Consider the following 330,020-nt stretch of genomic DNA (forward strand, 5'->3'; position numbering starts at 1 on the left):
AAAAGGGCGGCAGAGCCAGCGCACCGAGGGCTCCTGCAAAAATGGCCAGAAGGGCACGACGAACGCCCCAGAGCAGGATAACCTTGCTGGCGAGACGCTCCATGGCGGCCTTCTCCCAATCCCATCAACGAATCGATGCGACCGGATTTATCCGGCCTTCCTGCTTCTGTTTAGCAGGAAGGCGTCAGAGGTCAAAACCTTCAGGAAACCAGACTATCACGCATCGGAAGATGCCGCGCCACGGGCCTCTTCCGGAGTGGAAGCCCCAGATGCTTTACCGACGACGGATGGCGCAGCTGTAATCTGTCTGCGCCGTAGAATGCGCACGCGCTTGATGCGATGCGGATCGGCATCCAGAATCTGAAACTCGAAACCGGGCACGGCGCGAACGATTTCACCCCGCACCGGAATGCGTCCCAGTGACTGGAAGATCAAGCCGCCGAGCGTGTCCACATCCTCCAACTGATCATGGACATCAAAATCGCGGCCTATGGCTTCTGCGATTTCTTCCAGCTCTACGCGCGCATCGGCAACCCAGAGATCATCGTTCAAGCGGGAGAACATGATCTCATCATTATCGTGCTCATCCTCCACATCACCGATTACGGTTTCGACGATATCCTCGTGGCTGACGAGACCGTCTGTTCCACCATATTCATCGATGACGAGTGCCAGCTGTGTTCGTGCGGCCTGCATTGTGCGCATCAGTTCCGAGGCCAACATGGAGGGTGGCACAAAAAGGATGGTGCGAACAAGCCCGGCTTCATCGACGGTCTTGCTCAAGTCCACGCGACCGAGATCAAATGTTGTCTTGAAGGTGGACTGCTCCTCAGAGGCTTCGTTCTCAGTCTGCATCCGCGCTTGTTTGGCGAGATAGGACAAAAGATCGCGGATATGGACGAAACCGCGTGGATCATCCAGCGTATCGTTGAAGACAGGCATTCTGGAGCGACCTGTCGTCTCAAAATGGATTAATAGCTCACCCAGCGAAATCGTTATATCAACGGCTTCGATATCGGCGCGGGGGACCATCAGGTCCTCGACCCTTACCTCACGAAACCGCAGAATATTATGAAGCATGGCCCGCTCATCGGCGGAAAAAGCTGCGCTGACCGCTGTATCGGTCATCAATGCGTCAGCCAGGTCCTCTCGCAGGCGTTCACCCTGCGAAGGACGCAACAGGCGGATGGCCCGCGTCCAAAAGGAGTTGGTGTTCCGGGTTGTTGTTTCCCGTTTGTACGGACTGCCACCCTCGTCTGAGGACGACTGCTCCGAATCAGTGCCGCTCCGGGCGGCTGTGGTCGAAATCTCGTTCATGGCTCCAAATTCACACTATCGGGTCTTGGCCCGCATAGGGATCAGATAGGCCGAGAGTGGCCAAAATGCGAGTCTCAAGCGTTTCCATTTCTTCGGCTTCGCCTTTTTCAAGGTGGTCGTAGCCGAACAAATGCAGAAATCCATGCACCATCAGGTGGGTCAGGTGCTCATCGAATGTCTTTTCCAGATCGAGCGCTTCTCGCTCGACAGTCTCACGCGCAATCACAATATCACCCAGCATCGGCCCAGTCAGATCACCAGGTTCGATGGGATAGGCAGGGAAAGAAAGCACATTCGTCGGCTTATCCTTACCACGCCACTCCGCGTTGATTCCGCGGATATCTTCATCATTGGTGAAAACCAGCGAGAGTTCAACCGGGTGAGAGGGGAAAGGTTGCCCCTCCTCACGTGCAAGATAGCCAGCAGACGCGTTCAGCACACGCTCCGCCATCGGCAGGAGGCTCTCTTCGTCGCCCCAGCGTTCGTCTTCAACGCTGATCTGTATGTCGAGTTGCGGCATGGCAGCAGGAATCGACTAGCGATCCTCTTCCTCGCTTTCCTCGTGAACGGCATATTGCGCGTCATAGGCCTGAACGATACGCCCGACCAGAGGATGGCGCACGACATCGGTATCCTTGAAGCGAATGACCGAAATACCCTCGACACCTTTGAGGATCTGCAAAGCTTCAACCAGACCGGATTTCACGCCACGCGGCAAATCCACCTGGCTTGGGTCGCCCGTGATGATCATGCGCGAATTCTCACCAAGGCGCGTGAGGAACATCTTCATCTGCATGGATGTCGTGTTCTGCGCCTCATCGAGAATAACGGCAGCATTGGCCAGCGTGCGGCCGCGCATGAAGGCCAGCGGGGCGATTTCAATCACGCCAGCGGTGATAGCACGCTCCACCTTATCGCCCGGCATCATGTCGTACAGGGCATCGTAAAGTGGACGCAGATAAGGATCGACCTTCTCTTTCATGTCGCCCGGAAGGAAGCCCAGCCGCTCGCCTGCTTCTACAGCCGGACGCGAGAGAATAATCTTGTCGACAGCGCCGCGCTCCAGAAGTTGCGCTGCATGGGCAACGGCGAGATAGGTCTTACCCGTACCGGCCGGGCCCACACCGAAGACCAATTCGGCGCGCTCGAGCGCGCGCATATAGGCATCCTGTGTCGGGGTGCGTGCGGAAATCGTCTTCTTGCGCGTTGAAATCTGCGCCATGGAAAGCTTGGCTTTCTTTTCCAGGGTCGGAAGCGTCAACTGGTCATCGGCTGCGACCGCCATGCGAATTGCACCTTCCACATCAGAAATTTCAACAGTACCGCCCTTTTGCAGGCGCTCATAAAGAAAATCGAGAGCACGACGCGCCTGATTCGTTGCCAAAACATCGCCGGTGATACTGACGGAATTGCCGCGGGCGCGGGCATCAATATGCAACCGCTCTTCCAAAAGCTTCAGGTTCTGGTCGAACTGCCCGAAAAGCTCGCTGGCCAGCCGGTTGTTTTCAAAGGTCAAGACGAAGTGGTTGGCGTCAGTCGCAGCAGTGCGTGTGTTGCGCGAGGATGATGGTACCAGTTCACGTCCGTTCAAGTAGGCATGCTCCAGTGGATGATGAGATGAGTTTAACGCTCAATTCGCTCTGCAAACAAGCTGTTTGGTCCAGCACCCACGACTCGTACAGAAATAATGTCACCAATTTGCGATGATTGCTGTTCAACATTCACTGATTGAAGCCAGGGCGAGCGCCCAATCAGTTGACCCGGCATACGGCCGGGCTTCTCCAAGAGCACCTCAATCACTTTGCCCACGCATGATTCGGAAAATGCCTGCTGCTGCTTCAAGAGAAGCGCTTGCAGGCGCTCCAGACGTTCCGCCTTTACTTCTTCCGCCACCTGAGAACCCAGCTCGGCACCCGGAGTTCCAGGGCGGGTGGAGTATTTGAAGGAGAAGGACTGTGCATAGCGCACCTCTTCGACAAGCCTGAGCGTATCTTCAAAATCCTCGTCCGTTTCGCCGGGAAAGCCGACGATAAAATCACCCGACAGAGCGATATCGGGGCGCGCGGTGCGGATGCGCTCGATCAGGCGCAGATAATCCTCAGCCGTATGGCGGCGGTTCATCGCCTTCAGGATTCGGTCGGAGCCTGCCTGAACCGGCAAATGCAGATATGGCATCAGCGCCCGTAGGTCACGATGAGCCTCGATCAGACGGTCATCCATGTCACGCGGGTGGCTGGTGGTATAGCGAAGGCGGGCAAGACCGGGAATTTCCGCCAAACGGTACAGCAATTCACCCAAGCCCCAGGTATCGCCCTTCGGACCCGTGCCGTGCCATGCATTCACGTTCTGCCCCAGAAGCGTGATTTCCCGCACACCGGCATCCACAAGCTTCTGCGCCTCATCGAGGATTTGTGACAGCGGCCGGGAAACTTCGGAGCCTCGCGTGTACGGCACGACGCAAAAGGTGCAGAACTTGTCGCAGCCTTCCTGAACGGTCAGGAAAGATGTCACGCCACGCGAGCGGATGACCTTCTTTTCCGGAACCGGCAAATGCTCGAACTTGTCTTCAACGGCGTAATCCGTCTCAACCACCCGCTCACCCTGCCGCGCACGCTTCAGGGCCTGCGGCAGACGGTGATAGGTCTGCGGACCGATGACCACGTCGACAGCGGAAGACCGGCGCAAGATCTCTTCGCCTTCGGCTTGAGCCACGCAGCCGGTGACGCCGATCATCATCTCACGGCCTTCTGCAGCGCGCTCCTTCTTCATGTCACGCAAGCGACCGAGCGCGGAATAGACCTTGTCCGCCGCCTTTTCGCGGATATGGCAGGTGTTTAGAAGAACCAGATCCGCCTCTTCCACGCTTTCGGTTGTCACATAGCCTTCGCTGGCCAGTGCATCGCCCATGCGCACGGAATCATAGACGTTCATCTGACAACCATAGGTCTTGATGAACACTTTGCGTGCGTTGGGGCGCGCATCGAGGCGCGTTTCGGAACAGTCTCCGTTCGCTGGCAACGGAGTGGGGAGAAGGGCTGTATGGTCGCTCATGCGCGCTTCTTTACTGCAAGATGGCCCGGAATTGAAGCGGTTTCAGCCCGCGCGTGGATAGAGACGCTGGTTGAGCATAGTGCGCAGCCGCGACACGATGGCGCTGCTGGCGATCTTTCGGTTGGTATCCTGGCGAAACTCCACCACCTCGCCAAAATCCACATCCACTTCCAGGGCTTCAGCCTTCAGCACGCCCATGAGGTGCGGCACCAGCTCAACATCTCCCGGCCATGCAGCTACGGGGCGATGATAGCGACCCATGGGCATGCCGTGAATGCCGGTATAGGCGAGCGATACCGGCTGCACATGCACCACGCCCTCCGGCGATGACGAAACGGCAGCGCTGGCCGCACCGAAGAGGGAGGATTTGATATCCAGCAGCCGGTTGCCGTTGGAGGTCGTACCCTCCGGAAACAGGACAACGATTTCGCCCCCGCTCAGGCGCGCTGCAATCTCGTTCACCTGATCGCCTGTACGGCGCTTTTGCTCTCTCGCCACAAAGATCGTCTTCTGAAGCTTGGCCAGAATGCCGAAGACAGGCCAATCCGCCACTTCCGCCTTGGCCACATAAACCACATCTGCCACGGCACCGAGCACCATGATATCTTTCCAGGAGACGTGATTGGCAGCAATCATCAAGGGGCGACGCGTTTCAAGCCTTCCATGGGTGCGGATGCGGATGCCGAGCAGGCGGCACGCAATCCGATGCCACCAGCGCGGCAGCCTGCGGCGGATTTTCCAGTCATATTTCAGCCCAAGCAGCTGCACTGGCAGAAGAACCATCGTGACCAGAGCCAGCAGGAACAGGATAAGGCCAATCCGCGCCCAAGCGATCACGTGTCGTCCTTGTCCAGCGGAATGCCGTAGAGTTCCAGCCGATGACCGACGAGACGAAAGCCGTGCTCACGCGCAATACGCTCTTGCAAGGCTTCGATTTCGGCGGAATGAAATTCGATGACCTCGCCCGTCTTCACGTCGATCATGTGATCGTGGTGCTCTTCCGGTACGGTTTCATAGCGTGAACGGCCATCGCGAAAATCATGCTTTTCAATGATGCCCGCATCCTCGAACAGCTTCACCGTACGATAAACCGTCGAAATTGAAATCCGCGAATCGATCTTGGAGGAGCGGCGATAGAGCTCCTCGACATCCGGATGATCGTCTGATTCCTGAAGAGTGCGCGCAATGACCCGTCTCTGCTCGGTCATCCTCATGCCTTTTTGGGCGCAAAGCTCTTCCAGTGATTTGGTCAGATCGGTCATTGGTCTCTCGGCCCTGGAAGTCTTGCCACGCCCGCCCCTATGCAGGCAGGCATTCTCAATCCCAACTTGAAACACATCTAGCTTAAAAAGCGGTGTGTTCCGGCGACAGTCTTTCGCACAGGGACTAGCGAAGATCGCGCTTCATGACAAGCGCCGCGGATCGCGTGCCATCCGCAGCCGCATAATAGGCTGGGCGGCGGGCCACCTGCTCAAAGGCAAGACGGCGATAAAGACCAATGGCGGCAGAATTCGTTTCTTCGACCTCCAGGAACATGCTTTCCGCACCACGATCGAATGCTTCCCGCAGGGCCGCCTGCATCAGCCTCCAGCCAAGGCCGGTACGCCCGAATTTCTCCGATACGGCGATGGTCAGAATCTCGGCCTCGCCTGCCGCCTCGCGTGCCAGCACGAAACCACCCAGGGGTCGGCTGAAAAAAGCATTCGTCTGGAGCGCACAGAAACCGAAGACACCGGGCTGGGTGAGAAGGCTTACCACTTCCTGCTCGCTCCATGGCCGCGCAAAACGCTGGCCATGCATGTCGGCTACGGTCGCGCAATCCTCATCGCGCATCGGAACGACATCGAAAAACGGCTTCCAGGTCAGATAGTCTTCGAACATTGAGAATCGTCAGGCGCGTGCGAGTGCAAATCCATCTTGGGGTTTAGCATCCGGTCCACGAAGGTAAAGCGGTTTTGCGATATCCACACCCGGTTGTGCCTGAGCACCCAATCTCGCGACCACGGCGATATCGAACCGATCCGGCTCATCGCTCTTCTCAAGACCGGAAAGCAAAGCGTTAGCAGAGCCGATGACGGCAGCCCGATGCTCCGCAACCAGAGCCTTCAGCTCGCTCAGCGACAGGCTTTGCGGTTGTCCAAGGGGCAAGCCCTGCCGATCAAAAGCTTGCGCATAAATTTCCTGTCGCTTGGCATCCATGGCGGCAACAACGGGGCGCGATGCATCTCCATCCAGATGCTTCATGGCGAGGGCCTGTAACGTGGAAACGCCGACAACATCGACATCCAGAGCCAGACCCAACCCTCGGGCAGCCGCCACACCCACCCGAATACCGGTAAAGGAACCCGGGCCGATGGTCACAGCGACACGATCAATAGAAGGTAAAATGAGTTCTGCACTGCGTAAAGCCTCTTCGATCATGGCCATCAAGCGCTCCGCATGACCTTTGCCAATGCGATCCGTGACCAGTGAGAGCGCGCGCTGTTTAGAGGCATCGTAGATTGCGGCGGAGCAATCCACCCCCGCCGTATCGATTGCGAGTATTTTCATGGAAGCTTAGAGGGCTTCGACAGCCTGAACTTCCGGCACGAAGTGACGGAGCAGGTTCTGAACGCCATGCTTCAATGTGGCTGTGGAGGATGGGCAGCCTGAGCAAGCGCCCTTCATGTTGAGATAGACCGTGCCATCCCGGAAACCCTTGAAGGTGATATCGCCACCATCCTGGGCCACAGCCGGGCGAACGCGGGTTTCCAGCAGTTCCTTGATCGTGGCGACAATTGTCTCATCGCCATCTTCGAAGAACTCACCTTCTTCATCCGTGCTTTCGGCAAAGCTGGCAGAACCGCCCATGACCGGCTGACCGGACATGAAGTGTTCCATGATCGAGCCCAAAATAGCAGGCTTCAAATGCTGCCATTCCTGCGCTTCCTTCGTCACGGTGACGAAATCGTAGCCGAAATAGACGCCCGTGACGCCCGGAATGGTGAACAGGCGCGCTGCCAAAGGAGAGGCTTGCGCATCCTCGGCATTACGAAATTCCGCCGTTCCCTTTTCCAGCACCACCTTGCCTGGCAGAAACTTGAGGGTAGCCGGGTTCGGCGTGGCTTCGGTCTGGATGAACATGTCGCATCTCCTTGGCAGCTCTTTACAGCGCCAGTTTAGAATTCTTCAAAAGAAGATAGTCGCATTCAGCTTTCCGTTCAAGTGCGCCTTTGTGAATGAACGGTCAAGGCCCATCAGCAGAGCGCATCGATTTCATCATCCGAAAGCGTCTCCGGCAGCACGGTGACTGGAATTGGGAAAGCCGTGGTTCGGCCCGCAAGAGAGGCAACCAGTGGCCCCGGCCCTTCCTTGGCGGATCCTGCGGCCAGAACCAGAATAGCGATGTCACGATCCTCCTCAATCACGGCATTGATTTCATCGGCGGCGTTACCCTCACGGATCACAATCTCGGGATCAATGCCAATGGTTTCCCGCACCTTTTGGGCGGTCTTGGCCATGACGGCTTCGGCTTCCTCCTGCGCCTCGGCCCGCATGATCTGTTCCACGCCCAGCCATTGCTGGAAATCGCCTTCCGGGATCACGTAGAGAAGCACCAATGCGCCATTCGTATTTTGCGCACGACGACCGGCATAATGCACGGCGCGTTCGCATTCTGGCGTGCCGTCTATTACGGCCATGAACTTGCGCCGGTGGCCCTCCAGCCGCGACAACCGCTTTGAAACCATATGTCCCCTCCGCATACCTCGACCAACTGGATCGAGATCGCGAATTTATACCATATCAGGCAAATGAAAACCCGCCGGTGCTACAACCGGCGGGCGTCATAATGATATCAGGTTTCAGCGCAAAAAGCCGATAATGTCGTAGACGTCGTTCATGACAAGTTCGGCGCGGGCACGGGCGCGCTCGCCGCCGTCCCTCAGGATCGCGTCAATATGGCTGGTATCGCCCATCAGGCGGCGCATTTCTTCCGTGATCGGGGACAGAACCTGCACGGCAAGATCGGCCAGCGCCGGTTTGAACACCGAGAACTGCTGGCCGCCGAATTCCTTCAGCACGTCAGCCTTTGTCTTGTCCGAAAGAGCCGCGTAAATCCCGATCAGGTTATCCGCTTCCGGGCGGCCTGCCAGACCTTCGATTTCTGATGGAAGGCCATCCGGGTCCGTCTTTGCCTTGCGGATCTTCTTCAGGATCTCGTCGGCATCGTCCATCAGGTTGATGCGCGACAGATCGGACGGATCAGACTTCGACATCTTCTTGGTGCCGTCTCGCAACGACATGACGCGAGGTGCCGGACCATCGATCAGCGGCTCGACCAGCGGGAAGTAACCATGGATAGGCTCCTCGCCCACAACCATGTCCACGCCTTGGCCCGTCGCGCGGATTTTCTGCTGGAAATCGATGTTGAACTTCTGGGCAATATCACGCGCCAGTTCCAGATGCTGCTTCTGGTCATCACCCACCGGAACGTGAGTTGCGCGATAAACCAGAATATCGGCTGCCATCAGGCTCGGATAAGCCAAGAGACCGAGCGATGCGTTTTCGCGATCCTTACCCGCCTTGTCCTTGAACTGCGTCATGCGGTTCATCCAGCCGATACGGGCGACGCAGTTAAAGATCCAGGCCAGTTCCGCATGCTGCGGCACGGCGGACTGGTTGAAGACGATATGGTTCACCGGATCGATGCCGGATGCGATGAAGGCAGCGGCGATGGAGCGAATCTGACCCTTCAGATCTTCATGCACCAATTGAGCGGTGATCGCGTGCAGGTCCACGACGCAATAGATGCAATCATTGTTTTCCTGAAGCGCCACGAATTTGCGGATCGCGCCGAGATAATTGCCGAGATGCAGGTTGCCGGTGGGCTGAACGCCAGAGAAAACAAGCGGCTTGAAGCTGTTCATATCGTCCTCGATAGGCTGGTGGAGGGCCACAGGCTTTCGGAAACGAGGCTTCGAAAAGGGTGATTGTGTCTTTCCGCGTCTCGCCCCGGACGGCCAGGGGTTTCAAGCCGCGCTCTAAGCACGGCAGCACTATGCGATCAAGAGGCCATCACGATGTGTGCTGGATCAGATCCCATAAATTTCCGTAGAGATCGGCAAACACAGCGACGGTTCCATAGGACTCGTGACGCGGTTGCTCCAAAAAGCGCACGCCCATGACCTGGAAAGCTGAATGATCACGCGCAAAATCATCTGTTTTCAGGAAGAAACTGACCCGTCCGCCCGTCTGGTTTCCGATCCTCTCGCTCTGGGCTTCATTGTCCGCCTTCGCCAGCAGGAGACCGGCACCCGCCTCCCCCTTGGGACGCACGACGAGCCAGCGCTTTCCAAGCTCGTCCAGAGGCGTGTCAAAGGTGCATTCGAAGCCCAAAATGTCACAGTAGAAGCTCTTGGCTCGATCGTAGTCATCGACGAGCAAAGTAACGAGAAAGACAGACGCGTGAGACATTCCTACCTCTCGAACATGGAAACGCCCGGCGAACCGGGCGCTTCGGGTTAATGCGTGAAAGCAGCAGCGATCAGCGCTTTCGTATAATCCTGGGCGGGGCTGTCGAAGATATCCTCTGTCGGTCCCTGCTCCACGATCCTGCCATTCTTCATGACAATCACATGATCGGAGATGGCCCGCACCACCGAAAGATCATGACTGATGAAGACGTAGGATAGATCGTGCTTCTGTTGCAGGTCACGCAGAAGCTCGATCACCTGACGCTGGACAGAACGATCAAGCGCCGAGGTCGGCTCGTCCAGAATGACGACCTTTGGTTTCAGGATCATCGAACGGGCAATCGCGATGCGCTGCCGCTGGCCGCCTGAGAACTCATGCGGGTAGCGGTTGCGGGCTGCGGGATCGAGTCCCACTTCCTTCAGCGCTTCGATGGCCCGTTTGTCGCGATCCGCCTTGGTCAGGTTCGGCTCGTGAACAAAGAGGCCTTCGGTGATGATTTCGCCCACCGTCTGACGCGGAGAAAGCGAACCGTAGGGGTCTTGAAACACAAGCTGCATCTGGCGGCGGAATGGCCGCATGCCTTTGCGATCCAGCTGCGTAATATCCGTGCTGTTGAAGCTGTAGCGTCCATCCGATTGCAGCAGACGCAGCAAGGCCCTGCCGAGCGTGGATTTGCCGGAACCGGATTCGCCCACGATGCCGATGGTCTGGCCCTGGCGAAGCGTGAGATTGACGCCATCCACCGCACGGAAATTGCGGCTGCTCCTGAAGAAGAGGCCAGAACCGATTTCGAAATCGACCGTGACATTGCGCCCTTCGAGAATGATGGGTGCTTTATCTGCTGGCGGCTCCTTGGAACCGGAAGGTTCGGCCGCGAGCAGCATCTTCGTGTAATCCTGTTGCGGACGCTCAAAGATATCGTCGCGGCTTCCCTGCTCCACGATCTCGCCCCGACGCATGACGACCACACGGTCCGCCACATGCTTCACCACGCCCAGATCGTGGGTGATGAGTACGATGGCCATGCCGAAGCGCTTTTGAAGATCAGCGAGAAGCTCCAGGATTTGCGCCTGAATAGTCACGTCAAGCGCGGTTGTCGGCTCATCCGCGATCAGAAGGTCCGGTTCGTTGGCAAGCGCCATGGCAATCATGACACGCTGACGCTGGCCGCCGGACATTTCGTGCGGATAGCTATCAATACGCCGTTCCGGCTCTGGAATGCCCACCAGTTTCAGCAGTTCCAGCACGCGGCTTCTTGCCGCCCTCTTATCCATGCCGCGGTGGTGGATCAGCGGCTCGGCAATCTGCTTGCCGACCGTGTAGAGCGGATCGAGCGATGTCATCGGTTCCTGAAAGATCATGGTGATCTTGGAGCCGCGCACCTTGTTCAGTTCGCCCAGGTTTGCACCCACCAATTCCTTATCGCGGTAGCGGGCAGAACCGGAGACGCGCCCGTTCGCGGCGAGCAAGCCCATAATCGCCATCATGGTCTGGCTTTTGCCGGAACCGGATTCACCAACAATTGCCAGCGTCTCACCCTTCTTCACCGAAAAGCTCGTGCCTTTAACGGCCTGAACATCGCCGTCCGGCGTGGTGAAATCGACCTTGAGGTTGGAGACCGTCAGAACGGTTTCGTGTGTTTCCATCTTTTCCATCTCAACGGTCCTTCGGATCGAGCGCATCGCGCAGGCCATCGCCCACGAAGTTCAGCGAAAACAGCGTGAGAACGAAGAAGATGGATGGGAAGATGAGAAGCCAGGGCGCGCCCTGCATGTTCTTGGCACCTTCCGAAATCAAGGTACCCCAACTTGCCAGCGGTGCCTGAACACCAAGGCCGAGGAAGGACAGGAAGCTTTCAGTCAGGATAACCTGCGGAACAACGACCGTGACAAACACGATGACGGGACCAATCGTATTGGGAATGATGTGACGTCGGATGATCTGCCAATCTGTCAGGCCCAGCGCCTGTGCCGCTCCCACGAATTCCCGCCGTTTGAGCGAAAGTGTCTGACCGCGCACGATACGGGCCATTTCCAGCCATTGCACAGCGCCGATCACGATGAAGATCAGCATGACCGAGCGACCGAAGAAGACCACCAGCACGACCACCAGGAATACGAAGGGCAGCGAATAGAGAATTTCCACCAGTCGCATCATGATGTTGTCGACCCGTCCGCCCAGATAGCCGGAGGTCGCACCATAGATGACGCCGATGCCAAGCGACACGAGCGAGGCCGCAACGCCAACCGCGATCGATATCTGCCCGCCCAGCATGACGCGGACCAGAAGATCGCGGCCGTTGCTATCGGTGCCGAAGAGGAAATATTGCTGATCGACATGGCCGGTCAGCACCATGGAGAGCTGATCGGGTGCCGTTTCCTTGACTTCCGTTCCCTTGAACTCGTTCACCCGATCGAAATAGCGCACCGTGCGTGGATCGATTGGGCTGGAAGCGGAAACCTTGGCGGTGAAGGTGCCATCTTTCACCTCGAAACTATCGAGGTTGAGGCGAGCGCGTTTAACCGCGGATGTGGCTACATCCTCAAGGGTCTTTGGGTCGGGACGCGGCGTGAGGCTCGGCGCGATCGTCACATAGGACGGAAACACCTGATCATAGGTGTGCGTCATAAAAAATGGACCGACAAAAGAAAACAGGCCGATGAGAAGCAGCATGAAGCAGCCGCCCATGGCAGCCTTGTTGCGGCGAAAGCGCAGCCAGGCAAGCTGCCCAAGGCTTCGGCCCTGCACTTCCGGGGTGGAGTTTACGGTATCAGTCATGGCGAACCCTCGGGTCGAGCAGGCCGTAGGCAATATCGACCAACAGGTTGAAGACGATCACGAAGATCGCAACGAGGATGACGGTGCCCATGACCAGCGGATAATCGCGGTTGAGCGCACCGAGCACGAAGTAGCGGCCAACGCCGGGAATGGTGAAAATGCTTTCCACCACCGCAGAACCGGTCAACAGTGCCGCAGCACAAGGCGCAAGGTAGGAGACGACCGGCAGCATGGCCCCGCGCAAAGCGTGCGTGACAACGACCACACGAGACGGCAGGCCATAGGCCTTGGCGGTGCGGATATGATCCGTGTGCAGCGCTTCGATCATGGCACCGCGTGTGAGGCGGGCAAACACCGCCAACTGCGGCAAGGCCAGCGCGATGATAGGCAGAATGAGGAACTGGATGGAACCATCCCCCCAGCCCCCGGCTGGCAGCCATGACAGCATGATGGCAAAGATCAGCGTCAGCACCGGGCCAACGACGAAGTTCGGCACAGTCACACCAACCGTGGCAAAGGCCATAAGCCCGAAATCCAGTACCGAGTTTTGCCGAAGTGCCGCAATGGTTCCGAGCAGCACACCGCCGATCAAAGCGATCAGGATTGCCATGGAGCCAAGCTGCATTGAGTAAGGCAGCGCCTTGCCGATCAGCTCAGCGACCGTATTATCCTTGTAGATAAAGCTCGGCCCGAAATCGCCAGTGACAGCATTTCCAAGGTAGTGAATGTATTGCTTCCAGATAGGCTGATCGAGCTGATAGGTGGCCATCAGGTTCGCCATGGTCTGGGGTGGAAGCGGACGCTCGAGATTGAACGGACCGCCAGGCGCAAAGCGCATCAGAAAAAACGATATCGTCACGACGACGAATACCGTGGGCACGGCACTCGCCAATCGGCGCAGGATGAAACTGATCATGGTTCAAACGATGACGCGCACCGTTCGGATGAGAACGGCGCGCGTCATGCTCCTTTTTCGATTACTTGTCCGAGACGCTCAAAAACTTGGAAAGATGCTCGTTGACGGCATTATCCTGCCAGCCTGCAACGCGGGATGCGACAAGCCAAAGATTGGCATTGCCCATGACCGGCGCAATCGGCTGATCCTTGTTCAGGATTTCCTCGGCCTTCTTCAGGATTTCCATGCGCTTTGCAGCATCGCGCTCATCATAAGACTGCTTCATCAGCGCATCGAATTCCGCGCTCTTGTACTTGCCGTAGTTGAACGAGGTGTTGGTGCTGACCAGTAGAGCCAGGAAGTTTTCCGGGTCGGCATAATCCGCAGACCAGGATGCACGCGCTACGTTGAACTTGCCGCCTTCCTGCAGGAACGCATAGTGCGAAGCGACATCGAGGTTGACCAGCGATACCTTCGCACCAAACGTGTTCTTCCACATATCAGCCAATGCGGTTGCCACACGTTCATGGTTGGTATTGGTGTTATAGCGGACTTCGATGTTGAGCGGCTTGCCGCCCTCACCGTAGCCAGCTTCCTTCATCAAGGCGATGGCCTTGTCTTCACGGTCGATCTGCGACAGCGATGCCCAATCAGGCTTTACGCCTTCGCCGTAACCTTCCATGCCGGGCGGCACAAGGTGGTAAGCAGGGATCTGAGCCCCGGAATAGATTTCATTGGTGATGAAATCACGGTCGATGGCCATGGAGAGAGCCTGGCGAACGCGCACGTCGCTATAAGGTGCTTCGCGATTGTCGAAGGCGAAATAATAGGTCGCCAGCGATGGCGTCACGTGTACCTGGTCTTTGTAGGCTTCACGCAGGCGTTTGATCTGTTCTGCGGAGAAGTTGTAGACCAGATCCATCTCCTTGGCCTCGAAACGGCGCACGGATGCGGCATCGTCATCGATTGGGTAGAAGACGACCTTGTCCAGCTTCACATTCTTGGCGTCCCAGTAGTTCTCGTTCTTTACGACAACCAGCGTGTCATTCGGAACGTGTGACTGAAGCTTGAATGCCCCATTCGATACCATGTTGCCCGGCTTCACGAACTGATTGCCGAACTTCTCGTAATTGGCCTTGTTGATGGGCAGGGCCGTGTAATGCGCCAGAAGCTGAAGGAAGAAAGGCGTCGGGCGCTCAAGCGTGATCTCAAACGTCTTGGCATCCACTGCCTTTACGCCAAGCTGGTCTACCGGCGCTTCGCCCTTGTTCACCTTTTCAGCGTTCTTGATTGGGTAGAGGATGTTGGCGTATTTGGCAGCCGTCTTCGGATCTTCCACGCGGCGCATGGCGAAGGCGAAATCTTCCGCCGTTACCGGCGTGCCATCAGACCACTTGGCGTCTTCGCGCAGCTTGAAGGTATAGACGGTGCCATCATCGGAAATCTTCCAGCTTTCGGCAGCGCCGGGCACGATCTCACCCTTGGCGTCGTAGATGGTGAGGCCTTCGAAAAGGTCCTTCACGACGAAGCCTTCGATATCGATGGAAATGTTTGCGTAATCCAGCGTCTGCGGTTCTCCGCCGTTGCCGCGATGCAGGACAGCTTCCGCGAACGCATTGCTGGCACCGAATAAAAGAGCGCCTGCGAGAACAGTCGTCGCGAATCTGTGCTTCATAAATGACATGGCTTTTTTGCCTTTCCCCGAACGGTCATTTTCATTTTTTGCATCGATTAAAAAATGCGAACATTGATCGGAAGACAAGTAGGCCGCGCTTATTAATGCTGAAGCAGCCCATTCAAAACGCTGAAACCTGGTATGAATTTGCCAAAACCGTGGCAGGTTTCTCAAGTTTTCCCCAGGCTCTCCACAGGGAGGCTATCGGAAAAAACCTGCAACCATCAATGGTTAACGGATCTTAACGAAAAAGGCACAAAAGCCTCATAATTGAGCAAATTCGTCCTTACTGGCGTCACTTTTAGAAACGAAATGCTCCATCAGTTCCATTCAGCCCCTTTTGAGGGCAAATAAACTGACGGAGACAATATGCGCTTGCTGTTATGCGTCGCGCTCGCCGGCATCCTCGCAGTGACCCATGCTGTGGCAGGAGAAACTCAAAGTGTGAAAAAACGTCGCGCCAACCTGTTCAAACATGATTACAGCGCAGCTTATACGGTTCAGCGTGTCAGCGTTCGCACCGGTTGCTTCCCGGAAAAGCTGGAAGCCATCCTCGCCCATATCGCCCTAGAGACCGGGCGCAAACCAATTGTTACATCTGGGCATCGCCCCAGATCCGGCACATCGCAGCATAGCCATTGTCTTGCCGCCGATATTCGTGTGCCCGGTGTTTCCGACAAGAAAATCGTCGCGGCAGCGTCCAGCGCCCCCGGCATCGGAGGCATCGGCCGCTACTGCAACGGTATCATCCACGTGGATGTTGGACCAAAGCGCCGCTGGGTCTATTGCTGATCATCGACTGGCTTGGCAGGCGCGGCACGACCGCGCTTTAGATTGCGACTGAGCATACCAAGATCAGCTCCGCCGATGAGGAAGGCGGTCGCAAAATACACCAGCATCGCGATGCCGATCAGCCCGAACAGCGCCACCAGCTTGTGCAGGAAGGCGCTTCCCGGCTGAAGGTATCCCACCACATGGGACTGGGCATAGAGAAGCGCCGCAGCCATGACGCCAGCGGACACCATCAGGAGCAGTACCCGGCGCGCAAAGGACCATTCCCAACGCAGATTGCCTCTCCGCCAAAGTGTCAAGAAGAGAAGTAGCGTGTTGATCCAACCAGCAGCAACTTCCGCCGTGGCAATGCCGCGTTCTGCTATGATCGGAAAAAGGGAGATGGCAAGCGCGGAGTTGACCACCACCGAAAGCATGGTGAAGCGCATCGGCGTCTTCGTATCTTCCCGCGCATAAAATCCTGGCTGAAGCGCCTTGATCAGCACGAATCCCGGCAGGCCCAATCCATAAATCGCGAGGATGGAGGCCACAACTGCCGTATTTTCCGCATGGAACGCACCCCGCTCATAAAGAACGCGGATAATGGGTTCGGACAAAATCCAGATGCCAACGGCGGCGGGGAGCGTCAAGAACAGCACAAATTCCAGCGAGCGGTTCTGGATATTGCCCGCCTCTTTCATATTGCCGGATTTTAGCGCCCGTGAAAGCTCCGGCAGCAGCACGACGCCCACGGCAACGCCGACTACACCAAGCGGCAATTGGTATATGCGATCCGCATATTGCAGGGCGGCAATTGCACCTTCCTTGCCGGAGGCGATGGCCTGCCCGATGATCTGGTTGATCTGGGTAATGCCACCCGTCACCGCAGCAGGAACGGCTAGAATCAGAAGCCGCTTCACATTCGGAGTCATTTTCGGGCGGCGAAAGCCGATGCGGATGCCCGCATGGCGCACACCGAAATAGACGATGGCCAATTGCACGATGCCAGAGGCCAATACGCTCCAGGAGAGATACCATCCTGTCGTCAGAGGGTCGGCACCGCTCCACAACGTGTAGAACAGAGTGCTGATCATGATCACGTTGAGGAAAACGGGCGCAATGGCAGCGGCAAAAAAATGGTGTAGCGAATTCAGCATGCCGCTCATCATGGCTGTCAGCGACATGCACATGAGATACGGGAACATGACGATGGCCATGCGAACGGTAATGGCCGTTTTTTCCGGATCGTCCGCAAAGCCCGGTGCGATGACCCACCGCACCAGAAGCGGCATGCAAAGCTCCATCACGATGGTGATGGCGAGCAGTGCGGTAAAAAGAACACCGAACACTTCCTCCGAGAAGCGCTTGGCACCATCGACGCCGTTTGCCTCGATTTCCTTGGAAAACAGCGGTACGAAAGCGGCGTTGAAGGCCCCTTCCGCAAAGAGGCGGCGAAAGAGGTTCGGGAAACGAAAGGCGGCGTAGAAGATATCCGCCATCGGTCCCGTACCGAGTGCTGCGGCCATCAGGGTTTCACGGGCAAAACCGAAAAGGCGGCTGCCCAACGTCGCGCCGCCGACAGTTGCAAACTTCTTGACCAGGCTCATGCGTCTGCCTTCGTCTTGCGCGGAGGATTGGCGGCACGAACAGCAACCGGATCGGGCGCGATAATGCCTGACGGCATGCCGCGCCGCAGTTCGTCTTCCTGATCGCTCAACACCGTCTTGAGACGCTGCACAATGGTGCCCTGCCGGTTCTCGTTGGTGATCTTCTGCCCCACCAGATCGGTGACATAGAAGGTATCGATGACCTTTTCACCAAAGGTAGTGATGCGCGCTGAATGAATATCCAGCGAAAGATCGGCGAGAACCACCGTCATGTCAGCAAGAAGACCGGTGCGATCCAGCCCCTCCACCTCGATCACCGTAAACTTGTTCGATAGCGTGTTTGAAATTGTCGCCGATGGGTGAACGATGAAGGTCTTGTTCTTCTTCTTGGATTTGGCGCGGGTGGCTATGACTTCCGGCAGGCGCTTCTTGCCCGCCAAAACATCCTCGATCATGCGGCAGACCGTTCCGGCGCGGCGCAACTCATCCTCGTCGCTCTGGAATTCGCGATTGATGAGGATGGTATCAAGCGCCCGGCCATCGGTGGTGGTGTAGATCTGCGCATCGGCAATGTTGGCGCCGGTTGCGGCGCAGGCACCCGCGATGATGGACAGAAGGCGCGGATGGTCAGGTGCCAGCACCGTGATTTCCGTGATGGCACGAAAGCTATCGGTGCGAACCATGGTTGCCAGCGCATGGCCTGCCTTATCCGCATCGCGGATGAATGTCGCATGGCGAACCTGATCCTCCAGCGCGACGGAAAGAAGATAAGGCTGGTAGTGGAGCTTGGAGTAGGTCTTGCGGTCCTTCTGGCTCCATTCGGACAAAGCATCGGCCAGCGCTTCTGCCGCAGCCTTGGCCCGCTCCTTGCGGGAGACCTCAGAAAAACCGCCGGAAAGCAGCAATTCCGTCTCGTAATAGAGTGTGCGCAGCAATTGGCCTTTCCAGCCATTCCAGACGCCGGGACCGACAGCCCGGATATCGCAAATGGTCAGGATCAGCAGCATTTTGAGCCGGTCGAGCGACTGAACCGTTTCGGCAAAATCCGTGATGGTCTTGCGGTCATGTAGGTCGCGTGTCTGGGCGACCATGGACATGGCCAGATGCTGATCGATCAGCCATGCCACCAGTTCCGTTTGCTTTGGCTTCAAACCAAAGCGCGGGCAGAGCTTGCGAGCGACACGGGCACCGGCGATGGAATGATCTTCCTGCCGGCCCTTGGCGATATCGTGTAACAGCACAGCGACATACAGCGCTTCCCGCTCCTCGATATGCGGCATCAGCTGATTGGCCAGCGGGTGATCGTCTGCAGATTTTCCCTTGTCGATCTGCGACAATGCCTCGACGGCGCGGATCAGATGCTCATCGACGGTATAGTGATGATACATGCTGAACTGCATCATCGCGACGATCTTGCCGAATTCGGGGATGAAGCGGCCGAGAACGCCCGATTCGTTCATGCGGCGAAGCGTGAGCGCCGGATCGAAACGCGACGTGAGGATCGAGAGGAACAAGCGGTTCGCTTCCGCATCCTCGCGCAGATTGTCGTCGATCAGGCGGAAATTCCGCGTAATCGCTTTCAGCGCATCAGGGTGATATTCGAGGCCATTCAGATCCGCGACATGGAAGAGGCGGATGATACTGACTGGATCGCGCTTGAACACATCCGGGTCTGCCAGTGCGATGCGTCCGCGATCTTCCACGAATTCGGAGCTGCCAGCGATTTTGCGAACCCGGCGGCGAAAGCGCCCGATGACGCCCGTGATGCCAGGAGCGGGCTTCGCCTGCTCTTCCTCTAATGCGGAGCAGAGAATCCGCGTAAGATCGCCGACATCCTTCGTCACCAGGAAGTAGTGCTTCATGAAGCGTTCCACGGCGGGAAGCGTGCGGCGGGTGCTATAGCCGAGATTTGACGCAATTTCGCGCTGGATATCGAAGGACAAGCGCTCTTCTGCCTTGCCGGTCACAAAGTGCATCTGGCAGCGCACCGCCCAGAGAAAATCCTCTGCCTTCTGGAACAGCCGCCATTCCTGACGGGAGAGAACGCCAAGTTTGACGAGCTGAGCGGCATCGCGAACGCGGTAATGATATTTGGCAATCCAGAATAGAGTCTGGATATCGCGCAAACCGCCTTTGCCTTCCTTCACATTCGGCTCCACCAGATAGCGCGTATCGCCCGCTTTCTGGTGCCGCTGGTCACGCTCGCCGAGCTTTGCTGCGATGAAATCCTCTGCGCCATGGCTGATGATCTCGCTGTCGAAGCGCGACTGCAATTGATTGGCAAGAGGTTCGCGGCCGCAGATGAACCGCATTTCCAGAACGGCGGTGCGGATGGTCATATCCTGATTGGACAGGCTGATGCACTCATCCACCGTGCGGGTGGCATGGCCCACCTTGAAACCGAGATCCCAGAGCACATAGAGCAGGAACTCGATGGCTTTGCGCATATCCTCGGTATTTTTGGAGGGCAGAAGGAAAAGCAGATCGATATCCGACCCCGGGGCCAACGTGCCACGTCCGTAGCCGCCGACGGCTGTTATGGCTACCTGCGAAGCCGCTGCCGGGTATAGACGTTGTGTCACCGTTTCAAAGATGATGGTAATCAACTGGTCCTGAATATAGGAAATGCGCTCTGCGCAATTCAGGCCGCTGCCATCCTGCGCCAGAAGCTCGCGAGCCTTTTCGCGCCCCTCCACGCTTGCCTTGCGCAAGACGGGCAGAAGGGCGGCTCGCATTTCGAGCACCTTTCCCGCGCCGTTTTCAAGGATGGTTTCGCATTCCTGGCGCAGATGCGCCAAATCCAGAAGTTCGGAAAAATCGATTTCTTCTCTTGCCATGTCTTCCCGCCGGGTGCCGCGTCCCTCGGTCTATAGCCTTATCGGCATGTGCTTGCATAATGTTTTAGACGCGCTGCGCTTCTATTTGGCACAGTGGGTGCGCGCCTGTTTCCAGAGCGTTTCCGTCGCTCGATTGATTTCACACCGGACGGAAATTTCCAATCCTTGGTTTATCAATTCTTGAGGCGGATTTTGGTTCGCCACTCTGACGGGCTTTTGCCGGTCACACGCCTGAACTCGCGATTGAAATTGGATTTGGTGCCAAATCCGCATTCGAACATCAAGCTCGTAAGCGGCTGATCGGTCTCTCGCAGGAGGCGGCAAGCTTCCTGAATGCGCCGGTTGTTGACGTATTGCGAAACATTGAGCCCCTTCGCCCGATTGATGGCTGCCGACACTTCCCTTGGTGTTGCCCCGGTTCGCCGCGCAAGCTTTGCAAGGCTCAAGTCTTCCTGGCGGTAGAGAGCATTTTCATCCAGAGCAGCCTCGATGCGGGAGAGCAGCGCGGCATCCTCTGCGCTTGTGGCAGGAGGGGACGGCTCGGCAAAGCCCGGTTTTTCGCGACCAAAAAAATCCGGGACGAAGTAATAGAGTGTGACCACGAAAAGCGCTGTGAAATTCATCGCCGTAACTGCGACGGGCACCATGGCATTGCCATAAAAGAAGGTCGCACCAGCCAAGAACGCATCTGAAAGCCCGAAGAACAGCAGCAGGATGGCCGAAAGACGCGCCGCCCGCACCGCTGGCAGCATGCGCTGCAAAGAGGTTTCCGCCAAGGTGTTTGATCCCTTCGAAGTCAGGCCAAACAACAACATGCCGTAACAGATGAACTCCAACATCAGGAGGAGATCAACAAGATGCTGAAATATGCTGACAGCCAGGAGAACAAGCAGCGGCGCAATAACATGCAAGAACGGGCGAGCCACTGGCGTTACTGCCAAAGAGCGGAAAGCAAGGTAAGCAAGCGGCGGCATCAAGGATGCTGTAACCGGCTGAACGAGATGCAGCCATTCGATACCATAGCCAAAGCGAAGCCCGATAATTGCCCCCTGCACAGCATAGGCAATCAGGAACACGACGAAATAGCGCTTGGAACCCGGCGTTTCCACGCCCTTCAAATTGCGATGCAGCGTAAGCGCAAACACCAAGCCGACGATGAATGGCAGTGGAATGGAAAGCAAGGCGCGGTACCCCGGCTGCGGGAACGGTCAGTTAAGCTGCTTCTTTAGCGCATAAAGTGCGTCAAGCGCCTCACGCGGTGTCATGTCATCGGGATTGATTGCTTTCAGGGCTTCCTCGACCTTGGACGGCCCGCGTTTCTCCTGCTCTTTTCTGACCGCCACCTGAAACAGCGGAAGATCATCAATGAGCTGACTAGCGGGGTTCTTGCGGTCAGCATCCTCAAGCTTGTTCAAGACATCACGTGCGCGCGCCACCACGGCATCCGGCAGACCGGCGAGCTTGGCCACCTGGATGCCATAGGAGCGATCGGCTGCGCCCGGCCCCACTTCATGCAGGAAAATGACATCGCCATCCCATTCCTTCACGCGCATGGTGGCGTTGGAGAGCCGGTTCAGCTTTTCCGAAAGCACCGTCAACTCGTGGAAGTGGGTGGCGAAAAGTCCGCGGCAACGATTGGCTTCATGCAGATGCTCAACGGCTGCCCAGGCAATCGAAAGACCATCAAAAGTGGCGGTTCCGCGTCCGATTTCATCGAGAATGACCAGCGAGCGATCCGTGGCCTGATTGAGGATGGCAGCAGTTTCGACCATTTCCACCATGAAGGTGGAGCGTCCACGCGCCAGATCATCCGACGCACCGACGCGCGAAAAGAGGCGATCCACCACCCCGATCTGCGCCAGTGTGGCAGGCACGAAAGAGCCGATCTGGGCCAAAATGGCAATCAGGGCGTTCTGGCGCAGAAAGGTGGATTTACCGCCCATATTGGGACCCGTCAGCAACCAAAGCGCACCGAAGCCGCCATCCGTGTTCGGCGACAGATCGCAATCATTGGCAATGAAGGAGCTTGTGGACTGGCGGCGAAGCGCCTGTTCCACGACCGGATGACGCCCGCCCTGAATGTTGAACTGGCGCGAGGCATCCACTTCCGGGCGGCAGTAGTTCCACTCTTCCGCCAGAAGTGCCAGACCTGCCGCGACATCGATGACAGAAAGCGCCCTCGCCCCGGCCTTGAGCACCTCTGCATGGGAAAGCACCATAGTCGTCAAACGATCAAAGGCCTCCAGCTCGATTGTCAGCGCCCGGTCTGCGGCATTGGCAATGCGGCTTTCAAGGTCAGCCAGTTCCGTTGTGGTGAAGCGCATGGCATTGGCCATGGTCTGGCGATGGATAAAGCGAGCCTTTGCCTCCGGTGTATCAGTCATCGGGCCGCTATTGCCCGCCGTCACCTCGATGAAATATCCCAGCACATTGTTGTGCTTGATCTTGAGTGACTTGATGCCCGTTTCTTCCGCATAGTGCAGTTGCAGACCGGCAATGACCCGCCGCGATTGATCACGAAGGGCGCGCACTTCATCCAGCTCCGCATGGCATCCATCCCTCAGGAAGCCGCCATCGCGCTTTAGAAGCGGCAGATCCTCACCCAAGACCCTGTCCATCTCATCTTCGACGAAGCGTGGCAGCGCGTTCAAACCTTTAAGAGCATCCGACAGCTCTTCCGGTAAAAGGGCCTTGCTCAAGAACTCACCAACTTGACGTGCAGCGGCAAGACCTTGGCGGATACTGCCCAGATCTCGTGGACCACCGCGATCCAGCGCCAGTCGCGAGAGCGCACGTGGCATATCCGGCACATGCTTGAGGGCGGAACGGAGTTCGCTGCACAGTGAGGGCTCATCAATCAGGAACGCTACGCTATCGAGGCGCCGGTTGATTTCCTCCGGGTCGGTCAACGGTGACATCAGGCGTTCTGAAAGAAGGCGCGCACCGCCGCCTGTCACCGTGCGGTCAATGGCTTTCAGCAGCGAGCCGTCACGGTCGCCGTTCATGGTACGGGTGAGCTCCAGATTGGCCCGCGTGGCTGGATCGATAAAGAGCGTGGAAGCCCCGCTTTCCCTCTCTGGCGGGTTGAGTGGCGGGCGTTCTGCAATCTGGGTTTTCTCGACATAGGCAACGGCTGCTGCCGCAGCCGCCAGTTCCGCCCGCGTGAAGGTGCCGAAGCCATCCAGCGTTCCGACGCCAAAATAGCGGGAAATTCGCTCTTCCGCCGTCGCGCTATCGAACAACACGCCCGGTTGAGGCACAGCAATTCGACCGAGAATATCGAAGGTGGGCTTCAATTCCTCATCGTAGAAAACGGTATCGGCCACGATCAGTTCACGGGGTTCGATTCGAAGAATATCGGCGAGCAGGCGAAGCTGTGTCGTTTCCGCCAGCCGAAAGACCCCGGTGGAAATGTCTATCCAGGCGAGCGCCAGTTGTTGCTCACCGCCGCCCTTGATGCGGGCAAGCGCCATCAGATAATTGGATTCCGAAGGAGAAAGAAGCTTCTCTTCCGTCAGCGTTCCCGGCGTGACAAGCCGCACCACATCCCGCTTGACCACCGACTTTGAGCCGCGCTTCTTGGCTTCAGCCGGATCTTCTATCTGCTCGCACACCGCGACCCGAAAACCAAGCGAGATGAGTTTTTGCAGATAATCGTCTGCGGCGTGGATCGGCACACCGCACATGGGAATATCCTGGCCAAGATGCTGGCCGCGTTTTGTCAACGTAATTCCAAGCGCTCGGGATGCTTCCACGGCATCCTCAAAGAAGAGTTCGTAGAAATCGCCCATTCTGTAAAACAGCAGCGAATCCGGATTATTCGCCTTGATCTCGATGAACTGCTCCATCATCGGCGTTGCCGAAGCACGGCTTTCAGCCGAGGTGAGTTCGGCTGTGTTCAAAACGTCTGGTGATGGGTTCAGCAAAATCTTCCGGCCATTTTTTGTTGCGCAGGCTAGTGGGTGACTTTATCGATTATGACCCTGGGAACACAATATCGCGCAGTCGAAACACAAGCGATGCCCACAAGATGCTGGAGGGGACATGTCTGCCAAGGAAAGCCAACCGCCGAAGGGTCGCAAAAATGCGCGTCCATCTGTGACAGAAAAGGAAGCGCTCGATTTTCACGCCGAGGGTCGTCCGGGCAAACTTGAAATCGTACCCACCAAGCCGATGGCCACGCAGCGTGACCTTTCGCTCGCCTATTCGCCGGGCGTTGCCGTACCAGTCAAAGCCATCGCCGCTGATCCTGCCACCGCCTATGATTATACGACACGCGGCAATATGGTCGCCGTCATCTCGAACGGCACTGCCATTCTCGGCCTTGGCAATCTCGGCGCGCTGGCTTCAAAGCCGGTGATGGAAGGCAAATCCGTTCTCTTCAAACGCTTCGCAGATGTGGATTCGATCGACCTGGAAGTCGATACAGAAAATGTCGACGAGTTCATCAACTGCGTGCGCTATCTCGGCCCATCTTTTGGCGGCATCAATCTTGAGGATATCAAGGCTCCGGAATGCTTTATCATTGAAAGCCGCCTGCGCGAGCTGATGGATATCCCGGTTTTCCATGACGACCAGCACGGCACGGCGATCATTGCAGCGGCAGGCCTCATCAACGCGCTGGAGCTCACCGGCCGTGACCTCAAGACGGCGAAGCTTGTCTGCAACGGAGCGGGTGCGGCGGCCATCGCCTGCATCGAGCTTATCAAGGCCATGGGCTTTGCCCCGGAAAACATCATCCTTTGCGATACCAAGGGCGTGATCTACCAGGGCCGCACCGAAGGCATGAACCAGTGGAAAAGCGCCCATGCGGTGAAGACCGGCAGCCGCACACTGGAAGAGGCCATGAAGGGTGCGGATGTCGTTTTCGGCCTCTCGCAAAAAGGAGCCTTCACGGAAGAGATGATCCGCTCCATGGCGGATCGCCCGATCATCTTTGCCATGGCAAATCCCGACCCGGAAATCACACCGGAAGAAGTGGCCCAGATTCGTGACGATGCGATCATGGCAACGGGCCGTTCGGACTATCCTAACCAGGTCAACAATGTTCTCGGCTTTCCTTACATCTTCCGTGGGGCGCTTGATGTGCGGGCGCGCCAGATCAACGACGATATGAAGATTGCAGCCGCGCAAGCGCTGGCCAATCTGGCGCGGGAAGATGTGCCCGATGACGTGGCTGCCGCCTATCAGGGCGTGCGCCCGCGCTTCGGGCCGCAATACATTATTCCTGTTCCTTTCGATCCGCGCCTCATCTCGGCCATTCCAGTGGCCGTTGCCAGAGCGGCCATCGAAAGCGGCGTTGCGCGCAAGGTAATCGAAGATCTGGACGCCTATGGCCGCGAGCTTTCCGCACGGCGCGATCCGATCGCTGCTACCACACAGAACATCTACGCCCAGGTACGGCGCAGCCCGAAGCGCGTGGTATTTGCCGAGGCGGAAGAAGAACAGGTCATGCGCGCTGCCGTATCCTTCATCAACCAGGGGCTTGGCACAGCCATTCTCCTGGGACGTGATGATGTCATCCGGTCAACCGCCGAAAAAGCCGGCATCGAACTCGACCGTATCGGCATCGAAATCGTCAATGCGCGCCTGTCCAACCGTGTCGAAGCCTATATCGATTACCTCTATGCGCGGCTTCAGCGGGAAGGCTATCTGCTGCGCGACGTCCAACGCCTGGTCCATAATGACCGAAACCATTTCGCTGCCTGCATGGTGGCACTTGGCGATGCGGATGCAATGGTGACGGGTACTACGCGAAACTACGCGACAGCGCTTGCCGATGTGCGACGCTGCATCGATCCAAAGCCCGGCCACAAGGTGATTGGCGTTTCCATCGTCGTTTCTCGCGGTCGCACTGTTTTCGTTGCCGATACAGCTGTGCATGATATGCCAAGCGCACAAGATCTGGCCGACATAGCCTGTGAAGCAGCGCGTCTGGCACGCCGCATGGGGTATGAGCCACGTGTGGCGATGCTGGCCTATTCCACGTTTGGCCAGCCGCGTGGCGAACGCTCTGAGCGTGTGCGTGAAGCGGTTGCCATTCTCGATCAGCGGCGGGTCAATTTTGAATATGACGGCGAAATGGCTGCAGATGTTGCGCTCAACGCGGCCCGCATGGAGCAGTACCCGTTCAATCGGCTTTCCGGCACGGCCAATGTGCTGGTGATGCCCGCCATTCATTCCGCCTCAATCTCAACCCGAATGCTGGAAGAGTTAGGCGGTTCGACGCTGATCGGACCTCTTCTCGTGGGTCTCGACAAGTCGGTCCAGATCACCTCCATGGGCGCGAAGGATTCCGATATCGTGAACATGGCAGCCATCGCCGCCTATAACGCCGGAAGCTGAAAATGGATCAGCCCGGCGCTGTTCGGCGCCGGGCTGCAAAAACCAACTCCTTCATCGCTCAGCCGCCGAAGCGACCCGCATCCGCGCCGTAATAGTTGATGTATCGGCCGGAGATGGATTCGATGGGCAGCACGATCAGCACATCCGTTGTGTTGAAAGCCTGATCGACCACGGCACCGTTGCCCACCATGGCCCCCAGACGCAGATATCCTTTGATCAGCGGCGGCAGTGCCATCAATGCCTGACGGGAGTTAATCTCCTCCATCGGCATCTGGTTCATATCCTGGAAAAGCTCTGCACGGGCAGACACCGCCCATTCATCCTTTGTACCCACGGTGTGGTGCAGGAAGGAAAGGGCAAGCGCATGGTTCTTCGGATCGGTGCCGGAGAAGGACGCGCAGCCGAACATGGCATTCATCTTATGGCGCAATGCATAGGCCCAGTTGCCCTGCCACAGCAGTTCCACTGTGCGCTTTGTACGATAGTGCGGCAGCACGCAGGAGCGGCCCAATTCCATGAAGCGCTTTTCAGGATGGCGTGCCAGAAGCGGAGCGACGTCATATTCGCTTGCCGAGTAGAAGCCGCCATTTGCCATGGCAACCTCTTGTCGCAGCAGGCGATAAGTGCCGACAATCTGGTCTTCCGGCTCACCCGTCAGCGCTGTGTCGACCACCAGAAGATGATCACAGATCTCGTCGTAGAAATCGAAGTCGCGTCCCAAGGCCATGGCTTCCGGTGGCAAGGTCGCGCCCATTTCCTCAACAAAAACCTTGTAGCGAATGGCCTGGGCCGCTTCAATTTCGCGGCTGTTTCGCGCAAGGCGCGTTTCCATGCTGCCGATTCGGCCAAACACATCTGCGGGCAAGCCAGCCTGCGGCTCCTGCTCACGCTGGATATCCTCTTGGATTTCTCGCTTGAGAAGATCGACATTCATTGATTTACCGTCCCCGTTGGTGGACTTCATAAAACACCATTATGCGACAGGAAAGTGACGTGCCTGGGTGCAAATTTATCATTCATAAAGAACTTGCAACAGCACGATTAGACTTACACCGTCTGGCGTTGCTGGTCCAATAGCTGCTTTAGCTCGTGCAGCAAACGGTGAGGATCGGCAGGCTTCTGCAAAATGCAATCCGCGCCATCAGCAAGAATTCCATTTTTCACAGCCTCATCTGTTTCGCCTGAAAGGACCAGAATAGGGGTACGCGACCCATCACGGTCGAGCCGCTTCAGGACATCGGAAAGCTCACCACCAGGCATATGAAGGTCTGAGATGATAAGATCCGGCCGCCGCTCAGCCAGTGCCATGGCTTCAAGCGCGACCAGATCGCTCACATGCTGAACCGTGCAGCCTGCCTTTCGCAAGACGGCTCCGACCATCATGGCAGAGACGGGATCATCTTCCGCGAGCAGCACCTGAAGCCCGATAGCAAAGGATGGCTCCGATGCTGTGATACCTTCTGGAGTTGCCGAAGCCCTATGGCTTTGCCCTCCGCCTAAGCGCCCCCGCAGAACATCTACGAGCGACTGCTCTCTCAGGGGCCGGATAAGCCAGGCATCATAGGCATCCCAACGCTGATGGCCGCGCTCTTCGGGACTGACCAGGAGGATGCGTCGGATGCGGCTCGCAACCGGCCCCATGCCATCCACACCACCGATGCGATGATCGACAATCATATCCGTGAAAGCGAGATTTTGCCGTGCTGAATTGGAGATGACCCATTCCGCTTCCGAGACCGTGCGAACGTGGCGGCACCGACCACCCAAAGTTTCGATGCTGGCAACAGTTGCCTCTGCGGCGGGGCCATCCGGTGCCAGGAACAAGACGCGGGAGGAACGCAGAAGCAGCATACGGTCGCTGCCTTCCTTGCCAGCATCGGCGGATATTGCGGGCAGGCTAATGGTGAAGGTCGTGCCAATTCCACGGCGGCTATCGACAGAAAGCGCTCCGCCAAATTCACGCAGGATGCGTGAGGAAATTGAAAGACCGAGACCCGTTCCACCGCTTCGCTCCGCAGCATCCCCGGCTTGCTCAAATTCCTTGAATATACGCTCCCGGTCCCCTTCGGTCATACCGGGACCAGTATCGGCAACGGTGATAACCAAACGTGATCCCTCAAGCTGGACGCGAATAAGAACGCCGCCAATCTGCGTGAACTTCACGGCATTGCCGATGACATTGAACAGCACTTGCCTGAGGCGTGCCGGATCAAAGTCCATCAGGGCTGGAACGTCATAGGCGACTGTCGCCCCGATTTCGATACCCTTTTGATGGGCCCGCGGGGCCATCATCTCCACCACACTTTCCAGCAACTGACGGATGTTCTCAGCACGGCTATTCAGGCGAAACCGGCCAGCCTCGATTGTAGAATAATCCAGAAGATCGTCCACCAACTGCGCCATGGCGGAACCGGCCTGGGAAATCCCGCCGATATAATTGCGCTGCTCTGGCGTCAGTTGCGTATGCTGCAACAGCTGGCTCATGCCCAGAATGCCGTTTAGCGGCGTGCGCAACTCATGAACGACAGTTGCCAACTGACGACTTTTGGCATGGCTCGATTCCTCAGCCTGAAGCCTGGCCTCATCCTTGGCATGAGCCACACGCCGCTCTTCCGTCACATCGCGGGCAGTACTGAAAATAAGCTCCTGCTCCAAGCCCGTCTGCTTGACCAGAATATCGCGCCAACGGAATATGCGAAGCTCGCGCTCGATCGACAGTTCAATATCGATGTCCTGTGTGACCAGACGAGCAGAGAGCGGCAAGCCCAACCGCTCCAGGGTGGACCCAAACGGCTCCTCGCAGCCCGGAATTTCTCTGAAGAGCCTGTTTGCGCCTACGATCAATCCCCGGCTATCGCGGACCACCGCCAACTGGGAGAGAAGTTCCTGACCTTCTAGAAATGCCTGTGCATCCAGCGTCACAAGATCATGAACGTGATGAGTGCCTGAAGGCATAACAGGGCCGAGTTCAGACGCCATTCGCTTGAGGCGGTGAGTGCCGAGATAGGCTTTTACGCGCGAAAGAAGACCATGCCGCTGCGGCTCCTCGTTCGGCGCAGCACGAACGGAGTCGCCCCCATGCACCTCTGTCGCGCTGAGGGTGGATCGCAGTTTCTCATGAAGGTCGGCGAGGATACGCATCTGAGATGGCTTATCACACGATTACTTCCGATTGATTACGATTGCTGTCAATTTTTGGTAATGTGCTTCCGAGAACCCAGCAACTCGTCGACAATCACACAGGCTGCACCAACCGTAATGAAACTATCGGCCAGATTAAAGACGGCAAATGACCAGGTTTCCGTGTAGAACAGAATGTAATCGATGACATGCCCGTACAGAAAGCGGTCGAAAATATTGCCAAGCGCACCAGAAATAATCAGCGCGAAACCCGTGTGAGCAAAGAACCGGTTTTTCGGAGTACGCCGCCAGAGCCAGATGACGAAGGCCACGATGACAAGACGCATGGAAACGATGAACCAACCATCGAGATGGTCCAGCATCGAGAAGGCAACCCCGAGATTATAGGTGCGGTACAACGCCAGAAACGGCACAACATGCACAGCTTCCTGCAAGGGAAGATACATCTCCACGGCAATCTTGATCAGCTGATCGGCAAGCACCGCCAGAAGGACGAAGACCAGAATCGGCACGGGCCGAGAAAGCAGTGTGGGGGCAGCAATGGACTTTGGCTCCAACACGGTCATTTTGCCTCCAGGGAAAGTTGTGTGCGGCGTGCTTCGAACAACATGACGGCGGTGGCGACCGCCAGATTGAGTGAATCCGCCCGTCCCGCCTGCGGAATGCGTGCGAGCCGATCCGCTGCTGACGCCAAATGCTCTGGCAGGCCGGATTGCTCATTGCCCATCAGCAAAATGGTTGGCTTGCGATCATAATCGATGGTGCGGTAATCCACGGCACCGGCCAGATGGGTGGCAACGATCTGCCCGCCGGAGCGCTTTGTCCAGGCCAGGAATTCTTCGGCGCTAGCGCGATAAACCGGCATGGCAAACACAGAGCCCATGGTGGCGCGCACAGTTTCCAGTGAGAAAGGATCGGTACAATCGCCTACCAGAACCACCCCCGACGCACCGGCTGCATCGGCCGTACGGATGATCGTTCCGAGATTTCCAGGGTCGCGAACACGGTCTAGGGCGACCAAGGTTTGGCCTCTTTCCAGCGCCAACTGGTCAAGCCGCTTCCATTGCTGCTCAAACACACCGACAACCATTTGCGGATTATCGCGACGGGTAATGCTGGAGAGGACCTTTTCGCTGACTTCCAGCACAAGCCCGCCACGGGCCACGGTTTTGGCCGCCACCTGCTCAACGAGCGTTTTGCCCTTGGCGGCTTTGGCGTAAACCAGAGTGCGGATTTCCCAGCCCAGCTCCACCGCATCAATGATGAGTTTCAAACCTTCCGCCAGAAACGTGCCGGTATCCTCACGGTCCTTTTTGTTCGTCAGTGACTTGATATCCTTGACGATAGGGTTCGAAAGGCTGGTGACTTCCTTGACCTGTCCGACGCGACGCGCACCGGGCTTACGAAATTCGTCGTTCATGTGCGCACCCAGCGGCTGAAGAGAGATGTGGAGAGAGCACGTCCCGGCGTTTTGCCATCGAGACCAGCTTCGCGGATCACGAGTTCACCGGATTCGACCGCACCACCGGCACCGCGCATGGTTTCGCGCATCAACTCATGGATGGAATAGAAGCTTGCCCGGATCGAATAGGCGGTCAGCACGAGACCGATCGATTTCGGGGCAAGAATTTCACGACACACATCCAGCATCAGCGGCAATTGCTCGAAAAGATGAAAAACCTCGCCATTGGGACCACGGCCAAACTTCGGCGGATCGGCAAGAATGATATCGTAACGATTGCCACGACGCTCCTCACGCAGGATGAACTTCATGGCATCTTCGCAAATCCAGCGAATCGGCGCACGGTCCAGCCGGGCAAGCGACTGGTTTTCGCGCGCCCAGCCGATGGCTTTCTTTGAAGCATCGACATGGGTGACTTCAGCACCAGCTGCGGCAGCGACCAATGATGCAACACCTGTATAGCCGAACAGGTTCAAAACCTTTATCGGACGCTCAGCCTTTTCAGCCTGCTCCTTCACCCATGACCAGTGAACAATCTGCTCTGGAAAAACGCCCACATGCCGAAAGGCGGTGAAGCGGCCGAGAAAGTCGACGCCTAACAGAGAGAGAGGCCAGGTTTCGCCGAGTGCTTCACTCGGAAAGCGCCAGCGCCCCATGCCATCTTCATCCGTATCTCCAGTGAAGATCGCATTCGCATTGTCCCAGACATGCGAAGGCAGACTTGGCTGCCAGAGCGCCTGCGCTTCCGGCCTAACAATTCGATATGGACCGTATTGCTCGAGCTTCAGCCCGGCCCCGCTATCGATAAGGTGGAAATCCCCCGCCCCTTTCGATTCGAGAATGACAGGCACACGCTCAACCGGAAGGTCTCCCTGCCTTAGAATAAGCGGGCGAACTTCTGCCGGTGCGGCAGATGCCTGCGACTTCGGCGTCTCGCGCTCTGCGGTTCGCTGCGATTTCTGCCCTTGCGGCTTTGCATGGGCTGCAGGTCTTGGGCCATGATCCCGCTTAAAGCCGGGGCCGGATGCCTTTTTCTGCGATGACGGCTCCTGCCGCGTCGGTTTCTTCTTCAAAGCGCTCTATCCGCTATCTTCTTTATAGGGCAGCAAATAGCATTGGGTTCGCGCTTGGCAAAGGGCTTTCCCTTTCGCTGATTACGAAGCTAATATGTTCATCCGGGAGAACAATCGGGGAGGATAACATGGAAATTAGCGGTGAAGAACGCATTGCAGCCCCACGCGAGACAGTGTGGCGCGCGTTGAACGATCCGGAAATCTTGCGCCAGTGCATTCCTGGCTGTCAGAGCCTGGAGCAGAAATCGCCGACGGAGCTTGCTGCCAGTGTCAAACTGAAGATCGGCCCCGTCTCTGCCAGCTTCAATGGCGAAGTCACGCTTTCCGATATCAATGCGCCGGAAAGTTACCGGATTTCCGGCGAAGGAAAGGGCGGCATCGCAGGCTTTGCCAAGGGCTTTGCTGATGTCGTGCTCATTGAGGACGGAGAGAATACCATCCTGCGATATAGCGCCGATGCACAGGTAGGCGGTAAACTGGCACAATTGGGGTCGCGCCTGATTGGCTCCACCTCCCAAAAACTGGCTCAGCAATTCTTTGCAGATTTCAACGCCGCGTTGACCGGAAATTCAGCCGAAGTGGGCTGATCAACCGGAGACAACCACGGCCTTTTCCGTCGAGCGAGGAGCAGGATTGTCATTCTGCTTTTCGCGCGCGATGGCCGCCCGTGCTTCAATGCGTGCCTGCCGGCGATACTTTGCCTGAGCAAACCAGGTAGCCAAAGCACCAATCAGCATCCCGACGAGAAGCGCCAGAAACAGCATCAGAAACAGGGGACCTGTGACGGAAAGAACCGAGTCGGAGGGTTGGAACGGGTTCAGCGCAAGCCGCACCGGCTCCCGGTTGGCCACACACAGAACGATCAGCACAATCCCCAGCGGGATGAAGATAACAAGGCTGGCGATCTTGCGGATTCGGCTCATGGCTTGCTCCCTTGGCGCGTAAAGGCGAGAGTGCGCAACGCGCACCGCTCTCCTTCAGAATAGGTTCTTCCCGGCTGCTTTCAAGAAGACGCGATCCTCGAAGGATCACGAACAATCTCAATCCTCGTCTTCTTCATCAGCGAGATCGGGGTTCAGCCGCTCGCGAAGCTCTTTGCCCGTCTTGAAGAAGGGAACCCACTTTTCTTCCACGAACACCGTATCGCCGGTGCGCGGATTGCGACCCGAACGCGCAGGACGGTTCTTGACGGAGAAGGCACCGAAGCCGCGAAGCTCAACGCGGTTGCCAGCCGCCAACGCATCGGTGATCTCATCCAGAACGGCATTGACGATATTCTCGACATCACGGTGATAGAGATGCGGGTTACGCGCCGCAACGATCTGCACCAGCTCGGACTTGATCACGGATTTCCCCCTGATAAAATTGGGTTTTTAATCATTGCCAACCTGCCAAACGGAAACAAGACCGTCAAGAAACAACTTCCGATGCAGCAGGTCTTGTATTGCGCCGGGCGTCTGTTCCGGCGTCAAACCGACCAAGCGCACCAGTTGCAGGGCCATGGAGGAGAGGCCGAAATAGCCTGACTCATCCTTTTTCTTCCATTCCACGATGGGAAGATCGGCAGAAATGCCGCGAGAGGTCAGATATTCGCGGATTTCGGGCGTTCCGCCCAGCTTGTCCACCAGCTTCACCTTCAATGCCTGACGGCCGGTGAAGATCGCACCATTTGCCAGCTGAAGAACCTCTTCGCGCGGCATCTTGCGCCGATCTGCCACCAGATCAACAAACCAGGCATAGCTATCCATGATCATGCTGCGGATCATGGTTTTTGCTTCTTCCGGCGGGGCGTGGAAGGGCGAGGGTTCCGCCTTCATAGGCGCGGATTTGATCTCTTCCAGGGACACGCCGAGCTTGTTCATCAGCTCTTGCACCTGAGGATACTGGAAAATGACGCCAATGGAGCCGGTAATCGAGCTTTCCCCGGCGATGATCGTATCGCCAGCGGAAGCGATCATGTAACCTGCAGACGCCGCAAGGGTACGGATATCCGAAACAACAGGCTTTTCAGCCGCAACGGCACGAAGCGCCTTGAAAATGCGCTCCCCGCCATAGGTTGTGCCGCCAGGTGACGAAATGGATACGACAAGCGCCTTCGCCTGCGGGCTCTTGCGAATCGTCTCCAGGCGCTCGATCAGCTCATCGTCATCAAGGATCATGCCGGAGATTTCGACGCGTGCCACATGCGGCACAGCAGAGCCAGAGCCTTTTTTCGTTGCGCTGTAGAGCGAGAAGCCAATCGCCAGAACAAGAAATGCAGCGGCCACGCGCCAGAAGGTAAGCTTACGCCGCAGTTGCCGCCGGTCCGCGATTGCCGACTGATCCATGGTCTTGATATCTCCTGATAGGCCTAGCGCGATGACTGACTTATTTACGATCTTTGCGCAAGATCGATATCGTTTACACGAATTTGTGTCATTCGTTATTGTTTCTTGATCCAGAAAAGCCATATTAGGGCTCGATTAGTCCGCCTCCCTCCGCGCCGCGCACAGCATTTTTGGCCGCCGAGGAACGGTTTTGAAGGTTCTCATGCTGCAAAAGCTTGCTCGCACTCCCGAGGCCCCGCAACCTGCAGGCGGCCAGAACAACGCCTATCAATCGGCACTCGCACACTCACGGCGGGTAAAACGACTTCGCGTTCTTCTTCCGGTGGCGGCGGTGATCGTTTCACTGATCTTCATCGCCGTTACATTCATTCGTTCCTACCTGCCGGAAAATCTGACCGTGCAGAGCGCCCGCATCGAAGATGGCAAGATCGTCATGGAAAGTCCGGCGATTGCAGGCCGCAATGAAAAGGGCATCAGCTATTCAATGACGGCAGTGCGCGCCCTTCAGGATGTGGCCGATCCGAACATGATCACGCTTGAGAACGTGAAGGCTGCCATGCCGATGAGCGGTGACGTGATCGCACGCGTGACTGCGAAGGGCGGTATATTTGACCGTGCCAAGGACCAATTGAACATGACGGCACCGTTTCAGGTGAACCTGAGCAACGGTACGACCGGCTATTTTCAGTCTGCTCGCCTGGATGTACCCAAGAGCCTGATGGAATCGGTGGACCCGGTAAAGATTACAACGCCGGACGCGTCCATTATTGCGCAGTCGATGAAGATATTGGATAACGGCAAAACCATCAGCTTTGCGGGAAAGGTTCAGGTTAACCTGGACCGCTCCGCTTCCAAGAAACAAGACAACCAGAGCCCGGCCCAATGATCAATCGCCGCCTATACTCGATCCGCCTTCTCTCCTGGTTTGCCGGTATGGCTGTCGCAGGTCTTGCGACTGTGGCCAGCGCCCAGTCCACAACCAAGCAGATGGACGGCATGAAGCTGTCCAACGACAAGCCAATCCAGATCCAGAGCGACCAGCTCGAAATCAAGGATCAGGAAAAGAAAGCCTTCTTCACGGGCAATGTGGAAGTTGTGCAGGGCACGACAACCATGAAGTCAGCCAAGATGACCGTGCTCTACAAGGGCGATCCGGCAGGCGGTGGCAGTTCGAACGCCAATAGCGGCGGAAGCAGCGTCACGTCCGGGCAGCAGGACATCGACAAGATCTTTGTGTCCGGCAAGGTGTTCCTGAATTCCGGAACGCAGACAGCGACCGGCGATGACGGCGTCTACGATATGGCCTCGCAGATGTTCACCTTGACCGGAAGCAAGGTCGTACTGACCGATGGTCCCAATGTTCTAACCGGCTGCAAGCTGATTGTGCATGTGGATACGGGCGAGGCAAAGCTCGATAACTGCGGCAAACGGATTGAGATCATGCTCGACCCGAAATCAAAGCCGAAGCAGTAAGCGAACCGGATTTACATGGCTCTTTTTTCCTCGCGTGCACAGACGCAGGCTCCTGAGGGTTTCGACCCTCAGGACAAAGCCCGCTACGAAGGCACCCTCATCGCCCATAGCCTTTCCAAGACCTACGACACCCGTCGCGTTGTCAATGGTGTGTCGCTGATCGTCCGTCGTGGCGAGGCGGTCGGCCTCTTGGGTCCGAACGGGGCAGGCAAAACCACCTGCTTCTACATGATTACAGGGCTTGTTGGCGTCGATGAGGGCATGATTGCCATCAACGGCAATGATGTGACCCGTATGCCGATGTACCGGCGGGCGCGCTTGGGTGTTGGGTACCTGCCGCAGGAAGCATCCATTTTTCGCGGCCTGACGGTTGAGGAAAACATTCGCGCCGTTCTGGAAGTTCACCAGAAGGACAAGCAGAAGCGTGAGCGCAAGCTTGATGAGCTGCTGGAAGAATTCCACATAAGCCGCCTGCGCAAATCGCCTGCCGTGGCTCTCTCCGGCGGTGAGCGTCGCCGCTTGGAAATTGCTAGAGCACTGGCGACCGACCCTGCTTTCATGCTGCTGGACGAGCCGTTTGCCGGCGTCGATCCAATTTCGGTTTCCGATATTCAGAATCTCGTGCGTCACCTTACAGCGCGTGGCATTGGCGTTCTCATTACGGACCACAATGTGCGTGAAACATTGGGCCTCATCGACCGCGCCTATATCATTCATGCGGGTGAAGTGCTGACGCATGGTCGGGCTGAAGATATCGTCAACAATGCCGATGTGCGGCGTCTTTACCTTGGCGACAAGTTTCATCTGTAAACCAAAGCCAAGCAGATTCTTGGTCTGGCTGCACGTCCGCGCTTGACCAAATCTTCCAAAAAAGCAATTTTTGGGCCAAGTGGCCCTTCTGGTCCTCCTCAAAGATCAAGAGGCGGCCGAAACCGGCTTTTTAGGGAGTTTCGCGTCCATCATGGCTCTTTCTGCCAGCCTTTTGCTGCGCCAGTCCCAATCGCTCGTCATGACGCCGCAACTGATGCAGTCCATCCAACTGCTTCAGATGACGCACCTTGAACTCACCCAGTTTATTGCCCAAGAGGTCGAGAAGAACCCGCTGCTTGAATTTTCGCCAAATGATAGTGAAGCAGGCACCGGTGATGAACCTTCAGGCGAAACTGAACTGCTTCGTCCGGATTCCGCAAGCGATGCGGAATGGTTCGATACGGGGGACCAGAGTTCGGATCATCTGGCGGAACGGCTGGATGCGAACTTCGAAAATGTGTTTCCTGACGATAATGGTGACCGCAAGCCGGATGCCCCTGAACTTATGGGGCAATGGAAGTCCATGCCCGGCGGCGAGAGCGCCGATGGTTACGATCTGGAAGACTTCGTTGCTTCAGACGCCAGCCTGCGGGATCATCTCGGGCAACAGATCCCGCTACTGATCTCAAGCGACGAACACCGTCTGATTGCGCAACATCTCGTCGATCATCTGGATGAAAACGGATATTTGCAGGCGGATCTGGAAGACATGGCAGATCGCCTGGGAGCCCGACTTGGTCAAGTGGAAGAGGTGCTTGCAGCCCTTCAGACGCTAGACCCGCCCGGCATCTTTGCGCGATCGCTTGCCGAGTGCCTAGCCATTCAATTGCAACAAAAAGACCGCTTCGACCCGGCCATGCGAATGCTGGTCGCCCATCTCGACCTTCTGGCCAAGCGTGATTTCGCCAGCCTCAAGCGCCTATGCGAAGTGGATGAGGAAGACCTCCTCGACATGCTATCGGAAATCCGGCAGCTCAACCCGAGGCCCGGTAGCGCCTTTGAACCAACCGGGTATGAAGCGATTCTACCCGATGTTGTGGTGCAACGCGGCACTGACGGGAACTGGCTGATAGAGCTGAACCCAGATACGCTCCCCCGTGTGCTGATAAACCAGACCTATTTTCAAAGCGTTTCCAAGAATACGCCTCGACAGGGCGAAGATGCCAACTTCCTCAGTGAATGCTTACAAAACGCCAATTGGCTCACACGCAGCCTCGACCAGCGCGCCAAGACAATCATGAAAGTAGCCACTGAGATCGTGCGGCAGCAGGATGCCTTTCTACAACATGGGGTGGATCATCTTCGCCCGCTGAATCTGAAGACTATCGCCGAAGCAATCAAAATGCACGAATCCACTGTGAGCCGTGTGACGTCCAATAAATACATGCTGACACCGCGTGGCCTGTTCGAACTGAAATATTTCTTCACCGTTTCGATCAACTCAGCCGAGGGCGGCGATAGCCACTCTGCAGAATCGGTTCGCCACCGCATTCGCCAGATGATTTCGCAGGAAGCAACGGACGCCGTTCTGTCTGATGACGATATAGTCGAGAGCCTGAAAGCGGCCGGGATTGATCTTGCCCGCCGCACTGTGGCGAAATATCGCGAGGCTATGAACATCCCAAGCTCGGTGCAACGTCGTCGCGAAAAGCGCGCCATGGCTAAAGTCAGTTCTGGCTAGGAAGGGCGAAGGACCGCCATTTTCACGGACATAGGCTAGTGCTATGCCTGAGTGATTCCCAGAATCTGCGTTGACTTATTAAGGATTGGTGGATAGAAGCGCGCCGCACCAACGAGAAAGGGACGGCTTTGGCCGGGCGGTAACCGCTGATAAAGGCCAATCGGCATTCAAATCGGCAATCGAGCAACACAGACGCTTGGATGCTGGAGCTGCTTGACGTAGACTGCTTCGTGCAAGTCACGACAAGAAGGAAGGAATTCCATGAGTGTGCGTGTATCCGGAAAGCATATGGAAATCGGCGATTCGTTCAGACAGCGGATCGAGAACCATATCGGGGAGGCGGTTACAAAATACTTCGATGGAGGTTATTCGGGCACGGTGATCGTTGAGAAATCCGGCCCGCGCTTTGCAACGGATTGCAAGGTGCATCTCGATACGGGCATTGTTCTGCATGCCGCAGGCGAGGCGAATGATCCGCAGGTCAGTTTTGATGCTGCTGCTGAACGAATTGAAAAGCGGCTGCGTCGCTATAAGCGAAAACTGCGTGATCACCATGCTGGCGCAACCCAGAATGGTTATGCAGAGATTGCCTACACCGTCATGGATGCCGTGCCGGATGAAGCTGAAGAGGTTCCGGAAGATTTTGCGCCGACAATCGTGGCGGAAAGCTCCAAACCTCTGAAGACGATGACTGTGGCCAGCGCCGTGATGGCGCTCGACATGACGGACGAACCGGTTCTGTTTTTCAGAAATCCGGGGAAAGAACTGAATATCGTGTACCGCCGCAATGACGGCAATATTGGCTGGATCGACGCCGCCAGTATAAAGGGATAAGCCTGAAGGGAGTGCCTAAGCGGCACTCCCGTTCCCCCATGTCGGGGGGCAGAAGGATGAAAAGAATGGCGTTGGCAGATCTGCTGCAGCAAGATGCGATAATTCCCGCGCTCAAGGTCAATTCCAAGAAACAGCTTCTCCAGGAACTCGCCGCCAAAGCTTCCAAGCTGACGGGGATTCCGGAGCGCGAGATCTTCGATGTCATCCTGCAGCGTGAGCGGCTCGGTTCAACCGGTGTCGGTCACGGCATTGCTATTCCGCATGGCAAGCTTGGCAGCATTGGGGCAATCCAGGGATTATTTGTGCGTTTGGAAACGCCTGTGGATTTTGAGGCATTGGACGACGAGCCCGTGGACCTCATTTTCCTGCTTCTGGCACCGGAAGGTGCAGGCGCTGACCATTTGAAGGCTCTTTCAAGAATTGCGCGCGTGCTGCGGGATTCTGATCTCGTTGCAAAGCTACGCGCAACCGATTCGGCTTCCGCGATCTACGCTTTCCTGAACCAGGAACAGGCGAACGCGGCCTGACCCCCTCCCATCGAGAGTGAAACTGCTTCTCAAGACATCCGCTGCTGGAAGACTTAAAGCACGTTGCAGCTTATCAGCCTCATGCAACCTACTTTAACTTCTTGTTTTTACGCATGTCGTTATCGCAAAACCGCTACAGAGTTTTGCGCGACATGCTCCAGCACCCGGCCTCAATTATTCAGACAAATGAAAAAAGGTCCGCTCCTCGTTTGAAGAGCGGACCTTTTTCATGTGTGGAAGCGAGGAGGTAAAATCCCGACCTGCCTTATCGTCAAGCCTTGTCTGCTTGCGCTTCCGTGTTGGCAGCAGCGTCGCCCTTTGGGCCACCCTTGGCAACGCCAACCATAGCGGGGCGAAGCACGCGCTCACCGATAACATAACCTGCCTGAACCACCTGCACGACGGTATTGTTCGGCACTGCCGGGTTTGGCACTTCGAACATGGCCTGATGGAAGTTGGGGTCGAACTTCTGGCCTTCTGCATCGATCTTGCGCACGCCATGACGTTCCAGCGCGGAGAGCATGGCCCGCTCGGTCATATCGACGCCTTCGATCAAGGCTTTCAGCCCAGCATCATCCGACTCCTTGGAGTCTGCTGGAATGGAGTCCAGCGCGCGCCGCAAATTGTCGGACACCGCCAACATGTCTCGGGCAAACGCGGTGACAGCGTAAGATTTGGCATCCTTCACATCGCGCTCGGTGCGGCGGCGAAGATTATCCATTTCCGCAGCAAGTCGCAGGAAACGGTCACGAAGCTCGTTGTTCTCGTTCCTGAGAACGTCCATTGGGTCCGGCTCGTTCACATCGGCAGCTTCGGACGCGTCTTCATTGAGTGCGGAAGCCACGGCCTCAGCCGTATTCTGGTTTTCTGCCGCGTCAGGTCCGGGTTTCTTCGTCTCGTCGGTCATGACGTACTCCGTTCAGAGGTTGCATGGATTTTGAGCCCGATATCGAGGTTCGGCGCAGAAAAATCAAGGCTCGCTAGCGGCAGACTGCCGTTTTACTGGGCGCGAGGGTTGCGCGTGAGCCGTGTCAAAAGCTGTGCCGTGTAGTCCACCATCGGCACGACGCGGGAATAATTCAGCCTTGTTGGCCCGATAACGCCGACCGCACCCACAATGCGATCCTCCTCATCCCGGTAAGGCGCAACAATGAGGGAAGAGCCGGAAAGGGAGAAAAGCTTGTTTTCTGAACCGATGAAGATACGGACACCAGGTCCACTTTCAGCGAGGTCCAGAATTTCGAGAAGGCTATCCTTCTTTTCCAGATCATCGAAGAGCAATCGCAACCGATCGAGATCCTCCGCTCCACCCAATCCTTCGAGCAGATTGGCGCGACCGCGCACAATGAGGCGTGACGGCTTCCCCTCTTCGGAATCACCTGCCCAAACGGCAAGACCACGCTCCACTAGATCGCGAGACAGCGCGTCGAGTTCCGTCTGCACCTGTTCCTTCAGGGTCTTCAACTGTCCGCGCAGTTCCGGCAGGGTTTGTCCCGCCATATGCGCATTCAAAAAGTTCGAAGCCTCTGTCAGTTGCGAGGATGTCACGCCTGCTGGCAGATCGATGATGCGGTTTTCGATCTGGTTATGGTCACCTACGAGGATCGCCAGCGCCTTGGTTGGCTCCAACCGGATGAATTCGACATGCTTCAGCACCGGATCGTTCTTGGCGGCAATGACGATACCGGCCCCCCGTGACACGCCGGAGAGCATGCGGGATGCTTCCGTCATCAGACTTTCCATCGGCTGGTCGCGATCCACGGAGCGGATCTGGCGCTCGATATTTGCGCGCTCATCCACAGAAAGGTCGCCCACTTGCATGAAGGCATCAACGAAGAAGCGCAGACCTGTCTGCGTTGGTAAACGCCCGGCACTGATATGAGGAGCATAGATAAGCCCCAACTCCTCCAGATCGCTCATGACATTGCGAACTGACGCAGGAGAGAGCGACATGGGAAGAAGGCGCGACAGGTTTCGCGAACCAAGCGGCTCTCCTGTTTCCAGGTAGCTTTCAACAATACGCCGGAATATCTCGCGTGAACGGTCATCAAGTATAGACGTGCCGTCCCTCCCCCGCGTTGACTGTTGATCCATCTGTCGCATTTCATCCGGTTATCGATTGCGCTTTATCCCGAATATAATGCGTTCCTGCCTGTTCGCAAAAGGAATCCGCCATCGAGCGATGCCAATGCTCGGCAAAACTCGGCTTTTCCTTTGCAATGCGGGCCAAGGGGTTTTATGACGCGTGCAAGAACGTCAGGAGAAGAGCATGCGACCCTCAGGCAGAAAAACCGACCAAATGCGCAAGGTCAGCTTCGAGCGCAATTTTTCGAAGCACGCGGAGGGTTCCTGCCTCGTCAAGTTTGGCGACACCCATGTGCTCTGCACGGCAAGCCTCGAGGAAAAGACGCCACCGTGGCTTCGCAATTCCGGCAAAGGCTGGGTAACAGCCGAATATGGCATGCTTCCACGCGCGACAGGCGACCGCATGAAGCGTGAAGCAGCCGCTGGCAAGCAGGGCGGGCGTACCCAGGAAATTCAGCGCCTGATCGGCCGTTCGCTGCGTGCAGTGGTAGATCTTGAGGCTCTGGGCGAGCGTCAGATCACGGTGGACTGTGATGTCATCCAGGCCGACGGCGGCACCCGCACGGCAGCAATCACCGGCGGCTGGATTGCATTGCATGACTGCCTGAAGTGGATGGAATCACGCAACATGATCAAGCTTGATCGTGTTTTGAAGGATCATGTCGCCGCCATTTCCTGCGGCATCTTTGCAGGCCAACCTGTGATCGACCTGGATTATCTGGAAGATTCAGCGGCTGAAACCGATGCCAACTTCGTCATGACTGGTGCTGGCGGCATTGTGGAAGTTCAAGGCACTGCCGAAGGCAAGCCGTTCAGCCGCGATGAATTGCTTAACCTTCTTGACCTGGCAGCGAACGGAACACAGGAACTGGTCGCACTGCAGAAGCAGGCGATCGGCTAACAGGAACAGACACATGCGCAAACTTGAGACCCGCACCATCGTCGTTGCCAGCCACAATGCTGGCAAGATCCGGGAAATCGCGGATCTCATTGGCCCGTTCGGCTTTTCGGCACAGTCAGCTTCCGAGTTGAATTTCGAGGAGCCGGATGAAACCGGCACCACGTTTGAGGAAAACGCCGCCATCAAGGCGCTGGCTTCCGCCAAGGCTTCAGGGCTGCCCGCGCTGTCTGACGATTCCGGTCTGGTGATCGATGCATTGGACGGCGCCCCGGGCGTTTATACTGCCAACTGGGCTGAAACGCTGGATGGCTCGCGCGATTTCGCCATGGCCATGCGCAAGGTGGAGACCGCGCTTCAAGACAAGGGTGCCACAACGCCGCAGAAGCGAACAGCACGCTTTGTCAGCGTGCTATGCCTGGCTTGGCCGGATGGCCACACGGAAATGTTCCGCGGCGAAGTCGAAGGCTTTATTGCGTCGGAACCACGTGGCACGGCTGGCTTCGGCTACGACCCCATCTTTCAGCCGAAAGGCCATGACGCGACCTTCGGCGAAATGAGCGCAGAAGAAAAGCATGGCTGGAAGCCCGGCGACGCGGAGGCACTTTCGCACCGCGCCCGCGCATTCAAACTCTTTGTCGAAACCTGTCTGGACGCCTGACGCTTTTGTTGATCGACGCCCCTCTCCTTCCCGATACTGGTGAACCCGGTTTCGGGCTTTATGTGCATTGGCCATTTTGCGCGGCCAAATGCCCCTATTGCGACTTCAACAGCCATGTCCGCCATCAGCCAGTCGATCAGGCGCGCTTCACTTCCGCCTTCCTGGCCGAGATGGAAACCATGCGGAACCTCACCGGCCCGCGCACCGTCACCAGCATCTTTATGGGAGGCGGCACTCCTTCCCTCATGGAACCGCGCACGGTGGAAGCGATCCTGGATGGCATTGCCCGCTTCTGGCATGTTCCAGCCGGTATTGAGGTGACCATGGAGGCTAACCCTTCCAGCGTGGAGGCGGATCGCTTCCGCGGCTATCGTGCGGCTGGCGTCAACCGGGTCTCACTTGGCGTTCAGGCCCTGAACGATAAGGACCTTCGTTTTCTGGGACGCCTGCATGATGTGGCGGATGCCTTGAAGGCTATCCGGCTTGCACGCGAAATCTTTCCGCGCATGAGCTTCGATCTGATCTATGCTCGGCCCAACCAGACAGTCGAAGATTGGGAAAGGGAGTTGAACGAGGCAGTGTCCTATGCTGTCGATCATCTCTCGCTTTACCAGTTGACCATCGAAGAGGGCACGCCCTTTTTCGGCCTGCACAAGGCAGGTAAGCTTATTGTGCCGGATGGAGATCAATCCGCACTTCTTTACGAAGCAACGCAAGACATTACCGCCGGATTTGGGATGCCCGCCTACGAGGTTTCCAACCATGCGAGATTAGGTGCTGAGAGCCGCCATAACCTGACCTATTGGCGCTACGGCGATTACGCGGGGATCGGCCCGGGTGCGCATGGCCGCATTACCCGCGATGGTCACAAGGTCGCAACATCCACTCAGCGCAACCCGGAGCAGTGGCTAAATTTGGTGGAAGCGCAGGGCCACGGCATGGTTGATCAGGACGTTCTGGACCGCAGCGAGCAGGCCGATGAATTATTGCTGATGGGTTTGCGCCTTCGCGAAGGTGTGGATCTGTCACGCTATCATGCGCTTTCCGACCGATACCCCAACCCGGATCGTGAACAGGTTTTGCTCGAACACGGCTTTATTGAACCGCTTGGCAATTCCAGGCTACGCTGTACACCAAAGGGAATGCTGATATTGGATGCGGTGGTCGCAGACCTGTCAGTGTAGACAAAAGGGACGGCCATGCTTGTCGATGACGCTTTCGAACGCGAAGAGATGGCCGCACTCTATGACAGCTTCAATACGCATGGCGAAGATCGGATCTTTTACCTCAGGCTTGTAAAAGAGCCGTGCCGTATTCTAGACATCGGCTGTGGCACGGGACTTCTCACGCTGCCTCTATCTCAGTTAGGGCATGATGTGACCGGCGTGGACCCCGCCCCCGGTATGCTCTCCATAGCGCGCGCGAAAGACATTGCCCACGAGGTTCATTGGATTCAGGCTGGCGCCTCTGACTTCACGTTGGATAAGCATTTCGATCTGGCGATCATGACCGCACATGTCTTTCAGGTTTTTCTGAATGACGCGGATACCTTGGCCGTCCTCAGCAATATCCGCCGCCATATGTCCCCCAATGGCCGGCTGGTTTTCGAAAGTCGCAACCCCGCCTTCGAGCATTGGAGAAATTGGACGCAAGATCAGACGCGGGAGGTTCGCGACGTTGAAGGCGTCGGGCCGGTAGAGGTTTATTATCAGTGGCACGAGATCGACGGCGATCTTCTATCGTTCGAAACCGTCTTTACGCTTCTCAAATCAGGCGAGAAACTAACAAGCAAAAGCACGCTACGATTTCCAACTCTACCGCGAATTCAGGGACTGTTGGAAAAAGCTGGCTTCAAGATAGAGCGCACTTCAGGCTGGTGGGACCGCTCTGCTTTTCAGGAGCAGGCAAGTCCTGAAATTATCGTTGAGGCACGAACCGTCTAAGCAATCTGCCGTCGATGGCGACAAGGCCAAGCAGAATGAGCGCCATACCCAAGAAATGACGCCCGGCCAGTTGCTCCCCTAGCACAAGGGCACTGAGCAAGATTGCGCTTGGCGGGATCAGGATCGTCACCAACATGATGTTGGTGGCGCCTGCGCTCGACAGGATGCGGAAAAACAGGATGTAACCCACAGCCGTTGACAAGAACGCCAGCCCAAAGAGTGCCGCCCAGGTAGGAGCCTGAGGTACGGCGAGGGTCCATGGTTGATCGACGATCAGCGCGACCGGGAGAAGCAGAAACGAAGACACAGTGACCTGACCGGTGGCCGGGGCGAGTGGAGACAATCCCATACGCTTGAAACGTCGTCCGAAGATTCCCGCGAAGGAATAGCATAGGGCGGCAGCAAGAACCGCAATCTCTCCCCAGGCATCACTGCCGAAATGCCCGAGGACCGTGGGGCCGATCATGACGGCCACGCCAACAATGCCGATGAGAACACCCACCAGCCTGTTGACGGTCAGCTTTTCATCCGGTGTCAGCACATGCGCGACAAGAACGCCGAAAAGTGGCGTCGTGGCGTTCAAAATCGCAGCAAGACCGCTCGCAATATGAGTCTGCCCCCAGATGATGAGGCAGAATGGAATAACGTTATTCAAAAATCCCATGCCTAGAAAAGCCAGCCAGACCGAACGATTAAACGGGATTTCAACGCGCATCAGGCGCACAAACAGCCAGAGCGCCAGCGCCGCTAATAATACGCGTGCGGTAACGATGGTCAGCGGCGGCCAGACCTTCACAAGAATGCCGATGAACAGATAGGACCCGCCCCACAGCAGCGAAAGACTGACGAGCATCAACCATTCCAGAGCATTCATCTGTCTGTGCATTCAACACCCGAAATATCAGCCGGCGCCACAGGGGCGTAAATTCGTTCAATGAATAGGAATATCAGTGGCAATGTGCCACCCGAAAACTGCTTTGGCGGCTTAAGCCCGCTTCATAGCGAAAACATGCAGCCATTCCGTGGGATTCAAATCGTAACCACTACCCATGGCATTCTCAATTTCAACGGTCTGCCATCCTTGACCGTAAACACCCGTCAACCACTCTGGATCTGGATAGTTGAAATAGCGCCCAAATCCATCGGTGCCTTCCGCATGACCGGCCTTATAGCTGGCATAGAACACGCCCGAAGGCTTCAAGGCACGGTAGATACGATTGAGGATGGATGGAAGTTCTGAGCGCGGCACATGCAAAAGGCACGCATTCGCCCAAATACCATCAAATTCGGCGTCGAACTCGATCTCTTCGAAACGCATGACGTTAACCGGCACGCCGAGACGAGATTGAGCCGCTGCGGCCATTTCAGCAATGCCGTCTGTGGGCTTTACCCGCACACCACGAGACATGAGAAACGCGCTATCTCGCCCGCTCCCACATCCAAGTTCCAGCACATATGCGTCCGGCGATAAACGATTAGCGAAACTACCAAGATAGGCGCTTTCTATCTGCCCGGCTGTGTTATCTGCATAGGATAATGCGGATTGGGCATAGAAATGCTGGGTAACATCACGTTCAGTGGTCATGCTACCCAGATTCCGCTTTAAGCGTTGTTCTCGTTGATGAGGCGTTTCAGCAGCTCAATCTCGTGGCTGAGCTTCGTGTCACCTGAGATCAGCTCCTCGATCTTGCGCACAGCGTGCAGGACCGTGGTGTGGTCACGACCGCCGAAACGACGACCGATTTCCGGGAAGGATCGCGGCGTCAGTGTTTTGGACAGATACATTGCGATCTGGCGCGGCTTGACGATGACCCGCGTCCTACGGTTGGAGACAAGCTCCTGACGCGAGACATTGTAGTGACGGGCGACAATGCGCTGAATGTCTTCAATGCGGACACGCTTGGCTTCGCCAGCACCAACGAGGTGAGCCAAAAGTTCATCAACGCGCTCAATAGACAATTCCGGCTCAAAGGAGCGACGGAAGATGAGCTGGTTGAAGGCACCTTCCAGTTCACGACCGGAATTAGCGACATTGCGGGCAACGTGGCTCAGGATCTCATCCGGAATATCGAGAGCGGCATCATCCTGACGTGCCATTTCCAGGCGGCGCTTCAACATTTCGAAGCGCATTTCATAATCCGGCGTCTCCATTTCGATGGCGACACCGCCCTGAAGGCGAGAACGGACACGTGGATCAAGCGATTCCAGTTCCCAAGGTGCGCGGTCGGCAGCCACGACAACCTGCTTGGCACTGTCGAGCAGCATGTTGAGCAGATGGCAGAACTCGTTCTGGATCATCTTGCCCTGCAGGAACTGCATGTCATCGATAATCAGCAAATCAATATTACGGAGCGATTCCTTCAGCGTGAGCGCGTCGTTATCGCGGATTGCAGTCGCAAAGCGCCACATAAAGTATTCCGCCGTGAGATAGACAACGCGCGGCATCCGCGAGGAACCAACAGCGGCATTGGCGATAGCCTGCAACAGATGCGTCTTGCCAAGGCCAACACCGGAATGGATGAACAGCGGGTTGAAGCGAACGGCGCTGGCACCAGCTTCCGCAATCGTGCGGGCAGCGGCGAGTGCCACGCGGTTGGAAGGGCCCTCAACGAAGGTATCGAACGTGTAGCGGCTATCGAGTGGTGAACCGAAGAGGGGCGCAGGTGCATTGGAGCGGTGAGCGGACTGCGGAGCCTGGGAAACCGGCTGCGGCTGAACGGGGAAGGAGGCGATCTGGCCAATCTCCCGAGGGCCGCTGCGGCGAGGCGCTGGTGCAGCCTGTGTCTCGATCTGCGGGGCAGCGCGCACTTCCGTTGTGGGCCGGGCAGCCCGGCTTGCGGTGCGCACCAGGATTTCGACCTTCAGGATTTCGGAATCTTCCGCCTGGAAAATGGTGGTGATCAGTTCGAGATAACGGTTGTTGATCCAGGACTTAAGGAAAGTCGTGGGAACGCTCAGACGTACGACGCTCTTCGAATTGGAATGAAGCTTCAGACGGCCAAACCAGCTTGCATAAACTTCTGGACCAACCTGTGCCTTCAAACGCGCACTGAACCGCTCGAAAAGAGCATCATGCTTCATGTCAGACTTTTCTCCTGCCGCCTCGGAGCAAACCGATCCCAACGCCTCAGACGACTGGTTGCCACTCTCCAACGTCCGGGTCGATACGGTGTTCATCTGCATTCTGTGCCGCCTTCTCATGTTTTCCCGCCGATCGATGCGAAACCGCACGCCGGGATGATCATTTTCTTTTGTGGCCGCTGCGTGGTTCTCCTCGCCAGAACCGATCGCCGCCGCCTTTGTTTCATTCACACCTGCAAGTCCCCGCAGGCTGTTGCCGAAAGACTTCGACAACGAAAGACGCTCCCCTTGCGTCTCCCCCGTACCTTCATCCCTCGCGATGAAGACACAGGATCACTGTGCCATGCCCGATGCGGCGCTCCGCACCCGACACAAAAGCGATGCTCCGGTCGCTTTGAAGAAACCGGTCGATACGCTTTAACTCCGTGAAAAACCGAGCCGCCAATCTGGCCCGGACAAGAGACGAAAACCGTTAGTCTCCGGTTAACCGGAAGAACTAATCGTATTTTCTGGAGGGTTCCCCGCGCCTCTTGTTGAGGATCATTAAGGCAGGATCGCAAAGGGGAATCAACGATGAATTTTACGCAAAATTAAAGCACGAGCGTTGACTCAGGAACCCTAATTTGACTCGGAGCGGGCCCGGCGGCCAAGAATCTCAAACGAATCAATGGGATTCGAAAATGGCATCTTTGAGAGTGCTATGTGAAGGCGAAAAAATAAAAATTCGCTTGACTCGTCTGAAGGGTTAAAGACCCCCGACCAATGGAGGACAAGGCCAACCGTCCTCCAGTAAATCATTGAAAAATATAAATTTTTTATGTCACCCCCTTGTCATGGATATCACCCGGAGGGAGTACTGCAAATTTTAACAGATGAGAATCACGAAAAGCCCGGTCAATGACCGGGCTTTAAAAATGACAACCGTTTGTGACGGGAATTAGGCGGAAAGAGCCTTCACACGCGCGGCCAAACGCGACACCTTGCGGGAAGCCGTGTTGCGGTGAACAACACCCTTGGTCGCAGCGCGCTGAATTTCCGGCTGTGCAGCGCGCAGAGCTTCTGCGGCCTGTGCAGCGTCGCCAGAAGCGATCGCTTCTTCGACCTTGCGGATATAGGTACGAACGCGCGAACGGCGTGCCTTATTGATGTCGGTGCGGCGTGCGATCTTGCGGGTCGCCTTTTTCGCCGAAGTGGTATTGGCCATTTCTGCCTCTCTTCGAATTCGAACAAAAACTCCGCCATTACCGCGCCGGGTCCACGTGACCTGTCATCCAGCAATTAGGGAGCAATGGAGGAAGCCATCAAAGGCTTTCCCAACTGTGGGCGGCTACATAACCGGATTGCGGCCCTCAGTCAACGCGCAATTTCAACTGTCTCTATGCCCAACGGCGGGAAAAGTCGAATGCGCTGAATCACTTCTGGCATGTTGCACAGAAGAAGGTTGAGCGCCCAGACTGCACGATGCGTTCAACCACTCCCCCGCAACCCGGTCTGGAGCACGGCTTGCCCTCCTGATCATAGACGGAAAAGCTGTGCTGGAAATAGCCAAGCGAGCCATCGGTCTGAATATGATCACGCAGAGAAGAGCCGCCCGCGGCAATGGCATCGGCGATGACTTCACGAATGGCAACCGTCAGCTTTTGCAATGACGCTTTGGGTTTGCCTGCCTCCGTCACCAGAGTTCCGCCTTTGCGCGTTGGTGAAAGTTCCGAGCGCCAGAGGGCCTCGCAGACATAGATGTTGCCGAGACCTGCAATCACTGTCTGGTCGAGCAGCAGGCTTTTCAAAGGCTGCGCCCTGCCTTTGAAACGTGCGGCCAAGCCTTTGGCATCCAGCAGATTGCCCGTCGGCTCAGGTCCGAGGCCTGCGAAGGCCGGATAGAGATCAAGTTCAGTGCGGGGCCACAGATGCATGAAGCCAAACCGGCGGGGGTCGTTATAGATCACACGCTGTGGCCCATCCTTGCCGTCCAGGTGAAAGACAACGTGATCGTGCTTTTCATTCTTGGAGCGTGGATGATGAAACTCACCCGGCAATTCCACCTGCTCTCCCTGTTCAATGCGGAACGAACCCGACATGCCCAGATGCGATATGATTGTCATGCCGTCATCGAGATCGATCAGCAGATATTTGGCGCGTCTTCCCAGGCCCAGGATACGGCGTCCGCCCACACGCTCGGCAAAACTTTCGGGAAACGGAAAACGCAGATCTGCACGTCGCGTCTCCAGACTCGTGACAAAAGCATGTTCCATGACGGGCGCCAGACCGCGCCGCACGGTTTCGACCTCTGGCAATTCGGGCATGAATACCTAACTTCCTGTTTTAACGGCGCGGGCAGTGCTCTATAGACCAGCGCCATAGTGCCGCAAGTGGCACTTTGAGAGATAGTATCGCCGCGCCAACTTCGCTATGGTCCGGCCAGAGTTCGAAAAACGGAGAAGAATGAGCCATGGCTGAAAACCGCGTGACGGCAAATGGCGGAATGGAAACCTCCTATGGCTTTCGCAATGTGGCGGAAGGCGAGAAGCAGGGCCTCGTCAACGATGTCTTTCACAAGGTGGCCAAGCGCTACGACATCATGAATGACGTGATGTCGGCGGGTATGCACCGGGTCTGGAAGGACGCAATGATTGCGGCTTTGAACCCCCGGAAAGATACCTCTTACAAAGTCCTGGACGTGGCGGGCGGCACCGGCGATATCGCGTTCCGTATCGTCGAAGCCTCCAACCGACTGGCCCATGCGACAGTTCTCGACATCAATGGTTCCATGCTGGGCGTTGGCTCTGAGCGGGCGGTGAAGCGCAAACTTTCCGACAACCTCACCTTTGTTGAAGCCAATGCCGAGGAACTGCCTTTTGAGGCGAACAGCTTTGATGCCTATACGATTGCGTTTGGCATTCGCAATGTGCCGCGCATCGACGTGGCGCTTAAGGAAGCTTACCGCGTTTTGAAGCGTGGTGGACGTCTTCTCGTTCTCGAGTTTTCCGAAGTGGAAATGCCCCTGCTCGACCGCTTTTACGACGAATGGTCTTTCCGGGCCATTCCGCAGTTCGGCAAGATGATTACAGGAGATGCCGAGCCCTATCAGTATCTGGTGGAATCGATCCGCAAATTTCCCAATCAGGAAGATTTCGCCAAGATGATCCGCGAAGCGGGTTTCTCCCGCGTGAGCTACACCAATTATACCGGTGGCATTGCCGCTCTGCACTCGGGCTGGAAGCTTTAAGCGCATGAGCACGATTGGCGCCTATTTTCGCCTGGCCCGCGTGGGCTGGGTTCTGGTTCGCGAGGGGGTCGTCGCAGCCTTGCCAACGCAAGGGCTTCCCCCTGTCGTCGGGCTTGCCAAATCCATCGCGCAGATTTTTACGCGGCCAACCTCCATTCAGGAAAGCCGTAGCGTTCGCCTGACAAAAGCGGTAGATCGCCTCGGCCCCTCCTATGTGAAGATCGGGCAATTTCTGGCAACACGGCCAGACGTGGTGGGCGTGGACTGGGCGCTGGACCTCTCCATGCTCCAGGACCGCATGGCTTTCTTCCCCACCGAGACGGCGAAGAATGCCATCGAGGCCTCTCTCGGTCGGCCCGTCACGGAGCTTTACACCGGCTTTGAGGAGCCTCTTGCAGCAGCTTCGATTGCTCAGGTGCATCCGGCAGCTGTGCGTTATGCAGAGGGCGAGCGGAAGGTGGCCGTCAAGGTCGTGCGTCCCGGTGTGCGCCAACGGTTCGCGCATGACATTGAAAGCATGTACCTGATTTCGCGGATGCAGGAACGTCTTCTGCCCTCCACACGCCGCTTGAAGCCGGTGGAAGTGACACGAACACTGGAGCAGACGACCAAGCTGGAAATGGACCTGCGGCTGGAGGCAGCTGCCCTCTCCGAGATCGGAGAAAACACCAAGAACGATCCGGGCTTCCGCGTTCCGCAAGTCGATTGGGAACGGACTGGCCGCGATGTCATCACCATGGAATGGATTGATGGCATCAAGATGTCGAATATCGATGGGCTGCGTGAAGCAGGCTATGACCTCGAAAAGCTGGCAGAAACGCTGATCCAGTCTTTTCTTCGCCACACGCTGCGCGACGGTTTTTTCCATGCGGACATGCATCCGGGCAACCTGTTCGTAGACCCACAAGGCATCATCGTTGCGGTGGACATGGGGATCGTCGGAAGACTGGGTAAAAAGGAACGCCGCTTCCTGGCCGAAATCCTCTATGGCTTCATCACACGTGACTACATGCGCGTGGCAGAGGTGCATTTTGAGGCCGGATACGTGCCTTCCCACCATGATGTTGCAAGCTTTGCCCAGGCCATTCGCGCCATCGGCGAGCCGATCCATGGTCAGCCTGCCGAGACAATTTCAATGGCGCGGCTTCTCGCCCTGCTTTTTGAGGTGACCGACCTCTTTGAAATGCAGACGAGACCAGAGCTGATCCTTCTGCAGAAAACCATGGTTGTGGTGGAAGGCGTCTCACGTATGCTGGACCCGCGCTTCAACATGTGGCGCGCGGCAGAACCGGTTGTCGGCGGCTGGATTCGCGATAACCTGGGTCCAAAGCGTATAGCAAGCGATCTGCGCGATGGCCTGAAAGCAGCTGTCAAGCTGGCGGAAGCGGCTCCTGAAATAGCGGCCAAAACCGAGAAGTTCCATCAGCAGCTTTTGCACATGACAGAGCATGGTGTGCGCTTCGATGATCAGACGGCGGAGGCTATTGGCAAGGCAGAGGCCAAACACAGCCGTTGGGGCAGAGCCGCCCTTTGGGTGATTGCAGCGACAATGATCTACATCGCAATTCAGGTGACCTGAACAAACGCGCTGCGTGTGAAGCGGCCTTCATTTCGCCCGTTTCTTCATCGTTTGTTAAGAAAACATTCCTTGGAGAATTGATCCTATGGCGCTTGGCGCATCTCACCGGCTGCATGACGGGGTTGCCGCCGTCGAAACCATGACCCGGTTTGCGCTGGCTGTGCTGGCCCTGGCATCCGGTGTTTACACCTATCTCGGTGTCCGCAGCATTTTGGATGGGTCAGCAACTGCGGTCTTCTTCGCGGCTGTTATCTATTCCGGCTCTGTTTCCGTCGCTATCTATGCCTTCTGGTCCTATATGGCGCGGTTCTTCCCGCACGTAACGGGTCCAGGTGCACGTGGCGCCATGCTTGGCGTGATGGCACTGGGTTGTGCCATGATCATTGCCATGTCGAGCTGGCTGAATGCCGCGGCACTGGCAGGGTCCGCAGCACTTGAGCAGCATCTGGCAGAGACAGTGCAAGGCTATACGGGTGATCTCGATCGGGCGCACCAGAATGCGCTGGCGGCACAGAGCTTGCTGCCGGATATTCAACGCGCCTCCGAACGCTTCTCGCAACTGGCTGAATCCGAGCGCCAATCCGGCGCGCTGACTGGTACTACGGGTTCAGGCAGTGTGGTTCAGCTCTTGAGCCAGATGTCCGCGCAGATGAAGGAACTGGAAAACGGCATCGTGGCCTCGCGTGAGCAGGTGGCGAACCTGTTCGAGCAAGGGCAAAAGCGGCTGGAAACCATGCGCACGCTCGTCTCGGCGCCGGGTGCCATTGCGCCGCGCGCCGATCAATTCTCATCAGAAGTCGTCGCGCTCACCGGCGTGATTACATCGCTCAATCAAACCTCCATCGCGCCCTCGATCCGGCGCGCGGCAGACGATCTTTCGCTTGGTTTCATTGCACCTGTGGCGGATGGGCGCGAGGTTGATCTTGCCAATCGCCAGGGTCAGGTCATGGAGACGATCCGCGCCTCGGTCGGCGCGCAATCCAAGGTTCTGTCACAAGCGGCAGACGAGATTTTGAACCGCCCACCGGTCGCGGAAAGACGGTTCGTGCCGCTGTCTTCAGCTGAAGCGGTTCTTCGTTATGCAAGCGATTTCATTCCGGCCTGGGCTGGCGCAATTTCCATCGATCTTCTGCCAGCCGTTCTCGTCTTCGTGCTGGCTACGGTTCATGGCGCCATCCGTCGGCAGGAAAGCCGAATGCCCTTTGCCGAGCGCATTACCGCTGCCGAACTGCTGGAGGCGCTTGAGGTGCAGCGTGCCTTGAGCGCACGCGGGATCGATCTGGAAGAGGCGGTTCGTAAGGCAGAGGCCAAAGAAGCTGAACAACAAACTGATGCACCAACGGCGGAGACTGAGGACGCGAGCAAAGTCACTAGCCTGGACCTCAACAAGCAGACGCGCATAGGGCCTGCGTCATGAAGCCCAATGAGGCAGGTCAGAGATTGTGGCAAGCCTTTGCGCAAGCCGACGACGGCCTCATCATGCGCACCGCCTTTTATGGCCTGCTGGCGGCTGCCGCACTATTTCTGTTCGTCGATATTCGGGAGTTCTCGCAAACCTCCGAAACGAGTGTTGTGCCCACCTACGATCCGCAAAAGGTCAGTCAGCCGGTTCTTCCGCCTGCCCTCACAGATGGCAAGCCGCATGCCCCGCCTGTTGAACCAGCGAGCGACCCACAGGTTCTGCGCCAGGCCATTCGCTTTGATCTTCAGCCAGGTGGCATACTTCTGGCGGAAGGTGCCATCGATCCAGGTGCAGCCGAACGCTTTCGTCAAGAAATCGAGGCACGCGGCGAATATGTGAAGCAGGTCTCGCTAAATTCGCCTGGAGGTTCCGTGGATGATGCGCTGGCCATGTCCGCGCTCATCCGCGAACGAAAGCTCGGCACTCGAGTTGCAAAGGGTGCGCTCTGTGCCTCCTCCTGCCCCATCGTGATGGCGGGCGGCACAGTGCGCGAGGCGGAGAAGGATGCCGTGATTGGCGTTCATCAGGTGTTTAATGGCGGCACGGAACGGCCAAGCCCTGAACAGGCAATGTCCAGCGCCCAAAGCACCACAGCGCGTGTGGCACGCCATCTGGATGCCATGGGGATAGGATCTGGCCTTTGGTTTCACGCGCTGGAAACGCCGCCGGACCGGCTCTATTACCTCTCTGAGCAGGAGCTGAAAGAGTTCAAGCTTGTGACTGCGCAAGCGCCAGTGGCCAAGAAGCGGTCTCCTTGATCTTTCCTAAAGTCGCAAAACGGCTTAGACCAGACGTGACACCATGCTTATTTGTTTTCGTTTGTCTTTTTGGGAAAACCGGTTTCTAGTTTTCCCTGACAAACTCGATAGGATATCGCGACGATGGAGCTTGCGGGCAAACGCATTCTGCTGATCATTTCCGGTGGTATTGCCGCGTACAAGAGCCTCGATCTCATTCGCCGCTTACGGGAACGAGGTGCATCCGTGCGCCCTATTCTCAGTCAGGCTGCCCAGGAATTCATAACGCCGCTGGCCGTTGGCGCGCTTTCTGCCAGCCATGTCTACACCGATCTCTTTTCTCGCGAGGACGAGCAGGATGTCGGCCATATCCGGTTGGCGCGCGAGTGCGATCTCGTGCTTGTTGCGCCTGCCACGGCAGACCTGATGGCGAAGATGGCGCATGGCCTAGCCAACGATCTTTCCAGCGCGGTGCTCCTTGCAACGGATCGGCCAGTTCTGATTGCGCCAGCCATGAACCCCAAGATGTGGGAGGCAGCCGCAACCGGCCGCAACGCGGAAACGCTGCGCCAGGATGGCATTCACTTCATCGGCCCCATGCGCGGGGAAATGGCAGAAAGCGGTGAAGCTGGAACCGGCCGCATGGCCGAACCGCTGGAGATTGTCGCTGCCGCAATTCAATTGCTTGTGCCTCAGAAGCGTCCCTTGGCGGGCAAGCGGATCGTCGTGACCTCCGGGCCAACGCACGAGCCAATCGATCCAGTCCGATACATCGCTAATCGCTCATCCGGCAAGCAGGGTCATGCCATTGCCAGCGCCTTGGCAAAGCTTGGTGGCGAGGTGACACTGGTTTCCGGTCCCGTCACAATCGCCGACCCTAAAGGCGTATCGACCATTCATGTAGAGACCGCCGAAGAAATGAAAGCTGCGGTGCTGTCGCAACTGCCCTGCGATGCCGCCGTCATGGTGGCAGCGGTTGCAGATTGGCGGGTTCTCGGCGCCGCCGACCAGAAGATCAAGAAGCAACCGGGGGAGGCACCCGCTCCGCTTCAACTGGCCGAGAACCCGGATATTTTGAAGACCGTGGGCCACCATGCCGAGCGCCCCCGCTTCGTCGTGGGCTTTGCAGCCGAAACGCAAAATGTAGAGTCCAATGGCCGCCGCAAGCTGGAAGCGAAGGGTGCCGATATCATCGTCGCCAACGATGTATCCCCCGCAACCGGCATCATGGGCGGCGACAGAAATCGCGTGAAGCTGATTACCGGCGATGGCATTGCGGAATGGACGGAGATGACCAAGGAAGAGGTTGCCGAACGGCTGGCGAGCCTGATTGCAGAACGCCTTTCAGACAAAGCCTGAGGCTAGCCCGGCGCTTGCGCCGAGAGCCAGCACGGCCAGAGGATGAGCCCGTGTCCAGATGGACAAAGCGGCAGTCATGCCTACGATGCCGGCCAGCCAAAGGCTTGATGCCGATTCCGTCGTGATGACCACGGCACTTGATGCCACGAGGCCAACGGTTATGGGTAGCAGACCAGCCTGCACAGCGCTGCGCCATGGTCTATCGCGGAAACGATCCCAGGCTGAAACGGCAAAGCATGTGATGACGGAGGATGGCAGGAATTTTGCCACCGATGCCACCGCCAGTCCTGGGAAGCCGGCAATGTGCCAGCCGAGCAGCGGCACGATCATCATGTTGGGGCCGGGCGCAGCCTGCGCAAGAGCAAATAGCGCACTGAATTCCTCTGGTGATACCCAATGCTGCACCTCCACGACGCGCCGCTGGATCTCAGGCAGAACGGCGTAGCCGCCCCCGAAAGCCATGAGGGAAAGCTCGGTAAAAATCAGTGCAAGCGCAATCAGTGTTCCCGTCATCTTTGCGCCCGCCAAGCGAGAAGAATGGAGAGAGGCGCCAGCGTCAACATCACCGCCAGCATTGGCAGGCGAAAGAACGCAACGGCCAGGAAGAGCAAGCCTGCAATCAGGAGCGCTTGCGGCTTACCCAGGATTGGCTTGAGCAGCTTGACCGCCATTGCAATTAGCAAGCCGGCAGCTGCTGCAGCCAAACCGGCAAACAGATGCTGCACATGCGGATCATACCTGTACTGGTCGTAAATGACGCCGAGAAGGATGACGAAGGCAGTGGGAACAGCCGTGAGCCCCAAAATGGACGCAAGAGCGCCTCGCCATCCATGGAACTTCATACCCACCGCAACAGAGAGATTAATCACGTTGCCACCCGGCAAGAACTGGCAGAGGCCCAAGAGATCGGTGAATTCTTGCGGTGAGAGCCACCGCTTGTCTTCCACCAACAGGCGTCGCGATAGGGGCAAAACACCTCCGAAGCCGATGATACCGATTCCGAGAAAGCCGAAGAATATCTGCGATTTCGTCGGCAGCTCATTGCTTGCAGTAGATGAAGAGATGGGGGTCATCGAAGGATCTCCTGTTGGCTCCAAATTAAGCTTCCACAACCTGTGTGTCCAATATATGCTAACAGCATCTTCCATATACAGGACATATCGATGCTTGAGCTTCGTCATCTACGCTATGCGATTGCTGTTGCTGAAGAAGGCCATATGACACGCGCAGCAGAGAGGCTCGGGATTCAACAGCCACCACTGAGCCAACAGATCAAGTCGCTGGAAACAATGATTGGCACGCCACTCTTTCGTCGTCTGCCTCGCGGCGTGGAATTGACTGACGCGGGTACCGCATTCATCGAAAAGGCACGATCAGTGCTCAGCAGCGCCGAAGAAGCTGTAGAGGCGGCGAGACGTGCCGCACGCGGAGAAACCGGCCAACTGCAGATCGGTTTCACCAGTTCTGCAGCCTTTCATTCTCTCGTTTCCTCCGTTTTCCGTAGCCTTCGGATACGCCACTCCGAGCTCTCCTTGACGCTGGATGAAGGGGCAACGAGCGAGCTGGTAGAGGCAATAAATGCTGGCAGACTGGATGCAGCATTTATCCGCACCAATTCGTTGCGGTGGGGCGAAAGCCTGATTACGGAACTGCTGGATGAAGAGGATATGGTACTTGCCATGCCGGACGATCACGTATTGGCACGGCAGCCGGACGAACAGCGGATTGCCCTTGCTTCACTCTCTGCAGAAACCTTTGTTTTATATCGACGCCCGAGCAGCCAGGTGCTCTACGACACGATTATCGCCTCCTGTCGACGAGCAGGTTTCAGCCCGCATTTATCGCAGGAAACGCCAAAGCTCGTCGCGACATTAAGCCTCGTGGCGGCTGGCCTGGGGCTCACCATCATTCCTCAGTCCATGGCCAGATTGGAAACATCAGGCGTCACCTATCGCCGCTTCATGCCGGATTCAGGGCTATCTGCCTCGCTTTACCTCGCCTACCGGCGGGAGCCCTTACAAGGAGCCTTACAGCGCTTTGTGGAGGAAACCCGGCTTATGGCCGGCTCAGGCCGCAGCGGCTAAAGCTGAGGGCTGGAAGATTGATGTCACCAGCCCTTTGTCTGAGACCATCACGGCACTACCATCCGGTATCTCGGCCCAGGCATCCACATCATCGTTCAGCGGCTCTGAGACGAGGCAATACCCACCCTGTCCACCCATGGGTGCGGCATAGAGCGTTGGCGGCTTGTGGTCCGTCGCATACCGAATGGCGAACAGCGAATGCCCATCGGAAAAGGCTGCGGTAAAGCGCACAAGGGTGGTGTCGCTGGCCTCGCCGGAGAGGCGCTCTACTTCTGCAATAGCACGCCCCACCGCGCCAAACGGGTCATCGGCCATTCCCATTTGCAGGGCCAGCAGGAACAGCAGTTCGGAGTCGGTCGTGCCGGTGCGCGCATTGAAAAGCTCATCCGAAAGCTGCGCTTCCATCTTGCGGCGAATTTTCTCAAATCCGGCAATCTGGCCATTATGCATGAAGGACCACGGACCATAGACAAATGGGTGACAGTTATCCCGCCTTGTGCCGCCGTTGGTGGCAGCACGCACATGCGCGAGAAACAGTGGAGAGCGAATTTGCCGCGCCAGGCTACGCAAATTGCAATCGGACCAGGCGGGAAGAATATCCCGGTAACGCCCCGGCTCTGAATGATCGCCGTACCAGGCAATGCCGAAACCATCGCCATTCGTGGCGGTCTTGGCGCGGCTTGCGCAATGGCTCTGTTCAATAAGCGAATGGGCGGGAGAGGAAACCAGTTCCTCCAGATAAAGGGGATTACCGCGATAGGCGGCCCAGCGGCACATGATCGATCTTCCCAGTCCAAAAACGCAATAGCACGAAGGCTCGAATAAAAGTCTGTGCCGAATCAGTTAACGACACATTAGCAAATCCGATAGCAAAGGGCAGATTGCGACGGATGATGTCGAATTCATGGTTCGGCAGCACAGATTTGCTTCTCTTCATCTTGCCTTATCAAGGTGCCGGTCTACATCCAAATCCATGTTAACGACCGACACACCACGTGATGCCGAAGCGGCAGAACTTGCGACTGTGAGTGGCCCGCTCAACGTTTTGCAGGCAGAACCGAAGGGCTGGGCCCTTTTCCTTGACATAGATGGAACACTGCTCGATCTGGCCGAGACACCGGATGGCGTCAGTTCTCCACCGGGTTTAGTGGAAAATCTCGAACGCCTCTCTCACAAGCTGGATGGAGCTTTGGCCCTGGTTACAGGGCGAAATCTTCCTTTTGCCGATGGACTGTTTTCACCCCTATCGCTTCCCATCGCCGGTTTGCATGGTGCCGAGCGCCGCAGAACCGATGGAACCCTCGACCTTGTGCAGGAGGATGACGCCTTCCAGACGCTTAAGCGCTCGCTTGAGCGGGTGACGGTGGACTGGGACGGCGTCATTATCGAAGACAAAGGCGCGGCTGTGGCGGCTCATTTCAGGCAAGCGCCGCAATGGGAGCATTCGCTAGAAGCAGTTATGGCTTCTGCCTTGGACGAGGCCGGTCCGAATTATGCGCTTCAACGCGGGAAGATGGTGATCGAAATTCGCCCTTCGCGTGCGAGCAAGGGGGCGGCTGTTCGTGCCTTTATGGAAGAGCATCCCTTCAAGGGTCGCAAGCCAATCACGATTGGTGACGATCTCACCGACGAGGCCATGTTCAAAGTTGCAAATGAGTTAGGCGGCTTGTCCGTCCGCATTGGTGACGCAGACCACACGGATGCTCAAGCAGTCATTCCCACATCCGCGCACCTGCGGCAAATCCTCACGCAACTTGCCAGCGCTTCCTGAGTTTCACCGGTTCCTGACAACGTTCAAAAAGGAGTATTCATCTTGAGCCGTCTCGTCGTCATTTCCAACCGCGTACCGATGCCGGAAAAGAACGGCACTGCGCCCGCTGGCGGACTTGCCGTGGCGCTACAGGCTGCGCTGGAAGAGCGTGGCGGCATATGGATGGGTTGGTCCGGAAAATCGAGCGGTTCTCGGGAACCGGAGCCGCTTTCCTTAACGGAGCGCGGCAATATTACCTATGCACTGACGGATCTCACCAAGACCGATGTGGAGGAATATTACCACGGCTTCGCCAACCGCGTGCTCTGGCCCATCTGCCATTACAGGCTCGATCTGGCGGAATATGGCCGCAAGGAGATGGCAGGCTACTTCAGGGTGAACCGCTTCTTCGCCCACCGCGTCGCGCCGTTGATCCAGAAGGATGATGTTCTCTGGATTCACGACTACCACCTCATTCCACTGGCAGCAGAACTGCGCCAGATGGGCTTTACCAACAAGATCGGCTTTTTCCTGCATATTCCGTGGCCGCCAGCGGATGTTCTCTTTGCCATGCCAGTGCATGAAGAGATCATGCGCAGCCTCACACATTATGATTTGGTCGGGTTTCAGACGGATCACGACCTGGAGAATTTTCGCGGTTGTCTGGTGCGGGAAGGCTACGGAAATGCGATCGGCGACGGCCTGTTCAGTTCGCACGGACGCACCTTCAAGGGTGGCTTCTATTCCATCGGCATCGAGACAGCCGCTTTTGCCGAATTTGCCAAGAAAGCAGCCTCTTCCGCTCTGGTACGCAAGGCGCGTCAAAGCATGGAAAATCGAGATCTCATCATCGGCGTGGACCGTCTGGACTATTCCAAGGGCATCACCCAACGTATCGATGCCTATGAGAGCTTCGTGTCACGCAATCCCGCTCATCAGGGCAACGTGACCTATTTGCAGATCACACCAAAATCCCGTTCCGAAGTACCGGAATACGAGGCCATGCAGCGAACCGTGGCGGAGCAGGCTGGCCGGGTGAACGGTGCTCTGGGTACTGTTGATTGGGTGCCAATCCGCTACATCAACCGCTCCATCGGTCGCCCGGTACTGGCTGGTCTTTACCGGCTTGCCAAGGTTGGGCTTGTCACGCCCCTGCGTGACGGTATGAATCTCGTTGCAAAAGAGTTTGTCGCAGCACAAGATCCTGAAGATCCCGGTGTGCTTGTGCTTTCCCGTTTTGCGGGGGCTGCGCGTGAGCTGAAGGGAGCTCTGCTGGTCAATCCTTATGACATTGAGGGTACGGGAAATGCGATAGCCCGCGCGCTTACCATGGGACTTGAAGAGCGAATTCAAAGGTGGCGCGGCATGATGGACCACCTACTGGTGAACGATGTGCAGCATTGGTGTGACGCCTTTCTAAACGACCTTACGACCGATCAGAAAAAAAGCGCGGCATGAGGCTGAAATTGCCAGAAACGCGCCAACTGGGGAACAACCATGAAACTTGCAACACCAATTCGGCTCCTCCTTTGCAGCGCTTCTTTTGCCATGGTACTGGCGTCCGGTGCAGCCGCTGCTGACGATGCAGCCTGCAAGACAATTCGTCTCTCAGACCCGGGCTGGACGGACATAACGGCGACCAATGCCACCGCCTCTGTCGTGCTGGATGCCTTGGGCTACCAGCCGGATGTGAAAACCCTTTCAGTTCCCATCGGCTACCAGTCCATGAAGAATGGCGAGATCGATGTGTTTCTGGGCAACTGGATGCCAGCGCAGAAATCGTTCATCGATGATCTGAATGCTGCCAAGGCAGCCGAAGTGCTGACCAAAAATCTCGAAGGCGCGAAATTTACCCTCGCGGTTCCGTCCTATGTGGCAGACAAGGGCGTGAAGGATTTTGCCGATCTGCAAAAGCAGGCCGACAGTTTCGGCAAAAAGATCTATGGCATTGAGCCCGGCGCTCCGGCCAACGCCAATATCCAGAAAATGATTGAAGCGAATGATTTCGATCTCAAGGGCTGGGAATTGGTGGAGTCTGGTGAGCAGGCCATGCTGGCGCAGGTGAAACGCGCCGAGAGCCAGAAGGAAAACATCGTCTTCCTGGCCTGGGCACCACACCCCATGAACACGCAATACAAGATCACCTATCTTTCCGGTGGCGATGCCTATTTCGGCGCAAACTACGGTGGCGCGGAGGTCTACACGTTGGCACGCGCTGGCTGGCCAGCCAAATGCCCAAATGCAGCAACGCTGTTTAAGAACATGCGCTTTGAGATCGGCATGGAAAACGAGCTCATGGGCTCGATCCTGGACGGGCAGGACCCCAAAGCCTCCGCAAAGGCTTGGCTGAAGGCCAATCCGAAGACGATCGAACCCTGGCTTTCTGGTGTGACCACGCTTGACGGCAAGCCAGCACTACCAGCGGTTCAATCGGCACTCGGGCTCTAAGCAACCATGCAGGCGCCGAATATTCTGATCCTGATGGTGGACCAGCTAAACGGAACTCTGTTCCCGGATGGTCCAGCCGATTTTCTGCATGCTCCAAATCTGAAAAAGCTGGCAGAGCGCTCCGTGCGCTTTGCCAATACCTATACCGCAAGTCCGCTTTGCGCACCGGCGCGGGCAAGCTTCATGTCCGGGCAGCTCCCAAGCCGCACGAGGGTCTATGATAACGCGGCGGAATTTGCCTCCGACATCCCGACCTTTGCCCATCACTTACGCGCCGCGGGCTATAGCACAGCTTTGTCCGGCAAGATGCATTTTGTGGGGCCCGACCAACTCCATGGCTTCGAAGAACGCCTGACGACAGACATCTACCCGGCCGATTTCGGCTGGACGCCAGACTATACCAAGCCCGGCGAGCGCATTGACTGGTGGTATCACAATCTCGGCTCCGTCACTGGGGCGGGCATTGCCGAAATCACCAATCAGATGGAATATGATGACGAAGTGGCCTACAACGCCACCCGCAAACTCTACGATCTTTCACGTCGGCAGGATGAGCGACCCTGGTGCCTGACTGTCAGCTTCACCCATCCGCATGACCCCTATGTAGCGCGGAAAAAATTCTGGGATCTCTACGAGAATTGCGAGTATCTTGATCCTCCGGGAGACATTCCGGCATTCGAAGACCTCGATCCGCATTCCCAAAGGCTTCTCGAAGCCTGCGATTTTCGCGCCTTTGATATTACGCGGGAACAGGTACGGCGCGCGCGGCGCGGCTATTTCGCCAATATTTCCTATGTCGATGATAAGATCGGCGAAATTCTGGACGTGCTGGAGCGCGGACGGATGGTCGATAATACCATCATCCTCTTTGTCTCAGACCATGGCGATATGCTGGGCGAGAAGGGCCTCTGGTTCAAGATGTGCTTCTTTGAGGGATCGGCTCGCGTACCCTTGATGATCGCGGCACCTGACTGGGCGCCCGCTCTCGTAAACCAGCCGGCTTCAACACTCGATGTAACACCGACCATTGGCGCACTCGCTGGGCTCGATCTTACGCGGCTTTCACGCTGGACTGACGGCGAGGATTTGACGCCGCTTGCGAAAGGCACAGACTCTCGCGGGCCGGTTCCCATGGAATATGCCGCTGAAGGCTCGATTGCGCCGCTGGTTGGGCTGCGTGACGGGCGCTTCAAGTTGACGCTCTGCGAGGCCGACCCGCCTCTTCTTTTCGATCTGGAAAGTGACCCGCACGAGACTCAGAACCTTGCCGGTTCCGCGGACCATGCGGAGCAATTGCTGCGGATGACGGCGATGATGCAGGAGCGTTGGGATTTACGCCGGTTCGATGAGGCTGTGCGTGAAAGCCAAGCGCGACGCTGGGTGGTTTATCCTGCACTTCGCAACGGGGCTTATTTTCCTTGGGATTATCAGCCACTGCAAAAAGCTTCGGAGCGCTACATGCGCAATCACATGGATCTGAACGTGCTGGAGGAAAACCAGCGTTATCCGCGCGGGGAGTGATCCCCGCGCCGACATTCCCCTCACGCTGCCTTGGCGACGTGATATTCCTTGATGGCGACCATTTTGATAGCTGGATAACGTTCAGCCTCGTATCGTAGTGAGAACGCATCCTGCGCGAGAAAAACGGGATCGCCATCCAGGTCGCGAGCGATATCGCCGCGCTTGACGGTGATGAACTTTTCCAGATCCGCCTTGTCATCCGCAGATACCCAACGGCAGACGGAGAAGCGCGACATCTCAAACGAGACCGGCAAGCTGTATTCCGCCGAGAGACGTTCTTTCAACACGTCGAGCTGCAGCGCACCGACAACGCCCACGATAGCGGGCGAGCCATCTTCCGGTGAGAAAAGCTGTACGACGCCTTCTTCCGCCATCTGCTGAAGCGCTTCCTTCAACTTCTTCGCCTTCATGGCATCTTCCAGACGCACGCGGCGAAGAATTTCCGGCGAGAAGTTCGGCACGCCCTGGAACACCAGCGCTTCGCCTTCCGTCAACGTGTCGCCAATGCGCAGCGTGCCATGGTTCGGAATGCCTACAACATCGCCCGCATAGGCCGTATCTGCCAACTGGCGCTGGGACGCGAAGAAGAATTGCGGAGCCGTGAGGCCCATCTGCTTGCCGGTGCGCGCCAAACGCGCCTTCATGCCGCGCTCCAGCTTGCCGGAGCAGATGCGGGCAAAGGCGATGCGGTCGCGATGGTTCGGGTCCATATTGGCCTGGATCTTGAAGACGAAGGCAGTCATCTTGTCTTCAGCCGCATGAACCTTGCGGATATCCGCCACTTGGTCACGCGGCGGCGGCGCATAATCGCCAAGCGCATTGATCAGGTCGCGAACACCAAAATTGCGCAGTGCCGAGCCGAAGAAAACCGGCGTCATGTGTCCTTCGAGGAAAGCCTGCTTGTCGAACGGACGGCACGCTTCGACCGCCAGTTCCAACTCATCGACAAACGCCTGACGCTCATTTTCCGGCAGGTGATCGGCCACGCTCTGAGGGCCGTTCACTTTGGTTGGTTCAACCTGGGTATCGCTGCCCCGGAAGGTGCTGTTGGCCAGATTGTAGGAGCCACAGAAGCTTTTGGAGCGACCCACCGGCCAGGTAATCGGCGCGGTATCCAGCGCCAGCTTTTCCTCAACCTCGTCCAGAACCTCGAACGTATCGCGGCTTTCGCGGTCCATCTTGTTGACGAAGGTGATGATCGGAATGTCGCGCATGCGGCATACCTCGAACAGCTTCAGCGTGCGTGGCTCGATACCTTTGGCGGCGTCGATTACCATGACGGCAGCATCCACGGCAGTCAGCGTGCGGTAGGTATCGTCCGCGAAGTCTTCGTGGCCGGGCGTATCGAGAATGTTGAAGACATTACCTTCATATTCGAACGTCATCACGGACGTAACGACGGAGATGCCGCGCTCACGTTCGATCTTCATCCAGTCCGATCGGGTTTGGATACGGTCTTTCTTCGCCTTCACTTCACCGGCAAGCTGGATGGCCCCGCCGAACAGCAGCAGTTTTTCGGTGAGAGTCGTCTTACCGGCGTCCGGGTGCGCGATAATCGCGAAGGTGCGGCGGCGAGATACCGCCTCGGCAATGCTTTCAGCCATGTCGAGTAAATCCTTTGAGTTGCCGCGTATCTAGCGATTTCGAGGCAATTATGCAATTGACCGGGCGAAGAACACGGAGAAACCTGATGCGCGATATCCTCGGTCCTGTCCTGAAACTTATTCGGCTACCGCATGGCGAGGGGCTGGATTTGCCTGCCTATGAAACGCCGGGGGCGGCAGGCATGGATGTGCGCGCAGCCGTGAGTGAGCCTTTGACGCTCTCACCCGGCAAGCGAATGCTGGTGCCGACCGGCTTCATTTTTGAGATTCCGCAGGGCTTTGAAATTCAAGTCCGCCCACGCTCCGGCCTTGCATTCAAGAACGGCGTGACCTGCCTCAACACACCGGGCACCATCGACAGCGATTATCGCGGTGAAGTGAAAGTGCTTCTCATCAACCTTGGTGAAGATGATTTCCACATCGAACGCGGGATGCGCATCGCTCAGCTTATCTTCGCCCCAGTCGTTCAGGCCCGCATCGACGAGGCGGAAAATTTTAGCGAGACAACACGGGGCGCGGGTGGATTTGGCTCAACGGGTGTATAAGCTGCCGTAATTATTCCGACACGTCAGAGCTGACAAAGACGCAGAGTTCGCCATGACCTTTACCACCTTATTTGCCTATGCTGCCGCTCTTTTTATTGCCGCCGCCATTCCCGGCCCCGGCATGACGGCCATTGTAGCACGTGCACTTGGGTCCGGCTTCCGGCCCACCTTCTACATGGGGCTGGGCCTCATTCTGGGCGACCTTTTCTATCTCACAGCTGTTGTTCTGGGACTTGCCATCGTGGCGCAGAATTTCACCACGCCCTTCCTCATCATCAAATACCTAGGTGTGCTTTATCTTTGCTACATCGCGTGGAAGCTCTGGACCGCTGGCCTGTTGAAGCAGAATATTCAGGCACGAACGGGCGCAAACGGCTGGATGGCTTTTCTCTCCGGCCTGCTCGTCACGCTCGGCAATCCAAAAACCATGCTGTTCTATGTCGCGCTTGTGCCAACGCTCATCCCGCTCGATGCGATAGATGCGCAGGATTATGTCACTTTGGTTGGCATCACCTTCATCGTGCTGTTGTGCGTTTTGCTGCCATACATCCTGCTTGCCTCCAAGGCGCGGACGATGCTTGCAAAACCCAAGGCACTTCAAACGTTGAACCGCAGTGCTGCGGCGGTGCTGGCTGGAACCGCTGCCTATATCGCAGTACGCTGAACTTAACTCGTTGATAACGGACGGAGAGAGTAATGTCAGATACCAAGCCCGGTCGCGGAAAGATTTATTCTTCTATCACCGAAACAATTGGCAACACGCCACTGGTGCGTCTCGACAAGCTCGCCAAAGAGAAAGGCGTGAAGGCAAATCTTCTGGCCAAGCTTGAATTCTTCAATCCCATCGCATCGGTGAAGGACCGCATTGGCGTGGCGATGATCGAAGCACTGGAAACTGCAGGTAAGATCGTACCCGGCAAGACGGTGCTGGTTGAGCCGACCTCGGGCAATACGGGCATCGCGCTTGCCTTTGCCGCTGCCGCCAAAGGCTATCGCCTGATCCTGACCATGCCGGAAACCATGTCCATCGAGCGCCGCAAGATGCTGGCTCTGCTTGGTGCGGAATTGGTCCTGACGGAAGGCTCAAAGGGAATGAAGGGTGCCATTGCCAAGGCCGAAGAACTGGCGGCAAGCCTGCCGGACGCAATTGTACCGCAACAATTCGAAAATCCTGCGAATCCTGAAATCCACCGTCAGACGACGGCCGAAGAAATCTGGAACGATACCGAAGGTCAGATCGATCTCTTCGTCTCGGGCGTCGGAACGGGAGGCACAATCACCGGAACAGGCCAGGTTCTCAAGAGCCGCAAGCCCGACCTTAAGGTCATTGCCGTTGAACCGGCTGAATCTCCTGTTCTCTCCGGCGGCGAACCCGGACCTCATAAAATTCAGGGCATCGGCGCAGGTTTCGCGCCAAAAATTCTGGACACCACCATCTATGACGAGGTTGTCACTGTTGCCAGCCAGGACGCCGTGGAGATGGCACGCCTCGTCGCGCGGCTGGAAGGCGTGCCGGTTGGCATTTCATCAGGTGCGGCACTGACAGCTGCGATCAGGGTTGGCTCACGGCCAGAGAATGCAGGCAAAAACCTCGTTGTTATCATTCCATCCTTCGCAGAACGTTATCTTTCGACAGTGCTTTTTGACGGTTTGGGTGGCTGATTCTAAACTGTGTGGGGCCGGTTCCTCCGGCCCTCGTCACGTCATCATTAAAGCCGGAAATCGCATCAGCTCATTAGGCAGTCTTGGACCAAGCCAGAACATGTAGCAGTCTTTATCAGCAGCCTGTGTCAGTCGTTCCAACAGCGCTTTGCTGGTCGGCACGAAGCCAAATTCTATTGCAGGCCGCACTCCAACCAAGGCTTTGACGACAGCGTCCTCCGCCTCTTCTCCACCGAGACAATCCGCAAGGAACAGGTCATTCTCTGTCAGTTCAATAAAAGCGATACTGTCAAATTCTTGCAGATAAACAGCAGTGAGATTGGAGTTGAGCCAGTGCCAGAGGATAGTACCCATGGAACGCTTTGCGAGCAAAAGGCCCCCAGCTGCGTTAGATTTTGCTATTAAAATCTCGACCATCTTCCGATCATTCAGTGATTGAGGATCAAGAATTTTGCCTGGCAGAGCCTGGCTTCTGCTTCCATGCGGTTGATCAATCCACAAACGTTGACAGGGCACTCGCCTGAAGCCGAACTTCGGATAGAAATCGATTACAGAAGGATTGGCAAACAGGAGCACGGCTAGATTTGATCTGTCGGCCACGTTCAAGACGTTTTCGATCAGGTACCGCGCCAGACCTCGGCCACGAGCCTCCTTGGCGGTCGCAACCGCGCCGAACTGGAGGGCATCGAACGCACGACCGTCAGAACCGGTCAGGACCATTCTTGTTTCACCAAGACTGGCAACCAGACGTCCGTTTTCCTCCCATCCATGAACGACGTAGTCTCCTGACCATCCACAGAGTGCGCCCCAATCGCGAAAGCCGGAGAGACCGAACACCTCTTCCATGAGCTGGAAGAAGGGAGCGTGCCATTCATGGTCCTCACAGGTTATGCGTACAAGCGCCACTGGTAACCTCAACGCAACAACTTGGCATACGTAACTTGGCATCCGCGGGACGGCTGCCCACTCGTCACGCAGCAGCAGTTAATCGCTCGCCTGCAATACGGTAAGATATCGCCTCAGCCAGATGAATGCGGCCAACCTTATCTTCATCACTCAGGTCTGCAAGAGTGCGGGCGACCTTCAAGACACGATGGTAGCCACGGGCGGAGAATTTAAGCTTTTCGGCAGCATCGCGCAGCAACTGCAGGCCTGAGGCATCAGGCTCGGCAAAGCGCTCGATGAGCGAGGTCGAGCAGCGGGCATTGGTGCTGATATAGGGCAAGCCTGCCGCCTGAAAGCGAACGCGTTGCCTGTCTCTCGCACGGCCTACTCGTGCCGCTACTTCCGCACTGCTTTCGGCTGGCCTTGGACGTATAAGGTCTGCCGCTGAAACAGCCGGGACGTCGATGCGGATATCGATGCGATCCAGGAGCGGCCCGGAGATGCGGGCCTGATAATCCGTCATGCAGCGGGGCCCCTTGGCACAAGTGTGACCCGGCTCACCCGCCATGCCGCAGCGGCATGGGTTCATTGCCGCCACAAGCTGGATACTCGCCGGATAGGAGACACGGTGATTGGCGCGGGCAATTACGCATTCGCCCGTTTCCAATGGTTGGCGCAGGGCATCCAGCACTTGCGGCGAAAATTCCGGAAACTCATCGAGAAAGAGAATGCCGTGATGCGCCAACGAAGCCTCTCCCGGCTTTGCCCGCATACCACCTCCAACAAGCGCTGCCATGGTGGCGGAATGATGCGGCGTGCGGAACGGTCTACGATCCGACAACTTGCCGCCCGACAGTTGGCCCGCAATGGAATGGATCATCGAGACTTCCAGCAGTTCTGGCGCCGACAGAGGCGGTAAAATCGAGGGGAGACGAGCCGCCAGCATGGACTTCCCCGAACCGGGAGGCCCAACCATGAGCAGGTTATGACCGCCTGCCGCTGCCACCTCCAAGGCTCGCTTGGCACTTTCCTGGCCCTTGATATCGCCAAGGTCGGGAAGATCAGTCGGGTTCGCACGAATGGCGGGCGCTGGCCGTGATAACAGCTGTGTGCCGCGAAAATGATTGGCAAGCGCGATCAGACTACGTGGAGCGAGAATCTCAATTTCCGATCCAGCCCACGCCGCCTCGGCCCCGCTATCTGCCGGGCAGATCAAGCCCTTATCCAGCGCATTGGCGCCAATCGCCGCAGGTAGCGCACCTGCGACAGGAGCCAGCGTACCATCGAGATTAAGCTCACCAATCACCACAAAGCGGGAAAGGGCATCACCGGGAATGGCGCCAATCGCGGCCATGAGCCCAAGCGCGATAGGAAGATCGAAATGCGACCCTTCCTTGGGAAGATCCGCGGGCGCAAGATTGACGGTAATCCGCTTTGGCGGCAATGCCAGACCTGAGGCATGAAGCGCTGCCTGCACGCGCTCGCGACTTTCGGCCACAGCCTTATCCGGCAGACCCACGATTTGCATGGCCAACTTGCCAGGGCCCACCATGACTTGCACGTCAACAGGGACGCCTTCGATACCCTGAAATGCAACCGTACTGACCCGCGCGACCATGGCACTCCCGCTCAAACCCGCGGAAATCATGTGCCGCGCAACACGGTGGCAATCAAGCACAACCTTGCGCTGAAAACAAGAACAATTGCAGAACAAAATTCCTGTTAAAGTTGAAGCTAAATTTGCAACCGATCAAAGAGTGGCAGATCGTTTTGCTTCAATGGCATCCCACAGCAGTGCTGCTGCATCGGCACCGCCGAATTTCTTCACCTCGCGAATGCCCGTTGGAGAGGTCACGTTGATCTCGGTCATGTAGTCGCCAATCACATCGATCCCGACGAAAAGGAAGCCGCGTTCGCGAAGGGCTGGGCCGATACGGTCACAAATTTCCTGTTCGCGCTTCGTCAGTTCTGTCGCCTCGGCGCGGCCACCCACATGCATGTTGGAGCGGGCGTCATGTTCAGCGGGAACCCGATTGATGGCGCCCACCGGCTTTCCATCCACCAGCAGAATACGCTTGTCCCCCTTACGGACAGCAGGAAGATAGGCCTGCGCGATGAAAGGCTCACGATACATCTGGGCGAACATTTCCAGGAGCGAGGAGAAGTTTCGATCGTCGCGTGCGGAATGGAAGACGCCCGCGCCGCCATTGCCGTAGAGCGGCTTCAAAATAATATCTCCCAGTTCGTCACGGAAGCGAGCAATCTCACCCACATCGCGCGTAATCAGCGTCGGTGGCATCAGATCTGCAAATTCAGTGACAAAGATTTTCTCCGGCGAATTGCGTACCCAGGCCGGGTCGTTCACCACCAGCGTCTTTGGATGCAGGCGCTCCAAGAGATGCGTGGAGGTGATATAGGCCATATCGAACGGCGGGTCCTGCCGCAGATGAATGATATCCATGGTCGAAAGGTCCACTCGCTCACGTTCGCCCAGGGTGAAGTGGTTGCCCTTCTCATCGCGAAGCTGCATGCGCTCCACAGCGGCAAAAATCTTGCCGTCGCGCATGGTCAGCCGCTCAGGCGTATAATGGAACAGTTCATAGCCGCGTGCCTGCGCTTCCAGCGCCATAGCAAATGTGGAATCGCCGGTGATGTTGATGCCAGACACATGGTCCATCTGGAACGCGACTTTTTGAATCTTGGCCATGACTGCCCCTTGAGAAATTGCCCGCCAGATGTAGGACGACCGGCGGGCAATGGCAACGGCTGGTTATACGTTCGCGCATGGGCAAATCTCACGCAGTCGCGTGATGTCGAACATCGTCTGCCATTCGTGGCTGGTTTTGCGTTTCCGCAATACGCTTGCCGGTGGCAGAATCAAAGAAATGCAGTTTGCGAAGATCGACCCCCAGGTGCAGAACGTCTGGAAGAACCATTTCGCCCGGCATAGCGGCTGTGAGCATCTGGTCGCCGACAAAGCCATGCACCAGACGCTGCGACCCAAGCTCTTCGATATAATCTACCCGGAAGGGTATCCCCTCGTCGGTCATATGCGTGACGCGCAAATCTTCCGCACGGATACCGATGGTGACGGGACCGGAGACAGGGGCATAGCCTTTGAGATCCAGAACCGCCGGGCCAACCGCCAACCGGTCTCCATGCAACTCGCCCTGCACAAGGTTCATGGCCGGGGAGCCGATGAAGCTCGCCACAAATGTAGAGGCAGGCGTGTGATAGACATCCAGCGGCGAGCCGATCTGTTCGATCTGCCCACCGTTCAGCACCACCAGCCGGTCCGCCAGCGTCATGGCTTCCAGCTGATCATGGGTCACATAGATCGAGGTGGTGCCAAGACGCCGCTGGAGGCGCTTGATTTCGCCGCGCATGGAAACACGCAGTTTTGCGTCAAGGTTCGAAAGAGGCTCATCGAAGAGGAAGGCCGCAGGCTTGCGTACAATGGCGCGGCCCATGGCCACGCGCTGCCGTTGACCGCCGGAAAGTGCACGGGGCTTGCGCTCCAGATACTGGTTAATCTCCAGCATCCGGGCCGCTTCCGCCACGCGGGCATCGATTTCCGCTTTCGGCGTGCCGCGGTTTTTCAGGCCATAGGCCAGGTTCTGGTAAACCGTCATATGCGGATAGAGCGCATAGTTCTGGAATACCATGGCGATATCACGCTCCGCTGGCTCCATGCGGTTGACGATACGCCCGCCAATCGACACCTCGCCTTCGGAGATGGTTTCAAGCCCCGCCACCATGCGCAGCAGAGTGGACTTTCCACAGCCGGATGGACCGACGAGCACGATGAATTCGCCGTCAGCAATGTCGATGGAGACCGAATTTACGGCCTTTACCCCACCCGCATAAATCTTCGAGACGTCGGCGATAGAGATGGTCGCCATGTTACTTCTCCGTTTCGGTAAGGCCGCGGATGAACAGCCGTTGCATGAAAATGACGATGAGAATGGGGGGCAGCATGGCAAGCACAGCACCAGCCATCACGAGGTTCCACTGGATTACCCCGTCCTGGACGGTGACCATGCGCTTCATGCCCATCATGAGGGTGTAATAGCTGGTATCCGTGGTCACCAGGATCGGCCAGAGATACTGAACCCAGCCATAGATGAAGAGGATGACGGAGAGCGCGCCAATATTGGTGCGCGACAGCGGCAGCAGGATATCGCGGAAGAACTTCATTGGCCCTGCACCATCCACGCGCGCCGCTTCCAGCATTTCATCAGGTACGGTCATGAAGAACTGGCGAAAGAGGAAGGTGGCAGTGGCCGACGCGATCAACGGCACGGTCAGGCCTGCCCAGGAATTCAGAAGTCCGAGATCCGCCACGATCTTGTAAGTGGGCATGATGCGCACTTCCACCGGCAGCATCAGGGTAACAAAGATCACCCAGAAAGCCAGTTGCCGGAACGGAAAGCGGAAATAGACGATGGCGAAGGCGGACAGGATTGAAATAACGATTTTGCCAACCGTGATCACAATTGCCATTATCAGCGAATTCAGCGCCATGTGGCTATAGTTCGGCAAACCATTGGCGGCCGAGGCACTCGTTAGAAGCGCGCTGTAATTCTCAATCAGGTGAGACCCCGGCAGAAGCGGCATTCGACTTGTCATCAAAGTCGCAACATCGTGCGTGGAAGCAATGATAGCCACGTAGACGGGCAGCGCCACGACCAGAAAGCCGAGGATCAGGAATGCGTGCGTGAGGATGTTCAGAAAAGGGCGGTTCTCAACCATGATCAATCCTCAATACTGGACGCGGCGTTCGACAAAGCGGAACTGCACGAAGGTCAGCGCCATCACGATCAACATCAGAATGACGGATTGCGCCGAGGAGGAGCCGAGGTTCAGGCCGACATAGCCATCCTGATAGACCTTGTAGACCAGGGTGGTGGTGGACTGCGCCGGGCCACCGACTGTCGTTGCATCCACAATCGGAAACGTATCGAACATGGCGTAGTTCACGTTGATGATGAACAGGAAGAAGGTGGTGGGCGAGAGCAGCGGCAGAGAGATGGTGAAGAAGCGCTTGACCGGGCCGGACCCATCAATTGCGGCCGCTTCCATCAACGCCTGCGGCACGGATTGCAAGCCAGCGAGAAAGAACAGGAAGTTATAGGAAATCTGCTTCCAGGCAGCAGCAATGATGATCAGGATCATCGCATGGGTGCCGTTCAGGTCATGATCCCAATGGATGCCGAACCGCTCAAGGAAGAAGGGCAGGAGGCCAGTGGACGTATTGAACAGGAACCACCATAGAATACCGGCGACGACCGGGGCAACCGCATAGGGCCAGACGAGCAGCGTGGTATAGACCTTGGAGGTTCGTGTGAGCCGATCAACCGCCGCAGCGAATGCCAGCCCCAACAGCATCGAAAGCATCGTCACGCAGACTGCAAAGACAGCGGTTCGGCCAATTGCATCCAGATAATTGGGGTCTTGCAGAAGCTCGGCATAATGGGCAAGGCCGACGAATGACGTCGCCAGACCGAACGGGTCTTCGCGCTCGAAGGACGATTTTACTGCCTGTGCTGCTGGCCAGATGAAGAAGATGAGCGTGATGAAAAGCTGCGGCGCGACCAGAAGGTATGGCAACAGGCGACTGTCAAAGGTTGTGCGTTTAGTATTCATGGCCGTGCTTTCGGCTGGATAGGTCGCTCCCTCAAATCCATGAGGGACAAAGGCAGAAAGGAGCCCGGCAAATGCCGGGCCCCACCGATCAAAGAAGGCAATTAGTTGGAATTGGCCTTTTCGAAATCGCGCAGCAGCTTGTTGCCACGCTCGACGGCGCTATCCAGAGCCTGCTTGGCGTCTTTCTTGCCAGCCAGAAGGGCTTGGAATTCTTCATCGATTACCGTACGCTCCTGCGTATAGTTGCCGAAGCGAATGCCCTTGGAATTGGCCGTTGGGGTGCCACGCATGATCTGCTTGATCGATACGTCAGCACCTGGCGTCTTGTCATAGTAGCCCTGGCTCTTGCCTAGCTCGTAAGCCGCGTTGGTGATTGGCAGGTAACCCGTGTACTGGTGCCAGTCTGCCTGAACTTCCGGCTTGGACAGGTAAGTGAAGAACTTTGCTACGCCCTTGTAGGTCGCCTTATCCTTGCCGTTCAGAACCCAAAGCGTGGCACCGCCAATGATGGAGTTCTTCGGCTCCTTCGTGACATCGTCATAATAAGGCAGCGGAGCAAAGCCCGGCGTGAAGTCCTTGGCGTTATTGATGACAGCTGCACGACCACCTGAAGAGTTCATGGTGATAGCGCATTCCTGTGAGAAGAACATGGTTGCAGCATTATCGCCGCCAACCGGACCGCCATACTTGAAGAGACCTTCATCCTGCCATTTCTTCAGGTTTGCCCAATGCTTTTGCTGAACCGGGCCATTGAAGGTGAACTCGCTCTTTACACCACCAAAGCCGTTTTCCAGCGTGCCATAGGCCTGATCGTGCAGGGCGGAGAGGTTTTCCGTCTGAACCCAGGAAATCCAGGCAGAGGTGAAGCCGCATTTGGCAGCACCGGAGGTAACGATCTTTTTGGAGAATTCCTCGACTTCCTTCCAGGTCTTCGGCGCGACTTCCGGATCAAGGCCGGCCTTCTTGAAGACGTCCTTGTTGTAATACATGATCGGCGTAGAGGAGTTGAAGGGGAAGGACAGGATGTTGCCCTGCGTATCGGAGTAGTAACCCACAACCGGCGCCAGGAAGGACTTCGTATCGAAGGGCTCACCCTCATCCTTCATCAGCTTGTAGACTGGATAGACAGCGCCCTTGGCGGCCATCATAGTGCCGGTGCCGACTTCGAAAACCTGGACGATGGCAGGCTGCTGGTTGGCGCGGAAGGCGGCAATCGCGGCAGTCAGGGTTTCCGGGTAACTACCCTTGTAAACTGGCACAACCTTGTATTCGCTCTGGCTCTCGTTGAACTTGGCGGCAATCTCATCGATTTTCTTGCCAAGCTCGCCGCCCATGGCGTGCCACCAGGTGATTTCGGTTGCAGCGAGTGAGGTGGTGGCCGAAAGGGCAAGCGCCGCTGCGGCGAGGCTGAGCTTCTTGAACATGGGGATCGTCCCTCTTTCCCGTTGTTAGGATGAGGGCTGATTAACGATCTACTGTGACATGTAGGTTACGCATATATGACAGGACTGTAACAAGCCCTCCTAAAATGCACAGCCATGCAAAATTCAGAATGCATCAGTAAAATGCTTGGGAAACCGCCAAGGCAAAACAGCAATAATGTCATATCGTTGTGAGAGGATAGCGGCATCGCTTCTGCGCGAAAGCCAAAGGTCGCTGGCGGCGCGAATGCGTTTCTGGCTGTGAAAGCTTACAGCATCCAGTGCGCCCTGCAATTCTCTGCGCGCCTTCACCTCGACAAAAATAATCAGATTACCCTTACGAGCAATGAGATCGATCTCGCCGCTGCGGGTTTTGTAGCGCAGGTTCATAATGCGATAGCCCTTTGCCACCAGGAAAAGCGCTGCCCAATATTCGGACCATCGCCCTCGCCGTTCCGCCTGTTTGCGGTCGCGGAGCTTAGCCTTCATCGGTGTCCTTCAGCTCGATCAGCCGCTGATAGAGATCCTTGCGCGAAAGGCCCGTTAGCCTCGCCGCTTCTGCTGCTGCCTTGGTGGCAGGCATGGAGAGTGCAAGCTCCCGCAACATGATATCGACATCGACTGCGGCTGGCACATCGTCATAGGCAGGCGGCCCGACCACAAAGACGATCTCGCCCTTCACGGTCGCATTCTCATAAGACGTTGCAAGTTCGCCCAGCGTGCCACGCCGGAATTCCTCAAATGTCTTGGTCAATTCGCGACACACGCAGGCCGCACGGGTTGGGCCTAGAACATCGGCAGCAATGGCCACCGTATCGGCGATGCGATGGGGAGATTCGAAAAAGATGAGGGTTGCCGGGATCTTGGCGAGTTCCGCCAACCTGTCCCGCTTGCCCTTTTCTTTCACCGGCAAAAAGCCTGCAAACAGGAAGGCATCGGATGGCAGGCCAGAACCAACGAGGGCCGCCAGAGGCGCAGAGGCACCGGGGATCGGCACCACCTTGAAGCCGGCCTCGATAGCCAATTGGCCCAGACGATAGCCTGGATCGGACACTAACGGCGTACCGGCATCGGAAACCAGGGCCACGGATTTTCCCGCTTCCAGAGCGGCCAGAAGCTTCGGCCCTGCCTCATTGGCATTGTGTTCATGGTAGGCGTAAGGCCGTGCGGAAATGCCAAAACGGTCCAGGAGAACGCGGGTCACCCGCGTATCCTCGCACGCCAGCACATCTACCCCCGCCAAGGTTTCCAGCGCACGCAGCGTGATATCGCCAAGATTGCCAATTGGTGTCGCCACGAGATAAAGCGCCGGTTCCACAGGCCGCGCCGGAATGGCGACATTGCCCACTCGATAGGTTTTTTCCTCAGCTCGACGCTCTTCCGTCACGATCATCCTTGCTTTCTATTCTTACAGCAACATTCTGGTTGCAGGTTGCACTTCCCGCTTACGGGGGAAGGCGGAGAGAATTTGCAGCTACTCCTCATTGTCCCGTGTCGGCAAGGTCGAAAATCTCACCGCCAACCCGGATTTCGTGGCTGGATTGATCAAGATCATCTCCGAAAGGCTCGAAGTCGCCGCCAAGATGCTGGGCAAAGAAGGCTTCCGCCATGGCAATATAAGAAAGGCGATTGCCGGGCTTATGGAAACCGTGTCCTTCATCGGGATAGACCACATACGTGACTGGAATGCCTTTCGCCTGCATGGCTGCTACAATACTATCGCTTTCCGCAACCTTGCAGCGCACATCATTGGCACCGTGGAAGATCAACATCGGCTTGGCGATCTGATCGACCCTGTGGATCGGCGAACGCTCGGCCAGAAGGGCGCGTCCCTCTTGCGTGCGCGGGTCGCCATAGCTTTGATACATGAACTCGGCAAAACCGGCCCAATAGGGTGGCATAGATTCCAGCAGCGTCTGCAGGTTGCTGATGCCGACGACGGGTACACTGCAGCAGAAAACTTCAGGCGTGAAGGTGGCACCAACAAACGAGGCGTAGCCTCCATAAGAACCGCCGTGGATCGCGATCTTGGCCGAATCTGCAATGCCTTCATGAATCGCCCAATTCACCATGTCGATCAGATCATCGTGCATTTTGGCCGCATGCTGCTTTTCGCTGGCGGCGACAAAGGATTTCCCGAATCCAGTCGAACCTCGGTAATTTACCGATAGCACCGCATAGCCGCGATCCGCCAGCCATTGATGATCGCCGCGATAGCCGTAAAAATCCCGCCCCCACGGGCCGCCATGCACAAACAACACCATGGGCAGCGGCTCTTCAGGTCGCTCACCTTTCACAGAAGCCGGGAGTGTCAGGTAGGAAAGAAGATCCAGACCATCCCGTGATTTAGCTTCGATGGTCCGCATCGGTGCAAGCCGATAGGCATCCAGTTCCGGACGGGCACGAAAGAGTTCGCTCAGCGTCCCGCTATCGCGATCATAAAGAAAGCTGGTCACCGCCTGCTGTGCCGTATGCGCCTCTACGATCCAGCGACGATCATCATCGGACCGGCTGCCAATATCAATTTCGAAACCGGCCAACTTGGCTTGCAAGAGGGCAAGATCTTCTTCCACCGCCGGTGTCAGGCTGACCCATTCCATGCGAGCAGCTGCAATGGAGACTGCCTCCGCATCATGTGTTGTGGGATGCACCATTACCCTGTGAGCATCGAAACGAGGATGCTCTGCAATGATCGATTCTTCGCCACTTTCCATATCCAGCCAAGCGAAAGCGGCAGTCTCACGGCCGACACAGGTCTTCATCAATAAGCGCTTGTTGTCTGAATGGAAGAGGATGGGCCAGGTCAGCCAACCGTCGATATGGGAGACATCCATCCAGTGCCGGACGGTTTCGTTCTCGATCTGCCAAAAGCTTGTTCTTCCATCTGCTGCCGTGGATCGACCATAACGCGGGCGAAAATCCCAATCGAGACCGATGGTGGCAAACCCTTCAGTGTTAAGCCAGAGTAACTCCCGCTCACCCGTCTCGACATCGATGCTGTAAAGATCATGCCAGCGGGCATCGCGGTCATTGAGACCGATAACGAGCTTGCTGGGAAATTTGCGCGACCAGTGCTGAACCTGAGCATTGACGCCCTCAATTGGCGTGAGGTCACGCACATCACCGGATTTCGGATCGACGATGAAAATATGTTCGTTTTCATCTCCATTTTCATCGTTGGCGAACATGATAAAGCGACCATCAGCCGTCCACTCCTGCCACCAGATCGGTCTTCCAGTCTGGCGCGTCAATGGCTGGGCGCTTCCCATATCATGCGTGGGCGCAATCCAGATATTGAGAACGTTATCAACTGGCGAGATCCAGCTTAGCCATTGGCCATTGGGAGAAAGCTGCGCTCCGAAAGCATGGGGGTTGCCGAAAAGAAGTTTGCGGGGAATGAGTGAGCTTTCAACCATGACAATAGCTCCAGAAATTTCTCGAGGCAAAATCAGACTTCAATCAATCGTCGTTCAAATCTTTCACGACACCGCATATCATCAGTGCATGAAAGCGTAAGGCCCGCGCCGGGTACCTATAGAGATCTACGCTTATCCTCTCCTTTGTCATGTGGAAAGCTGTGAACATGTCTTGATCACGATTGAACTCCCCTCAAGAATCAGAGGCCCCTCTTGCCTTTTGCTTCCAAACTCTGCCATTTTGCGCCTCCACATCCGTCCGACCAAATTGACGGACAAGAATAACATGCGGCCCCTTTTCGGGAGCCGGTACGGTCGAAAGCGGTAGCGTCCAATGCGTATTACTCTTGAGCGGTCCAACCTCCTGAAATCGTTGAACCACGTTCACCGTGTCGTGGAGCGGCGCAACACCATTCCGATCCTCTCCAACGTCTTGCTGCGAGCTTCCGGCAACGATCTGGCGCTCAAAGCGACGGACCTTGATCTGGAAATCACCGAGGAACTGCCCGCCATGGTGGAGCAGGCTGGCGCCACCACGGTTCCGGCTCACCTTCTATACGAAATCGTCCGCAAACTGGCGGACGGTTCCGAGGTTCTCCTGGCGGTGAACCCGGATGGCGGCACGATGACAGTGCAGTCTGGCCGTTCGAAGTTCTCGCTGCAATGCCTGCCGGAGTCGGACTTCCCCGACCTTACCGCCGGAAGCTTCACCCATACCTTCAAGATCAAGGCCACCGATCTGAAAATGCTGATCGATCGCACACAGTTTGCGATCTCAACGGAAGAAACCCGTTACTACCTGAACGGCATATTCTTCCACACGATCGAAACCGAGGGCCTGCTCAAGCTGCGCGCCGTGGCAACCGACGGTCACCGCCTTGCCCGTGCAGATATCGAAGCGCCTTCCGGCTCGGAAGGCATGCCCGGCATCATCATTCCTCGCAAGACGGTGGGCGAACTACAAAAGCTGGTGGACGATCCGGAAGCGGTGGTTACCGTGGAAGTGTCGGACGCAAAAATCCGCCTGACCATTGGCGGCATCGTCATGACATCGAAGCTCATCGATGGCACCTTCCCCGATTACCAGCGCGTTATTCCGACCGGAAACGACAAGGAAATGCGCGTCGATTGCCAGAGCTTCACCAAGGCTGTCGATCGTGTTTCGACCATTTCCTCCGAGCGCGGGCGCGCCGTCAAACTGGCAATTTCCGAAGGCCAGTTGCTGCTGACGGTCAACAACCCGGATTCCGGCAGCGCCACGGAAGAGGTTGCTGTTGGCTATGAAAGCGACCCGATGGAAATCGGTTTCAACGCCAAATATCTCCTTGATATTACAGCGCAGCTTTCCGGTGAGGATGCGATCTTCCTGCTGGCTGACGCTGGGTCACCAACGCTCGTTCGAGACACCGCAGGCGATGACGCACTCTACGTGCTAATGCCTATGCGTGTGTAACATCCCTTAGGACCGCTCCGGCGGTCCTTCCTCTTTCTGCCGAATATTTGCGACATTTTTTCTTGATTTTGCGCCATGAGGGCGCGATGACTGAACATATTATGGAGGAGTTGCCGATGGAATTGCGTCTGAAAGAACGGCTTGGCCGGAAGTTCGATGAGGAAATTCGTTTCTTCAAAGGATGGATGGAAGGCCCGAAGCAAGTGGGCGCAATCCTGCCGACCTCAAGTGTCACTGCTCGGCGCATGGCCAGCGTTGTTAATCCGCAATCTGGCCTTCCCGTCTTGGAACTCGGTCCTGGAACCGGCATCATCACCAAGGCAATTCTTGAACGTGGCATCAAGCCGGAAGATCTCGTTTCAATCGAATATTCGACCGATTTCTATCAGCATCTGACCAAGACGTTCGATGGCGTTCATTTCATCAATGGCGACGCCTTCGAACTCGACGACATCCTGGGTGCCTTTAAAGACCGCAAATTCGATGCGGTGATTTCAGCTATCCCCATGCTGAGCTTTCCGATGGAAAAGCGCATCTGGCTGCTGGAAGACCTGCTGGATCGCATGCCGCATGGCCGCCCGGTGATGCAGATCACCTATGGTCCCGTCTCGCCCATCATCGCACGGCCCGATCGATATCGCATCCGGCATTACGATTTCGTGGTGCGCAATCTGCCGCCAGCACAGCTCTGGACTTATACTCGTCCGTAATCCGACACGCATCAAACCCTCTGGCGAACAAAAGCGGGCTTGCAGCATCGTGCCTTCCGTGCGAGTTGCAAGTCCATCAAATTCAGCCGAGGAGAGAGAGTATGAGCGCAGCCGCACGCGAACGCCTGATCGTGGGCCTGGATGTTCCGACCATCGCAGAGGCTGAGGCGCTGGTCGCCAAGCTTTCGGATACTGTCACCTTTTACAAGATCGGCTACCAGCTTGCCTTCATCGGCGGGCTGGAACTGGCGCGGGATCTGTTACGCGATGGCAAATCTGTTTTTCTCGACATGAAACTGCTCGACATCGACAACACCGTTGCCCATGGCGTGGAAAATGTGGCGAGGATGGGCGTCAACATGCTGACCTTGCACGCCTACCCCAAGGCGATGCGTGCTGCTGTAGCCGCTGCCAAGGGTTCCGATCTTTGCCTGCTTGGTGTGACCGTCCTGACCTCCATGGATGATGCAGACCTGAAGGAAGCGGGCTACGACACCGATCCACGTTCACTGGTTCTCAAGCGCGCAGAACAGGCCCGTGCGGCAGGCATGGGCGGGATTGTCTGCTCTGCGGAAGAATCGGCTGCCGTTCGCCAGATCATCGGCTCTGATATGGCGCTGGTCACCCCCGGCATTCGCCCTGCCGGGTCTGAAGCGGGTGACCAGAAACGTGTGGTGACCCCGGGGGATGCCATTCGCAACGGCTCCAGCCATCTGGTGGTTGGTCGCCCCATCGTCAAGGCAGCTGATCCTGTGGCTGCGGCAAAAGCGATTCTCGATGAAATGGCCCTTGCACTTTGAGCATTCTACCCATCTGATTGAGGGAAATGGAATTTTCGGAGGACGACATGCCTAAGGGTTACTGGATTGCACGCGTGGATGTTCGGGATACTGAGCGCTACAAGGACTACGTGGCAGCGGCAAAGCCCGCATTCGAGAAATACGGTGCGAATTTTCTTGCACGCGGCGGCGAGTTCGCACGCCTGGAGGGTACGGCTCGCACCCGCAACGTGGTGATCGAGTTTCCAAGCCTGAAACATGCGGTGGATTGCTATAACTCCCCGGAATATCAGGTGGCAGCCAAGATTCGCCAGGAAGTGGCGGATGCCGAGATGGTGGTAGTCGAGGGTGTTTGACCCTTCTTTCACCTCTACTCCTTAGAGAAAATGAAGCGGAGCGGACGATGAGTGCGCGCCAAGGCTTCACCTGCCCTCCGCTTTCGGCTAGAGACTAAGAAAAAGACGTTCCTCCTTGGCTTTCGGAGCATTCCCATGACCATGTCCAATCTTCCGCCGCTCGTCACCGTGTTCGGGGGCTCGGGCTTTGTCGGCAGGCATGTGGTTCGGACGCTGGCAAAGCGCGGCTATCGTGTTCGCGTTGCTGTACGCCGTCCTGATCTGGCCGGTTTTCTGCGTCCGGCAGGCTATGTCGGCCAAATCCAGCTCGTTCAGGCGAACCTGCGCTACCGCAAGTCGATCGATCAGGCGGTTGCTGGTTCAGATCACGTCGTGAACTGCGTTGGCATCCTGTTTGAAAGCGGCAAGAACTCATTCGATTCCGTGCAGGAATTCGGTGCCAAGGCCGTCGCTGAAGCAGCACGCGCTGCCGGCGCAAGCCTCACCCATATTTCCGCTCTTGGTGCAGATGCGAAGTCGGCATCGTCCTATGCCCACAGCAAGGGTCGCGCTGAAAACGCTATTTTGTCGATCATACCGGAGGCGGTCATACTTCGCCCCTCCATCATTTTCGGCACGGAAGACAATTTCTTCAACAAATTCGCAAATATGGCGCGCACCATGCCGTTCCTGCCGCTCATTGGCGGCGGCAAGACCAAGTTCCAGCCGATCTATGTGGAAGACGTGGCTGAAGCCGTGGCACAAGCGGTGGACGGCAAGGTGAAGAAGGGCCAGATCTATGAACTGGGCGGTCCGGAAGTTCTGACCTTCAAGCAATGTCTTGAGACTGTTCTGCGCGTGACCTATCGCAAGCGTCCGCTGGTATCACTGCCTTTCGGCATTGCATCGATGATCGGCAGCATCGCATCCATGGTTCCGCTCATTACGCCGCCGCTGACTGGCGATCAGGTAACGCTGCTGAAGAACGACAATGTGGTTTCCAAGGAAGCTGAACAGGAAGGACGCACGCTTTCAGCCTTCGGTGTACGTCCAACCCTCGTCGACACCATTCTTCCGAGCTATCTTGTGCAGTATCGCGTGCAGGGCCAGTTCACCAATTCGGGCAAGGCTGCCTGATTGACCACGTTAACTTATTGTTAATTCGACAGGCAGGATGCAAATCCTGCCTGTTTCAGTTTGCGCCTTGTGACCAAAAAGACGCAACGGATAATTGAGTGGCGTTAACCGGCAGTTCAGCAACATCTGCTATTGAATCTTCACCATACGGCCCGTAAACCGGCGCCAGTTAGGTTTGAAAATCGGCCGTGACCCATTCCCCATCCTCCGAAAGGCATTCCCCCATGGGCAAGTCCATCGCACTTTTTTTTGCGTGTGCGGCACTCGTAATTCTGGCAGGCTCCTTCCTCGCACCCGGCACTGTGGCGGCGAACAAGAGCTCGTGCGCCCCGGCCTATGGGGTTGATCCCTGCGCTACCGGTTCGATCCGTCATTAAGCTTCATTTGCGAGCGCCCACACGGGCGCTTTTCAACACTGTAATACGAAGACTGGTGCACTTGCTCCCAAGGAGTGCACCGTCATCGAATTCGTTCTGGAATGCTCTTTATAAAAATGGCCGGTCACGCGACCGGCCATTTCTATTTCAAAGTGTCAGGCTATCAGTCCTGCATAGGCCATGCCCAGAAGGGCGATGCCGAGAATGATACGGTAGATGGCAAATACCGTGAAACGGTTTGTCTGGATGTAGGACAAAAGCCATTTCACCGCGATGAAGGCGACCACCGTTGAGGTGACGAAGGCCACCCCCATGGATGTCCAGTCTTCGCCAGCCAGACCTCCATCCTTCACCGTTTTCAAAAGCTGATAGCCGCTGGCGGCATACATTGTGGGAATGCCGACGAGGAATGCAAACTCGGTAGCGGCGGCACGGTTTCCGGTGCCTGCCAACATGGCGATGAAGATAGTGGAGGCCGAGCGCGAGGTGCCGGGGAAGACGCCGGCGATTACCTGCGCGATACCAACCAGTACGGCGACAAGCCAAGTGATTTCCGTGCTTTGTGGGCGTTTTGCTGCCGCCCATTCCGCGACGATCATCCAGATACCGCCGATGACAAGCGCCCAGGCAATGGGGCTGGCATTTTCCGGCAGTTCGAAGCCCAACTTCTTGACGATGAGGCCGAGGACAGCCGTAATGAGAAAGGCGAGCATCAGCTTTGCGGCATATCTGAAGTTCTTCGGCTCTCGCCAGCCGAGTGCCAAATCCATCAGCCGCCGCCAATAAATGATGGTAACCGCCAGAATCGCGCCTGCCTGGATGACGATGTTGAAGGTATCGGAACGCTGGCCCAGCCATTGCTCTGCGATGATGAGGTGGCCGGTGCTGGAGATCGGAAGGAACTCGGTTATTCCTTCGATAACACCAAGAAGGAAGGCGCTTAGGAGGGAGTGGTCCGCCATTCTTGATCCTTTATTAACGGGGATGGGAACTATATTGAGGGGAAATCAGTAACTTCGAGCTAGCAAATCCGCGTGGCCGCCTTATGTCAGCCACATTCCGGCTTTGGTGATCGCGATCGACTCAGGCTTATAACAGCAATCTTTTTATTCGAGTATCAATGCCAACGCTCTATCATCATCCTATGTCCTCTGCCTCGCGATTCGTGCGGCTGATACTGGCCGAATATGGCTTTCAGACGGACTTCGTCGAAGAACAGACGTGGGAAAAGCGTCGTGAGTTTCTGGCGATCAATCCCGCTGGAACGCTGCCCGTCTATGTGGATGACAGTATGCGGGCGCTTTGCGGTCCCACTGTCCTCTTCGAATTTCTGGATGAAACCCATGGTGTGCTGAAGCGGGACAAGCGGCTGTTTGCCGAAGATCCGTTCCAGCGTGCGGAAATTCGCCGATTGACCGAGTGGTTCCTGCAGAAGATGGAACAGGATGTGACGCGTCCGTTGACCCGCGAGCGCGTCTACAAACTGCAAATGACGCCAGCCCAGGGCGGCGGCGCGCCGGACTCGAAAGTTTTGCGCACGGCCCGCGGCAATATTCGCCAGCACATGAAATACCTCTCCTGGCTTGCCGGCTCTCGCACATGGTTGGCAGGCGACCGCCTTTCCTATGCGGACCTTGCTGCTGCCGCATCCCTCTCCGTGCTCGATTATCTTGGCGAAATCGATTGGCAGGAGACACCGGTTGCCAAGGAGTGGTATCAGAGGCTGAAGTCGCGCCCATCGTTCCGGCCACTCCTGGCGGAACGCATTCGCGGCATTACGCCGGTATCTCATTATGCGGACCTCGATTTCTGACCAGAACCAGGCGCCACAGACGGATCGCCAACAACAGAGGATGGAAGAGCGCCGCCGCAAGCTGAGCGCTTTCATTCGTGAGGAAGCGAAAGCACAAGGTTTCGATCTCTGTCGCATAACCTTGCCCTCCTCCATCCCGCAGGCTCCAGAGCGGCTGGCAACCTTCGTGCAAGCCGGTCGGCACGGCACCATGAACTGGATGGAAGAAACGCTGGAACGTCGAGGCGATCCGCGCACGCTGTGGTCAGAGGTACGCTCCATCGTCATGTTCGGCTTGAATTACGGGCCGGAGGAAGACCCGCGTGCGCTTCAGGCACGAAGGGATCGCGCCGCCATCTCGGTCTATGCTCGCAACCGCGATTATCACGACATCATCAAAGGCAGGCTTAAGGAAATTGCCACGCGCTTCGCGGCCCGGGCCGGAGAAGATGTGAAAGTTTTCGTCGATACGGCTCCGGTCATGGAAAAGCCCTTGGGAGAAGCGGCAGGCCTGGGCTGGCAGGGCAAACACACCAATCTCGTCAGCCGCAGCTTCGGTTCCTGGCTGTTTCTTGGCAGCATGTTCACCACGGCGGAACTGGAGATAGACGCAAGCGAGCGGGATCACTGCGGCTCCTGCCGCGCCTGTCTGGACGCCTGCCCCACGGATGCCTTCCCTGCACCATACCAGATTGATGCCCGACGCTGCATCTCTTACCTCACCATTGAGCATAAAGGACGGATCGAGCCGGAACTTCGTCAGAAGATCGGCAACCGCATTTATGGCTGCGATGATTGTCTTGCCGCCTGTCCCTGGAACAAGTTCGCAGCGCAGGCGTCGGAGATGAAGCTGCAAGCGCGAGAGGATTTGAAGGAACCAAGTATCGCCTCGCTCCTCGCTCTCGATGATACTGGTTTTCGTTCATTGTTCAGCGGCTCACCGGTGAAGCGTATTGGACGCGATCGCTTCGTGCGCAATGTTCTGATTGCCGCAGGCAACAGCGATGATCCATCGCTCATCGAGCGCTGTCGAGAACTGTCGCAGGATAACTCGCCTGTCGTTCGCGCCATGGCGGTCTGGGCGCTTTCGCGTCTTCTGCCGATGGAAGAGTTCAAGGCACTTGCTGAAATCCGTCAACCGGACGATGACGGTGATGTAGAATATGAATGGATGATGGGAGTGCGTTAGATGCGGGTTATGATTTTCGGAGCGGGCTATTCCGGCCAAGCCATTGGCGCTGAATTTCTCTCTGCAGGTGCCAGTGTCGCTGGCACCACCCGAACCGAAGATAAAGCCTCGCAACTGCGCCAAAGTGCCATACGCCCTTTCGTCTTCGATGGCGCTGTGATCTCAGACGCACTGCGGACAGAACTTCAGGAAACGACCCATCTCGTCCAGTCTATCGCGCCCGGCTCTGGAGGTGACCCGGTGTCGATGCTGGCGCAAGACGGTCTTCGGCAACTGATGCCGAAACTTGAATGGTGTGCCTATCTGTCTACCGTTGGCGTCTATGGTGATCATGGCGGCGCATGGGTGAACGAGGAAACGGTTTGCAAACCGGTCTCCGCCCGGTCACGCGAAAGGGTGGCGGCAGAAGATGGCTGGATGAGTGCGGCCAAACGAGATGCGCTGCCACTGGCCATCCTGCGGCTGTCCGGTATTTACGGTCCTGGTCGCAATGGTTTCCTCAATCTCGCGGAGGGCAATGCTCGTCGCCTCGTGAAGCCAGGCCAGGTATTCAATCGCATTCGTGTGGAAGATATTGGCCGGGCCACGCGCTTCCTTGCGGACCGAATGGCGGAGGGCATCTTCAATGTGACCGATCATGAACCCGCTCCGCCACAGGATGTCGTGACTGAAGCGGCGCGTTTGATGGAGATCGAGCCGCCAGCTGAACAGACGTTTGAGACCGCCGAACTCTCGCCCATGGCGCGCTCTTTCTACGGCGAGAATAAACGGGTTTCGAACGAGAAAATCCGCAACCTTGGATTTAGTTTTCTCTATCCAGATTATCGCGTCTCTCTCCTCCAGCTATGGAAAGACGATCGCTGGCGCAAATAAATCTGGCTTGGGGTCCATAGCTGAGCCGCCGCCTCAACAGGCAGGAAATTCCTTCCCAATAGTCCATTGTGATTAGGAAATTTTAACTTTCGTGGCAAAGCGCCACAAAATTTGTCCAAATGGGGCAACTGAATCCCCTCAGCGATATAAATTTTTCTTCACGATTTTCCATCGAATCAACGCTTCTGCGATCATTAGAATGACATTTCTAAAACTCGCTGATTCTGCTTAATTTTTCCCTATCCATAGCGATCGATCATTAGCCGGCTACTAATCACAAATGTTACAGACTGTAACATTGCGTGAACGATGAGCCCACTTTTTCGCCTTTTTTGCCCCTGCCTTAGCCAACCCGCACGCATTCCAGCACTGGGTTCACAGGGGACAACAGGATTTGAAGAACGCTAAACGCTCAACTTTCGCCGCGGTTGCCATCGCATCACTTTCTCTTTTGGGTACCAATGCAGCACATGCTGCGCCAGGTTGTGGTCACGCCTCCTGGTATGCTCTCGGTTCCAAGACGGCATCAGGCGAACGTATGAACGCTGCGAACATGACTGCAGCTCACCGCTCCCTCAGCTTCGGCACGAAGGTGAAGGTTACCAATAAGCGCAATGGCAAGACCGTAGTTGTGCGCATCAATGATCGCGGACCTTTCATCAAGGGGCGGGTTCTCGATCTTTCCAAAGCCGCAGCAAAGAACATCGGCATGGTTGCCTCCGGCACCGCCAATGTCTGCTATGAGGTTATCGGCTGATCTTCTCAAGTTGAAGTTCACCCATGGCCTCCGGCTTGCCCTGAACGGCTTTCACGGCTACACGCGCCATGAAAGCAAGGAGATCGGGACATGCGATTGGGCGGACGGATGGCTGCTGCCATCGAAGTATTGGCGGATATCGAGGCACGCAAGCGCCCTGTCGCCGATGCACTGAAGGACTGGGGCCTTGCCCACCGCTTTGCCGGTTCCGGCGATCGCGCCGCCATCGGCAATATTGTGTATGACGCATTGCGCATGCGTTTGTCACATGCCTGGTTGATGGACGATGAGAGCGAGACGGCTCTGGTCTATGCCGTCCTCCTTCGACAATGGGGCTTTACACCGGAAACACTGCAAGCGGAATTGGCGGACGACAAGTTTGCCCCCGCCACACCGGATCTTACAGCACTGCAAAGCCGCCAGTTAGCTGAAGCGCCAGCCCATGTGCAGGGCGACATTCCGGAATGGCTCGTTGCAAGCTTTGAGGCCTGTTTCGGCGATGAATGGCTGAAAGAAGCGCAGGCCATGGCGGACCGTCCGACGCTGGATCTTCGCGCCAATACTCTGAAAGCTAACCGCGAAAAGGTTATCAAGGCGCTCGAACGCTCTGGTGCAGGCGCCACCCGTATTGCAAGACAGGGCATTCGCATTCCCGCCGGAGACGGTGCATCCCGCCTCCCAAATGTGACGGCAGAGCTTTCCTTCCAAAAGGGCTGGTTCGAAGTGCAGGATGAGGGTTCGCAGATCGTCGCGGATCTGGTTCTGCCCAAGGAAGGCCAGCAAATTCTAGATTATTGCGCAGGCGGCGGCGGAAAGACGCTGGCCCTTTCCGCTTCCATGAACAACAAGGGGCAGGTTCATGCCTATGACGCGGACCGCAAGCGGTTGGCCCCCATCATCGAGCGGCTACGTCGCGCCGGTACACGCAACGTACAGGTTCACGATAACAGCAAGGCTCTGGACAATCTGAAAGACAAGCTGGATATGGTTCTGGTCGATGCGCCCTGCACAGGCACCGGCACCTGGAGACGGCGACCCGATACGAAGTGGCGCATCACGCCGCGCAATATCGAGGAGCGACTTGATCAGCAGCAGGATGCCATGACATCCGCCTCAGCCTATGTGCGCCCCGGCGGCACGCTCGTATACGTCACATGTTCTGTTCTGCCGGAAGAGAACGACAGGCAGATAGAACGCTTTATTGAAAGTAACCCGCAATTCGAGGTTCACTCGGCGCTTACCGATTGGCAGACGCTGTTCGGCGAAAGCGCTCCCCAGCCGCATAGCGCGAATGGCCAGACTTTGACGCTAACCCCTGCCCGCACGGATACGGACGGCTTCTTCTTCTGCAAAATGAAGCGGAAGGCCTAGCAAGGTCTGAGAGCAGAGGTTGACACTCGTCAAGTTGCACGAAGCCTTTGCGCGCGAACTAATCTAGATCATTTGACACCAGTTTTATTTTGCGCGATGACTTCGCCCGACGCGGCATTGAGAGCCAAGATTTCCAGGGGTGGGAAGCTTGTCTTTCTTTTGCCGCCTTCGACCGGAAAAGCGTGATCGGACATTCGATACGCAATTGCTCTTAAGGAGGGGACATGCTCCGCCGTACCTTTATCAACTCCAGCATTTTTGTACTGGCCGCTTCCGTGGCATTTGCAGCCCTTCCCGCCAGCGCCGCAGAACCTTCCGAGGTCGTGAAGCATTACGCGACTGTTGGACACGCCAAGTTCGAAGATGCACTGAATACGGCAAAGACGTTGGACAAGGCGATCGATGCCTTGATTGCCAAGCCTTCAGAAGAGACTTTGAAGGCTGCACGCGCCGCATGGATCGCCGCGCGCGTGCCTTACCTGCAAACGGAAGTTTATCGCTTCGGCAACCCTCTCGTTGACGATTGGGAAGGCAAGGTCAACGCTTGGCCGCTGGATGAGGGCCTGATCGATTACGTCGACGCTGGTTACGGCACCGAAAGTGATTCCAACGCATTCTACACGGCCAACATCATCTCCAACCCGAAGCTTTCGGTAAACGGTGAAGAGATCAATGCATCCAAAATCACGCCGGAACTGATCCGCAGCCTGCATGAGGCCGGTGAGGTGGAAGCGAATGTTGCGACTGGCTATCATGCCATCGAATTTCTGCTCTGGGGTCAGGATCTGAACGGCACCGGGCCCGGTGCTGGCAACCGCCCCTATACCGATTATGACAAGGCCAATTGTACCCATGGCAATTGTGACCGTCGTGCCGATTATCTGAAATCCGCCTCCACCCTTCTCGTGCAGGATTTGCAGGAAATGGTCGTGGCCTGGGCGCCGGATGGCGAAGCATTCAAGACTGTCACTGCCGATCCAAAGGCTGGCCTCACTGCCATTCTAACCGGCATGGGTTCGCTCTCCTACGGCGAGTTGGCCGGCGAGCGCATGAAGCTTGGCCTGCTGCTGCACGATCCTGAAGAAGAGCAGGATTGCTTCTCCGACAATACGCACAACTCACATCTGAACGATGCGCTGGGTATTCAGCAAGCCTATAACGGCACCTATACCCGCGTTGACGGCACGACGCTTACCGGCCCCTCCTTGCATGATCTGGTGAAGGCGAAGAACGCCGCACTTGATACGGAACTGACTGGCAAGCTGGACAAGACAGTCGCTGCCATGCAGTCCATTGCCGACCGCGCTGCCAAGGTAGAGGCTTATGACCAGATGATTGGTGAGGGCAACAAGGAAGGCAATGCAACAGTTCAGGCCGGGATCGACGGCCTGATCGACCAGACCAAGTCAATCGAGCGGGTGATTGCGGCGCTGGACCTCGGTTCGATCAAGCTGGAAGGTTCAGACAGCCTCGACAATCCAAACGCTGTGTTCAAATAAGTCAAAGGCAGGGCCGCCGGATCATCCTCTGGCGGCCCTGACGATTGAATGCGCCCCCAATCTCTCTTGCCCGCTTTCTGTTTGGTGTTCATCTATCTGGCAAGTGTTCCCGTCGGAACAGCTGCGAAGGATGATGTGCCGGAGGCATGGCAGAAGCGATCCGATCTTTCCGCAGTTGATTTGGAGCGGGTGAAGAAGGTGGTGCGCCCGACGCAGGATTTCGCAAAAGCGGAAGCGTTTGAGGCCATGGCAGGGGGTTCCGGAACCTCGCTTGCTACCGCTGACCAGAACGCCTTTTCGCAAGCCTCTTCCAACCTTACATTCCAGCAGCAGCACGAGTTCAAGCTTGGCAACGCGCTTTTCACCAAGCTCTGGGTAGCCGCGCCCTCCTCCACGCAAGCATCCGATGGTTTGGGGCCGCTCTACAATGCACGCTCCTGCCTGAGCTGTCATGTGAGAGACGGTCGCGGACACCCGCCGGAAGGTGCCACCGAACACGTCTCGATGTTTCTGCGGTTGGCCCGCGCGTCTCGCACGCCGGAGGAACAGTCGCGTATTGATAGCCATGAGGTTCTGAATTTTCCTGACGCCACCTATGGTGAACAGTTGCAGGATCTGGCTGTGCCAGGGCTTGCCGCCGAAGGCGAGATGAAGATCATCTATGAAGAGGTTGCTCTTACCCTTGCCGACAGCACTAAAGTTTCGCTTCGCAAGCCGAATTACGTTGCAGCGAACCTCGCTTATGGCCCTCTGGAGCAAGATGTCACGCTCTCTCCACGCGTTGCACCGCCCATGCTTGGCATGGGCCTGATCGAAGCCATCCCCGAAGCAGATATTCTGGCCCATGCAGACCCTGATGACCTGGATGGCGATGGAATTTCTGGTCGCGCTGCGGTCGTTCGCGAACATCGAAGCGGCAAATTGGCACTTGGTCGCTTCGGCTTCAAAGCCCAGAACGCGACGGTGCGCGATCAGGTCGCCGCAGCCTTTTCCGGCGATATGGGCATTTCTACCCCTGACAGGCCCGACCCCAACGGTGATTGCACCCCAACGCAAACGCAGTGCCAATCAATGCCGAATGGGGTTCAGCCGCGTCTGGGAAATACGGAAGCACCAGACCCTGTTGTTGATCTCGTCACCTTCTATTCCCGCCACTTGGCAATTCCGCAGAGGCGCAATGTCGATTTGCCGGACGTTTTGAAGGGCAAGGAGATATTCTACCAATCTGGCTGTGCAAGCTGCCATATACCGAAATATGTGACCCGCCGTGATGCTTTGGATAAGGCACAGGCTTTCCAGTTGATCTGGCCCTATTCCGATTTTCTGCTGCATGATATGGGCGAAGGTCTAGCGGATGGACAGAGCGTTGGCTCTGCGTCCGGGCAGGAATGGCGAACCCCTCCACTTTGGGGCATTGGGCTGACAAAAACCGTCAGCGGGCATAGCTTCTTTCTGCATGATGGCCGCGCGCGCGACCTTACCGAAGCCATCCTTTGGCATGGCGGAGAGGCAGAAAAAGCCCGCAATGCATTCGCTGCGTCGTCTCGTAAAGACCGAGAAGCGCTTTTGACCTTTCTGGAGTCGCTATGATGCGCACGTTGATGTTTGCCTTCAGCCTCGTTCTGTCCACAGCGGGCGGTGCTTTCGCGCAGGATGCCAATCCATCCCCGCCGCCGGTTCTGACGCATGAAAAGACGGTGGCGCTGATGGAAGCGACCATCGAAAAAGTGATCGAGCCCGGTTACCGCGACTTCACCGACAAGGCTGGTCAGTTGACAGACCGGATGATGCAGCTTTGCTCCATGCCATCGCAGGCAAACCTGGAGCAGGCGCGCGATGCCTTTGCCCGTACGGCTAGAAGCTGGGGGCAGATCGAGATCGTTCGGGTTGGGCCAGTGCTTGAGAAGAACCGGTTCGAGCGTGTGCTGTTCTACCCGGACAAGAAAGGGGTGGGCCTTCGACAGGTACAGGCTCTCCTTTCCACCTCCGATGAAGCCGCGGCCTCCCCTGCAACGCTCGCCAGCAAAAGCGTTGCCGTCCAGGGTCTCGGCGCGCTGGAATTTCTTCTCTACGGTACGGGCTTTGAAGAGGTTGCCACGAAGGCCGATAGCTATCGCTGCCGCTATGGTCTGGCCATTGCCGGCAATATCCAGCGTATCGGCACAGAACTCGTGCAGGCTTGGGATGATCAGAACGGCATTTCGAAGGACTGGAAGAACCCAGGGCCGCAAAGCGCTGCTTTCCGCACCGATCAGGAAGCCGTGACGGAGGTGCTTGGTATTCTGGTCCATGCGTCAGAAGCGCTCCGTGACCAGCGCATCGAGAGCTTCTACAAGGGTGAAGAGGCACAAGCCTTCGCGCGACAGGCGCTTTTCTGGCGTTCCGGCCTCTCCTTTGCCATGCTGAACGAAAACCTTGAAGGCGTGCAAAACATGCTGAACGTATCCGGCATTATCAATCTTCTGAATGACGATCAGCAGTCCATCGTGTCCTCCATCGATTTCGTGCTGAAATCACTCATCCGCACGGTCAACAAAATCAACACGGACGTGGAGAAGGCGGTTACTAACCCTGATGACCGCCAAAGGCTTGATTTTGTGCTTCTCAATAGCCGCGACCTCATCATCCGCCTGAATGATGGGCTTGGAGGTGGCCTCGGCCTCGGCGCAGGCTTCTCCTTCTCCGACGGAGATTGATGCGATGCGCACAGTGGCCATTGACCGGCGCGCATTCATCCGGGCTGCAGGTATAGGTTTTCTCGGTGCGCTCACGCCTCGTCAGCTTTTTGCCCTCGACAGGGCCGATGCTGTGTTTGCATCGGGTTTCCGCGCGCCGGATGGAAGCTATGGCATCGCCACCATCAGTGAGCGCGGCGAAGTGATCGATCAAACCCTCCTGCCAGCTCGCGCCCACGGTCTTGCTTTCTGCAAGGAGACGGGCCGTGGCGTTGCATTTGCCCGACGACCTGGCACGTTTGCGATGATCTTTAATCCCTCCCGTGAAACAAAACCCGTCATCATTCATACGCCCGCGGATCGTCACTTCTATGGACATGGGCATTTTTCGCCGGATGGTAAGATCCTTTATGCCAGCGAGAATGATTTCGATGGCAATCGCGGTGTCATCGGTCTCTATGATGCGACAAACGGCTTTGCGCGTGTAGGCGAGTTCGATGCTGGTGGTATCGGCACCCACGACATGACGGTCAGCGACGATGGCCACTTCCTGATCATCGCCAATGGCGGCATCGAGACCCACCCGGATTTTGGCCGCACCAAGCTCAACCTCGACAACATGCGGCCTTCGCTCGCCATTCTGGATGCAAAGGATGGTAGACTCCTCCAGTGTCATGGCATGCCAGAGCATCTGAGCCAGCTTTCAACCCGGCATCTGGATCTCGATGATGGGGGTCGCATCTGGTTTGCCTGCCAGTATGAAGGCGGGGCGAATGACCATCCGCCACTGGCTGGCCGTTTTGCGCTTGGTGAGGATATCAAATTCCTGGACCTTCCCCGTGAAACCACCGACAAGCTAGCAAATTACGTCGGTGCCATTGCCATCAATCGCAAGGAGAAGCTTGTTGGGCTGGCCTCTCCAAAGGGCGGAGCCGCTATCATTCTCGATGCTGTGAGCGGTCGCGTGCTGGCGGAAGGCAGTGTGCCGGAGGCGGCAGGCATCGCACCTTCAGCCACGGGCATCTCCGTGTCCTCCTATCGCGGAGACCTAGGTTCCACGCACTCCAGGCTGGCCTGGGATCAGCACCTTATACGCCTTTCATAAAACGCGCTTCTTGGGGCCTCCGGGCATCTGGCAAGAAGGCTGGATGCGCCCTACATCGCGTCGCATGAAGCGGATTGTCATCTATCTCATTTTTGTGGTTGCGGTCGCCGGTCTCGGTGCTCTCATTGGTATCAACAATGTCCCAGGCGATTGGTATCAATCACTGAACAAGCCCCCATTCAATCCGCCAAACTGGATCTTCGGTCCGGTGTGGACCACGCTTTACGTGCTGATCGGCATCGCTGGTGCGCGCACCTGGCTGGATGCTCCATCATCTTCCCGCATGCACATCTGGTTTGCGCAGATGGCCATCAACTTTCTTTGGTCGCCAGCCTTTTTCGGCATGGAAAGCACCATCCTCGGCCTCATCGTCATCATTCCGATGCTTCTGACGATCATCGCCTTCATCAGCAGAAGCTGGAATCGGGATAGGGTGAGCGCACTTCTCTTCCTGCCTTATCTGGCCTGGGTAGGCTTCGCAACGCTGCTCAACATCTCGCTTTACCTGCTGAACTGAGCTTGCAGTGCCTTTGAGCCCATGCCAATTTCGCAATTGCGAAAAGGGGCGGTGAATGGACGAGACGGATCTGGGCGATTTTCGGGAGCGGGTGGCGAAGAGTTACGAGCGGCAGCAGTTCATGCGCACGCTTGGAGCCGAACTGACCAGGGTGGAACATGCCATGGTCGAAATCGAAATGCCTTTCGATGCAAAGCTGACGCAACAACATGGCTTCCTGCATGCCGGCGTGATCTCTGCGGCTCTTGATGCAGCTTGTGGCTACGCGGCGTATACAGTCATCGACCCGCAGGCTTCCATCCTCACCATTGAGTTCAAAGTAAATCTGATGTCGCCGGGCCGCGGCGACCGCTTCCTGTTCCGCGGTGAAATTACCAAGCCGGGTTCCACTATTATTGTTGCCGATGGTCGCGCCTATGCTTTGAGTACCGGCCCTGCAAAACTGATCGCATCCATGAGCGGCAGCATGATGGTGATCCGTGGGCGAGAGGATGTGACAGGATGAGCTTTGAGTTGAAGACCGTGGCAGGCAAGCGCCTGCTCTTCGTCATGGCAGCAAAGCCGGAATATGGTCCGCACCTTCAGGCGCGAATGTCTCCGCTGATCACCGGCATCGGCCCGGTTGAAGCGGCTGTGGTTCTGACACGGACGCTGACGGAACTTGCGGCCCGTGAAGATTTGCCCGATCTCGTTGTTTGCCTCGGCTCGGCTGGCTCCCGCAGGCTTGAGCAGACGGAAGTCTACCAGATTTCCTCCGTCTCCTACCGCGATATGGATGCTTCTCCCCTCGGCTTTGAGAAAGGTCGTACGCCGCTTCTTGATCTCCCGGCGGTGATAGAGCTTCCGCACAGCATTCCAGGCATTCCTGTTGCGTCGCTGTCCACCGGAGCCAACATTATCTCCGGCTCCGGCTATGATGGGATCGAGGCCGATCTTGTTGAAATGGAAACCTTTGCCGTTCTGCGGGCGTGCCAGGCTTTCGATCTTCCACTTATCGGTCTTCGCGGCATTTCCGATGGCAAAGCAGAGCTTCAACACGTTAGCGACTGGACCGAATATCTGCACGTCATCGATGAAAAGCTGGCCTGGGCTCTTGACCGCTTGACGCAGGCCCTTGTTTCCGGCGATTTGCGGCTCTAACGCAGTTGCAAAAACGGTCGCTTTTCTTTAAAGGCTCGCCATGACCCAGACAGCCCATCCAGACAGCATCCTCATCATTGATTTCGGCAGCCAGGTGACGCAGCTGATTGCGCGCCGTATTCGCGAAGCCGGGGTCTATTGCGAAATCCATCCGTTCCAGAATGCGCAAGGCGCATTCACCAAGATGCAGCCGAAGGGCGTTATCTTCTCTGGCGGTCCCGCTTCGGTGACCGCAGAAGGCAGCCCCCGCGCTCCGCAGGAAGTGTTCGATTACGGCGTACCCATTCTCGGCATCTGTTACGGCCAGCAAACGCTCTGCACCCAGCTAGGCGGCGTGGTCGAAGGCGGCCATGCCGCGGAATTTGGCCGCGCCGATGTTGAGATCAAGTCAGCCAGCCCGCTGTTTGAAGGTTTCTGGGATGTTGGTGGCCGCTATCCGGTGTGGATGAGCCATGGTGACCGCGTTACCAGGCTGCCGGAAGGTTTTGAGGTTATCGCGACCTCAGAAAATGCGCCTTTCGCAATTGCTGCCGATGAGAAGCGCCGTTACTACACCACCATGTTCCATCCGGAAGTGGTGCATACGCCCGATGGCGCAAAACTCCTGTCAAACTTCGTGCATAAAATTGTTGGCTTGAAGTCGGACTGGACCATGTCCGCCTATCGCGCGGAAATGATCCGCAAGATCAAGGAACAGGTTGGTGATGGCCGCGTGCTCTGCGCCCTTTCAGGCGGCGTGGATTCCTCCGTTGCAGCCGTTCTGATCCATGAAGCCATTGGCGACCAGCTCACCTGCGTCTACGTCGATCATGGGCTGATGCGCATGGGCGAGAGCGAACAGGTCGTCGGCATGTTCCGCGATCACTACCATATCCCGCTGATCCACGTGGACGCGTCAGACCTGTTCCTGACGGAATTGGCTGGCGTCAGCGACCCGGAGGTGAAGCGTAAGACCATTGGCCGCCTTTTCATCGAGGTGTTCGAAGCGGAAGCTGCCAAGATCGCGGCTGATGGCAAGGGCGCACCGAAGTTCCTGGCACAGGGCACGCTCTATCCTGACGTGATCGAGAGCGTTTCCTTCTCTGGCGGTCCCTCCGTCACCATCAAGAGCCACCACAATGTGGGTGGCCTGCCGGAACGCATGAACATGCAATTGGTGGAGCCGCTTCGCGAGCTGTTCAAGGATGAAGTGCGCGCACTTGGCCGCGAACTAGGCCTGCCTGACAGCTTCATTGGCCGCCACCCCTTCCCCGGTCCGGGCTTGGCTATTCGCTGCCCCGGCGCCGTAACGCGCGAGAAGCTCGATATCCTGCGCAAGGCCGATGCGATCTATCTCGATGAGATCCGCAAGGCGGGTCTCTACGACACCATCTGGCAGGCCTTTGCCGTGCTGCTTCCGGTACAGACCGTTGGTGTCATGGGCGATTACCGCACCTATGATTTCGTCTGCGCACTTCGTGCCGTCACCTCGGTCGATGGCATGACCGCTGACTTCTATCCCTATGACATGAACTTCCTGGGCCGCACCGCGACCCGCATCATCAACGAAGTGCGCGGCATCAACCGCGTGGTCTACGATGTGACCTCGAAGCCACCCGGCACAATCGAGTGGGAATAAGACCCTCAAAAGCCGGTGACACCATCACCGGCTTTTTTGTTGTCTGGCCCTGTTAAAGCATAGATCGAACAATTGCTCTCAAGGCGCGAAACCAAGAACAGCAGAACGCACCAAGTCATAGGCAGTCATACCGGGAAGACGGGTGAAGAAGTCGTTGCGGCTGGCAGTTTCAGCCCAAGTTGACCATTGGCTGACAACAATGAGTTGACCGTCCTTCCAAACCGCTGTTGCATCGATCACACCAATATCCTCGCCTTTTTTGTTTTTGGCGGAAAATCGAAATTCCCGATTGTCCAATTTCTTTTCGGACATAGCCGCGTTTTGGCTGACATCGAGCAGCACCGGAGTTTCGACATCCGGCGCTTGCTTAACGAAATAATTGCGAATGATTTCCGTGCCTGTTTTTTCCAGATCTGGCTTTTCCGCCCGTTTCTGAACATTGAGCCAAATGAGCCCGACATCTTTATTTTGGCTGCGGCGAAGCAAATGCAATTCAGCTGGCAAGGGTCCATGAAAATCATTGATCGGAACGTCCCAGTCCTTCGAGATCTGCAAATCAATCTTCCGCTCATCAATTTGAAGCGGGACAGACTGCATGTCGCTGCCAAAATTTGCCTGTTTGCCATCTGAGAATTGAAATTCCTTCAAGAAGGCAGCCGAGTATGTATCCAAATCCTGCAAGGCTTTTTTGGCACGTTCCGGTTTCGGCTCACCCGTGACATTGACTATGAAATGAATTGCGAGCGCATTCTTGCCTTTTGCAAAACAGGTGCTGAGGATCGCACTCTTCGGTTCACCGTTTTCGCTTTGAGTTGCAAAAACCTTGGCCTCCGTCAAATCCGAGGCAGTGTCGATCAAGCGTGGCGTGTAGCCTGCGATCTCCGCCTCGTACTTACACAAGCGCGCCGCAGCAGGCGGGCTTTTCAGATCGTATCCAACAATGGTGGTCTCCACTTGCTGGCCGCCACCCCCTGGCGTCACCTTCCCGATGATTTTCACTCGACCAATGGAGCCGGGTTCCATCTCTGCCATCGGCACTGTCTCAGCCTTGGCATCAGCTGGCACCTGCGTTTCAAAATTAAGTGCGGGGACCCTGAAATCGAATAGGTGTTTCCTCCAACCAATGTCCTCGGCTTTCGCTGTCACGACGCTAGAGAAGAGAAGGACTGGGATAAAAAACAATCTCAGAGCTTTACGTTCCGGCATCCGGTTTCCTTCGGGTTTAAGAACCTTCATCTGTTTCTGGTTCCGAACTGCTGTTGAGCGATTCTACAGAGCGCCTGAGTGTTTTGTCGTGGATATGAAACGTGGTGTTATCTACCTTTAGGGCATGGCGCCCAACGACAGTCGCGTTTTGGTAGTCGATCTCATCGCACACCATCAAGCCGTAGTGAGAAAGACCGTAGATACGCTGTACATCGTAGGCGAAAACGAAATTCAGGAAGCGAAGCGCGGCGGGATCGAGACCGGGAACAGGTTTACGATACTGCCCCCGCAACAGCATATGGCCGTTCGCATCAATCAGAAGATCCTCATGTGGGCTCCAGGCCGTCATGGGATCAATCTGGCATTGCTTCTTCACGGCCTTCCCTAGATAGAGCAATTTTGGTCCTATACGGGCGAAGCTATGCCCGAGTGCAACAACAGAGCCGAAATCATCGATGTCGCGCTTGCGAACGCCCGCCACGATCAGTCCTCGGATATCGCGGGCATAAGCTCCTCCTATGACTTCGAAAGAGGCCATATCCGCTTTTACGAGGCGAAATTCACAGAAATCAAGCCCGGTATTGAGATAGTAGGCTTGTCGGGCGTCACGATACCACCCACTCCCAAGGGCCCTGAAACTCTCCGGGTCTCCGCCTTTAACGGGGTCCTTACCATAGGCCTCATAATCCGGTATCACAAAGCGTAGACCGCTTCGATCAGAGAAGAACACATCATCGATGTGCCGAAAGGACTCCAGATCGACATTATCGAGCGAGAGGAGGCCATGACGGGCATTCCGGCTTTTCACCAGTAGACGCGTACCGTCGGTGAAATAGGGACCGCCAAGAGGCCTCAGGTCTGGAGCAGAAACGCCTTCTTTTGCCTGTTCCCTTCGCTCCTTCTCACGATGCCACCAAAGATCTGAAATCTCCGGTCGTACCTCAAAATAAGCTCTCCAATGCTCAAATTCCTTGGAGACCGACCGCACCTCCCCCCGGCAATAGGGGCGATCCTTATCATAGGCGCAGTACTGACCGACTTCAGAAGCGCAGACGAAGCTGGCGCGATCCGCCTCCGGCATGGGTATGCCTTCCCAATAGACACGGTCATGGTCGACAAAATAGGCACCTTCATCGCCAATTGCCTCAAAGCTTGGGGCATGCGCACCAGCAATCTCTGTGCCATAGGCATAGACCTTGCGGTTATCCTTTGCAAAATGGCTTTCCTCCACATGAAAGCCAGGCTTTTGGCCGCGGCCATAATAGTAGCCGACAACTTGGAACGCATCAGGTTCTTCGCTCGGAAATCGGCGATTTGTAATATAATAGCCAGCGGAATTGTCTTTGGCATATCGTTCATTCAACACGATGAAGCTATCTGGATCAGCCCCTCGCGCAACAAACCAATACATCCGGCTGGGCGTCTCGGCCTGTCCGTAAACGCGTCGATTATCCCGAAACCACCTTTCTCCCAATTTCCTGAAGCTGGACGGATCAATGCCCTCTAACGGCATTTTCTTTCTATCAGCAAGTGGCACGCCACCGACACGTACGAACTGACCATCATGAACGTAGCGAATAGGAGGAAAGCCTCTTTCGCAGAGATAAACAGCGGTCCAACCACAGTTCAGGAAGGGACCAATTTCGGGCTGGGCATGAACAACGTCGCGAATAAGCTTGAGCTGCAGACGCATATTAAAAGGTTCCCCAACGGATGGAGCGATCTCCGCGCCTTGAATCAGATGATCGTAAAGGGCACGGTCTTCACCCGGCGGTGCCAGACCATCACGCTCATAGCTGCTCGCCACCCAGGACATATTTGCAAAATTTAGCTGACTATATCGCTCGTTGCATGCTGCAAACACTGCAGCATTTACGTCAAGCCGGGCTAGAACTTCGCTTACCGGATGACCTGCATCGAGAAATAGAACCGCAGCATACCAATGAGCATAAGGGAACGGAAAGGCAGAATTCAAATCCATTTGGCGGAAACCTCATCATGCGCGTTGCATGAGTGAAACTTGCGAATATGATCTATGATCGGGAAATAGGTTATTCCGCCTAAAGTTGAAGATCCACACGCTATAATTTTACTACCGAACGAAGCACGGGCGCCCTATTAAAGCTTCCAGACCACAGCTCCGGCAGACATACCCGCACCGGCAGCAGTCATCAGAAGTATTTCACCCTCTTGGAAGCCTGTTTTCTCCTGTGCGAGGGAGAGGGAGAGCGGGATGGTGGCGGCGGAAGAATTGCCGAAATGAACAAGTGTGCGGATGGCTTTTTCGTAAGCAAAACCAAGCTTTTCGCTTACCGCATTAATGATGCGCCCATTGGCCTGATGCGGGAAAAATCGATCAATGTGATTGCTGTGAATTCCTGCCTCTTGCAGTGCAAGTTCTGAACAGGTGCTCATCATTTCCACCGCCAACGCAAAGACCTTGCGCCCATCCGGCATCGTCATCCTTGTATCGGCAAGTTCCGTTTCAGTATCGAAGGGTTTCAACGAACCGCCAGAGGGGATGGTGATGAGATCGTGATGCACACCATCGGATCGGAAGGCATTGGCAAGTAAGCCATGCCCCTCTTCTGACGACACCAGAACAACCGCACCGGCCGCATCCGCAAACAGGATGGCGCTACCTTTCTCCTGCCAGTTAATGCGGCGGCTCAAGATGTTGGCAGCCACCAGCAGCACCGGCTTGCCATGGATGCGTACCAGCGCGTCTGCCATGATCAGCGCCTGGAGAAAACCTGTGCAGGCACCGGCAATATCCATTGCGCTACTACCTGGGATGCCGAGCTTATGAGCTAGCAAGGGTGCGGAAGGTGGCAGCAGATGATCTGGCGTCGATGTCGCGAGAAGAACGAAACCGATTTGGGTAGGGTGCAGTTCAGCCTGATGCAATGCCATCGCACCGGCCTCGGCTGCCATATCGGTCAGGCTCTCGCCATCTGCTGCCCAGCGACGGGCGCGGATGCCGGTGCGCGCCTCGATCCATCCACTATCAAGCCCAAAATGCCGTTCCAGTTCAGCATTGTCGACCCTACGTTCTGGCACATAATGGCCAAAGCCGGCAAAACGGCTGCCGCGTATCACGAGGGAGCGCCAAATTGATGAATGGCTCCCTCAATTGCTTCGTAGGCCAGATCAAGATCATCACTCGTCACACAATAGGGAGGCATGAGGTAGATTACATTGCCAAGCGGGCGGATCAGCACGCCACGCTCCCGAAAGAAGCGGCGCAGCTTCGGCCCAACCTCTGCCAGATAGCCACCCTCTGGTGCTTGCAGCTCTACGGCAGCAATCGTGCCGGACTGACGAGTTTCAACAATTCCCGCCAGGTGTCCCAGCCACGCCAGACGTTGGCGATGCTCTGCCGCGATCCAATCGAGACGCGCTATTACTGGCTCATCACGCCAGATCTGTATGTTTGCGACAGCCGCCGCACAGGCTATCGGATTAGCCGTGTAGGAACTGGAATGAAAGAAGGTCTTCCGCCGGTCTTTGGAATAGTGCGACGCGAAGATCTCCCTATTCGCAAGCGTGACAGCCAGTGGCAACATGCCACCCGTAATGCCCTTGGAGAGACAAAGAATATCCGGCGAGATGTTGGCCTGCTCGCAAGCGAGCAGCGCTCCGGTTCTGCCCCAGCCAGTCATCACCTCATCTGCGATCAGCAACACGCCATAGCGCTGTGTGACCTGCCGGAACTGCGCCAACACCTCCGCGGAATACATCTTCATGCCACCAGCCCCCAGAACGAGTGGCTCGATCAGCAGCGCCGCAACCTCGCCTGTTCGGCAAAGGCGCTCCAGCGCATCGAGGGTGAGCTGCTCCTGGCCTAAGGCAGGAAAGGGGATTGTGTCGACGCCGAAAAGCAAAGGCTCATAGGCGGCGTTGAAGACGCCCCTTTCTCCTGCTGACATGGTTCCAATCGTATCGCCGTGATAGCTGTGCTCCATCACCACGATGTGGGACCGGGACAGCCCCAGATTGTGGAAATGGCCAAGTGCCATTTTGAGGGCCACTTCGACGGCGGTCGATCCGCTATCGGAAAAGAAAACGTGCTCCAGCCCTGTTGGCGCGACGCGGATCAGTTCCCTCGCCAGCACCTCCGCGGGCTCATGGCTATATTCCGCAAAGATGATCTGATCGTAGCGATCCAGAGCATGGCGGATGGCTTGCACAATGAGCGGATGCCGATGCCCATGCGTGATGACCCACCAGGAGGAGATCGCATCGAGAACCCGCCGTCCATTTTCCTCGACGAGGTAAGCTCCTTCTGTCGCTACAATCTTGCCAAAAGCAGGTTCAAGCGCGTGTTGTGTGAAGGGGTGCCAGATGGGCGACGGTCTTTTCATGACATCTCGCTTCTTGCAAATTGCGACAGATCGAAGCCCTTCCTGAAGGCGGCCCTGAGGGCTTCAGGAGCAAGATCTGCAAGATAGGGGAGACGCCCTAGGACTGGCACCCTGCCCGTCTCTGCGATGACGGCTTGCGTGTCCGGCACCGCTTCACCAATGAAGGCGACACCCATTATTTTGATATTGCGCGCCCTCATGGCTTCGAGCGAAAGCAAAGTATGATTGATCGTGCCAAGGGCGGTGCGCGCGCAGAGGATCGTTGGCAGTTGCCAGCGAGCAAAAACATCCGCGAATGTGACTTTTCGGGTAAGCGGCACCAGAAGGCCGCCAGCACCTTCGATAACCAGTGGCCCCTCAACGGCAGGAATCGTTAGATCGGCAGGATTGATCGCTCTTCCCTCAACCTCTGCCGCGCGATGGGGAGAAGCGGGCAGCTTCAAGCAATAGAGTTCCGGTAAAACACGTGCTTCCGCCGCAGCCAACCTTGCCACAGCTTGGCTATCCGTCTCCTCCTCTAGTCCGCTCTGTATCGGCTTCCAGTAAAAGGCATTCAATGCCTGAACGAGTGCGGCGGAAAAAACCGTCTTGCCAATGCCAGTATCGGTTCCTGTGACAACGAGGGCCTGGCTCACCTATTCTTCTCCATCAAATCCGCAAGACACGAAACCATATTGTGGATGACCTGCTCATCCACGTTCAGGGTCAATGTAATCCTGAGCCTTGCTGTGCGGGCTGGCACTGTGGGCGGGCGAATGGCTCGAATATCGAAGCCCGCTTCCGCCAACTGCCAAGATAGGGCAACAGCACGTCCATCCTCTCCGATCATCACCGGGACGATCTGCGTCGAGCCGAAGTCACGCCCTAGTTTTTCGGCCAGCAAAGCATGGGTGTAGTGAACCTGCCGCAAAAGCTTGAGACGTCGCTGCGGTTCCTGCTGGAGAAGTTTCAGGGCCTGACGTACGGCATAGGCCTGAATCGGCGGCGGCGCTGTGGCATAGATGAATGGCCGCGCCCGATTGATGAGATAATCGCACAGCACCGGATGCGCGCCGACCAGCGCACCAAAACTGCCGAGCGCCTTGCCGCAGGTGTGGATGGATATGAGGTTTTCACGCCCCTCCCAGGTCGCAGCCAAACCTTTTCCTTGCGGTCCCTGCACACCCGTAGCATGGGCCTCATCTACGATAAGAAACGCTTCGTAGCGATCGGCCAGGTTCACCAGCGCCTCCAGCGGCGCGCAATCACCATCCATGGAATAGAGGCTTTCCACGACAAGCCAGGGTCGCCCTTTTGCTCCACTCTGACGCCACTCTTTCAGCGCAGTCTCAAAGACATCTGCATCATTGTGCGGAATGCTTCGTATCAGAGCCCGGCTGGCCCGCATTCCATCATGCGCACTGGCGTGCACGAGTGCATCATGAAGAATGAGATCGCCCAGTTGAGGCAGCGTCGAAAGAACGGCAAGGTTTGCCGCATAACCGCTTCCAAAATAAAGCATCCGCTGAGCACCGAAGAAGAGTGCTGCCTCCTCCTCTAACATCGCATGCTGCTCATGATGACCACGCAGCAGGCGTGAGCCTCCGGCGCCAATTGCTATGCCCTCACGCAACCCTTCCGCAACCCTATTCGCCAGCGTGCTGGAGGTGCCCAGACCGAGATAGTCATTGGAGCTGAAATCGAAGCCACTGGGCTCTGCAAGTCGCCGCAATCTGTCGCGGCGGCTTAAACCTTCTAGTTTTTCGGCGTAATTTCCAGCGAATATCATTTTATAGATAAAAATTGATCTTAGATCCGCAATAATGCCAATTCCATATTTTGGCAAATCAATTTTATAGATAATTCGAATTGCGCGCGCACAGCTCTGACCTTACGATTGGTAAGGAAGGCCTTGTTAAAGGGTGAAGCGATTTCGGGGATGCGGGGCATAAGCAGGGTCAGGTAAAGCCGCCTGCTGTAGTGGCGATATGATTGTAAAATTCGAAGCATCAGTACAAGCAAATGAATACTGGCGAGAGAAATTATTCTTCCGCCAGTATTTTATCATTCAAGTTCAAGCTTTATGCGCCTCATAGGAGAAGCTCAGGAAATCGGCGGGTTTTGCTTGTCCGGTAATATCGAAGGCAACCATACCAGCGAAAGCGCCGGTGAAAGAGCCATGCTCCCCACGCCCGCCCTCATCCGATACCACGCCAGCATCCAGAACCGGGCCGAGTGGCTGCCATTCGCTTTCATCCGCAACACGATGGAAGAATTGCAAGTCGTTATCCTTGACTTCCATCGCTAGATGAACCGGACCATCACCGATAGCGACACCGCTTTCGACTGGAAACTCCATGCGACCATGGGGGAAATCACCGGGGCAAGAGAATATCGTCACCACCCGCCCAAGCTTTTCATGCAGGGTCACAACCGCTGCATGGAATTTGTGCCGATTATAATAATGCGTTAGCCCAGCGACCTGCTGATAAGTCTCCGGATGGAACTCCACCACCGTTTCTGCACGAAACTTGTGATGCTCCTGCCGCCTCGCCACCAGAGCCTGTTCGAACCATGAGCCGATGCTTTCACGTCCTGAAAGCCTTAACGCATCCGGTCTTTCTGTGAGAGAGAACAAGCGCTCCGGCTCTGGCGTGCGTAGCCACTGGAAATCCTGCGGCAGCTCGGGTCCATCGAAGCGATAATCAATCCTCTCAGGAGTTTTGGCCGGCTCTGCATCGCTCGGCGCAGACACATGCACGGCGGGAACAGGACCACCATGCGCGAGATAAAGCCAGTCGTCACGCCACACGCATTTCTGGATGGACGTCTCACGCCCTAGAGTGCAGCGGCGTTTCGGTGCAAGGGGCCTACCGCAGAGGTGGGTGTGGTAGGCCTCACCCTCGGGGGTCTCGACGTATTGACCATGACCTGCCCTTTGCAGCACCGCCTCGGGCGAATCCTTGGAGGTGATGAGATACATATCGGGGTGCATCTCGTAAGGACCGTCAATCTGGCGGGACCGCGCCATGGTGACAGCATGATCGTAACCTGTGCCGCCTTCCGCAGTCGTCAGATAGTACCATCCGTTGCGCTTGAAGAGGTGTGGTCCTTCCACCAATCCCAAAGGACTTCCGGGAAAGATGTTCTTGACGGGTCCTTTCAGACGTCCCGTTTTTGCATCCCATTCCTGAAGAAGAATACCGTCAAAAGCCGGGCTTTTCGGTGCGCCGCCATAGCTTTCCGTGCGGTGATTCCACTGCATGTTCAAGAACCATTTGCGTCCATCGTCATCATGAAAAAGCGAGGGATCGAAGCCCGAGGAATTTACATAGACCGGATCAGACCATTCGCCGGCGATGGTGGGAGACGTGACGATGTAGTTATGCGCGTCTTTGAAGTTGCCGTCATAGCGTTTTACATCTGTGAAGACGAGCCAGAACAGTCCGTCCGCATAGGAGAGGCAAGGTGCCCAGATGCCGCAGCTATCCGGGTTTCCGCGCATATCCAGCTGGCTTTTGCGCTCCAGCGGACGACGAACCAGTGTCCAGTTCACCAGATCGCGCGAGTGATGGATCTGCACGCCTGGATACCACTCGAAAGTAGACGTTGCGATGTAATAATCCTCACCCACGCGGCAGATGGATGGGTCAGGGTTGAAGCCGGGCAATATCGGGTTACGGATCATCATACTCTCCTCCTCGCCATGCAGACCGGCCCTTGGCAGCGGCAAGGGCCGGTGCTTTGTTCTCAACGCAACAGCGCTTGAGCTTCCTCGATACCCAGCGCAGCAGGCTGTGTGCATGTCGTGGTCATGTCAATGAAGCGACCTTCCTCACCACTCTTCAGAATAGAAGTCATGACGTCGATGCCATGCAGGGCGCGGTCGAGGGAGCAACGGGCATCCCGCCCCTCGATCAGCGCCATAGCCATATCTGCCAGACCGGCGGTGCGATAATTGGCGCGGGGGCCGCGGGGGCTTTCCTGGTTATCTTTTGCGAAGGGATGATCCCACATATCCAACGGCTTGATGTCCGTATCGCGACCACTTGCCTCGACAGATCCGCCGAAGAAGTTCGGGTCGGGCACATAGATGGAGCCCTCAGTACCGTATAGCTCCATATTGGCATGACGGTGCGACCAGACATCCCAACTGGCGGATAGCGTAATCGTCGCACCGTTGACGAATTCCAGCAGCGCATGGATGTTGGTTGGCGTCTCAACCGGAATAACCGTTCCGGCCAAGGGCTGGCTCGTTACCGTGCGCGTCGGATTAGCCATGGACGTGAGCGCTGCCACGCGCTTGACCGGACCAATAAGGTTGATGAGGTTGGCGATATAATACGGCCCGAGATCGAGGATCGGCCCCCCACCCGCCAGGAAGAAGAAGCCGGGATTGGGATGCCACATCTCCATGCCGGGGCTCATGACATGGCATGTGCCGGAGGTGATGCGACCGACAGCGCCATCATCGATCATCTTTCGCGCCAACTGATGGGAGCCACCAAGGAAAGTATCCGGTGCACAACCAATGGCGAGGTTCTTTGCTTTGGCGAGCGCCCGCAGCTCCTCGCCTTCTTCCAGCGAAAGAACCAGCGGCTTCTCAGAATAGACATGCTTGCCGGCTTCCAGAATTGCCTTGGAAACGGCAAAATGGGTTGCCGGGATGGTGAGGTTGACGATGACATCCAGCTCGTCATTCGCCAGCAATTCCTCGACCGATTGCGCCTTCACGCCGTATTCCTCGGCGCGAAGTTCTGCTGCATTGCGATTGATATCCGCGACAGCCAGCATCTTCAAACCTTTGAAGAGCGGGGCGAGCGAAAGATAGGTGGTGGAAATATTGCCGCATCCAATGATGCCGACGCCGAGTTCCTTGGCCATATGCGCCACTCCGAGAGATATTAGTTTCAGTAGGCCTTGAAGGAAGCGATTGAGCGCGTGATCAGGCGGTCGATGTCCTTCGGATTGTCATGCTCCACCACGAAGTGTTTGGCAGACGTCTGGCGCAGTTTCGCCATGAGATCTTTCCAGGCTACGGTTCCATGGCCAACATCCGCCCAGCCATCCTCATCGGTATTTTCGCCCGCTGGCGCGATGTCCTTCACGTGAACGGCGCGGATGCGATTTGCTTCTTTTTCGATCCAGGCGAAGGGGTCCGCATTGCCGCGCACGACCCAGGCGATATCAGCTTCCCATGCCAAGTCCGGGCCGCCTGCAAATATCTGCTCCTGAGGTGTCGAGCCATCGGCAAGCTTCTGGAACTCGAAATCATGGTTGTGCCAGCCGAACACGTAGCCAGCATCCTGATAACGCTTGCCCGCCTCGCCCAGCCGCTTGCCGAAGGCGTGCCAACCGGCTGAATCGGACGGGCGCTGATCGGGCAGCAGATAAGGGCAATAGATGGCTTCTATGCCAAGCGTTTTGGCGATCAAAAGCGCCTGTGCCGGTTCCTTTTCCAGCATATCCAGCCCGAAATGGCCGGTTGGCATGGTCAGACCATTGGCATCCATATCCGCTCGAAGGCCTTTCAGCGCGGCTTCGTCCATGGTGGCGTAGATGCCGCCATAGCCTTCTACATGAGCGTAACCTGCAGCTCTCAGCTTCTTGAAGATTTCGGAAAGCGGCGGAAAATTGCGGGCGCTATAAAGTTGAAAACCAAGTTCAGTCATCATGTCCTCCCGGGCTAAATTGAGCCCTCACTGGTGATTAAATGGAAGCCGTGCTCGTGGAGCAGGCGTGTAGATCGTAGAGACGGAAGTTCGGAACTCCCGCATTCGGGTCTTGGGGGGTAAAGGTGATGCGCCGCATTTCGCCAGTGGCGAGATCGAAAGCGTTGTCGGAGAAGCGACCCGGTTGATCGCTTTCCACCAGCACGTAAAGCGCAAGCCCGGCGGCTTGAACCGTAAGGTCATAACTGCCCGTAACAGCAGGCTGAACATCAAGCCCAAGACCCGCTGGCTGGAGGTGAAGCGCCTTGTAAGTGCCATGGACATAATGCCCTTCTCCGCCTGTGCCATCGGTCGCGGTGAAGCTCCACGCAAGCAGGCAATCGGAAGGAATTTCCGCCGCATCGATCTGAGTTGCCACGACGGCTGCATCGGGTGAGCAGAGGGCATCAAGTGTGCGCAGCGAGCGCCTTTCGCCAGATAGGGTGAGCAGTGACAAATTGAGCGTGATCGTCACGTCTTCAGGCGTATCGTTCACCACAGAGAAGCGGATTTCCGTGCCGTCTTCAGATGGAATGGCCGCCACATTGACCGGCTGGAAGAAACGCCGCGCCACATAGTGCAGCACCTTCCAGCCGCCGCCGTAATCCAGACTGGACCATGAAGCGACCGGCCATGTATCGTTGAGCTGCCAGTAAAGCGTGCCCATGCAATGGGGTTTCAATGAGCGCCAGTAATCAACCGCAGTTTTGATGGCGAGTGCCTGCTGCACCTGGCTGAGATAGACAAAATTGTCGAAGCCTTCCGGAAAGCGGAAATAGCGGAACATGGTAGCCGCAATCCGCTCGTTGCCACCGGCATTTTTCTGGTGCAGTTCCATGACCGGCGAGGCGATGTTCATATCGCTCTCTGCCGCATAGGTGCGGATAACCGGCAGGGACGTATAGGACTGAAAGCCGAATTCCGAGCAAAAGCGCGGGCGCACCTTTCGATAATCCTCAAATGGCTTGTTCTCGTGCCAGACGGACCAGTAGTGCATGTCGCCGGAGCCATCCGCGTGCCACGCATCGCCGTAATCGAGATAGCCGGAAGCAGGGCTTGAGGGCCACCAGATTGCATCCGGCGCGGCCTTCATCAGCGCCTGCTCGATCGTGCGGTTCAGGCGGTCATAGGAAACAAGGTAGCGATCACGGTTCTCAAGTGATTCCTTGAACCAGTTGAGCGCGCCCACCAGCTCGTTATCACCGCACCAGAGCACGATGGAAGGATGAGAGATCAGCCGACGGACCTGATAATCCACCTCCTCCTCGACATTCTTCAGGAAGTCCGGCGTGGAAGGATAGAGGTTGCACGCAAACTGGAAATCCTGCCACACCATGAGACCGAGTTCATCGCAGGCTTCATAAAACCAGTCGTCCTCATAAAAGCCCCCACCCCAGACCCGGATCATGTTCATATGGGCTTCTTTCGCCGACTGAAGCAGATCACGCGTTTTTTCCGGGCTTGTCAGGGAGAAGAGGGCATCGGCAGGAATCCAGTTGGCACCCCGGCAAAAGATTTCGCGCCCGTTGATGCGCAGCGCAAAGCGGCTTCCGGCTTCATCGGCATCTGTCAACAGTTCGACAATTCGCAATCCAATCGTTCGGACGACGGTTTCCGAGGGTATCTCGACAGTCAGCCGATAGAGGTTTTGCTCCCCGCTGCCAGCGGGCCACCACAGTTTCGGCCTCTCAATGTGAAAGCGATGACTTACAGAGCTAAGACCGGCCTGAACGTCGACATTCAGTTCAACCTCCTGCTCCCCAAGCATCAGGCGAACTGGCAATGATCCTTGCGTCTTCGCGTAAATCTCAACCGTGACGGTTACATCAACCGTATCGCCGTGATGCTGTTGGTGGGTTGTCACATGCTCAATGCGAGCCTGTTCCACGCGTCGCAGCTGCACCGTTCCATATAGCCCAAGCGGTGCAATCGCGATGTTCCAGTCCCAACCGAAGTGGCATTGCGGTTTGCGCAGCAGGTTTCCATTCGGGATGGGCGAATTGGCGGTTGAATAAGGAATGTAGAAAGGTTGCTTCGCCTGCCGTTCCGCCCCTTCCCGGATGCTGGAATGGAACAGAATGCGGATGCGATTTGCGCCTTGCAGGAGGGCATGGCTGACATCCGGGCGGTAACGCTTGAAGCAGTTATCCGCCTCAAGCACCGTCTGGCCGTTGATCTCGATCGTGGCAACCGTATCAAGACCGGTTATATCAAGATACCAATCACCATGCTCATCTTCGAGCATGAAATCCCGCTCGATCTGCCAGTCCATATCTGCGACCCAGCGCAGATCCAGCTCGTTGCGGCCGAAATACGGGTCCGGTATCAAACCCGCATTTTTAAGAGCGGTATGAACGTCTCCCGGTATCGGCATCAGAGCCTGCGTTTCTTCATCGCGTGAAGAAAGCCGCCACTGCCCGGCAAGATCGACATTGGATGTCATGATACTTATCCTTAGATGCGGTCTTCCGTTTCGGCATCAAACAGGGATGCAAGCCCCATGTCGAAACTCATGCGAACCCTGGAACCGGGAGCATACCGGCGTGCGCCCGCAATTCTGACGGCCATGGTATGGCCCGCATGCTTTAGCCAAAGCAGGTTATCGGCACCCATGGGTTCTTCGATATCAACCACGGCCTCATGGTTCTCCCGCGCTGCTTCCGGCTGGTCGATGCCGACATGCTCCGGACGCACACCCAGCACGACCTTACGGCTCGTCGTCAAAGGTCCGTTTGCCTGGTAACCGTCAAGCGAGAAATCCACGCCATTCGTGCGAAAAGCAGGTCTTCCACCCGCATCCACGATTTCGCCGCGCAGGAAGTTCATGGAAGGAGACCCGATGAATCCCGCAACAAACAAGTTGCGCGGCTTGTTGTAGATGGCGATCGGATCATCCAACTGCTGGATGACGCCGTTTTTCATGATGGCTATGCGATCCGCCAGCGTCAGCGCTTCGATTTGGTCATGCGTGACGTAGATCATCGTATTCTTCAGGTTCTGGTGAAGACGCTTGATTTCGACGCGCAATTCCGAACGCAGCTTGGCGTCCAAATTTGAAAGCGGCTCATCGAAAAGGAAAACATCGACATCGCGCACCAGCGCACGCCCAATGGCCACACGCTGGCGTTGACCGCCGGATAGTGCTGCCGGACGGCGCTTGAGCAGCGGGCCAATCTGCAGAATTTCAGCCGCACGTGCCACGCGCTTGTCGATCTCGGCCTTAGGCACCTTCGCGACCTGAAGACCAAAGGACAGATTCTTCTCCACCGTCATCTGCGGATAAAGCGCATAGGACTGGAACACCATTCCAATGCCCCGGTCTTTCGGCTCTTCCCATGTGACGTTGCGATCCTTGATAAAGATCTGCCCCTCGGTCGGCTCCAGCAGACCAGCGATACAATTCAGCAGAGTGGATTTGCCACAACCGGATGAACCGAGCAGCACGAGGAACTCGCCATCGTGAATATCGAGGTTGAGATCCTTGAGAACGGTAACAGCACCAAAGGAAAGTGAAAGGTTACGGATAGAAACACTATTGGCCATATAGATCAGCCCTTTACTGCGCCGGCGGCAATGCCACGGACGAACAATCTGCCGGAAATGAAGTAGACGAACAGCGGAACGGCCCCAGTGAGCAGCGTTGCCGCCATGTTGACGTTGTATTCCTTCACGCCCTGGACGGAGTTGACGATGTTGTTGAGCTGCACAGTCATCGGATAACTATCCGGCCGTGTGAACACGACACCAAAGAGGAAGTCGTTCCAGATGCCGGTGACCTGCAGGATCATGGCGACCACGAAAATCGGCAGCGCCATGGGCAGCATGATGCGGAAGTAGATCTGCCAGAACCCGGCTCCATCGATGCGGGCTGCCTTGAACAACTCCTCCGGCAGCGAGGCGAAGTAGTTGCGAAACAGGAGCGTCAGAATAGGCATGCCGAAGATGGTGTGCACGATCACAAGGCCGGTTAGCGTGCCATAGATCCCAAGTTCACGCAGGATGATAACGATGGGGTAAATCATGACCTGATAGGGGATAAAGGCACCCACGATCAGAATGGAGAAAAACAGTTCCGACCCTTTGAACTTCCAGTTCGACAGCGCATAGCCGCTTACGGATGCCACGGCGATGGAGACCACCACGGAGGGCAGAAGGATGCGAACCGAATTCCAGAAACCTCTGGACAGACCGTCGCAATTGAGGCCCGTGCAGGCGCTTGCCCAGGCTTTGGCCCAAGGCTCGAAGGTGATTTCCACGGGCGGTGAGAAAATATTGCCGAGCCGGATTTCCGGCATACCCTTCATGGACGTGACGACCATGACGTAAAGCGGCAGCAGGTAATAAAGCGCAGCGACGGTGAGCATGCCATAGAGCATGATGTTCCGGCGCGAAAGGACCTTCTTCGGCTTGCGTCCGCTTGGCCCTGCAACCTCTGGCGTCACAGCATCGAAACTGGCAGCCGTGCTGTTGAGAGTGGAGATATTAGCCACGCTTTTTACCTCCGAATTCGAGATAGGCCCAAGGAATGATGATGATGGCAACGGTAATCAGCATCATGGTGGAGGCGGCAAAGCCTTGCCCCAGATTTTGAGCCTGGAACATATAGTCGTAGACGTATTTTGCTGGCACTTCCGACGCTATGCCAGGGCCGCCGCTCGTCTGGGCCACCACGAGGTCGTAGACCTTCACGATGCCGCTGGCGATAAGAACGAGTGTGGTTATGAAGACCGGGCGCATCATCGGGATGACGATGAAAAGGTAGGTGCGCCACATGGGAATGCCGTCCACGCGCGATGCCTTCCAGATATCCTCATCGATACCGCGAAGACCAGCCAGCATCAGGCACATGACAAGCCCTGTTCCCTGCCACAGGCCAGCAATCAGAATGCCGTAAATAACGATATCCGGATTGTAGAGCGGGTCGAAATGGAAATTGGTGAAGCCGAGGCTGCGCACGATACCTTGGATGCCGAATTCCGGGTTCAGGATCCATTGCCAGACAAGGCCTGTGACGATGAAAGATAGCGCGAATGGATAAAGGAAGATGGTGCGAAAGATATTTTCGAAGCGGATTTTCTGATCCATCAAGGCGGCCAGAACAAAGCCGATGACGAGACTGAAAATCAACGACAACACGCCGTAGATCGCAAGGTTCTGGATAGACATGATCCAGCGTGGAGCTGCCCAGAGCCGCTCATATTGATCGAGCCCGATGAATTGCAGGCGTGGCAGAAGGCTGGAGCGGGTGAAGGAATAGACAATCGTCCAGATGCTTCCACCCAGAAAAACACCCACAGCCACAAGGATCATCGGGATCAGGGCGATCTTGGAATTCAAATTTCTAAACAGCTGGTTCGGTCTGCCAGCCGGCGCAGGCATTGTCATGTAAAGAGATCCTCCTCATCAGCGGGCATAGGGGGCGAGCATTGGGGATTGCGCCAATGCGTGCGATCAGATGCCATCATCATCCTGTTGGGGATGGAGAGCCGGCCCCTCTTCGCAAGAAGAATGAGCCGGCCCGCCGCGGGGTGATCAGTCTGCCGAACCGATAATATCCGCGAAGCGCTTCTGAGCATCTTCTGGAGTCATCGATGTATTGGCAAAGAACTGGGAGAACAGGTCCTCTTTCTGCTTTTGAGTGTCCGCAGACAGAAGCTGGTCCGGACTTGGCAAAACCTGATCCTTGGCGAGGATTGCCAAGCCCTTCTTCATGCAGTCGTTGGCAGCGGACAAATCGACATCGCCACGCACCGGCAGTGAGCCCTTCTTGAGGTTGAAGGCTACCTGCACCTTGGGATCAACGATTGTTTCCGCAAGAGCCGCCTGGGCCTTGGTCTTCTCGGCATCTTTTAAAACCGGGAAGTAGAAGGCGTCGCCGTTTGCGGTCAGATACTCATTGACGCCAAGGCCAGGCAGGCATGTGTAATCGGTTCCGGCCTTCTTTCCGGCCAACTGAAATTCGCCCTGCGCCCAATCACCCATGATTTGGCCACCAGCCTTGCCCGTGACAACCATGTTAGTGGCCTGGTTCCAATCCTGAACATTGGAGCCCTTTGCCATCTTGCGGGCGTCATCTGCCGCCTTGAAGATTTTCGCCATTTCAGGACCAGCGGCCACTTTGGCGTCTTTGTCCTTAAAGATCTTCATGTAGAGATCTTTACCGCCCAGTGAGATGATGAGCGTATCGAACGCACCTGCGGACTGCCATGGTTGACCGCCAAGGGCGAGAGCCTGAATTCCGGCCTTTTGCAGGGCAGGACCGGCCGCTACAAACTCATTCCAGTTCTTTGGGACTTCAACGCCTGCCTTCTTGAAAGCATCGTTAGAAAGCCACAGCCATTGCCAGGAATGGATGTTCACCGGCGCGCAATAAATCTTGCCATCAATCGTGCAGCTTTCAAGCAGGCTGGCGGGCTTGATAACCTCTTTCCACTTGTCCTTTTCAGCCACATCACTGAGGTCGCGCATCAAGCCTGCCTCCACAAGCTCCTGCGCCTGACGACCATGGTTGAACTGGGTGGCACCCATGGGGTCACCGCCTGTAATGCGGCTGATCATGATAGGGCGCGCTGTTCCGCCGGAACCGGCAATAGCGCCGTCAACCCATTTATTGCCAGTCGCGTCAAACCCTTTGGCGAGTTCCTTGACGGCTGCAGCCTCACCACCGGATGTCCACCAATGGGTAACTTCCAGGTCTGTTGCGAATGCAGGTACTGCCGGCAGCATGACGCTTGCCACGAGAACGGCTTTCAAAGCACGCATAATCATGAGTCTCCTCCCTCACTGAAACGTTGCCGTAAAAAAGCTATGCTAAACACCAAAAGAGCGCAACCATGAATCTTAATAAAAAATGTGACGCCATTTGAATTCTCGTCAAACTAGCAAATAGGGAGGGAATTGCAGAATGGAGAAAATCTAACATGCTGTTTTAAATAGATAAAATCATGATAATGTGTTTTATATTCGCAATCGCAAAAAAATTTGTGCGCATGCGTTGCACAATCATAAATCGCAATTCTTCTCTCTGGCAAGTCAGATTGAGCTTGCGCTTCTACCTGTAACGTTTCAGTTTCTACTGATCGTGCTTTTCCTAAATTGCTCGCGCAAGCGTTTCAACTCGTTGTCGACATAGCTATAAGGGGGCACAGGAATGGTGGACGGGACATGGACGACAGCAATCAACCAAGATCATCCGAACAAGCGATGGCAGGCGGCACAAGGCCGACCCTGAAGACGATTGCTTTTATGACTGGTCTTGGCATCACAACCGTTTCCCGCGCACTGAAAGACGCACCGGACATCGGAGCCGAAACAAAGGAGCGTGTGCGGCTGGTCGCAGCGCAACTGGGCTACCAGCCCAACCGGGCCGGCGTTCGCTTACGGACGGGTAAAACCAATGTCATTGCACTGGTGTTGAGTATTGATGAGGAACTCATGGGCTTCACCAGCCAAATGATGTTTGGCATTTCCGAGGTGTTGGCAGGTACGCAATATCATCTGGTTCTGACACCACATGTGCATCACCGCGACCCAATGGTTCCTATACGCTACATTCTCGACACTGGCTCTGCGGATGGAATGATCATCTCGCGCACCTCACCAGACGATCCCCGCGTAGCATTGATGACGGAACGCCGCTTTCCCTTTGCCACGCATGGCCGCACGGATATGGGCATCTGCCATCCCTTTCATGATTTCGATAATGAGAGCTATACCTACCAGGCCGTGAAGAAGCTGGTGGAACGAGGGCGCCGCCACATCGCACTTCTATCACCACCGACCAAACTGTCATATTATCAGCACAGCAGGATTGGTTTTGAGCGAGCGCTTGCGGAAACAGGTGCTCGCGAAGTTTCCATGGGCCGGGTGACAAGCGAAGCACCGCTCGAAATGCTACGCACATCCATGGAAAAGCTGATGCATTCTTCCGATCCGCCCGATGGCGTGGTCTCGATCAGCGGAAGTTCCAGTATCGCTCTCGTGGCGGGTTTGGAGGCTGCGGGAAAGCGACTCGGTCACGATCTTGATATCGTCTCGAAGCAATCCGCAGACTTTCTAAACTGGATCCGTCCGGAAATTATCACTGTGAATGAGGATGTGCGGCATGCAGGCCGGGAATTGGCGAAAGCGTTGATTGCCCGCATCGATGGGGTTGCGCCCGATCTGCTTCAGAGCATCAGTAGCCCTATATGGCCTGATGCTCCACCTGATGAAAAGTAGCGTAAGCCTGAACCCGGATACCAAAAGAGCCGCGACAGGCGCGGCTCGGTATCACCACATTTGCGGTTGCAAATGGTTTAGGTGCGGTCGAAAGCCGCCGGGTCGATGCCCAGCGTTACAAGATCGCGCTTCTTGGGTTTGCGGCCAGCCTCAACGGCGGCAGAAGCAGAAGCAGCGGCACCGAAAACAGCGATGGCACGACCAATAAAACCACCGCGCATCCTGTTGATGTTCGTAGACATTTTCATCTCCTTTTCGATATCCAAAATATGGGATTTGACCTGACCTTTTGCAATGCACAAGAGATGATGGTAGCCATGCAACTGACGCATGGATTGGCATATAGTCTTAACAATTGGTAATTGCTTGGAGACAGGGGCGGATATGGTCACCATCTACGGTATCAAGAACTGCGACACGATGAAGAAGGCGCGGGTGTGGCTTGAACAGAACGGGGTCGAGCACAGTTTCCACGACTACAAATTGGCAGGTATCGACCGCCAGCATCTGGAAAAATGGGTTGCCGCCACGGGCTGGGAAACAGTCCTCAATCGTGCTGGCACCACATTTCGTAAGCTTTCGGAGGACGACAAGACAAATCTGGATCAGGAAAAGGCCATTGAGCTGATGCTGGCGCAGCCTTCCCTGATCAAAAGGCCTGTTCTTGAAGCGAAAGACCAGATCATCGTCGGCTTCAAGCCGGAGATTTACGAAGCCTTCTTTGCTGCTAGGTGAGGTGCAGGGGCCATGTCTAAAACCACCCGCGCCACACAGACGCTCACTCAGGCGAAAGTTTCGTTCACGGTCCACACCTATGACTATGATCCAAACGCGGAGCGCATAGGCCTCCAGGCGGCCGAGGCAATCGGTGAGGAACCACATCGCGTTCTGAAAACCTTGATGGCCGAGGTGGATGGCAAGGCTGTGTGCGTGGTCGTGCCGTCAGATCGCGAGGTTTCCATGAAGAAGCTTGCCGCCGCTTTTGGTGGCAAATCTGCCGCCATGATGAAGCCTGCGGCGGCAGAAAAGGCGACGGGTTTTGTTGTGGGTGGCATCAGCCCGTTCGGCCAGAAGAAGAAGGTGCCAACTGCTATCGAGCAAGCGGCCATGAATGAGCCGCTGGTCTATATGAACGGCGGCCAGCGGGGCCTTCAGGTGCGTCTGTCGCCACAGGATGCGGCGCGCGTTCTGGATGCCATCATCGCACCGGTTGTTGCGGACCACTGAAGAGCGGCCTATCTGTTTGACAGTGAGTGAAACAACGAGAAGCAGATTATGTCCCTACACACCGAGATCAAAAATCCTGTCGATCCCGTGAAGCTGGAAAAGCTGGCGGAAGTTGCCGTCAAGGTTGGCCTTCAATTGCAGCAGGGACAAGATCTCGTCATCACCGCGCCTTTGGCGGCCCTTCCGCTGGTCAGGCTGATCACCACACAAGCCTATCGAGCCGGTGCTGGCATCGTTTCTACCTTCTATTCGGATGAGGAAACGACCCTTGCCCGTTTCCGTCACGCCCCAGATTCCAGTTTCGATAGGGCAGCGGGATGGCTCTATGAGGGCATGGCTAAGGCCTATGAAGGTGGGGCCGCGCGACTCGCGATTTCGGGCGACAACCCAATGATGTTGGCCAATGAAGATCCGGATAAGGTCTCACGCGCCAACCGCGCCACATCGATTGCCTACAAGCCTGCTTTGGAGAAGATCTCCAACTTTGACATCAACTGGCACATCTGCTCCTACCCGAACCCAGCTTGGGCCAAACAGGTTTTTCCGGGTGTTGGTGAAGAGGAAGCCATCCACCGTCTGGCAGAAGCCATCTTTGCAGCGTCCCGCATCAACAATGACGATCCGATCGCCGCTTGGGCGGACCACAATGCCAATCTAAAAAAGCGTTCCAGCTGGCTCAATGATGAGCGCTTCGCCGCGCTGCATTTCACCGGCCCTGGCACAGACCTGATGGTGGGGCTGGCTGACGGACATGAATGGCATGGCGGCGCATCGAAGGCGAAGAATGGCGTTGTCTGCAATCCCAATATCCCAACCGAAGAAGTCTTCACGACACCGCACGCGCTGAAAGTTGAAGGCACCGTTTCATCTACCAAGCCGCTCTCACATCAAGGCACGTTGATCGACAATATCCAGGTTCGGTTCGAAGCGGGTCGCATCGTCGAAGCCAAGGCATCCAAGGGCGAGGACGTCCTGAAGAAGGTTCTCGATACGGATGAAGGTGCCCGCCGTCTTGGTGAGGTGGCGCTGGTACCGCATTCATCTCCTATCTCCGCGTCGGGCATCCTGTTCTACAACACTCTGTTCGATGAGAATGCGTCCTGCCACATTGCGCTTGGACAGTGCTATTCGAAGTGCTTCCTCGATGGCGCATCGCTGACGCCGGAACAGATCAAAGCACAGGGCGGCAATTCCTCGCTCATCCACATCGATTGGATGATTGGCTCCAACCAAGTGGATATTGACGGCATTCGCGTTGATGGCTCGCGCACACCCGTGATGCGCAAGGGCGAATGGGCCTGATTGAAAAGATGATGCGCCTGCTTTAACGGCAGGCGCATTCCTCCTTTTCTAGCGAAGTTGTGCTCGCTGGCTGAGCCAGACGCTCAGAAGCACTACAGCCACACCAAGCGCCTGCTGGACATCAAGTGACTGCCCAAGGATGAGCCATCCGAGCAGAACGGCGGTCACCGGGCTCAGGAAACCCAGTGCGGAGGCGGCTGAGGGTTCAAGACGCGCAATACCGCGGAACCACAGCATATAGGTAATCGCCCCACCGATGATGCCCAGATAGACGAAGCCTGTCAGGTTCTGAAGCGAGGGAACCGGCAATGTCGGTTCAAAGACCAGCGCAAGAGGCAGCAACCATAAACCGCCCGCCGTCAGCTGCCATGCGGTGAATGTGAGCGGGGAGACGGGCGGACGCCATTTGCGGGTCATCACGGTACCCGTTGCCATGGAAAGCGCGCCTGCCAGCCCTGCTACCACTCCAACAAAATCAAGATGTGCATTGGGTGTGAGCACCAGGAGCGCCACCCCGCCAATGCCCATGATACCAGCAAGAACGGACAAGGATCGAATTGTTGATCCCAAGACGAGCGATGACAAAACAATGACGATAAGCGGCTGGATGGCACCGACCGTGGCAGCGACACCGCCGGGAAGACGGTAAGCCGACACAAACAGACAGCCCCAGAATATTGCGAAATTCAGTCCGCCCAGGATGAGGCTTTTCCACCACCATTCCCCAAAAGGGAGTTTGCGTACGATGACGAGCAAGAGGATACCGGCTGGCAGAGCGCGAAGGGCGGCAACCGTGAGCGGAAGACCCGGCGGCAACATTTGCGTCGTGACGATATATGTCGAACCCCATACAGCAGGCGCAACAGCGGTAATAAGCGTATCCGTGAGACGAGACATATTCTTGAATCCAACTATCTTGATATCAAGATAAATGGATTAATCTTGACGTCAAGATAAAATCTTGGATACTGCACCCATGGATCACGTCGAAACCATTCTGCATCAATGGCGCAAGGAGAGACCCGACCTTGATGTCGCTCCCATGGGGCTGCTCGGTCGGCTTGGCCGGCTTTATGCCCATCTGGATCGAGAGATTGAGGCGCTTCTGGCACGGCATTCGCTCAATCGCGCGAGTTTCGACGTTTTAGCGACGCTGCGCCGCTCCGGTGCTCCTTATAGGTTATCGCCAGGCGACCTGCTGGCAACGACGATGGTGACGTCCGGCACCATGACCAACCGCATTGACCAACTTGAGAAACAGAACTTGGTTCAGCGCATACCCAATCCGCAGGATGGAAGGAGCGTGCTGATTGGGCTCACCCCGCAGGGTCTTTCCATCATCGAAGACGCACTGGCCGCCCATGTAGAAAATCAACACCGGCTGACCGAAACGCTCTCGACGGAGGAGTTTGAAGCGCTGGACAAGCTACTCGCAAAGTATCTTTCCGCCTTTGAATCGCGTTAAAACAGGCTGCCCTGCTCTGGCGGCGGGTCACCGGAAGGCTTGGTCAAGCTGCGTTTGCGCGGCGCAACGACCTGACTGTTCGGAGCGCTCGGCGGCGATGCCACTCCGTCGCCGGCTGTTGCTGCGATGCGACCATCGGCAAACTCGATGGAGAGCACCTGACCAGACGAGACATCTTCTGCACGTGTGCGAGGCCGATTATCCTCATCGCGAATGACGGCATAGCCACGCTTCAGGACATTTTTATAAGATAGCGACTGCAGAATGCGGTCATGCGCGAGAAGTGCTGAACTGCGGCGGCCCATGGCATTGGTGACAGCCGTATCGGCATGGCGCATCGACGAATTCAGCTTCATCTGCTCCCGCTCGATCTGCCCCTTCAAACGTTGTGGCAGGGAGGAAAGACGCGCCTCCGCCTTTTGAACACGACCGCGTTCGCTCAAGAGTAGCCGCTCCACGCAACGGTCCTTGCGCAGGATTTTTTCAGCAATCCGGCGGCGGTTGTCCGCGATGCGATTGACCAGAAGCTCCAGCCTCAGACCCGCCTGCGCCCTTTCCAGATGGTGACGCTTGGCAGTTGCCGTGCGTTCCAAACCACGCCCCAGGCCAGCACTTGCCTCATCAAAACGACGGCGCGGAAGCGCCAGCAGCTGATCGAGAGAAGGAAGCGCCCGAACAAGAGCACGCAAGCCCTGGCGCCGGGTGTCCATCTGGCGGGAGGCGCATCCTCGCAAACGTGCAGTGAGGTTTGCCAGTTGCGCATCGAGTTCCGCCTTGACCGGCACAGCCATTTCAGCAGCACCTGTTGGCGTGGGTGCCCGAATGTCGGCGGCGTAATCGATCAAGGTCCAGTCGGTTTCATGGCCAACGGCAGAGATCAGCGGAATCGCACTTTCCGCCGCTGCGCGCACAACAGCCTCATCATTGAAGCTCCAGAGATCTTCCAGACTGCCGCCGCCACGCGCAACGATCAGCACATCCGGGCGGCGGACGGGACCCAAGGGGTCGAGCGCGTTGAAGCCCCGGATGGCACTCGCCACTTCATCGCCAGAACCTTCGCCCTGCACTTTGACGGGCCAGACAATGACATGAACCGGAAACCGATCTGTGATGCGGTGAAGAATGTCACGGATAACCGCCCCTGTGGGCGAGGTCACGACACCAATGACATGTGGCATGAAGGGTAGACGGCGTTTGCGCTCCGGGTCGAACAAGCCCTCTGCGCCGAGCTTTCTCTTCCGCTCCTCGATCAGCGCCATCAGCGCGCCAGCACCGGCAGGCTCCAAGGTCTCAATGACGATCTGGTATTTGGACGATCCGGGGAAAGTCGTTACCTTGCCAGTGGCGATCACCTCCATCCCCTCTTCAGGACGGAACTTGAGCTTGGAAAAGCTGCCTTTCCAGATCACCGCATCGATACGCGCCTTATCGTCCTTCAGCGCAAAATAGGCATGGCCCGATGAATGAGGGCCACGATAGCCGGAAATTTCGCCGCGAACACGCACATGGTCGAAAGCTGTCTCAACGGTTCGCTTGATGGAACCGGAAAGCTCCGACACCGAAATTTCGGCAAGATTGGTTTGCTGATCGCTGAAGAAAGGCCTGTTCATGGATCTGTCTTAGCGCATTTCGCTAAAGGTTTCATCTGCGCAAATGCGCATATCCAGCACTCTCGTTCACCGCTCCTTAAACCTGCTACGAAAGATTTCGGTACTCAGGCAGACAGTTTGGAAACTTCTTAAATGCCTCAGCCCTTATGCAAAATGTGTGGCCTGCGTTTCGGCCATCAAGGAGCTGTGACGTGCTGTTTTTTCTTGCCGCTGTATTGGCCTGTACGGCCCTGATTTACCGGTCCCTAACCGTTCTCTTGGTAAGCGGCATCGGTCTGGTAACGGCCTTTACGGTAGCAAGCCTGTCCCAGGCCTCTTTCACTTTTGTGAATCTCTTGATCGCGATTGCAGGCTTTAACGGCGCGATTATGGCCTCTATCCTGCTGCTTATGGCGTTTCACAGTAAAGGCCAACCAAGCTTCTTCGTCCGCTGCCTTCCCCGATTTCACGGCTTGACGCGGTAAAGGCGAAAGCTCTGCTCTTTTGTGGTGGGGAGTGCTTCCAAGAACGCTGGCACCTGCCCCTTTTCCAGTAAAGCATAGAGCCCATCTGGCTTCATACGGGCAAGGTTTGTAGTCTGGGTGTCTGTGGGGCAGAAGGCGAGTACGGAGACCTTCGCACCACGCAGAAAGGCCTCGGCCTCCTTGGGCTGCGAGAGCCCGATGTGCAGTTCGGTAAGCATGCCTGCCTGATTGCGATGGTAGGGCGCGGTCAAAACGCGGTGTGGCGTGTAGCGCAAGATTTGAGCGCCACTATCCGAGGGAGCCGCCACGACACCGGCTGGCAGTGCGGCAAGCGCTTGCATGTCAGCGCTATTGCGGCAGGCGTTGTTCCCGTCTGAAACCGTGGCTGTTGCGTTTGTCAACACGCGCAGGGTCAGTGAATCACCAAAACCCTTGGTGCTGACAGCGCCGAAGAAGACCCAGACAATCGGCACCGCACAGAGAACCGTTATGATATAGGCAAACCCGGCATTCATGTTTTCCGGCTCAGCATTCGAAGACCGCTTGAGGTCCGTAATGATCAGGGCAAGCGGCAGGATGGCGAGCGCATTTGAGATGAAAGATCCTCGGATCTGGATCAAGGAAATGGCCCAAGCCGTGGCCACCAGCGCCAGCAGCACCAGATGGGGCTCTACACGTTCGCGGTCCAGAACTCGGAATATACACACCATGATGGCGAAGAAGCCAACGGCGTAAAAGCCGCCAAATGTATCCGGTGCCTGCCGCAACTGTGCCAGCGCAGGCTGCGCCTCAACGACACCATCAAGCCAGAGAGAGACCAATAGCGGATCAAGGTTGCCGAGCGGATTGCCAATGCATTGCGGCGCAATCAGCAAAGCAGCAATTGCCACACAGCCTCCTAATCCGCCGAGAAACATCATGCGCATTCGCACATCAAATTTGGAACCCAGGCGCGCAATCAGGAACAACCCTGCCCCGCCAATCGCGGCGAGGGAATAGAAGCCAAGGGAAAGATTATCGCAGGTGACAGTACCGTAGTGCGACGGCGGCACCGTCGCGAAGAAGAATGCGGATATGCCAAGCGTCAGCGCAAGGCCGAAGCTACGTGCTGCTTTGGCAAATTCCTCTCCGTGCCATGCCCATTGCGCAGCCACGACAAGACACGCAACTGCAACGATAGGCAATGTTTCGGCCCCGATTGCCATAGCAAAGGCTGCAGCCAGTCCAGCCAGCGCATGGCTGAAACCGCCTCGCCTGCGATCCACCAGCATGGCCGCAACAAACATGAGCACGGTGAGCTGAATATTGTGGTGATCCAGCGCACCTGGGTAAAAGCGCAGCGTGGTGAAGAGATACAACACACCAATGCCAAGGCCGATATGCATGGTGGACACGCCACCGAGACGGCGGCAGGCAAGCCCCAGCGAAAACAGAAAGCCCACAGCGAGCGACAGCGGCCAGACCATGGCAGCCATAGCTTCTGCCTCTTCCCGAGTTTGCGTGAACATCGAAAACAGCCGGATAAGCGCTGCAATCGGCAGATCCACCAGCCGTGACCAATGCATCAGAGTTCCGCTTTCCAATCCCAAGCGATACTGGGTAAGATCGAACCAGCCCTGCCCGTTGAGGAAATCGCGCACCTCGACCAGACGCATCACGTCGTCATTATCCGGTCCGATATAATCGCTTGTGGTTGGCAGGTAAAAGGTGAGGATGGCACCGATCAACAGCACAGCGTAGAAGGCGACACTTGGGATCAAGCGGCTGAACGCGCCTTCCGGGGCCTTGCGTTCATCATCCGGAAAGGCATGGCCGCTCGTTGAATAGGTCATAACAGCTCGCCCCTGGGGTGGCATGGTTTACGCTTGGTTTCGAAACCTAGCTTTAACCTTCTCAAGAAATAGTAAAATCCGCTGCGTTCAGCATCCGTCCCCCGGCGGAACAGCCCCTTGTATCGAGTTTTCCATGGATGATGCCGCCTTACGCAATTTGAAAATTGCCGTACTCCTACCCTGTTACAACGAAGCGGCAACCATTGCCTCGGTTGTGCGGGGGTTCAGAGCAGCACTGCCGCAGGCAAGCATTTTTGTCTATGATAACAACTCAACGGACGGCACTGCACTTGCCGCCATGCTGGCAGGTGCGGAGGTTCGGCGTGAGCGCAGACAAGGCAAGGGGCATGTGGTGCGCCGCATGTTTGCCGATATCGATGCCGACCTTTACATCATGGCGGATGGTGACGGCACCTATGCGCCACAGGACGCGGAAGAATTGATCCGCACCCTGCTGACCGAGCGAGTGGATATGGTGGTTGGCACCCGCCGGGGCGTCCATGCGGATGCCGGCCGCCAAGGCCATGCTTTCGGCAACAGGCTGTTCAATCTGCTTTATCGGAAGCTTTTCGGCACCGATTTTACGGATATCTTTTCGGGCTATCGCATCTTTACCCGCCGGTTCGTGAAAAGCTTTCCAGCCATCTCCTCGGGTTTCGAGATTGAGACGGAAATGTCTGTCCATGCCTCACGTCTCAACCTGCCCGTGACCGAATTGGAACTTGACTACGGCAGGCGTCCGAAAGGCTCCGTCTCCAAGCTCTCCACCTTCCGGGATGGTTTGCGCATCCTGCGCATGTTTGCCATGCTGATGAAGGAAACGCGCCCTTTTGCCTTCTTCGGCCTTATAGCCCTGTGGCTTCTGGCGGCGGGCTGCTTATTTTCACTTCCTGTAATCATCGAATATATCGAAACCGGCCTTGTTCCACGTATGCCGACCTGGATGCTGTCGCTGATGCTTGTCAGCTTGTCAGCCATTTCGCTGACAGCAGGGGTCATCCTTGATTCCGTGGCGCGAGGCCGCAACGAGGTTCTGCGGCTGACCTATCTAGCGCAGGCAGATCACTTGTTTTCCAAAACAACTGCGGTTCCGCTGGTCACTGATCCTAACGGCACGTCGGAAAGCGGGAGTGCTGCGGCGTGAAGCGCATAGCCTGGTTTCTGTTCGCAGGCGGAATTGGCTTTGTTATCGATGCTGGCCTCACCTATGCGTTGATTTCAAACGCGGGCCTTAGCCCCTTTTTCGCCCGTATCCCCGCCATCATGGCAGCCATGGCCGCAACCTTCATCATCAATCGCAGCCGAACCTTCGGTCGTTCACCTCATTCGCTAGCAAAAGAAGGTTTCCGCTATTGGGTGGTGGGTATTACATCCGCGCTGCTGAATTACGCGGTCTATTCGCTGCTGATGCGTGGGCTTCCCACGCTTCAGCCTCTGGTCGCAGTCATTTGCGGATCAGCCACCGCCACCTTTTACTCGTTTTTCGGCTATTCCCGCTTCGTATTCCGGCATCATAACCGAAAGAGACAGGACGATTAGACGGCTTCCCAGCCGTCCTTATCGCTCGCGCGGTAGATAGCATCGATAAAACGCTGGTTAGCAAGCGAATTTTCAAGTGTCACGACTTCGGCCTTATGACCTTGTGCCGCACTGGCAAAGGCTTCCGCCTCCCGTCGATACTGGCGGCTATCGGCAAAGCGGAAGATCTCGCAACGACCATGCTTCTGGTCATTGAGTTCCACCTCTTCCGCACCGTAGCGATCTGCATTGAAGGGTGATTTGACCTCGATGAAGCCCTCCGTTCCGTGGAACACCATCACCTGACGCGCCGCCATCTGGGTTGAGATGTAGAAGCTTAGCTCAAAATCGCCGAAATCGGCTTTGACACTTGAATAGATGTCCGTGCCGAAGTCGGGATCACGCTCCAAAGTCGCCTGAACGCGCAGCGGCTCCTTGCCTGTCGAAAAGCGTGTAGCCATTGTCGGGTAAACCCCGATATCCGGTAGACCGCCACCGCCCTGCTCCGGGATGTTGCGCATGTTGGAGGGGTCACGGTTGAAGTAGGAGAAGGCGCCCTGCACATGCCGAAGTCGACCGATGGCACCCTGCGCCAACAATTCCCGCACCTTATGCCAAACCGGCGCATAGGTGATCATGAAGGCTTCGGAAATCAGCACCTTATTGCGGTCGCGCGCCTCAATCAGCTGCCCAATATCGCTTGCTTTCAATGCAATCGGTTTCTCGCACAGCACATGCTTGCCTGCTTCCGCAGCCTTGATCGTCCATTCCACATGCTGGCTCGTGAGGAGCGGAATATAGACGGCATCCACCACGTCTGATGCCAGCAGTTCTTCATAGGAACCAAAGGCATGCGGAACTGAAAAGCGATCCGCCATGGCTCGCGCGCGCGAAAGGTCACGGCTGGCAATGGCCGAGACCACGGCATTCTCCGCATCTTGAATAGCGGGGACCACAGCCTGCTGACCGATGCGGGCGGTCGAGAGAATACCGAAACGAAACATCAATTGCTCCTCCATGTTTGCGCGACACCTTACGTAGGCAACTGCACTGAAGCAATCCGCAAGCGCTGCCAGTTGAAAGCCAATTCATCAATGAAATTGAATAGTCCATAACTTCCCTCCGGCTTACGAACATCCATATCCATTGCTCAAGAAGAAACTCTGGATGGAGACCGAAGATGCAGCTTCGCCCACTTGGCCGGACCGGCCTTTCAATCGCCCCCGTCGTTTTCGGCGGCAACGTCTTTGGCTGGACGGCTGATGAAAAAACCTCATTCGATCTTCTGGATCGCTTCTTTGATGCTGGCTTTAATACCATTGACACGGCAGATGTTTATTCGGCCTGGGTGGATGGGCATCAGGGCGGCGAAAGCGAAGCCATGATCGGCAAGTGGCTGAAACGCGGCAGCGTCCCCCGCGAAAAGGCCGTGATCGTCACCAAGGTCGGTTACGACAATGGGGAGACAAAGACCGGGCTTTCCGCAGGCTGGATTGCCCAGGCAATCGATGCTTCCCTGAAACGCCTGGGCACGGATTATGTCGATCTCTATCTAGCCCACAAGCCTGACAATGAGGTGCCGATCGAAGAAACGCTGGAAGCCTTCAGCAAGCTGAAGCAGGCAGGCAAGGTACGCTCTATCGGCTGCTCGAACTACGATGAATTTCAGCTGAAGGAGGCACTTGATGCCTCATCGCGCCATAACCTGCCGCGCTACGCTGTTCTCCAGCCGGAATATAATCTTTACACCCGCGAACGTTTCGACGGCCCTCTGCGTGACCTCTGCATCCAGGAGAATATTGGCGTCATTAGCTACTATGCGCTGGCGGCGGGCTTCCTCACCGGCAAGTACCGCGATGCAAAGGATGCGGAAGGGGTAGCTCGTTCATACCGGGTCAAGGACTATCTGAACGACAAGGGCATGAAGATCCTTGCAGCTTTGGACCAGGTCTCGGTGGAAGCCAATGCATCGCCAGCAAGCGTTGCAATCGCATGGGTCGCCGCACGACCCGGCATCACGGCACCGATTGCCTCGGCCACGTCCGTTCGCCAACTCGAATCCATCATTGCCGCAGGCACCCTCACGCTTTCGGCAGATCAGCTTCAACGCCTGGACCAAGCAGGAACAGAATGAACAAGCCCACAATCCGCGACGCGCACGCATCAGACAAAGACCGCTTTCTCGACCTCTGGAAAAACTACCTCGATTTCTATCAGGTTTCGGTATCCCCAGACGTTACGGAATCGACCTGGTCAAAAGTGATGAGTCGCGAAAGCGCTCTCTTCATGTGTGTCGCGGAAGTGGATGGCAAAATGCAGGGCTTCGCCCTTTGCCTGACACATGAAGGCAGCTGGATTCTCGGCAAGGATTGCTATCTGGAAGATCTCTTCGTGGATGCCTCGCAACGCGGTCAAGGTTTGGGCCGCGCCTTGCTTCAGGATCTGGTCGAGCTCTCAAAGCAAAATGGTTGGTCGCGCCTCTATTGGCACACCGCCGAAACCAATGCCACAGCGCGCAAGCTATACGATTCATTCGTCGAATCGGACGGGCATCTCCGGTATCGTATCGCATTTGAATAACGTGCCTCTTCGGGTCAAAACCCAGTCAGGATAATCCGCAAATACCCTGAAGTATTGCACCCGAACTATTCATCTCAAGATCAAAAGTCATAGTACCTGAAGCGATGACGCCTTGAAGGAGAAACTCTCATGCAGAAGCGAAAACTCGGCTCACTCGAAACCTCCGCTCTCGGATTGGGCTGCATGGGTATGACCCACGCCTATAGCCCCTCGGTGGACGAAGCATCCGCACTCAAAACATTGGCCCGAGCAGTTGAACTGGGTGTTACCCTGTTCGACACGGCCGAGGTGTATGGGCCTTTCACCAATGAAGAACTGGTCGGAAAAGGGCTCAAGCCTTTCCGAGATAAGGTTCAGATTGCCACCAAGTTTGGTTTTACCATCGGCGATGCCGCGAAAGCAGATCGACCCTCCGGTGTCGACAGCCGACCGGAGCATATTCGCGCAGTTGCTGAAGCATCGCTCAAACGTCTTGGTGTTGAGGTGATCGATCTATTCTACCAGCACCGTGTCGATCCAGATGTGCCGATTGAAGAAACGGTCGGCGCCATGGCCGATCTGGTAAGGGAAGGCAAGGTGCGGACCCTTGGTCTTTCGGAAGCCAGTGCTGAAACGTTGCGTCGCGCTCATGCTGTTCATCCCATTGCAGCTATTCAAAGCGAATATTCGCTATGGACCCGTGATCCTGAACAGAATGGCGTTCTCGATACATGCCGGGAGCTGGGCATTGGCTTCGTGCCATTCTCGCCGCTTGGTCGGGGCGCATTGACCGGCGCTCTCAAAACACTGGATGGATTGGCCGAGAACGATTTCCGCCGTGGCTTGCCACGCTTCCAAGGCGGGAACTTTGAAGCCAATCTAGCCTTGGTCAGCCTGTTGGAAAAAATGGCTGAGGCAAAAGGCGTAACGCCAGGTCAATTGGCACTGGCCTGGGTATTGGCACAAGGTGAATTCATCGTTCCTATTCCTGGAACAACAAAGATTGCTAATCTGGAAAATAATATTGCCGCGGCTAACATTCATCTATCGCCTGACGAGCTGAAGACAATCGGCGATCAACTATCTCCAGCACATGTGAAAGGTGACCGTTACCCGGAAAGCATGGCGAAGATGGCCAACCGCTAATATTGCAGTAGCACGTCTCTCATGAGCGCAGCAAAGATGCGCTCATCGGGACTACAGAAAACGCCAATCCTGCAATGGATATTAAATCCATTAATTTGTACGTGAACGATCGCAGTCCACTGTTTGCGCTTTGTTTATATTCTTTCGAATATGCTCCGCCTACTAACCTAAAGGGGCGGACGACGGTGAAACAGATTCTGACGAGTATTTCCGGAAAGCTCATGCTCTCAACGGGCATAGCAGCATCTATTGTGGTTTGCTTATATACTGGCTTCACCGGATGGGAGGCGAAAGACAGGACCGAACAACAGGTCATGGCGCTCGCAACTGAGAAAGCGCAAAGCGTTGCTCAGCAAGTCACCTCTCAGATCACCGAAGCTCTCTCGGTTGGCAAGACTCTTGCTGCGACCCTCTCCGGCTATATCGAAAAAGGCGGTCGCAACAAGAAAGACATTATTGCCCTTATAGAGCCCGTGACGGCACCTTATCCTAGCCTGTTCGGCGCATGGATGTGTGGGGTTCCAAACGATAAGGTCGAGTTTACGTTGAACGGTACGGACGGTAACAATGCCGAAGGGGTTTTTACCCCCTACTGGACTAAGACTGCCAGCGGATCGAGAGAGTTTTCAACCTGGATCATCAAGCCGCAAGAACAGTGGTATGCGGCTCCGCTACAATCTGGCAAGAGCCTGATCACGGCACCATACGTATCCACTAGTGGTAAACTACTGACATCCGTTTCTGTACCAATCAAGCTCCAAGGCACGACAGTTGGGCTTGCCGGTGTAGACATTACTCTGGACGATCTTGTCAAATCGCTGGATACGCTGCAGCCCTTCGAAGGTGGGCGGGTCATGCTGCTGGCGAACAACTCCAACTGGCTGGCACATCCTAATAAAGATCTTCTGATGAAGTCCTACGCCGATCCCGGTGCGGATGACGTGAAAGCCGCTCTCCAAGATGGGAAATCCCGCGTTATCAAGGGTTTTGAGGATGGTCGCGTCCGTATTGTCTATCCCATCAACGCGTCAGGCATGAATACAACCTGGGCTCTTGTTCTTGATGTTCCGGAAGCAATTTTCTCTGCTCCGGTTTCTCAGGCCATTCAGAGTGCCATCGTCAGCGGCCTGCTCATTCTTCTCGCCTGTGTATTCATTATCTATGTTGCCTCCTCCAAGCTCGTTCGCAATCCTCTCGGTGCGTTGCTCAAGAGCGTGAACGGCCTGAGCAACGGAGATTATCATACGGAAGTGACCCAAAAAGATCGTTCTGACGAAGTGGGTACGCTTGCCAAGGCGCTTGAAAAGTTCCGCGACGATCTTGCGCATGGCGTCGCCGCGAAGGCTGAGCAGGATAGGCTGCGCACCTCGGTTGAAGCTGAGCGCCGTGAGAAGCTGGCCCTGGAAAGCGCAAAGGCGGAAGACCTGCGTCAGTTCGTTCACCAGGTTCAAACCGGCTTTAACGCCTTGGCAAAGGGCGATCTGACAGTTCGCATGAATGAATCCGTTGCGCCTGAATTCGAGGAAATCCGCCAGAACTTCAACACTTCCGTTGCGTCGCTTGAAGAGGCAGTCGGCGGAGTTGTCACGACGGTCGTCACCATCCGGGCAGGTCTTGGCGAAATCTCCGACGCCTCTCATGATCTTGCACGCCGCACCGAACAGCAGGCCGCTTCGTTGGAGGAAACAATCGCGGCGTTGGCCGACGTTTCAAAGGGCGTCAATCATACCGCTGAAGGTGCTGCGAACGCTCAGGGCGTTGTGGCAACAGCGCGCGATAACGCGGAAAAAGGTGGCTCTATCGTAGCTCGCGCTATTGAAGCTATGACCGCAATCCAGGGCTCCTCGGAACGGATCAGCAGTATTATTGGTGTGATTGACGAAATCGCCTTCCAGACGAACCTTCTTGCACTGAATGCTGGCGTCGAAGCAGCCCGTGCTGGCGAAGCTGGCAAGGGGTTTGCAGTCGTTGCTCAGGAAGTTCGCGAGCTTGCCCAGCGTTCAGCAACAGCTGCTCGCGAAATCAAGGAGTTGATCAACACATCGAGCCAGCAGGTTCAGACAGGTGTGGATCTCGTCAGTGCCTCTGGCAAATCCTTGGAGGAAATCGTTGGGCAGGTGGTGATCATGAGCCAGACGATTTCACAGATCGCGGAAGCCGCACGCGAACAGGCAGGCAGCCTGCGAGAGGTGACGGCGGCTGGTGACAACATGGACAAGGTCACGCAGCAAAACGCAGCAATGGTTGAAGAGACGACTGCCGCAGCACAGAGCCTGACCCAGGAAACCGAACGCCTGGCAGATATGGTTCAGCGGTTCCGCACCCAAGCGACCGCAAGCTACGGTGGATCGCAGATGGGGCGTCGCGCGGTCGCATAAACCGGGCATTCTTTTGAAATGAAAAACGGGCGGCCTCATCAGCCGCCCGTTTTATTTTGGTATCGTGCTCTCAGCACCGCTCATTTCGGGGTGAAACAACGCTATCTGCCGAGAAATCCGATAGAGATCTTCCTGCTTAAACTCGCAGTCTATCTGCAATCGACGCATGTGAAGGAAGGGATGCTTACATCACATCCGTTCCTTCAAAATATCTTAGGCACGAAGCAGCCCGCCGGTCGATTTCTCGACATTCCCGACAATCTTTTTCGTCAGCGCGTCGAAGTCTTCATCCGTCAGAGTCTTATCGACTGGCTGTATCAGAACTTCGATGGCTATAGACTTCTTACCCTCACCCACGGAAGCGCCTTCAAACACGTCGAACACATTAACGCCGGTGATCAGCTTGCGGTCGGCACTGGTTGCAGCCTTGATGATGGCTCCGGCATCGACGGCTTTTTCGACCACGAAAGCGAAGTCACGTTTGACCATCTGGAACGGCGAAAGCTCTAATGCTGGCTTCGTGCGTGTCGCCTTTTTCTTTGGCTCGGGCATGGCATCCAGATAAACTTCAAAGCCGCTCAGTGCACCCGACACATCAAGAGCAGACAAGGTGTTCGGATGGAATTCACCAAAATGGCCAAGCACCACCTTCGGCCCCATCTTGATCGTGCCAGACCGGCCCGGATGATACCAGGAAGGACCACCCTGCTCTATCTGCACGTTAGCCATCGGCATGCCGCAAGCTTCTAGGACCGCTAAAGCATCGGCCTTCGCGTCAAACACATCGACCGCCTTGCCGCCGCCCTTGGTCGCGTTGGACCACAGTCTGCCCGCGCCTGCCAGCGTCGCCGTGCCACGGCGAATACCGCCGGCGACACGACGTTGTTTCTCTGGTGTGTCGCCTTCATAAATACCGGAAACTTCGAAGATCGCGACATCGCCAAAGCCTTTGTCCGCATTGCGCTGGGCAGCGGTTAGCAGACCAGGCAGCAGTGAAGGGCGCATGTCCGACATATCGGCGGCAATCGGGTTTGCCAGCTTCAGCGCGGATTGACCGCCACCGAAGAGTTTTGCCTGCTCTTCCGGGATGAAGGACCATGTGACGGCTTCCAGCATTCCGCGCGAGGCCAGCGCCCGCTTGGCCGTGCGCGTGCGAATTTGCAGCGTCGTCAGAATGCGAGCATTGACTGTTTCCTTGGCGGGAAGCGGCTCAGGCTTGATGTTATCGACGCCATGAATGCGCATGACCTCTTCAACCAGATCCGCCTTACCATCCACATCAGGACGCCAGGATGGAACAGCCACCTGCGCCTCGGTCTCATCGCCGCTGAGAAGTTCGAAACCGAGCCCGGTGAGGATCTGACGGCTCTCTTCGACTGAAACAGTGAGGCCCGTCAGGCGCTTTACTTCAGAGAATGGGAAATCGACCACCTTGCGGTCATGACCCTTATAGCCAGCCACGCGAGCCTTGGCGGGCGTGCCGCCGCAAAGAGCAAGAACCAGCTCCGTCGTCCTTTCCAGCCCTGGCATCATATATTCCGGGTCAACCCCACGCTCGAAGCGATAGCGAGCATCGGTAATAATGCCCAGAGTGCGGCCCGACTTGGCAATATTGATCGGGTCCCACAAAGCGGATTCGATCAGCACATCAACCGTGTTCTCATCACAGCCCGAATGCTCACCACCCATGATGCCGCCGATGGATTCCACACCGTTATCATCGGAAATGACAACGTTACTGGAACCAAGCTTGTAGGTACGCGTATCGAGAGCGACGATCTCCTCACCATCCTTGGCGCGGCGAACGATCAGGTTGCCTTTGACCTTGGCCGCATCGAAGACGTGCATCGGGCGCCCTTGATCGAAGGTCATGTAATTGGTGATGTCGACGAGGGCGTTGATCGGACGAAGGCCAATAGCCTTCAGCCGGGTCTGCATCCAATCAGGGCTTGGGCCATTCTTCACGCCGCGCACGAGGCGCAAGGCAAAGCCCGGGCAAAGCCGCTCGTCATCAAGTTCGATTTTCACCTCAACGGGCGTTTCGCCATCCACCTTGAAGCTCGGAGCCTTGGGCTGCTTCAAAGTGCCGAGTCCAGACGCTGCAAGATCGCGCGCAATGCCGAAAATGCTCGTGCAATCGGGGCGATTTGGTGTGAGGTTGATCTCGATGACGGGATCGTCCAGACCGGCATAGGATGCGAACATTGTACCGACCGGCGCATCTTCCGGCAGATCGATAATGCCATCATGGTTCTCGGAGATGTTCAGCTCTTTTTCGGAGCACATCATGCCGTGGCTTTCGACACCGCGGATATTGCCAACGGCCAGTGTGACATCAATGCCCGGAACGTAAGTACCTGGACGCGCCAGAGCACCGACAAGGCCTGCACGCGCATTCGGCGCACCGCAAACCACCTGCACCGGCTTGCCGTCGCCAGCATCCACCACCAACACTTTCAGCCGATCAGCAGACGGATGCTTTTCAGCCGAAATCACCTTGGCAATGACGAACGGCTTGTAGGCTGCACGATCATCAACATCCTCGACTTCGAGGCCAATCGCCGTGAGGCGCTCGCAAATCTGCTCGAGCGTCGCGTCAGTGTCCAGATGTTCCTTCAGCCAGGAGAGCGTGAATTTCATGGGTCTATCCTCCTTGGCTCGCTACTGGCTCAAACCGCCGAACAGGGTGGGCATATCGAGTGGGCGGAAACCGTAATGGCTCATCCAGCGTACGTCGGCATTGAAGAAGTCGCGCAGGTCCGGCATGCCATATTTCAGCATCGCGATGCGGTCGAGACCCATGCCCCAGGCAAAGCCCTGATACTCATCGGGGTCGAGACCACCGGCACGCAGCACGTTCGGGTGAACCATGCCGCAGCCGAGAATTTCCATCCAGTCCGTGCCTTCCCCAAACTTCACGATGGGACCAGACGAACGGTCGCACTGAATATCCACTTCGAAGCTTGGTTCAGTGAAGGGGAAGAAGGACGGACGGAAGCGCATGGTGACGCTATCCACCTCAAAGAAGGCCTTGCAGAACTCTTCCAATATCCAGCGCATATTGCCGACATGGCTTTTCTTGTCGACTACGAGCCCTTCGACCTGATGGAACATCGGCGAATGCGTGGCATCGGAATCCTGACGATAGGTCTTGCCCGGAATGATGATGCGGATCGGCGGCTTCTGCGCTTCCATCGTGCGGATCTGCACAGGAGATGTGTGCGTGCGCAGAACCTTGCGTTCACCCTTTTCATCCGACTGGAAGAAGAAGGTGTCGTGCATCTCGCGGGCGGGATGGCCTTCGGGGAAATTCAGTGCCGTGAAGTTGTAATAATCGGTCTCGATGTCCGGGCCTTCGGCGATGGAAAAGCCCATATCGCCAAAAATTGCGGTAATTTCGTCAACGATCTGGCTGATCGGATGAATACGGCCACGCTCTGCCGGGGAGGACCGCACAGGCAAAGACACATCGACTGTTTCAGCTGCCAGGCGGGCATTGATGGCTGCATCTCTTAGAACGGTCTTGCGGGCAACAAGAGCATCATTCACTTCGTTTTTCAGCGCATTGATGGCCGCGCCACGGGTCTGGCGCTCTTCCGGGCTCATGGCACCCAGCGTCTTTAGCAATTCGGACACAGAACCCTTCTTGCCGAGCGCGCCAACGCGGACGGCTTCCAGAGCCGCTTCGTCCGAGCTAGCTGCAATTTCCGTCAGAAGCGAGGTCTTCAAATTTTCCAGATCGGACATGGTTTTTTCCGTGTGATGCTCGCGGCGAAATCAGCTCTGCTGACCTTCGATCGTGACATGTATTCGTGCCATATGGCCTAGTAGATAAAATGAAAAACCCGCGCCAGCCCAAACCAGCGCGGGTTTCCCAATTCAATAAAGCTAGACTAGCTTGGGAAGCGCTGGTTAACGAACCGCGCTTTCAAACTCGTTGGCTGTTCCTGCATCCTTCAGATACTCAAGAGCCTTCTTGGAAGCATCGACGAGAGCGCCAAATGCTGCAGGCTCATGGATAGCCATGTCGGACAGAACCTTGCGGTCGACTTCAATACCAGCCTTGTTCAGGCCGTCGATGAAGCGGCCATAGGTCAGGCCGAATTCGCGAACAGCAGCGTTGATACGCTGAATCCAGAGAGCGCGGAAATTCCGCTTCTTCACGCGGCGGTCGCGTGTCGCCATCTGGCGCGAACGGTCAACCGCAGCCTTTGCAGCGCGGATCGTGTTCTTGCGGCGGCCGTAGAAACCCTTAGCTGCCTTCAGTGTCTTCTTGTGCTTGGCGTGGGAGGTTGTACCCCGTTTTACGCGTGACATGTCATGATCTCCTTAGTGATCCAAAAGCGAAAGGGTCTCAGAGACCGTTCGGCAGGTAGTTCTTGATAACCTTCTTGCCATCAGGCTCGGCAAGGATCATCGTACCGCGAGCATCGCGGATGAACTTGTTGGAACGCTTGATCATGCCGTGGCGCTTGCCAGCAGCAGCTGCGACGACCTTACCAGTCGCGGTCACTTTGAACCGCTTCTTGGCGGACGACTTCGTCTTCATCTTGGGCATTTTGCTACTCCGTGTTCTTGTATCGAAACCTGCTGATGAGGCTGGCTTCAAGCTATTCAAGAACGGCCACGGCATGCCCTGCCGGACCGTTCGGACGCGCGCTTATACCACCAACCGGCAAAAGCGCAATGGGGTGTACAGGTGATTCCTGCTCGAGAAACCGAGCGACAGAGATTAAGGACTGGCGCCGAATTATCTCGGTGCCAGAACCATCATCATCTGGCGACCCTCAAGCTTGGGCTCTGCCTCAACCTTGGCAATCGTCGCCGTGTCTTCCTTGACCTGAAGCAACAGCTTCATGCCAAGTTCCTGGTGTGCCATTTCACGGCCGCGGAAACGCAGCGTGACGCGCACCTTGTCGCCGTCTTCGAAGAAACGAAGAATCGCCTTCATCTTCACCTCATAGTCATGGGTGTCGATGTTCGGACGCATCTTGATTTCTTTGATTTCAACGATCTTCTGCTTTTTGCGAGCTTCAGCCGCCTTCTTCTGGTTGGCGTATTTCAGCTTGCCGAGATCGAGAATTTTGCAGACCGGCGGCTCAGTGTTCGGAGAGATCTCCACGAGGTCCAGCCCCGCTTCCTCTGCCATCTTCATCGCTTGATCTGTCGGCACGATGCCGAGGTTCTGGCCCTCTGCGTCGATCAACTGAACGCGAGGAATGCGGATTTCCCGGTTGGAGCGCGGACCGTCCTTTACAGGAGCGTCGGCTTTGAATGGTCTGCGAATGGTCGTATTCTCCTCGAATAATTTCTGGGTCGCAGCGGCGTTGCTTCGCGCACGCGACGAAACGGCAATTTCGTCAAGGCTGCGCGGAAGTCAATAGCATATTAAAGCCAGAAAATCACCTAGTAGCTGGAATTTCCGAATCTGTTCTATATCCGCACCCAACGAGAGGAGATTCGCACCATGGAAAACACTGCCACTGAAGCTACGTTCCGCCGCCTGAGCGTAGGCCAAGGGCCGCATGCTCGCGAGATCGCGATGGTCTACCGCCAGGGCACATTTGCCGAAAAGCCGCTCCTTGTCTGGCTTGGCGGCTATCGCTCCGATATGGAAGGCACCAAAGCGCTGGAAATGGAAAAGCTTGCGGTTGAGCTCGGGCTCGGCAGTTTGCGGTTCGATTATTCGGGACACGGCCAATCCGGTGGCGCGTTCCGTGACGGTACCATCTCCCGCTGGCTGGAAGAATCGCTTGCAGTCATTTCCACCCATGCACCAGCCAGGCTGATCCTGGTTGGCTCCTCCATGGGCGGGTGGATTGCGCTTCGGGTTGCGCAGGAATTGAAAAAGGCCGAGGCAGCCAAAGTGTCCGGCATGGTCTTGATCGCGCCAGCGCCCGATTTCACCATGGATCTCATCGAACCCGCGCTCACGGACGTCGAAAGACAATCACTGGAAGAACGCGGCTACTTCGAGGAGCCATCGGAATACAGCAGCGAGCCAAACATCTTTACCAAAGCGCTTCTGGATGACGGGCGCGATAATCGGGTTCTGACCGGCATGATCGAGACCGGCTGCCCGGTCCATATTCTGCAAGGCATGGAAGACCCGGACGTGCCATTTGCCCATGCGCTGAAGCTTGTGGAATTCCTGCCTGCCGATGATGTCGTACTCACCCTCATCCGCGACGGAGATCATCGCCTTTCGCGTCCACAGGACATAGAGCGGATGCGCGCAGCGATTATTTCAATGGCATGAGACCGATTTAGTTAAACTGCTGCTAAAATGCATCGATCTTAACCATAAATCTCAACAGGCCTCGTTAATCTTTCGTTCATAATTGACACCTGCCCCCTGTCGATCTTAACCTTTCGTTAGGATTTAAAGGGACGGGTCCATGATGAATGCCCTGAAGGCACGGCACTTTGCCGTGATCCTCGCCAGTTTGCTTGCGTCTGCCTCCGCGGCCATTCCCGCGCCGCGCACCGGTTCACCGAACATGATCGTGGGTGGCATTACCTCCCAGCCGATCGGCCATTACGAATTTTGTCAGCGCCTGCCGGACGAGTGCAATCAGCGCTTTGCATCCACGCCACCACCAAAGGTTACCGAGTATGGCTGGGAGATGATCCAGCAGGTCAACGCTTCGGTGAATCACCGGATCGAAGCTCGCACGGATATGGAAGTCTATGGCCGCGAAGAATATTGGGCCTACCCAACGACCGCTGGTGATTGCGAAGACTATGCGCTGGAAAAGCGCAAGGAGCTGAAGGAAAAGGGCTTCTCGCTTGCTGACCTTCTGATCACTGTTGTGCGTAAGCCCGATGGTGAAGGTCATGCCATTTTGACTGTTCGCACCTCTGAGGGCGACTATGTTCTCGACAACCTCACGGACCAGGTAAAGATCTGGACCGATACGGATTATACCTACCTGAAGCGTCAGGCATCCTTCAACACGGGCCGCTGGGTCTCCATCGAAGATGGCCGCGAACTGGTAGTCGGCTCCGTACGATAACCATGGGTGGATCGGAATCAAAAAAGGCTCGCGCAAGCGGGCCTTTTCTTATTGTAACACTCGCCTTTGCCCCAAGCCGCCTACGAATTCCCGATCAGAATACCCGCAGCGAGCACGAGCGATCCACCGAACACCACTTGGAAAACAGCCCGCATGAACGGGGTTTCCATATACTTATTCTGGATGAAGGCGATGGCCCAAAGCTCAATGAACACCACGATGGCGGCAACGATCGTCGCAGTCCAGAAGTGAGGAATAAGGTAAGGCAGCGCATGGCCAAGACCGCCCACCGTCGTCATGATGCCACAGGCAAGTCCGCGCTTGAGCGGCGAGCCACGTCCGGAAATCTTGCCGTCATCATGCGAGGCTTCGGTAAAGCCCATGGAGATGCCCGCACCCACCGAGGCGGAAAGGCCGACCAGGAAGGTCTGCCACGTATCCTGTGTTGCAAAGGCAGCCGCAAAGATCGGCGCCAGCGTTGAGACCGATCCATCCATCAAGCCTGCGAGACCAGGCTGCACGTAAGTGAGAATAAATTGTCGACGTTCCGTGGCGGATTCCTCTTGGCGTACCTCCTCCGGCGTATGCTTCTCGCCTAGCATGTGAGCAATATCACTGTGGCCCTGTTCCGCCAACGCCAGATCACCCAGCAGCTGACGGGTGGATGCATCCGTGACGTGCTTCTGGGCTTCCATATAAAAGTTGTAGGCTTGCGCCTCCATCAACTCTGCCTGGGCTCTGATGGTTTCCAAGGTTAGGTTTTTCACCAACCAATCGGGCTTGCGCTGATAAAAGCCGCGCACGTGCTCACGCCGGATCAGCGGAATATCTTCACCGAACCTCTGCCGGAACTGCGAGATGAGCATATTGCGGTGCGTCTGCTCCACCTCTGCCATGTCACGAAAGACCTTGGCGGAATCCGGTGCCTGAGCCTGCAACGCCCGCGCATAAGACATGTATATGCGGGAGTCTTCCTCTTCTGAGGAAATGGCCAGCGCTAGGATTTCTTCTTCACTCAGGCTCTCAAACCGCCGACGACCCGAACCGCGCAAGAAATCCAACATCAGCACAAACTCCTTTTAGAATGATTCTAATCTATGTGAATATGAGCAGTCTCGCAAGTCTCCTTCCTTGCATGGCAGACATGCAGGGTCGATCGCTATCCGCAATCATCGGACAGACTGTCCGGCAATCTGGCAACTTTCTACATCTCAGGCTTGCAGTTGGGGCAACAAACTGATTTAGCCTTAAGCGAGATACGCCTCATGAGAGGCCCAGATGAAGGCATGAGTGAAATGGATCGCAGAGCATTTTTCCGACAAGCTGGCGTCGCCGGTGTCGGCGCAGCAGCAGCAACCGCACTGGCAGCACCGGCCGTGGCGCAAGAGAACCCGGAGATCACCTGGCGGCTGACCTCCTCCTTCCCGAAGAGCCTTGATGTACTCTTCGAAAGCGCAACGGAGATTGCAAAAAGCGTATCCGAAGCTACCGGCGGAAAGTTCAAGATCCAGACTTACGCGGCAGGCGAAATCGTTCCACCACTTCAGGCCGCGGACGCGGTTTCTGCTGGCACGGTGGAAATGGCGCATACCTGCGCCTATTACTATGTGGGCAAAGACCCGACATTCGCCCTGGGCACGGCTGTTCCATTCGGTCTCAACGCACGTCTCACGAACTCCTGGTTCACGGTTGGCGGCGGTAACGACCTGCTGAACGCATTCCTTGAGCAGCACAATCTCTATGCTCTCCCAGCAGGCAATACCGGCGCTCAGATGGGCGGCTGGTTCCGCAAGGAAATCAAGACCGTCGACGACCTCAAGGGTCTGAAGATGCGCATTGCCGGTCTGGCTGGCCAGGTGCTGAGCAAGGTGGGCGTAACACCGCAGCAGATCGCCGGTGGCGATGTCTATGCAGCGCTTGAAAAAGGCACTATCGACGCGACGGAATTCGTCGGTCCCTACGACGATCACAAGCTCGGCTTTTACAAGGTCGCCAAGTACTACTACTACCCCGCCTTCTGGGAAGGTGGTCCGACCGTTCACGCCTTCTTCAACCGCGAGAAGTTCAACGCCCTGCCGAAGAGCTACCAGCGCGTTCTCACCGATGCCTGTGCCCGCGTGAACGCGTTGATGCTGGAACGTTACGATGCTCTGAATGCCAAGGCTCTGCGCGAACTCGTAGCGCAAGGTGCGATCCTGAAGCCGTTCAGCCAGGATATTATGGAAGTCTGCTACAAGGCTGCCCAGGAAACCTACGCAGAGATTTCTGCCAAGAACGAGAACTTCAAAAAGATCTATGAGAGCCAGCAGGCTTTCAAGAAGGACGGTTATCTGTGGCTGCAAATTGCAGACTACAGCTTCGACACCTTCATGATGATGCAGCAGCGCAAAGGCACGCTGTAAGCCACCGACACTCCAAAGACGCGGCAGCCACCGCCGCGTCTTTGTTCCCAATAATGTCCTTCCTCAAGACAGATCATGAGGACCGGGAACGTGTTCGAGAACGACCTCCAACAGGTTCAAGGTCGCAGATGTTTGGGTGGTTGGTGAAGAAAGGTCCGTCTCAAGCACGAAAGGACAGACCTATGAGAAAGCTTCTCACTCTCACCTTCATCCTCAGCAGCGTCATTCTTCCCGCTGCAGCCTTCGCCGAAACGACCATTGGCGCAACCACGATTTCCGTTCCCTCTCCGCAACGGGGCAAGCCCCTTTCTGTCGACGTCTGGTATCCCTCCGACGCGAAAGCGCCAGACGTCTTGATCGGTGATAACCGCATCTTCACTGGCGCCTCGGCCAAGCTGAATTCCCCGATGAACCCCGGCACATACCCTCTCATCCTGCTCTCCCACGGTTCAGGCTCGCGAGCGCAGGGCATGACGTGGATTGCCGCCAGCCTTGCCGCGCAAGGTTATATTGTCGTTGGCCCAGATCATCCCGGCACAACCAGCGGCGATTCCACCCCCATCGCCACCCCCCGCATTTGGCAGCGGACGCAGGATCTCTCCAACATCATTACCTGGATGACGGGCGACGCGGGCTGGAAAGCCTCAGTCGATTCTTCGAAGATCGGCGTCCTTGGTTTTTCTCTCGGCGCAAGCACGGCGCTGGAACTGATCGGCGCGCGTGCCGACCTCAATGCCTATGCCGATTACTGTGACCGCTACACCATGATGATGGATTGCAAATGGTTTGCGGGAGGCTTCGGCTTCGTCGATGGCAGGCGGGTCGCCTCGCCGGTCGTCAAGCTACAGGAGCTCGACAAGGGGCAATTCGAGCAATCCAATCTCGATCCGCGCGTAACCTCCGCCGTCATTGTCGATCCGGGTCTGGCAACCGCATTCCAGCCGCAAAGCCTGAAGACCATCAAGGCTGCAACGACTGTCATCAATCTGGGAGATGCGGATAAGATTCCTGTTGCCGTTGATGCAAGGATGCTCTCCTCCCAGCTTCCAGGCGTGCATTATTACCAGATTCCAGGTTCCAACCACTTCAGCTTCCTGCCTGTATGCAAGGCGGATGCCCTGGAAATCCTAAGTGAGGCTGGCGAGAAAGACCCCATTTGCGATGGTGAAGGTGTTCGAGATCGCGCCACTGTTCACGAAGAGGCGGCGAGGTTGATCCTTGATGCGTTCAACACGTCTTTGAAGTGAGGCTTCATATGCCAATGCGCTTATAAAAAATGGTGGTATCGCAAAAACCACCCTGAGGCCAAAGCGCATAGTCGGGAACGACGCCAACCTTCTGCCAACCGAGACGGGGGTAAATTGCCTCCGCCTCGCTACCCGTTGCGGTATCCAGAACCAGCAGCGAACGGCCCAATCGGGCCGCTTCGGCTTCAACACAGGTCATCAACTTTCGAGACAGGCCAAGCCCCCTTGCTGCACGATGCACCAGCAGCTTCATGACATCGCCGCGGTGCGGTTGATTGGGCTTTTGTGCCAGCCCCACCTGAACCGTGCCGACAACTTTCCCGTCACGCTTCGCCACGGCGATCAATGTCTGGCCCAATGCGACATGGCTCTGCACGTCCCTCCAGTAAAGCATTGCATCCTTGGGTTCGAAAGGCAGCATGAAACCGAGTGAAGCTCCGCCATTGATGCAATCGCTCAAGACCTCGCAGAGATCGTCGAGCCAGGAGGTCATATCTTCGGCAGTCAGAATTTGGATCATTGTCATGGTGAATACCCTTATCAAGACCGTCCGCGGTCGAGGATGACGGCGTAGCGGGCAGGCGCATCGGATGGATTGTAAAATTCGAAGGCGTCGCCAATGTGCATGAACAGGCAATCGCCCGCGTGAAGCGAGTAGGTCCCATCCGGCAGGATCATGTCGAGCCGCCCCTCGAACAGCCAGACATGCTGCGTCATGTTGCGGCTTTCAGCACGCGGCGGAAAAGATACCCGCGCACCAGGCGGAAACTCGACCTCGACAATATCGACAGCGCTAGCCGTGCCGGGCGGCGATATGGAACGGCGCAGATAGCCCGTTACCGGATCGCGCCACAGGCGTTGATCTTCGCGGCAAATGAATGGGCTCTTGGGTGCATCGTCAGCTGCGAAGAATTGTGAAAGGCTCATGCCCAAGGCTTCGCACAATCGCGCCAGAAGGGATGCCGTAGGGCTGACCTCACCTCGCTCGGCGCGGGAGATCATGGCACGGCTGACACCTGAGGCCCTCGCCAGTTCATCCAGCGTTAGGCCATGCCTCTGCCGGAGGGTCTTCAGCCTTGCCCCTGTAGCTTCCTCGAAATTGTCCATCTCATCGCTCATGCAAGCGATACTAAAATTCCACTATAAGAGAATCAAGGTCTCTTATTCGAGAAATCAGCTATTAACCTGTGCAATCCAGTCGTTGAGGTTGTAGTAATTGGTTACCCGGGCAACCTTCCCCTCTCGCAGCTCGAAAAAGGCTCCAGCGGGAAGGCGATAGGTTTGGCCCTTGGCTTCTGGCAGGCCTTCGTCTGTCACGAGATATGTTCCGTTGACCATGAACTCCGCGGCGGCACGAGTGCCCTCAGCATTTGCCATGACAACTATGTCCGTCAGGTTTTCCTTATAGCAACGGTTCATGTGGTCCATGAACTTTGCGAAAGTGGACTTTCCTTCCTGACGTTCCCCTTGGTTGATGTCATGCACCACATCTTCTGTCAGAAGGTTCAAGAAGGCATCCATATCCTGCGCGTTGAAGGCATCGTAATAGGCGCGGATGATGTCGCTGGCGTGCATGCGGATGGTTCCTCTTTCTGGCAGCTTCAAATGATCGTGGCGCAACGGTATAACGCCCCGATCAGCGAGTGAAAACAATCTATGGCTTTGACGATTAAATCCGTTTCCGGCAGCGACGCCATACCGTATTTCAGCGACGTAGCACGCCTGCGCATTAGCGTATTTCGCGAATTCCCTTATCTTTACAACGGAACACTGGATTACGAGCACACCTATCTTGCTACCTATGCGCGGTCACAAGGCTCTGTCTTCGCACTGGCTATCGATGACGGCAAGATCATCGGCGCATCCACCGGAACGCCCATGGCGGGCGAGACGGATGAGGTGAAAGCCCCTTTTGTCATGAATAACCTTGATCCGCGAAACTTCTTCTACTTTGGGGAAAGCGTGCTTTTACCCACCTATCGTGGACAAGGCATTGGCCTTGCCTTCTTCGAGCAGAGGGAGGCGCAGGCAGCGAGACTTGGTCTCGGCAATTGTACTTTCTGCGCAGTAGAGAGACCGGAAAACCATCCCAGGCGCCCCAAGGATTATGTCCCCCTCAATCGCTTCTGGGAAAAGCGTGGCTATCGGCATCACCCGAATCTTCGCACCACCTTTTCCTGGCGCGATTTGGATGAGGCACAAGAGAGCCCAAAACCCCTCTCCTTCTGGATCAGGAGCCTCTGAATGACCATCACCCTCGCCGCCTGCCAATACACTATCGACCTCATCGAGCATTGGGACGAGTATGAGGCACACTTGTCCCGACTGGTAGAGCAGGCGGTAGAAGAGGGAGCGCAATTGCTGCTGATGCCGGAATATGCGGGCTTGGTTCTCTCTGGCCAATTGGCTCCAAAAGTGCGCTCTGATCTGCACGCCTCCATTCGAGGCATTCAGCCGCTCGTACGGACGTGGATGGACCTTTGCGAGAGGCTTGCGCGAAAGCATCAAGTGGTTTTCCAGCCCGGTTCCTTGCCGGTCCTTGATCCCGATGGGCAGTTCCGCAACCGCGCACCGCTGTTCGGGCCAGAAGGCTTCATTGGCCATCAGGACAAGCAGATCATGACACGCTTTGAGCGCGAACGCTGGAATATTGCGGCGGGCAAAGAAGGGCTCTCAGCCTTCGATACTCCTCTTGGACGGGTTGGCATTCTGATTTGCTACGACAATGAATTTCCCATGCTGGGTCGCCAACTTGCAGAGCTTGGCGTAGAACTTGTTCTGGCTCCCAGCTGCACGGATACATTGGCTGGAAGTTACCGCGTGCGCATCGGTGCCCAGGCGCGCGCTCTGGAGAACCAGTTTGCGGTACTCTCGTCGCCAACGGCCGGCGATGCCCCATGGTCTCCGGCGCTTGATGAAAACAAGGGGCGCGCGGCCCTTTATGTCCCCTCCGATTATGGCATGCCACCCAGCGGGATATATGCGCAAAGCGCAAGCGATGACGTGCAGGAAAGCAGTTGGTTGATCACGCAGATCGACCTTTCAGAGGTTGCGCGCTTGAGAACGGAAGGTCAGGTAGCCACTCGACGTGACTGGCCAGAGCAATTTCGCTAAGGAAGCCCTGTTTTATAGGAGCTAACGCAATTTCCCGCTATGCGATGAAACGGCTCGCTGCTATATGCGCCAGCCATGAGCACCGATCGTACGCCCCTTGACCACATCCGCAACTTTTCCATCGTCGCACATATCGACCATGGAAAATCCACCCTGGCTGACCGCCTGATCCAATCGACCGGCGGCTTGGCCGAACGCGAGATGTCGGAACAGGTTCTCGACTCGATGGATATCGAACGCGAGCGCGGCATCACGATCAAGGCACAAACCGTGCGCCTGCATTACAAGGCAAAGAACGGCGAAACCTATGTTCTGAACCTCATCGATACCCCCGGCCATGTTGACTTTGCCTACGAAGTCTCCCGTTCGCTGTCCGCCTGCGAAGGTTCGCTTCTGGTGGTCGATGCGTCTCAGGGCGTGGAAGCGCAAACGCTCGCCAACGTTTATCAGGCCATCGACAACAATCACGAATTGGTCACGGTTCTCAACAAGATCGACCTGCCAGCCGCAGAGCCAGATCGTATCAAGGACCAGATCGAGGAAGTCATCGGCATCGATGCCTCCGACGCCGTTCTGATTTCTGCAAAGACAGGCCTTGGCATTCCCGATGTCCTGGAAGCCATCGTGCACAAGCTGCCGCCGCCAAAGAGCGAAGCTGGCGAGAAGGCTCCCCTGAAGGCGCTGCTCGTTGATAGCTGGTACGACACCTATCTCGGCGTTATGGTTCTGGTGCGCGTTATCGATGGCGTGCTGACCAAGGGTCAGCAGATCCGCATGATGGGTACTGGCGCGAAATACGGCGTGGAGCGCGTCGGCGTGCTGACGCCGAAAATGGTCAATGTGGACAGCCTGGGTCCGGGCGAAATTGGTTTCATCACCGCCTCCATCAAGGAAGTGGCCGATACTCGCGTCGGTGACACCATTACCGATGATAAGCGCCCGACAGAAAAGGCATTGCCCGGCTTCAAGCCTGCACAGCCGGTTGTTTTCTGCGGTCTCTTCCCGGTCGATGCGGCAGACTTTGAAGATCTGCGTGCTGCCATGGGCAAGCTGCGCCTCAACGATGCGTCCTTCTCGTTCGAAATGGAAAGCTCGGCCGCACTCGGCTTTGGCTTCCGTTGCGGCTTCCTTGGCCTTCTGCACCTCGAAATCATCCAGGAGCGCCTTGAGCGCGAGTTCAATCTCGATCTCGTCGCAACTGCGCCTTCCGTTGTCTACCAGATGACGCTGACCGATGGTTCCGAGAAAGAATTGCACAACCCGGCAGATATGCCTGATGTGGTGAAGATAGAGGAAATCCGCGAGCCGTGGATCAAGGCAACGATCCTGACACCGGATGAATATCTCGGTTCAGTATTGAAGCTTTGCCAGGACCGTCGCGGTATTCAGACCGAACTTACCTATGTCGGCACACGCGCCATGGTTACCTACGAGCTTCCGCTCAACGAAGTGGTGTTCGACTTCTACGACCGCCTGAAGTCGATTTCCAAGGGCTACGCCTCGTTCGACTATCAGATCATCGATTACCGGGCAGGCGATCTGGTGAAGATGTCGCTGCTGGTCAACGGCGATCCTGTGGATGCGCTTTCGATGCTGGTCCACCGTTCGGCAGCGGACCGCCGTGGTCGCGGCATGTGCGAAAAGCTGAAGGAACTCATTCCGCCGCATATGTTCCAGATCCCAATCCAGGCAGCGATTGGGGGCAAGGTGATTGCCCGCGAAACCGTTCGCGCCCTTCGCAAGGACGTGACAGCCAAGTGCTACGGTGGCGACGCCACCCGTAAGCGCAAACTTCTGGAAAAGCAGAAGGAAGGCAAGAAGCGCATGCGTCAATTCGGCAAAGTGGAAATTCCGCAGGAAGCCTTTATCGCCGCGTTGAAGATGAACGACGAATAAGAGCCTTCAAGCAAGCCATTCGTATAAAAGCCCTGCGATGAGGTCATCGCAGGGCTTTTTTGTTGCCCCTTATCGCGCGGGCGTCATACCCTGGAAGGCAGGAGCCTGATCTAGCTGTTCGCGCGTGACGTTCAGCACAATCTTCTCAGGGAGGCCGTCTTCGCCGATCTTCGCATCAGCCGATGAGCCGGACCGGTTTGCCGCCATTTGCTCATTCTGCGCCGGTGCTGCCGTGCCCTGACCGGCAGCCGTATTTTGCTGCTGGGCACCCATGCCCACGCCATTCGTCGTATTGGCGCCCGCAGCAGGGTTGGATGTGTTGTTGGCTGTTGATGCAGTTGTTTCACCAGACACTGCCGGTGACTTGGCAGCAGCCTGATTGGCCTGCTCCTGCGTCATGCCAGGACCCAGTTGTAGCGCGCTGATATCGACCGCGACATCCTTCTGATTGATCCCCAGGAAGCCGCCAACGCCGAGAATGACGGCGTTCACGCTGCCATCCTGGCTGACAAGCACATCGCTGATGCTACCGATGTTGTCACCGCCGGTCGTGTAAACAGCTTTGCCACGAAGGTCACTTACCTTCCAGGCACCTTGGCCCGGAACAGTCACGAATGGACCCTCGGTCGTCGGCTCGGTGCTGCGGGGCGAATCGGGCATGCCGCCTCGCGCGTTATTCTGGTTCGTCGCCTGGCCCTGTTCAGGCGTCACAGGTGCCGTCGTGCTTTGCGCCATGGCTGCGAACGGCAGCACGGTAGACAGGGCAAATGCAGCTATCAATTTCTTGGTCATCGGGTTCCTCCTTGTCGATGGGTGTAATCGACGAACGGGGGAAAGCGCGTGGTGTTCCGATCTTCTTCTACAGCAGGAACCGCAAACTGGCCGCGGCTCCTGCCATTCTGGCATAGGTCAGGCCGTCGCTGTGACAGTCTGATCATCCACTTTTGCTTCATGTGAATTTTTCTGAATTGATTCAATGGCTTTCATGGCGGAAGCCTTGGCTTTGTAGCCTTCCGACGAAAACATCGTCTCGCCATTCGAAGCTTTGTATCGAAAACGGAACTCACCCGACTTGTCTTTATACAGTTCGAACTTTGCCATGCCACATCCTCCAAAGTGGTTGAACATATATAATTCTATGAACGAGCCTGTTTCTATTCAAGCAAAAGCTTCATCATAACAAACTAAATCAAATTCCTGCTTTCAAACGATCCCTCATAAAGAGGCGGAATAGACCTTGCTCCCCGCTCCAACCGGGACATAAAATCCCTGTGAGGATAATTGTGATCGGTGGAAAGTTCATATGACCGGCAAACCTAGAATCGCCATCCAATACTGCACCCAATGCAATTGGATGCTGCGCTCCGCATGGATGGCGCAGGAGCTTCTCCACACGTTCAGCGACAGCCTTGGCGAGGTGGCACTTGTGCCGGGAACTGGCGGTATATTCGAGATTCGCATAGACAACGTCGTGATATGGGAAAGAGTGAAGGATGGCGGTTTTCCCGGTCCAAAAGACCTGAAACAGCGCGTGCGCGATGTGATCGAGCCTAGCCGTGATCTCGGCCATATCGACCGATCTTCCAAAGAAAACAAGGAGGATAGCGGTACTTCCAATTGATACGCCCTGCGGGCGCATTGCTCACCCCAAAGCATTCTGAAGAATTTTCACCTCTGACACAGAAAGTTCAAAAAGGGCCGTTGACAGGACCCCCTCAGACCAGTACATCGCTCCTCGTCGCCCAGATGGCGGAATTGGTAGACGCGCCAGCTTCAGGTGCTGGTACTCGCAAGGGTGTGGAGGTTCGAGTCCTCTTCTGGGCACCATTCCATTTTGATCACTAGCCAGATCAAAAGCTTACAACTCCCGAAAAAGTTGTCATCGTATCACTTCCCCTTTGGGGATGCGACGATTCGTGCCCCTCGTGTAGCGGCTAAAGCGCTGGCTTTTGTATGATGAACAGCGACTGACCGCTGACCTGGATTTCAAGCCACCAGTCGGCAATCGATAAAATCTTGGCGAAAGCCACTGACAGAAACGCCCGCGGCAAGGATTGCCGCAGGCGCTCGGGAGATTCTGTGATGCAGATCAGGCAGCCTTGAGCAGGTCGCCGTGCGGATCGAGAACGAACTTTGTTGCCGCTCCCTGGTCAAAGCTCTCATAGCCCTGCACCGCATCTTCAAGCGAAATGATCTTGGCATTGACGATGTCGGCAATCGGCAGCCGATCATGCAGGATCGCTTGCATCAGTTGGCGATTGTATTTCAACACTGGCGTTTGGCCCGTATGGAATGATTGAGCCTTCGCCCAGCCAAGACCAAAGCGCATGGAGAGGCTGCCCTGCTTGGCGGCATCGTCAACGGCACCCGGATCTTCCGTGACATAGAGCCCTGGGATACCGATGGAGCCTGCTGCACGAGTGATTTCCATCATCTGGTTCAACACGATGGCTGGCTGCTCACCGCCAGAATGACCACGCGCCTCGAAACCCACAGCGTCGATGGCGCTATCCACTTCGTCGGAGCCGGTAATCTGGGCGATCATGTCGCCCAAGCGATCACTCTGGGAGAGATCGACTGCCTCAAATCCCATTTTGGAAACGTGCGCGAGACGCTCTTTGTTGAAATCACCCACCATCACAACGGCTGCACCCAGAATGCGGGCCGAAGCCGCAGCGGCGAGGCCAACCGGGCCAGCACCCGCGACATAGACGGTGGAGCCCACACCCACGCCCGCCTTCACGGCACCATGGAAGCCCGTCGGCAGGATATCGGAAAGCATAGTTAGGTCGCGGATCTTCGACATGGCGCGGTCGCGATCCGGGAATTTCAGGAGGTTGAAGTCCGCATAGGGAACGGTGACATACTTTGCCTGTCCGCCGATCCAGCCGCCCATATCGACATAGCCATAGGCACCACCGGCGCGGGATGGATTGACGGTCAAGCAGACGCCCGTATCCTGCGATTTGCAGCAGCGGCAACGTCCACAAGCTACGTTGAACGGTACCGAGACGATATCGCCAATCTGGAGCATCTCGACATCGATGCCCTTTTCGATCACTTCGCCAGTGATCTCATGTCCGAGGACAAGGCCGGGCATGGCTGTGGTGCGACCCCGCACCATATGCTGGTCTGATCCGCAAATATTCGTGGAGATCACCTTGAGGATGACGCCATGTTCGATGCGCCGTCCATCCGGTGCCTCAAGTTTGGGATCATCGATATCGCGCACCTCGACCTTGCCAGGTCGCATGTAGACTACGCCTCTATTCCTGCTCATTGCCATCTCCTCCATGGTTTGAACATTTATGCTCAGTCAGGCAGGCAAAGCGGGAATTTTTCACTCCAACGCACATCGTCTAGCTGACCGAACGTCACCGCCTACCAGCGGTATCTCCCCGTCCTCCAACGAGGTGTATTCAGCCTGGTTAGCAAAGCATCTGGAATGTCGGAAAGCGCTTGGGATTACGACGCGCTATGTGTTCTCTACGACGTCATGGTTTTGGCCGTCTCAGTCCGGCAAAGTCTGCGGGTTAAGCCCCGGAACCCAGGGACGGTTTGGCATTTGGGTTCCGGTATAGGTCACGCCATTCTTCTCGCAGCGATATGCGCTCACTGGAAAATCACGGAAAATGTCTCGATTGCTCCAGCGACGATAGACCGTCACAGTCTCGCAATCTGGGCTGTCGTCCTTCTGCACAAGGCTTTCCATCGGCTTGACGCCAGGCAAGTCCTTATAAAATTCACCCGTGCGCGGCACTTGCAGCGCATGAGCCTTGTCCTTCGAAAATGCCGGAATAGCCGTGACCGCCACCAGAAAGGCTCCACCCAGAATTCGCCATTGTCCGATCATCGCAATGCTCCACACCATTTCCCCACATATGGGAAGCGAGAGATCATTCTACCATGAAGCAAGGCGGAATCGGTGATCAATAAGGCGTGCGATAGCCCGTGGGCTGCTCGTAAAGCCAGCCGATTCGCTGGATCGCCGCATCGAGATTTTCGCGCGCGACCGTCATCGTATGCCCGTTGGCATGGAGCATGGTTTCACCATCTTCCATAATACCGACATGGCCCTTCCAGAATACCAGATCACCGCGTTTCAAATCCTGTTTGCCGATCTCGCTGCCGAAACCGGCCTGCATATCCGAATCCCGCGGTGCCTTGATGCCCGCCATCATCATGGCCAATTGCACAAGGCCGGAACAGTCGATGCCAAAGCCCGACCTGCCGCCCCAGAGATAGGGCGTATTGAGAAATTCGGCTGCAATGGCCACATAATCCGAGTGAACATGGTCCGTAATCGGCACACAGTGCCGTGCAATGACAGCGCCACCCGACTTGAGCAGAAAGTATTGCGTTCCACGCGTCTCAGCCTCGCCGATCACCTCGACCCGGCTTCCCATGGAAAGCGCATGAATTGGCACCTTTCGCAGTTCCGCATCTGGATAAACAAAGGTGCGCGGCACGCCGATCCAGTGGGTGGGGCTCGTGGGTGCTATCAATTCCGCTTCCGGCAGATAACCAACGTAACCGTCTTCTTCAGCTTGAACCCAAGCCCAGCCGTCGCGTCGTTCGAAAATGCGAACAGGCTCTCCAAACAGAAACTGCGTGTCGATATTTCGCATCTTTTCAGCGGCGGGGCGAATATTGGCGATCGGCACAGCAATCGAAGCAGGCTCACCGCCCACATAGCGCTCCGCCTGCACATGCTCTGCCAGCCGCTCATCCGCGAGGTCAGGGCGGAAGGCATTCAGGCGGCGGTCGAGGTTATCAGCCATGTGCAGTCCTCATGGTATGGGTCGGCGCGCTTCATCGCGTATCTGATCGCCCAGTTTTTCAAGAAACAGCGCACCGTCAAGAGTGCGCTTGATAATGACGTTGCGGCGATCCTCAATATCACGCGTGCGGTCCACAAGCCGCATGGCTCCAAGACTATCCAAAGCCCGCGTAATGACCGGCTTGGTGACGCCGAGTGCAGAGGCGAGCCCCCGCACCGTATGAGGCGGCGGTACCAGATAGATATGCAGTAGAATAGCCATTTGGCGCAAGGTGAAGTCCTGCCCCTCATCCCGAACCTGATGGAGACAGACCCTATGCCAAAGCCCCAATGCTTCGGTTGCGCTCAATTCCGCAGGCATTCTTACTCCATACTCACTGTGCCTTTGTGAACCTCAGGAAAGCGCAGCAATATGGCGGAAAAGGGCTCGAATGGCCTGTGCTTCGCCGCCAGGTGTGGCATGTGGCTTTTCGGCTGGCGACCAGGCGTAGATGTCAAAATGCGCCCAAGGCGTTGTCTCGCCCACAAAGCGCTTCAGGAAGAGAGCTGCCGTAATCGCACCCGCCATGCCGCCTGAAGGAGCGTTGGTCAGGTCCGCCACGCGGGCGCGCACATCCTTCTCGTAGCCTTTAAAAAGCGGCAGTCTCCACAACGGATCATCCTCCGCGATGGCCGCCTCAGTCAGGCTTGCCGCTAGCGCTTCGTCATCAGTGAAGAAGGGTGGCAGATCGGGTCCGAGTGCCACCCGGGCGGCTCCGGTCAGGGTAGCCATATCGATCATCAGGTCGGGCGCATCTTCATCCGCATAGGCCAGCGCATCCGCCAGAATGAGACGGCCTTCCGCATCCGTATTATCAATCTGAACCGTAAGCCCTTTACGGCTTCGATAAATATCGCCCGGGCGGAAGGCGTTGGCGGAAATGGAGTTTTCCACCGCTGGCACCAGTACGCGCAGGTCCAGGTCCAGGCCTGCATCCATGATCATCGACGCCAGCGCCAGAACATTGGCGGCACCGCCCATATCCTTCTTCATCAGCAACATGGATGCCGGGGGTTTGATGTCCAGCCCACCGGTGTCGAAGCACACGCCCTTACCGACGAGTGTGACTTTCCGTGCACCCTTCCTGCCCCATCGCATTTCCAGAAGCCGTGGCACTTGCTCGCTGGCGCGCCCAACCGTGTGGATCAACGGAAAGTTCTGAGCCAGAAGCTCTTCGCCAATCACCCTAGACAGCACCGCCCCGTAATGCGAGGCGATGGATGAAAAGACACCATCCAGATGATCCGGCCCCATGTCATTCGTCGGGGTATTCACGAGATCGCGCGCCAGGAAGACCGCGGAGAGCGTCCGCTCCAAACCCGCAATATCAATGCCGTCAGGAAGAGAGAGGAATGCATCTGTGGTTTTCGGCGAGCGGTAGCTATCAAAGCTGTAGGTGCCAAGACCAAAGCCGAGTGCTGCCTTTTCCAGCGGTAAAGCTGCAATTTCCAGCTTCCACTGACCGGCGGGCAACTGACGAGAAAGTTTCCCGCAGATAAAGGGCTGCTCCAAGGGGTTTGCCCCCAGTCCGAAAATTGCTCCCGCAACCTTGCCGCTCTCACCCGGCACGAGCAGCAGATTGCCCGCATCGGCTTTGAAGCCAGCCGCCTTGGCCCAGGCCGTGGCTGCCTCTCCGGCTTTGCCCGCTTCCAATTCAGCAGGGGTCACCGCGTGAACGGTCAGCGCATCTGCGCTTGAAACATGAAACGGAGAAGGTCTTTCAATGAACTGGAAGGGAGCCATGGGATGCTTTCAGAAACGCGGATTTAACGAACTGTTAGGGTTAACAGATTATTGCTTGAGACAGGAAGACGCCACCCTTTCCTGCTCGTTTTTAAAGCACGGCTGGCGTCTCAGGGACCGGGGCCAACAGCCATGATGACCGCATTTTCTTCTCCTTCTGCCAGGCGCCGCCTTTGGGTGAGCGTTGCTTGTGGCCTTCTCTTGCCCCTGGCACTTGGTTCTTGCGCCACGAATCAGCAGCGCGCCGACCGAATCACCACGGGTTCGGTTCCAACCGCCTCGCTGAATTTCGGCAAGCCAGTGGAACAGATGAATGCTGCGGAACTGGCGCAGGCTGAAAAGGTCGCAGGCTCGGCCTATGACCGTAATCCGAAAGATCGCACCATCGGTCTCAACTATGCCAGCATCCTGCGCATGAACGGCAAGAACACCCAGGCACTGGCCGTGATGCAGCAGGTGGCGATTGCCAATCCCGCCGACCGCACCGTTCTGGCCGCCTTTGGCAAAGCTCAGGCAGCGGCAGGTCAATTGGAGCAGGCGCTGCAAACCATCAATCGTGCTCAGACACCCGATCGCCCTGATTGGCGCCTCTATTCCGCCGAAGGTGCCGTTCTCGATCAATTGGGCCGCTCGGATGAAGCCCGGCAGAAATACCGGATGGCGCTTGATACGCAGCCCAACGAGCCGAGCGTCATGTCCAACCTCGGTATGTCCTACGTTCTCTCCGGCGATTTGAAAACCGCCGAAACCTATTTGCGCAATGCAGCTAACCTTCCGACGGCTGATAGCCGCGTTCGGCAGAACCTTGCACTGGTGGTTGGCCTTCAGGGTCGCTTTCAGGAGGCCGAGCAGATTGCACGCCGAGAACTGAACCCTGCGCAGGCCGATGCGAATGTGGCCTATCTCCGCTCCATGATGTCGCAGCAGAATACCTGGGCAAAGCTTGCAGACAAGAAGAACGGCAAGCCAGCGACAGCCACGAACTGACCGACGGAAATCACCTCGGCAAAAAGCTCGCCACGCTTATCCGCATGGCGAGCTTTTCTTGCTTCTTGCGCCTTCAAAACCGATCTGAAACTTGAATGATTGCTGGTCCAAGAATAACGGCAATCAGTACCGGCAGGAAGAACACGATCATCGGCACTGTCAGCTTCGGCGGCAGGGCCGCCGCCTTTTTCTCCGCCTCGTTCATGCGTTCATCGCGGCCCTCCTGCGCCAGAACGCGCAGAGCTTGCGCTACGGGTGTGCCGTACCGATCCGCCTGAATGAGGGCCGTCGTTACTGCCTTGACGATGTCCAGCTGCGTGCGAATGGCGAGGTTTTCAAGAGCGACCTTGCGATCCGGCAGGAAGGAAAGCTCTGCGGTCGTGAGGACCAGTTCTTCTGCAAGTTCCGCCGATTGCTGCCCGATTTCTTCCGCGGCACGCCGCATGGCAGCCTCCAGCGAAATACCGGCTTCCACGCAAATCAACATCAGATCCAGCGCATCGGGCCATGCCCGCTTGATGGATGCCTGCCGCTTGTTGACCCTGTTGCTGACATAGATGTTCGGCGCATAAAAGCCGATATAGGCCGTCGCAATCGTAATGAGCAGGCGGATCGGCAGCGGACGCGAAGACAGGTTTCCGAGGCCGAAGATCCAAAAGGCAGCTGCGGCGAGGAACAGGAACGGCAACAGGAAGCGGCATACCAGAAATACGTTGAGCGCATTTTGGGTTCGAAGACCCGCTGCCTTCAGTTTGTTGACGGTATTTCCATCCACCAGGGCTTCACGCAGGTTAAAGCGCTCAACAATCTGGCTGGCAGACTGGTTTTTCTGCGTGCGCAGCGAGGCTTTACTGGCATCTGCATTCATGCGTGCGCGTTCACGCGAGCGGATTTGTTCGCGCTCCGTGGAAACCGCCCGCATCCGTTTGTTCAGATCGCGTCCCTCGATCATGGGAAGCACGAGCGTGTAGAAGGTCGCAAAAACGGCCAGCGCCACCAAAAGCGCAACCAGCATGGAAGGGTCAGTCAGTTTCTGGGCGAGCTCAGTCATGCGGTGCCCTCAAATATCAAAGTTGATCATCTGCCGCATGACAAAAATGCCGAACGCCATCCAGAAGCCGGCAGCCATCAGGATGAAATGCCCGCGCGGATCGGTGAAAAGCACCGAAATATATTGCGGGGATGTGAGGTAAACGAGCGTGGCCACGATAAAGGGCAGAGAGCCGATGATGACGGCAGATGCCTTTGCCTCCATCGAAAGCGCCTGAACCTTGGCTTTCATCTTGCGTCGCTCGCGCAAAACCTTGGCCAGATTGCCCAGCGCTTCAGAAAGATTACCGCCTGCCTGGCTTTGAATGGCGATGACGATGGAGAAGAAATTCACCTCCGGCAATGGCATTGTCATCATCATGCGGGCACAGGCCTCAGGCGTGCTGAGACCCACCTGCTGCGACTCCACAATTCGCCGGAACTCGCTTTTTACCGGCTCCTGCCCGTCAGAGGCGATCAGCCGCATGGCATCATTGAGCGGCAAGCCGGATTTGATGGATCGCACCATGACTTCAAGCGCGTTAGGCAACTCCTCCAGAAACTTCTGTTGGCGCCTCCGAATGAAAAAGCCGATGACCCAGCGCGGAATCCCCAGGCCCGCAACAATCGCCACACCCGCCAGAACCATCAATGGCATTTCAGCAAGCAGGCAGGCGAACACAAGGATCAAGGCAAAGACCGCGCTGAACACATAGAAGCGCGCCTGCGTGAGTGGCAGGCCGGAACGCGCAAGCCGCGCTTTCAGGCTTTGATCTCCGAATTTCTTGCTCTTTTCCTGCTGTTTCTTTTCCAGATCCTTGAGGCTGTCCTGAACGGACTTACGTCGCTTGGACAGTTCCTGCACACGGTCACGCGCAGCCTTCAATTGCGCGCCGTCGGTCACGCCGGAAGACAGGCGTGTCACACGGTTTGTCGTCTTCTTTTCCACTTCGATGCGCGAGAATAAAAGCGCATAGGCGATGCCGGACGCAGCAATTGCAACGAGGACCGCAAGGGCGATGACAGTCAGATCCATTCCCGGTCCTCTTTGCTATTAGTTGGTTTTGATTTCCATCTGATCGAGTGCGGCTGCCAGACGACGTTCCTCGTTATAGTAGCGCGCACGATCCCAGAAATTCGGCTTGGCGATACCAGTCGAGACGTGGCGGCCGATCAGACGACCAGCGGCATCTTCGCCTTCGATTTCAAAGCGAACCAGATCCTGCGTAACAATTACATCGCCTTCCATGCCAAGCACTTCAGAGATGTGGGTGATCCGGCGTGAGCCATCGCGAAGGCGAGCAGCCTGCACAATCACGTCCACTGATGTGGAAATGATCTCGCGCACTGTTTTGGAGGGTAGGCTAAAGCCACCCATGGCGATCATCGATTCCATACGCGAAAGGCATTCTCTAGGCGTATTGGCGTGGATCGTGCCCATTGAACCGTCATGGCCGGTGTTCATCGCCTGCAGCAGATCGAAGACTTCCGGTCCGCGCACTTCGCCGACGATGATGCGTTCCGGTCGCATACGAAGGCAGTTTTTGACGAGATCGCGCATAGTGATCTCGCCTTCGCCTTCAATATTCGGCGGGCGTGTTTCCAACCGCACTACATGCGGCTGCTGCAATTGCAATTCTGCTGTGTCTTCGCAGGTAATGATCCGTTCGTTTTCGTCGATGTAACGCGTCAGGCAGTTCAAAAGGGTGGTTTTACCGGACCCCGTACCGCCGGAGATGACCACATTACAACGAACGCGCCCTATGATTTGTAGAACAGCCGCACCTTCCGGCGTGATTGAACCGTACTTAACCAATTGGTCGAGCGTCAGCTTGTCTTTCTTGAACTTTCGGATCGTGAGCGCCGGCCCATCGAGCGATAGCGGTGGCGCAATAACGTTGACACGCGAACCGTCCGGCAGACGCGCATCGCAAATTGGAGATGATTCATCGACTCTGCGGCCAACCTGGCTGACAATGCGCTGGCAGATGGAAAGAAGCTGCGCATTATCGCGAAAGCGAATTTCAGATTCGATGGTCTTGCCACCGACTTCGATGAAGGTCTGCCCCGCGCCGTTCACCATGATATCGGCAATATCATCCCGCGCCAAAAGCGGTTCCAGCGGACCATAACCCAAAACGTCGTTGCAGATGTCTTCGAGCAGTTCTTCCTGCTCGGCAATCGACATCGCGAAGTTCTTGATGGTGATAATATCGTTGACGATATCGCGAATTTCCTCGCGGGCGCTTTCGCCATCCAGTTTGGCAAGCTGCGAAAGATCGATGGTATCGATCAAGGCTGAAAAAACCTGGGCCTTCGTATCGTAATAGCCATCGTCGCGCAGCGTGCGGCGCTTTTGACTGTTCGACGTTGGTGCGAGTGGAGGCGGTGAAACCGGCTGCCGTGGTCCCGACTGCGGCGGCGCGGAACCAACATCCAGGATCACATCCGGCGCGGACCGCGTCGTGACGTTACTGGAGGGTGCGGGAGTGTGCGCCGGCGCCTGGACAGGCGTCGGCGATCCCGCCTTGCCAAAACCATCATGTCCACGTTTGCCAAACATCCTGCAATCCAGTCTTTATTTTAGCGTTCACTTACTTTCGACCCAGAAGCCCCAGCACCATGCCAAGACCACCTTTCTTGGCCTTCTTCATCGAACTACGGCCTGTTACGACATGGGCGATCTGCGAGAAGATTTCGGCTGTTGGCGATTTCGCATCCATTTCGCTGATCATGCGTCCACTATTGGCTGCATTGCCGAAAAGCTGACCATCGAAAGGAATGATTGCGATTGGATCGATTTCCAGCGGCTCCAGGAAATCCGAAGGCGCAATTTCCGGCCGCTTCGGAAGTCCCACCTGGTTGAGGATGAGATGCGGTGCCCGATCGTTGGGTCGAAGCTTCTTCAGCGCATCCATCATGTTCTTGGTGTTGCGAAGATTGGCAAGATCCGGCACTGCCGTAATCACCACCTCATCCGCCTCCGCCAGTACGGTTCGCGTCCAGTCGCACCAGGCATGCGGCACATCCAGAACAGCAACCGGCGCACTTCTTTGCAGCACTTCGACCACTGGCTGGAAGGAGTGACGCTCGAAATCGTAGGGACGATCAAGAAGCGAGGGTGCAGCCAGCAGCGAGAGATGTTCAGAGCACTTGGTCAGCAAACGATCCAGAAATACTTCGTCCAGGCGGTCGGGCGCATAGACAGCTTCCGCAATTCCTTGCGCTGGGTCCTGATCGAAATCGATATTTGCGGTGCCATAGGCCAGATCGAGATCGGCCAGAATGGTCTCAGTCGAAAACAGCGAGGAAATACCGAAGGCGCAGTTATGCGCAATCGTTGACGATCCGACGCCACCCTTTGCGCCGATGAAGGCGATAGAACGGCCAAGCGGCTCAGCTTCCGGGTCCACGAAAATGGAGGCAATTGCGCCTAGCAGATCAGGCATTTTTACCGGACCGACCAGATATTCCGAAATGCCGTTACGGATCAGCTCGCGATACAGCGTAATGTCGTTGTGCTTGCCAATCAGGATAACCCGGGTCGATGGATCGCATACCTCGGCCAGCGGCGCGAGCTCACTGAGCAGGGACCGCGGCTCGGCATCCGTTTCGAGAATAAGAAGGTTCGGCGTAGGCGCAGCTGCAAACATGTTGGCCGCGGCATCCACACCACCGCTCGTCACACGCATATTTACCTTGGACATGCGGCGATCCTGTCCCAGGCGCTCCATGATCCGGTGCATGACATCGCTGTTGCAAAAGGCATGGATGGAAATTCGCGGCAGGGGGCGCATGGAGTCCAGATCCGTTGAACGTCCCTGCTCCTCCACCATTTCATCCTCGGCGGCGGACATTTTTATGTCGTACTGGATCGGAGCCATGCCCTGTCCTCTTATTTGCCTGTGGCCGCGTTGGTGCGATAGGTATTGATGACATTTGCACGCTGGGTCGCATCGATCGGTGTCTGCGCGCGCGGGCCGAGAAGATCGGTCGGATTGTCGATCTGGGCGGCCAGATTGCTCTGCGAAGCACAGCCAAAATTATACCAATTGCGATTTCCAAACGTGTTGTCGGAAAGGTCCTCCGGCCATTCGCCACACGGTCCCGCTACAGCTTTGGTCGCGACGAAAGCCAGGCGAATGGGTGCCGCATCGCCGGGGCCACCAGCTGCATATTTCGTCATGACAATGCGCTGGCTGCGAATGCCTCCGCTCTGCAAGGTCTTGCGAATATCGCCTGCCAATTGGGCAGCGGCAACCGAGTTCACTGACCCCTGCGGCACTTGCACCTGCATGAAACCAGCCGATGAGTTCCTGAAATTCTGGGCAAAGCCCTTGATCGTGTCACGCATGCCAATTGTCAGGCGTGAATCATTGGCACCCACTGGAATATCCAGCGTGGTTTGAGCGTCGGTCAAGACAATCGGATGACGCTGGCGATAATCCAAAGGCGCGTTTGCCGCCATCTGGTTACTGCCACAGCCGGAAAGAAGCGCTGCGGAGAGAAGCAAAAGAGCCGAAGCATACGGTGTGCGGATCATTCTCGTGTGCCTCTTATTTGTAAATGAAGCCGACCGCACCGTGATAGCGGCCCGTTGGGACCGGCTGCTCCTGGCGACCGTAAAGTTTGTTGACGCGGTTGAGGAAATACATGGCGGCATCGTTTTCCGGGTTGAAGTTATCATCCGGACGCGACAACTGATTTCGGGCGACAGGCCGTACCAGATATGGCGTGGCGATGATCACCAGCTCCGTTTCGTTGCGGATGAAGTCCTTACTGCGGAAAAGCGTACCGAAAACAGGAACCTTTGAAATGCCAGGGAGACCCGACATGGCCTGGCGAACATTATCCTGCACCAGACCGGCGATCACGATAGATCCGCCGGATGGCAGTTCCACCGATGTGGATGCTTCGCGCTTGCGCAGGGAAAGATAGGTGCTGCCCGGTACCCGGGGCGTGGTACCGTTGCCAGTGGTGACAGAGCCCTCATAGGTCGGCTCGGAGACGTTGGTTTCAATGTTGAGGCTGATGCGGCCAGCGGAAAGCACCACCGGCTTGAAGTTCAATTCCACGCCGTAGTTTACCGTCTGCACCGTACGCGATACTGTTGGTCTGTTCGTCGTGTCATCGACCGTGACATCCTGCTGTCCGGCAAGTCGATATTCGCCGCCGACATAGAACTTTGCCTGTTGGCCGGAAATGGCGGTCAAGCTTGGTTCTGCAAGCGTACGCATGACGCCCGCCTGTTCCATGGCGTTGACATAGGATGCAAGGCTTGTGGTGCCGATGGAACCAACCACGCCCCCGAGACCGCCGACCGCGGCAGCGGTGCCGAGATTGGTGGGATTTGCAAACGAGATGCCGCCGCTTGCGGACCTTCCATTGGTGGAGACCGACCCGTTGAAACCAAGCTGTTTGAGAACCTGCCGGCTGACTTCGGCGACGGTTACCTTGAGGGTTACCTGATCTTCGCCTTCAATGGTCAACAGGTTCACGATCTGCGATCTTTGGCGCTCTTCCGCATATATTGCCACGCCGCCATAGGTCGCACCGCCCGTGGCGGTTGAGTTGCGTGTCGTCGCCTCACCACCTTGCAGGAAGGCTTGGGCCAGCTTTTCCGCCTGTGCGGAATCCTGTGGCGTGCGCACTGTGCCTGTCAGTACGATGTTGTCCGAGACGATCTCTACCTTGATGTCCGATTCGGGAAGGAACCGGCGAAGATTTGCCTGCAAACCATCGATATCGCGTTCCACTTCCAGATCGAGGCTAACAATTTCCTCGCCACCTGGGCCGAAGATGAAGATGTTCGTTTGACCGACCGTCTTCCCGAAAAGGTAGATTCGACGGGAGGTGCGCGTTACCGCATCTGCCATGGTAGGGTCGGCCACCAGAATATCATGCGCATCCGCTGGAAGATCGACAACCAGCGCCTTGTTCAGGCCCAGCTTGAGCCGCTTGTGAACGCCTCGCCCCGCCTCGGTGATACGCACCAGATTATCCGATGCAGCGAAAGCCGGTGTCACTCTCAACAGACCCGGGGCGTCCGACAAAACCATACACAGGCTCAGGCCGGCTGCGGCAGAGGCGCGAAATGTTTTCTTCCAAGATGTCACAGCGACCGCTCCCTAAAAATTCCTAGCGCTGAACCGAACCGGTTGTGCCGCTGCTCGTGGCATTGACGATGGTTCCAGATTTAATGACCTGAACCTCGCCCTTGCCGCCACCGGCCAGCAGGTAATCAGCAAATTGAGTATCCGGCTCCTGCACATCGGCAACGGAGCGCAGTGCAAGCGTCAGTCTGTCAGCCATTTGTTGCGCAACGGCGATTACCCGCGCCTGGTCAGGCGTCAGCTCCAGTGTTGCGGTGGTTCCTATGACGGATTGCGTACCATCTTCCTTCTGCTCAATGCGCTGGTCGATGGCGAGAACACGAATATTATTGAGTACATTTTCAGTGCTGTAACCGCCCTGCTCTCTCTTGCGCACCATGATGACATCGACGCGGTCATTGGGCAGGACGAAACCACCAGCACCGGTGGCCACGGAGATTTCAGTGGCAACGGCCCGTTTGCCGCTAGGCAGAATTGAAGACATGATCCGGTTCGACGAATCAGCCACCTTCTCAGCCCGAACGGGCTCGCCATTAAACAGCGGAAGGCGCACCACTGCGCCTGTCAGTTCCTCGATTGCCTGTGGACGGGCAGCTTGCGTGATGAAGCCATCGACCACCCCCCTTTCCGGCCAGCCGATCCAGTGCAGCGATTTCTCGGTCAACCGGGCGCCCACAGGCAGGTTTTCAGCGGAAACCAGCACGTTAACCGTCGGCTCCTTGCGGATGACAGCCTCGGCTGTCTGAACGACGGTCTGTCCACCCGACAGCTTCATTGCCAACAGGCCAGCAAGACCTGCCGCGACGACGGCAACGCTGAGAATGATGATACGGGCGGGTTTCATGGCCAATCCTTGAGGAGTCGGTACGTTTGCGCCGACAATGGACTGCCAATGGTATAATTATGGTTAACGTTCACCTTACAGTGATGGTTAAGGCAAAGTTAAGAGAGGTGGATTACTGCTTTATTATCAAATGAAATACGTAAAAATCATCTCATGGAAATGAAAAGCTGTGGCAATGCCAGTAAAGCACCTGCGCTGATGGCCAAGCCATAGGGAATTTTCTTCGCGGTGGAAAGCGACGGCGGCAGCCGAATGCCGCGGTCTGTCACCAGTCTTGACATCCAGCGGATAAGAAGGACGAGCAACGTTACGATGCCGCCGCAGAATGCCACATTGACGAGAAACACGATAAGGCCCTGGCTCAATCCGAACCAGAGCGCACAAGCCGTTAAAAGCTTTGCATCTCCGCCACCCATGACGTTGAGCGCAAACAAGGCAAAGCAGGCAATGAACACGCAAAGCGCCGCGACGGCCGAGAGGCCGATCGCGGTGATATGCAGACCTGCGACAATGGCCGCAGGAAAGAAAAGTAGCCCGAGTGCCAGTGAGAGCCAGTTCGGGATCTTCATTGTCAGAAGATCGCTTACTGCAGCAACCAAAAGAAACCCAACGAAAGCTAAGAGAAAACCAGCTTCCATCAGTACCTCCCGGACTCGACCTCACACCAAGCAATTGCCGTTGAAATCCTGCCCGGCAACAAGCTTACTTCGCAGCAGCTGTCGCAGCCGTGCTCATCTTCGTCGAGATATTCTGGAAGACGTTATTAAGGTTATTACCAAGCGTAGTGGCACCGGCGATCAGAGCGACGGAAATTAGCGCTGCAATCAGGCCATATTCAATAGCCGTCGCGCCCGACTCTTCCTTCACGAAACGCGCAAAAATCTTGGACATTCGTCTCTCCTACTCCGGGGATCTGAAAACTCAGCCATGCCGACAACCATTTGTCCGCTGTTCGGTGCACCCAAATTACGAGCAGGGCATTTCCAACCGCTTAATAAAGAAGGTTAGTATAGAGTTAAGAGCTGGTTCTGAATGCTTTAGTAAACGAAGATTGAGCGAAAAGTTTAAAATGCGGACTACGCCTCGATCATGAAGCTTTCAGTTGTATAAGCGTTGGCACACAAGGCTTTTTAGGAATCTCGAATTCGACGGCCCGCGTCATAACGAGACAAAATACAGGGCCAGCACTTGTATCAATTTGGGTTTTCGCCACAAGTCGGAACATTAAGACTTCATTCACCAATAATTGTCATGCTCAGAAACAGAACACCGATTCAGAAGGCGCTTTTTCTATGCCATCCACCCTGTTGGTCCGGCTTTCCGCGATTTTGCTTCTTGCAATGCCGTTTTCTGCGACTGCACAAGAAGGCGCCGGATTGCTGCGCGTCTATATGAATCAGGCGCGAATCCTTAAACTGGATCGTCCGGTCAGCAAGGTCATCATTGGCAACGCTCAGGTTGCAGATGCAACGGTTGCCGATCCCAAAACCATCGTTCTGACAGGCCGCGCCTTCGGTGCGACAAACCTCGTGCTGCTCGATGCGGAGGGCAATGCCATTGCAGACGAGCGAATTCTCGTGTCGATCGATGAAGGCAATACGGTGCGTGTGTTCCGCCAGACGGACCGTTCCGTTCTCTCCTGCACGCCCAATTGCGAACAGCACGCTGATACCAGCCAGGCAGCCGCATCGAAGGGTCCGTGAGGTCTAATCAGAATTAGCATCAGAATGTATCGGTCTGGTGCAAATGGAATGAGTCTGGAAACGGAATCTCAACATAATCCGCCTAGCGTCCGTCTCTCTCATGGAGACTGAAAAACGATGTGCCAGGACGCCGGATCGCAATCCGTAGGTTCAGCCTCACCTGCTTCCAAGCGGGTCGGCCGCAGGATATGGCGCTCTCAGGACGGTGCCGCGGCAATCGAATTTGCCATTCTGGCTATTCCCTATTTCATGATTGTTTTTGCAATCATCGAGACCTTTGTTGCCTACACGGCGGAGCAGCTCGTCTCCAATGCCACGGAAACACTATCCAGACAGTTGCGCACCGGCCAAATCACAGTTGGTCTTGGTCGTACCACCGACAAGACCAAAGAGCAGTTTCGTCAGCTTTTCTGCGATGAAGTGTCCATTCTGATCAAATGCTCAGCGGAAGAGATCAAGACGCCCAAGCTGCTCTATCTCGATGTACGCAGCTTCAGCACCTTCGCCAACATACCAACCACTATCCCGCGGCAATCGAACGATCCCTATGCTGATATCGATCCGATTTCCTTTGGGTTTAGCCCAGGCGGGCCGAAGTCGATCAACATGATGCGCGCCTATTATCGTTGGCAGATCATGACCGATCTCATCCGCCCCTATATCACCAACATCCGTCCAAATGGCTCAATGCCGACTGATTTCCTGATCATCGGCACCTCGGCTTGGCAGAGCGAGGATTATCCGTGATGGCGCGTCACCTCACCTCAGAGCATATGGATCGCTTCACAGGCATTCTCCTGCCGGTTCGTCGCTTCCTTGTCGATAAATCGGGTATTGGCGGGGTAGAATTTGCCATTATCGCGCCCATCCTCATCGCGCTCTACATTAGCTGCTTCGAGCTGACCATTGGTTTGAGCGTGTCAAAGCGTGTCACGAAGGCAACCGGTACAGTCGCCGATCTGGTGACGCAGCAGACCAGCGTCAACAAGGCATACCTCTCCGGCATGGTGGATGTGTCGAAGGCGATTTTCGTGCCCTACAATACGAATGCTGCGAAGATTTCACTAAAGATAACTGGCATCAGCATTGATGGGGGCGGCAATCCCAAGGTGAAGTGGTCCTGGGATCAAACCGGCTCAAGGCCTTACGCTGTCGGAACAACCGTAACGGACGTGCCAGGCGACCTGAAAACCCCTAATTCCTTCCTGGTGCGCGCCGAACTTTCCGTTCCACACGAACTCTTTATGGTGTTGCCGGGCGTGCTGTCAGCCGAAACGCGATCCATCACCATCTCGCGCAGCTATTTTTACCGCCAGCGGTTGGGCGACTCAATTGACTGTGTGGATTGCTAGGCTGCACGCCTGAATACCGTCTTTCTGGAATTACGCTTTACCGGACGACCCTGCCGAATATATGAGGGAAAAGACAATTCTCTGAGAGCGAAGTTGCACCAACATTGCAACCTAGCTCCAAGTTCGTATCTGGGTAGATGAATGGCAAGAGCCTTCCTGTTCGTGTTGGATTCCTTTGGTATCGGCGGTGCGCGCGATGCAGAGCGTTATAATGACCTCGGTTCCAATACACTCGGCCATATCGCAGAATTCTGTTCAGCGGGTGCGGCGGATCGAGCGGGTGTTCGCCAGGGACCCTTGAGCCTGCCCAACATGTCCGCGCTTGGTCTCGTGCATGCAGCAAAACTCGCTACAGGCGAATTTCCGGCAGGAATGGCTGTTCCACAAAAAACCTTCGGTATTTATGGCGCAGCGGCGGAAGTCTCCAAAGGCAAAGACACGCCCTCGGGTCACTGGGAAATCGCAGGTGTGCCGGTCACGTTCGATTGGGGATATTTCTCCACAGAAGGCGATGCCTTCCCTCCAGAACTTGTCGAGGCCATATGCCAAGAGGCTGAACTTCCCGGCATTCTGGGAAATTGCCATGCATCCGGCACTGATATCATCGCCCGGCTCGGTGAGGAGCATATCCGCAGTGGCAAACCGATCTGCTACACTTCTACCGACTCCGTTTTCCAGATCGCCGCGCATGAAAGGCATTTCGGGCTCGAACGCCTTTTGAAGCTCTGTGAGATCGTCCGTCGCCTGCTGGACCCTCTGAATATCGGGCGTGTGATTGCCCGACCTTTTGTTGGTGAAACACAGCAAACATTTGAGCGCACCGGCAATCGGCGTGATTTCTCTGTTTTACCGCCGGAGCCCACCCTGCTGGATCGGTTGATTGAAGCGGAACGCAAAGTTCATGCGGTGGGTAAAGTGGGCGATATCTTTGCCCATCAAGGTGTCACCCGCGTCATCAAGGCAAATGGCAATAAAGCGCTGATGGATGCCACTTTACAGGCCATGGACGAGGCAGAGGATGGTGATCTCGTTTTTACCAACTTCGTCGATTTCGATATGATTTACGGCCACCGCCGCGATGTTGCTGGCTATGCCGCCGCATTGGAAGAATTCGATAAGCGGTTGGGTGAAGTCAGCCGCAAATTACGCCCCAACGATTTGCTCGTCATGACGGCTGACCATGGTTGCGATCCCACATGGCGGGGTACAGACCATACTCGTGAGCGGGTGCCGATCCTTGCCTTCGGGCCGGGCATTCCACCGCGATCCGTTGGCCTTCGCACCACCTTTGCCGATATCGGCGAAACGATAGCCAAACATCTGGGCGTTGCGCCTGGAAAGCACGGACGGAGCTTCCTTTGACCGCACATCTTCTAAAGGCAGAAATTCATTGCCATATCGAAGGAGCAGCCCCTCCCGCCCTCGCCCTTGCTCAGGCACGGCGTTATGGCGTTGATCCAACCAGCTTTATGCAAGGCGAAACCTATGCATGGACGAACTTCGCCGAATTCATTCAAGCTTATGATCGCGTGGCCGCCCTGTTTCGCACGCGTGAAGATTACGCTCTTCTGACCGAGAGCTACCTGACAGAACTTGCTGTCGCCAACACGATCTACAGCGAGATCATTATCTCGCCGGACCATGGCGACCGGATCGGGCTCGGCGCGGATGCTTATCTCGATGGCATATGTGAAGGCATTCATGCTGCGGAAGAAAAGCATGGCATCATCACGCGCATCATCGTGACGGGCGAACGCCACTTTGGCCCGGAAAGCGTCATCAGGGCTGCTCGCTATGCAGCCGCAAGCCGCAATCCCTTGATCACAGGCTTCAACCTGGCTGGTGAGGAGCGTATGAACAAGGTGGCAGATTATGCGCCTGCCTTCGATATTGCGCGCGATGCGGGCCTTGCCCTCACCATCCATGCGGGCGAAGTGTGCGGTGCTTTCAGTGTGCGCGATGCGCTCGATCTCGTTCGTCCGGCTCGCATCGGCCACGGCGTTCGCTGCATCGAGGACGCAGAACTCGTGCGGCGGCTGGTGGAGGAAAAGGTGGTTCTGGAAGTCTGCCCTGGCTCCAACGTTGCGCTCGGCGTTTTCCCGGATTTCACGAGCCATCCATTGCCGCAGCTTTTTGAAGCGGGCGTTCGCGTGTGCATCAACTCCGACGATCCACCCTTCTTCCGCACCTCGCTGTTGAGAGAATACGAGATCGCTGCATCGGTCATGAACTTCTCTGACGCTGACATCAACAGCATGACCCGCACGGCGCTTGAATGCGCATTCGTTGATGAGACTACACGGCAGGCCCTTCTCGCCCGTTTCGATAAAGCGGTTGAAGCGGCTGGGGATCGCGACACAAACCGCACTTGAGTGCCGCTTGAGTGCTTGCGGTATGCGCCATTTCCGTAGATGAAGAAAGCATAAGAGAAATAAGAAGAGCGAAGGCAGGTTCTCATGGACGGCGTTACAGTCATCAATCATCCGCTGGTGCAGCATAAGCTTACCATCATGCGGCGCAAGGAAACCTCGACATCGAGCTTCCGTCGCCTGCTGCGGGAAATTTCCACCCTGCTGTGCTACGAGGTCACACGTGATCTCGAACTGACGATGGAAACTATCGAAACGCCGCTGACTGAGATTCAGTCTCCCATTCTTGAAGGCAAGAAGCTGGTGTTTGCCTCTATCCTGCGAGCTGGTAACGGCTTGCTGGAAGGCATGTTGGAACTGGTGCCAGCCGCTCGCGTGGCCCATGTGGGCGTTTACCGAGATCATGAAACGCTGCAAGCGGTCGAATACTACTTCAAGGCCCCAGACGCGCTGTCGGAACGCCTGGTCATCGTGGTCGATCCCATGCTTGCCACCGGCAATTCCTCCATCGCAGCCATTGAAAAGCTGAAGGAACGGGGCGCGAAAAATATCCGCTTCCTTTGCCTGCTGGCCGCACCGGAAGGCATCAAGAACTTTCGCGAAGCCCATCCAGACGTGCCGATCTTCACGGCCTCCATCGATAGCCACCTTAACGAGAAGGGCTACATCATGCCCGGCCTCGGCGATGCCGGCGACCGCATGTACGGAACGAAGTAAGCCTTTCTTTACCCAACCGCCAAGGATGCCTGAAACTCACTGTTTCGGGCATTTTTCGTTTAGGCTTTTCGCGTCAATCTGGCTTCGAATATCGCCGGATTATTCTATGCTTCGCCCAGTTCTGTTTTTTGTTTGCATTGCCATCGTCGCCTCACAGGTACCCTACCTGATGCGATACGAAACCGCCTTGCCGAAAAGCGGATCACCGCAAAGCGTTGATACCGCGACCTCTCCTACACCCAGCCCATCAAGCAATGGCGGATCGGTTCTTCTCAGCGCCGATGCGCGTGGGCATTTCCTCGGCAGCTTCAGGCTGAACGGAAAACAAGTGGACGGTATGGTCGATACGGGTGCCAGTTCCATCGCCATCAATGAAACGACAGCGCGAAGACTTGGATTCACCGCCAACGGATTGGATTATCGCTACTCCGTCGGCACAGCCAACGGAACGACCAAGGGGGCACTCGTCAAACTGGATCGGGTCGAGATCGGCAATATCCGTGTTCGGGATGTCGATGCCATGGTGCTGAAGGATGAGGCGCTGACTGGCACCCTGATCGGTATGACCTTCCTGAAACGACTTTCATCCTTTCAGGTGGAAGGCGCATCGATGCGCCTCACGCCATAGAATATTCCCAGAAGAACTGTGCAGCGGCTTCCTGTCCGAATACGCGCTCACTCTCTTGTTCAGGCTATCTTCTTCGCAATGACGGGCCGCGCCAGCACCGGAACATCCGTCAATGTGTAGAGCGAAGCCACTCGTGCGGCTGCCCTATCGGCAGAGTCCTGGTCCGCCCCATGCACATAGGCAATTGGCTCGCCCTTCTCCACCCGCGTTCCAAGCGGAAGAATGCGATCCAGCCCGACACGGTGATCAATCTCGTCGGAGGGTCGAAGGCGTCCGCCGCCCAGTTCTACAATGGCCAAGCCTATGCCACGCGTATCGCAAGCTGAAAGATAACCGGCTTCGGGTGCCGTGACAGCCGTGATGAAGGGTGCGCGGAACATGTGGTCTTGCGGGTGGCGCACGAAATCCATAGGTCCGCCGAGCGCGTGAACCATGCGTGAGAATGTCTCCAGCGCACGGCCCGAGCTCACGGCCTTCTTCGCCTTCTCGCGGCCAGCTTCGAGACTATCTACCACACCTGCCTGCAACAGCATTTCTGCTGCGAAGGCGAGTGTAACGGTCTCAATCCGCGTGCCTTCCTTCTTGCCTTCCAGAAACTCTATGCAGTGAACAACTTCCAGCGCATTACCCGCAGCATCGGCCAGCGGTTCGTTCATATCGGTCAACATGGCAGATGCCTTGACACCAGAGCCATTGGCAACGTCAACCAATGCCTTGGCCAGCGCCTCAGCATCTTCCGGCTTCTGCATGAAAGCGCCATTGCCGAACTTCACGTCCAGTACGAGACTATCCAACCCCTCCGCCAGCTTCTTGGAGAGAATGGACGCCGTGATGAGGGGAATGGATTCCACCGTCGCCGTTACATCGCGAACGGCATAGAGACGACGGTCAGCCGGTGCCAGATTGCTTGTCTGGCCAATAATGGCGCAGCCAACATCCTTGATCGTCTTTTGCAGCATCTCGGTGCTGGGCATGATCTGGTAGCCGGGAATGGATTGCAGCTTGTCCAGCGTCCCACCCGTATGACCCAAGCCTCGACCGGAAATCATTGGCACGGCCAGACCACATGCGGCAGCGATGGGTGCGAGCATAAGGGATACATTATCCCCCACGCCGCCTGTGGAATGCTTGTCCGCCAGCGGTCTTGCCCGCTCCCATTGCAGCACATCGCCGGAATCCCGCATGGCCAGCGTCAGCGCGATGGTTTCCTCACGGCTCATGCCCTGAAAGAAGACAGCCATGGCGAAAGCTGCAACCTGACCCTCGGTAATGGTCTCTCTTGTCAGGGCAGCGATAAAGCTTCGAATTTCCTCAACGGAAAGAGTTTGTCCGTCGCGCTTGCGACGGATGATTTCCTGCGGCAGCATCATATCAATATCCGCTCGATGGAACGGATGAAGTCGTGCCCGAAAGAACAGACTGAATATCGTCCAGCAGACCGGATGCCCCGAAACGGAAGGTTGAGGGCATCAGCCAATTCGCACCCATGATCGTTTCTGCAAGCCGCAGATAGAGATCCGCATCGGCCACGGTTGAAATTCCGCCCGCAGGTTTGAAGCCCACCTTTTTGCGGCTATCGCGAATAGCTTGCAGCATGATGTCGGCTGCCTCCAGCGTCGCGTTCACTTGAACCTTGCCAGTTGAGGTCTTGATGAAATCTGCCCCTTCTGCAATGGCCAGTTCGGAAGCACGACGGATGAGCGACGCTTCCTTCAGCTCGCCAGTCTCCAAAATGACCTTCAGACAGGCCTTGGGGCAGGCAGCGCGTACGGCACGCACCATCTCGCTGACGCTCGTCTCATCACCGGCCATGAATTTCCGGTAGGGGATAACCAGATCGATCTCGTCCGCGCCATCCTCAATCGCTTTACGCGTCTCCTCGACAACCGTTTCCACGGGCAAATCGCCGCCAGGAAAATTCACGACAGTCGCGATGCGAATGGCATTGGACTTGCCCAGGATAGAACGAGCCTGCGCCACGAAACGCGGCCAGATGCAAATGGCTGCACTGTCTCCACTCGGCCCATGCGCACGTTTGCAGAGGGTCTCGATAGCAGCGGCATCGCAATCGTCACGCAGATTGGTCAGATCCAGCAGTGATAGCGCAAACGCGGCGACCTCACGCGGGCCCAGCAGTTCCATGGTGATCCCTCCCGGCTTCGTCGGAGAATTCATTCTTAACCTTCAATCGATGAGGCGCAACCCAATGCGCTTGATGCATTAAACAGCTTCGCCACCTTGAGCGAAGCAACGGCTTAAGGAATTTGATCCTGGCCGAACATGGCTTTCAAAATCTCGGCGAGACGCCTTCCGCCCTTGGGCGCCATTTCCTTGGTTTCTTCATGTGACAGTTCATTTCCAGTCATGCCCGCCCCATAATTGGTGATGACGGAGCATGCGGCAACCCTCAAACCAACATGACGCGCGAGTATGACTTCTGGCACAGTGGACATTCCAACGGCATCGGCACCCAAAAGTCGCGCCATGCGAATCTCTGCCGGTGTCTCGAAGCTCGGGCCCGAGAACCACATGTATACGCCCTGAAACAAGGGGTTTCCCGTGCGAATGGAAGCATTGCGAATAGCAAGCGACAGAGCCTCGTCATAGGCATTGGTCATGCCCACGAAACGGCGGTCTCCGCCTGTTCCAATCAGCGGATTCATGCCGGAAAAATTGATGTGGTCAGTCAACTGCATGACCGATCCGGGCGGCATATCTTCCCGCAACGATCCAGCGGAATTCGTCAGAATGAGCGACTGCACACCCAGACCCTGCAGCACTTCGATGGGAAAACGCATGGCTGCCGCGTCGCCATGCTCATAGTAATGCGCGCGACCGGACAACATGATGACCGGGTGCTTGCCAAGAACGCCTGCGACCAGTTCTCCCGCATGGCCGGTCACACCGCTTTTGGGGAATCCCGGTAGTTCGGAATAGGACAGGCGAATGGGATCGGCAATTTCACCCACCAATGAGCCAAGACCAGAGCCCAAAACAATGGCATGGCGCGGCATCAAGCCGTCGAAGCGATCAACCAGCAGATCGATGACAGACCTCATCCAAGGATCTCGGTCTTGAAGGAGAAGGGCAAGAGCTCTTCCATGGTCATGGTCTTTTGCACTCCCACCTCGTCGCACAGGTAGACACGTGTCTCAGGACCGGCAAATTCGGCGATCTTCTGGCGGCAACCGCCGCAGGGCGGGCAGAGCGCCAGCTTTTCGGCGATGACGGCCAGTTCGACGATTTTGCGACCACCACCCATCACCATGTTGCCGATGGCCGTAGGCTCAGCGCACCAGCCTTGGGGAAATGACAGGTTCTCGATGTTTGCGCCAACATAGACCTTGCCATCATCGGCACGAATGGCGGCACCCACCGGAAACTTGGAATATGGCGCATAGGCCTTCGACATCGCATCGCGTGCCGCTTCGAAAAGATCGTGGGACATGGAAACTCAACGCTCCTTCGTATAAGGCACGCCACCTGCCTTTGGCGGATGCGCAATACCGATGAACCCTGCCAGCAGAATACAGGTGAGGATATAGGGCAGTGCCTGGAAAATCTGCACCGGCACTTCGCCAATGCCCGGGACAGCCTTGCCCTGCATAAAATTGGCAAAGGCATCAAGGAAGCCGAACAGCAGGCAGGCAAACATCACTGGAACCGGCTTCCATTTGGCAAAAATGAGCGCGGCAAGCGCGATATAGCCCTTGCCCGCAGACATATCCTTGATGAAAGCGGCCGATTGCGCGATTGAGAGATAGGCACCTGAGAAACCGCAGAGGAAGCCTGCGACGATGACAGCGCGATAACGCAGCCATGTGACGGAAATGCCCGCCGTATCCACCGCACCGGGGTTTTCACCCACGGCACGCAGGCGAAGACCGAAGCGTGTGCGGAACAGAACCCACCAGGAGATTGGAACGGCAGCGAAGGCCAGATAGGTCAGGATATTGTTGCCGGAAATGACATTGGCATAGAGCGGGCCGATGTAGGGCACATCACGCATGGCATCGGCAAAGGGTAGGATGATGGGCGAGAAGCGCGCCTCACCAGCCAGCTGCGGTGTGCGCCCGCCCTGCCCGAACCAGGCTTGGCCCAGAACAATCGTCAGGCCCGCCGCCACGAAGTTCAGCGCCACCCCGGAAACAATCTGGTTGCCACGATTGGTGATCGAGGCAAAACCGTGGATCAGCGAAAAGACGATCGAGACGCCAATGCCGCCCAGAAGGCCAAGCCAGGGATTACCTGTAATGTAGGCGACGCAGGCGGAGGCAAAAGCTGCCGCCAGCATTTTTCCTTCCAGGCCGATGTCAAACACACCTGCGCGCTCAGAAAACAGGCCGGCTAGGGCTGTAAACAGCAGCGGGATCGACAGGCGAATGGTCGAGCCGAGGATGCTGACGACGATATCGAAGAAATCCATGACGTCCTCCTCAGGCTCGTTTGAAACGCTGGTACAGCGTAACCATGGCTGGTCGGAACATATATTCCAGCGCTCCCGCAAAAAGGATCACCAAGCCCTGGATGACCACGATCATTTCGCGTGTGATGTTCGGCATCTCGAAAGAAAGGTCAGCCCCTCCCTGATAGAGAATTCCGAACAGGAGGGCTGCGAAGATTATGCCAACGGGATGACTGCGTCCCATAAGCGACACAGCAATACCGACAAAGCCCGCGCCACCGACGAATTCCACCTGAAGGCGCGCAGATGCACCCATGACCGGGTTCAGCGCCATCATGCCCGCAAGACCACCGGAGATCAGCATAGCGATGATAACCGTGCGCGAATAGGGAATGCCTGCATAGACGGCAGCGGATGGGCTGATGCCGAGTGTGCGCATTTCATAGCCCAGCTTGGTGCGCCAGATCAGCAGCCACACCAGAAAGCACATCACCAAAGCGATGATGAAGGACACATTGAACGGAGCCGGGCCCAGCTTTGCACCGAATATTGCCATCAACCAATCCAGCTTCGGCAATTGGCCACCAGGAAGGAAGGTGCGCGTTTCTGGTGCCATCTTGCCCGGGACGATGAACACATTCACCAACAGATACACCATCAGCGCCGCAGCGATGAAATTGAACATGATGGTGGTGATGACGACATGGCTACCGCGCTTGGCCTGAAGCCAGGCTGGAATGAAGGCCCAACCGGCACCGAAAACCGCAGCTCCGATGACGGCAAACGGCATGGTCACATACCAGGGAACATAGTGGTCGAGCGAAAGCGCCACGAGTGCGGCACCCAAACCACCGATATAGGCCTGCCCTTCAGAACCGATATTGAACAGTCCCGCATGGAAGGCCACTGCCACGGAGAGGCCGGTAAAGATAAAGCTCGTGGTGTAGAACAGCGTAAAGCCGATGGCGTCGCCGCGACCAAGCGCCCCCTCAATCAACAGCTTCAACGCCTCGATTGGGTTTTCGCCGATCCACCAGACCACGATGCCTGAGATGAAAAACGCCACGATCAGATTGAGCAGCGGTATCAATCCGTATGTGATCCAATTGGGAAGGGGTACGGAGGCGGTGCTCATAGGCAGCTTGTCCTGAAACGCAGAATGCCACGGAAAATCACTGCTGCGTCCGTTGGCTCATGGCTGAAAGAGTAATGGGTGCTAGCACGAAGGCTGAGGTATGTAAGTTTCGCGCTCATGCAGCAATCCCCGCCATCATCAGGCCCAAGGTCTGCTCGCCTGCATCAGCGGTCTTCTCGCCGACCACCTTGCCCGCGAACATCACGATGATGCGGTCGGAAAGCGAGCGAATCTCATCAAGTTCCACGGAAACAAGAAGAACGGCTTTCCCGGCATCGCGCATATCGACGATACGGCGGTGAATGAACTCGATAGCACCGATGTCGACGCCGCGTGTCGGCTGACCGATGATCAGCGCCTTTGGATCGCGCTCGATTTCACGCGCCACGACGATCTTCTGCTGGTTGCCGCCAGAAAAGTTTGCCGTCTTTAGATGTGGGTTCGGCGGGCGAATATCGTATTTCTCGATCTTCTCCACCGCTTCGGCCTCAATGGCTTTCAGGTCGAGCAGCGCACCTTTTCCGTATTTTGGATCGCGATGGTAGCCGAGCACGGCATTCTCATATTCTTCGAATTTCAAAACGAGGCCCATGTGGTGCCGGTCTTCCGGGATGTGGGCAAGACCTATATCGCGAAGGCGCGCCGGGTCCGCTCCCGCAATTGGTTGTCCGTCAATCAGGATTTCCCCGGAGGATGGCTTGCGGATACCGGCAATGGCCTCCAGCAGTTCGGACTGCCCGTTTCCTGCTACGCCTGCGATACCGACGATTTCCCCTTCGCGCACGTCGAAGGAGACATTATCCACCATGGTCACACCACGGCTGTCCTTAACTGTGAGATTTTTGACCGATAGCAGAACCTTGCCGGGATTGGCTTCGCCCTTTTCAACGCGCAGGAGCACACGCCGGCCTACCATCAGCTCCGCAAGTTCTTCCACCGTGGTTTCAGCCGTCTTGCAGGTGGCCACCATTTCACCGCGACGCATGACGGACACTTCGTCTGTAATCGCCATGATCTCGCGCAGCTTGTGCGTGATGAGAATGATCGTCTTGCCCTGATCGCGCAGCACCTTCAACACCTTGAACAGGTGGTCGGCCTCCGCTGGCGTCAACACGCCGGTCGGTTCATCGAGGATCAGAATATCCGCACCCCGGTAGAGAGCCTTCAGGATCTCCACACGCTGCTGCGTTCCAACCGGCAGATCCTCGATTACAGCATCCGGATTGACCTTCAGGTCATATTCGCTTTCCAGGCGCTTCAATTCCTTGCGCGCGGCAGAAACCCCCTTGGCCAGCAACTGCCCGCCTTCTGCGCCCAGCATGATATTTTCGAGAACCGTGAAGTTCTCAACCAGCATGAAATGCTGGTGCACCATGCCGATGCCGGAGGCGATCGCAGTCTGGCTGTCCTTGATGCTCAGGGCTTGGCCATTGATACGGATTTCGCCGCTATCAGCCTGGTAAAAGCCATAGAGGATGGACATGAGCGTGGATTTCCCAGCACCATTCTCACCAATGATGCCGTGGATCGTGCCCTTCTCCACCTTCAAATTGATATTCTTGTTGGCATGAACAGCACCGAAGCTTTTATCGATGCCCACCAGTTCAATTGCTGGATTCTGGCTCACGCGCACTGCCTTTCTTTCCGGAAGCCGGACATGAAGAGGGCGTATGATGCAGATAACACCATACGCCCCTTGTTCTTTCTTACATCGGGCAGCTGTTGTCCGACATGTAGTCGTGAACCTTCACGGTTCCGGCAATGATATCAGCCTTGGCCTTTTCAACCGCGGTCTTCATTTCCGGTGTGATCAGCTTGGCATTGTTATCGTCAAGAGCATAAGCCACGCCGTCTTCCTTCACGCCGTTGCTCTGAATGCCGCCGGAGAACTTGCCGTCCGCAGTATCCTTGTAGGCGTTGTATACGGCGAGATCGACGCGCTTGACCATGGACGTCAGAACGGAGCCTGGGTGCAGGTGGTTCTGGTTGGAGTCAACGCCGATGGAATATTTCTTGTTGTCGGCTGCGGTCTGGAGCACGCCGAGACCACTTGCGCCTGCTGCTGCGTAAATCACGTCGGCGCCCTGGTCGATCTGGTTCTTGGTCAACTCACCACCGCGAACCGGGTCGTTCCACGCCGCACCCGTGGTGCCGATCATGTTCTGCAAGTATCCGATCTTCGGGTTCGCTGCCTTGGCGCCCTGCGCATAACCGCAGGCAAACTTGCGGATCAACGGAATATCCATGCCGCCGACGAAGCCGACCTTGCCGGATTTGGAAGCCATGCCGGCGAGAACGCCGACGAGATAGGAACCTTCTTCTTCCTTGTAGACGACCGAGCGAACGTTCGGCAGGTTCACGACGGAATCCACGATCACAAACTTGGTGTCAGGGAATTCACCGGCAACCTTTTCCATGGCGGACGTCCAGGCAAAGGAAACGGCCACGACAGGGTTGAAGCCTTTGGACGCGAAGTTGCGAATGGCCTGCTCGCCCTGTGTATCGCTGGTAGGCTCGAAATCGCGGTAATCGGTACCGGTTTCCTTCTTGAACTTCTCAGCACCCTGATAGGCTGCCTCGTTGAAGGATTTATCGAACTTGCCGCCGGTGCCGTAAACCAGCGCCGGCTTCACATCGGCAGCCAATGCCGTGGTGGAAAGCGCGGCCATCGCAAGGAGAGTAAGAAGGGATTTCTTCATCGTGCAGCCCTATTATTTTTACAGTTCATCGTGGGTCCCCCCGCACGCCCATCAGGGCATGTCTGCGGATGCCAGCTTTGTTATTATGCCTGGCGAGGCCTTATCCTTGCATGGCTTCAATCGAAATTCACCAGAAATTTTTCAACTGGTAAAAAAGGCACGACTTGACCACGAACTGCGCAGAAAGAGCGGCGGAGCTGCACACTGCCGCCGCTATCTGCTGAAAGTTTCGTCAGTTCATTCGCCATCAGGGCAGGAAACGCCCGTACCCTTCAAGCCGCAATAGCCACCAGGGTTCTTCGCCAGATACTGCTGATGATAATCTTCCGCATAGAAGAACTCTTCGGCAGGAGCAATTTCGGTCGTGATCTTCGACGTCTTTCCGGCAGCCTCAAGTGCCTGCTGGAACCGATCCCTCGCAGCCTTGGCCGCATTCAGTTGTTCTGGCGTTGTCGTATAGATCGCCGAACGATAGGTCGTGCCAATATCATTACCCTGGCGCATACCCTGCGTCGGGTCATGCTCTTCAAAGAAGGTTTTCAACAGCGTGTCATAGCTGATGACGGCAGGATCAAAGACAACCTTCACGATTTCCGCATGCCCGGTCATGCCGGTGGTCGTCTCATGATAGGTGGGGTTTTTCGTGATGCCACCCTGGTAACCGACCGCAGTGACCCAGACGCCCGGCATTTTCCAGAACAGGCGTTCCGCGCCCCAGAAGCAACCCATGCCCAGATAAGCAACGTGCATATTATCGGGATAGGGACCTTTTAGCGGATTGCCATTGACGAAATGATGCGTCGCCGTCGGCAAAGCCTCATCACGGCCAGGCAGCGCCGTATCACTGGTTGGCATCACCGTCTTCTTGTTGAACATATCGATGAGAAACATCATGAACCTCCTTCAATATGGCGCATGCGAGTGTTGCTAAACGAGCAATGGTTCCGCGCGGCGACGTCGATAACCGATCATCCAGAATACGAGAGACAGGCCAAGCAGGACCACGAAGGCCGGCTGCGCAATCACAATGGCTGCACCGCTGCGCCAGGCTTCAGGGTGAATGTAGTGTTCCACCCATTGCTTTACCAGTGCGAGCGTCGAGGGGCTGAACGAGAGCCAGTCGGTCTCGAAACTCGTCAACGTCACCTTGAAGGACGCGACAGACGCGATCGAATCCACCGTGCCTGCAGCAATAGCCGCTAGAAGACAAAGCAGGCTGAGGAAACGGAAGAAAAAGGCCATGGGCAAACCCGTTCAGCTCAAGTTTCGGCGGTATGGCGCCAAACCTATACGTGTCATCAAGGGTTGGCAATCAGGCCAATTGCCCGCCTAAGCGTCTCTCGGCTGTGGGTGGAGTCATAAATCTTTCAAAAGCGGGTTGATCCTTTGAAATTCATAGGTATATATCCGCCCCGACCGCTGCTTCGCGAGACTTTCCGACGCAGCCCTTGGATCAAGGACAGGTGGCCGAGTGGTTGAAGGCGCACGCCTGGAACGCGTGTATACGTGAAAGCGTATCGAGGGTTCGAATCCCTCTCTGTCCGCCATCCACTCTTCCTTCTTAAATATCATTCGCAGACCGGTCCGCTTTACGCCTCAGGCTCCGGCCTAGCTGAGATATAGCGCCGCGCAACCAGCCAGCAGCCAACGGCCCAGGCAGCGCCCGCGCACCAACCACCCAAAACGTCCGTTGGATAATGAACACCAAGAAAAATACGGCTGATGCCGATGATCAGCGTCAGGAATAGCGCAGTACCGATCATGAAAAGGCGTGTTGCCGGGGTTTTCTGCGTGCGTGATAACAGGGCACCAAGTGTAAGATAGGTTACCGCAGAAAGCATGGCGTGGCCGCTTGGAAAGCTCAGGTCACTCACATCCACCAGATGCGGAACGATATCCGGTCGCGGTCTTGCAATGGCAATCTTCAGTGCTGAGCTTACGAGCCACCCCCCAAGAATAGAGCAGGCTGTGAAGATGGCGATGCTGAAGCGGCGTGACAACAGGAGGTAGGCGGTTGTGAGGCCTGTCATCAAAGCCAGCACGGTCACGCCGCCAAGCGCGGTTATATCCTTCACCGCATGGGAAACCCAGAAGGGACCGATGGTTTGACCCAGGTTATCTGTTTGCCGCAGCAGAAGAAGCAGGGTTTCATCCAGCGCATGTGTGTCGCCCTCCAGAACTTCCCCTGCGATCGTCGCGAACAGGAAAAGGCCGCCAGCCAGAATGGCGAAAGAGATGAGGGTGACAAATTCCACCCCACGCAGGCGTTCTATGAAATACCCTGTTACCTTACCTTGCAGCATTCAGATTCCATATCCTTCTTAATCAAATAGGCAGCGCACCTCGCGCCTCGGCCATGCTTGGCGGTGTAATCTTGCGGTAACGCGCTTCGACAAAGCTGTATAAACCGAAACTACCAAGGCCAAGCCCCATCAACACATAGAGCAGTCCGCCAAATGGCAACTGCCGCACCCATGTCAGCGCATCAGCCATGCTTCCTGCCTGAGCAGGATCGACCGTAAACGCGGCGTAGAAAAAGAACGTGCTGATAATGAGAAATACGCATCCCTTGGCAATCAGGCCAAAGACGCAAAAAATGTCGAGAGTGGAATGTGCGCGCGCATCGAAAGACAAATATTTGTGATAGCCTCTTGTTACGGCCTTCACGATATGGGCAATTCCCGCACCGAGGATACATGCGGCGACAATCGCAACCAGAACTCGGCCCAGCGGTTGCTGCATCAGCCACGCAGTCCAGCTTTTGGACCCGTCACCAGACCCACCTCCACCTAGCTCCAAAGCATGCCCGCCTGCGAAAATGGCAAGACCGCCATAGGTAATTGCGCTCACGAGCAGACCCGCGCGCACCACATAACCTTTAAGATTATCCGGGTGGTGATCTGCGTTACTCACCGCCTGAATGAGCCGCCAGAGGATAAATCCCACCATCGCAACGGCAACGATACCCAGCCAGACCCGTCCTAGCGGTTGGCTCAGAACCAGTTGAAGCGCCGATTTGGAATCAGGGCTGCCACCACCGAGGCTGCCGAGCAAAGCCATCAGGCCGACAAGCACATAGACAAGGCCCCGGGCCGCATATCCAGCACGGGCGAACAGTTCAAGTTTCCGTGTCGTATCCATTCGCCAATCCATCAAAGCATAAGGCCCGTCAACGTTTGACGGGCCTTTATTGTTGCAAGCTAATATAGAATTCAATGCGGGCGAGTGGCCTGGGAGCCATTGCCGTTCTGTTGGAATTGGTGAGCCTCTTCGGTAATGCGCTCCTTGGCAGCAGCGTGAACATCGGAGGCAACAGCAGCGGCAGAACGAGAAACGTCCGTGGCTACCGCTTCAGCTCGATCAAGCGCATTGGACGCCTGCGCAGCAACCTTGCCCCTCACCTGATCGGACATTTCGCCCATCATTTCATCTTCGCGTTCAGTGCGCGGCAAGGTCGCGCCGATTGCTGCACCCACGGCGAAGGCGAGCGCACCCCCAACCAGCGGCTGGTCACGGAACTGGCGCATGATCGTTTCATTCAAAGCCTGAGCCGAATCGCGTACAGAAGCACCCATATCCATGGAAGCCTTGCCCGCGGAGCGGCCTGCTTCCGAGACGTGGCGGGTCGCCCGTGCAGCCGAATGCTTCAGATCTTCCCAGGAGGCAGCGATCCAGCCGGAAGCATCGTCAAACAGCTTGCCGGTTTCGTCGCGGATATCATGCATCTGCCTGCCAGCTTTGTCCGCAAAACCTCGATAGCTACGGCCAGCTTCATCCGTGAAGTGACCTGCACGTCGGCCTGTTTCATCCGTCAGCGCCTTGAAGCGGCTGCCGGCCTCGTCGGCGAAATGGCTGTAGCGATGCGCACCATCCTGCTGCACTGGGCCGGTTCGGCGAACAGAACCTGTCACTGGCGCAAGCGGATGCTCCACGTCACGAACCTCGGCCGTTGTCGTGGTTCTCTGGCCAGACATCAGCCAGGCAAGGCTCACACCCATCAAAGCAACGGGAATGGGGTTCGTCTTCATGGAGGTGGTGAAGTTCGATAAAAACTCGCCGCCGCCGCTCGACTTGGCATAGGCTAAAGCTTCGTCGATCATCTGGCCCGGAGACATGCGGCTCTGGATTTCATCCAGCTTGGCACCGATACGCTCGCGGTCTTTCTCGATCTCGCGTTCAATCTCTTCCGGCCGTGCGTCGTTTGTATAAGACATCAGGTTCTCTCCTTCAGCACCTGGGCATCACGACGCAGTGACGTCGCGGTGCGATCCATCGTCATCGAATTTCCCTTGAGCACGGAAAGCCCGCGTGAAATCATGCCCCAGCCGATCAAGGCTACGATGACACCCACGACGACTGCGGCAATGGCATCGGCATTACGTTCGGCAAACCCCATGTTCAGCAGCAGCGCCGAAAGGCCACTCACCACGGCGGCCAGAAGAACGCCGATGGCACCAATGGCAAAGACGAGACCAGCCGCGAGCATTTCCACACCGCTCATGGCGCGAGAGACCTTTTCGGAGGCTTCTGCCTTGGCAAGGTTGATTTCCTTGCGAAATAGCCCGGATACATCGGCAACCAGGCCTGTCACAAGTTCTGACAAGGGACGATTATCAGTCTGGTTAGACATTGGATGCTCCCGTGCTGTTCAGGGTTGCGGAGGGGGAGGACTTAAGGCTTTCTGCAGGTTTCACGGCGGCGCTCGTTCTGTGCGGCGTGTGCGAGGCCTGGCGACTTGCCGATGCGCCGATAAAGCGACTGGCAGCCAGACCCGCCATGGCGGCAAGGCTTAGGAAAGCGAGCGGCTGGCGACGACCGAAGTCTTCAGCCATACCGGCTACTTCGCTCATGTTCTTGCCCTTGATGTCTTCCGCGAAGCGCTGAACGGTCTGCCCCATCTGGCGAGCAACACGCCCGATCTCCCGGTTCTCGCCCTGCTCCAGTTCGGAGCCAACCCGTTGGATGGCATCAGCGATGCCTGCCACGCGCTCAGCAGCATAGCCTTTTTGCTGCTCGGCCATGTCTTGCGCCTTGGCGCTGGCATGGTCCATCTGTTCCTTCGCCATATCGCGCACGGCGTGCACGTCGTCCTGCACCTGTTGGCGCAGATTGGCAGGAGTTTGAGCCTGAGGCTGGTTCTGTGGAGCAGTGGATGAGACAGAGGTACGCGGCGCTTCCGGTCTCAAATTGCCATAAGTGGGGTTGGAACTGGGGGTGGGGTTAGGGCGGTCACCCCCGAAACTTGTCGGGTCCCTGTCTGCCATGAAACTCTCCTGTTGTTGGTACGGGTGATGACCGACCGAACAGGAGTCCTGCTGGAATGTTCCAAACTTGAATTAGCCGATAAATTTCCGCGTGATGAGCAAGCCGAGCGCCGCTGCAGTTCCGCTCAAGACCGTCCCCCAGGCCATATCCACGAGACTCATGGCAAGCGGCCAATTTTTTAATGTCGAAAGGTTGGTGATGTCATAGGTGCCGTAAGCAATCAGGCCGAGGATTGCGCCAGCCAAAAAGGCTTGGCCTATGCTGCCACCGGAGAGATAAGGCTGCACCGCAAAATAAACGAGGCCGGCGACATAGATGAGGTAGAAAATGCCTGCTGCGACAAAATCCGGTCTGTCGCGCATCATGTCGCCCAACTGGCTGCGATAGAATGTGGTTGCAACTTTGCCGAGCCAGATAAAATCGAGGCCGAAGAACACGGCCGCGGTTGCGAGATAAGCAACAAGATAAACGAACATGGGAGCTTTCCTCTCGCACCAAGCGAAAGGGCGACATTGCGTCGCCCCTTTCTAATTCATCAGATTTTCAGGATCGGCTGGATCATGCGAACGATCCAACTGGAGAATTTGAGTGGTGCCTCGGTGACCGCAAGACAGATACAGTCTTCGCCTTCTGTTGCCGTTGGCGTATGAAGGAGACTGCCGTCTGCCTCCTCCAGATCCCCACGCGCAAACAGGTCTTCGCCGTCGTGGAAGCTGCCTGCCAGCACAAGCGTCAATTCGCGCCCGTCATGCGTATGTTCCGGCACCGGCTTGCCCGCCGGAATACGCAAGAGCCGGACCTGTGTTTGAGGATCAGCGGTATCAATGCGAATCTGGTAGGCCCCGCGACCAAGCGCCTTCCACTTCAGGCTGGAGGTATCGCCGCCCACATAGGAACGCAGCGGTTCCGGGATAATACCTTCTGACGCAACGATAGGAGGGCGGGAAACGGTTTGCGGCGTTTCACCATGCAGACGCGCCTTCATGCGCTCCCAATCTGAATCCGTTACCGAGCCTGCACCATTCATCTTGTCGAACAGAGCGCCGGCGGCACCTTCTATGGCATCCAGGCGTCGCCGTGCCTGTGGGCAAAGCGCCAAATGCGTCGCAATCGCCAGGCTCCAGCCTTCGGAAAGGTTGCCGGATGCATAATCCAGCAGAAGCTCGTCGCTCACTTGATGCTTCACACTCATCGTAAAGCCTCCAGCGATGTGCGCAGTTTCTCAAAAGCAAGGCGAATGCGCGATTTTACGGTTCCGAGTGGTATGCCCATGTCTTCAGCAATCTGCGAATGTGAGGCTTCTTCAAAAAATGCCCGCTTGAGAACATCCAGCTGTTCCGGCGGTAACGTGTCCATTGCCTTGCGCAACAGTTCGGCGTCCTGGCGTCCTTCCATCTCCACATCGGCAGGCGGAACGTCATCCTTCACGAATGCCGGATCGTTTTCATCAAACACAGGTCGTTTGCGGCGAAACGCATCAATCCGCTGGTTGCGGGCAATCGTGAAAATCCAGGCCGAGACATTGCCTCTGGCAGGATCGAATTGGACCGCCTTGTTCCAGACGGCTGTCATGGTTTCCTGCATCAGTTCTTCCGCGAGCTGCGTATCGCGGGTCTTCATCGACATGAAGGAACGAACGCGTGGCCCATAGTAGCGGAACAACACCTCGAAGGCGTCGACATCCCTGTCCTGGCCCACCTTTTGCAGCAGCCGTGAGAGGTCAGTCGTGGTGAGGTCTCGATCCGTCGAATGTAAATCAGTCCGTTTCATCCGCTGGCCATGCTGAACGCGTGCACGCGGCTTTACCGCCGCTAGTTTTTCGTTGTGGCACGTCCTTGCCGAGATGGAAACAGTCAAGCTCATGCAGGGAATTACGCCGTGGACGCGAAGGCGGATCAGCAGAGAAAAGAAATTTTAAAAACGATCCGTTTTTTGCTGCCCCGCGTATAGGCAAAGCATAGGTAAACAATGGAAATTGAAAATGGTTTCATCCTCGGCAGGAAATCGTCGTATCGCTGTCATCGGCTCCGGCATCAGCGGTCTTTCCGCCGCTTGGCTGGCGGCGCATTCCAACCGGGTCGTTCTCTATGAAGCGGAGAACAGGCTAGGCGGGCATTCCAATACGGCCATCGCCCCAACGCCCTATGGCGATATTCCAGTCGATACGGGCTTCATCGTTTTCAACGATAAAAACTATCCAAACCTCGTGGCAATGTTTGAGCATCTGGGCGTTCAGACCCAGGCCTCGGACATGAGCTTTGCCGCCTCCATCGACGATGGCCGCTTTGAATATTCCGGCACCGGGTTAAAGGGCATCCTTGGGCAAAAGACAAACGTGCTGCGCCCGCGCTTCTGGAAAATGCTCTCAGACGTCCTTCGCTTTTACAAGGAGGCAGAAGGGCTGATGCACCGCCGCGATCTGGAGCAGTTGACGCTGGGCGAATATCTGGAGCGCGAGAATTATTCCGACGCCTTTATTCAAGATCATCTCTTGCCCATGGGTGCTGCCATCTGGTCGATGACGACCGTGGATATGCGCGCCTATCCGCTACACGCCTTCATCCGCTTCTTTGTTCACCACGGCCTGATCCTCCTCAAAGGCCGTCCTCGCTGGCGCACAGTCACCGGCGGAAGCCGCGAATATGTCGCGCGCATCGCGACAGATTTCGCGGGCGAAATACGACTGTCCTCGCCGGTTGCCCGCATTGAGCGCATGGCGAACGGCGTCATCGTGACAGACCGATCCGGCCATGCGGATCGTTTCGATGACGTGATCATCGCCACGCACGCCAATGATGCGCTCGCCATGCTGGCGGATGCAGACCCTATCGAGCGGCGTATTCTTGGCTCTTTCCGCTATACGGATAATGTGGCTGTGCTGCACACGGACGAATGCCTGATGCCGAAGCGCCACAATGTCTGGTCCAGCTGGAATTATATTGGTGGCAAAAAGGATCGCGAGGGTGCACCGCTTTGCGTGACCTATTGGATGAACCGTCTGCAGGATCTGGAACCCCGACATGATATGTTCGTGACGCTGAATGCTTGCCGCACCATTCGCGAGGACAAGATCATTGCCTCCTACAATTACAGCCATCCGCTATTTGATATGGCGGCCATGAATGCGCAGCGCGATGTCTGGGAGCTGCAAGGCCGTCGAAACACCTTTTTCTGCGGTGCGCATTTTGGCAGCGGCTTCCACGAAGACGGCCTTCAGGCAGGCCTTGCCGCTGCTGAAGCAGCCACTGGTACGCGTCGCCCCTGGCAGGTTGAAAACGAATCCGGCCGCATCTTCACCGGCTCATTGCTGGCGGCGGCGGAATGATGCTCCAATCAGCCATATATTTCGGCACGGTGGTCCATGCCCGTCACCGACCGAAACAGCATCGGTTGCGCTACAGCGTGTTTTCGCTGCTGCTGGATCTGGATGAGCTGGAAACCCTTTCCAGCCGCCTGAAACTCTTCGGCCACAACCGCCGCGCTCTGTTCAGCTTCTACGACAAGGACCATGGCACCGGCGAGGAAAAAGGTCTTCGTTCCTGGGTGGAAAATCACTTGGGCGAAGCGGGCATTGCGGCGCATCCGGCACGTATTCGCGTGCTCTGCTATCCGCGCATTTTTGGCTATGTGTTCAATCCACTCACTGTCTACTTCTGCGAGGATGCTGATGGGCAGCTGATCGCCCTGCTCTATGAGGTTTGCAACACCTTCAACGAGCGCCATACCTACATCATTCCAGCGGAAACTTCCGCGGGCGGCGCCATTCGCCACGCCTGCGCCAAAGCCATGTATGTCTCGCCCTTCGTGCCCATGGACTGCACTTACGAATTCGATATTCTGCCACCTCAGAGCAAGGTGAAGGTGGCAATCAACGAGCGGGACCAGGAGGGGGATCTGCTTTTTGCAAGCTTCGTGGGCAGCCGGAGCGACCTGACGGATAGAGTGCTTGCCCGCGCATTCATCACCTACCCGTTGATGACCATGAAGGTCATGGCGGGCATTCATTGGGAGGCGTTGCGCCTTTGGCTGAAAGGCGTGCCGATCTTTCGGCACAAGCCTGCGGCCAGCCGCGTAACAAGCTCTGTAGAACCGTCTGTTTGAGTGGAGGATTGCATCATGACGCATGCAGGACACGGAGATCCAGCTTTCATCACCGAACGCAGACCGTTTTGGGAGCGGATGCTCTGCCGTATGCTGGAGCGCACCAGACAGGGCCGTCTTACCGTGATCTTCCCGAGCGGGCGTGAATACCGCTTCGGAAACTCCTCCTCCTCCCACAGCGCCACCATCTGCTTCAACAATCCGCGCGCGCTTCGCCGCATCATCTCTGGCGGCGGGCTTGGCTTTGCCCGCGCCTATATGGATGGAGATTGGACGACGCCTGATCTCAATTCCGTTCTCGATCTTGCCTTGGCTAATGAAAGGGATTGGGCAAAACTTGCCAAGCCCATGGCGCTGATGGCCCGCCTTGCCCATCTACGCCACCGCCTGCGCCGCAATTCCAAGGCCGGAAGCCGTCGCAATATTTCTTTCCATTACGATCTGGGCAATGATTTCTACCGCCTCTGGCTCGATCCCTCGATGACCTATTCCTCCGCCATCTTCCGCCGCGAAGATGTAACGCTGGAGGAAGCACAGCACGAGAAATACGCCCGCATCATTCGTGACCTGAACATCAAGCCGGATGATCATGTGCTGGAAATCGGCTGCGGCTGGGGCGGCTTCATGGAACAGGCCCTCCGCGAAACCGGCTGCCGGGTGACGGGCCTCACTCTCTCGAAGGAACAGGCCGCCTTTGCCACCAAGCGCCTGGCCGATGCCGGCCTTTCGGAAAAGGGCGAAATCCGGCTGGAAGACTACCGCGATGTGCGCGGTCAGTTCACCAAGATCGTCTCCATCGAAATGTTCGAAGCCGTAGGCGAAGAACATTGGCCGATCTATTTCGAACAGGTGCGCGAGCTTCTGGTGCCGGGTGGCGAAGCGATGATCCAGGTCATCACCATCGATGAAAGCCGCTTCGAACATTACCGCCGCCACGCGGATTTCATCCAGACTTATATCTTTCCCGGCGGCATGTTGCCCACCATCACCAATTTCGGCGAAATTGCCGAAAAGGCGAAGCTGAAGATGCAGGATTGCTTCCGCTTCGGACGCGATTACGAAAAGACTCTCCTCCTCTGGGACCGCGCCTTCCAGAGCGCCTGGCCCCGCATCCTGCCCCAAGGCTTCGATGAGCGCTTCTACCGCATGTGGCACTATTACCTGCACTACTGCGCCGTCGGCTTCCGCACGGGCCGCATCGATGTGGCGCAGTTCAGGTTAGCGAAGGGGTGAGTTGGGATCTTGTAGAGCAATCTGCGGCATGCGCTTCGATGCAATGAAGCGTCAGCAGTCAACTTTCGGCGCTGACGCTAGCATCTCCATGACTTTCGAGCGGTTCTCATTGCCCCAGTCGCACAGCGGAACGAGGGCTTCCACAAGCGTCTTACCGAAAGGTGTTAGTTCATAGTCCACAACTGGTGGTACGCGCTTATGGTCTCGTCGAACAACAACGTTCAGTGAGACCAGGTCGCGTAATTGCTGAATTAAAACCTTCTCGCTGATACCTTCAACGCGTCGCTTCAACTCTGAAAAACGTGTCGGGCCACCCTGTACATGGTACAAGATCAGTGGTTTCCATTTACCGCCGACGACCGCCAGCGAAACGTCCAATCCGCAAGGCGTATCACTCTTAACCATAAAAATCTTACACTTACCTTTTTGTAGGTTCTACCTCTGAAGTAATTGCCTGCTTATGTAAATCCCTAGTCTGCTGCTTCACTCTCGCAGGCAACGGAAACAGCAAGAGGAATTTGCCCATGAGCAGCCCTACCCAATTGATCAGAGAGCTTTATGCAGCCGCAGAAGGCCTGACCCTGGATCTCAAGAAATTCGTGTCCTGCTTTTCGGATGACAGCTACGTTCGCAACGTTCCGACGGGGCAGGAATTTCGCGGCGAAGAGATCGCTATGGTCGCAAGCGGTATGGCCGATGCGTTTCCGGATGTTCACCGGGAAATCTTCGATATTTATGAAATGAACGATGTTATCGTTGTTGAGCTCGCCATCCAAGGTACGCACCAAGGGGCTTTGGTGACGCCCGGTGGAACAATCCCCGCAACCGGGAAAACAATCGATGTTCCCTGCTGCGACGTCTTCCACATCAAAAATGGGAAGGTCATCTCATTCCACTGCTATAACACCGCGTCCGTCATGATGCAGCAACTGGGCATTCCGGGTGCTTCGACACCACAAGGACAGTCGGCAACTTGATAAACTTGCACAATCCAAAGTGCAGGAGGAATGAAAAGCCCATTTGGGTGGCAGTGAGGTGTAGTTGATCAGAAGGTGCGATAAGGCCTCCCCTTGCGCCTTTACCGCTTCCGCAACATCTTCCGAGTCAACGCAAACTGCATCCTCCTCGGAAGCGCGTGCAACAGCTTGATCGCCACTGCCATCTTCCACGGAAAGATGATCTCGTAGCGGGAGGTTTTGAGTCCGTTGACGATGGCTTCTGCGGCCTCTTCCACTGATATGAGGAAGGGCATGGGGAAATCGTTCTTCTTGGTCAGCGGGGTATCGACAAAGCCGGGGTTGATCACGCGAAGTCGCACGCCTTCGCGCTCCAGTTCCGGGTACAGCGCTTCGCAAAGATTGTTGAGCGCCGCCTTGGTAGCGCCGTAAAAGCCGCCGCCGGGCAGGCCCACATAACCGGCGACTGATGCCACCACACAGATTTCGCCACTTCGGCGGGCAATCATATCCGGCATCACCGCTTCCAACGTATGTGCGGTTCCCACCACGTTGAGGTTCATGGTTTCGCTGAGCGCCGTGCTGTCAAATCGGCGAACGCTGTCGCGCTTGTAGCTTCCTGCGGAAAAGATCGCGAGATCAATGGGGCCGAGTCTCGAACGAATGACCTCGACCACCGCTTTTGAGGCAGCAAGATCTGTCACGTCGAGGGGGAAGGCAAACAGGCGGTCCGGCATTTCCGCTACTAGTTCATCCAGCTTCTCAGTGCTTCGTGCGCTCACCGCCACGCGGAAGCCATCGCGTGCCAGCCGTAGCGCAACCGCACGGCCAATGCCGGAGCTTGCGCCGGTAATCCAGGCAATCTTGCCCTCGCTCACTCGTTCTGAAACCGACATGCTCTCGCTCATGAATGCCTCCATTTGTCACTCATTACGCATGAGGAGAGGATTGGTTCTCTGCCTGCGTGCGCCGCAAGCCATTTGGCCGCTTGTCGCAAGGCGTTTGGCGTGGCACATCCATCGCTTCATTCTTATCAAGACGAATGCGAGACCGAGAGACGAGCTATGCCGCAGAAGATCATTATCGACACAGACCCAGGCCAGGATGATGCTCTGGCCATTCTTCTGGCGCTTGGCAGTCCGGAATTGCAGGTTCTCGGCATTACGGCCGCCGCTGGCAATGTGCCGGTCACGCTGACATCGAAGAACATTCGCAAGGTGTGCGAACTGGCCGGACGCTCTGACGTGAAGGTGTTTGCCGGTTGCGAAGGACCGATGGAAGGCACGCTGTTCACAGCAGAATATGTGCATGGCGCAACGGGCATGGATGGTGCGGACCTGCCGGAGCCTACAATGCCGGTTCAGGCGCAGCATGGTGTCGATTTCATCATCGAAACCGTGATGAACAATGAACCGGACACTGTCACCCTCTGCACGCTTGGGCCTTTGACCAATCTTGGCACGGCGCTGAAGCGCGAGCCGAAGATTGCAGAGCGCATTCAGCAAATCGTGCTGATGGGCGGCGGCCTGTTCGAAGGCGGCAATGTTACACCTGCGGCGGAATTCAATATTTTTGTCGATCCGGCGGCAGCCAAGATCGTCTTTGCCTGTGGCGCACCGATTGTGATGATGCCGCTTGATGTCACGCACCAGACCTTGACAACCGCCAGCCGGGTTGAGGCCATCAAGGCGCTCGGCACGCCACTTTCTGAGGCTGTCGTGGGCTGGCTGGAATTTTTCGAGCGCTTCGATGAGCAGAAATACGGAACGGATGGCGGACCACTGCATGATCCGAACGTGATCGCCTACCTGCTGAAGCCGGAGCTTTATTCGGGTCGCCTCTGCAATGTCGAAATCGAAGCAGACTCCGCTTTGACCAAGGGCATGACAGTTGCCGATTGGTGGGGCGTAACCGACCGCCCGAAGAACGCCACCTTCATGCGCGGCGTGGATGCGGATGGTTTCTATGCGCTGCTGACGGAGCGCTTAGCGCGTCTTCCGGCTTGAGATAACAGGCAGGCGGCAATGCCGCCTGCCGCTTTTTGGCTTACTTCTTCTTCAGCGCCGAATAGGCAACGGCCATACGGGCCGCGAGTGCCGCATTGTTCTTCACCAGCGCGATATTGGCCTTCAGGCTCTCGCCCTTGGAAAGCTCGTTGATCCGCGCCAGCAGGAAAGGCGTCAGTTCCTTGCGGCCAATGCTGCGCTCTTCCGCTTCCCGCACTGCATCTGCAATCGTGCCATCGATGAAATCATTGGAAAGCGCTGCTTCTTGCGGGATCGGGTTAGCAATCAGCAAGCCCGTGCCAGTGCCCAACTGGTGGTGCATGTGCATGGCGCTGGCAATGTCTTCCGCTGAATCCAGGCGGTGATCTGCCTTGAAGCCGCTCGTGCGGGTGAAGAAAGCCGGAAACTCATCCGTGCCATAGGCAATCACCGGAACGCGCTGCGTTTCGAGATATTCCAGCGTCTTGGCAATATCGAGAATGGATTTCACGCCCGCGCACACAACAGCCGTCTTTGTGCGGCCAAGCTCTGTCAGGTCGGCGGAAATATCAAAGCTCTGTTCCGCGCCGCGATGAACACCGCCCACGCCGCCAGTTGCGAAGATATCGATGCCTGCCAGATCCGCCATCAGCATGGTGGCGGAAACGGTGGTGCCAGCAGAAGCCTTGCGCACCATGGCAACCGCCAGATCGCGACCGGAAGCCTTCACCACGCCCTTGGCCTGCGCCAGTGCTTCCAGCTCCGAGCGCTCAAGGCCAGCCCGCAATTCGCCATCGATCACGGCAATGGTTGCTGGCACGGCACCGTTCTGGCGCACAACATCCTCAACCGCCAGCGCCGTTTCCAGATTGGCCGGGTAAGGCATGCCATGGGTGATGATGGTGGATTCCAGCGCCACGACGGGGCCACCAGTAGCCAGCGCATCGGCCACTTCGCGGCTCAGCTTTGGTTTCAACAGGCTCATGTTTCACATCCTTTCCACCGGCTTCAGCCGGTGCATGTTCGCTTCCACGAAGCGGGGAGAAAGTTCCGGGTGAACGCTGGCAGCGCTTTCCGTGGTCAGTGCACCAAGCAGTGCGCCGATCCGGGCCGCATCTGCGGCAGTTTCACCGGCCAGCAGGCGGCTTAATGTTCCAGCAATCATCGCATCGCCCGCTCCGGTCATTTCCACCGGATGCGCTGTGACAGCCTCAACATGCTGTACGCCTTGCGCATCCGCCACTACCACACCCTGCGGGCCGCGCGTCACAATTGCATGGGCAACACCCGCCTCAATGAGGGCAAAGGCAGCAGCCTCGGTCTGATCGAAAGGGCCTTTGCTCTGACGCTTCAACAGCGCATTGGCTTCATCGAGGTTCATGAACAGGTAATCGACCCCGCGCAGGTCATCCGGCAGGCGCATGACCTTGTGGGTGGAAACCGCATCGAAAGCGAGACGGAACCGTGCGTCGCGGCGGCGCTCGATCAAGAGCCGCAGCGTTTCCTGCGGCATGTTACAATCGCAAAAGACGAGACTTGCAGAGGCAAGATGCGGCCAGACGCGATCCAGTTGCTCGGGGCGGAAGAGATCGAAGATCCCCATATCCGCAAGCCCCATCACGAGATCGCCCTTCTCATCCAGAATAGCCGCATATTCCGCCGTGGGTTTCTCGGCGGAGGTCGCCACCTGGCTCACATCAATGCCGCATTGACGAAGATGCGCCAAAAGCGCTGCCGCCGTCTCATCACTGCCAACCATGGAGATGAAGCTGGTGGATACGCCAAGCAGAGCGAGATTTTCAGCCACATTACGGGCCACGCCGCCAAAGCTGCGCATGCCATCCACTGGGTTTGATGTTTCTGGTACCAGTGCCTGGCGGGCGCGATATTTCCGGTCAAATACCGCTCCGCCCATGCAGACTGCCCGCGAGGCTTCCGGCAAAACGTAACCGCGCCCAAGGATGAAACCTTTCTGCACGAGTGACATGATATGCGCGGCAACTGTGGAACGCGCCAGCCCCAAGGCATCGGCAATGTCCTGCTGCCCGACAAACGGATTTTCCTGCACCATTTTCAAGACAGCCGCTTCTTGCGGCGCAAGTTCGCTCATCAGGCAGTCCTCATTGAACGGCCCTTCATACAACATTTGTTTATTTTGTAAACATGTGTTTTAAAGTTAGTGTTTTCTCATATTGTTAAAAATTGTCACGCTTCGTGTCTGTTCAAGCGGAACGAGATGAAGGGGATTTGGGTTATTGCGCCATCGATAACAAAAATGAGGAAACAGCCATGCGTAACATTCTTCTTGCCGCAACTGCGGCTCTTGCGATCGGTCTTGCCGGTGCCGCTTCTGCGCAGCAGAGCACAGTCAGCGGCGCAGCCGGTGGCGCAGTGACAGGTGCGATTGTTGGTGGCCCGGTTGGCGCTGCCGTGGGCGGTATTGCTGGTGCGGCTCTGGGCACAGCCATTGATCCGCCACCAAGCGAAGTTGTGACCTATGTTCGCGAGCAACCGGCTCCTGCCCCGGTCGTTGTCGAGCGTAAGGTCGTGGTCGGTGAAGCGCTGCCAGAAACTGTCGTTCTGACGCCGGTTCCGGAGCATCGTGACTACGCCTATGCAATCGTCAACGATCAGCGCGTCATCGTTGAGCCACGCACTCACAAGGTCGTGCAGATCATCGAATAAGTTCTGTTACCGGAACGGAAAACGGGCCTCTCATCAGGCCCGTTTTTTTATGCATATCAGACGAAAATTGCCTGTTCGACCAGATCTTCCTGACCGAAGAAGCGCAGGTAACGTTCCACCTCTTTCGGATCACCGGTCGCCTTCAGAGGATTATCGGAAAGCTTCACGGCTGGACGGCCATTGGCCTCGCTGACTTTGCACACAATCGAGATCGGCTTTAGCCCGTCGATATCCTTCGGCGCACATCCAGCAAAATCATTGGTAAGATTGGTTCCCCAGCCGAACGACATGCGAACCCGACCTTCGAAATGCTTGTAGGTGTCGATGATCGCATCCACATCCAGCCCGTCAGAGAAGATGAGAAGCTTCTGGCGCGGATCGCGGCCCATCTTTTTCCACCAGTCGATGATTTTCTCGCCGCCTTCGATCGGTGGTGCGCTATCCGGGCGAAAGCCTGTCCAATCCGCCACCCATTCCGGCGCATTGCGCAGGAAGGATGCAGTGCCATAGGCATCTGGCAAGACGATGAGAAGATTGCCGCCGTAAAGCTGGTTCCAATCCTTCAACACCTGATAGGGCGCTGCACTCAATTCCGCATCATTATTGGCGAGCGCCGCCAGCACCATCGGCAATTCATGGGCGTTCGTGCCAACAGCTTCCAGGTCGGAATCCATGGCCAGAAGCACATTGCTGGTGCCGGTGAAGGCCGGGCCAATGCCTTCCTTCAAGGCTTCAACACACCAACGCTGCCACAAAAAGCTGTGACGCCGACGCGTGCCGAAGTCGGAAATGCGAAGCCCCGGAAGATCGCGCAGCCGCTCCACCTTCTCCCACATGCGTGCTTTGGCGCGGGCATAGAGAACATCGAGTGTGAACAGCCCGAGGGAGCGGATTGCCGCTCTGGAGCGCAACTCGTTGATAATGGCGAGTGCCGGAATTTCCCACATGGTGGTATCGATCCAGCGACCATGAAACGTCAGTTCGTATTGGCCATCGCGCTTGGAAAGCTCGTATTCCGGCAATTGATAATTGGCGAGGAAAGCAAGAAACTCAGGTTCGAAGATCTGGGATTTGCCATAAAAGCTGTTACCCGCCAGCCAGATCATTTCTTTTTTTGAGAGCCGTAGCGTGCGAGCATGATCCAGCTGTTCGCGCAGCTCGTGCTCATCGATCTCATCTGCAAGACGAACGCGCTTTGTGCGGTTGATCAGCGAGAAAGTAACATCAACATCCGGATAAAGCTTCCAGATCATCTGGAGCATCAGAAGTTTGTAGAAATCCGTATCGATCAAACTGCGAACGATGGGATCGAGCTTCCAGGTGTGATTGTAGACGCGCTTGGCAATATCTGTCTTGGTCGTCATGTCTGCCTTCGCCCGGCGCACCAAAAGAGGGCGCTGCCTGCATTGAGAAATGAGGCATCCGGCGGCGGCCTCGGCGGCTTTTATCGAAAAAACCGCCTGCCTTGTCCAGTCATGAACCCATCAAATCGATTGATATGGTTTGATTCAAGGGTTCGACGGCGGTGGCGCATTCGGGTTAGCGGGAGTTGTATCGCCAGCCGGTGGCTTTGTCGTCTGCGCTGCAGGTGGCTCTGTTGACTGGCCATACCATTCAACGGCTCCCCAGGCGATCATCGCCAAAATCAGCCCGGCTACCAGCACCATGAAAACAGGAACGCCCTTGGCTCCCTGACGCGCTTCTGTGCCGCTGAGCGGTTGCTCAACCGGACGGGTCGCGCTGCGGGTAAAGTTCGGGTCTTGCAAATGGGCAGGCGGGTCTGTGTGATTACGATCCAGCGTATTCATTTCAAATCTCCTCCAATGCGCAGTGTGCGTATTCGAGGATGCAACGGAACAATCTTGCGATTGTTCCGAAATCTCTAATTTAAGATCCCTTCATCCCTACTGCGCGATGATTTCGCTGCGCACTGCCTTCATGTTGAAAGCAGCAGCCATGAGCGCACGCGTATATTCATTCTTCGGATTGGCAAAAATATCAGCGGAAGGCCCCTCCTCCATCACCTTGCCGGCGCGCATGACGATCATGTGGTTGGCAAGAGCCTTCACCACTTTCAGGTCGTGGCTGATGAAGAGGTAGGCAAGATCATGCTTGCGTTGAAGATCCCGCAGGAGATCCACCACTTGCGCCTGTACGGTCATATCCAGCGCCGAGGTTGGCTCATCCAGCATCACGAAGCGCGGCTTCAGCACCATGGCGCGGGCAATGGCAATGCGCTGTCTTTGCCCGCCAGAAAACTCATGCGGAAACCGCCAGCGGGTGGCCGGATCAAGCCCCACTTCTTCCAGAGAGGCGGCAACCTGCCGGTCCCGCTCTGCGGAAGAAAGCTGCGGCTGATGCACGCGCAAGCCTTCAGCAATAATATCGCTGACCGACATTCGGGGGCTGAGAGAACCGAATGGATCCTGAAACACCACCTGCAAACGGTCGCGCAGGGGCCGCATTTCCTTGAAGCTGTAGGCGTTGATGTCCTTGCCGATGAAACCGATGCGCCCCTTGCTGGAAATCAGCCTTGCCAGTGCCAGACCCAGCGTTGTCTTGCCAGAACCGGATTCGCCCACAATGCCCACCGTCTCCCCGGCCCGCAGCGTCACATCGATCCCGTCCACCGCTTTCACATGATCCACCACACGCCGCAGGAAGCCCGCCTTGATCGGGAACCAAACGCGAATGTCCTTTCCCTCCATCACCACGGGGCGGGTGGGGTCGGCGGGCGGTGGTTCACCTCTCGGTTCAGAGGCCAGAAGGTGGCGCGTATATTCATGCGCGGGCCGCTCGAACACATCCTCAACCGTGCCATGCTCAACGATCTTGCCTTTGGTCATCACACAGACCCGGTCCGCAAAGCGGCGAACAATGCCCAGATCATGGGTAATGAACAGAATGGACATGCCATGATCCTGCTGGAGCTTCTTCAAAAGCTCCAGAATCTGCGCCTGCACGGTCACATCAAGCGCTGTCGTCGGCTCATCGGCAATCAATAGCTTGGGTCGGTTGGCCAGCGCCATGGCAATCATCACGCGCTGCCGCTGCCCACCGGAAAGCTCATGCGGATAGGCTTTCAGCCGCTTTTCCGGTTCGCGAATGCCAACCTGCGTCAGCAGTTCAATAACGCGCCGTCTTGCCGCCTCCCCCACCAGTGACTGGTGCAGCTCCAGAATTTCACTCACCTGCCGCTCAATGGAGTGCAGCGGGTTCAGCGAGGTCATCGGCTCCTGAAAGATCATGGTGATGTCGTTGCCGCGCACCTGCCGCAGTTCGGCATCGGATGCCTTGAGAAGGTCACGACCGCCAAACATGATCTGGCCGGATGGGTGGCTGGCCGCCGGATAGGGCAAAAGCTTCAGGATGGAATTGGCGGTCACGGATTTGCCGGAACCGGATTCGCCCACCAGCGCCACCACTTCGCCAGGGCGGATATCGAAGGAAACGCGGTCCACGGCAGTGGTCACGTTGCCACCCTGATGAAATGCCACCGAGAGGTCGCGGATCGAGAGAAGAGGCTCTGTCATCGGGCTCACCGGAAGGTCTTGCGTGGATCAAAGGCGTCGCGCACTGCTTCGCCAACGAAAATCAGCAGAGACAGCATGATCGACATGGCAAAGAAGGCGGTGAGGCCAAGCCAGGGTGCCTGCAAATTGTTCTTGCCCTGCGCAATCATTTCGCCCAGCGAAGGCGAGCCCGGAGGCATGCCGAACCCAAGGAAATCCAGCGAGGTCAGCGTGGCAATCGAGCCGGACAGGATGAACGGCAGGAAGGTCAGCGTTGCCACCATGGCATTCGGCAAAAGGTGGCGGAACATGATGGTCCAATCGCCCACGCCAAGCGCGCGCGCTGCCCGAACATATTCAAAGTTTCGCGCCCGCAGGAATTCCGCCCGCACCACGCCAACAAAACCCACCCACTGAAACAGCAGCATAATGCCCAGCAGCACGAAGAAGCCAGGAGGCAGTATGGCGGCGATGATCAGCAGAATGTAGAGAACCGGCATGGACGACCAGATCTCGATGAAGCGCTGCATCAGAAGATCGGTCCAGCCGCCGAAAAAGCCCTGTATCGCGCCCGCCGTCACGCCGATGATGGCGGAAAGAATGGTGAGCGCAAGCCCGAACAGAACGGAGATGCGGAAGCCATAGATCAGGCGGGCCAGCACATCGCGGGCCTGATCGTCCGTGCCCAGCCAGTTCATATTGCCCAGCGTACAGTTCGGGTCCGCCTCTTTTTGCGGGTAGTTCGCGCAGCGCTCTGCCTTGTCCATCAGCCAGAAGGGCGCTGTAGGTGCCGAGTGCGGAATGTTGGAATTCACCGTCTGATAGGAATAGCGAACCGGCGGCCAGATCATCCAGCCATTCGCCTGAATTTCCTGCTGGATGAAGTCGGAGCGGTAATCGGTGGTCGCCAGGAAGCCTCCGAACTTTTCTTCCGGATAGGTCACTGCCACCGGCACCAGAAGCTCGCCCTTGTAGGAAACGAGAAGTGGCCGGTCATTGGCGATGAGTTCGGCACCAAGCGACAACACGAACAGCACCATGAAAATCCAGAAAGACCAATAGCCGCGCCGGTTGGCCTTGAAGTTCTGCCAGCGACGGAGATTGGGCGGCGAGAGCAGGCCGCGGCGCGGAGGTGCCACCACAATTTCGCGTTCATTAACGGAGGCCATGATCAAACCTCCCGCTTTTCAAAATCGATGCGCGGATCGATCCAGGTATAGATGAGGTCGGACACCAGCCCGACGACGAGACCCAGCAGCGAGAAGATATAGAGCGTGCCGAACACGATGGGGTAATCGCGGTTGATGATGGCGAGGTAGCCAAGGCGGCCAAGACCATCCAGCGAGAAGATATTCTCGATCAGCAGCGAGCCTGTGAAGAAGGCGGAAATGAACGAGGCCGGGAAACCGGCAATCACAATCAGCATGGCATTGCGGAACACATGGCCATAAAGCACGCGCCGCTCGGAAAGCCCCTTGGCGCGGGCGGTTACCACATACTGCTTCTTGATCTCATCGATAAATGAGTTCTTCGTCAGAAGCGTCGTCGTTGCAAAGGCGGAAAGCGAGAGCGCAATCAGTGGCAGGGTCAGGTGCCAGAAGTAATCAGCAATCTTGTGCCACCAGGGCAGTTCAGACCAGTTGTCAGATACAAGGCCGCGTAGCGGAAACCAATCGAAGAAGGAGCCGCCTGCAAAAAGAACGATCAGCAGGATGCCGAACAGGAAGCTCGGAACCGCATAGCCAATGACGATGATGCCGGACGTCCACACGTCGAAGGCAGAACCGTCCTTCACCGCCTTGCGAATGCCAAGCGGTATGGAAATCATGTAGGAAGCAATCAGAATCCAGACGCCAAGCGACATGGAAACCGGCAGCTTGTCGATGATCAGATCCATGACGGATGCATTACGGAAGAAGCTTTCGCCGAAATCGAAACGAAGATAATTCCACATCATCTCCAGAAAACGCGTCAGCGGCGGCTTATCGAAGCCAAACTGCTTTTCCAGCTTGGCAATCAGTTCCGGGTCAAGACCCTGCGCGCCACGATAGCGCCCCTCTTCCCCGCCGCCACCCATCGGCTGCACATCGGAACTGCCAGAGAGACGATCTCCGCTATCAGAGCCTTGGATCTGGGCAATCACCTGTTCCACAGGCCCGCCAGGCGCAAATTGCACCACCAGAAACGAAATACCCATGATGCCGATCATGGTCGGGATCATCAGCAGCAAACGGCGAAGGATATAGGCACCCATCAGCGTGCTCCGAGGCTGCTGCCGTGCAGGCAGCGCATTTCATGTATGGTCAAGATGTCGAGTGCTCCTTGGGGGAATCACAGAATCAGCATGTTGGCCTATGTGCACTTCTTGGCAACAATGGCGCAAGCAGCTTGAATAGAGCTTGCGTAACCACTGCTTTCGATCATTTCGACCACCAGATCGTCGGGAAGCCAATACCGTATTCCGGCAGGCGCTCCGGGTGCATCAGCTTCGCCCAATAGGCAATGCGCGTTTCGCCCGAATAGAACATCGGTATCACAAAGTTATTGGCGAGAAGCACGCGATCAAGCGCATGTACGGCCGCCACCTGATCTTCGCGGGTCTTGGCCGTCGTCACCAGTTTGATCAACTGGTCCACGGCTGGATCGGCAATACCCGCATAATTTCGAGAACCGGGCTGGCTGGCGGAGGATGAGCCCCACATGCCTTCCTGCTCATTGCCGGGGTTCATGGTCTGCGCCCAAACGCCGAAAATCATGTCATAATCGAAGCTTCGAACGCGATTTACATATTGGGAGGAATCGACGGTGCGAATTTTCGCGTCCACCCCAATTTTCTTCAAGCTCGCCACATAGGGCAGAACGGTGCGCTCGCTGGACGGACTGTTGAGCAAAATTTCGAAACTCATCGGCTGGCCGGTCTTGGTGTTGACCATACGGTTGCCTTTCAGCTCCCAGCCCGCTTCCTTGAAGAGTTGTACTGCCTTGCGCAGGTTATCGCGCACCTTGTTCGGGTCGCCGTTGACCGGGTTCTTGTAGGGTTCCGTGAAAACGCGCTCCGGGATTTGACCTTTGAGGCCGTTCAGGATCTCAAGTTCCTTGCCCTCCGGCAGACCCTTGGCTGCAAGCTCCGTTCCCCAGAAGAAACTGTCCACCCGGTTCAGCCCGCCATAGGCGAGGTTCTTGTTCAAGTCTTCGAAGTCATAGGCGTAGTTCAGCGCCTCGCGAACACGCGCATCCTTGAACTGGTCGCGGCGGAGATTTGGAACATAGGCCTGCATCACGCCGGTGGCGCGAAACTCGTTCGGCAGCGCCTCCCGTTTTATGTGGCCATCCTTCACCGCATCAAACTCATAGCGGGTAGCCCACCGGCTGGAGCTGTTTTCCTGGCGGTAATCAATATTGCCTGCCCGGAACGCCTCAAAGCGCACATCATCGTCGGCGAAGTAGGTGTAGGAGACGGTCTTGAAGTTGTTCTGCCCGATGTTGACCGGCAGGTCCTTGCCCCAGTATTCGTCGCGCAACTCATAGCGAATGGTGGAACCCGCTTGGAATGCGGCGATCTTGTAGGGGCCGGAACCCATCAGCGGCTCAAGGCTACCCTTGGAAATGTCGCGCTGGTTGCCCTTGGCGTCCTTGCCCTCATACCAGTGTTTCGCAAGAATCGGGAAATCGCCCACGATGGAAGGCAATTCCTTGTTGTTCTTTTCATCGAAGCGGAAGGTCACCTCCCGCTCGCCGCTCTTCTCGGCAGAGATCACATGCCGATAGTAGTTGGCGAGGAAATTGCTGTTGGCCTTGGCGCTGTTGAAACTGAACACAACATCGTCCGGCGTCACCGGCTGGCCGTCTGCCCATTTTGCCTCGGCCCGAAGGCGGAACGTCACGGAGGATCGATCTTCCGGCACAGACATGGCCTCGGCAAGCAGGCCGTAACTTACGCCAATTTCATCTTCCGACTGCTTCAGGAGAGTGTCATAGACAAGCGTCAAGCCCAGTGCCGGATTGCCCTTGTCCACCAGCGGGTTGAAGCTATCGAAGGTTCCTTCGCCGGAAAGTTTCAGCTCGCCCTGCTTTGGCGCTTGCGCGTTCACATAGGGAAACTGCTTGAAGTCGGGGGCAAGTTTGGCGGGCTCCAGAATGGAAATGGCATGGCTCCAGGTTTTCTCCTGGGCGCTCACAGACATCGGCGAAAGCAGTGATGCGCAGGCGGCAAGGGCCAGAATTCCATGTCTCAGATGTGCCAAACCCATATAGTTCGTCCTCGGTTTTTGTCTGTTGTTGCCCATCAGCATAGGGCAATTATGGGCGAAAAACAGTCCGGCCTCATCACAAGCGCCTCAACAACCACGTAAATTTCGGGGGTCGCCTTCATTCGTCCCAGAATGAAGTGCAGCGATTCACCAAACGGGCAAATCAGTTTAGAAGCGATACAGGCACGGCTTTATCGGCCAAGCGGCAAACTCGGGTTATCTGCGCATGAAATCACTCTCGAATGTCTTGAAGGTCGGGCTCTTGTCCGCACTGGCGCTTTCACTGGCAGCAACAGCGTCCATGGCAGATCAGCCGGCAAAGCAGGCCTTTGGCGCCGTGACAGCCCCGAGCGTTGGCGCGCCAACGCCGATTGGCTCCTATGCCAAGGGCTGCATTTCCGGTGCTGTCGCCCTACCGGATGATGGCCCGCATTGGCAGGCCATGCGCCTGTCGCGCAATCGCCACTGGGGCATGCCACAAACGGTGGCGACGCTGAAAAAGCTTTCCGATGATGCGGTCAAGCTTGGCTGGGGGAATGGCATTCTGGTGGGTGACATGTCGCAACCTCGCGGCGGTCCCATGGCATTCGGCCACGCCTCGCACCAGGTGGGGCTGGATGTGGATGTGTGGTTTACGCCCATGCCGCAAACCCGCCTGACACCAGAGCAACGGGAGAAGATTCCGTTCACATCCATGCTCGACAAGAGCAAGTTCCTGACGGTCGATAGCCGCAAATTCACCCCTACCGCCGCGCGGCTGGTCATGACGGCTGCAAGCTATCCGCAGGTGGAGCGCATTTTCGTCAATCCGGCCATCAAGAAGAAGCTTTGCGAAAGCTGGACGGGCGACCGCTCCAACCTTGGCAAGGTGCGCCCCATGTACGGCCATGATGAGCATTTCCACATTCGCCTCACCTGCCCGCCCGGCCTTGCCAGCTGCAAGCCACAGGCAGCGGTTGCCGCAGGCGATGGCTGTGATAAATCGCTTGCCTGGTGGTTTACGGAAGAGCCTTGGGCCAAGCCGAAGAAAGACCCGAACGCTCCGCCGCCAAAGCCGCCGCGTCCAGTCATGGTGTCCGATCTGCCAAAGGCGTGCGCGGCACTTCTCAATGCTCCAGCCAACCCCAATGCGGTTGCCGGTTCACGGCCGCAGGCTGTTCCCGCAACAGCACTCGCTCCCATGTCAGACGATGACGCACCGGACCTGCCCGACAGCGCACCCTCCCCTCGCGCGAGACCCTGAACCAGTCAAAGATGCGATGTAAATCGTTTTAAACTCTTTTCGGGGACCAATCTTCCGTATAAAAGCCGCTCGGTAAACACCTCTGTTTTGCCGAGCGGATTGACGCTTCAAGTGGGAGACCTGCGATGTCGGATAAGCCTTGCATAGCCTTGATCGCCCACGATCAGAAGAAGGGCGAAATGGCGGAATTCGCCAAGCAGCATGAGGCGGCCCTTTCCCAATTCCGCATTGTTGCCACCGGCACGACCGGGGGGCGCGTCTTGGAAACCTGTCCCGGCCTTGATGTAACTCGCCTGAAAAGTGGCCCGCTGGGCGGTGACCAGCAGATCGGCGCGATGATTGCGACGGGCGAAGTCAGCATGCTGTTGTTCTTTACAGATCCCTTGACGCCACTGCCGCATGATGTGGATGTGAAAGCATTGACGCGTCTCGCCACTGTTTACGATATTCCGATGGCGCTCAACCGCGCGACGGCTGAAAAGCTGATCGATTTCAACTGACCGAGCGAAGGAACGAGCGCTTGATGGCCCACGCGTCCCATAACGACAAGCCAGCCTTTCCCATCCTGATCGGCGATATTGGCGGCACCAATGCCCGCTTCTGGATTCTGACCGATGCCTTTGCGGAACCACAACAGTTCCCCAATGTGCGCACGGCGGATTTCGCGACCATTGACGAGGCGATCCAGACCCAGGTGCTGGATAAAACCTCGCGCCAGCCGCATTCCGCCATTCTCGCCATTGCTGGCCCGATCCAGGGCGATGATATCCAGCTGACGAACTGCAACTGGGTGGTCCGCCCGCGCCAGATGATCAGCGAACTCGGCTTTCGCGATGTGCTGGTCATCAACGATTTCGAGGCGCAGGCACTCGCCGCTGCCTCTTTGTCGGAAGAGGATCGTGTCGCCATTGGCCCGTTGACGAAAGCCCCTGTGGCATCGCGTGCGGTGCTGGGTCCGGGAACGGGCCTTGGCGTTGCTGGCCTCATCCACGCCCGCGACATGTGGTTTCCGGTTCCCGGCGAAGGCGGCCATGTGGATATCGGCCCGCGCAGTGACCGTGATTACCAGATCTTCCCGCACATCGAACCCATTGACGGGCGCATTTCCGGTGAGCAGATCCTCTGCGGGCGCGGCATTGTGCATCTTTACCGTGCCATCTGCATGGCCGATGGTATCGAGCCGCAATATTCCGATCCGGCGGATATCACCTCGCACGGACTTTCCGAAAGCGATGCGCAGGCGGCGGAAACGATTTCCCTTTTTGTCACCTATCTTGGCCGCCTTGCAGGCGACCTCGCCCTTATCCTGATGGCGAAAGGTGGCGTTTATATCGCAGGCGGCATCAGCCAGAAGATCCTGCCTGCGTTTAAAAAGCCGGAATTTCGTGCCGCCTTTGAAGACAAGGCACCGCATCAGGCCATGATGCGGCAGATCCCAACCTTCATCGTTACGCATCCGCAAGCTGCCCTGGCAGGTCTGGCGTTCTTTGCCCGCACGCCAGAACACTTCGGAATTTCCATGGATGGCCGCCGCTGGCAGGCATGATTGGCAAATAGCCTCTGTTGCAGCCGGGAAACACCGAGCGGCAACAGCGCGTCGAATCTGGTGCGCTGTGTAGCCAAGCACGCTGCGACTGGTTAATACCTGCGCAAACGGCATCTCTGCCGTGCCGTCAAATGGGACAGTCCTTTTGGAAGCAGTCGAAAAAGAGAGACTTACAAAGGCTCGCATGGATTCTGGCACCGTCACCGGCGTCCTGAAGCGGATCATCGCCGAGAATGGCCGCGATCATGTCAAAGGCTATGTCTTTGCGATCAGCTGTCTCATCCTCGTGGCAGCATCCACGGCTTTCACCGCCTGGATCATGGAATCGGTTGTGAACGAGGCCTTCGCCAACAAGCGTGCCGATCTCGTCATGATCATCTGCGGCTCGATTTTCGTGGCGTTTCTCATTCGCGGCTTTGCGTCCTATTTCGAAGCCACGACGCTTTCGAAAATCGGCAACAATATCGTTGCCGTTTATCAGCGCCGAATTTACGACCATCTTATGACGCTGTCGGTCGGCTTCTACAACGAGTCACGCTCCGCCCATCTGGCCGCCCAGATCAGCCAGAATGTCATGGGCATTCGTGATGTTCTGAACCTGACCGTCACCTCCACCGCCCGCGATTTCCTGACCTTGATTGCGCTCATCGGCGTGATGATCAGCAAGGATTGGATACTGTCGCTGATCGTGTTTTTCGTAGCGCCGCCGCTCCTTTGGGCCTTGCGCTACGTGTCGAAGCGTTTGCGCAGCGCCACCAAGGAATCGGTTGAATTCAATAGCCATGTCGTTGGCGCCATGCAGGAGACGATCCAGGGCATTTCCATCGTCAAATCCTTCACCATGGAGCAGGAACTCAGCCGCAAGGTGAACACGATCATCGATGCGGCTGAAAATCGCGCCAACCGCATAGCGCGACTGACGGAACGCACCTCGCCGCTGACGGAAAGTTTTGCCGGTTTTGCCATTGCCAGCGTTCTGGCCTATGCCGCCTTCCGTTCCATCTACAATGATGTGCCACCCGGCGCTTTCTTCTCCTTCGTCACCGCACTGTTGATGGCCTATGATCCCGCTCGCCGCCTTGCCAAATTGCAGGTGCAGATGGAGCGCGCAGTCGTGAATGCGCGGATGATCTACGAACTTCTGGATTTGCAACCTCTGCAACGAGAATATCCGGGCGCAAAGGACCTCGTCGTCACCAAGGCCGAGATCGAGCTGCGCAATGTCGTCTTTGGCTATAACCCGAAGGAGCCCATCCTCAAGGGCGTCAACATTACGGCTGAAGGCGGAAAAACCACGGCACTCGTTGGTCCTTCCGGGGCTGGCAAGTCCACGATCATTTCCCTCATTCCGCGCTTTTACGATCCAGCGGATGGCACCATCCTGATTGACGGGCAGGATATCGCCAAGGTCACGAAATCATCCCTGCGTCGCCACTTGGCCTATGTCTCCCAGCAGCCCTATCTGTTTGAGGGTACCATCCGCGACAATATTCGCTACGGTCGCCCGGAAGCCACCGACAGCGATGTGGAGGAGGCTGCACGGCTTGCCTATGCGCATGATTTCATTCTCGCGCAGCCCATGGGTTACGACACGCCAGTGGGCGAAAACGGCGTGACGCTCTCCGGCGGTCAGCGCCAGCGTCTCTCTATTGCCCGCGCCCTCGTGCGCAATGCGCCAATCCTCCTGCTCGACGAGGCAACCTCCGCGCTCGACAATGAGTCGGAAGCAGCGGTCCAGAAGGCGCTGGAAACAGCCATGAACGGTCGCACGGTTGTTGTGGTTGCGCATCGCCTTTCCACCATCGTTAGGGCAGACAAGATCGTGGTGATGGCGGAAGGCCGTGTGGCGGAAGAAGGCAGCCATGAAGAGCTTGCGCGCCGTCAGGACGGGCTCTACGCTCGCCTCAACAATTTGCAGTCACCAATCTGACCTTATTTAACGGAGCCGGATTTACGCATGAGCGAGCATGACATGAAGCTGGTGGTCGTGGGCGCCGCAGGGCGCATGGGCCAAACGATCATCCGCGTGATCCAGCAAACACCGGGTGTCAAACTTCATGCAGCACTTGGTCGTGAAGGATCTGCCTTCATAGGTAAAGATGCAGGTGAACTGGCTGGAGCCGGCTTTCTCGGTGTTCCCGTTACGTCTGACCCGCTCGAAGCCTTCCTTCACGCCGATGGCGTTATCGATTTCACCTCTCCCGCCAGCACGGTTGAATTTGCGGGTCTCGCAGCGCAGGCACGCATCGTGCATGTGGTGGGCACGACTGGCTGCTCGGAAACGGATGAGGAGAAAATCCATGCCGCAGCCCGTCATGCGCGGGTGGTCAAATCCGGCAATATGAGCCTCGGTGTTAATCTTCTGGCTGTCCTGACGGAACAGGCGGCAAAAGCGCTTGCCCCTGCCAATTGGGATATCGAAGTTCTTGAAATGCACCATAAGCACAAGGTAGATGCGCCATCCGGCACCGCCCTTCTGCTGGGTGAAGCTGCCGCCAAGGGGCGTGGCATTTCATTGAAGGAACATTCGGTGCGTGTTCGCGATGGACATACCGGCGCGCGGGAAACCGGCACGATCGGCTTTGCGACCCTTCGCGGAGGCTCGGTGATTGGCGAACACTCGGTCATTCTGGCAGGAGAAGGCGAGCTGGTTACCCTTTCCCACAGCGCTCAGGACCGCTCCATCTTTGCACGCGGCGCAATTGCGGCAGCTCTTTGGGCGCATCCGCAAAAGCCAGGTTTCTACACCATGCTCGATGTTCTCGGGCTCAATGACTGATCAACTGATTTTTTGGAGGCACTCATGAGCGGCACCCTCGTCCTCGTCCGGCACGGCCAGAGCGACTGGAACCTGAAAAACCTGTTTACCGGCTGGAAGGACCCGGCTCTGACCGAGCTTGGCGTTCAAGAAGCAACGGCGGGCGGTCAGGCACTTGCCGATACCGGCATCAAGTTCGATATCGCCTTCACTTCAGAACTGAAGCGCGCCCAGGATACCTGCCGCATCGTTCTGGAAAAGGTCGGCCAGCCGAACCTCGAAACCATCCGTGATCTTGCTCTGAACGAGCGTGACTATGGGGATCTCTCCGGCCTGAACAAGGATGATGCCCGTCAAAAATGGGGCGAGGAGCAGGTCCATATCTGGCGCCGTTCCTATGACATCCCTCCTCCGGGCGGCGAGAGCCTGCGCGATACAGGCGCACGCGTCTGGCCTTACTACCTGACGGAAATCCTGCCGCGCGTCCTGAAAGGCCAGACGGTGCTGGTGGCCGCACATGGCAATTCACTCCGTTCGCTCGTCATGGTTCTGGATCGTCTTTCGAAGGAAGAGATCCTGAAGCTCAATCTCGCGACTGGCGTTCCCATGGTCTATAAACTGAATGCCGATTCAACTGTGGCTTCCAAGCAGGTGCTGGGCGACATGTCCGGTGCGCATTGAGAACCAAAAAAAAGCGACCCCGGTTCAACCGGGGCCGCTTTCTGGCCGGACCAGGGGCATAGGTCGTCCGGCTTGAGGGATGGGGGCGATTCTTGCACGCATCAGCACCGCATCCATGAACTTGGAATAATCCGGTCTTCTACTCGGTCTTCGCGCCTGATTACTTGGCGTACCAATAAGCAGTCAAAATTCCGCTCGCAGCAAATACCGAGATGAAGGTGGTCATCAGGATCGTAACATCCATGGCTTTTCTCCTTCTTTTCGGATCGTCAATGCACGAAGCAGCGGTTTTGTTTCATCCAAGTCGATTTTCTTCATCTTGAACTTTCCGTGATCCCATCTAAGCGTGCCGCTGCCTCAAAATCGGTTCAGACTTGCGCGACATGCTGCAGCTCCAGGTAGGATTGCCTTTTGACCCTGAACCCTTTCATCGCGTACAAGGTGATGAACAGGAATACAGGTGCTTTGCCCCCTTATGCGCTATGCCGTTTATGTGACGCCTCCAGAAGACCATCCACTGACACAGGCCGCCAGCAACTGGCTGGGTAGGAACGCGTTCGCCACAGCGCCGGTCGCGCAACATCCGCCATCTAGAAAGCTCATGGATGCGGAATGGCGAGCACTGGTCAGTGAGCCTGCACGCTACGGCTTTCACGCCACGCTTAAAGCGCCGTTCCGCCTGAACGAAGCGCGTACGCCCGCAACTCTCGACATATTCTTTGAACAATATTGCGCGCAGGAACAGCCTGCGACGATCCCAAGGCTCGAGCTTGCCGAAATCGGGCCGTTCTTTGCGCTCACATGCGCAGGCGGCAGCGAAAGCATCAATGCGCTGTGCCATCGCGTTGTTGAGGCTTTCGAGCCTTGGCGAGCACCTCTTTCCTCATCAGATCTGGCAAGACGAAAACCCGAGCGTTTGAGTGAACGGCAAAGGGAAATGCTTGAAAGTTGGGGTTACCCTTACGTAATGGATGAATTTCGCTTCCACATGACGTTGACCGGCCCAGTCGAAGAAAGCCGCAAACCTACGGTGCGCAGCCTGCTTGAAGACCATTTCGCCGCGTTCCTGGGTAAGCCTCTCAGCGTCGAGCATCTCGGTCTTTTCGTTGAAAAGGAACAGGGCCAGCCATTTTCGGTCCAACACTGCCTCGCACTGCAGGGACGAGGAGAACCAGCATGAGCCGTGAACAGGTCTTCACAAATGCGCGTATCGTTCTGAGAAACGACGTCATCCATGGCTCGATCCTGATCAGGGATGGCATGATTTGCGATATCAGCGAAGGCGTAAACCGCACCGGCGAGGATGTCGAAGGTGATTTCATGATCCCCGGCTTGGTGGAGCTCCATACGGATCATCTGGAAACACATTATGCGCCGCGCCCCGGTGTTCGTTGGGATCAGATGGCGGCACTTCAGGCACATGATGCGCAGATTGCCACCTCCGGCATCACTACGGTTCTTGATTGTTTGCGCCTTGGCTCGGACGAAGCGGGGGGCTTCCCGCGCGGAGAGATGCGCTCCATAGCCACTGTCATCGATGAGGCGCAGAGGGCCGGACGGCTCAGAAGCCAGCACTATTTCCACCTGCGTTGCGAAGTACCTTGCCCGGATGTGCTGGATCAGTTTTCGGATTTCGAGAACGACCCTAATGTCAGGCTGGTCTCGTTGATGGATCATGCTCCGGGACAGAGGCAGTTTCAGACACTTGAGCAGTATATTTACTTCTACAAAACCAAACGCGGCCTGAATGAGGAGGAATTCCGAGCCTTCACGCAGCGGCGCATTGAGGGTTCTGCACGCTATTCCACGCCTCATCGCAATGCGCTTGCCGCGCTTTGCGCGGAACGGGGAATCACCATTGCCAGCCACGACGATGCAACCCTGGCGCATGTTGAAGAAGCGGTCAGCCATAATGTGAAAGTGGCGGAATTTCCCACGAGTATCGAAGCGGCCAAAGCCTCGCATGAGGCAGGGATGCATGTTCTCATGGGCGCACCAAATGTCGTGCGCGGTAAATCACATTCCGGCAATATTGCCGCACGCGATCTTGCGCAAAGAGGTCTACTGGACGTTTTGTCGTCGGATTATGTGCCGTTCAGCCTGCTCCATGCACCCTTTATCCTAGCGGAAACCATTGAGACAATGAGTCTGCCAGAGGCCATCGCCATGGTGACAGATAATCCCGCGCGCGGCATCGGTCTAAAAGATCGGGGGCGGATTGAGGTCGGCCTCAGGGCAGATCTGGTGCGCGTTCATCGTGAAGAGGGCGTTCCCGTCTGTCGCGCCGTATGGCGAGGCGGTCAAAGGGTGGCGTGAGGCCTCAGTCATGCAGCAGGATGAGCAGCGTTTAGGTATTATGATTGTTGTCGTCGGCGCGAGTGGCGCCGGAAAAGACACGATCATCGCTTATGCCTCACGCCATTTTGCGGAGGATCAGCGCGTAGAATTTGTGCGCCGCTCTATCACCAGGCCTCTGGATGCGGGCGGGGAAGATCATCTTGCCCTTGAGATGGATGAGTTTCACCGTCAGGAAGCATCCGGTGGCTTTGCTGTTTCCTGGCAAGCACATGGTCTTTGCTATGGGATTCCAGCAGACACACTGGAGCGGCAGAAAAAAGCACGCTGCCTCATCGTCAACGGGTCCCGCTCGCTTCTTCCCCGCTTTCAGCAGGTATTTTCCCGTTTGGTGGTGGTTGAAATCACGGCGCGAACGGAGATCCTTGCGGCCAGGCTGGCAAAGCGTGGCCGGGAGAGCGAAAGAGAAATTCTGGCGCGCCTGCGCCATCAGCCTTCCCGCTCTAACATCGCATGCGAAACTTGGTCGATTGACAACAGCGGTGAACCGACGAACGCTGGCGAGGCGTTTATCAGGATTATTAAGAGCTATCTAGATTAGACGCGTCTCTGCAATCATGTGTCTCCGACAGTATATTTCTTGCAACAATTTGTCTTTTATTCCTGTCATCGGGCAACACTATACCAAAGTGGTATTTTTAACGGACGCCTGGAACTTTAGATTCTTGAAATATGTTTTGCGTGCTTAAGCCGTTTGTATTTTAGCGTAATAGCGCGATAAGATACCCAAATATATGCGGGTTTCTTTTTCTCGAAATTGCGTCAGAATGAGTTGACCGTTCTCACATCTGATAAAACGTTAGAATTTGATTATAATTTTCTACATCCGGACGAACACGCCGAAGGCGGAGCTTCGAAGTGAAGCTCGTTGCTTGGAGAGAAAGAATGAATGAAGCTCGTCTTAGCTTCAACCCAACAAAGGACCCTCTCGAGGAGCGGCTCGCCACCTTGGAGGCGCGACTTGTTGTTCTTGAAATTGTCTCGATGTCTGCGCTCGCCATGGCGCTGGACACCTCGGACAATGCCGATACCGAAGCAGCGCAGGGAATGGCGGCATTGATCGTCGAGACAGTTGATCAGCGTTGCGAAGAGCTTGGCGTAACACAGAACACCCGCAATACAGCGCGTGATTATGCTCAAAAGCTATTGGGCATCGCTATGGAAAGCCTCTACGCCCGCCCCAATTGATTGCTCCGCCCTTCGTTAAGGAGCGGAGCTGTATCAATGAGCCTCATCCCAATTGGCCGCAGCACGTGCATCCACTTTCAGCGGTACGCGCAATTGCAGCGCGGGCAGCGCCGCCTGTTCCATCGTCTCAACAATCAGCGGCATAGCCGCGGCGATTGCTTCCTCTTCAACTTCGAAAATCAGTTCGTCGTGAACCTGAAGCAACATGCGTACTTGTTCACCAAGCCCCGCTTTTGCCAGTGCCGGTTCAATCTTGATCATCGCACGGCGGATGATATCGGCAGCCGATCCCTGAATGGGTGCATTGATGGCTGCCCGTTCATTGAACGCACGAACCGAAGGGTTTGAAGACTTTATCTCCGGGTAATGGGCGCGGCGCCCAAACACCGTCTCCACATAGCCGTGTTCTCGAGCAAACGACTTGGTGGCTTCCATGTAATCGCGAATGCCAGGGAAGCGTTCAAAATACTTCTTGATGTAATCGCCAGCTTCAGAACGTTCGATGGAAAGCTGGTTTGCCAGCCCGAACGCCGAAATACCGTAGATAATCCCAAAGTTGATGGCCTTGGCGCGACGGCGCACTTCGGCGGGCATATCTGCCACCGGCACGCCAAACATTTCAGACGCCGTCATAGCGTGGATATCGATGCCATCGGCAAAAGCCTGCCGCAGTTGCGGTATCTCCGCCACATGCGCCAGTACCCGCAATTCGATCTGGCTGTAATCTGCCGAAATCAGCTTGTGCCCAGGCGTGGATATGAAGGCTGTGCGGATCTTGCGGCCTTCCGCATTACGCACCGGAATATTCTGCAGGTTCGGCTCCGACGAGGAAAGCCGCCCGGTCGAGGTGGAAGCCAGCGAGTAGGAAGTGTGCACTCGCTTGGTCTGCGGATGCACATACATTGGCAGGGCATCGGTATAGGTGGATTTCAGCTTGGTCAGCTGGCGCCAATCCACGATCTTGCGGGGAAGCGGCTCACCCTGCGCCGCCAAATCTTCCAACACTTGCGCAGAGGTAGACCACTGACCTGTTTTGGTCTTCGAGCCGCCGGGAAGCCCCATCCTACCGAACAGGATGTCGCCCAGCTGCTTTGGTGAGCCGATATTGAACTTCTCGCCTGCCAGCTCGTAGATCTCATCCTCAAAAGCAGCTGCCTTCTGGGCGAGTTCGCCTGAGAGCCGCGAAAGGATTTGCCGGTCGATCGTGATGCCGCGCTCTTCCATATGCGCGAGAACCGGCACAAGCGGCCGTTCCAGCCGCTCATAAACGCGGGTCAGCCCTTCTGCTGCAAGCCGTGGCTTCAAAACCAGCCATAGCCGTAGCGTCACATCCGCATCTTCTGCTGCATAAGCCGTCGCCTTCTCGATATCCACGCGATCGAATGTCACGGCAGATTTGCCGGAACCGGCCACGTCCTTGTAGGGAATCGGCGTATGCCCCAGCCAGCGCTCGGAAAGTGCGTCCATGCCATGATTGCCAACGCCCGCTTCCAGCACGTAGGAAATGAGCATGGTATCGTCGAAGCTCTGCATGGTAATGCCGTGCCGCTTCATGACGAGGTAATCATATTTGAGGTTCTGTGCGACCTTCAGGACGGAAGGATCTTCCAGCAGGTCCTTCAGAAGGGCCAGTCCCTCTGTCATCGGAACCTGGTTTTCGACCAGCTTCGGTCCTTCGCTGAACAGATCTTCATTGCCGCCGGATTTGTGGGCAAGCGGCAGATAGGCAGCGCGCACATCGCTGGAGTTCGGGCTCTGCGTGTAATCCTGAATAGCAAGCGATACACCCACCAGTTCCGCCTGCATGGGATCAAGCGACGTGGTTTCCGTATCGAAAGCCACAAGACCCGTCTCTTTCGCCACAGCTATCCAGAGCTTCAGCGTCTCCACATCACGGATCGTCGCGTAACCGCTGTGATCGATCTTGTGAGATGAGAACGCTTCGTGCCGCGCAGCAGCAACATCCACGGCGCGCGCTCCACCGCCAATAGCGGAGCCAGCAGCTTGGGTCTGAGCAGTATCTATCTTCGAAAGGTCTTGATTATGCTCCATGCCAGGATCGAGGTCCGGGCCATGGGCCGTTGCACCCCACTCCACAAGAATTTCCGCCGGTTCAATGATACTTGCGTCGCAATCGCAGGCGTCCGCCACACGGCGCGTCAGCGTGCCAAACTCCATGGCCTTCAGGAAGGCGACAAGCTTCGGGCCATCCTGTTGTTCCAGCACCAGCGCATCAAGCGGCATGTCAAGCGGCACATCGGTGCGAAGCTCCACGAGCTGGCGCGACAGGCGGGCAAGCTCTGCATTGGCGATGATGTTTTCGCGGCGCTTGACCTGCTTGATCTCTCCCGCGCGAGCGAGAAGCTGCTCGAGATCGCCGAATTCTTCCAGAAGCTGGGCAGCGGTCTTCGGGCCGATGCCGGGAATGCCCGGCACATTATCGATCGAGTCGCCAACCAGCGCCTGCAGGTCGATCATCTTTTCCGGCGGCACGCCCCATTTTTCGATGACGTCCGGAATGCCGATCTGCTTGTCCTTCATGCTGTCGTACATGTGGACATTCGGCGTCACCAACTGCATCAAATCCTTGTCGGAGGAAATGATCGTGACATCCGCGCCTATGGCTTCTGCGGCCCGGGCGTAAGTCGCAATAATATCGTCAGCCTCAAAGCCTTCTGTCTCAATGCAAGGAAGGTTGAACGCGCGCGTTGCCTGACGGATCAGCCCGAATTGCGGAACCAACTCTTCCGGCGGTGCAGATCGGTTAGCCTTGTATCCATCATAGAGATCCTTGCGGAACGTCTTCGAAGAATAGTCGAAAATCACCGCGAAATGGCTTGGCGTGACGCCCACATTCGTATCGCGCGCGTTGGTCAGCAGCTTCCACAACATGTTGCAAAAGCCGGAGACGGCACCCACAGGCAAACCATCCGTCTTGCGCGTCAGCGGTGGCAGGGCATGGAAGGCACGGAAGATGAATCCTGAGCCGTCCACGAGGAAGAGATGATCGCCTTTTTTCATGAAAGGATGGATACTCCGCCTTGCCGAAAAGGTCTATCCTTGCTGGAACCATCGCGGAAATTTCACGTGTGTTCCTTCCAGCGATGACCACTGCATCTCATCGGCATCCGCATTCCCTTTGGTTGTTTGCATCTCATCGGCATCCGCATTCCCTTTGGTTGTTTTTAGAGAAAAGGTATTCATGACCGGCCGCAGTGTTCTAACCCTTTACCTCGTCACCTTGGCACTCATGCTGATGGTCGGCCTATGGCGCTACTATAGCGGCGACAGCGGCAATATGATCTTCATGAAAATCTTGTTCTGCGGTGTCTATCTTTTGGCGGGTCGAGGCTTGGAAAGCATATTCCCGCCAGAGAATGCGCCCTCACGCCATTGGCTGGTGCAGCTTGAAATGTACATTCTTGAGGCTTTGCTACTCGCCACATTTCTGCTTTTCACGATATCCGACCTTGGCACCTCAACCTTTCCGCAACAGTTGGCAATGATGGTGACTTTCACCGCTATTTACGCGCCGCTCAAGCTCCTGTTTTTCTGGCGGCGCCGCGGCTAGGACGAGGCAGTTCACTGGAACGTTACTCCATTGTAATCCAGCATTCCCTTGAATGACCACTTTTGCATGGCCATCTCTCCCTCATCGGCGATTGATCACGCCGCAACCTGATAGCTGGCTTGTCCCCCGCCGCGTCAGGTCGGGCAAAGGCCTCACCCCTCTCCGGGCCTTTGTCCTTCTATCACCGCCACGACCGATCCCCTCCCCGGTCGTGGCGGTTTTCGTTTCTGCAGATTGCAAATTCCTCCCGCATCCATACTCTGCGATACATATCATGCAGTCGAATCGGGCTGGACCCTTCATGACGTTTGAGACCACGGATTCCGCGCTCTACCTCGCCAACCAGCTGGCGAAAACTTTGTCTCGCGCACTGGCAAAGCGAGCAGCCGAACTAGGCTTTTCACCGGGTCAGTTCCCGGTTCTACAATCTCTCTGGCAGGAAGATGGCCTGACGCAACGGCAGTTGCTGGACAAGCTTGATATCGAGCAAGCCACCCTTGCCAATACTCTTGCCCGCATGGAACGCGACGCCCTCATTACCCGCCGCCCTCACCCCAGGGATCGGCGCGCACAGATCATCGAACTGACCGAACGTGGGCGCTCTCTGGAGCAATTGGCAACCCATGCCGCGGCTCAGGCGGATGAGGATCTTTTCAAAGGCTTTCGTCGCTTCGAAAAAGAGCTTCTGAAAGAGTATATGCGCATGGCGCTTGCCAATGCACGGCAGCTTGATGCTCTCCCTGTCGAACAGGCCACCTCCCCTTCGTCTCCTCTCGCCTGAAACACAAGCCCCGCCAAACCGCTTCACACTTTTGCGCGACATGGCTTCTTCCACGCATGCCGTTATCGCAAAACCGCTTCACACTTTTGCGCGACATGGCTTCTTCCATGCATGCCGTTATCGCAAAACCGCTTCACACTTTTGCGCGACATGGCTTCCTCCACGCATGCCGTTATCGCAAAACCGCTTCACACTTTTGCGCGACATGCTTCCTCCACGCATGCCGTTATCGCAAAACCGCTTCACACTTTTGCGCGACATGCTTAGGGTACCTCACCATCCACTAACGAACGACATTCCACATAAAAATCGCAAGGCTGATCCGCATGACCGATCTTTCCCCAATTCTTGAGCAGGCCGACAAAAATCTCGATGCAAGCCTTGGACGCCTGTTTGAACTGGTTCGCATTCCCTCCATCTCCACTGATCCCGCCTACAAGGCAGAATGCCGCAAAGCAGGGGAATGGCTGGTTGCCGAATTGAACGCGCTTGGCTTCAAAGCTTCTTTGCGCGATACACCCGGTCACCCCATGGTCGTTGCCCATCATGAGGCCGGTCGCGCCGATGCTCCGCGTGTTCTCTTCTACGGCCACTACGATGTGCAGCCGGTTGATCCCATCGAGCTCTGGGAAAATGATCCCTTCGATCCGAAAGTGAAGGATATCGGTAATGGCCGCAAGGTTCTGACAGGTCGTGGCACTTCGGATGATAAAGGCCAACTGATGACCTTCGTTGAAGCCTGCCGCGCCTATAAGGAAGTGGCCGGCTCGCTTCCGGTGAACATCACCATTCTTTTCGAAGGTGAGGAAGAATCCGGATCTCCGTCTCTCAAGCCATTCCTGGAAGCCAATGCAGATGAACTGAAGGCGGAGTTTGCCCTGGTCTGCGACACCAGCATGTGGGACACGCAAACACCTGCTATTGCTGCAACGCTTCGTGGCCTTGTCGGAGAAGAAATCACTGTCTTTGCCGCAGATCGTGATCTCCATTCCGGTCTCTTCGGCGGGGCTGCCGCCAACCCGATCCATATTCTTACCACCGCCCTGGCTGGCCTGCGCGATGAGACAGGACGCGTAACCTTGCCTGGCTTTTATGACGGCGTGGACGAAACACCGGAAAACATCAAGGCCAGCTGGGAAACCCTTGGCCGTGACGCAAAGAGTTTTCTCGGCGAAGTCGGCCTGTCCGAGCCATCGGGCGAGAAGGGGCGTTCCGTTCTCGAACTCACCTGGGCACGGCCGACCTGTGAAGTTAACGGCATCTGGGGTGGCTATACGGGCGAAGGCTTCAAAACGGTCATTGCAGCGCAAGCTTCCGCCAAAATCTCTTTCCGCCTCGTGGGCGAGCAAGACCCGGAGAAAATCCGTGAAAGCTTCCGCGCCTATATCCGCTCAAAAATCCCGGCTGATTGCCGCGTGGAATTCCATGAGCACGGTGCCTCTCCTGCTATTCAGCTTTCCTATGATTCGCCGGTGCTGACGAAAGCCAAAGCTGCCCTCTCCGATGAATGGCCAAAGCCTGCCGTTGTGGTCGGCATGGGTGGTTCGATCCCGATTGTCGGCGATTTCCAGACCTATCTCGGAATGGATTCGCTGCTCGTCGGCTATGGCTTGATCGATGACCGTATCCATTCGCCTAACGAAAAATACGATCTCAACTCGTTCCATAAGGGCATCCGATCCTGGATTCGTATCCTGGCTGCGCTCTGAAACACCTTTAGGCCTTCCGGGGTCACCCGGAAGGCCTGTACTTACTCAATCAGGACACGCCAACAATGGTCGGCTTGTCTGAGTTGTAGTCGATGTAGTGATTACCAGCCCTCAAAGTTATGCAAACGTATGTATCGTCGGTTTCATCTTTAAACCGAAAAGACTGTCGGTCAAAATTTGCAAAATTAATTCTGTATTCGTAAATTAGATAACTGCTCGCCTTATCGACAAATCCACCAATAAGACCTCTTGTTATCGCCTTTCTTGAAGTCTCGGATTTACCGTTCGGCGCCCAATTTACCGATCTCCATGATTCCTCACTAACATTAGAGTCGATTTGCTCGGCAGCTTTACTCAATCCCTGGATGAGATCATCCGCTCGATATCCAGAAGCCTTCGGATATCCTACTCTGTATGTTTTTTCACCAGAACCAGAAACTTCTATAACAATGTAATCTTCATTCTCTTCTACAATCTTCATGCAAGGCTCCATTAAAAATAACGAAACCCCTTAACCGTTTTAGTTGAATCTGTAAATATTTTTCATCTCAGGGTTTATAACTGTGCGTTTATTTTGGGGGTAATCCAGGCTGCAGAAGACAGCTTTAATTCGGCAAATTGCGCAAATTAAGCTTCGCACTTCATTTGGGCTAAGCACGAGCATAAGGCTGACCAAACCCTTGATAACCCCCAAAAAAGCAAAAAGGCCGGGGATGAGCCCGACCTTTTCCTGCCTATTTCGATTCTGCCAGTACATCCGTGGTCAGTTTCCGAAACAGGTCCGGCATTTCCGACAGCACCGATTTGCATCAGCGCTTTTTCATGTTCTCATGGTCTCTCAAGAAGGTTAACAAATCGTTAACGAAATTGCCGCCCTTCGAAAGGCATCGAAGAATTTTCACATCCTTCAGGAGAACAGCTCAGTTGCCGCTTGATCCAGAAATGGGAATGGCGCCCCGCGATTGCAAGGGCGCCATCCAAAATTCTTACGATTCGCTAAAATAGCGAATTAAGCAGCCTGAAGGCTGTCAGCCGAAACGCGGCCCGAACGACGATCGGTCACCAGTTCGTAAGCGATCTTCTGGCCGTCCTTGAGGCCAGCCATGCCAGCGCGCTCAACAGCAGAGATGTGAACGAATACGTCGGCAGCGCCGTCGTCAGGCTGAATGAAGCCGAAGCCCTTGGTTGCGTTAAACCACTTTACAGTACCAGTAGCCATTACGATGTCCTTTCACTCGCAACGTTGTCTTTGCTTCTGTCGCCTGAGCGGCAAAAGCGGGGAAGGTCGTATTTGAGGGAAGGGTCGTCGTCAGCGCGAATGAGCGCTGTAGTGCCACAGTCAAACAAATATCGATGCGGGGTTAGTTATCCTCGCCAAGGCCCAATTGTCAAGCTGGCACAAGGCGTTCAAACTCCTCCTGAAAATAGAAGAAGCCCGGCGTGGGAGGAGGATACGCCGGGCTTCTGATACTGGCCAGCAACTGGGAGGAGGAGGTGTTGCTGGACCCCACGACAGACACTGGGAGGAGGAGTGCGTCTGTCGATGATTGAAGATTATCAAATCAGCGCTTAAAAAACAGTCAATATTTCGCACTGCAGCAATGCTAAATTGACATAGCTTTACGGGCACATTGAGAGAGCTTGCCACCCGGAGCAAGCTTGGCTAGCTTGGCGTCATGAGCCTTACATCTGTAAAAGAATTCTTTATAGAACACGCTCCGGATATTCATGTCATTGAAACGGAAGCGAGTTCTGCCACCGTCGCGCTGGCTGCAGAAGCGCATAACGTAGAGCCCGATCAAATTGCCAAGACAATTTGCCTACGGGCCGGAGATGAGGTGGTGCTTCTCGTCGCATCAGGAATGAGCCGGCTGGATAACCGCAAATTTCGCGATCGATTCGGCTCCAAGCCGCGTATGCTCGACGCAGAGGAAGTCGTGGCCAGAACGAGTCATCCCGTTGGCGGCGTCTGCCCCTTCGGCGTGAAGGAGCCGCTGAAGATCTATCTGGATGAATCGCTGAAGCGTTTCGATATCGTGGTTCCAGCTGCAGGCGCAATCAACGCCGCTGTCCGCATTTCGCCGGCTAGAATGGCGGAGTTGACCTCCGCCACTTGGGTCGATGTTTGTCAGCCGCCGCGCGCTGCGGAAGGCTTGGAGACCTCTTAGTAGTAACGGCGGTACCAGGCCTGCTTCTGCTCGAACGAGGTCGAGGCGACCAGATAACCGATAGCAAAGCCAATACCGCCGATCAGCGTCAGCACGGTTCCAGCCGTCGCGGGGTGTTCGCGGATGACGCCTGCGACAGAGGTGGCCTCTTCCTGAACATATTGTGCGGCATCTGAGGCCTTTGCCTTGACCGTCTCATAGGTGTCAGCGCCAAAATCCGAAAGAGATGCACGGATATGCTCGATTTCCTTGCGCAGCGCGGAAATCTCAGCGCGCATCGCATCATCTGCTTCGCCAGCAATGCGCTCGCCGCGCGCTTCCAGCGAGGAATTTCTTCCAGCTTCCATCATCCCGAAAACTCCTTGTTGATGGTCAAGATGCCGGTCAACTAATGAAGCTGAAATAGGTTCCGGCTGATCTGCTGGATCAAATGAGCAGGCCCGTCAGCAGCCTCTGAAACACATCCCCTCTCTCAGCAAAATCGCCACACCGTGCACTTCGAAGTATCGGGGAATTTTCCTCTTTTGCGGCATCAATCATCGCAGCAAGGAAATCTACCACTCTGGCAGATACAGAAAAGCCCGCCGGAACAGTCGCTCCGGCGGGCTTTTCAATTCTATCGCAACGAGGATTAGTCGTTGGTGCGGTTCTTCAGGGCAGCGCCCAGAATGTCGCCAAGCGATGCGCCACTATCGGACGAACCGAACTGAGCAACAGCTTCCTTCTCTTCTGCGATCTCGAGAGCCTTGATCGACAGCATGACCTTGCGGTCCTTCTTGGAGAAGTTGACGACGCGAGCGTCGAAAACCTGACCAGCGGAGAAGCGCTCAGGACGCTGATCGTCACGATCGCGAGCCAGGTCACCACGACGGATGAACGAGGTGATATCTTCGTGGTTCACGAGCTTCACTTCGACGCCGCCATCGTTAACGCTGATGACTTCGCAGGATACGACAGCGTTCTTGCGCAGTTCGCCGGAGGTTGCAGCTTCACCAACCGTGTCACGGCCGAGCTGCTTGATGCCGAGCGAGATACGCTCCTTCTCGACGTCAACATCCAGAACGACAGCCTTGACGACATCGCCCTTGTTGAACTCTTCGATGACCTGCTCGCCTGGACGGTTCCAGTCGAGGTCGGACAGGTGAACCATGCCGTCAACGTCGCCTTCGAGGCCGATGAACAGACCGAATTCAGTCTTGTTCTTGACTTCGCCTTCGACTTCCGTGCCAGCCGGATGGCTGTAAGCGAATGCCTGCCATGGGTTCTCAAGCGTCTGCTTGAGGCCGAGCGAGATGCGGCGCTTCGAAGGATCGACTTCGAGAACGACCACGTCAACTTCCTGGCTTGTGGACAGGATCTTGCCGGGGTGAACGTTCTTCTTCGTCCAGGACATTTCGGAGATGTGGATCAGGCCTTCGATGCCCGGCTCCAGCTCAACGAATGCACCGTAGTCGGTGATGTTGGTGACGGTACCGGAGATCTTCTTGCCAACCGGGTACTTGGCAGAGATGCCATCCCACGGATCGGACTCGAGCTGCTTCATGCCGAGCGAGATACGATGGGTTTCCTGGTTGATACGGATGATCTGAACCTTGACCTGCTGGCCGATGTTCAGGATTTCCGAAGGATGGTTTACACGGCGCCATGCCATGTCGGTCACGTGCAGCAGACCGTCGATGCCGCCGAGATCAACGAACGCACCGTAATCGGTGATGTTCTTGACAACGCCGTCAACAACCTGGCCTTCTTCGAGGTTCTGAACGATTTCAGAACGCTGCTCGGCACGGGACTCTTCCAGAACCGTGCGGCGCGAAACAACGATGTTGCCGCGGCGCTTGTCCATCTTGAGGATTTCGAAGGGCTGCGGGTTGTGCATCAAAGGCGTCACGTCGCGGATCGGACGGATGTCAACCTGAGAGCGTGGAAGGAAGGCAACGGCGCCGTCGAGGTCAACCGTGAAGCCGCCCTTGACCTGGTTGAAGATAACGCCTTCAACGCGCTCGCCAGCTTCGAACTTGGCTTCCAGCTTGATCCAGCTTTCTTCGCGGCGAGCCTTCTCGCGCGACAGAACAGCTTCGCCGAGAGCGTTTTCGATGCGCTCAACGTAAACTTCAACTTCGTCGCCAACCTTGAGCGAGCCGTCCTTGCCCTTGGCGCCGAATTCCTTCAGCGGAACGCGACCTTCGACCTTGAGGCCGACGTCGATCACCGCAACATCCTTCTCGATTGCCGTGACGAGACCCTTGGCTACATAGCCTTCAGCAAGGTCGTTCGAGGCAAAGGATTCTTCGAGGAGGGCTGCGAAATCCTCCCGCGTGGGGTTTGCTAGTACCATGAAATCTCCTGATCGTGCCGTTTTGAGCACGCGGTGCGCCGGGGGTTCGTGTTATTCATACCCAAAGATCAAGTCCGCCCTTCTCGTGGAGGGCAATCCGGCGCGGGGACCAGGCCTTCAAGTTATTCCGTTTGATTTCGATGCACCGGCGAACCGGCAGACCGTCAATTCCTGTTCAAGACAGCGTCGATGATACTCTTCGCCGCTTGGAATGCGGCCTCTATACTCATTTCCGATGTGTCAAGCAAGTGCGCATCTGCAGCCGGTTTCAAGGGGCTATCAGCGCGTCCCATGTCACGCTCGTCGCGTTTCTTCACATCTTCGAAAATACTGTCGAAATCAGCGCTACCGCCATTGGCGACAATTTCATCGAAGCGGCGTTTTGCTCGGATTTCAGGCGAGGCGGTCACGTAAAGCTTCACGGGTGCCTGCGGGCAAACAACAGTACCAATGTCACGCCCATCAAGCACCGTTCCCGGCTCACGACGCGAAAATGCCTGCTGCGCTTCAACCAGCGCACGGCGCACCGAGGGCATGACGGCAATCTTGGATGCAGCCTCGCCAATATGATGCTGCGCCAGTATCGAGCGATCCAGTCCGCCAAGATCGATTGCCTTAGCCATCTTTTCCGCAACGATTTCATCATCGAGTGGCAGGCCAGCATCCAGCAGCGCCTTTGCCGTCGCGCGATAGGTAAGCCCGGTATCAAGATGCTGGAAGCCATAGGTTTCAGCAATCCGGCGTGAGAGTGTACCCTTTCCGGCGGCGGCTGGCCCATCGATGGCAATGATAAAGGTCATGGCTGTCTCCCAAGATTTCCGCACTCCTCTAGACCAAAGAGGGGGCGCTTTCCATCGCGCCGTTCGCCCTTACCGGCAAAGCGGGTGGGATCGGCCAGCCCGTCATCTTGCGATTGCGCCTGCTTCCATGCGATTTCCCAGCTTTCCCGCCCAAGTTTGCCTTTGACTTCACCATTTACAAGCATTATGGGGACCGGCTAACAATTTTGAGCGTCGCGATTGCGGCAACGCCGAACTGATCGGCCATTCTCACGAGGCATCCACAGTGGCAAAAGCGGAACTTGGAACCAAGCGTACCGACCCGGATACGGGCAAGAAATTCTACGACCTGAATCGCGATCCGGTCGTTTCGCCTTACACCGGCAAGTCCTGGCCGCTCTCTTTCTTTGAAGAGAACACGGCTCAGATGAAGATGGAACAGGCTGAAGAAGAAGAAGTGGCTGAAGTCGATACGGAAAACCCGGACGTCGAACTGGTCTCTCTGGAAGAGGGCGACGATGCGGCTGGCGGCGACGACCTGCCGGATATGGGTGACGACGACGTCGAAATCGACGGCGACGACGACGACACCTTCCTGGAAACCGATGACGAAGATGACGATGAAGATATGTCTGGCATCATCGGCGTTGGTGGCGACGAAGACGAAGTCTAAGCACTTGATTTCAGGCCCGGACCAAAAAAATGTCCGGGCCTTCCATTTTCGGCTTGCGCTCGGAATTTTCCGGAAGTAATAAGCCGCCACCCCGAACGAAGCAGCGCTTCGCCACGGGTTCCCGGAACCGGATAATGCCCGGTACCCTGATGGGGCTATAGCTCAGCTGGGAGAGCGCTTGCATGGCATGCAAGAGGTCAGCGGTTCGATCCCGCTTAGCTCCACCAAAATCCCCCTCATACCTTTCTCATGCGATAGCGCGATCTTGGCCTAGGTATTTCGTCGGGCTTACAGGTCTGTCTGCTTAACTTCGCGGTTCACCCCCGGGCGCATAGACGCTTTTGCGGGCAAAGCGGAATTTGTGGCCGCATTGGCAGCGCAACATGTATTTGGCCGGATCGCGGGAGGAAAACTCGGTCGAAAAGCCCTTTGGCATTTCATCGACCTGGAAGCCTGGGTCCTTGCGGTGTGGATCGTCATCCTCCGAGACCTCGGCAAAGCCGGTATGTCCGCATTGAGGGCATTCAAGTTTCCGGGAATATCTATCGCGTGCTGCCATGCCAGCTAGGTATGTTCTGACATCGCAATTGGCAAGCGATTCGCACCGTCAGCGAAACATGAATTATTTCGTAAAGAATCTTTCGCTTGTCCGCACTTATTAGTTTACATTATTTGTCATGTTTATTATCCCCTTGTGCAACGCGCGGTGGCGGCCTCTCGCGAAGGAATATGCCTGAAGCACCCCTGCGCTCAATGAAGCCCGCCAGGGAGACCTCTATGTCCAGCCATTTTGCTTTTTCCACTCAATCGGAGTCTTCAAACGCTGGCTGCGTCAGGAGCACTTTGGTTATAGCGGCCTGCATTGCGCTGTTTGGCTCGAGTGCGTTGGCGCAGGCACAAGATGCGGGAAGCGCAGCACCCATCACACAGCAGGCACCGGCGCAAACCCAGGCTCCCGACACTGCGACCTCTCCTGCCTCGTCAACCCCGCAAGCAGCACCAAATGCGCCAACACAGCCCGATGTGTCGGCAAGCCAGCCGCCAGAAGCGAGTATAGCGGTGGAGCAACCTGCCGCAGCCGCACCTGCACAGCCATCAGTTTCCGCTGAACGTAGCGATATCCCGCATAATCTTTCGCCGCTCGGCATGTTCATGGCGGCGGATTGGGTGGTGAAGGGCGTGATGATCGGCCTCGCCCTGGCCTCTCTGCTAACCTGGACAGTATGGCTTGCGAAATCGCTCGAACTGTTTGGCGCGCGCCGCCGCGCAAAGCTGGTGATCGAGGCCATCCGCCAGTCCAAAAGCCTTGCAGACGCGCTGGTGCTCACCGAAAAGCGGCGTGGACCGGCTGCCTCCATGTTGGCGGAAGCCGCCCGTGAGCTGAAGCTTTCCGAAGGTGCGCTGGATCATGTGGAACATGCGGGCGTGAAGGAGCGCGTTGCTTCTGTTCTCGGACGCATCGAGGCCTATGCAGGCCGCCGCATGATGCGTGGCACGGGTGCCCTGGCCACCATTGGCTCAGTCGGACCGTTTGTTGGCTTGTTCGGCACTGTCTGGGGCATCATGAATTCCTTCATCGGCATCTCGGAATCACAGACGACGAACCTTGCCGTCGTCGCACCGGGCATCGCGGAAGCGCTTCTGGCCACCGCAATCGGCCTCGTAGCCGCCATTCCGGCAGTCGTGATCTATAACATCTTTGCCCGCTCCATTACCGGCTATCGCCAGCTTCTGGCGGATGCCGCGGCGGGGGTTGAGCGGCTTGTGAGCCGCGATCTGGATTTCCGCAAGGTGCCTCCGGGCGGTCGCGTCAAGTCGTCCGTGTCTTTGGTCGCGGGGGAATAGGTTATGGCGGGTGGAATTCGCGAAAATCACGGTGACGATCTCTCGGAAAACCACGAGATCAATGTCACGCCCTTTATCGATGTCATGCTGGTGCTGCTGATCATTTTCATGGTGGCCGCACCGCTTGCCACGGTTGATGTGAATGTCGATCTCCCAGCTTCCACCGCGAAGCCAGCGCAAAAGCCGGAACAGCCTCTTTATCTCACTGTGAAACAGGATCTGTCGCTCAACCTTGGCAATGATCCCGTGGCGCGTGAGCAACTGGCGCAAAGGCTTGAGAGCCAAACGCAGGGCAACAAGGACACGCGCATCTTTCTGCGCGCGGATAAGGCCGTGGATTACGGGCATTTCATGGAGGTCATGAACCTGCTGCGGGATGCCGGCTATCTCAAGATCGCTTTGGTTGGCCTGGAAACGATCGGCAGCCAGCCTGCAGCGCCTCAGGCGGGAACACAGCCATGATGCTTCATCCGCGCAGCTGGCAACGCAAGCTTGGAGAAGCGGCGCTCTGGGTCGGAGCGGGCTCCGTGGTTCTATGCGCGCATCTGGCTGCAGCCGCTGTCCTTCTTCGGCAGGAACCGGAAGAGGCAGGCCTGCCAGATGCACCTGCGGCCATCATGATTGAAATGGCCGCTGAACCGGAAGCTGCGGCAACCGAGGAAACGGTTATTTCGGAGCAGTTACAGGATGTCCAAGAAGTTCTGAACGAGCAGCAGCCGGTTGAACAGGCCAAGGTCGAACCAGAACCGCTACCGGAGCCAGAACCCCCTATGGAAACGGCAGAGATCCTGCCGGACGACATTCAGGAACCTGTGACGGAGACCACGCAGACAATTCCCGAGGAGCCGCTTCCGCCGCAGGATCTTCCCGCTGAAGAACAGCTTGCGATGCTGGAGCATGTGGAGGTTCCGCTTCCTGTCATTCGTCCTCAGCCAGAAGAGGTGAAACCACAGGAGCCGAAGGAGCCGCCAAAGCAGAAGAAGGTGGAGGCGCGAAAGCCGAAGCCTCAGCCACCGGCAGCAAAGGCTGCCGTGCAGGCCAAGGCTGACGTGACGGAATCGACGCGCACGGCGGCCGCTGCCACATCTAGCACCAGTGGTTCATCCTCCATTTCGCCTGCCCGTTGGCAAACCAAGCTTGCCGCTCATCTGGCGCGCCAGCGTGGAAAATGCCCGGCATCGGGCAAGGGAAGCACCGCCATGATCACGTTCAGGATTGACGGTGGCGGCAATCTTTCCAGTGTCGGCCTTGCGCGTTCCTCCGGCTTTTCCGATTTCGATCAATATATGGTCGATCTCGTTCGCCGTGCTTCACCTGTGCCGCCGCCACCCGCTGGCCTCAGCAATAAGGTAACGGTTCCTCTCGGCTACCGGAACTGCTAAAGAACCGCCCGTTCAAAAGGTGCCATTTGGGCGCCTTCGCTAACGGACATGATTCGATGCATTTTTCTCTCCCCGATCTTCAGCAACGGCTTGCCGCCATCTTTGAATTCAATGGCGTGCTGGCAGATGCTGCGACGTCCGTTGCAAAAGGGCTCGTCGCTGCAGAGGCGGCAGGCCAGTCGAGCCATGGACTGCGCCGTGTGGTGGCCTATGTGTCGCAGGTTCGAGCCGGCAAGGTGCGGGGAGATGCGAAGGCAGAATTGTCTCAACCGCGACCAGCCTTTCTTTCCGTCGATGCGCATCACGGTTTTGCCTTCCCGGCGCTGGATGTGGCCGTTGAGGCGTTAGCTCCTCTTGCCCACTCGCAGGGCATTGCCGCTGCCGCTATCCACCGCTCGCACCACGCAGGCGTCCTGGCGCTGACGGTGGAGCGGTTTGCAGAGCAGGGGCTGATGGCCATTATGTTTGCCAATGCGCCAGCCTCCATGGCTGCCTGGGGCGGCAAGCGCCCGTTGTTCGGCACCAACCCCATTGCTTTTGCGCTGCCTTTGCCGAAACAGGAGCCCATCGTTATCGATTTAGCCCTGTCCAAGGTAGCGCGCGGCAAGGTCATGGAAGCTCAGCAACGTGGAGTGCCTATCCCTGACGACTGGGCGCTTGATGAGCAGGGCAATCCAACAACGGATGCAAACGCAGCTATTCAAGGCACTATGGCACCTGCTGGCGGTGCCAAAGGCGCTGCACTCGCCCTTATGGTCGAGGTCTTGTCCGCCAGCCTGACGGGCGCACAGTATTCCTTTGAATCAAGCTCACTGTTTGACGATCGAGGTGGACCGCCCGCGCTTGGCCACTTCATCATCGCAATCGATCCAACGGCTGCGGCAGGCCCGCAAGTCGAGAGTCGCATCGCTCTGCTTGCCGCCGAGATGGCGCGGGAGCCTGGCGTGCGGCTGCCCGGCAGGCGCGGCCAAACCGCTCGTGCCAAGGCCTCGCAGGATGGGCTTGAGATTGAGGATAGCGTCATGCAAGCAATAGAGCGTCTTCAGCTGCGCAACTGACTGGGTTGGCGGGTACATTCTGCGAACATGTTGCGGCTTCTGTGGAAAGACCGTGCTGGAAATGACGTGCGCCACAATAATGCGTCGTGACCGCTGCCCGTTTCACGGCATTGCAACTGAATGAATCGCGACGCCCGCCCCGACCTTCTGGTCAACAAATCCTATATTTCGAGTCGATGAGCTGGTTTGGGCTCTCAAGCCGTTTTCTCGCAATGCACGCCAGATTTTGGATCGCCAAACGCAAAACGCCGGGTCTGGGACCCGGCGTTGAGTTTGTTGTTCTGAGCGCAGCTTAGAGCGTGCGGGTAATGTGTTCCACACGGAAGCACTCGATGGTGTCCCCGGCGCGGATATCTTCGTAGTTTTCGAAGGCCATACCGCATTCCTGACCCACCGGCACTTCGGACACTTCGTCCTTGAAGCGCTTGAGCGTCTTGAGCTTGCCTTCGTGAATGACGACGTTGTCGCGAACCAGACGTACGCCTGCACCACGCTCCACCTTGCCTTCAACAACACGGCAACCGGCAACCTTGCCCACCTTCGTGATGTTGAACACTTCGAGGATTTCGGCATTGCCGAGGAAGGTTTCGCGACGCTCTGGCGACAGAAGGCCGGACATGGCTGCCTTAACGTCATCCACCAGATCGTAGATGATGTTGTAGTAGCGGATTTCGATGCCTTCCCGTTCAGCAAGTGAACGAGCCTGGGAGTTGGCACGAACGTTGAAGCCGATGATCGCCGCATTGGAGGCTTCCGCCAGCGAGATATCGGATTCCGTCACACCGCCAACGCCAGAGTGGACGATACGGGCACGAACCTCGTCGGTGCCAAGCTTGTCCAGAGCACCGGCAATCGCTTCGATAGAGCCTTGCACGTCGCCCTTGATGACCAGCGGGAACTCCTTGAGACCGGAGGTCTGCAACTGGCTCATCATCTGCTCAAGCGAGCCGCGTGAACCGGACTGACGTGCAGCCGCCTTGTCGCGGGCCAGACGCTGGCGATATTCGGAGATTTCGCGAGCACGGCTTTCGTTCTCAACCACAGCGAACTTGTCGCCAGCAGCCGGAGTACCGGAAAGACCAAGCACCTCGACAGGCATAGCCGGACCGGCTTCCTTGACGTGCTCACCCTTGTCGTTGACGAGGGCGCGAACGCGGCCCCACTGGTCGCCAGCCACGATGATCTGGCCAGGCTTCAGGGTGCCCTTCTGGATCAGCACGGTTGCGACAGCGCCGCGACCACGATCAAGCTCGGCTTCGATGACCGTGCCTTCCGCCGTACGGTTTGGATTGGCCTTGAGGTCAAGGATTTCCGACTGCAGGAGGATGGCTTCGAGAAGCTTGTCCAGATTGGTGCGGTTCTTGGCCGAAACTTCGACGTCCAGAACTTCACCGCCCATGGATTCCACGAAAACTTCGTGCTGCAGTAGCTGCGTGCGCACCTTCTGCGGGTCAGCCGTTGGCTTGTCCACCTTGTTGATTGCAACAATGATCGGAACATTGGCAGCCTTGGCGTGATTGATGGACTCAATCGTCTGCGGCATCACGCTGTCGTCAGCCGCAACCACCAGGATCGCGATATCCGTTGCCTGTGCACCGCGAGCACGCATGGCCGTAAAGGCGGCGTGACCGGGGGTATCGATGAAGGTGATCTTCTGACCGTTCTGCTCGACCTGATAGGCACCGATGTGCTGCGTGATACCGCCGGCTTCGCCAGCAACCACGTTTGCACTGCGGATGGCGTCGAGAAGCGAGGTCTTGCCGTGGTCGACGTGACCCATGATGGTCACGACCGGAGGACGCGATACCAGTTCGCCATCTTCGTCCTTCACGTCGAAGATACCTTCTTCAACGTCGGATTCGGAAACGCGCTTCACGGTGTGGCCGAATTCGGTCGCGATGAGTTCTGCAAGGTCGGCGTCGATGACGTCGCCTGGCTTCATCATCTGGCCTTCCTTCATCAGGTACTTGATAACGTCCACAGCGCGTTCAGACATACGCTGCGACAGTTCCTGAATGGTAATGGTTTCCGGCAGGATGACCTCGCGCATGACCTTTTCACGGGTCTCCTGCATCTGGCTACGGCGGAACTTCTCCTGGCGGCGACGCATGGAAGCAAGCGAGCGGCCACGCGGGTTGCCATCGTCATCCACATTGGCCGTGGTAACAGTCAGCTTGCCACGACGGCGATCGTCTTCCTTCGGGCGGGCCGGAACCTTGGCTGGTGCCGGTGCCACAACCTTGCCACGACTTGGACCGCCGCGTGCTGGGCCGCGATCGTCATCATCATCGCCAGCAGCCTTGCGGTTGCGAACCGGAACGCCCGGCTGTGGAAGCGGTGCAGCGGCAGCGGCTGCCGGTGACGGACGACCAGACTGAGGGCGGCCTTCTGTGTTGCGCGGCGCGCGCTCAGGAGCAGCGGACTGCTGCGGGCGCTCTGCGGGGGCGGCAGCGGCCGGTGCATTGGCCTGCGCAATAGCATCGGCTTCGGCTTTCGCCTTGGCTTCTGCGGCAAGACGCTCTTCTTCGGCACGCTGTTCAATAGCGCGACGCTCATCCTCGATCTTACGGCGTGCTTCATCTTCAGCGCGCTGCTTGGCCTCAATGACGTCGCGAGCCTGGGCTTCCGCCAGAGCGCGGCGGCGAGCATCCATCTCATTGGCAGACAGATCGTGCAGAACGGTGCCACGTGGGCGGTCATTGCCGCGCTGCCCCGAAGACTGCGGACGCTGGCCCTGCTGCGGGCGGTTGTTGTTGTTCTGCTGGTGATTGTTGCGCTGCTGGTGCTGGGGAGCAGCCGGACGCTGTTGCTGCACGGGCTGCTGCGGAGCGGCAGGTGCTGCCGGACGAACAACGGCGGGCTGCGGCGCTGCGGCAACCGGCTGCTGTTCTACAGGGCGCGCCACAGGCTGTGGCGCAGGCGCTGGCGTTGCCACCACCGGCGTAATCGGCTTTTCATCTTCCGGGCGGATGGGGCGGCGCTTGCGGGTTTCAACCACGACCGCCTTGCTGCGACCGCGACCGATATCTTGGCGCACGGTACCCTGGCTCATCCCTGACGGCTTCAGGGTGAGGGTCTTTTTTCCCGTTACGCTGAGTGTCTTGTCGTCTTTACTGTCGGTCATCCGTTCCTGTTCCTTCCGACAGGAACAGATGGAAACCATCAGGGCCTGTCGTTCAATACACGTCTTCCAATGCGGCAGCCGGCAAATGCCGGTGACCGCGTCATGTGTCTGACCGGCCAGCGCCACCATCTGCTCCGGAAGGACCGCCATGGCGGTACGTTTCGAGCATGGTTGCGCGCTTCACTACACCCTCACCCGCCTGTCCGGCAAGCGCCGCGGCGTGGATAAAAGCATTCTGGCCCATCAAGTCTTCCATTTCGGCCGTGGTGAACAACCGGAAGGAGGAAATTTCCTCCTCTGCGTCCGTCCCCAGCCGCCAGGCCTTGCGGGCCTGGTCAATCTTTCGCACCCCGTCCGGGGCGGCGTCCGTTGCATGGAACACGGCAAGCGCCTCGCCGGTTCGCACTGCATTGTCCACCTTCATGGCCCCTGTGATGAACTGGCCTGCCTTGCGCGCCAAATTCATCATGCCTGCCACGTCTTTCACCAGGAGCTGCTCCACAAGGGCACTCAGCTCCGGTCCTGCCTTTACATCCTTCTTCAGGGCACGGGCGAAAAGCTTGCGCTTGGCGGCTTGATCCACCAGCGCCCGCTCTGCCTTCACCCAGCAGCCCCGGCCAGGAAGCTGTCGCTTCAGGTCGGGAACCACCTGCCCATCGGGACCCGCCACGAAGCGGATCAATTCCTGCGGATCGAAGGTTTGGCGGCTCACGATGCAAGTGCGATCGTTCACCACCAGGTCCTCGTCATGGTCGTCAGTGCCTTTGGCATCTGCCGCGGCCATCATTGTTCGGCAGCGGCATCCGCCTCCTCGTCAGAACCCTCTTCAGCCTCGGCCTGTTCTTTTGCCAAGTCTTCTTCGGTGATCCAGCCAGCCAGAAGGCGAGCCTGGACGATCATGTTCTCGGCTTCGACGCGCGAAACATCGAACTTCGAGAAGATGCCTTCGAACTTCTTCGTCTCGCCATCCTTGCGCTCGGACCAGCCGATCAGATCGTCTGCGGCGCAACCTGCGAAATCTTCCACCGTCTTGATGCCGTCTTCACCGAGAGCCACGAGCATCTTGGAGGTCAGGCCGTCGATCTGGCGAAGTTCGTCCTCAACGCCCAGTTCACGGCGCTTGGCATCCATTTCCGCTTCGATGCGGTCGAGATACTCACGAGCGCGTGTCTGGATTTCGTTGGCGGTGTCTTCGTCGAAACCGTCGATAGAGGCGATTTCATCCAGCTCGACATAGGCCACTTCTTCCACCTGGCCGAAGCCTTCGGAAGCCAGAACCTGACCGACCATTTCGTCCACGTCGAGCGCGTCCATGAACAGGTTCGTGCGCTCGTTGAATTCCTTCTGACGACGCTCGGATTCTTCCTGCTCCGTCATGATGTCGATATCCCAGCCGGTCAGCTGCGACGCCAGACGAACGTTCTGGCCGCGACGGCCGATGGCCAGCGACAACTGCTCATCCGGCACCACCACTTCTATGCGCTCCGCATCTTCGTCCAGAACCACCTTGGCCACTTCAGCGGGCTGAAGGGCGTTGACGATGAACGAAGCCGGTTCGGCAGACCACGGAATGATATCGATCTTTTCGCCCTGCAATTCGCCGACAACTGCCTGAACGCGCGAACCGCGCATACCCACGCATGCGCCGACCGGATCGATCGAGCTATCGTTGGAAATAACAGCGATCTTGGCACGTGAACCCGGATCACGGGCAACGGATTTGATCTGGATGATGCCGTCGTAGATTTCCGGCACTTCCATGGTGAAGAGCTTCACCATGAACTGCGGATGGGTACGCGACAGGAAAATCTGCGGGCCGCGCTGTTCGCGTCGCACATCGTAGACGAAGGCGCGAACGCGGTCACCATAGCGCATGTTTTCGCGCGGAATCATCTCGTCACGACGGATAATGCCTTCGCCACGGCCCAGATCAACGATCACATTGCCGTACTCCACGCGCTTGACCGTACCATTGACGATTTCGCCAACACGATCCTTGAATTCGTCGAACTGGCGGTCACGCTCAGCTTCGCGAACCTTTTGCACGATAACCTGCTTGGCAGACTGTGCGGCGATACGGCCGAAATCCATCGGCGGCAGCGGGTCGGCAATGTAGTCACCAATCTTGGCATCGACATTGCGGTCACGCGCCAACAGCAGCGGGATCTGCGTGTTGTAATCTTCGGCATGCTCCACGACTTCCAGAAGACGCTGAAGGCGGATTTCGCCGGTCTTGGAATTGATGTCGGCGCGGATGTTGCTTTCCGTGCCGTAGCGCGAACGCGCGGCCTTCTGGATAGCATCGGCCATGGCGGCCAGCACGATTTCGCGGTCGATGACCTTTTCGCGCGCCACTGCATCTGCGATCTGCAGAAGTTCAAGCCGGTTCGCACTCACTGCCATTGTCGTCGGTCTCCGTCGATCGATTTCTCTTTGCATTCGCCCTTCAAGAGCAAGGACTTGAAAACTTGGTCTTTATTCTTCGTCAGCGTCGTTCTGGTTTGCCGCTTCTGCCTTGGCCAACTTGTCGGCGCGCAGCGCGTCACGAATGAGGTCGTCCGTCAAAATCAGCTTTGCTTCCGCAAGCGCTGAATAGGGAACGACAACGCGAGGCTCCTCACCATAGGCGATCTGGTCCCGCTCCAGCGTGAAACCTTCTTCGTTCGTCTCGGCAATCTTGCCGCGAAAACGCTTGCGCCCGTCCAGAAGAACGGATGTCTCGCATTTCACCAAATGCCCGGCCCAGCGCACAAAATCGGATTTGCGCACCATGGGACGGTCGATTCCCGGCGAAGACACTTCCAGATGATACGCCTTATCGACGGGATCTTCCACATCCAGAACCGGCGAAATTGCCGTGGAAACCGCTTCGCAGTCCTCCACGGTCATCGTGCCATCATTGCGTTCGCACATGATCTGGAGGGTCAACCCGTTCTGATTCAGAAGCCGGACGCGGACGAGACGGTAATCCATCTCTTCGAGAGTGGGCTCAATGATTTCAGCGATCCTAAGATCGAGGCCGGTCTCGATGATGAGACGCGGTTCCTTCGGGTTATCCTGCATATGGTCTTCCGGTGCTCTTCGCACAAGGGCGAGGGATTACGGGGCGAAAACTTCGCTTTGGTCCGACCGCCTAACAAAAAAGAGCGGGTCCTGTCGGGCCCACTCTTCATCTGACGATCAAGAATTTGAACACATAACCCCATAGCCCCACAATTGCAAGGCTTGAGCCGGAGGGGGACAAAACGTGGCAGATTCGAGCTTGTTCACACGGGTCATAGGTCTAAGTTAGGAGGAAATCAGAGACTGCATGAGGTTCACCTTGCCCGAGCGCACTTCATCCTTTGCGCCCTTCCGCCACCAGACCTTCCGTGAAATCTGGCTTGCCAGCATCGTCTCCAATTTTGGCGGCTTGATCCAGGCAGTTGGTGCGGCATGGATGATGACGGCGATCTCCAGTTCGGAGAATATGGTGGCGCTGGTGCAGGCTTCGACTGCCTTGCCGATCATGCTGTTTTCGCTGGTCGCCGGTGCGCTGGCAGATAATTACAATCGCCGCACGATCCTGATCTCGGCGCAGCTTTTCATGCTGGCCATCTCCATTTTGCTGGCAGTGTTTGCCTGGGCGGGACTGCTCACGCCCTGGCTACTTCTGGGCTTTACCTTCCTCATCGGCTGCGGAACGGCCATGAACAATCCGTCCTGGCAGGCCTCGGTAGGCGATATCGTGCCGCGCGCCCTTTTGCCCAGCGCAGTCACGCTCAACAGTGTCGGGTTCAATATCACCCGCAGCGTCGGGCCTGCCATCGGCGGCATCATCGTCGCTTCGCTCGGCGCCGCGGCGGCCTTTGCCGTCAATGCCATGAGCTATATTGCGCTCATATTCGCGCTATCGCGCTGGAAGCTGGCCGAGCCAGAAAACCAGCTTCCGCGCGAAACGCTGGGCCGCGCCTTGTCCGCAGGCTTCGGCTATGTGGCCATGTCGCCCAAGCTTTTGAACGTGCTGTTCCGCTCGTTCCTGTTTGGCATTTCCGCCAGCGCCATTCTCGCTCTCTTGCCTCTTGTGGCGCGTGATCTGGTGGTGGGCGGCCCACTGACCTATGGTCTGATGCTCGGGGCCTTCGGAGTTGGCGCTATCGGTGGGGCATTGTTGAATGCCCGTATTCGCGAAGCGCTGTCGACGGAAATCATCGTGCGCATTGCTTTCACAGGCTTTGCCGTCAGCGCTGTCACCGCAGCGCTTTCCTCTTCCATTCTTCTCACCTGCGCCGTGCTGCTCATTCCGGGCGCGTGCTGGGTGCTGGCGCTTTCGCTGTTTAACACGACGGTGCAGCTTTCCACCCCGCGTTGGGTGGTGGGCAGAGCACTCTCCTTTTACCAGACGGCCACCTTCGGCGGTATTGCCGTGGGAAGCTGGCTTTGGGGAAGTCTGGCGGAAGAGCACGGGGTCGCCACGTCGTTGATGATATCCAGCCTCGCCATGGTTTTCGGCGCTGTCGTAGGCTGGAAGCTATGGCTCCCCTCCATGGAGGCGCTCAACCTTGATCCCGCCAATACCTTCCGCGAGCCATCCCTTCGCCTTGATCTCAAAGCGCGAAGCGGCCCAATCGTTGTGCTGGTGGATTATACGATCAGGGAAGAAAACGTGGCCGATTTCCTCACCCTCATGCAGGAGCGTCGCCGCATCCGCATCCGCGATGGTGCCCGGCAATGGGCGCTCATGCGCGATCTCGAAAACCCCGACATCTGGACCGAGACCTATCACACGGCCACTTGGGCGGATTATGTCCGGCACAATCAGCGCCGCACGCAGGCAGATGCCGAGGTATGGCGCCAAATCCGCGCCCTGCACGCCGGGCCAGATGGCCCTCGCGTCCACCGCATGATCGAGCGTCAGGCAATCCCTCCACGCGACGATATCTTCCACAAAGCTGCGCTCGATTTGCACTAGATCTATAGCCAGGAGCAACCGCCATGATTGTGTTCCGCCGCGCCGAAGAAGACGACCTGCCCGCCATCATTGCCATGCTGGCCGATGATGCTCTGGGTCGCACCCGCGAAGTTGTGTCCGATCCGGTGGATCGGCGTTACGTGGAAGCCTTCGAGGCGATTTCGGATGATAAAAACCAGTATCTTGCCGTTGCCGCGACTGAAGGCCGTGAAGTGGTCGGCTGTTTGCAAATCAGCTTCCTGCCCGGCCTTTCCCGTCTTGGGCTCTGGCGCGGGCAGATCGAGAGCGTTCGCATCGCCTCAAGCCATCGCGGCCAAGGTTTGGGGCGCGAGATGATCCTCTGGGCGATAGAGCAGTGCCGGGCGCATGGCTGCGGCGCCGTGCAGCTTACCTCGGATAACCGGCGCGTGGACGCGCACCGTTTCTATGAGAGCCTCGGTTTCGAGAAAAGCCATACAGGCTTCAAGCTTTCTCTCAGCTGATTACCGAAGCTTGCTTTTCAGGCTTTCGTCCGGGAAGCACGTTGGAGAAAGCCCGTTCTTTGCCTGCCAATCGCCGATGCTACGGCGTGTCTTGAAGCCTGCCAGGCCATCAGCCTTTCCGATATCATAGCCCTTGCCTTGCAGGTTCTTCTGCATGGCCAGCACATCGGAACGCAGCATCTTGCCAACCGCGCCCCAATTGCCTTGGAAAGCGCCTGCGCCATGGGCAATGCGGTCTGACAGATTGCCGATGAACAGCGCGTACAAATCGGAATTATTATATTCCTTCAGCACGTAGAAGTTCGGTGTCACGATGAATTCCGGACCATGGCGACCGGCTGGCACCAGCATCATCCCATCCACCTTGGCCTCTTGCGCGGGAAATGGTTTGCCCGAGACGCGGTTGATGCCAAGCGATGTCCAGCTGGCAATGGGTTTTGCAAGGTCCGGCCCTTCCTGCGCGCAAGATACCTTGGCCGGAATGGTCACTTCAAAACCCCAATCCCGGTCTCGCTGCCAGCCCTTCAGAACCAGATAATGTGCTATGGATGCCAAGGTATCCGGCACCGAATCCCAAATGTCTGCCCGCCCGTCGCCATCAAAATCCACGGCATACTTCGCATAGCTCGAGGGCATGAACTGAGGCTGCCCGAGTGCGCCAGCCCAGGAGCCGCGCATTCGCTCCGGCGTAATGTCGCCATGCTGGATAATGCGCAGCGCGTCGATCAATTCCTTGCGGAACATCTCCTTGCGAGTGGACATGAAGGCCTTGGTGGCCAGAACATCGAGTGCTTCATAGGGCAGCTTGGCCCGCCCATAGCCGGATTCGCGTCCCCAGATGGCGAGGACGATGGAGCCCGGCACGCCATAAGTCTTTTCCACCTTTCGCAGGGTCGCCGCATGGGTGGCTGCCAGGGAGCGTCCCGTCGCCGCCAGACCCTGCAATCTACTCTCGGAAAAATAGGCGCCGGGGGAAGAAAATTCTGCCTGTGTCTGGTCCTGCTCCTTTGGCGGCGTCGTGCCGGGCGGTACGAGGTCCGGTAGATCCCATTTCAGGGCGACGCTTTTGAGTGCGCTCTCGGCGGTCTGTGTCGACACCCCTGCCCGCCGCGCCTCTGGAATGATTTCCTTGGTCAACCAGCTTTTAAACTGGCCCTCCACCTCGGATTTTGAGGGAGCAGCCAATGATGTTGAACCGGCCATCAGGCAGGTAAACAGAATGGCACCGGCAACAATCCGACGTCTCAGCATTACGTTCTCCTGCTAAATAGCGGTTCTAGCGCGCAGCGCCGCCGTCAGAGTGCCTTCGTCCAGATAGTCCAACTCACCCCCCACCGGCACTCCGTGCGCAAGGCGCGTAATTTTGACCGGCAGGTCCGACAGGCGATCGGTGATGAAGTGGGCTGTTGCCTGCCCTTCCACAGTCGCATTGACCGCCAGAATAATTTCGCGGATACCGCCTTCGCTCACCCGGTCGATCAGGCTCTTGATGTTGAGATCGTCCGGTCCGACGCCATCGAGAGGCGAAAGCGTACCACCCAGCACATGGTAGGCCGCGTTCATCGCGGCAGCCCGCTCCAGCGCCCAAAGGTCGGAGACATCCTCGACCACGATGATGACGGCCTGGTCACGCCGATCGTCCGTGCAGACCGTGCAGGGATCGGTGGTATCGACATTGCCGCAGCGGGAGCACACTTTCACCTTGTCGTAAGCCTCACCCAATGCAAGGCTCAAAGGACCCATCAACTGCTCGCGCTTCTTGATGAGGTGAAGCGCAGCGCGGCGGGCTGAACGGGGGCCAAGCCCCGGCACCTTGGCGAGCAGCTGAATGAGTTTTTCGATTTCGGGACCAGTAACGCGTTTTGCCATGCAGCGCTTTTAGTCGATAACCGTTGATAACGGAATGTGAACTTTGAGGCCTTCCTGATGAAAGTAACCGCTATCTGCCTTGGTAAGCCTGAGCGTCTGCCCGGAAAAAGCTACAAGACAGGCATCAACAAACAGCCCGTGACCTATCCGGTGCATGTGGATGAAAACGGTTTGCTGGGTGATTCGATCTGCAATGGTAAATATCATGGCGGCAGCGAACAGGCGGTTTACATTGAAGGGGCAGAGACTCTCGCATGGTGGGCGAGTGAGCTTCAGCGCGACCTTACACCGGGCCTATTCGGTGAGAACCTTGTTGTGGAAGGGTTGGAAAACGGCAATGTCTGTGCCGGTGACCGTTTCGTCTTTAGCGGTGGCGTCGTTCTTGAGGCGACCTCGCCACGTGTGCCGTGCAGCACCTTTACCGCGCATATGAGTGATCCGAAAATGGCCAAGCGCTACATGGCCGCTGCCCGTCCCGGCATCTATTGCCGTGTGATCGCTGGAGGAACCATCTCGTCAGGAGAAGACATCCGGTTCGAACCCTTTGTAGGCGAACGCGTACGGATTGCGGATCTGATGGTCTTTCAGCCGAAACGAATGGCACCGGAACAGAGAGAACGATATCTGCGCGCACCGCTCCACAGAGATATGCTGGCGCAACTGAAACAGCTGGTATGAAAAAGGCCGCGGGTGGCGGCCTCATCCATATTCAACCTAGAACGGCAGCTTCATGCCGGGTGGCAGCGGCAGGCCGGCGGTGACCTCCGCCATTTTGGCCTGGGCCTGAGCTTCGCTCTTGTCCTTGGCATCCTTGTGGGCGGCAACGATCAGGTCTTCGAGGATTTCGACCTCATCTTCCTTGAACAGTGACGGGTCAATCTTCAGGCTGCGCAGTTCGCCCTTGCCGTTCAAAACGACTGTCACAAGTCCACCACCTGCCTTGCCTTCCACTTCAAGGGCAGCGATATCCGCCTGCACCTTCTCCATCTTGGCCTGCATTTCCTTGACCTTGCCCATCATTCCCATGATGTCGCGCATTGCACCGCTCCTTATCGTATCGCTGTCAAATTTCCAGATCGTCACCCGGCAGGATGTCGCCTTCCTCGGTCTCGATCACGGCGGGAGGCTGAATGTCCTCAACCTCTTCCTCTGCCGTGACCTGAATGCGCACATCGATGATCTTTGCGCCGGGAAACTGGGCCAGAATGGCAGCAACATCCGGATCGGCCTTCGCGTCGGTCTTGTGCTGCTCACGAACCTGCTCTTCCGCTTCCGCAAGCGTGGGCTGCCCGCGCTCGTTTGAAAGCGTGACCCACCAGGTAATCCCCGTCCAGTCTTTCAGCTTGGCTGCCAGATCGCTGGCTATGGATTTCGGCGCATCCGGCTCAAGACGGATTTCGAGCCGGCCGGGTTCAATCTTGACCAGATGAACAGATTGGCGAACACGCGCCTTCAAAACCGGCTCACGGTTCTTCGTGCAAAGATCCGATATATCGGCGAGCGAACGAATGTTGACTTGCGGTGTTGCAGCACTTTCCGGCTGCGGCTTTGCTTCGGTTTTCCCAACGACAGAAGGCGATGCCTGCGCGGAAGGAACAGCCTGAAGCCGTGCCATAGGCTGGCCGCTCGGCATGGGGGATCCCACCGTCTCAACCGCTCTTGCGGTCGCAGCGCCGCCACCGTTGAAGCTGGCGCGTGCGCCACCACCGTTGCCTGAAGAAGGCATGGGGCTGCCTGCATTACCGCTGCCATTGGCCAGCATTTCGGAAACGCGACGCGCTGCATCTTCCGGCGAAGGAAGATGCGCGGCATGGGCCAGCCGGATCAGAACCATTTCGGCAGCACCGGCAGGGCGCGACGAATTCTCCGCCTCGGGAATGCCCTTCAGCAGCATCTGCCACATGCGCGACAGCGTCGTCACGGCCACGGAAGTTGAAAATTCCGCGCCGCGATTGCGCTCCACTTCGCTGAGTGACGGGTCGTCCGCCGCATCAGGTATGTATTTGATGCGGGTCACCAGATGGGTGAAATCGGCAAGATCGGTCAGAACGACAACCGGGTTTGCCCCTGCCTCATATTGGGCGGTAAACTCGTTCAGCGCCGCCGTCACATCACCTTTGACGATGTGGTCGAAGAGATCGACAATTCGCGCCCGATCCGCAAGGCCCAGCATGCTGCGAACGGTTTCCACCTCCACCCGGCCGCCACCGTGGGCAATGGCCTGATCCAAAAGCGAGAGACCGTCGCGGGCAGACCCTTCCGCCGCGCGCGCCACCATGGAGAGCGCCTCAGGATCGAAGCTGACCTCTTCCTTGCCAAGAATATTGGAAAACAGCCCCACCAGATCCGCAGCGCTGATGCGGCGCAAATCAAAGCGCTGGCAGCGCGAAAGCACCGTGATCGGGACCTTGCGGATTTCGGTGGTTGCGAAGATGAATTTCACATGCTCCGGCGGCTCTTCCAGCGTCTTCAACAATCCGTTGAAGGCCTGGGTGGAGAGCATGTGCACTTCGTCGATGATGTAGACCTTGTAGCGTGCCGAAACCGGGCGGTAACGCACCTGCTCGATGATCTCGCGAATATCGTCGATACCCGTATGGGAGGCGGCGTCCATCTCGATCACGTCGACATGGCGGCCTTCCATGATGGCCTGGCAATGTTCTCCGGGAACCCGCAGATCAATGGTGGGACGGTCGATTTCCGGGGTCTTGTAGTTGAGCGCACGGGCCAAAATGCGGGCGGTGGTGGTTTTGCCAACACCGCGAACACCCGTCAGCATATAGGCTTGCGCAATACGCCCGGTCTCGAAGGCGTTCGTCAGCGTACGCACCATCGGCTCCTGGCCGACCATAAGGTCGGAGAAGTCCTTCGGGCGATATTTGCGCGCCAGAACGCGGTAGCCGGTTTGTCCTGAAGTCGTCGGCCCGGTGTCGCTCATAAAGTGCCGCCAGCCTGTTTTGGGCCAAGATATCCCCGGCATAAGCATAGAGCAGGCCGGAGGCTGACCGAAACGTCGATAAAAAGGTGGGAGGCTGGCACGGCGACCCGTGCCGGGCTCGTTAGGGCTGCTTCCTTCCGGACCTGACCCGGTTGGCGAGTGGCTCGTCCACCACCAACCTCCCGAGCGACATATCGTCGTTTCCGAAACCAAATGCAAGCCAAGCCTTCAAAAAACTGCTAGCAAGTTTGCGTAATCAGGAGACGACCGTGACCGAATTCGTGCTGGATGCCCGACTGGAAAAGGATTCCGAGCTGGTGACCCATCTGGGCCTGTGCCAATTGCGGCTTTTGAAGGATGCCCGCTGGCCCTGGCTGATGCTGGTTCCGCAACGGGCAGATATGGTGGAGGTGTTTGAACTCGCGCCTCTCGATCAGGCTATGCTGACCTTCGAGACCAATCTTGTAGCGGCGGCGCTCAAAACCGTAACAAAGGCCAAAAAGATCAATATCGGCGCTATCGGCAATGTCGTGTCTCAGCTTCATGTGCATGTGGTGGCAAGGCATGAAGGCGATGAGAATTGGCCAAGGCCCATCTGGGGCCATGGTTCGGCCACAGCCTGGGATGATAAGGAAAAGACATCCTTCCTGCAATCTCTCTCCGAAGCACTTTCCGCATGAGTTTTTCACTTTTTGAAACCGCTGCTCCCCATGAGGAGCCAAGCCGCTTGACCGCGTTTTCCGGCAATCGATTGAACCGTGACACGGAACATCGGGCAGAAGACGCCCTGCCCCGCGCACTCGCCATTCCAGGCGCACACCGCATCGCCATTTCCGGAAACCGAATTGTCCTGAAGAAGACGGATTCCGGTTTCGATCCACTTTTCGGCGAGGCCGATCTTTCTGATTTGCAGCCGGATTACGCGAATGCTGTTCTCCTGGGACATACGGAGGACGGAGAGCCACGTCTGGCTATCCCGCTTTTGAAACCCGCCGAGGAATTGGAAGCAGCCTACGCGCTCACAGATGCTCGAACCGCCTTTCGCGATGCCATGCTGGATGAAGCCATGCTGGGCGCTTTGGCGCAGGGCTTGAGCCTTCTGCACTGGAATGCTGCCAACCGCTTTTGCGGCAAATGCGGAACGCCCTCACAAAGCGAACTTGGTGGCTACAAGCGCAGCTGTCCGAACTGCGGGCACATGATGTTTCCGCGCACGGATCCGGTCGTCATCATGCTGACGGTGGATGTGGAACGCGATCTCGTTCTTCTGGGCCGCGGGCATCACTTCGCGCCCGGCATGTATTCCACGCTCGCAGGTTTCGTGGAGCCGGGGGAAACGATCGAGGATGCGGTACGCCGCGAAACGCTCGAAGAATCTGGTATCCGCACAGGCCGCGTTCGCTACCATGCCTCGCAGCCCTGGCCGATGCCCCATTCTCTGATGATTGGCTGCTATGCCGAAGCCTTGGATCGCGATATTCGCCGGGATGAGCAGGAGCTGGCGGATTGCCGCTGGTTTACGCGCGCGGAAGTGACCGACATGCTGGACGCCGATCCGGCCGGCGAAGGTCCCTTTGCGCCACCTCCGGGTGCCATCGCGCACCGGCTGATGCGCGATTGGGTGGAGTGGAAGCGCTAGCTTCTCCTCCATTCTTAAGGATTTCAGGCCGCGTTCAGCGTGCTGCGCATCGGGTGGCCGCGATAGACGCCCAGAATGCGCACCTTCTCGGAAAAGAAACGCAATTCTTCGAGCGCACGGCGCACTGGGGCATCATCAGGATGGCCCTGAATATCAGCATAGAACTGCGTGGCAATAAATTTGCCACCAATCTGGTAGCTTTCCAGCTTGGTCATGTTGATGCCGTTGGTCGCAAAACCACCCATGGCCTTGTAAAGGGCTGCTGGAATATTGCGTACGTTGAACACGAAGGTGGTCACCAGCACATCCTGCTCGTCGCGTCGTGCTGTCCAATGCTCGTCGCGTGAGAGCACCACGAAGCGGGTCACGTTATGCTCGGAATCCTCGACATTTTCCTGAAGGATATCGAGACCGTAGAGGCTGGCGGCAAGGCGTGGCGCAAGCGCTGCCATGCTGGGATCACCCTTTTCAGAAATCAGCCTGGCGGCGCCCGCCGTATCGCCTGCCACCACGGCCTTCCAGCCGTTTGAGCGAATGATCTTGCGGCATTGGCCAAGCGCGTGAATGTGGCTGTGAACGGTGCGAATGGCGTCATGCTTCACACCGGGCAGAACCATCAGCTGAAAGCGGATCGGCATGAAATACTCGCCCACGATGTGCAGGCGCGAATCCGGCAGCAGGTGGTGAATATCGGCCACGCGGCCTGCAAGCGTATTTTCGATCGGAATCATGGCCAGATCCGCGTCACCGCTTTCCAGCGCCACGAAGGCGTCTTCAAAAGTGGGGCAAGGCAGTGGCTCCATGGTGGGAAACATGTCCCGGCAGGCCATGTCGGAGTTTGCGCCGAACTCGCCCTGGAAAGCGATGCGATTGGTGGTCTGAACCATAAATACTGTCCGATTTTTATTGGCTGCGGCGGGTCAGAATAGCCCGCGCCTTTTCAAGATCTTCGGGAGTATCAACACCGAGCGGGATGGTGTCAACGATCTCCACATCGATGCGCATCCCCGCTTCGAGTGCCCGAAGCTGTTCAAGACGTTCGCGAATTTCCAGGGGTGATGGGCCAAGCGAAACGAACCGCTCCAAGGCCGCACGCCGATAGGTATAGAGCCCGATGTGATGATAGAGCGGGCCGGGTCCGGTCGGGGCGGTGGCGCGCGTAAAATAAAGGGCTTTGAGCCGGGTCTCTGAAAGCGGTGAGCCGATGATCTTGACGATATTGGAGTTTGCCTTGTCCGCCTCATTGTCAATCTCAACCGTCAGCGTGGCAATGTCGACAGCCGGATTGTCCATAGGCCGAAGGGAAGCGTGAACGGCATCGGCCTCGATGGTCGGCAGGTCCCCCTGCACGTTCACTACGTATTCCACCTTGCCATCCGGGTCGGCAGCCGTCACCGCTTCGAAAATGCGGTCGGAGCCGGACTGGTGATCCGCCCGGGTCATGACGGCTTCGAAACCTGCCGCCTGAACCACACTCAAAACACGCTGATCATCGACAGCCACAATCACGCGGCCCACATCTGCTTCACGGGCACGATGAGCAACCTGAACGATCATCGGCAACCCGTTCAGGTCGGCCAAAGGCTTGCCCGGAAGGCGCGTCGAGGCCATCCGGGCCGGAATGAGAACGAGCGTCTGGTTGAAAGCCGGATTGCGCATGAATTTCTCTTCGTATATGCCCCAGCTAAGGGAGGCAATTGGTCTCAGGGGCGTGGATGCGATTCAGGTTGCACCGCTCTCGCAAAAGACATAGCTTCCCGTGGAATTCAAGGTGGGACGCCTGTGATTCCGGCGGGTGGGCCGGCAGGTGGGAAGGAGCTTTTCGCGGATGAATGCCTATACGAACATGGCTGTGGGGGCCTTGCTTGGCACTGTCTTCGTCATGATGTCTGTCTCGATTGCCTCGGAAGGTCTTTTCCATTCGGAAACGCCTGAAAAACCGGGCTTCGCGATTGCAGCTGAGGAAGCGCCGAGTGCTGGTGGAGACGCGGCAGCACCGGCAGCGGTTCCGATTGCGCAATTGCTGGCAAAGGCCGATGCCAAGGCGGGTGAAGCCGTTTTCAAGAAGTGTCAGGCCTGTCATAGCGGAGAGAAGGGTGGACCAAACAAGGTCGGTCCTGATCTCTGGGGCGTCGTGAACCGACCCATCGCTTCTCATGAAGGTTTCAGCTATTCCGCAGCCCTCAAGGATTTTTCCAAGGGTGGTTCGGTTAACTGGGATTACGAACACCTCAATCACTTTCTGGCAGGCCCGAAAGCCTATGTCGCTGGCACGGCCATGGGCTTTGCTGGCGTGAAGAAGGATGATGAGCGCGCAAACCTGATCGCCTATCTTCGGTCGCTGTCGGATAATCCGGCACCGCTGCCCGATCCGGCAGCCGCGCCTGCGCCGACCAATTGAGACGCAAAATGAGTTTCGAGAAGCCCGGTTCCGCCGGGCTTTTTCATTGTCTGTCTCTGTCGCTCAACTCAGCAGCCATGCCCAGAAGCTGACGGTAAACACACCGAGCAGGGTTGTCATACTGATGACAGATGCCGCAAGCCCACTACCGGATTGAAACCGGGTGGCAATAATCCAGGCATTGATCCCTGTTGGAACTGATGAGGTCAGCACCATGGCCGCCGCCCAGGCTTTCGGCAATCCCACCAGATGCGCCACAAGATAAACAACGGCGGGCAACAGGATCAGCTTTAAGGCCGAAAGCACGGTTGCCAGACCAATCTGCCCACGCAGAGGGTATTTTGTCAGCGTCATGCCCAGCGAAAGAAGGGCGGCGCCTGCCGTAATGGCAGCGATCTGATCCACGACACTTTTCAAAATGACCGGCAGATGACCAAAGCCTGACAGATTGAAAGCAATCCCGACGACGAGAGCGATGACCAGCGGATTTCGGCTCAGATTGCTTCCCACCTGTTTGAGAATAATGAAAAGACTGCGACGGCCCCCGCCATCCACCTTTGCACTTGCATGTTCCATGAGCACCGTGCCGATAATCATCATCAGCGGCAGATGGATGGCAAGCAGAATGGAAATTGCCAGAATGCCATCTGTGCCCACCGAACGGCCCACAAGCGGCAGGCCGATGAAGACATTGTTGGCAAATGCGCTGGACATGCCCGCGATGACACCGATTTTCGCGTCTCGAGCAAACAGTCTTGTTGCGATGAGGTGGCCAACTGCCCAGGTCACGGCGACGCCACCGAAATAGGCGATCCACAACATGAAGGGAGAAGCGCCGCCAAATTCCGCTTCTGCAAGCGTGCGAAAAATGAGCGTCGGAAGTGCAACCTTGAAGACGAATTCCGCAATTGCGTCCCCGGCTTCGGATTTCATCAGGCCTGTGCGGGCAATCGTCCAGCCAATCAGGATCAGCAGGAAGACCGGGGCAACGTTCACGAAGACTGCAGACAAGGAGCTATGCTTTCAGACGTCAAATCGGGATATCCCGATCTACTTCATGAGCGTCACCGACACAAATGAAGGTTGAGGCTTAAAGAGAACGATCTGAAAGAAGGTACCGGAACCGCCTCGCGCCAGTGCATCCGTGAACAACGAAGCGATCCGATAGGTAGTTATTAGCCAATACGCGTTACAGCAAAATGACAGGCGGAAAATTGGCAGATTTGAGCCTTTTCATTCTGACTGGAATTCTCCATACAGGGCCGACCAAAGCCAAGGAGCACGGCATTTTTCATGAGCAAGTTCGACGTTCTGACAATCGGTAATGCCATCGTGGATATTCTTGCCCGGTGTGAGGACAGCTTCTTGACCGAGAACGGCATCATCAAGGGTGCCATGAACCTCATCGATGCAGAGCGTGCCGAACGGCTTTATTCTCTCATGGGCCCTGCGCATGAGGCCTCAGGCGGCAGCGCTGGTAATACCGCTGCAGGTATTGCGAGCTTTGGTGCAAAGGCCGCCTATTTCGGCAAGGTTGCCGAGGATGAGCTTGGCAAGATCTTCAACCATGACATTCGCGCTCAAGGCGTTCACTTCGAAACGAAGCCGCAAGGCAAGTTTCCGCCGACAGCGCGTTCGATGATCTTTGTCACGCCGGATAGCGAGCGTTCCATGAACACCTATCTTGGTGCCTGTGTTGATCTGGGTCCGGAAGATGTCGAGCCTGAAGTCGTGGCCCAATCCAAGGTCACCTATTTCGAGGGCTATCTGTGGGACCCGCCGCGGGCCAAGGAAGCCATTCGTGAATGCGCCCGGATTGCGCATGAAAATGGCCGCGAAGTATCCATGACCTTGTCGGATTCCTTCTGTGTCGACCGCTACCGCGGTGAGTTTCTCGATCTGATGCGCTCAGGCACGGTCGATATCGTTTTCGCCAACAAGCAGGAAGCGTTGGCGCTGTACGAAACGGAGGATTTCGAACTTGCCCTCACCAACATCGCCAAGGATTGCAAGCTGGCGGCTGTGACTTTGAGCGAGGAAGGGGCTATCATTCTGCGCGGAGACGAGCGCGTGAAGGTGGATGCGATCACCCTTGAGCGGCTGGTCGATACCACTGGCGCTGGCGATCTCTTCGCCTCCGGCTTCCTGTTCGGTTACACGGCTGGCCGTTCGCTGGAAGAGTGCGGCAAGCTTGGTTGCCTGGCGGCTGGCATTGTTATCCAGCAGCTCGGTCCGCGCCCAATGCTTTCGCTGAAGGAAGCAGCCATCGAGGCAGGCCTTATTTAAAGGCCTCGCCGGGATAGGCGCCCCAGATTTCACCTTGTGAAACCCAGCCCTCAGCGCTACCTGCCTGCGCCTTGCACCAGTCGCCTGTGCATTCCTTGATGCGCATGATCACACCGGGTTCAAGCTTGGCAACGGTCTGCCCGGAGCTTTGCGGGTCGCGACGCATATTGACGAAGACATCCTTGCCCTTGCCGCGCATCCATGGTGCTGCAATGGCCGTGCGTTCGCCGGAAAGAAGCGCTTGGTTCACCCAACCCTCTGTGCCTTCCGCATCCCGCACGCGGCGCCAGTTTTCGTATTCCTGAATGATTTCCATGGGCAGTCCCTCGCGGGTATACATCCACGAGACCGCATAATCGGTGCTAGGACCGATGCGGATATTGACGCGACGTGACTTCAGACTCACAAATCGCGGCAGTGGCAAACCGCTTGCACCCTTGGCTGTGCCTTGGGCCTTAGCCGGATGCTGCTCGGTGACCGCACCCATGGATGTCGCCACAAGGGCGAGGAGACCTGCAAGGCAGGTGGTACGAACGAAACGACGCATGTATTTACTCTTCAAGATCCTCGAATGTGCGCGGATGGGAGTGATCCGCTACAGGAGGGCTGGCGTCTTGCCTGGTAGAGCCAACGAGGTTTTATTTGTCTTCCCCGTTGGGTCTGGTAGAAATCGCCTGATCCGCTGAATGTCGCCGATCTTGGTTAACGACCTCTGAACGCATTTCCGAAGGGTGCTCATGACTGTCAGAAAGAAGCCCAAGGTCTACATCACCCGCAAGCTGCCCGACGCGGTGGAAACCCGCATGCGCGAGCTGTTTGAGGCGGAATTGAATATTGACGATCGCCCTCGCACGCAGGCTGAACTTCTGGAAGCTGTGAAGACAGCGGAAGTGCTGGTTCCAACCGTGACTGACCGAATCGATGCGACGGTTATCGAGGCTGCTGGCCCGCAGTTGAAGCTGATTGCATCCTTCTCCAATGGTGTTGATCACATTGATGTGGATGCAGCGGCCAAACGCGGGATCACTGTCACCAACACGCCGAATGTTCTGACGGAAGACACGGCAGACATGACCATGGTGCTGATTTTCGCCGTGCTGCGACGCTTGATCGAAGGCTCAAGGGTTCTGACAGAAGATCCGGGCAGTTGGGCGGGCTGGTCTCCCACATGGATGCTCGGGCGGCGAATCGGCGGCAAGCGCATCGGCATCGTCGGCATGGGTCGCATCGGGACCGCTGTTGCCCGCCGCGCGAAAGCGTTTGGCCTTTCCATCCATTACCACAACCGCAAGCGCGTAAGCCCCGCGACGGAAGAAGAACTGGAAGCAACCTACTGGGATAGCCTCGACCAGATGCTGGCGCGTGTCGATATCGTCTCGGTGAATTGCCCGTCCACGCCTGCAACCTTCCATCTGCTTTCCGCCCGCCGGCTAGCACTCATGCAACCGACCAGCATCATCGTGAACACCGCCCGTGGTGACATTATCGATGAAGCTGCTCTTATCCAGCTGTTGAAAGAGGGCAAGATTGCCGGTGCCGGTCTCGATGTGTTTTCCAACGAACCGCTTGTCAATCCCAAGCTGCTGAAGCTGGCGAATGAGGGCAAGGCGGTTTTGCTGCCACATATGGGATCGGCTACCATCGAGGGGCGGATCGATATGGGCGACAAGGTGATCATCAATATTCGCACTTACTTTGATGGTCACCGTCCGCCGAACCGGGTTCTTCCCAGCCGTCTTTGACGCGTCTCACATCGGATTCATCTCACTCTCGCGGGTTGCCATCAATCCAGTTGCAGGATGCTGCCGTATAGCCAATCGGAACACGAAAGGAGGCACCCGATGAAGAAGGGTTTTGCTTCGGTGACGATGGGGCTTGCCATGCTGACGATGACGCACACTGCGTATGCGGCGGATCTTTCTCTTGAGAGCTATTTCGCTGGTAAAACAACAGCGAGCGGCTCCTTCAGTGCAATCAATGGTGTCAAACGCCAGTTCGATGTCGATCTCACCGGCAAATGGAACGGCAAGACGCTGACGCTGCGCGAGGATTTTCGCTATTCGGACGGTGAGCGCGACATCAAGACCTGGCGCTTCACCAAAATCGGCCCTGGCAAATATACTGGCACGCGTGAAGACGTGATTGGCACCACGACGGTGGACATAGAAGGCAAGGTGGCCAAGTTCAATTACATCGTAAACCTCGGCACGGCGGCAAAGCCCAACAAGGTACATTTCTACGACCGGATGGAGCTTCAACCAGACGGTACTTTGGTCAATACAGCCTGGGTGACGAAGTTCCTGTTTCCTGTTGCGAAAACCAAGGTGATCTTCAAACGTTGATTGGGTGAAGATCCTTGATCATTTCGATGAAGGTCACGCGATCATAGCCGGGATGGGATTTTTCAGCCGATTTTCGAAAGCCATATCCCGCAAAGGTCTTGTGGTTTTCGACGAGTTCGATCCGCGTTTCGAGCCTGAGAGCAGGAAGCTGCAAGCTGATGGCTTCCTGCTCGGCTCTCGCCAGCAAGGCGCGACCCACGCCCTTGCCTTGAGCGTCCAAGGAAACCGCGAGCTTGCCGACATACAGGAATGATGGAGGCTCAGGCCTGCAGAAGATGCAGCCAATCAACTGACCATCCTCTTTGGCGAGAAAGCAGATTTCATCCTTGGCCTTCTGTGCCAGCCCTTCCAGCGTCAGACGATGCGCGGAAGATGGCGGATCGATCCGCTCGTCCATGTAGGCAAAGGTCGACATGATCAGCCCATGCAGATTTTCCCAATCGGAAAACGCCGGTGAAATGCGCTCGATCTGAACCATGTCAGCCCCTCGTGCGGCGGCGGTAGCGAATGGTGTTGAAGCTTGCGGCAAGGCTGTCGTAGCTGAGCAGCCTGCCGATCAGGGGCTCGCCAATGCCGGTGATCACCTTGATCGCTTCCATGGCCATCAAGGTGCCGATGACGCCGGTGAGCGCGCCAATAACGCCGGTTTCGGCGCAATTGGGCAGCAGGCCCTGTGGCGGCTTGATGGGGAAGAGATCGCGGTAGCTGGGGTTCAGAACGCCTTCCTCATCCTTCTCATAGGGCTTGAGCACGGTGACGGTTCCATCGAACCGACCGACTGCACCTGTCACCAGTGGAACCTTGGCCGCCTCAGCCGCATCGGCAGCAGCATAGCGCGTGTCGAAATTATCAGAGCCATCGACCAGGAGGTCGAAACTTTTCAGGTGTGTTGCTGCGAAATCTTCACCGAAGCGCTCTTCGAACCGCATCACGCGGACATGCGGATTGAGACGTTGAATGGCTTGCGCTGCGCTCTGCGTTTTCATGTCGTTCAGCGTGCCGCTATCGTGGATCACCTGACGTTGCAGGTTCGACAGGGAAACGCGATCATCATCGGCAATGCCGAGCGTGCCAACCCCAGCGGCCGCCAGATATTGCAGGATGGGCGCGCCGAGCCCGCCAGCGCCAATGACCAGCACACGGGCCGCCTTCAGCTTTTGCTGGCCTTCGCCACCCACTTCGGGAAGCAGGATGTGGCGTTTGTAGCGTTCGATTTCGTCCGGTGTCAGAGCGTTGGTCATGGGTCAGTCTGCTTATAATGGAAATGATTCAGCCAAGGATTTTGCCTTGGGCGACGGTGAAAAATTGAGCGCGCTCTCCAAGAGCCGAGAACATGGCACGGTCGGTGCCAGTCATGAAGGACTGGCCGCCGAGGTCATGCACGAGATCGAACAGGGCGGCACGGCGACCTTCATCCAGATGCGCGGCGATCTCGTCCAATAGCAGGATCGGCGCGCAGCCTGTCATGTCGCCGGTCAGCCTTGCATGGGCAAGAATGAGCCCAACCAGCAGAGCCTTCTGTTCGCCCGTCGAGCAGCGCTCTGCCTCCATGTTCTTCTCCCGGTGGCGAACGAGAAGATCAGCGCGATGGGGACCAACCAGAGTGCGGCCAGCCGCCGCATCCCGGTGGCGGCTTTCTTGCAGGATCAGGCGGTACTCGTCTTCCAGTTCGGCGAAGGGTCTGGCTCCCGCATCATCCAGAAACCCGGAGAGCGACAGATCGGGCGAGGGAAATGGCGTTTCACTGCTTCTGGCAATCAGGGCCGTCAAAAGATCCAGCATCTCCCGGCGGGCCGCTGCCATGGCGATGCCGAGTTCCGCCATCTGCACCTCGATGCCCGTCAGCCAGGTCGGGTCGAACCGCCCTTCCGAGAGAAGCCGATTGCGGCTGCGCATGGCGCGCTCATAATCCGCAGCTCGTCTTCCATGGGCAGGATCAAGCGAGAGAACCAGCCGATCCAGAAAGCGCCGCCTGTCGGACGAACCGCCGGTAAACAGCCCGTCCATGGACGGAGTGAGCCAAAGCACGCTCAAATGATCCGTCAATTCCTCGACCGATTTTGCGGGCGTGCCGTTGAGGCGCAGCTTGCGGCTGGTTGATTCCTCCGCAGCTTCGATGCCGGTTCCGATGGCGACTTCGCCCTCCCGGCCCTCCAGATTGGCAAAGACCGAAAAGCCACCTGCCGCGCCCACCCGGGTGACATCCGAGAGAACCGCCCTGCGCAGCCCTCGCCCCGGCGACAGGAAGGAGACCGCTTCCAGAAGATTGGTCTTGCCCGACCCGTTATCACCCGTCAGCACCACATGGCGCTCATCCAGCGACAGGCCGACATCCGCATAATTGCGGAAGTCTGTCAGCTTCAATCGGGTGAGAAAGGTTTTCTGCGCCATCGTGCTTCGCATTTTGAATGAAATCAGGAGCTAAACCTTTGCGCCATGCAAGGCAAGCAACTGATATTGGTTCATCTGTCATGCTTGTGCGCTAAAAGCGTTAGACCACGAATATGGAAGACTTTGCAGCCCTGTCTGACTGAGGTAGGAAAAGCCATGAGCGAAAATCCAATCTCCGACAATGATCGCATTACCCGGCTGGAAGAGACGGTTGCCTATCAGGCAAAGACCATCGATGAGCTTTCCGAGCAGCTGGCAGAGCAATGGAAAGTGGTGGAACAGACGCGCGCCAAGCTCGACCGGCTGACGGAGCGTTTCCTGTCTCTTGAGGAATCCTCGCTGGAAGCGCCCGCGATTACCAAGCCACCGCATTATTGAGCCGAAATCCTCTTGCGAGAAAAGACGCCAGTGGAACCGAGGTTTATCGATGCGGGCGGCTTTGCGAACTGCGACCCGCTCCCCTTTTGATCACGATCAAGCCGGATCAGGTTCGAACTGGTAGGACATCGATCATCGCTGGATTGAGATCATCACCGTGCTTGAATTTGCCCTTGCCATTCTTCTGCTGCTGGCTACCCCCGGCCCGACCAATACGCTGATGGCGCTGGCGGGTTATGAGCGCGGTTGGCTGCGGGCAACGCCGCTGATCAGCGCGGAACTTCTCGGCTATCTGCTGGTGATCGTGCCCGTTGCAACGCTTGCGGCCCCAATCTTTCTCGCGCACCCTGCACTTGCTCTTTGGGCCAAGCTGGTAGCTGGCGCCTGGGTGTTGTTTCTGGCAATCAAGCTGTGGTCCGTCTCCCCTTCATCTGTTGCATCCAAAAAGGTGACAGCAGGTTCCGTCTTCGTTACCACCTGCCTCAACCCGAAAGCGCTCATCATTGGGCTTGTGATCATGCCACATGAGGGTTTGCTGAACCTATTGCCCTGGCTTGCCGCTTTTGCGCTGCTGGTGGTGGGCGCTGCCAATGGCTGGATTTTCTTTGGCGCACTGCTGAAGAGCGGCAGGCTACCCGCACTCGGCCCCGCAACGATCAGCCGCGTGGCTGCTGCCGGTTTGTTTGCCTTTGCCATGATATTGGCGGGCACGAGCCTGCATGCTCTGGCTTGAAAGCTTTTCTCTTTATCAAAGAACATACAGCACTATTCACGCGGTTCGTTGAACCCGTGGTATGAGACAATCATGGCCGGGGCGCTGAAAGCTGCCTCGTATGGATAGTAATAAGTGACACCTCTCAGCGCCCCGTTCAGCGGTTTTTGCACGCGACTCCGGTCTCTCTGCCTAGAATGATTGCTGGCTGGGCTTGATCCATCGGCATCCGAAAATTCGGCGGACAAACCGATAGACCCTTCCAGCAACCACCCCCCATGTGTGCCGCACAGGCACGCCCGGCGCGCTCCTTCGGAGATGAAGGGACAGGCTGACGTCCGACGCCTGACCGCTTCCCCCGTTGTCGCCAGAGGGAGACCATTTTCCGCGTACCCGGACATGAGGGTTTTGCGTCTTGCCCCCCACACCCGCGCCGGCCCCGCATCGCCAGCACGCCTGCTGGTGTAACCGTTGCGGAACGGGCAAATTGAAACACAGGTTTTGAGCGTGGTGTATGGAAAAACGCTAAGTGGTTGATGGGGTTGGTGTGAGGATGGCGGACGTGCGCGGCGGGAGTGGTGGGCGCTAGCTTGTGTTGGGAGATTTTAAAGCAATCGTAACAGCCATTAAACGATGCTAATGAGGTCGTCACACGGAAACGTCTAAGCGTAGAACACTCCCTATTTTATCTCATACATCGAATTCTAAATTAGCGCGATTGATGAGCCGCGGGAGAATGTCAGATGGAATCTCATAGATTGATTGCTGCGGGTTACCATTCACAATACCCAGAGCGCGTAGCTCCTCCAGCCCGATCGGCGGATCAATGTAAGCAACCAAGATATAGTTTATGACCTTTACCGGTTTGACTGTCGTCGCCTGCCACTGCTCAAGTTGCAGCTCACTGTAGACGGATCGGCCACCCGTTAGTTGCATTAATTCTCTCGTAGATCCCGCAAGTGTGACACTCTCCAGTATCCCGAGCGTAGTCACAGCTTGAGAGGGGCGATCCTTTGATGCCCCTTTGTAGAAGAACAGCAGAGAGCCGGCGTCGCCTAGGTTTGAAGGTGCGCGGCATAAGTAGACTTTTCGAATAGTATTTCCAGGCCGCGTCGGACGGTCGGCACGGGATGCACCGACAAACAGGTCCGGCTGTTTAGGCACCCATAGATCAGGGTAAAGGGTATCGTGATAGTCCTCTTTGATAGGAATGCCGAAACCCCGAACTTGGTCGGTTACAAGGAAGCGCGGATAATTTTTTCTGGCTGCGTCGAAGATGCTGATCAGCGGATCATGAACTAGCTTCGCGGACGAAAATGCTCGCTCATAAATGAGTTCACCATTGCATTTCGTCCCAGTATGGACAAATCCATAAAATTCCAAAAGGTTCATCAGTGACGCTTGGTCTTCGTAAGTCGTCAAGTATGCCAAGTCGTATCCATTACGTTGGGCGTACCAAAGGACCTGCTTCAAAAGCAGCTCACCGAGCTTCACGCCACGTTTGTCGGGCGCCACTTTAAAGGTGCAGATTTTCAGAATTCTGCTAGCTTTAGTCACCGCGTCTGTATCTTTATCACTTTCGTCTTTTCGGACAATCAGGCCCGCCAGATCGTCGTCATCGTAAACGACCCAGCAAGACCGATGCTGACGAACACACTTCTCGCGCCACCATTCGTTGAACTCAGGATACCCTTCGCGGAGACTATCGAAAAATTTATCTTTATGGTTGATCGTATGGGCTTCAACCTCTGCAACATGCCGAATAGGAACCTGCTTAGGCTCATAGGTTTGAGTGAGAAGGTCGACCGCGTCTCCAACGAACAGCACGCGTCGGGCTAGCTCGGCGGAGTGTTTGAATGCGCGTTCGTGAAGGCCCCTGTCCTGCGTGACAAGGAAGTCAACCGCGTCGCTCTTCAAGGCGTGGAGTAGCGTGGCGTCTACTATATCATTGGGCCGCTTCAAAGAACCGAATTCAGCTTCAAGATCAGCTTGGCTCAGGCCGCGTTGCTTCCCAAAAATTTGGTATTTTGAAATCTTGCTAAAGGATATTCGGCGGCGCTCGATGTTCTTGTCACGGGCGATGTCGTCGCGGGCAGCTTCGTGGACAAAAATCGTGATCTTATGGGCCGCAGCGAGACTTGTGAATTTTGCATAGGCGGTTTCAACTGCGCGGTAGTCTTCAAGACCGATCAGAATATTCGTATCAATGAGATACGACTGTTGCCTCATCTCTCAGCGCCTTTCGCAGATCGCGGCTCGCGTACAGGAATGACTGCGGTGGTTCGAAACCAAATTTTTCACGCAGCTCTATTAGTGGGACAGGTCGCGAGAAAGGCTTAACATCGTCAAATAACAATGCGAATCCAAACTCTAACCCTTGAAAATAGCTATCAAAATCTTTTCGCTCAATAAATGCTGTGTCTTCGAACTCGGACCAGATCTGCTGAACTGGTAGTTTCAGAACATCCTTGATCTCAGCTACTCCAACCATAGCTCTGACCGGCGATGTGGAATAAATGTAGGCTAACGTTCCCCCGGGCGCAGAAACTGGAAATCTCCTACGAAGCTCAACAGTTTTGCGTCCTTCCATAATCTTATCCGAATATTGCGGACGAATGGAAAGCACGACATCGCGTTGAGGACGAAACGGCTCGTCTGCCAGAAGTGGAAAGATAAGTTGATCTTCGTTACTGTACTCGATGTCGAAAGTCTCTTTTACTCGCAATACAAGCCGAGTGTCTGCAGGAAAGACTGCGTCTACGCGCAACGACGCACCAAGAGCTTCGACGTAGCGTTGGACGGTGGAAAGGTAAACATCGCCACCTTTTTCAAGTTTTGAAATGGCAGCTTGCTGAACATTCATCCGGGCAGCCATTTCGGCCTGTGTCAATCCTGATAGCAGTCGAAGTCGACGCAGATCGACACCAGCAGCATGATCTTGACGCTGTTCGGTCGCCGCCAAAGCCTCGATAACTCTTCCCGCCAGTCTGCCCATACGATGCTGCTCCGTCTCACCGAATTGTTATCTCTAACGGAAATTCCTTTCAAGGAATATTCCTACTGCGGAGTCTGTCGATGGAGTTTTGTTTGGTATGAAATTCAAAATCTTTGGCCGCAAACGACTTTTAATAATTTAACGGTTGCCTATCCCCCCTAATACGTCTGATCCACGTCAGGTCCGTTCGACCCATGCTATGTAAAAAAAGCCTCGGGCGTTTGTAGCACCCGAGGCTTTGATATGTGGCACCGTATCCCGGCCCTTCGCTTTGGGTTTAGGGCGTTCGTCACTCAAAACGTGCCACTGGCACGTTTTGTCGGCTGTGCCGACCGTTCCTGGCTACGCCCCGGCCCTTCGCTTTGGCTCAGGGCGTTCGCTGCTAAAATCGATCCACTGGATCGATTTTACCGGGCGCTTTGCGCCCGGTCGCAGCTCACCCCTCAAAAAACTCTTTCATCCTCGCGAAGAAGCCGGTGGATTCAGGGTTGTTCTCCTTGGAGGAGATTTCCTCGAATTCCTGGAGGAGTTCGCGCTGGCGCTTGGTGAGCTTTTGCGGGGTTTCGATCTGGATCTGGATATAGAGATCACCTGTCTGCGACGAGCGCAGCACCGGCATTCCCTTGCCCTTCAGGCGGAACTGTTTGCCCGGCTGGGTGCCTTCCGGCACTGTCACCCGCGATTTCGTTCCGTCCAGTGTGGCCACATCAAAGGTGCCGCCAAGGGCTGCCGTCGTCATGGAAATCGGCACCGTGCAGTAGAGGTCCGCGCCATCCCGCTGGAAGAACTGGTGCGGCTTGACCGACAGGAAGATGTAGAGATCACCTGATGGACCACCACGCGCACCGGCTTCGCCTTCGCCTTGCAGGCGGATGCGTGTGCCATCTTCAATACCCGATGGGATATTGACCGAGAGCGAGCGCTCTTCCGTCACACGGCCCTGGCCATGGCACTTGGTGCATGGATCAGGGATGATCTGGCCGCGACCGTGGCAGGTTGGACAGGTGCGTTCGACCGAAAAGAAACCCTGGCTTGCGCGCACGCGCCCGGAACCTTGGCAGGTGCCACAGGTTTTAGGCTGTGTTCCGGGCTTGGCACCCGAACCGGAGCAGACATCGCAGGTCACGGCTGTTGGAACGCGGATCTGCGCGGTCTTGCCCGCATAGGCTTCTTCCAGCGTGATCTCCATGTTGTAACGGAGATCGGCACCGCGTTCACGGCCACCGGAGGACCGGCGGGCACGCCCGCCACCCATCATTTCGCCGAAGATGTCTTCGAAAATATCGGAGAAGCCACCGGCACCGCCGCCAAAGCCACCGCCGCCGAAGCCACCGCCACCCATGCCGCCCTGTTCGAAGGCTGCATGGCCGAAGCGATCATAGGCTGCGCGCTTCTGGGGATCTTTCAAGGTCTCGTAGGCCTCGTTGATCTCCTTGAACTTCTTTTCGGCTTCCTGATCGCCCGGATTTTTATCCGGGTGATACTTCATCGCCAGCTTGCGAAAGGCGCTTTTCAGCTCCTTCTCGTCAGCTGTCCGGCCGACACCCAGTGTTTCGTAATAGTCAGCTTTTGCCATGAAGATTCCGGCTCCCGAAAGGGCTCCGGCTGCGCAGGGGCAGCCGGATACTCAACACGTTACATTCAGAGACTGACGTGACGATCAAGCCGACTTCTTGTCGTCCTTGATTTCTTCGTAGTCTGCATCGACCACGCCGTCCTCAGCCTTACCACCTTCAGCACCGCCTTCTGCCTGCTGTGCTTCATAGATGGCCTGACCAAGCTTCATGGATGCTTCCATGAGCACTTGCGTCTTGGCCTGAATGTCTTCAGCGTTCGGCTCGGACGCTTCAATGGCCGTCTTCAGGTTTGCAATGCCGTCTTCGATGGCCTTGCGGTCTGCCTCGGAAACCTTGTCGCCATATTCCTGCAGCGACTTTTCCGTGGAGTGAACAAGGCTTTCAGCCTGGTTCTTGGCTTCAACACCTGCACGGCGCTTCTTGTCTTCCTCGGCGTGAGCCTCAGCATCCTTCACCATCTTTTCGATGTCTGCATCAGACAGACCACCGGACGCCTGGATGCGGATCTGCTGCTCCTTGCCCGTGCCCTTATCCTTGGCGGATACCTGCACGATGCCGTTCGCATCGATATCGAAGGTGACTTCGATCTGCGGAACGCCGCGTGGTGATGGTGGCAGGCCAACCAGATCGAACTGACCGAGCAGCTTGTTATCGGCTGCCATTTCACGCTCGCCCTGGGACACGCGGATCGTCACGGCCTGCTGGTTGTCTTCAGCGGTCGAGAAGGTCTGGCTCTTCTTCGTCGGGATCGTCGTGTTACGGTCGATCAGGCGTGTGAAGACGCCACCGAGCGTTTCGATGCCGAGCGACAGCGGGGTTACGTCGAGAAGGAGAACGTCCTTCACGTCGCCCTGCAGAACGCCTGCCTGGATGGCCGCGCCGAGCGCCACGACTTCATCCGGGTTGACGCCCTTGTGCGGCTCCTTGCCGAACAGCTGCTTGACGACTTCCTGCACCTTCGGCATGCGGCTCATGCCGCCGACCAGAACCACTTCATCGATTTCAGAAGCGGAAACGCCAGCATCCTTCAGCGCTGCCTTGCAAGGTGCCACCGTGCGCTGCACGAGGTCATCCACCAGGCTTTCGAACTTGGCGCGGGTCAGCTTCAGCGTCAGGTGCTTCGGACCGGACGCATCTGCCGTGATGAAGGGCAGGTTGATTTCCGTCTGCTGCGACGAAGACAGCTCGATCTTTGCCTTTTCAGCAGCTTCCTTGAGGCGCTGCAGAGCCAGCTTGTCGGTCTTCAGGTCGATGCCGTTGTCCTTCTTGAACTCGGCTGCGAGATACTCGACCAGACGCATGTCGAAGTCTTCACCACCGAGGAAGGTATCGCCATTGGTGGACTTTACTTCGAAGACGCCATCGCCGATTTCCAGAACCGAGATATCGAAGGTGCCGCCGCCCAAGTCGTAGACAGCGATGGTCTTGCCATCCTTCTTGTCCAGACCGTAGGCCAGCGCGGCTGCCGTTGGCTCGTTGATGATGCGCAGAACTTCAAGACCGGCAATGCGGCCAGCATCCTTGGTGGCCTGGCGCTGTGCGTCGTTGAAGTAGGCCGGAACGGTGATGACGGCCTTTTCGACCTTTTCGCCGAGATAGGCTTCAGCCGTTTCCTTCATCTTCTGAAGGATCATGGCCGAGATCTGCGAAGGCGAATAACCCTTGCCATTGGCCGTGACCCAGGCATCGCCGTTATCGCCGCGCGAAATTTCGTAAGGAACGAGGCCCTTGTCCTTCTCAACAGTCGGATCTTCGTAACGGCGGCCAATGAGGCGCTTTACGGCGAACAGCGTGTTGGTTGGGTTCGTGACGGCCTGACGCTTGGCCGGCTGGCCGACCAGACGCTCGCCATCATCGCTGAATGCGACCATGGACGGCGTGGTGCGCGCGCCTTCGGCGTTTTCGATAACCTTCGCGTCCTTACCGTCCATGACGGCGACGCAGGAATTGGTTGTACCAAGGTCGATGCCAATTACTTTTGCCATTTCTTCTCTCTCCTTTAAGCGAACTGTCGGAACCCCTTCAAAGGCATTCCACTGACAGTTCCTCGACTGGGATGGTTTCGCAGCATCGGCTGCTGTCATGCGGCGTATATAAGGACCGGTTTTTCCGACTGCAAGGCGGGAAGACGTGACCTCATCACCAAAAAATGAGCGATATTTGGGGTTTTATGGCGCAAACCCATGGCCCGTACCCGGCAGACAGTAAGCCATATGCCGAATCACGCTGACGGGGCAGCAGTTCACTGCCCCATGATGATATCGAAAAGCGTTGTATCACGCGGCGCGCGCCGGGGCGATCCGCCACCCACATCGCCCGGTGGCACCGGACCTTCCAGCACTGCATCGGGCGGGGCACGGCCCTCAAGCACCGCATCCGGTGGAACCCGACCGTCTTGCGGACCGCGATATTCGCGGTAATCGCGATAACCGCGCTGCGGGATATCGCCGGGTGGCATCGTGTAGGGATCGTTGCGCGGTTGCACGGCCCGCTGCTGGCCTTGCGGATAGGCGGGCTGGTTGCGTTGCTGGTAAACGGGCTGATCCTGCTGTGGATAGCCCTGCCGAGGATTGCCCTGTTCCGGATAGGCCTGATCGGGATTTTGCGGGTAAGGCTGCGGATTGTTGGCTGGCGGATAGGCCGCCTGATTCTGCGGCGCGGCACCTTCCGGCGGCGCATCCGGTGCAGGCGGGTAGTCCTCGTTGTTGGAGGAGCCGCCACCCGGCAGAACGCCGGAGAGGAAATCTCCCAAGGTGGTTTGCGCTTCCGGTGCCGCAGGGCGAATGCCCACGCCAAACAACGGTGTCGGCTTGTAGCCTTCCAGCGCTGCCGTCATGTAATTCTTCCAGGTGCGGGCAGGCAGGCCGCCGCCGGTGACCTTCTTCATCGGCGTGCCATCGTCATTGCCGAACCAGATGCCTGTGGTCATGGTGCTGGTGAAACCGACAAAAATCGCATCGCGGAAGGACTGCGTGGTACCGGACTTGCCAGCCGCTTGCCATTTGGCCAGTTGGGCTGCGCGACCCGTGCCTTCCGTCATGACACGGTTCAACATGCCATTGAGGTTGGCGACGATCTGTTCGCTCAAGACACGCGGAGGACCGGAATAATCCGCCTCGTAAAGGACCTTGCCGTTGGCATCAGTGATTCGGCTGACCAGATGCGGCGTCGCCTTCATGCCCCCATTCATGAAAGCGGCATAGGAGGAGGTAAGCTCGACAAGCGTCACTTCCGAAGTGCCAAGCGCGATGGAAGCATTCTCCTGCAAATCGGACTCGATGCCGAGACGATGCGCCATGGCAATCACGTTTTTCGGCCCGACCTGCATGACCAATTGGGCGGCAATGGTGTTGAGCGAATTGGCAAGTGCTGTGGAAAGCGTCACCTGGCCGCGATATTTCTGATCGTAATTTTCCGGTGTCCAGTTACCGATTTTCACCGGGCCGTCTGTCATCACGGTATCGGGCCGGTAGCCCGCTTCGAGCGCTGCGGCATAAACGAAAGGCTTGAAGGCCGAGCCCGGCTGGCGTTTGGCCTTGGCCGCACGGTTAAACTGGCTATCGGCATAATCACGCCCGCCAACGACAGCCCGGATCGCACCCGTTGCATCGACTGAAACGAGCGCCGCCTGCGTGGCGTTGGACTTCGGACCCTCTTTCTCAAGCGCCGCAGTCAGCGCCTTTTCGGCATCCTTCTCGAGGCGCAGATCCAGCGTTGTTTGAACATTGATATCTGTTTTGACCTCGCCGAGGATCGACTTGACCTCATCCATCACCATATCGGCGGCATAATGCTCGGCGCCGCTCCAATAGCGCTTTGCCTTGGCAGGCGGCTGGGAAATGGCCGTCTTGATTTCTTCGGCAGTGATATACCCTGCCTCTCGCATGGCCCCCATAACCACCTGCGACCGCTCTTCCGCAGCCTTGGGATCACGCGCCGGGGAAAGACGTGTGGGTGCCTTGAGGAGGCCCGCCAGAGTGGCGGCTTCCGCGAGGTTCACATCCCGCGCCGACTTGCCGAAATAACGCTGGGAGGCTGCCTCCACGCCATAGGCGTTCGAACCGAAGAACATACGGTTCAAATACATGGCAAGGATCTGATCCTTGGTGAATTTATGCTCCAGCCAGAAGGACAGGAGAACTTCCTGGATCTTTCGCTCAAACGTGCGATCTGGCGAGAGGAACAGGTTTTTCGCCAATTGCTGGGTGATGGTCGAGCCGCCCTGAATGCTGCGCCCCGTCAAGTTGTTGACGAAGGCGCGCGCAAGCCCCAGCGGATCGACGCCGAAATGATAATAGAAGCGCCTGTCTTCGATCGAGATGACGGCTTGGGGCAGGAAGGGCGACATTTCTTCCAGAGCAATGGCTTCACCGCCCGTGGTGCCGCGATTGGCAACCAGTGTGCCATCGAGGGCGGATATCTTGACGTTTGGCGGACGGTCCGGAATGGCCCAGGTGCTGGCGGACGGCATTTGCGCGGCATAATAGGCCACAAGACCGCCAATGCCGATGGCCGCCCATATGCCAAGGACGATGCACCAATAGATCAGCCTGCGGATCGCCCCGAAAAAGCCCAGCCTTTCTTTGCGAGGTTCCGCCCGTTTTGCCGAGCGGCGCTGCTTGCGAACGGGGCGTTCGTCTTCTTCCTCGTCATCATAATCGTCATAATCGGGCTCTACGGCACGCTTGCGCCGGGGCGGATCCTCACGTTCGGCGCGCGCCTTCCGCGGCGCGGCGCGACCCGTGATACGGTCATCGGCGTCAATCCGAACTTCATCTGCCGCCTTTTCGTCCGACCCAAAAGACGGCTCGACGCGTTCGCGCGATTTCTTTCCCGATGCCATGTACCCCGGTCGTGCTCCCCAGCTCGAATATCACGATCGGCAACATCCAGCCGGATGCCGCCGCTTACTTTTCTCCATGCGTGGAGTTGGCGCTTTTCACAATGGTTACCAAGCGTTTTCCGCCCATGCAGCGTAAATGCGGCGATTTAAGGGGGCGTTAAACATCAAGAAGACGAGAAAAACCGGCCATGCGTGGGCATAAAGTTCATTTCAGAACACACTCATATATTTATTAGAGTGTGCTAAATCATCTATTAATAATAGTAATTGCCACGTCTTTGCCATCAACTACATTTAGCCATTCTGGTGTCGGGTGGACGGTCCTTGGGAGGAGCTGTGGCGCACAAGAGCGCACGCCATCTTCTCCAGTTCAGGAGCGTTGCCCCGACAGAGACGGGGGTCTTTCAGAATGTAGCTGGCAGGGGGTCTCGAAGGCTGCCGGATGGATGGAGGCATGTGTGCGTTCACAACCGATACGGCGTCCCGTGGGACCAGACCAGCTATCTTTGTTGCAGCAGGTTTTCGATGCGGCCTGCACGGAATACAAGATTGGCAAAGATACGCCTGATGGCGAGGCGCTAGCCCTCATTTTGGTGAATTCCCTACAAAAGGGCATGGACGAGAAGGAAGCTCTGGCCTCGCTTGCCGAAGCCATGGCGCAGGGTCGATAAAGCCTGTTGCGGCGATCAGCCACCACAGTACACGACGCAACGCCCTCGATGTGCCAAGTCCGCAAGCATTTCGTTTGTGCTCTGAGCCTCATTATGATTGTGGCTGGGGTCATAAAACCATCAGAAGCGTTAAGTGAGGGGCTGCTGCCAAAGCACCACTTCATTCGTTCAGGGGAAGCAGGGTCTGGCTTGGCTAGACACTGGCAATTCCGCTCAAGTCCTCATGGCTGAGAAGATCCTGTCTTGCGCCTTGCGGACGGGGAGAGCCAAAATCCTCCGCCAATGACTGGCGAAAGTATCCGCCCCGACGCAGCCGAAGCCCGCCTCTCTTCTCTCGCCACCTCAACAGCAGCTTCAACAGGCACAATACGAAGCCCGGCGGAATGATGAGCCAAAGCGCCTTGATGACATCCGGTGAGGCACGGAAGGTGGCGAGCAGATCGGCTAAGAAATTGTAGTCATCCATGGCCCTCATGGCTCCCGGTCTGCGAGTGCGTCATGACCTGAGGGCAAGGAAGCAGAACCAGTCCAGCCCAAAAGCGCGTGACGCAACACACGAAACAAGAACGGGTTTGGCACGCCAAAGGCCAGTTGCTTGGGTAAGGCCCCTGGCGGCCGGGGAGTTAGAAAATCGTGTACGTACGACCGCCCCGACCTTTAGGTGCAAGCACCTTGGACATGCGTCGGGGCCTCCCCAGCCATAGTGGGTAGGAGAGCCTTATAGGGCAATCACAAGCACTCAGCCACTCAGAATGACCGAGGGGGCATCTCGTATCACGGATGCCAGCCTAACGTACAAGAGGTTTCTACGCCCCAGGACAGACCCGTTCAAGCCGGTCCCACAACCACGTTATGTCACTGCGGTTGTGGCATCCACTACAAGATGTGAGGGATTTTTTCCGTTGATGCGCATGTCATCACGCTCTTCTCAGCGCCGGTCGCGCGATACACGAAGCCATGCTTGCGTCGTGTACTGTGGATCATCTTCATGCGACGTGCTGCAACTTCTTGTTTTTATACATGTCATTATCGCAAAACCGCTGCACAGTTTTGCGCGGTTTCCTTGAGCGTATCACCATGCCTCACCATTCCAGCTGGCGCTGATAAAACTCTTCTGCCGCACTGGCAGATGAATGATCGAGACCATCGCTCGCTTCATCTTCCTTTGCCGCATTGGGATGCTCACGCTGCTGGCCACAGTGTTGGCCCGAACCACCCTTGCGGTGACGATCCTCATCCTCACCTTCTACGGCGGAAATCAGTTCATCTTCCAATTCACCTCCGTCGCCCTTGGCCGGATAGGGAACATAGGCTGGCGCGACACCATCTTTCACCGTACCGCGCATGTTCAGCATTGCCTGTGCCAAGCCCGCGAAAATCGATTCATCTGCCAGCAGGGCCTGCGATGTTGCTGTGGCGGAAAAGGCCGGTGCAGGAAGCGGAGCGACAGAGGCGGGCTCCTGCTCATTGGCTATCGAGGCTGGTTTTGCCGCGTTCGAAGTGGTGGCAATGGATGTTTCCGGCTGGGGCGCGTGCTCAAGCTCCCGCTCTGCTTGCGTCAACAGGCTTGAGAGCTTTTGTTGAAGTTGCTGTGCCTCAATCACTGTCTGCGGCGATGGCACAGCTTGCACTGGCAAGGAGCCAGGCACAAGAAGTTCCGCCGCTGGCTGCGGCAAGACCGAAGCCGGTTTTGCGGCAGCCGCCTCGCCGTTCAGTCGACTTGGACCTGCAGGGTTCGTTGCGAGCTCACGTGCGGCCAAAGCGGGTGCTTTGACCTGATTGGAAGAACCAGCCGAACCGCTGGAGGTTTCCGTGCCAATGGCTGGATGCTCTGGAACAGGATCAGGCGCGACTGACAGCCGCAGCGATTGATCAGATGATGCTGCCGCTTCTTTCTGGGGCAAAGATCCGGTGCTGGAAGCTGCAAGCCTTGAAGGCGCAGGCTCCGCGCTCTTGCCGTCGTTCATGACAGGGTCGCGGCGGCTTTCGGCATCAATGGCAGGCATTCGGGGAGATGCGGTCGCCTTGCTATCGAGATGTCCGGCATCCGGCACGTCCGCCTCCGCCCCATCCAATGCCGTTTCAGAATTGACGGTGGTTTCGCTTGAGGCCTGCTTTGTGGAAACGCCTGTGGCCTGCTGTTCGGCAATCTTGACGAGGGCTGCCTGTGCCGCCTGAACCATTGGCTTGCCGCTAAAGGCGGTCTGGCTTTGACCAAGCTTCTGGCTCCAAGCGCTGCGCACATCATCATCGCCGTCTACGGCCTGATCTGGCTGGTAGGAGGTTGCAACGCGATCCGCCATTTTTTCGGCATTTTGTTCTTCCGTTTCAAGGAGCAAGGCCAGCTTGGTGGCTTCAGGCCCGCTGCTGTTGGCAAGAGCGCGCAGGAGAAGATCGATCGAGAGGCCCTTCATCCACTGCGAGAGCGCCTGCTGCAAATTGTTCTGCGCCGCTGGGGAAAGGGTGCGGATTACCGTCACGAGGCGTGCCATGTAATCGCTCAGGCTTTCATCGGCCCGGCGCTCGACCTTCAAAAGGGAGCCTATGACCTCTGCAAAACCGGAAACACCCCTGCCCGCTGGCCATTGGCCGGACAGTTCCAGCACGGCAACGCGATTTTCCACCGGACGGCCCGCCGGCAATAAAGGACCCTGATCCGCGACAGGCGGGCGTGATGCCTGACCTTGCGCGCCAAGCGGAACGAGCTGGGTGGTGTCATCTGCCACACCACCAGGGGCCGGAGCAGAAAGAGATGCAGAGGAAAGGGGCGGCAACATGCGGATGCCTCACAGTGTCAGGGCAAGTCCAACAGGTCGGCCCGAAGGAAAGCAGTACATGACGGCGAAAAGCCGCGCCTGCGGCGCCTCATGGCGTCTAGTGTGCCGATTGGTCATTCAGGCTAGGCAAGTATGGTTAATAAATTCTTAAAGAGCCTCGCCAACAATCGGCGAGGCTCCAACAGATCAGCTATGGGCGAAAATATCAGTTTCTTCCCAGCCCAAAAGGTCCAGCTTGGCCCGTGTCGGCAGGAAGGCAAAGCAGGCTTGCGCCATATCCAGACGGTCATCACGGATCAAACGCTCGGTCAGCTTGGCGCGAAGCGCATGAAGGTGAAGAACGTCTGAGGCTGCATATTCAAGCTGTGCCTGAGACAGGGTTTCCGCCGCCCAATCGGATTGCTGTTGCGCCTTGGAGACGTCGACATCCAGCATTTCCTTGAGGTTATCCTTCAAGCCATGGCGATCCGTGTAGGTGCGGGCCAGACGCGACGCGATCTTGGTGCAGAAGACGCCCTGCGTCGTGATGCCGAAGGTATGGTACAAAACTGCTATGTCAAAACGACCGTAATGGAAGATCTTTTCCAGGCTGGGATTTTCCAGCAAGGCACAGAGGCGCGGAGCCTGCTTCTGGCCCTTTGCGATGCGAATGACGTCCGCGCTGCCATCACCGGGAGAAAGCTGCACAACGCACAGACGGTCCCGGCGCGGCACCAGACCAAGGGTTTCAGTGTCTATCGCGATGGCATCCGTATAGCGGGCAGCATCGGCTTCGGAGAGATCGCCCTCATGATATCGAATAGTTGTCATTTTTTCCTCGTCTTGCGCTTTGCCCACCCTATATCGCATCACACACAGGATGAACACGCTGACGCCGCCTAATTAAGCGCCGCCGTTACGGAGCCGTGCGCTGGACGCATTGCTGCAATGCGGCAGGGTTTCTTGTTCTGAGCCAAAGCTCAGGCTATATACAAATCATCGAAGCGACGCACTCCTCCTCCCAGTGTCGCTCGAGAGGATCGGCAATCTCCTCCTCCTCCCAAATTGCCGATCGAGTTTAAAAGCCTGCCGCACCTCCTCCCGCGGCAGGCTTTTTACGTTTCAGGCTTCCGCGCTCTCGGCGTCACGGGTCAAGTCTTCCGAAAAAATTGTCATTTTATCTTTGGTTGGCATAGCTTGGCTGAAATTCAGCCTTGGATATCGAGCCTAACTTGAGCAATCTCCAGACCTTCTTCAGCCGAAGCGCCGTGTTTGTCGCACGCGACCTGATTGGCGCGAGCTTTACCGTCGACGGCGTGGGCGGCGTGATTGCCGAGACGGAAGCTTACGAGCCGGACGATGCCGCCTCCCACAGCTTCAGGGGCATGACCCCGCGCAATCGCGCCATGTTTGGCCCGCCAGCCCATGTCTATATCTACCGCTCCTATGGCATCCATTGGTGCGTGAACTTCGTGTGCCTGCCGGGCAGCGCCGTGCTGATTCGTGCACTTGAGCCAGTGGCAGGAATCGAGACCATGGCCGCCAGACGAGGCCGCCTGGAGCCGCATTTATTGTGCGCCGGGCCTGGGCGCGTGGCGCAAGCGCTTGGGCTGGATGGAAGCATGGATGGGCAGGCGCTCGACCAGCCGCCATTTAGCCTTTGCCTTTCGCAAGAACCGGCAGCGGTTATGGCCGGGCCACGGATCGGCATTACAAAGGCTGTTGATTTACCTTGGCGTTTTGGGTTGCAGGGCTCGCGCCATATCAGCAAGAGGTTTAAACCTTTGGATGACGGAAATTAGAGCTCTACAATGACGGATTTCAAGAAGACACGTAGCCTGTTTCATATGCCGGATGGCGTCATTTATCTGGATGGCAATTCGCTGGGACCCCTTCCCATCAACGCCCAAAAGCGCGTGATGGAGACCATGAAGGACCAATGGGGCGATATGCTGATTCGCGGCTGGAACGACGGCGGCTGGATGCAGATGCCACGCCGGGTGGGCGACCGCGTGGGCAGGTTGATCGGTGCTGCCGACGGTACGGTGGTGATGGGCGATACGCTATCCATCAAGGTCTATCAGGCGCTGGCCTCAGCCATCGACCTTGTGGCTCAGCGCGATGACGGACGCAAAGTGATCCTGTCGGACAGCGGCAATTTTCCCTCCGATCTCTATATCGCGGAAGGCCTCATTCAATCGCTCAATCACGGCTATGTGCTGAAGGTGGTTGCACCGGAAGAGGTGGATGCTGCCATTGACGAGACAGTAGCCGTCACGATGCTGACAGAGGTGGATTATCGCACTGGCCGCTTGCACGACATGAAGGCGCTGACTGCCAAGGCCCATGCGGCTGGTGCGCTGGCTGTCTGGGATCTCGCCCATTCTGCGGGTGCCATTCCGGTTGATCTTGCCGGTGCGGATGCCGATTTTGCTGTTGGCTGTACCTACAAATATCTGAATGGCGGCCCCGGCGCCCCGGCCTTCATTTATGTCGCGCCGAAATGGGCGGACAGGGCAAAGCCCGCTCTTTCCGGGTGGATGGGCCATGAGCGCCCCTTCGCCTTCGACCTCAGCTATCGTCCCGGAGACGGCGTGGAGCGGATGCGGGTCGGCACGCCGCCAATTCTGGCGCTTTCCGCGCTCGATGCGGCACTTGATGCCTGGGAGGGGGTCGACATGGCGGCGGTGCGAGCAAAATCCATCGCGCTTTGCGACCTCTTCATCGCCGAAGTGGAAGCCCGCTGCCCCGGCCTGACACTCGCCTCTCCCCGCGATGGATCAAAGCGCGGCAGCCAGGTTTCCTTCCGTCACGCGCAAGGCTACGCCATCATGCAGGCGCTGATTTCCCGCGGCGTCATTGGCGACTTCCGCGCACCCGATGCCATCCGTTTCGGCTTCACGCCGCTCTACATCGACGATGAGGACGTGGTGAAGGCCGTGGACGTGCTGGAAGACATTATTGCAAACCGGCTGTGGGATGAGCCCCGCTTCAAGCAGAAGGCAGTCGTGACGTGAGCATCAAGACTTACAACCCTGCCGAAGATGGCGCTGAAATGTCGTTTCGCGAGCGGATGTCCTATACGGATTATTTGCAGCTCGATCCGATCCTTTCGGCACAAAAGCCGCTGTCTTCTGCCCATGACGAGCTGCTGTTCATCATCCAGCACCAGACATCCGAGCTCTGGATGAAGCTTGCGATCCACGAGATTACTTCCGCGATCGACGCGATCCGCCGCGATGAGCCGCAGCCTGCGTTCAAGATGCTGACGCGGGTGGCGCGCATTTTCGAACAGCTGAACAGCGCCTGGGATGTGCTGCGCACCATGACGCCCAGCGAATACACCGATTTTCGCGATGCTCTGGGACAATCCTCCGGCTTCCAGTCATACCAGTATCGCGCCATCGAATTTCTGGCGGGCAACCGAAACCTTGCCATGCTGGGGCCGCACCAGCACCGCCCGGACCTGATGCAGCACCTGGAAGAAATCCTGGCACGTCCGAGCCTCTACGACGAGGCGATCCGCCTTCTCGCCCGCAAGGGTTTCGATGTAGGGGGAGAGGCGAGCAAAACTGACTGGCGCGACAAGCGGCAGGAAAGTGAGGCCGTGCTGGAAGCCTGGCGCTTGGTCTATGCCTCCCCCGGTCAATACTGGGACCTCTATGAGCTGGCGGAAAAGCTGGTGGATTTCGAGGATTACTTCCGGCGCTGGCGCTTCAACCATGTCACCACCGTGGAACGGGTGATCGGTTTCAAGCGCGGCACCGGCGGCACCTCCGGCACGCAGTATTTGAAGAAAATGCTGGAAGTGGAGCTGTTTCCCGAACTGTGGCGCGTTCGCACCGTTCTCTAGAATTTGCTGCCGTTTGTCTTTTCGGGAAAACCGGTTCCCACTTTTCCCTGACAAACTCAAAAAAGGAACTGTCATGCTGTTTCATCGCATTGAGGACTGGACCGACGCCTACACCAATGGCGCAAACATTCCGCAGGGCGAGAAATGGCCCGCCCTCTGGGTGGAGCCAGCGAAAGCCTATCGCGACACAATGCTGGCGCTTGGGCGGGCGCAGCTGGATCTGGTCTATGGCGAAAAGCCCCGCAATCGCTTCGATCTCTTCCTGCCTGACACGACCCCGAAAGGTCTGGTGGTGTATGTGCATGGCGGCTACTGGCAATCACTCGACAAAAGCTATTGGTCGCATCTGGCGAATGGATGCGTCGAGAGTGGGTTTGCCGTGGCCATGCCAAGCTACACGCTATGCCCCGAGGCAAGGATTGGCGACATCGTGAGAGAAATCGCCCAGGCGATTTCCGATGCCGCCGGCGAAATCGATGGGCCGCTATATCTCACCGGCCATTCTGCCGGAGGCCATCTTGTCAGCCGCATGATTGCCGAAGGTTCGCCGCTGCCACAAGCGGTACAGGAGCGCATCCGCACCGTCGTTTCCATCTCGGGCGTCCATGATCTGCGGCCCCTGGTCGGCACCACGATCAACGAGAAGCTTGGCTTAAGCCCGCAGGAAGCGGCGGCAGAAAGCCCGGCGCTGATGCGCCCTCTGCCGAACAAGCGGCTCTTTTGCTGGGTCGGCGGCAATGAGCGGGCCGAATTCATTCGCCAGAACGCCCTGCTGGCCAGCATGTGGCTTGGTCTTGGTGCGGAGACTGGCGCCTATGCGGAACCGGACAAGCACCACTTCTCCATCGTTGATGGGTTGATGGACCCGGACCATCTGCTGGTGAAAACGCTCCTCTCCTAAGGGAACCATCCATGACATGGGCAAGGCGCAGGCGGCTGATCCAGACACAGAGGGCGGGTGTGGGGGTCGCCTTCGTCGCCGCGATTTCGTTCCTGGCGGGGATGACGGATGCCATTGGCCTGCGCCTCTCCGGCGATTTCGTGTCCTTCATGACCGGCAACACCACACGCGCTGCAATTTCGATGAGCGATGGCGACTGGTCCCATGGCCTTGTGCTGCTGCTGGCCGTTTTCGTCTTCGTTCTCGGTAATGCAATGGGGATCGTGATTGCGCATTGGGTGCAGCGGCGGATTTTCGGCGTACTGTCTGCCGTATCAATTCTGTTGGCACTTGCCTCCATGGTCACCGATCCAGAGCTTGGCCGCTTACGCTTTCTGCTGGTGGTGCTGGCCATGGGGGTTGTGAATGCTGCCGTTGAGCATGTGGAAGGGCTACCGATTGGCCTCACCTATGTGACCGGCGCGCTCTCCCGGCTCGGTCGCGGCATTGGGCGGTTTCTGACGGGAGACCGCAAGCTCGACTGGTGGATACAGATCGTGCCTTGGACCGGCATGTTGCTGGGTGCTTTGATCGGCGCCATTCTGGGCTCTGCCCTGCCCGATCAAGCATTGTTCATCGCAGCCCTTCTGGCGCTCGCCATCGCTTTCTGTTCACTGCTCATTCGCAGAACGCTGCATCACCGCTACAAGCACCGCCACACAGCCAGCCATTTCCGCAAGTGAGTTCATGTTTTATCTGTCGAAGATCTTTTGGCTGCTGGTGCAGCCGCTTTCCCTCGCATTTCTGCTGAGTGCCATCGGCTTTCTGCTGACGCTCTTGCGGTTCCGCCGGACGGGGCTGACCTCAATGTTTCTCGCCGCTCTCGTGCTGTTTGCCACGCTTTACACCACGACGGGAAACGTGCTGCTTCAGCATCTGGAAGATGAGATCGCCCGGCCCGCCGCCCTTCCAGAGACCGTCAGCTGCATGATCATTCTAGGCGGCGCCATTGAAAACGAGGTCATGAGCGGGCGTGGCGGGATTGAGTGGAACGCGGCTGCCGACCGATATACGCAAGCGCTTCTCCTGGCGAGGCAATATCCTCAGGCGAAACTTCTGGTCTCAGGCGGGGATGGTTCCTTCAGCGGTCGCTACGAAGGCGAAGCGCAAGCCACCGAGCACTTCTTCAATGCGCTCGGCATTGGCAGTGACCGCATCATCAAGGAAAATACCTCGCGCAATACCTGGGAGAACACGCTCAACACCCGCACACTGCTGCAAGAGGCGGGATTGACGAATTGCCTTCTGATAACCTCCGCCTTCCACATGCCACGCGCCACGGCACTTTTCACCAAGGCGGGAATGGAGGTTCAACCCTATCCGGTGGATTACCGTACGAGCGGCAAGGTGAAGCTTTGGCTAGATTTCACACAGCCATCGCTGAATGCGCAAAACACATCGACGGCAGTGCGGGAATGGCTGGGGTTGATCGGCTATCGTCTGACGGGCCGAATCTGAACCTGACGCCTTACTTCTTGGAGATGGTGACCATCTTGGCGCCACGCACACGGACTGTCATTTCACAATCGGGCTTTTCCGTGCGGTCGCAATAGCGCGGGTGCATCTGGAAAACGAAGACCATATTGCCGAAGCGCTTGATGAAATCATAGCCATAAATCTGGGCGGTGGCGATCATGAAGTACCCGCCTTCCTTCACCTGAAGGTAGAAATTATAGGGGCAACCTTCTTCGTTGCAGCCAATACCCTTCTGGCCGTTGCAATTGATTGCGCCGTGGTTGGCGATCGCATCGATAATGCCGTCATTGTTGATATCCAGCCGCGTGATGAAGCTGTCATCGAAGATAGCGCCGGGGCATTCCTTGCGGAAATGATCCTTTTCGTAGATTTCAGGATCGCTGATAAGCTGCTGCTGCGCATGGGCCGCAAAGGGCATGAGGCAGGCTGCCAGCAATTGAACCACGATAAGCAGGCATTTCATCACGTTCATCTTCCACGATGGATGTCGAAAGAATACAAAGTCCGGCCAGGAGCGCGGCAAGCGTAGCGCAAACTTTATAATGGAATGGTACTTGCGTGACGCTTGCGCGGGGAGAATGAACGGATGTCACTGCTGATCATGCTGGACTATGCAGGGGTGGCGCTGTTTGCCGCAACGGGCGGATTGGCAGCATCACGCAAGGAGCTTGACCTGATCGGCTTCCTGTTCTTCTCAGCGGCCACGGGCGTCGGCGGCGGCACCTTGCGCGATCTGGTGCTGGGCGCACCGGTTTTCTGGGTGGCGAACCCCACTTATCTTCTGATCTGCGTCATCGTCGGCATCTTCGCCTTCTTCACCGCGCACCAGGTGGAATGGCGTTACCGCCTGTTGATCTGGCTCGATGCGATTGGCCTCTCTGCCTATACGGTCATGGGGGCCGCAAAAGGATTGGCGATCACCGGCTCTCCCACCATTGCCATCGTAACCGGCACAATGACAGCCACCTTTGGCGGCATTCTGCGCGATCTCATTGCCAATGAACCATCCATTCTTTTGAGGCCGGAAATTTATGTAACTGCGGCCTTGGCAGGCGCTAGCGCATTTACCGCCGTCGAGCTCTTGCAGTTGCCGGTGGGCTTAAGCTCTGCTGCCGGGATTGCCATTGCGTTCGCACTTCGCGGTGGCGCACTGCATTATGGCTGGACCCTGCCGCGTTACAGGCCTCGGCCCGGCCGTCCGCCCGAAGAGGCCCTGAAGAAAAAGAAATAAGCGATCAGGAGGACACTTTTTCACGCAGACGGATAATTACGTCCACATGCGCAATTTCCATGCCTTCGGGTGCGTCAGGCAGATTGCCGATCTGGATATTGCTGATGGGAATATCCAGCACCTCGTTTCGTCCCTCCACGAAAAAGTGATGGTGATCCGAAACATTGGTATCAAAATAGGTTTTCTGGCTTTCGACGGCGAGAACGCGAATCAGCCCCGCTTCCGTGAACTGGTGCAGCGTGTTGTAGACAGTCGCGAGAGACACTGGAACGCCTGCAGAGGTGGCTTCCTCGTGCAACTCTTCCACAGTCAGGTGCCGATCGCCCTTGGCAAACAGGAGATCCGCCAGCGCAATGCGCTGCCGCGTGGGACGCAAGCCGCAAGTCCGAAGTCTGGTTTCCACATCCGTAATGGCGTCAGCCATTTTTGCCCTGCTCCATCAAGACCAATCCAGTCAAGTTTTGATATAACTTTTGCTGGCAACACTTTCAATAGCGCCCAACACCGCTGGCACGAGCCGTTTGGCTGCTTCTACGGGTGGATACGCGAAAAAATGCAGGCAAACCCTCTGGTTTGAAGGGTTCCATTCCTATATGCCGACCACAAACACTTGCGTTTAAATGCTTGGCGCTACGGCAATAGGCGCCACACGCTTCAATTTGCGCCGGTCTTGCTTTAAGAACGCAGAACCGAAGACGAGGGGGAACGGACAGACCTCATGACCACCAGACAATCCAGTTTTAGTTACGAAGAGATTCTGAAGTGCGCACATGGCGAGCTTTTTGGCCCGGGTAATGCGCAGCTGCCGCTGCCGCCCATGCTGATGGTGCACCGTATTACAGATATTTCCGAAACCGGTGGCGCTTTCGACAAGGGCTATATCCGCGCGGAATACGACGTGAAGCCGGATGACTGGTATTTTCCGTGCCATTTCGAAGGCAACCCCATCATGCCGGGCTGCCTCGGCCTCGATGGTATGTGGCAGCTGACGGGTTTCTTCCTCGGCTGGCTGGGTGAAGAAGGTCGTGGAATGGCGCTTTCCACAGGTGAAGTAAAGTTCAAGGGCATGATCCGCCCTCACACCAAGCTTCTGGAATACGGCATTGACTTCAAGCGCGTCATGCGCGGCCGCCTGGTGCTGGGTACAGCCGATGGCTGGCTGAAAGCAGACGGCGAAACAATCTATCAGGCCACCGATTTGCGCGTCGGCCTTTCAAAGGACAAGACTGCCTGAAATCGTTTCAGGCAGATCACGAAAACAAGTAAAGGTAGATCAGATGCGACGGGTAGTTGTCACCGGTCTCGGTGTAGTATCTTCAATCGGGAATAATGCCGACGAAGTCACCGCCTCTCTGCGCGATGCAAAATCCGGTATCACCTTCTCCAGCGATTTTGCCGAGCACGGCTTCAAGTGCCAGGTCTGGGGCAAGCCCACGCTTGACCCGACGGAGCATGTCGATCGCCGCGCAATGCGCTTTCTTTCGCTTGGTGGCGCGTGGAACCATGTGGCGATGAAGCAGGCGATTGCCGATTCCGGCCTGGAAGAAGCCGATTATGCGCAGAATGAGCGTGTGGGCATCATCATGGGCTCCGGCGGTCCGTCCACGCGCCAGATCGTGGAAGCCGCTGATATTGTTCGCCAGAACAACAGCCCCAAGCGCATCGGTCCATTTGCCGTTCCAAAGGCCATGTCTTCCACGGCCTCCGCAACGCTTGCGACATGGTTCAAGATCCATGGCGTGAACTATTCGATCTCTTCTGCCTGCGCCACCTCTTCGCATTGCATCGGCAATGCCGTTGAGATGATCCAATGGGGCAAGCAGGATGTGATGTTTGCCGGTGGCCATGAAGATCTGGACTGGACCATGTCCGACCTCTTCGACGCCATGGGTGCAATGTCCACCAAGTATAACGACAACCCTGCATCCGCTTCCCGCGCCTATGATGCAAACCGCGACGGCTTCGTGATTGCTGGCGGCGCTGGCGTTCTGGTTCTGGAAGAACTGGAGCACGCAAAGGCTCGCGGCGCGAAGATTTACGCGGAAGTGGTGGGCTACGGTGCAACCTCCGACGGCTATGACATGGTTGCCCCATCGGGCGAAGGTGCCATACGCTGCATGCGTCAGGCGCTTGCCAATGTTCAGGGCGAAGTGGATTACATCAACACCCACGGCACATCCACGCCGGTAGGCGACGCCAAGGAAATGGGCGCGATCCGCGAAGTCTTTGGAGACAAGATACCCCACATTCAGTCGACAAAGTCTCTTACAGGTCACTCACTGGGTGCCGCTGGCGTTCAGGAATCCATCTATTCCTTGCTCATGATGCAATCGGGCTTCATTGGCGAAAGCGCGCATATTCAGGAAATCGATCCTGAATTTGCCGATATGCCGGTGGTGCGCAAGCGCATCGACAATGCGAAGATGGACATTGCCCTTTCGAACTCCTTCGGGTTTGGCGGCACCAATGCCACGCTCGTCTTCCAGCGCTATAACGGATAAGTCGATGAGCGGAATTATGCAGGGTAAGCGCGGCCTCATCATGGGGGTCGCCAACAACCACTCGATAGCCTGGGGAATTGCGAAGGCGCTTCACGCACAGGGTGCGGAACTGGCGTTCACCTTTCAGGGTGAGGCGCTGGGACGTCGCGTCAAACCACTGGCCGCAGAGGTAAACTCCGACTTCGTTCTGCCCTGCGATGTGGAGGATCTGGCCTCGGTCGATAGCACCTTCAGTGCCATCAAGGAGCGCTGGGGCAAGCTGGATTTCGTGGTCCACGCCATCGGCTTCTCCGACAAGAACGAGTTGAAGGGTCTCTACGCCAATACCACGCGTGAGAACTTCAGCCGCACCATGGTGATTTCCTGTTTCTCCTTCACGGAAATTGCCAAGCGTGCCGCCGAACTGATGGGCGAGGATGGCTCCATGCTGACGCTCACCTATGGTGGCTCCGTTCGCGTGATACCGAATTACAACGTCATGGGCGTTGCCAAGGCCGCGCTTGAATCGTCCGTTCGCTATCTGGCTGCCGATTACGGTCCGAAGGGCATTCGCGTCAATGCCATCTCGGCTGGTCCGGTGCGCACGCTGGCAGGTGCCGGCATTTCCGATGCACGCGCCATCTATTCGTGGAACCAGAAGAACTCACCGTTACGCCGCACGGCGACAATTGAGGATATCGGCGGTTCAGCACTTTACCTGCTGTCCGACCTTTCGCGCGGTGTGACCGGCGAAATTCATTACGTGGACGCTGGCTATAACATCACCTCACTGCCAAGCATCGACCGTTTGCGCAACGCAGATGCCGAGTGACTAGCATTAAAGAACGACTGATTTGAAAGAAGCCCTGGTTCATCCGATCCAGGGCTTCTTTGCACCGGGACATGCGTCACACGTAGAGTTTCGGATCAGGAAATTTGCCGGTCAGGAACCAAAGACCGATATTGCGTGCTTTATATTCTGCCGGATTATGCAAGGTATGAAGCCGGACATTACGCCAGAAGCGGTCAAAGCCGTTGCTGCGCGTGGCTGAGCGCGCGCCCATGACTTCAAATATATCTGAGGTGACTTTCAGGCCAACTTCACCAGAAACGATATTGGCCGATGCGATGATGCGCGCATGTTCTGCCCGATCTTCAGCCGTCAGCCGTCGTCCAGCCTCCCAGATGGCGTTCAATGCCAGATCAGCCTTTTCAACCAGCAATAATGCCGCTTCTGCTCGCGACCATAATTCCCCATAAACACGCTGCACCCATGGGTCTTCATGATGAGCAGTGACGCCAGAATTAATCCAGGCCCGGCTTTTACTCATCGTGTAATCTCGCGCAGCCTCCAGTGCGCCTATTGCAGTTCCAATGAAGACGCTCGACAAAATGCTTTGGCTAATCTGGGGAAGCAGGGTGGAAATGGGTTCGCCCTTAGTCTTGTTCAGATCGATCACTTCCTCGGAGCGCACGATAACATTGTGGAAATACACGGTGCCGCTGCCTGTTTGGGTCTGCCCGAACCCATCCCAATCACCACGAATATTCAGGCCAGCGCGATCGACAGGAATTGCAGCGTGAACCAGCTGATTGCTCTCCTCATCATTCCATCCGACCAACAACATATCCGCAACATGCGATCCGCTGGAGAATGGGCGAAAACCATTGAGATGATGTTCATTGCCCACCAGTTTGCCCGTGAGCGTCGGGGAGAGTGAACTGATGGAATTACCCCAAAACAGGTCGTTCCTTGCTGTCGCGCGCTGCACACGTTCCGTCAAATCCTCGGCACCCGCCATACGAGAACCGTTCATGACCAGGAAGTGATAACCGTAAAGATGGGCCAACGAGCCATCCACCTTTGCGAAGAGGCGGACAATCTTGAGGATCGTGGACCAACTGGCACCGTAGCCCCCGTAGTCTTGCGGTATTAGTGCCTTCAAAAGGCCGCTCTGCTTGAGCCGCGCAATCTGATCAAGAGGCGCACCTCCCGCTTTATCGCGCTCAGCAGCATCAAGCGCAAAATACGCCGCAAGCGTGCGCGCTTTTTCCAGCAGGTCTGCTTCATCTGGAATAAAATCGTCATGAGACACGGATTTGCCTGACATTATGATTCCGTAATCAGTACTGAAATATATCCTATTAATGCCTGTCAATCGTAAAGGGTTTATATTATCGAATCTCCTGATCACGCTAGAATTTATGTTCTATTCTATGTGTTAATATTGAAATTCAAAAAAATTACAGAATAATATAATGTTCAATGTTTCTCTCGACCAAATCATAGATCGCAAAAAAATTCGAGATTGCCTTTATCTTTATTGTCGGGGAATCGACCGTGCAGATGAACAGGCCCTACGGAGCTGCTATTGGCCGGATGCCTATGATAACCATGGTCCCTACAAGGGAAATGCGGAAGGCTTTATCGAATGGGCGATGGCAAGTCTCCAAACGTTCAAGCGAAGTATCCACCAGATCAATAATATTCTGTTTGAATTCCAGGGCACCAGTGCAAGTGTCGAGAGTTATTTTACCGCCTATCAAGTTTGCGAGCTGGGAGGCAAATCTCAGCAGCTTTTTATTATGGGCCGGTATTTGGACAGGTTCGAGAAGCGTTCGGAAGAGTGGCGAATCGCAAGACGTTTGGTGGTGTATGACTGGCTGGAAGAGCAAGCTTCTCTTGATAAAAGTGAGGTCGAGCACTTCGGGTTGCGGCAACCCATTGGCCAAATCTGGCCAGACGATATGGTTTATCGTCTGGCAGCGGTCGATGAGATGTCCCGCGCATGAGGCTGCTGTCGCGAAAGCCAGCAACCTCATGTGGGAAGTGGCTCCCTATTTGCGCGCCTGGAGAATTTTGAAGCGCGCGTTGCGGCACACCTCGCCGCTTTCCTTGAATTCCGCAGCCAGCACCGGCTCGTAAGGGAGGCCGCGATTGGCCACCATCAATAGCTGGCCACCAATACGCAGCGCAGACGATGCCGCCTTGATGAAGGCCTGGCCGAGAGCCGGATCTGCCACATGACCTTCATGGAACGGCGGGTTCATGATGACGAGATCGTATTTTTCCTTGATCGGTTCTGCCGCCAGATCCTGCCAGAAGAAGCGGGCCTGCAAATCCGGGCAGTTGCGCGCGAGGTTCTTCTTGGCAAACTCCAGCGCACGATGATCCGCTTCGAAAAGATCAATGCGGTTGGTGCGCGGCGAAGCCTGCTTGAGCATGACGGAGAGATAACCCCAGCCGGCACCCAGATCAGCGGCATTGCCATCGAAATCCCGCGGCAAGCGGCTTGCCAGCAGTTCTGATCCGAGATCGATCCGATCATGCGAGAAGGTGCCTGGGACAGCTTCGAACTGCCCTTCGATCATTTGCGGCTGCTTGGCGAACTTGGCAAGCGCAGAAGACACATCGGCAGGGCGTGTGAACCAGGCCACCACGCCATGATATTTCGGCATATGCTCGATATTGAAGCCGAGATTGGCTAGCTGCTTGCGAAGCGGCTGGATGCCATCTTCCTTTGAGCCAGCGAGAACAATTGTGCCGCCCTCGCGCACGCGGGCCAGCGCTTCGGCGAGATTGTTCTCGTTATCGCCCTTGTGCTTGCCGCACAGGATGAGGGCTCCGTCGTAATCCTCGCCTTCAACTTCGGGAACAACATTGGCTCCTGCAAGGCTCAAAGGACGAAAGAGGGGGCGCAGAGGCTGGACGTTCAGGATCTCAGCACCGAAGCCTTCCGGCAGGCGCGGACCAGTTTCCGCAGCCAGAAAAAGGATACGGCTGCCCTCGCCCGGCGCGTCCAGCGTACCGATGGCGAAGGGATGAAAAAGTGTTTTAACGGCGTCGCGGATCATGATGGGTTCCGAGGTATTGGATAGCAAAAGGGGCGCGGAAACGATCCCGCGCCCCAAGAATGGTCTCAACAAGAAACCTTATTCAGCGGCAGCGTCGCCTTCGGTCTTCTTGATTTCCTGGCCGGTGGCCTGATCGACAACCTTCATGGACAGGCGAACCTTGCCACGCTCATCAAAGCCCATCAGCTTGACCCAAACCTTATCGCCTTCCTTGACAACGTCGGAGGTCTTGGCAACGCGCTCGGAAGCCAGCTGCGAGATGTGAACGAGGCCGTCACGTGCGCCGAAGAAGTTGACGAAGGCGCCGAAATCGGCGGTCTTCACAACGGTACCTTCGTAAATTGCGCCAACTTCCGGCTCTGCCACGATGGAGTGAATCCACTTGCGGGCAGCTTCGATTTCCTTGCCGGAAGCAGAAGCGATCTTGACCGTGCCGTCATCTTCGATGTTGATCTTCGCGCCCGTCTTTTCAACGATTTCGCGGATGACCTTACCGCCAGAACCGATGACTTCACGGATCTTGTCGACCGGGATGTTCATGACTTCGATGCGCGGCGCGAACTCGCCCAGCTGGCCACGGCTTTCGGAAATGGCGTTCGCCATTTCGCCGAGGATGTGCTTGCGGCCACCCTGAGCCTGACCGAGAGCGACCTTCATGATCTCTTCGGTGATGCCAGCAATCTTGATGTCCATCTGCAGCGAGGTGATGCCATCAGCCGTACCGGCAACCTTGAAGTCCATGTCGCCGAGGTGGTCTTCGTCACCGAGGATGTCGGAGAGAACCGCGAAGCGGTCGCCTTCAAGGATGAGGCCCATGGCGATACCGGCGACCGGCTTTGCAAGCGGAACGCCTGCATCCATCAGCGCCAGCGAGGTGCCGCAAACGGTTGCCATGGAGGACGAACCGTTGGACTCGGTGATTTCCGATACGACGCGCAGCGTGTAGGGGAACTGTTCAGCCGTTGGCAGCATCGGACGGATAGCGCGCCATGCGAGCTTGCCGTGACCGATTTCGCGACGGCCTGGGGAGCCCATGCGGCCTGTTTCACCGACCGAATAGGGCGGGAAGTTGTAGTGCAGCAGGAAGCGTTCCTTGTACATGCCGGTCAGGCTATCGACGTACTGTTCGTCTTCGCCAGTGCCAAGCGTGGCAACAACGAGAGCCTGCGTTTCACCACGAGTAAAGAGCGCCGAGCCATGCGTGCGCGGCAGGATGCCAACCTCAGAGACGATCTTGCGGACGGTTTCCAGATCGCGGCCATCGATACGGCTCTTGGTGTCCAGAATGTTCCAGCGAACGATCTTCGCCTGCAGGTGCTTGAAGACAGCGCCAACAACTTCCGGGGAATACTTGGCTTCACCATCTTCCGGCAGGAAGTGGGCCTTGACCTTGGACTTCACGGCATCAACGGCCGCGTAACGCTCAGCCTTTTGCGTGATCTTGTAGGCAGCTCGCAATTCGGTTTCGGCAATCGAAAGCATTTCGGCTTCGAGAGCGGAATGATCTTCCGGCTCGAATTCGCGTGGCTCCTTGGCAGCAACTTCAGCCAGCTTGATGATGGCATCGATCACCGGCTGGAAGCCCTTGTGGCCGAACATGACGGCGCCGAGCATGATTTCTTCGTTGAGTTCCTTGGCCTCGGACTCAACCATCAGAACGGCGTCCTGCGTACCGGCCACGACGAGGTCGAGGCTCGATTCGTCCATCTCATCGAGATGCGGGTTCAGAACATATTCGCCATTGATGTAGCCGACGCGCGCGCCGCCAACCGGGCCCATGAAGGGAACGCCAGAGAGCGTAAGGGCAGCCGACGTTGCAACCATGGACAGGATGTCCGGGTTGTTTTCCAGATCATGCTGGATGACCGTGACGACAACCTGCGTGTCGTTCTTGTAGCCTTCCGGGAAGAGCGGGCGGATCGGACGGTCGATCAGGCGCGAAACCAGCGTTTCGTTCTCGGATGGACGACCTTCGCGCTTGAAGTAGCCGCCTGGAATCTTGCCGGCAGCGTAGGTCTTTTCCTGATAGTTGACGGTCAGCGGGAAGAAGTCCTGGCCCGGCTTCGGCTCCTTGGCGGAAACGACCGTGGCGAGAACAACCGTCTCGCCATAGGTGGCCAGAACGGAACCATCAGCCTGGCGAGCAACCTTGCCCGTTTCCAGCTTCAGCGGGCGGCCTGCCCATTCGATTTCTACCGTATGCGTATTGAACATGATGTGTCCTTCGTTGCGCGGCGGCTGCGGTATTCGCGCACGAATACCGTATAGCCATAAGCCAGCGCCTGGTGTGACATGATCACGGGCAAGACAGCGGGAGGCTTCCAATATTCGGTTTGCGATGGTGCAAGGGGCGAAATTAACCCACTTGCATCGGCAATCCGGCGAAGCATCCGGCAATCCTGCCCCATGACAGGTCATCGGTTACAATCGGCAAATCCGGCGGATCCGGGTCTGCCTCAGCGCCCTATTCGGGCATTTCAAAATTCTGGCACTCTTGGCCAGAAAGCAAAACCGGCGGACCGCCTGTGCCGTCCGCCGGAATGACGTCTTAGCGACGGATACCGAGGCTCGCGATGAGCTTCGTGTAGCGAGCTTCGTCCTTCTTCTTCAGGTAGTCGAGAAGCGAACGGCGGCTCGAAACCATCTTGAGAAGGCCACGACGGGAGTGGTTGTCCTTCTTGTGGCCCTTGAAGTGTTCGGTCAGGTTGTTGATCCGCTCGGTCAGGACAGCAACCTGGACTTCCGGAGAACCGGTATCGCCTTCGACAGTTGCGTATTCCTTGATGAGGGCAGCCTTGCGCTCTGCAGTGATCGACATCGGACAATCCTTTCTGATGTGAGGAATGAAGGGACGCCATAAGCCGGGATGTCGTCCAGCTTTGGCCATGAAAGCAGGAGGGCTATCATACCCTGCCTAGCTGGCGGTCGCTATAAACCATTCCGTCGGCATTGGGAAGAGACTTGCTCAGAACGAGCTTTGCCTCTTTCCTGCCTGGCATCGTCCAAGGGTGCCTCAGCCTGCATTCGATCACTGACGAGTTATCGTGCGCCGGCCAGCCAAGGCTGCCTCTGCATGATCTCCACCCCATCACATGACCAAAAATGATCGCTTGACAAGAATGCGCTCATCCTCAATTGTACCAATCGGTACAGTAATTACCAATCAGTACAAAAAAAAGGAGCTCGATATGTCACGCCCTCCACTTCCCCCTTTTACCTTTGAAACCGCCGTCGAGAAGGTTCGGCTCGCTGAAGACGGCTGGAATAGCCGGGATGCGGCCAAAGTCGCTCTTGCTTATACGCTCGATACCAGATGGCGGAACCGCGTTGAGTTTGCGACCAATCGCGATGAGGCGCAGGCATTTCTCACGCGCAAGTGGAACAAGGAGCATGAATACCGGCTCATCAAGGAGCTTTGGGCTTTTACGGGCAATCGCATCGCAGTACGCTATGCCTATGAATATCGCGACGATGGTGGACATTGGTTCCGTGCCTATGGCAACGAGAACTGGGAGTTTGCAGAGGATGGCCTGATGGCGCATAGGCACGCGAGCATTAATGAAATGCCAATCGCTGAAGCTGATCGTTTGTTTCACTGGCCTCTCGGTCGCCGTCCGGACGATCACCCCAGCCTCAGCGACCTGGGCCTCTGATCATGGCACGCATGGTCGCCGAAAGATCCGACGCCATCGCTCCCTTGGCCGAAGTTTTCCGTGAACATGGCTATGAAGGTGCAAGCCTTGCCTTGATCGGCAAGGCTACTGGCCTTGGCAAGGGAAGCCTCTACCACTTTTTCCCGAATGGAAAGGAAGAGATGGTGCGGGCTGTTCTTGACGAAATCAGCCAATGGTTCGAAGACAAGGTCTATTTTCCATTGCGGACGGAAAACGACGCGAATAGCGCCGTTGTTTCAATGCTCGACTCCACGGCGGAATACTTCAGGTCCGGCGGGCGCGTTTGCCTCGTCGGCGCTTTGGCAATTGCCAATACGCGTGACCTGTTTGCAGAGGCCATCCGCGCTTATTTTATCGCCTGGGTGGAGGCGCTGGAGGCAGCGCTCAGACGGCAGGGACGCGATGCCGAACAATCCCGTATCCTTGCGGAAGAGGCCGTTCTCGCCATCCAGGGAGCCATTGTTCTTGCAAGGGCATTGAATGACCCCGCCGTTTTTCAGCGCGCGATCGACCGTCTTCGAGAACGGTTGCTGATCGAGAAGATGATCTCGCAGACATAGACGACGGCCAACGCCGTCGCCTTTTTTCGATGAAAACTTAGCTTACGCGAAGACCCGCTTCGGGCGGAATTCGCCCTCACCGATTTCGCCAATCGCAATCAGCTTGCCGCCAGCAAGTGCCACGGCTTCCGGTTCTGCCACGGGGGCATCGCGTCCGCGCAGGATGATGGGATTGCCCATGCGCAGGCGGTGAGCCTGATCGTCGCTGATACGGATCTGTGGCAGAGCGGACAATGCCTCGCTGGTGTCGACCAGAAACGCATCGAGTGCGGCAAGGCGTTCTTCGCGATCTTCAATGGCTTCGAGCGCCACCAGCTCGGAAAGAGGAACCATCGTGTCTTCCGCGAACGGTGCCACGAAACTGCGGCGAAGGCCCGAAATATGCCCGTAGCATCCGAGTTCTCGGCCAAAATCGCGGGCAAGCGAGCGGACATAGGTACCCTTGCCGCATTCGACTTCGAAGAAGGCCCGCTCCGTCTCAGCCTTCAGCAGTGTCAGCCGGTAGATCTGTACTTCGCGGGATGGAATTTCGACCGTCTCGCCCTCGCGGGCCAGATCATAGGCCCGCTCCCCGGCTATCTTGATGGCGGAGAACTGCGGTGGAACCTGCGAAATCACGCCGGTATAATTCGGCAGAAGGGCTCGGATCTCTTCTTCCGTCGGACGCTTTTCCGAAGATTGCGTGACCTCGCCTTCCAGGTCGTCGCTTGCGCGCTCCTCACCCCAAGTGACCGTGAATTCGTAGATCTTGCGGCCATCCATGACGTAAGGAACCGTCTTGGTCGCATCACCCAGCGCAATCGGCAACATGCCGGATGCCAGGGGATCGAGCGTTCCGGCATGTCCTGCCTTCTGCGCATTGAACAGCCACTTGATCTTGCCGACGGCTTCCGTGGAGCCGAAGTCCACGGGCTTATCGAGAATGAGCCAACCGGAAATCGGGCGGCCCTTCGGTTTGCGGGGTTTGGACATGGATACTCTATTCTTTGTCGTCGTCTTCAGCAGTGGCGGAAAGATCGCGGCTGACTTCCGGAGACCGAAGCAATTCGTCGATCTTCTTGTAGTTGTCGAAGCTCGTATCGTCGCGGAAGCGCACTTCGGGCATGTATTTCATCTGGCGAAGCGCGCCGGTCAGGCGCCCCCGAATAAACCGCGCGTGGCGGTTCAAGGCCTCAATGACCTTATCATGGTCCTGCACACCCAAAGGCGTGACATAGGCTGTCGCGATTTTCAGATCTGGCGACATGCGCACTTCGGACACGGAAATGACGGTGCGCTCGATCAAATCGTCGCGCACCTCACCCCGCTGCAAGACCTGGGTGATGGCGGCGCGGACCTGTTCACCAACGCGCAGCATGCGCTGCGAAGGCGCAGAAGATGTAGCTTTGCTCATTGTTGTTTTTCTTTCCTTCGGCCAATCTCGATGGTCTTAACAATAACACAGACCGAGACAGATGGCGCGGGCAGGCCCGCTCCATGCATCGACTGGGCTAAAAGGTCAAGGTTACACGCATCATCCTTGACACTGACATCACCGGTAACTCACGGCATCTTGACCTTTGTGCAAAATTCGCCATCTTTGACGGTGTCTCCCCGGTAAAACCGATGCCGGGGATTGAACTTTGGTGCCGGGCCCCTCTGGCGAGAGTTTTTACGGCGCTCTCGCGATGTCGGTACCGCCTGCAATCTGAGCCGGCGGATTACATGCCATGTATCCCTTTACCATCCGATTCCCGGGTGCCGCAGTCTGCGCGCAGCCCGTTTCCGACCCGTTTCTGATCGTGACAAGCGGGGAGATAAAGCCATGAACTCCCCACAGAACTCTACGCTCGGCTATTTCCGCTGGGCTTTTATCGTCACCGTGCTTGGCCTTGTGCTGGGCGGTGTGCTGGGCTGGCAATCCACCGGCACGATCGGCGGCATGCTCACGGTTTTCTTCATCTGTGCGGTGCTGGCCGTTCTTGAAATTTCGCTGTCCTTCGACAACGCCATTGTGAATGCCAACAAGCTGAAAGACATGACACCTGTCTGGCAGCACCGCTTTTTGACCTGGGGCATTCTCATTGCCGTTTTCGGCATGCGTATTGTGTTTCCGCTGCTGATCGTGGTCATCGCAGCAGGCATTGGCCCCATCGATGCGATTATTCTTGCTGCATCCAAGCCTGAGGAATATGCGCGGATCATGAATGATGCGCATTTGCCCATCGCGGCCTTTGGCGGCACCTTCCTGATGATGGTTGGCCTCACCTTCTTCTTCAATCACGAGAAGGACGTGCACTGGGTCGAATTCATCGAGAGCCGCGTGGCGCGCTTTGCCACAATCAAGGGCGTTGAAATCGCCTTCGTATTGCTGTTGATCATGGTTTTCTCGCAGTTCCTGCCAGAGGGCGAGGCATCAACCTTCGTACACGCTGCTGTATACGGCTTGCTGACTTTTCTTCTCGTGGAAGTTCTGGGTGGGTTACTTGATGCATCCCAGAAGACCATGAGCGAGGCGGCCAAGGGCGGTTTGGGGGCCTTCATCTACCTCGAAGTGCTGGATGCCAGCTTTTCCTTCGACGGTGTGATCGGGGCATTCGCCCTGACCCAGAACCTCTTCATCATCGCCATCGGTCTTGGCATCGGTGCCATGTATGTGCGCTCCATGACCATCATGCTGGTGGAAAAGGGTACGCTTGCCGAGTACCGCTATCTGGAACACGGCGCGTTCTACGCCATCCTGATCCTATCGGTGATCATGTACGTACAGACGCTCTACCACATTCCGGAAGTCATTACCGGCCTTGGCGGCGCTGGCTTGATCGGCCTCTCCCTCTGGTCCTCCATCCGGTATAACCGCAAGGAAAAGGCGCGCGAGGCAAGCGGCGCTCTCAGTAGCGGCCACGCTTGACGGCAGATCATTCTCCCCCGCCTGACAATAGGCGGGGGAGAATCCCAATCATAAACATGACTTTAAAAAGCAAGATATAATCGCTATCTCTTTCGCCAGCATATAAGCGAAAGAGGAATAGATGATGGATCAGCCCATCCCTGCTGCCAACGCAGCCCCGGCGAGAAAGCCAAACCTGCCCTCCTGGCAATTGACTGTTGTGGATGCCTTCAACATTCACCCGAAAATGCGCCGCGTGCTGTTGAGCACCGAGAACTTCGAGCAATTTTCATACAGACCGGGGCAGGATATCGTTTTCTTCCTACCCCAGGAAAACGGCGAGCTTGGCCGTCGACACTATACGATCCGCAATATCGACCGCGCATCCAGAACGATTGCCGTTGACTTCGTGCTGCATGGGCATTCCCTAGGGCCAGAATTCGCACGGAATGCAAAAGCTGGCGATACGGTGGACGTGAAGGGTCCGCGCGGCCGCGTGGTATTAAACGCAGATGCCGATTGGCATATCTTGACGGGTGACGAGACGTGCATTCCAGCCATTTTGCACATTCTGGAAGAGCTTCCATCGCAGGCCCGCGCCTTCGCCTTTATCGAGATAGAAGACGCAAGTTGGGAACAGTCCTTCGACACGAAGGGTAATGTCGCTATTGAATGGCTGCATCGCGGCACACCGCGTCCGAGCTCAGTTATGCTCGACAGGCTGACAGCCTTCGCGCTGCCCGAGGGCCGAGGGCAAGCCCTGATTATCGGTGAAACCAGCAATGTGAGAGCGCAGCGCCACCACCTCATCTCACGTGGAATGTCACGCGAGCAGATTGCATCGGAAGGCTATTGGAGACCTGGCCGCAACGGGGGCCACGATCACGTCGACGATTGAGATCGTCCTCATCAACAGCCGTCGAATTAAAACAAAGCAGCGTCCAGATCGTCATCGGAGAGGACCGTCAGCGGGGCCTCTTCCGGCGGCGCGGTGCCAAGAACCGCAGCATGAAGCTCGCGTTCCGACGCCATGGTGTAAAGCTTGTTGATACGGGGGCCGACAATCTCAATTGCAGGACCCAACCCTGACGGATCGGCTGCTTCGTGAGAGGCAAGATCCTGGGCGCAACGTTCCAGAATGTCACCGAGGTCGGCCCGGAAATCGAGCCGCTGCATGGCAGAATTCATATCCGAAACGCCGGAACGGCCCTCCTGCGTCAATCGCTCCAGCTCCGCATCCATGGAGGATGAGGTAGCCTGGATGCGATGAAGCGCACGGGCCAGGCGTTCATCGAGAGACTGTCGCTCGAAGCCCTCGGGCGCATCCGAGACCAGCCGTTTGGCAGCTGATTCCAGAACCTTCAATTGCGCCAGAATATGCTCTGCCGCCTCATCCAGATGTCCGGCGAAAGAGCGAAGCTCGGCGGTGACGACATTGATGGCCTTGCCTTCTTCACCAAGCTTGCCGCAGCGCAGATTGGTGTTGAGCGCCATGTAATGAATATCGCCACGAATGATGCGAACCACACCGATATCGGCCAACAGCGATTCAATGGTAACCAGCATAGTTTGCGTCATCAGTGATGCTTCAGAGGCTACGGCCTCAATCTCGATAACAGCCCGACGCGCCTGTTCAATACCCTGCTCCAGATCACGCAACGACCCGCCGCCTTCGTCGTTCCCACCTGCCATTTCCTGCTGGATCGCAGTAATTTGCCCCAGCTCGTCGCGGAAACTGGAAATTGTATCGATGATCTTGGATGTCTCGCGATGAAAATCATCTCGGATTTCATTCATCTGGCTGGATACCAGGTGGCGGATCACGGCGCGCAATCGCTGCCGCTCGTCATTGCCCAGAAAATCCGCTTCCGATGACGACAGGAATTCTTCAAGAACAGTAAACGAGGACTGACAATGCTCAACGCGCTGGCGGGTGATATCGCCGATCTGCATAGCCGAGAGCGTGGAAGCAAGCTTCATCTGAATGCCCCGCGCGATGGTCTTAACCTGTTCGGCGCGCTCATTGAGCTGCTGGCGATGATGGCGAATCTGATCCACACCACCATCCAGATTGTTGACGATCTGAGGGATGACCTGGCCGTAGCGTTCGACGGTGGCATTGCCTTTCGTCATGATTGGTCCGAGCCCGCTACCAAGCGTCGCCAGCTTATCGGCGAGACCATTAACCTGCACGCTGCCTTGCTGAATGCGCTCCAGTATCTCTTCCGCGAAACCGGCAAAATCCGGAATGCCCGCGCCCGTTATCTTGGCGGTGACGGCAAAGGTGCGCAGATAACGCAGCGTCTCCTGCATCTGCAAAAGATGCGGACGCAGCTTACGTTCGGATTCAGCAATCTCCTGGAAACCTGATTGACGGCTTGCTTCTGCTCCGTTCAGCCCAGACAGGGCCGCGATTGTGGCGCGAAGCTCATTGGTCGTTTCCGAAGCCACCCCCTCATCCAGCGAGCTAGTCAGCCCATCCAGCGATGTGACCATGCGGTTGAGAATATCCAGCACTGAAAGAAGAACACCACCGCCATCCAGAAAGCGCTGTTCGATCCGCTTTCTTGCTTCCTCAAGACGGTCTGCATACACGACGACCTGCGGACTGGCGGTTTCAACTTTTAGTGCGCGCGCAGGTGCCAAGTTAATCTCCATTCGTCACTGATTCAGAGTGAGCCAACAGGACGCCTCTATTTCGAGCGACCGCCTCTCACGAGCTATTAGACTGTCATATTTAGGAGCGCTCGTTAAAGAGTTGCCAACACATAAGCTTGAGCACCACTTTTGGTTAAATTTCCGCCAATCTGATACAAAAAACTACAACCACAAATCTTACCCGATAAGAACTACCATTCAGATATTAGTATCTTGTTAAGCATCGGAATCCAGAGTGCGCAGCATTGAATCACTGCGTATAGATGAGGTTTTGATGAAAATAGATGCGCACGGCGCGGCGGCCTTGTCATTTGGTGAGGATATCAGTATTCGCAAGATTTCAGAACATTACGAGTCCCTAATAGAGGGAATTCAAGCTCATTCATCGATTGTTATAGAATTTTCAGACAATCATCAGGCAGACGTCAGCACAGTTCAATTGATCGAAGCTGCACGTATATTCGCATCTACTTGCGGAAAATCCATGAAACTTGCCAAACCGGCTTCCGGTTCACTTTTGAGCGTACTGGAACGCGGAGGGTTTCTGACGAACATCGTACCAGAAGACAGCCGCTTCTGGTTGCATAACGGAGAATAACCATGAGTGCCAAGATCCTAACAGTCGATGACTCCGCCAGCGTTCGCCTGACGACGCGCGTTGCATTGACCAATGCGGGATATGCGGTGACCGAAGCCGTGGACGGCATGGATGGATTGGGCAAGATGCGCTCAGGCCAGTACGATCTGGTGGTCACCGATCTGAACATGCCGAACATGGACGGACTTACGATGATCCGGGAATTGCGCAAATTGCCCGCATTCATGGGCGTCCCGGTCATCTTCCTCACGACTGAATCCGACAATGAACTGAAAAGCCAGGCCAAAGCCGCAGGCGCAACCGGATGGCTGACCAAGCCCTTCGATCCGGAAAGCCTCGTCAAAATTGTCAAAAAGGTCTTAGGTAGATGAGTTTTCCTGATCCGATAGCGGTATTCCGGACTGAAGCAGCGGAAATTCTTGAACTGATCGAGACAGGTCTGCTGGACCTGAACCACGACCTTGGCAACAAGGATCAGGTCGATGCGGTCTTTCGGGGCCTGCATACGCTCAAAGGTTCCGGTGCAATGTTCGGCTTTGAGGCGCTTGCAGCCTTCACGCACCATTGTGAATCCGCTTTCGATCAGGTGAGAAAAGGCGTGGTGCCCGCCACGCACGATCTGGTCAGCTCCGTTTTGAACGCGCTTGACCACATGAGGGCTTTGATCGAGGTGCCTGGCGGCAATCATGATGCCGTCAGCGAGCGCCTCTTGACCGCATTGCGCGACGCAGTCGAACGGGCAGGAAGCGGCACATCGTCCGCCGCGGCGCCGAAGAGCGAGCCTCAGCCCACGCATTACCTCTTGAAGTTCAGCCTGCCACGCAATTCCATGGCCAATGGCACAAATCCACTACCATTGCTGGATGAGTTGCGTGATCTGGGCGAGTGCACGATCAGCGTCGATAAAAGCGAGATACCGTCGCTGGACGCTTTGGTGCCAAGCGATCTCTACCTTTCCTGGACGGTTGATCTGAAGACACTGCAACCGCGTTCCGCCATTGACGATGTATTCATCTTCGTCATGGACGACATGCAACTGGACGTTCAGGTGCTCGGCGAAACGCCAGCTGCCGTTACCGAAACAGCATCCACTTCGGCTTCCGAGCCTGCTGCACCTGCCGCCACGCCGGCGCTGGTCGAGGCTGGCCAAGCCCCGCGCAACACGCAAGCGCAAGATGGCAAACAAGCCAAGGCCACTGAAAACGTTCGCGTTCCGGCAGAGCGCCTGGACGAATTGATGGATCGGGTCGGTGAGCTGGTGATTGCACAGTCGCGACTGAGCCAGCTGGCGGGCGGCAGTGGCGACTTGCAACTGCGCGCGGTTTCTGAAGATGTGGAGCGTCTTTCTGGCGAGCTTCGCGACACGATGATGGTGCTGCGCATGGTTCCCGTTGCGCAACTCTTTGGTCGCTTCCGCCGGTTGGTGCACGACCTTTCCATTGAAACCGGCAAGACAATCGAACTCATTACCGAGGGCGAAACCACCGAAGTCGATAAAAGCGTCGTCGAACGTCTTGTCGATCCGCTGGTTCACCTTGTTCGCAATTCCTGCGACCATGGACTGGAGCCGCCAGAGGAACGACGCGCCGCCGGCAAAGATCCGGTAGGCCGCATCATGCTTTCGGCGCGGCAAGCGGCTGGAGAGGTTATCATCACCATTCGCGATGATGGCCGCGGCATTAATCGTGAGCGCGTGCGGGCAAAGGCAGAGGCCTCCGGCATCATTGCTGCGAATGCGCAATTGAACGATCAGGATCTCCTGCAGCTGATCTTCCAGCCGGGCTTCTCCACCGCACAGCAGGTGACAAACCTGTCGGGCCGCGGTGTCGGCATGGATGTGGTGAAGAAAACCATCGATGCGCTTCGAGGCACGATCAATGTCGTCAGCAGGAATGGCGAAGGCTCGGAAATCACACTTTCTATTCCTCTGACGCTCGCCATTATCGATGGACTGCTGGTGCGTGTCGGCTCCGGCCGTTACGTCATCCCGCTGTCTGCCGTCGAAGAGTGCCTGGAGCTTTCGGTCGAAGACGATATGCGTTCGCGCGGCCGCAGCTTCATCTCGCTGCGCGACAGTCTGGTTCCCTTCATTCGGCTGCGGGATCTGTTTTCCACCCAAACCAAGCCTGACCAGTTTCAGAAGGTCGTCGTCATTTCCACCGGGTCCGAACGGGTCGGCCTCGTCGTCGATCAGATCATCGGGGACCACCAAACCGTGATCAAGAGCATGTCCAAGCTGCACCACGATGTTGCGACCTTCTCTGGCGCAACCATTCTGGGTGATGGCGGTGTCGCGCTCATTCTCGACGTCGCGCATCTGGTGGCAGCCGGTCAGCAACAGGAGGCGCAATTGCGTGCCGCAGGATGAGCCAGACAGCCAAAAAACTTCCCGACGAGCTTTGGGGCGACAAAGAAGAACTGGAAGTTCTGACTTTCGATATTGCCGGTGAGATGTTTGCGCTCGAGGCGGTACAGGTTCAGGAAATCCTGGATCTTTTGCCGGAGACGAGCGTGCCCGGCGCCAAGGCCTTCGTTGGCAGCGTCATCAATTTCCGCGGCAAGGTCATCCCCTTGGCCGACATTCGCCTTGCATTCGGGATGGAAGCCACCAAGCCCACCATCGATAGTCGGATCATCGTGATCAAGCTTGATGTGGACGGCGAACCAACATTGGTTGGCATCCGCACGGACAAGGTGAACGAAGTGACCACACTGGTCAAATCCGCCGGTGAACCGCCTCCGAGTGTTGGAATGCGCTGGCGTCCAGACTTCATAGACTGCCTCGTCAAAAGAGGCGGTGAGTTCATCATCATCCCGAATTTGCAAACAATTTTCTCGGCAAAGCCCGATCGCGGCAACGCCCTCCCACAGCCGAATTGAGCCGGATCAGGATAAGTATCATGCGCGCAACCATCAAAGCCAAACTGACCATCGCCTTCTCCCTGGTCATCATCATGCTTCTCGCAACAGCCGGCATGGCGATCTACAGCCTCGCAGGGCTGAACGCTACCTTGGAGCAAACCATTGAAGGCCCGGCAGCACGCCTTAAGCTGGCTCAGGATCTGAATGTTCTGCAATTGCAGCAGCTGCGCCAGCAGAAGAACATGCTCCTGACCTCCGATCAGGCTGCCATTCAGGGCTACATCTCCAAGATCGAGACGTTGAGAGGCGAGTTCGATAACACCTATGAGGCTGTTGTTGCCAAGGCCACCGAAAAGGGCATGGTTTACTGGAACAAGCTCAAGGCGCTGCGTGCAGACTATCTCCGTCAAGATAACCAGATCCGCGCATTCGCCGTTGCCGGGGATGCCGCTTCTGCCACCAAGCTTTCGGGCACCGAAAATCGTGTAACCGTGACCGAGATCGATACGCTGCTGGATGAAGTAATTAACCTGGAAACCGGACGCCTCAATGAAGCAAAGCTGGAAGCAGCCGCTACATATGTACAGACCCGGACGATCCTCGTAGCCGTGGCAGGTACTGCGCTGCTTCTGGCTGTCGGCGCTGCGATCTGGATCGCAATGTCCATCAACCGTGGTCTGCGTAGCGCCGTCTCGGCAGTGCAACAGGTCTCTGAGGGCGACCTCACACAGCTCGCGCCAATCACGACCAAGGACGAAATTGGCGACCTTCTGGGGTATGTCAACGCCATGATCGAACGTCTTCGTGGCGTCGTTGGTGATGCGCTTTCGGCCTCTGACAACGTATCTTCTGGTAGCCAGGAATTGTCTGCAAGCTCGGAGCAGCTGTCTCAGGGTGCAACAGAGCAGGCATCCGCTGCCGAGCAGGCGTCCGCTTCCATGGAAGAGATGGCTGCCAACATCAAGCAGAATGCCGATAATGCTGCCCAGACCGAGAAGATTGCCCGCCAGTCTTCCCGCGACGCAGAAACCTCTGGCCAAGCCGTCAACAAGGCTGTCAGCGCCATGCGCACGATTGCCGAGAAGATCTCCATCGTGCAGGAAATCGCTCGCCAGACAGATCTGCTTGCCCTCAATGCCGCCGTTGAAGCCGCACGTGCTGGCGAACATGGCAAGGGCTTTGCGGTCGTGGCATCCGAAGTGCGCAAACTTGCAGAACGCAGCCAGGCGGCAGCCGCAGAAATCTCCTCGCTCTCTGGCGAGACCGTTCAGGTGGCAACAGAGGCAGGCGAAATGCTGAACCGCCTCGTACCTGACATCCAGAAGACTGCCGAACTGGTTTCGGAAATCTCTGCCGCCTGCCGCGAACAGGATATTGGTGCAAGCCAGATCAACGATGCCATCCAGCAGCTTGACAAGGTGACCCAGCAGAACGCCGGTGCATCGGAAGAAATGTCGGCAACCTCGGAAGAGCTTGCAGCCCAGGCGGAAGAACTTCAGGCCTCTATCGCCTTCTTCCGGGTGGACCGTAACCATACAAGTCGTGCACCAGCAAGCCATTCGGCTCAGCAGGCCAAGGCTCATCGCCCGGCAGCCGCCAAGCCAGCACCTCAACGCCGCTCGGAAAATACCGTCACAGCTCAACAGGCCCGCGTGAAAGGCTTCGCCCTCGACATGTCCATGGGCGGGCCAGACGAAGACGACCACGACTTCCGTCGCATTGCCTGACGGGCTCGGTGAGACCTGCTCTCGGCAGGTCTTACTTTTTCAATTCATAAATCCTGAAGGTTGCCAAGATGACTCAATCCCGCTCACGCCCAATCTTCCGCTCAATCGGTGCAAAGATCCTTGCTATCCAAATCATTTCGGGCCTTTGCATTGCGGTGTCGGCAGGTGGGGCAGGCTATTATGGCATGAGCAGCATGACGCAATCGATGGCAACCATTTATGACGACCGCGTCGTACCGCTTGAACAGCTGAATGCTGTCGCGGATGCCTATGCAATCAAGATGGTTGATACAACCCAGAAGGTCCGCTCAGGATCAGTAAGCTTCGAGGAAGCAGCCAAAAGCGTTGATGATGCGATGGCAACTGTCCAAGACAAATGGACCGCCTATCTATCGACTAAGCTTACCCCTGAAGAGACCAAGCTCGCCGACCACGTGAAGGAGCAAATGAAGGTCTCCAGCAAGGCGGCAGATCAGCTAAAAGGCATCCTGGCCGCGCGCGACATTCAGTTGCTCGACAAGCTTGTGAAAGAGACGCTCTATCAGGCAGTCGATCCGACCACGGAAGGAATTTCCGATCTTTCCAACTATCAACTCAGTCAGGCAGCGCAATTAAAGCAAGAGGGCTTTGAGCTTTTTGCTGAGTTGACCCAAGTCATGATCGCCGTCACGGCAATCATCACGCTGCTTGCGATCACCGTGGTGGTGTTCGTTACCAGAGCGATCAAGCGTAACATTACATCCGCTGTTGAATTGGCGAATTCCGTAGCCATTGGCGATCTTAGCAACACCGTCGAGATCAACTCCGGCGATGAAATACGCACTCTTGTAGACAGCATGAACAGCATGACGAGCAACCTGAGAGCCACGGCGGATATTGCCAACGCCATTGCGACAGGGGACCTGACCGTCGCACCACAACCGCTTTCCGATAAGGATACTCTTGGCCTCGCCCTACAGAGCATGGTTGAGCGCCTTCGCGGGGTTGTTGCGGATGCAGCGGGAGCCTCTAGCAACGTATCTTCTGGTAGCCAGGAATTGTCTGCAAGCTCGGAGCAGCTGTCTCAGGGTGCAACCGAGCAGGCATCCGCTGCCGAACAGGCGTCCGCTTCCATGGAAGAGATGGCTGCCAACATCAAGCAGAATGCCGATAATGCTGCCCAGACCGAGAAGATTGCCCGTCAGTCTTCCCGCGACGCGGAAACCTCTGGCCAAGCCGTCAACAAGGCTGTCAGCGCCATGCGCACGATTGCCGAGAAGATCTCCATCGTGCAGGAAATCGCTCGCCAGACTGACCTGCTCGCTTTGAATGCCGCCGTTGAAGCCGCACGTGCTGGCGAACACGGCAAGGGCTTTGCGGTCGTGGCATCCGAAGTGCGCAAGCTTGCAGAACGCAGCCAGGCGGCAGCCGCTGAAATCTCCTCGCTCTCTGGCGAGACCGTTCAGGTGGCAACCGAAGCAGGCGAAATGCTGAACCGCCTTGTGCCTGATATCCAGAAGACTGCCGAACTGGTTTCGGAAATCTCTGCCGCCTGCCGTGAACAGGATATCGGTGCAAGCCAGATCAACGATGCCATCCAGCAGCTTGACAAGGTGACCCAGCAGAACGCCGGTGCATCGGAAGAAATGTCGGCAACCTCGGAAGAGCTTGCAGCCCAGGCGGAAGAACTTCAGGCCTCCATCGCCTTCTTCCGGGTAGAACGTAACCACACAAGTCGTGCACCAGCAGGCCATTCGGCTCAGCATGCCAAGGCTCATCGCCCGGCAGCCGCCAAGCCAGCACCTCAACGCCGCTCGGAAAATACGGTCACGGCTCAACAGGCCCGCGTGAAAGGCTTCGCCCTCGACATGTCCACGGGCGGGCCAGACGAAGACGACCACGACTTCAAAAGGATTGCCTGATCGCCGCGCTATTGTGCCGGGTCCACTTCGACTGACCCGGCATGAAACATCTACCGAATGCTGTCATTCTGAACCAACGCAAGATCAGCAACCAACACTTAATCACACACAACTCCGCATACTAAAGGCTATTAACGATGCGCTTTACGATCAAATCCAAGCTTGCCGCCGTATTTGGCGTTGTTGTCATTTGCTCATCGGTGTCCGCTTACCTCGGCATCTCCGGTTTGAGCCAGATGAACATGATGCGCAACGACATGCTGTCGGGCCCGGTACGGCAAAATGATCTGGCAAAGGAGCTTGCCTCACATTTCGATGGCCTGGGTCTGGCTGAAGGCGATCTTCTTCTTGCGACGAAGCCGGAACGTGTGACCGATGCCCTGCAAACCATGGCGGAGGAACGTGCAGGGTTTGAGAAGGTTCTTGCTGAAAGCATCAGCAAAGCTCCGGCCGAGTTCAAGGGCAAGTGGGAAGCGATTGGAGATTTCTGGCAAAACTACAAACGCATTAACGACAGAATTCAAACGCTCGTAAAATCGGGCGAGGTAAATGCAGCTCTGGAAATAAACCAGACTGACGGCACCGAAGCATCCGACAAGATGGACAAGATGGTGACGGACATTAGTGAGCAAACTGTAGCGGCGGTCGTGGCATCCGATGCCTCTGCCGATAGCCTGTTTGACTCCTCATTCACAATCCTGCTCGGGCTTGCCGGCGTTACCTTGCTCGTTTCACTTGCTTCCGCAGTCTGGATAAGCATGACCATCAATGGCGGATTGAAGAAGATTGCAGGTGCAATCGATGCCGTCGCAATTGGTGATTTGAACAATACGGTTACGATCAAATCCGATGATGAAATTCGTGATCTGGTGGAAATTGTGAACGCCATGACCGCGAACCTGAAGGTGACCGCAAGCGTTGCCGACCGGATTGCTCTGGGAGACCTTTCGGTGGAGCCAAAGCCGCTTTCGGACAAGGATACGCTCGGTCAATCCATGCGAGCCATGGTCACCAACCTTCGCGAAACGACTCGTGTTGCGGAGGAGATCGCTCAAGGCAATCTGACGATTACGCCAAAGCCGCTTTCCGACAAGGATACGCTCGGCCTCGCCCTACAGAGCATGGTTGAGCGTCTGCGTGGTGTTGTCTCGGATGCTCTTTCTGCCGGAACCAACGTCTCCTCTGGTAGCCAGGAACTGTCTGCAAGCTCGGAGCAGCTGTCTCAGGGTGCAACAGAGCAGGCATCCGCTGCCGAGCAGGCGTCCGCTTCCATGGAAGAGATGGCTGCCAACATCAAGCAGAATGCCGATAATGCTGCCCAGACCGAGAAGATTGCCCGCCAGTCTTCCCGCGACGCAGAAACCTCTGGCCAAGCCGTCAACAAGGCTGTCAGCGCCATGCGCACGATTGCCGAGAAGATCTCCATCGTGCAGGAAATCGCTCGCCAGACAGATCTGCTTGCCCTCAATGCCGCCGTTGAAGCCGCACGTGCTGGCGAACATGGCAAGGGCTTTGCGGTCGTGGCATCCGAAGTGCGCAAACTTGCAGAACGCAGCCAGGCGGCAGCCGCAGAAATCTCCTCGCTCTCTGGCGAGACCGTTCAGGTGGCAACCGAGGCAGGCGAAATGCTGAACCGCCTGGTGCCGGACATTCAAAAGACGGCCGAACTCATCTCGGAAATTTCCGCCGCCTGCCGCGAGCAGGATATCGGTGCAAGCCAGATCAACGATGCCATCCAGCAGCTTGACAAGGTGACCCAGCAGAACGCCGGGGCATCGGAAGAAATGTCGGCAACCTCGGAAGAACTTGCAGCCCAGGCAGAAGAACTTCAGGCCTCCATCTCCTTCTTCCGGGTTGAACGCGGCAATGCAGGTCACGCTTCGCAGCAGGCCAGGGCTCATCGCCCGGCAGCCGCCAAGCCAGCACCTCAACGCCGCTCGGAAAATACCGTCACGGCTCAACAGGCCCGCGTGAAAGGCTTCGCCCTCGACATGTCCATGGGCGGGCCTGATGAAGATGATTCAGATTTCAAAAGGATCGCTTGAATGGCGAACAACACCGAAGCCCAGTTTGTGACATTCAGCCTCGGCGAGGAAATCTTCGCCGTGCCTGTGGAAGTGGTCCGGGAAATCCTGGACCATGAAGACCCTTTCAAGATCCCGCACGGACCGGACTATCTGCTCGGTCTTAGGGATGTGCGTGGGCAGGGCGTTCCGGTCATCGATCTGCGCCTCCGCCTGGGCATGACGGCGACGGTTAAAACATCCCACACGCGCATGCTGGTTCTGGATGTGCCTGTAGCAGACCGAGTGCTGGCGCTTGGTCTCGTGGCAGACAGGGTCTACGAAGTCGTACCCTTCCAGGCAGGCCAGATTGAAAGTGCGCCAGATATCGGCATTCGCTGGCGCTCTGACTATATTTCCGGCGTCGTGCGTCGCAACGGTGGTTTCGTAGTCATCATAGATCTCGCCCGCCTCTTCTCAGATAGCGGCGGCGCTCTTGCAGGCTTTGCACCCGTTCAGCATGTTGCATGACAGGAATGAAAGAGTGAGCGCTTTAGCACGTCAGACATCCTCTCAAGGAGTGGATGACCACATCAACAAGCGAAACTTCGACCGGCTCGCAAAATTCATCTACGAGTACAGTGGCATCAAGATGCCACCCAGCAAGATCACCATGCTGGAGGGAAGACTTCGCAAGCGCTTGCGTGTATGCGGCATTCCGAACTTCGATGAATATTGTGACTTCCTGTTTGAGGGTGGCGGCATGCAGCGGGAGGCGATCTTCCTCATCGATGCCGTGACCACAAACAAGACCGACTTCTTCCGGGAACCGAAGCATTTCGAATATCTGGTTGAAACAGCGCTTCCGGACATTCTTGATTTATCCGGCGGCCGCATGCGGTTGTGGAGTGCTGCCTGTTCCACAGGTGCCGAGCCCTACACGCTTGCCATGGTGCTGGCAGATGCCGTGGCCGACAAGCGCAATGCGGAATTTCGTATCATCGCCACCGACCTGTCCACCGAGGTGCTTGAGACCGCGAGGCGCGCCATCTACCCTACCGATATGATCTTGCCGGTTCCCATGCCCATGCGCCGGAAGTACTTGCTGGAGCATCGCGACCCGGAGCGCAACGAGGTGCGAATAGCACCCGAATTGCGCAAGCAGGTGGGCTTTGGCCGCTTGAACTTCATGGACGAAAACTATGCCATCAAGGACAAGCAGCATGTCATCTTTTGTCGCAATGTGCTGATTTACTTTGACAAGCCTACACAAAAGCATGTCCTGTCTAACCTGTGCGATTGCCTGGTGCCTGGTGGTTATCTTTTCATCGGCCACTCTGAGACCGCTTCGGGTTTGAACCTGCCGATTAAACAGGTTGCCAATACAATCTTCAAACGTGTTTGAGATGATGAACAAGAAGATCCGCGTCCTCATCGTTGACGATTCCGCAAGCATCCGCCAGACGTTGACGCGGATTCTTTCCGAAGATGACGAGATCGAGGTGATCGGTGCTGCAACCGATCCCTTTATGGCAGCCCGCAAGATTCGCGACGAAGTGCCAGATGTCATCACGCTCGATGTGGAAATGCCGCAGATGGACGGCATAACCTTCCTGCGGAAATTAATGTCGCAACACCCCATTCCCGTCGTTATGTGCTCTTCCCTGACGGAAGAGGGCTCTGCCACGATGATGCAGGCCCTGGAGGCGGGTGCCGTTGATATCATCCAGAAACCCAAGATCGGTGCGGCTGACCAATTGGCAGAAAGCGCAGAGCGTGTTCGGGCCGCCGTGAAGGGAGCCGCACGAGCGCGACTGAACAAAATGAAGCGGTTCAGGCCGGATTCGCATGTTCAGGAAAAGCTGACGGCGGATGCCATTTTGCCCCCTCCCCGACTGGGAGCGATGGCGAAAACGACGGAGATGGTTGTGTGTGTAGGCGCATCAACCGGCGGCACCGAAGCACTTCGCGAGATGCTGGAAGCGTTGCCAGCCAATTCGCCGGGCATTGTCATCGTTCAGCACATGCCGGAAAAATTCACCGCCGCTTTTGCACAACGCCTCAACGGTCTTTGCGAGGTAGAGGTGAAGGAAGCGGAAGATGGTGACCCCGTTTTGCGGGGACATGTTCTCATCGCGCCGGGCGATAAGCACATGCTGCTGGAGCGACGAGGTGCTCGCTATCATGTCTCTATTCGCAGCGGCCCTCTGGTCAGCCGCCACCGTCCATCCGTCGATGTTCTGTTTCGCTCGGCCGCGCGCGCTGCCGGAAGCAATGCCATGGGTGTGATCATGACCGGCATGGGCGATGATGGCGCACGTGGCATGGAGGAAATGCATCAGGCAGGTGCCTTCACTGTCGCGCAGGACGAGGCCACCTCCGTGGTATTTGGAATGCCCAAGGAAGCCATCGCCCGAGGCGGCGTGGATCGCGTTGTTTCCCTTTCGCAAATTGCCCCGGAAATTTTGGCGGCAGACAAGAGGCATTGAGGCCCGTTCAGCGACTTGCTTAGCCTGGATCAGAATTGGTTAACCATGTTTTGCTAGTCTGAATCGGCACGATGATCGTGACTTTTCCGAGCGATGCCTGCTCATGACCTCATGTTTTCAGGATCGACAATGCCCGTCATTACGTTTGCCAACACCAAGGGTGGCGCTGGAAAAACCACAGCCGTTCTGCTGCTTGCAACCGAGCTCTCCCGACTGGGGTATCGCGTGGCGGTTCTGGATGCGGACCCGCAACATTGGGTTTCCCGCTGGTACGACCTTTCGCAACCGGTCGCACGCCTCACAGTTATTCCCTACGTGACACAGGCTTCGATCGATCGGCATCTTCAAGAACAGCGTGATCAGGCGGATTATATTCTGGTAGACCTACCGGGTATTCGAAGCCCGCTTCTGGCAAAGGCCATGGGTCTTTCCGACCATGTTCTCATTCCCATCCAGGGCTGCGCCATGGACGCACAAGGCGGCGCGCATGTGCTGGAACTCTTGCAGTATCTGGATGATCGCCTTGGCCTGAAGGTGCCGCATTCCGTTGTTCTCACCCGCGTCAATTCGCTTGTGACGACCCGTGCGCTACTGGCTGTGAAAGGTTTGCTTGCGCAACGTAGCGTCGATGTTCTCAATGTGCCTATTATTGAGCGTTCGGCCTTCCGCGACGTGTTCGACTGTGGCGGTACACTGCATACGATGGACCCGGGCCGCATCAGCAATCTGGATAAGGCGCGCGAGAATGCCCGCCTTTATGCAGAGGATGTCTTGCGCCGCGTGCCGATGATCAGGGCACAACGGAGCGGCCTCAAAGCCACGGCTTGAATTCTCTCAGTCAAAGCAAGCGAGCGGCTCTTCAGCCGCTCTATTTTCGTGGTCGGTCCTCATCGTCCAGAACGCGCCATGCAGCGCCGTCCAGATCGTCATATTGCCCCGTCTTCAGCGACCAAAGGAAGGCAAACAGGCCAAGCCCCCCCAACAACAGCGCGACTGGGATGAGATAGATGAGCATGTTCATGCTGCGTGCGCCTTTCCAGAAAGTCCGGCAGCAGGCTTATGTGCGGATACATCTCTCATATCCGGGAGCGGATGGCTGAAAGCCTTGAGCCGAAGCGCATTTGCCACCACGATGATCGAAGACGTGGACATGGCAATGGCCGCGATCAAAGGTGTTGCATAGCCGGCTATCGCAATGGGAACGGCAAGGCAGTTATAGCCAATCGCCAGAGCAAAGTTCTCCCTGATCAAGCGACCGGCGCGACGGGAGATGGTGATTGCGACCGGCACTGCATCAAGCCCCTCGTGCGTGAAGACGAAATCCGCCGCTTGCCGCCCGATATCCGCAGCGGTGGCTGGCGCCATGGACACATGCGCCGCCCGTAAAGCCGGAGCATCATTGATGCCATCGCCCACCATCAGGCAGTGCTTTCCCTCATCTGCCAAGGCCTGCAAAGCCTCACATTTTCCGGCGGGCGTCAGCTCGGCTCTCCAGCTCGTCAGTCCCAGCTTTTCTGCAAACCGGGCGACGACGGGCTTGCGGTCGCCAGACAGCATCGAGAGTGCATAGCCCTGCTTACGCAGCGACATGACAGCCGTTGCTGCACCGGGGCGCACTTTGTCTTCGAAGGAAAAGCTCGCCAGTTCCACACCATGATGGGAAAGCACAACCTCGGAATAGCTATCATCCGTTACGAAACCGCTTTCGGGGCAAGCGAAATGACGCCGCCCGAGGCGATAAGTGCCTTTGCGGCAAACGGCAATCATGCCTTGACCGGAAATCTCTTCAACGGTGTCAATCACCCCTGTTGAACCGGGATAGGCAGCGGCCAAGGCTTGCGAGAGCGGGTGGCGGGAATGCGCGGCAATGGCGGCGGCCAGCGCGATATCTTCAGCACGGCCATGACTGCGCATCAATTGCGGCCGCCCCAGTGTCAAGGTTCCGGTCTTGTCGAAGACAACGCTATCGATTTCCGCCAGCCGCTCCATGGCCGACCCATCCTTCACCATGATGCCATCCTGAAACAGACGGCCCGCCGCAACGACCTGAACCACCGGCACCGCGAGACCCAGCGCACAGGGGCAGGTGATGATGAGCACGGCAATGGCAATCAGCAGCGCCTGTTTCCAGTCTCCACCGATAATGCCCCAGCCGAGGAAGGTAAGGATAGCCAGCAGATGCACGGCAGGAGCATAGATTTGCGCCGCCCGATCCGCGATGCGGCGATAGTGAGCACGCCCGCCTTCTGCTGCTTCCATGAGGCCAATGATTTCAGCGAGAAATGAGTTTCGCGCCGTGGCCGTCGCCTCGATGGTGAGTGAACCGGTCAGGTTCATCGTTCCCGCCTGAACCGCGGCACCGACTTCGACATGGTGGGACGCAGCCTCACCATTGATGATGGAGACATCCAGATCGCTGGCACCTGCACGAACAATGCCATCCACCGGCAAGCGGTCTCCGGCAGAAACGGCAATTTGATCACCCTTGCGAATATCATCGACCGATCTGTATTCACGTCCGCCATCCGGCAAAAGCACCATGGCCCCACGTGGAGAAAGCCTTGCCAGACCGACGATGGCCGCCCGCGCCCGGTCTCGCATCATGTGGTCGAGCGTGCGACCGATCAGAAGGAAGAAAAGAAGCGAAGCCGTGGCATCAAACCAGGCATGTTCGCCGTGATGGATCGTCTCCCAGAGCGAAACCGCATAAGAGAGGGTGATTGCCAGCGCAATCGGCACATCCATGTTCGTGCGGCCCTGGCGCAGGACATCCCAGGCGGAGATATAGAAGAAGCGGCCACCATAAATCAGCGCTGGCGCTGCAATCATGGCCGAAATCCAGTGAAACAGGTCGCGAGTTGCCGCTTCCGCACCGGACCATACCGAGACCGAAAGAAGCATGATATTGGCCGCCGCAAAACCGGTGACCGCAACACCGCGCAACAGTTGCGCCTTCAACTGATCATCGCCTTCAGCCTCGGCAGAAAACAGATGCGCCTCGTATCCTGTTTTCTTCCAGATGGCGCTGACGAATTCGCGCGGATCGACTGGATCTGCATCCCGCTCTTTCCAGACGATGGAAACACGGCGGGTCGAAAGGTTGACACGTGCACGCTCCACCTCTGGCATTTCACGCAGTGCCTGTTCCACTGAGGAAATGCAGGTGCCGCAATGCACTGCGGGAACGCTGAGTTCCAGTTGTCGGCGGCCGTCACCCAGATCACGGCTTGCCAGCAACAATTCTTCCGTCGAAGGAGCGGTATGGGCCGCCTGCATCATTTCCAGCGAAGCTTGTGAACCCGGTGCGCAGCAGCTCATTTACGCTCTCCAATCACCGCAATGCGCTGCGTATGGTGTAGAATGCGCTTGCCATCCTTCATGGCGCTCACATCCACGATCCAATGTCCGTCGAGAACCGGCCGTTCCAGCCGGTAAACGCCCTGCCCCAGCGATGGCAATTGGACGGTGAAATCCTGGTGATCGCCCACAGGGCGCTTCAGCATGGCTGTGACGTCATCGGCGACAACCGGCTGACCGGACGCATCGAGAATGGTGATTTGAATATGGTCGCCGGTAACGTCGAGAGCATCCGTTAACCCGGAAGCGTTCAGGGCCTTTGCCTCTGCCACCTTGTTATTGAATTGCTGGCTTGCGACGTAGGTGTTGTCCACCACCAGACCGCTCCAGGAATGCACGGCCTGATAGGCCATGTAGAAATTCACCGAGATGATCGTGCCGAAAAAGAGGCAGATGACACCGATCATGTGCCAACCTGTGAAGGTGAAACCGGTTTCATTGCGCATGTTCATTTGCTGCCTCCGGGCGCGTCGAAATTGGCGTGATAGACATTGCGTTCACCGCTGGCCCTGTCTTCCACGATGAAGGTGAAGCCCTCGCGGGTATCGGAAACGGACTTCTTCGGAAGCGTGACGAAAACCTTGAGCGGCACCGCACGGTCCGGCTCCAGCGGAATGGCAAAGACGCGATCCGAATAGTCATTGGAGACCGAAGGGATCTTCATCTCCGCACCGGCCAGGCCTTGCAGCGAGAGGAAGACCACGCGGCGTTCCGGGATCATGTTCAAGAGCCGCACCGTATAGCCATTGCGGATCGAGCCATCGGATTCCAGAACATATTGGGGGTTGCGATCATGCAGAACATTGATTTCCAGCCGATCGCGGGCCAGGAGCGTGACAAGCAGCGCGAGACCAACCGCTGTCCAGATTCCCATGTAAAGCATGGTGCGCAGGCGCAGCAGGATCTTCCAATCGAAATGGCGGACCTTGTCGACAAAGCTGCCATCCGCGTTGCGCACACGCGCCGGATCGATCTCACTCGATCCGTTATCCGTCGCCAGCGCCATATTGGACTGGTATTCGTTCCAGGTCGCATAGGCGATCAAGCCGCGCTCACGTCCAAGCTTGTCCATGACGCTATCGCAGGCATCAATGCACAGCGCACAGGTGATGCATGCCAATTGCTGGCCATCGCGGATATCGATACCCATGGGACAGACCGCAACACAGGCATTGCAATCCACGCAATCACCCACGGTAAGGGCATCCTCTGCCTTTTTGGGGCGCTTTCCGCGTGGCTCGCCGCGCCAATCATTGTAAGTGACAACGAGCGAGTTATCGTCCAGCATCGCACCTTGGATACGGGGCCAGGGGCACATGTAGATGCAGACCTGCTCGCGCATCAACCCACCGAGTACATAGGTGGTGGAGGTGAGGAAAGCGACCGTGGAATAGGCAACGAAGGCCGCCTGGCCAGTGATGAAATCAAAGGCCAGCGACGGCGCATCGGCGAAATAGAAAATCCAGGCACCACCCGTTGCCGCGGCAATAACCAGCCAGATTGCGTGCTTGGTTACACGCTTGGCAAGTTTGCCGAGGCCCCATGGAGCGGCATCGAGCTTCATGCGTGCATTTCGATCGCCTTCGACAAAGCGTTCGACAGCGATGAACAGATCAACCCAAACCGTTTGCGGACAGGCATAGCCGCACCATGCGCGGCCTACGGCGGATGTGACGAGAAAGAGGCCGAAGCCCGCCATCACGAGGAGACCGGCAACGAAGAAGAATTCCTGCGGCCAGATTTCAATCATGAAGAAATAAAAGCGTCGGTTAGCCAGATCGACCAGCACCGCCTGATCCGGCGCGAAGGGACCACGATCCCACCGAATCCATGGCGTCAGATAATAGATGCCAAGCGTGATCAGCATGACCAGCCATTTGAACCGGCGGAAGCGCCCATGCACATCTTTCGGGAAGATCTTTTTCCGCGCCTCGTAGAGCGGCTCAGCCCCCGGAGCGACCGGAGGCGTATTGCCGTTTGGCTTCCTCTTCGGTTCGGGTGTGGGTGGGGCTGTATAGATGTTCATGGCAAGGGTCCGCTGATGATATGCTCCCTTTTCCCATCGTTTGCGCATATAGACCTTGATTTAGGTCAAGACTGGCAGGACCGCGCCCGCATGCCGCACCCTTGCGAGCCATAACGAGAAAAAGCCGCCCCTTTCGGAGCGGCCTTGAAAAATCGCAGATGTCAGGGCGGGGCGCTTACTCGCCGCCACCCAGCGAATGGATATAGACAGCCAGCTCCTTGACTGTGGTATCCCCCAAACGCGCGTTCCAGGCTGGCATGACGCCGTGCTTGGGTTGGCGCACCTGAGCTGCGATTTGCTCCTCTCCCTCAACCTTCAGCCAAATGGCATCGGCTAGGTTCGGCGCACCGAACTCGCGATTGCCTTTGGCATCCGCACCATGGCAGGAGGCACAGTTATCCGCGAAGATCTGCTTGCCCGGCTCCACCATTTTGGCATCATGCGGCGTGCCGGTGAGGCTGACGACGTAGGCTGCAACCTGATGCACTTCCTCCGGCTTCAGGATTTCACCAAAGGCAGGCATTTCAGACACACGCGTATCCGTATCAGCATTATAGCGAATGCCGTGTGCAATGGTCTGGTGGATCTCGTCGATATTGCCGCCCCACAGCCAATCATCATCGTTGAGGTTGGGATAGCCCGCACCGCCTGCCGCACCGGAACCATGGCACTGCACGCAATTGACCTTGAAAGCAGCGGCGCCAGCCGATGTGGCAAACTGGGTGAGCTGGGGATCAGCCAGAATATCCTTGACCGGAAGCGCTGCGATCTTCTCAACCATGGATGCCTGAGCGGCCTTGGCCCCTGTCACTTCCGCCGTCAGTTCAGCGCGGCTGGAATAGTTCAACACGCCCTTGGTAGCACCCGTCAGCATGGGCCAGGCGGGATAGACGACCGTATAGGCAATCGCCCAGACAATCGTGGCGTAGAAGCTCCAGAGCCACCAGCGCGGCAGGGGATTGTTCAATTCGCGGATGCCGTCCCACTCATGGCCGGTGGTTTCGATGCCGCTGATTTCATCGATATGTTTGTCCGCCATGATCAATCCTCCTTCAGAGGGATGCTTGCGGCTTCTTGAGCCGAGCGCTTTGCGCCGGGGCGCAGGACGAAGAGAAGCGCGCCGACGAAGAAAAGGGTCATGGCCAGCAGACCCCAGCTATCGGCGAAGTGACGCATTGCCGTGTAGACTTCCATCGTTCAGCCTCCTCAGCGATAGCCGGTGGCATCGTCATAGGTCGAGAAATCGACCAGCGTGCCAAGCATTTGCAGGTAAGCAACCAGCGCATCCATCTCGGTGACCTTTGTCGGGTCTCCGTCGAAATCACCGACCTTGGCCTTGGGATAGCGTGCCAGAAGGGCCGTCGTATCCGCATTCGGATCGGCTTGTGCATTCAGATCCGCCTTGGCATTGTCGAGCATTTCCTGAGTATAAGGCACGCCCACGGCCACGTTCGCCTTCAGGTCCATCGTGACGTCGTTCACCTTGAGCGTCGTCTCCTTCAGGAAGGCGTAGCTTGGCATAATCGATTCCGGCACCACATCGCGAGGACGGTTCAGGTGCTGCACATGCCATTCGTTCGAGTAGCGATCACCGACACGCGCGAGATCCGGTCCTGTACGCTTCGAACCCCATTGGAAGGAATGATCGTACATGGATTCGGCCGCCAGGCTGTAATGACCGTAACGCTCCACTTCATCGCGGAAGGGGCGGATCATCTGGCTGTGGCAGACATAGCACCCTTCGCGAATGTAGATGTTGCGGCCCGCCAGTTCGAGCGGCGAATAGGGACGCATCCCTTCCACCTTCTCGATGGTGTTTTGCAGGTAGAATAGCGGTGCGATTTCCACGATACCGCCGATGGAGACGACGAGTAGCGAGCCGACCAGCAACAGGGTCGCATTCCGCTCGATAAACTGGTGTTTATCCATAATGGACATGGGGTCCGCTCCTTATTCGGCAGGCTGGAGCGCAGCAGGCATCGCGCCTGGAACGTTTTCACGCCGCTCGTAGCCAAGAATGGTCATGGTGATGTTGAAGGCCATGATGAGAGAGCCTGCCAGATACAGGGTGCCACCCAGCGCACGCAGCACATAATAGGGGTACATGGCAGCCACGGTTTCCGCGAACGAGTACACCAGGAAGCCTTGATTATCGTATTCGCGCCACATCAGGCCCTGCTGGACACCGGCAACCCACAGAACGGCCGCATAAACCACGATACCGAGGGTGGCGAGCCAGAAGTGCCAGTTGACCATGGCGAGGCTGTAGAGGCGATTGCGGTGCCAGAGCTTTGGTACGAGATAATAGATCGCACCAAACGTGATCATGCCGACCCAGCCAAGTGCACCCGAATGGACGTGACCGATTGTCCATTCCGTATAGTGGCTGAGCGAATTCACGGCCTTGATCGACATCATTGGACCTTCGAAGGTCGACATGCCGTAGAAGGCGATGGCAATGACCATCATGCGGATGATAGGGTCAGTACGGATCTTGTCCCAGGCGCCCGAAAGCGTCATCAGGCCGTTGATCATGCCGCCCCAGGAAGGCATCCACAGCATGATCGAGAAGACCATGCCAAGCGTCTGCGCCCAATCCGGCAGGGCGGTGTAATGCAGGTGGTGGGGACCTGCCCAGATATACATGAAGATCAAAGCCCAGAAGTGGATGATCGACAAACGGTAGGAATAGACCGGGCGGCCAGCCTGCTTGGGCACGAAATAATACATCATGCCGAGGAAGCCCGCAGTGAGGAAGAAGCCCACGGCATTATGGCCGTACCACCACTGCGTCAGCGCATCCTGCACGCCCGAAAAGACCGAATAGCTCTTGACGCCGAGGAAGGAGACAGGCACCGCCAGGTTGTTCACTACATGCAGCATGGCAATGGTGACGATGAAGGCAAGGTAGAACCAGTTTGCCACATAGATATGCGGCTCCTTGCGCATCAGGATCGTGCCGAGGAAAACGACCAGATAGGCAACCCAGACAACGGTGAGCCAAAGATCGACATACCATTCCGGTTCCGCATATTCGCGACCCTGGGTAATGCCGAGCAGGTAGCCGGTGGCTGCCATGACGATGAACAGCTGATATCCCCAGAACACGAACCAGGCCAGACCATCGCCACCGAAGAGACGGGCACGCGATGTACGCTGCACCACATAAAGTGAGGTACAGATCAGCGCATTGCCTCCGAATGCAAAGATGACCGCCGATGTGTGGAGCGGACGCAAGCGCCCGAAGTTGAACCACGGCCCGAAATTCAGATCCGGGAATGCGAGCTGCAAGGCCACGACAACGCCGACCAGAAAGCCGACGACGCCCCAGAAGGTGGTAGCGATGGCACCATACTTGACCACTTCATCGAAGTAGCCGGTCTTATCCGCCGCGGCGGCGGAACGGCCTGCAGGCGCGAATTTGAGCTGGCGGAGCAGAACGATGGTGGCTGCTGCCAAGGTAAAGAAGAGCACCCACATGTGTGCTGCGAATAAACTATCGTGAGCAAAGCCGGCCCCCAGGAGCGCCAGGAAGGCCCCTAAGGTCAGCGCCACGATTGGTACGGTATTGTTCATCGGAACATTCCCCAGAGGCGACAATCATGGGGATCGGCATCAGCAGTAAGCCAGCGAACCCCGCCACTTGGAGAAATCACATTATCCGCACAAGCAGACCTTGATTTGGATCAACAGAAGAAATGCATCTTCACATTCAGCACGAGCAATGCCGGAATGCCGTTGCAATACAATGTGCCAGTGCCGGATTATGCAACAGGCACCGGGTTTGCTTTACGGCGAAGATCGATGCCGTAGCCAATGACGGTGAGGGCTAGAGGAACGATCAGGGTCCAGCCAAAGCCAGCGATGAGGAAGCCGCTGGAGGCAACTGCGGACAGCGCAATCAAGCGGGATACGAGGGAGCGGTTAAACCGGAAATAGCAGAGAATGACGGCCAGATAGATGACGATGAAGTTCTGGTTCGCCAACATGAGCCCTTGCGTGACAGTGAAGACCTGAAAATGCAGCGCAAGGCACAGCACGATATAGATCGCCAGCATGAAGACCAGCGAGGTGCGCGGCATGCCATTGGGTGCAAGCGCCCCCAATGCACCAGGCAAAATGCGAGCGCGGCCAGCGGAAAAGATCAATCGGCTTGCGGCAAAAACCCATGCATTGACGTTGGCAAGAACCACAAGCACGATCAAACCATATACGACGACCGCCAGCGGACTGTTTTCGACCAGATTTAAAAGACCGGAAACGCCGTGCACGCTTATGCCGGAGGCTTCGGCACCTGTCGCCACCAGTGCTAGAGCGGCATAGATCGCAGTAACCAGAACAAAGCCGATGACGAAGATCAGCTTGATCGCACGACGCCCGCCGGACACTTCACCACTGCCGAAGCTGAGATTTTCCCAGCCGAGAAATGCCCAGAACAGAATGGCGCTGACGCTCCAGAGAGAATCGACTGACACATCTTTCCAGTTGGCGAGATAGCCTTGATACGCCTGCACGCCCGCACCCAAGAGATGCGGCTGTGCGCTGACGAATAAAAAAACCAGCAGCACAAGAGACAGGGCCGATGCCACATTGATCCACGAAGCAGGGCGTAGGCCGAACAGGTTGACGAAAGTGGATGTAATAAGAACGGCAAATGCGAGCAGGACAGTTGCGCCTTCAGGCAAGCCAAAGATTTTCTGCAGGTACAAGCAGCCCATGAAAGTACCGATGGGAATGCAAAGCATGAAGGTGACGGCAAAGATGAGCGACACAGCCGTCTCCGCCCAGTTGCCCAGTGCCAGAGCGGCATAGCGAGCCACGCCGCCGGAATCCTGCACTTCAAGTGACAGACTGAGAAAGATGATGACCAGCGGCAGCGAAATAAGCAGGGTGAGCGGCCAGGAGAGGGCTGCGGCAGCCCCTCCCCCTGCTTCAATGGCCAGCCCTGGAAGCCCGAGCAGGCCGGAGCCGATGATGGTGCAAATGGCAAGGACGACACCTTGCGGAACGGACATGGACTTGTTCAACGCCATGAAACTTCTCCTCCTCGCGGCCTTCTCGCTTTGCACCCGTGTTGTTCAGATTTTGCGCAGGCAGCCTTCCACCGTCACATACCGATCCTCCAGCTCGGACACGCTCAGCCCGCCTATCTGAGCATCGGCCAATTGCAAACGCACTTCATCGCATGTGTAGGATGAACGCAGCGAACTGAGATAATGCGCTTGCACGACCTCGGATTCGCCACCCACATGCTTGCGCACAAGAGCCCTTGCTGCCTCTTCATTCGCAGGACGGCGCAGATCACGCACGAAGATATGCGCGCCTTCGTCGGCCACTCGCCGGATTTCCCGCCAGAACTGAACCACATCCGCCACATGATGCAGAACGCTGTTACTGATCACGACATCGAAGCTGCAATCGGCACAGGCAAGGTTTCGCCCGTTGGTAAGCAGCCAATTGATGCGCTGCTCATGCGCTGACAGTCTCTCTTCCTGCGCATCGCGGGCAATGGCCAGCATGCGGGGGGAGATATCGGCACCCGTCAATATCCAGTCCGGCGCATGACGACGAATGCGTAACAGAACATCGCCCGGACCGCAGCCGAGATCCACTGCGCGGCGCACCCTTCCAGAAGCAACCCGGACCACCTCGCGCGCGAGCGCCTCATGTGGAACGCTATAATCGGCGGCAGCGTAGCAAATCTCCTCTTCTTCCGTCATATATTCCGGCTCGGGAATGCGAGAAGCCAGGCTCACATCCATATCCATCAGCCGATCTCCTCAACCTGACGGAACTTCAAAGGGCAGCGCAAGGGCGGCGTGTCGTTGCTATCGGGCAAGAAATATTGTGGCCATTCGAGATCACCAGATTCGTAGTGACCCAAAAGTGGGCTGCGTGGCACATCGTCATAAAGATCAATGTTTTCACGGATCTTCTGGCGCATTGCGAAGCCCTTCTTGTGAATGCCTGCAACGATATCAAAGCGCTCACGCGGATTGATGACGAGGACCATGCAATCACAGAGGTTGCGGCTTCTCCGCTTCTGGTTTTGGGGATGGCTGACATTGACGAAAATTTGCTGGCCTTGGAAACACATGGACCAGAATTCACGCTCGGGCGCCGTCGGCGTACCATCGACCCAGGGCACAGGATCGTGGTCGATCAGATACTGCATCGAAGATATGAACAGGTTTTGATAGTCATCAGTGGAGGACAGATGCCTCACAGGTTCGAACAGGACCAGTAGCGGCTGTGCAGTGTTGACAGAACCATCCCATTCGAGACTTGCCTCCAGATAATCTTTCAGACCGTCATAGAAAAACTCCATATCATAGGCACCATTCCGAAAGCTGACCGGCATGCAGAGAATATTGCCCCTCGCGAAAGCATTCTGTGCGAAAACGCAAGGAAACTCAGGTCCGTCCTTCATTTCAAAGCGAGATGCGATCTGCGCCATCATCTCCTGGGCCCATACAAGACCATTTATATTTGAGTTCTTATTAATATTAACTGGATGAAATAGCTGCATGATATTCGGGTCCCCCACCCTTATTCCCATTTATTTCTGGTTTTATTATTGAATCTATTATCGGTTGTATCTTAATTGCGCTCTTGAGTTTGATCAGTTAATCATCTCAAACAACGGTGAATTGTGACATCTAAACGGAATATCGTGCCAAACTTGTTGCTACCGGCCACAGCCCAGAATAGCGACGAGCGTCGTCTGGCAATTGTCGCCTATGATGGGGCCAATCTCTTCGAGATGGGTCTCGCCATGGAGATATTCTCACTCGCCAATGATTTTCAGAAAGCCTATCGTATCGAAGTGTGTGCGGAGCGCACCTCGTCCCCACTACGCTCAGGGCTGGTCAGCATCGTGAGCTCCCAAGGTCTGTCTGACCTCCATTCGTTTCACACTGTTATCGTGCCGGGATGGATCGATGTGGATGAGCCGCCGCCAATGGCCGTCGTCAAGGCGCTGAAGAAGGCCCATGCCAGCGGCAGCCGCATCGTTTCCATCTGCTCCGGCGTTTTTCTGTTGGCCGAAGCGGGTCTCTTGGACGGGCGGCGGGCTGCAGTTCACTGGTCGCAGGCGCAGCTTCTGGCGAGCCGCTTTCCCAAGATTAAAGTTGACGCCAAAGTCCTCTACGTGGATGAAGGAGACATCATGAGTTCTGCGGGGCGAGCGGCGGGAATGGACCTGTGCTTGCACATTATTCGTAAAGATTACGGTGGCGCATCGGCGCGAGCGGTCGCCCAACGCATGGTGATACCTGCCTTCCGCACGGGAGATCAGAGCCAATATATTCCTCATTCTGCGCAAACGCAGGTGGATGGTCTTTCAGATCTCTGCGCATGGTTACTGAGCCGCCTGAAGGAGAAAATCAGCGTCGATGACATGGCAAGCCGCTGCAGAATGAGCCGCCGCACCTTTATCCGGCGTTTTCAGCAAGCACGCGGGATGCCACCCGCGGAATGGCTGACCCAGCAGCGCCTTTTTGCGGCGCGCATTTTGCTGGAAGACAGCATCATGCCCGTGGAGCATATTGCAGCCGAAGTTGGTTTTCCCTCTGCGGATATTTTTCGTCATCATTTTCGCAAGCAATTTCAAATGTCGCCCGCATCCTACCGCAAGACAGTCCGTGACGGCTCGTCGCTGTGACGAACTTCAGCAAAGCACCACAGATAGCAGGCGATACAAGAATTGGGTGGACGAAGCCTGCCGGCTCTGCAAAAAGCCTCTTGGGACGCGACCGCCGTTATCTTTAGAACGGGGTCGGGCGACAGATTGACGTCACGTTGCTGCCGCGAGGACACGCTGGCCGTCCCTTTACCTTCCACTCACTCGCGCGGCACCAGCCAAAGGCCAAGAACGGCTGGTAGTCAGTCGTGCGAACTGAATAACTTCGTGCCGAAAATAGATTGTTATGAGAGGAGAAGCTCAGGAACTGCTGGCTTTAGCTGGTCGGAGTGAGAGGATTCGAACCTCCGACCCCCACGTCCCGAACGTGGTGCGCTACCAGACTGCGCTACACTCCGTGACCAGTGGCGCTGCTATAGATGAGCGCTTTCATTTGCACAAGCTCCCGTTGGCAAATTTTTGACGGGTCTTTTTGCCCTGGAAACGCGGTACGGGAACCGTTAGCGCCCTCATTCATTATGTCATTTCAGATTGTTTCGGGCATCGCTTGGTTTCCATGAATAATGAAGAAGAGTCGAAGCTCAACGCTCGCAATGCTGGCAACAGATTGCTGGCGGAGCATTTATCAGAAGACCCCTTTGCCGCCGCATTTAAAGCGACACGCATGCCGATGATCATTACTGATCCGCGGCAGCCGGATAATCCTATCATTTTTTCCAACCGCGCCTTTTCGGAACTCACCGGATACACCCAGCAGGAACTGATCGGACGTAATTGCCGTCTGCTGCAGGGGCCGGATAGCGACAAAGCCGTTGTCGCGCAGCTGCGTGAAGCCATCAATGAAGAGCGCAGCCTTGAGGTCGATATTCTCAATTACCGCAAGGATGGTACAAAGTTCTGGAATGCACTCTTCATGAGCCCGGTGCGCAATAGCGATGGGGAAGTGGTGTATTTCTTTGCCTCCCAGCTTGATTTCACCCATGTGAAAGACAAGCAGATGGAACTCGCCGCTGCTCGCAGTTCCGCTGAGCGCGAAGTCGCACGTCGCACCAAGGATCTTCGCGATGCGCTGGATGCCAAAACGCTATTGGTGCACGAAGTGGATCACCGGGTTAAGAACAACCTCTTGACCATCGCATCCATCTTGAAGCTTCAAGCGCGCACCAGCGGCGATGAAACCGTCAGGCGTACCCTTCGCTCGGTTCTTGATCGCGTCGAGGCCCTCAGCACGGTGCAGCGCAAGCTTTTCACCACGTCTGATGTCGAGAGGTTCGATGTTTCCGAATTTGCCCGTGATCTTGTGACGGACATGATCGGCGCGCTGAGGCGCGATGACATCAGGATCACTTTCGATTTGTCGCCCGTTCTGGTCCCCGCGATCAAGGCTTCGCCGCTCGCGCTGATCATCAATGAACTGGTGGGCGATGCGCTGCGGCGAGGACTGAAAGATGGGGGCGGCAAACTCAACCTTTGCATCAAGCGCCTCAACGGCCACTTTCAGATCAGAACAGCCGATTCAATGATGCCTGTCGAAGTGGACCGGGCCGATGAAGAGTTCAGCCGAACGATTCTTGAGACCTGCGCGAGACAGGTGAATGCCAAGATCGAACGCAGCAAGCAGGGCGAAAACACCATTGTCGATATCCGCCTCCCAGTGGAAAGCGTAGAAGAGGGTTATCATACGTGAATATTCTGATCGTCGAAGACGAGGCGCTGCTTGCTCTTGAACTGGAGAGCGAACTGGAAGCCGCCGGACACACGATTGTTGGGCAGGCGATGTCCAGTGCGGAAGCAAAGGCGCTTGCAGACAAGTATAGGCCTGAGTTTGCCTTCGTGGATATTCATCTCCTCGACGGTCCAAGTGGAATCGACGTCGGTCGCTACTTGTCGTCTTCGGGTATTTCCTACGTTTTTGTGACGGGAAATCTGAAGCGCATCCCGGATGATTTTGCCGGCGCGATCGGTGCCATCGAAAAGCCCTATACGATGAACGGGCTTGAAAATGCGCTATCCTACATAGAACGCTTCATTCGAGGCGAGCGGCGAAACGTCATCCCACCCAGCCTCGTTCCTGCACCTTGGCTGGAGCAGCGCATGACCGGAACAGGTTGATCGCTATCTTCCGACCCCCCAATAATCGAAGCCGTGGCGAGTGACCTCCTCACCGGGGTAGACATTGCGAAGATCCACGAAGGTCGGCGTATTCATAAGGGGCTTCAGGCGGCGAAAGTCGAGCGCACGGAAGGCGTCCCATTCCGTCACGAGAACAATGGCGTCGGCCCCTTCCGCAATCTGGTAGGGGCTTTCACCGAAGGTTACCTCCTTCAGCATTGTCTTTGCCACGTCCATACCCTCAGGATCATAGGCATGAATGGAGGCACCATGATCCTGCAAAGCCTGGATGATGGAGAGCGACGGTGCATCGCGCATATCATCCGTATTGGGTTTGAAGGTGAGGCCCAGCAGGGCAATCTTTTTGTCACGCACGTTACCGCCACATGCAGATACCACCTTGCGGGCCATGGCACGTTTGCGAGAATCGTTTACCGCCACCGTTGTTTCGATCAGGCGCAAGGGGCTCTCATTGTCCTGGGCGGTCTTGACCAGCGCCATCGTATCTTTCGGGAAGCATGAACCGCCATAGCCAGGACCAGCGTGAAGGAATTTGTCTCCGATACGCTTATCCATGCCTATGCCCTTCGCCACCTTCTGCACATCGGCACCGACCTTTTCGCACAGATCTGCCATCTCGTTGATGAAGGTGATCTTCATTGCGAGAAAAGCATTTCCGGCATACTTGATCAGTTCAGAGGTGCGGCGATCGCAGAAGAACAGTGGCGCGGAATTGAGATAGAGCGGACGATAAACTTCCCGCATGACCTCCGTTGCGCGTTCATCCTCCGAGCCGATGACGATCCGATCCGGGCGCTTGAAGTCGGCAATGGCTGCGCCTTCGCGCAAAAATTCCGGATTTGAGACCACGGCGAAATCCGCATCAGGACGTTCGGTGCGAATAATGCGCTCCACCTCGTCGCCTGTGCCTACCGGGACGGTCGATTTCGTCACGACAACAGTAAAGCCTTTCATGGCGTGGGCAATTTCGCGTGCAGCGGAATGGACATAGGACAGATCTGCATGTCCATCGCCGCGGCGAGACGGCGTGCCGACCGCGATGAAAACGACATCGGCATCTTCCACTGCCTTGGCCAGATCCGTGGTGAACGAAAGCCGGCCCGCCTTGACGTTGGAGCGAACCATATCTTCCAGCCCCGGCTCATAAATGGGGATACTGCCGGATTTCAGGGCGGCAACCTTTTCTTCCACATTATCCACGCAAGTCACATGGTGACCGAAATCGGCGAAGCAAACTCCCGATACCAAACCCACGTAGCCGGCACCGATCATCGTAATACGCATGAATGTCTCTCGTTTGCTGCCCCGGCGGGATGACATGGGGCGATGGAAGTTCAATGGGGAGATATAGGGTCGCAGTTTAACTTTCAAATGTCAGTCAGCTACCATTGGTAAAGTCTCCTCGCGCAATGCCGTGGCGCTGAAGCTTGTCGTAAAAGGTCTTGCGGGGGATGCCGAGCGCCTCGACAGTGCGGCGTACGTCACCATCATGTTGCTGCAAGGCCTCGCGAATCAAGTCTGCCTCGATGCGAGCGAGCCGATCCGGCAGGCTTTGGTTCACGCTATCGGGAACCGTCACGGGAAGGGCCTGAGGTTGAGAAGGCTCGAGCCCAAGGGCCAGGCGCTCAGCGAAATGGTTGAGTTCTCGCACATTGCCCGGCCAGTCATGTTCTGCCAGATGGCGTGTGACGGTACCGTCCAGACGCGGCATATCGCGCCCGAAGCGCTTTGCCGCACGTTGGCAGAAATAGCGGAAAAGCAGTGGCACATCATCGCGCCTTTCCCGCAATGGCGGGATGAAGAGGCTTACCACATTCAGCCGATAATACAGATCCTCGCGGAACCCGCCGCGCTCGGAAGGATTGCCGAGATTGATCTTGGAAGCTGCAACCACGCGCAAATCGACAGGGCGCACTTCATTGGTGCCAAGCGGCATGACCTCGCGCATTTCCAGCACCCGCAGCATGTGCACCTGCGAGGAGGCGGGCATGCTTTCAATTTCATCCAGAAAAAGCGTTCCTTCACTGGAATGCTCTATACGGCCGACGCGCCGCTTTTGCGCGCCGGTGAAGGCACCCGCCTCATGGCCGAACAATTCGCTTTCCATGATCTGCTCCGGCAAGGCGCCGCAATTTAACGCAACAAACTCGCCCTTTGCCCGTCGGCTCCACCGATGCAGCAGGCTGGCGACCACTTCCTTGCCGGTGCCAGTCTCTCCGGTCAAAAGCACATCGACATCTGTATTGGCAATCTGACGGATGGTTTGTCGAAGGCGTTGCATGACAGGCGTTTGCCCCAGGAGCGGAAGATCGCCTTCATCGGCCGCTCTCTCCTCCCGAAGCGCCCTGTTTTCCAGCACAAGGTTGCGCTTCTCACCGGCACGGCGGACACATTGCACCAGTCTCTCAGCAGCATAAGGCTTGGCGATAAAATCATAGACTCCATTGCGAATGGCATCCACAGCCATGGGAATATCCCCGTGGCCGGTGACGAGGACGACCGGGATATCGACATCGACTGCCTTAATTCGTTCGAACAGTTCCAGCCCGTCCATGCCTGGCATTCGGATATCGGAAACGACGACACCACAAAAATCCGACTGGATCTGGCCTAAGGCTTCGCGAGCGGTCGCATGTGCGCTGACTGAGAACCCGGCGAGGTCCAGCGTCTGCGAAGTGGCCCGCAACAGGTCACGATCATCGTCCACGAGAAGAACTGGAATGCTGTCTGTCATGGCTGCACCTGCTTCAGCTCGATTGTAAAACATGTGCCAGTGTCCGAGGTATCGACGCTGATACGCCCGCCATAATCTGAAATAATGTCTTTCGCGATGACGAGCCCCAGGCCCAACCCCTTCTCCTTGGAGCTATTGAAGGGAGAAAAGAGATGCTCACGCACGGTTTGCGGGATGCCTGGTCCATTATCTTCAACTGTCAGGAAGACATGCTCATTCTTCATATGCGCGTTCACGCTGACGCGGCCATCCTCGCGGCCTTCAATCGCCTCCAGCGCGTTCTGGAACAGGTTGATGAGAACCTGCTCCAACCTAAGCTGGCTTGCCTGCACAATTATTGGAGCACCGGCAGGAAGATCAACCCGTAAGGCATCCAGCCTTCCGGCAAAACGGCTTCGCAGCAGCATAGTCGCGCCCGAAACTGCCTCTTGCAAATTGACAGGACCTGCAGCACTTCTTCCCCTCCGGGCCAGCGCCTTCAAGTCTTCGGTAATCATCCCGATCCGCTCTGTCAGGCCCGCGATTTCCCTCAGATTGTCGCGAGCAGCATCCGAGCGATCCCGGTCCAGATAAGTGGCGGCATTGTCCGCATAGGCACGAATGGTTGCGACCGGCTGGTTTATTTCATGGGCAACACCGGCTGCAACCTGGCCCAAGATCGCAAGGCGGTTAGCCTGCACCAGCTCCTGCTGCACGCCCTGGAGCCGGGCCTCCGTGGTGCGGTGATCTGAAATCTCGGTTTCCAGCCGATCCCGCGCATTCCGCAGATCAAGCGTGCGTTCCTCTACCCTGCGCTCCAGCTCGATGCGCGCTGATTGTTCACGCTCGATGCGGGCCAGCACCGCCTGCCTGCGCATCAGAACGAGAGCAGCAAGCGCAAGCAGGGGCAGAAGAATGGCAAGCGCTGCCAATTGCGCCTGACCAACGGCATTATCCAGTTGCGGCTCAGTCGGCAGCAGGTAATGCAGTTTCCATGGTGTGGATGGTACGGCCAAGGCCACTTCCACCATATGCGTCTGCCGCTCTCCCGGCAGCACGGCTTGGATGACCCGGGCATCGCTTTGAAACGGCTCCAGCTCCACCATTGGCAACGGAATAAGCGGGGCATTGCCAAATTGAAGGCTGGAACGAATTTGCTGGCTTAGGGCGGGCGCAAGTGTTGCGGTAGTCATAAAACGCCAGGACTCGACACTCGTAATCAGCACGACACCATCACGATCCGCAACGAATGTGGGCTTTAGCGTCTCGCGCCAATCGCGCTCCAGCTGATCGAATTCCGCTTTGACCACGATGACACCGAGAGGCGCATCCTTTGGTCCCACGCGTTCGGAAATGTAGAGACCGGGCCTCAGGCTGACGCTCCCCAGCGCAAAGTGCTCCGCCTTGCCCTCTGCCATGGCGCGGGAAAAATAGTCTCGGAAAGAATAATCACTGCCAACGAAGCTGGTCGGCTCGGCGGAGTTACTCGATGCAATGGTGATGCCGCGACGATCAATAAGGTAGAGTACCGAGGCGTTGGTGCCGGCTACAAGCTCCTGGAGCTTTCGGTTCAACGCATCCAGATGCGGCTTGGTCGGTTCTCTCAGCGCCTCCTCCACCTCCCGGTCGCGAGAGAGGATCATAGGTAGTGCCCTTGGTCTTTCCAGCACAGCGCGCAAAAGCGCAACTTTCAGTCCGGCATCGATGCGGCCTTGGCTGCGCAATTCCTGCATCGCAGCATCTGTCGCATAGCGATGCGCACCAATGAGGGTGACGCCGACCAGCGCAAAGGAGAGAAGCGTAAACATGGCCCAACGGCGCCTTGGTGCGGGCGCAGCCATCCAGTCCATCACGCCGTTCAAGCCTTTTTTCATGTCCGATTTTTCGCACAACAAGACCCACGCGACAAGTCAATCTGTGTGAATTTCCGCACACACAATTCACCCGGACGGGGAGTTCGGAATTATTATATTTTCATATCAGGTACTTATCCTAATAAATGAAGTTGGCACACAGCTTGCAATTCTACCTCATCATCGAAATGTCGTCTCCGGGAGAGCCGTTGGGTAGGGGACGCAAGGAGGATCAGGTATGGATTTAAATCTCGACGCTGCGACCCCTCGCGGCAAAATTCCGCTTTATCGCCAACTTTATGTTCAAGTGCTGGTCGCCATTGCGGCTGGCATCGCGCTTGGTCATTTTTATCCGGATATTGGCGCGTCCCTTAAACCTCTCGGCGATGCGTTCATACGCCTTGTCAAAATGATTATTGCACCAGTCATCTTTTTGACGGTTGCGACCGGCATTGCCGGGATGTCTGATTTGAAGAAAGTGGGTCGCGTTGCCGGTAAGGCAATGCTCTACTTCCTCGTCTTTTCCACGCTTGCGCTTGCTGTTGGCATGCTGGTTGCCAATGTGGTGCAACCGGGCAGTGGCATGCATATCGATCCGGCGTCTCTCGATGCCAAGGCAGTCGCCACCTATGCCACCAAGGCACACGAAAGTTCAGTCACCGGCTTCCTGATGAACATCATCCCGGAAACGATTGTTGGCGCTTTCGCCCAAGGTGATATTCTTCAGGTTCTGTTCTTCTCTGTTTTGTTCGGTATATCTCTGGCCATGGTGGGGGAGCGCGGAAAGCCGGTCACCGACTTTTTGCAGGCTGTAACGGCGCCCATCTTCAAGCTGGTTGCTATTCTGATGAAAGCGGCCCCCATCGGTGCCTTCGGTGCCATGGCATTCACCATCGGCAAATATGGAATCGGTTCGGTCGCCAATCTGGCCTTCCTGATTGCCACGTTCTACCTCACTTCCATCCTCTTCGTGGTGGTCGTGCTGGGTGCGGTCGCCCGGTACAATGGCTTCTCCATCTTCGCTCTCATTCGCTACATCAAGGAGGAACTTCTGCTGGTTCTCGGCACCTCTTCCTCTGAAGCGGCATTACCGGGACTGATGCAGAAAATGGAACGAGCAGGATGCAAGCGCTCCGTGGTGGGCCTCGTGATCCCGACCGGCTATTCCTTCAATCTCGACGGCACGAATATCTATATGACGCTGGCCGCGCTGTTCATCGCACAGGCAACAGATATTCAGCTATCGATCGCGGACCAGATCCTGCTTCTGCTCGTTGCGATGCTGAGTTCCAAGGGAGCGGCAGGGATTACAGGCGCTGGCTTCATTACGCTTGCGGCGACCCTTTCGGTTGTTCCATCGGTTCCCGTTGCAGGCATGGCGCTCATTCTAGGCATTGATCGCTTCATGTCTGAATGCCGGGCGCTCACCAACTTCGTGGGCAATGCTGTTGCGACCATTGTGGTAGCCCGTTGGGAAAATGAGCTGGATGCTGCAAAGCTGAACGAAGCTCTTGCTGGCCGATTGCCAGAACCAACAGCCTCTGGATTGCAGGCTGCTGAATAGGAATTCCTCCCAAGGAAGAAGATCGGCCTGCCATCAAAGCTATTCGATCTTACCAGAAGGCCCGCCGGTCGCTCGGCGGGCCTTCTGCTCGAATCCTTCAAGTTTATTCAAGCTCAGGGACCGTTGACCAGCGCCAGAATGAGCTGATGAACATTGCCACCATCGGCCAGTTCCACCCGGTCGAACTCCACATTGCGCGCCCGCTCTGCCCGTGACAGCTCGCCGAGCCGCTCCGTCAATATCTCGCGGATACGCTTGCATTGGGGATCATTCTCGACCCTGAGGCCCAGGCTGTAATCCTGGATCTGCTGAACGAGCTCCTTCACGAAGCCGCCATGTACGCGCTCGTGCTTTTCTACGCCAGCGATAAAGCGAGCCCAGCTTTGCTTGACGTCCACAGGCAGGGGCGTTGAGGGTTTGGGGAGTGTATAGGTGATGATAACACGCGGCTTTGCAACCGTAATGGCGCAAGCCGAACCCTGCGGCTCATATTTGCGCGTCCAGGTCAGCTTGAAACTGGTATGCGCGATTGCCTGCACCCCGGCATTTGGCCCTTCACTGCCAATAGATCGATAAAGATCAATCCCGGTCTTTCCCTTGATTGAGTAAGTCTTGATCTGCTCAATCGGCTGCCAGTCGGCAGAATGGGCATTCTGAGCAAGGCTTGATGCAGCGATAACGCCTGCAACAAGGGGAAGGCACTTCATTATCAGTCGCAATATCCGGTTCTCCTGCGCCGCCCGATGGCGACGCACATTATCTCAAACTGCTTCGATAGGAAGCCCGTCAACCAATGGTCATCAAGCTGGCGTTGCCACCGGCAGCCGCCGTGTTGATGGATGTTGACACCTCCTCCAGAAGCCAGTTCAGGCAATAGCTATCCACCCTGTCCATCTCCGTAGATTTCGCGGCTTGCGTCAAAACCAACGGGCCCGGCAGATCTGCAACTCGCATTTGAAGCGCTCTGATTTCCTCGTCCTCACCTTCCAGCAAGGCACCGGCAGCGGGTCCAATTGTGTTCCAGGCTTTCACCTTCTGAACGCGCGTGCGAACACTCTCGGGCAATTGGTCCAGAAGAGCTTCTAACGGTGCTCGAAATACATCGACCACGGCGATGTTGCCCGTGGCAAGAATGCTGGCCAATTGCAGGATGAGACCGTTTTCACTGGCCGGAACAGCGAGAATTCTCCCGCGCGGATGCAGCGCGTACAGGTTGGTTTCACCGACTGGTCCCGGCAATTGCAATTCCAAACCGAGCGCCGACTGGCTGCCAATTGCGCGGGCTAGCTCTGCCTGCTCAGGGCGCTTTCCGTCATCCAGCCAACGCGCCAAAGCGCTCAACGCCGGATCGAGATGCACGGAACTGAGTTGTGGTGGCTCCGGCGGTGTCTGCACCAGCCTACCCAGATAAAGCGGACCGCCAGCTTTTGGACCCGTGCCAGACAGACCCCGCCCGCCAAAAGGCTGAACGCCCACAACGGCCCCGATGATATTGCGGTTTACATAGCGATTGCCTGTCTTGATCCGGCTAAGGACATAAGCAATGGTCTCATCAAGCCGCGTATGCAGACCAAAGGTTAGGCCATAACCTGTGGCATTGATATCCTCAATCAACCGGTCGAGATCTTCCCTCCGATAGCGGATGACATGAAGAACCGGACCAAAGATTTCCCGCTGCAAATCCTTGATGGAGTTCAGCTCGATGATGGTGGGCGCGACGAAAGTGCCTTGATCCGCGCTTGGCGGAAGTGCTGCTTGGTGGATTGTTCGGCCAAGAATACGCATGCGCTCAATATGCGCATTGATGTTTTGTTGAGCCTCATGCGTGATCACAGGGCCGATATCGATTGAAAGCTTGTCTGTTCGTCCAATCGATAATTCGGCGAGAGCGCCCTTCAGCATGGTCAGCACACGCTCTGCGACATCCTCCTGCAGGCAGAGAATACGCAGCGCCGAACAACGCTGGCCCGCGCTATCGAAGGCGGAGGCTATGACATCACCGACAACTTGCTCAGCAAGTGCTGACGAATCGACAATCATAGCGTTCTGGCCGCCAGTTTCCGCAATCAAGGGAATTGGCCTGCCCGTTTCAGACAGTCGGTCCGCCAATTGCTTCTGGATAATGCGGGCCACCTCTGTGGAGCCCGTGAACATAACCGCCGCCACGTCTGGCGCCGAAACCAGCGCACCTCCAATTCCACCATCGCCGAGAACCAACTGGACCGCATCACGCGGCACGCCGGCCTCGTGCAGAAGCTTGATCGCCTCATAGGCAATCAGGGGCGTTTCTTCCGCTGGCTTTGCAAGAACCGAATTGCCCGCGACAAGAGCGGCGGACACCTGCCCAAGGAATATCGCCAGAGGGAAGTTCCAGGGGCTGATGCACACCACCGCACCCAAAGGTCTATGCAAAACACCTAGCGTACGCCGTGCCTGCTCTGCATAGTAGCGGAGGAAATCAACGGCTTCCCGGACCTCAGCAATAGCGTTGGGCAGAGACTTCCCAGCCTCCCGTATAATGAGGCCCAAAAGTTCTGGCATCTTTTCTTCCAGCAGATCGGCAGCCTTTTCCAGAATGCCAGCGCGATCCTGAGCTGTCGTTTGCTGCCAGACTTCGCTAGCTTTGGCTGCTGAAACTGCGCGCGCAGCATCCGCTTCCGCAGCATTCACCACAGTTCCGACCTGGTCTCTGTGATCGGCGGGATTAAGAACAGGTTGCGGCTTGGCTGCGGTATGTCCGAATGCAAGCAGGGAAGTTGCTTCGACCGGCTTTTCAGCTTCTCGCTGGAAGACTTCAGAAAGATGGGACAGGGTATTCTCATTCGACAGGTCAAGACCCGCAGAATTGCGCCTGCCCTTGCCGAACAAATCCTGAGGCAGTGCAATCTTCTCGTGCTTTGCACCCGGCTTTGCTTGCGCCCGAACAACATCAGCCGGATCGGTGATCAGATCGTCAATGCTCACATTCTCATCGCCAATACGGTTGACGAAGGAGGAGTTGGCTCCATTTTCCAGCAGCCGGCGGACGAGATAGGCCAACAACGTTTCATGCGTACCGACAGGCGCATAAATGCGGCAGGGACGGTTAAGTTTGGCAGGGCCGACAACTTCCTCATATAGCGGCTCGCCCATGCCATGCAGGCACTGAAACTCATAGGACCCAATGGTAAATTCAGGGCCTGCCATCTGATAGATCGTCGCAAGCGTCTGAGCATTATGTGTTGCAAATTGTGGGAAGATGACCTCGCGAGCGGCCAGCAGCTTTCTGGCACAGGCGATGTAGGACACATCCGTATGCACCTTGCGGGTATAGACAGGAAAATCCTCAAGTCCCTCAAGCTGTGCACGCTTGATCTCAGCATCCCAATAAGCACCCTTCACCAACCGCACCATGATACGATGGCCTGAACGCTGGGCGAGATCGATAATGTAGTCCAGCACGAAGGGGCATCGCTTGCCGTAAGCCTGAACGACGAAGCCAATGCCGTTCCAGCCGGATAGCTCTCGATCCAGACACAGCGCTTCCAACAGGTCCAGAGAAAGCTCCAGACGATCCGCCTCCTCTGCGTCGATATTCAACCCGATATCATAACCCTTGGCGAGGTGGCAGAGCGCTTTGACCCGTGGCAGAAGCTCTTGCATGACCCGGCCTGCCTGAGCACGCGTGTAACGGGGATGAAGAGCCGAGAGCTTGATGGATATACCGGGACCTGCATAAACACCGCGCCCGGCTGCCGCACGACCGATGGCGTGAATGGCATTTTCATAGTCACGGAAATAACGCTCCGCATCGGCACGGGTGGTCGCCGCCTCACCCAACATATCGTAGGAATAGCCGAAGCCTTTGGCCTCCATCTCCCGCGCACGGCTCAGCGCCTCTGCAATTGTTTCGCCGGTGACAAATTGTTCACCCATCATCCGCATGGCCATATCAACGCCACGGCGAATAACCGGCTCCCCGCACCGTGCAATCAGCCTAGTCAGCGCCGATGCGAGGCTACGGTCATTCACAGTTGAGGTCAATTTCCCAGTGACGACCAGGCCCCACGTGGCCGCGTTGACGAAAAGCGAGCGCCCCCCACCCACGTGCGATTTCCAATCTCCGTGCGATATCTTATCGCGAATTAGCGCATCTCGCGTCGCCATATCCGGAATACGCAACAGCGCTTCCGCAAGGCACATCAGGGCGACTCCCTCCTGACTGGACAGAGAATATTCGTGAACAAGCCCTTCTACACCTGAGCCTCGCGCCTTGCCCCGCAGCGTTGCAACAAGGCGACGTGCGACTGCTTTAACTTCCACCTTTTGACTCTCTGGCAGCGATGCAGCGGGCAAAAGATCAAGTACGCAATCCACTTCTGGCCTGCGATAGGCAGAAGTAATCGCTTGCCGGATCTCTGAGGGATCGCGAATGGGTGGGGCAAACTCGAAAAATGGCGGCTTTGGCGCGGATGAATGGAGTGGAGTGGAGAAAGATTGCGCAGTCATGACGGAAAGCCTCACGCGAGTGAATTTTCCACACTATAAATGAAAGAACGCAGAGC

317 protein-coding genes, 4 tRNA genes, 1 other RNA gene and 2 pseudogenes (1 of these 324 cut by a window edge) are annotated in these 330,020 nt (G+C 56.7%); 143 read left to right on the forward strand and 181 right to left on the reverse strand.

What is annotated here, in order from left to right; all coding sequences use genetic code 11:
• The 17 genes from lnt to AC0JZ1_RS14635 form a co-directional block, all read right to left on the reverse strand.
• On the reverse strand, window positions 1-103 hold the start of the coding sequence (gene lnt / locus AC0JZ1_RS14555; protein WP_471883050.1) for an apolipoprotein N-acyltransferase. It extends 1,490 nt beyond the left edge of the window; 103 of the gene's 1,593 nt are visible here — the first part of the coding sequence; its start codon is at window positions 101-103; its stop codon lies off the left edge, out of view.
• Window positions 104-216: 113 nt separating this feature from the next.
• Complete coding sequence (locus AC0JZ1_RS14560; protein WP_471883051.1) at window positions 217-1,317, reverse strand: hemolysin family protein; 1,101 nt, start codon at window positions 1,315-1,317, stop codon at window positions 217-219.
• 10 nt (window positions 1,318-1,327) lie between these two features.
• A complete protein-coding gene (gene ybeY / locus AC0JZ1_RS14565; RefSeq protein ID WP_471883052.1) occupies window positions 1,328-1,837 on the reverse strand; it encodes an rRNA maturation RNase YbeY in 510 nt (169 codons plus the stop codon).
• Between the two features lie 15 nt (window positions 1,838-1,852).
• A complete protein-coding gene (locus AC0JZ1_RS14570; RefSeq protein ID WP_471883053.1) occupies window positions 1,853-2,908 on the reverse strand; it encodes a PhoH family protein in 1,056 nt (351 codons plus the stop codon).
• A 32-nt stretch (window positions 2,909-2,940) separates the two neighbouring features.
• Window positions 2,941-4,368 (reverse strand): tRNA (N6-isopentenyl adenosine(37)-C2)-methylthiotransferase MiaB, encoded by a 1,428-nt coding sequence (miaB, locus tag AC0JZ1_RS14575; protein WP_471883054.1) that lies wholly within the window; start codon window positions 4,366-4,368, stop codon window positions 2,941-2,943.
• A gap of 42 nt (window positions 4,369-4,410) precedes the next feature.
• On the reverse strand, window positions 4,411-5,205 hold the full coding sequence (gene olsA, locus AC0JZ1_RS14580; protein ID WP_471883055.1) for a lyso-ornithine lipid O-acyltransferase: 795 nt from the start codon (window positions 5,203-5,205) through the stop codon (window positions 4,411-4,413).
• Window positions 5,202-5,630 (reverse strand): Fur family transcriptional regulator, encoded by a 429-nt coding sequence (locus AC0JZ1_RS14585; protein ID WP_471883056.1) that lies wholly within the window; start codon window positions 5,628-5,630, stop codon window positions 5,202-5,204. Before AC0JZ1_RS14585 ends, olsA begins: the two co-directional genes overlap by 4 nt.
• 124 nt (window positions 5,631-5,754) lie before the next feature.
• The gene (locus tag AC0JZ1_RS14590) at window positions 5,755-6,249 is read right to left on the reverse strand and encodes a GNAT family N-acetyltransferase (RefSeq protein WP_471883057.1); all 495 of its coding nucleotides are present in this window, start codon (window positions 6,247-6,249) and stop codon (window positions 5,755-5,757) included.
• Between the two features lie 9 nt (window positions 6,250-6,258).
• Window positions 6,259-6,918 (reverse strand): tRNA (adenosine(37)-N6)-threonylcarbamoyltransferase complex dimerization subunit type 1 TsaB, encoded by a 660-nt coding sequence (gene tsaB / locus AC0JZ1_RS14595; protein WP_471883058.1) that lies wholly within the window; start codon window positions 6,916-6,918, stop codon window positions 6,259-6,261.
• 6 nt (window positions 6,919-6,924) lie between these two features.
• Window positions 6,925-7,491 carry a NifU family protein gene (locus tag AC0JZ1_RS14600; protein ID WP_471883059.1) on the reverse strand — a complete coding sequence of 189 codons (567 nt, stop codon included), beginning with the start codon at window positions 7,489-7,491 and terminating at the stop codon, window positions 6,925-6,927.
• Between the two features lie 113 nt (window positions 7,492-7,604).
• On the reverse strand, window positions 7,605-8,096 hold the full coding sequence (locus AC0JZ1_RS14605) for a universal stress protein (RefSeq protein ID WP_471883060.1): 492 nt from the start codon (window positions 8,094-8,096) through the stop codon (window positions 7,605-7,607).
• 114 nt (window positions 8,097-8,210) lie between these two features.
• The gene (gene trpS, locus AC0JZ1_RS14610) at window positions 8,211-9,275 is read right to left on the reverse strand and encodes a tryptophan--tRNA ligase (protein ID WP_471883061.1); all 1,065 of its coding nucleotides are present in this window, start codon (window positions 9,273-9,275) and stop codon (window positions 8,211-8,213) included.
• A gap of 148 nt (window positions 9,276-9,423) precedes the next feature.
• Window positions 9,424-9,822 (reverse strand): VOC family protein, encoded by a 399-nt coding sequence (locus AC0JZ1_RS14615; protein ID WP_471883062.1) that lies wholly within the window; start codon window positions 9,820-9,822, stop codon window positions 9,424-9,426.
• A gap of 47 nt (window positions 9,823-9,869) precedes the next feature.
• Complete coding sequence (locus AC0JZ1_RS14620; RefSeq protein WP_471883465.1) at window positions 9,870-11,468, reverse strand: ABC transporter ATP-binding protein; 1,599 nt, start codon at window positions 11,466-11,468, stop codon at window positions 9,870-9,872.
• 10 nt (window positions 11,469-11,478) lie between these two features.
• Entirely contained in the window at window positions 11,479-12,600 is a 1,122-nt protein-coding gene (locus tag AC0JZ1_RS14625) for an ABC transporter permease (protein ID WP_471883063.1), read from the reverse strand.
• On the reverse strand, window positions 12,593-13,516 hold the full coding sequence (gene oppB, locus AC0JZ1_RS14630) for an oligopeptide ABC transporter permease OppB (RefSeq protein ID WP_471883064.1): 924 nt from the start codon (window positions 13,514-13,516) through the stop codon (window positions 12,593-12,595). The genes AC0JZ1_RS14625 and oppB overlap by 8 nt, the downstream gene beginning before the upstream one ends.
• A gap of 61 nt (window positions 13,517-13,577) precedes the next feature.
• On the reverse strand, window positions 13,578-15,179 hold the full coding sequence (locus AC0JZ1_RS14635) for a peptide ABC transporter substrate-binding protein (RefSeq protein ID WP_471883065.1): 1,602 nt from the start codon (window positions 15,177-15,179) through the stop codon (window positions 13,578-13,580).
• A gap of 360 nt (window positions 15,180-15,539) precedes the next feature.
• On the opposite strand from AC0JZ1_RS14635, the gene AC0JZ1_RS14640 reads away from it, so the two are divergent.
• Window positions 15,540-15,962: a YcbK family protein gene (locus AC0JZ1_RS14640; protein ID WP_471883066.1), complete on the forward strand. Its 423-nt coding sequence runs from the start codon at window positions 15,540-15,542 to the stop codon at window positions 15,960-15,962.
• On the opposite strand, the gene murJ is transcribed toward AC0JZ1_RS14640, so the two are convergent.
• The 4 genes from murJ to mutS all read right to left on the reverse strand — a co-directional run bounded on the left by murJ (window position 15,953) and on the right by mutS (window position 24,236).
• Window positions 15,953-17,548 (reverse strand): murein biosynthesis integral membrane protein MurJ, encoded by a 1,596-nt coding sequence (murJ, locus tag AC0JZ1_RS14645; RefSeq protein WP_471883067.1) that lies wholly within the window; start codon window positions 17,546-17,548, stop codon window positions 15,953-15,955. The genes AC0JZ1_RS14640 and murJ overlap by 10 nt on opposite strands.
• Window positions 17,545-20,385 carry a [protein-PII] uridylyltransferase gene (locus AC0JZ1_RS14650; RefSeq protein WP_471883068.1) on the reverse strand — a complete coding sequence of 947 codons (2,841 nt, stop codon included), beginning with the start codon at window positions 20,383-20,385 and terminating at the stop codon, window positions 17,545-17,547. The genes murJ and AC0JZ1_RS14650 overlap by 4 nt, the downstream gene beginning before the upstream one ends.
• A gap of 173 nt (window positions 20,386-20,558) precedes the next feature.
• Window positions 20,559-21,566: a helix-turn-helix domain-containing protein gene (locus AC0JZ1_RS14655; RefSeq protein WP_471883069.1), complete on the reverse strand. Its 1,008-nt coding sequence runs from the start codon at window positions 21,564-21,566 to the stop codon at window positions 20,559-20,561.
• Window positions 21,567-21,593: 27 nt separating this feature from the next.
• Complete coding sequence (gene mutS, locus AC0JZ1_RS14660) at window positions 21,594-24,236, reverse strand: DNA mismatch repair protein MutS (protein WP_471883466.1); 2,643 nt, start codon at window positions 24,234-24,236, stop codon at window positions 21,594-21,596.
• A gap of 193 nt (window positions 24,237-24,429) precedes the next feature.
• Here mutS and AC0JZ1_RS14665 point away from each other — a divergent pair, with 193 nt between their 5' ends.
• A complete protein-coding gene (locus tag AC0JZ1_RS14665) occupies window positions 24,430-26,730 on the forward strand; it encodes an NADP-dependent malic enzyme (RefSeq protein ID WP_471883070.1) in 2,301 nt (766 codons plus the stop codon).
• A 58-nt stretch (window positions 26,731-26,788) separates the two neighbouring features.
• Here the strand turns inward: AC0JZ1_RS14665 and olsB are convergent, their stop codons facing one another.
• The 5 genes from olsB to AC0JZ1_RS14690 all read right to left on the reverse strand — a co-directional run bounded on the left by olsB (window position 26,789) and on the right by AC0JZ1_RS14690 (window position 32,406).
• The gene (gene olsB, locus AC0JZ1_RS14670) at window positions 26,789-27,664 is read right to left on the reverse strand and encodes a l-ornithine N(alpha)-acyltransferase (RefSeq protein ID WP_471883467.1); all 876 of its coding nucleotides are present in this window, start codon (window positions 27,662-27,664) and stop codon (window positions 26,789-26,791) included.
• A gap of 113 nt (window positions 27,665-27,777) precedes the next feature.
• The gene (locus AC0JZ1_RS14675; protein ID WP_471883071.1) at window positions 27,778-29,871 is read right to left on the reverse strand and encodes a hybrid sensor histidine kinase/response regulator; all 2,094 of its coding nucleotides are present in this window, start codon (window positions 29,869-29,871) and stop codon (window positions 27,778-27,780) included.
• 47 nt (window positions 29,872-29,918) lie between these two features.
• Window positions 29,919-30,437: a signal peptidase II gene (gene lspA / locus AC0JZ1_RS14680; protein WP_471883072.1), complete on the reverse strand. Its 519-nt coding sequence runs from the start codon at window positions 30,435-30,437 to the stop codon at window positions 29,919-29,921.
• On the reverse strand, window positions 30,434-31,291 hold the full coding sequence (locus AC0JZ1_RS14685) for a TrmH family RNA methyltransferase (RefSeq protein ID WP_471883073.1): 858 nt from the start codon (window positions 31,289-31,291) through the stop codon (window positions 30,434-30,436). The genes lspA and AC0JZ1_RS14685 overlap by 4 nt, the downstream gene beginning before the upstream one ends.
• The gene (locus AC0JZ1_RS14690; RefSeq protein WP_471883074.1) at window positions 31,288-32,406 is read right to left on the reverse strand and encodes a class I SAM-dependent methyltransferase; all 1,119 of its coding nucleotides are present in this window, start codon (window positions 32,404-32,406) and stop codon (window positions 31,288-31,290) included. Before AC0JZ1_RS14690 ends, AC0JZ1_RS14685 begins: the two co-directional genes overlap by 4 nt.
• A gap of 128 nt (window positions 32,407-32,534) precedes the next feature.
• Here AC0JZ1_RS14690 and AC0JZ1_RS14695 point away from each other — a divergent pair, with 128 nt between their 5' ends.
• Window positions 32,535-32,993: a CoxG family protein gene (locus AC0JZ1_RS14695; protein WP_471883075.1), complete on the forward strand. Its 459-nt coding sequence runs from the start codon at window positions 32,535-32,537 to the stop codon at window positions 32,991-32,993.
• Here AC0JZ1_RS14695 and AC0JZ1_RS14700 read toward each other — a convergent pair whose 3' ends face one another.
• The 3 genes from AC0JZ1_RS14700 to sppA form a co-directional block, all read right to left on the reverse strand.
• Window positions 32,994-33,329: a lipopolysaccharide assembly protein LapA domain-containing protein gene (locus AC0JZ1_RS14700; RefSeq protein ID WP_471883076.1), complete on the reverse strand. Its 336-nt coding sequence runs from the start codon at window positions 33,327-33,329 to the stop codon at window positions 32,994-32,996.
• Between the two features lie 117 nt (window positions 33,330-33,446).
• Window positions 33,447-33,752: an integration host factor subunit beta gene (locus tag AC0JZ1_RS14705; protein WP_377397079.1), complete on the reverse strand. Its 306-nt coding sequence runs from the start codon at window positions 33,750-33,752 to the stop codon at window positions 33,447-33,449.
• A 27-nt stretch (window positions 33,753-33,779) separates the two neighbouring features.
• Window positions 33,780-34,733: a signal peptide peptidase SppA gene (gene sppA / locus AC0JZ1_RS14710; RefSeq protein ID WP_471883077.1), complete on the reverse strand. Its 954-nt coding sequence runs from the start codon at window positions 34,731-34,733 to the stop codon at window positions 33,780-33,782.
• Window positions 34,734-34,935: 202 nt separating this feature from the next.
• On the opposite strand from sppA, the gene lptC reads away from it, so the two are divergent.
• The 6 genes from lptC (at window position 34,936) to ptsN (ending at window position 40,058) form a co-directional block, all read left to right on the forward strand.
• Window positions 34,936-35,619 (forward strand): LPS export ABC transporter periplasmic protein LptC, encoded by a 684-nt coding sequence (gene lptC, locus AC0JZ1_RS14715; protein ID WP_471883078.1) that lies wholly within the window; start codon window positions 34,936-34,938, stop codon window positions 35,617-35,619.
• The gene (locus tag AC0JZ1_RS14720; RefSeq protein WP_471883079.1) at window positions 35,616-36,206 is read left to right on the forward strand and encodes an LptA/OstA family protein; all 591 of its coding nucleotides are present in this window, start codon (window positions 35,616-35,618) and stop codon (window positions 36,204-36,206) included. The genes lptC and AC0JZ1_RS14720 overlap by 4 nt, the downstream gene beginning before the upstream one ends.
• Before the next feature lie 15 nt (window positions 36,207-36,221).
• Complete coding sequence (gene lptB / locus AC0JZ1_RS14725) at window positions 36,222-37,016, forward strand: LPS export ABC transporter ATP-binding protein (protein WP_471883080.1); 795 nt, start codon at window positions 36,222-36,224, stop codon at window positions 37,014-37,016.
• 151 nt (window positions 37,017-37,167) lie between these two features.
• The gene (gene rpoN / locus AC0JZ1_RS14730) at window positions 37,168-38,697 is read left to right on the forward strand and encodes an RNA polymerase factor sigma-54 (protein WP_471883081.1); all 1,530 of its coding nucleotides are present in this window, start codon (window positions 37,168-37,170) and stop codon (window positions 38,695-38,697) included.
• Between the two features lie 261 nt (window positions 38,698-38,958).
• Complete coding sequence (hpf, locus tag AC0JZ1_RS14735; protein WP_471883082.1) at window positions 38,959-39,531, forward strand: ribosome hibernation-promoting factor, HPF/YfiA family; 573 nt, start codon at window positions 38,959-38,961, stop codon at window positions 39,529-39,531.
• A 65-nt stretch (window positions 39,532-39,596) separates the two neighbouring features.
• Window positions 39,597-40,058 (forward strand): PTS IIA-like nitrogen regulatory protein PtsN, encoded by a 462-nt coding sequence (gene ptsN / locus AC0JZ1_RS14740; RefSeq protein WP_471883083.1) that lies wholly within the window; start codon window positions 39,597-39,599, stop codon window positions 40,056-40,058.
• A 271-nt stretch (window positions 40,059-40,329) separates the two neighbouring features.
• On the opposite strand, the gene grpE is transcribed toward ptsN, so the two are convergent.
• Window positions 40,330-40,965: a nucleotide exchange factor GrpE gene (gene grpE, locus AC0JZ1_RS14745; protein ID WP_471883084.1), complete on the reverse strand. Its 636-nt coding sequence runs from the start codon at window positions 40,963-40,965 to the stop codon at window positions 40,330-40,332.
• A gap of 92 nt (window positions 40,966-41,057) precedes the next feature.
• Window positions 41,058-42,152, reverse strand: coding sequence for a heat-inducible transcriptional repressor HrcA (hrcA, locus tag AC0JZ1_RS14750; RefSeq protein ID WP_471883085.1), 1,095 nt, complete (start codon window positions 42,150-42,152; stop codon window positions 41,058-41,060).
• A 175-nt stretch (window positions 42,153-42,327) separates the two neighbouring features.
• On the opposite strand from hrcA, the gene rph reads away from it, so the two are divergent.
• Genes rph through AC0JZ1_RS14770 form a run of 4 tightly spaced genes read left to right on the forward strand, consistent with a single transcriptional unit; the run spans window position 42,328 to window position 45,645 of the window.
• Window positions 42,328-43,044, forward strand: a complete 717-nt coding sequence (rph, locus tag AC0JZ1_RS14755) for a ribonuclease PH (RefSeq protein ID WP_471883086.1) — start codon at window positions 42,328-42,330, stop codon at window positions 43,042-43,044.
• A gap of 13 nt (window positions 43,045-43,057) precedes the next feature.
• Window positions 43,058-43,702 (forward strand): RdgB/HAM1 family non-canonical purine NTP pyrophosphatase, encoded by a 645-nt coding sequence (gene rdgB / locus AC0JZ1_RS14760; protein ID WP_471883087.1) that lies wholly within the window; start codon window positions 43,058-43,060, stop codon window positions 43,700-43,702.
• Between the two features lie 5 nt (window positions 43,703-43,707).
• Window positions 43,708-44,886 carry a radical SAM family heme chaperone HemW gene (hemW, locus tag AC0JZ1_RS14765; RefSeq protein WP_471883088.1) on the forward strand — a complete coding sequence of 393 codons (1,179 nt, stop codon included), beginning with the start codon at window positions 43,708-43,710 and terminating at the stop codon, window positions 44,884-44,886.
• A gap of 15 nt (window positions 44,887-44,901) precedes the next feature.
• Complete coding sequence (locus tag AC0JZ1_RS14770; protein WP_471883089.1) at window positions 44,902-45,645, forward strand: class I SAM-dependent methyltransferase; 744 nt, start codon at window positions 44,902-44,904, stop codon at window positions 45,643-45,645.
• Here the strand turns inward: AC0JZ1_RS14770 and AC0JZ1_RS14775 are convergent.
• From AC0JZ1_RS14775 to mutM, 5 genes are all read right to left on the reverse strand, one after another.
• Entirely contained in the window at window positions 45,620-46,531 is a 912-nt protein-coding gene (locus tag AC0JZ1_RS14775) for a DMT family transporter (protein ID WP_471883090.1), read from the reverse strand. The genes AC0JZ1_RS14770 and AC0JZ1_RS14775 overlap by 26 nt on opposite strands.
• Window positions 46,532-46,630: 99 nt before the next feature.
• Complete coding sequence (locus AC0JZ1_RS14780) at window positions 46,631-47,230, reverse strand: class I SAM-dependent methyltransferase (RefSeq protein ID WP_471883091.1); 600 nt, start codon at window positions 47,228-47,230, stop codon at window positions 46,631-46,633.
• 17 nt (window positions 47,231-47,247) lie between these two features.
• Window positions 47,248-48,828, reverse strand: coding sequence for a chromosomal replication initiator protein DnaA (dnaA, locus tag AC0JZ1_RS14785; protein WP_471883468.1), 1,581 nt, complete (start codon window positions 48,826-48,828; stop codon window positions 47,248-47,250).
• Between the two features lie 835 nt (window positions 48,829-49,663).
• Entirely contained in the window at window positions 49,664-49,930 is a 267-nt protein-coding gene (rpsT, locus tag AC0JZ1_RS14790) for a 30S ribosomal protein S20 (RefSeq protein ID WP_471883092.1), read from the reverse strand.
• Window positions 49,931-50,138: 208 nt separating this feature from the next.
• A complete protein-coding gene (gene mutM, locus AC0JZ1_RS14795; protein ID WP_471883093.1) occupies window positions 50,139-51,029 on the reverse strand; it encodes a bifunctional DNA-formamidopyrimidine glycosylase/DNA-(apurinic or apyrimidinic site) lyase in 891 nt (296 codons plus the stop codon).
• 146 nt (window positions 51,030-51,175) lie between these two features.
• On the opposite strand from mutM, the gene ubiE reads away from it, so the two are divergent.
• The 5 genes from ubiE to coaBC all read left to right on the forward strand — a co-directional run bounded on the left by ubiE (window position 51,176) and on the right by coaBC (window position 57,089).
• Entirely contained in the window at window positions 51,176-51,952 is a 777-nt protein-coding gene (gene ubiE / locus AC0JZ1_RS14800; protein ID WP_471883094.1) for a bifunctional demethylmenaquinone methyltransferase/2-methoxy-6-polyprenyl-1,4-benzoquinol methylase UbiE, read from the forward strand.
• 4 nt (window positions 51,953-51,956) lie between these two features.
• Entirely contained in the window at window positions 51,957-53,531 is a 1,575-nt protein-coding gene (gene ubiB / locus AC0JZ1_RS14805; protein ID WP_471883095.1) for a 2-polyprenylphenol 6-hydroxylase, read from the forward strand.
• Window positions 53,532-53,616: 85 nt separating this feature from the next.
• Window positions 53,617-54,948: a hypothetical protein gene (locus tag AC0JZ1_RS14810; RefSeq protein WP_471883096.1), complete on the forward strand. Its 1,332-nt coding sequence runs from the start codon at window positions 53,617-53,619 to the stop codon at window positions 54,946-54,948.
• Window positions 54,945-55,751 carry a COG3904 family protein gene (locus AC0JZ1_RS14815; protein ID WP_471883097.1) on the forward strand — a complete coding sequence of 269 codons (807 nt, stop codon included), beginning with the start codon at window positions 54,945-54,947 and terminating at the stop codon, window positions 55,749-55,751. Before AC0JZ1_RS14810 ends, AC0JZ1_RS14815 begins: the two co-directional genes overlap by 4 nt.
• A gap of 123 nt (window positions 55,752-55,874) precedes the next feature.
• Entirely contained in the window at window positions 55,875-57,089 is a 1,215-nt protein-coding gene (gene coaBC / locus AC0JZ1_RS14820; RefSeq protein ID WP_471883098.1) for a bifunctional phosphopantothenoylcysteine decarboxylase/phosphopantothenate--cysteine ligase CoaBC, read from the forward strand.
• Here coaBC and AC0JZ1_RS14825 read toward each other — a convergent pair.
• Together AC0JZ1_RS14825 and AC0JZ1_RS14830 are read right to left on the reverse strand one after the other, a co-directional pair.
• A complete protein-coding gene (locus AC0JZ1_RS14825) occupies window positions 57,075-57,602 on the reverse strand; it encodes a chromate transporter (RefSeq protein WP_471883099.1) in 528 nt (175 codons plus the stop codon). The two genes, coaBC and AC0JZ1_RS14825, sit on opposite strands and share 15 nt — an antisense overlap.
• The gene (locus AC0JZ1_RS14830; RefSeq protein WP_471883100.1) at window positions 57,599-58,162 is read right to left on the reverse strand and encodes a chromate transporter; all 564 of its coding nucleotides are present in this window, start codon (window positions 58,160-58,162) and stop codon (window positions 57,599-57,601) included. The genes AC0JZ1_RS14825 and AC0JZ1_RS14830 overlap by 4 nt, the downstream gene beginning before the upstream one ends.
• 90 nt (window positions 58,163-58,252) lie before the next feature.
• On the opposite strand from AC0JZ1_RS14830, the gene AC0JZ1_RS14835 reads away from it, so the two are divergent.
• On the forward strand, window positions 58,253-59,173 hold the full coding sequence (locus AC0JZ1_RS14835; protein WP_471883101.1) for a LysR family transcriptional regulator: 921 nt from the start codon (window positions 58,253-58,255) through the stop codon (window positions 59,171-59,173).
• On the opposite strand, the gene AC0JZ1_RS14840 is transcribed toward AC0JZ1_RS14835, so the two are convergent.
• Complete coding sequence (locus AC0JZ1_RS14840) at window positions 59,156-59,950, reverse strand: class II glutamine amidotransferase (RefSeq protein ID WP_471883102.1); 795 nt, start codon at window positions 59,948-59,950, stop codon at window positions 59,156-59,158. The genes AC0JZ1_RS14835 and AC0JZ1_RS14840 overlap by 18 nt on opposite strands.
• Before the next feature lie 196 nt (window positions 59,951-60,146).
• Between AC0JZ1_RS14840 and otsB the strand changes: the two genes are divergently transcribed.
• From otsB to betC, 4 genes are read left to right on the forward strand one after another with little or no spacing between them, the layout of a single operon-like run.
• Window positions 60,147-60,944, forward strand: a complete 798-nt coding sequence (gene otsB / locus AC0JZ1_RS14845) for a trehalose-phosphatase (RefSeq protein ID WP_471883103.1) — start codon at window positions 60,147-60,149, stop codon at window positions 60,942-60,944.
• A 42-nt stretch (window positions 60,945-60,986) separates the two neighbouring features.
• The gene (gene otsA / locus AC0JZ1_RS14850; RefSeq protein WP_471883104.1) at window positions 60,987-62,381 is read left to right on the forward strand and encodes an alpha,alpha-trehalose-phosphate synthase (UDP-forming); all 1,395 of its coding nucleotides are present in this window, start codon (window positions 60,987-60,989) and stop codon (window positions 62,379-62,381) included.
• A gap of 39 nt (window positions 62,382-62,420) precedes the next feature.
• Window positions 62,421-63,371, forward strand: a complete 951-nt coding sequence (locus AC0JZ1_RS14855; protein WP_471883105.1) for a choline ABC transporter substrate-binding protein — start codon at window positions 62,421-62,423, stop codon at window positions 63,369-63,371.
• A gap of 6 nt (window positions 63,372-63,377) precedes the next feature.
• Window positions 63,378-64,892 carry a choline-sulfatase gene (gene betC, locus AC0JZ1_RS14860; protein ID WP_471883106.1) on the forward strand — a complete coding sequence of 505 codons (1,515 nt, stop codon included), beginning with the start codon at window positions 63,378-63,380 and terminating at the stop codon, window positions 64,890-64,892.
• Window positions 64,893-64,912: 20 nt separating this feature from the next.
• On the opposite strand, the gene AC0JZ1_RS14865 is transcribed toward betC, so the two are convergent.
• Window positions 64,913-66,496 carry a peptide chain release factor 3 gene (locus tag AC0JZ1_RS14865; protein ID WP_471883107.1) on the reverse strand — a complete coding sequence of 528 codons (1,584 nt, stop codon included), beginning with the start codon at window positions 66,494-66,496 and terminating at the stop codon, window positions 64,913-64,915.
• A gap of 86 nt (window positions 66,497-66,582) precedes the next feature.
• Between AC0JZ1_RS14865 and dut the strand changes: the two genes are divergently transcribed.
• Genes dut through cysK form a run of 3 tightly spaced genes read left to right on the forward strand, consistent with a single transcriptional unit; the run spans window position 66,583 to window position 68,703 of the window.
• On the forward strand, window positions 66,583-67,041 hold the full coding sequence (gene dut, locus AC0JZ1_RS14870; RefSeq protein ID WP_471883108.1) for a dUTP diphosphatase: 459 nt from the start codon (window positions 66,583-66,585) through the stop codon (window positions 67,039-67,041).
• A 52-nt stretch (window positions 67,042-67,093) separates the two neighbouring features.
• Window positions 67,094-67,705, forward strand: coding sequence for a LysE family translocator (locus tag AC0JZ1_RS14875; RefSeq protein WP_471883109.1), 612 nt, complete (start codon window positions 67,094-67,096; stop codon window positions 67,703-67,705).
• A 32-nt stretch (window positions 67,706-67,737) separates the two neighbouring features.
• A complete protein-coding gene (gene cysK / locus AC0JZ1_RS14880) occupies window positions 67,738-68,703 on the forward strand; it encodes a cysteine synthase A (protein ID WP_471883110.1) in 966 nt (321 codons plus the stop codon).
• A 36-nt stretch (window positions 68,704-68,739) separates the two neighbouring features.
• Here cysK and AC0JZ1_RS14885 read toward each other — a convergent pair whose 3' ends face one another.
• The 10 genes from AC0JZ1_RS14885 to AC0JZ1_RS14930 all read right to left on the reverse strand — a co-directional run bounded on the left by AC0JZ1_RS14885 (window position 68,740) and on the right by AC0JZ1_RS14930 (window position 80,071).
• On the reverse strand, window positions 68,740-69,651 hold the full coding sequence (locus AC0JZ1_RS14885; RefSeq protein WP_471883111.1) for a GNAT family N-acetyltransferase: 912 nt from the start codon (window positions 69,649-69,651) through the stop codon (window positions 68,740-68,742).
• 22 nt (window positions 69,652-69,673) lie between these two features.
• Window positions 69,674-71,206 (reverse strand): YifB family Mg chelatase-like AAA ATPase, encoded by a 1,533-nt coding sequence (locus AC0JZ1_RS14890; RefSeq protein WP_471883469.1) that lies wholly within the window; start codon window positions 71,204-71,206, stop codon window positions 69,674-69,676.
• A 132-nt stretch (window positions 71,207-71,338) separates the two neighbouring features.
• Window positions 71,339-72,295 (reverse strand): glutathione synthase, encoded by a 957-nt coding sequence (gshB, locus tag AC0JZ1_RS14895; protein ID WP_471883112.1) that lies wholly within the window; start codon window positions 72,293-72,295, stop codon window positions 71,339-71,341.
• 88 nt (window positions 72,296-72,383) lie between these two features.
• On the reverse strand, window positions 72,384-73,490 hold the full coding sequence (locus AC0JZ1_RS14900) for a sn-glycerol-3-phosphate import ATP-binding protein UgpC (protein ID WP_471883113.1): 1,107 nt from the start codon (window positions 73,488-73,490) through the stop codon (window positions 72,384-72,386).
• A gap of 1 nt (window position 73,491) precedes the next feature.
• A complete protein-coding gene (gene ugpE, locus AC0JZ1_RS14905; RefSeq protein WP_471883114.1) occupies window positions 73,492-74,340 on the reverse strand; it encodes a sn-glycerol-3-phosphate ABC transporter permease UgpE in 849 nt (282 codons plus the stop codon).
• A 9-nt stretch (window positions 74,341-74,349) separates the two neighbouring features.
• Entirely contained in the window at window positions 74,350-75,234 is an 885-nt protein-coding gene (gene ugpA / locus AC0JZ1_RS14910) for a sn-glycerol-3-phosphate ABC transporter permease UgpA (protein ID WP_471883115.1), read from the reverse strand.
• A gap of 101 nt (window positions 75,235-75,335) precedes the next feature.
• Window positions 75,336-76,658: a sn-glycerol-3-phosphate ABC transporter substrate-binding protein UgpB gene (gene ugpB, locus AC0JZ1_RS14915; RefSeq protein WP_471883116.1), complete on the reverse strand. Its 1,323-nt coding sequence runs from the start codon at window positions 76,656-76,658 to the stop codon at window positions 75,336-75,338.
• 123 nt (window positions 76,659-76,781) lie between these two features.
• Entirely contained in the window at window positions 76,782-77,144 is a 363-nt protein-coding gene (locus AC0JZ1_RS14920; RefSeq protein ID WP_471883117.1) for a YraN family protein, read from the reverse strand.
• Window positions 77,134-78,048, reverse strand: coding sequence for a 16S rRNA (cytidine(1402)-2'-O)-methyltransferase (gene rsmI / locus AC0JZ1_RS14925; RefSeq protein WP_471883118.1), 915 nt, complete (start codon window positions 78,046-78,048; stop codon window positions 77,134-77,136). The genes AC0JZ1_RS14920 and rsmI overlap by 11 nt, the downstream gene beginning before the upstream one ends.
• Window positions 78,049-78,136: 88 nt before the next feature.
• The gene (locus AC0JZ1_RS14930) at window positions 78,137-80,071 is read right to left on the reverse strand and encodes a S9 family peptidase (RefSeq protein WP_471883119.1); all 1,935 of its coding nucleotides are present in this window, start codon (window positions 80,069-80,071) and stop codon (window positions 78,137-78,139) included.
• Between the two features lie 334 nt (window positions 80,072-80,405).
• Between AC0JZ1_RS14930 and dnaN the strand changes: the two genes are divergently transcribed.
• The 5 genes from dnaN to AC0JZ1_RS14955 all read left to right on the forward strand — a co-directional run bounded on the left by dnaN (window position 80,406) and on the right by AC0JZ1_RS14955 (window position 84,485).
• Window positions 80,406-81,524, forward strand: coding sequence for a DNA polymerase III subunit beta (gene dnaN / locus AC0JZ1_RS14935; protein WP_471883120.1), 1,119 nt, complete (start codon window positions 80,406-80,408; stop codon window positions 81,522-81,524).
• 116 nt (window positions 81,525-81,640) lie between these two features.
• A complete protein-coding gene (gene pmtA, locus AC0JZ1_RS14940) occupies window positions 81,641-82,234 on the forward strand; it encodes a phospholipid N-methyltransferase PmtA (RefSeq protein WP_471883470.1) in 594 nt (197 codons plus the stop codon).
• 101 nt (window positions 82,235-82,335) lie between these two features.
• Window positions 82,336-83,034, forward strand: a complete 699-nt coding sequence (gene pyrF / locus AC0JZ1_RS14945; RefSeq protein WP_471883121.1) for an orotidine-5'-phosphate decarboxylase — start codon at window positions 82,336-82,338, stop codon at window positions 83,032-83,034.
• A 47-nt stretch (window positions 83,035-83,081) separates the two neighbouring features.
• Entirely contained in the window at window positions 83,082-83,369 is a 288-nt protein-coding gene (locus AC0JZ1_RS14950) for a DUF1330 domain-containing protein (protein WP_471883122.1), read from the forward strand.
• Between the two features lie 135 nt (window positions 83,370-83,504).
• Complete coding sequence (locus tag AC0JZ1_RS14955; RefSeq protein WP_471883123.1) at window positions 83,505-84,485, forward strand: complex I NDUFA9 subunit family protein; 981 nt, start codon at window positions 83,505-83,507, stop codon at window positions 84,483-84,485.
• 532 nt (window positions 84,486-85,017) lie between these two features.
• Here AC0JZ1_RS14955 and AC0JZ1_RS14960 read toward each other — a convergent pair.
• Entirely contained in the window at window positions 85,018-85,824 is an 807-nt protein-coding gene (locus tag AC0JZ1_RS14960) for an undecaprenyl-diphosphate phosphatase (RefSeq protein ID WP_471883124.1), read from the reverse strand.
• A gap of 158 nt (window positions 85,825-85,982) precedes the next feature.
• Here AC0JZ1_RS14960 and AC0JZ1_RS14965 point away from each other — a divergent pair, with 158 nt between their 5' ends.
• The 13 genes from AC0JZ1_RS14965 (at window position 85,983) to guaA (ending at window position 99,398) form a co-directional block, all read left to right on the forward strand.
• Window positions 85,983-86,675: a glutathione S-transferase family protein gene (locus AC0JZ1_RS14965; RefSeq protein WP_471883125.1), complete on the forward strand. Its 693-nt coding sequence runs from the start codon at window positions 85,983-85,985 to the stop codon at window positions 86,673-86,675.
• A gap of 40 nt (window positions 86,676-86,715) precedes the next feature.
• Window positions 86,716-87,843 (forward strand): tRNA epoxyqueuosine(34) reductase QueG, encoded by a 1,128-nt coding sequence (gene queG, locus AC0JZ1_RS14970; protein ID WP_471883471.1) that lies wholly within the window; start codon window positions 86,716-86,718, stop codon window positions 87,841-87,843.
• Window positions 87,844-88,716 carry an SDR family oxidoreductase gene (locus AC0JZ1_RS14975; RefSeq protein WP_471883126.1) on the forward strand — a complete coding sequence of 291 codons (873 nt, stop codon included), beginning with the start codon at window positions 87,844-87,846 and terminating at the stop codon, window positions 88,714-88,716. It begins immediately after the preceding gene.
• Window positions 88,717-89,110: 394 nt separating this feature from the next.
• The gene (locus AC0JZ1_RS14980) at window positions 89,111-89,473 is read left to right on the forward strand and encodes a septal ring lytic transglycosylase RlpA family protein (protein WP_471883127.1); all 363 of its coding nucleotides are present in this window, start codon (window positions 89,111-89,113) and stop codon (window positions 89,471-89,473) included.
• 90 nt (window positions 89,474-89,563) lie between these two features.
• The gene (locus AC0JZ1_RS14985; protein WP_471883128.1) at window positions 89,564-90,844 is read left to right on the forward strand and encodes an RsmB/NOP family class I SAM-dependent RNA methyltransferase; all 1,281 of its coding nucleotides are present in this window, start codon (window positions 89,564-89,566) and stop codon (window positions 90,842-90,844) included.
• Window positions 90,845-91,068: 224 nt separating this feature from the next.
• A complete protein-coding gene (locus tag AC0JZ1_RS14990) occupies window positions 91,069-92,343 on the forward strand; it encodes an imelysin family protein (protein ID WP_471883129.1) in 1,275 nt (424 codons plus the stop codon).
• Between the two features lie 48 nt (window positions 92,344-92,391).
• Window positions 92,392-93,933, forward strand: a complete 1,542-nt coding sequence (locus AC0JZ1_RS14995; RefSeq protein ID WP_471883130.1) for a di-heme oxidoreductase family protein — start codon at window positions 92,392-92,394, stop codon at window positions 93,931-93,933.
• The gene (locus AC0JZ1_RS15000; RefSeq protein WP_471883131.1) at window positions 93,933-95,039 is read left to right on the forward strand and encodes an imelysin family protein; all 1,107 of its coding nucleotides are present in this window, start codon (window positions 93,933-93,935) and stop codon (window positions 95,037-95,039) included. Before AC0JZ1_RS14995 ends, AC0JZ1_RS15000 begins: the two co-directional genes overlap by 1 nt.
• A 4-nt stretch (window positions 95,040-95,043) precedes the next feature.
• Entirely contained in the window at window positions 95,044-96,123 is a 1,080-nt protein-coding gene (locus tag AC0JZ1_RS15005; RefSeq protein WP_471883132.1) for a DUF1513 domain-containing protein, read from the forward strand.
• 64 nt (window positions 96,124-96,187) lie between these two features.
• Complete coding sequence (locus tag AC0JZ1_RS15010; protein WP_471883472.1) at window positions 96,188-96,640, forward strand: TspO/MBR family protein; 453 nt, start codon at window positions 96,188-96,190, stop codon at window positions 96,638-96,640.
• Between the two features lie 55 nt (window positions 96,641-96,695).
• Window positions 96,696-97,145: a PaaI family thioesterase gene (locus AC0JZ1_RS15015; RefSeq protein ID WP_471883133.1), complete on the forward strand. Its 450-nt coding sequence runs from the start codon at window positions 96,696-96,698 to the stop codon at window positions 97,143-97,145.
• The gene (locus tag AC0JZ1_RS15020; protein WP_471883134.1) at window positions 97,142-97,780 is read left to right on the forward strand and encodes a 5'-methylthioadenosine/S-adenosylhomocysteine nucleosidase; all 639 of its coding nucleotides are present in this window, start codon (window positions 97,142-97,144) and stop codon (window positions 97,778-97,780) included. The genes AC0JZ1_RS15015 and AC0JZ1_RS15020 overlap by 4 nt, the downstream gene beginning before the upstream one ends.
• Window positions 97,781-97,820: 40 nt before the next feature.
• Window positions 97,821-99,398 (forward strand): glutamine-hydrolyzing GMP synthase, encoded by a 1,578-nt coding sequence (gene guaA, locus AC0JZ1_RS15025; RefSeq protein ID WP_471883135.1) that lies wholly within the window; start codon window positions 97,821-97,823, stop codon window positions 99,396-99,398.
• Between the two features lie 78 nt (window positions 99,399-99,476).
• Here guaA and AC0JZ1_RS15030 read toward each other — a convergent pair whose 3' ends face one another.
• From AC0JZ1_RS15030 to AC0JZ1_RS15095, 14 genes are all read right to left on the reverse strand, one after another.
• The gene (locus AC0JZ1_RS15030) at window positions 99,477-100,634 is read right to left on the reverse strand and encodes a hypothetical protein (RefSeq protein WP_471883136.1); all 1,158 of its coding nucleotides are present in this window, start codon (window positions 100,632-100,634) and stop codon (window positions 99,477-99,479) included.
• A complete protein-coding gene (locus AC0JZ1_RS15035) occupies window positions 100,621-102,585 on the reverse strand; it encodes a DKNYY domain-containing protein (protein ID WP_471883137.1) in 1,965 nt (654 codons plus the stop codon). Before AC0JZ1_RS15035 ends, AC0JZ1_RS15030 begins: the two co-directional genes overlap by 14 nt.
• Window positions 102,586-102,722: 137 nt before the next feature.
• Complete coding sequence (locus tag AC0JZ1_RS15040; protein WP_471883138.1) at window positions 102,723-103,703, reverse strand: beta-ketoacyl-ACP synthase III; 981 nt, start codon at window positions 103,701-103,703, stop codon at window positions 102,723-102,725.
• The gene (locus AC0JZ1_RS15045) at window positions 103,700-104,968 is read right to left on the reverse strand and encodes an adenosylmethionine--8-amino-7-oxononanoate transaminase (protein ID WP_471883139.1); all 1,269 of its coding nucleotides are present in this window, start codon (window positions 104,966-104,968) and stop codon (window positions 103,700-103,702) included. Before AC0JZ1_RS15045 ends, AC0JZ1_RS15040 begins: the two co-directional genes overlap by 4 nt.
• The gene (gene bioD, locus AC0JZ1_RS15050) at window positions 104,965-105,603 is read right to left on the reverse strand and encodes a dethiobiotin synthase (RefSeq protein WP_471883140.1); all 639 of its coding nucleotides are present in this window, start codon (window positions 105,601-105,603) and stop codon (window positions 104,965-104,967) included. The genes AC0JZ1_RS15045 and bioD overlap by 4 nt, the downstream gene beginning before the upstream one ends.
• Window positions 105,600-106,736: an 8-amino-7-oxononanoate synthase gene (locus AC0JZ1_RS15055; RefSeq protein WP_471883141.1), complete on the reverse strand. Its 1,137-nt coding sequence runs from the start codon at window positions 106,734-106,736 to the stop codon at window positions 105,600-105,602. The genes bioD and AC0JZ1_RS15055 overlap by 4 nt, the downstream gene beginning before the upstream one ends.
• Before the next feature lie 285 nt (window positions 106,737-107,021).
• The gene (locus AC0JZ1_RS15060; RefSeq protein ID WP_471883473.1) at window positions 107,022-108,635 is read right to left on the reverse strand and encodes a glycoside hydrolase family 43 protein; all 1,614 of its coding nucleotides are present in this window, start codon (window positions 108,633-108,635) and stop codon (window positions 107,022-107,024) included.
• A 62-nt stretch (window positions 108,636-108,697) separates the two neighbouring features.
• Window positions 108,698-109,831: a Gfo/Idh/MocA family protein gene (locus AC0JZ1_RS15065; protein ID WP_471883142.1), complete on the reverse strand. Its 1,134-nt coding sequence runs from the start codon at window positions 109,829-109,831 to the stop codon at window positions 108,698-108,700.
• Between the two features lie 26 nt (window positions 109,832-109,857).
• Window positions 109,858-110,619 (reverse strand): sugar phosphate isomerase/epimerase family protein, encoded by a 762-nt coding sequence (locus AC0JZ1_RS15070; protein ID WP_471883143.1) that lies wholly within the window; start codon window positions 110,617-110,619, stop codon window positions 109,858-109,860.
• Between the two features lie 37 nt (window positions 110,620-110,656).
• A complete protein-coding gene (locus tag AC0JZ1_RS15075) occupies window positions 110,657-113,101 on the reverse strand; it encodes a beta-mannosidase (RefSeq protein ID WP_471883144.1) in 2,445 nt (814 codons plus the stop codon).
• Between the two features lie 11 nt (window positions 113,102-113,112).
• Entirely contained in the window at window positions 113,113-114,201 is a 1,089-nt protein-coding gene (locus AC0JZ1_RS15080) for an ABC transporter ATP-binding protein (RefSeq protein WP_471883145.1), read from the reverse strand.
• Window positions 114,202-114,206: 5 nt separating this feature from the next.
• Window positions 114,207-115,148, reverse strand: coding sequence for a carbohydrate ABC transporter permease (locus tag AC0JZ1_RS15085; RefSeq protein ID WP_471883146.1), 942 nt, complete (start codon window positions 115,146-115,148; stop codon window positions 114,207-114,209).
• Window positions 115,141-116,043: a carbohydrate ABC transporter permease gene (locus AC0JZ1_RS15090; protein WP_471883147.1), complete on the reverse strand. Its 903-nt coding sequence runs from the start codon at window positions 116,041-116,043 to the stop codon at window positions 115,141-115,143. The genes AC0JZ1_RS15085 and AC0JZ1_RS15090 overlap by 8 nt, the downstream gene beginning before the upstream one ends.
• Window positions 116,044-116,190: 147 nt before the next feature.
• Window positions 116,191-117,426: an ABC transporter substrate-binding protein gene (locus AC0JZ1_RS15095; protein WP_471883148.1), complete on the reverse strand. Its 1,236-nt coding sequence runs from the start codon at window positions 117,424-117,426 to the stop codon at window positions 116,191-116,193.
• 396 nt (window positions 117,427-117,822) lie between these two features.
• Between AC0JZ1_RS15095 and AC0JZ1_RS15100 the strand changes: the two genes are divergently transcribed.
• Window positions 117,823-118,878, forward strand: coding sequence for a LacI family transcriptional regulator (locus AC0JZ1_RS15100; protein WP_471883149.1), 1,056 nt, complete (start codon window positions 117,823-117,825; stop codon window positions 118,876-118,878).
• 77 nt (window positions 118,879-118,955) lie between these two features.
• Here the strand turns inward: AC0JZ1_RS15100 and AC0JZ1_RS15105 are convergent, their stop codons facing one another.
• Window positions 118,956-119,120 (reverse strand): hypothetical protein, encoded by a 165-nt coding sequence (locus AC0JZ1_RS15105; RefSeq protein ID WP_377396917.1) that lies wholly within the window; start codon window positions 119,118-119,120, stop codon window positions 118,956-118,958.
• Between the two features lie 142 nt (window positions 119,121-119,262).
• On the opposite strand from AC0JZ1_RS15105, the gene AC0JZ1_RS15110 reads away from it, so the two are divergent.
• The 3 genes from AC0JZ1_RS15110 to AC0JZ1_RS15120 are packed head-to-tail and all read left to right on the forward strand — an operon-like array spanning window position 119,263 to window position 121,407.
• Complete coding sequence (locus AC0JZ1_RS15110) at window positions 119,263-119,613, forward strand: ArsC family reductase (RefSeq protein WP_471883150.1); 351 nt, start codon at window positions 119,263-119,265, stop codon at window positions 119,611-119,613.
• 12 nt (window positions 119,614-119,625) lie between these two features.
• Entirely contained in the window at window positions 119,626-120,105 is a 480-nt protein-coding gene (gene ybaK / locus AC0JZ1_RS15115; RefSeq protein WP_471883151.1) for a Cys-tRNA(Pro) deacylase, read from the forward strand.
• Window positions 120,106-120,153: 48 nt separating this feature from the next.
• Window positions 120,154-121,407, forward strand: coding sequence for an aminopeptidase (locus AC0JZ1_RS15120; protein ID WP_471883152.1), 1,254 nt, complete (start codon window positions 120,154-120,156; stop codon window positions 121,405-121,407).
• A 48-nt stretch (window positions 121,408-121,455) separates the two neighbouring features.
• Here the strand turns inward: AC0JZ1_RS15120 and AC0JZ1_RS15125 are convergent, their stop codons facing one another.
• Complete coding sequence (locus AC0JZ1_RS15125) at window positions 121,456-122,304, reverse strand: EamA family transporter (protein WP_471883153.1); 849 nt, start codon at window positions 122,302-122,304, stop codon at window positions 121,456-121,458.
• A gap of 79 nt (window positions 122,305-122,383) precedes the next feature.
• Here AC0JZ1_RS15125 and AC0JZ1_RS15130 point away from each other — a divergent pair, with 79 nt between their 5' ends.
• Window positions 122,384-122,872: a MarR family winged helix-turn-helix transcriptional regulator gene (locus tag AC0JZ1_RS15130; RefSeq protein ID WP_471883154.1), complete on the forward strand. Its 489-nt coding sequence runs from the start codon at window positions 122,384-122,386 to the stop codon at window positions 122,870-122,872.
• Here AC0JZ1_RS15130 and xseA read toward each other — a convergent pair.
• Window positions 122,869-124,482 (reverse strand): exodeoxyribonuclease VII large subunit, encoded by a 1,614-nt coding sequence (xseA, locus tag AC0JZ1_RS15135; protein WP_471883155.1) that lies wholly within the window; start codon window positions 124,480-124,482, stop codon window positions 122,869-122,871. The genes AC0JZ1_RS15130 and xseA overlap by 4 nt on opposite strands.
• 191 nt (window positions 124,483-124,673) lie before the next feature.
• Here xseA and AC0JZ1_RS15140 point away from each other — a divergent pair, with 191 nt between their 5' ends.
• On the forward strand, window positions 124,674-124,946 hold the full coding sequence (locus AC0JZ1_RS15140; protein WP_471883156.1) for a hypothetical protein: 273 nt from the start codon (window positions 124,674-124,676) through the stop codon (window positions 124,944-124,946).
• Here AC0JZ1_RS15140 and AC0JZ1_RS15145 read toward each other — a convergent pair.
• On the reverse strand, window positions 124,928-126,778 hold the full coding sequence (locus tag AC0JZ1_RS15145) for a hypothetical protein (protein WP_471883157.1): 1,851 nt from the start codon (window positions 126,776-126,778) through the stop codon (window positions 124,928-124,930). The genes AC0JZ1_RS15140 and AC0JZ1_RS15145 overlap by 19 nt on opposite strands.
• Before the next feature lie 133 nt (window positions 126,779-126,911).
• Here AC0JZ1_RS15145 and AC0JZ1_RS15150 point away from each other — a divergent pair, with 133 nt between their 5' ends.
• Complete coding sequence (locus tag AC0JZ1_RS15150; RefSeq protein ID WP_471883158.1) at window positions 126,912-127,922, forward strand: glycosyltransferase; 1,011 nt, start codon at window positions 126,912-126,914, stop codon at window positions 127,920-127,922.
• On the forward strand, window positions 127,919-128,317 hold the full coding sequence (locus tag AC0JZ1_RS15155; protein ID WP_471883159.1) for a GtrA family protein: 399 nt from the start codon (window positions 127,919-127,921) through the stop codon (window positions 128,315-128,317). Before AC0JZ1_RS15150 ends, AC0JZ1_RS15155 begins: the two co-directional genes overlap by 4 nt.
• On the opposite strand, the gene AC0JZ1_RS15160 is transcribed toward AC0JZ1_RS15155, so the two are convergent.
• Window positions 128,314-129,300 (reverse strand): Gfo/Idh/MocA family protein, encoded by a 987-nt coding sequence (locus tag AC0JZ1_RS15160; protein WP_471883160.1) that lies wholly within the window; start codon window positions 129,298-129,300, stop codon window positions 128,314-128,316. The genes AC0JZ1_RS15155 and AC0JZ1_RS15160 overlap by 4 nt on opposite strands.
• Window positions 129,301-129,476: 176 nt before the next feature.
• On the opposite strand from AC0JZ1_RS15160, the gene AC0JZ1_RS15165 reads away from it, so the two are divergent.
• The 4 genes from AC0JZ1_RS15165 (at window position 129,477) to AC0JZ1_RS15180 (ending at window position 134,379) form a co-directional block, all read left to right on the forward strand.
• Window positions 129,477-130,430: an aldo/keto reductase gene (locus tag AC0JZ1_RS15165; RefSeq protein ID WP_471883161.1), complete on the forward strand. Its 954-nt coding sequence runs from the start codon at window positions 129,477-129,479 to the stop codon at window positions 130,428-130,430.
• A complete protein-coding gene (locus AC0JZ1_RS15170) occupies window positions 130,427-130,876 on the forward strand; it encodes a GNAT family N-acetyltransferase (RefSeq protein WP_471883162.1) in 450 nt (149 codons plus the stop codon). The genes AC0JZ1_RS15165 and AC0JZ1_RS15170 overlap by 4 nt, the downstream gene beginning before the upstream one ends.
• A 129-nt stretch (window positions 130,877-131,005) precedes the next feature.
• Window positions 131,006-132,001, forward strand: coding sequence for an aldo/keto reductase (locus AC0JZ1_RS15175; RefSeq protein ID WP_471883163.1), 996 nt, complete (start codon window positions 131,006-131,008; stop codon window positions 131,999-132,001).
• Window positions 132,002-132,186: 185 nt separating this feature from the next.
• A complete protein-coding gene (locus AC0JZ1_RS15180; RefSeq protein ID WP_471883164.1) occupies window positions 132,187-134,379 on the forward strand; it encodes a methyl-accepting chemotaxis protein in 2,193 nt (730 codons plus the stop codon).
• Window positions 134,380-134,592: 213 nt separating this feature from the next.
• On the opposite strand, the gene pheT is transcribed toward AC0JZ1_RS15180, so the two are convergent.
• The 5 genes from pheT to infC form a co-directional block, all read right to left on the reverse strand.
• Window positions 134,593-137,019 (reverse strand): phenylalanine--tRNA ligase subunit beta, encoded by a 2,427-nt coding sequence (gene pheT / locus AC0JZ1_RS15185; protein WP_471883165.1) that lies wholly within the window; start codon window positions 137,017-137,019, stop codon window positions 134,593-134,595.
• 21 nt (window positions 137,020-137,040) lie between these two features.
• The gene (gene pheS, locus AC0JZ1_RS15190) at window positions 137,041-138,126 is read right to left on the reverse strand and encodes a phenylalanine--tRNA ligase subunit alpha (protein WP_471883166.1); all 1,086 of its coding nucleotides are present in this window, start codon (window positions 138,124-138,126) and stop codon (window positions 137,041-137,043) included.
• A gap of 165 nt (window positions 138,127-138,291) precedes the next feature.
• A complete protein-coding gene (rplT, locus tag AC0JZ1_RS15195; protein WP_471883167.1) occupies window positions 138,292-138,696 on the reverse strand; it encodes a 50S ribosomal protein L20 in 405 nt (134 codons plus the stop codon).
• Between the two features lie 37 nt (window positions 138,697-138,733).
• Window positions 138,734-138,937: a 50S ribosomal protein L35 gene (rpmI, locus tag AC0JZ1_RS15200; RefSeq protein WP_165216076.1), complete on the reverse strand. Its 204-nt coding sequence runs from the start codon at window positions 138,935-138,937 to the stop codon at window positions 138,734-138,736.
• Between the two features lie 192 nt (window positions 138,938-139,129).
• Complete coding sequence (infC, locus tag AC0JZ1_RS15205) at window positions 139,130-139,666, reverse strand: translation initiation factor IF-3 (protein ID WP_471883474.1); 537 nt, start codon at window positions 139,664-139,666, stop codon at window positions 139,130-139,132.
• 180 nt (window positions 139,667-139,846) lie between these two features.
• Between infC and AC0JZ1_RS15210 the strand changes: the two genes are divergently transcribed.
• Together AC0JZ1_RS15210 and AC0JZ1_RS15215 are read left to right on the forward strand one after the other, a co-directional pair.
• The gene (locus AC0JZ1_RS15210) at window positions 139,847-140,638 is read left to right on the forward strand and encodes an alpha/beta hydrolase (RefSeq protein ID WP_471883168.1); all 792 of its coding nucleotides are present in this window, start codon (window positions 139,847-139,849) and stop codon (window positions 140,636-140,638) included.
• Window positions 140,639-140,777: 139 nt separating this feature from the next.
• Window positions 140,778-141,395, forward strand: a complete 618-nt coding sequence (locus AC0JZ1_RS15215) for a transglutaminase-like cysteine peptidase (protein ID WP_471883169.1) — start codon at window positions 140,778-140,780, stop codon at window positions 141,393-141,395.
• A gap of 80 nt (window positions 141,396-141,475) precedes the next feature.
• Here AC0JZ1_RS15215 and mbfA read toward each other — a convergent pair whose 3' ends face one another.
• Window positions 141,476-142,459: an iron exporter MbfA gene (gene mbfA, locus AC0JZ1_RS15220; protein ID WP_471883170.1), complete on the reverse strand. Its 984-nt coding sequence runs from the start codon at window positions 142,457-142,459 to the stop codon at window positions 141,476-141,478.
• A 231-nt stretch (window positions 142,460-142,690) separates the two neighbouring features.
• Between mbfA and AC0JZ1_RS15225 the strand changes: the two genes are divergently transcribed.
• Together AC0JZ1_RS15225 and AC0JZ1_RS15230 are read left to right on the forward strand one after the other, a co-directional pair.
• On the forward strand, window positions 142,691-143,797 hold the full coding sequence (locus AC0JZ1_RS15225) for a TRAP transporter substrate-binding protein (RefSeq protein ID WP_471883475.1): 1,107 nt from the start codon (window positions 142,691-142,693) through the stop codon (window positions 143,795-143,797).
• A 182-nt stretch (window positions 143,798-143,979) separates the two neighbouring features.
• Window positions 143,980-145,044 (forward strand): alpha/beta hydrolase family protein, encoded by a 1,065-nt coding sequence (locus AC0JZ1_RS15230; RefSeq protein ID WP_471883171.1) that lies wholly within the window; start codon window positions 143,980-143,982, stop codon window positions 145,042-145,044.
• 4 nt (window positions 145,045-145,048) lie between these two features.
• Here the strand turns inward: AC0JZ1_RS15230 and AC0JZ1_RS15235 are convergent, their stop codons facing one another.
• The 3 genes from AC0JZ1_RS15235 to AC0JZ1_RS15245 all read right to left on the reverse strand — a co-directional run bounded on the left by AC0JZ1_RS15235 (window position 145,049) and on the right by AC0JZ1_RS15245 (window position 146,619).
• Window positions 145,049-145,570, reverse strand: a complete 522-nt coding sequence (locus AC0JZ1_RS15235; protein ID WP_471883172.1) for a GNAT family N-acetyltransferase — start codon at window positions 145,568-145,570, stop codon at window positions 145,049-145,051.
• 14 nt (window positions 145,571-145,584) lie between these two features.
• The gene (locus tag AC0JZ1_RS15240) at window positions 145,585-146,151 is read right to left on the reverse strand and encodes a helix-turn-helix domain-containing protein (RefSeq protein WP_471883173.1); all 567 of its coding nucleotides are present in this window, start codon (window positions 146,149-146,151) and stop codon (window positions 145,585-145,587) included.
• 66 nt (window positions 146,152-146,217) lie between these two features.
• Window positions 146,218-146,619 carry a ketosteroid isomerase-related protein gene (locus tag AC0JZ1_RS15245; RefSeq protein WP_471883174.1) on the reverse strand — a complete coding sequence of 134 codons (402 nt, stop codon included), beginning with the start codon at window positions 146,617-146,619 and terminating at the stop codon, window positions 146,218-146,220.
• Window positions 146,620-146,700: 81 nt separating this feature from the next.
• Here AC0JZ1_RS15245 and AC0JZ1_RS15250 point away from each other — a divergent pair, with 81 nt between their 5' ends.
• The 3 genes from AC0JZ1_RS15250 (at window position 146,701) to lepA (ending at window position 150,054) form a co-directional block, all read left to right on the forward strand.
• A complete protein-coding gene (locus AC0JZ1_RS15250) occupies window positions 146,701-147,288 on the forward strand; it encodes a GNAT family N-acetyltransferase (RefSeq protein WP_471883175.1) in 588 nt (195 codons plus the stop codon).
• Window positions 147,289-148,158, forward strand: coding sequence for a carbon-nitrogen hydrolase family protein (locus AC0JZ1_RS15255; protein WP_471883176.1), 870 nt, complete (start codon window positions 147,289-147,291; stop codon window positions 148,156-148,158). It begins immediately after the preceding gene.
• Between the two features lie 75 nt (window positions 148,159-148,233).
• Window positions 148,234-150,054 carry a translation elongation factor 4 gene (gene lepA / locus AC0JZ1_RS15260; RefSeq protein ID WP_471883177.1) on the forward strand — a complete coding sequence of 607 codons (1,821 nt, stop codon included), beginning with the start codon at window positions 148,234-148,236 and terminating at the stop codon, window positions 150,052-150,054.
• Window positions 150,055-150,123: 69 nt separating this feature from the next.
• Here lepA and AC0JZ1_RS15265 read toward each other — a convergent pair whose 3' ends face one another.
• Window positions 150,124-150,846 carry a PRC-barrel domain-containing protein gene (locus AC0JZ1_RS15265; RefSeq protein ID WP_471883178.1) on the reverse strand — a complete coding sequence of 241 codons (723 nt, stop codon included), beginning with the start codon at window positions 150,844-150,846 and terminating at the stop codon, window positions 150,124-150,126.
• A 117-nt stretch (window positions 150,847-150,963) separates the two neighbouring features.
• Entirely contained in the window at window positions 150,964-151,155 is a 192-nt protein-coding gene (locus AC0JZ1_RS15270) for a YegP family protein (protein ID WP_471883179.1), read from the reverse strand.
• Between the two features lie 202 nt (window positions 151,156-151,357).
• Between AC0JZ1_RS15270 and AC0JZ1_RS15275 the strand changes: the two genes are divergently transcribed.
• Together AC0JZ1_RS15275 and AC0JZ1_RS15280 are read left to right on the forward strand one after the other, a co-directional pair.
• Window positions 151,358-151,675 (forward strand): Rdx family protein, encoded by a 318-nt coding sequence (locus AC0JZ1_RS15275; protein WP_471883180.1) that lies wholly within the window; start codon window positions 151,358-151,360, stop codon window positions 151,673-151,675.
• A gap of 119 nt (window positions 151,676-151,794) precedes the next feature.
• A tRNA-Leu gene (locus tag AC0JZ1_RS15280) sits at window positions 151,795-151,881 on the forward strand.
• A 262-nt stretch (window positions 151,882-152,143) separates the two neighbouring features.
• On the opposite strand, the gene fdhA is transcribed toward AC0JZ1_RS15280, so the two are convergent.
• From fdhA to AC0JZ1_RS15305, 5 genes are all read right to left on the reverse strand, one after another.
• Window positions 152,144-153,334 (reverse strand): formaldehyde dehydrogenase, glutathione-independent, encoded by a 1,191-nt coding sequence (gene fdhA, locus AC0JZ1_RS15285; protein ID WP_471883181.1) that lies wholly within the window; start codon window positions 153,332-153,334, stop codon window positions 152,144-152,146.
• Window positions 153,335-153,565: 231 nt separating this feature from the next.
• Window positions 153,566-153,907: a hypothetical protein gene (locus tag AC0JZ1_RS15290; RefSeq protein ID WP_471883182.1), complete on the reverse strand. Its 342-nt coding sequence runs from the start codon at window positions 153,905-153,907 to the stop codon at window positions 153,566-153,568.
• A gap of 76 nt (window positions 153,908-153,983) precedes the next feature.
• Complete coding sequence (locus AC0JZ1_RS15295; protein WP_471883183.1) at window positions 153,984-154,835, reverse strand: C40 family peptidase; 852 nt, start codon at window positions 154,833-154,835, stop codon at window positions 153,984-153,986.
• A gap of 9 nt (window positions 154,836-154,844) precedes the next feature.
• Complete coding sequence (locus tag AC0JZ1_RS15300; protein WP_471883184.1) at window positions 154,845-155,195, reverse strand: MarR family transcriptional regulator; 351 nt, start codon at window positions 155,193-155,195, stop codon at window positions 154,845-154,847.
• Window positions 155,196-155,228: 33 nt separating this feature from the next.
• Window positions 155,229-156,617 (reverse strand): leucyl aminopeptidase family protein, encoded by a 1,389-nt coding sequence (locus AC0JZ1_RS15305; RefSeq protein WP_471883185.1) that lies wholly within the window; start codon window positions 156,615-156,617, stop codon window positions 155,229-155,231.
• 135 nt (window positions 156,618-156,752) lie between these two features.
• Here AC0JZ1_RS15305 and AC0JZ1_RS15310 point away from each other — a divergent pair, with 135 nt between their 5' ends.
• Window positions 156,753-157,604 (forward strand): tetratricopeptide repeat protein, encoded by an 852-nt coding sequence (locus AC0JZ1_RS15310; protein WP_471883476.1) that lies wholly within the window; start codon window positions 156,753-156,755, stop codon window positions 157,602-157,604.
• A gap of 73 nt (window positions 157,605-157,677) precedes the next feature.
• Here AC0JZ1_RS15310 and AC0JZ1_RS15315 read toward each other — a convergent pair whose 3' ends face one another.
• From AC0JZ1_RS15315 to AC0JZ1_RS15355, 9 genes are all read right to left on the reverse strand, one after another.
• Entirely contained in the window at window positions 157,678-158,655 is a 978-nt protein-coding gene (locus AC0JZ1_RS15315; protein WP_471883186.1) for a type II secretion system F family protein, read from the reverse strand.
• A gap of 9 nt (window positions 158,656-158,664) precedes the next feature.
• Window positions 158,665-159,669, reverse strand: coding sequence for a type II secretion system F family protein (locus tag AC0JZ1_RS15320; protein ID WP_471883187.1), 1,005 nt, complete (start codon window positions 159,667-159,669; stop codon window positions 158,665-158,667).
• An 18-nt stretch (window positions 159,670-159,687) separates the two neighbouring features.
• Entirely contained in the window at window positions 159,688-161,196 is a 1,509-nt protein-coding gene (locus AC0JZ1_RS15325) for a CpaF family protein (protein ID WP_471883188.1), read from the reverse strand.
• A gap of 31 nt (window positions 161,197-161,227) precedes the next feature.
• Window positions 161,228-162,517, reverse strand: a complete 1,290-nt coding sequence (locus tag AC0JZ1_RS15330; protein ID WP_471883189.1) for an AAA family ATPase — start codon at window positions 162,515-162,517, stop codon at window positions 161,228-161,230.
• An 11-nt stretch (window positions 162,518-162,528) separates the two neighbouring features.
• Window positions 162,529-163,176 carry a CpaD family pilus assembly protein gene (locus AC0JZ1_RS15335; protein WP_471883190.1) on the reverse strand — a complete coding sequence of 216 codons (648 nt, stop codon included), beginning with the start codon at window positions 163,174-163,176 and terminating at the stop codon, window positions 162,529-162,531.
• A 13-nt stretch (window positions 163,177-163,189) separates the two neighbouring features.
• On the reverse strand, window positions 163,190-164,692 hold the full coding sequence (locus AC0JZ1_RS15340; RefSeq protein ID WP_471883191.1) for a type II and III secretion system protein family protein: 1,503 nt from the start codon (window positions 164,690-164,692) through the stop codon (window positions 163,190-163,192).
• A gap of 79 nt (window positions 164,693-164,771) precedes the next feature.
• Window positions 164,772-165,590, reverse strand: a complete 819-nt coding sequence (gene cpaB / locus AC0JZ1_RS15345; RefSeq protein ID WP_471883192.1) for a Flp pilus assembly protein CpaB — start codon at window positions 165,588-165,590, stop codon at window positions 164,772-164,774.
• A gap of 146 nt (window positions 165,591-165,736) precedes the next feature.
• Window positions 165,737-166,231 (reverse strand): A24 family peptidase, encoded by a 495-nt coding sequence (locus AC0JZ1_RS15350; protein WP_471883477.1) that lies wholly within the window; start codon window positions 166,229-166,231, stop codon window positions 165,737-165,739.
• Window positions 166,232-166,292: 61 nt separating this feature from the next.
• Entirely contained in the window at window positions 166,293-166,481 is a 189-nt protein-coding gene (locus AC0JZ1_RS15355; RefSeq protein WP_471883193.1) for a Flp family type IVb pilin, read from the reverse strand.
• Between the two features lie 449 nt (window positions 166,482-166,930).
• Here AC0JZ1_RS15355 and AC0JZ1_RS15360 point away from each other — a divergent pair, with 449 nt between their 5' ends.
• From AC0JZ1_RS15360 to AC0JZ1_RS15390, 7 genes are all read left to right on the forward strand, one after another.
• On the forward strand, window positions 166,931-167,293 hold the full coding sequence (locus tag AC0JZ1_RS15360) for a pilus assembly protein N-terminal domain-containing protein (RefSeq protein ID WP_471883478.1): 363 nt from the start codon (window positions 166,931-166,933) through the stop codon (window positions 167,291-167,293).
• Between the two features lie 117 nt (window positions 167,294-167,410).
• On the forward strand, window positions 167,411-168,040 hold the full coding sequence (locus tag AC0JZ1_RS15365; RefSeq protein WP_471883194.1) for a TadE/TadG family type IV pilus assembly protein: 630 nt from the start codon (window positions 167,411-167,413) through the stop codon (window positions 168,038-168,040).
• Window positions 168,040-168,645 carry a TadE/TadG family type IV pilus assembly protein gene (locus AC0JZ1_RS15370; RefSeq protein WP_471883195.1) on the forward strand — a complete coding sequence of 202 codons (606 nt, stop codon included), beginning with the start codon at window positions 168,040-168,042 and terminating at the stop codon, window positions 168,643-168,645. The genes AC0JZ1_RS15365 and AC0JZ1_RS15370 overlap by 1 nt, the downstream gene beginning before the upstream one ends.
• A 141-nt stretch (window positions 168,646-168,786) precedes the next feature.
• Window positions 168,787-170,007, forward strand: a complete 1,221-nt coding sequence (locus AC0JZ1_RS15375) for a phosphopentomutase (RefSeq protein ID WP_471883196.1) — start codon at window positions 168,787-168,789, stop codon at window positions 170,005-170,007.
• Window positions 170,004-171,017 carry an adenosine deaminase gene (locus AC0JZ1_RS15380; RefSeq protein WP_471883197.1) on the forward strand — a complete coding sequence of 338 codons (1,014 nt, stop codon included), beginning with the start codon at window positions 170,004-170,006 and terminating at the stop codon, window positions 171,015-171,017. Before AC0JZ1_RS15375 ends, AC0JZ1_RS15380 begins: the two co-directional genes overlap by 4 nt.
• 84 nt (window positions 171,018-171,101) lie before the next feature.
• Window positions 171,102-171,731, forward strand: a complete 630-nt coding sequence (gene upp, locus AC0JZ1_RS15385; protein WP_471883198.1) for a uracil phosphoribosyltransferase — start codon at window positions 171,102-171,104, stop codon at window positions 171,729-171,731.
• Window positions 171,732-171,837: 106 nt separating this feature from the next.
• The gene (locus AC0JZ1_RS15390; RefSeq protein ID WP_471883199.1) at window positions 171,838-172,359 is read left to right on the forward strand and encodes a TIGR02281 family clan AA aspartic protease; all 522 of its coding nucleotides are present in this window, start codon (window positions 171,838-171,840) and stop codon (window positions 172,357-172,359) included.
• A gap of 59 nt (window positions 172,360-172,418) precedes the next feature.
• Here AC0JZ1_RS15390 and deoA read toward each other — a convergent pair whose 3' ends face one another.
• From deoA to AC0JZ1_RS15440, 10 genes are all read right to left on the reverse strand, one after another.
• Window positions 172,419-173,726, reverse strand: coding sequence for a thymidine phosphorylase (gene deoA, locus AC0JZ1_RS15395; RefSeq protein WP_471883479.1), 1,308 nt, complete (start codon window positions 173,724-173,726; stop codon window positions 172,419-172,421).
• Window positions 173,727-173,730: 4 nt separating this feature from the next.
• On the reverse strand, window positions 173,731-174,501 hold the full coding sequence (gene deoC, locus AC0JZ1_RS15400; protein ID WP_471883200.1) for a deoxyribose-phosphate aldolase: 771 nt from the start codon (window positions 174,499-174,501) through the stop codon (window positions 173,731-173,733).
• A gap of 113 nt (window positions 174,502-174,614) precedes the next feature.
• Window positions 174,615-175,418, reverse strand: coding sequence for a purine-nucleoside phosphorylase (locus tag AC0JZ1_RS15405; protein ID WP_471883201.1), 804 nt, complete (start codon window positions 175,416-175,418; stop codon window positions 174,615-174,617).
• Entirely contained in the window at window positions 175,415-175,807 is a 393-nt protein-coding gene (locus AC0JZ1_RS15410) for a cytidine deaminase (protein ID WP_471883202.1), read from the reverse strand. The genes AC0JZ1_RS15405 and AC0JZ1_RS15410 overlap by 4 nt, the downstream gene beginning before the upstream one ends.
• Before the next feature lie 6 nt (window positions 175,808-175,813).
• A complete protein-coding gene (locus tag AC0JZ1_RS15415; protein WP_471883203.1) occupies window positions 175,814-176,785 on the reverse strand; it encodes an ABC transporter permease in 972 nt (323 codons plus the stop codon).
• A gap of 10 nt (window positions 176,786-176,795) precedes the next feature.
• Complete coding sequence (locus tag AC0JZ1_RS15420) at window positions 176,796-177,899, reverse strand: ABC transporter permease (RefSeq protein ID WP_471883204.1); 1,104 nt, start codon at window positions 177,897-177,899, stop codon at window positions 176,796-176,798.
• A 115-nt stretch (window positions 177,900-178,014) separates the two neighbouring features.
• The gene (locus tag AC0JZ1_RS15425) at window positions 178,015-179,526 is read right to left on the reverse strand and encodes an ABC transporter ATP-binding protein (RefSeq protein WP_471883205.1); all 1,512 of its coding nucleotides are present in this window, start codon (window positions 179,524-179,526) and stop codon (window positions 178,015-178,017) included.
• Between the two features lie 79 nt (window positions 179,527-179,605).
• The gene (locus AC0JZ1_RS15430) at window positions 179,606-180,598 is read right to left on the reverse strand and encodes a BMP family lipoprotein (RefSeq protein WP_471883206.1); all 993 of its coding nucleotides are present in this window, start codon (window positions 180,596-180,598) and stop codon (window positions 179,606-179,608) included.
• A 237-nt stretch (window positions 180,599-180,835) separates the two neighbouring features.
• Entirely contained in the window at window positions 180,836-181,489 is a 654-nt protein-coding gene (msrA, locus tag AC0JZ1_RS15435) for a peptide-methionine (S)-S-oxide reductase MsrA (protein ID WP_471883207.1), read from the reverse strand.
• Between the two features lie 36 nt (window positions 181,490-181,525).
• The gene (locus AC0JZ1_RS15440) at window positions 181,526-181,840 is read right to left on the reverse strand and encodes a hypothetical protein (protein WP_471883208.1); all 315 of its coding nucleotides are present in this window, start codon (window positions 181,838-181,840) and stop codon (window positions 181,526-181,528) included.
• A gap of 215 nt (window positions 181,841-182,055) precedes the next feature.
• On the opposite strand from AC0JZ1_RS15440, the gene AC0JZ1_RS15445 reads away from it, so the two are divergent.
• A tRNA-Ser gene (locus tag AC0JZ1_RS15445) sits at window positions 182,056-182,145 on the forward strand.
• 42 nt (window positions 182,146-182,187) lie between these two features.
• On the opposite strand, the gene AC0JZ1_RS15450 is transcribed toward AC0JZ1_RS15445, so the two are convergent.
• The 8 genes from AC0JZ1_RS15450 to AC0JZ1_RS15485 form a co-directional block, all read right to left on the reverse strand.
• Window positions 182,188-182,901 carry a phosphatase PAP2 family protein gene (locus AC0JZ1_RS15450; protein WP_471883209.1) on the reverse strand — a complete coding sequence of 238 codons (714 nt, stop codon included), beginning with the start codon at window positions 182,899-182,901 and terminating at the stop codon, window positions 182,188-182,190.
• Between the two features lie 22 nt (window positions 182,902-182,923).
• On the reverse strand, window positions 182,924-183,739 hold the full coding sequence (locus AC0JZ1_RS15455; protein WP_471883210.1) for a DUF1206 domain-containing protein: 816 nt from the start codon (window positions 183,737-183,739) through the stop codon (window positions 182,924-182,926).
• Window positions 183,740-183,810: 71 nt separating this feature from the next.
• Window positions 183,811-184,812 (reverse strand): DUF3618 domain-containing protein, encoded by a 1,002-nt coding sequence (locus AC0JZ1_RS15460; protein ID WP_471883211.1) that lies wholly within the window; start codon window positions 184,810-184,812, stop codon window positions 183,811-183,813.
• On the reverse strand, window positions 184,812-185,228 hold the full coding sequence (locus tag AC0JZ1_RS15465) for a phage holin family protein (RefSeq protein WP_471883212.1): 417 nt from the start codon (window positions 185,226-185,228) through the stop codon (window positions 184,812-184,814). The genes AC0JZ1_RS15460 and AC0JZ1_RS15465 overlap by 1 nt, the downstream gene beginning before the upstream one ends.
• Window positions 185,221-185,862 (reverse strand): nutrient deprivation-induced protein, encoded by a 642-nt coding sequence (locus AC0JZ1_RS15470; RefSeq protein ID WP_471883213.1) that lies wholly within the window; start codon window positions 185,860-185,862, stop codon window positions 185,221-185,223. Before AC0JZ1_RS15470 ends, AC0JZ1_RS15465 begins: the two co-directional genes overlap by 8 nt.
• A 72-nt stretch (window positions 185,863-185,934) precedes the next feature.
• Window positions 185,935-186,339 (reverse strand): DUF2177 family protein, encoded by a 405-nt coding sequence (locus AC0JZ1_RS15475; protein WP_471883214.1) that lies wholly within the window; start codon window positions 186,337-186,339, stop codon window positions 185,935-185,937.
• Window positions 186,340-186,398: 59 nt separating this feature from the next.
• A complete protein-coding gene (locus AC0JZ1_RS15480) occupies window positions 186,399-187,055 on the reverse strand; it encodes a ChrR family anti-sigma-E factor (RefSeq protein WP_471883215.1) in 657 nt (218 codons plus the stop codon).
• On the reverse strand, window positions 187,052-187,633 hold the full coding sequence (locus AC0JZ1_RS15485) for a sigma-70 family RNA polymerase sigma factor (RefSeq protein WP_471883216.1): 582 nt from the start codon (window positions 187,631-187,633) through the stop codon (window positions 187,052-187,054). The genes AC0JZ1_RS15480 and AC0JZ1_RS15485 overlap by 4 nt, the downstream gene beginning before the upstream one ends.
• A gap of 211 nt (window positions 187,634-187,844) precedes the next feature.
• On the opposite strand from AC0JZ1_RS15485, the gene AC0JZ1_RS15490 reads away from it, so the two are divergent.
• The 3 genes from AC0JZ1_RS15490 to AC0JZ1_RS15500 are packed head-to-tail and all read left to right on the forward strand — an operon-like array spanning window position 187,845 to window position 191,197.
• Window positions 187,845-189,188 (forward strand): NAD(P)/FAD-dependent oxidoreductase, encoded by a 1,344-nt coding sequence (locus AC0JZ1_RS15490; RefSeq protein WP_471883217.1) that lies wholly within the window; start codon window positions 187,845-187,847, stop codon window positions 189,186-189,188.
• A complete protein-coding gene (locus AC0JZ1_RS15495; protein ID WP_471883218.1) occupies window positions 189,185-189,964 on the forward strand; it encodes a DUF1365 domain-containing protein in 780 nt (259 codons plus the stop codon). Before AC0JZ1_RS15490 ends, AC0JZ1_RS15495 begins: the two co-directional genes overlap by 4 nt.
• Window positions 189,965-189,979: 15 nt before the next feature.
• Window positions 189,980-191,197, forward strand: coding sequence for a class I SAM-dependent methyltransferase (locus tag AC0JZ1_RS15500; protein ID WP_471883219.1), 1,218 nt, complete (start codon window positions 189,980-189,982; stop codon window positions 191,195-191,197).
• 51 nt (window positions 191,198-191,248) lie between these two features.
• Here AC0JZ1_RS15500 and AC0JZ1_RS15505 read toward each other — a convergent pair whose 3' ends face one another.
• Window positions 191,249-191,602 carry a winged helix-turn-helix transcriptional regulator gene (locus tag AC0JZ1_RS15505; RefSeq protein ID WP_471883220.1) on the reverse strand — a complete coding sequence of 118 codons (354 nt, stop codon included), beginning with the start codon at window positions 191,600-191,602 and terminating at the stop codon, window positions 191,249-191,251.
• A gap of 119 nt (window positions 191,603-191,721) precedes the next feature.
• On the opposite strand from AC0JZ1_RS15505, the gene AC0JZ1_RS15510 reads away from it, so the two are divergent.
• Entirely contained in the window at window positions 191,722-192,174 is a 453-nt protein-coding gene (locus AC0JZ1_RS15510; protein WP_471883221.1) for an ester cyclase, read from the forward strand.
• 101 nt (window positions 192,175-192,275) lie between these two features.
• Here AC0JZ1_RS15510 and AC0JZ1_RS15515 read toward each other — a convergent pair whose 3' ends face one another.
• Complete coding sequence (locus tag AC0JZ1_RS15515; protein ID WP_471883222.1) at window positions 192,276-193,061, reverse strand: SDR family NAD(P)-dependent oxidoreductase; 786 nt, start codon at window positions 193,059-193,061, stop codon at window positions 192,276-192,278.
• Window positions 193,062-193,217: 156 nt separating this feature from the next.
• Between AC0JZ1_RS15515 and AC0JZ1_RS15520 the strand changes: the two genes are divergently transcribed.
• A complete protein-coding gene (locus tag AC0JZ1_RS15520) occupies window positions 193,218-194,159 on the forward strand; it encodes a nucleoside hydrolase (protein ID WP_471883223.1) in 942 nt (313 codons plus the stop codon).
• A gap of 40 nt (window positions 194,160-194,199) precedes the next feature.
• Here AC0JZ1_RS15520 and AC0JZ1_RS15525 read toward each other — a convergent pair whose 3' ends face one another.
• Complete coding sequence (locus AC0JZ1_RS15525; RefSeq protein ID WP_471883224.1) at window positions 194,200-195,123, reverse strand: pseudouridine-5'-phosphate glycosidase; 924 nt, start codon at window positions 195,121-195,123, stop codon at window positions 194,200-194,202.
• Between the two features lie 3 nt (window positions 195,124-195,126).
• The gene (locus AC0JZ1_RS15530; protein WP_471883225.1) at window positions 195,127-196,248 is read right to left on the reverse strand and encodes a carbohydrate kinase; all 1,122 of its coding nucleotides are present in this window, start codon (window positions 196,246-196,248) and stop codon (window positions 195,127-195,129) included.
• Between the two features lie 179 nt (window positions 196,249-196,427).
• On the opposite strand from AC0JZ1_RS15530, the gene AC0JZ1_RS15535 reads away from it, so the two are divergent.
• The gene (locus AC0JZ1_RS15535) at window positions 196,428-196,823 is read left to right on the forward strand and encodes a DUF1236 domain-containing protein (protein WP_471883226.1); all 396 of its coding nucleotides are present in this window, start codon (window positions 196,428-196,430) and stop codon (window positions 196,821-196,823) included.
• Window positions 196,824-196,879: 56 nt separating this feature from the next.
• On the opposite strand, the gene pncB is transcribed toward AC0JZ1_RS15535, so the two are convergent.
• From pncB to AC0JZ1_RS15565, 6 genes are all read right to left on the reverse strand, one after another.
• Window positions 196,880-198,187, reverse strand: coding sequence for a nicotinate phosphoribosyltransferase (pncB, locus tag AC0JZ1_RS15540; RefSeq protein WP_471883227.1), 1,308 nt, complete (start codon window positions 198,185-198,187; stop codon window positions 196,880-196,882).
• A gap of 144 nt (window positions 198,188-198,331) precedes the next feature.
• Window positions 198,332-198,631 (reverse strand): hypothetical protein, encoded by a 300-nt coding sequence (locus AC0JZ1_RS15545; RefSeq protein WP_471883228.1) that lies wholly within the window; start codon window positions 198,629-198,631, stop codon window positions 198,332-198,334.
• A gap of 96 nt (window positions 198,632-198,727) precedes the next feature.
• Entirely contained in the window at window positions 198,728-200,365 is a 1,638-nt protein-coding gene (locus AC0JZ1_RS15550; RefSeq protein WP_471883229.1) for an ABC transporter ATP-binding protein, read from the reverse strand.
• Window positions 200,362-201,504 (reverse strand): ABC transporter permease, encoded by a 1,143-nt coding sequence (locus AC0JZ1_RS15555; protein ID WP_471883230.1) that lies wholly within the window; start codon window positions 201,502-201,504, stop codon window positions 200,362-200,364. Before AC0JZ1_RS15555 ends, AC0JZ1_RS15550 begins: the two co-directional genes overlap by 4 nt.
• A 2-nt stretch (window positions 201,505-201,506) precedes the next feature.
• A complete protein-coding gene (locus tag AC0JZ1_RS15560) occupies window positions 201,507-202,589 on the reverse strand; it encodes a microcin C ABC transporter permease YejB (RefSeq protein ID WP_471883231.1) in 1,083 nt (360 codons plus the stop codon).
• Window positions 202,590-202,755: 166 nt separating this feature from the next.
• The gene (locus tag AC0JZ1_RS15565) at window positions 202,756-204,585 is read right to left on the reverse strand and encodes an extracellular solute-binding protein (protein WP_471883232.1); all 1,830 of its coding nucleotides are present in this window, start codon (window positions 204,583-204,585) and stop codon (window positions 202,756-202,758) included.
• Window positions 204,586-204,811: 226 nt separating this feature from the next.
• Between AC0JZ1_RS15565 and mepA the strand changes: the two genes are divergently transcribed.
• From mepA to AC0JZ1_RS15615, 10 genes are all read left to right on the forward strand, one after another.
• Window positions 204,812-205,828, forward strand: coding sequence for a penicillin-insensitive murein endopeptidase (gene mepA, locus AC0JZ1_RS15570; protein ID WP_471883233.1), 1,017 nt, complete (start codon window positions 204,812-204,814; stop codon window positions 205,826-205,828).
• Between the two features lie 125 nt (window positions 205,829-205,953).
• Entirely contained in the window at window positions 205,954-206,328 is a 375-nt protein-coding gene (locus AC0JZ1_RS15575) for a methylglyoxal synthase (RefSeq protein WP_471883234.1), read from the forward strand.
• Between the two features lie 23 nt (window positions 206,329-206,351).
• Complete coding sequence (locus tag AC0JZ1_RS15580) at window positions 206,352-207,374, forward strand: glucokinase (RefSeq protein WP_471883235.1); 1,023 nt, start codon at window positions 206,352-206,354, stop codon at window positions 207,372-207,374.
• 184 nt (window positions 207,375-207,558) lie between these two features.
• On the forward strand, window positions 207,559-209,304 hold the full coding sequence (locus tag AC0JZ1_RS15585) for an ABC transporter ATP-binding protein (RefSeq protein WP_471883236.1): 1,746 nt from the start codon (window positions 207,559-207,561) through the stop codon (window positions 209,302-209,304).
• Window positions 209,305-209,331: 27 nt separating this feature from the next.
• On the forward strand, window positions 209,332-210,153 hold the full coding sequence (gene dapB / locus AC0JZ1_RS15590; RefSeq protein ID WP_471883237.1) for a 4-hydroxy-tetrahydrodipicolinate reductase: 822 nt from the start codon (window positions 209,332-209,334) through the stop codon (window positions 210,151-210,153).
• A gap of 24 nt (window positions 210,154-210,177) precedes the next feature.
• Window positions 210,178-210,813: a 2,3-bisphosphoglycerate-dependent phosphoglycerate mutase gene (locus AC0JZ1_RS15595; RefSeq protein WP_471883238.1), complete on the forward strand. Its 636-nt coding sequence runs from the start codon at window positions 210,178-210,180 to the stop codon at window positions 210,811-210,813.
• Between the two features lie 460 nt (window positions 210,814-211,273).
• The gene (locus AC0JZ1_RS15600; protein ID WP_471883239.1) at window positions 211,274-211,993 is read left to right on the forward strand and encodes a DUF1045 domain-containing protein; all 720 of its coding nucleotides are present in this window, start codon (window positions 211,274-211,276) and stop codon (window positions 211,991-211,993) included.
• On the forward strand, window positions 211,990-213,129 hold the full coding sequence (locus AC0JZ1_RS15605; protein WP_471883240.1) for an alpha-D-ribose 1-methylphosphonate 5-triphosphate diphosphatase: 1,140 nt from the start codon (window positions 211,990-211,992) through the stop codon (window positions 213,127-213,129). The genes AC0JZ1_RS15600 and AC0JZ1_RS15605 overlap by 4 nt, the downstream gene beginning before the upstream one ends.
• A gap of 10 nt (window positions 213,130-213,139) precedes the next feature.
• Entirely contained in the window at window positions 213,140-213,709 is a 570-nt protein-coding gene (phnN, locus tag AC0JZ1_RS15610; protein ID WP_471883241.1) for a phosphonate metabolism protein/1,5-bisphosphokinase (PRPP-forming) PhnN, read from the forward strand.
• 344 nt (window positions 213,710-214,053) lie between these two features.
• On the forward strand, window positions 214,054-214,356 hold the full coding sequence (locus AC0JZ1_RS15615; RefSeq protein WP_471883242.1) for a hypothetical protein: 303 nt from the start codon (window positions 214,054-214,056) through the stop codon (window positions 214,354-214,356).
• 33 nt (window positions 214,357-214,389) lie between these two features.
• Here the strand turns inward: AC0JZ1_RS15615 and polA are convergent, their stop codons facing one another.
• The gene (polA, locus tag AC0JZ1_RS15620; RefSeq protein WP_471883243.1) at window positions 214,390-217,377 is read right to left on the reverse strand and encodes a DNA polymerase I; all 2,988 of its coding nucleotides are present in this window, start codon (window positions 217,375-217,377) and stop codon (window positions 214,390-214,392) included.
• Between the two features lie 181 nt (window positions 217,378-217,558).
• Here polA and AC0JZ1_RS15625 point away from each other — a divergent pair, with 181 nt between their 5' ends.
• From AC0JZ1_RS15625 to AC0JZ1_RS15635, 3 genes are all read left to right on the forward strand, one after another.
• Entirely contained in the window at window positions 217,559-217,927 is a 369-nt protein-coding gene (locus AC0JZ1_RS15625; RefSeq protein WP_471883244.1) for a hypothetical protein, read from the forward strand.
• A gap of 301 nt (window positions 217,928-218,228) precedes the next feature.
• Complete coding sequence (locus tag AC0JZ1_RS15630) at window positions 218,229-218,708, forward strand: MarR family winged helix-turn-helix transcriptional regulator (protein WP_471883245.1); 480 nt, start codon at window positions 218,229-218,231, stop codon at window positions 218,706-218,708.
• A 326-nt stretch (window positions 218,709-219,034) separates the two neighbouring features.
• On the forward strand, window positions 219,035-220,417 hold the full coding sequence (locus AC0JZ1_RS15635; protein WP_471883246.1) for a dipeptidase: 1,383 nt from the start codon (window positions 219,035-219,037) through the stop codon (window positions 220,415-220,417).
• A 49-nt stretch (window positions 220,418-220,466) separates the two neighbouring features.
• Here the strand turns inward: AC0JZ1_RS15635 and AC0JZ1_RS15640 are convergent, their stop codons facing one another.
• Window positions 220,467-220,898, reverse strand: a complete 432-nt coding sequence (locus tag AC0JZ1_RS15640) for a hypothetical protein (RefSeq protein ID WP_471883247.1) — start codon at window positions 220,896-220,898, stop codon at window positions 220,467-220,469.
• Window positions 220,899-221,426: 528 nt separating this feature from the next.
• Entirely contained in the window at window positions 221,427-221,636 is a 210-nt protein-coding gene (locus AC0JZ1_RS15645; protein ID WP_062555021.1) for a cold-shock protein, read from the reverse strand.
• Window positions 221,637-222,093: 457 nt separating this feature from the next.
• Here AC0JZ1_RS15645 and AC0JZ1_RS15650 point away from each other — a divergent pair, with 457 nt between their 5' ends.
• Window positions 222,094-222,585, forward strand: coding sequence for a YbaK/EbsC family protein (locus AC0JZ1_RS15650; protein ID WP_471883248.1), 492 nt, complete (start codon window positions 222,094-222,096; stop codon window positions 222,583-222,585).
• Here AC0JZ1_RS15650 and AC0JZ1_RS15655 read toward each other — a convergent pair.
• The 4 genes from AC0JZ1_RS15655 to AC0JZ1_RS15670 form a co-directional block, all read right to left on the reverse strand.
• The gene (locus AC0JZ1_RS15655; protein ID WP_471883249.1) at window positions 222,582-222,935 is read right to left on the reverse strand and encodes a hypothetical protein; all 354 of its coding nucleotides are present in this window, start codon (window positions 222,933-222,935) and stop codon (window positions 222,582-222,584) included. The two genes, AC0JZ1_RS15650 and AC0JZ1_RS15655, sit on opposite strands and share 4 nt — an antisense overlap.
• Before the next feature lie 281 nt (window positions 222,936-223,216).
• The gene (gene rpsA / locus AC0JZ1_RS15660) at window positions 223,217-224,920 is read right to left on the reverse strand and encodes a 30S ribosomal protein S1 (RefSeq protein ID WP_471883250.1); all 1,704 of its coding nucleotides are present in this window, start codon (window positions 224,918-224,920) and stop codon (window positions 223,217-223,219) included.
• Window positions 224,921-225,084: 164 nt separating this feature from the next.
• Window positions 225,085-225,720, reverse strand: a complete 636-nt coding sequence (gene cmk, locus AC0JZ1_RS15665; RefSeq protein WP_471883251.1) for a (d)CMP kinase — start codon at window positions 225,718-225,720, stop codon at window positions 225,085-225,087.
• Complete coding sequence (locus tag AC0JZ1_RS15670; RefSeq protein WP_471883252.1) at window positions 225,717-225,905, reverse strand: hypothetical protein; 189 nt, start codon at window positions 225,903-225,905, stop codon at window positions 225,717-225,719. The genes cmk and AC0JZ1_RS15670 overlap by 4 nt, the downstream gene beginning before the upstream one ends.
• Window positions 225,906-225,985: 80 nt before the next feature.
• On the opposite strand from AC0JZ1_RS15670, the gene AC0JZ1_RS15675 reads away from it, so the two are divergent.
• Together AC0JZ1_RS15675 and AC0JZ1_RS15680 are read left to right on the forward strand one after the other, a co-directional pair.
• A complete protein-coding gene (locus tag AC0JZ1_RS15675; RefSeq protein ID WP_471883253.1) occupies window positions 225,986-226,372 on the forward strand; it encodes a TIGR02300 family protein in 387 nt (128 codons plus the stop codon).
• Window positions 226,373-226,523: 151 nt separating this feature from the next.
• A tRNA-Ala gene (locus tag AC0JZ1_RS15680) sits at window positions 226,524-226,599 on the forward strand.
• A gap of 77 nt (window positions 226,600-226,676) precedes the next feature.
• Here the strand turns inward: AC0JZ1_RS15680 and AC0JZ1_RS15685 are convergent.
• Window positions 226,677-226,931 carry a hypothetical protein gene (locus AC0JZ1_RS15685; RefSeq protein WP_471883254.1) on the reverse strand — a complete coding sequence of 85 codons (255 nt, stop codon included), beginning with the start codon at window positions 226,929-226,931 and terminating at the stop codon, window positions 226,677-226,679.
• Between the two features lie 218 nt (window positions 226,932-227,149).
• On the opposite strand from AC0JZ1_RS15685, the gene exbB reads away from it, so the two are divergent.
• From exbB to AC0JZ1_RS15705, 4 genes are read left to right on the forward strand one after another with little or no spacing between them, the layout of a single operon-like run.
• Window positions 227,150-228,217, forward strand: a complete 1,068-nt coding sequence (exbB, locus tag AC0JZ1_RS15690) for a tonB-system energizer ExbB (RefSeq protein WP_471883255.1) — start codon at window positions 227,150-227,152, stop codon at window positions 228,215-228,217.
• Between the two features lie 3 nt (window positions 228,218-228,220).
• Window positions 228,221-228,679, forward strand: a complete 459-nt coding sequence (gene exbD / locus AC0JZ1_RS15695) for a TonB system transport protein ExbD (protein WP_471883256.1) — start codon at window positions 228,221-228,223, stop codon at window positions 228,677-228,679.
• Window positions 228,676-229,599, forward strand: a complete 924-nt coding sequence (locus AC0JZ1_RS15700) for an energy transducer TonB family protein (RefSeq protein WP_471883257.1) — start codon at window positions 228,676-228,678, stop codon at window positions 229,597-229,599. The genes exbD and AC0JZ1_RS15700 overlap by 4 nt, the downstream gene beginning before the upstream one ends.
• Before the next feature lie 56 nt (window positions 229,600-229,655).
• The gene (locus tag AC0JZ1_RS15705) at window positions 229,656-230,657 is read left to right on the forward strand and encodes an Ldh family oxidoreductase (protein WP_471883258.1); all 1,002 of its coding nucleotides are present in this window, start codon (window positions 229,656-229,658) and stop codon (window positions 230,655-230,657) included.
• Between the two features lie 292 nt (window positions 230,658-230,949).
• Here AC0JZ1_RS15705 and infB read toward each other — a convergent pair whose 3' ends face one another.
• The 4 genes from infB to rimP form a co-directional block, all read right to left on the reverse strand.
• On the reverse strand, window positions 230,950-233,781 hold the full coding sequence (gene infB / locus AC0JZ1_RS15710) for a translation initiation factor IF-2 (protein WP_471883259.1): 2,832 nt from the start codon (window positions 233,779-233,781) through the stop codon (window positions 230,950-230,952).
• 100 nt (window positions 233,782-233,881) lie between these two features.
• Window positions 233,882-234,568 (reverse strand): RNA-binding protein, encoded by a 687-nt coding sequence (locus tag AC0JZ1_RS15715; RefSeq protein WP_471883260.1) that lies wholly within the window; start codon window positions 234,566-234,568, stop codon window positions 233,882-233,884.
• The gene (gene nusA / locus AC0JZ1_RS15720; RefSeq protein WP_471883261.1) at window positions 234,565-236,184 is read right to left on the reverse strand and encodes a transcription termination factor NusA; all 1,620 of its coding nucleotides are present in this window, start codon (window positions 236,182-236,184) and stop codon (window positions 234,565-234,567) included. Before nusA ends, AC0JZ1_RS15715 begins: the two co-directional genes overlap by 4 nt.
• Window positions 236,185-236,256: 72 nt before the next feature.
• Window positions 236,257-236,844, reverse strand: a complete 588-nt coding sequence (rimP, locus tag AC0JZ1_RS15725; protein WP_471883262.1) for a ribosome maturation factor RimP — start codon at window positions 236,842-236,844, stop codon at window positions 236,257-236,259.
• A 247-nt stretch (window positions 236,845-237,091) separates the two neighbouring features.
• Here rimP and AC0JZ1_RS15730 point away from each other — a divergent pair, with 247 nt between their 5' ends.
• Both AC0JZ1_RS15730 and AC0JZ1_RS15735 read left to right on the forward strand, forming a co-directional pair.
• Window positions 237,092-238,732 carry an MFS transporter gene (locus AC0JZ1_RS15730; protein ID WP_471883263.1) on the forward strand — a complete coding sequence of 547 codons (1,641 nt, stop codon included), beginning with the start codon at window positions 237,092-237,094 and terminating at the stop codon, window positions 238,730-238,732.
• A gap of 23 nt (window positions 238,733-238,755) precedes the next feature.
• Window positions 238,756-239,214, forward strand: coding sequence for a GNAT family N-acetyltransferase (locus tag AC0JZ1_RS15735; RefSeq protein ID WP_471883264.1), 459 nt, complete (start codon window positions 238,756-238,758; stop codon window positions 239,212-239,214).
• On the opposite strand, the gene AC0JZ1_RS15740 is transcribed toward AC0JZ1_RS15735, so the two are convergent.
• Window positions 239,215-240,417 (reverse strand): lytic murein transglycosylase, encoded by a 1,203-nt coding sequence (locus AC0JZ1_RS15740; RefSeq protein ID WP_471883480.1) that lies wholly within the window; start codon window positions 240,415-240,417, stop codon window positions 239,215-239,217.
• A 60-nt stretch (window positions 240,418-240,477) separates the two neighbouring features.
• Window positions 240,478-241,083 (reverse strand): recombination mediator RecR, encoded by a 606-nt coding sequence (recR, locus tag AC0JZ1_RS15745; RefSeq protein WP_471883265.1) that lies wholly within the window; start codon window positions 241,081-241,083, stop codon window positions 240,478-240,480.
• Between the two features lie 57 nt (window positions 241,084-241,140).
• On the opposite strand from recR, the gene AC0JZ1_RS15750 reads away from it, so the two are divergent.
• Window positions 241,141-241,761, forward strand: coding sequence for an MOSC domain-containing protein (locus AC0JZ1_RS15750; RefSeq protein WP_471883266.1), 621 nt, complete (start codon window positions 241,141-241,143; stop codon window positions 241,759-241,761).
• A gap of 36 nt (window positions 241,762-241,797) precedes the next feature.
• On the opposite strand, the gene AC0JZ1_RS15755 is transcribed toward AC0JZ1_RS15750, so the two are convergent.
• The 3 genes from AC0JZ1_RS15755 to ffs all read right to left on the reverse strand — a co-directional run bounded on the left by AC0JZ1_RS15755 (window position 241,798) and on the right by ffs (window position 244,204).
• Window positions 241,798-242,121 (reverse strand): YbaB/EbfC family nucleoid-associated protein, encoded by a 324-nt coding sequence (locus AC0JZ1_RS15755; protein WP_471883267.1) that lies wholly within the window; start codon window positions 242,119-242,121, stop codon window positions 241,798-241,800.
• Window positions 242,122-242,146: 25 nt separating this feature from the next.
• Window positions 242,147-244,021, reverse strand: coding sequence for a DNA polymerase III subunit gamma/tau (locus tag AC0JZ1_RS15760; protein WP_471883268.1), 1,875 nt, complete (start codon window positions 244,019-244,021; stop codon window positions 242,147-242,149).
• Between the two features lie 86 nt (window positions 244,022-244,107).
• Window positions 244,108-244,204, reverse strand: an RNA gene (ffs, locus tag AC0JZ1_RS15765) — signal recognition particle sRNA small type.
• A gap of 86 nt (window positions 244,205-244,290) precedes the next feature.
• On the opposite strand from ffs, the gene AC0JZ1_RS15770 reads away from it, so the two are divergent.
• Both AC0JZ1_RS15770 and nudC read left to right on the forward strand, forming a co-directional pair.
• Window positions 244,291-244,701 carry an HIT domain-containing protein gene (locus AC0JZ1_RS15770; RefSeq protein WP_471883269.1) on the forward strand — a complete coding sequence of 137 codons (411 nt, stop codon included), beginning with the start codon at window positions 244,291-244,293 and terminating at the stop codon, window positions 244,699-244,701.
• Window positions 244,698-245,660 carry an NAD(+) diphosphatase gene (gene nudC / locus AC0JZ1_RS15775; protein ID WP_471883270.1) on the forward strand — a complete coding sequence of 321 codons (963 nt, stop codon included), beginning with the start codon at window positions 244,698-244,700 and terminating at the stop codon, window positions 245,658-245,660. The genes AC0JZ1_RS15770 and nudC overlap by 4 nt, the downstream gene beginning before the upstream one ends.
• A 23-nt stretch (window positions 245,661-245,683) precedes the next feature.
• Here nudC and AC0JZ1_RS15780 read toward each other — a convergent pair whose 3' ends face one another.
• Together AC0JZ1_RS15780 and AC0JZ1_RS15785 are read right to left on the reverse strand one after the other, a co-directional pair.
• Window positions 245,684-246,547, reverse strand: a complete 864-nt coding sequence (locus tag AC0JZ1_RS15780; protein ID WP_471883271.1) for a prephenate dehydratase — start codon at window positions 246,545-246,547, stop codon at window positions 245,684-245,686.
• A 16-nt stretch (window positions 246,548-246,563) separates the two neighbouring features.
• Window positions 246,564-247,319 (reverse strand): 3-deoxy-manno-octulosonate cytidylyltransferase, encoded by a 756-nt coding sequence (locus AC0JZ1_RS15785; protein ID WP_471883272.1) that lies wholly within the window; start codon window positions 247,317-247,319, stop codon window positions 246,564-246,566.
• A 169-nt stretch (window positions 247,320-247,488) separates the two neighbouring features.
• Here AC0JZ1_RS15785 and AC0JZ1_RS15790 point away from each other — a divergent pair, with 169 nt between their 5' ends.
• The gene (locus AC0JZ1_RS15790; RefSeq protein ID WP_471883273.1) at window positions 247,489-248,061 is read left to right on the forward strand and encodes a c-type cytochrome; all 573 of its coding nucleotides are present in this window, start codon (window positions 247,489-247,491) and stop codon (window positions 248,059-248,061) included.
• 63 nt (window positions 248,062-248,124) lie between these two features.
• Here AC0JZ1_RS15790 and AC0JZ1_RS15795 read toward each other — a convergent pair whose 3' ends face one another.
• Entirely contained in the window at window positions 248,125-249,072 is a 948-nt protein-coding gene (locus AC0JZ1_RS15795) for an AEC family transporter (RefSeq protein ID WP_471883274.1), read from the reverse strand.
• A gap of 282 nt (window positions 249,073-249,354) precedes the next feature.
• On the opposite strand from AC0JZ1_RS15795, the gene AC0JZ1_RS15800 reads away from it, so the two are divergent.
• Window positions 249,355-250,347: an adenosine kinase gene (locus AC0JZ1_RS15800; protein ID WP_471883275.1), complete on the forward strand. Its 993-nt coding sequence runs from the start codon at window positions 249,355-249,357 to the stop codon at window positions 250,345-250,347.
• Here the strand turns inward: AC0JZ1_RS15800 and AC0JZ1_RS15805 are convergent.
• A complete protein-coding gene (locus tag AC0JZ1_RS15805) occupies window positions 250,340-250,894 on the reverse strand; it encodes an SH3 domain-containing protein (RefSeq protein WP_471883276.1) in 555 nt (184 codons plus the stop codon). The two genes, AC0JZ1_RS15800 and AC0JZ1_RS15805, sit on opposite strands and share 8 nt — an antisense overlap.
• Window positions 250,895-251,084: 190 nt before the next feature.
• On the opposite strand from AC0JZ1_RS15805, the gene AC0JZ1_RS15810 reads away from it, so the two are divergent.
• Both AC0JZ1_RS15810 and AC0JZ1_RS15815 read left to right on the forward strand, forming a co-directional pair.
• On the forward strand, window positions 251,085-252,089 hold the full coding sequence (locus AC0JZ1_RS15810) for a 2-hydroxyacid dehydrogenase (RefSeq protein WP_471883277.1): 1,005 nt from the start codon (window positions 251,085-251,087) through the stop codon (window positions 252,087-252,089).
• A 99-nt stretch (window positions 252,090-252,188) separates the two neighbouring features.
• The gene (locus AC0JZ1_RS15815) at window positions 252,189-252,689 is read left to right on the forward strand and encodes a DUF3833 family protein (protein WP_471883278.1); all 501 of its coding nucleotides are present in this window, start codon (window positions 252,189-252,191) and stop codon (window positions 252,687-252,689) included.
• Here the strand turns inward: AC0JZ1_RS15815 and AC0JZ1_RS15820 are convergent.
• Genes AC0JZ1_RS15820 through recF form a run of 3 tightly spaced genes read right to left on the reverse strand, consistent with a single transcriptional unit; the run spans window position 252,679 to window position 255,080 of the window.
• On the reverse strand, window positions 252,679-253,167 hold the full coding sequence (locus tag AC0JZ1_RS15820; RefSeq protein WP_471883279.1) for a GNAT family N-acetyltransferase: 489 nt from the start codon (window positions 253,165-253,167) through the stop codon (window positions 252,679-252,681). The two genes, AC0JZ1_RS15815 and AC0JZ1_RS15820, sit on opposite strands and share 11 nt — an antisense overlap.
• 1 nt (window position 253,168) lies before the next feature.
• Window positions 253,169-253,930 (reverse strand): molybdopterin-synthase adenylyltransferase MoeB, encoded by a 762-nt coding sequence (locus AC0JZ1_RS15825; protein ID WP_471883280.1) that lies wholly within the window; start codon window positions 253,928-253,930, stop codon window positions 253,169-253,171.
• Between the two features lie 28 nt (window positions 253,931-253,958).
• Window positions 253,959-255,080, reverse strand: a complete 1,122-nt coding sequence (recF, locus tag AC0JZ1_RS15830; RefSeq protein ID WP_471883281.1) for a DNA replication/repair protein RecF — start codon at window positions 255,078-255,080, stop codon at window positions 253,959-253,961.
• A 156-nt stretch (window positions 255,081-255,236) separates the two neighbouring features.
• On the opposite strand from recF, the gene AC0JZ1_RS15835 reads away from it, so the two are divergent.
• On the forward strand, window positions 255,237-255,458 hold the full coding sequence (locus AC0JZ1_RS15835) for a SlyX family protein (RefSeq protein ID WP_471883282.1): 222 nt from the start codon (window positions 255,237-255,239) through the stop codon (window positions 255,456-255,458).
• A 157-nt stretch (window positions 255,459-255,615) separates the two neighbouring features.
• A complete protein-coding gene (locus AC0JZ1_RS15840) occupies window positions 255,616-256,191 on the forward strand; it encodes a threonine transporter RhtB (protein WP_471883283.1) in 576 nt (191 codons plus the stop codon).
• Between the two features lie 669 nt (window positions 256,192-256,860).
• Here AC0JZ1_RS15840 and AC0JZ1_RS15845 read toward each other — a convergent pair.
• The 5 genes from AC0JZ1_RS15845 to AC0JZ1_RS15865 form a co-directional block, all read right to left on the reverse strand.
• Window positions 256,861-258,399: a GNAT family N-acetyltransferase gene (locus AC0JZ1_RS15845; protein ID WP_471883284.1), complete on the reverse strand. Its 1,539-nt coding sequence runs from the start codon at window positions 258,397-258,399 to the stop codon at window positions 256,861-256,863.
• On the reverse strand, window positions 258,374-259,165 hold the full coding sequence (locus tag AC0JZ1_RS15850; protein WP_471883285.1) for a helix-turn-helix domain-containing protein: 792 nt from the start codon (window positions 259,163-259,165) through the stop codon (window positions 258,374-258,376). Before AC0JZ1_RS15850 ends, AC0JZ1_RS15845 begins: the two co-directional genes overlap by 26 nt.
• A 436-nt stretch (window positions 259,166-259,601) precedes the next feature.
• A complete protein-coding gene (gene dnaJ / locus AC0JZ1_RS15855; RefSeq protein WP_471883286.1) occupies window positions 259,602-260,741 on the reverse strand; it encodes a molecular chaperone DnaJ in 1,140 nt (379 codons plus the stop codon).
• Between the two features lie 84 nt (window positions 260,742-260,825).
• On the reverse strand, window positions 260,826-262,727 hold the full coding sequence (dnaK, locus tag AC0JZ1_RS15860) for a molecular chaperone DnaK (protein ID WP_471883287.1): 1,902 nt from the start codon (window positions 262,725-262,727) through the stop codon (window positions 260,826-260,828).
• A gap of 257 nt (window positions 262,728-262,984) precedes the next feature.
• On the reverse strand, window positions 262,985-265,585 hold the full coding sequence (locus AC0JZ1_RS15865; protein ID WP_471883288.1) for a transglycosylase domain-containing protein: 2,601 nt from the start codon (window positions 265,583-265,585) through the stop codon (window positions 262,985-262,987).
• Window positions 265,586-266,043: 458 nt separating this feature from the next.
• On the opposite strand from AC0JZ1_RS15865, the gene AC0JZ1_RS15870 reads away from it, so the two are divergent.
• On the forward strand, window positions 266,044-266,256 hold the full coding sequence (locus AC0JZ1_RS15870; protein ID WP_471883289.1) for a hypothetical protein: 213 nt from the start codon (window positions 266,044-266,046) through the stop codon (window positions 266,254-266,256).
• A gap of 193 nt (window positions 266,257-266,449) precedes the next feature.
• Here AC0JZ1_RS15870 and AC0JZ1_RS15875 read toward each other — a convergent pair whose 3' ends face one another.
• The 3 genes from AC0JZ1_RS15875 to AC0JZ1_RS15885 form a co-directional block, all read right to left on the reverse strand.
• Window positions 266,450-266,722 carry a hypothetical protein gene (locus AC0JZ1_RS15875; RefSeq protein ID WP_471883290.1) on the reverse strand — a complete coding sequence of 91 codons (273 nt, stop codon included), beginning with the start codon at window positions 266,720-266,722 and terminating at the stop codon, window positions 266,450-266,452.
• Between the two features lie 616 nt (window positions 266,723-267,338).
• Entirely contained in the window at window positions 267,339-269,033 is a 1,695-nt protein-coding gene (locus AC0JZ1_RS15880; protein ID WP_471883291.1) for a hypothetical protein, read from the reverse strand.
• Between the two features lie 186 nt (window positions 269,034-269,219).
• Complete coding sequence (locus tag AC0JZ1_RS15885; RefSeq protein ID WP_471883292.1) at window positions 269,220-269,843, reverse strand: ribonuclease D; 624 nt, start codon at window positions 269,841-269,843, stop codon at window positions 269,220-269,222.
• A gap of 401 nt (window positions 269,844-270,244) precedes the next feature.
• Between AC0JZ1_RS15885 and AC0JZ1_RS15890 the strand changes: the two genes are divergently transcribed.
• The 6 genes from AC0JZ1_RS15890 to AC0JZ1_RS15915 all read left to right on the forward strand — a co-directional run bounded on the left by AC0JZ1_RS15890 (window position 270,245) and on the right by AC0JZ1_RS15915 (window position 275,263).
• Window positions 270,245-270,814 carry a DNA-3-methyladenine glycosylase gene (locus AC0JZ1_RS15890; RefSeq protein ID WP_471883293.1) on the forward strand — a complete coding sequence of 190 codons (570 nt, stop codon included), beginning with the start codon at window positions 270,245-270,247 and terminating at the stop codon, window positions 270,812-270,814.
• A gap of 9 nt (window positions 270,815-270,823) precedes the next feature.
• A complete protein-coding gene (kynU, locus tag AC0JZ1_RS15895) occupies window positions 270,824-272,029 on the forward strand; it encodes a kynureninase (protein ID WP_471883294.1) in 1,206 nt (401 codons plus the stop codon).
• Between the two features lie 38 nt (window positions 272,030-272,067).
• Complete coding sequence (gene kynA, locus AC0JZ1_RS15900; RefSeq protein WP_471883481.1) at window positions 272,068-272,865, forward strand: tryptophan 2,3-dioxygenase; 798 nt, start codon at window positions 272,068-272,070, stop codon at window positions 272,863-272,865.
• Window positions 272,866-272,938: 73 nt separating this feature from the next.
• Complete coding sequence (locus AC0JZ1_RS15905; RefSeq protein ID WP_471883295.1) at window positions 272,939-273,766, forward strand: alpha/beta hydrolase; 828 nt, start codon at window positions 272,939-272,941, stop codon at window positions 273,764-273,766.
• An 11-nt stretch (window positions 273,767-273,777) separates the two neighbouring features.
• Window positions 273,778-274,488, forward strand: coding sequence for a YoaK family protein (locus tag AC0JZ1_RS15910; RefSeq protein ID WP_471883296.1), 711 nt, complete (start codon window positions 273,778-273,780; stop codon window positions 274,486-274,488).
• A gap of 4 nt (window positions 274,489-274,492) precedes the next feature.
• Window positions 274,493-275,263 (forward strand): YdcF family protein, encoded by a 771-nt coding sequence (locus AC0JZ1_RS15915; RefSeq protein ID WP_471883297.1) that lies wholly within the window; start codon window positions 274,493-274,495, stop codon window positions 275,261-275,263.
• Between the two features lie 10 nt (window positions 275,264-275,273).
• Here the strand turns inward: AC0JZ1_RS15915 and AC0JZ1_RS15920 are convergent, their stop codons facing one another.
• Window positions 275,274-275,744, reverse strand: coding sequence for a hypothetical protein (locus tag AC0JZ1_RS15920; protein ID WP_471883298.1), 471 nt, complete (start codon window positions 275,742-275,744; stop codon window positions 275,274-275,276).
• A 123-nt stretch (window positions 275,745-275,867) separates the two neighbouring features.
• Here AC0JZ1_RS15920 and AC0JZ1_RS15925 point away from each other — a divergent pair, with 123 nt between their 5' ends.
• Complete coding sequence (locus AC0JZ1_RS15925; protein ID WP_471883299.1) at window positions 275,868-276,512, forward strand: trimeric intracellular cation channel family protein; 645 nt, start codon at window positions 275,868-275,870, stop codon at window positions 276,510-276,512.
• Window positions 276,513-276,516: 4 nt separating this feature from the next.
• On the opposite strand, the gene irrA is transcribed toward AC0JZ1_RS15925, so the two are convergent.
• On the reverse strand, window positions 276,517-276,936 hold the full coding sequence (gene irrA / locus AC0JZ1_RS15930; RefSeq protein WP_471883300.1) for an iron response transcriptional regulator IrrA: 420 nt from the start codon (window positions 276,934-276,936) through the stop codon (window positions 276,517-276,519).
• 294 nt (window positions 276,937-277,230) lie between these two features.
• Between irrA and fabA the strand changes: the two genes are divergently transcribed.
• Genes fabA through fabI form a run of 3 tightly spaced genes read left to right on the forward strand, consistent with a single transcriptional unit; the run spans window position 277,231 to window position 279,824 of the window.
• Entirely contained in the window at window positions 277,231-277,746 is a 516-nt protein-coding gene (fabA, locus tag AC0JZ1_RS15935; RefSeq protein ID WP_471883301.1) for a 3-hydroxyacyl-[acyl-carrier-protein] dehydratase FabA, read from the forward strand.
• A gap of 43 nt (window positions 277,747-277,789) precedes the next feature.
• Complete coding sequence (gene fabB / locus AC0JZ1_RS15940; protein ID WP_471883302.1) at window positions 277,790-279,013, forward strand: beta-ketoacyl-ACP synthase I; 1,224 nt, start codon at window positions 277,790-277,792, stop codon at window positions 279,011-279,013.
• A 4-nt stretch (window positions 279,014-279,017) separates the two neighbouring features.
• A complete protein-coding gene (gene fabI / locus AC0JZ1_RS15945) occupies window positions 279,018-279,824 on the forward strand; it encodes an enoyl-ACP reductase FabI (RefSeq protein WP_471883303.1) in 807 nt (268 codons plus the stop codon).
• A 76-nt stretch (window positions 279,825-279,900) separates the two neighbouring features.
• Here fabI and AC0JZ1_RS15950 read toward each other — a convergent pair whose 3' ends face one another.
• A complete protein-coding gene (locus AC0JZ1_RS15950; protein WP_471883304.1) occupies window positions 279,901-281,103 on the reverse strand; it encodes an acyl-CoA dehydrogenase family protein in 1,203 nt (400 codons plus the stop codon).
• Between the two features lie 148 nt (window positions 281,104-281,251).
• Between AC0JZ1_RS15950 and AC0JZ1_RS15955 the strand changes: the two genes are divergently transcribed.
• A complete protein-coding gene (locus AC0JZ1_RS15955; RefSeq protein WP_471883305.1) occupies window positions 281,252-281,785 on the forward strand; it encodes a nuclear transport factor 2 family protein in 534 nt (177 codons plus the stop codon).
• Between the two features lie 45 nt (window positions 281,786-281,830).
• On the opposite strand, the gene AC0JZ1_RS15960 is transcribed toward AC0JZ1_RS15955, so the two are convergent.
• The 3 genes from AC0JZ1_RS15960 to rpsO form a co-directional block, all read right to left on the reverse strand.
• Window positions 281,831-282,847 carry a class I SAM-dependent methyltransferase gene (locus AC0JZ1_RS15960; RefSeq protein ID WP_471883306.1) on the reverse strand — a complete coding sequence of 339 codons (1,017 nt, stop codon included), beginning with the start codon at window positions 282,845-282,847 and terminating at the stop codon, window positions 281,831-281,833.
• A 78-nt stretch (window positions 282,848-282,925) separates the two neighbouring features.
• Window positions 282,926-285,061 carry a polyribonucleotide nucleotidyltransferase gene (gene pnp / locus AC0JZ1_RS15965; protein ID WP_471883307.1) on the reverse strand — a complete coding sequence of 712 codons (2,136 nt, stop codon included), beginning with the start codon at window positions 285,059-285,061 and terminating at the stop codon, window positions 282,926-282,928.
• A 334-nt stretch (window positions 285,062-285,395) separates the two neighbouring features.
• The gene (gene rpsO, locus AC0JZ1_RS15970; protein ID WP_215568120.1) at window positions 285,396-285,665 is read right to left on the reverse strand and encodes a 30S ribosomal protein S15; all 270 of its coding nucleotides are present in this window, start codon (window positions 285,663-285,665) and stop codon (window positions 285,396-285,398) included.
• A 370-nt stretch (window positions 285,666-286,035) separates the two neighbouring features.
• On the opposite strand from rpsO, the gene AC0JZ1_RS15975 reads away from it, so the two are divergent.
• Together AC0JZ1_RS15975 and AC0JZ1_RS15980 are read left to right on the forward strand one after the other, a co-directional pair.
• Window positions 286,036-286,500, forward strand: a complete 465-nt coding sequence (locus tag AC0JZ1_RS15975; RefSeq protein WP_471883308.1) for a nuclear transport factor 2 family protein — start codon at window positions 286,036-286,038, stop codon at window positions 286,498-286,500.
• A gap of 2 nt (window positions 286,501-286,502) precedes the next feature.
• The gene (locus AC0JZ1_RS15980) at window positions 286,503-287,081 is read left to right on the forward strand and encodes a TetR/AcrR family transcriptional regulator (RefSeq protein ID WP_471883309.1); all 579 of its coding nucleotides are present in this window, start codon (window positions 286,503-286,505) and stop codon (window positions 287,079-287,081) included.
• 42 nt (window positions 287,082-287,123) lie between these two features.
• On the opposite strand, the gene truB is transcribed toward AC0JZ1_RS15980, so the two are convergent.
• Both truB and rbfA read right to left on the reverse strand, forming a co-directional pair.
• Window positions 287,124-288,053: a tRNA pseudouridine(55) synthase TruB gene (gene truB / locus AC0JZ1_RS15985; protein WP_471883310.1), complete on the reverse strand. Its 930-nt coding sequence runs from the start codon at window positions 288,051-288,053 to the stop codon at window positions 287,124-287,126.
• Window positions 288,054-288,060: 7 nt separating this feature from the next.
• Entirely contained in the window at window positions 288,061-288,474 is a 414-nt protein-coding gene (gene rbfA / locus AC0JZ1_RS15990; protein ID WP_471883311.1) for a 30S ribosome-binding factor RbfA, read from the reverse strand.
• A gap of 411 nt (window positions 288,475-288,885) precedes the next feature.
• On the opposite strand from rbfA, the gene AC0JZ1_RS15995 reads away from it, so the two are divergent.
• The gene (locus AC0JZ1_RS15995; RefSeq protein WP_471883312.1) at window positions 288,886-289,971 is read left to right on the forward strand and encodes a DUF475 domain-containing protein; all 1,086 of its coding nucleotides are present in this window, start codon (window positions 288,886-288,888) and stop codon (window positions 289,969-289,971) included.
• 121 nt (window positions 289,972-290,092) lie between these two features.
• A complete protein-coding gene (locus AC0JZ1_RS16000) occupies window positions 290,093-290,848 on the forward strand; it encodes a siderophore-interacting protein (protein WP_471883313.1) in 756 nt (251 codons plus the stop codon).
• 26 nt (window positions 290,849-290,874) lie between these two features.
• Here the strand turns inward: AC0JZ1_RS16000 and AC0JZ1_RS16005 are convergent, their stop codons facing one another.
• Window positions 290,875-292,596, reverse strand: coding sequence for a chemotaxis protein (locus AC0JZ1_RS16005; protein WP_471883314.1), 1,722 nt, complete (start codon window positions 292,594-292,596; stop codon window positions 290,875-290,877).
• A 247-nt stretch (window positions 292,597-292,843) separates the two neighbouring features.
• Between AC0JZ1_RS16005 and AC0JZ1_RS16010 the strand changes: the two genes are divergently transcribed.
• The 12 genes and pseudogenes from AC0JZ1_RS16010 to AC0JZ1_RS16065 all read left to right on the forward strand — a co-directional run bounded on the left by AC0JZ1_RS16010 (window position 292,844) and on the right by AC0JZ1_RS16065 (window position 305,016).
• The gene (locus AC0JZ1_RS16010) at window positions 292,844-293,206 is read left to right on the forward strand and encodes an STAS domain-containing protein (protein WP_471883315.1); all 363 of its coding nucleotides are present in this window, start codon (window positions 292,844-292,846) and stop codon (window positions 293,204-293,206) included.
• A 2-nt stretch (window positions 293,207-293,208) separates the two neighbouring features.
• On the forward strand, window positions 293,209-293,577 hold the full coding sequence (locus AC0JZ1_RS16015) for a response regulator (protein WP_471883316.1): 369 nt from the start codon (window positions 293,209-293,211) through the stop codon (window positions 293,575-293,577).
• Window positions 293,574-295,574 carry a chemotaxis protein CheA gene (locus AC0JZ1_RS16020; protein ID WP_471883317.1) on the forward strand — a complete coding sequence of 667 codons (2,001 nt, stop codon included), beginning with the start codon at window positions 293,574-293,576 and terminating at the stop codon, window positions 295,572-295,574. Before AC0JZ1_RS16015 ends, AC0JZ1_RS16020 begins: the two co-directional genes overlap by 4 nt.
• A complete protein-coding gene (locus AC0JZ1_RS16025) occupies window positions 295,571-296,086 on the forward strand; it encodes a chemotaxis protein CheW (protein ID WP_471883318.1) in 516 nt (171 codons plus the stop codon). Before AC0JZ1_RS16020 ends, AC0JZ1_RS16025 begins: the two co-directional genes overlap by 4 nt.
• A gap of 20 nt (window positions 296,087-296,106) precedes the next feature.
• Entirely contained in the window at window positions 296,107-297,795 is a 1,689-nt protein-coding gene (locus AC0JZ1_RS16030) for a methyl-accepting chemotaxis protein (RefSeq protein ID WP_471883319.1), read from the forward strand.
• 68 nt (window positions 297,796-297,863) lie between these two features.
• Window positions 297,864-298,406, forward strand: a pseudogene (locus tag AC0JZ1_RS16035) (MCP four helix bundle domain-containing protein); the annotation flags it as partial.
• Window positions 298,407-298,550: 144 nt separating this feature from the next.
• Window positions 298,551-299,696: pseudogene (locus tag AC0JZ1_RS16040) on the forward strand (methyl-accepting chemotaxis protein); the annotation flags it as partial.
• A 137-nt stretch (window positions 299,697-299,833) separates the two neighbouring features.
• The gene (locus AC0JZ1_RS16045; protein ID WP_471883320.1) at window positions 299,834-301,741 is read left to right on the forward strand and encodes a HAMP domain-containing methyl-accepting chemotaxis protein; all 1,908 of its coding nucleotides are present in this window, start codon (window positions 299,834-299,836) and stop codon (window positions 301,739-301,741) included.
• Entirely contained in the window at window positions 301,742-302,230 is a 489-nt protein-coding gene (locus AC0JZ1_RS16050; RefSeq protein ID WP_471883321.1) for a chemotaxis protein CheW, read from the forward strand. It abuts the gene before it with no gap.
• The gene (locus tag AC0JZ1_RS16055; RefSeq protein WP_471883322.1) at window positions 302,220-303,104 is read left to right on the forward strand and encodes a CheR family methyltransferase; all 885 of its coding nucleotides are present in this window, start codon (window positions 302,220-302,222) and stop codon (window positions 303,102-303,104) included. Before AC0JZ1_RS16050 ends, AC0JZ1_RS16055 begins: the two co-directional genes overlap by 11 nt.
• A 4-nt stretch (window positions 303,105-303,108) precedes the next feature.
• Window positions 303,109-304,188, forward strand: coding sequence for a protein-glutamate methylesterase/protein-glutamine glutaminase (locus AC0JZ1_RS16060; protein ID WP_471883482.1), 1,080 nt, complete (start codon window positions 303,109-303,111; stop codon window positions 304,186-304,188).
• A 129-nt stretch (window positions 304,189-304,317) separates the two neighbouring features.
• Window positions 304,318-305,016 (forward strand): ParA family protein, encoded by a 699-nt coding sequence (locus tag AC0JZ1_RS16065; RefSeq protein WP_471883323.1) that lies wholly within the window; start codon window positions 304,318-304,320, stop codon window positions 305,014-305,016.
• 40 nt (window positions 305,017-305,056) lie between these two features.
• Here the strand turns inward: AC0JZ1_RS16065 and ccoS are convergent, their stop codons facing one another.
• The 11 genes from ccoS to AC0JZ1_RS16120 all read right to left on the reverse strand — a co-directional run bounded on the left by ccoS (window position 305,057) and on the right by AC0JZ1_RS16120 (window position 316,028).
• Window positions 305,057-305,209: a cbb3-type cytochrome oxidase assembly protein CcoS gene (gene ccoS / locus AC0JZ1_RS16070; protein ID WP_471883324.1), complete on the reverse strand. Its 153-nt coding sequence runs from the start codon at window positions 305,207-305,209 to the stop codon at window positions 305,057-305,059.
• On the reverse strand, window positions 305,206-307,506 hold the full coding sequence (locus AC0JZ1_RS16075; protein WP_471883325.1) for a cation-translocating P-type ATPase: 2,301 nt from the start codon (window positions 307,504-307,506) through the stop codon (window positions 305,206-305,208). Before AC0JZ1_RS16075 ends, ccoS begins: the two co-directional genes overlap by 4 nt.
• Window positions 307,503-307,997, reverse strand: coding sequence for a FixH family protein (locus AC0JZ1_RS16080; RefSeq protein WP_471883326.1), 495 nt, complete (start codon window positions 307,995-307,997; stop codon window positions 307,503-307,505). The genes AC0JZ1_RS16075 and AC0JZ1_RS16080 overlap by 4 nt, the downstream gene beginning before the upstream one ends.
• Window positions 307,994-309,571 carry a cytochrome c oxidase accessory protein CcoG gene (gene ccoG / locus AC0JZ1_RS16085; protein WP_471883327.1) on the reverse strand — a complete coding sequence of 526 codons (1,578 nt, stop codon included), beginning with the start codon at window positions 309,569-309,571 and terminating at the stop codon, window positions 307,994-307,996. The genes AC0JZ1_RS16080 and ccoG overlap by 4 nt, the downstream gene beginning before the upstream one ends.
• A gap of 175 nt (window positions 309,572-309,746) precedes the next feature.
• A complete protein-coding gene (gene ccoP, locus AC0JZ1_RS16090) occupies window positions 309,747-310,610 on the reverse strand; it encodes a cytochrome-c oxidase, cbb3-type subunit III (protein ID WP_471883328.1) in 864 nt (287 codons plus the stop codon).
• 2 nt (window positions 310,611-310,612) lie between these two features.
• Complete coding sequence (locus AC0JZ1_RS16095) at window positions 310,613-310,765, reverse strand: cbb3-type cytochrome c oxidase subunit 3 (RefSeq protein WP_471883329.1); 153 nt, start codon at window positions 310,763-310,765, stop codon at window positions 310,613-310,615.
• A gap of 12 nt (window positions 310,766-310,777) precedes the next feature.
• Window positions 310,778-311,509 (reverse strand): cytochrome-c oxidase, cbb3-type subunit II, encoded by a 732-nt coding sequence (gene ccoO, locus AC0JZ1_RS16100; protein WP_471883330.1) that lies wholly within the window; start codon window positions 311,507-311,509, stop codon window positions 310,778-310,780.
• Window positions 311,510-311,521: 12 nt separating this feature from the next.
• Window positions 311,522-313,147, reverse strand: coding sequence for a cytochrome-c oxidase, cbb3-type subunit I (ccoN, locus tag AC0JZ1_RS16105; protein ID WP_471883331.1), 1,626 nt, complete (start codon window positions 313,145-313,147; stop codon window positions 311,522-311,524).
• Between the two features lie 188 nt (window positions 313,148-313,335).
• Window positions 313,336-314,604 (reverse strand): APC family permease, encoded by a 1,269-nt coding sequence (locus AC0JZ1_RS16110; RefSeq protein ID WP_471883332.1) that lies wholly within the window; start codon window positions 314,602-314,604, stop codon window positions 313,336-313,338.
• Between the two features lie 45 nt (window positions 314,605-314,649).
• Window positions 314,650-315,339 carry a class I SAM-dependent methyltransferase gene (locus AC0JZ1_RS16115; RefSeq protein ID WP_471883333.1) on the reverse strand — a complete coding sequence of 230 codons (690 nt, stop codon included), beginning with the start codon at window positions 315,337-315,339 and terminating at the stop codon, window positions 314,650-314,652.
• Window positions 315,339-316,028: a YqcI/YcgG family protein gene (locus AC0JZ1_RS16120; protein ID WP_471883334.1), complete on the reverse strand. Its 690-nt coding sequence runs from the start codon at window positions 316,026-316,028 to the stop codon at window positions 315,339-315,341. The genes AC0JZ1_RS16115 and AC0JZ1_RS16120 overlap by 1 nt, the downstream gene beginning before the upstream one ends.
• Window positions 316,029-316,244: 216 nt before the next feature.
• Between AC0JZ1_RS16120 and AC0JZ1_RS16125 the strand changes: the two genes are divergently transcribed.
• Window positions 316,245-317,234 (forward strand): GlxA family transcriptional regulator, encoded by a 990-nt coding sequence (locus AC0JZ1_RS16125; RefSeq protein ID WP_471883335.1) that lies wholly within the window; start codon window positions 316,245-316,247, stop codon window positions 317,232-317,234.
• Window positions 317,235-317,534: 300 nt separating this feature from the next.
• Here AC0JZ1_RS16125 and AC0JZ1_RS16130 read toward each other — a convergent pair.
• Window positions 317,535-317,611: transfer RNA gene (locus AC0JZ1_RS16130), tRNA-Pro, on the reverse strand.
• A gap of 158 nt (window positions 317,612-317,769) precedes the next feature.
• Between AC0JZ1_RS16130 and AC0JZ1_RS16135 the strand changes: the two genes are divergently transcribed.
• The gene (locus AC0JZ1_RS16135; protein ID WP_471883336.1) at window positions 317,770-318,900 is read left to right on the forward strand and encodes a histidine kinase dimerization/phosphoacceptor domain -containing protein; all 1,131 of its coding nucleotides are present in this window, start codon (window positions 317,770-317,772) and stop codon (window positions 318,898-318,900) included.
• Window positions 318,897-319,325 carry a response regulator gene (locus tag AC0JZ1_RS16140; RefSeq protein ID WP_471883337.1) on the forward strand — a complete coding sequence of 143 codons (429 nt, stop codon included), beginning with the start codon at window positions 318,897-318,899 and terminating at the stop codon, window positions 319,323-319,325. The genes AC0JZ1_RS16135 and AC0JZ1_RS16140 overlap by 4 nt, the downstream gene beginning before the upstream one ends.
• Window positions 319,326-319,328: 3 nt before the next feature.
• On the opposite strand, the gene AC0JZ1_RS16145 is transcribed toward AC0JZ1_RS16140, so the two are convergent.
• The 3 genes from AC0JZ1_RS16145 to AC0JZ1_RS16155 form a co-directional block, all read right to left on the reverse strand.
• On the reverse strand, window positions 319,329-320,630 hold the full coding sequence (locus AC0JZ1_RS16145) for a UDP-glucose dehydrogenase family protein (RefSeq protein ID WP_471883338.1): 1,302 nt from the start codon (window positions 320,628-320,630) through the stop codon (window positions 319,329-319,331).
• A gap of 94 nt (window positions 320,631-320,724) precedes the next feature.
• A complete protein-coding gene (locus AC0JZ1_RS16150) occupies window positions 320,725-322,080 on the reverse strand; it encodes a sigma-54-dependent transcriptional regulator (protein ID WP_471883483.1) in 1,356 nt (451 codons plus the stop codon).
• Entirely contained in the window at window positions 322,077-323,933 is a 1,857-nt protein-coding gene (locus AC0JZ1_RS16155) for a sensor histidine kinase (protein WP_471883339.1), read from the reverse strand. Before AC0JZ1_RS16155 ends, AC0JZ1_RS16150 begins: the two co-directional genes overlap by 4 nt.
• Window positions 323,934-324,150: 217 nt before the next feature.
• Between AC0JZ1_RS16155 and AC0JZ1_RS16160 the strand changes: the two genes are divergently transcribed.
• On the forward strand, window positions 324,151-325,476 hold the full coding sequence (locus AC0JZ1_RS16160) for a dicarboxylate/amino acid:cation symporter (RefSeq protein WP_471883340.1): 1,326 nt from the start codon (window positions 324,151-324,153) through the stop codon (window positions 325,474-325,476).
• Between the two features lie 113 nt (window positions 325,477-325,589).
• Here the strand turns inward: AC0JZ1_RS16160 and AC0JZ1_RS16165 are convergent, their stop codons facing one another.
• Complete coding sequence (locus AC0JZ1_RS16165; RefSeq protein WP_471883341.1) at window positions 325,590-326,183, reverse strand: DUF922 domain-containing Zn-dependent protease; 594 nt, start codon at window positions 326,181-326,183, stop codon at window positions 325,590-325,592.
• Window positions 326,184-326,262: 79 nt separating this feature from the next.
• Window positions 326,263-329,964, reverse strand: a complete 3,702-nt coding sequence (gene putA, locus AC0JZ1_RS16170; protein WP_471883342.1) for a trifunctional transcriptional regulator/proline dehydrogenase/L-glutamate gamma-semialdehyde dehydrogenase — start codon at window positions 329,962-329,964, stop codon at window positions 326,263-326,265.
• Between the last annotated feature and the right edge of the window lie 56 nt (window positions 329,965-330,020).

The organism is Affinirhizobium capsici, from assembly GCF_977018625.1.

Coding starts and splice junctions, on each gene's coding strand:
- AC0JZ1_RS15030 (WP_471883136.1), bottom strand. CDS start 100,634: ATGAAGGTTCTTAAACCCGAAGGAAACCGGATGCCGGAACGTAAAGCT.
- AC0JZ1_RS15245 (WP_471883174.1), bottom strand. CDS start 146,619: ATGCACGCCAGCGACATCATCCGCGCCTATTACGATGCCTTCAACGCG.
- AC0JZ1_RS15365 (WP_471883194.1), top strand. CDS start 167,411: ATGTGCCAGGACGCCGGATCGCAATCCGTAGGTTCAGCCTCACCTGCT.
- recF (WP_471883281.1), bottom strand. CDS start 255,080: ATGGCGCAGAAAACCTTTCTCACCCGATTGAAGCTGACAGACTTCCGC.
- rimP (WP_471883262.1), bottom strand. CDS start 236,844: ATGCAGGATAACCCGAAGGAACCGCGTCTCATCATCGAGACCGGCCTC.
- AC0JZ1_RS15080 (WP_471883145.1), bottom strand. CDS start 114,201: ATGGCCAATAGTGTTTCTATCCGTAACCTTTCACTTTCCTTTGGTGCT.
- rplT (WP_471883167.1), bottom strand. CDS start 138,696: ATGTCACGCGTAAAACGGGGTACAACCTCCCACGCCAAGCACAAGAAG.
- upp (WP_471883198.1), top strand. CDS start 171,102: ATGGACGGCGTTACAGTCATCAATCATCCGCTGGTGCAGCATAAGCTT.
- AC0JZ1_RS15120 (WP_471883152.1), top strand. CDS start 120,154: ATGTCCCTACACACCGAGATCAAAAATCCTGTCGATCCCGTGAAGCTG.
- AC0JZ1_RS15705 (WP_471883258.1), top strand. CDS start 229,656: ATGCATTTTTCTCTCCCCGATCTTCAGCAACGGCTTGCCGCCATCTTT.
- AC0JZ1_RS15785 (WP_471883272.1), bottom strand. CDS start 247,319: ATGCGCAATCCGGCTTTCAACCAGACGCTCGTTCTCATTCCGGCCCGG.
- AC0JZ1_RS15145 (WP_471883157.1), bottom strand. CDS start 126,778: ATGACCTATTCAACGAGCGGCCATGCCTTTCCGGATGATGAACGCAAG.
- AC0JZ1_RS15475 (WP_471883214.1), bottom strand. CDS start 186,339: ATGTTCGTTTATCTTGTTGCTTATCTCGCAACCGCGGCCGTGTTCTTC.
- coaBC (WP_471883098.1), top strand. CDS start 55,875: ATGGAGCTTGCGGGCAAACGCATTCTGCTGATCATTTCCGGTGGTATT.
- AC0JZ1_RS15595 (WP_471883238.1), top strand. CDS start 210,178: ATGAGCGGCACCCTCGTCCTCGTCCGGCACGGCCAGAGCGACTGGAAC.
- ugpA (WP_471883115.1), bottom strand. CDS start 75,234: ATGAATACTAAACGCACAACCTTTGACAGTCGCCTGTTGCCATACCTT.
- mutS (WP_471883466.1), bottom strand. CDS start 24,236: ATGATGGAGCAGTTCATCGAGATCAAGGCGAATAATCCGGATTCGCTG.
- AC0JZ1_RS15730 (WP_471883263.1), top strand. CDS start 237,092: ATGAGGTTCACCTTGCCCGAGCGCACTTCATCCTTTGCGCCCTTCCGC.
- AC0JZ1_RS15955 (WP_471883305.1), top strand. CDS start 281,252: ATGTTCAATGTTTCTCTCGACCAAATCATAGATCGCAAAAAAATTCGA.
- AC0JZ1_RS14585 (WP_471883056.1), bottom strand. CDS start 5,630: ATGACCGATCTGACCAAATCACTGGAAGAGCTTTGCGCCCAAAAAGGC.
- AC0JZ1_RS14685 (WP_471883073.1), bottom strand. CDS start 31,291: ATGAACGACGAATTTCGTAAGCCCGGTGCGCGTCGCGTCGGACAGGTC.
- AC0JZ1_RS15210 (WP_471883168.1), top strand. CDS start 139,847: ATGGAAAACACTGCCACTGAAGCTACGTTCCGCCGCCTGAGCGTAGGC.
- putA (WP_471883342.1), bottom strand. CDS start 329,964: ATGACTGCGCAATCTTTCTCCACTCCACTCCATTCATCCGCGCCAAAG.
- AC0JZ1_RS14625 (WP_471883063.1), bottom strand. CDS start 12,600: ATGACTGATACCGTAAACTCCACCCCGGAAGTGCAGGGCCGAAGCCTT.
- AC0JZ1_RS15250 (WP_471883175.1), top strand. CDS start 146,701: ATGGCTTTGACGATTAAATCCGTTTCCGGCAGCGACGCCATACCGTAT.
- AC0JZ1_RS15525 (WP_471883224.1), bottom strand. CDS start 195,123: ATGAGCCTGTTGAAACCAAAGCTGAGCCGCGAAGTGGCCGATGCGCTG.
- AC0JZ1_RS15810 (WP_471883277.1), top strand. CDS start 251,085: ATGACTGTCAGAAAGAAGCCCAAGGTCTACATCACCCGCAAGCTGCCC.
- AC0JZ1_RS16160 (WP_471883340.1), top strand. CDS start 324,151: ATGGATTTAAATCTCGACGCTGCGACCCCTCGCGGCAAAATTCCGCTT.
- tsaB (WP_471883058.1), bottom strand. CDS start 6,918: ATGAAAATACTCGCAATCGATACGGCGGGGGTGGATTGCTCCGCCGCA.
- AC0JZ1_RS14950 (WP_471883122.1), top strand. CDS start 83,082: ATGCCTAAGGGTTACTGGATTGCACGCGTGGATGTTCGGGATACTGAG.
- AC0JZ1_RS15405 (WP_471883201.1), bottom strand. CDS start 175,418: ATGAGGTCTGTCATCGATCTGCTGGTTGATCGCTTCGACGGCTTGATG.
- AC0JZ1_RS14865 (WP_471883107.1), bottom strand. CDS start 66,496: ATGGCTGAAAGCATTGCCGAGGCGGTATCTCGCCGCCGCACCTTCGCG.
- kynU (WP_471883294.1), top strand. CDS start 270,824: ATGACGGATTTCAAGAAGACACGTAGCCTGTTTCATATGCCGGATGGC.
- AC0JZ1_RS14835 (WP_471883101.1), top strand. CDS start 58,253: ATGCTTGAGCTTCGTCATCTACGCTATGCGATTGCTGTTGCTGAAGAA.
- AC0JZ1_RS15500 (WP_471883219.1), top strand. CDS start 189,980: ATGACGCATGCAGGACACGGAGATCCAGCTTTCATCACCGAACGCAGA.
- AC0JZ1_RS14995 (WP_471883130.1), top strand. CDS start 92,392: ATGCGCCCCCAATCTCTCTTGCCCGCTTTCTGTTTGGTGTTCATCTAT.
- dut (WP_471883108.1), top strand. CDS start 66,583: ATGCGCGATATCCTCGGTCCTGTCCTGAAACTTATTCGGCTACCGCAT.
- AC0JZ1_RS16065 (WP_471883323.1), top strand. CDS start 304,318: ATGCCCGTCATTACGTTTGCCAACACCAAGGGTGGCGCTGGAAAAACC.
- AC0JZ1_RS15000 (WP_471883131.1), top strand. CDS start 93,933: ATGCGCACGTTGATGTTTGCCTTCAGCCTCGTTCTGTCCACAGCGGGC.
- truB (WP_471883310.1), bottom strand. CDS start 288,053: ATGTCCAAACCCCGCAAACCGAAGGGCCGCCCGATTTCCGGTTGGCTC.
- AC0JZ1_RS14825 (WP_471883099.1), bottom strand. CDS start 57,602: ATGACGGGAACACTGATTGCGCTTGCACTGATTTTTACCGAGCTTTCC.
- AC0JZ1_RS14830 (WP_471883100.1), bottom strand. CDS start 58,162: ATGACCCCCATCTCTTCATCTACTGCAAGCAATGAGCTGCCGACGAAA.
- AC0JZ1_RS15045 (WP_471883139.1), bottom strand. CDS start 104,968: ATGAAAAGACCGTCGCCCATCTGGCACCCCTTCACACAACACGCGCTT.
- AC0JZ1_RS14890 (WP_471883469.1), bottom strand. CDS start 71,206: ATGGTCGCGCGGGTCAGTACGGTTGCATTTCAGGGTATCGAAGGCGTC.
- AC0JZ1_RS15005 (WP_471883132.1), top strand. CDS start 95,044: ATGCGCACAGTGGCCATTGACCGGCGCGCATTCATCCGGGCTGCAGGT.
- msrA (WP_471883207.1), bottom strand. CDS start 181,489: ATGTTTCTCATCGATATGTTCAACAAGAAGACGGTGATGCCAACCAGT.
- lspA (WP_471883072.1), bottom strand. CDS start 30,437: ATGACCGTGTTGGAGCCAAAGTCCATTGCTGCCCCCACACTGCTTTCT.
- dnaJ (WP_471883286.1), bottom strand. CDS start 260,741: ATGGCAAAAGCTGACTATTACGAAACACTGGGTGTCGGCCGGACAGCT.
- exbB (WP_471883255.1), top strand. CDS start 227,150: ATGTCCAGCCATTTTGCTTTTTCCACTCAATCGGAGTCTTCAAACGCT.
- AC0JZ1_RS15545 (WP_471883228.1), bottom strand. CDS start 198,631: ATGAATACGCTGGATCGTAATCACACAGACCCGCCTGCCCATTTGCAA.
- AC0JZ1_RS15110 (WP_471883150.1), top strand. CDS start 119,263: ATGGTCACCATCTACGGTATCAAGAACTGCGACACGATGAAGAAGGCG.
- dnaK (WP_471883287.1), bottom strand. CDS start 262,727: ATGGCAAAAGTAATTGGCATCGACCTTGGTACAACCAATTCCTGCGTC.
- AC0JZ1_RS15750 (WP_471883266.1), top strand. CDS start 241,141: ATGAAAGTAACCGCTATCTGCCTTGGTAAGCCTGAGCGTCTGCCCGGA.
- AC0JZ1_RS14990 (WP_471883129.1), top strand. CDS start 91,069: ATGCTCCGCCGTACCTTTATCAACTCCAGCATTTTTGTACTGGCCGCT.
- dapB (WP_471883237.1), top strand. CDS start 209,332: ATGAGCGAGCATGACATGAAGCTGGTGGTCGTGGGCGCCGCAGGGCGC.
- AC0JZ1_RS14665 (WP_471883070.1), top strand. CDS start 24,430: ATGTCTGCCAAGGAAAGCCAACCGCCGAAGGGTCGCAAAAATGCGCGT.
- AC0JZ1_RS15130 (WP_471883154.1), top strand. CDS start 122,384: ATGGATCACGTCGAAACCATTCTGCATCAATGGCGCAAGGAGAGACCC.
- AC0JZ1_RS15215 (WP_471883169.1), top strand. CDS start 140,778: ATGATGAATGCCCTGAAGGCACGGCACTTTGCCGTGATCCTCGCCAGT.
- queG (WP_471883471.1), top strand. CDS start 86,716: ATGGAAGAGCGCCGCCGCAAGCTGAGCGCTTTCATTCGTGAGGAAGCG.
- AC0JZ1_RS15735 (WP_471883264.1), top strand. CDS start 238,756: ATGATTGTGTTCCGCCGCGCCGAAGAAGACGACCTGCCCGCCATCATT.
- fabB (WP_471883302.1), top strand. CDS start 277,790: ATGCGACGGGTAGTTGTCACCGGTCTCGGTGTAGTATCTTCAATCGGG.
- AC0JZ1_RS15995 (WP_471883312.1), top strand. CDS start 288,886: ATGAACTCCCCACAGAACTCTACGCTCGGCTATTTCCGCTGGGCTTTT.
- AC0JZ1_RS15420 (WP_471883204.1), bottom strand. CDS start 177,899: ATGAGCACCGCCTCCGTACCCCTTCCCAATTGGATCACATACGGATTG.
- ccoO (WP_471883330.1), bottom strand. CDS start 311,509: ATGTCCATTATGGATAAACACCAGTTTATCGAGCGGAATGCGACCCTG.
- kynA (WP_471883481.1), top strand. CDS start 272,068: ATGTCGTTTCGCGAGCGGATGTCCTATACGGATTATTTGCAGCTCGAT.
- AC0JZ1_RS15625 (WP_471883244.1), top strand. CDS start 217,559: ATGACCGGCCGCAGTGTTCTAACCCTTTACCTCGTCACCTTGGCACTC.
- AC0JZ1_RS15490 (WP_471883217.1), top strand. CDS start 187,845: ATGGTTTCATCCTCGGCAGGAAATCGTCGTATCGCTGTCATCGGCTCC.
- AC0JZ1_RS14900 (WP_471883113.1), bottom strand. CDS start 73,490: ATGGCGACCATCTCTATCGCCGACGTCTCGAAGATTTATGCGGGTGGG.
- mutM (WP_471883093.1), bottom strand. CDS start 51,029: ATGCCCGAATTGCCAGAGGTCGAAACCGTGCGGCGCGGTCTGGCGCCC.
- lptB (WP_471883080.1), top strand. CDS start 36,222: ATGGCTCTTTTTTCCTCGCGTGCACAGACGCAGGCTCCTGAGGGTTTC.
- AC0JZ1_RS15075 (WP_471883144.1), bottom strand. CDS start 113,101: ATGACATCCAATGTCGATCTTGCCGGGCAGTGGCGGCTTTCTTCACGC.
- AC0JZ1_RS15290 (WP_471883182.1), bottom strand. CDS start 153,907: ATGATCGGACAATGGCGAATTCTGGGTGGAGCCTTTCTGGTGGCGGTC.
- AC0JZ1_RS15790 (WP_471883273.1), top strand. CDS start 247,489: ATGAATGCCTATACGAACATGGCTGTGGGGGCCTTGCTTGGCACTGTC.
- AC0JZ1_RS14780 (WP_471883091.1), bottom strand. CDS start 47,230: ATGACCACTGAACGTGATGTTACCCAGCATTTCTATGCCCAATCCGCA.
- AC0JZ1_RS15925 (WP_471883299.1), top strand. CDS start 275,868: ATGTCACTGCTGATCATGCTGGACTATGCAGGGGTGGCGCTGTTTGCC.
- ugpE (WP_471883114.1), bottom strand. CDS start 74,340: ATGGTTGAGAACCGCCCTTTTCTGAACATCCTCACGCACGCATTCCTG.
- AC0JZ1_RS15865 (WP_471883288.1), bottom strand. CDS start 265,585: ATGGCATCGGGAAAGAAATCGCGCGAACGCGTCGAGCCGTCTTTTGGG.
- AC0JZ1_RS15920 (WP_471883298.1), bottom strand. CDS start 275,744: ATGAAATGCCTGCTTATCGTGGTTCAATTGCTGGCAGCCTGCCTCATG.
- AC0JZ1_RS15505 (WP_471883220.1), bottom strand. CDS start 191,602: ATGGTTAAGAGTGATACGCCTTGCGGATTGGACGTTTCGCTGGCGGTC.
- sppA (WP_471883077.1), bottom strand. CDS start 34,733: ATGGATCAGTCGGCAATCGCGGACCGGCGGCAACTGCGGCGTAAGCTT.
- AC0JZ1_RS15065 (WP_471883142.1), bottom strand. CDS start 109,831: ATGGCCAAGGAACTCGGCGTCGGCATCATTGGATGCGGCAATATTTCC.
- pheT (WP_471883165.1), bottom strand. CDS start 137,019: ATGAAATTCACGCTCTCCTGGCTGAAGGAACATCTGGACACTGACGCG.
- AC0JZ1_RS15430 (WP_471883206.1), bottom strand. CDS start 180,598: ATGAAGAAATCCCTTCTTACTCTCCTTGCGATGGCCGCGCTTTCCACC.
- AC0JZ1_RS15580 (WP_471883235.1), top strand. CDS start 206,352: ATGGCCCACGCGTCCCATAACGACAAGCCAGCCTTTCCCATCCTGATC.
- ccoG (WP_471883327.1), bottom strand. CDS start 309,571: ATGAACATCTATACAGCCCCACCCACACCCGAACCGAAGAGGAAGCCA.
- AC0JZ1_RS15100 (WP_471883149.1), top strand. CDS start 117,823: ATGGACGACAGCAATCAACCAAGATCATCCGAACAAGCGATGGCAGGC.
- AC0JZ1_RS16025 (WP_471883318.1), top strand. CDS start 295,571: ATGAGCCAGACAGCCAAAAAACTTCCCGACGAGCTTTGGGGCGACAAA.
- cysK (WP_471883110.1), top strand. CDS start 67,738: ATGTCAGATACCAAGCCCGGTCGCGGAAAGATTTATTCTTCTATCACC.
- AC0JZ1_RS15605 (WP_471883240.1), top strand. CDS start 211,990: ATGAGCCGTGAACAGGTCTTCACAAATGCGCGTATCGTTCTGAGAAAC.
- AC0JZ1_RS16120 (WP_471883334.1), bottom strand. CDS start 316,028: ATGGCGCAGATCGCATCTCGCTTTGAAATGAAGGACGGACCTGAGTTT.
- AC0JZ1_RS15635 (WP_471883246.1), top strand. CDS start 219,035: ATGACCGATCTTTCCCCAATTCTTGAGCAGGCCGACAAAAATCTCGAT.
- AC0JZ1_RS15645 (WP_062555021.1), bottom strand. CDS start 221,636: ATGGCTACTGGTACTGTAAAGTGGTTTAACGCAACCAAGGGCTTCGGC.
- xseA (WP_471883155.1), bottom strand. CDS start 124,482: ATGAACAGGCCTTTCTTCAGCGATCAGCAAACCAATCTTGCCGAAATT.
- AC0JZ1_RS16155 (WP_471883339.1), bottom strand. CDS start 323,933: ATGAAAAAAGGCTTGAACGGCGTGATGGACTGGATGGCTGCGCCCGCA.
- AC0JZ1_RS15530 (WP_471883225.1), bottom strand. CDS start 196,248: ATGAGCGAACTTGCGCCGCAAGAAGCGGCTGTCTTGAAAATGGTGCAG.
- AC0JZ1_RS16115 (WP_471883333.1), bottom strand. CDS start 315,339: ATGGATATGGATGTGAGCCTGGCTTCTCGCATTCCCGAGCCGGAATAT.
- pheS (WP_471883166.1), bottom strand. CDS start 138,126: ATGTCCGATCTGGAAAATTTGAAGACCTCGCTTCTGACGGAAATTGCA.
- AC0JZ1_RS14590 (WP_471883057.1), bottom strand. CDS start 6,249: ATGTTCGAAGACTATCTGACCTGGAAGCCGTTTTTCGATGTCGTTCCG.
- AC0JZ1_RS16050 (WP_471883321.1), top strand. CDS start 301,742: ATGGCGAACAACACCGAAGCCCAGTTTGTGACATTCAGCCTCGGCGAG.
- pnp (WP_471883307.1), bottom strand. CDS start 285,061: ATGTTCAATACGCATACGGTAGAAATCGAATGGGCAGGCCGCCCGCTG.
- AC0JZ1_RS15875 (WP_471883290.1), bottom strand. CDS start 266,722: ATGGATGACTACAATTTCTTAGCCGATCTGCTCGCCACCTTCCGTGCC.
- AC0JZ1_RS15850 (WP_471883285.1), bottom strand. CDS start 259,165: ATGGGCAGACTGGCGGGAAGAGTTATCGAGGCTTTGGCGGCGACCGAA.
- pmtA (WP_471883470.1), top strand. CDS start 81,641: ATGGAATTGCGTCTGAAAGAACGGCTTGGCCGGAAGTTCGATGAGGAA.
- rph (WP_471883086.1), top strand. CDS start 42,328: ATGCGACCCTCAGGCAGAAAAACCGACCAAATGCGCAAGGTCAGCTTC.
- AC0JZ1_RS15700 (WP_471883257.1), top strand. CDS start 228,676: ATGATGCTTCATCCGCGCAGCTGGCAACGCAAGCTTGGAGAAGCGGCG.
- AC0JZ1_RS15360 (WP_471883478.1), top strand. CDS start 166,931: ATGCCGTTTTCTGCGACTGCACAAGAAGGCGCCGGATTGCTGCGCGTC.
- AC0JZ1_RS15270 (WP_471883179.1), bottom strand. CDS start 151,155: ATGGCAAAGTTCGAACTGTATAAAGACAAGTCGGGTGAGTTCCGTTTT.
- AC0JZ1_RS15375 (WP_471883196.1), top strand. CDS start 168,787: ATGGCAAGAGCCTTCCTGTTCGTGTTGGATTCCTTTGGTATCGGCGGT.
- AC0JZ1_RS14700 (WP_471883076.1), bottom strand. CDS start 33,329: ATGAGCCGAATCCGCAAGATCGCCAGCCTTGTTATCTTCATCCCGCTG.
- AC0JZ1_RS15275 (WP_471883180.1), top strand. CDS start 151,358: ATGACCGGCAAACCTAGAATCGCCATCCAATACTGCACCCAATGCAAT.
- AC0JZ1_RS15960 (WP_471883306.1), bottom strand. CDS start 282,847: ATGATCCGCGACGCCGTTAAAACACTTTTTCATCCCTTCGCCATCGGT.
- AC0JZ1_RS15615 (WP_471883242.1), top strand. CDS start 214,054: ATGAATGAAGCTCGTCTTAGCTTCAACCCAACAAAGGACCCTCTCGAG.
- AC0JZ1_RS14775 (WP_471883090.1), bottom strand. CDS start 46,531: ATGCACAGACAGATGAATGCTCTGGAATGGTTGATGCTCGTCAGTCTT.
- AC0JZ1_RS15800 (WP_471883275.1), top strand. CDS start 249,355: ATGAGCAAGTTCGACGTTCTGACAATCGGTAATGCCATCGTGGATATT.
- AC0JZ1_RS15555 (WP_471883230.1), bottom strand. CDS start 201,504: ATGGCCTCCGTTAATGAACGCGAAATTGTGGTGGCACCTCCGCGCCGC.
- AC0JZ1_RS15095 (WP_471883148.1), bottom strand. CDS start 117,426: ATGATTATGCGTGCTTTGAAAGCCGTTCTCGTGGCAAGCGTCATGCTG.
- hrcA (WP_471883085.1), bottom strand. CDS start 42,152: ATGGATCAACAGTCAACGCGGGGGAGGGACGGCACGTCTATACTTGAT.
- AC0JZ1_RS14885 (WP_471883111.1), bottom strand. CDS start 69,651: ATGCCAAGTTACGTATGCCAAGTTGTTGCGTTGAGGTTACCAGTGGCG.
- AC0JZ1_RS14675 (WP_471883071.1), bottom strand. CDS start 29,871: ATGCGTATCCTCGCCGACCTTCATGAGAAACTGCGATCCACCCTCAGC.
- AC0JZ1_RS15495 (WP_471883218.1), top strand. CDS start 189,185: ATGATGCTCCAATCAGCCATATATTTCGGCACGGTGGTCCATGCCCGT.
- ccoS (WP_471883324.1), bottom strand. CDS start 305,209: ATGAACATGCTCATCTATCTCATCCCAGTCGCGCTGTTGTTGGGGGGG.
- lepA (WP_471883177.1), top strand. CDS start 148,234: ATGAGCACCGATCGTACGCCCCTTGACCACATCCGCAACTTTTCCATC.
- AC0JZ1_RS15175 (WP_471883163.1), top strand. CDS start 131,006: ATGCAGAAGCGAAAACTCGGCTCACTCGAAACCTCCGCTCTCGGATTG.
- AC0JZ1_RS15370 (WP_471883195.1), top strand. CDS start 168,040: ATGGCGCGTCACCTCACCTCAGAGCATATGGATCGCTTCACAGGCATT.
- AC0JZ1_RS15975 (WP_471883308.1), top strand. CDS start 286,036: ATGTCACGCCCTCCACTTCCCCCTTTTACCTTTGAAACCGCCGTCGAG.
- AC0JZ1_RS15715 (WP_471883260.1), bottom strand. CDS start 234,568: ATGATGGCCGCGGCAGATGCCAAAGGCACTGACGACCATGACGAGGAC.
- AC0JZ1_RS16145 (WP_471883338.1), bottom strand. CDS start 320,630: ATGCGTATTACGATGATCGGTGCCGGCTACGTGGGTTTGGTATCGGGA.
- AC0JZ1_RS15670 (WP_471883252.1), bottom strand. CDS start 225,905: ATGCTTGTAAATGGTGAAGTCAAAGGCAAACTTGGGCGGGAAAGCTGG.
- AC0JZ1_RS15650 (WP_471883248.1), top strand. CDS start 222,094: ATGAGCCTTACATCTGTAAAAGAATTCTTTATAGAACACGCTCCGGAT.
- rpsT (WP_471883092.1), bottom strand. CDS start 49,930: ATGGCCAATACCACTTCGGCGAAAAAGGCGACCCGCAAGATCGCACGC.
- AC0JZ1_RS15330 (WP_471883189.1), bottom strand. CDS start 162,517: ATGGCTCCGATCCAGTACGACATAAAAATGTCCGCCGCCGAGGATGAA.
- ybaK (WP_471883151.1), top strand. CDS start 119,626: ATGTCTAAAACCACCCGCGCCACACAGACGCTCACTCAGGCGAAAGTT.
- AC0JZ1_RS15035 (WP_471883137.1), bottom strand. CDS start 102,585: ATGGATTTGAATTCTGCCTTTCCGTTCCCTTATGCTCATTGGTATGCT.
- AC0JZ1_RS15010 (WP_471883472.1), top strand. CDS start 96,188: ATGAAGCGGATTGTCATCTATCTCATTTTTGTGGTTGCGGTCGCCGGT.
- AC0JZ1_RS15885 (WP_471883292.1), bottom strand. CDS start 269,843: ATGACAACTATTCGATATCATGAGGGCGATCTCTCCGAAGCCGATGCT.
- AC0JZ1_RS15325 (WP_471883188.1), bottom strand. CDS start 161,196: ATGTTTGGCAAACGTGGACATGATGGTTTTGGCAAGGCGGGATCGCCG.
- miaB (WP_471883054.1), bottom strand. CDS start 4,368: ATGAGCGACCATACAGCCCTTCTCCCCACTCCGTTGCCAGCGAACGGA.
- fabA (WP_471883301.1), top strand. CDS start 277,231: ATGACCACCAGACAATCCAGTTTTAGTTACGAAGAGATTCTGAAGTGC.
- AC0JZ1_RS16045 (WP_471883320.1), top strand. CDS start 299,834: ATGCGCTTTACGATCAAATCCAAGCTTGCCGCCGTATTTGGCGTTGTT.
- cmk (WP_471883251.1), bottom strand. CDS start 225,720: ATGACCTTTATCATTGCCATCGATGGGCCAGCCGCCGCCGGAAAGGGT.
- AC0JZ1_RS15480 (WP_471883215.1), bottom strand. CDS start 187,055: ATGAGTGTGAAGCATCAAGTGAGCGACGAGCTTCTGCTGGATTATGCA.
- AC0JZ1_RS15575 (WP_471883234.1), top strand. CDS start 205,954: ATGTCGGATAAGCCTTGCATAGCCTTGATCGCCCACGATCAGAAGAAG.
- AC0JZ1_RS15950 (WP_471883304.1), bottom strand. CDS start 281,103: ATGTCAGGCAAATCCGTGTCTCATGACGATTTTATTCCAGATGAAGCA.
- AC0JZ1_RS14810 (WP_471883096.1), top strand. CDS start 53,617: ATGGCGCTTGGCGCATCTCACCGGCTGCATGACGGGGTTGCCGCCGTC.
- AC0JZ1_RS15805 (WP_471883276.1), bottom strand. CDS start 250,894: ATGCGTCGTTTCGTTCGTACCACCTGCCTTGCAGGTCTCCTCGCCCTT.
- AC0JZ1_RS16075 (WP_471883325.1), bottom strand. CDS start 307,506: ATGAGCTGCTGCGCACCGGGTTCACAAGCTTCGCTGGAAATGATGCAG.
- guaA (WP_471883135.1), top strand. CDS start 97,821: ATGACCCAGACAGCCCATCCAGACAGCATCCTCATCATTGATTTCGGC.
- AC0JZ1_RS15390 (WP_471883199.1), top strand. CDS start 171,838: ATGCTTCGCCCAGTTCTGTTTTTTGTTTGCATTGCCATCGTCGCCTCA.
- AC0JZ1_RS15225 (WP_471883475.1), top strand. CDS start 142,691: ATGGATCGCAGAGCATTTTTCCGACAAGCTGGCGTCGCCGGTGTCGGC.
- AC0JZ1_RS15980 (WP_471883309.1), top strand. CDS start 286,503: ATGGCACGCATGGTCGCCGAAAGATCCGACGCCATCGCTCCCTTGGCC.
- cpaB (WP_471883192.1), bottom strand. CDS start 165,590: ATGAAACCCGCCCGTATCATCATTCTCAGCGTTGCCGTCGTCGCGGCA.
- AC0JZ1_RS15455 (WP_471883210.1), bottom strand. CDS start 183,739: ATGGATACGACACGGAAACTTGAACTGTTCGCCCGTGCTGGATATGCG.
- AC0JZ1_RS15440 (WP_471883208.1), bottom strand. CDS start 181,840: ATGGCCTTTTTCTTCCGTTTCCTCAGCCTGCTTTGTCTTCTAGCGGCT.
- AC0JZ1_RS16165 (WP_471883341.1), bottom strand. CDS start 326,183: ATGAAGTGCCTTCCCCTTGTTGCAGGCGTTATCGCTGCATCAAGCCTT.
- AC0JZ1_RS15315 (WP_471883186.1), bottom strand. CDS start 158,655: ATGACTGAGCTCGCCCAGAAACTGACTGACCCTTCCATGCTGGTTGCG.
- AC0JZ1_RS15535 (WP_471883226.1), top strand. CDS start 196,428: ATGCGTAACATTCTTCTTGCCGCAACTGCGGCTCTTGCGATCGGTCTT.
- AC0JZ1_RS15300 (WP_471883184.1), bottom strand. CDS start 155,195: ATGCCTGCGGAATTGAGCGCAACCGAAGCATTGGGGCTTTGGCATAGG.
- dnaA (WP_471883468.1), bottom strand. CDS start 48,828: ATGCAGATGAACACCGTATCGACCCGGACGTTGGAGAGTGGCAACCAG.
- murJ (WP_471883067.1), bottom strand. CDS start 17,548: ATGAGCCTGGTCAAGAAGTTTGCAACTGTCGGCGGCGCGACGTTGGGC.
- hpf (WP_471883082.1), top strand. CDS start 38,959: ATGAGTGTGCGTGTATCCGGAAAGCATATGGAAATCGGCGATTCGTTC.
- AC0JZ1_RS15755 (WP_471883267.1), bottom strand. CDS start 242,121: ATGCGCGACATCATGGGAATGATGGGCAAGGTCAAGGAAATGCAGGCC.
- pyrF (WP_471883121.1), top strand. CDS start 82,336: ATGAGCGCAGCCGCACGCGAACGCCTGATCGTGGGCCTGGATGTTCCG.
- AC0JZ1_RS15630 (WP_471883245.1), top strand. CDS start 218,229: ATGACGTTTGAGACCACGGATTCCGCGCTCTACCTCGCCAACCAGCTG.
- AC0JZ1_RS16030 (WP_471883319.1), top strand. CDS start 296,107: ATGCGCGCAACCATCAAAGCCAAACTGACCATCGCCTTCTCCCTGGTC.
- AC0JZ1_RS15465 (WP_471883212.1), bottom strand. CDS start 185,228: ATGTCTAACCAGACTGATAATCGTCCCTTGTCAGAACTTGTGACAGGC.
- AC0JZ1_RS15740 (WP_471883480.1), bottom strand. CDS start 240,417: ATGGCCGGTTCAACATCATTGGCTGCTCCCTCAAAATCCGAGGTGGAG.
- phnN (WP_471883241.1), top strand. CDS start 213,140: ATGCAGCAGGATGAGCAGCGTTTAGGTATTATGATTGTTGTCGTCGGC.
- AC0JZ1_RS14720 (WP_471883079.1), top strand. CDS start 35,616: ATGATCAATCGCCGCCTATACTCGATCCGCCTTCTCTCCTGGTTTGCC.
- rbfA (WP_471883311.1), bottom strand. CDS start 288,474: ATGAGCAAAGCTACATCTTCTGCGCCTTCGCAGCGCATGCTGCGCGTT.
- exbD (WP_471883256.1), top strand. CDS start 228,221: ATGGCGGGTGGAATTCGCGAAAATCACGGTGACGATCTCTCGGAAAAC.
- betC (WP_471883106.1), top strand. CDS start 63,378: ATGCAGGCGCCGAATATTCTGATCCTGATGGTGGACCAGCTAAACGGA.
- AC0JZ1_RS15020 (WP_471883134.1), top strand. CDS start 97,142: ATGAGCTTTGAGTTGAAGACCGTGGCAGGCAAGCGCCTGCTCTTCGTC.
- AC0JZ1_RS15090 (WP_471883147.1), bottom strand. CDS start 116,043: ATGACAATGCCTGCGCCGGCTGGCAGACCGAACCAGCTGTTTAGAAAT.
- rpmI (WP_165216076.1), bottom strand. CDS start 138,937: ATGCCCAAGATGAAGACGAAGTCGTCCGCCAAGAAGCGGTTCAAAGTG.
- AC0JZ1_RS15335 (WP_471883190.1), bottom strand. CDS start 163,176: ATGATCCGCACACCGTATGCTTCGGCTCTTTTGCTTCTCTCCGCAGCG.
- AC0JZ1_RS14840 (WP_471883102.1), bottom strand. CDS start 59,950: ATGTGCCGCTGGGCCGCCTATCGCGGTAATCCCCTTTATCTGGAGGAA.
- ccoN (WP_471883331.1), bottom strand. CDS start 313,147: ATGAACAATACCGTACCAATCGTGGCGCTGACCTTAGGGGCCTTCCTG.
- AC0JZ1_RS15560 (WP_471883231.1), bottom strand. CDS start 202,589: ATGGGTGCCTATATCCTTCGCCGTTTGCTGCTGATGATCCCGACCATG.
- AC0JZ1_RS16110 (WP_471883332.1), bottom strand. CDS start 314,604: ATGGCGTTGAACAAGTCCATGTCCGTTCCGCAAGGTGTCGTCCTTGCC.
- AC0JZ1_RS16020 (WP_471883317.1), top strand. CDS start 293,574: ATGAGTTTTCCTGATCCGATAGCGGTATTCCGGACTGAAGCAGCGGAA.
- AC0JZ1_RS16055 (WP_471883322.1), top strand. CDS start 302,220: ATGTTGCATGACAGGAATGAAAGAGTGAGCGCTTTAGCACGTCAGACA.
- rpsO (WP_215568120.1), bottom strand. CDS start 285,665: ATGTCGATCACTGCAGAGCGCAAGGCTGCCCTCATCAAGGAATACGCA.
- rsmI (WP_471883118.1), bottom strand. CDS start 78,048: ATGATCGTGACGGAAGAGCGTCGAGCTGAGGAAAAAACCTATCGAGTG.
- lptC (WP_471883078.1), top strand. CDS start 34,936: ATGCTGCAAAAGCTTGCTCGCACTCCCGAGGCCCCGCAACCTGCAGGC.
- AC0JZ1_RS15305 (WP_471883185.1), bottom strand. CDS start 156,617: ATGGCTCCCTTCCAGTTCATTGAAAGACCTTCTCCGTTTCATGTTTCA.
- AC0JZ1_RS15160 (WP_471883160.1), bottom strand. CDS start 129,300: ATGTTTCGTTTCGGTATTCTCTCGACCGCCCGCATCGGTCAGCAGGCT.
- AC0JZ1_RS15265 (WP_471883178.1), bottom strand. CDS start 150,846: ATGACCAAGAAATTGATAGCTGCATTTGCCCTGTCTACCGTGCTGCCG.
- mepA (WP_471883233.1), top strand. CDS start 204,812: ATGAAATCACTCTCGAATGTCTTGAAGGTCGGGCTCTTGTCCGCACTG.
- AC0JZ1_RS15640 (WP_471883247.1), bottom strand. CDS start 220,898: ATGAAGATTGTAGAAGAGAATGAAGATTACATTGTTATAGAAGTTTCT.
- ccoP (WP_471883328.1), bottom strand. CDS start 310,610: ATGGCGGACAAACATATCGATGAAATCAGCGGCATCGAAACCACCGGC.
- nusA (WP_471883261.1), bottom strand. CDS start 236,184: ATGGCAGTGAGTGCGAACCGGCTTGAACTTCTGCAGATCGCAGATGCA.
- AC0JZ1_RS15055 (WP_471883141.1), bottom strand. CDS start 106,736: ATGATATTCGCTGGAAATTACGCCGAAAAACTAGAAGGTTTAAGCCGC.
- AC0JZ1_RS16015 (WP_471883316.1), top strand. CDS start 293,209: ATGAGTGCCAAGATCCTAACAGTCGATGACTCCGCCAGCGTTCGCCTG.
- polA (WP_471883243.1), bottom strand. CDS start 217,377: ATGAAAAAAGGCGATCATCTCTTCCTCGTGGACGGCTCAGGATTCATC.
- trpS (WP_471883061.1), bottom strand. CDS start 9,275: ATGAACAGCTTCAAGCCGCTTGTTTTCTCTGGCGTTCAGCCCACCGGC.
- AC0JZ1_RS15685 (WP_471883254.1), bottom strand. CDS start 226,931: ATGGCAGCACGCGATAGATATTCCCGGAAACTTGAATGCCCTCAATGC.
- AC0JZ1_RS15905 (WP_471883295.1), top strand. CDS start 272,939: ATGCTGTTTCATCGCATTGAGGACTGGACCGACGCCTACACCAATGGC.
- AC0JZ1_RS15845 (WP_471883284.1), bottom strand. CDS start 258,399: ATGAGGCAACAGTCGTATCTCATTGATACGAATATTCTGATCGGTCTT.
- AC0JZ1_RS15460 (WP_471883211.1), bottom strand. CDS start 184,812: ATGTCTTATACAAACGACGCACGGCCGGAAGAGATTGAACGCGAGATC.
- AC0JZ1_RS14600 (WP_471883059.1), bottom strand. CDS start 7,491: ATGTTCATCCAGACCGAAGCCACGCCGAACCCGGCTACCCTCAAGTTT.
- AC0JZ1_RS16095 (WP_471883329.1), bottom strand. CDS start 310,765: ATGGAAGTCTACACGGCAATGCGTCACTTCGCCGATAGCTGGGGTCTG.
- AC0JZ1_RS14605 (WP_471883060.1), bottom strand. CDS start 8,096: ATGGTTTCAAAGCGGTTGTCGCGGCTGGAGGGCCACCGGCGCAAGTTC.
- AC0JZ1_RS15410 (WP_471883202.1), bottom strand. CDS start 175,807: ATGTCCCACGATCTTTTCGAAGCGGCACGCGATGCGATGTCGAAGGCC.
- AC0JZ1_RS14770 (WP_471883089.1), top strand. CDS start 44,902: ATGCTTGTCGATGACGCTTTCGAACGCGAAGAGATGGCCGCACTCTAT.
- grpE (WP_471883084.1), bottom strand. CDS start 40,965: ATGACCGACGAGACGAAGAAACCCGGACCTGACGCGGCAGAAAACCAG.
- rdgB (WP_471883087.1), top strand. CDS start 43,058: ATGCGCAAACTTGAGACCCGCACCATCGTCGTTGCCAGCCACAATGCT.
- ptsN (WP_471883083.1), top strand. CDS start 39,597: ATGGCGTTGGCAGATCTGCTGCAGCAAGATGCGATAATTCCCGCGCTC.
- AC0JZ1_RS15780 (WP_471883271.1), bottom strand. CDS start 246,547: ATGGTTCAGACCACCAATCGCATCGCTTTCCAGGGCGAGTTCGGCGCA.
- AC0JZ1_RS14965 (WP_471883125.1), top strand. CDS start 85,983: ATGCCAACGCTCTATCATCATCCTATGTCCTCTGCCTCGCGATTCGTG.
- ybeY (WP_471883052.1), bottom strand. CDS start 1,837: ATGCCGCAACTCGACATACAGATCAGCGTTGAAGACGAACGCTGGGGC.
- otsB (WP_471883103.1), top strand. CDS start 60,147: ATGTTAACGACCGACACACCACGTGATGCCGAAGCGGCAGAACTTGCG.
- AC0JZ1_RS14640 (WP_471883066.1), top strand. CDS start 15,540: ATGCGCTTGCTGTTATGCGTCGCGCTCGCCGGCATCCTCGCAGTGACC.
- AC0JZ1_RS15230 (WP_471883171.1), top strand. CDS start 143,980: ATGAGAAAGCTTCTCACTCTCACCTTCATCCTCAGCAGCGTCATTCTT.
- AC0JZ1_RS15255 (WP_471883176.1), top strand. CDS start 147,289: ATGACCATCACCCTCGCCGCCTGCCAATACACTATCGACCTCATCGAG.
- AC0JZ1_RS15015 (WP_471883133.1), top strand. CDS start 96,696: ATGGACGAGACGGATCTGGGCGATTTTCGGGAGCGGGTGGCGAAGAGT.
- AC0JZ1_RS15295 (WP_471883183.1), bottom strand. CDS start 154,835: ATGGCTGATAACCTCGACCGCCGCCTGAATGCCTTCCGCCCTGACCTC.
- AC0JZ1_RS15760 (WP_471883268.1), bottom strand. CDS start 244,021: ATGAGCGACACCGGGCCGACGACTTCAGGACAAACCGGCTACCGCGTT.
- AC0JZ1_RS14985 (WP_471883128.1), top strand. CDS start 89,564: ATGCGATTGGGCGGACGGATGGCTGCTGCCATCGAAGTATTGGCGGAT.
- AC0JZ1_RS14635 (WP_471883065.1), bottom strand. CDS start 15,179: ATGTCATTTATGAAGCACAGATTCGCGACGACTGTTCTCGCAGGCGCT.
- AC0JZ1_RS14560 (WP_471883051.1), bottom strand. CDS start 1,317: ATGAACGAGATTTCGACCACAGCCGCCCGGAGCGGCACTGATTCGGAG.
- AC0JZ1_RS15340 (WP_471883191.1), bottom strand. CDS start 164,692: ATGGTTTTGTCGGACGCCCCGGGTCTGTTGAGAGTGACACCGGCTTTC.
- pncB (WP_471883227.1), bottom strand. CDS start 198,187: ATGACGACCAAGACAGATATTGCCAAGCGCGTCTACAATCACACCTGG.
- AC0JZ1_RS15880 (WP_471883291.1), bottom strand. CDS start 269,033: ATGTTGCCGCCCCTTTCCTCTGCATCTCTTTCTGCTCCGGCCCCTGGT.
- mbfA (WP_471883170.1), bottom strand. CDS start 142,459: ATGTTGGATTTCTTGCGCGGTTCGGGTCGTCGGCGGTTTGAGAGCCTG.
- ubiE (WP_471883094.1), top strand. CDS start 51,176: ATGGCTGAAAACCGCGTGACGGCAAATGGCGGAATGGAAACCTCCTAT.
- rpsA (WP_471883250.1), bottom strand. CDS start 224,920: ATGGTACTAGCAAACCCCACGCGGGAGGATTTCGCAGCCCTCCTCGAA.
- AC0JZ1_RS16060 (WP_471883482.1), top strand. CDS start 303,109: ATGAACAAGAAGATCCGCGTCCTCATCGTTGACGATTCCGCAAGCATC.
- AC0JZ1_RS15310 (WP_471883476.1), top strand. CDS start 156,753: ATGACCGCATTTTCTTCTCCTTCTGCCAGGCGCCGCCTTTGGGTGAGC.
- AC0JZ1_RS15125 (WP_471883153.1), bottom strand. CDS start 122,304: ATGTCTCGTCTCACGGATACGCTTATTACCGCTGTTGCGCCTGCTGTA.
- deoC (WP_471883200.1), bottom strand. CDS start 174,501: ATGGAACTGCTGGGCCCGCGTGAGGTCGCCGCGTTTGCGCTATCACTG.
- AC0JZ1_RS15235 (WP_471883172.1), bottom strand. CDS start 145,570: ATGACAATGATCCAAATTCTGACTGCCGAAGATATGACCTCCTGGCTC.
- AC0JZ1_RS15470 (WP_471883213.1), bottom strand. CDS start 185,862: ATGGCAGACAGGGACCCGACAAGTTTCGGGGGTGACCGCCCTAACCCC.
- AC0JZ1_RS14930 (WP_471883119.1), bottom strand. CDS start 80,071: ATGGTTGAAAGCTCACTCATTCCCCGCAAACTTCTTTTCGGCAACCCC.
- AC0JZ1_RS15165 (WP_471883161.1), top strand. CDS start 129,477: ATGCAGCTTCGCCCACTTGGCCGGACCGGCCTTTCAATCGCCCCCGTC.
- AC0JZ1_RS15355 (WP_471883193.1), bottom strand. CDS start 166,481: ATGTCCAAGATTTTTGCGCGTTTCGTGAAGGAAGAGTCGGGCGCGACG.
- AC0JZ1_RS15150 (WP_471883158.1), top strand. CDS start 126,912: ATGGATGATGCCGCCTTACGCAATTTGAAAATTGCCGTACTCCTACCC.
- AC0JZ1_RS15320 (WP_471883187.1), bottom strand. CDS start 159,669: ATGGATCTGACTGTCATCGCCCTTGCGGTCCTCGTTGCAATTGCTGCG.
- AC0JZ1_RS14620 (WP_471883465.1), bottom strand. CDS start 11,468: ATGGAAACACACGAAACCGTTCTGACGGTCTCCAACCTCAAGGTCGAT.
- nudC (WP_471883270.1), top strand. CDS start 244,698: ATGAGTTTTTCACTTTTTGAAACCGCTGCTCCCCATGAGGAGCCAAGC.
- AC0JZ1_RS14875 (WP_471883109.1), top strand. CDS start 67,094: ATGACCTTTACCACCTTATTTGCCTATGCTGCCGCTCTTTTTATTGCC.
- infB (WP_471883259.1), bottom strand. CDS start 233,781: ATGACCGACAGTAAAGACGACAAGACACTCAGCGTAACGGGAAAAAAG.
- AC0JZ1_RS15915 (WP_471883297.1), top strand. CDS start 274,493: ATGTTTTATCTGTCGAAGATCTTTTGGCTGCTGGTGCAGCCGCTTTCC.
- AC0JZ1_RS14920 (WP_471883117.1), bottom strand. CDS start 77,144: ATGAAGGCTAAGCTCCGCGACCGCAAACAGGCGGAACGGCGAGGGCGA.
- fdhA (WP_471883181.1), bottom strand. CDS start 153,334: ATGAGCAGGAATAGAGGCGTAGTCTACATGCGACCTGGCAAGGTCGAG.
- AC0JZ1_RS15240 (WP_471883173.1), bottom strand. CDS start 146,151: ATGGACAATTTCGAGGAAGCTACAGGGGCAAGGCTGAAGACCCTCCGG.
- AC0JZ1_RS15910 (WP_471883296.1), top strand. CDS start 273,778: ATGACATGGGCAAGGCGCAGGCGGCTGATCCAGACACAGAGGGCGGGT.
- AC0JZ1_RS14695 (WP_471883075.1), top strand. CDS start 32,535: ATGGAAATTAGCGGTGAAGAACGCATTGCAGCCCCACGCGAGACAGTG.
- fabI (WP_471883303.1), top strand. CDS start 279,018: ATGAGCGGAATTATGCAGGGTAAGCGCGGCCTCATCATGGGGGTCGCC.
- AC0JZ1_RS15450 (WP_471883209.1), bottom strand. CDS start 182,901: ATGCTGCAAGGTAAGGTAACAGGGTATTTCATAGAACGCCTGCGTGGG.
- AC0JZ1_RS15655 (WP_471883249.1), bottom strand. CDS start 222,935: ATGATGGAAGCTGGAAGAAATTCCTCGCTGGAAGCGCGCGGCGAGCGC.
- gshB (WP_471883112.1), bottom strand. CDS start 72,295: ATGGCCAAGATTCAAAAAGTCGCGTTCCAGATGGACCATGTGTCTGGC.
- AC0JZ1_RS15170 (WP_471883162.1), top strand. CDS start 130,427: ATGAACAAGCCCACAATCCGCGACGCGCACGCATCAGACAAAGACCGC.
- AC0JZ1_RS15415 (WP_471883203.1), bottom strand. CDS start 176,785: ATGGATTTCTTCGATATCGTCGTCAGCATCCTCGGCTCGACCATTCGC.
- AC0JZ1_RS15585 (WP_471883236.1), top strand. CDS start 207,559: ATGGATTCTGGCACCGTCACCGGCGTCCTGAAGCGGATCATCGCCGAG.
- AC0JZ1_RS15825 (WP_471883280.1), bottom strand. CDS start 253,930: ATGACCAACGCTCTGACACCGGACGAAATCGAACGCTACAAACGCCAC.
- oppB (WP_471883064.1), bottom strand. CDS start 13,516: ATGATCAGTTTCATCCTGCGCCGATTGGCGAGTGCCGTGCCCACGGTA.
- ugpB (WP_471883116.1), bottom strand. CDS start 76,658: ATGTTCAAGAAGCTCAGCCTCGCCGCAGCGGCGCTTGCCCTTTCGGCC.
- AC0JZ1_RS14855 (WP_471883105.1), top strand. CDS start 62,421: ATGAAACTTGCAACACCAATTCGGCTCCTCCTTTGCAGCGCTTCTTTT.
- AC0JZ1_RS14650 (WP_471883068.1), bottom strand. CDS start 20,385: ATGGCAAGAGAAGAAATCGATTTTTCCGAACTTCTGGATTTGGCGCAT.
- AC0JZ1_RS15070 (WP_471883143.1), bottom strand. CDS start 110,619: ATGACTGAACTTGGTTTTCAACTTTATAGCGCCCGCAATTTTCCGCCG.
- AC0JZ1_RS16080 (WP_471883326.1), bottom strand. CDS start 307,997: ATGAACATGCGCAATGAAACCGGTTTCACCTTCACAGGTTGGCACATG.
- AC0JZ1_RS14815 (WP_471883097.1), top strand. CDS start 54,945: ATGAAGCCCAATGAGGCAGGTCAGAGATTGTGGCAAGCCTTTGCGCAA.
- AC0JZ1_RS14960 (WP_471883124.1), bottom strand. CDS start 85,824: ATGGCGGACCACTCCCTCCTAAGCGCCTTCCTTCTTGGTGTTATCGAA.
- AC0JZ1_RS15485 (WP_471883216.1), bottom strand. CDS start 187,633: ATGAAACGGACTGATTTACATTCGACGGATCGAGACCTCACCACGACT.
- deoA (WP_471883479.1), bottom strand. CDS start 173,726: ATGCTGCCGCAGGAAATCATCCGTCGCAAGCGCGACGGACAAACTCTT.
- AC0JZ1_RS14955 (WP_471883123.1), top strand. CDS start 83,505: ATGACCATGTCCAATCTTCCGCCGCTCGTCACCGTGTTCGGGGGCTCG.
- olsB (WP_471883467.1), bottom strand. CDS start 27,664: ATGAATGTCGATCTTCTCAAGCGAGAAATCCAAGAGGATATCCAGCGT.
- AC0JZ1_RS15515 (WP_471883222.1), bottom strand. CDS start 193,061: ATGAGCGAGAGCATGTCGGTTTCAGAACGAGTGAGCGAGGGCAAGATT.
- AC0JZ1_RS15815 (WP_471883278.1), top strand. CDS start 252,189: ATGAAGAAGGGTTTTGCTTCGGTGACGATGGGGCTTGCCATGCTGACG.
- AC0JZ1_RS14975 (WP_471883126.1), top strand. CDS start 87,844: ATGCGGGTTATGATTTTCGGAGCGGGCTATTCCGGCCAAGCCATTGGC.
- AC0JZ1_RS15835 (WP_471883282.1), top strand. CDS start 255,237: ATGAGCGAAAATCCAATCTCCGACAATGATCGCATTACCCGGCTGGAA.
- irrA (WP_471883300.1), bottom strand. CDS start 276,936: ATGGCTGACGCCATTACGGATGTGGAAACCAGACTTCGGACTTGCGGC.
- AC0JZ1_RS14615 (WP_471883062.1), bottom strand. CDS start 9,822: ATGTCTCACGCGTCTGTCTTTCTCGTTACTTTGCTCGTCGATGACTAC.
- AC0JZ1_RS15105 (WP_377396917.1), bottom strand. CDS start 119,120: ATGTCTACGAACATCAACAGGATGCGCGGTGGTTTTATTGGTCGTGCC.
- ubiB (WP_471883095.1), top strand. CDS start 51,957: ATGAGCACGATTGGCGCCTATTTTCGCCTGGCCCGCGTGGGCTGGGTT.
- AC0JZ1_RS16150 (WP_471883483.1), bottom strand. CDS start 322,080: ATGACAGACAGCATTCCAGTTCTTCTCGTGGACGATGATCGTGACCTG.
- AC0JZ1_RS15565 (WP_471883232.1), bottom strand. CDS start 204,585: ATGGGTTTGGCACATCTGAGACATGGAATTCTGGCCCTTGCCGCCTGC.
- AC0JZ1_RS15060 (WP_471883473.1), bottom strand. CDS start 108,635: ATGATCCGTAACCCGATATTGCCCGGCTTCAACCCTGACCCATCCATC.
- rpoN (WP_471883081.1), top strand. CDS start 37,168: ATGGCTCTTTCTGCCAGCCTTTTGCTGCGCCAGTCCCAATCGCTCGTC.
- AC0JZ1_RS16000 (WP_471883313.1), top strand. CDS start 290,093: ATGATGGATCAGCCCATCCCTGCTGCCAACGCAGCCCCGGCGAGAAAG.
- AC0JZ1_RS16135 (WP_471883336.1), top strand. CDS start 317,770: ATGAATAATGAAGAAGAGTCGAAGCTCAACGCTCGCAATGCTGGCAAC.
- AC0JZ1_RS15520 (WP_471883223.1), top strand. CDS start 193,218: ATGCCGCAGAAGATCATTATCGACACAGACCCAGGCCAGGATGATGCT.
- AC0JZ1_RS15510 (WP_471883221.1), top strand. CDS start 191,722: ATGAGCAGCCCTACCCAATTGATCAGAGAGCTTTATGCAGCCGCAGAA.
- AC0JZ1_RS15820 (WP_471883279.1), bottom strand. CDS start 253,167: ATGGTTCAGATCGAGCGCATTTCACCGGCGTTTTCCGATTGGGAAAAT.
- recR (WP_471883265.1), bottom strand. CDS start 241,083: ATGGCAAAACGCGTTACTGGTCCCGAAATCGAAAAACTCATTCAGCTG.
- dnaN (WP_471883120.1), top strand. CDS start 80,406: ATGCGTATTACTCTTGAGCGGTCCAACCTCCTGAAATCGTTGAACCAC.